The 461,373-nt window shown below is 60.0% G+C and carries 406 protein-coding genes, 4 tRNA genes, 1 other RNA gene and 6 pseudogenes (2 of these 417 cut by a window edge); 170 read left to right on the forward strand and 247 right to left on the reverse strand.

The features are described from left to right. The 9 genes from bamA to rpsB form a co-directional block, all read right to left on the reverse strand. Positions 1–1,075 carry the 5' portion of an outer membrane protein assembly factor BamA gene (gene bamA / locus CGA22_RS08770; protein ID WP_041021810.1) on the reverse strand. The gene continues 1,301 nt to the left of window position 1, outside the view, so 1,075 of the gene's 2,376 nt are visible here — the first part of the coding sequence; its start codon is at positions 1,073–1,075; its stop codon lies off the left edge, out of view. Between the two features lie 74 nt (positions 1,076–1,149). Then, positions 1,150–2,502: a sigma E protease regulator RseP gene (rseP, locus tag CGA22_RS08775; RefSeq protein WP_041021811.1), complete on the reverse strand. Its 1,353-nt coding sequence runs from the start codon at positions 2,500–2,502 to the stop codon at positions 1,150–1,152. A 52-nt stretch (positions 2,503–2,554) separates the two neighbouring features. After that, on the reverse strand, positions 2,555–3,745 hold the full coding sequence (gene ispC, locus CGA22_RS08780) for a 1-deoxy-D-xylulose-5-phosphate reductoisomerase (RefSeq protein ID WP_041021812.1): 1,191 nt from the start codon (positions 3,743–3,745) through the stop codon (positions 2,555–2,557). Next, positions 3,742–4,548, reverse strand: a complete 807-nt coding sequence (locus CGA22_RS08785; RefSeq protein WP_041021813.1) for a phosphatidate cytidylyltransferase — start codon at positions 4,546–4,548, stop codon at positions 3,742–3,744. The genes ispC and CGA22_RS08785 overlap by 4 nt, the downstream gene beginning before the upstream one ends. Continuing rightward, complete coding sequence (uppS, locus tag CGA22_RS08790; RefSeq protein WP_024779014.1) at positions 4,548–5,303, reverse strand: polyprenyl diphosphate synthase; 756 nt, start codon at positions 5,301–5,303, stop codon at positions 4,548–4,550. The genes CGA22_RS08785 and uppS overlap by 1 nt, the downstream gene beginning before the upstream one ends. Before the next feature lie 13 nt (positions 5,304–5,316). Beyond that, complete coding sequence (gene frr, locus CGA22_RS08795; protein ID WP_041021814.1) at positions 5,317–5,874, reverse strand: ribosome recycling factor; 558 nt, start codon at positions 5,872–5,874, stop codon at positions 5,317–5,319. Then, positions 5,871–6,614: a UMP kinase gene (pyrH, locus tag CGA22_RS08800; RefSeq protein WP_003198235.1), complete on the reverse strand. Its 744-nt coding sequence runs from the start codon at positions 6,612–6,614 to the stop codon at positions 5,871–5,873. Before pyrH ends, frr begins: the two co-directional genes overlap by 4 nt. A gap of 211 nt (positions 6,615–6,825) precedes the next feature. Continuing rightward, the gene (gene tsf, locus CGA22_RS08805) at positions 6,826–7,692 is read right to left on the reverse strand and encodes a translation elongation factor Ts (protein WP_041021815.1); all 867 of its coding nucleotides are present in this window, start codon (positions 7,690–7,692) and stop codon (positions 6,826–6,828) included. Between the two features lie 194 nt (positions 7,693–7,886). Further along, positions 7,887–8,624 (reverse strand): 30S ribosomal protein S2, encoded by a 738-nt coding sequence (gene rpsB / locus CGA22_RS08810; protein ID WP_033034560.1) that lies wholly within the window; start codon positions 8,622–8,624, stop codon positions 7,887–7,889. A gap of 430 nt (positions 8,625–9,054) precedes the next feature. Here rpsB and map point away from each other — a divergent pair, with 430 nt between their 5' ends. The 3 genes from map to dapC all read left to right on the forward strand — a co-directional run bounded on the left by map (position 9,055) and on the right by dapC (position 13,916). Beyond that, complete coding sequence (gene map, locus CGA22_RS08815) at positions 9,055–9,837, forward strand: type I methionyl aminopeptidase (protein WP_139647348.1); 783 nt, start codon at positions 9,055–9,057, stop codon at positions 9,835–9,837. Positions 9,838–9,885: 48 nt separating this feature from the next. Beyond that, on the forward strand, positions 9,886–12,588 hold the full coding sequence (locus CGA22_RS08820; protein ID WP_041021817.1) for a [protein-PII] uridylyltransferase: 2,703 nt from the start codon (positions 9,886–9,888) through the stop codon (positions 12,586–12,588). Positions 12,589–12,716: 128 nt separating this feature from the next. Continuing rightward, positions 12,717–13,916 carry a succinyldiaminopimelate transaminase gene (gene dapC / locus CGA22_RS08825; RefSeq protein WP_041020836.1) on the forward strand — a complete coding sequence of 400 codons (1,200 nt, stop codon included), beginning with the start codon at positions 12,717–12,719 and terminating at the stop codon, positions 13,914–13,916. A gap of 290 nt (positions 13,917–14,206) precedes the next feature. Here the strand turns inward: dapC and CGA22_RS08830 are convergent, their stop codons facing one another. Further along, complete coding sequence (locus tag CGA22_RS08830; RefSeq protein WP_041020837.1) at positions 14,207–14,566, reverse strand: DUF6124 family protein; 360 nt, start codon at positions 14,564–14,566, stop codon at positions 14,207–14,209. A 632-nt stretch (positions 14,567–15,198) separates the two neighbouring features. Between CGA22_RS08830 and CGA22_RS08835 the strand changes: the two genes are divergently transcribed. From CGA22_RS08835 to CGA22_RS08850, 4 genes are all read left to right on the forward strand, one after another. Then, on the forward strand, positions 15,199–15,561 hold the full coding sequence (locus tag CGA22_RS08835; protein ID WP_041020838.1) for an ArsC family reductase: 363 nt from the start codon (positions 15,199–15,201) through the stop codon (positions 15,559–15,561). Positions 15,562–15,594: 33 nt separating this feature from the next. Further along, entirely contained in the window at positions 15,595–16,629 is a 1,035-nt protein-coding gene (gene dapD, locus CGA22_RS08840; protein ID WP_041020848.1) for a 2,3,4,5-tetrahydropyridine-2,6-dicarboxylate N-succinyltransferase, read from the forward strand. Positions 16,630–16,703: 74 nt separating this feature from the next. After that, a complete protein-coding gene (locus tag CGA22_RS08845; RefSeq protein ID WP_041020839.1) occupies positions 16,704–17,909 on the forward strand; it encodes a cysteine desulfurase in 1,206 nt (401 codons plus the stop codon). Further along, the gene (locus CGA22_RS08850; protein WP_041020840.1) at positions 17,906–18,307 is read left to right on the forward strand and encodes a SufE family protein; all 402 of its coding nucleotides are present in this window, start codon (positions 17,906–17,908) and stop codon (positions 18,305–18,307) included. Before CGA22_RS08845 ends, CGA22_RS08850 begins: the two co-directional genes overlap by 4 nt. 55 nt (positions 18,308–18,362) lie before the next feature. Here the strand turns inward: CGA22_RS08850 and tcdA are convergent, their stop codons facing one another. After that, positions 18,363–19,163: a tRNA cyclic N6-threonylcarbamoyladenosine(37) synthase TcdA gene (gene tcdA / locus CGA22_RS08855; RefSeq protein WP_370444483.1), complete on the reverse strand. Its 801-nt coding sequence runs from the start codon at positions 19,161–19,163 to the stop codon at positions 18,363–18,365. A gap of 271 nt (positions 19,164–19,434) precedes the next feature. Here tcdA and dapE point away from each other — a divergent pair, with 271 nt between their 5' ends. The 3 genes from dapE (at position 19,435) to CGA22_RS08870 (ending at position 21,856) form a co-directional block, all read left to right on the forward strand. Continuing rightward, entirely contained in the window at positions 19,435–20,586 is a 1,152-nt protein-coding gene (gene dapE, locus CGA22_RS08860) for a succinyl-diaminopimelate desuccinylase (protein WP_041020842.1), read from the forward strand. Next, on the forward strand, positions 20,586–21,395 hold the full coding sequence (locus CGA22_RS08865) for a putative RNA methyltransferase (RefSeq protein WP_041020843.1): 810 nt from the start codon (positions 20,586–20,588) through the stop codon (positions 21,393–21,395). Before dapE ends, CGA22_RS08865 begins: the two co-directional genes overlap by 1 nt. An 83-nt stretch (positions 21,396–21,478) precedes the next feature. Further along, a complete protein-coding gene (locus CGA22_RS08870; protein ID WP_041020844.1) occupies positions 21,479–21,856 on the forward strand; it encodes a hypothetical protein in 378 nt (125 codons plus the stop codon). Between the two features lie 148 nt (positions 21,857–22,004). On the opposite strand, the gene CGA22_RS08875 is transcribed toward CGA22_RS08870, so the two are convergent. Beyond that, on the reverse strand, positions 22,005–22,214 hold the full coding sequence (locus tag CGA22_RS08875) for a cold-shock protein (RefSeq protein WP_003184959.1): 210 nt from the start codon (positions 22,212–22,214) through the stop codon (positions 22,005–22,007). 225 nt (positions 22,215–22,439) lie between these two features. On the opposite strand from CGA22_RS08875, the gene plsB reads away from it, so the two are divergent. From plsB to CGA22_RS08890, 3 genes are read left to right on the forward strand one after another with little or no spacing between them, the layout of a single operon-like run. Continuing rightward, positions 22,440–24,941: a glycerol-3-phosphate 1-O-acyltransferase PlsB gene (gene plsB / locus CGA22_RS08880; protein WP_041020845.1), complete on the forward strand. Its 2,502-nt coding sequence runs from the start codon at positions 22,440–22,442 to the stop codon at positions 24,939–24,941. 52 nt (positions 24,942–24,993) lie between these two features. Further along, positions 24,994–25,392 (forward strand): YbaY family lipoprotein, encoded by a 399-nt coding sequence (locus tag CGA22_RS08885; RefSeq protein WP_041020846.1) that lies wholly within the window; start codon positions 24,994–24,996, stop codon positions 25,390–25,392. Positions 25,393–25,422: 30 nt separating this feature from the next. Continuing rightward, the gene (locus CGA22_RS08890) at positions 25,423–26,100 is read left to right on the forward strand and encodes a DUF4197 domain-containing protein (RefSeq protein WP_041020847.1); all 678 of its coding nucleotides are present in this window, start codon (positions 25,423–25,425) and stop codon (positions 26,098–26,100) included. A gap of 203 nt (positions 26,101–26,303) precedes the next feature. Here CGA22_RS08890 and CGA22_RS08895 read toward each other — a convergent pair whose 3' ends face one another. Both CGA22_RS08895 and CGA22_RS08900 read right to left on the reverse strand, forming a co-directional pair. After that, a complete protein-coding gene (locus CGA22_RS08895) occupies positions 26,304–29,369 on the reverse strand; it encodes an efflux RND transporter permease subunit (protein ID WP_188258546.1) in 3,066 nt (1,021 codons plus the stop codon). A gap of 6 nt (positions 29,370–29,375) precedes the next feature. Continuing rightward, positions 29,376–30,476 (reverse strand): efflux RND transporter periplasmic adaptor subunit, encoded by a 1,101-nt coding sequence (locus CGA22_RS08900; RefSeq protein WP_041024789.1) that lies wholly within the window; start codon positions 30,474–30,476, stop codon positions 29,376–29,378. 93 nt (positions 30,477–30,569) lie between these two features. Between CGA22_RS08900 and CGA22_RS08905 the strand changes: the two genes are divergently transcribed. Then, positions 30,570–31,205 carry a TetR/AcrR family transcriptional regulator gene (locus tag CGA22_RS08905; protein WP_041024790.1) on the forward strand — a complete coding sequence of 212 codons (636 nt, stop codon included), beginning with the start codon at positions 30,570–30,572 and terminating at the stop codon, positions 31,203–31,205. A 163-nt stretch (positions 31,206–31,368) separates the two neighbouring features. On the opposite strand, the gene CGA22_RS08910 is transcribed toward CGA22_RS08905, so the two are convergent. After that, a complete protein-coding gene (locus CGA22_RS08910) occupies positions 31,369–32,151 on the reverse strand; it encodes a class I SAM-dependent methyltransferase (RefSeq protein ID WP_041024791.1) in 783 nt (260 codons plus the stop codon). A 92-nt stretch (positions 32,152–32,243) separates the two neighbouring features. On the opposite strand from CGA22_RS08910, the gene CGA22_RS08915 reads away from it, so the two are divergent. Further along, complete coding sequence (locus tag CGA22_RS08915; RefSeq protein ID WP_041024792.1) at positions 32,244–32,864, forward strand: hypothetical protein; 621 nt, start codon at positions 32,244–32,246, stop codon at positions 32,862–32,864. Here the strand turns inward: CGA22_RS08915 and CGA22_RS08920 are convergent, their stop codons facing one another. From CGA22_RS08920 to ppc, 7 genes are all read right to left on the reverse strand, one after another. Then, positions 32,865–33,563 (reverse strand): extensin family protein, encoded by a 699-nt coding sequence (locus CGA22_RS08920; RefSeq protein ID WP_041024793.1) that lies wholly within the window; start codon positions 33,561–33,563, stop codon positions 32,865–32,867. 16 nt (positions 33,564–33,579) lie between these two features. Beyond that, positions 33,580–34,401: an oxaloacetate decarboxylase gene (locus CGA22_RS08925; protein ID WP_041024794.1), complete on the reverse strand. Its 822-nt coding sequence runs from the start codon at positions 34,399–34,401 to the stop codon at positions 33,580–33,582. A 33-nt stretch (positions 34,402–34,434) separates the two neighbouring features. Beyond that, the gene (locus CGA22_RS08930; RefSeq protein ID WP_041024795.1) at positions 34,435–35,295 is read right to left on the reverse strand and encodes a DUF72 domain-containing protein; all 861 of its coding nucleotides are present in this window, start codon (positions 35,293–35,295) and stop codon (positions 34,435–34,437) included. Continuing rightward, positions 35,295–35,603 carry a hypothetical protein gene (locus tag CGA22_RS08935; RefSeq protein WP_041024796.1) on the reverse strand — a complete coding sequence of 103 codons (309 nt, stop codon included), beginning with the start codon at positions 35,601–35,603 and terminating at the stop codon, positions 35,295–35,297. Before CGA22_RS08935 ends, CGA22_RS08930 begins: the two co-directional genes overlap by 1 nt. A gap of 372 nt (positions 35,604–35,975) precedes the next feature. Further along, positions 35,976–36,653: a tRNA (adenosine(37)-N6)-threonylcarbamoyltransferase complex dimerization subunit type 1 TsaB gene (gene tsaB / locus CGA22_RS08940; protein ID WP_041024797.1), complete on the reverse strand. Its 678-nt coding sequence runs from the start codon at positions 36,651–36,653 to the stop codon at positions 35,976–35,978. A gap of 93 nt (positions 36,654–36,746) precedes the next feature. Beyond that, positions 36,747–37,397 carry an adenylate kinase gene (adk, locus tag CGA22_RS08945; RefSeq protein WP_041024798.1) on the reverse strand — a complete coding sequence of 217 codons (651 nt, stop codon included), beginning with the start codon at positions 37,395–37,397 and terminating at the stop codon, positions 36,747–36,749. Between the two features lie 291 nt (positions 37,398–37,688). Next, the gene (gene ppc / locus CGA22_RS08950; protein WP_041024799.1) at positions 37,689–40,319 is read right to left on the reverse strand and encodes a phosphoenolpyruvate carboxylase; all 2,631 of its coding nucleotides are present in this window, start codon (positions 40,317–40,319) and stop codon (positions 37,689–37,691) included. 191 nt (positions 40,320–40,510) lie between these two features. Here ppc and CGA22_RS08955 point away from each other — a divergent pair, with 191 nt between their 5' ends. The 3 genes from CGA22_RS08955 to CGA22_RS08965 all read left to right on the forward strand — a co-directional run bounded on the left by CGA22_RS08955 (position 40,511) and on the right by CGA22_RS08965 (position 42,383). Then, on the forward strand, positions 40,511–40,855 hold the full coding sequence (locus CGA22_RS08955; RefSeq protein WP_041024800.1) for a hypothetical protein: 345 nt from the start codon (positions 40,511–40,513) through the stop codon (positions 40,853–40,855). A gap of 274 nt (positions 40,856–41,129) precedes the next feature. Continuing rightward, positions 41,130–41,543: a DUF4398 domain-containing protein gene (locus CGA22_RS08960; protein WP_041024801.1), complete on the forward strand. Its 414-nt coding sequence runs from the start codon at positions 41,130–41,132 to the stop codon at positions 41,541–41,543. 51 nt (positions 41,544–41,594) lie between these two features. Then, positions 41,595–42,383: an OmpA family protein gene (locus CGA22_RS08965; protein WP_041024832.1), complete on the forward strand. Its 789-nt coding sequence runs from the start codon at positions 41,595–41,597 to the stop codon at positions 42,381–42,383. A 123-nt stretch (positions 42,384–42,506) separates the two neighbouring features. Here CGA22_RS08965 and CGA22_RS08970 read toward each other — a convergent pair whose 3' ends face one another. The 8 genes from CGA22_RS08970 to CGA22_RS09005 form a co-directional block, all read right to left on the reverse strand. Continuing rightward, positions 42,507–42,836 (reverse strand): hypothetical protein, encoded by a 330-nt coding sequence (locus tag CGA22_RS08970; protein ID WP_041024802.1) that lies wholly within the window; start codon positions 42,834–42,836, stop codon positions 42,507–42,509. Then, positions 42,833–43,738 (reverse strand): alpha/beta hydrolase, encoded by a 906-nt coding sequence (locus CGA22_RS08975; RefSeq protein ID WP_041024803.1) that lies wholly within the window; start codon positions 43,736–43,738, stop codon positions 42,833–42,835. The genes CGA22_RS08970 and CGA22_RS08975 overlap by 4 nt, the downstream gene beginning before the upstream one ends. A gap of 86 nt (positions 43,739–43,824) precedes the next feature. Further along, entirely contained in the window at positions 43,825–45,102 is a 1,278-nt protein-coding gene (locus tag CGA22_RS08980) for a flavohemoglobin expression-modulating QEGLA motif protein (RefSeq protein ID WP_041024804.1), read from the reverse strand. A 52-nt stretch (positions 45,103–45,154) separates the two neighbouring features. Next, on the reverse strand, positions 45,155–45,706 hold the full coding sequence (locus CGA22_RS08985; RefSeq protein WP_041024805.1) for a hypothetical protein: 552 nt from the start codon (positions 45,704–45,706) through the stop codon (positions 45,155–45,157). Between the two features lie 31 nt (positions 45,707–45,737). After that, positions 45,738–46,442, reverse strand: coding sequence for a TetR/AcrR family transcriptional regulator (locus tag CGA22_RS08990; RefSeq protein WP_052435203.1), 705 nt, complete (start codon positions 46,440–46,442; stop codon positions 45,738–45,740). 113 nt (positions 46,443–46,555) lie between these two features. Continuing rightward, positions 46,556–48,058 carry a lysine--tRNA ligase gene (gene lysS / locus CGA22_RS08995; RefSeq protein ID WP_041024807.1) on the reverse strand — a complete coding sequence of 501 codons (1,503 nt, stop codon included), beginning with the start codon at positions 48,056–48,058 and terminating at the stop codon, positions 46,556–46,558. A gap of 108 nt (positions 48,059–48,166) precedes the next feature. Then, a protein-coding gene (gene prfB / locus CGA22_RS09000) for a peptide chain release factor 2 (RefSeq protein WP_156996976.1) occupies positions 48,167–49,262 on the reverse strand; the annotation gives its coding sequence in 2 pieces (ribosomal slippage) (positions 48,167–49,189 and positions 49,191–49,262; 1,095 coding nt in all). Between the two features lie 313 nt (positions 49,263–49,575). Continuing rightward, a complete protein-coding gene (locus tag CGA22_RS09005) occupies positions 49,576–50,295 on the reverse strand; it encodes a tellurite resistance TerB family protein (RefSeq protein WP_041024809.1) in 720 nt (239 codons plus the stop codon). A gap of 186 nt (positions 50,296–50,481) precedes the next feature. Here CGA22_RS09005 and CGA22_RS09010 point away from each other — a divergent pair, with 186 nt between their 5' ends. From CGA22_RS09010 to CGA22_RS09040, 7 genes are all read left to right on the forward strand, one after another. Next, complete coding sequence (locus CGA22_RS09010; RefSeq protein ID WP_041024810.1) at positions 50,482–51,396, forward strand: LysR family transcriptional regulator; 915 nt, start codon at positions 50,482–50,484, stop codon at positions 51,394–51,396. A 200-nt stretch (positions 51,397–51,596) separates the two neighbouring features. Continuing rightward, positions 51,597–53,054 (forward strand): gamma-aminobutyraldehyde dehydrogenase, encoded by a 1,458-nt coding sequence (locus CGA22_RS09015; RefSeq protein ID WP_041024811.1) that lies wholly within the window; start codon positions 51,597–51,599, stop codon positions 53,052–53,054. Between the two features lie 87 nt (positions 53,055–53,141). After that, positions 53,142–54,293, forward strand: a complete 1,152-nt coding sequence (gene ydcS / locus CGA22_RS09020; RefSeq protein ID WP_041024812.1) for a putative ABC transporter substrate-binding protein YdcS — start codon at positions 53,142–53,144, stop codon at positions 54,291–54,293. A 174-nt stretch (positions 54,294–54,467) separates the two neighbouring features. Then, the gene (locus CGA22_RS09025) at positions 54,468–55,505 is read left to right on the forward strand and encodes an ABC transporter ATP-binding protein (RefSeq protein WP_041024813.1); all 1,038 of its coding nucleotides are present in this window, start codon (positions 54,468–54,470) and stop codon (positions 55,503–55,505) included. 1 nt (position 55,506) lies between these two features. Beyond that, positions 55,507–56,451 (forward strand): ABC transporter permease, encoded by a 945-nt coding sequence (locus CGA22_RS09030; RefSeq protein ID WP_041024814.1) that lies wholly within the window; start codon positions 55,507–55,509, stop codon positions 56,449–56,451. Then, positions 56,441–57,259, forward strand: coding sequence for an ABC transporter permease (locus tag CGA22_RS09035; protein WP_041024815.1), 819 nt, complete (start codon positions 56,441–56,443; stop codon positions 57,257–57,259). The genes CGA22_RS09030 and CGA22_RS09035 overlap by 11 nt, the downstream gene beginning before the upstream one ends. Positions 57,260–57,389: 130 nt before the next feature. Next, the gene (locus CGA22_RS09040) at positions 57,390–58,814 is read left to right on the forward strand and encodes a gamma-aminobutyraldehyde dehydrogenase (RefSeq protein ID WP_041024833.1); all 1,425 of its coding nucleotides are present in this window, start codon (positions 57,390–57,392) and stop codon (positions 58,812–58,814) included. 58 nt (positions 58,815–58,872) lie between these two features. Here the strand turns inward: CGA22_RS09040 and CGA22_RS09045 are convergent, their stop codons facing one another. From CGA22_RS09045 to CGA22_RS09055, 3 genes are all read right to left on the reverse strand, one after another. Next, positions 58,873–59,274, reverse strand: coding sequence for a type II toxin-antitoxin system VapC family toxin (locus CGA22_RS09045; protein ID WP_041024816.1), 402 nt, complete (start codon positions 59,272–59,274; stop codon positions 58,873–58,875). Next, entirely contained in the window at positions 59,274–59,519 is a 246-nt protein-coding gene (locus tag CGA22_RS09050) for an AbrB/MazE/SpoVT family DNA-binding domain-containing protein (protein WP_041024817.1), read from the reverse strand. Before CGA22_RS09050 ends, CGA22_RS09045 begins: the two co-directional genes overlap by 1 nt. A 114-nt stretch (positions 59,520–59,633) precedes the next feature. Beyond that, positions 59,634–59,819 carry a hypothetical protein gene (locus tag CGA22_RS09055; protein WP_041024818.1) on the reverse strand — a complete coding sequence of 62 codons (186 nt, stop codon included), beginning with the start codon at positions 59,817–59,819 and terminating at the stop codon, positions 59,634–59,636. 369 nt (positions 59,820–60,188) lie between these two features. Here CGA22_RS09055 and CGA22_RS09060 point away from each other — a divergent pair, with 369 nt between their 5' ends. Next, positions 60,189–61,814, forward strand: a complete 1,626-nt coding sequence (locus CGA22_RS09060; protein WP_139646053.1) for a glucan biosynthesis protein D — start codon at positions 60,189–60,191, stop codon at positions 61,812–61,814. Between the two features lie 129 nt (positions 61,815–61,943). On the opposite strand, the gene CGA22_RS09065 is transcribed toward CGA22_RS09060, so the two are convergent. From CGA22_RS09065 to CGA22_RS09075, 3 genes are all read right to left on the reverse strand, one after another. Beyond that, a complete protein-coding gene (locus CGA22_RS09065) occupies positions 61,944–63,050 on the reverse strand; it encodes an NADH:flavin oxidoreductase/NADH oxidase (RefSeq protein WP_041024820.1) in 1,107 nt (368 codons plus the stop codon). 226 nt (positions 63,051–63,276) lie between these two features. Beyond that, on the reverse strand, positions 63,277–64,986 hold the full coding sequence (gene recJ / locus CGA22_RS09070) for a single-stranded-DNA-specific exonuclease RecJ (protein WP_041024821.1): 1,710 nt from the start codon (positions 64,984–64,986) through the stop codon (positions 63,277–63,279). Positions 64,987–65,134: 148 nt separating this feature from the next. Continuing rightward, positions 65,135–65,677 carry a YaeQ family protein gene (locus tag CGA22_RS09075; RefSeq protein ID WP_024778953.1) on the reverse strand — a complete coding sequence of 181 codons (543 nt, stop codon included), beginning with the start codon at positions 65,675–65,677 and terminating at the stop codon, positions 65,135–65,137. 146 nt (positions 65,678–65,823) lie between these two features. Here CGA22_RS09075 and CGA22_RS09080 point away from each other — a divergent pair, with 146 nt between their 5' ends. Continuing rightward, the gene (locus CGA22_RS09080; RefSeq protein WP_041024822.1) at positions 65,824–67,023 is read left to right on the forward strand and encodes a CaiB/BaiF CoA transferase family protein; all 1,200 of its coding nucleotides are present in this window, start codon (positions 65,824–65,826) and stop codon (positions 67,021–67,023) included. Positions 67,024–67,238: 215 nt separating this feature from the next. Here CGA22_RS09080 and CGA22_RS09085 read toward each other — a convergent pair whose 3' ends face one another. The 11 genes from CGA22_RS09085 to ffh all read right to left on the reverse strand — a co-directional run bounded on the left by CGA22_RS09085 (position 67,239) and on the right by ffh (position 77,777). Continuing rightward, a complete protein-coding gene (locus CGA22_RS09085) occupies positions 67,239–67,526 on the reverse strand; it encodes a DUF3509 domain-containing protein (protein WP_041024823.1) in 288 nt (95 codons plus the stop codon). A 182-nt stretch (positions 67,527–67,708) separates the two neighbouring features. Continuing rightward, positions 67,709–69,079, reverse strand: coding sequence for a transporter substrate-binding domain-containing protein (locus CGA22_RS09090; RefSeq protein ID WP_041024824.1), 1,371 nt, complete (start codon positions 69,077–69,079; stop codon positions 67,709–67,711). A 121-nt stretch (positions 69,080–69,200) separates the two neighbouring features. Further along, on the reverse strand, positions 69,201–70,610 hold the full coding sequence (gene thrC / locus CGA22_RS09095; protein ID WP_041024825.1) for a threonine synthase: 1,410 nt from the start codon (positions 70,608–70,610) through the stop codon (positions 69,201–69,203). A 104-nt stretch (positions 70,611–70,714) separates the two neighbouring features. Further along, on the reverse strand, positions 70,715–72,019 hold the full coding sequence (locus CGA22_RS09100) for a homoserine dehydrogenase (protein ID WP_041024826.1): 1,305 nt from the start codon (positions 72,017–72,019) through the stop codon (positions 70,715–70,717). Between the two features lie 132 nt (positions 72,020–72,151). Beyond that, positions 72,152–72,883 carry a DsbC family protein gene (locus tag CGA22_RS09105; RefSeq protein WP_024778947.1) on the reverse strand — a complete coding sequence of 244 codons (732 nt, stop codon included), beginning with the start codon at positions 72,881–72,883 and terminating at the stop codon, positions 72,152–72,154. Between the two features lie 317 nt (positions 72,884–73,200). Continuing rightward, entirely contained in the window at positions 73,201–74,097 is an 897-nt protein-coding gene (xerD, locus tag CGA22_RS09110) for a site-specific tyrosine recombinase XerD (RefSeq protein ID WP_041024827.1), read from the reverse strand. A 131-nt stretch (positions 74,098–74,228) separates the two neighbouring features. After that, a complete protein-coding gene (gene rplS, locus CGA22_RS09115) occupies positions 74,229–74,579 on the reverse strand; it encodes a 50S ribosomal protein L19 (RefSeq protein ID WP_003175895.1) in 351 nt (116 codons plus the stop codon). A gap of 44 nt (positions 74,580–74,623) precedes the next feature. Next, positions 74,624–75,397 (reverse strand): tRNA (guanosine(37)-N1)-methyltransferase TrmD, encoded by a 774-nt coding sequence (gene trmD, locus CGA22_RS09120; protein ID WP_173668653.1) that lies wholly within the window; start codon positions 75,395–75,397, stop codon positions 74,624–74,626. Next, positions 75,379–75,915: a ribosome maturation factor RimM gene (gene rimM, locus CGA22_RS09125; RefSeq protein ID WP_041024828.1), complete on the reverse strand. Its 537-nt coding sequence runs from the start codon at positions 75,913–75,915 to the stop codon at positions 75,379–75,381. The genes trmD and rimM overlap by 19 nt, the downstream gene beginning before the upstream one ends. A gap of 5 nt (positions 75,916–75,920) precedes the next feature. Further along, positions 75,921–76,172 (reverse strand): 30S ribosomal protein S16, encoded by a 252-nt coding sequence (gene rpsP / locus CGA22_RS09130; protein ID WP_007927680.1) that lies wholly within the window; start codon positions 76,170–76,172, stop codon positions 75,921–75,923. A gap of 228 nt (positions 76,173–76,400) precedes the next feature. Continuing rightward, positions 76,401–77,777 carry a signal recognition particle protein gene (gene ffh / locus CGA22_RS09135; protein WP_024778942.1) on the reverse strand — a complete coding sequence of 459 codons (1,377 nt, stop codon included), beginning with the start codon at positions 77,775–77,777 and terminating at the stop codon, positions 76,401–76,403. Between the two features lie 196 nt (positions 77,778–77,973). Between ffh and CGA22_RS09140 the strand changes: the two genes are divergently transcribed. From CGA22_RS09140 to CGA22_RS09160, 5 genes are all read left to right on the forward strand, one after another. After that, positions 77,974–78,786, forward strand: a complete 813-nt coding sequence (locus tag CGA22_RS09140) for an inner membrane protein YpjD (RefSeq protein ID WP_041024829.1) — start codon at positions 77,974–77,976, stop codon at positions 78,784–78,786. A gap of 12 nt (positions 78,787–78,798) precedes the next feature. Then, positions 78,799–80,040: a CNNM domain-containing protein gene (locus CGA22_RS09145; protein ID WP_041024830.1), complete on the forward strand. Its 1,242-nt coding sequence runs from the start codon at positions 78,799–78,801 to the stop codon at positions 80,038–80,040. 208 nt (positions 80,041–80,248) lie between these two features. Then, entirely contained in the window at positions 80,249–81,562 is a 1,314-nt protein-coding gene (locus tag CGA22_RS09150) for an MFS transporter (protein ID WP_188258547.1), read from the forward strand. 166 nt (positions 81,563–81,728) lie between these two features. After that, positions 81,729–84,143: an endopeptidase La gene (gene lon, locus CGA22_RS09155; protein WP_041020626.1), complete on the forward strand. Its 2,415-nt coding sequence runs from the start codon at positions 81,729–81,731 to the stop codon at positions 84,141–84,143. 210 nt (positions 84,144–84,353) lie between these two features. Beyond that, a complete protein-coding gene (locus CGA22_RS09160; RefSeq protein WP_041020627.1) occupies positions 84,354–84,746 on the forward strand; it encodes a protease inhibitor I42 family protein in 393 nt (130 codons plus the stop codon). A 62-nt stretch (positions 84,747–84,808) separates the two neighbouring features. Here the strand turns inward: CGA22_RS09160 and CGA22_RS09165 are convergent, their stop codons facing one another. Beyond that, entirely contained in the window at positions 84,809–85,768 is a 960-nt protein-coding gene (locus CGA22_RS09165; RefSeq protein ID WP_041020628.1) for an omptin family outer membrane protease, read from the reverse strand. A gap of 304 nt (positions 85,769–86,072) precedes the next feature. Between CGA22_RS09165 and cmoA the strand changes: the two genes are divergently transcribed. After that, entirely contained in the window at positions 86,073–86,816 is a 744-nt protein-coding gene (gene cmoA / locus CGA22_RS09170) for a carboxy-S-adenosyl-L-methionine synthase CmoA (protein WP_041020629.1), read from the forward strand. Further along, a complete protein-coding gene (gene cmoB, locus CGA22_RS09175) occupies positions 86,813–87,769 on the forward strand; it encodes a tRNA 5-methoxyuridine(34)/uridine 5-oxyacetic acid(34) synthase CmoB (RefSeq protein WP_041020630.1) in 957 nt (318 codons plus the stop codon). Before cmoA ends, cmoB begins: the two co-directional genes overlap by 4 nt. A 126-nt stretch (positions 87,770–87,895) precedes the next feature. On the opposite strand, the gene tadA is transcribed toward cmoB, so the two are convergent. The 6 genes and pseudogenes from tadA to CGA22_RS09205 form a co-directional block, all read right to left on the reverse strand. Next, positions 87,896–88,393, reverse strand: coding sequence for a tRNA adenosine(34) deaminase TadA (tadA, locus tag CGA22_RS09180; RefSeq protein WP_041020631.1), 498 nt, complete (start codon positions 88,391–88,393; stop codon positions 87,896–87,898). Continuing rightward, the gene (locus CGA22_RS09185) at positions 88,393–89,769 is read right to left on the reverse strand and encodes a multicopper oxidase family protein (RefSeq protein WP_041020632.1); all 1,377 of its coding nucleotides are present in this window, start codon (positions 89,767–89,769) and stop codon (positions 88,393–88,395) included. The genes tadA and CGA22_RS09185 overlap by 1 nt, the downstream gene beginning before the upstream one ends. Positions 89,770–89,913: 144 nt before the next feature. Further along, positions 89,914–90,438 carry a helix-turn-helix transcriptional regulator gene (locus tag CGA22_RS09190; protein ID WP_041020637.1) on the reverse strand — a complete coding sequence of 175 codons (525 nt, stop codon included), beginning with the start codon at positions 90,436–90,438 and terminating at the stop codon, positions 89,914–89,916. Positions 90,439–90,442: 4 nt separating this feature from the next. Continuing rightward, positions 90,443–90,717: pseudogene (locus CGA22_RS09195) on the reverse strand (hypothetical protein). Positions 90,718–90,949: 232 nt separating this feature from the next. After that, positions 90,950–91,357 (reverse strand): DUF6632 domain-containing protein, encoded by a 408-nt coding sequence (locus CGA22_RS09200; RefSeq protein ID WP_188258548.1) that lies wholly within the window; start codon positions 91,355–91,357, stop codon positions 90,950–90,952. A 205-nt stretch (positions 91,358–91,562) separates the two neighbouring features. Further along, positions 91,563–91,739 carry a hypothetical protein gene (locus CGA22_RS09205; protein ID WP_223194718.1) on the reverse strand — a complete coding sequence of 59 codons (177 nt, stop codon included), beginning with the start codon at positions 91,737–91,739 and terminating at the stop codon, positions 91,563–91,565. On the opposite strand from CGA22_RS09205, the pseudogene CGA22_RS09210 reads away from it, so the two are divergent. Next, positions 91,740–92,063 (forward strand): annotated as a pseudogene (locus CGA22_RS09210) (TetR/AcrR family transcriptional regulator C-terminal domain-containing protein); the annotation flags it as partial. Between the two features lie 132 nt (positions 92,064–92,195). Here the strand turns inward: CGA22_RS09210 and guaA are convergent. The 4 genes from guaA to CGA22_RS09230 all read right to left on the reverse strand — a co-directional run bounded on the left by guaA (position 92,196) and on the right by CGA22_RS09230 (position 97,060). Continuing rightward, on the reverse strand, positions 92,196–93,773 hold the full coding sequence (guaA, locus tag CGA22_RS09215) for a glutamine-hydrolyzing GMP synthase (RefSeq protein ID WP_041020635.1): 1,578 nt from the start codon (positions 93,771–93,773) through the stop codon (positions 92,196–92,198). 79 nt (positions 93,774–93,852) lie between these two features. Beyond that, on the reverse strand, positions 93,853–95,322 hold the full coding sequence (guaB, locus tag CGA22_RS09220; protein ID WP_188258549.1) for an IMP dehydrogenase: 1,470 nt from the start codon (positions 95,320–95,322) through the stop codon (positions 93,853–93,855). A 271-nt stretch (positions 95,323–95,593) separates the two neighbouring features. Next, positions 95,594–96,142, reverse strand: a complete 549-nt coding sequence (locus tag CGA22_RS09225) for a sugar ABC transporter ATPase (protein ID WP_041022111.1) — start codon at positions 96,140–96,142, stop codon at positions 95,594–95,596. A 150-nt stretch (positions 96,143–96,292) separates the two neighbouring features. Next, positions 96,293–97,060 (reverse strand): sulfite exporter TauE/SafE family protein, encoded by a 768-nt coding sequence (locus CGA22_RS09230; RefSeq protein WP_041022112.1) that lies wholly within the window; start codon positions 97,058–97,060, stop codon positions 96,293–96,295. A 224-nt stretch (positions 97,061–97,284) separates the two neighbouring features. Here CGA22_RS09230 and xseA point away from each other — a divergent pair, with 224 nt between their 5' ends. The 3 genes from xseA (at position 97,285) to leuA (ending at position 101,626) form a co-directional block, all read left to right on the forward strand. Next, on the forward strand, positions 97,285–98,664 hold the full coding sequence (xseA, locus tag CGA22_RS09235) for an exodeoxyribonuclease VII large subunit (protein WP_025212018.1): 1,380 nt from the start codon (positions 97,285–97,287) through the stop codon (positions 98,662–98,664). A gap of 3 nt (positions 98,665–98,667) precedes the next feature. Beyond that, positions 98,668–99,489, forward strand: a complete 822-nt coding sequence (locus CGA22_RS09240) for a M23 family metallopeptidase (RefSeq protein WP_041022113.1) — start codon at positions 98,668–98,670, stop codon at positions 99,487–99,489. Positions 99,490–99,946: 457 nt separating this feature from the next. Then, on the forward strand, positions 99,947–101,626 hold the full coding sequence (leuA, locus tag CGA22_RS09245; RefSeq protein WP_041022114.1) for a 2-isopropylmalate synthase: 1,680 nt from the start codon (positions 99,947–99,949) through the stop codon (positions 101,624–101,626). Between the two features lie 167 nt (positions 101,627–101,793). Here leuA and CGA22_RS09250 read toward each other — a convergent pair whose 3' ends face one another. The 22 genes from CGA22_RS09250 to trmJ form a co-directional block, all read right to left on the reverse strand. After that, positions 101,794–102,210 carry a hypothetical protein gene (locus CGA22_RS09250; protein WP_041022115.1) on the reverse strand — a complete coding sequence of 139 codons (417 nt, stop codon included), beginning with the start codon at positions 102,208–102,210 and terminating at the stop codon, positions 101,794–101,796. 68 nt (positions 102,211–102,278) lie between these two features. Further along, positions 102,279–103,070: an amidohydrolase gene (locus tag CGA22_RS09255; protein WP_041022116.1), complete on the reverse strand. Its 792-nt coding sequence runs from the start codon at positions 103,068–103,070 to the stop codon at positions 102,279–102,281. Continuing rightward, entirely contained in the window at positions 103,058–104,206 is a 1,149-nt protein-coding gene (locus tag CGA22_RS09260) for a pyridoxal phosphate-dependent aminotransferase (RefSeq protein WP_041022117.1), read from the reverse strand. The genes CGA22_RS09255 and CGA22_RS09260 overlap by 13 nt, the downstream gene beginning before the upstream one ends. A gap of 233 nt (positions 104,207–104,439) precedes the next feature. Continuing rightward, positions 104,440–105,909, reverse strand: coding sequence for a ribosome biogenesis GTPase Der (der, locus tag CGA22_RS09265; RefSeq protein WP_041023381.1), 1,470 nt, complete (start codon positions 105,907–105,909; stop codon positions 104,440–104,442). 100 nt (positions 105,910–106,009) lie between these two features. Continuing rightward, positions 106,010–107,161, reverse strand: coding sequence for an outer membrane protein assembly factor BamB (gene bamB, locus CGA22_RS09270; protein ID WP_041023382.1), 1,152 nt, complete (start codon positions 107,159–107,161; stop codon positions 106,010–106,012). Further along, positions 107,154–107,795, reverse strand: coding sequence for a YfgM family protein (locus CGA22_RS09275; protein ID WP_041023383.1), 642 nt, complete (start codon positions 107,793–107,795; stop codon positions 107,154–107,156). The genes bamB and CGA22_RS09275 overlap by 8 nt, the downstream gene beginning before the upstream one ends. 40 nt (positions 107,796–107,835) lie before the next feature. Next, on the reverse strand, positions 107,836–109,125 hold the full coding sequence (gene hisS / locus CGA22_RS09280) for a histidine--tRNA ligase (RefSeq protein WP_041023384.1): 1,290 nt from the start codon (positions 109,123–109,125) through the stop codon (positions 107,836–107,838). 25 nt (positions 109,126–109,150) lie between these two features. Further along, the gene (gene ispG / locus CGA22_RS09285) at positions 109,151–110,260 is read right to left on the reverse strand and encodes a flavodoxin-dependent (E)-4-hydroxy-3-methylbut-2-enyl-diphosphate synthase (protein WP_020795607.1); all 1,110 of its coding nucleotides are present in this window, start codon (positions 110,258–110,260) and stop codon (positions 109,151–109,153) included. A gap of 3 nt (positions 110,261–110,263) precedes the next feature. Beyond that, positions 110,264–111,271 carry a helix-turn-helix domain-containing protein gene (locus CGA22_RS09290; RefSeq protein WP_041023385.1) on the reverse strand — a complete coding sequence of 336 codons (1,008 nt, stop codon included), beginning with the start codon at positions 111,269–111,271 and terminating at the stop codon, positions 110,264–110,266. After that, on the reverse strand, positions 111,271–112,029 hold the full coding sequence (gene pilW / locus CGA22_RS09295) for a type IV pilus biogenesis/stability protein PilW (protein WP_041023386.1): 759 nt from the start codon (positions 112,027–112,029) through the stop codon (positions 111,271–111,273). The genes CGA22_RS09290 and pilW overlap by 1 nt, the downstream gene beginning before the upstream one ends. Positions 112,030–112,041: 12 nt before the next feature. Next, positions 112,042–113,187: a 23S rRNA (adenine(2503)-C(2))-methyltransferase RlmN gene (rlmN, locus tag CGA22_RS09300; protein WP_041023387.1), complete on the reverse strand. Its 1,146-nt coding sequence runs from the start codon at positions 113,185–113,187 to the stop codon at positions 112,042–112,044. A gap of 27 nt (positions 113,188–113,214) precedes the next feature. Beyond that, complete coding sequence (gene ndk, locus CGA22_RS09305; protein WP_003185145.1) at positions 113,215–113,640, reverse strand: nucleoside-diphosphate kinase; 426 nt, start codon at positions 113,638–113,640, stop codon at positions 113,215–113,217. A gap of 88 nt (positions 113,641–113,728) precedes the next feature. Continuing rightward, positions 113,729–113,929: a Fe-S cluster assembly protein IscX gene (gene iscX / locus CGA22_RS09310; protein ID WP_041023388.1), complete on the reverse strand. Its 201-nt coding sequence runs from the start codon at positions 113,927–113,929 to the stop codon at positions 113,729–113,731. A gap of 13 nt (positions 113,930–113,942) precedes the next feature. After that, positions 113,943–114,284: an ISC system 2Fe-2S type ferredoxin gene (gene fdx, locus CGA22_RS09315; protein ID WP_008014719.1), complete on the reverse strand. Its 342-nt coding sequence runs from the start codon at positions 114,282–114,284 to the stop codon at positions 113,943–113,945. Between the two features lie 3 nt (positions 114,285–114,287). Beyond that, complete coding sequence (hscA, locus tag CGA22_RS09320; protein ID WP_188258550.1) at positions 114,288–116,150, reverse strand: Fe-S protein assembly chaperone HscA; 1,863 nt, start codon at positions 116,148–116,150, stop codon at positions 114,288–114,290. Between the two features lie 50 nt (positions 116,151–116,200). After that, entirely contained in the window at positions 116,201–116,722 is a 522-nt protein-coding gene (hscB, locus tag CGA22_RS09325) for a co-chaperone HscB (protein ID WP_041023390.1), read from the reverse strand. Positions 116,723–116,730: 8 nt separating this feature from the next. Beyond that, positions 116,731–117,054 (reverse strand): iron-sulfur cluster assembly protein IscA, encoded by a 324-nt coding sequence (iscA, locus tag CGA22_RS09330; RefSeq protein ID WP_024777046.1) that lies wholly within the window; start codon positions 117,052–117,054, stop codon positions 116,731–116,733. 23 nt (positions 117,055–117,077) lie between these two features. Continuing rightward, entirely contained in the window at positions 117,078–117,464 is a 387-nt protein-coding gene (gene iscU, locus CGA22_RS09335; protein ID WP_003185157.1) for a Fe-S cluster assembly scaffold IscU, read from the reverse strand. 43 nt (positions 117,465–117,507) lie between these two features. Further along, on the reverse strand, positions 117,508–118,722 hold the full coding sequence (locus tag CGA22_RS09340; protein ID WP_024777045.1) for an IscS subfamily cysteine desulfurase: 1,215 nt from the start codon (positions 118,720–118,722) through the stop codon (positions 117,508–117,510). Positions 118,723–118,772: 50 nt separating this feature from the next. Continuing rightward, positions 118,773–119,264, reverse strand: a complete 492-nt coding sequence (gene iscR, locus CGA22_RS09345; RefSeq protein WP_024777044.1) for a Fe-S cluster assembly transcriptional regulator IscR — start codon at positions 119,262–119,264, stop codon at positions 118,773–118,775. 239 nt (positions 119,265–119,503) lie between these two features. Beyond that, complete coding sequence (gene cysE / locus CGA22_RS09350; RefSeq protein ID WP_041023391.1) at positions 119,504–120,280, reverse strand: serine O-acetyltransferase; 777 nt, start codon at positions 120,278–120,280, stop codon at positions 119,504–119,506. Position 120,281: 1 nt separating this feature from the next. After that, positions 120,282–121,052, reverse strand: coding sequence for a tRNA (cytosine(32)/uridine(32)-2'-O)-methyltransferase TrmJ (trmJ, locus tag CGA22_RS09355; RefSeq protein ID WP_041023392.1), 771 nt, complete (start codon positions 121,050–121,052; stop codon positions 120,282–120,284). A 144-nt stretch (positions 121,053–121,196) separates the two neighbouring features. Between trmJ and suhB the strand changes: the two genes are divergently transcribed. Beyond that, entirely contained in the window at positions 121,197–122,015 is an 819-nt protein-coding gene (gene suhB / locus CGA22_RS09360; protein WP_041023393.1) for an inositol-phosphate phosphatase, read from the forward strand. A 238-nt stretch (positions 122,016–122,253) separates the two neighbouring features. On the opposite strand, the gene CGA22_RS09365 is transcribed toward suhB, so the two are convergent. The 6 genes from CGA22_RS09365 to queA all read right to left on the reverse strand — a co-directional run bounded on the left by CGA22_RS09365 (position 122,254) and on the right by queA (position 128,336). Further along, positions 122,254–122,802, reverse strand: a complete 549-nt coding sequence (locus CGA22_RS09365) for a glycine zipper 2TM domain-containing protein (RefSeq protein ID WP_041023394.1) — start codon at positions 122,800–122,802, stop codon at positions 122,254–122,256. A gap of 117 nt (positions 122,803–122,919) precedes the next feature. Then, positions 122,920–123,834, reverse strand: a complete 915-nt coding sequence (gene secF, locus CGA22_RS09370; protein ID WP_041023395.1) for a protein translocase subunit SecF — start codon at positions 123,832–123,834, stop codon at positions 122,920–122,922. Between the two features lie 9 nt (positions 123,835–123,843). Next, the gene (secD, locus tag CGA22_RS09375) at positions 123,844–125,712 is read right to left on the reverse strand and encodes a protein translocase subunit SecD (RefSeq protein WP_041023396.1); all 1,869 of its coding nucleotides are present in this window, start codon (positions 125,710–125,712) and stop codon (positions 123,844–123,846) included. 65 nt (positions 125,713–125,777) lie between these two features. Further along, on the reverse strand, positions 125,778–126,113 hold the full coding sequence (gene yajC, locus CGA22_RS09380) for a preprotein translocase subunit YajC (protein ID WP_024777037.1): 336 nt from the start codon (positions 126,111–126,113) through the stop codon (positions 125,778–125,780). Positions 126,114–126,156: 43 nt separating this feature from the next. Beyond that, complete coding sequence (gene tgt, locus CGA22_RS09385) at positions 126,157–127,272, reverse strand: tRNA guanosine(34) transglycosylase Tgt (RefSeq protein ID WP_162843649.1); 1,116 nt, start codon at positions 127,270–127,272, stop codon at positions 126,157–126,159. A 14-nt stretch (positions 127,273–127,286) separates the two neighbouring features. Next, positions 127,287–128,336, reverse strand: coding sequence for a tRNA preQ1(34) S-adenosylmethionine ribosyltransferase-isomerase QueA (gene queA / locus CGA22_RS09390; RefSeq protein WP_024777035.1), 1,050 nt, complete (start codon positions 128,334–128,336; stop codon positions 127,287–127,289). Positions 128,337–128,444: 108 nt separating this feature from the next. On the opposite strand from queA, the gene CGA22_RS09395 reads away from it, so the two are divergent. The 8 genes from CGA22_RS09395 to CGA22_RS27290 all read left to right on the forward strand — a co-directional run bounded on the left by CGA22_RS09395 (position 128,445) and on the right by CGA22_RS27290 (position 138,560). Next, positions 128,445–128,529: transfer RNA gene (locus CGA22_RS09395), tRNA-Leu, on the forward strand. Between the two features lie 162 nt (positions 128,530–128,691). Then, positions 128,692–130,020 (forward strand): tyrosine-type recombinase/integrase, encoded by a 1,329-nt coding sequence (locus tag CGA22_RS09400; RefSeq protein ID WP_027605406.1) that lies wholly within the window; start codon positions 128,692–128,694, stop codon positions 130,018–130,020. A gap of 987 nt (positions 130,021–131,007) precedes the next feature. Then, on the forward strand, positions 131,008–131,988 hold the full coding sequence (locus tag CGA22_RS09405) for an integrase domain-containing protein (protein ID WP_188258551.1): 981 nt from the start codon (positions 131,008–131,010) through the stop codon (positions 131,986–131,988). Beyond that, positions 131,985–132,260, forward strand: a complete 276-nt coding sequence (locus CGA22_RS09410; RefSeq protein WP_188258552.1) for a hypothetical protein — start codon at positions 131,985–131,987, stop codon at positions 132,258–132,260. The genes CGA22_RS09405 and CGA22_RS09410 overlap by 4 nt, the downstream gene beginning before the upstream one ends. A 179-nt stretch (positions 132,261–132,439) precedes the next feature. Then, complete coding sequence (locus CGA22_RS09415) at positions 132,440–136,123, forward strand: ATP-binding protein (protein WP_188258553.1); 3,684 nt, start codon at positions 132,440–132,442, stop codon at positions 136,121–136,123. Positions 136,124–136,396: 273 nt separating this feature from the next. Continuing rightward, positions 136,397–136,606 carry a hypothetical protein gene (locus CGA22_RS09420; protein WP_027605401.1) on the forward strand — a complete coding sequence of 70 codons (210 nt, stop codon included), beginning with the start codon at positions 136,397–136,399 and terminating at the stop codon, positions 136,604–136,606. Between the two features lie 532 nt (positions 136,607–137,138). Beyond that, positions 137,139–137,468, forward strand: a complete 330-nt coding sequence (locus CGA22_RS09425; RefSeq protein WP_041023399.1) for a hypothetical protein — start codon at positions 137,139–137,141, stop codon at positions 137,466–137,468. Positions 137,469–137,474: 6 nt separating this feature from the next. Beyond that, on the forward strand, positions 137,475–138,560 hold the full coding sequence (locus CGA22_RS27290; RefSeq protein WP_156996945.1) for a hypothetical protein: 1,086 nt from the start codon (positions 137,475–137,477) through the stop codon (positions 138,558–138,560). A 282-nt stretch (positions 138,561–138,842) separates the two neighbouring features. Here the strand turns inward: CGA22_RS27290 and CGA22_RS09435 are convergent, their stop codons facing one another. Continuing rightward, a complete protein-coding gene (locus CGA22_RS09435; protein WP_041023400.1) occupies positions 138,843–139,712 on the reverse strand; it encodes a LysR family transcriptional regulator in 870 nt (289 codons plus the stop codon). Between the two features lie 161 nt (positions 139,713–139,873). On the opposite strand from CGA22_RS09435, the gene CGA22_RS09440 reads away from it, so the two are divergent. Both CGA22_RS09440 and CGA22_RS09445 read left to right on the forward strand, forming a co-directional pair. Next, the gene (locus CGA22_RS09440) at positions 139,874–140,848 is read left to right on the forward strand and encodes a hypothetical protein (protein WP_041023401.1); all 975 of its coding nucleotides are present in this window, start codon (positions 139,874–139,876) and stop codon (positions 140,846–140,848) included. Positions 140,849–140,925: 77 nt separating this feature from the next. Then, positions 140,926–141,702: a sulfite exporter TauE/SafE family protein gene (locus tag CGA22_RS09445; protein ID WP_041023402.1), complete on the forward strand. Its 777-nt coding sequence runs from the start codon at positions 140,926–140,928 to the stop codon at positions 141,700–141,702. A gap of 62 nt (positions 141,703–141,764) precedes the next feature. Here CGA22_RS09445 and CGA22_RS09450 read toward each other — a convergent pair whose 3' ends face one another. From CGA22_RS09450 to CGA22_RS09465, 4 genes are all read right to left on the reverse strand, one after another. After that, a complete protein-coding gene (locus tag CGA22_RS09450; RefSeq protein WP_041023403.1) occupies positions 141,765–142,124 on the reverse strand; it encodes a DUF6124 family protein in 360 nt (119 codons plus the stop codon). Between the two features lie 308 nt (positions 142,125–142,432). Continuing rightward, the gene (locus CGA22_RS09455; protein WP_041023404.1) at positions 142,433–143,020 is read right to left on the reverse strand and encodes a hypothetical protein; all 588 of its coding nucleotides are present in this window, start codon (positions 143,018–143,020) and stop codon (positions 142,433–142,435) included. A gap of 53 nt (positions 143,021–143,073) precedes the next feature. After that, positions 143,074–143,769, reverse strand: a complete 696-nt coding sequence (locus tag CGA22_RS09460) for a hypothetical protein (RefSeq protein ID WP_041023405.1) — start codon at positions 143,767–143,769, stop codon at positions 143,074–143,076. 125 nt (positions 143,770–143,894) lie between these two features. Then, on the reverse strand, positions 143,895–144,380 hold the full coding sequence (locus tag CGA22_RS09465; RefSeq protein WP_041023406.1) for a DUF3592 domain-containing protein: 486 nt from the start codon (positions 144,378–144,380) through the stop codon (positions 143,895–143,897). Between the two features lie 191 nt (positions 144,381–144,571). On the opposite strand from CGA22_RS09465, the gene CGA22_RS09470 reads away from it, so the two are divergent. Next, positions 144,572–145,924, forward strand: coding sequence for a hypothetical protein (locus CGA22_RS09470; RefSeq protein ID WP_041023407.1), 1,353 nt, complete (start codon positions 144,572–144,574; stop codon positions 145,922–145,924). A 293-nt stretch (positions 145,925–146,217) separates the two neighbouring features. Here CGA22_RS09470 and CGA22_RS09475 read toward each other — a convergent pair whose 3' ends face one another. After that, entirely contained in the window at positions 146,218–146,784 is a 567-nt protein-coding gene (locus CGA22_RS09475; protein ID WP_041023408.1) for a helix-turn-helix domain-containing protein, read from the reverse strand. A 150-nt stretch (positions 146,785–146,934) separates the two neighbouring features. Here CGA22_RS09475 and CGA22_RS09480 point away from each other — a divergent pair, with 150 nt between their 5' ends. The 3 genes from CGA22_RS09480 to CGA22_RS09490 all read left to right on the forward strand — a co-directional run bounded on the left by CGA22_RS09480 (position 146,935) and on the right by CGA22_RS09490 (position 149,004). Next, positions 146,935–147,717 carry an aldolase gene (locus CGA22_RS09480; protein ID WP_041023409.1) on the forward strand — a complete coding sequence of 261 codons (783 nt, stop codon included), beginning with the start codon at positions 146,935–146,937 and terminating at the stop codon, positions 147,715–147,717. A gap of 19 nt (positions 147,718–147,736) precedes the next feature. Next, positions 147,737–148,624, forward strand: a complete 888-nt coding sequence (locus CGA22_RS09485; protein ID WP_041023410.1) for a dihydrodipicolinate synthase family protein — start codon at positions 147,737–147,739, stop codon at positions 148,622–148,624. A 95-nt stretch (positions 148,625–148,719) separates the two neighbouring features. After that, the gene (locus tag CGA22_RS09490; RefSeq protein ID WP_041023411.1) at positions 148,720–149,004 is read left to right on the forward strand and encodes a Rho-binding antiterminator; all 285 of its coding nucleotides are present in this window, start codon (positions 148,720–148,722) and stop codon (positions 149,002–149,004) included. Here CGA22_RS09490 and CGA22_RS09495 read toward each other — a convergent pair. Beyond that, complete coding sequence (locus tag CGA22_RS09495; RefSeq protein ID WP_052435153.1) at positions 149,001–149,276, reverse strand: DUF2442 domain-containing protein; 276 nt, start codon at positions 149,274–149,276, stop codon at positions 149,001–149,003. The two genes, CGA22_RS09490 and CGA22_RS09495, sit on opposite strands and share 4 nt — an antisense overlap. A gap of 800 nt (positions 149,277–150,076) precedes the next feature. On the opposite strand from CGA22_RS09495, the gene CGA22_RS09500 reads away from it, so the two are divergent. After that, entirely contained in the window at positions 150,077–151,162 is a 1,086-nt protein-coding gene (locus CGA22_RS09500) for a sensor domain-containing diguanylate cyclase (protein ID WP_041023412.1), read from the forward strand. Here CGA22_RS09500 and CGA22_RS09505 read toward each other — a convergent pair. The 5 genes from CGA22_RS09505 to CGA22_RS09525 form a co-directional block, all read right to left on the reverse strand. Next, positions 151,146–153,521, reverse strand: coding sequence for a TonB-dependent receptor (locus CGA22_RS09505; RefSeq protein ID WP_041023413.1), 2,376 nt, complete (start codon positions 153,519–153,521; stop codon positions 151,146–151,148). The genes CGA22_RS09500 and CGA22_RS09505 overlap by 17 nt on opposite strands. Before the next feature lies 1 nt (position 153,522). After that, positions 153,523–155,931 carry a 7TM-DISM domain-containing protein gene (locus tag CGA22_RS09510; RefSeq protein ID WP_052435154.1) on the reverse strand — a complete coding sequence of 803 codons (2,409 nt, stop codon included), beginning with the start codon at positions 155,929–155,931 and terminating at the stop codon, positions 153,523–153,525. After that, positions 155,931–156,770 carry a helix-turn-helix domain-containing protein gene (locus CGA22_RS09515; protein WP_223194720.1) on the reverse strand — a complete coding sequence of 280 codons (840 nt, stop codon included), beginning with the start codon at positions 156,768–156,770 and terminating at the stop codon, positions 155,931–155,933. Before CGA22_RS09515 ends, CGA22_RS09510 begins: the two co-directional genes overlap by 1 nt. Positions 156,771–157,128: 358 nt before the next feature. Continuing rightward, entirely contained in the window at positions 157,129–158,166 is a 1,038-nt protein-coding gene (locus tag CGA22_RS09520; RefSeq protein ID WP_041023415.1) for an SDR family oxidoreductase, read from the reverse strand. A gap of 3 nt (positions 158,167–158,169) precedes the next feature. Then, positions 158,170–158,589, reverse strand: coding sequence for an ester cyclase (locus CGA22_RS09525; RefSeq protein WP_041023416.1), 420 nt, complete (start codon positions 158,587–158,589; stop codon positions 158,170–158,172). A 116-nt stretch (positions 158,590–158,705) separates the two neighbouring features. Between CGA22_RS09525 and CGA22_RS09530 the strand changes: the two genes are divergently transcribed. Next, complete coding sequence (locus CGA22_RS09530; protein ID WP_041023417.1) at positions 158,706–159,575, forward strand: LysR family transcriptional regulator; 870 nt, start codon at positions 158,706–158,708, stop codon at positions 159,573–159,575. A 51-nt stretch (positions 159,576–159,626) separates the two neighbouring features. Here the strand turns inward: CGA22_RS09530 and CGA22_RS09535 are convergent, their stop codons facing one another. From CGA22_RS09535 to CGA22_RS09550, 4 genes are all read right to left on the reverse strand, one after another. Then, positions 159,627–160,265 carry a YopT-type cysteine protease domain-containing protein gene (locus CGA22_RS09535; protein ID WP_041023418.1) on the reverse strand — a complete coding sequence of 213 codons (639 nt, stop codon included), beginning with the start codon at positions 160,263–160,265 and terminating at the stop codon, positions 159,627–159,629. Positions 160,266–160,351: 86 nt separating this feature from the next. Beyond that, a complete protein-coding gene (locus CGA22_RS09540; RefSeq protein WP_041023419.1) occupies positions 160,352–161,059 on the reverse strand; it encodes a hypothetical protein in 708 nt (235 codons plus the stop codon). A 126-nt stretch (positions 161,060–161,185) separates the two neighbouring features. Beyond that, positions 161,186–161,719: a G/U mismatch-specific DNA glycosylase gene (gene mug, locus CGA22_RS09545; protein ID WP_041023420.1), complete on the reverse strand. Its 534-nt coding sequence runs from the start codon at positions 161,717–161,719 to the stop codon at positions 161,186–161,188. Next, positions 161,716–162,342 (reverse strand): TetR/AcrR family transcriptional regulator, encoded by a 627-nt coding sequence (locus CGA22_RS09550; protein WP_188258554.1) that lies wholly within the window; start codon positions 162,340–162,342, stop codon positions 161,716–161,718. The genes mug and CGA22_RS09550 overlap by 4 nt, the downstream gene beginning before the upstream one ends. A gap of 258 nt (positions 162,343–162,600) precedes the next feature. Here CGA22_RS09550 and CGA22_RS09555 point away from each other — a divergent pair, with 258 nt between their 5' ends. From CGA22_RS09555 to CGA22_RS09575, 5 genes are all read left to right on the forward strand, one after another. Next, a complete protein-coding gene (locus tag CGA22_RS09555) occupies positions 162,601–163,734 on the forward strand; it encodes an HlyD family secretion protein (protein WP_041023422.1) in 1,134 nt (377 codons plus the stop codon). Continuing rightward, complete coding sequence (locus tag CGA22_RS09560) at positions 163,734–165,218, forward strand: DHA2 family efflux MFS transporter permease subunit (protein ID WP_041023423.1); 1,485 nt, start codon at positions 163,734–163,736, stop codon at positions 165,216–165,218. The genes CGA22_RS09555 and CGA22_RS09560 overlap by 1 nt, the downstream gene beginning before the upstream one ends. A gap of 18 nt (positions 165,219–165,236) precedes the next feature. Continuing rightward, positions 165,237–166,709: an efflux transporter outer membrane subunit gene (locus CGA22_RS09565; RefSeq protein WP_188258555.1), complete on the forward strand. Its 1,473-nt coding sequence runs from the start codon at positions 165,237–165,239 to the stop codon at positions 166,707–166,709. Positions 166,710–166,741: 32 nt separating this feature from the next. Then, positions 166,742–167,692 carry an aldo/keto reductase gene (locus tag CGA22_RS09570; protein WP_041023425.1) on the forward strand — a complete coding sequence of 317 codons (951 nt, stop codon included), beginning with the start codon at positions 166,742–166,744 and terminating at the stop codon, positions 167,690–167,692. A gap of 102 nt (positions 167,693–167,794) precedes the next feature. Beyond that, positions 167,795–168,739, forward strand: a complete 945-nt coding sequence (locus CGA22_RS09575) for a LysR family transcriptional regulator (protein ID WP_041023426.1) — start codon at positions 167,795–167,797, stop codon at positions 168,737–168,739. A 51-nt stretch (positions 168,740–168,790) separates the two neighbouring features. Here the strand turns inward: CGA22_RS09575 and CGA22_RS09580 are convergent, their stop codons facing one another. From CGA22_RS09580 to CGA22_RS09595, 4 genes are all read right to left on the reverse strand, one after another. Beyond that, on the reverse strand, positions 168,791–169,063 hold the full coding sequence (locus tag CGA22_RS09580; protein WP_041023436.1) for a DUF2790 domain-containing protein: 273 nt from the start codon (positions 169,061–169,063) through the stop codon (positions 168,791–168,793). A gap of 168 nt (positions 169,064–169,231) precedes the next feature. Further along, positions 169,232–169,777, reverse strand: a complete 546-nt coding sequence (locus tag CGA22_RS09585; protein WP_041023437.1) for a DUF4256 domain-containing protein — start codon at positions 169,775–169,777, stop codon at positions 169,232–169,234. A 636-nt stretch (positions 169,778–170,413) separates the two neighbouring features. Then, on the reverse strand, positions 170,414–171,265 hold the full coding sequence (locus tag CGA22_RS09590; protein ID WP_041023427.1) for a hypothetical protein: 852 nt from the start codon (positions 171,263–171,265) through the stop codon (positions 170,414–170,416). A gap of 70 nt (positions 171,266–171,335) precedes the next feature. Beyond that, positions 171,336–173,258 carry an MAC/perforin domain-containing protein gene (locus CGA22_RS09595; RefSeq protein ID WP_041023428.1) on the reverse strand — a complete coding sequence of 641 codons (1,923 nt, stop codon included), beginning with the start codon at positions 173,256–173,258 and terminating at the stop codon, positions 171,336–171,338. 204 nt (positions 173,259–173,462) lie between these two features. Between CGA22_RS09595 and CGA22_RS09600 the strand changes: the two genes are divergently transcribed. From CGA22_RS09600 to CGA22_RS09615, 4 genes are all read left to right on the forward strand, one after another. Then, positions 173,463–176,759, forward strand: a complete 3,297-nt coding sequence (locus tag CGA22_RS09600; protein WP_041023429.1) for an ATP-binding protein — start codon at positions 173,463–173,465, stop codon at positions 176,757–176,759. A 212-nt stretch (positions 176,760–176,971) separates the two neighbouring features. Further along, entirely contained in the window at positions 176,972–177,376 is a 405-nt protein-coding gene (locus tag CGA22_RS09605; RefSeq protein WP_041023430.1) for a DUF488 domain-containing protein, read from the forward strand. Between the two features lie 122 nt (positions 177,377–177,498). After that, the gene (gene potE, locus CGA22_RS09610) at positions 177,499–178,965 is read left to right on the forward strand and encodes a putrescine-ornithine antiporter (RefSeq protein WP_223194721.1); all 1,467 of its coding nucleotides are present in this window, start codon (positions 177,499–177,501) and stop codon (positions 178,963–178,965) included. Next, positions 178,904–181,210 carry an Orn/Lys/Arg decarboxylase N-terminal domain-containing protein gene (locus tag CGA22_RS09615; protein WP_041023431.1) on the forward strand — a complete coding sequence of 769 codons (2,307 nt, stop codon included), beginning with the start codon at positions 178,904–178,906 and terminating at the stop codon, positions 181,208–181,210. Before potE ends, CGA22_RS09615 begins: the two co-directional genes overlap by 62 nt. A 46-nt stretch (positions 181,211–181,256) precedes the next feature. On the opposite strand, the gene CGA22_RS09620 is transcribed toward CGA22_RS09615, so the two are convergent. Further along, positions 181,257–181,628 (reverse strand): PH domain-containing protein, encoded by a 372-nt coding sequence (locus CGA22_RS09620; RefSeq protein ID WP_039592153.1) that lies wholly within the window; start codon positions 181,626–181,628, stop codon positions 181,257–181,259. Positions 181,629–181,801: 173 nt separating this feature from the next. On the opposite strand from CGA22_RS09620, the gene CGA22_RS09625 reads away from it, so the two are divergent. Continuing rightward, positions 181,802–182,848: a hypothetical protein gene (locus tag CGA22_RS09625; protein ID WP_188258556.1), complete on the forward strand. Its 1,047-nt coding sequence runs from the start codon at positions 181,802–181,804 to the stop codon at positions 182,846–182,848. Positions 182,849–182,906: 58 nt separating this feature from the next. Here CGA22_RS09625 and CGA22_RS09630 read toward each other — a convergent pair whose 3' ends face one another. Together CGA22_RS09630 and CGA22_RS09635 are read right to left on the reverse strand one after the other, a co-directional pair. Further along, a complete protein-coding gene (locus CGA22_RS09630; protein ID WP_041021271.1) occupies positions 182,907–183,134 on the reverse strand; it encodes a membrane protein in 228 nt (75 codons plus the stop codon). Continuing rightward, on the reverse strand, positions 183,131–183,643 hold the full coding sequence (locus CGA22_RS09635; protein WP_041021272.1) for a type VI secretion system amidase effector protein Tae4: 513 nt from the start codon (positions 183,641–183,643) through the stop codon (positions 183,131–183,133). The genes CGA22_RS09630 and CGA22_RS09635 overlap by 4 nt, the downstream gene beginning before the upstream one ends. 176 nt (positions 183,644–183,819) lie before the next feature. Between CGA22_RS09635 and CGA22_RS09640 the strand changes: the two genes are divergently transcribed. Further along, the gene (locus CGA22_RS09640) at positions 183,820–184,815 is read left to right on the forward strand and encodes a TRAP transporter substrate-binding protein (protein ID WP_041021273.1); all 996 of its coding nucleotides are present in this window, start codon (positions 183,820–183,822) and stop codon (positions 184,813–184,815) included. 162 nt (positions 184,816–184,977) lie between these two features. Further along, a complete protein-coding gene (locus tag CGA22_RS09645; RefSeq protein WP_188258557.1) occupies positions 184,978–186,870 on the forward strand; it encodes an alkaline phosphatase D family protein in 1,893 nt (630 codons plus the stop codon). Positions 186,871–187,051: 181 nt separating this feature from the next. On the opposite strand, the gene CGA22_RS09650 is transcribed toward CGA22_RS09645, so the two are convergent. Both CGA22_RS09650 and CGA22_RS09655 read right to left on the reverse strand, forming a co-directional pair. After that, the gene (locus CGA22_RS09650) at positions 187,052–187,786 is read right to left on the reverse strand and encodes an OmpA family protein (RefSeq protein WP_041023467.1); all 735 of its coding nucleotides are present in this window, start codon (positions 187,784–187,786) and stop codon (positions 187,052–187,054) included. 122 nt (positions 187,787–187,908) lie between these two features. After that, entirely contained in the window at positions 187,909–189,081 is a 1,173-nt protein-coding gene (locus tag CGA22_RS09655) for an aspartate aminotransferase family protein (protein WP_188258558.1), read from the reverse strand. A gap of 98 nt (positions 189,082–189,179) precedes the next feature. Between CGA22_RS09655 and CGA22_RS09660 the strand changes: the two genes are divergently transcribed. The 3 genes from CGA22_RS09660 (at position 189,180) to CGA22_RS09670 (ending at position 191,772) form a co-directional block, all read left to right on the forward strand. Then, a complete protein-coding gene (locus CGA22_RS09660) occupies positions 189,180–190,088 on the forward strand; it encodes a LysR family transcriptional regulator (protein ID WP_041023468.1) in 909 nt (302 codons plus the stop codon). A 96-nt stretch (positions 190,089–190,184) separates the two neighbouring features. Further along, entirely contained in the window at positions 190,185–190,928 is a 744-nt protein-coding gene (locus CGA22_RS09665; protein WP_052435155.1) for a DUF72 domain-containing protein, read from the forward strand. A gap of 139 nt (positions 190,929–191,067) precedes the next feature. Next, positions 191,068–191,772 (forward strand): hypothetical protein, encoded by a 705-nt coding sequence (locus tag CGA22_RS09670; protein ID WP_041023469.1) that lies wholly within the window; start codon positions 191,068–191,070, stop codon positions 191,770–191,772. Between the two features lie 176 nt (positions 191,773–191,948). On the opposite strand, the gene CGA22_RS09675 is transcribed toward CGA22_RS09670, so the two are convergent. From CGA22_RS09675 to hmpA, 9 genes are all read right to left on the reverse strand, one after another. After that, entirely contained in the window at positions 191,949–192,263 is a 315-nt protein-coding gene (locus CGA22_RS09675) for a helix-turn-helix domain-containing protein (protein ID WP_041022356.1), read from the reverse strand. Continuing rightward, complete coding sequence (locus tag CGA22_RS09680) at positions 192,260–192,604, reverse strand: hypothetical protein (protein ID WP_041022357.1); 345 nt, start codon at positions 192,602–192,604, stop codon at positions 192,260–192,262. The genes CGA22_RS09675 and CGA22_RS09680 overlap by 4 nt, the downstream gene beginning before the upstream one ends. A gap of 144 nt (positions 192,605–192,748) precedes the next feature. Further along, complete coding sequence (cyoE, locus tag CGA22_RS09685; protein WP_025211928.1) at positions 192,749–193,636, reverse strand: heme o synthase; 888 nt, start codon at positions 193,634–193,636, stop codon at positions 192,749–192,751. An 11-nt stretch (positions 193,637–193,647) separates the two neighbouring features. Next, a complete protein-coding gene (cyoD, locus tag CGA22_RS09690; protein WP_041022358.1) occupies positions 193,648–193,983 on the reverse strand; it encodes a cytochrome o ubiquinol oxidase subunit IV in 336 nt (111 codons plus the stop codon). After that, a complete protein-coding gene (locus CGA22_RS09695) occupies positions 193,984–194,610 on the reverse strand; it encodes a cytochrome o ubiquinol oxidase subunit III (RefSeq protein ID WP_024777554.1) in 627 nt (208 codons plus the stop codon). 3 nt (positions 194,611–194,613) lie between these two features. After that, positions 194,614–196,644: a cytochrome o ubiquinol oxidase subunit I gene (cyoB, locus tag CGA22_RS09700; RefSeq protein ID WP_041022359.1), complete on the reverse strand. Its 2,031-nt coding sequence runs from the start codon at positions 196,642–196,644 to the stop codon at positions 194,614–194,616. Positions 196,645–196,647: 3 nt separating this feature from the next. Continuing rightward, a complete protein-coding gene (gene cyoA / locus CGA22_RS09705) occupies positions 196,648–197,595 on the reverse strand; it encodes a ubiquinol oxidase subunit II (RefSeq protein ID WP_024777552.1) in 948 nt (315 codons plus the stop codon). Between the two features lie 793 nt (positions 197,596–198,388). Further along, positions 198,389–198,898, reverse strand: a complete 510-nt coding sequence (locus CGA22_RS09710; protein WP_041022360.1) for a disulfide bond formation protein B — start codon at positions 198,896–198,898, stop codon at positions 198,389–198,391. Between the two features lie 333 nt (positions 198,899–199,231). Then, complete coding sequence (gene hmpA / locus CGA22_RS09715; RefSeq protein WP_041022361.1) at positions 199,232–200,413, reverse strand: NO-inducible flavohemoprotein; 1,182 nt, start codon at positions 200,411–200,413, stop codon at positions 199,232–199,234. 150 nt (positions 200,414–200,563) lie between these two features. Here hmpA and norR point away from each other — a divergent pair, with 150 nt between their 5' ends. The 5 genes from norR (at position 200,564) to CGA22_RS09740 (ending at position 205,696) form a co-directional block, all read left to right on the forward strand. Next, positions 200,564–202,120, forward strand: coding sequence for a nitric oxide reductase transcriptional regulator NorR (norR, locus tag CGA22_RS09720; protein WP_041022362.1), 1,557 nt, complete (start codon positions 200,564–200,566; stop codon positions 202,118–202,120). 250 nt (positions 202,121–202,370) lie between these two features. Further along, positions 202,371–203,273 carry a chemotaxis protein gene (locus tag CGA22_RS09725; RefSeq protein WP_041022363.1) on the forward strand — a complete coding sequence of 301 codons (903 nt, stop codon included), beginning with the start codon at positions 202,371–202,373 and terminating at the stop codon, positions 203,271–203,273. 94 nt (positions 203,274–203,367) lie between these two features. Next, on the forward strand, positions 203,368–203,694 hold the full coding sequence (locus tag CGA22_RS09730; RefSeq protein WP_041022364.1) for a hypothetical protein: 327 nt from the start codon (positions 203,368–203,370) through the stop codon (positions 203,692–203,694). A 77-nt stretch (positions 203,695–203,771) separates the two neighbouring features. Then, a complete protein-coding gene (locus tag CGA22_RS09735; RefSeq protein ID WP_041022365.1) occupies positions 203,772–204,521 on the forward strand; it encodes a YkgJ family cysteine cluster protein in 750 nt (249 codons plus the stop codon). Between the two features lie 203 nt (positions 204,522–204,724). Continuing rightward, entirely contained in the window at positions 204,725–205,696 is a 972-nt protein-coding gene (locus CGA22_RS09740; protein WP_041022366.1) for a 2-hydroxyacid dehydrogenase, read from the forward strand. Between the two features lie 90 nt (positions 205,697–205,786). On the opposite strand, the gene CGA22_RS09745 is transcribed toward CGA22_RS09740, so the two are convergent. After that, positions 205,787–206,704, reverse strand: a complete 918-nt coding sequence (locus tag CGA22_RS09745; protein ID WP_041022367.1) for a DMT family transporter — start codon at positions 206,702–206,704, stop codon at positions 205,787–205,789. Between the two features lie 139 nt (positions 206,705–206,843). On the opposite strand from CGA22_RS09745, the gene CGA22_RS09750 reads away from it, so the two are divergent. Further along, positions 206,844–207,719: a helix-turn-helix domain-containing protein gene (locus tag CGA22_RS09750; protein ID WP_041022368.1), complete on the forward strand. Its 876-nt coding sequence runs from the start codon at positions 206,844–206,846 to the stop codon at positions 207,717–207,719. A gap of 69 nt (positions 207,720–207,788) precedes the next feature. Here CGA22_RS09750 and CGA22_RS09755 read toward each other — a convergent pair whose 3' ends face one another. Beyond that, complete coding sequence (locus CGA22_RS09755) at positions 207,789–208,196, reverse strand: HPF/RaiA family ribosome-associated protein (RefSeq protein WP_041022369.1); 408 nt, start codon at positions 208,194–208,196, stop codon at positions 207,789–207,791. 486 nt (positions 208,197–208,682) lie between these two features. Between CGA22_RS09755 and CGA22_RS09760 the strand changes: the two genes are divergently transcribed. Continuing rightward, positions 208,683–208,994, forward strand: coding sequence for a DUF3509 domain-containing protein (locus tag CGA22_RS09760; RefSeq protein WP_041022370.1), 312 nt, complete (start codon positions 208,683–208,685; stop codon positions 208,992–208,994). Here the strand turns inward: CGA22_RS09760 and CGA22_RS09765 are convergent. Beyond that, the gene (locus CGA22_RS09765) at positions 208,991–209,491 is read right to left on the reverse strand and encodes a phosphate-starvation-inducible protein PsiE (protein ID WP_041022371.1); all 501 of its coding nucleotides are present in this window, start codon (positions 209,489–209,491) and stop codon (positions 208,991–208,993) included. The genes CGA22_RS09760 and CGA22_RS09765 overlap by 4 nt on opposite strands. Before the next feature lie 374 nt (positions 209,492–209,865). Between CGA22_RS09765 and CGA22_RS09770 the strand changes: the two genes are divergently transcribed. Beyond that, a complete protein-coding gene (locus CGA22_RS09770; protein WP_041022372.1) occupies positions 209,866–210,129 on the forward strand; it encodes a YebG family protein in 264 nt (87 codons plus the stop codon). A 31-nt stretch (positions 210,130–210,160) separates the two neighbouring features. Here the strand turns inward: CGA22_RS09770 and CGA22_RS09775 are convergent, their stop codons facing one another. Further along, entirely contained in the window at positions 210,161–211,549 is a 1,389-nt protein-coding gene (locus tag CGA22_RS09775; RefSeq protein WP_041022373.1) for a PLP-dependent aminotransferase family protein, read from the reverse strand. Positions 211,550–211,872: 323 nt separating this feature from the next. Between CGA22_RS09775 and CGA22_RS09780 the strand changes: the two genes are divergently transcribed. Continuing rightward, positions 211,873–213,072, forward strand: coding sequence for a benzoate/H(+) symporter BenE family transporter (locus tag CGA22_RS09780; protein ID WP_041022374.1), 1,200 nt, complete (start codon positions 211,873–211,875; stop codon positions 213,070–213,072). Positions 213,073–213,106: 34 nt separating this feature from the next. On the opposite strand, the gene CGA22_RS09785 is transcribed toward CGA22_RS09780, so the two are convergent. Beyond that, entirely contained in the window at positions 213,107–214,126 is a 1,020-nt protein-coding gene (locus CGA22_RS09785; RefSeq protein ID WP_041022375.1) for a Glu/Leu/Phe/Val dehydrogenase family protein, read from the reverse strand. Positions 214,127–214,311: 185 nt separating this feature from the next. Between CGA22_RS09785 and CGA22_RS09790 the strand changes: the two genes are divergently transcribed. Next, entirely contained in the window at positions 214,312–215,115 is an 804-nt protein-coding gene (locus tag CGA22_RS09790; protein ID WP_041022376.1) for a SirB1 family protein, read from the forward strand. Positions 215,116–215,252: 137 nt separating this feature from the next. On the opposite strand, the gene maiA is transcribed toward CGA22_RS09790, so the two are convergent. From maiA to hmgA, 3 genes are read right to left on the reverse strand one after another with little or no spacing between them, the layout of a single operon-like run. Then, positions 215,253–215,894: a maleylacetoacetate isomerase gene (maiA, locus tag CGA22_RS09795; RefSeq protein WP_041022377.1), complete on the reverse strand. Its 642-nt coding sequence runs from the start codon at positions 215,892–215,894 to the stop codon at positions 215,253–215,255. A gap of 10 nt (positions 215,895–215,904) precedes the next feature. Next, the gene (fahA, locus tag CGA22_RS09800) at positions 215,905–217,209 is read right to left on the reverse strand and encodes a fumarylacetoacetase (protein ID WP_041022378.1); all 1,305 of its coding nucleotides are present in this window, start codon (positions 217,207–217,209) and stop codon (positions 215,905–215,907) included. Between the two features lie 3 nt (positions 217,210–217,212). Next, entirely contained in the window at positions 217,213–218,517 is a 1,305-nt protein-coding gene (gene hmgA / locus CGA22_RS09805; RefSeq protein ID WP_041022379.1) for a homogentisate 1,2-dioxygenase, read from the reverse strand. Positions 218,518–218,633: 116 nt separating this feature from the next. Between hmgA and CGA22_RS09810 the strand changes: the two genes are divergently transcribed. Next, positions 218,634–219,431 carry an IclR family transcriptional regulator gene (locus CGA22_RS09810; RefSeq protein ID WP_041022380.1) on the forward strand — a complete coding sequence of 266 codons (798 nt, stop codon included), beginning with the start codon at positions 218,634–218,636 and terminating at the stop codon, positions 219,429–219,431. Here the strand turns inward: CGA22_RS09810 and CGA22_RS09815 are convergent. The 4 genes from CGA22_RS09815 to CGA22_RS09830 form a co-directional block, all read right to left on the reverse strand. Further along, complete coding sequence (locus CGA22_RS09815) at positions 219,420–220,121, reverse strand: hypothetical protein (protein ID WP_041022381.1); 702 nt, start codon at positions 220,119–220,121, stop codon at positions 219,420–219,422. The two genes, CGA22_RS09810 and CGA22_RS09815, sit on opposite strands and share 12 nt — an antisense overlap. Positions 220,122–220,355: 234 nt before the next feature. Continuing rightward, positions 220,356–222,908, reverse strand: a complete 2,553-nt coding sequence (locus CGA22_RS09820) for a helix-turn-helix transcriptional regulator (RefSeq protein ID WP_041022382.1) — start codon at positions 222,906–222,908, stop codon at positions 220,356–220,358. 286 nt (positions 222,909–223,194) lie between these two features. Further along, on the reverse strand, positions 223,195–224,562 hold the full coding sequence (locus CGA22_RS09825; RefSeq protein ID WP_041022383.1) for a DUF1329 domain-containing protein: 1,368 nt from the start codon (positions 224,560–224,562) through the stop codon (positions 223,195–223,197). Between the two features lie 22 nt (positions 224,563–224,584). Continuing rightward, entirely contained in the window at positions 224,585–226,378 is a 1,794-nt protein-coding gene (locus CGA22_RS09830; RefSeq protein WP_041022384.1) for a DUF1302 domain-containing protein, read from the reverse strand. A 619-nt stretch (positions 226,379–226,997) separates the two neighbouring features. Between CGA22_RS09830 and CGA22_RS09835 the strand changes: the two genes are divergently transcribed. Together CGA22_RS09835 and CGA22_RS09840 are read left to right on the forward strand one after the other, a co-directional pair. After that, positions 226,998–227,255: a hypothetical protein gene (locus CGA22_RS09835; protein WP_041022385.1), complete on the forward strand. Its 258-nt coding sequence runs from the start codon at positions 226,998–227,000 to the stop codon at positions 227,253–227,255. A gap of 178 nt (positions 227,256–227,433) precedes the next feature. Next, the gene (locus CGA22_RS09840) at positions 227,434–228,201 is read left to right on the forward strand and encodes an N-acetylmuramoyl-L-alanine amidase (RefSeq protein WP_041022386.1); all 768 of its coding nucleotides are present in this window, start codon (positions 227,434–227,436) and stop codon (positions 228,199–228,201) included. Positions 228,202–228,245: 44 nt separating this feature from the next. Here the strand turns inward: CGA22_RS09840 and CGA22_RS09845 are convergent, their stop codons facing one another. From CGA22_RS09845 to CGA22_RS09860, 4 genes are all read right to left on the reverse strand, one after another. Next, complete coding sequence (locus CGA22_RS09845) at positions 228,246–229,157, reverse strand: SDR family oxidoreductase (RefSeq protein WP_041022387.1); 912 nt, start codon at positions 229,155–229,157, stop codon at positions 228,246–228,248. Positions 229,158–229,443: 286 nt separating this feature from the next. Beyond that, complete coding sequence (locus CGA22_RS09850; protein ID WP_041022388.1) at positions 229,444–230,355, reverse strand: alpha/beta fold hydrolase; 912 nt, start codon at positions 230,353–230,355, stop codon at positions 229,444–229,446. Beyond that, positions 230,355–231,137 (reverse strand): class II aldolase/adducin family protein, encoded by a 783-nt coding sequence (locus CGA22_RS09855; RefSeq protein ID WP_041022389.1) that lies wholly within the window; start codon positions 231,135–231,137, stop codon positions 230,355–230,357. Before CGA22_RS09855 ends, CGA22_RS09850 begins: the two co-directional genes overlap by 1 nt. A 135-nt stretch (positions 231,138–231,272) precedes the next feature. Beyond that, positions 231,273–231,728, reverse strand: coding sequence for a flavodoxin (locus tag CGA22_RS09860; RefSeq protein ID WP_188258559.1), 456 nt, complete (start codon positions 231,726–231,728; stop codon positions 231,273–231,275). 158 nt (positions 231,729–231,886) lie between these two features. On the opposite strand from CGA22_RS09860, the gene CGA22_RS09865 reads away from it, so the two are divergent. Next, positions 231,887–232,360 carry a PAS domain-containing protein gene (locus CGA22_RS09865; protein WP_041022391.1) on the forward strand — a complete coding sequence of 158 codons (474 nt, stop codon included), beginning with the start codon at positions 231,887–231,889 and terminating at the stop codon, positions 232,358–232,360. Positions 232,361–232,412: 52 nt separating this feature from the next. Further along, positions 232,413–233,018, forward strand: coding sequence for a hypothetical protein (locus CGA22_RS09870; protein ID WP_041022392.1), 606 nt, complete (start codon positions 232,413–232,415; stop codon positions 233,016–233,018). A 33-nt stretch (positions 233,019–233,051) separates the two neighbouring features. Here CGA22_RS09870 and CGA22_RS09875 read toward each other — a convergent pair whose 3' ends face one another. Next, positions 233,052–234,011, reverse strand: coding sequence for a MerR family transcriptional regulator (locus tag CGA22_RS09875; RefSeq protein WP_041022393.1), 960 nt, complete (start codon positions 234,009–234,011; stop codon positions 233,052–233,054). Positions 234,012–234,256: 245 nt separating this feature from the next. On the opposite strand from CGA22_RS09875, the gene folM reads away from it, so the two are divergent. The 6 genes from folM (at position 234,257) to CGA22_RS09905 (ending at position 238,172) form a co-directional block, all read left to right on the forward strand. Then, positions 234,257–234,967, forward strand: a complete 711-nt coding sequence (gene folM / locus CGA22_RS09880; RefSeq protein WP_041022394.1) for a dihydromonapterin reductase — start codon at positions 234,257–234,259, stop codon at positions 234,965–234,967. A 20-nt stretch (positions 234,968–234,987) separates the two neighbouring features. Then, on the forward strand, positions 234,988–235,548 hold the full coding sequence (folE, locus tag CGA22_RS09885; RefSeq protein WP_041022395.1) for a GTP cyclohydrolase I FolE: 561 nt from the start codon (positions 234,988–234,990) through the stop codon (positions 235,546–235,548). After that, positions 235,549–235,929: a dihydroneopterin triphosphate 2'-epimerase gene (folX, locus tag CGA22_RS09890; protein WP_041022396.1), complete on the forward strand. Its 381-nt coding sequence runs from the start codon at positions 235,549–235,551 to the stop codon at positions 235,927–235,929. Between the two features lie 93 nt (positions 235,930–236,022). Then, the gene (locus CGA22_RS09895) at positions 236,023–236,319 is read left to right on the forward strand and encodes a DUF1244 domain-containing protein (protein ID WP_041022397.1); all 297 of its coding nucleotides are present in this window, start codon (positions 236,023–236,025) and stop codon (positions 236,317–236,319) included. Further along, positions 236,312–236,650, forward strand: coding sequence for a HopJ type III effector protein (locus CGA22_RS09900; RefSeq protein WP_041022398.1), 339 nt, complete (start codon positions 236,312–236,314; stop codon positions 236,648–236,650). The genes CGA22_RS09895 and CGA22_RS09900 overlap by 8 nt, the downstream gene beginning before the upstream one ends. A 271-nt stretch (positions 236,651–236,921) precedes the next feature. Continuing rightward, the gene (locus CGA22_RS09905) at positions 236,922–238,172 is read left to right on the forward strand and encodes an aspartate aminotransferase family protein (protein WP_041022399.1); all 1,251 of its coding nucleotides are present in this window, start codon (positions 236,922–236,924) and stop codon (positions 238,170–238,172) included. A gap of 134 nt (positions 238,173–238,306) precedes the next feature. On the opposite strand, the gene trxB is transcribed toward CGA22_RS09905, so the two are convergent. Beyond that, on the reverse strand, positions 238,307–239,269 hold the full coding sequence (gene trxB / locus CGA22_RS09910; RefSeq protein WP_003205459.1) for a thioredoxin-disulfide reductase: 963 nt from the start codon (positions 239,267–239,269) through the stop codon (positions 238,307–238,309). A 306-nt stretch (positions 239,270–239,575) separates the two neighbouring features. Here trxB and cysZ point away from each other — a divergent pair, with 306 nt between their 5' ends. Continuing rightward, complete coding sequence (gene cysZ / locus CGA22_RS09915) at positions 239,576–240,331, forward strand: sulfate transporter CysZ (protein WP_041022400.1); 756 nt, start codon at positions 239,576–239,578, stop codon at positions 240,329–240,331. 40 nt (positions 240,332–240,371) lie between these two features. After that, a complete protein-coding gene (locus tag CGA22_RS09920) occupies positions 240,372–241,568 on the forward strand; it encodes a glycosyltransferase family 4 protein (protein ID WP_041022401.1) in 1,197 nt (398 codons plus the stop codon). A 118-nt stretch (positions 241,569–241,686) separates the two neighbouring features. On the opposite strand, the gene CGA22_RS09925 is transcribed toward CGA22_RS09920, so the two are convergent. The 3 genes from CGA22_RS09925 to CGA22_RS09935 all read right to left on the reverse strand — a co-directional run bounded on the left by CGA22_RS09925 (position 241,687) and on the right by CGA22_RS09935 (position 244,107). Next, positions 241,687–242,790: an NADH:flavin oxidoreductase gene (locus tag CGA22_RS09925; protein ID WP_041022402.1), complete on the reverse strand. Its 1,104-nt coding sequence runs from the start codon at positions 242,788–242,790 to the stop codon at positions 241,687–241,689. A gap of 245 nt (positions 242,791–243,035) precedes the next feature. Next, positions 243,036–243,518: a glutathione peroxidase gene (locus CGA22_RS09930; protein ID WP_024777508.1), complete on the reverse strand. Its 483-nt coding sequence runs from the start codon at positions 243,516–243,518 to the stop codon at positions 243,036–243,038. Positions 243,519–243,621: 103 nt separating this feature from the next. Beyond that, positions 243,622–244,107, reverse strand: coding sequence for a peptidylprolyl isomerase (locus tag CGA22_RS09935; RefSeq protein WP_024777507.1), 486 nt, complete (start codon positions 244,105–244,107; stop codon positions 243,622–243,624). Here CGA22_RS09935 and CGA22_RS09940 point away from each other — a divergent pair. Genes CGA22_RS09940 through CGA22_RS09950 form a run of 3 tightly spaced genes read left to right on the forward strand, consistent with a single transcriptional unit; the run spans position 244,076 to position 247,483 of the window. Continuing rightward, complete coding sequence (locus tag CGA22_RS09940; RefSeq protein WP_084213753.1) at positions 244,076–244,414, forward strand: DUF3565 domain-containing protein; 339 nt, start codon at positions 244,076–244,078, stop codon at positions 244,412–244,414. The genes CGA22_RS09935 and CGA22_RS09940 overlap by 32 nt on opposite strands. Before the next feature lie 60 nt (positions 244,415–244,474). Beyond that, complete coding sequence (pta, locus tag CGA22_RS09945) at positions 244,475–246,574, forward strand: phosphate acetyltransferase (RefSeq protein WP_041022403.1); 2,100 nt, start codon at positions 244,475–244,477, stop codon at positions 246,572–246,574. Next, positions 246,575–247,483 carry an acyltransferase gene (locus CGA22_RS09950; protein ID WP_041022404.1) on the forward strand — a complete coding sequence of 303 codons (909 nt, stop codon included), beginning with the start codon at positions 246,575–246,577 and terminating at the stop codon, positions 247,481–247,483. It abuts the gene before it with no gap. A gap of 172 nt (positions 247,484–247,655) precedes the next feature. Here the strand turns inward: CGA22_RS09950 and cysN are convergent, their stop codons facing one another. From cysN to CGA22_RS09970, 4 genes are all read right to left on the reverse strand, one after another. Further along, positions 247,656–249,554 (reverse strand): sulfate adenylyltransferase subunit CysN, encoded by a 1,899-nt coding sequence (gene cysN, locus CGA22_RS09955; protein WP_041020850.1) that lies wholly within the window; start codon positions 249,552–249,554, stop codon positions 247,656–247,658. 53 nt (positions 249,555–249,607) lie between these two features. Beyond that, positions 249,608–249,949, reverse strand: a complete 342-nt coding sequence (locus CGA22_RS09960; RefSeq protein WP_041020851.1) for a four helix bundle protein — start codon at positions 249,947–249,949, stop codon at positions 249,608–249,610. A gap of 102 nt (positions 249,950–250,051) precedes the next feature. Further along, the gene (cysD, locus tag CGA22_RS09965) at positions 250,052–250,969 is read right to left on the reverse strand and encodes a sulfate adenylyltransferase subunit CysD (RefSeq protein ID WP_041020852.1); all 918 of its coding nucleotides are present in this window, start codon (positions 250,967–250,969) and stop codon (positions 250,052–250,054) included. Positions 250,970–251,222: 253 nt separating this feature from the next. Beyond that, a complete protein-coding gene (locus CGA22_RS09970) occupies positions 251,223–251,981 on the reverse strand; it encodes a Nif3-like dinuclear metal center hexameric protein (protein ID WP_041020853.1) in 759 nt (252 codons plus the stop codon). Positions 251,982–252,085: 104 nt separating this feature from the next. Between CGA22_RS09970 and algW the strand changes: the two genes are divergently transcribed. The 3 genes from algW to CGA22_RS09985 all read left to right on the forward strand — a co-directional run bounded on the left by algW (position 252,086) and on the right by CGA22_RS09985 (position 256,208). Next, positions 252,086–253,246: a Do family serine endopeptidase AlgW gene (algW, locus tag CGA22_RS09975; RefSeq protein ID WP_041020854.1), complete on the forward strand. Its 1,161-nt coding sequence runs from the start codon at positions 252,086–252,088 to the stop codon at positions 253,244–253,246. Between the two features lie 122 nt (positions 253,247–253,368). Continuing rightward, positions 253,369–255,474 carry a TonB-dependent siderophore receptor gene (locus CGA22_RS09980; RefSeq protein WP_041020855.1) on the forward strand — a complete coding sequence of 702 codons (2,106 nt, stop codon included), beginning with the start codon at positions 253,369–253,371 and terminating at the stop codon, positions 255,472–255,474. 14 nt (positions 255,475–255,488) lie between these two features. Continuing rightward, on the forward strand, positions 255,489–256,208 hold the full coding sequence (locus CGA22_RS09985) for a DUF4198 domain-containing protein (RefSeq protein ID WP_041020856.1): 720 nt from the start codon (positions 255,489–255,491) through the stop codon (positions 256,206–256,208). A gap of 278 nt (positions 256,209–256,486) precedes the next feature. On the opposite strand, the gene hisC is transcribed toward CGA22_RS09985, so the two are convergent. From hisC to CGA22_RS10035, 10 genes are all read right to left on the reverse strand, one after another. Next, positions 256,487–257,539 carry a histidinol-phosphate transaminase gene (gene hisC / locus CGA22_RS09990; RefSeq protein WP_041020857.1) on the reverse strand — a complete coding sequence of 351 codons (1,053 nt, stop codon included), beginning with the start codon at positions 257,537–257,539 and terminating at the stop codon, positions 256,487–256,489. 1 nt (position 257,540) lies between these two features. Further along, positions 257,541–258,878 carry a histidinol dehydrogenase gene (hisD, locus tag CGA22_RS09995; RefSeq protein ID WP_041020858.1) on the reverse strand — a complete coding sequence of 446 codons (1,338 nt, stop codon included), beginning with the start codon at positions 258,876–258,878 and terminating at the stop codon, positions 257,541–257,543. 123 nt (positions 258,879–259,001) lie between these two features. After that, positions 259,002–259,637: an ATP phosphoribosyltransferase gene (gene hisG / locus CGA22_RS10000; RefSeq protein WP_041020859.1), complete on the reverse strand. Its 636-nt coding sequence runs from the start codon at positions 259,635–259,637 to the stop codon at positions 259,002–259,004. 124 nt (positions 259,638–259,761) lie between these two features. After that, positions 259,762–261,027 (reverse strand): UDP-N-acetylglucosamine 1-carboxyvinyltransferase, encoded by a 1,266-nt coding sequence (gene murA, locus CGA22_RS10005; protein WP_041020860.1) that lies wholly within the window; start codon positions 261,025–261,027, stop codon positions 259,762–259,764. Positions 261,028–261,049: 22 nt separating this feature from the next. Further along, complete coding sequence (locus CGA22_RS10010) at positions 261,050–261,289, reverse strand: BolA family protein (protein WP_041020861.1); 240 nt, start codon at positions 261,287–261,289, stop codon at positions 261,050–261,052. Between the two features lie 115 nt (positions 261,290–261,404). After that, the gene (locus CGA22_RS10015; protein WP_041020878.1) at positions 261,405–261,710 is read right to left on the reverse strand and encodes a lipid asymmetry maintenance protein MlaB; all 306 of its coding nucleotides are present in this window, start codon (positions 261,708–261,710) and stop codon (positions 261,405–261,407) included. 8 nt (positions 261,711–261,718) lie between these two features. After that, positions 261,719–262,372, reverse strand: a complete 654-nt coding sequence (locus CGA22_RS10020; RefSeq protein WP_041020862.1) for a phospholipid-binding protein MlaC — start codon at positions 262,370–262,372, stop codon at positions 261,719–261,721. Between the two features lie 11 nt (positions 262,373–262,383). Beyond that, a complete protein-coding gene (gene mlaD, locus CGA22_RS10025; protein WP_041020863.1) occupies positions 262,384–262,851 on the reverse strand; it encodes an outer membrane lipid asymmetry maintenance protein MlaD in 468 nt (155 codons plus the stop codon). Beyond that, positions 262,851–263,648: a lipid asymmetry maintenance ABC transporter permease subunit MlaE gene (gene mlaE / locus CGA22_RS10030; protein WP_041020864.1), complete on the reverse strand. Its 798-nt coding sequence runs from the start codon at positions 263,646–263,648 to the stop codon at positions 262,851–262,853. Before mlaE ends, mlaD begins: the two co-directional genes overlap by 1 nt. Next, on the reverse strand, positions 263,648–264,457 hold the full coding sequence (locus CGA22_RS10035) for an ATP-binding cassette domain-containing protein (protein WP_041020865.1): 810 nt from the start codon (positions 264,455–264,457) through the stop codon (positions 263,648–263,650). Before CGA22_RS10035 ends, mlaE begins: the two co-directional genes overlap by 1 nt. 274 nt (positions 264,458–264,731) lie before the next feature. On the opposite strand from CGA22_RS10035, the gene CGA22_RS10040 reads away from it, so the two are divergent. The 10 genes from CGA22_RS10040 to CGA22_RS10085 all read left to right on the forward strand — a co-directional run bounded on the left by CGA22_RS10040 (position 264,732) and on the right by CGA22_RS10085 (position 271,798). Continuing rightward, positions 264,732–265,706, forward strand: a complete 975-nt coding sequence (locus tag CGA22_RS10040; protein ID WP_041020866.1) for a KpsF/GutQ family sugar-phosphate isomerase — start codon at positions 264,732–264,734, stop codon at positions 265,704–265,706. Continuing rightward, positions 265,707–266,231: a KdsC family phosphatase gene (locus CGA22_RS10045; RefSeq protein WP_041020867.1), complete on the forward strand. Its 525-nt coding sequence runs from the start codon at positions 265,707–265,709 to the stop codon at positions 266,229–266,231. A 7-nt stretch (positions 266,232–266,238) separates the two neighbouring features. After that, complete coding sequence (gene lptC, locus CGA22_RS10050; protein WP_041020868.1) at positions 266,239–266,811, forward strand: LPS export ABC transporter periplasmic protein LptC; 573 nt, start codon at positions 266,239–266,241, stop codon at positions 266,809–266,811. Next, complete coding sequence (gene lptA, locus CGA22_RS10055) at positions 266,798–267,343, forward strand: lipopolysaccharide transport periplasmic protein LptA (protein ID WP_041020869.1); 546 nt, start codon at positions 266,798–266,800, stop codon at positions 267,341–267,343. The genes lptC and lptA overlap by 14 nt, the downstream gene beginning before the upstream one ends. Further along, entirely contained in the window at positions 267,343–268,068 is a 726-nt protein-coding gene (gene lptB, locus CGA22_RS10060; RefSeq protein WP_041020870.1) for an LPS export ABC transporter ATP-binding protein, read from the forward strand. The genes lptA and lptB overlap by 1 nt, the downstream gene beginning before the upstream one ends. 220 nt (positions 268,069–268,288) lie before the next feature. Further along, entirely contained in the window at positions 268,289–269,785 is a 1,497-nt protein-coding gene (locus tag CGA22_RS10065) for an RNA polymerase factor sigma-54 (protein WP_041020871.1), read from the forward strand. A gap of 76 nt (positions 269,786–269,861) precedes the next feature. Further along, complete coding sequence (gene hpf, locus CGA22_RS10070) at positions 269,862–270,170, forward strand: ribosome hibernation-promoting factor, HPF/YfiA family (RefSeq protein ID WP_003178005.1); 309 nt, start codon at positions 269,862–269,864, stop codon at positions 270,168–270,170. A gap of 12 nt (positions 270,171–270,182) precedes the next feature. Next, the gene (ptsN, locus tag CGA22_RS10075) at positions 270,183–270,647 is read left to right on the forward strand and encodes a PTS IIA-like nitrogen regulatory protein PtsN (RefSeq protein ID WP_041020872.1); all 465 of its coding nucleotides are present in this window, start codon (positions 270,183–270,185) and stop codon (positions 270,645–270,647) included. A 2-nt stretch (positions 270,648–270,649) separates the two neighbouring features. After that, entirely contained in the window at positions 270,650–271,507 is an 858-nt protein-coding gene (gene rapZ, locus CGA22_RS10080; protein ID WP_041020873.1) for an RNase adapter RapZ, read from the forward strand. 15 nt (positions 271,508–271,522) lie between these two features. Continuing rightward, on the forward strand, positions 271,523–271,798 hold the full coding sequence (locus CGA22_RS10085; RefSeq protein WP_041020874.1) for an HPr family phosphocarrier protein: 276 nt from the start codon (positions 271,523–271,525) through the stop codon (positions 271,796–271,798). A 69-nt stretch (positions 271,799–271,867) separates the two neighbouring features. Here the strand turns inward: CGA22_RS10085 and pmbA are convergent, their stop codons facing one another. Beyond that, positions 271,868–273,214, reverse strand: coding sequence for a metalloprotease PmbA (gene pmbA, locus CGA22_RS10090; RefSeq protein WP_041020875.1), 1,347 nt, complete (start codon positions 273,212–273,214; stop codon positions 271,868–271,870). Positions 273,215–273,321: 107 nt separating this feature from the next. Here pmbA and yjgA point away from each other — a divergent pair, with 107 nt between their 5' ends. Next, positions 273,322–273,846, forward strand: a complete 525-nt coding sequence (gene yjgA, locus CGA22_RS10095; RefSeq protein WP_041020876.1) for a ribosome biogenesis factor YjgA — start codon at positions 273,322–273,324, stop codon at positions 273,844–273,846. A gap of 98 nt (positions 273,847–273,944) precedes the next feature. Here yjgA and tldD read toward each other — a convergent pair whose 3' ends face one another. From tldD to mreB, 8 genes are all read right to left on the reverse strand, one after another. Continuing rightward, entirely contained in the window at positions 273,945–275,387 is a 1,443-nt protein-coding gene (tldD, locus tag CGA22_RS10100; RefSeq protein WP_003197828.1) for a metalloprotease TldD, read from the reverse strand. A gap of 5 nt (positions 275,388–275,392) precedes the next feature. Then, positions 275,393–276,256, reverse strand: a complete 864-nt coding sequence (locus CGA22_RS10105; RefSeq protein WP_041020877.1) for a carbon-nitrogen hydrolase family protein — start codon at positions 276,254–276,256, stop codon at positions 275,393–275,395. A 160-nt stretch (positions 276,257–276,416) separates the two neighbouring features. After that, positions 276,417–280,220, reverse strand: a complete 3,804-nt coding sequence (locus tag CGA22_RS10110) for a YhdP family protein (protein ID WP_041024432.1) — start codon at positions 280,218–280,220, stop codon at positions 276,417–276,419. A 61-nt stretch (positions 280,221–280,281) separates the two neighbouring features. Continuing rightward, a complete protein-coding gene (gene rng / locus CGA22_RS10115; RefSeq protein WP_041024433.1) occupies positions 280,282–281,739 on the reverse strand; it encodes a ribonuclease G in 1,458 nt (485 codons plus the stop codon). A 56-nt stretch (positions 281,740–281,795) separates the two neighbouring features. Then, positions 281,796–282,392: a Maf family protein gene (locus CGA22_RS10120; protein ID WP_041024445.1), complete on the reverse strand. Its 597-nt coding sequence runs from the start codon at positions 282,390–282,392 to the stop codon at positions 281,796–281,798. A 177-nt stretch (positions 282,393–282,569) separates the two neighbouring features. Then, on the reverse strand, positions 282,570–283,058 hold the full coding sequence (gene mreD, locus CGA22_RS10125) for a rod shape-determining protein MreD (RefSeq protein ID WP_041024434.1): 489 nt from the start codon (positions 283,056–283,058) through the stop codon (positions 282,570–282,572). After that, positions 283,055–284,185, reverse strand: a complete 1,131-nt coding sequence (gene mreC / locus CGA22_RS10130; RefSeq protein WP_052435197.1) for a rod shape-determining protein MreC — start codon at positions 284,183–284,185, stop codon at positions 283,055–283,057. The genes mreD and mreC overlap by 4 nt, the downstream gene beginning before the upstream one ends. A 174-nt stretch (positions 284,186–284,359) precedes the next feature. After that, on the reverse strand, positions 284,360–285,397 hold the full coding sequence (mreB, locus tag CGA22_RS10135) for a rod shape-determining protein MreB (RefSeq protein ID WP_002555108.1): 1,038 nt from the start codon (positions 285,395–285,397) through the stop codon (positions 284,360–284,362). Between the two features lie 237 nt (positions 285,398–285,634). Between mreB and gatC the strand changes: the two genes are divergently transcribed. The 6 genes from gatC (at position 285,635) to CGA22_RS10165 (ending at position 290,891) form a co-directional block, all read left to right on the forward strand. After that, positions 285,635–285,922, forward strand: a complete 288-nt coding sequence (gene gatC / locus CGA22_RS10140; protein WP_041024436.1) for an Asp-tRNA(Asn)/Glu-tRNA(Gln) amidotransferase subunit GatC — start codon at positions 285,635–285,637, stop codon at positions 285,920–285,922. Positions 285,923–285,938: 16 nt separating this feature from the next. Continuing rightward, entirely contained in the window at positions 285,939–287,390 is a 1,452-nt protein-coding gene (gene gatA, locus CGA22_RS10145; protein ID WP_041024437.1) for an Asp-tRNA(Asn)/Glu-tRNA(Gln) amidotransferase subunit GatA, read from the forward strand. Positions 287,391–287,400: 10 nt separating this feature from the next. Then, entirely contained in the window at positions 287,401–288,846 is a 1,446-nt protein-coding gene (gene gatB / locus CGA22_RS10150; RefSeq protein ID WP_041024438.1) for an Asp-tRNA(Asn)/Glu-tRNA(Gln) amidotransferase subunit GatB, read from the forward strand. Positions 288,847–289,025: 179 nt separating this feature from the next. After that, positions 289,026–289,403: a septal ring lytic transglycosylase RlpA family protein gene (locus tag CGA22_RS10155; RefSeq protein WP_041024439.1), complete on the forward strand. Its 378-nt coding sequence runs from the start codon at positions 289,026–289,028 to the stop codon at positions 289,401–289,403. A 49-nt stretch (positions 289,404–289,452) separates the two neighbouring features. After that, a complete protein-coding gene (locus CGA22_RS10160) occupies positions 289,453–290,514 on the forward strand; it encodes a calcium/sodium antiporter (protein ID WP_041024446.1) in 1,062 nt (353 codons plus the stop codon). Next, the gene (locus CGA22_RS10165; protein ID WP_041024440.1) at positions 290,511–290,891 is read left to right on the forward strand and encodes a carboxymuconolactone decarboxylase family protein; all 381 of its coding nucleotides are present in this window, start codon (positions 290,511–290,513) and stop codon (positions 290,889–290,891) included. Before CGA22_RS10160 ends, CGA22_RS10165 begins: the two co-directional genes overlap by 4 nt. A 140-nt stretch (positions 290,892–291,031) precedes the next feature. Here CGA22_RS10165 and CGA22_RS10170 read toward each other — a convergent pair whose 3' ends face one another. The 5 genes from CGA22_RS10170 to kdgD form a co-directional block, all read right to left on the reverse strand. Next, a complete protein-coding gene (locus CGA22_RS10170; RefSeq protein WP_041024441.1) occupies positions 291,032–291,973 on the reverse strand; it encodes an AEC family transporter in 942 nt (313 codons plus the stop codon). 180 nt (positions 291,974–292,153) lie between these two features. Beyond that, positions 292,154–293,707: a galactarate dehydratase gene (garD, locus tag CGA22_RS10175; RefSeq protein ID WP_041024442.1), complete on the reverse strand. Its 1,554-nt coding sequence runs from the start codon at positions 293,705–293,707 to the stop codon at positions 292,154–292,156. A gap of 13 nt (positions 293,708–293,720) precedes the next feature. After that, the gene (locus CGA22_RS10180; protein ID WP_041024443.1) at positions 293,721–295,091 is read right to left on the reverse strand and encodes an MFS transporter; all 1,371 of its coding nucleotides are present in this window, start codon (positions 295,089–295,091) and stop codon (positions 293,721–293,723) included. A gap of 84 nt (positions 295,092–295,175) precedes the next feature. Continuing rightward, entirely contained in the window at positions 295,176–296,621 is a 1,446-nt protein-coding gene (locus tag CGA22_RS10185) for an aldehyde dehydrogenase family protein (protein ID WP_188258560.1), read from the reverse strand. Between the two features lie 174 nt (positions 296,622–296,795). Continuing rightward, complete coding sequence (gene kdgD, locus CGA22_RS10190; protein WP_041022062.1) at positions 296,796–297,707, reverse strand: 5-dehydro-4-deoxyglucarate dehydratase; 912 nt, start codon at positions 297,705–297,707, stop codon at positions 296,796–296,798. 217 nt (positions 297,708–297,924) lie between these two features. Here kdgD and CGA22_RS10195 point away from each other — a divergent pair, with 217 nt between their 5' ends. Together CGA22_RS10195 and CGA22_RS10200 are read left to right on the forward strand one after the other, a co-directional pair. After that, positions 297,925–298,122 (forward strand): hypothetical protein, encoded by a 198-nt coding sequence (locus CGA22_RS10195; protein WP_041022063.1) that lies wholly within the window; start codon positions 297,925–297,927, stop codon positions 298,120–298,122. An 80-nt stretch (positions 298,123–298,202) separates the two neighbouring features. After that, positions 298,203–298,568, forward strand: a complete 366-nt coding sequence (locus CGA22_RS10200; protein ID WP_052435111.1) for a hypothetical protein — start codon at positions 298,203–298,205, stop codon at positions 298,566–298,568. 214 nt (positions 298,569–298,782) lie between these two features. Here the strand turns inward: CGA22_RS10200 and CGA22_RS10205 are convergent, their stop codons facing one another. From CGA22_RS10205 to CGA22_RS10220, 4 genes are all read right to left on the reverse strand, one after another. Then, entirely contained in the window at positions 298,783–299,529 is a 747-nt protein-coding gene (locus CGA22_RS10205) for a FadR/GntR family transcriptional regulator (protein WP_041020795.1), read from the reverse strand. Between the two features lie 123 nt (positions 299,530–299,652). Beyond that, the gene (locus CGA22_RS10210; RefSeq protein WP_041020796.1) at positions 299,653–301,380 is read right to left on the reverse strand and encodes an ABC transporter ATP-binding protein/permease; all 1,728 of its coding nucleotides are present in this window, start codon (positions 301,378–301,380) and stop codon (positions 299,653–299,655) included. 94 nt (positions 301,381–301,474) lie between these two features. Beyond that, entirely contained in the window at positions 301,475–302,035 is a 561-nt protein-coding gene (locus CGA22_RS10215) for a response regulator transcription factor (RefSeq protein WP_041020797.1), read from the reverse strand. Continuing rightward, positions 302,028–303,290 (reverse strand): ATP-binding protein, encoded by a 1,263-nt coding sequence (locus tag CGA22_RS10220; RefSeq protein WP_188258561.1) that lies wholly within the window; start codon positions 303,288–303,290, stop codon positions 302,028–302,030. The genes CGA22_RS10215 and CGA22_RS10220 overlap by 8 nt, the downstream gene beginning before the upstream one ends. Positions 303,291–303,557: 267 nt before the next feature. Here CGA22_RS10220 and CGA22_RS10225 point away from each other — a divergent pair, with 267 nt between their 5' ends. The 10 genes from CGA22_RS10225 to CGA22_RS10270 all read left to right on the forward strand — a co-directional run bounded on the left by CGA22_RS10225 (position 303,558) and on the right by CGA22_RS10270 (position 317,180). Beyond that, positions 303,558–304,274 (forward strand): SIMPL domain-containing protein, encoded by a 717-nt coding sequence (locus tag CGA22_RS10225; protein WP_041020799.1) that lies wholly within the window; start codon positions 303,558–303,560, stop codon positions 304,272–304,274. 292 nt (positions 304,275–304,566) lie between these two features. Continuing rightward, positions 304,567–306,168: an ABC transporter substrate-binding protein gene (locus CGA22_RS10230; RefSeq protein ID WP_188258562.1), complete on the forward strand. Its 1,602-nt coding sequence runs from the start codon at positions 304,567–304,569 to the stop codon at positions 306,166–306,168. A gap of 255 nt (positions 306,169–306,423) precedes the next feature. Continuing rightward, positions 306,424–308,049, forward strand: coding sequence for an ABC transporter substrate-binding protein (locus tag CGA22_RS10235; protein ID WP_041023575.1), 1,626 nt, complete (start codon positions 306,424–306,426; stop codon positions 308,047–308,049). Positions 308,050–308,350: 301 nt separating this feature from the next. Continuing rightward, positions 308,351–309,955, forward strand: coding sequence for an ABC transporter substrate-binding protein (locus CGA22_RS10240; protein ID WP_188258563.1), 1,605 nt, complete (start codon positions 308,351–308,353; stop codon positions 309,953–309,955). Positions 309,956–310,126: 171 nt separating this feature from the next. Beyond that, on the forward strand, positions 310,127–311,542 hold the full coding sequence (locus CGA22_RS10245; protein WP_041022727.1) for an OprD family porin: 1,416 nt from the start codon (positions 310,127–310,129) through the stop codon (positions 311,540–311,542). Between the two features lie 75 nt (positions 311,543–311,617). After that, complete coding sequence (locus CGA22_RS10250; protein WP_041022728.1) at positions 311,618–313,213, forward strand: ABC transporter substrate-binding protein; 1,596 nt, start codon at positions 311,618–311,620, stop codon at positions 313,211–313,213. Between the two features lie 75 nt (positions 313,214–313,288). Then, positions 313,289–314,299, forward strand: a complete 1,011-nt coding sequence (locus tag CGA22_RS10255; RefSeq protein ID WP_024777452.1) for an ABC transporter permease subunit — start codon at positions 313,289–313,291, stop codon at positions 314,297–314,299. Positions 314,300–314,309: 10 nt separating this feature from the next. Then, entirely contained in the window at positions 314,310–315,221 is a 912-nt protein-coding gene (locus CGA22_RS10260) for an ABC transporter permease subunit (protein ID WP_041020610.1), read from the forward strand. Positions 315,222–315,231: 10 nt separating this feature from the next. Next, positions 315,232–316,200 carry an ABC transporter ATP-binding protein gene (locus CGA22_RS10265; RefSeq protein WP_041020611.1) on the forward strand — a complete coding sequence of 323 codons (969 nt, stop codon included), beginning with the start codon at positions 315,232–315,234 and terminating at the stop codon, positions 316,198–316,200. Then, complete coding sequence (locus tag CGA22_RS10270) at positions 316,200–317,180, forward strand: peptide ABC transporter ATP-binding protein (RefSeq protein WP_041020612.1); 981 nt, start codon at positions 316,200–316,202, stop codon at positions 317,178–317,180. The genes CGA22_RS10265 and CGA22_RS10270 overlap by 1 nt, the downstream gene beginning before the upstream one ends. A 67-nt stretch (positions 317,181–317,247) precedes the next feature. On the opposite strand, the gene CGA22_RS10275 is transcribed toward CGA22_RS10270, so the two are convergent. Continuing rightward, positions 317,248–317,496, reverse strand: coding sequence for a hypothetical protein (locus CGA22_RS10275; protein WP_041020613.1), 249 nt, complete (start codon positions 317,494–317,496; stop codon positions 317,248–317,250). 328 nt (positions 317,497–317,824) lie between these two features. Further along, positions 317,825–319,408: a peptide chain release factor 3 gene (locus CGA22_RS10280; protein ID WP_041020614.1), complete on the reverse strand. Its 1,584-nt coding sequence runs from the start codon at positions 319,406–319,408 to the stop codon at positions 317,825–317,827. 327 nt (positions 319,409–319,735) lie between these two features. Here CGA22_RS10280 and CGA22_RS10285 point away from each other — a divergent pair, with 327 nt between their 5' ends. From CGA22_RS10285 to CGA22_RS10305, 5 genes are all read left to right on the forward strand, one after another. Further along, complete coding sequence (locus tag CGA22_RS10285) at positions 319,736–320,452, forward strand: ABC transporter permease (protein ID WP_041020615.1); 717 nt, start codon at positions 319,736–319,738, stop codon at positions 320,450–320,452. 26 nt (positions 320,453–320,478) lie between these two features. After that, positions 320,479–321,372 carry a glycine betaine ABC transporter substrate-binding protein gene (locus tag CGA22_RS10290; protein WP_041020616.1) on the forward strand — a complete coding sequence of 298 codons (894 nt, stop codon included), beginning with the start codon at positions 320,479–320,481 and terminating at the stop codon, positions 321,370–321,372. Between the two features lie 10 nt (positions 321,373–321,382). Beyond that, positions 321,383–322,075 (forward strand): ABC transporter permease, encoded by a 693-nt coding sequence (locus CGA22_RS10295; RefSeq protein WP_041020617.1) that lies wholly within the window; start codon positions 321,383–321,385, stop codon positions 322,073–322,075. Positions 322,076–322,297: 222 nt separating this feature from the next. Beyond that, entirely contained in the window at positions 322,298–323,455 is a 1,158-nt protein-coding gene (locus CGA22_RS10300; protein ID WP_041020618.1) for a betaine/proline/choline family ABC transporter ATP-binding protein, read from the forward strand. Positions 323,456–323,955: 500 nt separating this feature from the next. After that, the gene (locus tag CGA22_RS10305; RefSeq protein ID WP_041020619.1) at positions 323,956–325,119 is read left to right on the forward strand and encodes a type III PLP-dependent enzyme; all 1,164 of its coding nucleotides are present in this window, start codon (positions 323,956–323,958) and stop codon (positions 325,117–325,119) included. A 45-nt stretch (positions 325,120–325,164) separates the two neighbouring features. Here the strand turns inward: CGA22_RS10305 and CGA22_RS10310 are convergent, their stop codons facing one another. The 4 genes from CGA22_RS10310 to CGA22_RS10325 all read right to left on the reverse strand — a co-directional run bounded on the left by CGA22_RS10310 (position 325,165) and on the right by CGA22_RS10325 (position 330,056). Next, positions 325,165–326,043, reverse strand: coding sequence for a hypothetical protein (locus CGA22_RS10310; protein WP_041020620.1), 879 nt, complete (start codon positions 326,041–326,043; stop codon positions 325,165–325,167). A gap of 94 nt (positions 326,044–326,137) precedes the next feature. Further along, a complete protein-coding gene (locus CGA22_RS10315; protein ID WP_188258564.1) occupies positions 326,138–328,357 on the reverse strand; it encodes an alpha-xenorhabdolysin family binary toxin subunit A in 2,220 nt (739 codons plus the stop codon). 256 nt (positions 328,358–328,613) lie between these two features. After that, positions 328,614–329,375 carry a tetratricopeptide repeat protein gene (locus tag CGA22_RS10320; protein WP_041020622.1) on the reverse strand — a complete coding sequence of 254 codons (762 nt, stop codon included), beginning with the start codon at positions 329,373–329,375 and terminating at the stop codon, positions 328,614–328,616. After that, complete coding sequence (locus CGA22_RS10325; RefSeq protein WP_041020623.1) at positions 329,376–330,056, reverse strand: Fe2+-dependent dioxygenase; 681 nt, start codon at positions 330,054–330,056, stop codon at positions 329,376–329,378. A 205-nt stretch (positions 330,057–330,261) separates the two neighbouring features. Between CGA22_RS10325 and CGA22_RS10330 the strand changes: the two genes are divergently transcribed. Both CGA22_RS10330 and CGA22_RS10335 read left to right on the forward strand, forming a co-directional pair. Next, the gene (locus CGA22_RS10330) at positions 330,262–332,580 is read left to right on the forward strand and encodes a TonB-dependent receptor (protein ID WP_041020624.1); all 2,319 of its coding nucleotides are present in this window, start codon (positions 330,262–330,264) and stop codon (positions 332,578–332,580) included. 268 nt (positions 332,581–332,848) lie between these two features. Further along, positions 332,849–335,374, forward strand: coding sequence for a PepSY domain-containing protein (locus tag CGA22_RS10335; RefSeq protein ID WP_188258565.1), 2,526 nt, complete (start codon positions 332,849–332,851; stop codon positions 335,372–335,374). A gap of 127 nt (positions 335,375–335,501) precedes the next feature. Here the strand turns inward: CGA22_RS10335 and CGA22_RS10340 are convergent, their stop codons facing one another. The 4 genes from CGA22_RS10340 to ptsP form a co-directional block, all read right to left on the reverse strand. Beyond that, entirely contained in the window at positions 335,502–337,043 is a 1,542-nt protein-coding gene (locus CGA22_RS10340) for an alkaline phosphatase D family protein (RefSeq protein WP_041021400.1), read from the reverse strand. A gap of 186 nt (positions 337,044–337,229) precedes the next feature. Next, a complete protein-coding gene (locus CGA22_RS10345; RefSeq protein WP_041021401.1) occupies positions 337,230–338,990 on the reverse strand; it encodes a PTS fructose-like transporter subunit IIB in 1,761 nt (586 codons plus the stop codon). 14 nt (positions 338,991–339,004) lie between these two features. Continuing rightward, positions 339,005–339,946 carry a 1-phosphofructokinase gene (pfkB, locus tag CGA22_RS10350; protein WP_041021402.1) on the reverse strand — a complete coding sequence of 314 codons (942 nt, stop codon included), beginning with the start codon at positions 339,944–339,946 and terminating at the stop codon, positions 339,005–339,007. After that, on the reverse strand, positions 339,946–342,810 hold the full coding sequence (gene ptsP, locus CGA22_RS10355) for a phosphoenolpyruvate--protein phosphotransferase (protein WP_041021403.1): 2,865 nt from the start codon (positions 342,808–342,810) through the stop codon (positions 339,946–339,948). Before ptsP ends, pfkB begins: the two co-directional genes overlap by 1 nt. A gap of 288 nt (positions 342,811–343,098) precedes the next feature. Between ptsP and cra the strand changes: the two genes are divergently transcribed. Together cra and CGA22_RS10365 are read left to right on the forward strand one after the other, a co-directional pair. After that, complete coding sequence (cra, locus tag CGA22_RS10360; RefSeq protein WP_041021404.1) at positions 343,099–344,094, forward strand: catabolite repressor/activator; 996 nt, start codon at positions 343,099–343,101, stop codon at positions 344,092–344,094. A gap of 3 nt (positions 344,095–344,097) precedes the next feature. Next, on the forward strand, positions 344,098–344,874 hold the full coding sequence (locus CGA22_RS10365; RefSeq protein WP_041021405.1) for a TatD family hydrolase: 777 nt from the start codon (positions 344,098–344,100) through the stop codon (positions 344,872–344,874). A gap of 496 nt (positions 344,875–345,370) precedes the next feature. Here CGA22_RS10365 and CGA22_RS27410 read toward each other — a convergent pair. The 5 genes and pseudogenes from CGA22_RS27410 to CGA22_RS10385 all read right to left on the reverse strand — a co-directional run. Continuing rightward, positions 345,371–345,943 (reverse strand): annotated as a pseudogene (locus tag CGA22_RS27410) (methyl-accepting chemotaxis protein); the annotation flags it as partial. Between the two features lie 333 nt (positions 345,944–346,276). Then, a pseudogene (locus CGA22_RS27415) lies at positions 346,277–347,368 on the reverse strand (methyl-accepting chemotaxis protein); the annotation flags it as partial. A gap of 327 nt (positions 347,369–347,695) precedes the next feature. Then, entirely contained in the window at positions 347,696–348,532 is an 837-nt protein-coding gene (ampE, locus tag CGA22_RS10375) for a regulatory signaling modulator protein AmpE (RefSeq protein ID WP_041024983.1), read from the reverse strand. Then, on the reverse strand, positions 348,529–349,089 hold the full coding sequence (gene ampD, locus CGA22_RS10380; RefSeq protein ID WP_041024984.1) for a 1,6-anhydro-N-acetylmuramyl-L-alanine amidase AmpD: 561 nt from the start codon (positions 349,087–349,089) through the stop codon (positions 348,529–348,531). The genes ampE and ampD overlap by 4 nt, the downstream gene beginning before the upstream one ends. A 63-nt stretch (positions 349,090–349,152) precedes the next feature. Next, positions 349,153–351,366, reverse strand: coding sequence for a DUF1631 domain-containing protein (locus tag CGA22_RS10385; protein WP_041024985.1), 2,214 nt, complete (start codon positions 351,364–351,366; stop codon positions 349,153–349,155). Between the two features lie 252 nt (positions 351,367–351,618). Here CGA22_RS10385 and nadC point away from each other — a divergent pair, with 252 nt between their 5' ends. Beyond that, positions 351,619–352,467, forward strand: coding sequence for a carboxylating nicotinate-nucleotide diphosphorylase (nadC, locus tag CGA22_RS10390; RefSeq protein ID WP_041024986.1), 849 nt, complete (start codon positions 351,619–351,621; stop codon positions 352,465–352,467). A gap of 37 nt (positions 352,468–352,504) precedes the next feature. Here the strand turns inward: nadC and CGA22_RS10395 are convergent, their stop codons facing one another. Continuing rightward, entirely contained in the window at positions 352,505–352,810 is a 306-nt protein-coding gene (locus CGA22_RS10395) for a DUF6388 family protein (RefSeq protein ID WP_041024987.1), read from the reverse strand. 298 nt (positions 352,811–353,108) lie between these two features. Between CGA22_RS10395 and CGA22_RS10400 the strand changes: the two genes are divergently transcribed. Continuing rightward, on the forward strand, positions 353,109–353,654 hold the full coding sequence (locus CGA22_RS10400; RefSeq protein ID WP_041024988.1) for a hypothetical protein: 546 nt from the start codon (positions 353,109–353,111) through the stop codon (positions 353,652–353,654). Positions 353,655–353,669: 15 nt separating this feature from the next. On the opposite strand, the gene CGA22_RS10405 is transcribed toward CGA22_RS10400, so the two are convergent. From CGA22_RS10405 to rlmE, 16 genes are all read right to left on the reverse strand, one after another. Beyond that, a tRNA-Thr gene (locus CGA22_RS10405) sits at positions 353,670–353,742 on the reverse strand. A gap of 124 nt (positions 353,743–353,866) precedes the next feature. Next, positions 353,867–355,972: a polyribonucleotide nucleotidyltransferase gene (gene pnp, locus CGA22_RS10410; RefSeq protein ID WP_041024989.1), complete on the reverse strand. Its 2,106-nt coding sequence runs from the start codon at positions 355,970–355,972 to the stop codon at positions 353,867–353,869. Between the two features lie 176 nt (positions 355,973–356,148). Next, complete coding sequence (gene rpsO / locus CGA22_RS10415; protein WP_002555121.1) at positions 356,149–356,418, reverse strand: 30S ribosomal protein S15; 270 nt, start codon at positions 356,416–356,418, stop codon at positions 356,149–356,151. A 142-nt stretch (positions 356,419–356,560) separates the two neighbouring features. Beyond that, entirely contained in the window at positions 356,561–357,478 is a 918-nt protein-coding gene (gene truB, locus CGA22_RS10420; RefSeq protein ID WP_024779941.1) for a tRNA pseudouridine(55) synthase TruB, read from the reverse strand. Positions 357,479–357,481: 3 nt separating this feature from the next. Next, positions 357,482–357,877: a 30S ribosome-binding factor RbfA gene (rbfA, locus tag CGA22_RS10425; RefSeq protein WP_041024990.1), complete on the reverse strand. Its 396-nt coding sequence runs from the start codon at positions 357,875–357,877 to the stop codon at positions 357,482–357,484. A gap of 159 nt (positions 357,878–358,036) precedes the next feature. Beyond that, positions 358,037–360,565 (reverse strand): translation initiation factor IF-2, encoded by a 2,529-nt coding sequence (infB, locus tag CGA22_RS10430; RefSeq protein ID WP_041024991.1) that lies wholly within the window; start codon positions 360,563–360,565, stop codon positions 358,037–358,039. Between the two features lie 27 nt (positions 360,566–360,592). Continuing rightward, complete coding sequence (gene nusA, locus CGA22_RS10435) at positions 360,593–362,074, reverse strand: transcription termination factor NusA (protein WP_024779944.1); 1,482 nt, start codon at positions 362,072–362,074, stop codon at positions 360,593–360,595. A 59-nt stretch (positions 362,075–362,133) separates the two neighbouring features. Beyond that, the gene (gene rimP, locus CGA22_RS10440) at positions 362,134–362,592 is read right to left on the reverse strand and encodes a ribosome maturation factor RimP (RefSeq protein WP_024779945.1); all 459 of its coding nucleotides are present in this window, start codon (positions 362,590–362,592) and stop codon (positions 362,134–362,136) included. Positions 362,593–362,731: 139 nt separating this feature from the next. Beyond that, positions 362,732–362,808: transfer RNA gene (locus tag CGA22_RS10445), tRNA-Met, on the reverse strand. Between the two features lie 99 nt (positions 362,809–362,907). Further along, positions 362,908–362,993: transfer RNA gene (locus CGA22_RS10450), tRNA-Leu, on the reverse strand. 22 nt (positions 362,994–363,015) lie between these two features. Then, positions 363,016–363,399 carry a preprotein translocase subunit SecG gene (secG, locus tag CGA22_RS10455; RefSeq protein ID WP_024779946.1) on the reverse strand — a complete coding sequence of 128 codons (384 nt, stop codon included), beginning with the start codon at positions 363,397–363,399 and terminating at the stop codon, positions 363,016–363,018. 4 nt (positions 363,400–363,403) lie between these two features. Next, on the reverse strand, positions 363,404–364,159 hold the full coding sequence (gene tpiA / locus CGA22_RS10460; protein WP_041024992.1) for a triose-phosphate isomerase: 756 nt from the start codon (positions 364,157–364,159) through the stop codon (positions 363,404–363,406). 66 nt (positions 364,160–364,225) lie between these two features. Further along, positions 364,226–365,563, reverse strand: a complete 1,338-nt coding sequence (gene glmM, locus CGA22_RS10465) for a phosphoglucosamine mutase (RefSeq protein WP_041024993.1) — start codon at positions 365,561–365,563, stop codon at positions 364,226–364,228. Between the two features lie 16 nt (positions 365,564–365,579). Then, complete coding sequence (folP, locus tag CGA22_RS10470) at positions 365,580–366,431, reverse strand: dihydropteroate synthase (RefSeq protein ID WP_041024994.1); 852 nt, start codon at positions 366,429–366,431, stop codon at positions 365,580–365,582. Between the two features lie 8 nt (positions 366,432–366,439). Next, positions 366,440–368,350, reverse strand: a complete 1,911-nt coding sequence (gene ftsH / locus CGA22_RS10475) for an ATP-dependent zinc metalloprotease FtsH (protein ID WP_041024995.1) — start codon at positions 368,348–368,350, stop codon at positions 366,440–366,442. Positions 368,351–368,540: 190 nt separating this feature from the next. Beyond that, positions 368,541–369,191: a 23S rRNA (uridine(2552)-2'-O)-methyltransferase RlmE gene (gene rlmE / locus CGA22_RS10480; protein WP_041024996.1), complete on the reverse strand. Its 651-nt coding sequence runs from the start codon at positions 369,189–369,191 to the stop codon at positions 368,541–368,543. A gap of 105 nt (positions 369,192–369,296) precedes the next feature. Between rlmE and CGA22_RS10485 the strand changes: the two genes are divergently transcribed. Next, positions 369,297–369,605 carry a YhbY family RNA-binding protein gene (locus tag CGA22_RS10485; protein WP_041024997.1) on the forward strand — a complete coding sequence of 103 codons (309 nt, stop codon included), beginning with the start codon at positions 369,297–369,299 and terminating at the stop codon, positions 369,603–369,605. Positions 369,606–369,615: 10 nt separating this feature from the next. Here the strand turns inward: CGA22_RS10485 and CGA22_RS10490 are convergent, their stop codons facing one another. From CGA22_RS10490 to grpE, 8 genes are all read right to left on the reverse strand, one after another. Then, entirely contained in the window at positions 369,616–370,020 is a 405-nt protein-coding gene (locus CGA22_RS10490; RefSeq protein ID WP_041024998.1) for a hypothetical protein, read from the reverse strand. A gap of 28 nt (positions 370,021–370,048) precedes the next feature. After that, positions 370,049–370,525: a transcription elongation factor GreA gene (greA, locus tag CGA22_RS10495; protein ID WP_030139783.1), complete on the reverse strand. Its 477-nt coding sequence runs from the start codon at positions 370,523–370,525 to the stop codon at positions 370,049–370,051. 2 nt (positions 370,526–370,527) lie between these two features. Then, positions 370,528–373,749: a carbamoyl-phosphate synthase large subunit gene (gene carB / locus CGA22_RS10500; RefSeq protein WP_041024999.1), complete on the reverse strand. Its 3,222-nt coding sequence runs from the start codon at positions 373,747–373,749 to the stop codon at positions 370,528–370,530. 105 nt (positions 373,750–373,854) lie between these two features. Beyond that, positions 373,855–374,991, reverse strand: coding sequence for a glutamine-hydrolyzing carbamoyl-phosphate synthase small subunit (gene carA, locus CGA22_RS10505; RefSeq protein ID WP_041025000.1), 1,137 nt, complete (start codon positions 374,989–374,991; stop codon positions 373,855–373,857). 255 nt (positions 374,992–375,246) lie between these two features. Then, positions 375,247–376,053: a 4-hydroxy-tetrahydrodipicolinate reductase gene (dapB, locus tag CGA22_RS10510; RefSeq protein WP_041025001.1), complete on the reverse strand. Its 807-nt coding sequence runs from the start codon at positions 376,051–376,053 to the stop codon at positions 375,247–375,249. A gap of 9 nt (positions 376,054–376,062) precedes the next feature. Then, positions 376,063–377,187, reverse strand: coding sequence for a molecular chaperone DnaJ (gene dnaJ, locus CGA22_RS10515; RefSeq protein ID WP_041025002.1), 1,125 nt, complete (start codon positions 377,185–377,187; stop codon positions 376,063–376,065). A gap of 283 nt (positions 377,188–377,470) precedes the next feature. Beyond that, complete coding sequence (gene dnaK / locus CGA22_RS10520; protein WP_041025003.1) at positions 377,471–379,387, reverse strand: molecular chaperone DnaK; 1,917 nt, start codon at positions 379,385–379,387, stop codon at positions 377,471–377,473. Between the two features lie 101 nt (positions 379,388–379,488). Then, positions 379,489–380,055, reverse strand: coding sequence for a nucleotide exchange factor GrpE (gene grpE, locus CGA22_RS10525; RefSeq protein ID WP_041025004.1), 567 nt, complete (start codon positions 380,053–380,055; stop codon positions 379,489–379,491). A 241-nt stretch (positions 380,056–380,296) separates the two neighbouring features. On the opposite strand from grpE, the gene recN reads away from it, so the two are divergent. After that, positions 380,297–381,970: a DNA repair protein RecN gene (gene recN / locus CGA22_RS10530; protein ID WP_041025005.1), complete on the forward strand. Its 1,674-nt coding sequence runs from the start codon at positions 380,297–380,299 to the stop codon at positions 381,968–381,970. Between the two features lie 67 nt (positions 381,971–382,037). On the opposite strand, the gene fur is transcribed toward recN, so the two are convergent. Further along, positions 382,038–382,442, reverse strand: a complete 405-nt coding sequence (fur, locus tag CGA22_RS10535; protein WP_041025006.1) for a ferric iron uptake transcriptional regulator — start codon at positions 382,440–382,442, stop codon at positions 382,038–382,040. A 97-nt stretch (positions 382,443–382,539) separates the two neighbouring features. Between fur and CGA22_RS10540 the strand changes: the two genes are divergently transcribed. After that, positions 382,540–383,064, forward strand: a complete 525-nt coding sequence (locus tag CGA22_RS10540; RefSeq protein WP_041025007.1) for an outer membrane protein assembly factor BamE — start codon at positions 382,540–382,542, stop codon at positions 383,062–383,064. 59 nt (positions 383,065–383,123) lie between these two features. Here the strand turns inward: CGA22_RS10540 and CGA22_RS10545 are convergent, their stop codons facing one another. From CGA22_RS10545 to CGA22_RS10555, 3 genes are read right to left on the reverse strand one after another with little or no spacing between them, the layout of a single operon-like run. Next, a complete protein-coding gene (locus tag CGA22_RS10545) occupies positions 383,124–383,426 on the reverse strand; it encodes an RnfH family protein (RefSeq protein ID WP_041025008.1) in 303 nt (100 codons plus the stop codon). Next, positions 383,423–383,866 carry a type II toxin-antitoxin system RatA family toxin gene (locus CGA22_RS10550; protein WP_041025009.1) on the reverse strand — a complete coding sequence of 148 codons (444 nt, stop codon included), beginning with the start codon at positions 383,864–383,866 and terminating at the stop codon, positions 383,423–383,425. The genes CGA22_RS10545 and CGA22_RS10550 overlap by 4 nt, the downstream gene beginning before the upstream one ends. Before the next feature lie 7 nt (positions 383,867–383,873). Then, the gene (locus CGA22_RS10555; protein WP_041025023.1) at positions 383,874–385,277 is read right to left on the reverse strand and encodes a sodium-dependent transporter; all 1,404 of its coding nucleotides are present in this window, start codon (positions 385,275–385,277) and stop codon (positions 383,874–383,876) included. Positions 385,278–385,395: 118 nt separating this feature from the next. Between CGA22_RS10555 and smpB the strand changes: the two genes are divergently transcribed. Next, positions 385,396–385,878, forward strand: coding sequence for an SsrA-binding protein SmpB (gene smpB, locus CGA22_RS10560; RefSeq protein ID WP_041025010.1), 483 nt, complete (start codon positions 385,396–385,398; stop codon positions 385,876–385,878). 128 nt (positions 385,879–386,006) lie between these two features. Here smpB and CGA22_RS10565 read toward each other — a convergent pair whose 3' ends face one another. After that, positions 386,007–386,774, reverse strand: coding sequence for an FCD domain-containing protein (locus tag CGA22_RS10565; RefSeq protein ID WP_041025011.1), 768 nt, complete (start codon positions 386,772–386,774; stop codon positions 386,007–386,009). 263 nt (positions 386,775–387,037) lie between these two features. On the opposite strand from CGA22_RS10565, the gene CGA22_RS10570 reads away from it, so the two are divergent. From CGA22_RS10570 to CGA22_RS10620, 11 genes are all read left to right on the forward strand, one after another. Then, positions 387,038–388,732 carry a lactate permease LctP family transporter gene (locus CGA22_RS10570; RefSeq protein ID WP_041025012.1) on the forward strand — a complete coding sequence of 565 codons (1,695 nt, stop codon included), beginning with the start codon at positions 387,038–387,040 and terminating at the stop codon, positions 388,730–388,732. A 150-nt stretch (positions 388,733–388,882) separates the two neighbouring features. Further along, positions 388,883–389,707 (forward strand): (Fe-S)-binding protein, encoded by an 825-nt coding sequence (locus tag CGA22_RS10575; RefSeq protein ID WP_041025013.1) that lies wholly within the window; start codon positions 388,883–388,885, stop codon positions 389,705–389,707. Then, the gene (locus CGA22_RS10580) at positions 389,704–391,161 is read left to right on the forward strand and encodes a LutB/LldF family L-lactate oxidation iron-sulfur protein (protein ID WP_041025014.1); all 1,458 of its coding nucleotides are present in this window, start codon (positions 389,704–389,706) and stop codon (positions 391,159–391,161) included. The genes CGA22_RS10575 and CGA22_RS10580 overlap by 4 nt, the downstream gene beginning before the upstream one ends. After that, complete coding sequence (locus tag CGA22_RS10585) at positions 391,158–391,829, forward strand: lactate utilization protein C (RefSeq protein ID WP_041025015.1); 672 nt, start codon at positions 391,158–391,160, stop codon at positions 391,827–391,829. The genes CGA22_RS10580 and CGA22_RS10585 overlap by 4 nt, the downstream gene beginning before the upstream one ends. Then, positions 391,826–394,693: an FAD-binding and (Fe-S)-binding domain-containing protein gene (locus CGA22_RS10590; protein ID WP_188258566.1), complete on the forward strand. Its 2,868-nt coding sequence runs from the start codon at positions 391,826–391,828 to the stop codon at positions 394,691–394,693. Before CGA22_RS10585 ends, CGA22_RS10590 begins: the two co-directional genes overlap by 4 nt. A 95-nt stretch (positions 394,694–394,788) precedes the next feature. Next, positions 394,789–395,067: a hypothetical protein gene (locus CGA22_RS10595; RefSeq protein ID WP_041025017.1), complete on the forward strand. Its 279-nt coding sequence runs from the start codon at positions 394,789–394,791 to the stop codon at positions 395,065–395,067. Between the two features lie 95 nt (positions 395,068–395,162). Continuing rightward, positions 395,163–395,556: a transfer-messenger RNA gene (gene ssrA, locus CGA22_RS10600) on the forward strand. Between the two features lie 173 nt (positions 395,557–395,729). Next, positions 395,730–396,935 carry a tyrosine-type recombinase/integrase gene (locus CGA22_RS10605; protein ID WP_188258567.1) on the forward strand — a complete coding sequence of 402 codons (1,206 nt, stop codon included), beginning with the start codon at positions 395,730–395,732 and terminating at the stop codon, positions 396,933–396,935. Positions 396,936–397,075: 140 nt separating this feature from the next. Next, entirely contained in the window at positions 397,076–401,983 is a 4,908-nt protein-coding gene (locus CGA22_RS10610) for a DEAD/DEAH box helicase (RefSeq protein WP_188258568.1), read from the forward strand. Between the two features lie 480 nt (positions 401,984–402,463). Continuing rightward, a complete protein-coding gene (locus tag CGA22_RS10615; RefSeq protein ID WP_065897600.1) occupies positions 402,464–402,679 on the forward strand; it encodes a helix-turn-helix transcriptional regulator in 216 nt (71 codons plus the stop codon). Then, a complete protein-coding gene (locus CGA22_RS10620) occupies positions 402,679–403,734 on the forward strand; it encodes an AAA family ATPase (RefSeq protein ID WP_188258569.1) in 1,056 nt (351 codons plus the stop codon). The genes CGA22_RS10615 and CGA22_RS10620 overlap by 1 nt, the downstream gene beginning before the upstream one ends. A gap of 208 nt (positions 403,735–403,942) precedes the next feature. Here CGA22_RS10620 and CGA22_RS10625 read toward each other — a convergent pair whose 3' ends face one another. From CGA22_RS10625 to CGA22_RS10650, 6 genes are all read right to left on the reverse strand, one after another. Next, positions 403,943–404,098, reverse strand: a complete 156-nt coding sequence (locus tag CGA22_RS10625) for a hypothetical protein (RefSeq protein WP_188258570.1) — start codon at positions 404,096–404,098, stop codon at positions 403,943–403,945. Further along, positions 404,091–407,888 (reverse strand): hypothetical protein, encoded by a 3,798-nt coding sequence (locus CGA22_RS10630; protein ID WP_188258571.1) that lies wholly within the window; start codon positions 407,886–407,888, stop codon positions 404,091–404,093. Before CGA22_RS10630 ends, CGA22_RS10625 begins: the two co-directional genes overlap by 8 nt. 98 nt (positions 407,889–407,986) lie before the next feature. Next, complete coding sequence (locus tag CGA22_RS10635) at positions 407,987–408,820, reverse strand: hypothetical protein (protein WP_188258572.1); 834 nt, start codon at positions 408,818–408,820, stop codon at positions 407,987–407,989. Between the two features lie 128 nt (positions 408,821–408,948). Then, positions 408,949–409,524 (reverse strand): recombinase family protein, encoded by a 576-nt coding sequence (locus tag CGA22_RS10640; RefSeq protein WP_055127890.1) that lies wholly within the window; start codon positions 409,522–409,524, stop codon positions 408,949–408,951. Between the two features lie 188 nt (positions 409,525–409,712). Beyond that, complete coding sequence (locus CGA22_RS10645; RefSeq protein ID WP_188258573.1) at positions 409,713–410,741, reverse strand: restriction endonuclease; 1,029 nt, start codon at positions 410,739–410,741, stop codon at positions 409,713–409,715. Between the two features lie 114 nt (positions 410,742–410,855). After that, positions 410,856–411,032, reverse strand: coding sequence for a hypothetical protein (locus CGA22_RS10650; protein ID WP_164484837.1), 177 nt, complete (start codon positions 411,030–411,032; stop codon positions 410,856–410,858). 281 nt (positions 411,033–411,313) lie between these two features. Here CGA22_RS10650 and CGA22_RS10655 point away from each other — a divergent pair, with 281 nt between their 5' ends. Both CGA22_RS10655 and CGA22_RS10660 read left to right on the forward strand, forming a co-directional pair. Further along, on the forward strand, positions 411,314–412,273 hold the full coding sequence (locus CGA22_RS10655; RefSeq protein WP_188258574.1) for an integrase: 960 nt from the start codon (positions 411,314–411,316) through the stop codon (positions 412,271–412,273). A gap of 543 nt (positions 412,274–412,816) precedes the next feature. Next, a complete protein-coding gene (locus tag CGA22_RS10660) occupies positions 412,817–413,182 on the forward strand; it encodes a hypothetical protein (RefSeq protein WP_124356315.1) in 366 nt (121 codons plus the stop codon). A 382-nt stretch (positions 413,183–413,564) separates the two neighbouring features. Here CGA22_RS10660 and mobI read toward each other — a convergent pair whose 3' ends face one another. The 3 genes from mobI to CGA22_RS10675 form a co-directional block, all read right to left on the reverse strand. Then, positions 413,565–414,026, reverse strand: coding sequence for a conjugative transfer protein MobI(A/C) (mobI, locus tag CGA22_RS10665; protein ID WP_188258575.1), 462 nt, complete (start codon positions 414,024–414,026; stop codon positions 413,565–413,567). Positions 414,027–414,565: 539 nt separating this feature from the next. Further along, on the reverse strand, positions 414,566–417,871 hold the full coding sequence (locus CGA22_RS27240; RefSeq protein WP_188258576.1) for a UvrD-helicase domain-containing protein: 3,306 nt from the start codon (positions 417,869–417,871) through the stop codon (positions 414,566–414,568). A 2-nt stretch (positions 417,872–417,873) separates the two neighbouring features. After that, complete coding sequence (locus CGA22_RS10675) at positions 417,874–418,950, reverse strand: hypothetical protein (RefSeq protein WP_223194723.1); 1,077 nt, start codon at positions 418,948–418,950, stop codon at positions 417,874–417,876. Positions 418,951–419,038: 88 nt separating this feature from the next. Between CGA22_RS10675 and CGA22_RS10680 the strand changes: the two genes are divergently transcribed. From CGA22_RS10680 to CGA22_RS10705, 6 genes are all read left to right on the forward strand, one after another. Further along, complete coding sequence (locus CGA22_RS10680; RefSeq protein ID WP_223194724.1) at positions 419,039–420,070, forward strand: TauD/TfdA family dioxygenase; 1,032 nt, start codon at positions 419,039–419,041, stop codon at positions 420,068–420,070. Continuing rightward, complete coding sequence (locus CGA22_RS10685; RefSeq protein WP_188258577.1) at positions 420,024–420,614, forward strand: hypothetical protein; 591 nt, start codon at positions 420,024–420,026, stop codon at positions 420,612–420,614. Before CGA22_RS10680 ends, CGA22_RS10685 begins: the two co-directional genes overlap by 47 nt. Positions 420,615–421,193: 579 nt before the next feature. Continuing rightward, entirely contained in the window at positions 421,194–422,450 is a 1,257-nt protein-coding gene (locus CGA22_RS10690) for an integrase domain-containing protein (RefSeq protein ID WP_041025018.1), read from the forward strand. A gap of 377 nt (positions 422,451–422,827) precedes the next feature. Beyond that, entirely contained in the window at positions 422,828–424,219 is a 1,392-nt protein-coding gene (locus tag CGA22_RS10695; RefSeq protein WP_041025019.1) for a YfjI family protein, read from the forward strand. After that, complete coding sequence (locus tag CGA22_RS10700; protein WP_041025020.1) at positions 424,203–424,535, forward strand: hypothetical protein; 333 nt, start codon at positions 424,203–424,205, stop codon at positions 424,533–424,535. Before CGA22_RS10695 ends, CGA22_RS10700 begins: the two co-directional genes overlap by 17 nt. Before the next feature lie 541 nt (positions 424,536–425,076). After that, positions 425,077–425,322, forward strand: coding sequence for a hypothetical protein (locus CGA22_RS10705; protein WP_041025021.1), 246 nt, complete (start codon positions 425,077–425,079; stop codon positions 425,320–425,322). A gap of 184 nt (positions 425,323–425,506) precedes the next feature. Here CGA22_RS10705 and CGA22_RS10710 read toward each other — a convergent pair whose 3' ends face one another. Both CGA22_RS10710 and CGA22_RS10715 read right to left on the reverse strand, forming a co-directional pair. Further along, positions 425,507–426,433, reverse strand: coding sequence for a Kiwa anti-phage protein KwaB-like domain-containing protein (locus tag CGA22_RS10710; RefSeq protein ID WP_041025022.1), 927 nt, complete (start codon positions 426,431–426,433; stop codon positions 425,507–425,509). A 3-nt stretch (positions 426,434–426,436) separates the two neighbouring features. Further along, positions 426,437–427,033 (reverse strand): hypothetical protein, encoded by a 597-nt coding sequence (locus CGA22_RS10715; RefSeq protein ID WP_052435207.1) that lies wholly within the window; start codon positions 427,031–427,033, stop codon positions 426,437–426,439. A gap of 1,009 nt (positions 427,034–428,042) precedes the next feature. Between CGA22_RS10715 and CGA22_RS10720 the strand changes: the two genes are divergently transcribed. The 4 genes and pseudogenes from CGA22_RS10720 to CGA22_RS27130 all read left to right on the forward strand — a co-directional run bounded on the left by CGA22_RS10720 (position 428,043) and on the right by CGA22_RS27130 (position 431,949). After that, the gene (locus CGA22_RS10720) at positions 428,043–428,906 is read left to right on the forward strand and encodes an integrase domain-containing protein (protein WP_041020197.1); all 864 of its coding nucleotides are present in this window, start codon (positions 428,043–428,045) and stop codon (positions 428,904–428,906) included. 263 nt (positions 428,907–429,169) lie between these two features. Continuing rightward, the gene (locus tag CGA22_RS10725; RefSeq protein ID WP_041020198.1) at positions 429,170–430,018 is read left to right on the forward strand and encodes a DUF2726 domain-containing protein; all 849 of its coding nucleotides are present in this window, start codon (positions 429,170–429,172) and stop codon (positions 430,016–430,018) included. Between the two features lie 156 nt (positions 430,019–430,174). Beyond that, entirely contained in the window at positions 430,175–431,377 is a 1,203-nt protein-coding gene (locus CGA22_RS10730) for a hypothetical protein (RefSeq protein WP_041020199.1), read from the forward strand. Positions 431,378–431,675: 298 nt separating this feature from the next. Next, positions 431,676–431,949, forward strand: a pseudogene (locus CGA22_RS27130) (hypothetical protein). A 14-nt stretch (positions 431,950–431,963) separates the two neighbouring features. Here the strand turns inward: CGA22_RS27130 and CGA22_RS10735 are convergent. The 8 genes and pseudogenes from CGA22_RS10735 to CGA22_RS10765 all read right to left on the reverse strand — a co-directional run bounded on the left by CGA22_RS10735 (position 431,964) and on the right by CGA22_RS10765 (position 442,602). Then, positions 431,964–432,722 (reverse strand): hypothetical protein, encoded by a 759-nt coding sequence (locus CGA22_RS10735; protein WP_262928115.1) that lies wholly within the window; start codon positions 432,720–432,722, stop codon positions 431,964–431,966. 3 nt (positions 432,723–432,725) lie between these two features. Next, positions 432,726–432,875, reverse strand: a pseudogene (locus tag CGA22_RS27420) (HNH endonuclease); the annotation flags it as partial. Between the two features lie 185 nt (positions 432,876–433,060). Then, positions 433,061–436,183 (reverse strand): type I restriction endonuclease subunit R, encoded by a 3,123-nt coding sequence (locus CGA22_RS10740; protein WP_041022618.1) that lies wholly within the window; start codon positions 436,181–436,183, stop codon positions 433,061–433,063. Then, complete coding sequence (locus tag CGA22_RS10745; RefSeq protein ID WP_041022619.1) at positions 436,180–437,232, reverse strand: YhcG family protein; 1,053 nt, start codon at positions 437,230–437,232, stop codon at positions 436,180–436,182. Before CGA22_RS10745 ends, CGA22_RS10740 begins: the two co-directional genes overlap by 4 nt. Then, entirely contained in the window at positions 437,229–438,167 is a 939-nt protein-coding gene (locus CGA22_RS10750; protein ID WP_041022620.1) for a COG2958 family protein, read from the reverse strand. Before CGA22_RS10750 ends, CGA22_RS10745 begins: the two co-directional genes overlap by 4 nt. Position 438,168: 1 nt before the next feature. Next, complete coding sequence (locus CGA22_RS10755; RefSeq protein ID WP_041022621.1) at positions 438,169–439,494, reverse strand: restriction endonuclease subunit S; 1,326 nt, start codon at positions 439,492–439,494, stop codon at positions 438,169–438,171. Next, entirely contained in the window at positions 439,484–441,217 is a 1,734-nt protein-coding gene (locus CGA22_RS10760; protein ID WP_041022622.1) for a type I restriction-modification system subunit M, read from the reverse strand. Before CGA22_RS10760 ends, CGA22_RS10755 begins: the two co-directional genes overlap by 11 nt. A gap of 473 nt (positions 441,218–441,690) precedes the next feature. Next, positions 441,691–442,602 carry a LysR substrate-binding domain-containing protein gene (locus CGA22_RS10765; protein WP_041022623.1) on the reverse strand — a complete coding sequence of 304 codons (912 nt, stop codon included), beginning with the start codon at positions 442,600–442,602 and terminating at the stop codon, positions 441,691–441,693. 152 nt (positions 442,603–442,754) lie between these two features. On the opposite strand from CGA22_RS10765, the gene CGA22_RS10770 reads away from it, so the two are divergent. After that, positions 442,755–443,168, forward strand: a complete 414-nt coding sequence (locus tag CGA22_RS10770) for a tautomerase family protein (RefSeq protein ID WP_041022624.1) — start codon at positions 442,755–442,757, stop codon at positions 443,166–443,168. 55 nt (positions 443,169–443,223) lie between these two features. Here CGA22_RS10770 and CGA22_RS10775 read toward each other — a convergent pair whose 3' ends face one another. Next, a complete protein-coding gene (locus CGA22_RS10775; RefSeq protein WP_041022625.1) occupies positions 443,224–443,679 on the reverse strand; it encodes a winged helix-turn-helix transcriptional regulator in 456 nt (151 codons plus the stop codon). Between the two features lie 155 nt (positions 443,680–443,834). Here CGA22_RS10775 and CGA22_RS10780 point away from each other — a divergent pair, with 155 nt between their 5' ends. Then, on the forward strand, positions 443,835–445,058 hold the full coding sequence (locus tag CGA22_RS10780; protein WP_041022626.1) for an MFS transporter: 1,224 nt from the start codon (positions 443,835–443,837) through the stop codon (positions 445,056–445,058). A 31-nt stretch (positions 445,059–445,089) separates the two neighbouring features. After that, entirely contained in the window at positions 445,090–445,980 is an 891-nt protein-coding gene (locus CGA22_RS10785; RefSeq protein ID WP_041022627.1) for an EamA family transporter, read from the forward strand. Here the strand turns inward: CGA22_RS10785 and CGA22_RS10790 are convergent. From CGA22_RS10790 to CGA22_RS10805, 4 genes are all read right to left on the reverse strand, one after another. After that, a complete protein-coding gene (locus CGA22_RS10790) occupies positions 445,977–446,915 on the reverse strand; it encodes an AraC family transcriptional regulator (protein WP_041022628.1) in 939 nt (312 codons plus the stop codon). The two genes, CGA22_RS10785 and CGA22_RS10790, sit on opposite strands and share 4 nt — an antisense overlap. Positions 446,916–446,936: 21 nt before the next feature. Beyond that, positions 446,937–447,770: an oxidoreductase gene (locus tag CGA22_RS10795; protein WP_041022629.1), complete on the reverse strand. Its 834-nt coding sequence runs from the start codon at positions 447,768–447,770 to the stop codon at positions 446,937–446,939. Between the two features lie 118 nt (positions 447,771–447,888). After that, entirely contained in the window at positions 447,889–449,373 is a 1,485-nt protein-coding gene (locus tag CGA22_RS10800; protein ID WP_041022636.1) for a hypothetical protein, read from the reverse strand. A gap of 91 nt (positions 449,374–449,464) precedes the next feature. Beyond that, a complete protein-coding gene (locus tag CGA22_RS10805; protein WP_041022630.1) occupies positions 449,465–449,806 on the reverse strand; it encodes a DUF6124 family protein in 342 nt (113 codons plus the stop codon). Between the two features lie 509 nt (positions 449,807–450,315). Here CGA22_RS10805 and CGA22_RS10810 point away from each other — a divergent pair. Further along, the gene (locus CGA22_RS10810) at positions 450,316–450,861 is read left to right on the forward strand and encodes an RNA 2'-phosphotransferase (RefSeq protein ID WP_041022631.1); all 546 of its coding nucleotides are present in this window, start codon (positions 450,316–450,318) and stop codon (positions 450,859–450,861) included. A gap of 93 nt (positions 450,862–450,954) precedes the next feature. On the opposite strand, the gene CGA22_RS27300 is transcribed toward CGA22_RS10810, so the two are convergent. From CGA22_RS27300 to CGA22_RS10835, 5 genes are all read right to left on the reverse strand, one after another. Next, on the reverse strand, positions 450,955–451,458 hold the full coding sequence (locus tag CGA22_RS27300; protein WP_317451654.1) for a hypothetical protein: 504 nt from the start codon (positions 451,456–451,458) through the stop codon (positions 450,955–450,957). After that, complete coding sequence (locus CGA22_RS10820; RefSeq protein ID WP_156996910.1) at positions 451,455–451,856, reverse strand: hypothetical protein; 402 nt, start codon at positions 451,854–451,856, stop codon at positions 451,455–451,457. Before CGA22_RS10820 ends, CGA22_RS27300 begins: the two co-directional genes overlap by 4 nt. 1 nt (position 451,857) lies before the next feature. Then, a complete protein-coding gene (locus tag CGA22_RS10825) occupies positions 451,858–452,664 on the reverse strand; it encodes a hypothetical protein (RefSeq protein WP_156996912.1) in 807 nt (268 codons plus the stop codon). A gap of 72 nt (positions 452,665–452,736) precedes the next feature. Beyond that, positions 452,737–453,036, reverse strand: a complete 300-nt coding sequence (locus CGA22_RS10830) for a hypothetical protein (RefSeq protein ID WP_256223159.1) — start codon at positions 453,034–453,036, stop codon at positions 452,737–452,739. A gap of 1 nt (position 453,037) precedes the next feature. Beyond that, positions 453,038–461,373: the 3' portion of a hemagglutinin repeat-containing protein gene (locus CGA22_RS10835; RefSeq protein ID WP_188258579.1), read on the reverse strand. The gene runs 925 nt beyond the window's last position; the window shows 8,336 of its 9,261 coding nt (coding positions 926–9,261); the start codon falls outside the window, past its right edge; the stop codon is at positions 453,038–453,040.

Raw genomic sequence — 461,373 nt, forward strand, 5'->3', positions numbered from 1 at the left:
ACTTGGTGTTGCCACGGAAGTTGATGCGATTGACGTAGGCACGCTTGCCCGGGTCCACGGCGAAGGTGATGTCGACGGTGTGGTCTTCATCGTGTGGCTGCGGCACGCCGTTGACGTTGGCGAAGGTATAGCCTTCGTTACCCAGGCGGCGGGTGATCAGTTCGGACGTGGTGGTCATCAGCTTGCGCGAGAACACCTGGCCTTTCTGTACCAGCAACAACGACTTGACCTGATCTTCAGGTACCTTCAGGTCACCGCTGAGCTTGACGTCGCGAACCGTGTACTTCTCGCCTTCGTTGACGTTGACGGTGATGTAGACGTGTTTCTTGTCCGGGGTAATGGACACCTGGGTCGAAGCGATGTCCATGTTGATGTAGCCACGGTCCAGGTAGTAGGAACGCAGGCGCTCCAGGTCACCGGAGAGTTTTTCACGGGCGTACTTGTCATCGTTCTTGAAGAACGACAGCCAGTTGGTGGTCTTGAGTTCGAACAGGTCGATCAGGTCTTCGTCGGGGAAAACCGTGTTGCCCACCACGTTGATGTGCTGGATGGCCGCCACGGTGCCTTCGTTGATGTTGACCTTCAGGCCCACACGGTTGCGTGGCTGCGGCACCACTTCGGTGTCGACGGTAGCCGAGTAGCGACCCTGGGCGACGTACTGGCGCTGCAGCTCGTTACGTACACCTTCGAGGGTCGCGCGCTGGAAGATCTCGCCTTCGGCCAGGCCGGACTGCTTAAGGCCTTTCATCAGGTCTTCAGTGGAGATCGCCTTGTTGCCTTCGATCTCGATGCTGGCGACCGACGGCCGCTCGACGACCGTAATGACCAGGACGTTACCGTCACGGCCCAGCTGGATATCCTGAAAGAAACCGGTCTTGAACAGCGCACGAGTGGACTCCACCAGGCGCCGATCATCCGCCTGCTCGCCGACGTTCAACGGCAAGGCACCAAAGACGCTACCTGCGGAAACCCGCTGGAGGCCGTTGACACGAATATCAGAGATAGTGAAGGACTCGGCGTGAACTTCGGCGATCATCAACACGGTAAACACCGCGGTTAGCAGCAGACGTTTCATGAAGTCCTTTCTTATTCCAACTGGCAATAAACAAACTGCCGCAAAATGCGGCAGATTCGCAATTCAGCGAAGCGTTACAGACGACCCAGATCGTTGACCAAGGCAAGCAACATCACCCCGACCACCAAGCTGATACCGATCTGTATCCCCCAACCTTGAACCCGATCCGACAAGGGACGACCACGCGCCCACTCGATCAGATAGAACAGCAGATGCCCCCCATCCAGTACCGGGATGGGCAACAAATTCAGAACCCCCAGGCTAATGCTCAGATAAGCAAGGAAATTCAGGAAATCAGCAACGCCCGACTGGGCAGAAGCGCCCGCCACTTTAGCAATGGTTATCGGTCCACTCAAGTTTTTTACCGAGAGCTCGCCGAACAACATTTTCTTCAGTGAGTCGAGGGTCAGGACACTCATGGTCCAGGTACGACGCGCACCCTCGCCAATCGCCGCAACCGGGCCAAAACTGACCTCGCGGATCATGTCCGGTGGCCAATCGACAGCCTTGACGCCCGCCCCCAGGTAACCCGCCGGCGTCTTGCTCTCGCCACGGGCAGCCAGGGTCACCGGAACGTCGATTGGAGCACCGTCGCGCTCGACGCGCAGCACAATTTTGGTATCAGGACGTACACGAACCGCGTCGACCACCTGCTGCCAGTCAGTGACCGATTGACCATCGAGGGCCAACAGGCGATCGCCGGTCTTCAGCCCGGCGGCCTGGGCCGGTCCCTTCGGATCGAGCTCGGCCAACACCGGCGGCAGTGCCGGACGCCAGGGGCGGATGCCCAGGGAATGGATAGGATCCGGCTCATCGGCCCCCTTGAGCCAGTTATCCAGCACCAGTTCCCGCGGAGAATCCGTTGTCGAGCCCTGCTCGCGCACCATCAACTGCAACGAACCGCTCTCGCCCAGGCGACGCACGAGTTGCAGGTTGACGGCAGCCCAGCCGGAAGTCGGCTCGCCATCGATGGCGACGATTTCCTCACCGGCGCTCAATCCGGCCCGGGCCGCAACGCTGCCGGCCTCGACCGCGCCAATGACAGGACGTACCTGCTCACTCCCCAGCATGGCCAGCGCCCAGAAGAACACCATGGCCAGCAGGAAATTGGCGATCGGCCCCGCCGCCACGATGGCGATGCGCTGCCGGACAGTCTTGCGATTGAAGGATTGATCGAGCTGATCGGCGGGCACTTCGCCTTCACGCTCGTCGAGCATTTTCACGTAGCCGCCCAGCGGGATGGCGGCCACGACGAATTCGGTGCCCGTCTTGTCATGCCAGCGCAGCAAGGGCATGCCAAAGCCGACGGAAAAACGCAGGACCTTCACGCCACAGCGACGGGCGACCCAGAAATGACCGAATTCGTGAAAAGTGACCAGCACACCCAACGCAACCAGGGTGCCGACAATCATATAGAGCGCGCTCATCTGTTTTCTCCGCAATCCTGTCCAGGGCAACCCCGGCTAACGTACCGCAGCCTCAGCGTCCGTGGCGCTTCAACCATTGCCCCGCCAGCTCGCGGGCCCGGGCATCCACGGTGAATACTGCGTCGAGATCATCGAGGGCAACCACGGCCTCGAGATTCAAGACTTCCTCGATGATACTCGCGATCTCGAGGTAACGGACACGTCCATCAAGAAACGCGGCCACCGCCACCTCATTGGCAGCGTTCAACATGGCCGGGGCACTGTTGCCCGCCTCGGCCGCCTGCCGCGCCAGGCGCAGGCAAGGGAAGCGTTGTTCATCGGGGGCCTGGAAGTCCAGGCGGGCGATAGCGAACAAGTCCAGCGGCGCCACACCCGAATCGATTCGATCCGGCCAGGCCAGTGCGTTGGCGATGGGCGTGCGCATGTCCGGATTACCCAATTGGGCCAGCACTGAACCGTCTACATAGTCCACCAGCGAGTGGATCACGCTCTGCGGATGGATCACCACCTCGACCTGGGACGGCCTGGCATCGAAAAGCCAGCAGGCCTCGATCAGCTCAAGCCCCTTGTTCATCATGCTGGCCGAATCCACGGAAATCTTGCGCCCCATGGACCAGTTCGGATGAGCACAGGCCTGTTCGGGTGAAACATGTTCCAATTCTGACAGCGGCGTCTGCCGGAACGGACCGCCGGAAGCCGTCAGCAAGATCCGCCGGACACCCACAGCACCCAGGCCACGGGAAAAATCCCGCGGCATGCATTGAAAGATCGCATTGTGTTCGCTATCGATCGGCAGCAGCACCGAACCACTTTTGCCTACAGCCTGCATGAACAACGCGCCGGACATGACCAGCGCTTCCTTGTTGGCCAACAGGATCTTCTTGCCGGCCTCCACCGCAGCCAGCGTCGGGCGCAGGCCCGCAGCACCGACAATCGCCGCCATCACCGCATCGACCTCAGGGTCGGAGGCCACTTCGCACAGGCCCTCCTCGCCCACCAGCACGCGGGTTTGCAGGCCAGTGGCACGCAGGTCGTCCTGCAGCGCCCGTGCCGCGCCAACCTCGGGCACCACGGCAAACCGCGGGGTGTGACGGATGCACAACGCCAGCAGCTCGCTCAGGCGTGTAAAGCCGCTGAGGGCGAACACCTGGTAACGCTCCGGGTGCCGGCCGATGACATCCAAGGTACTCAGGCCGATCGAGCCGGTAGCGCCCAGGACAGTGATCTGCTGAGGACGACTCACGACGCCGCCATCCACAGCAGCACCGCGAAGATCGGGACCGCAGCGGTGAGGCTGTCGATGCGATCCAGCACGCCGCCATGGCCAGGCAACAGATTGCTACTGTCCTTGATTCCGGACTGGCGCTTGAACATGCTTTCGGTCAGGTCCCCGACTACCGAGACGAAGACAATCAGGGCGGCGCCAAACAGGCCGATCAGCAATTGGCCGGCGGTCCATTCCCGCATGACACCAACGACAGTCGTAATCACCAGGCTCAAGGCCAGGCCACCGTAGACCCCTTCCCAGCTCTTGCCAGGACTGACTTGAGGCGCAAGCTTGCGCTTGCCGAATGCCTTGCCGGAGAAGTAGGCCCCGACATCGGCACCCCAGACCAGCACCATCACGGCCATGATCTGCCAGTTGCCCAGTGCGCCTTGCTTGATCCAGATGAGGCCCTGCCAGGCCGGCAGCAGGATCAACAGACCGATCATCAGTTTGGTCGCGGCATTGGCCCAATGATGGGTCGTGCGAGGGTAGGTCAACACCAGAAAGGTCGCCGTCGCCCACCAAAGCACCGAAGCCCCCAGCACCCAGGGCGCAATACCGGGCACCACGTACATGACGAACAGCATGGCCGCCACGACGGCGGCGTAGGTCACACGGGCCGATTGCGCGGCAAAGCCGGCCAGCCGCGCCCATTCCCAAGCCCCCAGCGTCACGACCAGCCCGATGAACAGGGCGAAGCCCGCACCGTCAAGCAGGAAGAACCCGCACAGGGCGATGGGCAATAGGATCAGTGCAGTGATGATTCGTTGTTTGAGCATTAAACCCGGGCTCCAGCTTCGATCTGCTCGCTCGTTTTACCGAAACGACGCTGACGGGAAGCGAAATCAGCCAGCGCAACGCGCATGGCTTCGTGTTTGAAGTCCGGCCAGAACAGGTCGGAGAAGTACAGCTCGGCATACGCCAGCTGCCAAAGGAGAAAATTGCTGATGCGATGTTCGCCGCCGGTGCGGATACACAGATCCGGCAGCGGCAGGTCACCCGTGGCCAGGCAGGTCTGCAGCAGTTCAGGCGTGATGTCTTCCGGCCGCAAGTGACCGGCCTGGACTTCCCGCGCCAACCGCTGGGCTGCCTGGGCAATGTCCCACTGACCGCCGTAATTGGCGGCGATCTGCAGGACAAAACGGTCGGCGCCGGCCGTCGCGGCCTCGGCCTCGCGCATCGCAGCCTGCAATTCCGGATGAAAGCGCGAGCGATCACCGATGATGCGCAGGCTGATACTGTTCTCGTTGAGGCGCTTGGCCTCACGACGCAGGGCCTTGAGGAACAACTCCATCAAGGCACTGACCTCGTCGGCCGGACGCTGCCAGTTTTCGCTGGAGAAAGCGAACAAGGTCAGCACCTCGACGCCCGCCTCGGCGCACACCTCGATGACCGCGCGAACCGCGTCGACGCCCGCCTTATGCCCGGCGACACCGGGCATGAAGCGCTTCTTGGCCCAGCGATTGTTGCCGTCCATGATGATCGCTACGTGGCGCGGCACCGCGAACGACGCAGCCTGCTTGGTCTTATCCATGAAAACGAGACCCTTATACGGCCATCAGGTCCGCTTCTTTTTGCTTGGTGGCCGCATCGATATCAGCCTCTGCCTTGTCAGTCAGTTTCTGTATCTCGGCCGCTGCGCGACGCTCTTCGTCTTCGCTGATTTCCTTGTCCTTGACCAGCTTCTTCAGCTCACCCAGAGCGTCGCGTCGGATGTTGCGCACGGCAACCCGAGCATCCTCGGCGGCGCTGCGCGCCTGTTTGGTAAAGCCCTTGCGGGTTTCCTCGGTCAGGGCAGGCATGGAGATCAGCAACAATTCGCCCAGGTTGGTCGGATTGAGGTTCAGGCCGGCGCTCTGGATCGCTTTGTCGACCGCCGCGAGCATGTTGCGCTCGAAGGCCACGACTTGCAGGGTCCGCGAATCCTTCACGGTGATGTTGGCAACGCCGCTGATAGGCGTGTCGGTGCCATAGTAAGGAACCATCACGCTGCCCAGGATGCTCGGGTGCGCCTTGCCGGTACGGATCTGGCCAAAGGCGTGACTCAGGGACTCCAGGGATTTCTGCATACGCGCCTGGGCGTCTTTCTTGATTTCGTTGATCATTGTTGAACTTCCTCGATCAGGGTTCCTTCGGCGCCGCCATGCACGATATTCAACAGGGCACCGGGCTTGTTCATGTTGAAGACGCGCAGCGGCATCTTGTGGTCGCGGCACAGGCAGATAGCCGTCAGGTCCATGACCCCCAGCTTGCGATCCAGCACTTCATCGTAGGTCAGATGATCGAACTTCTCGGCATGCGGATCCTTGAACGGGTCGGCGGTGTAGACACCATCGACCTTGGTTGCCTTGAGCACGACATCGGCGTCGATTTCGATCGCTCGCAGGCAGGCCGCCGAATCCGTGGTGAAGAACGGATTACCGGTACCAGCGGCAAAAATCACCACTTCCTTGGAGTTGAGGTGGCGCATGGCTTTGCGGCGATCGTAGTGATCGGTCACGCCAACCATGGAAATGGCCGACATCACGATGGCCGAGATATTGGCACGCTCCAAGGCGTCGCGCATAGCCAGGGCGTTCATCACAGTGGCCAGCATGCCCATGTGGTCGCCCGTGACCCGATCCATGCCGGCCGCGCTCAGCGCCGCACCACGGAACAGGTTGCCGCCGCCGATGACCAGGCCGACCTGAACGCCGATCCCAACCAACTGACCCACTTCGAGGGCCATGCGGTCCAGCACCTTCGGATCGATCCCGAACTCTTCCGAGCCCATCAGGGCCTCGCCGCTAAGCTTGAGTAGAATGCGTTTATAGCGAGCCTGATAACCACTGCCCTGCTGAGCCATTGCGAATCTCTCCTGCGGCGTATTTGAAAATTCTTGGCAGACTGTTTGCAGCCTGCTCTCACTCTAGCGTGACGCTGACACAGCGCCATCGGAACACGGCTTTGTAAGCCAGTTCCGACAGGAAACCAATAAAAATCGGCATCCTTATCCGAAAAGAGGCTGCGCGCGTGAGCGGGCAGCCTCTTCTGGGCGACAGTTGTAAAAACCTGTCTTATTGCTTGCTGGCAGCTGCTACCTGGGCGGCAACTTCTTCAGCGAAGTTGTCGACCGGCTTCTCGATGCCATCGCCTACTTTGAAGTAGGTGAAGGAAACGATTTCAGCACCGGCTTTCTTCGCCAGGTCACCGACCTTGACTTCAGGGTTCTTGACGAACGCCTGCTCAACCAGGCTGGCTTCGGCCAGGAACTTGGAGATACGACCGGCCACCATCTTCTCGGCGATGTCGGCAGGCTTGCCCTTGAGCTTCTCTTCGTTCAACTGCAGGAAAACGCCTTTTTCGCGCTCGATCGCTTCAGCCGAAACGTCCGAAGGCAGCAGGAACTCAGGGTTGGTCGCTGCTACGTGCATGGCGATGTCTTTCGCCAGCTCGGTGTCGCCGCCCTTGAGGACAACAGCCACGCCGATCTTGTTGCCGTGCAGGTAGGTACCCACCACGTCACCTTCAACGCGAACCAGACGACGAATGTTGACGTTCTCGCCGGTCTTGCCAACCAGTACCAGGCGCGCTTGTTCCTGAGCCTCGATCAGCGGAGCTGCGTCGGTCAGTTTGTCAGCGAATGCTTTTTCGACGCTGGCAGCGACGAATGCCTTGAAGTCGTCCTGCAGAGCCAGGAAGTCGGTCTGGGAGTTGACTTCCAGCAGCACGGCGGCCTTGCCGTCGTCCTTGATGGCGATGGCGCCTTCAGCGGCAACGTTGCCAGCCTTCTTGGCAGCCTTGATGGCGCCCGAAGCACGCATGTCATCAATGGCTTTCTCGATGTCGCCGCCAGCCTTGGTCAAGGCTTTCTTGCAGTCCATCATGCCTTCGCCGGTACGCTCGCGCAGTTCTTTGACCAACGCTGCAGTAATCTCTGCCATTTCAAAATCCTCTTGGATAGGTTTTCAACCATTCCACCCGATCGAACGGGCGATCAATTCTTCCTGAAAAACCATTGCTTATAGACCGCGGCAGATTACAAACAGGTAGCTGCGCTGGCGACAAATGGTTTTCGAGGTGGCAAAAAGGGGGCCAAGCCCCCTTTTTGCTTACTGAGTCAACGCCAGGGCGTCAATTACTCAGCGGCTGCTGCCGGAGCTTCTTCAGCGAAGACTTCGGTGCCGCCTTGAACGTTGTTGCGACCACGGATAACAGCGTCAGCCATCGAACCCATGTACAGCTGGATGGCGCGGATGGCGTCATCGTTGCCTGGGATGATGTAGTCAACGCCTTCCGGGCTGCTGTTGGTATCGACAACGCCGATGACCGGGATACCCAGCTTGTTGGCTTCGGTGATCGCGATGCGCTCGTGGTCAACGTCGATCACGAACAGTGCGTCAGGCAGACCGCCCATGTCCTTGATACCGCCCAGGGAGCGGTCCAGCTTCTCAAGATCGCGAGTGCGCATCAGCGCTTCTTTCTTGGTCAGCTTGGCGAAAGTGCCGTCTTCGGACTGGACTTCAAGATCACGCAGACGCTTGATGGAAGCGCGGATGGTCTTGAAGTTGGTCAGCATGCCGCCCAACCAGCGGTGATCGACGTACGGCGAACCGCAACGTGCTGCTTCTTCAGCAACGATCTTGCCAGCGGAACGCTTGGTGCCGACGAACAGAATCTTGTTTTTGCCCTGGGCCAGGCGCTCTACGAAGGTCAGTGCTTCGTTGAACATCGGCAGGGTTTTTTCAAGGTTGATGATGTGGATCTTGTTACGCGCGCCGAAAATGTACTTGCCCATTTTCGGGTTCCAGTAACGGGTCTGGTGACCGAAGTGCACACCGGCCTTCAGCATATCGCGCATGTTGACTTGGGACATGATAGTTCCTTGATAAGTCGGGTTTGGCCTCCACGTATCCCAATGACCAACCAGCGGCTATATAAGCCGAAGGCACCCAGGTCATCGTGTCGACACGTGTGTGGATTTAAGCTCACGGGGTCATCCCCGGAAAGCGGCGCATTTTATACCACAGCAAGGGCGAAAACGGAATACGGATTCTGAAAACCTGTGGCAAGGGGATTGTGGGAGCAAGGCTTGTCCGCGATGAAGCCTATGCGGTCCTTCAGAAATCGAGTCGCCTGGGTCGCGAGCAAGCTTTGCTCCCACCCCCTTCCCCTCTCCACTGAGTTCGGCCTGGGGAGCTCTTTGTACTGTTCGTCTGTTAGAATCGCGTTTTCAGGGCCGCGCTGGTCATCATCCGCCGCCCATTTCGTTTTGGACAGCGCCGTCGGGCGCAAAGAGAGCCTGTATGACCGTTACCCTCAAGACTGCCGAGGACATCGCAAAAATGCGTGTTGCCGGCAAACTCGCCGCCGACGTGCTGGAAATGATCGCCGACTATGTCAAGCCAGGCGTGACCACCGAAGAGCTGGACCGCATCTGCCACGACTTCATCGTCAACGAGCAGAAGGCCATCCCCGCGCCGCTCAACTACAAGGGCTTCCCGAAGTCGATCTGCACCTCGATCAACCACGTGGTCTGCCACGGCATTCCCAACGAGAAACCGCTGAAGGACGGCGACACGCTGAACATTGATGTCACCGTGATCAAGGACGGCTATCACGGCGACACCAGCCGCATGTTCCATGTCGGCAACGTGCCGGAGTGGGCCCAGCGCCTGTCGAAGGTCACCCAGGAATGCATGTACATGGCCATCGAACTGGTGAAACCGGGCTGCCGCCTGGGAGACATCGGCGAAGTGATCCAGAAGCATGCGCAGAAGAACGGCTTTTCGGTGGTGCGTGAATTCTGCGGCCACGGCATTGGCAAGGTCTTCCACGAAGAACCGCAGATCCTGCACTACGGCCGTGCCGGCACCGGCATGGAGCTCCAGGCGGGCATGACCTTCACCATCGAGCCGATGATCAACCAGGGGCGCGCCGACACCAAGGTCCTGGGCGACGGCTGGACCGCCATCACCAAGGACCGCAAGCTGTCGGCCCAATGGGAGCACACCCTGCTGGTGACCGAGACCGGGTACGAAATCTTTACCCTGCGCAGCGACGACACCATCCCTCGCGTTTCCGCCTGAGCCCAATACAGCGCACAGCTATAGATAGATAGAAAGGAAAGCCATTCGATGCCGCAGGTGGATCCAGAACTCTTCGACCGTGGCCAGTTCCAGGCTGAACTGGCCCTGAAGGCAAGCCCCATCTCGGCCTTCAAGAAGGCGATCCGCCAGGCCCACGAAGTACTCGACCAGCGCTTTCGCGATGGCCGGGATATCCGTCGGCTGATCGAAGACCGCGCCTGGTTCGTCGACAACATCCTGCAGAAGGCCTGGGAGCAATTCGACTGGAGCCTGGATGCCGACATCGCCCTGGTGGCGGTGGGCGGCTACGGGCGTGGCGAGCTGCACCCCTACTCCGACATCGACCTGCTGATCCTGCTGGACAGCGCCGATCACGAGATCTTTCGCGACTCCATCGAGCGCTTCCTGACGCTGCTGTGGGACATCGGCCTGGAAGTCGGCCAGAGCGTACGCTCGGTGCAGGAATGCGCCGATGAAGCCCGCGCCGACCTGACGGTGGTGACCAACCTGATGGAAAGTCGCACCGTCGCCGGCCCCGAGCGGTTGCGCCAGCGCATGCTCGAGGTGACCAGCACGGCGCACATGTGGCCGAGCAAGGACTTCTTCCTGGCCAAGCGCGCCGAGCAGAAGGCGCGCCACCACAAATACAACGACACCGAATACAACCTGGAGCCCAACGTCAAAGGCTCACCCGGTGGGCTGCGGGACATCCAGACGATTCTGTGGGTCGCCCGTCGTCAGTACGGTACGCTGAACCTTCGGAACCTGGCCGGGGAAGGTTTCCTGGTGGAGAGCGAAAACGCCTTGCTGGCTTCGTCCCAGGAGTTTTTGTGGAAGGTCCGCTACGCCCTGCACATGCTCGCCGGACGTTCCGAAGACCGCTTGCTGTTCGATCACCAGCGCTCCATCGCGGGCCTGCTGGGTTTCGAAGGGCAGGATGCCAAGCAGTCCATCGAAAACTTCATGCAGCAGTACTATCGGGTGGTGATGAGCATTGCCCAGCTCAGCGAACTGATCATCCAGCATTTCGAGGAAGTCATCCTCGCACCGGAAGATACGGCGCCGCCACAGCCGATCAACTCCCGGTTCCAGTTGCACGATGGGTACATCGAAGCACGCAATGCCAATGTGTTCCGTCGAACGCCCTTCGCCATGCTCGAAATCTTCGTGCTGATGGCCCAGCAGCCGGAAATCAAGGGTGTACGCGCCGATACCATTCGCCTGCTGCGGGAAAACCGTCACCTGATCGACGACGACTTCCGCCACGACATCCGCAACACCAGCCTGTTCATCGAACTGTTCAAGTGCAAGATCGGCGTGCACCGCAACCTGCGGCGCATGAACCGCTACGGGATCCTGGGGCGTTACCTGCCGGAGTTCGGCTTCATCGTCGGGCAGATGCAGCACGACCTGTTCCATATCTATACCGTCGATGCCCACACCCTGAACCTGATCAAGCACCTGCGTAAGCTTCAGTACACCCAGGTGTCGGAAAAATTTCCGTTGGCCAGCAAGCTCATGGGCAAGTTGCCCAAGCCTGAACTGATCTATATGGCCGGGCTGTACCACGACATTGGCAAAGGTCGCCAGGGCGACCACTCGGAAGTCGGCGCGATGGATGCCGAGGCGTTTTGCCAGCGGCACCAGTTGCCCATCTGGGACAGCCGGTTGATTGTCTGGCTGGTGCAGAATCACCTGGTGATGTCGACCACCGCCCAACGCAAGGATCTGTCCGATCCGCAGGTGATCCACGACTTCGCTCAGATCGTCGGCGATGAAACCCGTCTGGATTACCTCTACGTGCTGACGGTGGCCGATATCAACGCTACCAACCCGACCCTGTGGAACTCCTGGCGCGCAAGCCTGTTGCGCCAGCTGTACACAGAGACCAAGCGGGCCTTGCGCCGTGGCCTGGAAAACCCGGTAGACCGTGAAGAGCAGATCCGTCGCACCCAAAGCGCTGCCCTGGATATCCTGGTGCGCGGTGGCACCGACCCGGACGACGTCGAACAGCTCTGGTCGCAACTGGGCGATGATTATTTCCTGCGTCACACCGCCGGCGATGTGGCCTGGCACAGCGACGCGATCCTGCAGCAACCGGCCGATGGCGGGCCGCTGGTATTGATCAAGGAAACCACGCAACGCGAGTTCGAAGGCGGCACGCAGATCTTCATCTACGCGCCGGACCAACACGACTTCTTCGCCGTGACCGTGGCCGCGATGGACCAGCTCAACCTCAACATCCACGATGCCCGGATCATCACCTCCAGCAGCCAGTTCACCCTCGACACCTATATCGTGCTCGACACCGAAGGCGATTCGATTGGTGACAATCCAAAACGGGTCAAGCAGATTCGCGATGGTCTCACCAACGCCCTGCGCAACCCGGCCGACTACCCGACCATCATCCAGCGGAGAGTGCCGCGCCAGCTCAAGCACTTCGCGTTCGCTCCGCAGGTGACGATCCACAACGATGCCCAGCGCCAGATCACGGTACTGGAGCTCAGCGCCCCGGACCGCCCCGGCCTGCTGGCACGGATCGGGCATATTTTCCTGGAGTTCGACCTGTCGCTGCAAAACGCCAAGATCGCCACCCTTGGCGAGCGGGTGGAAGACGTCTTCTTCATCACCGACGCGCAGAACCAGCCGCTGTCCGATCCCCTGCTGTGCAGTCGCCTGCAGGATGCGATCGTCCAGCATTTGAGCGTCAACCAGGAACCCGATACCAACCTGACACGCATCAACATCTGACCCCATGAATTCCCCTGTGGGAGCGAGCCTGCTCGCGATGGCGGCGCGACATTCAGCATTGAGATCGCCTGCCCTACCGCTATCGCGAGCAGGCTCGCTCCCACAGTCCCACATTGAACGAGGCCCCCATGAACAACGCTCTGAACCAGTTGCAGCCCTACCCGTTCGAAAAGCTCCGCGCCCTGCTGGGCAGCGTCACGCCCAACCCGGACAAGCGGCCGATTGCGTTGTCCATCGGTGAACCCAAGCACCGTTCACCCGGTTTTGTCGCCGAAGCCCTGGCCGGCAACCTGGACCAGATGGCCGTCTATCCGACCACGTTGGGTATCCCGGCCCTGCGGGAAGCCATCGCCAGCTGGTGCGAGCGACGCTTCAGCGTACCGAATGGCTGGCTCGACCCGGCGCGTCATGTGTTGCCGGTCAATGGCACCCGGGAGGCACTGTTCGCCTTCACCCAGACCGTGGTCAACCGTGGCGACGATGCGCTGGTGGTCAGCCCGAACCCCTTCTATCAGATCTACGAAGGCGCGGCGTTCCTGGCCGGGGCCAAGCCGCACTACCTGCCGTGCCTGGACGAGAACGGCTTCAACCCGGATTTCGACGCTGTTTCGGCGGACATCTGGAAACGCTGCCAGATCCTGTTCCTGTGCTCCCCTGGCAACCCGACCGGCGCCCTGATCCCGGTGGAGGTGCTGAAGAAACTCATTGCCCTGGCCGATGAGCACGACTTCGTGATCGCCGCCGACGAGTGCTACAGCGAACTGTACTTCGACGAACAGACCCCGCCACCGGGCCTGCTCAGTGCCTGCGTCGAACTTGGCCGCCAGGACTTCAAGCGCTGCGTGGTGTTCCACAGCCTGTCCAAGCGCTCCAACCTGCCGGGCCTGCGCTCCGGTTTCGTGGCGGGCGATGCGGACATCCTCAAGGGTTTCCTGCTGTATCGCACCTATCACGGCTGTGCGATGCCGGTGCAGACCCAACTGGCGAGCATCGCCGCGTGGAACGACGAAGAACACGTACGGGCCAACCGGACGCTGTACCGGGAGAAGTTCGACGCCGTGCTGGACATCCTCAGCCCGGTGCTGGACGTGCAACGCCCCGATGGCAGCTTCTACCTGTGGCCAAACGTGGCGGGCGACGACGCAGCCTTCTGCCGGGACCTGTTCGAACAGGAACACGTGACCGTGGTGCCGGGCTCCTACCTGTCCCGCGAAGTCGATGGCGTCAACCCGGGCGCCGGCCGCGTGCGCATGGCCCTGGTTGCACCGTTGGCCGAGTGCGTGGAAGCGGCGGAACGGATCCGGGCGTTCATCCAGCGTCGCGGGTGATGTTGTGGCGAGGGGATTTATCCCCGCTGGGCTGCGCAGCGGCCCCCAAAACAGACAACTCGGTGTGCCAGAACGATTGAGTTCACTGCTTTAGGGTTGCTGCGCAGCCCAACGGGGATAAATCCCCTCGCCACAGGTCCAGCGCTTCACAGGTATTTTTGTGTTTGCCTTTCGATTTATCGCGAGCAAGCTTTGCTCCCACAGTGGACTTGTGGGGCTCACACAACCTGTGATCGATACCGGATACTGTGGGAGCAAAGCTTGCTCGCGATATGGTCGGCACTATTACATCAAGTCCGAAGTTCTACCCGATCCAGGCACTTGTTCGCCAACAACATCCCCAGCTCAATCATCTGGGCCACTCCCAATGCTACATGTCGTCGCGAGCCGTCCTGATCGAAGGCAAGGTCATTGAGCATTGCATTGGCAGACGCCAGGGTTTCGCTGAGATTGGCCAGCAACACTTCGGTGTCGATACCGTCAGCCACCGTGAATAGCTGTACTGAGGGCTTGGGGTCTGACTCGCTGTCATCAGGCTTGAGGTAATGATCCAGCGCACGATCAGCAGCTTCTTGCAGCTTTTCAGGGGCGTAGTCGCCGTAGGGGAACGTGGAGGCAGGTTTGGGTGAGGTTTGAGATTCTTTGGTCATGAAACCGCTACCTAGAGCTGAAGTATTGGAAACCCTGCACTTAATAGCGCAGAAGTATGTGCTCCTAGGGAAAGTTCGGATTCTCACGTCCGGTCGCTGAATTGACAGCGACACCCAGAGGCTAGAGCCCTCGCTTCCGACGGACAACCTTAAAAACTCGTCGGAAACTTCGGTGCGTCTGACAGACGACTATCTGTCTGCTCAGACAAGAAAAGACATAAAACGTACCGCGAACGCCAAAGCCTTGATTTTGCTTACTTTGTATACCTACAGATCTCATTCAACCCTGTGACGAGAGTTCAAGCTGGTTTGAATTCGCTATCGCCGCTAGCCATAATCGACCCCGTCACCAGCGAGAGCTGGCAGGAGTCTGGGTCCCTATCGAGGTTGATCCAGCGGCGCGGAAAGGGCGAAGCAAGCTCATCTGCATATCGATTGGAAGCCGCCTCCGGGCGGCTTTGCTTTTTAGGAAAATCAAGGATTGCCTCCCAAGCAAGGCGATGTTTCACACAATCATAAAGACCCACCTCCACCCTGAAAGACCGCAAATCACCCTGAGCAGTCGCGAAACCGTCCGGTCATGGCATAATCCTTCACCTTTTATTTCCGGCACCTGCAAAGGGGGCAGTTCCTTGACCGATTCAAGCAAAACGTTGCACCTTTTCGGCATCAAAGCCTGCGACACCATGAAAAAGGCGCGCACCTGGCTCGATGACCACGCTGTGCGCTACGACTTTCACGATTACAAGACCGCCGGCATCGACCGTGAGCACCTGACCCAATGGTGCGACGAGCATGGCTGGCAAGTGGTGTTGAACCGTGCCGGTACGACCTTTCGCAAGCTCGACGACGAACGCAAAGCCGATCTCGACCAGTCGAAAGCCATCGAACTGATGCTCGCCCAACCCTCGATGATCAAGCGCCCGGTGCTCGATCTCGGTGACCGTACCCTGATTGGCTTCAAGCCTGATATCTACGCGGCAGAAATCAAGTAAGCCTGCCCAGTCCATTTTGTTGAGGTAATGTTCATGTCCACTACCCTGTTCAGCCTGGCCTTCGGCGTCGGCACCCAAAACCGTCAAGGCGCCTGGCTGGAAGTGTTCTACGCACAGCCACTGCTCAACCCGTCGGCCGACATCATCAAGGCCATCGCGCCGATCCTGGGCTACAGCGAAGGCAACCAGGCCATCACCTTCACCACCGCCCAGGCCTCGCAACTGGCTGAAGCCCTCAAGGGTGTCGATGCCGCACAAGCCGCGTTGCTGACCCGCCTGGCCGAAAGCCACAAGCCGCTGGTCGCCACCCTGCTGGCTGAAGATGCGCAACTGAGCTCCACCCCCGAGGCCTACCTCAAGCTGCATTTGCTGTCCCATCGCCTGGTCAAGCCCCATGGCCTGAACCTGGCCGGCATTTTCCCGCTGCTGCCGAACGTGGCCTGGACCAGCCAGGGTGCGATCGACCTCAGCGAACTGGCCGAGCATCAGCTCGAAGCTCGTCTGCGTGGCGAGCTGCTGGAAGTGTTCTCGGTGGACAAGTTCCCGAAAATGACTGACTACGTGGTTCCGGCCGGCGTGCGTATCGCCGATGCCGCACGGATCCGCCTGGGCGCCTACGTGGGCGAAGGCACCACCGTGATGCACGAAGGTTTCGTCAACTTCAACGCCGGCACCGAAGGCCCGGGCATGATCGAAGGCCGTGTGTCGGCTGGCGTGTTCGTCGGCAAGGGCTCGGACCTGGGTGGCGGTTGCTCCACCATGGGCACCCTGTCGGGTGGCGGCAACATCGTGATCAAGGTCGGCGAAGGCTGCCTGATCGGCGCCAACGCCGGTATCGGTATTCCGTTGGGCGACCGCAACACCGTGGAATCGGGACTGTACGTGACCGCCGGCACCAAGGTGGCGCTGCTGGACGAGAACAACCAGTTGGTCAAAGTGGTCAAGGCCCGCGACCTGGCCGGCCAGCCTGACCTGCTGTTCCGTCGCAACTCCGAAACCGGCGCGGTGGAATGCAAGACCCACAAGTCGGCCATCGAGCTGAACGAAGCACTGCACGCGCATAACTAAGCCGCTTCACCGTCACCTGTGGGAGCAAGTCCGCTGCCCACAGGTGATGGCGTAACCCGGCAGGGCCCGAAAGCATGTTGATTCCATCCCCCTGGCGTGCCGATTTCCCGGCCATCGCCGCCCTGCAACGGCAAGGCCAGACCTACCTGGACAATGCCGCCACCACGCAAAAACCCCAAGCCCTGCTGGATGCCCTGGCGCATTACTACGCCAATGGCGCGGCTAACGTGCACCGGGCGCAACACCTGCCGGGCGCTCATGCCACCCAGGCGTTCGAAGACAGTCGCCTCAAGGTGTCGCAATGGCTCAATGCGGGGGAATGCGGGCAGATCGTGTTTACCCACGGCGCCACGTCGGCGCTGAACCTCCTGGCCTACGGGCTGGAACATCTGTTCAATCCGGGCGATGAAATCGTCATCAGCGCCCTGGAGCACCACGCCAACCTGCTGCCCTGGCAGCAACTGGCCGAACGCCGTTCGTTGACGCTGGTGGTGTTGCCGCTCGACACCCATGGGGTCATCGACCTGGATGCCGCCGCCGACCTGATTGGCCCGCGCACGCGCTTGCTGGCGGTGAGCCAACTGTCCAACGTGCTTGGCACCTGGCAACCCTTACCGGCGCTCTTGGCACTGGCCAAGGCCCAGGACGCCTTGACGGTCATCGACGGCGCCCAGGGTGTGGTCCACGGCCGTCACGATGTGCAGGCCCTGGGATGCGATTTCTATGTATTTTCCAGCCACAAGCTCTACGGCCCCGAAGGGCTGGGTGTGCTGTTTGGCCGCAACGAAGCGCTCCATAACCTGCGTCATTGGCAATTCGGTGGCGAAATGGTGCAGCAGGCTGACTACCACCGCGCCTCGTTCCGCCCTGCGCCACTGGGCTTCGAAGCCGGCACACCCCCCATCGCCAGTGTGATCGGCCTGGGAGCAACCCTGGATTACCTGTCCGCGCTCGACGCACAAGATGTCATTGACCATGAGGCAGCGCTACACGACTACCTGCTCCACGGCCTGCTGGCGCGCAACGGTGTGCGCCTGGTGGGCAATCCACGGCTGGCGCTGGTCAGTTTCGTGGTGGACGGCGTACACAATGCCGACCTGGCCCATCTGCTGACCGAACAAGGCATTGCCGTGCGCGCCGGGCATCACTGTGCCATGCCGCTGTTCAAGCATTTGCAGTTGTCGGGGGCGATCCGGGTGTCTCTGGCGCTGTACAACGACTCCGCCGATATCGAGCGTTTCTTCGAAGCCCTCGACCAGGCCCTGGAGATGCTGCGATGAACCTGCCTACCGATGCCGCCACAGCGCTGCAGATCTTCCAGGATGCCTCAGGCTGGGAACAACGCGCCCGGTTGCTGATGCAATGGGGCGAACGGCTGCCGCCGCTGAAGGAGGCGGACAAGTGCGACACCAACCTCGTCAATGGCTGCGAAAGCCAGGTATGGCTGGTGGGACGGTTGCAGGACGGACACTGGCAGTTTGCTGCCAGCAGCGATGCGCGGTTGATTCGCGGGTTGGTGGCGCTGTTGCTGGCGCGGGTCAATGGCTTGTCGGCCGAAGCGTTGCAGCAGGTGGATTTGTCGGACTGGTTCAATCAGTTGGGGTTGTCGCGACAGCTGTCGCCGTCGCGCAGCAATGGGTTGAATGCGGTGTTGCAGCGGATGCGTGAACTGACTTAGCGGCCGAACGCGGAGCGTCCGTAGAGGCATTCCCACGCAGAGCGTGGGAACGATCTCACGTCCTATCAGCCGGCCGTCGCACACCCGCGACAATCTTATCCACAGCCTTGGTCGCCGCGACCATGCCGAACGTCGCCGTCACCATCATCACCGCGCCAAACCCGCCAGCGCAGTCGAGCTTCACGCCATCGCCGACAAAACTCTTCTGCAAGCAGATGCTGCCATCGGGTTTGGGGTAGCGCAGTTGCTCGGTGGAAAACACGCAGGGCACGCTGTAGTGACGGGTCACGGTGCGGGAAAAACCGTAGTCGCGGCGCAAAGTAGAACGTACTTTCGAAGCCAGCGGATCGTTGAAGGTGCGGTTCAGGTCGCAGACCTGGATCAGCGTCGGGTCGATCTGCCCGCCCGCGCCGCCGGTGGTGATGATCTGGATCTTGCGACGCTTGCACCAGGCGATCAGCGCAGCCTTGGCGTTGACACTGTCAATGCAGTCGATCACACAGTCGATGTTCGGCGTGATGTATTCGGCCATGGTGTCGCGGGTGACGAAATCCGCCACGGCGTGCACCGTGCAATCGGGATTGATCCCGCGCAGGCGCTCGGCCATCACCTCGACCTTGGGTTTGCCGACGGTGCTGTCCAGGGCATGCAACTGACGGTTGGCATTGCTGACGCAGACGTCGTCCAGGTCGAACAGCGAAATCTCGCCCACGCCACACCGGGCAATGGCTTCCGCCGCCCAGGAACCGACCCCGCCCACCCCGACAATCGCCACATGGGCCGCCCGCAGCCGCTCCAGGCCTTCGAGGCCATACAAACGGGCGATGCCGGCAAACCGTGGATCTTCTGTACTCATGACCATTACCCCAAAAACCGGCGCGCATTATAGGGCACGGGAAAACCATTGTGGGAGCGAGCCTGCTCGCGATGGCGGTGCTTCAGTCAATATCACCGCCACTGATCCTCCGCCATCGCGAGCAGGCTCGCTCCCACAGGGTTTTGTGCTCCAACCGACAGACACCGGGGGCCAACGATTGCCGTTTTGCTATAAGATAACCGCCATTTTGCGGGGAGCCTGCCCGCTTCAGCACTCGCCTTGCGTTTACACAATATTCCCGGAGTTTTCCATGACGGCCCACGCCGACCTCTCGCCGACCCTGCAACTCGCCTGCGACCTGATCCGCCGTCCGTCCGTGACGCCGGTGGATGCCGATTGCCAGAAACTGATGATGCAGCGCTTGGGCGATGCGGGTTTCAAGCTCGAGCCGATGCGCATCGAGGATGTGGATAACTTCTGGGCCAGCCATGGCAAGCACGAAGGTCCGGTGCTGTGCTTCGCCGGGCACACCGACGTGGTGCCGACCGGTCCGGTGCAGGCCTGGCAACTCGATCCGTTCGATGCGGTCATCGACGACCAGGGCATGCTCTGTGGCCGTGGCGCGGCTGACATGAAGGGCAGCCTCGCGGCGATGGTGGTGGCGGCCGAGCGGTTCGTCACCGACTACCCGGACCACAAGGGCTCGATCACCTTCCTGATCACCAGTGATGAAGAAGGCCCGGCCCACCACGGCACCAAGGCCGTGGTGGAGCGCCTCAAGGCCCGTCAGGAGCGCCTGGACTGGTGCATCGTCGGCGAGCCGTCGAGCACCACCCTGGTGGGCGACGTGGTCAAGAACGGCCGTCGCGGCTCCCTCGGCGCGAAGCTGACCGTGCGCGGCAAACAAGGCCACGTGGCCTACCCGCACCTGGCGAAGAACCCGATCCACCTGGCGGCTCCGGCGCTGGCGGAACTGGCCGCCGAGCATTGGGACCATGGCAACGATTTCTTCCCGCCCACCAGTTTCCAGATCTCCAACCTCAACTCCGGCACCGGCGCGACCAACGTGATCCCGGGTGACCTGGTGGCGGTGTTCAACTTCCGCTTCTCCACCGAGTCCACCGTCGAAGGCCTGCAGCAGCGCGTCGCCGATATTCTCGACAAGCATCAACTGGACTGGCACATCGACTGGGCCCTGTCCGGCCTGCCGTTCCTCACCGAGCCCGGCGCACTACTGGACGCCGTGTCGTCGAGCATCAAGGACGTGACCGGTCGCGAGACTCAGGCCTCCACCAGCGGTGGCACGTCCGACGGTCGTTTCATCGCCACCATGGGCACCCAAGTGGTGGAACTGGGCCCGGTCAACGCGACCATCCACCAGGTCAACGAACGCGTGCTGGCGGCCGATCTCGATGTACTCACCGAGATCTACTACAAGACGCTGATCAAGTTGCTCGCCTGATGCTGGCCTGCCCGATCTGCAGTGAGCCGCTGAACGCGGTGGACAACGGCGTGGCCTGCTCGGCCGGGCATCGGTTCGACCGCGCACGCCAGGGCTACCTGAACCTGTTGCCGGTGCAGCACAAGAACAGCCGCGACCCCGGTGACAACCAGGCCATGGTCGAAGCCCGTCGCGACTTCCTCAACGCCGGGCACTACGCCCCCGTCGCCCGCCGCCTGGCCGAGTTGGCGGCAGAACGCAGCCCCGGCCGCTGGCTGGACATCGGCTGTGGCGAGGGCTACTACACCGCGCAGATCGCCGACGCGCTGCCCGATGCCGATGGCTATGCCCTGGATATCTCTCGCGAGGCGGTCAAGCGCGCCTGCAAACGCAATCCACAGCTGACCTGGTTGATCGCCAGCATGGCGCGGGTGCCGCTGGCCGACGGCTGCTGCCAATTCCTGGCGAGCGTGTTCAGCCCACTGGACTGGCAGGAGGCCAAGCGCCTGCTGAGCCCCGGTGGTGGCCTGATGAAAGTCGGCCCCACCCGCGGCCACCTGATGGAATTGCGCGAACGCCTGTACGACGAAGTGCGCGAGTACACCGATGACAAGCACCTGGCGCTGGTGCCTTCAGGCATGGCGCTGGAGCACAGCGAAACCCTGGCATTCAAGCTGATACTCGAGAACGGCCAGGACCGCGCCAACCTGCTGGCGATGACGCCCCACGGCTGGCGCGCCAGTGCCGAGCGCCGCGCCAGCGTGATCGAGCAGGCCGAGCCGTTCGAAGTCACGGTGTCGATGCGCTACGATTATTTCGTTCTTCAATAACCTTTTGATTCCGGGTCCCGGGCCGTCGCTCGGGACCAGTTAAATCCGCGAATGGATTTTTCGAGACCGCAATGAGGACATCCATGCGCCAACCCGATATCGAGATCTACCTCAAAGACGCTGACGTCGACCACAAGGCCATCGCCGCCTGGCTGACCCAGGCGCTGGGCCCGTGCAGCGAATGGACCCAGAAAGGCCAGACCTACAAGTGCAAGGCCGGCGACATCCCGGTGACCTGGCTGCCCAAGGCCGTGGGTAAATGGAACAGCCTGTACCTGGAAAGCGACCGGACCCCATGGGATGACGACATCGCCTGTGCCCGCGCCGCGTTCGCCGCACTGAATGTCGAAGTACGCTGCGCGCCCGGCTCGTGGGTGGAAGAGGAAGGAGAGGAATCGGCCGACCGCTGGATTCGCATCAGTGCCGATGGGGAAGAAGAGATTACCTGGAAGACGGCCTGATTCGAGTTCAGGCCTCAACAGATCCGAATGTGGGAGCGAGCCTGCTCGCGATAGCGGTATGTCAGTCGATTATGTATTGCCTGATATACCGCTATCGCGAGCAGGCTCGCTCCCACAAGGGGTTTGCAGTGTTTTTTGGAAGAGTGGGTTACAGCCCTACCACATCCTCAGCCTGCAAGCCCTTCTGCCCTTCCACCACCGCATATTCGACCTGCTGGCCTTCGGTCAACGAACGGTGGCCTTCGCCGCGGATCGCGCGGTAATGCACGAATACATCCGCCCCGCCTTCGCGCTGGATGAAGCCGTATCCCTTGGCGTCATTGAACCACTTCACATTGCCGGTCTCGCGTGCAGCCATGATGCTCACTCCCATTTCTTATTGTTAAGTCGGCTTCTATCTGCCAAAGCCGTACGAACCTTCGCCACCGTCTGGCCGTCCAAGGGGAGGCCGGGGCAGTAACCCGTCGAGTATATGACACCCGGAAAAACTCTCAACTGACTTTACTTCGGTGCTTTTTTGCCGATTTTCGACGAATCCGGCACACTAGCGACCGTTTATCCTATCCACTCACGCAGAAGCCGTATGACCCGCTCCCCGTTCCGTCGTCTTGTGTTTGGCACCCTGCGCCGGCTGTTGTACCTCTGGGTTCGCTCAGAGACGATCAACCAGTCGTCCTTTACCCTCAACCTCGACCGCAGCCGTCCGGTGTTCTACGTCCTGCAAGACCCTTCGCTCACCGACCTGGCGGTACTCGACACCGAGTGCACCAAGGCCGGCCTGCCCCGCCCGGTGTTGCCGGTGTCGGTGGGCAACCTGCTGGAACCGGCGGCATTCTTCTACCTGACGCCAGCGCCGGATTGGCTGGGACGCCAGGACAAACGCGGCGCGCCACCGACCCTGACGCGCCTGGTCAACGTGCTGGCCCACAATGCTGCCGAAGACGCTCAGATCATTCCGGTCAGCGTGTTCTGGGGACAGTCGCCCGACAGCGAATCCAGCCCGTGGAAACTGCTATTCGCCGACAGCTGGGCCGTCACCGGACGCCTGCGTCGCCTGCTCAGCATCATGATCCTGGGACGCAAGACCCGCGTGCAATTCTCCGCGCCCATCCACCTGCAGGAATTGATCGAGCACGACAAAGGCCACGAACGCACCGTGCGCATGGCCCAGCGGATCCTGCGGGTGCACTTCCGCAACCTGAAAGCGGCGGTCATCGGTCCCGACATTTCCCACCGACGCAATCTCGTCAAGGGCCTGGTGAACCAGCCATTGGTCAAGCAAGCGATTGCCGACGAGGCCGAGCGGGAAAAAATCTCTGCGGAAAAAGCCAAGGCCCTGGCCTTGCGCTACGGCAACGAAATCGCCTCGGACTACACCTACACTGCCATTCGTTTCCTGGAAGTGGTACTGAGCTGGTTCTGGAACAAGATCTACGATGGCATCAAGGTCAATAATATCGAAGGCGTGCAAGACATCGCCCCAGGCCACGAAGTCATTTATGTACCGTGCCACCGCAGCCATATCGACTACCTGTTGCTGTCGTACCTACTGTTCCGCAATGGCCTGACCCCACCGCACATCGCCGCCGGCATCAACCTCAACATGCCGGTGATCGGCAGCCTGCTGCGCCGTGGCGGGGCGTTCTTCATGCGCCGTACCTTCAAGGGCAACCCGCTCTACACCGCCGTGTTCAACGAGTACCTGCACACGTTGTTCACCAAGGGTTTTCCAGTGGAGTACTTCGTCGAGGGTGGTCGTTCGCGCACCGGGCGCATGCTGCAACCCAAGACCGGCATGCTTGCCATCACCCTGCGCAGCTTCCTGCGTTCATCGCGCACGCCCATCGTGTTCGTCCCCGTCTACATCGGTTATGAGCGGGTGCTGGAAGGCCGTACCTACCTGGGTGAATTGCGCGGGGCCAGCAAGAAAAAGGAATCGATCTTCGACATCTTCAAGGTCATTGGTGCCCTCAAGCAGCGCTTCGGCCAGGTGGCGGTGAACTTCGGCGAGCCGATCAAACTGGCCGAGTTCCTTGATGGCGAACAGCCGGATTGGCGCCAGCAGGAGCTGGGGCCGCAGTTCAAGCCGGCCTGGCTCAACGCGACCACCCATCGCCTGGGTGAGCGCGTGGCCCGGCACCTGAACGAAGCCGCCGCCATCAACCCGGTCAATCTCGTGGCCCTGGCGCTGCTGTCCACCAGCCGCCTGGCCCTCGACGATCAGGCCATGGCCCGGGTGCTGGACCTGTACCTGGCGTTGCTGCGCAAAGTACCGTATTCGCCCCACACCACATTGCCGGAGGGGGATGGCCGGGCATTGATCGAACATGTAAAAGGCATGGACCTGCTGTCGGAACAGAACGATGCCCTGGGCAAGATCCTGTACCTGGATGAGCAGAATGCGGTGCTGATGACCTACTACCGCAACAACGTACTGCACATCTTTGCCCTGCCGGCGTTGCTGGCGAGTTTTTTCCAGAGTTCCTCACGTATGAGCCGCGAGCAGATCCTGCGCTACACCCGCGCCTTGTACCCATACCTGCAATCGGAATTGTTCATTCGCTGGTCGCTGGAACAACTGGACGACGTGATCGACCAGTGGCTCGAAGCGTTCGTCGAACAGGGCCTGCTGCGTTTCGAAAATGACCTGTACCTGCGTCCGGTGCCGAGTTCGCGGCACTTCGTGCTGCTGACCCTGCTGTCCAAAAGCATCGCCCAAGCCCTGCAACGCTTCTACATGACCGTCTCGCTGCTGCTCAACAGCGGCCAGAACAGCATCAGCGCCGAAGAGCTGGAAGACCTCTGCACCGTCATGGCCCAGCGCCTGTCGATCCTGCACGGCCTGAACGCGCCGGAATTCTTCGACAAGACCCTGTTCCGCCATTTCATTCAGACGATGCTCGACCTTGACGTTCTGCGCAGAGACGAAGCCGGCAAGCTAAGCTATCACGAACTGCTGGGCGAACTGGCCGAAGGCGCCGCCAAACGGGTGCTGCCGGCGGAGATTCGTTTGTCGATCCGCCAAGTGGCGTTGCATCGCAGTGAAGATGCGGCGGATCAGGTTGCTCCGGTGACCCAGGATTGATTCCCACCGGCGCCGGGCTGTTTCCTGGCGCCCTCGAACAAGGAATTGCGCCATGAAAAAAATGACCCTCCTGGCCATTGCCGCACTGCTCGGTGCCTGTTCCAGCGCGCCGCTGGCGAGCAAGCATCACCTCGAAGGCGAAGTGTTCTACCTGCAACGCATCGCCCTGCCACCCACCGCAACCCTGAGCGTGAGCCTGCAAGATATCTCCCTGGCCGATGCTCCGGCGGTGGTGCTCGATCAACAGAGCGGTCCGATCAAAGGACAGGTCCCGCTGCCATTCCGCCTCAGTTATGATCCGTCCCAGGTCAAGCCCGGCCATCGCTACGCCGTGAGTGCCCGCATCGACGCAGACGGCCAGTTGATGTTCATCAGCACCGAACAACACACCGTGCAACTCGATGGCAACGATCCGCAGCCGTTGAAGATCCGCGTCAACCCTGCACGTTGATCCCTTTCCATTCATTTCAAGGACGCTGTCATGCTCCGCTCTACTCTACTGTTCGCCGGTCTTCTGGCCTGTGCCAATGCCATGGCGCTGTCCCTGGGTGACCTGTCGCAAAAAGACGCCACGGGAGGCCTCAAGGATGCCTTGACCCAGGGTGCTCAAGTGGCGGTCAAGCAACTGGGCACGCCTGGGGGGTTCAGCAATAACCCGGAAGTGAAAATCGAACTGCCGGGCAAGCTCGGCAAAGTCGCCAGCAAGATGAAAGCCTTCGGCATGGGCGATCAGGTGGATCAACTGGAAGCCAGCATGAACCAGGCTGCCGAGACGGCCGTGGTCCAGGCCCAACCGATTCTGGTCAACGCCGTGAAGAACATGAGCGTGGACGACGCCAAGGGCATCTTGAGCGGTGGCAACGACTCGGCGACGCAGTATCTGAACAAGAGCAGCCGCGAGCAGATTCGCGCCAAGTTCCTACCCATCGTCAAGCAAGCCACCGACAAGGTCGGCCTGGCCCAGAAATACAATGCCTTTGCCGGCCAGGCCGCGACGTTCGGCGTCTTGGATGCCAAAAGCGCCAACGTCGAAAACTACGTGACCGAGCAGGCACTGGACGGCTTGTTCGAAATGATCGGCAAACAGGAAGCCGCGATTCGCCAGAACCCGGCAGCCGCAGCCACCAGCCTGGCGAAGAAGGTGTTTGGCAGCCTCTGAATGCGCTAAGCAACTGTGGGAGCGAGCCTGCTCGCGATGGGGATGTCAGCCTTCAGACCTTTGATGGCTGTTACACCGCTATCGCGAGCAGGCTCGCTCCCACATTGCTTTGCGGTGGACGGCAAATCTGCGATCACCTCGGACCCTGTGGGAGCAGGGCTTGCCCGCTCCCACAAAAAGATTTGCTGTTCACAGCCTCTCAGTCAGGTTTTCTTGACCCTGAACCAGGCCGCGTACAACGCTGGCAGGAACAGCAGCGTCAACGCCGTCGCCACGATCAGCCCGCCCATGATCGCCACCGCCATCGGCCCGAAGAACAGGCTGCGCGACAGTGGAATCATGGCCAGCACCGCCGCCAGGGCAGTGAGCACGATCGGACGGAAGCGTCGTACCGTGGCTTCGATGATCGCCTGCCACGGCGTCAGCCCTGCCTCGATGTCCTGTTCGATCTGATCCACCAGGATCACCGAGTTGCGCATGATCATCCCCGAGAGGGCGATGGTGCCCAGCATGGCGACGAAACCGAAGGGTTGGCGAAACACCAGCAGGAACAGCGTGACACCGATCAGCCCCAGGGGCGCCGTCAAAAACACCATGGCGGTGCGTGAGAAGCTGCGCAGTTGCAACATCAGCAAGGTCAGCACCACCACGATGAATAATGGTACCCCGGCATTCACCGACTTCTGCCCTCGGGTCGAATCCTCGACCGTGCCGCCGACCTCCAACAGATAACCATCCGGCAACTCTGCGCGAATCGGGTCCAGGGTCGGGAAGATCTGCTGCACCAGGGACGCCGGCTGTTCCTTGCCATAGATATCGGCCCGCACGGTCACGCTGGGCAGCCGATTGCGATGCCAGATCACGCCCTCTTCGAAGCCGTACTCCAGCGTCGCGATCTGCGACAAGGCCACACTCTGGCCATTCTCGGTAGGCACCGCCAGGCTCGGCAGCAGCGTCAGTTCGGTGCGTTCGTGCACCGTGCCACGCAACAGGATCTCGATCAGTTCGTTGTCCTCCCGGTATTGGCTGACACTGGAACCGATCAGGGAGCTCTGCAGGAACTTCGACAGGTCGGCGGTGCTCACGCCCAGGGCCCGGGCGCGCTCCTGGTCAACGTTCAGGTACACGACTTTGCTCGGCTCTTCCCAATCCAGGTGCACGTTCGTCACGTAGGGGTTTTCGCGAACCTTCGTGGCCACTTTCCGCGCCAGGGCTCGAACCTTTTCAATATGCTCGCCGGTCACCCGGAACTGTACCGGGTAACCCACGGGTGGGCCGTTTTCCAGACGTGTGACCCGCGAGCGCATAGTCGGGAATTGTTCGTTCAGGGTACTGATCAGCCAACTGCGCAGGGGCTCGCGTTCTTCGATGGTCTTGGCCAGCACCACGAACTGGGCAAAGCTCGGCGCCGGCAGTTGTTGATCCAGCGGCAGGTAGAAACGCGGTGAACCGGTGCCGACATAAGCCACATAATTGTCGATACCCGGATGATCCTTGAGCAACGCCTCCAAGCGCTTGACCTGTTCGGCGGTGTTGCTCAGGGAGGCGCCTTCTTCCAGCTTCAGATCGACCATCAGCTCCAGCCGCCCCGATGCCGGGAAGAACTGCTGCGGGACAAAGCGAAACAGCATCACCGAGCCGATAAACAACAGCACGGTCAAGGCGATGACGGTTTTGCGCCGACGCACGCACCACTCCACCAACCGCCGGACCCGCTGGTAGAACGGTGTCCCGTAAGGGTCGGGCTGGCCGTTACCGATCCCGTGCTTGGCTGCATGGATTTTCGCCAGGTCCGGCAGGAGCTTCTCTCCCAGGTAGGGCACGAACACCACGGCAGCCACCCAGGAGGCCAGCAATGCGAGGGTCACCACCTGGAAAATCGAGCGGGTGTATTCGCCGGTGCCCGATTGCGCCGTGGCGATGGGCAGGAATCCCGCCGCCGTGATCAGCGTACCGGTGAGCATCGGGAACGCCGTGCTCGTCCAGGCGTAGCTGGCCGCCTTGATCCGGTCGAAGCCCTGCTCCATCTTGATTGCCATCATCTCCACCGCAATGATCGCGTCATCCACCAGCAACCCGAGCGCCAGCACCAGCGCGCCCAGGGAAATCTTGTGCAGGCCGATTCCCAGGTAATACATCGCCGCGAAGGTCATTGCCAGCACCAGTGGAATCGCCAGGGCGACCACCATCCCGGTACGCAGCCCCAGGGAAAAGAAGCTCACCAGCAAGACGATCGTCAGCGCTTCCACCAACACCTGGACGAACTCACCAACGCCAGTCTTCACCGCCGCCGGCTGGTCCGACACCTTGCGCAACTGCATGCCGGCCGGCAGGTTGTTCTGGATCCGGGCAAACTCGGTTTCCAGCGCCTTGCCCAGGATCAGGATGTCGCCCCCCTCCTTCATCGCCACGGCCAGGCCAATGGCATCTTCGCCCATGAAACGCATGCGTGGCGCCGGCGGTTCGTTGAAACCGCGACGCACGTCCGCCACATCGTCGATACGGAATGTGCGATCGGCGACCCGGATCGGGAAATTGCGGATCTCTTCCACCGTCTGGAAATTCCCCGACACCCGTAGCTGCAAACGCTCGCTACCGGTTTCGAAGAAGCCCGCAGTCGAAACGGCGTTCTGCTTTTCCAGGGCCTGCTGAACCGCCGACAAAGGCAGGCCGAGAGTCGCCAGCTTGACGTTCGACAGCTCGATCCAGATTTTCTCGTCCTGCAGACCGAGCAATTCGACCTTGCCCACATCCTTGACCCGTTGCAGCTGGATCTGCACACGGTCGGCGTAGTCCTTGAGCACTCCGTAGTCGAAACCGTCGCCGGTCAGGGCGTAGATGTTGCCGAAGGTGGTGCCGAACTCATCGTTGAAGAACGGCCCCTGGACACCCTGTGGCAAGGTGTGGCGGATGTCATTGATCTTCTTGCGGATCTGGTACCACAGCTCGGGGATCTGCGCCGAATGCATGGAGTCCCGGGCCGCGAAGGTCACCTGGGACTCGCCCGGACGGGAAAACGAGACGATTTTCTCGTAATCGCCGGTCTCCATCAGTTTCTTTTCGATGCGTTCGGTGACCTGGCGCGACACTTCTTCGGCCGTGGCCCCCGGCCAGTTGGTACTGATGACCATGGCTTTGAAGGTGAACGGCGGGTCTTCGCTCTGACCCAACTTGGTGTAGGAAAGTGCGCCGACGATGGCCAGCAACAGCATCAGGAACAGTACGATCTGGCGGTTACGCAACGCCCATTCGGAAAGATTGAAGCCCATCGGGGATTACTCCTTGGCCGCCAGGTTGACCACGCGGTTGGAGCGATCCACCGGCCGCACCTGCTGGCCTTCGAGGAGCACATGCACGCCGGCCGCCACCACCCAGTCGTTGGCACTGAGGCCCTCAAGCACCGGAACGCTCTTCTCACCGAAGGCGCCGACCCGTACCGGGACTTTCTTCAAGGTGTTGTTGGCGTTGACCACCCAGACATAGGTCGCGCCGTTTTCAGCCGTCAGGGCCGACAGCGGTACCGACAACGGCACCTTGTCGACGGCCTGGATAAAGACCCGGGCGCTCTGGCCCAATTCGGCCGGAACGCTGCCCCCGGTGAATGCGACGCGGGCGGCGAAGGTTCGAGACTTGGGATCGGCGGCCGGCGAGAGTTCGCGAATATGCCCACTGAAACGCTGACCCGGCTGGCTCCACAGTTCCACCGAGACCGGTTGGCCGATCTTGAATCGACCAAAACTCTGTTCCGGCAGGCTGATCAACACTTCACGCTCGCCATCGGTGGCGAGGGTAAAGACGGTTTGCCCGGCCTGCACCACCTGCCCGACTTCCACCGAACGCCGGGCGACCACGCCATCCTGGGGCGCCCGCAGTATCGAATAGCTGGCCTGATTGCTGGAGACGTCGAACTCCGCCTGGATCTGCTTGAGACGCGCGGCGCCAGAACGGTAGAGATTCTCGGCATTGTCGTACTGGGAACGGCTGACCATCTGCCGGTCCAGCAAGGTCTTGTAGCGATCACGCTCGGCTCGCACCAGATTCAGGTTGGCCTCGGCCGCGGCCACCTGGGCCCGGGTCGCTTCCAGTTGCAGGCGCACATCCTGGGGATCGAGTTCGGCCAGAGGTTGGTTCGCCTTGACCCGCTGCCCCTCTTCGACCAGTCGTCGGCTCACTTTACCGCCAATGCGAAAAGCCAGGTCCGGCTCGAAACGGGCCCGCACTTCTCCAGGGTAACTGTCGGTCGCCTGGGCCGAAGGCTCTGGCTTCACGACCATGGCGGGGCGCACGGCGACCGGTACCGGTTCGTCATGACCACACGCAGACAATAAAAAAGCCAGGCTGACTGGCAGGGCGAGGGGCAATGCATAGCGGAACATGGCGGCAGACCTTTCGCTAATGGTGCTTGGAATAATTATACTGACGGGTATGGTATTAATAGCAAACTCACCAGTCCAGTATTAAAGCGAAGAATGTCGAACAATCTTTTACCCTCCAGCGGCCCTGGCCGTCCGAAGGATCTGGCCAAGCGCCAGGCCATTCTCGACGCCGCAAAACGGCTGTTCATAGAATTGGGTTACGCCAATACCAGCATGGACACCGTCGCCACCGAGGCGGGCGTTTCGAAGCTGACGGTCTACAGCCACTTCAACGACAAGGAAACGCTGTTCTCCGCGGCCGTGATTGCCAAGTGCGAAGAGCAAGTGCCACCGCTTTTCTTCGAGTGGCCCGAGGGCGTACCGATCGAACACGTACTATTGAACATCGCCCGCGGTTTTCACCAGTTGGTCAGCAGCGAAGAGTCGGTGAACCTGCATCGGTTGATCATGGCGCTGGGCAGCCAGGACCCCAAGCTTTCGGCGATTTTCTACCAGGCCGGCCCCGAACGGATGCTCTCAGGCATGGAACGGTTGCTGGCCAAGGTCAACCAGAGCGGCGCCCTGTGCATCGACACCCCCCGTCATGCGGCGGAGCACTTCTTCTGCCTGATCAAGGGTGCGGCGAATTTCCGCTTGCTGTATGGCTGCGGCGCACCGTTGGAGGCTGACGCGGCCGAGGAGCATGTGCAGGAGGTGGTGGGGTTGTTCATGCGGGCTTATCGGCCTTAGATTTTCGGTGCCTGGGCTGGCCCCATCGCGAGCAGGCTCGCTCCCACAAAGGATTTGTGTCGTTCACAAAACCTGTGGGAGCAAGGCTTGCCCGCGATGAAGTTTCTGCATTTTGTCCTGGAACCGAGGCGCCCTCATCGCGAGCAAGCTTTGCTCCTACAGCTCAAGCCTTGAGCGCCTTCTTGGGATAGATGTCGTACCGACTGGATTTGCCATCGAGCCCGTGGCTCGGCTTCGGCCCTTCGATGCACGGTGCCTTGCGCGGGCGCTTGACCACCACCCGGTGCGTCGCCAGGGCCAGGGCTGCGGCCAGCAGCGCCGGGGCGTCGGGGTCGTCGCCGACCAAGGGCCGGAACAGGCGCATTTCCTTCTTCACCAGGGCGGTTTTCTCACGGTGTGGAAACATCGGGTCCAGGTAGATCACCTGGGGCGGCTCGCCTTCCCAGTTTTGCATCACCTCGATGGAATTGCCCTTGAGCAAGCGCATGCGGGCCACGATGGGCGCCACATCGAAATCCTCCGCGCCACGGGCCAGGCCATCCTCCAGTAATGCGCCGATCAGCGGCTGGCGCTCGATCAGACTCATCTCGCAGCCCAGGCTGGCCAGCACGAAGGCGTCCTTGCCCAACCCGGCCGTGGCATCCAGCACACGGGGACGCACGCCTTGGGCGATCCCCACCGCCTTGGCGATCATCTGGCCGCTGCCGCCGCCGTATAACCGGCGATGGGCCGCGCCGCCCTCGACAAAATCCACCCGCACCGGCCCCGGCGCGTCCGGCCCCAGTTGTTGCAGTTGCAGCCCGTGTTCGCCGACCTGCAGGGCAAACTCGCCATCGTCCACCTGCAAGGGCAGGCCAAGGCGCTGGGCCCAGTGCTCGGCCTGAGGCTGGAAGGCCGGGGCCAGGGCCTCGACGTGGATGCGGCAGGCCGCGGGTTGCTCACTCATGGAAAACACGCTCAAAAAATTAAGGATCGGCAAAAACGGCCGATAACAACGGTGAACGGCATTTTGCCAGAGCTGAGCGTCGACCGAGAAAAATGTCAGACATTCATTCCACATCGATAGGCGTTATCTCCCGTTACGGTGATTACAGCCTGCGCAACACCCAGGCCCTGAGCGGCGTCAGTCACCTGTGGCAAGATTTTTTTGCCCGGGCCCTGGCCGATCAGTTGGGTGAAAACGCGCCAGCGCCTGGCAGCTACCAGCCAGTCGCCCTCGATGAGGCCGTTGAACCGACCCTCGGCGCCGAACTGCTGGACCACATCGTCAGCCAGCGCACCTGCGATGTGAAAGAAACCCAGGTCAAACCGCCTGAACCGCTGTTCCTGCCTATCGCCGAATTCGAACTGGACCTGCTGGACAAGCCGTTCCCTCCCTTCCCGCCAGAAGAAATCAGCGCCCAGCAAAAACAGCAGAACTTCGAGAGCAACTGGGTTCGCCCCATTGTCCTGGCTGCTGGCCAACCATTGCCGGAACCCGGCCCGGCGCCGCAGCCACGCCCGTTGCACCTGCCGATTGCCGAGCTCGAACTCGACCTGTTGGACAAGCCCTTCCCGCCGTTCCCGGAAGAAGAAATCGTCGCTCAGCAGAAAGCCCTGGACTTCGACACCCGCTGGGCACGCCCGATCGTATTGCAGAACCTGCGTATCGCCGCCTGATCACCTACAGATCCACCAAGGCCCCACATCCAGGTGGAAATGGTTTCGGTGGGCTGCGTTGTAGTCCGGACTCAAGACCACACTGAACATGTCACAGGCACCGTCGCGCACCTGCCGCAGGAAACGCGCGTCGGCGCTGTCCTTCGGCCAGTCCCGGAGGACGCTGACCGTGCGGCCATCGGCCAGGCGAAACCCGGCGATGTCCAACGCGCTGGCCGTCGCATGCTGGCTGCGCGCCCCGTTTTCACGACCGTACATGTTGCGACAGGCGAAGCTGCCGAGGTGATCGACCCGGGACACCTTCTGCCCATAGGCCGCTTGTGCAGCCGGTTGCAGCGCATGACGCTCGAACAGGGCGAATGCCACAGCCAGGGAGCAACTGGCGAGGAAACTGCTGCTCAACGCCACCTCGCCGCCCTGCACCCGTAGCACATCGGTCAACGGGCAACTGGCGGCGGGATTGCTGTCGGCCTGGTGGGCGACCCGCAGCCCTGAGGTGGCCAGGGCCTGCTCACACAATTGCGGATCATTGCGCAGGGCCATGAGTTTATAGCGGGTCAACAGGTTCGGTGGCACACGGACGTCCAGGGGCGCCCAGGGGTTCCATTCCGGCGGCACCGGCAACCAGCCCCGCCACACCCCCAGCCCCGCGACGCCCACGAGCACCGCCAACAACGTCAAGCCTTTCGCAATCCTCACGACAACGCCTCGAGCATCAACCCTTGAACAGCTGGTTGGCCTGCTTGAACGTCATCGAGCGACGGGTAAAGGTGAACGTGCCCTGCTCACGGATTTCCCCAGCGGCGCGCATGAACTCGCCGTACGCCGCCAGAGCCAGGGCCGAACCGACGCTGATGCGCTTGGCACCCAGCTCGCTCAACTGCGCAAGTGTCAGGTCCAGTGCTCCGGACATCAGCACGTTCACCGGTTTCGGCGCCACGGCCCGTACCACTGCGAGCACTTGCTCGGCGGTACTCAACCCAGGAGCATAGAGCACATCCGCACCGGCGTCGGCGAACGCTTGCAGGCGACGGATCGTGTCATCCAGGTCGGGATTGCCGTGCAGGAAGTTCTCCGCCCGAGCGGTCAACAGGAAGGGGTAAGGCAAGCGGTGTACCGCTTCGGCCGCGGCCTTGACCCGTGCCACGGCATGTTCGAAGCAATAGATCGGGCTGTCTTCGCGCCCCGTGGCATCTTCGATGGACCCGCCGACCGCGCCGGCTTCTGCCGCGCGCAGCAAGTTGCGGGCGCAATCTTCGGGCGCGTCGGCGAAACCATTTTCGAAATCGACCGCCACCGGCAGGTCAGTGGCGGCCACGATCGCCCGCACATTGGCCAGGGTGTCTTCCAGCCCCAGTGCGCCATCCGGGCGCCCCAGGGAAAAAGCGTGGCCGGCGCTGGTGGTGGCCAACGCCTCGAACCCCAGGCTTGCCAACATCTTCGCGGAACCGGCGTCCCACGGGTTGGGAATGACAAAAGCCCCTTGGCGTTCGTGCAAGGCTTTGAACGCCTGGGCCCGACGGGTTTGCGCATCCATGTAGGTCACTCCTGAGCAGAGAGGGATTCAGCCTCAGAGCAAACCCAGTTGCTCGGCGGCGGGCTCTCTGTATAACTCAGGCAAGGCCGGCAATCCAGGCAGTCGCTGCATCAACCGATCATGAAAACGCAGCGCCAGCTTCGCCGCCAGCAGGTTGTCGGCGGTGTGCAGGAAGATATAGGGCGTGCGCCCTTCTTCGATCCAACCGGCGATCTTCTCCACCCAGGGCGTCAGGAACGGCTCGTTGGCTTCCAGCACCGGATGACCGATGAAGCGTACTTGCGGGCATTGGGTGAAGGCCGCCGGCCGGGGGGGTACGCGCGGCTTTTTCGATTGTGCATGGAGCACGGCGGGATCGGTGGAGGTGCAACTGAACAGGGCCCGGGGATCGAGGCAGATGCGCTCGACGCCACGATCTAGCAGCAGGCGATTGAGCCGCCGCTCGGCGTCCCCCTTGGCGAAGAACTCATCGTGACGAACCTCCACTGCCAATGGGCGCTGCAGGGCGTCGATGAAGCCCGCCAGTTCCGGCAACCGATTCGGCGTAAACGCCTTGGACAATTGCAGCCAGAACGGCGAAACCCGTTCGCCCAAAGGGCTGAGCAGTTGCACGAAGGTGTCGACAGCCGTCTGGTGTTCGCGCAGATCGCCGTTGTGGCTAATGTCGCCGGGGAATTTGGCGGTGAAGCGAAAGTGCCCGGGCATGGTCTCGGCCCAGCGCTGCACGATGGCCGCGGACGGGCTCGCGTAGAAAGTCGTATTGCCTTCCACGGCGTTGAATACTTGGGAATAGAGACTCAGGAATTCGGCGCTTCTGGCGTCCTGGGGATAGAGATAATCGCGCCAGGCGTTTTCGCTCCAGGAGGGGCAGCCGAGGTAGTAAGGCAACGCCATCAGATGTACAGGTCGAGCCCCAGCACTTCCATATCCCAGTCGACGAAACCGGCGGTGCTCAGGTAGCTGGCCAGGGCCGTGGCGACACTGCGGCTCATGGAACGGTGATAAAGCATGTCTTGCTGGCGGGCGGGAAGATTGCTCAGGCGCTGCGCGGACGCTTTGGCGGCGCGGGCGGCCAGTTGCTGTTCAGACGGAAACTCCAATTCGCCATCGACGTCATCGAAGGATTCCTGATCAGCAACCTTGCCTGTCCTGGGCCGGCGCTTGATGGGGTAAGACTGCGGTGAATATCCGTCTATACGCATAACAGAATGCTCAGTATCAATGATGGCAATTTAGCGGCACTTTCCCAGCCGCGCAAATGCGCAAGTGATAACTAGAACACATAAAGCCGAAAAGGTTTAAAAACCGGCCGAAAAAGTGACGACTGGCAATATTGGATGTGACTTCCGGGCTTCGGAATGACTTGTGGCGAGGGGACTACATGTTGCTATGGGTCTTGTAGCTGGTGACTTTGTGGCGAGGGGATTTATCCCCGCTCAAGTGCGTAGCGCTCGCTGGATAATTGACCGATACGATAATGGCGGGGGCGCTTCGCGCCCAGCGGGGATAAATCCCCTCGCCACAGATAAATCCCCTCGCTACAACGCTGCCCGCTTTGGAATTTCGAGGCAGGATTATCGTTCCGACTTCGGCGTGGCGACCTTGTCCCGCAGATACACCGGCTGGGCATCGTCGGCGGGGATGGCTTCGCCGCGTTCCCAGGCGAAGCGGGCCAGGGCCAACAGGTCTTCGGCGTGGGGTAGCAGGCTGGCGTCCTGGCCGCAGAGGTTGACAGCAATACGCTCGCCATAACCCCAACCGGTGCCGGCGCCAAACCACTCACCCTGCGCATCGGCCGGCAACGCCGCAACCTCGGGCGGCAGCACCGCTTCGGCTCCCACCAGACGCATCTCGCCAGCGATTTCGCGGTAGCAGCCCCAATACACCTCGTCCATGCGGGCATCGATGGCCGCGGCCACCTGATGGGCGCCGTGTTCACGCAAGGCACGCTGGGCCAACACGGCCAGGTTTGACACCGGCAACACCGGGCGCTCCAGTGCGAACGCCAGCCCCTGCACGACACCGATAGCGATGCGCACACCGGTGAAGGCCCCCGGGCCACGACCAAAGGCAATCGCATCCACAGCCTGCAAGGTGGTGCCGGCATCGCTGAGCAATTGCTGGATCATTGGCAACAGTTTCTGGGCGTGCAGGCGTGGAATCACCTCGTAATGGCTCGTGACCTTGCCGTCGTGCAGCAGGGCAACGGAGCAAGCTTCAGTCGCGGTGTCCAGGGCCAGCAAGGTGCTCATCGATGTGTCCGTCAATCAGGGGAAAAAAGGGGCGCCAGTATAAACAACTACGGCCCGCAAGCGGGCCGTAGTTGGTGCAACCGAGCAGACTTTTCAGCTCAGCGCTTCAAGCACCTTGCCGGTGATCGCATCGACCGTGCCGACGCCCGGGATGTGGCTGTACTTGGGCTTGCCACCAGTCTTGGCGGACAGCTTCTGGTAGAAGTCCACCAGCGGCTTGGTCTGGGAGTGGTAGACCGACAGGCGATGACGCACGGTTTCTTCAGTGTCGTCCTTGCGCTGCACCAGTTCTTCACCGGTGAGGTCGTCCTTGCCAGCCACTTTCGGCGGGTTGTAGACGGTGTGGTAGACGCGGCCGGACGGCTCGTGGACACGACGCCCGGCGATACGCTGGACGATCTCTTCGTCGTCGACGGCGATTTCGACGACGTGATCCAGTTCCACACCGGCTTCCACCAGGGCTTCGGCCTGTGGAATGGTGCGTGGGAAACCGTCGAAGAGGAAGCCCTTGGCGCAGTCGGATTGAGCGATGCGATCCTTGACCAGGGCAATGATCAGGTCATCCGACACCAGGCCGCCGGCATCCATGATGCTCTTGGCCTTGATGCCCAGCTCGGTGCCAGCCTTGACCGCTGCACGCAACATGTCGCCGGTGGAGATTTGCGGGATACCGAATTTTTCGGTGATGAACTTTGCCTGAGTACCTTTACCGGCCCCGGGAGCTCCCAGCAGAATGACGCGCATCGATGTGCTCCTCAATTTTTTTATGTAAAACGCTCGGATTCGCCTCGTCGGGCCAATCTCGGAAAACTGGAATCGTGACCGCCCAAACGGCCAAAGGCTGATCAAGATACACAGCGGGCCCGACCCACACAAGCCGCCGAAAGTCGGAGGAACCGGCGCCCGACGCGACCTTTGGAGGGGGTGGCGAGTGTCGCAACCGGGCAACAAACTATCGCCTGGCCGACCTGTCGCCATTCCTGAAAGGCAACGCCCGGCGACACCGGGCGAGCCGTTTCGAAGCGCCGCTTGAGCTTAGCCGGTGTTGCGCAATCCGGCGGCGATACCCGCCACAGACACCAGCAATGCTTGCTCCACGGGGCTGCCCTGGGCGACGTCCTGTTGCCGCGAGCGGGCCAGCAGTTCGGCCTGCAACAAGTGCAAGGGATCGAGGTAAGTGTTGCGCAGGCGAATGAATTCGAGCGTCTCTGGGCTATGTGCCAGTAGTTGCGACTGACCGGTCAACCCCAGCACCACGGAACAGGCCTGCGACAATAGGTCGCGTAAATGCGCACCCAAAGGTCGCAGTGCCGGCTCCACCAGACGCTCGTCGTAGGAACGCGCAATATCGGCATCGGCCTTGGCCAGCACCATTTCCAGCATGTCGATGCGGGTCCGGAAGAACGGCCACTGCTCGCGCATCTGCCCCAGCAACTCGCCCTCGCCCCGCTCCAGGGCCTTGCCCAGGGCGGTTTCCCAGCCGAGCCAGGCCGGGAGCATCAAGCGGGTCTGGGTCCAGCCGAAAATCCACGGAATCGCCCGCAGGCTTTCGATGCCACCGGCGCGGCGCTTGGCCGGCCGGCTGCCCAAGGGCAGGCGCCCCAATTCCTGCTCCGGGGTGGACTGCCGGAAGTACTCGACGAACTGGGGATTTTCCCGCACCACGGCGCGGTAGGCATTGACGCCGTCGGCCGCCAGTTCGTCCATCAGGTGTCGCCATTCGGGCGTGGGCGGCGGCGGCGGAAGCAGGGTCGCTTCCAGCACGGCCGCGAGGTACAGGTTGAGGTTCTGTTCGGCGATGTCCGGCAGGCCGAATTTGAAACGAATCATTTCGCCCTGCTCGGTGGTGCGGAAACGTCCCGCCACCGATCCCGGGGGCTGGGACAGGATCGCCGCGTGGGCCGGACCGCCGCCACGGCCGACCGTGCCGCCACGACCGTGAAACAGCAGCAATTCGACCTGCTGCTCGCGACAGATCTCCACCAGCCGTTCCTGGGCCCGATACTGCGCCCAGGCCGCCGCGGTGGTCCCCGCGTCCTTGGCCGAATCGGAATAGCCGATCATCACTTCCTGGGGCCCATGAAGACGCGCGCGATAGCCCGGCAACAGCAACAGCCGCTCGATCACCGGCCCGGCGTTGTCCAGGTCCGCCAGGGTTTCGAACAGGGGCACCACCCGCATCGGCCGCAACACCCCGGCCTCTTTCAGCAGCAGTTGTACCGCCAGCACGTCGGAAGCCGCACCGGCCATGGAAATCACATAGGAACCCAGGGACGCCGCCGGCGCCGCCGCGACCTCCCGACATGTGGCCAGGACTTCCGCCGTATCGGCCGACGGCTTGAAATTGGTCGGCAGCAACGGTCGGCGATTATTCAGTTCGTCCAGCAAGAAGCCGATACGCTGCTCCTCGCTCCATTCCTCATAACGCCCCAGGCCCAGGTAGTCGGTGATTTCCGTCATGGCCGCCGTGTGACGGGTCGAATCCTGGCGCACATCGAGCCGCACCAGGAATAACCCGAAGGTCACCGCCCGGCGCAGGCAATCGAGCAGCGGACCGTCGGCGATCACGCCCATGCCGCAGTCGTGCAGCGACTGGTAGCACAACTCCAGGGGATCCAGCAGTTCGCGGTTGTTCTGCAAGACGTCAGCGCCGGCCGGCGTGGTCGCTTTCAGGGACGCCTGGGCCCAGTTGCGCGTGGCGCGCAGGCGTTCGCGCAGTTGCTTGAGCACGGCACGGTAGGGTTCGGCGCTGTCGCCGGCCTGGGCACGCAAGGCCTCGCTGGCCTTCTGCATGGACAGGTCCGCGGCCAGTTGATCGACGTCACGCAAATACAAGTCCGCCGCCATCCACCGCGCCAGCAACAGCACTTCACGGGTCACCGCGGCGGTGACATTCGGGTTGCCGTCGCGGTCACCGCCCATCCACGAAGCAAAGCGTACCGGCGCCGCCTCCAGCGGCAGGCGCAGCCCGGTGGCGGCATGCAGGGCCTGGTCGGCTTTGCGCAGGTAGTTGGGGATGGCCTGCCACAGCGAATGCTCGATCACCGCGAAGCCCCACTTGGCTTCGTCCACGGGGGTCGGCCGGGTGCGACGGATTTCCTCGGTGTGCCAGGCTTCGGCGATCAGCCGTTGCAGGCGCTCATGGATCTGCGCACGTTCGGCACTGGTCAGGTCGCGGTGATCCTGGGCCGCCAGCTGCGCGGCGATGGCATCGTATTTCTGGATAAGGGTGCGACGGGCGACTTCGGTGGGGTGGGCCGTGAGCACCAGCTCGATCTCCAGGCGCGCCAGTTGCCGCGCCAGGGACTCGGCGGCATGGCCTTCGGCGCGCAACCGGGCGAGCAACTCAGGCAGTACCCGCGCCTCGAACGGCGCTGGCTGCGACTCTTCGCGGCGGTGGATCAGCTGGTACTGCTCGGCAATGTTCGCCAGGTTGAGGAACTGGTTGAACGCCCGCGCCACCGGCAACAGTTCGTCTTCGCTCAATTGGTTGAGACTGGCACTGAGTTCGGCATCCACGGAGCCCCGTCGATCGGCCTTGGCGCCCTTGCGGATCTGCTCGATCTTGTCGAGAAACCTGTCCCCGTACTGTTCGCGGATGGTATTGCCCAGCAGCTCGCCGAGCAGGTGGACATCCTCGCGCAAGCGGGCATCGATATCGGTCATCAGCAGTTCTCCAGCAAAAAGGTCCGGACAGCTCTTGGGTGAGACGTTCACAAGAGAGTGCCGATGCCAGCCACGTATGACAAGCGACGAAGGGTCTTTAAACCTTGTCGGACAAAGCTAGTCTCATCAGTAAGCCACACGACGGCTTGTCACTCACCGTGCCTGCCACGAGCAGGTTTAATGAGGTCATCATGAAAATCCGTGAGCTTGCCCAGCATTGGGAAGAGAACGCCAAGGGCCACCTGACCCAGACCGGCTACACCATTCACCTGGACATGGAAGCCGCCGCGCGCCTTGCCGCGATCTGCGACATGTACCCCAAGCGCCAGCCCGAGGAACTGCTCGGTGAACTGATCGGCGCCGCCCTGGAGGAACTGGAAGCGAGCTTCCCGTACATCAGGGGCTCCCAAGTGGTCGCCACCGATGAAGAAGGCGACCCGCTGTACGAAGATGTCGGCCCGACGCCGCGTTTTCTCGCCCTGTCCCGTCGTCATCTGCATGAACTCTGTTCACAGGACGACAAGTCGAAACACTGACACATCCCCCGTTTCCATCTCGCTTCCAGCGCCGTAAGCGGCGCTGGAATACCGCTGCGCGTCAGGAAAGTTCAGCTTTTTCGCGCTTGACCGATCAGTCAGCAAAGCTTTTTGGCGATTGGCCATCTTCGCTGAACTTTTGAAAAAAGCCTCGGGTCACACCGAGTAACCATACTGGAACGGTTGTTTAAATAAACGCGCCTGGCACCAGCATCAAAACGGACGTCAAGGCTTCGGTTCCGGCATGGATTTGTAGTTTCCCAGGAGTTTTCCAATGGAGTTGAAGCCTATGAATACCTGCACTGCCAAACCCTCATTCAATGGCCTGCGTGGTCTGAAGTTGGCTGCCCTGGCCATCGGAAGCAGCTTCATCCTCGCAGGATGCGCCGGCAATCCACCTTCGGAGCAGTACGCGGTGACGCAATCGGCCGTCAACAGCGCGGTCAGCGCCGGTGGTACCGAATTCGCCGCGGTGGAAATGAAGTCGGCCCAGGACAAGCTCAAGCAAGCCGAGCTGGCCATGCATGACAAGAAATACGACGAAGCCAGGCGTCTGGCCGAACAGGCCGAGTGGGACGCCCGTGTCGCTGAACGCAAGGCCCAGGCCGCCAAAGCCGAACAGGCACTCAAGGACTCCCAGAAAGGGGTTCAGGAACTGCGTCAGGAAGGCATGAACAAGGTTCAGTAAGCCGTTCACGCCACGACGTACTTCTCATCGATAAAAGGACGACAGACTATGATGCATAAACATTTGATGATGCCCGCCCTGCTCGCTGCCTGCGTAGCCCTGGCCGCTTGCTCCCACGACCCGAACGTGAACCTGGAACAGGCCCGCACCAACTACAACGGCCTGCAGGCCGACCCGGCAGCGACCAAGGTGGCCGCGCTGGAAACCAAGGACGCCGCCGATTTCCTGGCCAAGGCCGACAAGGCTTATCTGGATCGGGAAGACGAAGCCAAGGTCGACCAGTTGGCCTACCTGACCAATCAGCGCGTCGAAGTGGCCAAGCAGACCATTGCCCTGCGTAACGCCGAGATGGAGCTGAAAAACGCCGGCGACGAACGCGCCCGTGCCTTGCTCGACGCCCGCAACGCGCAGATCAAGCAACTTCAGGACAGCCTCAACGCCAAGCAGACCGAACGCGGTACCCTGGTGACCTTCGGTGACGTGCTGTTTGCCACCAACAAGTCCGACCTGCGTTCCAGCGGCCTGGTCAACGTGAATAAACTGGCCCAGTTCCTCCAGGAAAACCCTGACCGCAAGGTGATCATCGAGGGCTACACCGACAGCACCGGTTCGGATTCCTACAATCAGTCGCTGTCCGAACGCCGCGCCAGCTCCGTGCGCACCGCGCTGGTGAAAATGGGCGTCGACCCGGCCCGCATCGTGACCCAGGGTTATGGCAAGGAATTCCCGGTGGCCGACAACAACAGCGTTTCGGGCCGCGCCATGAACCGTCGGGTTGAAGTCACCATCTCCAACGATAACCAGCCAGTGGCGCCACGTTCGAGCATGAGCGCCAACTGATCGGTTGAGTGAAATGAAAAAGCCCCGCCTGAACAACTCAGGCGGGGCTTTTTATCTGTCGAATATTTCCCCTGTGGGAGCGAGCCTGCTCGCTCCCACAGGGGATCACCGGCCCTCATGGCATTACGGCTGGAGCTTCTGCGGCGTCTCCTGCCCCATGCAGCGCACCGCGCGTTTCTTTTCATTGACCAACACGCCCGTCAGGCCTTTCTGTTCGGTGTCGAACAGCACCAGCACGCCATCGATGCACTGGGCTACCTGGGGCGCCGGCTCCAGGGACACCTTGTAGTCTTCGCCCGGCACGGTCTTGAGCATGGTGAACTCATTGAGCAACAGCGCATCCTCAGGCTTGGCGAAGTGCAGGTAGCCGTAGTACCACAGCACCGCGACGGTGCCGAGGATGCTGCAGATACCGGTGATGATCAGGGGGATGGCGTTGCGTTCTTCGCTCATTGCGGGCTCTCTGGAGATTCAACGGGAGATTTCGGGTAATTCGGGACTTCGCCCAGGCGGCGAAGCCCGTCGAAGTGTTGCGGGTCGTCGAGGTAGCGCAGCATCACCGTTCGCCAGACCGGGTCGGCGAACGTCTGCACGTGCCCGCCACGGGTCAGTTGCAGAACCCGCGGCGGCGGCGCAGCTTGATACAGGCGGATACCGTTGGAAAGAGGCACGATAGGATCGTCGAGGCTGTGATAGATCAGCTTCGGCACGCCATTCAATTGCGCGATGGAGCCGATGGCGCTGTCGCCGTCGGGCACCAGCCAGGACAACGGCACCTGGAAGGCCCAGGTCAGCCACGACGTGCTCAGGGCAAAACGTCCAACGTCGCGATAGCTGGCCGGTACGCCGTCGAGTACCAGGGCCTTGAGTTGCTGCTGGCGCTGCGGGTGATCGACCAGGTAATGCACCGCCAGCGCGCCACCCAGGCTCTGGCCGAGCAGCACCAACGGCTTGCCCTGGACCTCCGGCGCCTGGTCGAGCAACTTGAATGCCGCGTCGATGTCCTGGTAGATCGCCGGCAGGCTCGCCTCGCCTTCGGACAAGCCATAACCGCGATAATCTACCATCAACACCTGATAGCCCTGCTCCGGTAGCCACCAGCTACCGCCCAGGTGCCAGGCGAGGTTACCGCCGTTACCGTGCAGGTGCAGCACCGTCCCCTTGACCTCGACACCCTGCTTGACCGGCAGCCACCAGCCATGGAGCTTCAAGCCATCGGCGGTGAGCAGGCTGACGTCACGGTATTCGAGCCGCGCCCGCTCCGGGGTGAAGGGCTGACCGCGCTCGGGGTAGAACAACAGCGAACTGCAGCCACTCAGGGCCAGCAGCAGACAAAAGATGCCGAGGGTTCGCATCCGGTGAACCTCGCATAAGTTTGAAGTTGAAACACAGTCCTTGTGGGAGCGAGCAGGCTCGCTCCCACAATTGGACAGTGAGATGTTTACAGGATATTGGAATAATCCGCTTCGATCCGGTCCAGGCTCAGATGGTTCAGGAAGTTTGAGAAACACATCCAGGCCGACAATGCGTTCATGTCGCGGAACTGGTCGGGCAGGTACTTGGGCGGCACCACCAGGCCTTCGTCCACCAACTGCCGCAGGGTACGCATGTCCTCGAGGGTGGTCTTGCCGCAGAACAGCAGCGGCACCTGCTCCAGCTTGCCTTTACGCACGGCCAACTGAATGTAGTTGTAAACCATGATGAAGCCTTTGAGGTAGGACAAGTCTTTGGTGAATGGCAGGCCGTTCGGCACCGAGCCACGGAAAACCCGGCTGGCGTTGCCGTAGCTTTCGGCCATTTCAAAGCCCTGCTCGCGGAAGAACTCGAAGACCTGCAGGAAGTCGGCCCCTTCCTCCACCATATGGATGGCGCGGGTGCGGTTGGTCAGTTTGCGCAGGCGACTCGGGTAGGAGGCAAACGTGATGATCTCCATCAGGATCGCCAGGCCTTCCTGGGTCACGGTGGATGAGGGCGGGCCCTTGGACAGGAACGTGCAGATCGGCTGGTTCAAGCCGTTGAGGGTCGTGCCGACATGCACGAGGCCTTCATGGACCTCCAGGGCCCGCACGTCCCGCTCGTTGAACATCGCATCGGCGCGGATCTTGATGTAGTCGGCACCCGCCGCTGCGTCCGCGACGATCCCGTCGGACTCGAACACCCGAATGGTTTCCTCGGCTTCGCCAAAGACCCGGTTGAGACGGTGCTGCAGCAGGCCGACCGCTTCCTTGGCGTTGAGGACCTTGGGCTCGTCCTTCAAATCGCCACGGCCATCAATGTTGTTCAGGTAGTCGGACAGCATCAGGCCCAGGTCGGACAGGGTCGGGTCGCCGGCATGGAAAGCGTCGGAGGCGGCGCCGTAGAGTTCCTGGGAAATCAACCCGAAGTCCTCGGTGCCGCGCGCTTCGAGCATGCGCACCACCATGCGGTACTCCTTGCACATGCGGCGCATGATCTGACCGACCGGGTTGAACTGTCCGAGCTGACGGGTAATGTCGCGCTCGATGTTCTGGAACTCCAGCTTGACCTTGCTGGAATCGAAGGACAGCGGCCGGTTGAGGTAATAGTCACGGTCTACGGCAGGCGGTTCCTTGCCCTTGGCCTTGAGAAACCCCTTGCGGATGTTCTCGTCCCATTTCACCGCGTCGAGAATGCGAATCGGCGTTTGCGCCAGCACTATGCGATCGGACAAGGTGCGTATCGTCTGCTGGTAATCGTCCACCCGGAACTCCTGTGAATAACGTCCGCTTGCTGCTGTTGTTGATGTTTCGAGTCTATTGGGCTTTGAGCCGCTGGTAACGCACGGCTTCCGAGAACACATCGGAATTGGCCGGGTCGTCGAGATAACTGAAGACCCTGCTCATGTCGCTGTCCACCAGGACCCCATCGCCCTCCTCGCTCCGGTTCGGCTGGCCGCTGAGGAACTTCTGGCCGATGGCCTGGTTGATCTGTTCCATGTCCAGGTTGTAGACCACCAGTTCCTGCTTGTCGGTCAGCTCGAAACCGGCAATCACGAAATGCCCGCCATACCGGGCCGGCACTTTGGCCGACAGGTACCAGCGGCTGCCGTGACGGGAAACGGTCAGGGGAATGGCTTCCCGCTCCTGGGGCCTGGCCCTGAAGTAGCTGATGGCCTGGTAGCGGTGCTTGCCGACTTTCGTCAGCTCCAGGTTCAGCGGTTCGCCCCAGGCATTGGTGCTGGTCCAATAACCGAGCAGGCCCTTGGGCGCGGCCTCGGCGTCGGGCAGCGGCGCCTTGAAGGACACCAGGCAGCCGCTGAGCAGCAGCAACGACATGGCCATTACAACGGCACGCCAGGCTTTCATTGGAGCTCCCTATGGCACAAGGGCTGTGTGTTTAGACAGACGCCAATACCAGGTGCATGTAACGGGTCAAAATACCGAGCATGTCTTCACCGGCGACCGGCTCGGCGCCATTGAGCAAGCCCTGATATTCCATCCGTCCGATAATCGCCGTCAACACTTTGGCATCCTGTTGTGGCTCACGAGAGCCCAATACCTGGAAAAACTGACAGGTGCCGTGCAACAGGATCTGCTGATGTGACCGCACCAGCTCCGCCAGACGCGGGTTGAGCAGCGCTTCCTGGCGGAAGGCCTGCTCGGCCATCAGGTAGTCACGACGACTGTCCAATTGATGCTGCACATAGTCGGCGGTCATCCGGGCGATGTCGTCCGCCAACTGCGAACGGGATCCGGCGCTGCCGTCCCCATAAGCGACCATTTCCCGCAACAAGCCTTCGTTGTTGGCCCACAGCTTGGCCATGAACGCCGCGCTGCGTTCCACGTATTGGGCGAAGGTATCGGTGAGCAGGTCATCGATGTCCTTGAAGTAATAGGTGGTGGCCGACAATGGCACGCCCGCTTCGGCGGCCACCGCACGGTGTCGCACGGCCCGCACGCCATCGCGCACCACAATGCGCATGGCCGCATCGAGAATCTCCTGGCGACGCTGCTCACTGCCCTGTCGGCTCGCCTTGCGGCCCTGGTACTGAACACTTTCAGCGACTGCGGTGGCGACGCCCGCCGCACCTTCTGGAGACATTGCACGATTCACGACAGGTCTTTCCTCGCTATTTCAAAAGTAACCAATTGATACGTTTGTACCAGACAGGCAATAAAAAACCGCCCTTCCAGGCGGTTTTTTAATTGAAACACTTACGCTTGAGGCCGCATGTGCGGGAAGAGGATCACATCCCGGATCGACGGTGAGTTGGTCAACAACATCACCAGGCGATCGATGCCGATGCCTTCGCCGGCCGTGGGTGGCATGCCGTATTCGAGGGCGCGCACGAAATCGGCATCGTAGTGCATGGCTTCGTCATCGCCGGCGTCCTTGTCGGCCACCTGGGCCATGAAGCGCTCGGCCTGGTCCTCGGCGTCATTGAGCTCGGAGTAGGCGTTGGCGATTTCGCGGCCGCCGATGAACAACTCGAAGCGGTCGGTCACGTTCGGGTTTTCGTCGTTGCGGCGAGCCAGCGGCGACACTTCGAACGGGTATTGGGTAATGAAGTGCGGCTGTTCCAGCTTGTGCTCCACCAGCTCTTCGAAAATCATCACCTGCAACTTGCCCAGGCCTTCGAAGCCGAGCACTTTGGCACCGGCCTTCTTGGCGATGGCGCGGGCCTTGTCGATGTCGTTGAGGTCATCGGCGGTCAGTTCAGGGTTGTACTTGAGGATCGAGTCGAACACCGACAGGCGCACGAACGGCTCACCGAAGTGGAACACCTTGTCGCCATACGGCACGTCGGTAGTCCCGAGAACAAGCTGCGCCAACTCGCGGAACAGTTCCTCGGTCAGGTCCATGTTGTCTTCGTAGTCGGCGTAGGCCTGGTAGAACTCGAGCATGGTGAACTCGGGGTTGTGCCGGGTCGAAACACCTTCGTTACGGAAGTTGCGGTTGATCTCGAAGACTTTTTCAAACCCGCCGACCACCAGCCGCTTGAGGTACAGCTCAGGCGCGATGCGCAGGAACATTTCCATGTCCAGGGCGTTGTGGTGGGTTTCGAACGGCTTGGCCGCCGCGCCGCCAGGGATGGTCTGCAGCATCGGCGTCTCGACTTCCAGGAAGTCGCGCTTCATCAGGAAGCTGCGGATGTGGGCGATCACCTGGGAACGCACGCGGAACGTCTGGCGCACGTCTTCGTTGACGATCAGGTCGACGTAGCGCTGGCGGTAGCGCTGCTCGGTGTCAGTGAGGCCGTGATGCTTGTCCGGCAGCGGGCGCAGGGACTTGGTCAGCAGGCGTACGCTGGTCATTTCGACGTACAGGTCACCTTTGCCGGAACGGGCCAGGGTGCCTTCGGCGGCAATGATGTCGCCCAGGTCCCAGGTCTTGACGGCGGCCAGGGTTTCTTCCGGCAGGGTCTTGCGGTTGACGTAGACCTGGATACGACCGGTCATGTCCTGGATCACCAGGAACGAACCACGGTCGAGCATGATACGACCGGCCACTTTGACTGGAATCGCCGCCTCGGCCAGCTCTTCCTTGGTCTTGTCCGCGTACTTCTTCTGCAAGGCGTCGCAGTAGGCGTCGCGGCGGAAGTCGTTGGGGAAGGCCTGGCCCTTGTTGCGCTCGGCAGCAAGCTTTTCCTTGCGCAGGGCGATCAGGGAGTTTTCTTCCTGTTGCAGGGCTTGCGGGTCGAGTTCTAGGTCGCTCATGTCTTTAAGGATTCCATCACAGGTTCGTTGCCCCCGGCCCCGGGGCCGGAGTTTGCCGGCGGGCCGCGCTTTCGCAAAAGCGTGCCCGCCCGCCGCATGGGTGTCGCGTTACAGCCCTTGTTTGAGGCTCGCTTCCAGGTATTCGTCGATGTCGCCGTCCAGCACCTTGTCGCAGTCGCTGCGTTCGATATTGGTACGCAGGTCCTTGATGCGGGAAGCGTCGAGCACGTACGAGCGGATCTGGTGACCCCAGCCGATGTCCGACTTGGTGTCCTCCAGCGCCTGGGACGCCGCGTTGCGCTTCTGCACTTCCTGCTCGTACAGGCGCGCGCGGAGCATCTTCATCGCGGTGTCTTTGTTGGCGTGCTGGGAACGCTCGTTCTGGCAACTGACCACGGTGTTGGTCGGTACGTGGGTGATCCGTACGGCCGAGTCGGTGGTGTTGACGTGCTGGCCACCGGCACCCGAAGAACGGTAGGTGTCGATGCGCAGGTCCGCCGGGTTGATCTCGATTTCGATGTTGTCATCGATTTCCGGCGATACGAACACTGCCGAGAACGAGGTGTGCCGACGGTTGCCGGAGTCGAACGGGCTCTTGCGCACCAGGCGGTGCACGCCGATTTCGGTACGCAGCCAGCCAAAGGCGTATTCACCCTTGATGTGCACGGTAGCGCCCTTGATCCCGGCGACTTCACCGGCCGACAGTTCCATGATGGTCGCGTCGAAACCGCGTTTGTCGGCCCAGCGCAGGTACATGCGCAGCAGGATGTTGGCCCAGTCCTGGGCTTCGGTACCGCCGGAACCGGCCTGGATGTCCAGGTAGGCGTTATTCATGTCCATCTCGCCGCTGAACATGCGACGGAATTCCAGCTTGGCCAGGGCCTCGTCGAGGCGCGTCAGCTCGGCGACGACATCGCCGACCGCGCCTTCGTCGTTTTCTTCGACAGCCATGTCCAGCAGGTCGCGGCAATCGGCCAGGCCGCTGGACAATTCATCCAGGGTCTCGACGATCTGCGCCAGCGCAGAACGCTCGCGGCCCAGTTCCTGGGCGTACGAAGGGTTGTTCCAGACACTCGGATCTTCAAGCTCGCGGTTGACCTCGGTCAGACGCTCATGCTTTTGATCGTAGTCAAAGATACCCCCGAATAGTTTCGGAGCGCTCGGACAGGTCCTTGATGGTGTTAAGGATCGGGTTGATTTCCATGGCGGGCAGCACTCGTTGGCGAACTTTTGAAAGCCGGCGAGTATAACGTAATCAAGCGCCGACGGCAGCCCGCCTGGCGGCTCTGGGGGCAATGAGGTTCACATTGGGATCAAAAACCGCGCTCAACACCCAACCTTGTTGCGAGGGGTTTTGACGCCCCGTCGCACTGCCAGGCTGCGTAGGAGCTGTCGAGCGAAGCGAGGCTGCGATCTTTCCACTGACACTTGAACCTCAAGTGAAAGATCAGAAGATCGTCCGAACGCGGCCCGAACCTTCGCCAGCGCCTACAAGGGCCGATGTTCCGCTACAACGCTCACGCCGAAGCCTGTCGCACCTGATTCTCCAGTTCGACCTTCAACCCCGGCTCCAGCTTGAGCTGCCGCGCCAGTTCATCGAGGTAGGACTTTTCCATGAAATTTTCTTCGTCCACCAGCATCACGCTGGCGATGTACATTTCCGCGGCCATTTCCGGCGTGCCGGCGGCGCGGGCGACGTCGGTGGGGTCCAAGGGCTTGTTGAGCTCGGCGTGCAGCCATTGCCGCAGTTCCTGGTCGCTGTCGAGCCTGGTGAATTCGCCTTCGATCAACTGCCGCTCACGCTCATCCACACGACCGTCGGCCTTGGCCGCCGCAACCAAAGCCTTGAGGATGGCCTGGCAGTGCTGCTCGACCTGTGCCGGAGGGATGCGGTCCAGGGTCTGGGGTTCCGTTTGCGGCGCGCGGCCCTGCTGGGCCTGCCAGTTGCCGTAGGCCTTGTAGGCGATCACGCCCAGCGCGGCGAGACCGCCGTAGAGCGCAACCTTGCCGCCGGTCTTGCGGACCCGCTTGTTACCCAGCAGCAACCCCATGGCACCTGCCGCCAATGCACCACCGCCGGCACCGGAAAGGAGGCCGCCAAGCCCGCCCGACCCGGCCTTGCCCCCCAGCAGGTCGCCAAGCCCACCGGCCGGCTTGTTCTGAGCGCCGCCCGCTTTGTTCTGCAACAGGTCCTGGCCGGACTTGAGTAACTGATCGAGTAGTCCACGGGTGTTCATTTCGCTGCCTCCACGTGTTCGGGTAACCGGATTCGCAAGGCCACCAGCCTAAATCGAAAGTGCCCGAAGTCGTCGACGAGATTGCTTCGAGATGTTGCCCGTCTCTTCGACCGCTGCCGCTGCCCTTCAGGAAAAACGATATACACTGCAGAACATCGATAAAAACAGCCCACCGGGTATTCACCCATGATGACCCTGCGTCAGATCCGCCATTTCATCGCCGTGGCCGAGACCGGCTCGATTTCAGCCGCCGCGCAAACCGCGTTCATTTCCCAATCCACCCTGACCCTGGCCATCCAGCAACTGGAGCAGGAGATCGGTGTCAGCCTGTTCAGCCGCCATGCCAAGGGCATGACCCTGACCCATCAGGGCCATCAGTTCCTGCGTCAGGCCCACCTGATCCTCGCCACCGTCGACAACGCCAAGCGCAGCCTGCAGCAAAGCACCGACCAGGTGGCCGGCCACCTGACCGTCGGGGTCACCAGCCTGGTCGCCGGCTACTATCTGGCCGATCTACTGACCCGCTTCCAGCGCGCCTACCCGAATGTGGTGATCCGCGTGATGGAAGACGAACGCCCCTATATCGAACATCTGCTGGTCAGCGGTGAAATCGACGTCGGCGTGCTCATCCTGTCCAACCTCGAAGACCGCCATGCCTTGCAGACCGAAGTACTGACCCACTCTCCGCACCGCTTGTGGCTGCCCGCGCAGCACCCGCTGCTGGAGCACGACAGCATCAACTTGACGGACGTCGCCTGCGAGCCGTTGATCCAGCTGAACGTCGATGAGATGGAGCGCAACGCCCAGCGCCTGTGGCGCGGTGCCGGCCTGCAACCGAAGATCACGCTGCGCACCGCCTCGACCGAAGCGGTGCGCAGCCTGGTGGCGGCGGGACTCGGCGTGTCGATCCAACCAGACATGACGTACCGCCCCTGGTCCCTGGAAGGCGACATCATCGAAGCGCGCCCGATCGCTGACCTCAACCAGACCCTCGACGTCGGGCTGGCGTGGCGCCGCGGCACGTCACGACCGGCCCTGGTCGATCCATTCCTCACCGTCGCCCGGGAACAACCCCATGGCGGACGCAAGCCATCTATTTAATCGAAAGCAGACATTAGTATTTAGAATTTGTCGGCACGGAGGCCGCACACTAGTCTTGCGGCATCACCACGATCCCTGTGGGAGCGAGCCTGCTCGATGGCGGAGTGTCATTAAAGCCGCTGTCGACAGATAGACCGCCATCGCGAGCAGGCTCGCTCCCACAGGTTCTGTGTTTCAACCGATAAAAAGAGAAATCGGACATGGCTGGCACGCAAACTCCACTGTGCACCGCGTTGCTGATCGATGGGGAGCTTGTCGCTGGCGAGGGATTTGTCGAACCGATCCTCAACCCGGCCACCGGCGAGGTACTGGTCTCTATCGCCGAGGCCAGCGTCGAACAGGTCGAGGCAGCGATCCTGGCCGCTCACCATGCCTTCGACGGATGGTCGCGCACCACCCCGCAACAGCGCTCGAACCTGCTATTGGAGATTGCCGGGGCCATCGAAAGGAATGCCGATCACCTGGCCCGTCTCGAGTCGCTGAACTGCGGCAAGCCACTGCACCTGGCGCGACAGGATGACCTCAGTGCCACAGTGGATGTGTTCCGTTTCTTCGCCGGCGCCGTGCGCTGCCAGACCGGCCAGCTCAGCGGCGAATACCTGCCCGGCTACACCAGCATGGTGCGCCGCGACCCGATCGGCGTGGTCGCGTCCATCGCACCGTGGAATTACCCGATCATGATGGCTGCGTGGAAAATTGCTCCGGCCCTGGCCGCCGGCAACACACTGGTGTTCAAGCCATCGGAACACACGCCGCTGTCCATCCTCGCCCTGGCGCCGTTGCTGGCCGAGATCCTGCCCCGAGGTGTCATCAATGTCATCTGCGGAGGCGGCGAAGGCGTCGGCAGCCATCTGGTCAGCCATCCCAAGGTGCGTATGGTCTCGCTGACCGGCGATATCGTCACCGGCCAGAAAATCCTCCAGGCCGCGGCGAAAACCCTCAAGCGCACGCACCTGGAGCTGGGTGGCAAGGCACCGGTGATCGTCTGCGACGATGCCGACATCCAGGCGGTGGTCGATGGCGTGCGTACCTACGGGTATTACAACGCCGGCCAGGACTGCACCGCGGCCTGTCGGATCTACGCCCAAGGCGCCATTCATGACCGACTGGTGGCCGAACTGGGCACGGCGGTCAGCAGCCTGCGCTTTGCCGGCAAACGCGACGCCGACAACGAAATCGGCCCGTTGATCAGCACCCGTCAGCGCGACCGCGTCGCCAGTTTCGTCGAACGCGCCCTCGGCCAGCCGCACATCGAGCGCATCACCGGCGCGGCGGTGCATTCCGGCGCCGGCTTCTATTACCAGCCGACCTTGCTGGCCGGTTGCAAGCAAAGCGATGAAATCGTCCAGCGCGAAGTGTTCGGCCCGGTGGTTACCGTGACCCGCTTCGACGAACTCAGCCAGGCGGTGGACTGGGCCAACGACTCCGAATACGGCCTGGCATCCTCGGTATGGACCCAGAACCTGGACAAGGCGATGCAGGTGGCGGCGCGCCTGCAATACGGCTGCACCTGGATCAACAGCCACTTCATGCTGGTCAGCGAAATGCCCCACGGCGGCCTGAAGCGCTCGGGCTATGGCAAAGACCTGTCCAGCGACTCGCTCCAGGACTACAGCGTGGTGCGCCACATCATGGCCCGCCACGGCCAGCATTTATAAACAGCACTACGCTGATAACAGGCCATCCATGGCGCTTCACCCGTTGAAAACACTGCCCCGACCATAATTAAAGCAAGAGGGATTCCCATGTACGCGCATAACACCGTATTGCTCAGTGCAATCACCCTGGCGCTGCTGACCAGCATCAGCACCCAGGCCGCCGAACCGCTCAAGACCGTCGGCGCGGGAGAAGGCCAACTGGATATCGTGGCCTGGCCGGGTTACATCGAACGAGGCGAAAGCGACAAGGCCTACGATTGGGTGACCGGTTTCGAGAAGGAAACCGGCTGCAAGGTCAATGTGAAAACCGCCGCGACCTCCGACGAAATGGTCAGCCTGATGAGCAAGGGTGGCTACGACCTGGTCACGGCCTCGGGCGACGCTTCGTTGCGGTTGATCGCCGGCAAGCGGGTGCAACCGATCAACACCGCATTGATCCCCAACTGGAAGAACCTCGATCCGCGCCTCAAGGACGCGCCGTGGTACGTGGTCAACCAGCAGACCTACGGCACGCCGTATCAGTGGGGACCGAACGTACTGATGTACAACACCAACGTATTCAAGCAGGCCCCCACCAGTTGGAGCGTATTGTTCAGCGCCCAGGCCCTGCCCGATGGCAAGCCGAACAAGGGCCGCGTGCAAGCCTACGACGGGCCGATCTACATCGCCGATGCGGCGCTGTATCTCAAGACTGCCAAGCCCGAACTGGGCATCAAGGATCCGTATCAACTCGACGAAGCCCAGTACAAGGCCGTACTGGAGCTGCTGCGGGCCCAGCAACCATTGATCCACCGCTACTGGCATGACACCACCGTGCAGATGAGTGACTTCAAGAACGAAGGCGTGGTGGCCTCCGGTGCATGGCCGTATCAGGTCAACGGCCTGATCAACGAAAAACAACCGATCGCCTCGACCATTCCGAAGGAAGGCGCCACCGGCTGGGCCGACACCACCATGCTCCACGCCGAGGCCAAGCACCCCAACTGCGCCTACAAATGGATGGACTGGTCGCTGCAACCAAAGGTCCAGGGGGACGTGGCAGCGTGGTTCGGCTCCTTGCCGGCAGTGCCCGCGGCGTGCCAGGGCAGCGAGCTGCTGGGGGCTGAGGGGTGCAAGACCAACGGCTTCGACCAGTTCGACAAGATCGCCTTCTGGAAAACCCCACAGGCCGAGGGCGGCAAGTTCGTGCCGTACAGCCGCTGGACCCAGGATTACATCGCGATCATGGGCGGGCGATAGGGCTTCAGGGCCGTGGCGAGGGAGCTTGCTCCCGCTCGGGTGCGAAGCAGCCGCCTCCAGGATCGCTTCGCAATCCAGCGGGAGCAAGCTCCCTCGCCACAACGGCTCCTCGCCACAGGACAGTGTTCCCATCATTGAAATTTCATGCCGCACCGCTTTATGGAGCACCGCACCATGACACTCGCAGTCCAGTTCACCCACGTGTCCCGTCAGTTCGGCGAGGTGAAGGCCGTTGACCGGGTCAGCATCGATATCCAGGACGGCGAGTTCTTTTCCATGCTGGGCCCCTCCGGGTCGGGCAAGACCACTTGCCTGCGGCTGATTGCCGGTTTCGAACAGCCGAGCGCCGGTTCCATCCGCATCCACGGCGAGGAGGCCGCCGGGCTGCCACCCTATCAACGGGACGTCAACACGGTATTCCAGGACTACGCCCTCTTCCCCCACATGAACGTACGCGACAACGTGGCCTACGGCCTGAAAGTCAAAGGCGTCGCCAAGGCCGAGCGAACCAGGCGCGCCGACGAAGCGCTGGAAATGGTGGCCCTGGGTAGCTATGGCGACCGAAAACCGGTGCAGCTCTCTGGCGGCCAGCGTCAGCGCGTCGCCCTGGCCCGTGCGTTGGTCAACCGCCCGCGGGTGTTGCTGCTGGATGAACCCCTCGGCGCCCTCGACCTGAAGCTGCGCGAACAGATGCAAGGCGAATTGAAGAAACTGCAGCGCCAGTTGGGCATCACGTTCATTTTCGTCACCCATGACCAGACCGAGGCCTTGTCGATGTCCGACCGGGTGGCGGTGTTCAACAAGGGCCGCATCGAACAGGTGGATACACCGCGCAACCTGTACATGAAACCGGCGACCACCTTCGTCGCGGAATTTGTCGGCACCTCCAACGTGATTCGCGGCGATCTGGCGCGACAGCTGAGCGGTTATCCACAACCGTTTTCGATCCGCCCGGAACACGTGCGTTTCGCCGAGGGCCCGTTGGGCGGCCATGAAATCGAAGTCCAAGGGCTGCTTCACGACATTCAATACCAGGGCAGCGCCACCCGCTACGAGTTGAAACTGGAAAACGGCCAGACCCTGAACCTCAGCCAGGCCAACACCCAGTGGGCCGACAGCGGCACCCTGCACCAGACCGGCCAGCAGCTCAGGGTCCGCTGGGCCCGCGAAGCGATGATCGCCCTGCACGACACTGTCGGCGGCGAGGCCTGAGATGAATACACTGGCCCTCCCCCGGAGACCCGCGCCGGGCTCGCTGCGACGGTTTTCCAACCTGCTGTACCGGCGGCCCAACCTGTACCTGTCGATGCTGCTGGTGCCGCCGCTGATCTGGTTCGGCGCGATCTACCTGGGCTCGCTGCTGACCTTGCTGTGGCAAGGCTTCTACACCTTCGACGACTTCACCATGGCGGTCACGCCCGACCTGACCCTGGCGAATTTCGCGGCGCTGTTCCAACCCTCGAACTTCGACATCATCCTGCGCACTGTGAGCATGGCCATCGCGGTGTCCATCGCCAGCGCCGTCGTCGCGTTTCCCATCGCCTATTACATGGCGCGCTACACCAGCGGCAAGACCAAGGCGTTTTTCTACATCGCGGTGATGTTGCCCATGTGGGCCAGCTACATCGTCAAGGCCTATGCCTGGACATTGTTGCTGGCCAAGGGCGGCGTGGCGCAGTGGTTCATCCAGCACCTGGGCCTGGGGCCGGTGTTGCAGTTCGTGCAGGAAATCCCCGGCGTCGGCGGCAGCACGCTGTCCACTTCGCACCTGGGACGCTTCCTGGTGTTCGTCTATATCTGGCTGCCGTTCATGATCCTGCCGATCCAGGCGTCCCTGGAACGCCTGCCGCCCTCGCTGCTGCAAGCCTCGGCGGACCTGGGCGCCAGGCCCCGGCAGACGTTCATGCAAGTGGTCCTGCCGCTGTCGGTCCCCGGCATCGCCGCCGGTTCGATCTTCACGTTCTCGCTGACCCTGGGGGATTTCATCGTGCCCCAGCTGGTGGGCCCGCCGGGGTACTTCGTCGGCAGCATGGTTTACGCCCAGCAAGGCGCCATCGGCAATATGCCCATGGCCGCCGCCTTCACGCTGGTGCCCATCGTGCTGATCGCCATTTACCTGTCTATCGTCAAGCGCCTGGGGGCTTTCGATGCACTCTGACTCTTCATCCCGGGCTTCATGGGGTTTGCGCATCGCGGCTTGGGGCGGGCTGGTGTTCCTGCACTTCCCGATCCTGATCATCTTCCTCTATGCCTTCAACACCGAAGATGCCGCGTTCAGCTTCCCGCCCCAGGGCCTGACCCTGAAATGGTTCAGCGTGGCCTTCGCCCGTGCGGATGTGCTGGAGGCGATCAAGTTGTCGTTGCAGATCGCGACCATCGCCACCCTGATCGCCATGGTGCTCGGCACGTTGGCCTCGGCAGCGCTGTACCGCCGCGACTTCTTCGGCAAGCAGGGGATATCGCTGATGCTGATCCTGCCCATTGCCCTGCCAGGGATCATCACCGGCATTGCGTTACTGGCCACGTTCAAGACCCTGGGAATCGAACCGGGCATGTTCACCATCGTCGTCGGTCACGCGACCTTCTGTGTGGTGATCGTCTACAACAACGTCATCGCCCGGCTGCGCCGCACCTCCCACAGCCTGATCGAGGCCTCGATGGACCTGGGGGCCGATGGTTGGCAGACCTTCCGCTACATCATCCTGCCCAATCTCGGCTCGGCATTGCTGGCCGGCGGCATGCTGGCGTTCGCATTGTCATTCGACGAAATCATTGTCACCACCTTCACCGCCGGCCATGAACGCACCCTGCCGCTCTGGCTGCTCAACCAGCTCAGCCGCCCCCGCGACGTGCCGGTGACCAACGTCGTTGCCATGCTCGTGATGCTGGTGACCATGCTGCCGATACTGGGCGCCTATTACCTGACCCGAGGGGGTGAGAGCGTGGCGGGTAGCGGGGGGAAATAGCGATGACCCCATGTGGGAGCGAGCCTGCTCGCGAAAGCGGTGCTCCAGTCAGTGCAAGGGTTGCCTGATGGAACGCCTTCGCGAGCAGGCTCGCTCCCACAAAAAAACAACAACTTGAGAGGACATGGACATGCAAACCAAACTGCTGATCAACGGTCGCCTGGTGAATGGCGAAGGTCCCGGACAGGCCGTGTTCAATCCGGCGCTGGGTCGGGTGCTGGTGGAAATCAACGAAGCCAGCGAAGCCCAGGTCGACGCTGCCGTGCGCGCCGCCGATGACGCCTTCGACAGTTGGTCGCAGGTCCCCCCCAAGGACCGTTCCCTGCTGTTGCTCAAACTGGCCGACGCCATTGAAGCCCATGGCGAAGAACTGGCGAAGCTGGAATCGGACAACTGCGGTAAACCCCTGGCCGCCGCCCTGAACGACGAGATCCCGGCCATCGCCGATGTGTTCCGTTTCTTCGCCGGCGCCAGCCGCTGCATGAACGGCTCGGCGGGGGGCGAATACTTGCCGGGGCATACCTCGATGATCCGGCGCGACCCGGTAGGCGTCATTGCCTCCATCGCGCCCTGGAACTATCCGCTGATGATGGTTGCCTGGAAAATCGCCCCGGCCCTGGCCGCCGGTAATACCGTTGTGCTCAAGCCGTCGGAACAGACGCCCCTGACAGCGTTGCGTCTGGCGGAACTGGCCTCGGAGATTTTCCCGGCGGGTGTACTCAACGTGGTGTTCGGTCGTGGGCAGACCGTCGGCCAGCCGCTGATCACCCACCCGAAAGTGCGCATGGTCTCGCTGACCGGCTCCATCGCCACCGGTTCGCACATCATTTCCAGCACCGCCGACAGCGTCAAACGCACGCACATGGAACTGGGCGGCAAGGCCCCGGTGATCATCTTCGACGACGCCGACATCAACGCCGCCGTGGAGGGCATCCGCACCTTCGGTTTCTACAATGCGGGCCAGGATTGCACCGCGGCCTGTCGCATCTATGCCCAGAAAGGCATCTACGACCAGTTCGTCGAAAAACTCGGCGCCGCGGTGAGCAGCATCAAGTACGGCCTGCAAACCGCACCGGACACCGAGATGGGCCCGCTGATCACCGCCCAGCATCGCGACCGCGTGGCCGGGCTCGTCGAGCGCGCCATCGCCCAGCCGCATATCCGTTTGATCACCGGTGGCAAGGCCGTGGACGGCAACGGGTTCTTCTTCGAACCGACGGTACTGGCCGATGCCCAGCAGGACGATGAGATCGTGCGCCGGGAGGTCTTCGGCCCGGTGGTGTCCGTTACCCCGTTCCTCGATGAAGCGCAGGTGCTGGACTGGGCCAACGATTCGGACTACGGCCTGGCCTCATCGGTATGGACCCGCGACGTCGGCCGGGCCCATCGCCTGTCGGCACGCCTGCAATACGGCTGCACCTGGGTGAATACCCATTTCATGCTCGTCAGCGAAATGCCCCATGGCGGTCAGAAACATTCCGGGTATGGCAAGGACATGTCCATGTACGGGCTGGAGGACTACACGGTGGTGCGGCATGTGATGTTCAAACATTGATCCGCAGAGCCAATCCCGCCACGACCGGGCAGCAAACCCGGTCGTGGTCAGACGAGGGTCAGGAAGGCACTACCAATTCGACCGAAGGGAAATAGCTGCGGTAACGCTTGGCATCCCGGGTCAACAAAGTCAGGCCCTTCACAGCGGCATGGGCGCCAATGAAAAAGTCGGCCAGTACATTATTCTTTCCGCCACCTACCTTGCGATAGCGCACAAAAGCCTTGCCGGCCAAAAACAACGCCGGTCGAGGTATCTCCAGCATCAGCAGACCCAGTTCAGTAACAGCCTCATCCAATGCTTCAAAAGTGGAAAAAGTCTGGGAGAGTTCGGCGTAGACAATCGGGTTGATGGCGAGGTCATGGATCTGGGATTGGGCACGTAACTGCTGGATGGACCAGTCAGCCCAAACAGGGTCGTCTTCCAGAACATCAATCAACACGTTGGTGTCGACCAACACCATCAATCGTCACCTCGTAACAGCGCCATCAGCTCATCGGTGCGCCACTTGATATCCGCCTTGCCACGGGCAGCTTCGAAGCGATCGCGAACCGCTTTTTCTGCGGTTCGAGGCTTACCGGCCTGCAGCACCACTTCTCCCTGTGCGTTAACACTGAACTCAACCGCACAACCTGGCATCAGGTGCAACGCATCGCGAATAGGCTTGGGAATGGTGACCTGCCCCTTACTGGTCATTGTCGTCGACACTGTCTTCTCCTTCGATGTATTACCTCAACAAGAAAAGTAATACTTCAAGTACGAACCTGCAACCGCCGCTGATCGTTGGCAAACGCTCTTTGCCTCTTGGGAAAATGCGGCATTTCAAAACCGCGAAACACTCCTCATCGCATCCACCAGGTAACGCATGGCGATCCGGTCGTTTTCCGACAGCTCGCGGTAGCGTTCCACCAGTCGCAGTTCCTCCAGGCTAAGGCGCCGCGTCCGGCGCGCGTTGTGCAGGCATGGAAAGAGCCCCAGCATTTCGGCAATGCCCTGTAGTTTCGTCATGAACAGTGTCCTTGTGTACGTCGAATTGATGCCCGGAACCTGACGGGCCCGCAGACGAATTCCCTGTGCCACGCTGAAGAATAGGGGTGATTCACACCGCGAAGAGGCAGTTTTAGAGTAATTAGTCAAAAAAATGCAGATGTCTCTGAGAAAAAAGAAATATCTGTAAGAAAATTTAACCAAGCCACGCTTTCCTTTTCTCAGCCGTCGACGCATCCCCTATGATTTCGCCCCTCGGTGAACCGATCCGGTTTTCAGGCATCTGTTCTAACGTTCGTTTGGCCAAAGGCATGTCCGAACTCCTTTATCAGCTGTATCAGTCCTTGTTGCCAGGAACGGCTGGGGATTGTTTCGAGAAAGGTTGTACTTATGCATCGCAGGAACCTGCTCAAGGCCTCCATGGCTTTCGCCGCCTATACCGGGCTTTCGGCCTCGGGTCTCATGGCGGCACGGGCCTGGGCCGCCGATCAGACGGCAGACGGTGAGGCCCGCCCCTTCGACTTCAAGAACCTGAAGGACCAGGCCAAGCGGCTGGCCGGGCAACGTTACGTCGACACCAAGCAAGTCTTGCCAGAAACATTGGCGATGATGTCGCCACTGCAGTTCAACGCGATCCGGTATGACGCCAACCATTCGCTGTGGAATGAGCTGGATGGCCAACTGGACGTACAGTTTTTCCACGTCGGCATGGGTTTCAAGCAGCCGGTGCGCATGCACAGCGTCGATCCGAAAACCCGCCTGGCCCGTGAAGTGCACTTCCGCCCGGAGTTGTTCAACTACGAGAAAACCACGGTCAACACCGCGCAACTGAAGGGTGACCTGGGGTTCTCCGGGTTCCGGGCCTTCAAGGCACCGGAGCTGGACCGGCACGACATCGTTTCGTTTCTGGGCGCCAGTTATTTCCGCGCCGTGGACGCCAGTGGCCAGTACGGGCTTTCGGCTCGTGGATTGGCAATCGATACGTATGCCAAGCACCGCGAGGAATTTCCGGACTTCACCCAGTTCTGGTTCGAAACCCCGGACAAGAACAGTACTCGCTTCGTGGTCTACGCCCTGCTCGACTCCCCCAGCGCCACCGGGGCTTATCGTTTTGACATCGATTGCCAACCCACCCGGGTCGTGATGGAAGTCGACGCCCACATCAACGCTCGGACCGCCATCGAGCAGTTGGGCATTGCGCCGATGACCAGCATGTTCAGCTGCGGCACCGTCGAGCGACGCATGTGCGACACCATTCACCCGCAGATCCATGACTCCGACCGACTGGCCATGTGGCGCGGCAATGGCGAATGGGTCTGCCGCCCGCTGAACAACCCCGCCACCCTGCAATTCAACGCCTTTGCCGACAAGAACCCGAAAGGCTTCGGCCTGGTGCAGACCGACCATAGCTTCGAGAGCTACCAGGACACTGTGGACTGGTACAGCAAGCGTCCAAGCCTGTGGGTCGAGCCGACTACGGCCTGGGGCGAAGGCTCTGTGGATCTGCTGGAAATTCCTACGACCGGCGAAACCCTGGATAACATCGTCGCGTTCTGGTCGCCGAAGAAACCGGTCGCGGCCGGCGACTCGCTGAACTACGGCTACAAACTCTACTGGAGCGCCCTGCCACCAGTGAGCACCGAGCTGGCCCAGGTCCACGCGAGCCGGTCCGGGATGGGTGGTTTCATCGAAGGTTGGGCACCGGGCGAGCATTACCCGACCGTCTGGGCCCGACGCTTTGCCGTGGACTTCAGTGGCGGCGGACTCGACCAGCTACCTCCTGGGACTGGCATCGAACCGGTGGTGACCTGCTCCCATGGCGAGGTGAAGGACTTCAACGTGCTGGTGGTGGATGCGATCAAGGGCTATCGCATCACCTTCGACTGGTACCCGACCGACGACCGTGTGGACCCGGTGGAAATGCGCCTGTTCATTCGCACCAAGGACCGGACCCTGAGCGAGACCTGGCTGTACCAGTACTTCCCACCTGCGCCGGATAAGCGCAAGTATCCCTGATAGTTGTTGATCGTTCGGGCTGGCCCCATCGCGAGCCTGCTCGCGATGAGGCCGGTGCAAGCAGAGAAAATTTCAACTAAAGAAAAGCCCCGGCCTGAACGACCGGGGCTTTGTTTTTGACAGGAACAGTCAGTCCCGCAGATCGGACTCATGGATCGGCTGGTCCCGATGGGTCGCCCGCTGATACTGCGCCGGCCAGACCGCCTTGCGCCCGCCCAGGTCATCATCGGCATGCAGCGCCCAGTACGGATCGCGCAACAACTCGCGGGCCAGGAAAATGATGTCGGCCTGACAGGTTCGCAGGATGTGCTCGGCCTGGGCCGGTTCGGTGATCATGCCGACGGTGCCCGTGGCGATCTCCGACTCCTTGCGCACCCGTTCAGCGAAGCGCGTCTGGTAACCCGGACCGGTGGGGATTTCCGCATTCGCCGCGGTACCGCCCGATGACACATCGATCAGGTCCACGCCCAATGCCCTGAATCGCCGCGCCAGCTCGACGGTTTCATCGGGATTCCAGCCGTCCTCGACCCAATCGGTGGCCGAGACGCGCACGAACACCGGCAACTCCTGGGGCCATACGGCCCTGACCGCCTCGGTAACCTGCAGCACCAGGCGGATACGGTTCTCGAACGAACCGCCATATTGATCGCGCCGCTGATTGCTCAACGGAGACAGGAACTGATGCAGCAGATAGCCGTGGGCCGCGTGGACCTCGACCACCTTGAACCCCGCCGTCAAGGCGCGTCTGGCCGCGTCCACGAACGCCTGGATGACGCCATTGATCTGTCCTTCGTCCAGTTGGGCCGGCTGGGTGTGCTGCGGGTCGAACGCAATCGGCGAGGGACCCACCGGCACCCAGCCGCCGTCCGCGGGTTTCACGCTGCCATGCTTGCCCAGCCAGGGCCGCCAGGTACTGGCCTTGCGCCCGGCATGGGCCAGTTGAATGCCGGGTACGGAACCCTGGGCGGTGATGAAACGGGTGATGCGTTGCAGGGGTTCGATCTGTTCATCGTTCCACAGCCCCAAGTCCTGGGCAGTGATACGGCCGTCGGCGGTGACCGCGGTGGCTTCGGTGAATACCAGGCCGGCGCCGCCCACGGCACGGCTGCCGAGGTGCACCAGATGCCAGTCATTGGCCAGGCCATCGACGCTCGAATACTGGCACATCGGTGATACCGCGATGCGATTGGGCAGGGTCAATTGGCGTACGGTATAGGGTTCAAGCAGCAGACTCATGGGGCACCTCTTCGAATCAGTGGGCAGGCTCCAGGTTCTGTTTGAAAAGTCGACGAGTGACAAAAGGTGCAGCACCCGCCCCCGCGGGCAAAGAAAATAGACAAGACGTCACAACGGCTATCAACCAGTGTTTAGAGCCTAGTCGACAACCGGGGATAAGGCAGGGTTCCGCGTTTAAAACAAGCTCCTGTGGCGAGGAGATCATCGCCTTGGCAAATATGTGTGCCTACCGCGGCTCGATATGGGCAATCATCAACTGCACCGTTTCCTGGCCACGAAACTCGTTGAGGTCGAGTTTGTAGGCCAGTTCGACCCAGCGCACGGTCGGGTTCGGCCAGACATCGCGGTCGATGCCAAAGGCGATGCCATCGAGCTTCACCGAACCGCACTCGCTCTTGAGGACCACCTTCAGGTGCCGCTCACCCACAACCCGCTGCTCCACCAACTGGAACACGCCGTGGAACATCGGCTCCGGAAAATGCTGGCCCCAGGGTCCGGCATGGCGCAGGGCCCGGGCCAGTTCCAAGTGAAACTCTTCCACCGCCAGGGTGCCATCCGACAACAGGCGTCCGGTCAAGTCTTCTTCACGCAATTGCCTGCGCACTTCCGCGTCGAACGCCTCGGCGAACAACGGGAAATTCGCCTCGGGCAATGACAACCCTGCCGCCATGGCATGACCGCCGTACTTGGTGATCAGGGTCGGATGCTGCGCCGCCACGACACTCAGGGCATCGCGAATATGAAAGCCCTGCACCGAGCGGCCAGACCCCTTGAGCATGCCGTCTCCGGCGTCGGCAAAGGCAATGGTCGGACGGAAGTAACGCTCTTTCATGCGGGAGGCGAGGATGCCGATGACGCCTTGGTGCCACTGCGGATCGAACAGGCACAGACCGAACGGCATCGATTCCACCGGCAGCTCCTTGAGCTGGGCCAGCGCCTCACGCTGCATGCCCTGCTCGATGGATTTGCGGTCCTGGTTCATGCCGTCCAGCTGCGCGGCCATCTCCCGGGCTAGCGCCTCGTCGTCGGTGAGCAGGCATTCGATGCCCAGGCTCATGTCGTCCAGGCGCCCCGCCGCATTCAGGCGCGGCCCCAGGATGAACCCGAGATCGGTGGAGGTAATGCGCGAGTGATCACGCTTGGCCACTTCCAGAATGGCCTTGATGCCGGGACGGGCGCGCCCGGCGCGAATGCGCTCCAGGCCCTGATGCACAAGGATCCGGTTGTTGGCGTCCAGGGGCACCACGTCGGCCACGCTGCCCAGGGCCACCAGGTCCAGCAGTTCACCGATGTTCGGCTGCGGTTTGCTGGCGTACCAACCCAGGCTGCGCAGCCGCGCGCGCAGGGCCATCAACACGTAGAAAATCACCCCGACACCCGCCAGCGCCTTGCTCGGGAATTCACACCCCGGCTGGTTCGGATTGACGATGGCATCGGCCGCCGGCAACTCGGTGCCCGGTAAGTGGTGGTCGGTCACCAGCACCTTGAGCCCTGCCGCTTTCGCCGCCGCCACGCCTTCCACGCTGGAAATGCCGTTGTCCACCGTGATCAGCAGTTGCGGCTCACGGGTCAGGGCGACTTCGACGATTTCCGGAGTCAGCCCGTAACCGTATTCGAAGCGATTGGGCACCAGATAGTCGACATGGGCCGCCCCCAGCAAGCGCAGTCCCAATAGGCCCACGGTACTGGCCGTCGCGCCGTCGGCATCGAAGTCGCCGACGATCAGGATCCGCTGGCGCTGTTCCAGGGCCACCACCAGCAGGTCCACCGCCGCATCGATGCCCTTGAGCTGCTGATAGGGGATCAGGCGCGCCAGACTCTTGTCCAGTTCGGCCTCGGACTGCACGCCACGCGCCGCGTACAGGCGGGTCAACAGAGGGGGCAGGTCCCCGAGGAACGGCAGGGTGTCGGGGAGCTGGCGGGGTTCTATGCGCATGGGGTGACGAACATTCTTCTATGGGTCATTGAAACTATCGGCAAAAAGAGCTGCATGTGGGAGCGAGCCTGCTCGCGATAGCGGTGTGCCAGTCTCTGAGTTGCGAGATGATCCGCCGCTATCGCGAGCAGGCTCGCTCCCACAGGAGTCAACCGCGCTCGCCCAGCAACCACTGCAGCTGAACTTCATGCTGGCCACGGTCGTCGGTCACGAACATCGTCCCCTCGCTGATCATGACATCCCACTTGATCACGCGAGGCATGTCCTGGGCCAGGGTTTCCAGCACGTCCTGAGGCACAGCGGCGATGTTGACGTTCTTCAGGCCTTTCACCGCCGGGATCACCTTGCCCTCCCAAACCCGCAGGCTGCCATAGGCCAGCAGGCTGGTGCGCTCGGTACGACGCGAGCACCAGGTCAGGCGGTCGACGTCGGGTTGACCGACTTCGATCCAGTGCAGCACGCGGTCATCCAGGCTTTTTTCCCACAGTGCTGGTTCATCGACATCTGACAGACCGCGACCAAACGACAGCAGCTCGTTGTACCAGAGCGCGTAGGCCAGCAGCCGCACGGTCATGCGCTCCTCGGTTTCCGAAGGATGACGGGCGATGGTCTGCTTCACATTCTCGTAGACGTTGCGGTCGAGGTCGGTGAGGTTCAGTTCAAACTTATAGGTCGTGGACGGCTGGGCCATGAACGGGCTTCTTGATACGTGGAAAGGCGGCAAGTCTAACCGATGAAACGGCAAATCCACGAATTGCCGACCATCAACCTGCGGCGACTGACGCTGGCCTATGATAAAACGCTCCATTCGTTCCGTTTTGTCCTACAGGATCTTTCATGTCGCTCACAGCCAAACCCCTTGCCGGGGTCAAAGTCATCGAACTCGGCACGCTGATCGCCGGGCCTTTTGCCTCGCGGATCTGTGCAGAATTCGGTGCCGAAGTGGTCAAGGTCGAATCGCCCGACGGCGGTGACCCCCTGCGCAAGTGGCGCAAGTTGTATGAAGGCACTTCCCTGTGGTGGTTCGTCCAGGCGCGCAACAAAAAATCCGTGACTCTGAATCTGAAACACCCCGACGGTCTGGCGATTTTGAAACAGCTGATTGGCGAAGCCGACATCCTGATCGAGAACTTTCGTCCCGGTGTACTGGAAAAACTCGGCCTGGGCTGGGAAGTGCTGCACGCGTTGAACCCGAAACTGGTGATGGTGCGTCTCTCCGGTTTCGGCCAGACCGGGCCGATGAAGGATCAGCCCGGATTTGGCGCAGTGGGCGAATCCATGGGCGGCCTGCGCTACATCACCGGGTTCGAAGACCGTCCGCCGGTGCGCACCGGGATTTCCATCGGTGACTCCATCGCCGCTCTCTGGGGCGTGATTGGCGCGCTGATGGCCTTGCGTCACCGCGAAGTCAACGGCGGCACCGGACAAGTAGTGGACGTGGCGTTGTACGAGGCGATATTCGCCATGATGGAAAGCATGGTGCCGGAGTTCGACGTGTTCGGTTTCATCCGCGAGCGCACCGGCAATATCATGCCCGGCATCACCCCCTCGTCGATTCACACCAGCGCCGACGGCAAGCATGTGCAGATCGGCGCCAACGGCGACGCGATCTTCAAGCGTTTCATGCAGATCATCGGCCGTGACGACCTGGCCAATGACCCGCAACTGGCCAGCAATGATGGCCGTGACAGTCGCCGCGACGAGTTGTACGGCGTCATCGATCGCTGGGTCAATTCACTGCCGCTCGATACCGTCATCGAACAATTGAACCGGGCCGAAGTGCCGGCCAGCCGGATCTTCAGTGCCGAAGACATGTTCAGCGACCCACAATTCCTGGCCCGTGAAATGTTTCTGCAAGCCAAGCTGCCGGACGGCAAGCCGTTCAAGATGCCGGGCATCGTGCCGAAACTGTCCGACACGCCGGGCAGCGCCGAATGGGTCGGGCCAACGCTCGGGGAACACAATGCCCAGGTGCTTGGCGAGCTTGGCTACGATGCGCAGCAAATCGCTCGCCTACGCGCGGAGGGGGCGATCTGAAGGCGTCGAACGCGGAGTCTCCGTTGAAACCTTCCCACGCAAGGCAGGAAAACGACAGGCAAAAAGAAACCCCGAGAAGTGGGGAGACGACTCGGGGTTAAACGTGACCATTCGAGGTCCGTGCAACAAGCGACAAGCACCGGAGCACAATGCTCGCTCTTGTTGGTAAAAGGTCTGACTCACCAGGTGGTAGGAAGGTTCCCACAACCTGCCATTCAATTCGCTGCGTTCAGGACCTTGTCGCGAGCCAGATTACGCAGTGCCGCGATCACACAGGGCTCCAGGCGCCCCTCGGCGATCAGTACATCCCGATGCAGACCATCGACCACGTCCGTCAGTTGACGCTTGTCGGTCAACTGCGCCTGATTGAACACTCGTTCAACCATGATGGCTCCAGAAGCATTCTTCAGCGTCACCAGGCATTCGCCAGCGGCGCCGGAGGGGGTCAGCGTGACCTGATACGGGCTCAAAGCCTCACCCAGCAATAGGCTGATACTTTCCATTCGATCACCCTTCAATAGTCCGAAAACAACTGCATGTGCACAGTAAGTGACCGTGGGCCGCAGCAGAAAGTTCGTCAGCGCACCGAACCGGCGCCCCCGAATCTGTTCAACCGAGCATGCGCGTTCAATATGACAGAGAAACAACAGCCTTCACGGGCAGCCGTTTTCGTCGTGTACCTGCATCAGGCCAGGACCCTTTGCGAACGCCGCCATCGCCGCCCGACATCGCTCCAGCCCCCCAACAGACCTCGCAACTGCCCATCGGCACCGTAGAACGGCACCGACCAATGATGGATATCCCGTAATCCACTGTTGAACATCACCTGGCGGTCGCTGAAGCGGGATTGTCCTGTTCGCAACTGCTCCATCATCTCCCCATGCAGCAACTCGGCCGTGGCCGCCGGAAACGCGGGAGAGTCGGTCAGGCGCGTCCCTCGCAGCCTTTCGAAGCGGGTCGCGAATTGTTCCTCATAGCTCTTGTTGCACATGAGCAGGCGCCCTTCGAGATCACGGATGAAAATCGGATCGGGAATGGCGTCCATCAAGGCCTTCTGGAGCATCAACTGGTCGTTGAGGACCGCCTCGGCCTTGTGACGCTGATCGATCTGTATCTGCAGGCGTCGACTCCACAGCAGCGACAGAAGGCCGGACACCCCGAGCACGACGACGCACCAGTAGCCCCATCGGGACACCCGTAGCCAAAGCGACGGCGCCTTGCTGGGGACGACACCCGCCATCCACTTGGAACGCAGGGCACGCATTTCCTCGGCCGGAAACGCCTCCAGTGCCTTGTTCAGGATACTCAGCAGCGGCAGTAGATCCTGACGGACAGCCAGATAGTCCGGTTCCCACTTACCATCAAGGTTCTTTCCTACCTTCAACTGTCCCGCCGGATAGAGGTGCACTCCGGTTTCGTTTTCGATGGTGGCATGAGCTTCCCCACTTTCCACCAGCGCCCTCGCCTCTGCGTAGGTCTTGACCGTGCGCAGCCCGACGGTAGGGTGCTCACGACGGATCTCCGTCTCCAATGCATGCCGTGCCGGCAGTGCCAGGACCTTCCCTTTCAGTTGTTCCAGCGAATGGAGCGCCGGCTCTCCGTCGCGACCGACGAATACCCAGCCGGAACCGCCAAATGCGTGACTGAAGTTGAGGAAATCCCGACGTTCGTCGTTCATCGCCATGGTGGTCGTCATGTCGGCCTCGCCCCGCTCCAGCATCGCCAGCAATTGGTCGGGGGAGAACGACTCCCGATGCACGAACTCGAGGCCTGTCATGCGTGCAATGCGCAGGAGAATGTCGTTGTTCAGCCCGTTCCACTGCCCACGTTCATTCTTGAACAGGTACAACGGAAACTGCATCGAGGCAACGACGACCCTGGGGTGCTCCTCGATCCACTGCAATTCCTGCGCGTCCAGCACCAGCCGCTCGCCGGACTGGAACGGCGGCGCTTCAAAGGCTGCCAATTGTGCCGCGCCGCCCCACTGCATCCAGCACATCAGGGCCAGCCCTGTCATCCAGCTCAACGCTGGTTTGCATTTGATAAAAAACAACATCTGCATTTCCTTCGAGATGACTCGCCCGTCCCTCCAAGGGGCGAAAACCCGATCAGTTTGGCATGCAGAAACAAGAAAGCCCGTCAGGAGACGGGCTTCAAAATGTGACAGGTTTCAGCGATCAGAGAGGTTTGCCACGGTTGCCATGCTGACTGACAAAGGCCTGTACGGCTTTCAGGTCATTAGGCAGCACTGTGCAGCGCTCTTCTCGCTCAAACAAATCCGAAAGATGTGCAGGTAGTTCAAGCGCTTTTCCTACACCAGCTTTCTCCACCGCTTCCGGGAACTTGACCGGGTGAGCGGTCCCCAGAATCACCATGGGGATGTCCAGGCTGCGGCGGCACTCACGGGCAGCCCTCACGCCGATGGCCGTGTGCGGGTCAAGCAGCTCCCCGCTCTGCCCGAACACCTCGGCAATGGTTTCGCAGGTTTGAGCATCGTCCACCGCCAGGGAGTCGAACAGCTTGCGGGCTTCGGTCCAACGCTCGGCCTCGACGCTGAAACCACCACCCTGGCGGAAACTGTCCATCAGGCCGGCAATCGCCGCACCGTTGCGACCATGCAGGTCGAACAACAAACGCTCGAAGTTCGACGACACCATGATGTCCATGGAAGGCGACAGCGTGGCGTGCAGGGTTTCCTTGACGTACTGGTTGCCGCTCATGAAGCGGTGCAGGATGTCGTTGCGGTTGGTGGCGACGATCAGTTGATTGATCGGCAGGCCCATGTTGCGCGCCAAGTAGCCGGCGAAGATGTCGCCGAAGTTGCCGGTAGGCACCGAGAACGACACCGAACGGGCCGGACCGCCCAGTTGCAGGGCTGCATGGAAGTAATAGACGATCTGGGCCATGATCCGCGCCCAGTTGATCGAGTTCACTGCCACCAGCCGCGTGCCCTTGAGGAAGCCCTGGTCGGCGAAACTGGCCTTGACCATTTCCTGGCAGTCATCGAAGTTGCCTTCGATGGCGATGTTGTGGATGTTATCGCCGAAGATCGTCGTCATCTGCCGACGCTGCACTTCCGAGACACGGTTGTGCGGGTGCAGGATGAAAATGTCGACGTTCTCGCAGTGCTTGCAGCCTTCGATAGCGGCTGAACCGGTGTCGCCGGAGGTTGCACCGACAATGACCACGCGCTCGCCACGCTTTTGCAGCACGTAGTCCAGCAGACGCCCGAGCAATTGCAGGGCGAAGTCCTTGAATGCCAGGGTCGGACCGTGGAACAGCTCCATCACCCATTCGTTACCGTTGAGCTGACGCAGCGGGGCAATGGCGTTGTGGGAAAAGACGCCATAGGTCTCTTCCAGGATCTTTTTGAAGTCGGCGTCCGGGATGCTGCCGGTGACGAACGGACGCATGACCCGGAAGGCCAGCTCGTGATACGGCAGGCCGGCCCAGGAGGCAATTTCTTCCTGGGTGAAGCGCGGCAGGTTTTCCGGCACATAGAGGCCGCCGTCCGTGGCCAGGCCGGCCAGCAGGACATCTTCGAAATTCAGGGCCGGTGCCTGGCCGCGGGTGCTGATATAGCGCATAAGGGCAAACCTTCGGTTTGAGCTTCGAGCTTCAAGCTACAAGCTACACGTAAAAGCCGATCCGCTTTCAACTCGTAGCTTGTGGCTTGCCGCTTGCAGCTGAATTAATTCAGATGTTCGACGCGGATACGGACCACAGGGCCTACCACGTCCTGGAGCGCTTCCAGCGCTGCAATCGCGTCGTTGATACGCTGCTCGACCACGCGGTGGGTCAGCAGGATCATCGGCACCAGGCCGTCGTGTTCCTCGACTTCCTTCTGCATGATCGACTCGATGTTGATGCCGCGCTCCGACAGGATGCTTGCCACCTGGGCCAGTACGCCCGGATGGTCCTTGGCCTGGATGCGCAAGTAGTAGGCACTTTCGCAAGCTTCGATCGGAAGAATCGGATGAGCCGACAGCGAGTCCGGCTGGAACGCCAAGTGCGGCACACGGTTTTCCGGGTCGGAGGTCATGGCACGCACCACGTCCACCAGGTCGGCCACGACCGACGAGGCGGTCGGTTCCATGCCTGCACCGGCGCCGTAGAACAGAGTCGAGCCAGAGGCGTCGCCGTTGACCATCACGGCGTTCATCACGCCGTTGACGTTGGCAATCAGGCGGTCGGCCGGGATCAGGGTCGGATGCACACGCAGCTCGATGCCGCTGGCGGTGCTGCGGGCAACCCCCAGGTGCTTGATGCGGTAGCCCAAGGCTTCGGCGTAGTTCACGTCAGCGGTGGTCAACTGGGTGATGCCTTCGGTGTAGGCCTTGTCGAATTGCAGTGGGATACCAAAGGCGATGGACGCCAGGATCGTCAGCTTGTGCGCCGCGTCGATGCCTTCCACGTCGAACGTCGGATCGGCCTCGGCGTAACCCAGGGCCTGGGCTTCGGTGAGCACGTCCTCGAAAGTCCGGCCCTTCTCGCGCATTTCGGTGAGGATGAAGTTACCGGTGCCGTTGATGATACCAGCGACCCAATTGATGCGGTTGGCCGACAGGCCTTCGCGAATGGCCTTGATCACCGGGATGCCACCGGCCACGGCGGCTTCGAACGCCACGATCACGCCTTTTTCACGGGCCTTGGCGAAAATTTCGTTACCGTGCACGGCGATCAGCGCCTTGTTGGCGGTGACCACGTGCTTGCCGTTCTCGATGGCCTTGAGCACCAGCTCGCGGGCCACGGTGTAGCCGCCCATCAACTCGATGACGATATCGACTTCAGGGTTGGCCGCCACGGCGAATACATCGTTGGTAATCGAAATACCGGTCGTCTGGAACTGAGGCTTTGGCGTACGCATGGCAATTTGTGCCACTTCGATTCCACGCCCGGCACGGCGGGCAATCTCCTCGGCGTTACGCTGAAGTACGTTGAAGGTGCCGCCACCGACGGTACCTAACCCACAGATGCCTACTTTGACCGGATTCACTCTTGACTCCCCATGAAACGGCCGACACAAGGTCGGCCGTGAAATACAGCCGCGCAGCAACGCGGCTCTGCGTTTAACGGCCCGGCGAAGGTTTTCGCCGAGCCATGCTCTTCATCAGCATATTGCCCATGATTATTTCGCGCCGAGGGCCAGTTTGGCGACTTGCGGCGCCGGCTGGTAGCCCGGAATTACCTGACCATCCGCCAAAACAATTGCCGGCGTACCGTTCACACCTATTGACTGGCCCAGGGCAAACTGCTTGGAAACCGGGTTCTCGCACTTGGCGGCCTTGATTTCCTTGCCATCGACCATCTTGTCCATGGCCGCTTTCTTGTCCTTGGAGCACCACACGGCTTGCAATTGCTCATCGCCCGGCGAGCCCAGGCCCTGGCGCGGGAACGCGACGTAGCGCACTTCGATGCCGCGCTTGTTCAGCTCCGGCACTTCGGCGTGCAGCTTGTGGCAGTACGGGCACGTGGTGTCGGTGAACACGGTGATGTGGGACTTGGTCTCGCCCACCGCCGGGTAGACCACGGTTTCGGCAACCGGAATACCGTTGATCAGCTTAGAAACGCCCTGGCGCTCGGTCAGCTCGGTGAGGTTGACCGGCTTGCCGTCCTTGAGCTCGAACAGGTTGCCCTGGACGATGTACTGACCGTCGGCGCTGGCGTAGAGCACGCGACTGCCTTTGAGTTTGACTTCATACAGGCCGGCCATCGGGCTGGCGGAAATGGCTTCGATCGGTACTTCGAGCTGAAGATTTTCCAGGCTCTTGCGAATAGCCTTGTCCGCCGCGTCGTCGGCGATGGCAAAGGTGCTGGCCAACGCAATGGCAGCGGCGGTGAACATCTGGATCAAACGCATGGGAACTCCTGAGGCGAACAAATGGGACGGAGAACGCCAACCCGCAGATCCGGTTCCGGCCGCCCACTGTGCAAACCGGCCAAGCCTACCACATAAGGCCGGCAGGGCCGAATGCCGTTGATGCAAGGCATTGGCGGTGCATTTTTTGTGGGAGCGAGCTTGTGGGAGCAAGGCTTGCCCGCGATGAACGATAACGCTGTTCATCCGATGCACTGCGGTGTGGCCATCGCGGGCAAGCCTTGCTCCCACAGCAGATCTCGGCGGACCATCGAGGCGGTACCCCCCCCCATAACGCTGTGGGGCGGTGCATCTTTCCCTCAGCCGCGCGGATGATGCCTGGCATGCAGTTCCTGCAACCGCGCCCGGGCGACGTGGGTGTAGATCTGGGTGGTGGACAGGTCGCTATGGCCCAACAGCATCTGCACTACCCGCAGGTCGGCGCCGTGGTTGAGCAGGTGCGTCGCAAAGGCATGGCGCAAGGTGTGGGGCGAGAGGGATTTGCCGATCCCGGCGACCTTGGCCTGGTGCTTGATTCGATGCCAGAACGTCTGGCGGGTCATCTGATCGCCGTTACGGCTCGGGAACAATACATCGCTGGGGCGCCCACCCAGCAGTTCATGGCGAGCGTCCCGCAGGTAGCGCTCGACCCAGACGATCGCCTCCTCGCCCATCGGTACCAGGCGTTCCTTGCTGCCCTTGCCCATCACCCGCAAGACACCCTGGCGCAGGTTGACCTGCTCAAGCGTCAGGCTGATCAACTCCGTGACGCGCAGGCCGCAGGCGTACAAGACCTCCAGCATGGCCCGGTCGCGCTGACCGATGGCTTCGCTGAGGTCCGGCGCCGCCAACAGCGCCTCCACATCGGCTTCGGACAGGGATTTGGGCAGCGGCCGCCCCAACTGGGGCATCTCCACCCGCAAGGTCGGATCCACCGCGATCAGTTTTTCCCGCAGTAAATAACGATAGAAGCCACGAACGCCGGAGAGAAATCGTGCGGTTGAGCGCGGTTTGTAGTTCTGCTCCAGGCGCCACGCCAGGTGATCGAGGATCAGCTCCCGTCCGGCATTGATCAGCTCCAGGTTTTTCTCCTGCAACCAACCGTTGAACAGCGCCAGATCGCTGCGGTAAGCGCCACGGGTATTGTCGGAAAGCCCTTTCTCCAGCCACAGGGCGTCGAGAAACTGGTCTATCAGCGGATGATCGATGGCTGGCATAAACACTCTTGGCGGATGCGCACGCACGCTGCATCCATACGATAAAGAAAGTACGCAGGGTGCTCAAAGAGCAAATCGCAGGCAACAAAAAAGCAGCCCTCAGGCTGCTTTTTTTGCATCGGAAGCTGGACTCAGGCCAGTTTTTCCTTGATGCGAGCTGCTTTACCGGACAGGTCACGCAGGTAGTACAGCTTGGCTTTACGCACGTCACCGCGACGTTTCACAGCCATGCTGTCGATTTGCGGGCTGTAGGTCTGGAAAGTACGCTCTACGCCAACACCGTTGGAGATTTTACGAACGGTGAAAGCACTGTTCACGCCACGGTTACGCTTGGCGATAACGACGCCTTCGAACGCTTGCAGACGGGAACGGTCACCTTCCTTCACTTTCACCTGAACGACAATGGTGTCGCCCGGGGCAAAGGTAGGGATTTCTTTGGTCATCTGCTCTGCTTCGAGTGCAAGGATGATTTTGTTAGTCATGCTGTGCTCCTAAGGCAAGTCTCGGACTTACCATCGATACGTTGTTAACTATCGTCCCGCTCGCGGATGTATTCCTCGAGCAGCTTCTTCTCTTCTCCAGAAAGCGAGCGGCTTTCCAGAAGATCGGCGCGTCGTTCCCAGGTCCGACCAAGGGACTGCTGTAAACGCCAACGCCGGATGTGCGCGTGGTTGCCACTTAGCAACACGTCGGGAACACGCTGATCCGCATACACCTCCGGTCGGGTGTAGTGCGGGCAATCCAGCAGACCATCCGTAAAGGAATCTTCCTCAGCGGAATCTGCATGCCCTAAAGCTCCAGGCAGCAGTCGTGTAACCGCGTCGATCAGGACCATCGCCGGCAGCTCACCGCCAGACAGTACATAGTCGCCAACCGACCACTCTTCATCGACATGAGCTTCAATGAAACGCTCGTCAATGCCTTCATAACGACCGGCAATCAGGATCAATGCATCCGAATTCGCCAGTTCGCGTACCGCCGACTGAGTCAGCTGGCGGCCTTGGGGCGACAGGTAGATCACCTTCGCACCCTCCCCGGCTGCCGCCCTGGCCTGAACCAGTGCATCTTCCAGGGGCTTGATCTTCATCACCATGCCCGGACCACCGCCAAACGGGCGATCGTCCACAGTGTGATGCCGATCCGTGGTGTAGTCCCGCGGATTCCAACAGGTCAGCTGCAACAGCTCCTGTTTCACCGCGCGGCTGGTTATGCCGTACTCGCTGATGGCGGAAAACATCTCGGGAAACAATGTGATGACTTCAACGCGCAAATTGGCCACGTTCAGAAATCCGCATCCCATTCCACCTTCATCTCGCCTGCCTCCAGGTCAACGGCCAACACGCACTGCCCGGTATAGGGCAACAGGCGTTCGCGATCATCCAGGCTGCCGACGCAAGGCTTGACCACCATGACATCGTTCGAACCGGTCTCGAGCAGGTGATCGATTTTCCCGAGCAATTGCCCGAGGTGGTCGATGACCTTCAGATCCACCAGCTGGTACCAGTAGTACTCGCCGTCGGTCAGTTCAGGGAACAGGTTGCGCGGCACGCAGATCTCATAACCGGCCAGAAGACGCGCTTCTTCACGATCATCGAGACCCTTGAGCTTTGCGACCAGGAACTTGTCGTTCCCGCGTCCGCTGACCAGCTCAACCTGTTTCACGCTGCCTTCGCGCTTGAGCGTCCAGGCTTTGTAGTCCAACAGGTTCTTGATCGGATCAGTAAAGGAATACACCTTCACTTCGCCGCGAACGCCATGTACAGAATAGATTTTGCCGACAACGATCAGATCATCAGCATCTTTTGGCGTCGCGTTCATATTGCTCAGGCCGCAGCCTTAGCCGATTCCTTCAACAACTGAGCAACGCGCTCAGAAGGTTGTGCACCAACGCTCAGCCAGTAGGCAACGCGCTCTTGGTTCACGGACAGACGAACTTCCTGACCACGGGCGATAGGGTTGAAGAAACCAACCTGCTCTTTGTGGGAACCGTCACGCGGGTTGCGGCTGTCGGTTACGGTCAGGTGGTAAAACGGGCGCTTTTTGGAGCCGCCAAGGGCAAGACGGATTGTTAGCATGTGAACATCGTTCCTGTAGTCGGTGCTGCAAATCTAAATGCACAGCGGGCATGGGTGCCCGAAAGGCCGCATATTCTAAGGAATATCCAGACTTTTGCAAATGACTTTTTCCGGCGACTGCCGGGCTGCCATTCAGATCTGCGACGATCAGCGCCCGCGAATGACGGGTTGGCTGGAGATCCCACGTCCCCGTGGGTTGCACCGGCATGATTGCCGGTGCCTGGATTCTTACATCTTGGGCATGCCGCCGCCGGGCAACATACCGCCCATGCCACGCATCATCTTGGCCATCCCACCCTTGGTGGAGAACTTCTTCATCATCTTCTGCATCTGCTTGTGCTGCTTGATCAAGCGACCGATGTCCTGCACCTGGGTGCCGGAACCCATGGCGATACGGCGTTTGCGCGAACCACTGATCAGGTCAGGGTCGCGGCGCTCGGCCGGGGTCATGGAGTTGATGATGGCCTCCATCTGCTTGAACTGCTTTTCAGCCGCGCCCTGGGCGTTGCCCATCTGCGCCAGGTTCACGCCGCCAATGTTCGGCAGCTTGTCCATGAGCCCGCCGAGGCCGCCCATGTTCTTCATCTGTTGCAGTTGGTCGCGGAAGTCTTCGAGGTCGAAGCCTTTGCCCTTCTTTAGTTTCTTCGCAAGCTTGTCGGCTTTTTCCTTGTCAAGGGTCTGCTCGGCCTGCTCGATCAGGCTGAGCACGTCGCCCATGCCCAGGATGCGCGACGCGATGCGCTCAGGGTGGAACGGTTCGAGCGCTTCGCTCTTCTCGCCCATACCGATGAACTTGATCGGCTTGCCGGTGATGGCCCGTACCGACAGCGCGGCACCGCCACGGGCATCGCCGTCGACCTTGGTCAGGATCACGCCGGTCAGCGGCAGCGCATCGCCGAAGGCCTTGGCGGTGTTGGCCGCGTCCTGGCCGGTCATGGCATCGACCACGAACAGGGTTTCCACCGGGTTGACCGCGGCATGCAGCGCCTTGATCTCGCCCATCATCTCTTCATCGATGTGCAGGCGACCGGCGGTGTCGACGATGACCACGTCGATGAACTTGAGCTTCGCTTCCTTGATGGCCGCCTGGGCGATGTCCACCGGTTTCTGGCTCAGGTCGGACGGGAAGAACGTCACGCCGATGTCGTTGGCCAGGGTTTCCAGTTGCTTGATCGCCGCCGGACGGTAGACGTCCGCGGACACCACCATCACCGACTTCTTCTTGCGTTCCTTGAGCAGGCGCGCCAGCTTGCCGGCGGTGGTGGTCTTGCCCGCGCCCTGCAGGCCGGCCATCAGCACCACGGCCGGTGGCACGGCGCTCAGGTTCAGGTCTTCGTTGGCGGCGCCCATCAGGCTTTCGAGTTCGGCCTGGACGATCTTCACGAACGCCTGGCCCGGCGTCAGGCTGCGCGACACTTCGGTGCCGACGGCGCGTTCCTTGACCGAATTGACGAAGTCCTTGACCACCGGCAGGGCGACGTCGGCTTCGAGCAACGCCATGCGCACTTCACGCAGGGTGTCTTTGATGTTGTCCTCGGTCAGCTTCGCCTTGCCGGTGACATGGCGCAGCGTCTGCGAGAGACGGTCGGTTAGGTTTTCAAACATGCGCGATCCTTTCAGGCCCGTATGAGGCCGGGATAATGGCGGCCCAGACCGTGAAAAATGTGCTCGGCGAGCCTGCGGCGTGGGCAGGTCGCGGATTATAGCGAAGAAGCGTGCCGCGTACACCTCGCGGCGGTCTTTCGTGCAGGATGGGTTCTATGCCAAACTCAGCGCCTTTCGGGCTTGCCTAACAGGATTTATGCTCCCCTTGTCACCCAGCTTGCTTGCCTCCCTCGCCGCCGCTTGTCTTTATGCCGCTGCGACCCTCTATCAAGGCACCCGCCTGGCCAGCGGCGCCAAGGCGAACAAACGCCTGCTGGTCACGCTCGGCGTGCTGGCGGTGCTTGGCCACGCGGCCAGCCTTTTTACCCACCTGATGACGCCGATCGGCCTGGGCCTGGACTTCTTCAACGCCGCCAGCCTGATCGCCGTCGCGGTGATCGCCCTGACGCTGCTGGCCTGCTCGCGCATCCCGGTGGAAAACCTGCTGGTGCTGCTCTTCCCGCTGGGGCTGGCGACGGTGCTCCTGGCACAGTTCGCGCCGTCGGGCACGGTGCAGGTCATCGACGAAGAGCCGGGCATCCTCGCCCATATCCTGTTGTCGGTCCTCGCCTACGGCCTCTTCACCATCGCGGTATTCCAGGCCTTGCTGCTGCTGGTGCAGGACCACCAGCTCAAGAACAAGCATCCATCCGGACTGATCCGCAACTTCCCGCCGCTGCAGACCATGGAGAGCCTGCTGTTCGGTTTCCTCTGGGCCGGCTGGGCCCTGCTGTCGATGTCGCTAATCTCCGGCTGGCTGTTCGTCGAGAACCTGTTCGCCCAGCACCTGGTGCACAAGACCCTGCTGGCCTGCCTGGCCTGGGTGGTGTTCAGCGTGCTGCTGTGGGGCCGCAACCGTCTCGGCTGGCGCGGCCATAAAGCCATTCGCTGGACCCTGGCCGGTTTCTGCCTGCTGATGCTGGCGTACTTCGGCAGCAAACTGGTCCGTGAATACATCCTGCATATCTGACGGACGGCGCTGATGGATAGGTTGCCCGCGGGGCCGCTCTTCGCTGTACTGGTCGTGCTGATCCTCTGGGCGGCCCTGTTTACCGCCATCGAAGCCGCCCGGCACCACCTGCTGGCCCAGCGCAAGGCTTCGCGCGCCGGCGACAAGCCGCTGGCGAAGCTGGACTTCCCCCTGACCAGCCTGATTCTGTGCAACACCCTGTGTCGTGCCCTGGCGCTGGTGATCGGCACCTTGCTGGCGATCTTCACCTGGCTGGAAAACGGTCCCTGGATCGCCTGGCTCGCCATCAGCGCGGCGCTGCTGGTGTTCGCCGACTACCTGCCACGCACCCTGGCCACCCGCTACCCGGACGCGATCCTGGCGCTGGGCAACACGCTGCTTGGCGTGCCGTTGAAGCTGCTTTATCCCCTGGCCTGGCTGTTGAACAACCTGAGTGAGTTGCTGCTGCGACCCTTTGCCCGCAAAACCAGTGCGGTCCAGCAAAGCGACGACGAAATGCCCGCACCGGCGCGGGCCGAGCATGAACATGAGCAGAACACCGGGCGTCCGCATCCGGTTTCCGGCATCCACGCCCTCGACAACATCACCGTCAACGACATCCTGGTCCCCCGCAGCGAAGTCGACGGCATCAACCTCGACGACCCCATCGGGGAGATCATCGAACAGTTGCTCCTGAATCGCCGGACCCGGCTGCCGGTGTTCCACAGCGACATCAACCAGGTCGAAGCGGTGCTCAATACCCGCCAGATCCGCCATCTGCTGGCGGACGCGAGCCTGACCCAGGAGGCGTTGCTGGCCGCCTGCCACGAACCTTACTTCGTGCCCGAAAGCACGCCGCTGCAACTGCAGCTGCTGAATTTCCACAAGCAGCAGCGGCGCCTGGGCATGGTGGTGGACGAATACGGCGAAGTGCTGGGTATCGTCACCCTGGAAGATATTCTCGAAGAAATCGTCGGCGAGTTCGAAAGCGAGCACAGCCTCGACAACCCGCACGTTCATCCGCAGCCGGACGGGCGCCTGATGATCGATGGTGCGGCGTCGATTCGCGAACTGAACAAGACCCTGGGCTGGCACCTGCCCTGCGACGGCCCCAAGACCCTCAACGGGCTGGTGACCGAAGCGCTGGAAACCATTCCCGAAAGCCCGGTCTGCCTGAAAATCGGTCGTTATCGTCTGGAAATCATCGAAACCGTGGACAACCGCGTCAACCAGGTGCTGGTGTGGCATAACAGTTCGGTGCCGGCGGCCTCCTAGCGTACGCAACCCCCTGTGGGAGCAAGGCTTGCCCGCGAAGGCCTCGCCGCGGTGCAACAGTTGGCACCGCGTTATCGTTTATCGCGGGCAAGCCTTGCTCCCACAGTTTGATCCCATAGTGCCCTTGCACAGCACAGAGCAGCAAAATAGTCGCGTTCAACCATAATAATTCGCTCCAACGGAGCACATGACTGTCAGGGATAACTGCATGACCACCACGACCTGCAACGACGCCGTGCCTGCCCAGCCGACGAACTCCACCACCCGCGTGGCGACCGCGAGCTTCATCGGCACCGCCATCGAGTTCTATGACTTCTACGTCTACGCCACGGCTGCGGCCCTGGTGATCGGACCGGTGTTCTTCCCACAGACGTCAGGTACGGCACAGATGCTGTCGTCCTTCCTGACGTTCGGCATCGCCTTCCTCGCCCGACCGCTGGGTTCGGCGCTGTTCGGCCACTTTGGGGACCGGATCGGCCGCAAGTCCACGCTGGTGGCGTCGCTGCTGCTGATGGGCGTGTGCACCACCCTCATCGGCGTGCTGCCGGGCTATGCCAGCATTGGCGCCTGGGCACCGTTCCTGTTGTGCCTGCTGCGCTTCGGCCAGGGGTTGGGGCTGGGCGGTGAATGGGGCGGCGCCGCACTGCTCGCCACCGAGAACGCCCCCAAGGGCAAGCGCGCCTGGTTCGGCATGTTTCCCCAACTGGGCCCTTCCATTGGCTTCCTGGCGGCCAACGGACTGTTCCTGAGCCTGGCGATGAGCCTGGACGACGAGCAGTTCCGTTCCTGGGGCTGGCGGATTCCGTTCCTGCTCAGCGCCGTGCTGGTGATCGTCGGTCTCTATGTGCGGCTCAAGCTCCATGAAACCCCGGTCTTCGCCAACGCCGTGGCCCGTCAGGAACGGGTGAAAGTGCCGCTGGTCGAGCTGTTCAGCCAGTATTGGGCGCCGACATTGCTGGGCGCGGCGGCGATGGTGGTGTGTTATGCGCTGTTCTACATCTCCACGGTGTTCTCCCTGAGCTACGGCGTCGCCACCCTTGGCTACAGCCGCGAGACCTTCCTTGCCCTGCTGTGTTTTGCCGTACTGTTCATGGCTGCCGCCACGCCGTTGTCCGCCTGGGCCAGCGACCGCTTCGGGCGCAAGCCGGTGCTGGTCACCGGGGGCGTGTTGGCGATTGCCTCGGGCTTTCTCATGGAACCACTGCTGACCCAGGGTTCGACCGGCGGCGTGGCGCTGTTCCTGTGCATCGAGCTGTTCCTGATGGGCGTGACCTTCGCCCCCATGGGCGCCTTGCTGCCGGAGCTGTTTCCGACCCACGTGCGTTACACCGGCGCATCGGCGGCCTATAACCTGGGCGGCATCGTCGGCGCCTCGGCCGCCCCGTTCTTTGCCCAGAAGCTGGTGGCCATGGGCGGCTTGAGCTATGTCGGCGGCTACGTATCGGCTGCCGCCGTACTCAGCGTGATCGCGGTGCTGTGCTTGAAGGAAACCCGCCATAACGATTTGAATCGGGTTGCCTGAAGCCTACGAGCATACGATCCACTGTGGCGGGGAAGCTTGCTCCCTCGCCACAGCACCTGTCACAACGCTGAACAACGCACCATGAAATAGCCGCTAACAATCCCACCATTGAAACCACCCCCCACCTGCCCCATCTAAGCACCATACTCCATTGCGCAGGTGCCCCATGAGCGACCAGCACTCTACAGAAGCCACGAACGAATACGCTGACCCCGAACACATCGAACACACCGTCTCCGGCACCGGCCTGGCCCTGCCCGGCCAGAACCTGCCGGACAAGGTCTATATCATCCCCATCCACAATCGCCCATTCTTCCCGGCCCAGGTGCTGCCGGTCATCGTCAATGAAGAACCCTGGGCCGAAACCCTGGAACTGGTGGCCAAGTCCGAACATCACTCCCTGGCGCTGTTCTTCATGGATACGCCCCAGGAAGACCCACGCCATTTCGATACGTCGGCGCTGCCGCTGTACGGCACGCTGGTCAAGGTGCACCACGCCAGTCGCGAGGCGGGCAAGTTGCAGTTCGTCGCCCAGGGCCTGACCCGCGTGCGCATCCGCACCTGGCTCAAGCACCATCGTCCGCCGTACCTGGTGGAAGTCGAATACCCGCACCAGCCGAGCGAGCCGACTGACGAGGTCAAGGCCTATGGCATGGCGCTGATCAATGCGATCAAGGAACTGCTGCCGCTCAACCCGCTGTACAGCGAAGAATTGAAGAACTACCTCAACCGCTTCAGCCCCAACGATCCGTCGCCGCTGACGGATTTCGCTGCCGCACTCACCTCCGCCACCGGCAATGAACTGCAGGAAGTGCTCGATTGCGTGCCCATGCTCAAGCGCATGGAGAAAGTGCTGCCGATGCTGCGCAAGGAAGTGGAAGTCGCGCGGCTGCAAAAAGAGATCTCGGCGGAGGTCAACAGCAAGATCGGCGAACATCAGCGCCAGTTCTTCCTCAAGGAACAGCTCAAGGTCATCCAGCAGGAACTGGGGCTGACCAAGGACGATCGCAGCGCCGACCTCGAACAGTTCGAGCAGCGACTGGAGGGCAAGGTGCTACCGGCCCAGGCCCAGAAGCGTATCGAAGAGGAAATGAACAAGCTCTCGATCCTGGAAACCGGCTCGCCGGAATACGCCGTCACCCGCAATTACCTCGATTGGGCGACCTCGGTGCCGTGGGGCGTATACGGCCAGGACAAGCTCGACCTCAAGCACGCGCGCAAGGTGCTCGACCAGCACCACGCCGGCCTGGACGACATCAAGGACCGTATCCTCGAATTCCTCGCTGTGGGTGCCTACAAAGGCGAGATCAGCGGCTCTATCGTGCTGCTGGTGGGCCCGCCGGGCGTGGGCAAGACCAGCGTGGGCAAGTCCATTGCCGAATCCCTTGGTCGGCCGTTCTACCGTTTCAGCGTGGGTGGCATGCGCGACGAAGCCGAGATCAAGGGGCATCGGCGCACCTACATCGGCGCCCAGCCGGGCAAACTGGTGCAGGCGCTCAAAGACGTCGAAGTGATGAACCCGGTGATCATGCTCGACGAGATCGACAAGATGGGCCAGAGCTACCAGGGCGACCCGGCCTCGGCCTTGCTGGAAACCCTCGACCCGGAGCAGAACGTCGAGTTTCTCGATCACTACCTGGACATGCGCCTGGACCTGTCCAAAGTGCTCTTCGTGTGCACCGCCAATACCCTGGACTCGATCCCGGGCCCGCTGCTGGACCGGATGGAGGTGATTCGCCTGTCGGGCTACATCACCGAAGAAAAGGTCGCCATCGCCAAGCGCCACCTCTGGCCCAAGCAACTGGCCAAGGCAGGGGTGTCCAAGGGCAGCCTGAGCATCAGCGACAGCGCCTTGAAGGCGCTGATCGACGGCTACGCCCGCGAAGCCGGGGTACGGCAACTGGAGAAGCAACTGGGCAAACTGGTGCGCAAGGCGGTGATGAAGCTGATAGACGATCCGAAGGCGGTGATCAAGCTCGGGCCGAAAGACCTTGAGGCATCCCTGGGCAAACCGGTATTCCGCAACGAACAGGTGCTGTCCGGCATCGGCGTGATCACCGGCCTGGCCTGGACCAGCATGGGCGGCGCCACCCTGCCGATCGAAGCGACACGCATCCACACCCACAATCGCGGCTTCAAGCTCACCGGGCAACTGGGCGACGTGATGAAGGAGTCGGCGGAAATCGCCCACAGCTATGTCAGTTCGCACCTGCAGCAATTCGGCGGCGATCCGAAGTTCTTCGACGAAGCCTTCGTCCACCTGCACGTGCCGGAAGGCGCTACGCCCAAGGACGGCCCGAGCGCCGGGGTGACCATGGCCAGCGCCCTGCTGTCCCTGGCCCGCAACCAGCCACCGAAGAAAGGTGTCGCCATGACCGGCGAGCTGACCCTCACCGGCCATGTACTGCCGATTGGCGGGGTGCGTGAAAAGGTCATCGCGGCGCGCCGGCAGAAAATCCTCGAGTTGATCCTGCCCGAGGCCAACCGGGGCAACTTCGAAGAACTGCCGGACTATCTGAAGGAAGGCGTCACGGTGCACTTTGCCAAGCGCTTTGCGGATGTGGCGAAGGTGTTGTTCTGAGATTCATGTAGCGCCTGTCATGGCCCCATCGCGGGCAAGCCTTGCTCCCACAGGGGATGGGTGTTGTTCACAGAAACTGTGATCCACACCCTGTTCTGTGGGAGCAAGGCTTGCCCGCGATAATGTCATCAGCAACAACCTGGGCCCACCTGACACACCCAGTAGCATCTTCGGTTATGCTCCCCGTTCGTCGCAAATGCCGGAGCCCCCATGTCCCTCACCCGCCTGCTCGTCCCCGTCAGCCTTGCCCTGCTGAGCGCTTGCGCCACGCAACCGAAAAACAACGTGACCGTGGAGAAACTCAGCGAGTGCCCGGTGCGGCTCAACAACGGGCAGAACATGATCCTCAGCTTGCCCAGCAACCCCACCACCGGGTATCGCTGGGCGATCCAGGATTCGGCGGGCGGCGTGTTGAAAGCGCTGGGCCCCGAGGTCTACCGCAATCCGGAAGACGCCGGCATCGTCGGCGCCGCCGGCGTGTCGACCTGGCGCTTCCAGGCATTCGCCGCCGGTACCGGCCGGTTGCGCCTGACTTATCAACAGCCCTGGGCCCCCGAAGTACCGCCCGTGGAAACCTTCGACTGTGCCATTGCGGTGAATTGATAATCGGTCGGCCGCCCTCACGCTGATGGAGGCGGCTGGCTGTACGTTGCGACGCCGCATCTTCAAAAAGCGTGTTTCAACCCGATGGTCGTCATGACGCTGGAGCTTTCGATGCCCGCGGAATCGGTATAGCTATCGCGGTAGTTATCGGAACGATTCTTAACGGTGAGGCTGCCTTTTTTATTCCGTGTGCGACTCCACGTGCTCTCCACGAAAATATTCGTGTTGGCGGTCATGTCATAGCCCAACTTTCCTCCCAGCGAATAATACTGTTGATGCTTTGTTTTGCCGACAAACGTCTTATCGGCCAGGTAGTGCTCATCAATGTCAGTGGCAGAAGCCCAGCGACTGTACTTGAACACCCCCTCCATATCGAAACGCTTGTATCGATAGCTACCGACCAATCCAACATACGGGGTTTTAAAGTGCTGTTTGTAGCCCGTTACCGTTACGTCCGCCGGAAACTCGCCAGTGTATGCACCGTTGTTGTAGCTAAAGGATCCGCCCTTGGCGATGAAGCTGAAGCGGCGCTCCTGGTATCCAGCCATCAGGCCCAGGCGATAAGCAGGTTCATTCAATAACCAGCCCTTGAGATTGATATCGAATTCGTTGGCATATCTCAGGGTTGTGTTGGGGTGGACGGCGCGGTCTGTCCATTGGCTCTGGGAGGCATCGACCCAGTCATCGTCATTCATGTATCCGCTCTTGTCGGTGATCGTCGTCCAGCCTGATGCCCCCAGTGAAACCCAGGGGCGCACGTTCCAATCGAGTGAACCTTTGATGACCGCAGCATTTTTGTACTTCCAGTCGAGCTGGCTGACCTTCCGCCCACCTTCCTCGGGTTCGTAGACCCGCTCTTGGGTCTGACCACTCAGAACACCTGCATTGATGCCAAGCGTAATTTTCTCATTTACGTACAAGTGCCTCGTGCCATCAGCAGCGACTGGAAGCGCAACCGTCGCGGCTGTTGCAAATATAACAAAATGAATTCGCCCGGCTGCTTTCTTCCCTTGTACAAACATTTATAACTTCCCTGATGAATAAACTTAGTTCAGCCGCCTCTTGCAATTGCAGGCACATCGGCAGTCGCTTTTGAAGTTGCGCTTTTTATATCAACGCAACTTTATTCAGCAAGAAACGAACCGAAAACACCGCTAAACAAAATGTGCCGGGAAGTTGCATTACTGTTCACCTCCAGCGGACCTGCCGCAGCCCCCGTCGAGCCGATGAGCATGAGGGCGGGGCCCGGGCATAGATCAAAGATCACGCTTTGGCGCATTAATTTGGCTAAAATGCCCGCCTTTTCACCCTGCCGCTGGAACCGCCGTGAGCAACGACCCTGATCGCCTATTCGCCCAACCCCTGGCCCAAGTGCCTGACTTCGCCTTCAACGAGGACGTGGTGCGGGTGTTCCCGGACATGATCAAGCGCTCGGTGCCGGGTTACCCGACCATTGTCGAAAACCTCGGCGTGCTTGCCGCGCAATTTGCCCAGCCGGGCAGTGTGCTCTATGACCTGGGTTCCTCCCTGGGCGCGGTGACCCAGGCGCTGCGCCGCCATGTGCGCACCGACGGTTGCCGGGTGATCGCTGTGGATAACTCGGCGGCCATGGTCGAGCGCTGCCGCGAATACCTCAACGGCCAGGACTCGATGTTCCAGGAGCTGCTGCCGGTGGAGGTGATCGAGGGCGATATCCTGGCCCTGGAATTCCAGCCGGCCTCGGTGGTGGCGCTGAACTTCACCCTGCAGTTCATCGCACCGGATCAGCGTACGGCCTTGTTGAGCCGCATCCGCCAGTCGCTGCTGCCCGGCGGTGCCCTGATCCTGTCGGAAAAACTGCGCTTCAACGATGAGCAGGAGCACGCGCTGCTCACCGACCTGCACGTCGCGTTCAAGCGCGCCAACGGCTACAGCGAGCTGGAGATTGCCCAGAAACGCAGCGCCATCGAAAACGTCATGAAGCCCGACAGCCTCGAAGAACACCGCGAACGCCTGTTAGCGGCCGGGTTCTCGAAAGTCGTGCCGTGGTTCCAATGTCTTAACTTCGCCTCGTTGATAGCCTTGCCATGATTGATCTGTCCCCCCTCGCCCGCCGCCTGGCCGGCACGCCCCTGGCCGATTGGGCCGCGACGCTGCAGACGCAACTCGACACCAAAATGGAAAAGGGCCATGGCGACCTGGAACGCTGGCAGAGCGCCCTCGACGCCTTGCCGGTGTTGCAGCCGAGCGAAATCGACCTGTTAAACGGGCTGACCCTCGACACCGATTGCAGCGACGAAACCCGCGCGCAGATGCGCACCGCGCTGATGGGCCTGTCGCCATGGCGCAAGGGGCCGTTCGACCTGTTTGGCGTGCATGTGGACACCGAATGGCGCTCGGACTGGAAGTGGTCGCGTGTGGCGCCGCACCTGGATCTCAAGGGCAAGCGCATCCTCGATGTGGGCTGCGGCAACGGTTACTACATGTGGCGGATGCTCGGCGCCGGGGCTGACACGGTGATCGGCGTCGACCCCAACTGGCTGTTCTTCTGCCAGTTCCAGGCGGTACAGCGCTACCTTTCCCAGCCCAATGCCTGGCACCTGCCGTTCCCGTTCGAAGATTTACCGCCGGACCTGGAAGGCTTCGACACGGTGTTCTCCATGGGCGTGTTCTATCACCGCCGCTCCCCCATCGAACACCTGCTAGCCCTCAAGGACTGCCTGGTCAAGGGCGGTGAGCTGGTGCTGGAAACGTTGGTGATCGAGGGCGACGAGCATCAGGTGCTGGTGCCCGAGGACCGCTATGCGCAGATGCGCAACGTCTGGTTCCTGCCTTCGGTGCCGGCCCTGGAACGCTGGCTGCGCCGTGCCGGTTTCAGCGATGTGCGTTGCGTGGACGTGAGCCTGACCACCGTGGAAGAACAACGCAGCACGGAGTGGATGAAGTATCAGTCGCTGAGCGATTTTCTCGATCCCGACGACCACAGCAAGACCATCGAAGGCTTGCCGGCGCCGATGCGGGCGGTGATCGTGGCGCGTAAATAAATAGATCAAACACCCCCATCCCTGTGGGAGCGGGCCTGCTCGCGATAGCGGTGAATCAATCAAAAGAGTGTTTACTGACACTCCGCTATCGCGAGCAGGCTCGCTCCCACAAAGGCGGGTCGGTGTTCAATCCTGGAGCTTGGCCCTGCGCGCCTTGAAGAACTCGCTCAACACAGTGCTGCACTCCTCTGCCAATACCCCGCCCTCGAACATCACCCGATGGTTCAGGAATGCCTGGCTGAAAAACTGCCCCTGGCTCTGCACGATGCCGGCCTTTGGCTCCAGGGCGCCGTAGACAACCCGGGCGATGCGGGAGTGGACGATCAGGCCGGCGCACATGCTGCACGGTTCGAGCGTCACATAGAGGGTGCTGCCGGGCAGGCGATAATTGCTCACGGCCTGGGCGGCGGCGCGGATGGCGACCATTTCCGCGTGCGCGCTAGGGTCGTGGCCGCTGATCGGACAATTGAAGCCGCGTCCGATGATCTCACCGTCCTGCACCAGCACCGCGCCCACCGGCACCTCGCCCAGGGCCGCCCCTCGCGCGGCCAGCGCCAGGGCTTCGCGCATGAAGTCCTGGTCGCGGCTGCGGTCAATGATCCGGGCGGGACGAATCTGGCGCATCACGCCACCTCGATGGCGGCCATCAGGCCGGTTTCCATGTGGTCGATCACATGGCAGTGGAACATCCACACGCCCGGGTTATCCGCCACCAGCGCCACCTGTGCCCGCTCGTTCTTGCCCAGCAGGTAGGTGTCGGTGAAATACGGTATGACCTTGTGCCGGTTGGACGCGATCACCTTGAAGCTCATCCCGTGCAAGTGGACCGGATGCTGGTATTGGGTCATGTTCTTCAATTCGAAAATGTAGCTCTTGCCCTTTTTCAGTATGGCAATCGGCCGGTCGGCGCATGTCTTGTCGGTGATGTCCCAGGCCTTGCCGTTGATCTGCCACAGACTCGGCGGCTTGCCGTTGTCGACATTGACCGACACCGAACCGACCCACTCGAAATTGAAGTTGAGTTTCTCGGCATTGGCCAGGTCCGGCTCGGACACCGGATTGGCCGGCAACGCGGGTGGCCATTGGGTCGGCGCGTCGTCGTTGGGCACCGAGCGCAGGGTGCCCAGGCGTACCGGCCCGTTGCGCAACGACAACTCTTCCCCGGCCGGCGGGGCCTTGATGGCCAGGCAGATGCGCATGCCCGGGCCCAACCAGTATTCCTTGCCCAGCGGGCGTGGTTCGATGGGATTGCCGTCCAGGGCATAGATCTGCGCTTCGACACCGGGAATGTTGATCCGGTAAGTCAGGGTGTTGTCGAGGTTGAGCAGGCGCACCCGGGTGATCTGCCCGGCCGGCAGGTCGATCACCGCCTCCGGCACGCCGTTGATGGTCGCCAGTCGCCCGGCCGTCCCACCACGAGCCGCCTCGCGAGGGATGCTGAACTCTACGAACTCACCCTGCTCATCCACGTGCCAGCTCTTCAGGCTCAGGGTCTTTTCGTATTTGAAACCGGTGGGCTCGCGCTCTTCAATGATCAGCGGCCCCACCAATCCACGCCCCAGCTCTTCGCTGCTGTTGACGTGGGGGTGGTACCAATAGCTGCCGGCGTCCGGCACGCGGAATTTGTAATCGAAGTATTCACCCGGCAGCACCGGCAGTTGCGAGACATACGGCACACCGTCCATCTCCAGCGGCAGGCGGATCCCGTGCCAGTGAATGGTGGTGGCGACCGGCAGGTGATTGATGAAACGCACCCGCAACCATTCGCCCTGGCGCACCCGCAACTCGGTACCCGGCGCCGACGGCCCAAAGGCCCAGGCCTGGGTCTTGTGCCCGGCCACCAGCTCGACGTCCAAAGGCGCCGCAATCAATTCATAGTCATGGCCAGCCTCGGCATCCGCCCGCTTGCCCAACCAATACCGCGATGCGCCTCCCGCGCCAACGCCCACGACAACAAGACCGGCCAGGCCACCGAGTATTTGGCGACGGGTAAACGACATGAATGCAACCACCTATTGAATCCGCGGCGAACCGGTGGGCCCGCAAAAGGCGAATACGATACACCTGCAATTGAGAAAGATTAAGTGAAGGATTGTCGTGTAGTCCCTGCTGGATGCGATGAGGGCGTCCCTCATTTCAGGTTGTCAGCCAACCAAAGCGTCCAAGTCCTTGAAAACCAGTCCTGGTAACCGTCGGCCTTCTTTCGCAACGTTGACCTGCAAGGCTACTTGGGCCACGTCCAACACGTTCCTGGTAAGCGAATAACCGCCCTTGCTCTGCAGCCAGGTCAGAACGTCCGCCAAGTGCCAGATAGACGCACTGCCCTCGTGTACGGGCGTCGGGAAGCTGCTCGGGTGGGCCAACATCAACTTGCGCATGTTCTGCCGAGACACGCCAACGATCTCGGCTACGTCGGTCAGCCCAACCAGATCAGGGGCAACCTCAATCAGCCTGGCCGATGGCACCGCACGGCGCACGTCGCTCAAAGCGCTGAGCACGGCCTTAATCGCATCAGGAGCATTGCGCGTGAACTCGAGAGCCAACCGTCCCGGCTGTCCTATGCCTACCAGGGCATCGTCGCAGCCCGCTGCACCCAGCCGCTCCACCAGTTCATCCGAGGTACGGTCATCGTCAGCAAGCTGATATTTCAGGGTAAAGGTATATTCCATTGTCTTACTCCTCAGCATCGTCATCAGCCTCGCAACGATTGCGATGGGTAGTGCAATTGTCCACGACGCGTCGTAATGCTCGCGCATGATTGCCAGGGTTTCTCGGCGTGCTCCATATCGATGTGATACAGAACTCACCGCAACGACACTCCTCGTCGTTATACGGACAATAAGCCCGCCCCAGGCGTGACTGCCGCCGACCTCTACGCGCCACCCCAACGCTTCGGCATGCCTCAGCGCTTCTTCGACTCCTTTTCTCGGATGCGAGGGACGAATCATCAGTGCTCTCCAGTATTCGCATGACTTTCCTGGTTGTCAAATGACAACCCAATCCTTCACTTGGATGATAGGCATTCTCGGCGCACCGATGAGGGCCGAATCGTAGCGAAAGGTGACGGTACCGGACGGCTTCGCTGTCGGTGCAGAAGAGCGCTGAGGAAAACAGTACGGCCACTAAAAAGCCCTGGAGAGGTTATCCACAGGGCTTTTCAGGTACACCGCAACACAAGGATCAACCCGCCAGTAAACGCGCCTTTTCGCCACGGGGTGTAAGGAAGGCCAGCGCCGCTGCGACCACGAACAGCGCGGGCACATCGCCGAGCAAGTGGCCGTAATGGCTCATGCCATCCATTCCGACACCAAAGGACTGCACGGCCATGATTGCGCCATGCACGACGCTCGACCAGACCGTGAACCAGATCACGCTCAGGTGCTTCAGCGGATCCCGTGAAGCCCTCAGCAGGAACACGCCGAGGGTCGCGTAGAGGCCGACGATCATCAGCGGATAGTCGGAATGACCGCTGTGCCATGTCCAACCGGACGGCCACAGGATCATCAGCGGCCAGATGGCAAACACGGAGATCAGGCCCACCACGATCAAAACCATGCGCAGGGCGGTGAGTCTTTGGGTGTCGTTCATGACGGGCTCCTTATTGCGGCGGGACGGTCGCCGAAACTGGACGTCGTTGAGTATAGAAGGCACCTCGGCTATAGCGCGTCGCAAAAACAGAAAACCGTGTGAACGCAGGTTCACACGGTTCTTTTTTCACACCCAAGCCATCGAGACCTGGCCAGGATCACTCACACGTGATTATGAATAGCCAATCAAAACTCAATAAGGCCAATTAGTTACATGGATTGCGTGCCATGACGATCCATACCGCGCCATCGATCATCACCGACCGCTCGCCGGGAAGACCCGCGAAAGCGGCACGAACCGCGACCGAGGCGCGGGCACGGATGTCGTCGGGCTGATCAGCGAGCGCACGCGACAGCGGGCCGCCCTCGAACGCCAGCTTCACCGCGTCGAAGCCATGGTCATGGCCGACAGGACGAATCAAAAGTCGTTAAGCAAGCTCCATTACGAAGCCGGCCCCGCCCATGTCATCGCCCAAATCGAGGCCCTGTTGCGTCAGTTGCACGCGAAGGCGCTTCTGAACGTGCCCGACCCTCTCCGGTCCGCCCGCTTGTTTGCCGCGCTTTTCAAAGGATCCGACCTCCTGATCATCGCGCGCTTCGATGAGGCGAGAGCAGAGGACGACAACGAAATCGAGTCCTATTGCCGGTCAGCCGTCGCCATGTTCATCGCCGCGCACGGGTTGAAGGTTCCGGCTTCGTCGCATTGAGCCATTGGAGGACGTTACGCAAGTCGCACAAAGCTGCCAGATTCTGCCAGACCCAAAAAGCCAAAAGCCCGCAATTACGCGGGCTTCAGGGTATTTCTTGCTAGATTGCGCCGGACAATACCGGACGTCCAATCACTCCCACTCAATCGTCGCCGGCGGCTTGCTCGACACGTCATACGTCACGCGGGAGATGCCGTCGATTTCATTGATGATGCGACCGGAAACGGTTTCCAGCAGCTCGTACGGCAGGTGCGCCCAGCGAGCGGTCATGAAGTCGATGGTTTCCACCGCACGCAGGGCCACGACCCAGGCGTAACGACGGCCATCGCCGACCACGCCAACCGATTTCACCGGCTGGAACACCACGAACGCCTGGCTGACCTTGTGGTACCAGTCGGCCTTGCGCAGTTCTTCGATGAAGATGTGGTCGGCGCGACGCAGCAGGTCGGCGTATTCCTTCTTCACTTCACCAAGGATCCGCACGCCCAGGCCCGGGCCCGGGAATGGGTGGCGGTAGACCATGTCGTAAGGCAGGCCCAGCTCCAGGCCGAGGCGACGGACTTCGTCCTTGAACAGCTCGCGCAGCGGCTCGACCAGCTTGAGGTTCATTTCTTCCGGCAGGCCACCGACGTTGTGGTGGGACTTGATCACGTGGGCCTTGCCGCTCTTGGCGCCGGCCGACTCGATCACGTCGGGGTAGATGGTGCCCTGGGCCAGGTACTTGATGTTGTCCAGCTTGCAGGATTCGGCATCGAACACGTCGATGAAGGTGCGGCCGATGATCTTGCGCTTCTTCTCCGGGTCGGACTCGCCGGCCAGGTTGGTCAGGAACTGCTCTTCGGCGTTGGCGCGGATCACCTTGACGCCCATGTTCTCGGCGAACATGGCCATCACTTGCTCGCCTTCGTGCAGGCGCAGCAGGCCGTTGTCGACGAAGACGCAGGTCAGTTGATCACCGATGGCCTTGTGCAACAGCGCGGCGACCACCGAGGAGTCAACGCCGCCAGACAAGCCCAGCAGCACGTTGTCGGTACCGACCTGGGCGCGCACCTGGGCGATGGCGTCTTCAGCGATTTTCGACGGTGTCCACAGGGCTTCGCACTCGCAGATGTCGAGGATGAAGCGCGACAGGATGCGGCCGCCCTGCTTGGTGTGGGTCACTTCCGGGTGGAACTGCACGCCGTAGTAACGACGCTCGTCGCTGAACATGCCGGCAATCGGGCAGCTCGGCGTGCTGGCGAGGATGTGGAAGTCTTCCGGCATCTTGGTGACCTTGTCACCGTGGCTCATCCACACGTCCAGACCGAACAGGCCGTCGGCGTCGACATGGTCTTCGATGCCGTCCAACAGGCGGCTCTTGCCGACCACGTCAACGCGGGCATAACCGAATTCACGCAGGTCGGAGCCTTCTACCTTGCCGCCGAGCTGCTCGGCCATGGTCTGCATGCCGTAGCAAATGCCGAAGACCGGTACGCCCAGGTCGAACACCGCTTGCGGGCAGCGCGGGCTGTTGGCTTCGTGCACGGACTCGGGACCGCCGGCGAGGATGACGCCTTTGGGAGCGAACTCGCGAATCGCTTCGTCATCCATGTCGAACGGGTGCAGTTCGCAGTACACGCCGATTTCACGCACGCGGCGGGCAATCAGTTGGGTGTACTGGGAACCGAAGTCGAGGATCAGGATGCGGTGAGCGTGAATGTCGAGGGCCATGACTCATTCTCATGTAGTGAATCAGAAACAACTCGGGGCTGAATGAACAGCCCCGGTGATTAACGTTTTGCTGGAAGCCTTAACCTACGCGGTAGTTCGGCGCTTCCTTGGTGATCTGTACATCGTGGACATGGGACTCGGCCATGCCGGCGCCAGTAATGCGCACGAACTCCGGCTTGGTGCGCATCTCTTCGATGTTGGCGCTACCGGTGTAGCCCATCGAAGAACGCAGGCCACCCATCAGTTGATGGATGATCGCGGTCAGGGTGCCTTTGTACGGTACGCGACCTTCGATGCCTTCGGGTACCAGCTTCTCGGCACCCGCGGAGGAGTCCTGGAAGTAGCGGTCGGAAGAGCCCTGGGCCTGGGACATGGCACCCAGCGAACCCATGCCGCGGTAAGCCTTGTAGCTACGGCCCTGGAACAGTTCGATCTCGCCCGGGGCTTCTTCGGTACCGGCGAACATCGAACCCATCATCACGCTGTAGGCACCGGCAACGATGGCCTTGGACAGGTCACCGGAGAAACGGATGCCGCCGTCGGCGATCAACGGGACACCGGTGCCTTCAAGGGCGGCGGCGACGTTGGCGATGGCGCTGATCTGCGGTACGCCGACACCGGCGACGATCCGGGTGGTGCAGATCGAGCCAGGGCCGATACCGACCTTGACCGCGTCGGCGCCAGCTTCGGCCAGGGCCTTGGCGGCAGCGCCGGTGGCGATGTTGCCGCCAATCACCTGCACTTCAGGGAAGTTCTGCTTGACCCAGCGAACGCGGTCGATCACGCCCTTGGAATGGCCGTGGGCGGTGTCGACCACCACCACGTCGACGCCGGCATTGACGAGGGCGGCGACACGGTCACCGGTGTCCTTGCCGGTACCGACCGCGGCACCGACGCGCAGACGACCCTGGTCGTCCTTGCTGGCCAGCGGGTAAGCCTTGGCTTTTTCGATGTCGTTGACGGTCATCATGCCCTTGAGGGCGAATTTGTCATCGACGATCAGCACGCGCTCGATGCGGTGCTTGTGCAGCAATTCGCGGACTTCGTCCTTGCTGGTGCCTTCCTTGACCGTGACCAGGCGCTCTTTAGGCGTCATCACTTGGCGGACGGTGGCATCCAGGCGGTTCTCGAAACGCACGTCGCGGGAGGTGACGATGCCGACCAGGTCGCCATCGTGCAGCACCGGAACGCCGGAGATGTTGTGCATGCGGGTCAGTTCGAACAGATCGCGCACCGTGGCATCGGCCTCGATGGTGATCGGGTCCTTGACCACGCCAGCCTCGAACCGCTTGACCTTGCGCACTTCGGCGGCCTGCTGTTCGATGGTCATGTTCTTGTGGATGATACCGATACCGCCTTCCTGGGCCATGGCAATGGCCAGACGGGCTTCGGTCACGGTGTCCATGGCAGCGGAAACCAGCGGGATATTCAGTTCGATGCCACGGGTAAGACGGGTTTTGAGGCTGACTTCGTTAGGCAGCACCTCGGAATAACCAGGCACTAGGAGAATGTCGTCGAAGGTCAGAGCTTCTTGGCTGATACGCAGCATCGCGGGGGCTCCCGAGCGGGAAAATGGAAGCGCGCCATTATACTCATGCACACCGTCTGGCTCAATGTAAAACTCTGTCTATTATTGCCGGGGTGATTGACGGGGCTGATCGCCCCCCTGTGGCGAGGGGATTTATCCCCGCTGGACTGCGCAGCAGTCCCAAGGTAGTCGACTCATATGCCTGATGTACCGCACAGCCTGGTTTAGGGCCGCTTCGCGCCCCAGCGGGGATAAATCCCCTCGCCACAAAAGCAGTCTCCAGTGTGCCTACCTACAACTCCACCTGCACCCAACTCACCGGCTGATCCAGCCAATCGGCGAATTCGTCGAGGAAGTCCTGCTTGAACCCCGCCTCCAACCAGTTGTTGAAGATGAACCCCAGGTTGGAGAAGCCGCAGGGCTGCAGGAACAGGAAGCCGTTGATGTCATCTTCATGCCCGCACTCGGGGCAGGTGAAATTGTCGGTGCGGTCGGGCATCCAGTCCTCCAGGCTTTCGAACAGCGCCTCGCCGATTTCCCGCCGGCACTCGGCGCAGCCCGCTTCCTCGAGAAAGCCCTTGGCCGGGGTGTAGATGCAGCGCTTGGTGATGATCTCCAGGCCGTTGATCGGCTCGTCGAACGGCAGGGCATCGGGGCGCAGGACCACTGCGCGGGCGCCGGGGGCGATGGCGTGGGCCATGCGATTGCCGGTACGCCCGCAGGTGGTCAGTTGCTCTTCGACAATGTTCTTGCGCACCAGCCAGCGCACGATCGCCCGGGCCCTGGGCTCATGGACCGGCAAGGTGGAGATTTTCGGGACGATGATGCTTTGGGAGTTCATGGCAAGGCCTGGGGGTCTTTGTAGGCGCAAAGCTTGCTCGCGATGCGGACACTTCAGTCCATCAGATGATGGGGGCGATACCATCGCGAGCAAGCTTTGCTCCTACGAGTGTGATCAAAGGCCGGCAGCTTAATCCCTGGCCAAACCAGGTCAAGCGCTCAGGTAGCGCCCGATCAGCGCGAGGCCACTGGCAAGCACCAACCAGGTCACCAGGCGCACGAAGGTCTCGCGCGACATCTTCATCGTCAGGCGACGACCTATCCACAGCCCCAGCGCCATGGCCGGCAACAAACACAGCGCCAGCACCAACAAGGGTAGTTCGCCATACACGCCCGCGACAGCGAACAGACTCAAGCGCACCACGGTGCTGCAACTGATCAGCGCGCTTTGGGTGGCCCGGGCCGGTTCCTTGGGCAAGCGGCTGTTCAAATAAATCGCATATAAAAAGCCGCCACTGCCGAACAAGGCCCCGAACATCCCGCCCACCGTGCCCATCGGGATCGCCCACAGCGCCGACAACTGCGTAGGCCGGGTCTTTATCCACAGGCTGTAGATCGCGTAGGCGCTGATGAACAGCCCCATCAACAGCAACAGCAGGTCAGACTTGAGGTTGAGCAGGAAAATCACGCCCAGGGTGCAACCGACCGCCATACACGGCAACAACCGCAGCAACTCCGGCCGGGCAACATCCTTACGCGACGGCAACAGATTGCCGAACGCCGCGACAAAATCCAGCAACACCAGCAGCGGCACGATTTTCGACAGGGGCATGAACAGCAGCAGGATCGGCGCGGCCACCAACGCCGTTCCGAATCCGGCGATGCCGAACACGATATAGGCCAGGGCGATGGCAAAGCCGATCACCAGCCATTCCATGGGCGCAAAAGCCCACTGGCCCAACCACGAGAAAAGGTTCATCCGGCACTTCCTTGCTGACGAAGTGGCGACTTTAGCCAGAGGTCGTAGGCTTATCCAGCACTGCTATCGCGAGCAGGCTCGGTCCCACAGGATTTCCATTGGATTCATATGCTGTGTACGACGCAGAACCTTTGTGGGAGCGAGCCTGCTCGCGATGAAGGCAACCCGATCTAATTGTTTCCACGCATGGAGATTAAGCGGCAAATGCCCTTATCATGCCGCCCATGATTAAAGATCCCTTTGCCCGCCTGGGCCTGGACCGCGAGGTCCTGACTGTCAGCCAGCTCAACGGCCGTGCGCGGGTGTTGCTCGAAGACGTGTTCAGCAACATCTGGGTCGAGGGCGAAATCTCCAACCTCGCCCGCCCCGCCTCCGGCCATGTGTACTTCACCCTCAAGGACAGCGGCGCCCAGGTACGCTGCGCGCTGTTCCGGCAAAACGCCGCGCGGGTGCGCCAGGCCTTGAAGGATGGGTTGGCGGTCAAGGTGCGCGGCAAGGTTTCGCTGTTCGAAGGCCGTGGTGATTACCAACTGATTCTCGACACCGTGGAGCCGGCCGGTGATGGTGCCCTGCGCCTGGCCTTCGATGCCCTGAAGGAAAAGCTCAGCGCCGAAGGCCTGTTCAGCGCCGAGCGCAAGGTGCCCCTGCCCGCTCATCCGCAACGCATCGGCATCATCAGTTCGCCCACCGGCGCGGTCATCCGCGACATCATCAGCGTGTTCCGTCGTCGTGCGCCGCAGATCGCCCTGACGCTGATCCCCACCGCCGTGCAGGGTCGCGAAGCCACCGCACAGATCGTCCGCGCCCTGAAACTGGCGGACGCCCGGGGCTTCGATGCGCTGATCCTGGCCCGTGGCGGCGGTTCACTGGAAGACCTGTGGTGCTTCAACGAAGAAGCCGTGGCCCGGGCCGTGGATGCCTGCGTGACGCCGATCGTCAGCGCCGTCGGCCATGAAACCGACGTGTCCATCAGCGATTTCGTCGCCGACGTACGCGCTCCAACGCCGTCCGCCGCCGCCGAACTGCTGGCGCCGGACGCCGGCGATCTGGTACGCCGGGTCGAAAGCCTGCATCGGCGGCTGGTGATGCGCATGCGTGACCGTTTGATGCGCGATCAACTGCGCCTCGAAGGCCTGACCCGACGCCTGCGCCACCCCGGTGAACGCCTGCGCCAGCAAGCCCAGCGCCTCGACGACCTGGACATGCGCCTGCGCCGGGCCTTCGAACGCAGCCTCAATACCCGCCGCGAACGCCTGATCCGCCTGGAAACCCGCCTGGCCGGCCAGCATCCGGGCCGCCACCTGGCACTGCTGCGCCAACGCCTGGACAGCCTGGCCGAACGCCTGCCCCGGGCCATGCGCGAAGGTTTGAAAGCGCGACGCGTGCAATTGCACAACCAGATGCAGACGCTGCACATCGTCAGCCCCCTGGCGACCCTCGGCCGGGGCTACAGCATCTTGCTGGACGAACGCGGCCATGCGATCCGCAGTGCCGGACAGACCCAGACCGGCCAGCGCCTGACGGCCCGCCTCGGCGAAGGCGAACTGCTGGTGCGGGTCGAAGACAATCACCTGACGCCGGTCACCCTTTCTCTACTGGATTGATCCATGCCGCGATTTCTAACGCCCCTGTTTTTGCTGTGCCTGACCTTCAACGCCTACGCCGACAGTTACATCACCCGCCTGCTGAACAAACCGGTGCCCGGCGGCGTGGCCGTGGTTGATCTGGGCAGCTCGGCCCAGGCGCCGAAAGCCAGCTTTCAGGGCAAGCCGGTGCTGGTGGTCAAGGAACAGAACAACTGGCTGGCGATTGTCGGCATCCCGCTGACCGTCCAGCCGGGCACCCAGCAGGTCAACAGCGGCGGCGGCACCCAGCCGTTCGTGGTCGGCTATAAAAAGTACCCCGAGCAGCACATCACCCTGAAGAACAAGCGCCAGGTCAACCCGAACCCGGCGGACCTCAAGCGCATCGACGCCGAGATGGCCGTGCAGTTGAAGGCCTACCGCAGCTTCAGCCCGAACATCCCCAGCAACCTGCTGTTGGACAAGCCGGTCAACGGCCCGCTGTCGAGCCGGTTTGGCGTGCGCCGCTTCTTCAACGGCGAAGAGCGCAACCCCCACGCCGGCCTGGACTTCGCCGTGCCCGCCGGCACGCCGATCAAGACGCCGGCGGCCGGCAAGGTGATCCTTACCGGCAACTACTTCTTCAATGGCAACACCGTGTTCGTCGACCATGGCCAGGGCTTCATCAGCATGTTCTGCCATATGTCGAAGATCGACGTGAAGGTTGGCCAGCAATTGGCCCGGGGCGCGGTGGTGGGCAAGGTTGGCTCTACTGGTCGAGCGACCGGACCGCACATGCATTGGAACATCAGCCTGAACGATGCACGGGTCGACCCGGCGATTTTTATCGGGGCGTTCGAGCCCTGAGTTTTTTGTGGTGAGCCCACTGGCCTCATCGCGAGCAAGCTCGGCTCCCACAGGTACTGCGTAATATTTGAAAGTGCCGAATACCCTGTGGGAGCCGAGCTTGCTCGCGATGAGGCCGGCACATGCACCGTGGCCCTAGAGATTGCCGAGCTCCAAACATCGACGCAATAAAACTACAAACTATTCGGTAATGCGCGATTAAATCTCGCAAACCCACCAAAAAACAGAACTTCTCTCAATTTTTTCCGACTGCTTGCGATCCTCCCCCCACCCGGTTAGGGTTGAAGGCATGAAAACCTCTCACACCCTCATCCAGCTTCGCCAGCACCGCAGCCTGTGCCTCGTCAGCGCGCGACTGCCGGGCTGAATCGCGGCACCCCGTCCAGGCTGTAGAGCCACCCCGTTCGAACCACCGGCAGGCCGCCTTTTTCCGGCCACGACAATAAGGATTCCGCCCATGAGCATGCTCAAAGACCCGTCTTCCAAATACCGCGCCTTCCCGACCATCAACCTGCCGGACCGCACCTGGCCGTCGAAGACTATCACCGCCGCGCCGATCTGGTGCAGTTCCGACCTGCGCGACGGCAACCAGTCGCTGATCGAGCCGATGGACGCGGTCAAGAAACTGCGCTTCTGGAAAACCCTGGTCGCCGTGGGCGTCAAGGAAATCGAAGCGTCGTTCCCGGCCGCCTCGCAAACTGACTTCGACTTCGTGCGCACCCTCATCGAAGAAGGCCACATCCCGGACGACACCACCATCCAGGTGCTGACCCAGGCCCGTGAAGACCTGATCGCCCGGACCTTCGAATCCCTGCGCGGCGCGAAGAAAGCCATCGTCCACCTGTACAACGCCACCTGCCCGTCGTTCCGTCGCATCGTGTTCAATCAGGACAAGGAAGGCGTGAAGGAAATCGCGGTGAACGCGGCCAAGCTGTTCGTCAAGTACGCCGCCCAGCAGCCGGAAACCCAATGGCAGTTCGAATATTCGCCAGAGACGTTCAGCGCCACTGAGCTGGAGTTCGCCAAGGAAGTCTGCGACGCAGTGATCGAAGTCTGGAACCCGACCCCCGAGCGCAAGGTGATCCTCAACCTGCCCGCCACCGTGGAAGTCGCCACCCCGAACATCTACGCCGACCAGATCGAGTGGTTCCACCGCAACATCACCCGTCGTGACAGCGTGCTCATCAGCCTGCACACCCACAACGACCGTGGCACCGGCGTGGCCGCCACCGAGCTGGGCCTGATGGCCGGCGCCGACCGTGTCGAAGGCTGCCTGTTCGGTAACGGCGAGCGCACCGGCAACGTCGACCTGGTGACCGTAGCGCTGAACCTCTATACCCAGGGCATCAACCCCGAGCTGGACTTCTCCGACATCGATGGCGTGCGCAAAGTGGTCGAAGAGTGCAACCAGATTGCGGTGCACCCACGTCATCCCTACGTCGGCGACCTGGTTCACACCGCGTTCTCCGGCTCGCACCAGGACGCCATCCGCAAGGGCTTCGCCCAGCAGAAATCCGACACACTGTGGGAAGTGCCGTACCTGCCGATCGACCCAGCCGACATCGGCCGCAGCTACGAGGCGGTGATCCGCGTCAACAGCCAGTCGGGCAAGGGCGGTATCGCCTACCTGTTGGAACAGGAATACGGCATCAGCCTGCCGCGCCGCATGCAGATCGAGTTCAGCCAGGTGGTTCAGCGCGAGACCGACCGCCTCGGCCTCGAAATGACCGCGCAGCAGATCCACAGCCTGCTGCAACGCGAATACCTGCAAGCCAACACCCCGTATGCGCTGGTCAGCCATCGCCTGCAGGAAGAGAACGGCAACAGTGCCGTGGAAGTGGAAGTCGCCAGCAAGGGCCAGGGTGAAACCAACCTGCACTGGCGCGGCAAGGGCAACGGCGCGCTGGAGGCCCTGGTGGCCGGCCTGCCAATTCCGGTGGAGATCATGGACTACAACGAACACGCCATCGGCGCCGGCACCAACGCCAAGGCGGCGGCGTACATCGAACTGCGGGTCAACGGTGAACGTGCGGTGCACGGCGTGGGCATCGATGAAAACATCACCACCGCCAGCTTCAAGGCCCTGTTCAGCGCACTGAACCGCTCGCTGAGCCAGCCTGAGGCCAAGGCAGCCTGATTCGCGGCTGAAATGCAAAAAGGCCCCGGGGTGTGAACCCTGGGGCCTCGTTCCCACGCTCCGCGTGGGCACGCATCAACGGACGCTCTGCGTTCGGCTCTTGGGACGCGGAGCGTCCCCGGCTGCATTCCCACGCGGAGCGTGGGAACGATCAAACAACCCAAAACTCAGGCATGGGTATCGACGGAACCAGCCATGGCCTGCAACAACGCCGCCCGCAAGGTCTGCAAGGCGGCCTGGGTGCCCATGATCTGGGTCTGGATGGCCATGGCCTGCTGGGTCTTCTGCTCTTCGTTGGCCTGGCTCTTCTCCACGCGGGCCAGTTCGGCCTGCTGCTGGGCCAACAGCTTTTCGGCCTGCTCGATCTGCTTTTTCAACTGCTCGACGACATCGACACCGCTGGTGGCAGGCGCACCGGCGATATTGGCGCCGCTGGTATCGATTTTCAGTGACTTTTCCTTCTCGTCGCCGGCATCAGTCGATGCCGGCGAAGTGGCCGTCGTTTCTTCGGCCGTCCCACCGATCCGGACCTTTGGGGCCGAGAGTGGGTAAGGATTTACAGTAGTTGCGCTGATCGTGGTCATGGGGACTCCTCCTTGGCTGACCCGTTATCGGCACGCAACAGCGCTTCTTAAGGGCTGAATCGTTTCAATCAGATGAATTCGAAACGGTCGGCATCCAGGTTCGCCGGAAACCGCGTGCGATACGCCGCCAGGTCCGCCGCATTCAAACTGACCATGAACACACCATCGGCCTCCCCTGCGCTGAGCAAGGTTTCGCCCTGGAAGTCCAGCACCTGACTGTCGCCGGTATAGGCGAAGCCCTTGCCGTCGGTGCCGATGCGGTTCACCGCTGCCACGTAGCACAGATTCTCGATGGCTCGGGCCGGCAGCAGGCGGTTCCAGTGCTGGCGCCGGGCACCCGGCCAGTTGGCGGTGTACAGCAACAGGTCGGTGTCCTCGGCGTCGCGGCTCCAGGCCGGGAAACGCAGGTCGTAGCAAATCAGCGGACGGACCCGCCACCCCTTGAGCTCGAACAGCACCTGGCGCTCGCCCGGCGTGTAGTGATCGTGTTCGCCGGCCATGCGGAACAGATGGCGCTTATCGTAATGCAGCACCTCGCCGTCCGGTCGCACCCAGAGCAGGCGGTTGCGATGGCTGCCGTCAGCGGCTTGGACAATCAGACTGCCAGTGATCACCGCATCCAGCCTTGCCGCCAGGGTCCGCATCCATACGCTGGTGGGGCCGTGCTCCGGCTCTGCCAGGGTTTGCGACTCCATGGAAAACCCGGTGGTGAACATTTCCGGCAGGATGATCAGGTCTGCCCCCCGCGCCTGCTCCAACAGGCTTTCGAAATGTTCCAGGTTGGCCTGGCGGTCATGCCACGTCAGGGTGGTCTGGACCAGGGCGATATTGAGGTTCGGCAATGCACTCAGATCACGCATAGTTTTTCCGCTGCTTCGCGCAGCGTCTCCTCGCGTTTGGCAAAGCACAGGCGCACCAGGCGCTGGCCTTCGGGTGGGTCCTGGTAGAACACCGACACCGGAATCGTCGCCACGCCGTGCTCACGGGTCATCCAGACCGCCATGTCGACATCGTTCAGGTCCGGGCGGATGTGCGAATAGTCCACCAGCTGGAAATAGGTACCGGTCACGCGTGTAAAGCTGAACCGTGATGGAGTCAGCAGATCGCAGAACAGGTCGCGCTTGGCCTGGTAGAAATCCGGCAGTTCTTCCACATGCTCGGGATGTGCGGCCATGTAGTCGGCCAGAGCGTATTGCAGCGGTGTCACGCCACAGAAGCTGACGTACTGATGCACCTTGCGCAGCTCCGCCGTCAGGGCCGGTGGCGCCACGACGTAGCCGGTTTTCCAGCCGGTCACGTGGTAGGTCTTGCCGAACGAACTGACTACGAAGGCACGGCGGTACAGTTCCTCGTGGGCGAGGACGCTGGCATGGGACACACCGTCGAATACCAGGTGTTCATAGACTTCATCGCTGATCAGGTAGATATCGCGATCCCGGATCAACGCCGCCAATTGATCCAGTTCGGCGCGACTGATCAGGGCGCCGCTGGGGTTATGAGGGGTGTTGAGAATGATCATCCGCGTACGCGGGCTCAGGGCTTCGCCGAGCTTCTGGAAATCGATGGCAAAGTCATCCAGGCCCAACTGGACGTGCACGCAACGCCCTCCGGCCAGTTGGACCGAGGGTTCGTAGCTGTCATAGCAGGGGTCGAATACGATCACTTCGTCGCCGCTTTGGACCACCGCCGCGATGGCGCAGAAAATCGCCTGGGTCGCACCGGGGGTCACGGTGACTTCCTGGTCGGCATCGACGCTGGCGCCGTAACTGCGGGCGATCTTCGCCGCGATCTGCTCACGCAAGGCCGGTAGCCCGGTCATGGGCGAATACTGGTTATGACCTTGGGCGATATGCCGGCCAACCGCGTCGCGCAGGGCCTGCGGACCATCGAAATCGGGAAACCCCTGGGACAGGTTGAGCGCACCGGTCTGCGCGGCGAGCTGGGACATCTGGGTGAAAATGGTGATGCCGACATTCGGCAGCTTGCTGGTGATCATCAGGGTTCTCGGCGTCTGCACCCGGCTCTGGCACGGCGCGGGAGAGGTCGAGGATAGCCCAATCGCCGGGCATGAAAAAGGGTGCCGCGGTGGGCACCCTTTTTCATGCTGACGACTTCCCCCTGTGGGAGCGAGCCTGCTCGCGATAGCGGTGGATCAGCTTGCATCAAGGTTGCTGTCCCGACGCTTCGCGAGCAGGCTCGCTCCCACAGGTGATCGGCGCTGACTTTCGTTCAGCGTTTGTCGCGACGCTTCTTGTCGGCCTTCTTGTGATGTGACATCAAGCGGCGCTTCTTGTTGACCTGGCGGTCGGTGAGCGTGTTCTTGTTGCCTTCGTACGGGTTCTCGCCGCCCTTGAACTCGATGCGGATCGGCGTGCCGACCAGCTTCAGGACACGGCGATAGGTGTTTTCCAGGTAACGGACGTACGACTTGGGCACCTTCTCGATCTGATTGCCGTGGATCACGATGATCGGCGGGTTGGCGCCGCCCAGGTGAGCGTAACGCAGCTTGATCCGGCGGTTGTTGACCATCGGTGGCGCGTGTTCGCCAACTGCGTCTTCCAGGATCTGGGTCAGACGGTTGGTCGGCCAGCGGGTCACCGCCGACTTGAACGAATTCTGCACCGATGCGTAGAGGTTACCCACGCCCGTACCGTGCAGGGCCGAGATGAAGTGGATGTCTGCGAAGTCGACGAAGAACAGCCGACGCTGCAATTCGACCTTCACGAAATCCCGCTCGCTCGGCGTCATGCCGTCCCACTTGTTGATCGCGATGACCAGCGCACGACCGGCTTCCAGGGCGAAGCCCAACAGGTTCAGGTCGTGATCGACCACGCCTTCGCGTGCATCCATCACGAAGATCACCACGTTGGCATCCTTGATGGCCTGCAACGTCTTGACCACCGAGAACTTCTCGACTTCTTCGTGGATCTTGCCGCGCTTGCGCACACCGGCGGTGTCGATCAGCGTGTACTTCTCTTCGTTGCGCTCGAAGGGGATGTAGATACTGTCGCGGGTGGTGCCGGGCTGGTCGTACACGATGACCCGGTCTTCGCCGAGCATCCGGTTGACCAGCGTCGACTTGCCCACGTTCGGGCGGCCGATGATCGCGATCTTGATCCCGTCTTTTTCGCTCGGGCCCGGAATGCGCTTGGCTTCCTCGCCTTCGGCGACGATTTCTTCTTCGCCTTCTTCGGGCTCATCGTCATCTTTCGGGAAGTCGGCCAGGGCGACTTCCAGCAACTGGCTGATGCCGCGACCGTGGGCACCGGCAATCGGAATCGCCTGCCCCATGCCCAACGGCGCGAACTCGGCGCGAGCCATGTCCGGGTCGATGTTATCGACCTTGTTGGCGACCACATGGGAGCGCTTGTTACGCTTGCGCAAATGCTCGGCGATCATCTGGTCGGCGGCGGTAAAACCGGCCTTGGCGTCTACCAGGAATAGCACCACATCCGCTTCTTCGATGGCGAGCAGCGATTGCTCGGCCATTTTTTCGTCCATGCCGTGTTCGTCACCAGAGATGCCGCCGGTGTCGATCAGAATGTAGGTACGCCCTTGCCACTTGGCCTCACCGTATTGGCGATCACGGGTCAGACCGGACAAGTCGCCGACGATGGCGTCGCGAGTCCTGGTCAGGCGATTGAACAAGGTGGACTTGCCGACGTTCGGTCGGCCCACCAGGGCGATTACGGGAACCATGCGGCTCTCCACTTCGTTATTTCAGAAAATACAAAAGCCGCTGCGAGGCAGCGGCTGGTGCTCAGGTGAAGCCGCTTGGGATTAAACCCCAAGCATAGTCTTACTTGATGGTCAGGGCTTCCAGTTTGCCGCTGTTGCCATACACATAAATCATGTTGCCTGCCACCAGCGGACGGGCACGCAGGCCGTCGCTGTCGATACGCTCGCGGCCGACGAAACGACCGTCCACCTGGCTCAGCAGGTGCAGGTAACCTTCCAGGTCACCAACTGCAACGTAGCTGGAGAACACTTCCGGGGCCGACAATTGACGACGGGCCAGGGAGTCGTTGCTCCACAGTGCGGTAGTGGAACGCTCGTCGACGCCTTCAACCGTACCCGAGGACAGGCTGACATAGACGCTGCCGAAACCCTGGGCGACACCGGCGTAGCTGGATGCATCCCGCTGCCACAGCGGGCGACCGCTTTCCAGGTCCAGTGCCGCAACGCGACCCTGGTAGCTGGCGACGTAGATCGTACCGCCGGACAGCAGCAGGCCGCCGTCGATGTCGACCACGCGCTCCAGTTCCGAACGACCTTGTGGGACGGCAACACGTTGCTCCCACGCCGGAACGCCGTTGGAGATATCCAGGGCAACCACTTTACCGGTCGACAACCCGGCCACCGCGAGGCGGTTGGTGACGATCGGCGCGCTGGTGCCACGCAGGGTCAGGACCGCCGGGGTACTGTCGTACAACCAGCGCTGGTTGCCGGTGGCAGCATCCAGGCCGATCAGACGGTCATCCTGGGTCTGGACCACGACCACGTCACCGTTGGAGGCAGGCGGTGCGAGGACTTCGCTGCTCACGCGGGCGCGCCATTTCTCTTCACCGCTGCTGGCGTCCAGGGCAACGATCTCGCCCTTGAGCGTGCCGATCATGACCAGCCCGTAACCCACGCCGACGGCGCCGGACACCGGCAGTTCGAGATCTTTTTTCCATTTGACGTCGCCGTTCAGGCGATCCATCGCCATCACCACACCCGTGACGTCACCGGCATAGATGGTGTCGCCGTCGATGGCCGGCACCAGCATGTTGTAGGTTTCGCCCTGGCCGTCGCCAATGGAGCGGCTCCATTGCTTCTGCAGCACGACTTCTTCTTTGAAGTCGGTCAGTTCGGCCGGCGGCAGTTCTTTCTTGCTGTTGCTGCTGCAACCCGCGGCCAGAATGGCCAGAGCCAGCAATGCTGCATGTTTCCAACGGATCACGTCACGCATCCCCTTTGGCCAGGTCGTCCAGCTTGATTTGCAGGCCACCGACTGCGGCTTCGTCCGACAGCGCAGCCTTGGCTTTTTGGTAGGCCGCATAGGCCTCATCAGCACGACCCAGCTGTACCAGCAGGTCGCCCTTGAGTTCTTCGCGGGTCGCCAGGAACGCCTTGTCGGCGTCGCCGTCGAGCAGCTTCAATGCATCTTCGGTCTTGTTCTGCGCCGCAAGCACCTGCGCCAGGCGCTGACGCGCCACTTCGCCCAGGGTTGGGTTGGCGGGCTTGTCGATGATGCCTTTCAGCTCGATGGCCGCGTCGTCCAGCTTGCCGCTGTCTACCGCGACCTTGGCCACGAACAGGCGACCGTACTGCGCGTAGGCGGTGCCGCCATATTCGCTGTTCAGCTTGCCGGCCAGATCCGCCACACGGGCAGCGTCAGGCTTGCCGTCCGGGGTCAGGGTGGTTTCCAGCAATTGCTGATAGAGCATCGAGGCGCCTTGCGACTGGTTGCTCTGGTATTTCTGGAACGCCTGCCAGCCGAATACGATGACCAGCGCCAACAGGCCGCCAGTAACCAGCGGCTTGCCGTTACGACTCCACCAGTCCTTCAAATCCGCCAGTTGTTCATCTTCGGTACTCGACACCCCAATACTCCTTAATCGCTAAATCGGCTGTTTGACAGCTTCAACCCTGCACGACGCAGGTGGCCAGGTGTGCGGCAAGCGCATCCCAGGCAATACTTTGTTGTTCGCCCTGGCCACGCAGGGGTTTGAAACCTACCACTTGTTGGGCCATTTCGTCGTCACCCAGGATCAGTGCATACAGCGCACCGCTCTTGTCGGCCTTCTTGAACTGGCTCTTGAAGCTGCCGGCGCCGGCATTGATCTGCAGGCGCAGGCCAGGCAACTGGTCGCGAACCCGCTCGCTCAGGGACAAGGCCGCCAGTTCGGCTGCTTCACCGAAGGCACACAGGTAGACGTCGACCTGCCGGGAAAGCGCTTCCGGCACCTTGTCCAATGCCTCGAGCATCAGCACCAGACGCTCGATGCCCATGGCGAAGCCCACGCCTGGCGTCGGCTTGCCACCCATCTGTTCCACCAGGCCGTCGTAACGGCCACCGGCACACACGGTGCCCTGGGCGCCAAGCTTGTCGGTGACCCATTCGAAAACGGTCTTGCTGTAGTAATCCAGGCCACGGACCAGTTTCGGGTTAATCACGTAGGGAATACCAGCGGCGTCGAGGCGAGCCTTCAGGCCCTCGAAGTGCACACGGGACTCCTCGTCCAGGTAGTCGGCCAGTTTCGGCGCGTCCACCAGTACGGCCTGGGTGTCCGGGTTCTTGGTGTCCAGGACCCGCAGCGGGTTGGTTTTCAGCCGGCGCTGGCTGTCTTCGTCCAGGTGCTCGAGACGGGCCGAGAGGAACTCCACCAGCGCATCGCGATAACGGGCACGGGCTTCGGCGGTGCCGAGGCTATTGAGTTCGAGCTTGACCGCGTCACGGATGCCCAGCTCGCCCCACAGGCGCCAGGTCAGCACGATCAGCTCGGCGTCGATATCCGGGCCATCGAGGTTGAACACCTCGCAACCGATCTGGTGAAACTGGCGATAGCGGCCTTTCTGCGGACGCTCGTGACGGAACATCGGGCCGATGTACCAGAGTTTCTGCACCTGGCCGCCGCCGGTAATGCCGTGTTCGAGCACCGCACGCACACAGGCCGCCGTGCCTTCGGGGCGCAGGGTCAGGGAGTCGCCGTTGCGATCCTCGAAGGTGTACATCTCTTTTTCGACGATGTCGGTCACTTCGCCGATGGAGCGCTTGAACAGCTCGGTGAACTCGACGATGGGCATGCGGATCTGCCGATAACCGTAGTTATCCAGCAAACGTGCGACGGTGCCCTCGAAATAGCGCCACAGGGGCGTCTGTTCGGGCAGGATGTCGTTCATGCCACGGATGGCTTGCAGAGACTTGCTCACAATAAATCCTTAAAAATTCGTTTGCTCAGCCGCGTGCGATGACCGCTGCGTCGGCTTCGACCTTTTCGGCCGCTTTCTCGCGGATCAGCCGTTCCAGCTCATCCACCAGATTGTCATTCGTCAACTTCTGCGACGGTTTGCCGTCGATGTAAATCAGGTTCGGCGTACCGCCGGTGAGACCGATATGGGCCTCCTTGGCTTCGCCCGGCCCGTTGACCACGCAACCGATCACCGCGACATCCAGCGGCACCAGCAGGTCTTCGAGACGCCCTTCCAGCTCGTTCATGGTCTTGACCACATCGAAGTTCTGCCGCGAGCAGCTCGGGCAGGCGATGAAGTTGATGCCACGGGAACGCAGGTGCAGGGACTTGAGAATGTCGTAGCCGACTTTCACTTCCTCGACCGGGTCGGCCGCCAACGAGATGCGGATGGTATCGCCAATCCCTTCGGCGAGCAGCATACCGAGGCCGACGGCGGATTTCACCGTACCCGAACGCAACCCACCGGCTTCGGTGATACCCAGGTGCAGCGGCTGGACGATTTCCTTGGCCAGCAGGCGGTAGGCTTCGACGGCCATGAACACGTCGGAGGCCTTCACACTGACCTTGAAGTCCTGGAAGTTCAGGCGTTCGAGGTGCTCGACATGGCGCAGCGCCGACTCCACCAGAGCAGCAGGCGTAGGTTCGCCGTATTTCTTTTGCAGGTCTTTTTCCAGGGATCCGGCGTTCACACCGATGCGGATCGGAATGCCACGGTCCCGGGCGGCATCCACCACGGCACGCACGCGGTCTTCGCGACCGATATTGCCTGGGTTGATGCGCAGGCAGTCGACCCCCAGCTCGGCCACGCGCAGGGCAATGCGGTAGTCGAAGTGAATATCCGCCACCAGCGGCACTTTGACCAATTGCTTGATCTTGCCGAACGCCTCGGCGGCGTCCATGTCCGGCACGGACACCCGCACGATGTCGACACCGGCGGCTTCCAGACGGTTGATCTGCGCAACGGTGGCGGCCACGTCGTTGGTGTCGCTGTTGGTCATGCTCTGCACAGCGATAGGCGCATCGCCGCCCACGGGCACGTTACCGACCCAGATCTTGCGGGATTCGCGACGTTTGATTGGAGATTCGCCGTGCATGACTTATTGACCCAACTTCAGGCGAGCAGTCTCGCCACTGGTGAACGGAGCCACATCGACCGGCTGGCCGTTGTAGCTGACCTGCGCGCCACGGGCGTAGCCCAGGCGTACGGCAAACGGCGGCTTGCCGTTGATGGAGGTGGTATCGCCCTTGCGCTTGAGGCCGCTGAACAGCACCTTGCCATTGCCGTCGGTAACCTGGGTCCAGCAGTCCGCAGTGAACTGAATCTGCACCTGGCCTTCACCTGCGGCCGGCGCCACAGGGGTAACCGGTGCTGCTGCCGGCGCTGGGGCCGCTGGAGCTGCCGCGGTCGGCGCCGGTGTGCTCGGGGCAACCGGTGCGCCGGCGGTGGGCGTATGCGTGCCTGGCACGGCCGGGGCCACAGTTGGGGCGGCAGGCGTACTCGGCTCAGCGCCGGCTTCGGCGTCGGCACTCTCCTGGCCTTGTGGCAATGCCAGGTTGGTTTCGCCTTCTGCCTGGCCTTCGAGCACCGCCTGGTCTTCCGGCTCGTCCAGCGGATGGATCCGCGTGGTGCCGTCGGCGCCTTCCACTTCTACATGCTCCGGCGCCATGGCGACCGATTCCTTGCTGCGCAGCGAGGTTTGATCCTGCCACCAGACGAAACCGCCCCCAATCACCGCGATCAGCAACAACAGGCTGACGATTCGCAAAATGGTGTGGGAAACACGCACCGGCTCCTCGATACGACCCAGGCTGTGCACATTGCTGCCCTGGGCATCGGAACCGGTGTACTGATCGAATTGCTGGACCAGCACGGTCTGGTCCATGTCGAGTAATTTGGCGTAGGCGCGAATGTAGCCCCGAGCGAAGGTATGCCCCGGCAATTTGTCGAACGCGCCCGCTTCCAGGTTGCTCAGGGAAGCCACGGTGAGATTGAGCTTGAGGGCCACTTGGGCCAGCGACCAACCATTGCTTTCGCGGGCTTGACGCAGGGTCTCACCAGGGTTAACGCGAGTCGCTGCTACCACTTCAGGATGCGCCGCTTTCATCATTGCTCCGACAGGTATTGCTGATATTCCGGCGTACCGGGATAGAGTCTTTTTAGTTGCAGGCCATAACTTGCGGCCTTGTCACGGTCTTCGAATACATGCGCCAGCCGAACGCCGAGCAATAGACTACGTGCATTTTGCTCGCTCAGCAGACTAAAACGTTCGTAATAGTCCCGCGCCGGCACATATTGCCTGTCTTCGTAAGACAACTCAGCCATTTCCAACAAGGCTCGCGGCTGCTGGCGGTTGAGCCGCAACGCCTTTTCCAGTTGCTGGCGGGCCAGGTCACGCTGGCCGAGTTTCGCGGCGGTCATGCCGAGGTTCTCGAAAACCCGCGAACGCTCAGGGTAAAGGGTATCGGCGGCGGCCTGCTCGAAGCGCTCGTAGGCCTCCTTGTAACGTTGTTGCTCGTAGAGGAAGCTGCCGTAGTTGTTCAGGATCCGTGCATCCTGCGGCCGGCTGGACAGCGCCTTGCGAAAATGCTCGTCGGCCAGTTCCGGCTCCAGCTCGGCCTGGAACACCAGGGCCAGGGCCGCGTTGGCATCGGCGTCCGAGCTGTCCAGCTCCAGGGCTTTCTTGAGCGGCACCTTGGCCCGTTCGGTCATGCCCTGCTGCAGGTAGCCGATGCCCAGTTGCACATAGGCCACACGCGCTTCGTCACGCCCCTTGCTGGTTTTCATCGGGTTGTAGTCGCCCGACAGAACACAACCGGCGCACAGACCGGTGAACAGCAATAGCAGCGCGAAGCGCAGGGACATAGAGTTCCTCTCTTAGTGACCGTTCGCAGCGTTCTGCACATCGTCGGTCGCGTTCAACTCGCGCACGGCAATGTAGCGTTCGCTGCGACGGGTGCGGTCCAGCACCTGCCCGACCAATTGACCACAGGCGGCATCGATGTCTTCGCCGCGGGTGGTGCGCACGGTCACGTTGAAGCCCGCGTGATGAAGCTGATCCTGGAAGCGACGGATCGCGTTGTTGCTCGGACGCTCGTAACCGGAGTGCGGGAACGGGTTGAACGGGATCAGGTTGATCTTGCACGGGATGTTCTTGAGCAGTTCGATCATCTCGACCGCATGCTCGACCTTGTCGTTCACATCCTTGAGCAGGGTGTACTCGATGGTCAGCACGCGCTTTTCGCCCAAGGCTGACATGTAGCGCTGGCACGACTCCAGCAGCATCTTAAGCGGATACTTCTTGTTGATCGGCACCAATTGGTTACGCAATGCGTCATTGGGTGCGTGCAGCGACAACGCCAGGGAGACGTCGATGTGCTTGGCCAGCTCATCGATCATCGGCACCACGCCGGACGTGGACAGGGTCACGCGGCGCTTGGAAATGCCGTAGCCCAGGTCGTCCATCATCAGGTGCATGGCGGACACGACGTTGTCGAAGTTCAGCAGCGGCTCACCCATGCCCATCATCACCACGTTGGTGATGGCACGGTCGACGGTCGCCGGGACGCTGCCAAAGGATTTGTTGGCAATCCACACCTGGCCGATCACTTCGGCGGCGGTGAGGTTGCTGTTGAAGCCTTGCTTGCCGGTGGAGCAGAAACTGCAATCCAGGGCACAGCCTGCCTGGGACGAAACGCACAAGGTGCCGCGCTTGCCCTGGGGAATGTAGACGGTCTCGACGCAACTGCCGGACGCCACGCGCACCACCCATTTGCGGGTGCCGTCGCTGGAAATGTCCTCGCTGACCACTTCGGGGCCGCGAATCTCGGCAACGGCCTTGAGTTTTTCACGCAAGGCCTTGCCGACATTCGTCATGGCGTCGAAATCGTCGACGCCAAAGTGGTGAATCCATTTCATTACCTGACCGGCACGGAAACGCTTCTCCCCGATTGAGTCGAAGAATTTCTCCATTTCCGGCTGGGTCAAGCCCAACAGGTTAATCTTGCCGATCGATGCAGTCATGGTCTCACCCTCACTCACAAGCTTTACTTAGCGAGCGGTTACTTCAGTAGCGGCGAAAAAGTAGGCGATTTCGCGAGCAGCAGCGGCTTCGGAGTCCGAACCGTGGACGGCGTTGGCGTCGATGGACTCGGCGAAGTCAGCGCGGATGGTACCGGCAGCGGCTTCTTTAGGGTTGGTAGCGCCCATCAGCTCACGGTTGCGAGCGATGGCGTTTTCGCCTTCCAGCACCTGAACGACAACCGGACCGGAAGTCATGAACGCAACCAGCTCACCGAAGAAACCGCGCTCGCTGTGCTCAGCGTAGAAGCCTTCGGCTTCGGCCTTGGACAGTTGCTTCATTTTCGAAGCGACGACGCGCAGGCCAGCGTCTTCGAAGCGGGTCACGATCTTGCCGATCACGTTTTTAGCAACGGCGTCAGGCTTGATGATGGAGAAAGTACGTTGAACAGCCATGGGTGTAACTCCAGAAACGGTAATGTGCGAAAAATTAAACCCGCGAATTATACGCGGGTTCATGGGTATTGCCTAACCTGCGAGACAATCAGTCCAATTCTTTGGCCCAGAGCTCCTGAACCGCTTCCAACACCTTCTCGCCGACTCGGCCAGAGGTGGGATCAAAGTCAGGCAGATCCAGGATCATCTGCTGCAGACGGACGAAACCTACAGTGTATGGATCGAGCCCCTGGTGGGCCTCAGCCAACTCTTCAGCGATGCGTTGTACATCATTCCAACCATAGCTCATGACAGTCTCACCATCAGTGCGGCGCTTCAGCCGCATGGTTAAGCGAATATTTCGGGATCTCGACGGTCAGGTCTTCCGTACCGACGATGGCCTGACAACCCAGGCGCGATTGCGCTTCCAGGCCCCAGGCCCGGTCGAGGAAATCTTCTTCCAGTTCGTCCGCTTCTTCCAGCGAATCGAACCCTTCACGGATGATGCAATGACAAGTGGTGCAGGCACAGACGCCGCCGCAGGCACTTTCCATCTCGATATGGTGTTCATGGGCGAGCTCGAGGATGGAAATCCCAGGTTCGGCCTCCACCACCATGCCCTCGGGGCAGAACTTCTCGTGGGGTAAAAAAATCACCTGCGGCATCTATTACTCCTCGATCTCATTCAGGTTACGCCCCGCCAGGGCGGCTTTGACCGTCGAATCCAGGCGGCGGGCGGCAAAGGCATCGGTGACTTGCGACAGACGCTTGGTCTGCTGCTCGATGGCATGGCCATCGGTGCCCTTGATCAATTCGGACAATTCCTGCATCTGCATTTCGATGACCATGCGTTCTTCCGCGTCCAGCAGGCGCTCGCCGTCGGCCTCGAGGGCGCCTTGCACGGCTTCGATCAGGCGCTGGGCGTCGACCTGTTGCTCGCGCAGCACGCGGGCCACCTTGTCGTCACCGGCATACTGGAACGAATCCTTGAGCATCCGGGCGATTTCGCCGTCGGTCAGGCCATAGGAAGGCTTGACCTGAATGCTGGCCTCGACGCCCGAACCCAGTTCGCGGGCAGAGACATTGAGCAGGCCGTCGGCATCGACCTGGAAGGTCACACGGATTTTCGCCGCCCCGGCGACCATGGCCGGGATGCCGCGCAATTCGAAGCGCGCCAGGGAGCGGCAGTCGCTGATGAGTTCCCGCTCGCCTTGCAGCACGTGGATCATCATGGCCGACTGGCCGTCTTTATAGGTGGTGAAATCCTGGGCGCGGGCGACGGGGATGGTGGTGTTGCGCGGAATCACCTTCTCCATCAGGCCACCCATGGTTTCCAGACCCAGGGACAGCGGAATCACGTCGAGCAACAGCAGTTCGCCGCCGTCGCGCTTGTTGCCGGCCAGGGTATCGGCCTGGATCGCGGCGCCGATGGCGACCACTTGGTCCGGGTCGATTTCAGTCAGCGGCTGACGACCAAAGGCCTCGGCTACGGCTTCGCGAACCCGCGGCACACGGGTCGAGCCGCCGACCATGACAACGGCCTTGACGTCTTCGAGCTCGACGCCAGAATCGCGCACGGCGCGGCGGCAAGCCTTGAGGCTGCGGGCGACCATAGGTTCGATCAGCGCATTGAAAGCTTCGCGGCTTAGGGAGGCCTTCCAGTCACCGTAGACGACCTCGACAGTCGCGGCGTCGGTCAGGGCTTCCTTGGCGGCACAGGCGGTTTGCAGCAGGTGACGTTGCGCTCCCGGATCAAGGTCGGCGGACAGGCCCGCCTGCTCGATGATCCAGCCGGCGATGGCGTGGTCGAAGTCATCGCCGCCCAGGGCGCTGTCGCCGCCGGTGGCCAGGACTTCGAAAACACCGCCGGTCAGGCGCAGAATCGAGATATCAAAGGTACCGCCGCCCAGGTCATAGATGGCAACCAGACCTTCGGCGTGCTGGTCCAGACCATACGCCACCGCAGCGGCGGTCGGCTCGTTGAGCAGGCGCAGCACGTTCAGGCCGGCCAGTTTGGCCGCGTCCTTGGTGGCTTGGCGCTGGGCGTCATCGAAATAGGCCGGGACGGTGATGACCGCACCCACCAGTTCACCACCCAACGCCGCTTCGGCGCGTTGACGCAGGACCTTGAGGATGTCGGCCGACACTTCCACCGGGCTTTTCGGGCCCTGCACGGTTTCGATGAACGGCATGTGAGACTCGCCGCCGACGAAGCGGTACGGCAGTTGATCGCCCAATTGCTTGACGTCGGACAGGCCACGCCCCATCAGGCGCTTGACCGAGACGATGGTGTTCAGCGGATCGGTCGCCGCGGCGAGCTTGGCCGACTCGCCCACTTCGATACGGTCGGCGTGGTAGCGGACGGCGGACGGCAGGATCACCCGCCCCTGCTCATCGGCCAGCGGCTCGGAAAGACCGCTGCGCAACGCAGCGACCAGGGAATTGGTGGTACCCAAGTCGATTCCCACAGCCAGGCGACGCTGGTGCGGTTGAGGACTTTGGCCGGGTTCGGCGATCTGCAGTAGGGCCATCGTAATCAGGACTTATCTGTAATCAGGCGTGCGACCGGAGCGGCACTGGGTTAATCGTCGAGGCGCTCTTCTAGCTGGCGCACTTCGTAGGTGAGCTTGTCGAGGAACTGCATGCGCCGCATCAGGCGTTCGGCCTGTTCGCGTTGCGCGGCATCGTTCCAGCAGGCTGCGAAGCTTTCGTTCAGGGTTTGCTGGGCGTCCTTCAAGCGGCGCTTGAACGCGGCGACACCCGCCAGGTCGGCACTGTCCTGCAGGTCTTCGAGCTCTTCGCGCCACTGCATCTGCTGCAGAAGAAACTCGGGATCGTGCACCGTGACTTCCAGGGGCAGCTCATGACCGCTGATGGCCAGCAGGTATCGCGCGCGCTTGGCCGGGTTCTTGAGCGTCTGGTAGGCCTCGTTGAGGTTCGCGGACTGCTCGAGCGCCCGCCGCTGCTCGGCCTCGGAGGCGTCCGCGAAGCGGTCCGGATGAACGCCTCGGGCCAGCTCGAGATAACGCGCAGACAGCTCATCGAGATCCAGGCTGAAACCCGGCTGCACCTGAAACAAAGCAAAATGACAAGGAGTACCCACGAGCCGCCTCAGATGTTGAAGCTTTCGCCGCAGCCACATTCACCGCGCACGTTGGGGTTGTTGAACTTGAAGCCTTCGTTCAACCCTTCCTTGACGAAATCCAGCTCAGTGCCGTCCAGGTACGTCAGGCTCTTCGGATCGATGATCACTTTCTGACCATGACTTTCGAACACCTGATCGTCTTCGCCGACTTCATCGACGAACTCCAGTACATAGGCGAGGCCGGAACAACCCGTTGTGCGAACACCCAGGCGGATGCCCTCGCCCTTGCCGCGTCCCGCGAGGGAGCGCTGTATGTGCCTGGCGGCTGCTTCTGTCATCTGGATAGCCATGAAAACTCCTTACCTGTCGCGGTTCAGATCAAGCCTTTCTTCTGCTTGTAGTCGCGAACAGCGGCCTTGATGGCGTCTTCAGCGAGTACCGAGCAGTGGATTTTCACTGGCGGCAGGGCCAGTTCTTCGGCCAGCTGGGTGTTCTTGATGGTTTCGGCTTCATCGAGGGTCTTGCCCTTCATCCACTCGGTGGCCAGGGAGCTGGACGCAATGGCCGAACCGCAGCCGTAGGTCTTGAACTTGGCATCTTCGATGATGCCTTGCTCGTTGACCTTGATCTGCAGACGCATCACGTCGCCGCACGCCGGCGCGCCGACCATACCGGTGCCGACATCAGGATCCTGCGCGTCCATCTTGCCGACGTTGCGCGGGTTCTCGTAGTGGTCGATGACCTTTTCGCTATATGCCATTTGCTTCAATCCTCATCAGTGGAGTCGCTCTGGTGGCGACTTCTCAGTGCGCCGCCCATTCGATTTTCGAAATGTCGACGCCGTCTTTGTACATGTCCCACAGCGGCGACAGTGCGCGCAGCTTGGTGACGGCCTCGCAGACTTTCTGCGCGGCGTAATCGATTTCTTCTTCGGTGGTGAAGCGGCCGAAGGTGAAGCGGATCGAGCTGTGAGCCAGTTCGTCGTTGCGACCCAGGGCGCGCAGTACATACGAAGGCTCGAGGGACGCCGAGGTGCACGCCGAACCGGACGACACGGCCAGATCCTTGAGCGCCATGATCAGCGACTCGCCCTCAACGTAGTTGAAGCTCAAGTTCAGGTTGTGCGGTACGCGAGCGGTCATGCTGCCGTTGACGTAGAGCTCTTCCAGGTGCTCGACCTGCTTGAAGAAACGGTCGCTCAGGGCTTTGATGCGCACGTTCTCGGCGGCCATGTCTTCCTTGGCCACGCGGAAGGCTTCGCCCATGCCGACGATCTGGTGGGTCGCCAGGGTGCCGGAACGCATGCCACGCTCGTGACCGCCGCCGTGCATGGTCGCTTCGAGGCGAACACGCGGCTTGCGGCTCACGTACAGCGCGCCGATACCTTTAGGGCCGTAGGTCTTGTGGGCAGAGAACGACATCAGGTCGACTTTGAGCTTCGACAGGTCGATGTCGACCTTACCGGTGGACTGGGCCGCGTCGACGTGGAACAGGACGCCGCGGGAACGGGTCAGTTCGCCGATGGCTTCGATGTCGTTGACGGTGCCGATTTCGTTGTTCACGTGCATGATCGACACCAGGATGGTGTCATCGCGCAGAGCGGCTTCGACCATGGCCGGGGTGATCAGGCCGTCTTCGCCAGGCTCGATGTAGGTGACTTCGAAACCTTCACGCTCCAGTTGGCGCGTGGTGTCCAGGACCGCCTTGTGCTCGATCTTGGAGGTGATCAGGTGCTTGCCCTTGGTGTGATAGAAGTGCGCGACACCCTTGATTGCCAGGTTGTCAGACTCGGTGGCACCGGAGGTCCAGACGATTTCACGCGGGTCGGCGTTGACCAGGTCGGCGACCTGGCGACGGGCGTTCTCGACCGACTCCTCGGCCTTCCAGCCGAACACGTGGGAGCGGGACGCCGGGTTACCGAAGTTTCCGTCGACCAGCAGGCATTCACTCATTTTCTGCGCGACACGCGGGTCAACCGGGGTGGTCGCAGAGTAATCAAGGTAAATCGGCAATTTCATGGACTCTCTCCTAAATCAGGCTGGCTGGCGTTCCGCTTGCTCTGCGGCAGTCATTCGACGGCGGACGCTTCAATCTTGTCCAGGTGCGGCGCCTTGCCATTGCAACGGCGCTGGTCCTGACGCTGGGCTACTTCCTGCACCTCACGGCGGGTGACAAGGTCAGCCAAGCTGATACCGCTCAGAAACTCGTGGATCTGCAGGCTCAAGTCGCACCACAGATGGTGGGTCAGGCACGTATCGCCGCCATGGCAGTCGCCCAACCCCTGGCATTTGGTCGCATCGACCGATTCGTTCACCGCATCGATCACCTGGGCGACCTGGATGCCTTGCATGTCGCGCGACAGCTGATAGCCGCCACCGGGACCACGCACGCTGGACACCAGATTGCTGCGACGCAGCTTGGCGAACAGTTGTTCAAGGTAAGACAGGGAAATGCCCTGGCGTTCGGAGATATCGGCCAGGGACACCGGCCCGTGCTGCGCATGCAATGCCAGATCCAGCATTGCGGTCACGGCGTATCGGCCTTTTGTAGTCAGTCGCATGGACAATTACCACGGAGTTCGGAATGGGGCGAGTATGCAATTCCCGAGTAATTAAGTCAACTATAAGACCTAGTGGGATACTCGGGTTTACCCGCGAAAGAGCGCGCGCATGATAGCAAAGGGGGATCGCCGGGGACCAGCGATACCGCGTTATCGTTTATCGCGGGCAAGCCTTGCTCCCACAGACCCAGTGGAGACCTCTGTGGGAGCAAGGCTTGCCCGCGATGCAGACGCCTCGGTCAGCCGACCTGGCTCTGATCCTTGTCCTTCACGCACGCGAAATCTTCCTCGCGCAGTTCAGGCAGGTCCTTGGCACAATAATTACTGCCCAGGTCCTTCAGGGCGCCGCACATCCCCTCCAGGCGTCCGTCGACGGCCTGCAGATGATCGAGCAGCTGGTTGATGGCGCGGGCGACCGGGTCGGGCATGTCTTCGCCGACACCGTAGGCATCGAAGCCGATTTTCTCGGCCATGGCCTTGCGCCGGGCGTCCTGCTCGTCATCGGACTTGATAATGATCCGCCCCGGAATACCCACCACGGTCGCGCCAGGCGGCACGGCTTTGGTAACCACGGCGTTGGAGCCGACCTTCGCCCCCGCCCCCACGGTAAACGGACCGAGCACCTTGGCGCCCGCGCCAACCACCACGCCATCACCCAGGGTCGGGTGACGCTTGCCCTTGTTCCAGCTGGTGCCGCCCAGGGTCACGCCCTGGTACAGGGTCACGTCATCGCCGATCTCGGCGGTTTCGCCAATGACGATGCCCATGCCGTGGTCGATGAAGAACCGGCGACCGACCTTGGCCCCCGGATGGATCTCGATCCCGGTCAGCCAGCGCCCGAAGTTGGACACCAGCCGCGCCAACCACTTCCAGCCCATGCCCCACAACGCACCGGACAAGCGATGGATCCAGATGGCATGCATCCCCGGGTAGCAGGTCAGTACTTCAAAAGCGTTGCGCGCCGCCGGGTCACGATGGAAAACGCTTTGGATATCTTCACGCAAACGATCGAACATTTTAATCCTTCCGCTTAATCAGCTCGCCACGGGCCGCTTTCTGGGTTTCCGTGAGGATGCCGCGCAATATATTCATCTCCGCCCGGCTGACCGAGCTTCGTCCGTACAACCGACGCAGGCGCGCCATCAAGTGCCGAGGCTTGTCCGGGTCGAGGAACTCGATGTCCACCAGGGTCTGTTCCAGGTGTTCATAGAATCGCTCCAGTTCGTCCATGGTCGCCAGTGTCTCACTGCGCGGCGACGTCGCCTCATATTTTTCGACCTTGCTCGGCTTGCCTTCGGCTGCCAGCCAGGCCATGCGCACTTCATAGCTCAATACCTGCACCGCCGCCCCGAGGTTCAGGGAACTGAATCCGGGGTCGGAAGGGATATGCACGTGAAAGTGACATCGATGCAGCTCGTCGTTGGTCAGGCCGGAGTCTTCACGGCCGAACACCAGTGCGATTTCGATACCCTGCGCGGCTTCCTCGACCACTTTCGTCCCGCACTCGCGGGGGTCAAGCATGGGCCAGGGAATGCGGCGATCGCGGGCGCTGGTGCCGAGCACCAGGTTGCAGCCCACCAGGGCGTCTTCCAGGGTGGCGACGACCTGCGCACCGGCCAGGATGTCACCGGCGCCGGAGGCCCGGGCGTCGGCTTCGTGATGGGGAAACAAGCGAGGCTCGACCAGCACCAGCCGCGACAGGCCCATGTTCTTCATGGCCCGCGCAGCTCCGCCGATATTGCCCGGATGGCTGGTATTGACCAGGACGACACGAATGTTCTGCAACAAGGGAGGCGCTCTCGAACACGATAAAGGGAGCAAATCTTACATAAGCACCTACCGTTAAGCTATGAAAGCGAACGCCAACCTTCTCCTGAGAAAACTTTCTGATAGAATGCGCGGCTTTCTTTAACAACCTTAGGTGACACATCCATGCAGCCCATGCTGAATATCGCGCTGCGCGCCGCCCGCAGCGCCAGTGAACTGATCTTCCGCTCCATCGAGCGCCTGGATACCATCAAGGTCGATGAAAAAGACGCCAAGGACTATGTGTCCGAGGTTGATCGTGCCGCCGAACAGAAAATCGTCGATGCCCTGCGCAAGGCTTACCCGAACCACTCGATCATGGGTGAAGAGACCGGTATGCACGCCGGCACCGGCATTGAAGGTGAAGAGTACCTGTGGATCATCGATCCGCTGGACGGCACCACCAACTTCCTGCGCGGCATTCCTCACTTCGCCGTCAGCATCGCCTGCAAATACCGTGGCCGCCTGGAACACGCCGTCGTGCTGGATCCGGTTCGCCAGGAAGAATTCACCGCCAGCCGTGGCCGTGGCGCCCAACTGAACGGTCGCCGTCTGCGCGTCAGCGGCCGCACCAGCCTGGATGGCGCCCTGCTGGGTACCGGCTTCCCGTTCCGCGATGACCAGATGGACAACCTGGACAACTACCTGGGCATGTTCCGCGCCCTGGTCGGTCAGACCGCCGGTATCCGCCGCGCCGGTGCCGCGAGCCTGGACCTGGCTTACGTGGCGGCGGGTCGTTTCGATGCATTCTGGGAGTCGGGCCTGTCCGAATGGGACATGGCAGCGGGCGCCCTGCTGATCCAGGAAGCAGGTGGCTTGGTGAGCGACTTTACCGGCGGCCACGATTTCCTTGAAAAAGGCCATATCGTTGCCGGCAACACCAAGTGCTTCAAGGCTGTTCTGACAGCCATCCAGCCACACCTGCCGCACTCGCTGAAGCGTTAAGCGCCTCGGTTACAGAAAAGCACCCTTCGGGGTGCTTTTTTTATGCCTGAATTTCGGTAATTGATCGTTCCCACGCTCCGCGTGGGAACGCCGCCAGGGACGCTCCGCGTTCCGCTTTTCGAAGGTGACGCAGAGCGTCACGGGATGCATTCCCACACAGAGCGTGGGAACGATCTACAGCCCAGAATTCAGGCGTAAAAAAAGCACCCCGAAGGGTGCTTTTTTCATAGCGGTTGGATCACTGGGCTGGTTGGTTCTGGCCCAGGATCAGTTGGCCTTCCTTGTTCACCGGGATCTGGTTGCCCGGGTCGCGGTCCATGCGGACCTTGCCTTCCTTGCCGTCGAGCATGTAGCGCACGTCGTAGCCGACCACTTTGTCGCTGATGTCATTGACAGTGTTGCAGCGCGTTTGCGTGGTGGTGTACGTGTCACGTTCCTGCATGCCTTCCTGAATCTTGTTACCGGCATAACCGCCACCGGCCGCACCCGCCACGGTGGCGATTTTCTTGCCGGTGCCGCCGCCGATCTGATTACCCAACAGGCCACCCGCCACGGCGCCCAACACAGTACCGGCGATCTGATGTTGATCCTGGACCGGCTTCTGCCGGGTCACGGTGACGTCCTTGCAGACTTCACGCGGGGTTTTGATCTGAGTCTTGACCGGCTCTACTGCCAGTACCTGTGCATACTCAGGACCACTTTTCACCAAGCTGTAGGTCGCGACCGCACCACCGGCAGTTACACCGACAGCACCCAATACCGCACCAACCAGCATCGATTTGTTCACTTGAACCTCCTGGCCATCACCAGCGGAATAATCCGCGCTTCTCCCAGCCTTGGAGCATAAAAAAAGGCGCGAGTTCAACTCGCGCCTTTTCAGCGGTGACGGACGGAGCGACGAGCCTTAGGGGCGGTCGTCCACTTCCGTTTCGGTGGCCGCCGGAGGAATCAGGTCCTCGGAGTTCAGGTTCAGCCAGATCAGCACCACGTTGGCGATGTAGATCGACGAGTAGGTACCCGCCAATACACCGACAAACAGCGCAATGGAGAAACCGAACAGGTTGTCACCACCAAAGAACAGCAGCGCGGCAATCGCCAGCAAGGTGGAGATCGACGTCGCCATGGTCCGCAGCAGGGTCTGGGTGGTCGAGATGTTGATGTTCTCGATCAACGAGGCCTTGCGCAGCACGCGGAAGTTCTCACGCACCCGGTCGAACACCACGATGGTGTCGTTGAGCGAGTAACCGATGATCGCCAGCACCGCCGCCAGCACCGTCAGGTCGAAGGTGATCTGGAAGAACGACAGGATACCCACGGTCACGGCCACGTCGTGGATCAACGAGACAATGGCGCCCACCGCGAACTTCCACTGAAAGCGGAAGGCCAGGTAGATCAGGATGCCGCCCAGCGCCATCAGCATGCCGAGGCCGCCCTGGTCGCGCAGCTCTTCACCCACTTGCGGGCCCACGAACTCGACACGCTTGACCTTCGCCGGGTTGTCGCCACCGGCCTTCTGCAAGGCATCGGCAACCTGGTGACCCAGTTGCGGGTCTTCACCCGGCATGCGCACCAGCAGGTCGGTGGTTGCGCCGAAGCTCTGCACGATGGCTTCGTGGTAACCGGACGTTGCCAGTTGCTCACGCACCTTGGTCACGTCGGCCGGACGCTCGTAGGTCAGCTCGATGAGCGTACCGCCGGTGAAGTCCAGGCCGTAGTTCAGACCCTTGGTGGCCCAGCTGAACAACGCCAGTGCAGTGAGGAACAATGTGACGCCGAACGCGAAGTTGCGAACGCCCATGAAGTTGATTGTACGTAACATGGCAGCCCCTTAAATCCACAACTTCTTGAAGTCACGACCGCCAAAGATCAGGTTGACCATTGCGCGGGTCACCATGATGGCTGTGAACATCGAGGTAAAGATCCCGAGGGACATGGTCACTGCGAAGCCCTTGACCGGGCCGGTGCCCATGGCGAAGAGAATCCCGCCGACCAGCAACGTGGTCAGGTTGGCGTCGAGAATCGCGGTGAATGCCCGGCCGAAGCCTTCGTTGATTGCCCGCTGGATCGACATGCCCGCGGCGATCTCTTCACGTATCCGCGAGAAGATCAGCACGTTGGCGTCCACCGCCATACCCATGGTCAACACGATACCGGCGATACCCGGCAGGGTCAGCGTGGCGCCCAGCAGCGACATCAGGGCCAGCAGCATCACCATGTTCACCGCCAGCGCGACGGTGGCGATGATGCCGAAGAAGCGGTAGATGGCGATGATGAACAGCGACACGAACAGCATGCCCCACAGCGACGCATCGATACCCTTGGTGATGTTGTCCGCACCCAGGCTCGGGCCGATGGTGCGCTCTTCAGCGAAGTACATCGGTGCAGCCAGGCCACCGGCGCGCAGCAGCAGGGCCAGCTCGGAGGATTCACCCTGGCCGTTCAGGCCGGTGATGCGGAACTGACTGCCCAGTGGCGACTGGATGGTCGCCAGGCTGATGATCTTCTTCTCTTCCTTGAACGCCTGCACCGCAACGTCTTTCTCGACGCCGTCGACCACCTGCTTGGTGTAGGTGGTGACCGGCTTCTGCTCGATGAAGATCACCGCCATGCTGCGACCGACGTTGCTGCGCGTAGCGCGGCTCATCAGTTCGCCGCCGTGGCCGTCGAGGTGGATGTTCACCTGTGGACGACCGTGCTCGTCGAAGCTCGCCTTGGCGTCGGTGACCTGGTCACCGGTGATGATCAGACCGCGCTCGATCTGCGCCGCAGGGCGGTTGCCCTCACGGAACTCGAAGCTTTCGGAAGTGGCCTTGGACGCACCCGGCTCGGCCGCGAGGCGGAACTCCAGGTTGGCGGTCTTGCCGAGGATACGCTTGGCTTCGGCGGTGTCCTGCACACCCGGCAGCTCGACCACGATGCGGTTGGCGCCCTGGCGCTGCACGATCGGTTCGGCCACACCCAGCTCGTTGACCCGGTTACGCACGGTGGTCAAGTTCTGCTTGATGGAGTATTCGCGGATTTCCGCCAGCTTGGCCGGGGTCATCGCCAGACGCAGCACCGGTTGACCATTGAGGTCGGCCGGCACAATGTCGAAATCGTTGAAGGTCTTGCGGACCAGTGCACGGGCCTGCTCGCGGGTATCTTCATCACTGAAGCCCAGCTGAATGGCACCGTTGAAGGCCGGCAGGCTGCGATAGCGCACACGCTCCTTACGCAACAGGCTCTTGACGTCGCCTTCGTAGACTTTCATCCGCGCGTCGAGGGCTTTGTCCATGTCCACTTCCAGCAGGAAGTGCACACCGCCGGACAAGTCCAGGCCCAGCTTCATCGGATGCGCGCCGAATTTGCGCAGCCATTGCGGGGTGGTCTGGGCCAGGTTCAGGGCCACGACGTATTCGTCGCCCAACGCCTTGCGCACCACGTCCTTGGCCGGCAGCTGGTCTTCAGCCTTGACCAGGCGCAACAGGCCGCCCTTGCCATTTTCGGCAACAGACGCAGCCTTGACTTCGATACCGGAGGTCTTGAGGGCCGCGCTCGCACGGTCCAGATCCGCCTGGGTGACCTGCAAGGCAGTGCTTGCGCCACTGACCTGAATGGCCGGGTCATCCGGGTAGAGGTTGGGAGCGGAATAAATCAGACCGACCGCCAGCACCGCCAGGATCAGTACATATTTCCACAGAGGGTATTTGTTCAGCATCACGCCGCCCGCTTATGACGCGGGGCGCCTTGCGCGCCCCGTCGATTGAAGAGATGTTTGAAACCTTAGATCGCTTTCAGCGTGCCTTTTGGCAGCGTGGCCGCGATAGCGCCCTTCTGGAACTTCATTTCAACGGTGTCGGACACTTCCAGCACCACGAAATCGTCGGCCACTTTGGTGATCTTGCCGGCGATACCGCCAGTGGTCACCACTTCGTCGCCCTTCTGCAGGCTGCCGAGCAGGTTCTTCTGCTCTTTGGCGCGCTTGGCCTGTGGACGCCAGATCATCAGGTAGAAGATGACCAGGAAGCCGACCAGGAAAATCCACTCGAAACCGCCACCCATAGGCGCGGCTGCGGGAGCAGCGGCATCAGCCATGGCGTTAGAGATAAAAAAGCTCATTTAGCACTCCAGTTGCAAGTATTGAATCTTAGGATCGGAAAACTCAGTCCAAGGGCGGCACAGGCAACCCGCGCTTGGCATAGAAGGCCTCGACGAAGGCGGCCAATGTACCCTGTTGAATAGCCTCGCGCAAACCAGCCATAAGCACCTGGTAATGGCGCAAATTGTGGATCGTATTCAGCATGCTACCGAGCATTTCGCCGCACTTGTCCAAATGGTGCAGATAAGCGCGGGAGAAGTTCTTGCACGTGTAGCAGTCGCAGGTCGGATCCAGCGGCGAATCATCATGGCGATGGAACGCGTTACGGATCTTCAGCACGCCCGTGTCGATGAACAGATGCCCATTGCGGGCATTACGGGTTGGCATCACGCAATCGAACATGTCCACCCCGCGGCGCACACCCTCAACCAGATCTTCCGGTTTGCCAACGCCCATAAGGTAACGAGGTTTGTCAGCGGGCATCTGGCCTGGCAGGTAATCCAGCACTTTGATCATTTCGTGCTTGGGTTCGCCCACCGACAGGCCGCCAATGGCCAGGCCGTCGAAACCGATCTTGTCCAGGCCTTCGAGGGAGCGCATGCGCAGGTCCTGGTGCATGCCGCCCTGGACGATACCGAACAGCGCCGCCGTGTTGTCGCCATGGGCGTTCTTGGAGCGCTGGGCCCAGCGCAACGACAGCTCCATGGACACCCGCGCGACGTCTTCATCGGCCGGGTACGGGGTGCATTCGTCGAAGATCATCACGATGTCCGAGCCCAGGTCGCGCTGGACCTGCATCGACTCTTCCGGGCCCATGAACACCTTGGAACCGTCCACCGGCGAGGCGAAGGTCACGCCCTCCTCCTTGATCTTGCGCATGGCGCCCAGGCTGAACACCTGGAAACCGCCGGAGTCGGTCAGAATCGGGCCTTTCCACTGCATGAAATCGTGCAAGTCGCCGTGGGCCTTGATCACTTCCATGCCCGGGCGCAGCCACAGGTGGAAGGTGTTGCCCAGGATGATCTCCGCGCCGATGGCCTCGATGTCCCGTGGCAGCATGCCCTTGACCGTGCCGTAGGTGCCCACCGGCATGAACGCCGGGGTTTCCACCGTACCGCGGGGGAAGGTCAGGCGACCGCGACGCGCCTTGCCATCGGTGGCCAGCAACTCGAAGGACATGCGACAGGTGCGACTCATACTGTTTCCTCGGGCCCGCGTGGCGCGGGGTTACGGGTGATGAACATCGCATCACCGTAGCTGAAAAAGCGGTAACCATGCTCGACGGCGGCCTTGTAGGCGGCCATGGCTTCGGGATAACCGGCGAACGCCGAAACCAGCATCAACAGCGTGGATTCCGGCAAATGGAAATTGGTGACCAGGGCATCGACCACATGGAACGGCCGGCCCGGGTAGATGAAGATATCGGTGTCGCCACTGAACGGCTTGAGCACGCCATCGCGGGCAGCGCTTTCCAGCGACCGCACGCTGGTGGTCCCCACCGCCACCACCCGACCGCCGCGGGCGCGACAGGCCGCCACGGCATCGACCACGTCCTGGCTCACTTCCAGCCATTCGCTGTGCATGTGGTGATCCTCGATACGCTCGACCCGCACCGGCTGGAACGTGCCGGCGCCGACGTGCAGCGTCACGAACGTGGTCTCGACGCCCTTGGCGGCAATCGCCTCCAGCAACGGCTGATCGAAATGCAGCCCCGCCGTCGGCGCCGCCACCGCCCCCAGGCGCTCGGCGTACACGGTCTGATAGCGCTCGCGGTCCGAACCTTCGTCCGGGCGGTCTATATAAGGAGGCAACGGCATATGCCCGACACGGTCGAGCAGCGGCAACACCTCTTCGGCAAATTTGAGCTCGAACAACGCATCATGCCGCGCCACCATCACCGCCTCGCCGCCACCGTCGATCAAGATCGACGAGCCCGGCTTGGGCGACTTGCTGGAGCGCACATGGGCCAGCACACGATGACTGTCCAGCACCCGCTCCACCAGAATCTCCAGCTTGCCGCCGGAGGCCTTCTGGCCAAACAACCGCGCGGGAATGACGCGAGTATTGTTGAACACCATCAAGTCGCCCGGGCGCAAATGCTCAAGCAAATCAGTGAATTGACGGTGAGCCATGGCACCGCTGACCCCATCCAGGGTCAACAGTCGACTGGCGCGACGCTCCGCCAGAGGGTGGCGAGCGATCAGCGAATCCGGGAGTTCGAAGGTAAAGTCAGCAACACGCATGATGGGGTTCGTCTAGCAGGGCCGGAAAGTCTAGCGGAAATATCAAAAATTCACCATGAAACGTGATTGACCAACGGTAGGCACCTCTCTATACTTCGCCGCCATTGAGCCCTGATGGCGGAATTGGTAGACGCGGCGGATTCAAAATCCGTTTTCGAAAGGAGTGGGAGTTCGAGTCTCCCTCGGGGCACCATTTGCAGTACATAGACGACTACCAGCGTCTACGTAACACCCCTAGAGCCCGCTAACTGCGGGCTTTTGGTCTCTGGGGTTCCACCACCATCTCTTGCAAGCCAGCCTCTTTTTGGTACATTTTCTGTACATATTCCAGTTCGAGAACCGGAGGTGTACAGCGATGCCATTGACCGCCTTGCAAATCAAAGCGTCCAAGCCTGCCGACAGACCGTTCACGTTGAGTGATAGTTCGGGTCTTGCCTTGCTGGTGAAACCCAACGGCAGCAAGTATTGGCACTTCCGGTACACCTATCAGGGGCGGGCGGCGCGCATGTCACTGGGTGTGTATCCGCATATCTCCTTGCAGGAAGCCCGTGAACGAGCTGCAGAATGCCGCAACCTACTCAAGCAAGGCACCAACCCCGGCGCCAAACGCCGCGATGACAAACTGCGACAGCAGGAGGCCGGGCTCAACACCTTCAGGCGAGCCGCGGAGTACTGGTATCAATTCAAATCGGACTCCGGCCGCAGCAGCGCGACGCTGAAGAAGATCCGCGACTATCTCGATAAGGATCTACTGCCCGCTCTCGGCGAGAAGCAACTGGAGCTCATCACGCGAAGCGACTGCGCAAAACTGCAGGCCTGCATCGAAAAACGAGGCGCCTTCAATGTTGCGGACAAGACCCGGACCTGGCTGAAACAGATTTTCAGTCAAGCCATTGCACGCGGCCTGTGCGAACACAATCCAGCCTCCGAACTCCATGCCATTGCGATAGCCCCACCGCCCACTCAACACTACCCACATCTGCACGAACACGAACTACCTGAGTTTCTCCGGGCCTTAAGCAAGACCACCAGCCGGCTACCAGCGAGGATTGCATCATGGATGACAATTCTGACAGCGAGCCGCCCCGGCATGGTTCGCTACGCAAAATGGGAGGAAATCGATTTTGAGGAAGGGATATGGACCATCCCGGCCGCCCGCATGAAGATGCGCAGAGACTACGTCAGCCCTCTACCTCATCAGTTGATCGCCATGCTTACCAAACTGAACCAAAGCACTGGCCGCAGTCGGTATCTATTCCCAGGCAATGGTGAAAAGCAGCCAGTCATCAGTGAAAACACGATCAACCTGGTGTTCGCCAAGATCGGCTATAAAGGACGACTCGTCAGCCATGGCACTCGTCATACCGCAAGCACGCTGCTGCGCGAACACGGCTGGCTGAAGGACCATGTCGAAAGCCAGCTGGCTCACGTCGAGGGCGGCATCTCTGGCGAGTACAATCAAGCCCTATACCTGCCGCAACGTCGGATCATGATGCAGTGGTATGCAGACTATCTCGACGCCCTCAAAGAAGGCATTACAGCCAACCTTCGCGATCAATTTGATACTCGCGTTAATCAGTTCCTCGCACGCCCTTCTGCACCGCCTCTAACAGCATCCCATGCACACAAAGATGATCACCTCCAAAAGTTGCCTATCGAGACAGACTCAACGGCGACTCAGTGATCACGTGACGCCTCACCAATTCGACCCGGTCGACGACAACATCATCGCCTTGCAAAACTACCGTGGCGCATTCCAACACTGGTAAGTCGGTGAGATCTCCACAGCCCAGCCTTCCACGCGGGTCCATCCAAACAGGGCTGCAAAGCCGCCCTGCTTGGATGGACCTCACTTAAAAAATCTAAAGCCCATAAAGCTGTCTGTGGAAAACTACTGATTTCCACCGGTGGATAATTTCACCCACCGCCGCAGAACTCCGGATAATTCGAGCCTTGACCCGAATTATCCACAGGCGTAAAAAAGATCGGGCAAAGCGCTGTCGTTGACAGCAACTCAGGTAGCCAGAACCTTTAAGGCTACGCCACACCGTGGTGGTTCTCCCAAAGTGCGATGAGCGTCCGGCGGCTCGCACAGTCACAGCGATGTGATGGATGCCTACTTCTACCAGAGTGCCCACTGCGGCAACTCACACCCCTTCGTAGCTGCCCTGCAGCAACCTATCCGCTTGGCCATTTCATTGCGCCAACCTGCGCCCGTCTCTTTCTTCCGGAAAGAGACGGGCGCTCCTACCGCTGCTGCAGCCCATCTCGTACAAGGCTTTGCGGCATTTCCCCTCGTGACAATCGGCGTGACAAACACCGAAGTCACCAGCAACGGCGATGCAGATGATGGTGCCGCAGCCTACGGAATGGACTGCACCTGACTGACAGTCAGGCATGCCCCGGTCATCGCTTCACTGCCTTCACCTGACTCAGGATCTGCGGCACTGGTCTCGTCAGCCAGTGCAGCCTCCACCCGCCCACCGGTAACGGTGTTCAGGAGGCCAGATCATGAGATGCCCAAGCTCCCGGTCGTAAAGAGCCGACAGTCCCGCGTTAGTGGACAACCCTCACAGGTCGCAGGGGCCTTGATCCCTGATAACACTCAACATTCTTGGCGGGATGCCGTGGGGAAAAGCTTCAACGTTTTGACTTCGAGAGGAGTTTGATCATGGCGCTGGTCGGTAAACGGGATGGGCGCAATTTTGGCTATGGCCGGCAATTGAGCTACGCCGGGCCGCAGGCGTTGAAAGACATGTTCGGCGGTGGGCATTACGGCACGGTCAAGGCGCACAGTGATCGCTGGCAGGCGTTTGTACGCTGGTGTCGGTCGGAGGATGGACCAGGGTTTAACGATGCGCGACAAATTGATCGGCAGACCTTGCTGGACTACGCCGGGTATCTGCGCCAGCAAGTTGAACAAGGTGAGCTCGCTATCGCGACTGCGCAAAACCGATTATCCAGTGTGAATCGGACCATGGCCACGCTGAGAGGTGATCAGTATGTGAAGGTGTCGAGTCCGAGCAAGGCTTTAGGACTGCAGCGCACAACCGTCCGCACAGCAACCCCGCAAGGCCAGGATCGTGAACAGGTGAAGCGGATCGTCGAGGCGCTCTGCGAATACCAACTGCCGCGCGCGGCTGCCATCGTGCAGCTGGCCCGAGCCACAGGCATGCGCTTACGCGAGGCCATTTTGGCCGACCTACCACGCCTAAAACGTGAGGCCGAACAGTACGGCAAGATCAACATCCAGGATGGCACCAAAGGTGGCCGTTCAGGTGCCTCGGCACCTCGCAGGATTACGGCAGATGATCATATTCGTGACGCACTGAGGTTTGCCGAACAGATCTCGCCCGACGGTAGTCGCAACCTGCTTGCACCGAACGAAAGCTACCTCGATTTCCAACAGCGAATCGTGCGACCCGCACGGGACATCCTCCATAAGCACAACCTCAAAGGCTTCCACGAATTGCGGGCGGCCTATGCTTGCGAGCGCTATGAGCAAATCACCCATCATCCCGCGCCCGTCAACGGTGGCCGTTGCTATCAGCTCGACCGACGGCTAGATAAGGATGCACGAGTGCAAATCAGCGATGAACTCGGGCACGGTCGTATCGATGTGGTATCGGCTTACATTGGTGGTCGAGCATGAGTGAGCCATTCGATATGGAGTTGTTCCTGGCGGGCGTCTTGACCGGGTCACACACCACACGCCAACGCCACCTGCGTCAGGCGAAGACTATCCAAACAGCGATCGCTGAGCGCTGGCAATGCGACAATCCATGGACTTGGCAGAGAAAACACCTTGCATGGTTTTTGAATAACCATCTAAACCAGCGCACTGAGTCGACGCGCTATTACTATTTGCTGACCATGCAATTACTCACTCATCGTCTAGGAAAATCCTGGCAGTTCACCCCCTAAGCGAAGGTCAGAAAACGGCCAGAAACGGTGACTCAGCATCTACAAACTTAGAGGGTGACTCGGAAGGGCTTCAGGCCAAGCACGAAAACTGTTGATCGGCTTCCTCGAATGAGCCAGCCTGATAAAAATAAGGTAGGGTTAGCTCTACTAAAAATTTCTCACGGTCCCGGAACGTCACCATGGATGAAGCGAATTTCGAACAGCTGCTGAAGCGGTCGGAGTCTGACACTCTAGATTTTAAATCACAGGGTTACTCATTTTCAGACCAAGACTCGTATGAGTCCAATGTCAACCGAGCTAAATTTGCCAAGGATATAATATCCATGGCAAATACTCCCCGCGACCATACTGCTTTCATTGTGATAGGGGTCGAGGCAAAAAAGAACGGTGACAGGATCTTACGCGGAATTTCTGAACATGAGGATGACAATACCCTTCAGCAAAAGTTGGAGTCTTTGGTCTATCCGCACCCGAAGTTTAGATACATTGAAGTGTCTTACCAGGGGCAGCAGTTCGGCGTGATTGAAATTCCCGTGGATACCCCGATTCAGGGGCCTTACCTTGTAACGCTAAAACCAAAAATGGCGGTGGGGGATATTTTAGTTGATAAAACCCTTTACTGGAGAAGAAACTCTAAAAACTCTCCAGCCTCGTATGAGGAGACCAGAGGGATTTATGAGTGGTTCTTAAATAAATCTAAAGGCTCGATAGCTTATGGCGAGGACACTCCATCATGGCAAAATTTAATAAATACTGCCGATATTTCAATTAGCGGGCAGCGATATATTTTATTGGTAGCGCTTGATGGAGGTAGGGAGGAGGTAAACTTAAAGAATTTAGCTGGAGTGGATTGGAATTTTGTAGTTGACTTTGATGGCGACAGCTCAGGCTCAGAAAGCACTACTGCGTGTATAAATACGTTATCGCAAGTAAGAAGTGTTCATCAAGTAACTAGAGGGGATGCTCTGTCTGGAAATTTGCTAGTATCCACGACTTGGTACTACGCCAGAGGTATTGCTGGAAGAGAGGCCACAAAGATTGGGAGAAAGTGGAGTGATTGGTTAAAGTATTATGCTTCGGACTTTAAACAAAAACTATCAGAAATTGCAAAGTGCAGCTCTGATCCAGTAGTAATCGTGGCGCTATGGAATGATCTAGCTCTTTTGCCGCATTTGACTCGTTGCTTGGATGATGCGACTGAGTTATTAGGGGATTTAGTCGTAAAAATTATAGTTACAGATCATGTTTCGGAGCTGTCTTCCGTCGCTGAAAATAGTGAGGCAGTATTAGTTGAGTTGTCCGCGGGCCATTTTTTAGATGGTATCGCAACTCTTCGGAGTGCAAAAGAAAGCAAAGGCAAAGAGCTTATTTTGCTTCCTGGGAAAAATGGCACTCAAAAAGAAATTTCCTTAGAAGATTTATCTTGGATATCGGAAGATTTAGAAGTTGTTCATCTTAATTCTGGTCTTAATGCCGAACCTCAAAGAGAACTGAGAACTGAGTTTCTTCGCGGCGCACCTATTTCTTGGTTTGATTTAAATATTCACGCGGACGTCGATCGAGACCTCACTGCATCGATATTAAAAACCGCGCGCAATGACCTTAGGTCTAGAAAGTCATCACGTATAAATTTATATCACGGGCCCGGTGCTGGAGGGTCTACGATCGCAAAAAGGATATTGTGGGAATTGCACACTCAATTCCCTACAGTCGTTTTATCGCATTGTCGACCTAAAGAGACAATTGAACGTATCTCTAGAATATTCCATACGACCGAAAGCCCAATATTCATTCTACGTGAAGGTGGCAATATCGCTGATAAAGACAGCGATGAACTTAGTGATTTATTGGCGTCAAGACAGATACCATCTGTATTTCTACAGGTTTTTAGACGTTCCGACTTGCCTAAAATCTCAGACCGAACATTCTCTGTTTCATCTCAGTTGAATGATGCTGATGCGGGTCGTTTTGCGGCGGTTTATTCGGGGGCGATGCCGGCGAAGCGTGCTGCGATAGATGCTCTCGCGTTTGAATCTTCCCAGTCCCGAACCGCGTTCCTATTTGGCCTGACAGCTTTTAACGATAAGTATGAAGGCTTATCATCTTATGTCTCAAACCACTTGGCAGGGCTCCCCCCACTTCAGAAAAAAATTCTTGTTTTCCTTAGCGTTGTTTACGTGTATGGACAACAAGCATTGAGCGCCCAAAACTTTGCTGGACTACTAGCGCTACCGCAATCGAAAATAGTTGATTTTAGAAGGGCCTTATTGCCTCAAGCACTAAATTTAATCATCGAAGAAAGAACGGGGGTCTGGCGGCCTGCCCACTATTTAATTGGCAAAGAAGTACTCGTTCAATTATTAAGTGAGAATCTACCTGATCCTAGGGCATGGAAAGCTCGATTGGCAGACGTAGCATGTGACGTTGCAGATTTTTGTAGAACAAATAACTCCTTAGCTCCTGAGCAATTAAAGTCGACCGTAGATAGAACTTTTTTTTATCGAAATGACGCGGAGCTTCTCGGAACAGTGTCGGCAGGAGAACGTTATTTTTCTGAAATAGTTATGCAAATTCCTACACCGGAAGGTAGGTTGAGGGTCTTTAAGCATATTGTATCGCTCTTTCCAGAAGAACCGCATTATTGGGCGCATCTGGGAAGGCTCTATTCCTTGCAGATGCAGAGATATGGAGATGCCCGGGAAGCATTAGAAAAAGCGGTTGCCTTGGAATCTGGAGATTCTCTACTGCACCATATGCAAGGAATGGTAGAGAGATCAGAGGCCTATCATAAAATGGAAGTAAAAGAACCTCTTGAAAGTGTTCTTGAGTCAGCTTCTGCAGCGTCAATATTTTTTGAGCGCGCTAGAGATATAAATGGCGACGACGCTCACAAATATATAAGCGAAGTTCAGCTTATAATAAAGGTTCTTGATTACGCCGGGAGGGCGGCAAAAACAACGCCGGTACTCGCGGCGAGCAATAGTAAAAATAGCTGGCTTCGTGAGTCTTTCGAAAGAGCTGAGGCATTTTTAGATGTAGTTCGGAGAATGAATGCGAACTCTCACTCTAATCCGTACGAAGAGAGGTGTCGGGCAGAGCTCGATACTCTTTACGGATCGCACGAGGCTGCATTGCAACGCTGGCAAAACCTGCTTGATCGTCACGATGCGCAAGGTGTGTACGCCCCCCCGATTAGAAGGCAGCTAGTATGGACTTATTTAGCTCGACGCGACAGAAAGTGGCAAAATCTTTCGGTCAAAGAGCTTGTGAGGTGCGTAGAGCTGCTCGAAGAAAATGCAACTGAAGAGCCCGGGTTCGGCGAGAATATTAGACTATGGATTCAAGCGTCGCGTTTCTTATCAAATCCGCCATCGCTAGACGATGCGATTGAGAGAGTAGCATATTGGAAAAGCATAAAAGGGGGAGTTGATGCGGCCTACTACCTTTCCGTCCTGTACGCTCTTCAGGCATTAGAAGGATCTACTCTTGCGTCGGATCGCCACCTACGAGAGTTGGAAGAATGCAGAAATTTAAGCCGGCTGCGTAGAACTCGAAAGTTGAGTTTTGAATGGCTATCTAATGGTGATGGCTTACAGAAAATAACTCGAGCAGAGCAACTTGGGGAGTGGAGTAAAACCGCCGGATTCTGGACTGATACCGACAAGCTAATGCGCATCGAAGGTTCCGTATCCTCCATAGCAGGGCCTCAAGCGGGCGAGATTGAATTGCCCGGTGGGATAAAAGCTTTTTTTGTGCCAGCCCTTGCCGGTCTAGACCGAGGGAGGTCCGAGAACGCAAGAGTAACTTGTATCCTTGGCTTTAGTTATGACGGCCCTAGAGCTTGGCTGGTTAAAGCACTTTAATAATGTGCAAAATCCGGTTGGGTTGTATTTCGGTGCAATTCAATCGGATGCTTGATAGCGGCATTTCAAATGGAATCGGCTTCGGCGAGCGCCTTCTTTGGGCCGATAGCTGCCTTCCACCAAAGGCGGCTTTGGGTCGACTGCGGCCCTTCGTGACTGGCAGCAATCGACTGTGGATGCACCATCCTCCCGGCGTCCTTCCGACCATGCGCAACTCCCTACCGAGGTCAGTAATCCCCCTGCTACGCTGAAAATTTCACGGAGGATTGCACAATGCCAAACTCAGACTTACTCCCTTCCCTGCTATTTAAGATCAACGAAAACCAGCTCGCCCTGGAGGCCGCCATCATGGAGCTTTCGAACTGGGTAGAGATGCGCGGATCGGCGGACGTCGCCGACAATGTTCGGGGCGCCCTGGACACGATCGATCGAAACGAGGAGTTCATCAAGATAACGCTTGCTGTACTCATGACGCCCGACTAATCGCGAAAGTTCGCCATGTGTCGGTTCGGCATTTTTTGGTAGACCAGGGAGTCTATCCGTAACCAGTTTTTTGTAGATATCATTCACAGCTCGTCGGAAATTGGATGGAGAAATCCTATCAAGCTTCCATCCACACCAGTCCTTACTGGAGGCAGGTAGGATGTACACTTCACGGTACAACGTGGAAGTGTACACATGCAAAAAACTATGTTAATTATACAGTTATGCTATTATTCGAGTCTCCCTCGGGCACCATCTTAAAGAAAGACCTTGAAATTCAAGGTCTTTTTTTTCGTCTGCAGGAAAGTCATCCGATCCATTGTGGCGAGGGGATTCATCCCCGCTGGGCTGCAAAGCGGCCCCAACTACCCATCTGTGGTGAGGAACAATCTGTGGCGAGGGAGCTTGCTCCCGCTTGAGCGCAAAGCGCTCACAAAAAGGTCATTGCAGTGCCTGAAGATGGACTCTCGTCGCGGCTCCCAAGTCCTGGACTATTGACCCACCCCTCCCCGGTTACAAAGGATTTCACCCCATGGAATTGCTGCTGGAAACCGTCGCCCTCTATTGCCTCAAACTGGTTTACGAGGCTGAGGACCATAGTCCGATTCTGCGGGATGATCCGCTGATGGCGGATTATGAGCGGGAAGTGTTCGGGTTGATGGTGCGCAAGGGGGATATCGAGGGGATTCGGGGCAAGGTGAAGCATTGCCTGGGGCTGGCATTGGAAGCGGTTGGTGGCGTTGATACTGTCCTGGGGCGGGAGCTGAATCGTTTGGCGACTGAATTCGGCGCTACCCGAACGGTGGAGGAGCTTCGAGGTCCGCTTCTCACTCTTAGGGACTACCTGAAAGATATCCAGTGAACCTGCGTGGCTGGCACAACCGAACATCTTGGAGAAGACGTTTTGCTGAAATGGATTTCTGCATTTTTTGATAGAAGCAAAGAGAACGACACACTGGGTGAGTTAGTGATGGAAAATCGGCGCTGGCGCATGTTCGCCAAGGTCGGATTCACGATACTGACGTTGATGCCCATCCTCACCTACTGCTCCTGGATAGCCCCACGGTTTGAGGACTCGGGACTTACCAATCCCGCAGTGCTTGAGGTGATCAATAGCGAAGAATATCGACAGGCAACCCGGGAGGCCGTCGCTCTGCTCGACCTCTATAACCGGGGGGAGATTGGCCTGGATTCGCTGCATGGTATACAGGGCGTTCACCGAATTGGCGGGGTGACGGTCACTTTCAACCTGCAACTAGTACCACGAGACGAGCCCAGGCAAGGAGGAGGCAACAAATACAAGCTTGATGGCCAGTACAAAGTGACAGTCGTCACAGGCTATCTGATTATGTTTCTGACCATCGAATTGCTTCTGGTCGGGATAGCAATCTGCGTCATTTTCCAAGGACCACCAAAAGCGCAACGCAGGTTTGAGGAACAGATACTACAAGAGCATTTCTCCTTTGATATGCCCGTGCTCCCCGCACCCCAAGAGCGAGCCGACCAGATCATCGAGCGCATGCTGCTGCGTTTTCACCGTTTTGCGAAAGACCTGAAACACCGCCCGCGCGGCCGAAAGGGAGTTCAGCTCGACGATGAATACGACATCCAGTTTCTGGTCAACGCGTTGCTGAGATTGCAGTTCGATAACGTAAAGCCTGAAGAGCCGTCCCCGAGCATGGCAGCAGGCGGCACCCGCGCAGACTTCTTCCTGCCTGAACATGGGCTCTTTATTGAACTCAAGATGACGCGCGACGGTATGATCGCAAGATCGCTAGCCGACGAGCTGATCCTGGATATCGCACGCTATCGGGCCCATCCCGAATGCCATGCAATCATTTTCTTCGTCTATGACCCTCGCGGCTTGGTTAAAAACGCTGTGGCATTGCGAGCGGAGTTATCGGAAATTGCGGGTGAGTTACCTGTGAGCCTGATCGTTTCGCCTAGCCACTGAAAAAAGCGGGACTGGTCATGGAGATCAACTTTGATAGTGCTGTTGCTTTCCCAAGGAGGTCGAATAAGCGTTATCAACTCTGCGCTCGCTCAAATACCCAGGTACGCCGTTACGTCTCGCTCAAGTATGTCCACCAGCTCAGCGTCCAGAACATGCGACGCTTGCACTCAAACAGCCGAGCATACTACCCGTAGACGATGTTGGTGCTTGCGCCCCATCAAAAATGAATTTACTTCCGGCCAAGACCAAATAAATAAAACCTGCCTCCCTCCTCTTTGCTCATCACGTCTCTTTAAATTCCTCCATCAATAACTCGACAAACTTATCCCTCGCACTATAAACCTCAACCTTTTTATTCCACATAAAATAATTTTGTACAGGGAACAGATCATCAAATACATATCCACTGATACTTCCAACGCTTTTGGACTGCTCAAATATCCCCCTCGGAACTAACGAAGCGCCTGCACCGGAGCTGACGCAGCCAAGAATGGTGCCATAACTGGCTATGTCGGTTATGCGACTCGACACCTCATGCATCCTCAGCCAATTTTCCAGTGTTCCCCTGTAAGGGCATCCTTCTGGCCACATGAATATATCCATGCCGCTTAAATCCTGCGGTTCACTTATCCGCCCCGCTGTTGCGGAAGCGATCAATAGAAGTTCTTCCTTGTAAATCTCAACGCTTGCAATATCTGGATGTTCAGGTCTGACAGCGATGATTGCCCCATCCAGTTCATGGCTAACTACATCGTTTAATAACCGCGACCAATCGCCGGTACTGAACTGTATTTGCACCGAAGGATAGAATTGATGATAACTTGACAACAACCGTGGCAACCTACCTATTGCGGACGACTCAATAGCGCCAATCTTCAAATTTCCCGAGGGTGCTGCTGCAGGATCAAGAGACCTTTGGGCTTCCTGACACAGAGACAATATTCTATTCGTGTAATCAAGAAACAATCTACCCGAAGGACTGATGACAAGCCCCCTCCCCTTCCTGATAAATAATGAGACACCCAGCTCTCTTTCTAAAAGCTTGATTCGGCTTGTGATATTTGACGGAACGCAGTGTAACAATTCAGCCGCGCGAACAATACTGCCCTGATCGGCCACAGCCTTAAACATAGCTAGCTGGGAAAACTCCATACCATTACTCACTAAAAGTGAATGATTTACTGAGTATAAGTCACTTGTTGCGCACCCTCAAGGCGCTTAATGTTTGGGAATCTGGTTTATCAAGGATGCATGAATCAGAAACAACTCGAAAATATTAAATAATTCGATCAGTCTTCAAGGAAAAGCCATAAATGAATTCAGCATCGAAGCAACGCCACCTTGATACATTTGAAAGTAAATCCATGCAAGAACTGGGGGAAGTTTTTATTGAGGCGTTACCCAAGCACATACGAAACCTGAAAATCCCCGGACGAACCATCTTCGAAAATCACCACAGAGAGGCTCTACCAGCTCACATAGTGCAAACATCTGACCTTCAAGATGTCATGCTTGAGGTGCTTCGCCATCCGATTACGCAAGATGCCCATTTCCATACTGAAAGTGCATTCAGAGCCTTTCTTAGAAAGAAAACGGCAGACCCGACTGTTCTGAGGTTTTTCAACGGATGGAATGAAACCCACAAAACCACTAGCTTAGTTTCGGCTAAAATCATCATGCGATTATCCGCAGATGCAATATCTTTACCTGCTGAAAAACGAGCTGGCTATCACAACGTCATGGCGCATATGCATGAAGTCGCGAAAGACGACTTTGGGCTTGGACATCAAAACCATGATGGCATGTACGGATATATGACTGCAGCCTTTGGCGCGACAGCTTGGGCTGAAGACCAATATAAAGTAAACGAGTGCAACGAATTTTCAGAGTTTCTATACCACACTGGAATTGCAGAACATAAATCGGCCCTTAACTCAGCCGCCCATAAGCGCTCGATCATGGATGCCATGATGGTTTCGATTGCTTCAGAGCTGTGGAATGGCCGGGAGTACAACTTTATTGCTCAACATATAGAGAACAAGATACTTGAGATAAATCCCGACCTGAGAACGAACACTGTGAGTTTGCGCAACGCTAAAAATTATGTAATGGGCCATTCTGGTGAAGTGGAGAACAGGCATGGTTTGCATGCGTTAGCCGCAGCACAAGCCTATGGCCGAACGGTGGATTTCACCTTCAAGCCAAGTCGATTAAAAGGAATTATGCTCAATTACAATGAACGAGTAGGAAATGCTTTTGCGGCTATGCACCGCACCCTAATCTCATAGGGGCAGGTGCGAAACATCGCAGGAAGTTTCGTAAGGGAATGCCATGGTGTGGAAATCAAGTTGTGAAAGGATCTCCTATGGATATTGACCAAGCCATGATCGCGCTAGGTTTTTTTGCCTTTTGCGGCGGCTTGATAGATGCGGCGGTAGGCGGCGGCGGGCTTGTACAAGTGCCAGCACTTTTACATGCCCTGCCCCAACAAAGCCTGGCCACTGTTTTCGGAACCAATAAACTGGCTGTTCTGGCAGGCAATGCGAGTTCAATACTCAGCTATTTAAAGCGAATAACCGTCGTGTGGAGGCTGATGCTTCCCACTATGTGCTCGGCATTTGTCTTTGCTTTCTTTGGGGCCGCTGTAGTATCTGCTGCGCCTAAGAAGCTAATGGAGTTTGTTGTTTTTTTCATCCTGATAGTCATGGCTTTTTATACTTTCAAGGAGAAGAAATTAGGCTTGGTGAGTTCCAACAAACCTTGCGGAACAAAGGAGATCGCATCAGGGATTTTTTTTGGCGGTTTGATTGGGTTTTATGACGGTGTCTTTGGCCCAGGCAGCGGTAGCCTTTTGCTTTTTATTTTCGTCAAATTCTTTGGCTTCGATTTTCTAAACGCATCAGCATCGGCAAAGCTGGTTAATTTGGGTACATTTAGCGCAGCACTTATGTTCTTCGCTCCGTCCGGCAATGTGTTATGGGCCGTTGGAGGCGTGGTTGCACTTTGTAATATGGCGGGTTCTCTCGCCGGTGTTTTTTTGGCACTGCGTTATGGGAGTGGCTTTATAAGAGTTTTCTTTCTAATGCTACTTATTTTCTTAATAGGTCGAATGGGGCTGAGCATTTTCATAGGTAATCAATAGTAAAAAAGGGCCTTGCGCTAGCAACGCCCCTTTTAATGAAGGTGGGTAGCACCTCCTCCAGCCTACCTCACCTCAACAATATCCAATGCCCGATTCGCCAAAAGCTCACTCAACTCAATCACCTGCTGAATCCCCAACGCCACATGCCGCCGTGACCCATCCAGGTCAAACGCCAGATCACTGATCATGGCATTGGCCGAAGCCAGGTTCTCGCTGAGGCTGGCAAGCAGGCATTCAGAATCAACATCGGAAGCGATGCGGAAGATGGTGTTGGGATTGTCGGACGTTTCTTTCTCAGGCTTGGGGTTCAGATAGAAATCCAAGGCTCGCGTAGCAGCGTCGTCGATTTTCTTGTTGCGCGCTGACTGGGCGCGGGAGACGTGTTCGTCGGTAACCGGGGGGTTCGGTGTAATTTTGACCATGACCTTAGCTCTCTTGGTTGAGGCTACGACCCGCTCGCGACTAAACGAATTGGGAGGCAGCTGTACGCAGGTTAGTCGACCGACGAGCTAAGAAATCGGCGCGCCCGAGGGCGCCCTGCGCACAGCCACCATCGAGTGCAGGGATGAGGATACCTGACTGACGGACGCTTGAGCGACTTAGCTACGACGGGCGACTAAACCCGATCACTGATGAGCAGTGACAGGTCCAAACTACCGACGCCACCCCAGGCGCACAAGCCGGCGGATTCTGGCGTAGTTGTAGGCAAAGGCGCAAGGCGACGTGAGCTCTAGGGCGAGACCTGACGGTGGGTGGTCACGATGAATGGCCTGCCGTCCAGGGCTCTTTGTTCCAAGACAATCCTGTCCTTCTCCACCTCCTTGATGCGCGCCTGGCCCGATGCTCCTGCCGGGTAGATATCACTGAGGTTAGGCATGCTAGAGCCGACAAACTGCGCCACCGTCAAAGGCGAGATCTCTTGGCCGTCGACCCTATACGTCTTGGGCAACGTCTTCATTTGCTCCAATGTGAACGAAAGGTACTCGCTATCCGCATTCCAGCTACCCGCGCCGTTAACGCTGTATTCGAATCGATAGGGTTTCGAAGGCTCTGTCCCAACCAACGCGATCACGCCGTTCAGATTGTAATGGTTGTTGGCGAAGTACTCGGTCATGCCCTTGAACTCGAACTGAACACCGCCATCGAGATAGCTGAACTCCTCGGTCCAACGTCCAATGAAATGGCTTTTGTAGTAGTCAGCCCTCATGTCGGCCAACCAGGTTGAGATGGCAGGGAACCCCGCCATCAAGCCAACAACGGCGACAAGAGCGGCCCAGCTTTTTACCGAGTACTGCTTAAGTGTCGAGACGGTGATCATTACTAGCTCCTAATCCATGAGGAGGCGTACAGCACTCCGGTTCGTCTGTGCAGTTACTGCTTCAGGTCTTCTATCAGCTTGCCGACGGCCAGATCGGATACGCGGGAAAACGCTGCACGCAGTGCCTCGGGATCGGTGGCGTACTGCTCAGGGGTGTAGGCGAGGGTGTTGCTTTCGTTGAAGGGCGAGATGGTATTGAAGTTGCGCCAAACCGATGTGCCGCTACGTTTCATGGAGCCGTTGACGCCAATGACTGGGTAAAGCACGGAGCTGTAGTTTTTCAGACTCAGTCCCCACTGCGAAACCATGATTTCAACGTCGGCATCCGCTTTCTCGCCTTCCGCCACGAGGGTGAACATACCCTCTTGCTTAATGCGCTTCTCGAAGCTTTCACGTACCAGTTTTCCCAGATCGATACCGTGGGCCTGCATGTTGTTCAAAATCGCTTGAGAGATATCTGCTGTCGCGCCATCGGCCGCCTTGGTGCCCATGACCGAACCGGCCCCCGTCAATGCGCTCGTGCCAGTACTCGATGCACCAGCCGCCGTGCCAGTCGCTGCGCCTGCCCCGGCACCCAGGCCTGCCCCCCAAGCCTGGGTCATGCTCGTGTACTTGAAGTTTTCCACCGCAAAGTACACAGGAAGGATCTTGATGGTCTTGATCTGGTGGCGGTCTTCAACACTCAAAGATTTGGTGACACATCCGGAAAGCAGGCTGACCGAGAGCAACGCGAGAAAGATTTTTTTCATTGATAGGAATACCGATGGCATGAATGGCGTGTCGCCTGAACGAAGAGACCTTTGAGTTCCAAAACGTCTCTCTGACCGCTCCGGTTTCTCTCAGGATAAAAAGGTAGCCATGACCGACAACCGTTCTAGTAGACGCGGTCTTCCTGCTTCATGCCATAAATGCGCCCGAACGTCCTGAAGGAGATCCACAGGAACAACAGCGTCAGCAATACCCCACCCGCCATGACGATAAAGCTGGCGCGGTTGGTGTGCAGCTCGGTGGCGATGCTGCTGATTTGGGGTAACCAGCGTGAGTAAAGCAGTGGAATTTCTTCACCTACTTTGTACTGGTAATGTTCGCTGTAGCGCTGGTCAAAGTATTCATCTTCATGAACCTGTTGATCACTGTCGACATATCGGTAATGAATGATGACGCCGTTGGGATTCATCGGGATGCCTTCCAGATGCGTCACCGTGCCTTTCGCTTCGACAGGGGTCCACCGAATGGCGCCATAAATGGTCCCTGAGTGTTTTGCCAGTGAGGCTAGAAACAACAGCAAGATGCAAGCAATGGTCAGCAGGACGATGCGGTTATAGAGATGATCTTTTTCAGCTTCACGTGGGTAAAACATGCTCCGGTCCCTCGGGGATAAATTCTTGCGCATCCTATCGGCGTTCGATCCAACAACTTGAATTTCCATCCAGGTCAGGTTCTCTCTGAAGCTCACCAGTAGTCATTCAGAACAAACCTCAGAGGCAATACGAAACCTCGTAGCTGAGGTATAAGGACAGCCATGCACCAAGGCCTACAAGGGACTGAAACGTGAGCACATTGCAATTCTGGCTGGACCGGTTGAGGAACAAGCAGACGCCCGCGTCCACTTGGGCTGATCATCGTCGGAACGAAGCACTGGAGGCGCTCGCGGGCGCAGGGACGCACAGTAGTTGGATTGAACTCAGTCATCACTACAACGGTTTCGTTCGGGAGATCGCGGTTAGAGAGCTGTGCGCTCAGCCATCCCCTGAAGCACTGGTCGCGTTGATAGATCGGTCGAACGACTGGGTGCCTCAAATTCGTGATTTAGCTGCGGTCGGCCTGGAGCATTATCTTTCGCCTGCCCATGTCCATGCCTTGTTGTACGCGGTAGAGCCGCTTATCGCGTTAGCTGCACGTCAACGGGCCGACCATGGAAAAACCCTCAAGGCCGCTCGTGCTGTTTTGCAGTCGCCGGTTATCCGAGATGAGGTCCAGGCGAATTTTCTGACGCGGCACGGTAAGGCTGCCCGCTATTTGTTCGAGCTTTTGCTGGAAAGCGACTCCAATCCTGAAGCGCTGCTACGCAGCGCGCTCTTCCACCGTGAGGTGACCGTACGGTTGCTGGCCGTACCCGCCTGCCTGAAATTGCCCACCACCCAAGCTCGGTGCTTGCTACTCGAAGCCTTGTCTCAACCAGGTGCAAAATTTCGCGTTTGGGTGCTGCGCGCCCTTCTTCCTTTGCTGGGCGATCCTCGTCCAATTTTGTGTGAGGCGTTGCTCGATGCATCAGCCTCAATCCGTAGCCTGGCGCGCTGGGCGGCACCAAACAGTGAGATCGATCCACATGCGGTCCTCGCTGACCGGATGAAGCAAAGTATGCCCAGCAAGAAGCGAGATTGGCTGGGTGTGCTGGGCCTTTCGGCAGAGCTCAATGTTGAGCTGGATCCTCAGTGGCAGAAAGAAGCGCTGCGTTCTGGTTACCCCACAGTGAGGCGCGCTGCCATTGGCGCGGTGTCCGATGCTCAACTGCCTGAACTGCTCAAAGCGCTTGATGATCCCTCGAACAGAGTTTTTAACGCAGCCATCGCCCGCCTCAGCGACCAGCCTTGGGCTTTGGTCAAGCCTGGGTTAGACACCAAGATGGATCGGGATTGGCATGACCTTTCCGTCATACGCCGAAGCGCGCTGCTCCAATTACGGCCTCTATGGCAGCAAGCTGCGTACCTGTTGGATCGGTTGGACGCCGAACCGACGATCCAGGCTTTTTGGCTTCGGCAGTTAGCCATGTGGTGTGACGATCAATATCAAATGGTTGATCCGGTGACACCCAAAATCGAGCGGACGGTGATTATAGAGCGACTACGAGAGCTGGCGGCTCGTGGGCTTATCGGCAATGAAAGCATTGCTCGTGTTGTCTAGGTGCGGTAATGCGCTTTATGTCATAACCGATCATGTCAAGTTTGGGTGGAAGCCTGGCGAGCCTTCGTTGTCAGCGTCTGTCGGGCTTTACTGACACGACTCCCCTTCGGCTGATACGAGCATTTGCCCAATGCCTGTTCACTTGAGGAAAATCAACGGCAGGGAAAGCTTGCTCCCGGCTTGGGTGCGGAGCGCTCAGGGAGATGGGGCTGCTGCGCAGCCCAGCGGGAGCAAGCCCCCTCGCCACGGGTTGACGGCTGTCCTTACCTGAGCTGCATGACGATCAGTTGCCTCTACGCGTTCTCATCTTTTTCGGCCGCTTCATCGCTGTGCACCACCACCAACAACTGCGCCTGAACATCCCCCACCGAACGCAGCCGATGGGGCTTCTGCGCATTGAAATGCAGGGCATCGCCGCGGTTCAGCAGCACGCGCTCGTTCATGAAATCCACTTCCACCTGCCCCTCATGCACGAATAGAAACTCCTCCCCCGTGTGTTCCTTGAACGCGTGGTGCGCGGTGAATTCGGTCGCGGGGTAGAGGATGAAGGGCAGCAGGCTGCGCTCCGAGACCTGATGGGCCAAGACCGCGTATTCGGAGCTGCCGCTGCTCGACGCCAGCGAGCGCCGGTCTTCGCTGCGCACCAGGCTGTAGCTGTCGAGGGAGACGTTTTCTTCGGAGAACAATGCTTCGACGTTCACGTTCAGCGCCTTGGCGAGCTTGAGCGCGGTGGCGATGGAGGGCGTGCTCAGCCCGCGTTCCACCTTGGACAGATAGCTCTTGGTCATCCCGGTTTTTTCGGCCAGGACGTCCAGTGTCATGCCGAGTTTTTTCCTGAGCAATTTCAAGCGAATGGACATAGGTAACCAACATTTCCTGGGAAACGGACAATCAATGGTTGCAAATGACACTTTGTGTCATATAGTATTTTTTGTGTCATTAGCACCTTCCTTTCACAGCTTCCATGACGCGGATCAAGAACGGTCAAAGAACGAATCAGGAGAACGGATATGAGCAAGACACTGGCGACGCCCAAGGACCAGTTGGTCCAGCACGCTGTCAACCAGATGCAAAAAACACTGCCGGATAATACGTGGACTGTACGACAAAAGCTGGCACTCACCTGCCGCATCCTGTTCGAAAACGGTCACGACTCGGGCCTGGCCGGGCAGATTACTGCGCGCGGGCCGCAGCCGGGCACCTACTACACCCAGCAATTGGGCCTGGGCTTCGACGAAATCACCGCCGGCAATCTGCTGCTGATCAATGAAGACCTGGAGGTGCTGGAGGGTCACGGCATTCCCAACCCGGCCAACCGCTTTCACACCTGGGTCTACCGCGCCCGGCCGGATGTGAACTGCATCATCCACACCCACCCGACCCACATCGCTGCGCTGTCGATGCTGGAGGTGCCTTTGCAGATTTCCCACATGGACCTCTGCCCGCTCTACGAAGACTGCGCGTTTTTGGAGGGCTGGCCGGGTGTGCCGGTGGGCAATGAGGAAGGCGAATTGATCGCCGGCGCCCTGGGCGACAAGCGCGCCATCCTGCTTTCCCACCACGGCCAGTTGTCCACCGGCGCCACGGTGGAGGAAGCCTGCAACATCGCCCAACTGATCGAACGCGCCGCGAAGCTGCAACTGCTGGCCATGGCCGCCGGCGAGGTGAAGCCGATCCTGCCGCACCTGGGCCGCGAAGCCCATGACTGGATCGCCCGCCCCAAGCGTCACGCCGCCGCCTTCGACTATTACGCCCGGCAGAACCTGCGCCAACACGCCGATTGCCTGAACTGAACCCATTAGGAGCCACGCCATGTCTACCCCCAATATCCACGGCATCATCGGTTACACCATCACTCCCTTCTCCGCCGACGGCCAAGGCTTGGACCTGAACGCACTGGGCCGGTCCATCGACCGCCTGATCGACAGCGGCGTCCACGCCATCGCGCCTTTGGGCAGCACCGGCGAGGGCGCTTACCTGAGCGATGCGGAGTGGGATCAGGTCAGCGAGTTCAGCATTGCCCGCGTCGCCGGCCGGGTGCCGACGGTGGTCAGCGTGTCGGACCTGACCACCGCCAAGGCGGTACGCCGCGCACGTTTTGCCCAAGCGAAAGGTGCCGATGCAGTGATGGTGTTGCCGGCCTCTTACTGGAAACTGAGCGAGGCGGAAATCCTGGCGCACTACCAGGCCATCGGCGCCAGCATCGACCTGCCCATCATGCTCTACAACAACCCGGCCACCAGCGGCATCGACATGTCCGTGGAGCTGATTTTGCGGATTTTCAACGCGGTGGCGAACGTCACCATGGTCAAGGAGAGCACCGGCGACATCCAGCGCATGCACAAGCTGCAGCTGTTGGGCGAGGGACAGGTGCCGTTCTACAACGGTTGCAACCCACTGGCCCTGGAAGCCTTCGCGGCCGGCGCCAAAGGCTGGTGCACCGCAGCGCCGAACCTGATCCCGCAGCTCAACCTCGACCTGTATGACGCCGTGCTGGCCAACGACCTGGAGCGGGCCCGGGCGCTGTTCTATCGTCAACTGCCGCTGCTGGACTTCATCCTCAAGGGCGGCTTGCCGGCCACCATCAAGGCCGGTCTGTGCAGTCTTGGCCTGGAAGTCGGTGATCCGCGCTTGCCGGTGTTCCCGCTCGACGAGGCGCGCATTAACCAACTGCAGACGATGTTGAATCAATTGCGCTGAATCACGCTGGGCCCTTGCGACCGACAGGTGGGCCATCCTGTTCGGTCGCTGTTGTCCTAATGGGTGAGCACCGCCATGACCATCGAGGCAATGAGATGAACACCTATCGCCCCTTGAACTGCGACCTGCATGACTACCTGGAGATCGCCTGCCTCTACGGCTACACGCTGGACATAGAACTGACTGACGGCCAACGCCTGACAGCCCGTGCGATCACCACGCGTACCGCTCACACGCGGGAAGAGTTTCTTGAGGTTGAAACCGCGGAGGGTCGTCGGGAGATACGTCTGGATCACTTATTGGCGATTACGCCGCTGGATGAGCACGCCAGGTTTGGACGGGTTGTGCTGGCACTAGGTGACCAGCCTTTGGACGCTTAGCTAGGCATCACCTCACCGGCCTGTTCCAACGCCAACCGGTGCAAGGTAACAGCGGCGAGTTCAAGCTCATCACCCCAGCTCACATCGAAACCCCATTCGCCCAATTGGGCGGTGGCGAACAGCGACAGGTCTTCCAAGGGTTTGAGCGCCGGAAATTGGCGAACGTGTTCGCGCAGGTCCACGTCGTAGCGCTTACCGTTGACGAACTCCACCTGCAAGGCATGTTTGCCAGGGGCAGGTTTCACGCTTTTTATTTTGCCCTTGCTGATCATCGGTCATCTCCTCCAGCTTTGTTCATCCCACACCCGTTGCAAGTCAACGGTGTGAGTTGCCGCCCACGCCAAGGCGGCTTTCAAGGCTTGGGGGTTGGCCCCTTTACCGAGCACCTTTAGTCCATCGATACCCGCTTACTGATAAGCCGTGACAAACTACCGGCGAGGTCCAAGACGCACAAGCCAGCGGATTCTGGCGTAGTTGTAGGCAAAGGCTGGTTTTATCAAGCTTATTAAGCGCCACCAGATGCAACGTTGGTTTGGGGCCGCTGCGCAGCCCAGCGGGGATAAATCCCCTCGCCACAGATTGAGGGGGTCTGGGTAGCGGGTTGTACCAGGCTGCCAAGTGCTGCCTCCTGATGCGGCTGTGTTTAGACCATTACTCCACATACCTCACATCAAACGACCCCCTAAAAATTTGGCCTTCCGTATCAGCGAAAGATAGCCCCCTCAAAAGAAATACCCATCGAGTACTGTCAGAAGTAACAGCTGGTAAGATCCTTTTAATGAGCTGGTTATGAGAGATCTGCAAAAAACGCAATAACCGTGGGAGCAAAGCTTGCTCGCGATGGCGGTAGTCAATCGGCAATAACGGCCTGCCGCGATCGCGAGCAAGCTTTGCTCCCACAGGTTTTGCAGCGTTTGATCCTGCTGTTTCTTCTAGCCGCCCGGCAAAAATCTTTCGCTTTATCCCCTCCCGCAAAGCTCCCATCCGCTCCAGCAAAGTCGCCGCGCCCTCTCCCCCTCGATAATGCCCGCTTCGCTTGCAGTCCCCTTACCCGCCAGCCCCGTGTAAACCCATGAACCTGAGTACCTTCATCCGTAGCTATTGCCTCAAGTCCAGGCTCGCCACCAATGCGCTGATCCAACTGCACCGGGCGTTCTCTTTCATGGCCAGTCATCTGGCGCAGTTGGGGTTCGATTCCGAGCGGTGGCCGGTGCCCGTCGATGAGGCTGCCGTGGACAGGCAGGCCAATGCCATCTGCCCGGAGCTGGCCGCTACCGTGTTCAGCCATGCGCGGGAAGGGGCGATGCTGGTCGACCCCTTCGGGCGGGTCATCGGTGTGAACGAAGCGTTCACGCGCCTGACCGGTTACGGGGAAGACGAGGTCAGGGGCCGGGACTTGAATTCCCATCGCATGGTGCGGCGGCTCGCGGCGTTTTATGCGCCGATGAAGAACGCACTGGATTTCCACGGGCACTGGTCCGGGGAAATCCAGAGCAGCCACAAGGACGGCCGGGAGATGACGTCGCGCATCAGCATCAGTGCCGTGCATGACCGGCACGGCAATGTTCGACATTACGTGGCGCTGCTCAGCGACATGACGCAGATAAAGCAGCGCCTGCAGTTGCTGGAGCGCGACGCCCGGTATGACGCGCTCACGCAACTGCCCAATCGGTTGCTGTTGGCCGAGCGGATGCGCCAGGCCCTGGGCAAGGCGCGTCTCCTTCAGCAGAAGGTGGCGATTGCGTTTATCGACCTTGATGGGTTCAAGGCCTTGAACGACAGCTATGGGCATGACTGGGGCGATCGGGTGTTGCAGATTGTCGCCGCACGAATCAACGCGACACTGCGTGAGAGCGACACCCTGGCACGGCTCGGCGGGGATGAGTTCATTGCCGGGCTGGTGGGGCTACAGGAAGTGGAAGACAGCGAGCCATTGCTCAAGCGCATGCTGCAAGCGGCCAGCGCACCCATCCTGATCGGCGCCCAGACGGTGGAGATCTCCGCCAGTATCGGCGTGGCGTTTTTCCCCGAGCACGGTCAGGAGATCGACGCGCTGATCAGCAAGGCAGACCAGGCGATGTACCTGTCGAAAAAGGCCGGCGGCAACCGTCTGGCGTTTTGTCCGACCCGCTTCATTTCCCTCAATAACGGAGCCTGACGGTGGTGCCGACGGTTCTTTCGCTGCCGGTCATCACCCCGTAGTCACCGGCGCCGAGCAGTGAATAGACGGCGGTGATGTAGTGGCGGTCGAACAGGTTGCGCACCCAACCTTCCACTTCCCACCCATGGTCCTGACTGCGCAGCCCCAGGCGCAGGTTGGTAAGGCCGTAGCTGGGCTGATAGCTGCCCTCGCCGCCTTCGAGGGTGCCGTAGTAGCCGCTCCGGAAGCTGTAGTCGATGCCGCTGTAGGCTTCCAGCCCATACGGCAGCGGATGGGTATGGTCCAGGCCGCTGCTGAGGCTCCACTCCGGCGCGTTGTAAAGCCGCTCGCCGCTGAGATCGCAGGTCCACTGGCCCGAGGCCGGTGGGCACGGTGCGTTGGAGAAACTGCGATAACGTGCGTCGCTCCAGGCCAGGCCCAGGCGCCCGGTGAGCCGGGGGGCCAATTGCCAGGCCGAATCCAGTTCAACGCCGCGCAGGCGTACCTTGCCGACGTTGATCAGGTTGTCCCGTAGCGGTGGCGCGAACACCGATGTCGAGGGGCTGTAGGTGAGCGCTTGATAGTTGTCGACATCGGTCTGGTAGACGGCAACATCAAGCAGCGCGCGCTCATTCCAGAAGCGCGTCTTCATGCCCAGCTCCAGCGAGGTGGCGCGCTCCGGCTCGAAGGTGGGCGCGGCGAACGGCCCGACCACGTCGAAGTTGATGCCGCCCGCCTTGTAGCCGCGGGACCAACTGACGTAGCCCATCACGGCATCGCTGAAGCGGTAGCTGGCGCTGAGCAGGCCGGAGACGTTGTCTTCCTCGATCGAGTCCTGGCGGTAATAATCCCCCCCGAGGGCGATGTCCCGCAGCAATTGGCCGCCCGCCTGGAACGTCGGTGGCAGGCCGGCCAGCGAGGCGAGGTTGCTGACGTCGCGGGAGATCCAGCCGTCCTTGCGCTCCTGGCTGTAACGCAGGCCACCGGTCAGTTCGAGAAGGTCGACGGGGCGCCAGGACACCTGACCGAACACGGCCCGGCTGTCGCCCTTCTGCTCGCCGTCGTAACGTTGCCGGGCGCCGTCCAGCAGTTGGGTCGGCACCTGCCGTGGATCGGTGAAGGTGATGCCATAGAGCTTCTGCAATTGCGCCAACTGGTCGCCGACGAACCAGGGCGCGGCGTCCTTGCCGAATTCGACGTCGATGTCACGATCGAGCTGCTGGCGCAGGTAGTAGAGCCCGGCGACATAGTCGATGGAGGAGCCGACGGTGCCGGACAGGCGCCATTCCTGACTGAATTGCCGGTGCCCCAGCTCGGTCTCGGACTGAGCCACCGACAGCGCGGTGCTATCGCCGTCGCGGGTGGCGCGGTAGTCCCAGTCACGGTAGGCGGTGATGCTGGTCAGGCGCATCGCCTCGTCCAGGTCCCAGTTCAATTCCAGGGAGACACCGTCCTGCAGGGTCTGCGGGTGCCCCGGTGCGTCGATACGCACGTCACGTTGGTAAGGGTCGGGCGCAGGCAGCGGATAGCCAACGAACCGGGCCCGCTGGCGCGTCTGCTGGCTGTAGTGGTTGACCAGCAGTACGTTGCCGGCCTCGTTTTGTCGGGCATGGTCCGCGATCAGGCGCGCGCTGAAATCCGCGTTCGGCGTCCACAGCAATTGCCCACGCAAGCCTTGGCTGTCGGCGTCACCGAGGCGGGCGCCGTCTTCCAGGTTTTCCACTTGTCCATCGACCGAGCGTTCGAAGACGTTCAGTCGCCCGGCCAGTACATCGTCGTGCAACGCCCCGGAAACCGTCCCGCGATATTCACGCAGACCGTGCTCGCCGTAGCTGGCCTCCAGGTTGGCCTCGGGCTGGAACGTCGGTTGACGGGTGATGATGTTCAGCGCGCCCGCGGTGGTGTTCTTGCCGAACAGGGTGCCCTGGGGCCCGCGCAGTACTTCGATGCGCTCGATGTCCATCAACTCGGTGAAGGCCATGCCCTGGCGCGCCTGGTAGACGCCATCGACGTAGGTGCCGACGCTGCCTTCCAGGCCATCGTTGTAGGCGGTCGCGCCGAAACCGCGCAGGCCGAAGCCGGCATAGCGGGCGTCATGCCCGGACACCACCAGCCCGGGCACGCGCTGCTGGATGTCTTGCAGCGTGTGCAGGCCGGCTTCGTCCAGTTGCTCGCCGTAGAGGACGTTGATCGGGATCGGCACCTGTTGCGGGTCTTCCTCGCGGCGGCGAGCGGTGACCGTGGTTTCCTCAAGGACCAGGGGAGCGGGTGACATGGCAGGCGTGGTCGGCGATGGCGCTTGTTCGGCATAGGCCCCCGTGCATGGCAATGCCGTCAAGCTGCCGAGCAGGAGCAGCCGGTAACGCCGACCGAGCACGCTATTGCTCCCGAGCCATCGGCCGATGCACCCTGTTCGAGTCCGTCAGCGCCTTGACCCATGCCAACAATTCACGGCTGTCGGCGGGCTTGAGCAGAACCGCATCGAAGGTCAGGTCCTGGGGATAGTCCTCCGGCCTGCGGGGCGGAATCGCCGAATAAAGCAACACCGGGCAATCGTGCCCATGCTCACGCACCTGTCGCAGCAGCGCCCAGCCGTCCATGCCGGGCATCATCTGGTCGCTGATCAGCAGGTCGACCGGCTGCTGCGCGAGGCAGGCCAGGGCATCCTCACCGCTCATCGCATGGCTCACGTCAAATCCGTAGCCCGCCAACAGGTCATACAGCCATTCGCCATTCTGCTCGACATCGTCCACCAGCAGGACATGCAGGCCCTGGCCATCGAACGGCTCGGCATGGTTATCGACGATGCCGCTTTCCAGCTGGTGTTCCTCGGCGCAATTCAATTGCAGGCGAAAACTGAAGCGGCTGCCGCCTTGCTCACCGGCCTGGAGTTCCAGCCGGCTGCCCATGCGCTCCAGCAATTGCGTGACGATGGACAAGCCCAGCCCGCTGCCTTCGTAGCGTTGCGCATTGCGGCCACGATGGAACGGTTGCAGCAGTTGCTCGAACTCTTGCGGATCGATACCGATGCCACTGTCGATCACGCTGAAAAGCAGCGCCACGGTGTCAGCGGTCGCCCCTGGCGAAGCGCTCACTTCGAAACGGACCTGGCCGTTACGGGTGAACTTCGCCGCGTTGGCCAGGAGGTTCATGAGGACCTGCCGCAGCCGTTTGAAATCGGCCTCCACCAGCGCCGGCAGGTCCTGCGCCAGAACGGCTTCGAAAGTGTTCCCCTGCCGCGCGGCGAGGAAGCCCGCCTCCTCTGCGATCTCCTTCAAGAAGCCGTACAAATAGCCGGGCGCGAGGGTCAGTTGCATCTGTTCCAATTCCCCTCGGGAGAACTCGAGCATCTCGTCGATCAGTTCCAGTTGCTGGCGGGCATTGCGCTCGATACTGGCCGGGTACTCCCGGTTCGGGTTCGGCCCCGCGTGCAACAGGCGCGAATAATCGATGATGCGCACCAGTGGCGAGCGCAAGTCATGACTGATACGGGCCATCAATGCGCTGCGTGCCGCCAGTGACTCGCGCAACTGCGCCGTGCGCAGCGCCACGGTGCTTTCCAGGCGCTCGTGCTCGGCCTGACGCTGTTGTTCGAGGGAGGACAGGGCGTGTTTTTCCCGATATCGGCTGCGGCTGACTTCCATGATCAACGTGCACACCAGCAACGCTACACCGGGCAGGGTCGACGACAGGCTGTGCTTGCTTTGCGGCGACTGCCAGGGCAACTGTTCCTGTGGGACGAAATAGCGCATCAGCACCTGCGAAACCAGCAACCCCGGTACCAGCCACGCCATCCAGTTGTAAGTGAGCCGCCTGCGCCAGGCCATGATTAATGTGGCCAGGAGCGCGCCGTAAAAACTCAGGAGCGACACCTGGACTATCTGCGCGCCTTGGACCGGATCGACCTTCAACCACCAGACCCGACCAAGCGCACAGCCCAGCAGCGGCACCCAATAGCTCCAGCCAATGATCCGGGGCAGCCGGGCCACCTGTAACAACACACGCATGTAGGCGAGGAACAGGACGAACGAGATCACGCTGACGCACGCCAGCAGCTCGCGGGTCCAGCCGAGCGCCGCGGACCAGTAGATAAGGTAGCCGTTCACGATGCAGGTCAGCAGGATATAGCTCAGTACCGCGCCCGCATTCACGCTCAGCAATCGGGATCGCAGGATCCAGCCGACGATCAGCCCGAATGGGACGACCAGCAGGACAATGCCCAGGGTCAGCCCGTCGCTCAGGTAAGTCTGTTGCTGGCTGCGCAACAGCGCCGGTTCGGACCACAGCTGCGGCGCCAGCAACATCTGGAAATTGCCGGTTACCCGGACGAACAGCGTGGTGCTTTGCCCTGTCTCCAGAGTGATCGGGAACGCTGGTTGACGCGCCGCCGGTTGGGGCCATTCGGCCAGGGGATGGGCGCTGCCGGCCTTGGTCTCGCGCCAGTGTCCGCCGACAGATTGATAGACGCGGATGTCTTCCAGCCGCGGCGCCCCGATCACCAGCAGGCGCGAACACGCCCTGGCGCTTGCATTGGAGAGTTGCAGTTTCAACCAGAATGCCGAGCGGCTGTAGCCTTGCGTCGGCCACTGCGGGGTCGCGACGCTGAATCGCGCGTCGGGCAGTTGCGCGACGTCCTCCAGGCTCAACCTCGCCTGGGGGTCCTCGAAAATCTGCATCGCAGGCATCACGTCCAGCTGTTCTGCCTGACAGACGTCCACGGGCGCCGCATGCAACAGGCCGGCGGACAACAACGTCATCGTCAGCAACAGAATCTGTAGAAATCCCATCAGGCGCGCCCGGCCGACTCGGTATCGGCGATGCCCAGGGTTTGCTGGCGAAACTGGCTGGGGGTCATGCCGATGCGTTGGCGGAAGGCCGTGGTGAAGTTGCAGGCATTGCGAAAGCCGATCAATTCGGCGACGTCTTGCACGCTCATGGCACTTTCGCTCAGCAAGGCCTGGCCGCGACGCAGCCGCGCGTCGCGAATGTAAGCGAACACGGTCAGGCCCAGATGCTCGCGGAATATCCGGGAAAGGCGTTTTTCATGGGTGCCGACTTTTTGCGCCAGTTGCACCAGGGAGGGCACGTCATCAAGGTGCTGTTCAATCCAGCGCATCGCGGCGCGCAACACGATCTCGTCGCCCTCGGGTTCCGGGTCCGCCGGGCTGGCTTGCTGGGGCGGCGGCGCGCGCCAGGTCAATTGCAGGTGGATCTTGATGCGTGCCAGCACTTCTTCGGGGGCGCAGGATTTGGGGATGTAATCGACCGCGCCCACGGTCAACCCTTCCAGGCGTTCCAAGGTGCTGTTGGCCGAAGACAAGAAGAGGATGGGCGTCTGCCGGGTCGACGGTGCCTCGCGCAGCAGCCGGCACAGGCTGAAACCGTCCATGTGCGGCATGTGCACATCCAGCACGATTAGATCGGGACGCAATGCCAGGGCTCGCTGATAGCCTTGGTGAGCATCGCTGGCCAGGGAAATGCGCCAAGGCTGCGCCTTCAGCAGGATAAGCGTTGCACGGAGGTCTTCCGGAACATCGTCGATCAGCAGAATATGCGGCAGCGCGTCGCAAGGCACCGTCGCGCCCCCAGACACAGCCGTCCTCCTTTCGTCTCGTCCGTCGTCCATTCGCTACGTTCTCTTATCGTGCTTTTGCCAACGTCATTGCCGAAAGGCAAAGGTATCGCAAAGACAATCGAGGGATTCGGTAAAAATCGTTATACCGATAGCGGCAGGTGCGGCGAAGACTTGAAGAGGGTGGGTCGTTCGTGGCTTTCTTCCCGTTAGATGCCGGTGCTGAAGCGGTCTTGCGGCGAGGCTAAGGATCAAACGACGCAAAACCTGTGGGAGCAAAGCTTGCTCGCGATTGCGGTAAGTCAGTCAGCAATGTTGACTGGTCTGTGGTTATCGCGAGCAAGCTTTGCTCCCACAGGGTTGTGGCTTAACTGATTGGCATTAGGCTGAGGGGGACTGCGGTGCAGCCCAGTTATGCAGTGTTTACAGCATTGTGCTTTGCAAACCCACCATGCTTCCGATACCACGCCACCGTATCCGCAACGGTCACTTCCAGATCCCGGAAGCGCAGCCCCAGCGCCTGCTCGCTCTTGCGAGGGTCGAAACAGCTGCGATGCTCCTCGCGTATCACCAGCCGCAACGTCGCCAAGCTCAACAGGATCGGCTTGCCGGTCAGCCGCGCATAAATCTCCTGCGCCGTCGCGAGGGCGTATAGCAAGGGCAGCGGCAGTTGCCGCGAAGGGGTTTTCACGCCCGCGATACGGCCCAGCACAGGCACCAACTGCCCCATGGTCATGTGCCGGCCCGCCGCGAGGTAGCGCTCGCCTCGCTGTCCCAGCTTGGCGGCGGCAATCAGTGCCCAGGCCACGTCGCGGGCATCGACCACGGCAAAGCTGCCGGGGATCAGCCCGGGCAATTTGCCGTTCACGACGTCCTTGACCAGTTGGCCCGAGGACGTCGGGCCCATGTCACCGGGGCCCCACATCCAGCCGGGCAGGACCATGCAGGCATGCATGTCGGGATGGGCGTCCAGGAAGGACAACACGATACGGTCGGCGAGGATCTTGCTGCGGTAGTAGTCGTCCGCATCGGCCTCGGCCCGCAGGCAGGTTTCATCGATGGACGCGCCGGGCTCGCCATCGAGCACGGCGATGGAGGAGGTGTGGATAAATCGGCGAATGCCCGCGCGGTACGCCTGATGAAGCAGCTCTCGAGTGCCGGTGACATTGATCGCTTCGAGCGCCGCCCAGTGGCTGCCGCCCTTGTAGTTATCGCGAAAGAACGCCGCCGTGTGGAACACCGTATCGCAGCCTTTCAGAGAGGCGGCGAAGGTGTCGACATTGGCCATGTCGCCGACAATCAGGTCCACATCGGGCAGGTCACTGAATTGCTGTTCGCCTTTGCTTCTGGAGCGGACCAGGGCTTTGACGGCGTAGCCACGCGCAACCAGCTCACGTACCAGGTTGTTGCCCAGCAAGCCGGTTGCGCCGGTTACAAACACGTTACGCATGGTTCAACCCTCTGCCTGTTCGGCGGACGGCAGCAGCACCGCGCTGTCGAAGAACACTTCTTCATGGGTGGCCAGCCCATCCTTGAAGATGAAGTGCGCCGCAAAGTGCACGGTGATGTGCCGGCCATGGGGCGGTATCACCCGCTCCGGCAGCACCAGGGGGGCGGTGAAGGTGCCGGACAGTACGGCGACCAACGCCAGTCGATCCTCAGTGACCACGAAGGGGCTGAAGGTCACTTCGGCATCGGGCAGCGCTTCGAACAGCGCGGTTTCCCGTTTGCGCATGGCCTCGCGACCAATCTGAATGCCCGAGCCATCGAGGTAGATGAAGTCTTCGCTCACCAATGCAAGCATCGCCTCCACATCACGGCAATTGAAGGCTCTTGAGGCGCGTTCCGCGTAGTCGTTGGGGCCGGTGGTCATGCAGTCCACTCCATGGGTTTCGAAGGGCCGTAGATATACCGTTGGCGCCACTTTTGAAAAACAGCGACTGCTGCATAATGGCTTTGCATATATGCAGATCAGGGAAGACAGGACGCATGGCATTGCAAGCGAATTGGGACGATCTTCGACTGCTGCTGGCCGTCTCGCGGCGGAGCAGTTTTCTTCAGGCGGGGCAATTGTTGGGAATCGCGGCGTCTACCGTGTCCCGTCGACTGACACAATTGGAAAGCGCCTTGGGCGAGCCCCTTGTCGAACGGGGCGTCGAAGGCTGTTGGCTGACCTCGCGGGGCCAGTCGCTGGTGGAAGTCGCCCTGGCCGCGGAAACCGGTCTGCGCCGGCAAACCGTTGCGAACCCGCCCGGGCGCCAGGCCGAACTCAGTGGCAGCGTGCTGGTCAGTGCCGGGGAAGGTTTCTCCTCCTCGGTGCTGGAGGCCGCGAGCCGCTTCACCGCCCTGCACCCTAATTGTTCGGTGGAATTGCTGGTCACCGCCGAGTTCCACAAGGTCGTCCGCGGCGTGGCAGACATTGCGGTGCGCACCGCCCATCTGGGTGAGCCGTCACTGATCTATAAACACATAGACCGGGTCGCTTATGGCGTCTTCGCCGATGTGGACTATTTGAAGCGTTCTCCACTGCTCACCCCAGCCACGGCGGCCCATATCGCCTTGCTTCCCCCGTTGGACATGTTGCCGCAACTGCGCGCAGCAAAGGCCGGCGGCCTGGAGCGCGCGCCGATCAGCGTGAACTCGTTCACCGCACAGCTCGAGGCGGTGCGGCGAGGCATGGGGGTGGCGGTACTGCCTCGGGTATTGGCGCAGGATCTGATCGAGGTGTTTCCAGAGCTGCCTATTCCAGACCTGGAAGTCTATCTGGTGAGCCGGCCCCAGGCGCTGAAGCAGGCGCATATCAAGTGTTTTTTCGGGATGTTGGAGCAGGTGTTGCTGGACGGTGTGTCCGGGGACTGAGGACCTGGAAAGCCATCCCGCGCCTGCGCTCGGCACGCAGTCAACTTTCAATCAGTGAAAATCAGCTGCACTCATGAAATCACCAAACCCATCGTCATCGTCGACGACCGCAAACTCCAGGAGGTAGCTCGCGCTGACATGCCCATTGGGCACAACGTAGCTCGCCAGCAACCCATGCAGGTCGTTGCACAGGTCGGTTCTCGACTGATAGGCGCCGATACCGTAATTGGGATCGAAGAGCCTCCCCGTCTGGCCCGCGTCGAAAGACACCCCAATCGCATGACCACCGGCGCCTTCCGGGCCCCCGGAGAAGTAGAACGAGACGACGAAGTGGCGAGCGCCAGCTCTCTGGAGGATATCGAGGACGATGTGGCTGGCAACGCCGTCGGCGTAGGCGGTTTCGCTGACTGTATTGCTTCCGATGATGTCCTCGGCGGTAGTGCCAAGCGCCATCAGCACTTCGAATCCGTCCATAGCCTGGGTCAGCTTTCTCTGGGTTTCGATAACCGCCCGATTCTCGGCCCGCAATGCATCAAAACAGTTATAAGGTGTGCCGAGCTTGATCCACAATGTACTGAAACCGAAGCACACACCCAGGCTGTCCACGCCAAACCAGGGAATTCCACCGCCAAGCAGATCACCCTGCCCTTCCCATCTTCTACTCTGGTGCGCTCGGGGAAAGGTGAACATGGGATGTCTCCAGGCGGAGTGATGGCGGCTCCAGTCAAAAGTAGACGACAGACGACCTGTGCGCCATGTACGCGCCTTTGATGAGCCTAGATCCTGGCCAACTGCCGCTTCCAAGCTTCATGAATAAGCTCAGGCCTGGCGGTGAAACGCGACATGTGGCGTATGCCAACCACCGGCACACGAACGCCAGCAATGGTCGCGGTGAAGCCGAACGTGGCGGTATGCGAGCCGGTACAGAGGTGGTTGATGACCTCGCCCTGACCAAATGCCCCATACAGAATGCTGGCAGCAGAAGGCGCCAGGAGGGAGTTGCTGTAGGCCACAATCAGCTCCGGACGACTCAGCTTCATGGTCGCCTCGGCGAAAAACCGCATGGATCGCTCGGCAAGCACCTGGTGGCTGCCCAGCGCCGATGCCCTGGCCGCTCTGCCAATCGAGGCGGCGTCCTTGAAGCACAGCAGCAAGGCGTTGGTGTAGAGGGTTTCGGCCTTGGTGAAGCCCAGTTTTTCCGGCAGTGTGCTGAGCTGGTTCGCCAGGCGAGTGCTGCCCCATTTGCCCTTTACGCCAAGTTCCACATTACAGACCCCGGGCTGTTGGAAATCCCCTTCGATGGCGGAAAGGTTGGTGAAGTCCTTGTCGGCCTCAGAGCCGTTGAACCCCATCACGATCAGCCTTTTCTGCTCTGGCGGCGCGGCCAGTACGTTGAACGCGCAGTCATATGGGCGTGAGGCAAGAGGGCCCAGTCCGGTTTCGTTCAAGGTATTCAGGATCAGGTTCAGGGTTGCGTGGGGCATGTGGAAATCCATCAATTGCCACCGCGTCGTGGCTCGGGTTGGGACTGTTGATCGCCAGCTTACAGCTGTCTCTGCTTCAATGTATCCAACCGAATCGATATCGCGGTGCGGATGAGTAAACCGGCATCATCCCCAGCAGGCGGATGCTTCGCAGTTCACCGCCAAACGCAGTCGACCATACGCCTCCACCAGTTGCTCCAACGTGAACGCACGGTTCCTTCCACTCGGATTTGGCAACACCCAGACCCGCGCATGCCCGAAGGGACTCGGCTGAGGCCCCCATGTCACGTGCTTCTGCCCGGTCAACGCGGCATACGCCGCCTTCCCGAGAAAAGCGACACAGCGTGGCGCATACCGGAGGATTTTCTGTTCGAACTCCACGGCGGCGGCGGTGAATTCATGCGCCGACAGCTGGTCGGCACGGGCGGTCGGCCGTTGAACCACAGCCGTCAGCCCATAGCCATATTCCAGAATCGACCGATCCCGTTGCGGCGAAAGTTCTTCATGGGTGAAGCCGGCCAGGTGCAAGGTTCGCCAGAAGCGGTTCCCGCGCCCGGCAAAATGATGCCCTTGGGCGGCGGCGGTCAGCCCTGGATTGATCCCGCAGAACACGACCGCAAGGCCCGGGCTCAGGATGTCTTCAAGTCCGTTGCCGCTCATGAACCGCAAATCACCTTGACCGCAGGGCGCACCAGCTCGGTCAGTTCATCCCGGGATTTGCCCGCCCTTGCCCGTATCGAAACGCTGTGCAGCAAGGAGGCAGCCAGCACGGCCAACGCGGCCGGATCGGCATCGGCTTTCAGATCGCCAACCTCGACCGCCCGGCGCAGGCGCGCCTCAAGATTGACGTCGAGCCGGCTCAGCCGGTCCGACAGCACGTCGCGAATCTGCTGATCCTCCACCGCCTCGGTGGTCGCGGTGCCAATCGCGAAACAGCCCCGGGGTTGGCCGTCACCGGAAAAATAGATCGCCAGTTGCCCCTCATAGAACCGCGTCAGCGCCTGCTCCAGCTTAAGGCTGTCGTCCATCAACGCTTGCTCCATGGCCGCCGATGCCGTCTCCCAATATTGCTCGAGGGCCTTGATGTAGAGGGCATGTTTGTCACCGAACGCCGCATACAGGCTGGGGCGATTCATGCCGGCGGCGGTGGCGATGCTGTCCAGTGAGGCGCCGGAGTAGCCGGTGTTCCAGAACACGCCGAGGGCTTGGGCCAAGGCGGTCTGCGGGTCGTAGGCGCGTGGCCGGCCGCGGCCTTTCGCCTCCGCAATCTTTTTTTGTGCCATGTCGTACAAAATCCTTGTAAGGGGATTGGATCGAGGGATATTCTTACACCATCGCACAAAATTAAGGAACCAGAAATTCCTTGATGGACAGGTTTGTTGTGGCAGAGCTCGAACTGGGTGTGGCGACGACGAAGCAAGCGGCAGTGGAGTGATCCTCCCGACTGCGCACTGGAATGGTTTTCACCGTAATACCCATGTCGGCGCCGCAGCGATTGTGCATCAGTCGGCCCGATACCCCGGCTAAAGGTGTATCCGATCATGACTCAGCAACTCGACCTCTCAGCGACACAAGCCTCGCCGCACCCGGGGCCTGACCTGGATGACGTCCCGAAAAAACCGCTCAAGGCCATCTTGCGCCCCTGGCTGATGACGGGAGTGCCTGCCCTGTTCGTCGCCATCGGCTGTGCCCACTACCTGGTGAACGAACCATTCGTGTCCACCGACAATGCCTACGCCCGGGTGGCCAAGGCCTCGATCAATACACGCATTTCCGGGCAAGTGGTCGAGATCGCAGTCGAGGACAACCAACCCGTCCGCAAGGGCCAGGTGCTGTTTCGCATCGACCCCAAGCCCCTGCAGATCGCCGTCGACCGCGCCGATGCACAACTGAGCAGCGCACGCCTGCGCATCGATGAATTGAAAGCCAGCTATCGCCAGCAGCAGGCAGAGTTGCAGTCGGCCAGGGCATCGGAGGATTTTGACCGAAGGGAATTTGCCCGCAAGAAAGCCCTGGTTGCCACCCAGTTCGTCTCCCAAGCGGCGTATGAGCGCGCGGAAACCGATTTCAAAGTCGCCCATCAGCGCAGCGTCTCGGTCGAGCAGCAGATCGCCAGGACGATCGCTGCGCTGAACGGCAATTCCGACATCGCCGTCGACGATCATCCAACCGTGCGTGAGGCCAGGGCCCACCTCGACGAGGCACAACTGTACCTCTCCTACGCCACGGTCACGGCGCCGGACGATGGTGTCGTTGCCAAGGTCGACGACCTGCAGGTGGGCAACTACGTGAACAACGGTGCGCCCGCGTTCGCCCTGATTGCCGGTCATGAGCGCTGGATCGAAGCCAACTTCCGCGAAACCCAGGTCGCCCACATGCGCCCGGGCCAGACCGCGGATATTTCGATCGACACGTATCCAGGCCGGACCTTCAAGGCCCACGTCATCAGCCTGAGCCCCGGCGCCGGCTCGGACTTCGCGCTGCTGCCGCCGGAAAACGCCACCGGCAACTGGGTCAAGGTGGTGCAACGGGTGCCGGTACGACTCGAACTGGATGAGATCGATCCGGACCTGACGCTGTTTTCCGGCACTAGCGCCACGGTCAAGGTCGACACGGGCTATCGCACGCCATGGTGGCATCCGCTCAAGACGCTGTGGACCGCAGGAGTTTTCTGATGAACGCCTTTCCTGCGGATGCTCCAGCGACTGCCGATGCCCGTTCACTGCGCTTTGTCGCGCTGCTGGCAACTTACTTGCAGTCCGCCAATCTGCCGCTGCCGAACGCGGCGCTGCGGTTGATCCAGGGCAGCCTGTCGATGAGCGACGATCAGGCTGGATGGATTTTCACGGCCTACCTGGCGGCGACCGCGATCACCACGCCCGTCGCTCAATGGCTCGCAGCCCGGTTCGGCCAGAAGCGGGTGTACCAGGCCGCGTTGGTGCTCTTCGGCCTCGGCCTGTGGCTCGGCACATTGGCGACCACGCCCATGCAGTTCGTCGGCGCACGCATCCTGCAGGGGGCAGCCAGCGGTGTATTGGCGCCCCTGTCGATGGCGATCGCCCTGGACACCTTGCCACCGGCACGACGCGCCACCTTCGGCGTCCAATGGACGGCGTTGGTGCTGTTCGGCATTGTCAGCGCTCCAAGTATCGGCGGCTGGATCTGCGAGCACTTCGGCTGGCGGCCGATGTTCTACCTCAGCCTGCCGCTGACGGCCTATATCCTGCTGGTGATCACGCTGTTGCTCGAAGAGAAAAAGGCCGACAAACGTCCACCGTTCGATTTCTTCGGCGTCGGCACCTTCACCCTCGGCATGATCGGGCTGCAAATGCTCCTCGACCGTGGCGAACGCCTGGAGTGGTTCGACTCGGTGGAAATCTGGATGCACGCACTGGCCTGCTCGCTCGGGCTCTATCTGTTCGTGGTGCACCGGATGACGGCGACCACGCACTTCCTCAGCAAAGGCCTGTTCAGCGACCGCAATTACGTGCTCTCGACGATCATCTTCTTTGCCTTCGGTTTCGTCTTGCTGTCGACCATGGCCCTGACCTCGCCGATGCTGGACGAGATTCTCGGCTACCCACCGGACACCACCGGCCTGCTGACCCTGCCTCGCGGCGTGGGGCTGGTGGGCGCGTTCCTGTTGACCGGGCGACTGCTCGGGCGCTTCGACCCGCGGTTCTTTATCGCGGCCGGTGTTGCGCTGACGGCGTATGCCAACTGGCTGATGCTCGGCTATTCGCCGTTGATGGACTGGACGCCAGTGGCAGTCAGTGGCGCCATCCAAGGCGTCGGCCTCGGCATGTTGATGCCGGCCCTGGGCAAAGTTGCGTTCAGTACCCTCGATGCGACGCTGCGCCCGCAAGCCACTGCTTTCTTCAATTTGATGCGGGTCTACGGCAGCACCTTGGGCGTGGCCGTGGTGCAGATCTTTTTCTTCAACAACACCCAGGCGATGCATGCCGCGCTGGTCAGCCAACTGACGCCAAACCGCTTGCCGAGCGTGACCTCGCTGTCGGCGTTCGAAGGGCTCAACCATCTGGTAACCCATCAGGCGGCGTTCGTTGCGGTCATGGGGCAATTCAAGATTTTGCTGGTGGTGATGCTCGTGGTGAGCCCGCTGGTGCTGTTCCTTCGCAAGCCCGTTGCAGCCAACTGATTTCGTGGAGTCCGTGCAATGAAAACGTCTACGTGTATTTCCCATCGGCAGCCGTTGCCCACCCAACTCACGTTGCTGGCAGCGCTGATCCTGTTATCCGCCTGCACAGTGGGCCCTGATTTCCAACGACCTGCTGCGAGCCTGTCGCAGCACTACGACGCCCAGGCCGAACGGCAACTCGGCGAACCGTCTCCGGCCCAACGTATCGACCTGGGCCACACGCTCCACGGCAACTGGTGGTCGAGCCTCCGTTCGCCGAAGCTCGACCAGGTGATGCGTCGCGCCATCGACGGCAACCTTGAGCTGGTCGCCGCCGATGCCACGCTGCGTCAGGCGTCGGCCTTCGTCGCGGCCTCGGAAGGTGCGTTGTATCCGCAAGTCGATTTCGCCGCATCCGCCGGCCGCCAGCGGACCCACAACGCGCCCCGGGCTGCCGTGGCGAGTTTCTATGGGGTTGGACCACGGGTGGCGTTCGACCTCGATGCGTTCGGTGGCAACAGCCGGCGGGCCGAACAGCAGCAAGCGGCGAGGGATCTGCAGCGGCATCGCTACGAAGCAGCGTACCTGACCTTGACCGGTGAAGTCGCCAGCCAGGCCTTGTTGCTGGCCTCGGCCAACGCACAGATGCAGGCGGTGGAGACGCTGCTGGCCAACGATGGAAAAAACCTCGACCTGGTGCGCGCTGCCCACCTCAATGGCCTGACGACCCAAGTCGACGTGACCCTGGCCGAAACCCGCCTCGCCCAGGACCGGACGCTGCTGCCGCCCCTCGCCCAACAGCGCGATGCCGCGCGCCACGCCCTGTCGATACTGGCGGGAAGGGGTCCGGCGGACTGGATCGCCCCGGACTTCACGCTGGATGAACTCGCCTTGCCGACCGACATTCCCGTCAGCTTGCCGTCGGAGCTGGCTCACGCCCGGCCGGATGTGCTGCAGGCCGAAGCCGAGCTGCACATCGCCAGCGCCGCAGTGGGGGTCGCCACCGCCAATCTCTACCCGCATATCGAATTGTCGGCCTCGCTGACACAAGCGGCCTCGGGCAATGGCGGTGCTGCGCTTTGGGGCTTCGCCGCCGGCCTGACCGCTCCGATTTTCAACGGCGGGACGCTCAAGGCGGAGCGGCAGGCGGCTATCGATGGCTACAACGCATCCCTCGCTCGTTACCAACAGACGGTCATCCAATCTTTCGGCCAGGTCGCGGACACGCTGCAAGCGATCAACCATGGCGGCGAACAACAGCGAGCCCAGGATGACGCACTGCGCGCCGGTGAAACCAGTTTGCGGTTGAACCGGCAAGCCTACGCCCAAGGCGAAAACAGCATCCTGCAAGTACTGGAAGCAGAGCGTGCCTATCAACAGGCCTTGCTCGGCCAGATCCAGGTAAAGACCGCGCGCTATCTGGACACAGTGCAGCTGTTCGTGGCCCTCGGCGGCAACAGCGTCGGTGTCCTGGAACAAAACTTCGCATCACGCGAAATCTCTTGCCGATAACGGCCCAGATCAAAGACTTTTGGAGAACAGCCATGACTTACGAAGCGTTTCACGATGACTTGGGCGCGACACGAATCGCGTTGAACAATGGCGTGGGCAGCCTGCCGGCGGTGGGCTTTGGCACGCTGTTCCGGAACCTGAACAGCACTACCGAGGCGGTGAAGTGCGCATTGGAGGTCGGCTTCCGTCATTTCGATTGCGCCGAACGCTACCGCAACGAGGACAAGGTCGGCATGGCGTTTCAGGAAGTGTTCGCCGCCGGCAGGATCCGCCGCGAAGACGTGTTTATCACCACTAAACTGTGGAACACCAACCACCGTCCCGAGCGGGTCAAACCGGCTTTCGAAGCGAGTCGCCGGCGGTTGCAAGTCGACTACATCGATTGCTACCTCATCCACACCCCGTTCGCCTTCGCCCCGGGTGAGGATCAGGAACCGCGGGATGCATTTGCGCATGTCATCTATGATGGTGGCGTCAGCCTGATTGAAACCTGGCGGGCACTGGAGGCGCTGGTGGATGAAGGCCGCTGCAAGTCCATCGGACTCTCGGACATCACTCTGCCCGCCCTCCAGGGGATTGTCGCGGCGGCGCGTATCAAGCCCGCCGTGGTGCAGATCGAAGCCCACCCCTACCTGCCGGAATGGGAACTGTTGGAGTTCTGCAAACAGCACGGCATCATCGTGCTCGCCTTCGCCCCTCTCGGTCACGGCATGACGCCGAACGTGCTGGAAGACGCGGTAATCACCGGCATCGCCAAGCGGGTAGGCAGGACACCAGCACAAGTGGCGCTGGCCTGGGCGGTGCAGCGCGGATCGGCGTTTTTGACCACTTCGTCGACGCCGAGCCACATCCAGGAAAACTTCAACATCGCGACCTTGCCGCAGCGGGCCATGCAGGAGATCAAGGAAGAAATCACCACCCGCATCCGCTTCAATTCGGTAGTGGAAACCGGTGTTCCCGGCTTCATTCCGCGCAAGCAGTGAGATTCGATAAAGCGGCGACTCGTTGCGTGGTCTTCGTTTTGTCCGCCCGGTAACCACGGGGCCAGCCCTATAATTTGCGACTCATTATTCGAGGTGAGAGCGATGGATGTCTTCCAGACCATGCGGTGCTTCATTGCAGTCGCCCAGGGCGGCAGCTTTACAGCCGCCGCCGAGTTGCTCGACACCACCACGACCAACGTGTCCAAGGCGGTTTCCAGCCTCGAAGCCCGATTGCACACGCGCCTGATCAACCGCACCACCCGGCGCCTGGCTCTGACCGAAGCCGGCGTGCGCTACCTGCAGCGCTGCGAAAAGATTCTGGATGAGGTACGGGAAGCCGATGAAGAAGCCGGCACGGCGCAGACCCTGCCGGCCGGCAGACTGAAGATCCATACCATGTCGGCCATCGGCAATCATTACGTGATCAACGCCATTGCGCGCTATCGGGAAATGCATCCCTCGGTGATGTTCGACCTGACCCTGACCAATCGGGTGCCCGACCTGCTCGAAGAAGGCTACGACATGTCCATCGTGCTGGCTCGCGACCTGCCCGATTCCGGTTTCGTCGCCCAACGGCTCGGCGTCATCTACAGCGTGCTCTGCGCCTCACCGGCCTACGTGGCAAAGCGTGGACTCCCGGCAACGCCAGGCGCCCTTTGCGAGCACGACTGCCTGAGAATCGTCAATACGGTCATGCCGGTGGAGAATTGGACATTCGAGGGACCCGAAGGCATGGAGACGGTCACGGTGCCCGTGTCTCCCCTGCACATCAACACGGCCGACGGGATGACTGTCGCCATAGAAAATGGCATGGGGATTGGCATCCAGCCGATTGCGTCGGCGGTGAAGGGCCTGAAGGCAGGCACCTTGACGCGGGTGCTACCGGACTACCATCTGGAGGAGCTCAACCTGTTTGCGATCTACCCGTCGCGAAAGTTCGTCGATGCGAAAATCAGGACCTGGGTGGCGTTTCTGAAAACGACCATCCCCGAACTGCTGGCATCGGATGAGGCCATTGCAGGCACAAGAAAATCGCCGGGCCGTTGACTGACGGGTGCAGCCGAATGGAGTGTCGACCCTCCATCTTTCGCACGGTACTCAACCGTTGGAACAACCACTGCCTATCACTTGATACTGCAAGACATGCCGCTGGCCATGAGAATCTTCATAGGTCATCTGTTGCGGCACCGGCCCACAGGTATCGCCTGTGTCGCTGATGGAAATCACCCGTTTGATGTCCAGGCTGGTCGAGTAGTTATAGATTTCGACCGCCCCGTCGTCGGCTTCGGCCATTGCCGAGGAATCGTCGGCATAAGCCTGTACACCGATGCTGCCCAGAACCAGAAGAAACGCCCATTTTGAAAGTTTCATGCTATTCACCGTCTCGTTGAAAGGTTCACCCATGGGCCGTTTGCTCATGGGTTGGAGACGATGCTAAAGACTGCTTCTCACGGGAAACATCGGTCGGTCGGACAAACACTCTGTCCAGAAAGCGTATGAATGAAGTGACGCATTCAGGCTTGCGCAAGCAGGTTCAGTTCACACACCCAGCACCCCACGAAACCCTCTCGCCGCGTAATACGACTGCACGCCATTGTGGTACACGAACACCCGGCCATAACGCCGGTCACCGAATATCGCCCCCTCCAGCGAACGAACGTCGGCGGGTGTTGCCAGCCAGCTGGACGTCTTCAAATCAAACGCCTCCAACGCCTGCAACTCGCGGTACTGATCCTCCGTCAACAGGGCGACGCCCATCTCTTCGGCCAGCTCAAGCGCACTGCCCCGAGGTTTGTTTTCCTTGCGAGCATCGAGGGCGGCGCGGTCGTAGCAAAGGCTTCTGCGGCCGGTCGGGGTTTCCTTGGCGCAATCACAGAAGGTCACGCGTCCGGTGTGCTTGTCGTGGCCGATCACGTCCGGCTCGCCTCCGGTGGTCTCCATGGCCTGAAGGGTTTTCAGCGCGGCGGGGTTGCTTTCGAGCCGGGCCTGGACGTCAGGCCATTGAAGATCCGGGTGGCGATGAGGGTTTTGTTCAAAGCGGGATTTCAGGGTCTGCAGGAGGCTTTTCTGTTCTGGTTTTTTCATGGCATTGGCGTCCTGGAACAAAGTGCCGGTGAACACTTAGGCGTTATGGAACTTCGAGTGCCCAGCCACCGCACTGGTATATTGCTCGACCAGGTCATAGGCCCCCAAATCGACCATTTCGATGTTATTGGGCGCCGTGACGGATTTGGTCATGGGCTGGATGACCAGGCCTTTCACCACGGGGGACCCGGGTTGATCAAGGCGTCAAGGATTTTCCTGACCATGGTGGTCTTGGCGAACACGCCCGTGGTCGAGGTGCTGGCGAGGTTGCGGGGGTGAAGAACAAATTGGTTTTCTTACCATCGCGCTTTTCCTTGGGAGCCAGTTCCATGATTTTTACATTCAATGGATCAGTCAGGCTGGTGTAGTCATCAAGCCGATTCACTGGAGTCCCTCCCGATGTATCCGGCGCGGATATTTCACTCTAGACAGGGGAATTCGGGACGTCCAGCGAGGGGGACTGGCTGTGCGGCAACGGTCGGTATAGGGGTGACTGACAGGCCGTCATCGCGAGCAGGCTCGCTCCCACATGGGGGGGCTGCGGTGTAGGCGGTATTGATGCACGACGCCAGCCCCTGTGGGAGCGAGCCTGCTCGCGATGGCGTCGGCACATTCAACATCCGTGTCCAGGCCTTTTTACAGCCGATAACCCACCGGCATCTCATGCCGTGTCGCGGTCTTCTCCTCGTGATAATGCGGCCTCCCCGCCGGCGACCTCATCAAGGTCGAGTTCGCCAGTACCGTCTCGGTCAGCAGACAGTCCTCCCCCCCAAACCAGCAAGCCAGGGCCGAGTTCCTGTTGCCATGCATGTCTACCACCACCGGCCAGTTCTCCAGGCCACCGGCGTCGCTGGGAGGAATATCGGGATAGTGTTTGGGCGGCAGGACCAACGCGTCGCCGGGGCGCAGCCACAGGTCGGCCAGGTAGATCTCCCGTGCCGCAGGCCGCCAGCGGGCGACGCTGATGACCAGGGGCAGGCGCCCGTAGCGAGAGAAAAAGGCGTGGGGAAAGTTGTGGTACTCGAGGTCGGTGGGGTTGTAGGTCAGCAGTTCACGCATGCGCTCCGGCCCCAGATACGGGGATTGATGGCCCGCCCATTTGCCGTAGGTGTATTGGCCCAGGATCAACTGCTCGTACTCGAAGCGCAGGCATTCGCCATTGGCGAGCAAGGTCATGCCGAAGGCCTGTGCCGTTTCCTTTGTGGCCCAGATGGGCTCGTAGCGTACTTCCTTGGCGCGGAAGTCGAATTGTTTGATCCGATAGGAGCCGGTGCTCGTCGGCACTTCACGGTCCCACCAGGTGATGCCGGAATAGCGGGCGCCCAGCAGCAGGTCGGGGTTCTCAGGTGTCAGGGAGATCAGCTTGCCGCGCACATAGGCGCTGGGCTGGGCCAGGCCATGGTCATTGAACAGATAAGGGAAGGTTCGCGGATCGAGCGCTGCTTCCGCGCCCTCGTCGATAAAGGGAACACTGTTGAAGACTTGCATCGTCAGGGACCACTCACGCAAGTAAAGCACGGGAGACCCGGCCGGATAGGCCGGGGCTGTCTGTTGGTTATCAACTATACGGACGATGCGCCTCGCGGAACCAGTCCATGCCATGGGGCAGGCGCCATGGCCGGACGGCGGCGCGCTTTTCAACCTGGGTCAGGCACATGGCGTTCATCCAGTAGTGCACCAGCAACAGATGGAATACCTCGTCGCCACGCCGATCCCAGATCACATCGTCTTGCTGGCGACCCGGTTCGATGGGTTTGAGCCGGCAGTCGTTCTGGTCATGCATGCCTTGCAGGCAGGTCCCCGTCTCGTAGTTGATCAGCAGCACCGGGTGGTTGATTTCCGGATAGGGTTTTTCCAGCTCCGGCATGTACCAGTATTGCCCGAGGTTGTGCCTGTCCGGGGTTTGCATGGCGATCCGGGTCTTGTTCTGCGGGTCGGTGGCCAGGGCCGGTTTGGAGTCGGTGTTGTTGCGCACGATGTACAGCAACGTAAACGGGTCTTCCTGAGTCTTTTCCGTCTGCACCACTTTGACCCGGCCGAACGAGTCATGACACAGGCGTGCCGAGACTTTCACCGTCGGGTTGAGGTCTCTGCCCGCCTGGCCGAAGCCGGCGATGATCCCGTCGACGCCCGGCGTTTCCAGGTCGTTGCCCGCCAGCACATACGTGAGGCCGGCCAACGGGTTTGGCGCCATGTACTTGGTCAGGGCGTCCCAACGCTGGAGCGCCTTGTCACTGGCGCCGTTCAGCTGCAGCGCCTCACGCATGCGACGACCCGGGTAGTAACGCTTGTCGCGAGGCCAGCGCTCAGTGGCCATCAATAGCTTATGCCCGCTTTTTTGTTTCACCAGCGAGGCCAGCGCATCCCAGAACTGTTCAAAGTCTTCGCTGGAGGCATCCGCTGCCGGCGGGGTGTGAAAGGTTTCGTGGGTTTCCTTGCTCTTGCTGTCGACGAACACTAGCCGCAGGGCTGGGCCGGTTGTCGCCGCGACAGATGCCTTGAGCCGATTGGAGCGGCCGAGAACAATCGTCGACTCCTGCCAATCCGCTTTGATTTCCGCCTTGTAGCTGGTGTACCACCGGTAGGCCTGTTCCACTGCCGTGCGGGTTGCGCCAGTGTTGATGAAGTAATAGACCGGCGAGAGGCTCAATTCCACAATCGCGGGATCGTTGGCCAGCGACTCGCGCCATTTGCTGAAATCCGCGTTGCAGTTATTGGGCTCCATCGAGTTGAAGTTGATCGAATGGGTGCCCCCCCGGGTGGTCAGGTTGGCCTTGCGATGGGCCAGGTGTTTCTTGACCGTTTCCGAAATCGAGGTCGAGGCGCTGCCGCTGACGAAAGCGCCGTACTCGGCCTTGACCATCGCATCGAGGGTGTTGGTCTGGCTGAGATAACTCTTGAGCGCGGTCATCGCGTAGTTCAGCGAGCCGCCGACGGTGACCTCACTGACGATATCGACACCGAAAGCGAGGAAGAAGTCAAAGAACGGCTGCGGCTTGTCCTCGTCGAAAGCCTCGGGCAGTGCCTTGACTCGTTCCTTGAAGGCTTCGGTGGCGTTGGCGGGGTCGACCGCAAGCGTCAGTTTCCACAGCCGTGCCGTGTGGCTGTAGAGCGCGGCCTCACGCTCCTCGAAGGTTTTGATCTCGCTGCCGAACGTGACTTTGAAACCCGCGGAAAAGGCACCGTATTTACCAGCCGCCTCGACGCTCGATTGGGTATGGCTTTCATAATCGTCGCGGGAAGAAAACGTCTCGACCGTGGAGTTGTCCTGGGAGACCGCTGTGCTCATGGTGACGTGCTTGCCCACGTTGTAGGACGTGTCTTTGTAGGGCACGGTCCGTTTACCCGACTCGGTATCACCGACCTTTTGACATTCCTTCCTGTCGCCGGCCCAGTCGAGCCGATTCAGGCCGCGTCCCAGTAACTGCGAACCGCCGATATCACGCGGATCATTTGCACTGCCTTGGAGTCCTTCGTTCATCGCCTTTCTCCCATCGCTCACGTTGTATCAACTGATGCCAATTGACGGGATTCAGTATCAGGAGGCCGCTGCCGAGCCGACAGTCCAGAGCGGTGTCAGTCCGGTATCAGTTTGGTATCAGGCAAAATGCCATCTTTTCGTTAACGTGGCGGATGGAGAGGAGTAGACTCGGGCGTCTGCCGTTGACTTCCCCTGGCGATCAACATGGACCCCAGACACCGCGTGCTCCCTGCCCCACCCAAGCGCGACGCTTCGGTGTCCGATGGTCGCGTACTGCTGGACGCCGGGTTGTTGAAAGGGCTGCGCAAACAACATGGCCTGAGCCAGGAGACTCTGGCCGAAGCCTGCCTGAACCGGCACCTGTGCGTGTCCATCGCCTCCATCAAACGCGCCGAAACCGGCAAACCGGTGCTCTACCGCACGGCCCGTCACCTGGCGACGGCCTTCGATGTCGACGTGAGTGCGTTGTTGGGCGCTGCCGTTTCGACGATGCTGGTGGAGATCGAGCAATCGGTCACCGAGTTGCATGAGAAGGCCCTGGCACAACAGGTGCTGAAACAAGCCGATGACGCGGTCATCCGCTACGTGCTGGAACTGTCTTTTGCCATCGAGGGGTTGCCCGAGGTATTGGCGGACGACATTGAACGCCTGGTCCGGCAATTTGGCGGCGCAGCACCCGTCATCGTCCAGGATGTCGTCATCACCCAATTCGGCTCACCCCAAGCGTATCGCAGCGACAGCGAGCGTGGCCTGTTGTGCGCACTGACGCTGAGCCGGGAGCACTTCGCGAAGCCGGGGCACGCTTTGTTGCTGCGGCTGGTGCGCCTGGGCAGCGAAACGACGATGCCGGAGGGCGATGCAATCCTGCTGGCACGACAGCCGTTGTCGGACCGTCACGGTCACGCACCGGTGTATGTCGCGCAGAACTTGCTGGAACAACTCGCTTCGCGCTTCGAGTTTTCCTCCACCAACGAGGCCTTTCCCGCCTATCGAAAGTGCCGGCGCTTGCGCAGCCTCGACGAAAACGCCCCCCGGCCGTTGGTGGGGCGGGCCATTGAGTTGCTGCAGTTCAAGGGCGTGATCGAAGCCACCCACGAGTGCCAGGACGGCCATGTGGTCTATGTGCGCGGCATGGCGGGCATCGGCAAGACACGGCTGGTCAGCGAGTTTGTCGACATCGCCCGGCAAAGCGGTTTCGCTTGTCATCGTGCCGATGTGCTGGACTTCGGCATGGACAACAGCCTCTGGCCGTTTGGGCAGTTGGTGAGCAGCTTGCTGGGTGTCGCTGGCGCTACGTCGATCAACGCTTCGCAGCTGGAGGCCGGGTTGTCCCGCCTGAAAGTGGCGCCCGAACATTGGATGTTCCTTCAGGTCCTGACGGCTGTTTCACCCGCCGAGCCGCCCGCTTTGTATGCAGCGATGAGCAGCCCGGCTCGCACCCAGGGGCTGCTGCTCGCCTTGCTCGAGGTGTTGCGGCGAATGGCGGTGCAACAGCCCTTGCTGATCGGCCTGGAGGACCTGCATTGGGGCGACGCCCCCTTGTTTACGCTGCTGGGCAAGCTGCTCGATGCCACGGACGACGCGCCCATCGTCTGGCTGCTGACGTCCCGCCCGGACGGCGACCCGCTGGAAACCGCAATCCGCGCGCACGCGAACACCCCCATGAGTGTGCTCGACATCGCGCCGATCCGCGCACGGGAGGCCACCGCCCTGGCCGCCCAATTCATTGATGTCGACCCGCATTACCGGGCCGATTGTGTCATCCGTGCCCAAGGCAACCCGTTGTACCTGACGCAGTTGCTGGCGAGCCAGGAAGGTACTTTTCCCGACAGCCTGCGGCACCTGATCCAGACCCGCGTTGACAAGCTGTCCTCGCACCAGCGTCACGCCCTGCATTACGCCGCGGTGCTGGGCAATCGCTTCGAACTGGCGCTCTGGCGCGAGGCACTTGGACAGCCTGACTATCTGCCAACGGCCGACATGCGCCAAGGGCTGCTGCGCGAAATCGAGCCGGGAAGCTTCCTGTTCGTCCATGACCTGGTCATGCATTGCCTGTACGACGCGATCCCCGACGTGCTGCGTGAACAGTTGCATCGGACGGTAGCGAAACTCTACCGCGAGCGCGACCGCGTGCTCCATGCCCAGCATCTGCTGCGGGGCAAAGACCCGGCGGCGTTCGATGCTCTGTTGGCGGCCATGAGCGAAAAACACCTCGCCTGTCAGTACGACAGTGTGCTCGCGCTGGCACATCAATGTGCGGTGTTCGTCGAGCGCACCCACAGCAGTTTCTCCTTCGCGTTGTTGTGCGGTCAGGCTTGTTCTGGTCTGGGCCAGACGGCGCAAGCACGGGAACACTTCCAGCGGGCGCTGGCTTTGGCGGAACAGCCGCAGGACCGGATCGAGTCGGCGCTGGGCCTGGCGGCAGTCCTCAATACCCTCGAATGCCTGGACGAAGAAGAACGCCTGATCGAAGACATGCTGCCCGTCGCCCAGGCCCTGCGAGCCCACACGGCACAGGCCAGGCTGTATCAGTTGCACGGCAACATCTATTTTCCCCGTGGCGACTATGTCGAGTGTCGTCGCTTGCACGAAGAGGCGCTCTCCTTTGCGAGGATCGGCCGGCACCTGGAAACCGAGGCCAAGGCCCTGAGCGGGATCGGCGACTCATACTACGCCCAAGGGCACATGCAGACCGCCTACGAAGTCTTCGACCAATGCGTGCGCTTGTGCGAGCGGAATGGGTTGGTGGACGTGGAAGCGGGCAATCGCAGCGCCCGCGGCTCGGCTCAGTTCTACCTGGGCCAGCCGCACCTGGCGTTGCGCGACGCCACGGAGGCCATCGAAAGCAGTCGCAGGATCGGCAACCATCGGGCGGAAGTGTTCTCGCGCCTGACCGCCTCCTGGGTGCTGGTGGCAAGTTCTCAGCAAGCGTCGGCAGAGCAGCAATTGACCTGCGCCCTGGAGCTGGCGCGCAACCTGGGCGCCAGCCGTTTCGAAGCGATCCTGCTGGAAGGACTGGCACGGGTGGCCTTGCACCAGGGTGAACGCGAGCTGGCGCAGACGTTGATCACGGATGCGGCAAGCCTGGTTGAACGCTTCGACCTGCACCGCTATATCGGACCTTGGATCTACGGCAGCCTGGCGATGATGGTCGACGATCCGCAACTCAGCGAACAGGCGCTATTGAAGGGCGAGACTCAACTCACCCAAGCCTGCCTCGCCCACAACATCCTGCGCTTTCGCGTGGCCGCCGCTGAAACCTGTCTGCTGGCGGGGAACATCGAACAGGCAATCCGGCATGGGCAGCAGATGGCCGTGCTGCCCGAATCCGCGTCATGCGCGTGGGTCAGTCATCATGTGCGGTTGATCGACGTGGCGGGCCAATGGTTGCAGGGCGATCAAACGAAGGGGGAGTCGTTGAAAGGCATTCAACGCGAAGCGCAGCAGATGGGCTTTGCGGCGACGATGCCGCGATTGCTGCAGTTGCTGGATGCTCAGTGACGTCGCGGACCTTCCGTTGGTTGGAGCCACGCCATCGCGAGCAGGCTCGCTCCCACAGGCGTACGTGGTGAACACAAATCTCTCACCTGCACAGAACCAATGTGGGAGCGAGCCTGCTCGCGATGGCGTCCGGACATTCGACACCTTCATTCCCGTGATAACCCAACCGCCAACGCCTATGCTGATCCCATCTCCTCGACAGGCCGGCCGTCATGATCCAATGCAAACGCGCCTACGAAGCGCCCGCCCCCGACGATGGCCGGCGCGTGCTGGTCGACCGCCTGTGGCCGCGCAATTGCCGCAAGGACGAATTGAACATCGATGCATGGCTCCAGGACGTCGCGCCGTCTTCTGAACTGCGCAAGGCATTAAAGAGCGGTGAGATGTCCTTTGATCAGTTCAAAACGGCCTATCGTCAGGAACTGGGCGCGCAACCGCAGCACTGGTGGAAGCTGGTCGACATCGCCTGCAATGGCACCCTCACCCTGGTTTACGCAGCCAGATCGCCCCTCGAAAACAATGCCGTGGTGCTGGCCGAATGGCTGGAGGATGAGGTGGAAAAACGGGCGCAGATGAGTTCGCCTGCGTGTTATCTGCCTGAGTTTCCCGGCCACTGAACCCGAGCCGACGCCAAAGGCTTTTCCGCATGACCGACCACCCGAACTCGCCACGGCAAGCCTTGCGACATCTCTATCTTCAGCTATAGCTAAGTCTTTACCGTGCGTTGAGCGAGGCAGGGATGTCAGTCACCAGGAAGATGACGGTGGTGCAATTGACCATGCTGACCGCCGTGAACATGCTCGGCTCAGGCATTGTGTTGTTGCCCACCAAACTCGCCGAGGTCGGGGGCATATCTATCCTCTCCTGGCTGGTCACGGCCACCGGTTCATTGGCGCTGGCCTATTCGTTCGCCCGCTGCGGGATGCTCAGTCGCAAGACCGGTGGCATGGGGGGCTACGCCGAATATACCTTCGGCAAGGGCGGCAACTACATCACCAACTACACCTATGGCCTGTCGCTGCTGATCGCCAACGTGGCGATCAGCATCACCGCCGTGGGCTACATCCAGGAGCTTCTGCAGGTCCGGCTGGACTCCTTGCAAGTGGGGTTGGCGACCATCGCGTTGTTGTGGATCACCACGTTCGCCAATTTCGGCGGCGCGCGGATCACCGGCCGGATAGGTTCAGTCACCGTGTGGGGTGTCATCGCACCGGTGGTACTCGTCTCGACCATTGGCTGGTTCTGGTTCGACAGCAGCATCTACGCCGCGGGTTGGAACCCGCACGACAAGAGCTGGTATGAAGCGGCGGGGGCCTCCGTGGCGATCACGTTGTGGGCATTTCTTGGCCTGGAGTCGGCGTGTGCCAATACCGACGCCGTGGAGAACCCCGAGAAGAACGTGCCCATTGCGGTGCTGGGCGGCACGCTGGGAGCGGCGGTGCTCTACATCGTCTCCACCAACGTGATTGCCGGAATCGTCGACAACCCTGAACTGGCCGCATCCACTGCACCGTTCGGGCTGGTTTTCGCCAAGATGTTCACGCCGTTCGTGGGCGATATCGTGATGGGATTGATGGTGCTGGCCTGCATCGGTTCGTTGCTGGGATGGCAGTTCACCATTGCCCAGGTCTACAAAAGCTCGGCGGACACCGGGTATTTCCTGCCGATCTTCGCCAAGACCAACAAAGCCGGTACGCCGATTGTCGGCATGCTGGTATTGCTTGCCGCACAAACGGCACTGGGCTTGCTCACCATCAGCCCTGACCTGAGCAAGCAGTTCGACATTCTCGTCAACCTCGCGGTGGTCACCAACCTGGTGCCCTACATCCTCTCCATGGCCGCGTTGATGACCCTGCAAAAAGTCTCCAACGTTCCCCCCGGCAAGGCCCTGGTGACCAACATCATTGCCTGGGTAGCGGCGGCCTACAGCTATCTCGCGCTCTACAGCTCGGGCGAGCAGGCGTTGATGCTCGGGGGCGTGGCGACCCTTTTCGGCTACACGCTGTTCGGCTTCGTCAACAACCGCCTCATTCGCCTTGAAGCACTCAATAACAGTGTGCCGACGCAAACCGTCAGCGCACAACATCTCAAAGGCGAGCCAGTACCGGTAAACCACTTGAATAAAGCCACTTCGGGGGCCTGCCATGACGGAAAACAAGCACACGCTCGGGATGCTCACCCTGCTGGTCAGCAGTCCGCCGGATAAACGTACGGTCTTCGGTCGAGCTCTGCTTCAACTGATCAGCGACGTGGAACAACGGGCCATCAGCATGCTGGTGTCGGAATCCCTGAGCGATGCCACGTCGATCCTGAATTCAGACCCGGCCATTCAATGTGTCCTGCTCAGTTGGGAAATGGACGACAGCGAAGGCCACGAGCAATGCATCAAGCTGCTGACCAACCTGCGTGAACGCAACACCCGGGTACCGGTCTTCCTGATCAGCGATCGCAGTACTGCCTCCAGTATTCCCCTGGTGGTCATGCAGCACGCCGACGATTTCATCTGGCTGCCGGAGGACACCAGCCGCTTCCTCAGCGGTCGCATCCTGGCGGCCATCGAACGGTATCGCAAAGCCGCCCTGCCCCCCATGTTCGGTGCGCTGGTCAGGTTTGCCAGTTCCTATGAGTACTCCTGGCACACCCCCGGCCATGCGGGTGGCACGGCGTTCCTCAAGAGTACCGCTGGCCGGGCGTTCTATGAGTTCTTCGGGGAAAACCTGCTGCGTTCCGACCTGTCCATTTCGGTCGGAGAGCTGGGCTCCCTGCTGGATCACAGCGGCCCCATCGGCCAGGGTGAGCGCTATGCGGCCAAGGTGTTCGGCGCCCATCGCACGTACTACGTCACCAACGGTTCTTCGATGTCCAACCGCGTGATCCTCATGGCCAGCGTCACGCGCAACCAGATCGCCCTCTGCGACCGCAATTGCCACAAGTCGGCCGAGCATGCGATGACCCTGTCGGGCGCGCTGCCCACCTACCTGGTCCCCACCCGCAACCGCTACGGCATCATCGGCCCGATCTTGCCGCAGACCCTGAGCGCCGAGGGGGTTAAAGCGGCCATCGCGAATAATCCGCTGGTCAAGAAAGGTATCGACCCGACACCGGTGCACGCGATCATCACCAATTCCACCTACGACGGCTTGACCTACAACGTCACCCGCGTAGAAGAATTGCTCGGACAAAGCGTCGACCGCCTGCATTTCGATGAAGCCTGGTATGGCTACGCGCGTTTCAACCCGCTGTACCGCAACCGCTTCGCCATGCACGGCGACCCCGACGATCACGATGATTCGAAGCCGACCGTGTTCGCCACCCAGTCGACACACAAACTGCTTGCAGCCTTGTCCCAGGCCTCGATGATTCACGTGCGCAATGGCCGCAACCCGATCGAACACGGGCGGTTCAACGAATCGTTCATGATGCATGCCTCGACGTCGCCCAACTACGCGATCATGGCTTCCTGCGACGTGAGTTCGGCCATGATGGAAGCACCGAGCGGGCAGATCCTGACCAGTGAATCCATCGAGGAAGCCGTCGCGTTTCGCCAGGTCCTGTCGCGCATGCACAACGAGATGTCGAGCAAGCACGAATGGTTCTTCACCTGCTGGCAGCCGCCATCGGTGCGCGTTGGCGCCAGCCAGATGCCGTTCCATGCGGTCGATCCGGTGTTGCTCAAGACGGACCCGAGCTGCTGGGTGTTGCACCCGAACGAGGTATGGCACGGCTTCGGCGACATCGAAGACGGCTATTGCATGCTCGACCCCATCAAGGTCTCGGTGTTGAGCCCCGGCATGGGTGACGATGGAGACCTGCTCGACTTCGGCATCCCGGCCTGCGTCCTGACGGCCTACTTGGAACATCAGGGCATCGTGGTCGAGAAGACCACCGACTTCACGATCCTGTTTCTCTTCTCCATCGGCATCACCAAAGGAAAATGGGGCACCCTGGTCAACGCCCTGCTCGACTTCAAGCGCGACTATGACGAAAACGCCGAGCTTGAGCTGTGCCTGCCGGACCTGCTGACCGCCAACCAGCAGCGTTACGCCGGCATGGGCCTCAAGGACCTGGCCGATGAAATCTTCGCCGCGATGAAAAAGAACAAGACCACCTCGACCATGGCCCAGGCTTTCGGCACATTGCCCACAGCGGTGTTCAGTCCGGTGCAAGCCTACGAAAAACTGGTCCGCAACGATGTCGAGCAAGTGACTCTGGAGGACGCAGCCGGACGCATCGCCGCCACCGGCATCGTGCCGTACCCACCGGGCATCCCCTTGCTGATGCCGGGGGAAAACGCCGGCCCTGCGGATGGGCCTTTGCTGGCTTATCTGAGAGCACTGGAGAGCTTCGATAGATCCTTCCCGGGCTTCACCCATGACACTCACGGGATCGAAGTGGAGAACGGCGTTTATCGTCTATTGGTGCTGAAGTCCGACGGGACGAACTTCAATTGAGGAAGGCGCCGATTCCTGGCGCCCCTTTCTCCAGCGGGTACAGAGGTCAAGCCAGGAGATGCCGGGAGATCACCTTCGAGATCTCGACGATCCCTGTCTTGCCGGTGAACTCGAATTTCACCTTGCCCAGGGATGAAAAGTAGATCTCCAGCTCGGAATCCAGATCGAAAGTGCCGGACGTTTCGACCGAGTAAGCCACGATGTTCTTGTATGGCAGCGAGGTGAAGTCCTTCTTGCTGCCGGTGATGCCCTGCACGTTCACCGCGATAATGCGCTTGTTGGTGAAGACCACGCCATCGCGCATGGATTTGTAAGCATCGATGACCTGCTCGCCGTCCAGTAGCAGAGCCGTGACACGCTCGGCATATTCGTCGTTCTGCTTGAGTTTGAAGAAGCCTTTATTGTTGAAGTCGATCATCCGTAAATCCTTGTCGAGTTGAAAAGCGTTCCAGGCTTCCTGGGGCGGATGGGATTCTGAAGCAGTTGGCGCGACGATCACAAGGCCGCGGACAGGACCGGCCAGGTGTGGGTGGACGAGATAGTGGCACTTCAGTAGCATTCAGCGACTTTTTGCCCCTTCAAGGATGACCCATGTTCGCCCTCCGCTGCCCGCCATCGCTGTTTGCATTATCCGCGCTGTTCGTATTGCTGGGCGGCTGCAGCGTCAACGGCTCTTATCCCGACGCCACCGAACCGGACGCTGCCAAGCTGCGATTCGTTGCAGATACCAGCAACGCCACGCTGGATTATTTCGATGCAGCCCATTGCGATGGGCAAACCACCGGCATCCTCAATAACCTGCTGCTCGGCGACACCGCACGGCGCGTAGGCATGAGCGTTCCAGCGCCCAAGGACGCCAAGGGGTACCTGGAAGTCAAGCTCAAGCCGGGTGAGCAGATCCACCTGCGGACCAACATGAATACCGGTTATGCGGTGTGCGGCAAGGGTTTCAACTTAACCCCCGAGGCCAATGCGGAATACGAGGTCAGGTTCAAGGCCGATAGCAAATACTGCATGACCCAGCTACAGCGCCTGCAACGGATCGATGGCAAGGACGTACGCACGCCGATTCCCCTCGTGAAAAACGACTTCCCCGCCTGCGCCGGTCGCAACCCGCTGTTTCCCAAAACCTACCCGGACACGCCCCATCGCCTGGAGCTGATGAATCGGGTTATCGATAAAAGCCTGGTCGTCACCGTGAAAACCGATCCGGCCAAGGAAAAAGTCGAAAATTATTCGCCAGAGAAACTGGACACATTGATCAGCGAACGCAAGGCCAAGCTCGGCTTCGATCTGCCGGCTGACTATTGGACGCTGTACCGGGAAAACCTGAAGACCTTTGGCGATGACATGGCGCAGAACAAGGCGCACTCGTTGGAACGCTTCAAGGACGAATATCAGGTGCGCCTGCGGCAGTTGAAGGACGAGCAGTTGGAACAGTGGGCATTGCCCAAGACCGCCAATGCCAAACCGGAGAAAGCCGAGATCGATCTGGACGTCGCGATGATGGTGGAGTACTTCCGGATCGGGAATGGAGTGACGGTCGAAGCAGTAGATCGTCACTTGGAAAGGATGGCGCGGATGGATGAGCGGTACGAGGTCTGTGCGCGGTTTGCGGAGTGCTGGAAACGCAACTAGCCGCTGACTCAACCACATTCCGAACCCGCCACAGCATTCTTGCGATGCTGTGGCGGGTTCAGAATCGGCGGCTGCGCCGGCGATTCCACAAGACCCCGACCGCCGTCGCGATGATCACCACCCCGACATTACCGAACAACCAGATTGCAAAGTTACGGCTCTGATCCGCCTCACTTTCGTAGAACGGCCCAAAATAGTTTCCGACCGCGATGAAAACCAGATTGAACCCGCCAACCGCCAGGGCAATGATCAAGAGGACAAACAACGCTCCCTTGATGAAATTCATATGACCCTCCAGAACCATATGTCCTTGGAGTCGTGGAAATCCGAAAACGTACCTTCGATCGAAAAGCCCATCTGTATACGCACGTAGCTCATCCAATCCGTCAGGCGCCGGCCATTCCACAAGTCGATGTGGTCACCACTGCGACCGGCGGTGGTTTCATTTGCGCGACGCCAGAAGTCCTTGAAAAAAATAACACCTTGCTGCCCTTTCAGGGTGTCTTCGAAGTCTTCACTCTTGACTGTCTTCATAGGCTGCAAACCGGGAACCCTGGCGCGATTCAAGGCATTGGCGAGCTCTTCGGCGGCCAGTATGTGCCCTTCGCTTTTGGGGTGTTGCCAACAATGGCGCACGCTTTTGAGCTGGCTCATGTCGGCACCGGCGCGACGCAGGGCTACGCCGAGGCTGATCGCACATTGGTCGCTGAAGTTCTTGGCGCCCTTGGTTCTGCAGGGCGCGGCATCGCCGAATATCTGCGGATGGCTGTTCCATAACTTATCGAATGTAAACATGCTGCCCCTTCCTTAGGTTCCTCGACTCTGACGGCGTAGCCTAGCAGATACCAGCCCCCTCTCTCGGACAGGCATCCTGCAACCGGCGGTTTTTCCCCTAGACTTGTCGTTTGTCCACTGTACGCCGGGTTTTGAATGAGCCCGTACGATAAAGACAAATAAAAAGGAACTTCGCAATGTTCAAACCTCTTTGGAAAGCGCTCGTCTGTACCCTCGCGTTCAGTGCATTGGGCACGGCCATGGCGGCAGAACCCATCGTGATCAAGTTTTCCCACGTCGTGGCCGAACAGACGCCCAAGGGCCAGGGCGCGTTGATGTTCAAGAAGCTGGTGGAGGAGCGACTGGCGGGTAAGGTGAAGGTCGAGGTGTATCCCAACTCCACCTTGTACAACGATGACAAGGAGATGGAGGCCCTGCTGCTGGGAGACGTGCAGATGATTGCGCGCTCGTTGGCCAAGTTCGAGCAGTACACCAAGACGGTGCAGCTGTTCGACCTGCCGTTCCTGTTCGACAACATGGCCGCGGTGGAGCGCTTTCAACAGAGCCCCGAGGGGCAGAAGCTGCTCAAGTCCATGGAAAGCAAGAACATCACCGGCTTGGCTTATTGGCACAACGGCATGAAGCAGCTGTCGGCCAACAAACCCTTGCGCACGCCCGAGGATGCTCGTGGCCTGGTGTTCCGGATACAGACTTCCGCAGTATTGGAGGAACAGTTCAAGGCAGTCGGCGCCAAGGCGCAGCCGATGATTTTCTCCGTGGCGTATCAGGCCTTGCGCGCCGGCGTCGTCAATGGCGCGGAAAACCCTTACTCGAACTTCTACAATCAGAAGCTGCATGAGGTACAGAAGTACGTCACCGAGACCAACCACGGCGCACTCGACTACATGTGGATCACCACGTCCGATTTCTGGAATGGCCTGCCGCCGGACATCCGCACCGAACTGGACAAGATCGTGGCGGAGGTGACCATCTATACCAACGGTGAGGCGGAGCGGTTGAACCAGCAGGATAAGCAACATGTCCTGGACGCCAAGACCACCGAGATCATTACCCTCACACCGGAACAGCGCAACGCCTGGCGGGACAGCATGAAGCCGGTGTGGGCGAAGTTCGAGAAGGAAATCGGAACGGATCTGCTCAAGGCAGCGCAAGCGGCCAATCAGGTTCAGTGACCGGACTGCCGATCGACTGAATATCGCTCTCCTGTGGCGAGGGCATTTATCCCCTCGCCACAAGAGCCGTGTCGCTTTGCTGCTCTTGTTCACCCCTCCTCAGTGCCAAAGCACATTGCGTTATGATCCCCTCCTCGTTCTGAACCAGAGCTTTACCCGCGCATGCCGTCCACTGCTGATATCTCCATCACCCTGCCCCCCGTCCTGGTCGGTCCGCTGTTGCGGCGGCTGGAACCCACGCGGTTGGTGATGTGGCTGGTGGGGACGCGGTCGCTGGCATTGACGTTGCGGGTGGAGGGTGTGGGCGATCTGGCGCTGGATACCGACCGCTGCACAGTGGTACCGGTGGGCCAGCAAGCGTTTGTGCACCTGATCGATGTCCGGCTCGAACATCCCCTGCCCCAGGACGTCGCGCTTGAATACGACCTGCTGGTGGACGGCACGCCCATCGCCGAGTGGGCGCCGCGCCTGCTGTATGGCGAGGCGAAACGGCCGAACTTCGTGCTGCACTCGCGTATCGGGCAACTGGTCCACGGCTCGTGCCGCAAGCCTCATCATCCGGCCAACGACGGTTTGCTCTGTGTCGACCGGCTGCTCGCCCAGGCGCCTGAGCAACGGCCGGCACTGTTGATGATGAGCGGCGATCAAGTCTATGCCGATGACGTGGCCGGGCCGATGCTGCGAGCCATTCATGCATTGATCGAGCGGCTGGGGTTGTTCGAGGAATGCCTGGACGGTGCGATAGTGGAAGACAGCGCCCGGCTCTATCGACACCCAGCCAGCTACTACCATCGCGCCGATCTGTTGCCTGCCCTGGAAAGCAATGAAACCCTGCGCGAGCGATTTTTCGGCGGCGCGCGCAAGCCGATTTTCACCAGCAGCAGCGCCGACAATCATCTGGTGACCTTCGCCGAAGTCATGGCGATGTATCTGCTGGCCTGGTCGCCGGTACCTTGGACGTTGATCGACCCGCAGCCACCCGAACTGACCACCGAACGACGCCAGCGCTACGTATTGGAGCAGCAACGCATCGATGGCTTCAAGGCTGGCCTGGATGGCGTGGCGCGGGTGTTCGCGCATCTGTCGAGCCTGATGATCTTCGACGATCACGACATCACCGATGACTGGAATCTGTCCGCGCAGTGGGAAGAAACGGCCTACGGCCACCCGTTCTCCAAGCGCATCATCGGCAACGCGTTGATCGCCTACATGCTCTGCCAGGGCTGGGGCAACAACCCGGATGCGTTCGAGGATCTGGTTCGGCAGACCGTGGCCCTGAGCGACACGGCACGGGACCGCTACCTGGACAGTGGCCCCCAGGACAAATTGATCGATACCTTGCTGGGCTTCCAGCAGTGGCACTACGTGTTGCCAAGCACCCCGGCCCTGGTGGTGCTCGACACCCGCACCCGCCGCTGGCGCAGCGAACGCAACCTCAGGCATCCCTCCGGTTTGCTGGACTGGGAAGCCCTGAGCGAATTGCAACAGGAACTGCTGGACCACCCTTCGGCGATCATCGTTTCGCCAGCGCCGATCTTCGGGGTGAAGCTGATCGAAACCGTGCAGCGGGTGTTCAGTTGGTGTGGCTATCCGTTGCTGGTGGACGCAGAGAACTGGATGGCCCACCGCGGCGCGGCCCAGGTAATCCTGAATATTTTCCGACACTCGCGGACACCGGGGAACTACGTGGTGCTGTCAGGGGATGTGCATTATTCCTTCGTCTACGAGGTGTTGATTCCTCATCGCAAGGGCGGCCCACGCATCTGGCAGATCACCAGCAGTGGCATCAAGAATGAATTCCCGCCGGTGCTGCTGGAATGGTTCGACCGCCTGAACCGCTGGCTCTACGCCCCACGCTCGCCCCTGAACTGGTTCACCCAGCGCCGACGCATGCGCATCATCCCTCACACTCCGGAACATGCCGAGGCGGGTGAGCGCTTGTGGAACTCGGCCGGGATCGGGCAGGTGTTTTTCAATGAGCAGGGGCAGCCGGAACAGATCTACCAGCACAACGCCAACGGCAAGCCGCCGACGCGGATGCTGGGGCCGCGTTGAGGGCGGGACTCCACCGACTCTGGTAGACCGCAATCGCGAGCAGGCTCGCTCCCACAGTGGATGTGTGGTGTGCCAGATGCTGTGGAAACGAGTGCCCTCGCCACGGGCTGGCGTCAGGCTGGAAATGAAAAACGGGGGGCCATGTTTCCATGGCCCCCCGTTCTTATTTGCCGTCAGGCAATCATGGGTACTGCTGGTAAGTCTGCCCTTGCTGCGCCGGTGCCTGGTATTGCTGGCCCGGAATGGCCTTGAGGTTGACTTCGACACGACGGTTCTGTGCCCGACCATTGACGTCGGCGTTGCTGGCCACCGGATTATCCGGACCCGCCCCGCGGGCGCTCAGGTTGGCACCGCTGACGCCCTGGGACGTCAGGTAGGTCGCCACGCTCTGGGCACGGCGCTGGGACAGGTCCATGTTGTGCTGGCGGCTGCCGGTGCTGTCGGTGTAGCCGACGATTTCGATCTGGTTCTGGTTGAACTCCTTGAGGGAGTTGGCCAGGTTGTTCAACGGCTGGTAGAAGCTCGATGCGATGTTCGCCGAGTCGGTGGCGAAGGTGATGTTGCCAGGCATGATCAGTTTGATCTGGTCGCCCTGACGCTGCACTTCAACACCGGTGTTGGCCATGCTGGCCCGCAGTTTCTTTTCCTGCTGGTCGGCGTAGTAGCCGTAACCTGCCGCAGAAGCGCCCACGACCGCGGCGCCGATCAGCGCGCCTTTGCCACGATTGTTGTGGTCGATGGCCGCACCGGCCAGGGCACCGGCCAAGGCTCCTAGGCCGCCGTACTTGGCAGTTTTGCCCATCCCTGAAGAATCCGTGGAAGCCTGTCCCTGATTGTCATACGGGTTAGGCGACGCGCAGCCGGACAACAAGGCCACAGCGGTAGCGACAACGATCAAGCGACGCGAGGTGAACATGGGACAAGCTCCTGGTTTTTCAGTCTGATGTGCCAGGACATCGGCAATCGACTCTGGCTGGCGTTGGAACGCAGCAAACGTTAAAAATTCCGTCACGCTGCGCTTCGCCCGGGCCGATTTTATCATTGGACAAGGCTGCGGCTTACCCCCCGGACAATCATCTCGATTTCCCGGCCATCGATCGTCAACGGTGGTAACAACCGGATGGTCTTGCCCCGGGTGATATTGATCAACAAGCCGTGGTCCCGAGCGGCACAAAGCGCCAGGTCGCGGACCGGTTGCTTGAGTTCGATGCCGACCATCAATCCCTGGCCACGAATCGCCAGCACGTTCGGATTGTCCACCAGTTCCGCCCGCAGCCGGACGAGCAGTTGCTCACCCTGACGCCTGGCGTTGCCCACCAGATCCTGCTCCTCAATGATGTCCAACACCGTGCAACCGACCCGACACGCCAGCGGATTACCACCGAAAGTGCTGCCATGACTGCCGGGGGTGAACAGCTCGGCCGCCTTGCCCCGCGCCAGGCACGCGCCGATAGGCACGCCATTGCCCAACCCTTTGGCCAGGGTCATGACATCCGGCACGATGCCCTCATGCTGGAACGCGAACCATTGGCCGGTGCGGCCGATGCCGGTCTGGATCTCGTCGACCATCAACAACCAGGCACGCCGGGAGCACAGCTGCCGCAAAGCCTTGAGATAGCCCGGCGGTGCCATTTGCACGCCGCTTTCACCCTGGATCGGTTCCACCAGTATCGCGACAATGCGTTCACCATGGGCCTGCTGGATGTGTTCCAGCGCGGCGAGATCGCCGAACGGCACCTTGATGAAATCCCCCGGCAAGCGGTTGAAACCCAGCCGTACAGCCGGGCCGTCGCTGGCGGACAGGGTGCCCAGGGTGCGTCCGTGAAAGGCGTTTTCCATGACCACCACCAGGGGCTGCTCAATACCTTTGTGCCAGCCGTAGAGACGCGCCAACTTCAACGCGGTCTCGTTGGCCTCGGCACCCGAGTTATTGAAAAACACCCGCTCCAACCCCGACAGCTGCGTGAGCTTTTGCGCCAGCCGTTGCTGCCAGTCGATGCTGTACAGATTCGATGTGTGGAGCAACAGACCGGCCTGCTCGCTGATGGCGGCGACCAGCCGGGGATGGGAGTGACCAACATTGGTCACCGCCACACCGGCCACCGCATCGAGGTATTCGCGACCGTCCTGGTCCCACAGGCGCGTCCCCAGCCCGTGAGTGAAACTCAGCGCCAGGGGTTGGTAGGTGGTCATCAGGCAGGCGGCGGTCATGACATCAAGCTCCATCGGGTGGTTTTTTCCAGTATGGTTAGCCACCTCTGCTGGATAAACGCTGCTTTACCTCAATCATTTAGAAGCCAGGTTTGATAATGGATCTGTTCCAGGCAATGACGGTTTACGTCAAAGTGGTAGAAACCGGGAGCCTGACCGCGGCGGCCCAGGCGTGCGAAATGTCCACCACCATGGTGGGCAATCACCTTCGGGCACTGGAGCAGCGCCTGGGGGTACGGCTGATCAACCGCACGACCCGTCGGCAGCGTCTGACGGAATTTGGCTCGACCTATTATCAGCGTTGCCTGGAAGTCCTGGGGCTGGTGGCCGACTCCGAGCGCCTGGCCGAACAGACCCAAGGCGAACCCGCCGGTACCCTGCGCATCACCGCGCCGCTGACCTTCGGCACCGAACGCCTTGCGCCGGCCCTGGCCGAGTTCAGCCAGCGTTACCCGCAAGTCAAACTCGACGTGGTATTGACCAACCAGCGCCTGGACCTGCTCGACCACGGCTTCGATGCCGCCATCCGCCTCGGCCTGTCCGATCCGAAATTGATCGCCCGGCCGTTGATGGACTACACCCTGACGATCTGCGCCTCCAAGGCCTACCTGGACCGCCGGGGCATCCCGCAACAGCCTGCCGACCTGCAAGGACACGACTGCCTGTCGTTCGCCTATTCCGCCGGCGACGAGTGGCGCTTCGCCCAGGACCACTGGCCTATCAACGGCCCGGACGGCGAAATCAAAGTACCCGTGAACGGACCGATGCTGATCAACAGCTCGGCGGGCCTGCACCGCGCGGCCCTGGCCGGCATGGGCGTGGTGATGCTGCCCGATGCGCTGGTTGAGCAGGATCTGAAGGATGGGCACCTGGTGGCGTTGCTGCAGGATTATCAACTGCCCCATCGGCCGATGAACCTGATCTACGCCCAGGACCGCTACCGTTTGCCGAAGCTGCGCAGTTTTGTGGAATTCGCGTTGGAGAAATGGGCGAGATCCGCTGACTAAACGTAGGAGTAGCCCCGAGAGGCTACTTTTGGAAATGTAGCCTCTCAGGGCTACAGAACACCCCAGCGAAACCAGAGACGGTACAGGTCATTGCCCTTGTCGATTCAATCTCGCTCCTCACCTCACTTCCATTTGGGCTGCGCCGGCTGGTCGCTGCCCCGGGAGCAATGGCCGGTCTTTCCCGAGGAGGGCACCCACCTGCAACGCTACAGCGCCCGCTTCCCGGCCGTGGAGATCAACAGTTCGTTCTACCGTCCGCACCGTCCCGCCACCTATGCGAAGTGGGCGGACAGCGTCGCGCCGGACTTCCGCTTCTCGGTCAAGGTGCCCAAGCAGATCACCCATGAACGGCGGTTGCGCGATTGCGACGGGCTTGTGGATGAGTTTCTCGGGCAGTGTTCGCAATTGGGGGAAAAGCTCGGCTGCCTGTTGATCCAGTTGCCACCGTCACTGGCTTTCGATGCCGGGGTGGCCGAATCGTTTTTCAAGGCCTTGCGGGACCGTTATCAGGGCCACGCGGTACTTGAGCCCCGACATCCAAGCTGGCTGGCCGAGCACGTCACGGCATTGCTGCACGCTGAACACATCGGCCGCGTGGCCGCCGATCCATCGCCCTTGCCCGGCTGCGATCAGCCCGGAGGCTGGCCTGGGGTGCGCTACTACCGGTTGCACGGCTCGCCGCGGATCTATTACTCCCGCTACGAGGACATTTGGCTGGAGCAACTCGTCCGGCAGTTGAAACGCGAGCCCGATACGCCGACCTGGTGCATCTTCGACAACACCGCCAGCGGCGCCGCTATCCCCGACGCGTTGCGATTGGCGGCGCTGATGGGCGCCTGAACGCCGATGCCGGCAACAAATGCCGACTAGCCACCGGATCAGCCGTGACAACACCGCCCGCGTCCAATAGATTAGGCGACCGAAAAAAAGCTCAATGCCTTTCTCGTCTTATCCAGCTAACAGAAGTAGTGAAATTTCAATGTCCGATTCCAACACCGCTGAATCCGTAATCACCCTGTCGTCCAAAGCGGAATACGAAAACTCCATCAATCTTTCACAGCATCTGCCTCAAGCCAAGACCATCAGTGAGATGGTGTTGGATGCCTTCCAGTCGAACCGCGAGAGCGACCAGATCCGCGAGCTGCGCAGCGCCATTCGCCAGGCCCACGATGCGTTCGACGATGACAAGGCCTACGAACTGATGGGCCAGCTCAAGCAGCTCAAGGACGCCGAAGCCGCCGATTTCGCCGCGCTGGAAGACCTGAGCAGCCGCTTCCCCATCAGCCGGATTCTTTCCAGCTACAAGGACGACCCGGCCTTCCAGGAATTGGTCTATGGCCTGGCCTTGAAGGTGCTGAACCAGACCCACCAGGCCATCAGCAACCCGAGCGGCAGCAAGGGCAAGGCCTCGCGGGCCAAGAAGGAAGCGCAAGTGTTTGTCATCAGCAAGGACGGCATCAGCGTCACCCTGCCCCTGCGCACCCCGAGTTCCAAGCCGAACGTCGACCGTGAGGCCTTCGAATTCCTGGGCTTCAATTTCGTCGGTGAAGGGGACGAGGCGGAGCTGGAGAACGACCTGTTCCTAGACAACGACGGCACCGAACAACAGGCCACCCGCAAAAGCATCATCACTGCTCTGCAACAGCAGAAGGCCTTTGACGGCTACAGCATCGCCCAACAATAAGCCTGTGGGAGCGAGCCTGCTCGCGATAGCGGTGGTTCAGCTTGCATGGATGTTGGATGTGCCGCCGCCATCGCGAGCAGGCTCGCTCCCACAATAGAAACAACAGTGCGGGAAGACGCCCAAGAAAAAGCCCCGCGCTTCTCTCGAAGACGGGGCTTTTTCATGACACTGATTGATCAGACAGCGCCGAGCCGCTCGACCATATCTGGAAACTTTTCGACCAGTTTGATCAACAAAGCGGCCTGGGCGTTGGGTTTGGATTTCTCCTGCTCCCAGTTTCTAAGCGTACCGGGGCTGGTCCTGATGCTCCTTGCAAAAACGGCCTGAGACATATGGAGCTTGTCCCGCAGAGCCACGATTTCTTGCGCCGACACCTCTGGAGCGGGCTTGTCTTCGGCCGATATCTGGCGGAGGGTGATCTTGCCTTCTCGATGAGAAGCCATCTCCTCAACGCCTTGCATCAACTCGGCAAATAGGTCGCGCTTTTTCATAAGGTACCTCGTATTTTCAACTCCACTTCTATGGCGCGCTTGAGCGTCTTCTCCTGCTCGGAGGTCAGGTTCTCCAATTCATCTTTGTCATAAATCGCAAACATCCAGAATTGACCATCATTCATAAGCCAATAGTGGATAACTCGCAACCCTCCTCGCTTCCCTTTGCCACGACGTCCATCCGACCAACGCAATTTACGAAAGCCACCTGTGCGGGGCATGAGGTCGCCCGCTTCTGGATGCTGCAACATATGAGATTGAAGCAAGCGATATTCATCGTCCGTCAGATAACGGCCTACCGTGGCGGTAAATGAAGAGGTTTCAAAAAATAAGGTTCGCATGGGCAAAACTATAGGCAATCTGCCTATAGTTCAACATCCAACATTGTATTGCTCTAAATGACAGACCTTACCGTTCAGGTCAGTGCCCATGAAAAAGCCCCGCGCTTCTCTCGAAGGCGGGGCTTTTTGTGGGGCGTCTGGCGCTTAAGGTGCGTAGGTCAGCAGCAGCTCACTTGGCACTTTGAAGTCCAGGGACATCATGACGCTCAGAGCGGTGATGGTGAAGATCGAGAACACGAACAGCTTGCGTGCCCAGACCGTGTCATCCACGGCCTTGTAGCCGGTCCAGGCCATATACAGCCAGTACATGCCCATGGCGGCGGCGACGGCGAGGTAGCTCATGCCGGCGTAGCCGCTGAAGGTCAGCATCAAGGTCGCCACCAGGAAGGCCAGGATGTAGAGCAGGATGTGCTTCTTGGCCACGCGGATACCGCGCTTGACCGGCAACACCGGAATCGAGGCGGCCAGGTAGTCGTTGAAGCGGAAGATCGCGATGGCATAGGAATGCGGCATCTGCCACAGGCTGAACATCACCAGCAGCGTCAGCGCAGCCATGTCGAAGCTGTTGCTGACCGCCACATAGCCGATCACCGGTGGCATCGCCCCCGACAGACTGCCCACCAGCGTGCCGTGAACCGACTTGCGCTTGAGGTACAGGCTGTAGAGGCCGACGTAGATGACAAAACCGATCACCGCGAACAGCGCCGCCAACGGGTTGGCCACCCGGTACAACAGCGCCACACCGGCCACGCCCAGCACCGTGGCGAACGCCAGGGCCAGTTGTACCGGGATCAGCCCCTGGACCAGCGCACGGTTTTTGGTGCGCTCCATCTTGATGTCGATGTCGCGGTCGATGCAGTTGTTGAACACGCAACCGGACGCGACCACCAGGGACGTGCCGATCATCGCCGCCAGGAAGATGGCCAGATCGACATGCCCTTTCGAGGCCAGGAAGAACCCGCCTGCCACAGAAAGCACGTTACCGAAAATGATCCCCGGCTTGGTGATTTGGATAAAGTGCTTTAAGGACATCCGGACTTTCCTCAGTGCGCCATCATGTTGGTGTGGATGCTGAACATGATCCACAACGACAGGCCGACCAGCAGGACGATCACCAACGCCGCGAAGACAAACGCGATCACGTTGTTACGCTGGGCGGCGGAGCGGTCAAGGTGCAGGAAGTACACCAGGTGCACCAGGACCTGGACCACGGCGAAGATCAGGACGATCCACAGGGTCAGGCTCTTGGGCAGCGATGGGTACATCACCAGACCGAACGGGATGACGGTCAGGATCACCGACAGGATGAAGCCGATGGCATAGGACTTGACGCTGCCGTGGCTGGCGTCATGACCATCATGGGAATGTGCGTTAGCCATTTACAGGGTCCCCATCAGATAAACAACGGTGAATACGCAGATCCACACCACGTCCAGGAAGTGCCAGAACAGACTCAGGCAGCTCAAGCGGGTCTTGTTGGTGGCGGTCAGGCCATTTTTCTGGACCTGGTACATCATGATCGCCATCCAGATCAGGCCGCTGGTCACGTGCAGACCGTGGGTGCCGACCAGGGTGAAGAACCCGGACAGGAAGCCGCTGCGGTTAGGACCGAAGCCCTCGGAGATCAACATGTGGAACTCGTTGATCTCCATGCCGATGAAGCCGGCACCGAACAGGAAGGTCATGGCCAGCCAGCCCAGGACCTGGGTTTTCTTGCCCTTGTACAGCGCCAGCATGGCGAAGCCGTAGGTGATCGAGCTGAACAGCAGCAGAGCGGTTTCGCCCAGTACGTACGGCAGCTCGAAGATGTCGTGGCCCGACGGGCCACCGGCGACGTTGTTTACCAGCACCGCGTAAGCCGCGAAGATCGACGCGAACAGAATGCAGTCGGTCATCAGGTAGAGCCAGAAACCGAATACGGTCATCTCGCCCGAATCGTGGTGATGGTCATCGTGCCCATGGTCATGACCATGGGCGTGTCCAACATTGGTCACTAAGTTCGACATGGTTTAAGCCTGTTCCAACGAGGTTTCAACACGGGTGGCGGTGGCCCGGACTTTCCCGGCCGCGACCAGACGTTTGTGCTGCTCGGCTTCGATGCGCTCGATGACATCCACCGGCACCATGTAGCCCTGATCGTCGCGGGCGGCATGGATGGCGAAATACACCACGGTGCCGACCAGGCTGGCGGCGGCGAGCCACCAGATGTGCCAGATCATCGCGAAACCGAATACGGTCAACAGGCCGCCCATGACCACACCGGTAGCGGTGTTGTTCGGCATGTGGATCGGCGCGTACTTGGACGGAGTCTGGTACGCAGTACCGTTTTCCTTGGCTTCGGTGAACGGGTCGATGGTGTCCGCTTTCGGCAGCACGGCGAAGTTGTAGAACGGCGGTGGCGAAGAGGTCGACCACTCCAGGGTGTGGGCATCCCACGGGTCGCCGTGTTCGCACATGTTCTCTGGCTTGTTGCGGTCACGCACGCTGACGTACAGCTGGATCAGCTGGCAGGCGATACCGACGGCGATCAGCACCGCACCGAACATGGCGACGTACAGGTACGGCACCCACTCAGGGTTGGTGGTGGTGTTCAGGCGACGGGTCATGCCCATGAAGCCCAGTACATAGAGCGGCATGAACGCGACGAAGAAGCCGGTGATCCAGAACCAGAACGCGCCCTTGCCCCAGCCTTCGTGCAGCTTGAAGCCGAACGCTTTCGGGAAGTAGAAGGCAAAGCCGGCGATGTAGCCGAACACCGCGCCGCCGATGATCACGTTATGGAAGTGCGCGATCACGAACAGGCTGTTGTGCAGGACAAAGTCGGCACCCGGGATGGCCAGCAGTACGCCGGTCATGCCGCCGATGGCGAAGGTCACCATGAAGCCCAGGGTCCACAGCACATGGCTGGTGAAACGCAGGCGGCCCTGGTAGATGGTGAACAGCCAGTTGAACAGCTTCACCCCGGTCGGGATCGAAATCAGCATCGTCGCCAGGCCGAAGAAGGCGTTGACGCTGGCCCCCGAACCCATGGTGAAGAAGTGGTGCAGCCAGACCATGAAGCCCAGCACCGAGATCGCGCCGGAAGCGTAGATCATCGAGTGGTGGCCGAACAGTTTCTTGCCGGAGAAGGTCGAGATGACTTCGGAGAAGATCCCGAACGCAGGCAGGATCAGGATGTACACCTCGGGGTGACCCCAGGCCCAGAACAGGTTGACGTACATCATCGGATTTCCACCCAGTTCATTGGTGAAAATGTGGAAATCCATGTAACGGTCAAGCGTCAGCAGTGCCAGGGTAGCAGTCAGGATCGGGAACGAAGCGACGATCAGGACGTTGGCCCAGGTGCAGGTCCAGGTGAAGATCGGCATGTCCATCAGCTTCATGCCCGGGGTACGCATTTTCAGCACGGTGGCCAGGAAGTTGACCCCCGTCAGCGTCGTACCCAACCCGGATAGCTGTAGCGCCCAGATGTAATAATCCACACCCACGCCCGGACTGTATTGCAACCCCGACAACGGCGGATAGGCAACCCAACCGGTCTTGGCGAATTCACCAACACCCAGGGACAGGTTGATCAGCACGACGCCGGACACCAGCAGCCAGAAGCTCAGGGAGTTCAGGAACGGGAAGGCAACGTCACGGGCGCCGATCTGCAGCGGTACTGCCAGGTTCATCAGGCCGGTGAAGAATGGCATCGCCATGAAGATGATCATGATCACACCGTGGGCGGTGAAGATCTGGTCATAGTGTTCAGGCGGCAGGTAGCCAGGCGAACCTTCGGTGGCCATGGCCAACTGGGTACGCATCATGATGGCGTCGGCAAAACCGCGCAGCAACATGACCATGGCGACAATGATGTACATCACGCCGATTTTCTTGTGGTCGACCGACGTCAGCCACTCGGTCCACAGGTAGGTCCACTTCTTGAAGTAGGTGATCCCGGCGAACAGCGCCAGACCACCGAGCGCGATGATGGCGAGGGTCACCATGACAATCGGCTCGTGGAACGGGATCGCTTCCCAACTTAATTTACCAAACATCGTTTACTCCTCTGCCCCGGCAGCTGAATGCGAACTCATGTCCATCCCTTCCATGTTGTGCGCCACTTCCTGCTCTTTCTTCTCGTGGTGCATCGGCTTGCCCGGATTCATCCCTTCATACTTGTCGATGATGGTCTGGAACAGGTTCGGCGTGACCGCGGAGTAGAGTTCGACTGGGTTGTTCTGGCTCGGTTTGGAAAGGGCTTCGTATTCAGCTTTTTCAAGCTGTTTAGGTGCCTTCTTCACATCGTTGACCCAGGCGTCGAAGTCTTCCTGAGTGGTGGCGATTGCTTTGAACTTCATGCCGGTGAAACCCGCGCCGCTGTAGTTGGCGGAGATACCTTCGAGTTCGGCGTTCTGGTTGGCGATCAGGTGCAACTTGGTCTGCATGCCCGCCATCGCGTAGATCTGGCCGCCCAGGCCCGGGATGAAGAACGAGTTCATCACGGTGTCGGAGGTAACCTTGAAGTTGATCGGGGTGTGAGCAGGGAACACGATCTTGTTGACGGTGGCGATGCCCTGTTCCGGGTAGATGAACAGCCACTTCCAGTCCATCGAGACCACTTCAATGGTGATCGGCTTGACGTCGGATTCCAGCGGACGGTACGGGTCCAGGGCGTGGGTCGACTTGTAGGTGACATAACCCAGGGCAATGATGATCAGCACCGGGATCGTCCACACGGCCGCTTCGATCTTGGTGGAGTGCGACCACTTCGGCGTGTACACGGCCTTGGTGTTGGATGCGCGGTATTTCCAGGCGAACAGGAACGTCATGACGATAACCGGCACAACGACCAGCAACATCAGCAGCGTGGCGGTGATGATCAGGTTTCGTTCGTCCAGGCCGACCTGGCCCTTGGGATCGAGCAAGGTCATGTTGCAGCCTCCCAGCAGCAACGTGCCGAGCAGCGGCAACAAGCCTAGTAATCGGGGGTACCTGTTTTTACTCATCTCACGACCTCTAAAGCAGCTTGCGCAATGCAGTTGGGTTTTGATCGCCAACACTTCACCCTGCCAAGGGTTGGCATTTTCTTGGATCTGAATAAGGGCTGCCCGTCGAGCGTCAGACGCTGTTCGACATATCCTGGGCCAGCAGTGAGTTCTTATTCGAATTCGTCGGTAAAAGGCCTTGTTACAGCCCAATTCCATTTGGTGCAGGTAGTAGGAAGGCACCGACACCTGGGGTCGCATGGGGCGCTGGCGCCCTTCGACCACCTCTCGTGCTCAAGCCTGAGCCGGGTCGGATATTCGGTGCGGGCGATTGTAGTGAGCTGAAGCGCCGGAGACCATGTCTCATCCCGAAATAATTTTTATCCAAACCGGCAACAATCTCTTCCCGATACCGCAACGGTCCGGCATGTTATCGAAATTGATTCTCAACAAGAACCCCAAAAAAGGTAGGTCTACTACGCCCGATTCAGACAGCATGAACGGAACGGGTTGAGGTATTTTGCCTGGCAAGCGCCCGTTTTTCGGGGGGCTCGCCGAGTGGCGTTGCGCTGTTAGAAATGCCTGCTGCCGACTTCACAAAGGTGGAGGGCATCGCAGGTCCGACCGGTTTTTTGTTACAGGACGAGGCGCATATCCCTACTGCGAACGCCCCTGTAACCTGGGGATATGTGACAACGTGTCGCACAGTGTCGCAGGTCATTCTTGTCCCGGATCAAGGCCGATCCCTCCCATCACTGAAATGCAAAACACCCCGGTTCTCCAACAGGAAAACCGGGGCGTTTCAGCAAGTGTTTCAGCGAAGGGTCTTGCGGTTACGCGACACCAGCAAGGGCACCAGCACCACGATCAGTACGAAGGCCAACAGCGCCCATTGTGCCAGGGACAGGCCCAGGATCGGCGGGTATGGGGTGGAGCAGAACCCATCGACTTGGAACCCCAGCGGGAAGATCTTCGCCAGCGGCAGATCGTCGACAATCGGTTGCAGCACATCGATACCGCAACTGACAGCCGGGAAGAACTGGGTATACACGTGATGCCCCGCCACTCCCGCACCGGCCAGGGCGCAGAGCACCACAATCCCCTCGAGAATCGTCAGGCTGCGACGGGTGCGCATGGCCGCGCCGATGAACGCGAAGATCGCGATCAGCAACAGCGCATAACGCTGCAGGATGCACAGCGGGCACGGTGCTTCCCCCAAGGCCACCTGCATGTACAGCGCACCACCGATCAGCGCCAGGCAGATCAGCCCCAGCAGCACCAGATAGCGACGCTCGCGGCCCAACCGCATCATTTCCTCACTCATTGCCTTTTCCTTTGAATGCATGGATCGACGCACAGCCTTGCGACACTCGGCGCGCTGTCGGATGGCCGAAGTCTACACGTTGGCCATGACAGTGAACGAGCGGCTTGCGCCAACTTTGAGGGGGAATAGACAGAAGAAAAGTTAAGCGCCGATTAACTTCGCGCGAGCGAAGGCTTCAGTTGGAGGTTGTGTGAGGCATGCCGGCCCCTTCGCGAGCAGGCTCGCTCCCACAGGGCCCGATGGTGCATGCAAATGCTGCGTACACCCCGAATCCAATGTGGGAGCGAGCCTGCTCGCGATAGCGGTGGGTCAGCTTGCATCAATGCTGAATATTTACTCCAGCGCCGCAGCCGGCCCGAAGAACTCGTAGCGGCTCTGCCCATCCGGCACGCCCAGGGCCTTGAGATGACGCTTCACGGCCGCCATGAAGCCCTTCGGCCCCAGGAAGTAGGCATCCAGGTCACGCTGTTCCGGCAGCCACTGGGCCAGTTGTTCCTGGTTCAACAAGCCGATCCGGTCGGCCGCCTCGCTCAAGCCGTCGTCTTCGTCATAGCAATAGAAACGCTTGAGTTGCGGATGCCGCTTGGCCAGGTCGTCGATCCACTCACGGAAGGCGTGGGCGCGACCATTACGGGCGCAGTGAATGAAATGTATCGGCCGTTCGGTTTGCAACGCCGCCTGCAGCATTGCCAGGGTCGGGGTGATGCCGACGCCACCGCTGATCAGCACCAGTGGCTTGTCGCTGGCAGTCAGGTAGAAATCCCCGGACGGCGGGAACAACTGGAGGCTGCTGCCAATCTGCAAATCATGATGCAGGTAGTTCGATACCCGTCCACCCGGCTCGCGCTTGACGCTGATCCGGTACTGGCCGTTGTCCGCCAGTGCCGACAGCGAGTAGTTGCGACGCACTTCCTCACCCTCCAGGAACAGTTTCATGCCGATGTATTGACCCGGCTCGGCCAGCAGAATCGGCCCCTTGTCCGCTGGTTCGAAGTAGAACGAAGTGATCTCCGAGCTTTCCTGGACCTTGGCCACCAGGATGAACTCCCGCTCGCCTCGCCAGCCACCCGGGGCGGCGGCTTTCTGGTCATACATGCCTGCTTCGGCGCCGATCAGGATATCGGCCAGCTGGTTATAGGCAGCGCCCCAGGCGGAGATCACTTCAGGCGTGGCGATCTCGTTGCCCAGCACTTCGGCAATCGCCCGCAACAAACAGGAACCGACAATCGGATAATGCTGTGGCTCGATCTGCAAGGCGACGTGCTTGTTGACGATTTTCGCCACCAGGTCACCCAGTTGGTCGAGCTGGTCGATGTGCCGTGCATACATCAACACGCCGTTGGCCAGGGCCCGAGGCTGATCGCCGCTGGCTTGGTGGGCCTGGTTGAACAGCGGTCGAACCTGGGGGTATTCGGAGAGCATCATGCGGTAGAAGTGCGTGATGAGCGCTTCACCACCGCTTTCAAGCAATGGAACGGTGGAGCGAATAATGGCGCGTTCTTCCCGGGTGAGCATAAGGTGACTCCTCGCGTGTTACGGAAACGGATACTCATGCTTATCAGTTTTCGTGCCACAAATATTTCTCTTTATTTTCAGCAAGTTAAAAATAAAGTAGTCATTAAGACACGAGCAAGAATATAGTCTTTTCGACTACACGGAGTCATTATGACCGCAACCTCCCTGCTGACTTCCCTGCTCCCACTGGTAGCGGACTTGTCCCGCGAACTGCCTGAAGGCGAGCGCTATCGCCGCTTGCTCGGTGCCCTGCGCGCCTTGCTGCCCTGCGACGCGGCGGCGTTGTTGCGGCTGGACGGGGACTGCCTGGTGCCGCTGGCGGTGGACGGCTTGAGCACCGACACCTTGGGTCGGCGTTTCCGGGTCAGTGAACACCCGCGCTTCGAAGCGCTGCTGGCCAACCCGCACCCCACCCGTTTCGCCACCGACAGCGACCTGCCCGATCCCTACGACGGGTTGGTCGAAGGCCTCGACGAGCATCTGGAAGTTCACGATTGCATGGGCTGTCCGCTGTTCGTCGACGAACGCCCATGGGGCCTGCTGACCCTTGATTCCCTGGATCCGGAGCGCTTCGAACCCATCGACCTTGGTGCGCTGCAGGCCTTCGCCAGCCTCGCCGCCGCCACGGTCAGCGCCGCCGAACGCATCGAACGCCTGGCGTTGAAAGCCGAAGACGAACACCGCCGTGCCGAGGTCTATCGCCAGGCCAGCGGCCAGCAACCCCGCGACATGGTCGGCCAGAGCAAGGTCCATAAACGCCTGGTGGAAGAGATCAATCTGGTGGGCGGCAGCGACCTGACCGTGTTGATCACCGGTGAAACCGGCGTCGGCAAGGAGCTGGTCGCGCAAGCCATTCATGCGGCCTCCAAGCGCGCCGAGCAGCCGCTGATCAGCCTCAATTGCGCCGCCCTGCCGGACACACTGGTGGAAAGCGAACTCTTCGGCCACGTACGCGGCGCGTTCACCGGGGCGACGAGCGACCGACGCGGCAAGTTCGAGCTGGCCGATGGTGGCACGTTGTTCCTCGACGAAGTCGGTGAGTTGTCCCTGACCGTCCAGGCCAAACTGCTGCGCGTGCTGCAGAGCGGCCAGTTGCAGCGCCTGGGCTCGGACAAGGAACACCGGGTCGACGTGCGCCTGATCGCCGCCACCAATCGCGACCTGGCCGAAGAGGTGCGCAATGGCCGCTATCGGGCCGACTTCTATCACCGCTTGAGCGTGTATCCCTTGCAGGTACCGGCGCTGCGGGATCGCGGCCGCGATGTACTGCTGCTCAGCGGTTTTTTCCTGGAGCAGAACCGCTCGCGCATGGGCCTTAACAGCCTGCGCCTGAGCAGCGACGCCCAAGCCGCACTGCTGGCCTACGACTGGCCGGGTAACGTGCGCGAACTGGAACACCTGATTGGCCGTAGCGCCCTGAAAGCGCTGGGCAGATGCCCGGTGCGCCCGAAGATCCTCAGCCTGGGTGCCCAGGACCTGGACTTGCCCCAGGCCTCCGAGCCAACGTCCGAGCCTTCAGCGACACACCCTTCGCTGGCGATCACCCCCGTGACGGGAGACCTGCGCGAAGCCATGGATGATTTCCAGCGCCGGCTGATCAGCGCCAGCCTGGAACGCCATCAGCACAACTGGGCCAGCGCCGCCCGGGAACTGGGGCTGGATCGGGCGAACCTGGGACGGATGGCGCGGCGGTTGGGGCTCAAATAATCTTCCAGACGCTTTTGTGGAACGAGAGCTTTCGTGGCGAGGGAGCTTGCTCCCGCTGCGTTGCGCAGCAACCCTATCTTTAATGGGCGCTGCGCACCCAAGCGGGAGCAAGCTCCCTCGCCACAAGCGCCTTGTTACAACGATCCGGGCTTTCACCCTAAAGCCTGCCCCCAACAAGTCGATAACCCGATATCAAAAGCTGTTTTGGCGATCTCCACGTTCGCCCCACCTTTCTACACAGAAGGTTTTTATGTCTTCCAACAAAGCCCGCGCAGATTCACTTTCGCTTCTGCTGTTTACCTTGCGCAGCGGCAAGCTGATGGCAATCAACCTGCTCAAGGTCAGCGAGATCATCCCCTGCCCGCCACTGACCAAACTGCCGGAGTCGCATCCACATGTGAAAGGCATCGCGACCCTGCGTGGCACATCGCTGTCGGTGATTGACCTGAGCCGTGCCATCGGTGAGCGGCCGCTGGAAGATCCGGATGGCGGCTGCCTGATCGTCACCGATGTCAGCCGCTCCAAGCAGGGCCTGCATGTGCAGGCGGTGAGCAAGATCGTCCATTGCCTGACCACCGACATCAAGCCGCCGCCTTACGGCTCCGGCGGTAACCGCGCATTCATCACCGGCGTGACGTCGGTGGACGGCACGCTGGTGCAGGTGCTGGACATCGAGAAGGTCATCCATGGCATCGCCCCGGCGCAGATCGAAACCGCGCCCACCGAACTGAGCATGGAAGATGCCGAAGTGCTAGGCAACGCACGGATCCTGGTGGTCGATGACAGCCAGGTGGCGCTGCAACAATCGGTATACACCCTGCGCAACCTGGGCCTGCAATGCCACACCGCCCGCAGCGCCAAGGAAGCCATCGAATGCCTGTTGGACCTGCAAGGCACGGACAACCAGATCAACCTCATCGTCTCCGACATCGAAATGTCGGAGATGGACGGTTACGCCCTCACCCGCACCCTGCGGGAAACACCGGACTTCGCCCACCTCTACGTGTTGCTGCACACCTCGCTGGACAGCGCCATGAACAGTGAAAAGGCGCGGCTGGCCGGCGCCAATGGGGTACTGACCAAGTTTTCCTCGCCAGAGCTGACCAAATGCCTGATCACGGCGGCCAAGGCAGTGGCCGAGCAAGGCCACTGAGTTGTACCGATGACTTGCTCCTGCGTTCCGACGTGGGAGGGTCCGGCAACCTCAGGCATACTTTTGCCCTGACTTTCCGGAACGAGACATCCCGATGAACATCCGCACATTGATTCTCCTTGGCTTCACTGCCCTGGCCTCCCAGGCCCAAGCCTCCAGCCCGGAGGCCTGGGCCGCCTACGACAAAGCCGTGCTGGCCAGCTGCATCAAGGCCAGTGGCTTGAAGAACGCCGAGCCGGTGGGCACCGCCGCGCAATTCGACGACCGGGTCGGCTACACCGCGCTGTTGCTGCAAGGCCAATACCCGCAGAAACACATGAAAGGAGCGACCGGTACCGAACTGTGTCTCTACCGCAAGAAAACCAAGACGGCCCATGTGACCGAGTGGGACTCGATCCGCCCCGCCGCGACCGAGCAATGAGTGGCGCATAACTTGCTTCGCGAGGCTCGTCACGGCGTTTTTCTGTCGCCGCCTTTCAGCTCTCGACCGGTCGCTCAATGAATATAACGTTTTCCTGCGTAGGCTGCGGCAAATGCTGCTCTGGCCACCACGTTCCCCTGACCCTCGACGAAGCCCGGATGTGGGCAAGCGACGGCGGTCAGGTCATCGTCCTGGTGGAAGCCTTCCTGCCCAATGGCCTCGGCCTGCCGGCGGCGCAACGCGAGCATGCCGAACGCCGCTCCGTGAAGGTCCGGAGCGGGTGCACCGATGCCTTCGTGGCGATCACCTTCGCCGCTTATAACCCCGGCCGTTGCCACAATCTCGACGAAGAAAACCTGTGCCGCATCTACGAACGCAGGCCGCTGGTGTGTCGGATCTATCCGATGGAAATCAACCCGCATATCCCGCTCAATATCGCGGCCAAGGACTGCCCCCCGGAATCCTGGGAAACCGGTCCGCAATTGATCGTCGGCGGGAAACTGGTTGATAAAGAACTGGCCGAGCTGATCGAACGCTCGCGCCAGGCTGATCGTGAGGAGATCGCGATCAAGGAGCGCATCTGTGCGGCCCTGGGCATCCGCACCACTGCGCTGAAAGGCGACGGGTTTGCCGCCTATCTGCCAGACATGACAGCGTTCGCGGCGGCCATCGATCAGGTGCGCTTGCGGCCAACTGAGTCGGAAACCGGTGAATGGCAGTTCCATCTGTCCGGGGATGACGTCGCCCGCGAGGTCACGGCCGGTGGCGCACGAGTGGTGACTGGAGCAGCCCCCGATTGCGCGTTCATTTCGCTGCGGGTGGCCTAGGGGCAACACAAGTCCCTTTGTGGGAGCGAGCCTGCTCGCGATAGCGGTATGTCAGTCAACATCAACGCTGGCTGAACCGCCGCCATCGCGAGCAGGCTCGCTCCCACAGGTCATTCCACTTCATAACCTGCACTCCCCTCTCGCCTAACCCTCGCAGAGAATGTTAGCGTGCTTGGTATTGCCTCCAAGACGAGCCTTGCACGATGAAAAAAACCGTACTTGCCTTCAGCCGTATCACGCCCCAGATGGTCGAGCGCCTACAACAGGACTTCGACGTGATCGTGCCGAACCCATCGAAGGGCGACATCAACGCACAGTTCAACGAAGCTTTGCCCCATGCCCACGGCCTGATCGGTGTCGGCCGCAAACTCGGTCGCGAGCAACTGCAAGGCGCCGCGAACCTGCAGGTGGTCGCCAGTGTGTCGGTGGGTTACGACAACTACGACCTGGCCTACTTCAATGAACGCGGGATCATGCTCACCAACACCCCCGACGTGCTCACCGAAAGCACCGCCGACCTGGCCTTCGCCCTGCTGATGAGCAGTGCCCGTCGCGTAGCGGAACTGGATGCCTGGACCAAGGCCGGGCAATGGCAGGCGACGGTGGGACCGCAACTGTTTGGCAGCGACGTGCACGGCAAGACCCTGGGCATCGTCGGCATGGGCAACATCGGCGCGGCCATTGCCCGGCGTGGCCGGTTGGGGTTCAACATGCCGATCCTGTACAGCGGCAACAGCCGCAAGACCGAACTGGAACACCAGCTGGGCGCGCAGTTTCGAGAGTTGGACCAGTTGTTGGCCGAAGCGGACTTCGTCTGCCTCGTCGTGCCCCTGAGTGAAAAGACCCGCCACCTGATCGGACAGCGGGAACTGGCGTTGATGAAGCCAAGCGCAATCCTGGTCAACATCTCCCGCGGCCCGGTGGTGGATGAGCCGGCGTTGATCGAGGCCTTGCAGAACAACCGCATCCGCGGCGCCGGCCTGGACGTCTACGAGAAGGAGCCGTTGGCCGAATCGCCGCTGTTCCAGCTGAAGAACGCCGTCACCCTGCCGCACATCGGCTCGGCCACCCACGAAACCCGTGAAGCCATGGCCAATCTCGCGGTGGATAATTTGCGCAGTGCGCTGTTGGGTGAACGGCCGCAGAACCTGGTCAACCCGCAAGTCTGGAAGTAGAAGCCGGCGCCGCATCCCATCGCCCCGCTTTGTGGGAGCACGGCTTGCCCGCGAAACGAACGCCTCGGCTTCTGACAGAGCGCGTCGCTTTCATCGCGGGCAAGCCTTGCTCCCACAAAGTGCGACACCGGGCGCCGCTGGGCGAGGCTTACGAAACACCAGCACGTTCCCCAGCATCACCAATACCAGCCCGGCCAGCGCCGGCGCCGTCCAGTGGTAGCCTTCGACAAACGCCGAGACATTCAACGCCACCACCGGGAACAGGACCGTGCAATACGCCGCCCGCTCCGGCCCCATGCGCCCCACCAGCGTCAGGTAAGCGGTAAAGCCGATTACCGAGCCTGGGATTACCAGGTACAGCAGCGAACCGATGTAGCGCAGGTTCCATTCCATATCGAAAGCAATCCCGTTGAACAGGCACCACCCCGCCAGCATCGTCGCGCCGTAGGCCATGCCCCAGGCATTGGTGGTCAGCGGCTTGAGCCCGGCCTTTTGTTGCAGGCTCGAGAGCATATTGCCCGCCGAAAAACACAACGTGCCCAGCAATGCCAACGCCAATCCGAGCAGCGTCTGCGGGCTCGCATGATGACCGGCCAATTCCGGCCAGAACAACAGCCCCAGCCCCGACAACCCCAACGCACCGCCCAACAGCACGTTACGGGCGATCCGCTGACCGAAGAACACGCGGGCATTGAGGGCATTCCACAACGTGGCTGTGGAGAACACCACCGCCACCAGGCCGCTGGGGATCCACTGGCTGGCCGTGAGGAAACACATGAAATTGATGCAGAACAGGCACAGCCCCTGGGCCAGGCAGATCAAATGGCCACGCCGGTTCATCACCTGCAGGCGCCGACTGAGCAGGAGCATTGCGAACAGGATCAGGGCCGCGAGACCGAAGCGATAGACAATCGATACCGGGATGGCGACGACCCCCAATTGCAGTTTCAATGCAATCCAGGTGGTGCCCCAGATGAGTACGGTAAGCAGGTATAGCGAGAGGTTCATGGTGACGGCTCCTGACAATGGCGTTCAGTGTCACGCCGCCACCCACCGGGCACTTGCGTAAACTTGCGGTTTTGTCGGCGTGCAGGCTGGCACGGATCGTCCAACGGAGTAGGATGCAAGGCGTTGGAGATAACCGATCATGCCCACACTGCAAACCCTGCAAGTCTTCCAAGCCCTCAACAGCTCGCCCAACGCCCGTCTGGAGCACAGTGCCGAGCTCGGTGATGGCATGGCGGCCGCTTTGTGGAGCAATCATCATGATGCTCGGCACTACGAGGCCCCGACCCACCACACGCTGTCCTGCTACATCGCCGGCGGCACCGGTACCTTTCGTCGCGAACGGCCCGACACGCTCGGGGCCCCCGACAAACTCTGCGTCCTGCCGGCGGGCCACGAGTCGGCCTGGGTCATCAACGGCGACATTCGTCTCGCCCACCTGTATTTCAGCGCCGAACAATTCGCCCTCGGTTGCGTCACGCTACTGGATCGCGAGCCCCGGCAAGTGCAACTGCGCGAGGCGACGTTCCTCGACGACGAGCAACAGGCGCAACGCTTTCGCCAGTTGATCGCCCTGAACTGGGACGAACCCGGCGAGCGCCTGCTGACCACCAGCCTGGCCCACGAACTGCTCAATCACCTGCTGCTCAGCCAGGTCGGCCAGCGCCAGGACCTGCGCCTCAAAGGCGGGCTGGCTGCGCATCAGCGCCGATTGCTGGTGGACTACATCGACAGCCATCTGGCCGAGGCCATCAGCCTCGGGCAACTGGCGGCGCTGTGTGCGCTGTCCGAATACCACTTTGCCCGGATGTTCCGCGAAAGCTTTGGACTGCCCCCCCACCAATACGTGTTGGCGAGACGCCTGGCACAGGCGCGGCACCTGCTGCGCAACACCTCACAACCGCTGGGCGACGTGGCACTGGCTTGCGGGTTCGCCAGCGCCAGTCACTTCACCCACCGTTTCCGCCAGGCATTGGGGGCAACGCCTGGGGAGTATCGGCAGGCCTTCTTGCGCTGATAGCGGGTAAACGAAACGGGCCTGCTATTGCAGGCCCGTTTTCAGTTGGGATTAAAGATGAACGAGGTTTCAGCCGTGACGGGTGGCCCGCTCGTTCTCCAGGAATTCTTCTTCCAGCATCGCATCGGCCAGGGCCACGGATTCGGTCTGGACCACTGTGGCGCGTTTGCCACGCAGCTTGCCGAACAGGTGTTCCAGGGCATTCTCCAACTTCGTTGCCGCGCCCTCGATCGCTGCCTCCAGCGAACCGGCCTTGTGTGTCACGGAAATCGGTTGATGGCCCTTTGGCCGGGCTTCGATCTGGCAGCGCAGATCATGGGGACCAGGCTTGGCGCCGTTCTCATCCCCCAGATGGACCTCGACCCGTGTCAGGTCTTCCTCATAACGTTCGAGCGTGCTTTCGATGGTAGTACGTACCCACTCCTCCAGTCGGATGCTGCTTTGAATATGGTTATCGCTGTTGACTTGGATTTGCATAGTTCATCCCTTATTTCGGCTAGCTCGCCAGGGGCCTGTCGACGTTGGCGTAACGGCCCCTTGAGTACAGAGTCGGGCTGCCCGAGGAACAATTCAAGCCCTTCAAAAAGATAAATATTCATTTGCAAATAAAGCCGGACAACGGGCAAAAGCGCTGTTAATGTCGGGAGTTTCCTCGCCCCCGCCATCCTTCGCAATTTTGCGCCCCGCCCCGCACCGTCAACGAACATCCCGCCCCGAAACGGGCAGCCCCGGGGTCCCGTTCCAGAGCGTCGCGAGCTATCTCGCCGCGAACATTGACCGACGTTTTTTCCGGCATGCCCCTTGCTATCGTCTTGTTGCAGCGGTCGCAGGCGGCCCTCAGCTGATGGTTGCTTGCACCCAGCGATGGAACACGATCATGGAATGGCCGGTGGTCCGGTATTGCGAACTAATCCCGATCACGGCCGGTCAACAACTGCACGTTCAATCAGGCGGTGACGCATCATGGACAACCCTTTTCAGATCATTACCGACGCTTTTGCGCCGCAATATCAAATCAACCTGAGCATCCAGGGCCTCGACGGCAGCATCATGCTGACCCTGTCCAGGGCCGGACGGATCGTCGCCAAGCGCATGATCAGCGCCCAGCAGCGCAACGACCCGGAACGGCTCAAGCGCCTGGTGCAAAGCATTCAGTTCGGCATTGCCATCGAGCAGGGTCACAGCGCCGTGGCGATCCTCGAAGCCATGACCGGCGGTGACAACGTCAAGCTGCCACCACCGCGCCCGCAAGGCCCGGCCTCGGCCAGTCTTTAGATTTCTCCCTTTTCTATTTCCGCATGCTCGCTGGAACCCGCGCCGACCTTACGGTGCGGGTGCTCGATCTTCACCGATGGGAACTGCGACGACGCGTAGCGCACCACCAGAATCGAGAACGCCAGCAGCAGGATCCCACCGCACAGGTAGATGATCCCCAGGTCCGGCGGGCTGTGGTGGGAAACGTTGGAGATCAGCAGGCGGGTCAATGCCGTGATGGCTACGTAGATCAGAAACCGTACCGGCATGTGGTTGGTCTTGAAGTAGATCCCGACCATCGCGCCCAATTCCAGATAGATGAACAGCAGCAGGATATCGTCGATCTTGATATGCCCTGCCTCGATCATCTGCAAAAACTCCATGACCGCCGCCCATGCGGTCACCGCCCCGATGGCGAACAGCGCCAGGTAGTGGAACGTCTCGACGAACAGGTTGCCCAGGGACTCGGCCAACTGATGGACATTCTGGCGCAGGTTCTCGGCCCAGTTGATTTTCACGATGCGGTTTCCTTAGGTCGACTCGACCGAATGATGCGGGTTGGACGTGACGGTTGTTCTGCATGCAGAAAAAAGGCCAGCGGCGGTAACTGAGATGGCGAAAGGCCGGCAACCGACACGTCCAATGCGAGCCAACCGCACGCCCACGACAAATACCGAAACCGGTCTACATTAAAAAGCCACTACCCAAAGCGAAAGGATTCGCTTATTCTCCAACCTGTATATAAATACAGTATTCGTAACAAATCGGTTTAAAGATGCGCAAGACGGAACCATCCGTCGTGCTCCGAAGCCGTGATGCTTGGATTTTTATAGATTCCGCGGCCTGGCTTCCCAGGCTTGCGGCAGACACGCAAACAAACGAGAGGCCAGCCATGGCTGTTGAGATTCTGTACCGCAGTACACGTGATTTGGAGACTACGTTTTTGGACCGTAAGCTCGCTGATGCCCATGACCAGATGCTTGAACTGGCGGAGGTGCTGACCACTGTTCTGATGAAGAATGTGCAAGGCCTGGATGAAAAACAGGCTGAGGATGCGAGCATCTTCATGGCAAAAAACAGAGCGGCGTTTGCAGCAGCCTTCAAAAGCAACGCGGCCGCCCTCGGGGAACTTCTGGGTTCCGAAGGAAGCGAGTGAGCCTGCTATATCGGCTCGACGGCGTGGCGACTCAATAGTAACGGCGCGGGTCTGAATCGATCAGGCTGGCCAGCTTGGTCAGGGCGAAACGCAGCTCGTCCTGGCTGGTAGGGGACATCAGCACCACCCTTACGCTTCGGCTGGTCCCGGCGCGTTCAGCCTGGAACTGCGAGCCACTGAGCACCAGTACACCGTTGGCCCGGGCCAGCATGGTGAACTCGTCGCCGGTCCAGGGTTCGGGCAGCGTCAACCAGACATGGTACGCATAGGGCTCGGACTTGAGTTCGAAGCCGGCAAAGATTTCCCGGGCAATCGCTTGTCGTCCGGCAGCTTCGTTGCGCTGGATGCGAACCAGTTTCTTGTCCAGGCCTTCGGTGATCACATTGCTCGCCAGTTGTGCGGTCAACGGTGACGGCATCCAGACGCTGCTGCGCACCATCGAGGTCAGCCGCGACAGCAGTTTCGGCGGACTGTAGAGATAACCGACCCGAAGCGCCGGCATGACCGACTTCGACAGGCTGGTCAGGTACACCGACCGATCCGGCGCAAAAGCCGACAGCGGTTTGGTCGACGGATCGGTGGCGAGGAAACCATAGATATCATCGTCCAGGATGATGAAATCGAACTCTTCGGCCAATGCGGCAATCTGGGCCCGTCGCTTTTGCGACATGATCGCCGTCGTCGGATTCTGGCACGTCGCCACGCATACCAGCATCGCCGGTTTCTCTCGCAAACACAGTTCACGCAACGCCTCGGGGATGATGCCTTCGTCGTCCATCGGCACACCGCGCAGGCGACGTTCGAGGCCATGGGCCAGCGATATGATGCCCGGGTAGCAAAGCGCTTCGCAGAGGACCAGGTCACCGGCGTTGGTCAGGGCGCTCATCGCGACCATCAAGCCATGCTGGGCCCCGGCGGTGATCACCACTTGCTGCCATTGCGCATCGGGCAATGAATGGCGCAACCACTGTGCGCCTGCCTCACGATGGGCCGGGTGGCCGCCGTCCGGGGCGTAATCCAGGGCGCCGGCAAAATCAGTGCTTTTCGCCATACCCACCAGCGCGCCACGCAACCAGTACTCCAGGGTTTCGCTGGAAGGCTTGATGATCGAGAGATCGAGCAACTCGGGTTGCCCCAGGTTCAACGGCGCGGTGCCATGGGTTGTCGGCAGATCCAATGGCTGCTGGCTGAGCACATACGTGCCACGCCCCACCTCTCCCTGCACCAGCCGGCGTCGATGGGCTTCTCCATAGGCCCGGCTGATGGTACCCGGCGTGACATTCAAGGCATTGGCCAATTCCCGCAGGGTCGGCAAGCGGTCGCCCTCGTTCAGCACGCCATTGCCAATGTCCCGCGCCAACGCATCGGCAATCGACAGGTACATCGGCTGGTTGAACTCACTTAGCTGGGGAACCCACATGAATGATCGCTGCCCATCGTGGAAATGATGAATTTGCGAGCATATCACATCGAGGTTAGGCCACTTACAACGGGCACAATCGTCGCATTGAGTCGATTGATTCGATATTCAATCGCCAAGCCCTGTTCAAACGGCAATTCTTAAAAAATATATATTCAAATAAATCAAATAGTTAATAAACAACATAGAAAAAGCATCTCGAAGCCTTCTCTCGAACCATTGAATCAACTCAATTTTTTCAAATACACTCATTAAGAATCGAATCAATCGACTCAATCCCTCCCTGATCACAGCGCGCTCCTGCCGCGCCAAGTCGAGACATCATGGCCACACTCAAAAAGGATCTATCCCTGTCAGCGATCATTGCGGGCTTTATCGCCGTGATCATCTCCTACGCCGGCCCCCTCATCATCGTGTTCCAGGCAGCCAAGGAGGCACACCTGTCCAACGACGTGGTGTCCTCATGGATCTGGGCCATTTCCATCGGTAGCGGGATCACCGGCCTGTTCCTGAGCTGGCGCCTGCGTGTTCCGGTGATCACCGCATGGTCGACACCGGGGGCGGCATTGCTGGTGTCGATGCTGCCGACCGTCACCTTGCCCCAGGCCATCGGCGCCTATGTGGTGGCGTCGTTGATCATAGCCGTGGTGGGTTTGTCCGGCGCATTCGACAAATTGATGAGCCGCCTGCCCAAAGCCATCGCCGCCGCCATGCTCGCCGGCATCCTGTTCCGCTTCGGCGCAGAGCTGTTCACGTCGATCAAGCTGCAGCCGGCGTTGGTGCTGTCGATGATTGCGGCTTACCTGCTCTGCAAGCGCTTTTCGCCGCGCTACGCGATTCTGTCGGTGCTGGTGGTCGGCTGCGCGATGGCCGCCGTGTTCGGAGAGCTCAACAGTGGCTCGATTACCATCGAAGTGGCCCATCCGGTCTTTATCGCCCCGGAATGGAGTTGGCACGCGATCATCAACATCGGCCTGCCCTTGGCGCTGGTGACCCTCACCGGCCAGTACGTACCGGGCATGGCCGTGCTACGGACCGCGGGCTACAACACGCCAGCGCGCTCTATCATTTCGGTCACTGCAATTGGCGCGGCCCTGATGGCGCCCTTCGGCTCCCACGGTTTGAACCTGGCGGCCATTACCGCAGCGATCTGCACCGGCCGCGAGGCCCATGAGGACCGCGACAAACGCTACATCGCCGGCATCGCCTGCGGGGTGTTCTACATCCTGATGGGCACCTTCGGCGCGACGCTGGCCTCGGTGTTTTCCGCCCTGCCGAAAGAACTGATCGCCTCCCTCGCCGGACTCGCCTTGTTCGGTGCAATCAGCGCCGGGCTGACCGGGGCCATGGCCGATGAGAAGCAGCGGGAAGCCGCGCTGATCACCTTCCTGGTGACCGCATCGGGCATGAGTTTCCTGGGGCTGGCCGCCGCATTCTGGGGCCTGATCTTCGGCCTCGTGGCGCATTTCGTGCTGACCTATACCCGGCAAGGCAAAGGCGCCGCCGTCGCTACCGGCCACTGATCATGACGGCTCGCGGTTGTGCTGCGAGCCGTTGTTATCGATACAGCAAACGTTCTGCCAATTCATCCGCCACCCGGGCCGGTGAGCGTTTCTCCGCCTGGGCATGGGCAAAGACTTCCGTAAGCCGGGCAGCGATTTTCGACAGGTGAGCGGTGATGGTCGGCAGCTCTTCGCCGCGATGCTTGAGGGCGACGTAGATCAGGCCGCCGGAGTTGATCACATAGTCCGGCGCGTAGAGAATCCCACGCCTTTCCAGTTGATCGGCCACTTGCAGGTTGCTCAACTGGTTATGGGCCGAGCCGGCCACGGCCGAGCAGCGCAGTTGCGCCACGCTGTGGCTGTTGAGCACACCGCCCAGGCCGCAGGGAGCGAGAATGTCGCAAGGGGTGCTGAGCAACGCATCGTTGGCAATCGGATGGGCGCCCAGTTGCTCCATCGCCAGTTGCACCTTGCCAGGGTCGATGTCGCTGACCAGCAGTTCGGCGCCGGCCGCGTGCAACTGTTCGGCCAGGGCATACCCGACATTGCCCAGGCCCTGGATCGCCACGCGCAGGCTTTCGAGATTATCGCTGCCCAGCCGGGCCATGGCCGTGGCACGAATGCCGGCGAACACGCCCATCGCCGCATGAGGTGCCGGGTCTCCCGAGGCGGTGGTGCTGGTGACGTGACGGGTCTGTTGGGCGATGCAATCCATGTCGGCCACCGAGGTACCACTGTCGATAGCGGTGATGTACCGGCCGTCCAGTTGCTCGATGCAGCGACCGAAGGCTTCGAACAATGCGGCCCGGCTTTCGACATGGGCCGGACGCATGATCACCGCCACTCCGCCGCCCACGGGTAGCCCCGCCAGGGCGGCCTTGTAGCTCATGCCTTGGGCCAGGCGCACGGCATCGACCACGGCACTTTCATCGTCGGGGTAGGACAGATAACGACATCCCCCCAAGGCTGGCCCTGGGCGGCTGCTATGAATGGCAATGACCGCCTTCAACCCTGTTGTCGGGTCCACGCTCAAGTGCAGCGATTCAAGGCGGGAGCTTTGCATGAGCGCAAACATCGACAGGCTCCCGAATCACTTCTGTTTGTTTCGCCAGTATAGGCGCGTAGCTGAAATTTGCTGGAGCACGCCGGAATAAGTCGCCTCAGCTGTCAGTCTTTTCTGACATAACCGTTGCCGCCTCTCTCCGAAACTGGACGAAAGCCCGTGGCAGAGCTAAAACGAGGCAATGTCCGGAGAGTGTGATGAAACCGCGCCAAGCCTTTTTTGAATGTCTGCACCGGTCGCCTGCGGCGCTCTTCGAAGCGGCGCTTTGGATCGCTGCCGAGCATGATCGCGACGTCGACGTACCGGCCCTGCTAAGGGACTTCAGGGATCTGCAACAGCGGGTCAGCCATGACCTGCCGTTGCTGCCCGTCGCTGAGCTGGGCCAGCCCTTGTTGCGCTGCCTGAATGACCTGGGGTTTGCCCAGGACGATTTCACGCCCCTGCGCCCGCGCGTAGCGCTGCTCGACAAGGTATTGGCCAGGAAGCGCGGTCAACCGCTGGCCCTCGCCCTGATTGCCCTGGAATTGGCCCGAGGCCTGGAGATACCGATGGTCGGGGTCAATTTCCCCGGCCACTTCCTGCTCCGGGTGCCGGGGGCCGATCACCTGCTCGACCCCTGCGGCGGTCGCCGGCTGTATCCCAACGACTGCCGGGAACTGCTGCAACGCCAATATGGCTCGAACATGCCGCTCAAGGCCGAACACCTGGCCAGCGCCGAACCACTGCAGATGCTCCAGCGCCTGTCACGCAATCTCCGGCAGTTGCATCTGACGAACGACGAGTACATCGACGCGCTGATCGATGCTGAACGGGTACTGGAACTCGGCAACGCCAGTGCCGCCGATTACCTGGCCCGCGCCAGCCTTTACCAACGGCTCGATTGCCCCAACGCCGAACGCTTCGACCTGGAACATGCGCTGATGCTCAGTGAGGACCCGATCCAGCGGATCCGGCTGACAGAACGGCTGGGGCATCTGCCGCCGAATTCGATTGTGCATTGATCTGTAGGACTGGCTGGCATTCTTGCTGACTGTCAGGCCGCCATCGCGAGCAGGCTCGCTCCCACACGGGACTGTGTAACGCGAACCATGTGGGAGCGAGCCTGCTCGCGATGGCGCCAGATCAGCCAGCCTGGATCTTAGCCGGCGGGCGTATCCACCTGATGAGCCGGATGCGCCTGCTGAAAAGCGGCGTGTGCAGCCGCCAGCGCCGCAACACGACGGATCCGTGGATACCCCTGCAGGGAAACGTTGAAACGCTCAGCCGCGTACAACTGCGGAATCAGGTAGACATCCGCCAAGCCCGGCACGGGGCCGAAACAGTAGCCTTCGTCGCCGATCAACTGCTCCACCGCCGCCAGCCCCTGACTGATCCAGTGTTCTATCCACTCCGTCACCTGCGTTTCATCATGCCTCCACTGCCGCAGCTTGTTGAGCACGCTGACGTTGTGCAACGGATGGATGTCGCAACCGATCAGGGCGGCGACACCACGTTCATGGGCACGCACCGCCAGGTCAGGGTTGAGCAGTGGCACCTGTGGATAACGCTCCTCCAGGTATTCGATGATGGCCGGCGATTGCACCAGCAGCGCCCCCTCATCGGTGCGCAGCGCCGGCACCCGTCCTTGCGGGTTGATCGCGAGGTAGGCCGGCTGGCGATGTTCGCCCCCCGACGGGGCGATCAGGTTGACCGGCACGGCACGGTAATCCAGGCCCTTGAGTGCCAGGGCGATGCGTACCCGATAAGACGAGGTGGAGCGATAGTAGGTATAGAGTTCCATGCCCCGTCCCTCAACGCGCCGGCAGGATCTTGCCCCGGCATTCGCCGAAGCCGATGGAGGCGACACCTTCACGACTGCAACGGGCCCGCAGGATGATTTCGTCGCCATCCTCGAGGAACTTGCGCACTTCACCGGACGCCAGTTCGATCGGTTTCTTGCCGCCCTCGGTGATCTCCAGCAAGCTGCCGAACTGACCGCTTTCCGGCCCCGACAAAGTGCCCGAGCCGAACAGGTCACCCGCCTGCAACTGGCAGCCATTGACGCTGTGGTGCGCGACCATCTGCGCCACGGTCCAATACATGTAGCGGGTGTTGCTCAAGGTCAGGCGATGGGCCGGCAGGTTTTGCTCGCGCATGGTTTCGGTCAGCAGCAGGACTTCCAGCTCGATATCAAAGGCGCCGCCGTCCTGATCGCGCTTGTCCAGCAGATACGGCAGCGGTTGCGGATCCCCTTCCGGCCGCGCCGGTTGAGGGCGACGGAACGGTTCCAGGGCTTCAGCCGTCACGACCCACGGCGAAATACTGGTCAGGAAGCTCTTCGACAGGAAAGGCCCCAGCGGTTGGTATTCCCAGGCCTGAATATCCCGCGCCGACCAATCATTGAGCAGGCAGAACCCGCCGATGTGTTCGGCGGCATCACCGATGGCGATGGGCTCGCCCAGTGCATTGCCCTTGCCGATCCAGATCCCCAGTTCCAGCTCGTAGTCCAGCCGCGCGCAGGGGCCGAAGGTCGGTTCACTCTGGCCGGCGGGCAGGGTCTGGCCCTTGGGGCGGCGCACCTCGGTGCCGGACGGGCGGATGGTCGAGGCGCGACCGTGGTAACCGATGGGAACGTATTTGTAATTGGGCAACAGCGGGTTGTCGGGACGAAACAGCTTGCCGACATTCTGCGCATGTTCGATGCCGACGTAGAAGTCGGTGTAGTCGTTGATTTTCGCCGGCAGGTGCATCTGGCAATCCGTCGCCAGGGGAAGCATCTTCGCCCCTTGGGTCAGGATCAGCTCGCGTTGCGCGCTGTCTTCGCCCAACAAGGCCAGCAGCCGTTCACGCAAGGCCACCCGGGCGGGGCGGCCCAGTTCGAAGAATGCGTTCAACTGGCCGCCGCTCATGGCTTCGACAGCTTCGCGCGCCGTGCCATCGAACAGGCCTGCCTGTAGTGCGGCCTGCAAATCGAACACATGATCGCCAATGGCAACACCGCTGCGGGGGGCACCACCGTCCACGCTGAAGACCCCGAGCGGCAAATTCTGCAACGGGAAATCGGCATGGCCGTTGGCGGAGGCAACCCAGCTACGGGCAGGGGAAACTTGGGTCATGGATTATCTCCGGGTCGGGTCGAACGTGACGGGCAGCGAAGCCCAACAGGTATCGTAGTCGGTTTGCAGTTGCGGGCAGTCCAGGGCGAAACGGCTCGGGCGCAGTACCTGGCTGGTTTCGAACATGAAGGCCATGGTGTTATCGATTTTCACCGGCGTCAGCTCGGCGTTGATCGCCTTGGTGCAGGTTTCGCCGTCCGGACCATGGGCACTCATGCAACTGTGCAAGGAGGCGCCGCCCGGCAGGAAACCCTCGGCTTTGGCATCGTAGGCACCCTGGATCAGGCCCATGAACTCGTTCATCAGATTGCGGTGGAACCACGGTGGACGGAAGGTTTTTTCCGCCACCATCCAGCGCGGCGGGAAGATCACGAAATCGAGGTTGGCCAAGCCATGGACGCTGGTAGGCGAGGTCAATACCGTGAAGATCGAAGGGTCCGGATGATCGAAGCTGACCGTGCCGATGGTGTTGAACCGGCGCAGGTCGTATTTGTACGGCACGTTGTTGCCGTGCCAGGCCACGACGTCGAACGGCGAATGATCCAGTTCGCAAGCCCACAACTCACCGAGGAATTTCTGCACCAGGGTGGTCGGCTGCGCGAGATTTTCGTAATGCGCGACCGGTGCCAGGAAGTCCCGCGGGTTGGCCAGGCCGTTGCTGCCGATGGGGCCGAGATCAGGCAGGCGCAGCGGCGCGCCATGGTTCTCGGCGAGGTAGCCACGGGCCTGCGGATCGAGCAGCTCGACGCGAAACTTCAGACCGCGAGGCAACACGGCGATTTCCAGCGGCGCCAGATCCAGCATCCCCAGCTCGGTGACGATCCGCAGCCGCCCCGACTGCGGCACCATCAACCACTCGCCGTCGGCATTGAAGAACACCCGCTCCATGGAACGGTTGGCACGGTAGTGGAAGATGCTGATTCCGGCGGGCTTGTCCTGGCCGGCATTCGCCGCCATGCGCACCAGTCCGTCGATGAAGTCAGTGGGTTCGGCGGGGATGTCCAACGGGTTCCAGCGCAGGCGATTGGGGGTGACCTCGCCCAGTGTCCCGCCGGCCAATTGGCGTTCCAACTTGACGAACGCCGGATGGTTGGCCGATGGCCGGATGCGATACAGCCAGGTACGCCGCGCCTCGCTACGCGCCATGGTGAACGCCGTGCCGGAAAACAACTCGGCGTAGAGACCATACGGGGCCTTCTGCGGGGAGTTCTGGCCGGCAGGCAGCGCGCCGGGCAACGCTTCGCTGGCAAATTCGTTGCCGAAACCTGATTGGTACGCCAGCTCGGACGCTGTGGAATCGCGGTTCATGGAGCCTCCTGAACACCCGTTATTTTTATCGTAATTCGATTACGCATAACGTAATTTGCTCGACAGCGACCGTCAAGCTATAAAGACGCCCATTCGCTTCCGGATCCAGCGCCTCCATGGAAACCCCGCTCAATAACGGCAAACAGAAAGTCCGCTCGGCCGAAGTCGGTACCGACATTCTCAAGGCCCTGGCCGAACTCTCCCCCTCCACGTCGCTGTCGCGCCTGGCCGAGCACGTGCAGATGCCGGCGAGCAAGGTTCATCGGTACCTGCAGGCCTTGATTGCCAGCGGTTTCGCCGAACAGAACACCGCCACCAACCATTACGGCCTGGGGCGCGAAGCCTTGCGGGTGGGCCTGGCGGCACTGAACGGCATGGACGTGCTGCAAGTGGCCGCCCTGCCCTTGGCGGAACTGCGGGACGACTTGAACGAAACCTGTTTCCTGGCGGTATGGGGCAATCACGGCGCGACCGTGGTACGGATCGAACCCGCCGTGCGCGCCGTGACCGTGGTGACGCAGTTGGGTTCGGTATTGCCGCTGCTCAGTTCGTCCACTGGACTGGTGTTCAGTGCCTATCTGCCGGAGCGCGAGACCATCGGGTTGCGAGAACAGGAAGTGGCGGGCATCAGCAATCATGCACTGGCCGACGACCGTGCCTACGCCACCCTGTGCGAGCAGATTCGCGAGCGAGGACTGCACCATGTGCATGGCTTGCTGATGCCGGGCGTGGATGCCTTGTCCGCGCCGGTCTTCAATGCCGTTGGCCAGGTAACGGCCGTCATGACCATCGTCGGCCCGACCTCGCTGTTCCATGCCGACGAAAACGGCCCGGCGGCCCAACGGCTGTTGGCCGCGACCCGGGCCGTGAGTTGGCGGATGGGGTATGAGTCCGGCTCAGGATCAGCTCAGTAAGTCCGGAACCATTCTGATCAGTAAGTCATTGATATGCGCGGTGGTCAGCCATGGATGCGGGTGCTCGTCGCTTTCACTGAAGGCAGCGGCATGAATGGCCTGGTGACTGCCTTGCGAGTGGTAAGGAATTTCATCCTGCTCGAAATGACTCAGCAGGTATTCGGCCAGCGGTTGAGAGGAGGACACCACTCGCTTGCCGAAGTCATGCGTGACGAAACTGGTGACATGGACCTCATCAAGATTCAAACCGGGCAGATGAATGTTCAACGCCCCGTGAATATCCTCGACCGTCAGAGGCTTGATCGCGCGCCAAGACAGATCCATTGAAGGTTTTTCGGCAAGGCTTGTCACAATGTCCGTGACGATGCGTTCAAACTCGATCAGATCCAGAGTCTTTACCCGGTCCTCGTCGGCGAAGGAATAACGCTTGTTGAACACATTACTGAGTCCTTGCGTGTAATGAGGCAGTACTTGTTCTTCGACGCAACCCAGCGCGACATCGAACAAGGTCTTGGAAGATTGAACCTCAGCGCTCGAAACATTGATCAGTGTCGTCAGATAGTTGGTATGGGGATTGATCCCACGCGCCTCCAGCGACTGGCCCAACAGTACCCGTACGGCAAAATCCACACGGGTTTTCTTGAGCGTAAAAAGCCTTTCAGCGTGAGAGGAAAACAACGGCGTATTCATAAGCATCCTTGTCTTGTCATGTGTTCGAACTTCCTGTTCGATCCGTTATTGATGTTCACCCAAGCAGGGCTCAACTGTTAAAGCGACCTGGTAAAACAACCCGTTTGACTTCAACAAGGTTGTTATACATCAGAACCCCCGCTTATCGCGAAAAGGCAAATGTAAGCGTGCGTGAAGAGTTGCAAACAGTTATCTCAGAACATTGTCCTGAGAACCGGACTTTTAATACCGAAACTAATCCATGACCCCCATGACCTTGGCCTTCGCCACCGCCTGGGTTCGTCGCTGCACTCCTAACTTGCTATGTATCCGCCGTGCATGGGTTTTTACCGTGTGCAGCGAAATGAACAAGCGCTCGGCAATTTGCTGATTGGAATGACCTTGGGCAATCAGCTCCAGGACTTCCAACTCTCGCTGGCTGAGCAAGGCGCCTTCGGCCACGACAGTCGGCTGTCCGAGGGGCTCGGCCGATTGTGCCCAACGCAACAGTTCCGGCTGGCGCAAGCGCAGCTCGCACAAGGCTTGCTGCGCACGCGAACAGGCAACTCGCTCCAGGCCTTCCTGCATCAGGACACGGGCCCGGGAATGATCGCCACACAGCCAGACGACCTCGGCCAGCGCCAGATGCAACTCGGTTTCCAGTCCCTGCATGCCACAGCGCTGCGCCTGGGCAATCATGAGCTCTAGCCGGGCCTGCGGATCCTGCGCCCGCTGCAGGTAGACCTCGGCCAGTACCAGCAGGTATTCAAGCCGCGGAATCAGTTCCAGGGTCGCCGGCGGTGCGTGTTTGGCCTGTGGGCCGCGAAAATGCCGCAAGACCCGGGTCAAGGCTTCATGGGCCAGCTCCGGGCGGCCTTGCTGCAACCAGAACTGGCAACTGGTCTGCAGCAATACACCGCGGTACACGGTATCGGGAATGTGTCGCTGCTGCATGACCCGCTCGGCTTCACGCAGTTGCACGAAGGCCTCGCCGTAGTCGTCCTGGTTGGCGGCCAGGCTGGCCTTGCCGAGAAAGCCATAAAGCACTTGTTTGTCCTGGCAGTGAAGACTCGTCTCCAGGCCCGTTTGAAATTGCTCCGCGGCCTGCTCCGCAAACCCCATCCGCAATGCCAGGCGCCCGCGGCGCAGGGCAATGCGCCCCAGCAACGGAGAAAAGTCCTGGCCTGGCTTTTCGAGCAGCCCCTGTACCGCACTCAACAGATGGTCGGCCCGGTGAGGTGCGCCACGTTGTTCCAGCACTTGGGCGTGATCCAGTTCCAGCACCCCCTCGAACACCAGCGAGCCTTGTGCTCGCGCCAGGCACAGCGCCTGGCGGTTGATCCATTGCGCCGACGCCAACTCGCCCCTGAGCAACGCCTGTTGTGTCAGCCCCGACTGGCACAGCAGCCGTGAAGCCCAGGCCTCCGGATCCAGGCTGTCCTGGGCCTGGAGAAAATGTTCGCTCGCCTGGTCACCCTCTCCTGACAGGTGCCACAACCAGCCACTGAGGACCTGCCACCGCGCAATCAATTGGCGCTGCTGGCAGGCCTTGGGTTGGGGTGCAAACCTGGCCAGTTGCTCGATACACGCCGATGCCTGATCGAAACGACCGGCGAACAGCAGCGCGGCCGTGACCAAACCCACCGATTGCGGGGTACCCAATGTCAGCGCTTCGCCCTGTCGATCATGCAAGTCCAGTAACAGCGCCACATTGCGACCTTGCAAGACATGCTCGAAGCTCAAGTGCTGCAAGAAACTCACGGCGGCCTCGAACTCTTCGGCCAACATCGCCTGCTCGAAGGCCATGGGCCAATCCTGCTCGGCCGCGAACCACTGGCAGGCCCGTCGATGCCAAGAGCGCCCTTGGGGCCAGGGCTCCTCACGCAACAGCCGGGCCAGGGCCGGGAATATCTGCAACCAGTCCGAGGACTGTTCCCACGGCTCGATAAAGCACCCCAGATCCTGCAACAAGGGAAGGCATTCCGCACCCACGGTGTCACCGAACAGATGCTCGCACAGCCGCGCATTGAAGCGCGGCAGATGGGCCAGCACGCGCCAGGCCTGTGCCAGGTCCGGGGTCAACGCGCTGAACAACTCGTGCTCCAGATAATCAAGCAAGGTACCGGGGCGCCCCGGCGATGCATGGCGGCGCGACCACTCGCAACGCTCAAGCAAAGCGATGCGCACACCGGCGCACCAGCCACCGCTGCGCTGTATCACCTCGCGGGCCGTACGGGTCGCCAGAGGGCCGGGCAGATGACCAAGCAATGGCTGAATATCGTCAGGGCCGAACACCAGCGCCTTCGCGTCGAACTCGTGCAGCTCGTCATCGAACAACAAGCGCAACCAGTTGCAGTGTGGGCGGCGGCGACCATTGAGCCACAGGTGCAGCGCCGGGCTGCTGGCGTTCAGCAGACGGTCGAGCAACTGGTCCAGCTCGGGATTAGGTACCCGGCAGTAATCATCCAGGAATAGCCAGGTCGGCGTCTGCAAGCGCGCCAGATGGGACAACAGCGCCGCCTCCTCCATCACCGGCAGGCCGAGGGTCTGCGCCAGTTGCTCGCACATCTGCTTCGCGTCCAACGCCGCCCCCCCAAGCGGCAGCCAGTGCAACCGACACCCAGCGGGCGCCTGGAGGAAACACTCGGCGAACAACGCACTCTTGCCACTGCCTGCCGGAGCGCAGAGCAGTTTTATCCGTGCTTCGGAAGTGAGCAGGGGCTCACTCAGGGACCGACGTGGCACATGCGTCGAGGACAGGCGGGGCAGCAATCCAGGACGGTCCGGACACGGGGTCATGGCGGTCATGTGCGAGGGTCCTTTTTATTGTTGTCTCACCACCCTAGCCCTGTGTCGCCGACCTTTGGAGAAGTATTCAGCGCGCTGATCGCGCCCCATAAGAAAACAACCGGAGGGATACCCTGCCGGTCGTTCAAATTACCTCGAATGAGCCACGCTTCTGTGGCGAGGGAGCTTGCTCCCGCTGGGCTACGAAGTAGCCCCAGAAATCTTGGGAGCGCTTCGCACTCCAGCGGGAGCAAGCTCCCTCGCCACAAGACCTCCCTCGCCACAAGTTACCTCGGCAGACGAAGTATCAACGAACCCCACTCGAACGCAGCGCCGCCGGCGTGTAGTCGGCTGCCCTGGCCTCGAAACCATACTCATAGCTGTGCTTCTCTTCGTTCTTCATGCCCAGCGCAATGTAGCGGCCGGCGATGATGTCGTAGAGCGTCTCGAGGGTGTAGGCGGGGTTCTGGTGGTCGTAATAGAACTGCGCATGCCCTTCGGCCACGCGCCACAATTGACCACGGCCGTCGTAGTGATCCACCAGCGCCGCCTGCCAGCTGTCTTCGTCGAAGTACATGTGGCGCTTGGCATAGATGTGCCGCTCATTGGGCTTGACCGTCCCGATCACTTCCCAGACCCGGTGCAACTCATAGCGGGTCAGGTCCTGGTTGATGTGACCGGCCTTGATCACGTCGTCGTACTTGAGGCTCGGTGAGTCGAGCTTGTAGCTGTTGTACGGAATGTACATTTCCTTCTTGCCGACCAACTGCCAGTCGTAGCGGTCCGGTGCACCGGAGAACAGGTCGAAGTTGTCGGAAGTACGCAACCCGTCGGCGGCGGTGCCCGGGCCGTCGTAGGCCACCTGCGGGGCACGGCGCACGCGGCGCTGGCCGGCGTTGTAGATCCAGGCCAGGCGCGGTTCCTTCACCTGGTCGAGGGTTTCATGCACCAGTAACACGTTGCCGGCCAGACGTGCGGGGGCGGTGACTTCCTGCTTGAAATAGGTCAGCACGTTGCTGGCTTTTTCCGGATCGGCGTCCTTGATCAGAGCCGGCACAGCGGCTTCTTCTTCGAAACGGATCGGTGTAAAGCTGCCGTTGGTCTGCGGTGTAGCCTGGGTGATGATGCGCCGCAGGTTGCCACCGTGATAACGGGTGATGTGGTTCCAGATGACTTCCACACCGTTTTTGGGAATCGGAAACGCGTAGTAGCGGTTGCCAGTGAAATTGGCCAGGCCGTTACCGTCGTTGATCGCGGTGACATTGAGCGCACTGCGCTTGGCCGACTCGTAGATTTCCGGCGGCAGCCCTACGCTGCGATGGGTCGGATAGACCGGAATCCTGTAGGTCTCCGGGTAGCGCTTGAACATCGCGACCTGGCCTTCGGAAAGCTTGTCCTTGTACTTGTCCACGGTCGCGGCGGTGATGATGAACAGTGGCTTCTCGTTGGCGAACGGATCCGCCAGGAAGCCCTTGCTGTCCACGGCACCGGCGTTTTTCGGGATACCACCGGTCCAGGCCGGAATCGAGCCATCGGCGTTACCCGCTTTCTCCGCTCCCAGCGGCGTCAGGCTGGTGCCCAGTTTGTTCGCCTCGTCCGGCGAGACCGCCGCCATCACGTTGGCAGCCAACAGGCTCAAGGCCAGGGCGCCGCATTGCAGGATCATCTTGCGCATAGGTTTTTCCTTGTCAGCCAGATCAGAAGTTCACGCCGAAGCTCAACGCGAGGAAGTCGCGATCCTTGAGAACGTTGTAGTCGCCGCCGAAAAAGTCGGTGTAGCTCAGGCTGGCGGTGTAGGTGTTGCGGTAGTCGGCATCGACGCCGAGGCTGACGGCCTTGGCACCTTCGTTGAACAGGCCGTTGGGACCGTAGCCGGCCACGTCATGGGACCAGGACATATTGGGCTTGAAGTTGATGCCGGCGACGACGTTGGAATAGTCGAGGATCGCCCGGGCGCGATAGCCCCATGAGGTCGAAGTGACGAAGCCATCGGTGTCACCGTTGAACCCGTATTGGCCGTAGACCGAATCGCGGCCGTAACGCAGCTTGTCCTTGGACTCCAGCCCACCGACATGCACCACCGCCGCCTCGCCCACCAGGGTCAGGCGGTCCGCGCCCAATACCTGATCGAAGAAGTGCGTCATGGTGCTCTGGATCTGGGTGATTTCCTTGCGACGGTAGCCGGTGTTGTCGGCACCCGCCCGAGTTGCAATAGGTGACGCCGCTCCACCGGCAATCGGGTTGAGCAAGGCCAGGGTCAGGTCGTTGGTATTGAGCTGTACCGGAGCGTTGGGGCGATAGCTGATTTCACCGGTCCATGCGGTGCCGGTGGGCAGCGTGGTGGAGAAGCTGGCGCCGTACAGGCGGATGTCCTCGGGGTATTCGAGGTAGTACTGACCGCGGCCCAACATTACGCTTTGCGCCAGGCCGGCACCGCTGCCCGGGGCCAGGCCATTGGCAGTCGCGATCATTCTCGGCAACGCCGCCAGGGTTGAGGCGCCCGCCGTCGTGGTGCCGACAGTAGGCGTGCGGCTGTGGTAATTCATGAAGTACAGGCCGTACTCGGTGTCGTCGCCGAGCCAACGCAACGCCGTGCCCCACTGGCCGGAGTCACGGGCATCACGGTCGCCGCCACGAGGAATGACCACGCCTTCGCTGGACACCTCGATCCCCTGGCCAAACGCCCGGGTCAGCGGCACGAACGGCGCAATGGCCGGGCTGCCCACGGTGTAGCCACTGGTGCAACCGTCCGCCACCACGTCATTGCCGAAGAACGTGCCGCAGTTATCGACCACCGTCTGGTCCCACTCAAGCTGGTAGAAACCCTCGACGGTGAGCTTGTCGGTCAGGCCCTGGGAGGCGAACAGCATGTTCACCGGAATCAGGCCTTCCTTGATCTCGGCACCCGGGCGGCGGAATGCGGACACGTCCACCGGGTTGATGCTGTTGATGGAGTTGCCGATGAAGGTACTCTCCCCCCAACTGACCACCTGCTTACCGGCACGCACGGTGCCCGGCAGATCGGCGATGGAATAGTTGTGATAGACGAAGGCATCGAGAATCTCCGCCCCCGAGGACTTGGCGCCTTCCTTGCGATTGCTGTCGCTGATGTCCTTGAACGGACGGCTTTCGTCCTTCAGCTCGAAGTCATACCAGTACTTGCCACGCACGAACACGCCGGTATCACCGTACTTGAGTTCGAGGTCGTGCAGCCCTTTGAAGATCTTCGAGAAGGTCTCGCCCTTCTTGAAATTCAGCCGCCCATCATCACCGGTGGAAGCCTGGCCCCGACCGCCGTTGACCGTGCCGATAAAGTCCTTGTTGGCATCGCTCATACCCCAGCTCGCGCCCACGGACAGCGAGGAGTCGAACTGGCCTTCGATCTCGCCAATGTTGAATGAAACGGCCTGGGCCTGGGCGCAGCAGCCCAAGGCCACCGCGACGGCCAGCGCCTGCGGCTTGAAGATGGCGCGCATTGTTATTGTTGTCATGCGTCTTCCCCGGTGAGTGACAGAGACTTCACCCTACTGCCGCCCGTCATGGGCGATAAGCGCACCAAGGAGGTATTCACGTTGTCGCTCGAAAGGATGAGTACCCGCACAAGACGGGGCTTTGCACACGCCATGGATGGGCTGGATAGTGGTCCATCAGTGCAATGCATGTTCGGCGCTTCGTTTCGACTGTTGCGCGCGCCGTAACAGTGCATGTCCGGATCCGGTCTGTTTCCCGATGCGCCCGATCCCTATGCTGGCCGGGCTTTCAGGGTAACGGGCCTGCAAGCACCCGCCATGGCATCCCTCACGCCTGGCGCACCGTCATTCGGATGGATCGCGTATCGGTCCATCATCCCGTGCTTACCGACGTTGGTTTGTGGCTCCTTTGCAACGTCATTTTCAGGCCGCTGCTTTTTGCAGCGGCTTTTTTTATGTCGATAGTTTCCAGACGGGTACCCAAGCTGACTTGAGTTCTGCGGCGCGGTTTTCTCCGGCGTGAGATTTCTTGTTTCCTACAACACCTTCGGAATCTCTCACCTGCCCAGCTTTCAGGATCGAATTTATAGTCTTTATTCATCGACTAGGGATGGATCAGACTCCTGAAAGGAAAGCTTTAATGAATACCATTGAGCAAATAATCAAGAATGAGCCATTAGAAGAAATCGTCACGGTATTTGCACTATTTAAAGCGCCCCCACATTTGGACATGATGATCAGACGCCATAAAATTGAGCTTATACAGCACGGTGAGCTTGAAAAAACCTACACTAAGCTTTTCAAAGCCGAGATCCTGGCAAGCGGCCAAAAAGGGCTCTGCATTAAAGGGCCTAACTGGAAAGCACCAAAATTCTTCCTTGAAAAAAGATACACCTAACCATTAGCCGCTGCCTGTACAGCGGCCTCTTTTTTCAGGTTATGAAACCCCATAAACCAAACGCCAATTCCTACAAAAAACCAAGATCCTCACTACAAGCCAATTTAAACATCATTGTTAGTCTGAAGTTAATCGAAGCGCGCAGCTTCGACCCCTTCAATTATCAATGAGCACATTTATGTACCCGATAAATTCCACCCGTTACCGTTCAAACAAAGGCCACAACAACCGCATTCGCTTTCTGGTCTTCCATTACACGGCCGCCAATTTCTCATCTTCCATCAGCGCACTGACCGGCGCCTCCGTCAGCGCCCATTACCTGGTTCCGGACTTCACTGACCCGAGTTATGCGCAAGCAGGTTTCAACGAGCCGCAGATTTTCAATCTGGTGGACGAGAACAAGCGTGCCTGGCACGCAGGGGTGAGCAGATGGGGTAATCGCAACAACTTGAACGACACGTCCATTGGTATCGAGATCGTCAACCTGGCCGCCGATCACCAGGGAACATTCACCTTCCCGCCCTACCCGCCACAGCAGATCGAAGCAGTAGAACAGTTGGCTCTCGACATACTCCGGCGTTATCCCGATATCAGCCCGGTCAATGTGGTGGCGCATTCGGACATCGCCGCCGGGCGCAAGAGTGACCCGGGGCCGATGTTTCCCTGGCACGCGTTGTATCGGAAAGGCATCGGCGCGTGGTTCGATGACAGCACGCAACAGTCTTTCCTGCAGGCCTACCGATGCACAGGCGTACCAACGCGGGAACATCTGCTGGGGCTGTTCAGGAAGTATGGGTATGACACGACAGCGGCCACCACGGGCACGGGTTTCCAGCGTCTGGTGCGCGCCTTCCAGTTGCACTTTCGTCCGGCGAAACATGACGGGGTGATGGACATCGAGACCGCGGCGAACCTGGCGGCCCTGGTAAAGAAGTACTTCCCCTGAGCACGGTTATCGTCGGCAACGACAACCGGCCCAGGCAATGACGGTTACACGGCGTAACGCTGCATGTTCGCCATCATTTCCTTCAACGCTTCCAAGTTGTCATTGGGATGCACCGCGTTGTCGAAATCGCAGATCTGTTGCCAATGGGCAGCAACGTCTTCGGGCGAGAAGCCCTTGCTTGGGTCGAATCCGACGCCGAGGCTGCGCTCCCAGCGAACCTTGCCCATCCAGCCGCCGCCCACTTCGAACAACCCGGAGGTTTCCTGGCAGGCTTCGCTGGCCAGGTACACCACCAGCGGGCTGACGAATTCGGGCTTGAGCTGTTCGAACACCTGCGGCGGCATCAGGCCTTCGGTCATGCGCGTGCCGCCGGTGGGGGCAATGGCGTTGACCAGGATGTTGTTTTTGCGGCCCTCGATAGCGAGGGTACGCGTCAGGCCATAAAGGCCAAGCTTGGCCATGCCGTAGTTGGATTGGCCGAAGTTGCCGTAGATGCCGGACGTGGAGGCCGTGAAGATTACCCGGCCATAGTTCTGCTCGCGCAGGTGCGGCCAGGCGGCACGGGTGACTTTGTACGCGCCTTCGACGTGGACGCGGTAGACCAGGTCCCAATCGGCGTCGTCCATTTTGTGAAAGGTCTTGTCCCGCAGGATGCCGGCGTTGTTCACCACTACATCGATCCGGCCAAACGCGTCGAGGGCGTTTTGCACAAGTTTGTCGCCATCGGTGACGGAATCGTGGTTCGCCTCGGCGATGCCCCCGGCTTCGCGGATTTCAGCGACCACCCGATCCGCCGCCGAGGCATTGGCCCCCTCCCCCTGAGCGGAGCCGCCGAGGTCATTGACCAGCACCTTGGCGCCTTGCCTGGCGAACAGCAGCGCATGGGCCCGCCCCAGCCCACCGCCGGCTCCCGTGACGATCACCACTTTATCTTCGAAGCGCACAGATTCACTCATGGGCAGAACTCCAGCAGGCCGAGGATTTAAAGCCAGAGTGTCAGGCACGAGGCTGACGGTCACAATCAACACGGTTGAGAGTGAATGGTAGGCGATAAGGTGAGGGGATGATGCGGGTACGAGATTCAACCCGAACCGGGTTCGGCGGCACATCCAACTTCCATGCAAGCTGACCCACTGCTATCGCGAGCAGGCTCGCTCCCACAGGGGATGGGCGGTGGACGCTGGTATCGGATTCACCCCGGACAGGGTGGGAGCGAGCCTGCTCGCGATAGGAAGCCGCCAGTCACAGACATTTCACCGAGGCCCGCAGTTGCGCCGGCTCCGCTAGGTTTTCACGGAACGCCAGGTAATGCTTGAGCACCTGCACTGGGGCTTCGGTCTGTGGGTAATGACCGATATCGGGCAGCAGTACCGTATCCGCATTCGGGATCAGGGCCTCGTACCTCGCCACCATGTGCGCGCCGGAAATCGGATCGAACGCCCCGTCGATCACCCGCATCGGTACCTCGCCGCGCTGCATCGCCTGTACCCAGCGATCACGCTGTACGCGACGTTCGGGAATGTAGCGGATGAGTTTGTGCATGATCCGTGGTCCGTCGTGGTTTTTCACCAGACTCCAGTAATCATCCAGTTCACTTTCGCTGGGGCCACGCCAGGGGCCAAAGATCTGCCGAAAATTCCTGGCCAGGCCTTCGCGTGAAAACGCGCGACCTACCAGCCAGCCCAACGGACTGAGCAACAACTTCTGCGCCAGCACCGGACGATGGGTTTCCGGAAACAGACCCCCATTGAGAAACACACAACTGGCGATTTCGATGCGTGCCTCACAATGCCGGGCGATCAGCTCCTGGGCCACGCTGTCACCATAATCGTGGGCCAGAATGTGAACCGCTTGCCGCTCATCCAGATGCGCCAGCAATGCCTGCTGCAGATCCGCCTGCTCCAGCAGGCTATAGACGTGATCCGTCGGCTTGGCAGAGTCGCCAAAACCGAGCATGTCGCAAGCGATCACACGATAACGCTGTGCCAGCGGCTGCCACAGGTAATGCCAGTCCCAACTGGCCGTGGGGAAACCGTGGATCAACAGCAACGGCTCGCCATGCCCCGCCACCCAATACCGGATGGTGTGGCCCCGAAACAGGAAGGTCTGGCCGCGCTGGCGCCAGATACGCAGCGGAATCTGGACCATGGGCATCAGTGTCTGTAACCCGGGTTTTGTTGGTCGAGCTTGCGCAGCAACGCCGGCCAGGCCAGCGCCCCCCCCATGCCCTGGGCGCTTTTGGTAACCCCGGCAATCATCGCCCGGGCACCGGCCAATATGTTCGGCTCGATGGTTATCAGCTCAGTCCCGCCGTTCTGCGCCAGCACCTGAATGTCACAGGCCCGCTGGAAAGTGAACATCATCAGGAAGGTATCGGCGATGGTGCCACCGCATGTCAGCAGCCCATGGTTGTGCAGCATCAGGAAGTTGCTGTCCCCCAGGTCCGCCTGCAAGCGGGCCTTCTCTTCATGATTCAGGGCCACGCCTTCATAAGCGTGGTAGGCGAGACTCGACAGCACGAACAACGACTGTTGGCTGATCGGCAACACACCTTGTTTCTGTGCCGATACCGCCACACCGGCAGCGGTATGGGTGTGCAGCACGCAGGCGACATCGCCCCGTACCTCGTGCACCGCACTGTGGATGGTGTAGCCGGCCGGGTTGATTTCGTAGGGGCTGTCCATCAGCTTATGGCCGGCCTGATCGACCTTGACCAGGCTCGACGCAGTGATTTCGTGAAACATCATCCCGAATGGGTTGATCAGAAAGTCCTCGGTGCCGGGAACCTTCGCAGAAATATGGGTGAAAATGAGGTCATCCCAGCCATGCAGCGCGACCAGCCGGTAACAGGCGGCAAGATCGATACGGGTTTGCCATTCAGCGGCACTGACCTGGTCCTTGATGCTGAGTGTCGGTTGGATGGGCGCTATGCTCACGGCTCTGACCTCGGGCTTATCGTTATAGGTTTGGCACAAGAGAATAAGTCTAGTCAGCCCTTGCCGGGACGGTAGTTGCCTTGGCAGCCAGCTTAATGGCCGAGCGGGTCATCCCCGGGGAACCCGCCGCCGCCATCAACCACGCAACGCGTCGATCAACTCACCCAACCAGGGTTCGGCATCGGCTTCCGGGGTGACGCTTTCACTGGCATCCAGGCGCAACATCGGCAATACCTCGCGCACCCCCAGTTCGGCGAACAATTCGCGCATCTGCTCGCCACCGCCGCAGAAGGTGTCGCCATAATTGGCATCTCCCAGGCCGATCACCGCACCGGGCAGGCTACGAAAGAACGCCGGCAGTTGATCACGGATTGTCGAATACAGCGGCATCAAATTATCCGGCAACTCGCCCATGCCGGTGGTGGATGTCACCGCCAACACGGCCTGCGGGCCGAATGCCTGGATATCAGCCAGGGTTGCCCGCGGATTGTGCAGGGTTTCAAAGCCTGCATCATCGAGCAGCTTGGCAGCGTGTCGAGCGACTTCTTCAGCGGTGCCGTACACCGAGCCGGAAAGGATGGCGACTTTCATCAATCTGGTCCTGAGCCTGAATAAAAGAGAAGCGTGATAGTAACAGGCCGAGCCGCAGGGCTACGATTGACGCTCGACAAGCACTAATGGCCAGTAGACATCGAATCAGGTTCTTCGAATAATGCGGTACTTACATGGGCTATAAAAGGACTCGCTCCATGATCAATGCGCAACTGATGCAACTGGTGATAAATGCTTCCAATGACGGAATCGTCATCGCCGAAAAGGAAGGCGAAGATAATATTCTGATCTACGTGAATCCGGCCTTCGAACGGCTGACCGGTTATAGCCGCGACGAAATCCTTTATCAGGATTGCCGTTTCCTGCAATCGGGCGATCGCGATCAACCCTCCCTGAAGCGAATTCGCGAAACCCTGGATCAAGGCGGTGCTTGTCGGGAAATCCTTCGCAACTATCGCAAGGACGGCACGCCGTTCTGGAATGAGTTGTCGCTGTCCACGGTAAAGAACGAGGCGGACGGCCATACCTATTTCGTGGGCGTGCAAAAAGATGTGACGGCCCAGGTCAAGGCACAACAACGTGTCGTCCAGTTGGAAAAGGCATTGGCCGAAGCCCATGCCACGATTGCTCGGCTCGATGCGACGAACGGCGCAAACCAAACGACGAATTAACGGTCATTCACTACAATCACCAGTGAAAACGCAAAATCATTTCGAGCAGACCATGCAACGTGACGCCCTTCTGACTCAGGATGAGTTGGACTTTATCCGGACCATGCAACACATCCCGCAATTGAATGAACGGGACGTGACGTCCAGCCTGTTGGTCAATAGCGGGTCGCAGATCCGCGACTTGCTGACGCGTCTGGCGGCCAATGAGCAGGTGACGCTGCAAGCCAACTTCGAAAACCAGCAAATGACCTTCCCGTTGCAGCTTGTGGAGGATGAATTCCACGCGATGCACCTGCGCCTGGGTGTACCGAGTATCTACGAGGACGGACCCAAAGTGCGCCCATGGCGCCTGACCCTCGAAGAGCCGGTGGCACTGGAAAACGCCAAGGGCCAGCCAGGGTCTTTGTGGGTCCACGAAGTGTCTTGCAAGGGTGTACTGCTGGAAAACCGCAACCGTACCAAGCCACCGAAGCAGTTCGTCCTGTGGTTCAGCCCGTCAGGCTACGAAAGGATTTCGTTGCGCGGCACCTTCGAACGGGAAACCGAGCAAGGCTTGTATGCCTACCATTTGAATCAGAACGACCAGGATGAAACCGAACGCCTGCGTCAGTACATCCTCCAGCAGCATCGCCTGTCTCACCCGGCCATGCATCTCTAATCTCTAGTTACTGGAATTGGCCACACAGGTCACCTAGGTGTCCAGGTTACCTGCCAGCAGCTGGCGCAAGCGCTGGCGAATCACTGCTCCGTCATTGCCCAGGCAACCGATCGACGACCCTGCCAGGCTTTCCTGCATCAGATCGGACGCGTCACCGGCCAGCATCAATGGGCAATCCAGGCTCATCGCCAATCTGTTCAGACGCTTGGGCAATTCGGCGACCGGCGCATGGTTGGATACCAGTACCAGCGCCAAAGGTTGAGTCTTCTGGCATACCAGGGTCAGTTCGTCGAACGGCTGGCCGACGGTCATCAACCTGATCCCCACTTCCGCCTTCGACACATACAGTGCCGTCACCAGCAACTCCAGCTCACGGCACTGGCCGGCAATGGCACTCACCAGTACGCGTCGCGACTGATCCTCGCGCTTGAGCAAGAGCCGTTGCGCAACACGCGAGCGCAGGAATCCATCGAAAAACAGCCATTCGCTGGTCTGCCCGAACTCCTGCTGACGTTGCAGCAGTTGCCGCCAGAGTGGCATCAGGATGCGCTGAAATACAATCGGCACCGCGTAGCTGGAAAAAATCTGCCCATAGATGCGATCCAGCTCTACATCGTCAAAGTTGGCGACCGCGACCGCGACCTGGCGCTGCCATTGTGCATAGTCGACCCTCACCAGATCCGTTGAAATCAACGTAGAAACCGGTTGCAACGATGCAGTCTTGCTCAGGATCTTGCTGATTTTACTGACGGCGACCCCACGTTCGATCCAGGCAAGGATGCTGCGGACCTTCTCGATATCGCCCAGGGAATACAGGCGATGACCGCTTTCGGTACGTGTCGGCTGGATCAGACCGTAGCGACGCTCCCATGCGCGCAGGGTCACAGGGTTCACTCCGGTCAGTCGCGAGACTTCACGGATGGGAAACAGGTCTTCGCGCTCCAGGCCCGCTGCCGCTTGGATAACGAACTGATCGTCGGTGATTACGCTCATTTTTTACCCAACAGGCCCGGTTGGCAAATTGGATCCCAGTTTACTCCCTCATGGTCGTATGATGACAAGAGCAAATCATTCAGATATTCAGATATGTTGTTTTTTGTAACAAAAAAACACTCACAGATATGCCTGCCATGACAAATTCCTGAAAGGCAGTCCAACCTATCGGTTCAGCACTACAAATAGGTACATCTGTGTAGTCGCTGATATAGTTTCGCCTCTGCCGTGAACCGAGCCAGTCCATGCCCAGTACCGACGCCCCGATCCTGCTCACCGGCGCAGCCCAGCGTGTCGGCTTGCACTGTGCCCAGCGATTGCTGGAAGACGGTCATCCGGTGATCGTCACTTATCGCACCGAACGTCCAGGTGTGCAGACGCTCCGGGATCTGGGGGCGACCGCGATGTTTGCCGACTTTTCCAGCGAAGGCGGGATCCTGGCCTTTATCGAACAACTCAAGCAACACACAGACCGGCTGCGGGCCATTGTGCACAACGCCTCGGCATGGCTGGTCGAAACGCCAGGTGATGAAGCGGCGGCTTTCAATGCCATGTTCGGCGTGCACATGCTTGCGCCGTACCTGATCAACTTGCATTGTGCCGAGCTGCTGCAGCGCTCGGCTCCCGCAGATATCGTGCATATCAGCGACGACGTAACCCGCAAGGGCAGCAGCAAACACATCGCTTATTGCGCCACCAAGGCCGGACTCGACAGCCTGACCCTGTCGTTCGCGGCGAAGTTCGCACCGGCGATCAAGGTCAATGGTATTGCGCCGGCCCTGCTACTGTTCAAGGTCGAAGACGACGCGGCCTATCGCGCCAGGACCCTGGCCAAGTCGGCGCTGGGCATCGAACCCGGTAGCGAAGTCATCTACCAGAGCCTGCGGTACCTGCTGGACAACCCCTATGTCACCGGCACGACCCTGACCGTCAACGGCGGGCGGCACGTCAAATAGCCTTGCTGCGAGGATCCATCATGGCGCTATCCCTGCCTCAGAATTACCGCGAGATCCTCATCGGCCTGGGTGAAGATCCGGAGCGCGAAGGCCTGCTGGACACGCCGGTTCGCGCCGCCAAGGCCATGCAGTACCTTTGTCATGGGTATGAGCAAAGCGTCGAACAAATCGTCAACGGCGCCTTGTTCGATTCGGACAGCGACGAGATGGTGATCGTCGCCGACATCGAACTCTATTCCCTGTGCGAACATCATTTGCTGCCCTTCATCGGCAAGGCGCATGTGGCTTATATTCCTACAGGCAAGGTCCTGGGGCTGTCGAAGATCGCCCGGCTGGTGGACATGTTCGCCCGCCGCCTGCAGATCCAGGAAAACCTCACCCGGCAAATCGCCGCCGCGGTGCAACAGGTGACCCAGGCCGCCGGTGTCGCGGTGGTCATCGAGGCCCAGCACATGTGCATGATGATGCGCGGTGTCGAAAAACAGAACTCGACCATGAACACTTCAGTGATGCTCGGGGCTTTTCGCGAATCCAGCACCACTCGCCAGGAATTCCTGCAATTGATTCGACGGAGCAAGTAAATGCCACAACTTCAGCCAGCCATGGCGCGCATCCGGGTCAAGGACCTGCGCCTGCGCACTTTCATCGGGATCAACGAGGATGAAATCCTCAACAAGCAGGATGTCCTGATCAACCTGACCATCCTCTACCCGGCACAGGAAGCGGTACGCGACAACGACATCGATCACGCGCTGAACTACCGCACCATCACCAAGGCGATCATCGCCCACGTGGAAGGCAATCGCTTCGCTCTGCTGGAACGCCTGACCCAGGAGCTGCTGGATCTGGTCATGACCAACGAGTCGGTGCAATACGCCGAAGTCGAAGTCGACAAACCCCACGCCTTGCGTTTTGCCGAGTCGGTGTCGATCACTTTGGCGGCCAGCCGAGCGACTGCGTAGCCGCTACAGGCTTCAAGCTGTAAGCTTCAAGCCTGACCGCAATCCATTTGCAGCTTGAAGCTTGTCCCTTGAAGCTGTCTTGCAGAGACCGCCATGAACGACCAACAACGCCTCGAACTCGAAGCCGCCGCTTTCCGTCGGCTGGTTGCCCACCTGGACAGCCGCAAGGATGTGCAGAACATCGACCTGATGAACCTCGCCGGCTTCTGCCGCAACTGTCTGTCCAAGTGGTACAAGGCCGCGGCCGACGAACGCCATATCGAGGTCAGCCTCGATGACGCCCGTGAACGGGTCTATGGCATGCCGTACGCCGAATGGAAAGCCCAATACCAGCAAGAAGCCAGCGCCGAACAGCAAGCGGCGTTCGCCAAAGGAAAACCCGATGCCTGATCTGAAAACCCTGCGTACCCGTCTCCAGAGCGGCGAACACGCTTTCGCCGATACCCTGGCCTTCATCAACGATGGCTATGACTATCAGCCTCAGGCTTTCACCAACGGCAACGTGGAGAACGCCGCCGGGCAGAACGAGGGCTCCTGCAAGACCCTCGGCCTGGCCTTGCTCGAAGGCTTGAGCGACGAAGAAGCGCTGCTGGCGTTCGGAGAACATTACCGCTCGGTGCTGAACACTCCCGACGGCAGCGACCACGGCAATATCCGCGCGCTGATGGTCCACGGGCTGGCGGGCGTGAAGTTCGCGGCCCAGCCCCTGCAACGCCGCTGATCCCCGCCTGTGGCGAGGGGATTCATCCCCGCTGGACTGCGAAGCAGGCCCTAACTGCCAACCCAGGCGTGTCAGGTTGATCGCGATTGGCGCCTGGGGCTGCTTCGCAGCCCAGCGGGGATAAATCCCCCCGCCACAGGTACTTCGTTTCCCTTGGCATTGGCACACATCCCGACTTTTAAGATTGACCCGGCAACTTTATTTCGTTTGCCGGCCCCCTTCGCTCGCAGCTTGAATAGCGCACGCCTTCTTCCCTTGCGAGCCGTCCTTCATGAGCAGCGAAACCATCAGCCAATCGATTTCCATCGTGCACCCCGTCAGCCTCAGTCACGGCAGAAACGCCGAGGTCTGGGACACCGACGGCAAGCGCTACATCGACTTCGTAGGTGGCATCGGCGTGTTGAACCTCGGCCATTGCCATCCGCGCGTCGTCGAGGCTATTCGCGAGCAGGCCACCCGGTTGACCCACTACGCCTTCAACGCCGCCCCCCATGCGCCTTATATCGAATTGATGAAGCGGCTGACAGCGTTTGTCCCGGTGGACTATCCCATCAGCGGCATGCTCACCAACAGCGGCGCTGAGGCTGCGGAAAACGCCTTGAAGATCGTGCGCGGGGCCACAGGCCGCACCGCCGTCATCGCCTTCGACGGCGGCTTCCACGGGCGCACCCTGGCCACTCTCAACCTCAACGGCAAAGTCGCGCCCTACAAACAGAAAATCGGCGTGCTGCCCGGGCCGGTCTATCACCTGCCCTACCCGAGCCAGGACAACGGCGTGACCTGCGCAGAAGCCTTGCAGGCCATGGAGCGGCTGTTCAGTGTGGAGATCGACGTCAACGATGTGGCCTGCTTCATCGTCGAACCGGTACAGGGCGAGGCGGGCTTCCTGGCACTGGACATCCCTTTCGCCCAGGCTTTGCGGCAGTTCTGCGACGACAAAGGCATCGTGCTGATCATCGATGAAATCCAGTCCGGTTTCGGGCGCACCGGCCAGCGTTTTGCGTTCTCGCGACTGGGTATCGAGCCCGACCTGATCCTGCTGGGCAAGAGTATTGCCGGCGGTGTCCCGCTGGGGGCGGTGGTGGGACGCAAGGCTCTGCTGGACAACCTGCCCAAGGGTGGCTTGGGCGGCACCTATTCCGGCAACCCCATCGCCTGTGCCGCCGCATTGGCGACCCTGGAGGAAATGACTGACGCTCACCTGCACGCCTGGGGCAAGCAACAGGAAGAGGCGATTGTCAGCCGCTACGAATCATGGCGCCGCCAGGGGCTGACGCCGTTCCTGGGCCGCCTGACGGGTGTCGGCGCAATGCGCGGCATCGAACTGGCCCATGCCGACGGTACCCCGGCAGCGGCGCAGTTGACCCAGTTGCTGGCCCTGGCACGGGACGCAGGTCTGCTGCTGATGCCCAGTGGCAAGTCGCGCCACATCATCCGCTTGCTGGCTCCGTTGACGACCGAATCGGCGGTGCTGGAGGAAGGCCTGGATATTCTCGAAGCGTGCCTGGCGAAGCTGAGCTGAACAGACCACACAAAACACTGTGGGAGCGAGCCCGCTCGCGAAGGCGGTGGATCAGTCAACATTATGCTGACTGACCCACCGCTATCGCGAGCAGGCTCGCTCCCACAGGTGCTTCGCTTGCCCTCGGGCTGAAATCAGAACGAAGCGTTCTGCAAGCCGTCCAGGTAACGCTCAGTGTCCAGGGCCGCCATGCAGCCGGCGCCAGCCGAGGTGATGGCCTGGCGGTAAACGTGGTCGGCCACGTCACCGGCAGCGAAAATGCCTTCGACGCTGGTGGCGGTGGCATTGCCGTCGCGGCCGCCCTTGACCACCAGGTAACCGTCCTTGAGTTCCAACTGACCTTCGAACAACGAGGTGTTCGGCGTGTGGCCAATGGCGATGAAGACGCCGTCGACCTTGATTTCGTCAAAGCTGCCGTCGTTGTTTTTCAGGCGGGCACCGGTCACACCCATGTTGTCACCCAGCACTTCGTCCAGGGTGGCATTGAGCTTGAGGATGATCTTGCCTTCGGCCACGCGGGCATTGAGCTTGTCGATCAGGATCTTCTCGGCGCGGAAGGTTTCGCGACGGTGGATCAGGGTGACCGTGCTGGCGATGTTGGCCAGGTACAGCGCTTCCTCGACAGCGGTATTGCCGCCACCGACCACTGCCACCGGCTTGTTGCGGTAGAAGAAACCGTCGCAGGTGGCGCAGGCGGAAACGCCCTTGCCCATGAAAGCCTCTTCCGACGGCAGGCCCAGGTAACGGGCGCTGGCACCGGTGGCGATGATCAGGGCGTCGCAGGTGTAGGTCGCGCTGTCGCCGGTCAGGGTGTACGGCTTGGCGGCGAAATCCACGGCATTGATGTGGTCGAAGACGATCTCTGTCTCGAAGCGCTCAGCGTGCTCTTTCATGCGCTCCATCAACGCCGGACCGGTCAGGCCATGGACATCGCCCGGCCAGTTGTCGACTTCGGTGGTGGTGGTCAGTTGACCGCCGGCCTGCATGCCGGTGATCAGCAGAGGCTTGAGGTTGGCACGGGCCGCATAGACCGCGGCGCTGTAACCGGCAGGGCCGGAACCGAGAATAATGACCCGCGAATGACGAACTTCAGACATGACCTGCTCCAGTTGACCAGCCCTTGGGGCCGGAGCGCCGGGTGAGCGGCGGGAATAAAAAAAGACCGTTGATGCACTTGGGGAAGGCTTTGGTTCGACGGCCCTGAAAAGAATGGGTGCAGCGTATCGAGGGAGCGAAGATTAAGGAAATACGGTTTAACAATCCAGCTCATAGGTGAGTTCTATATCGGGTGGAGCGTTCAATAGAGCCGTCTGTTCGATAAACCTGTTACACGCCGTGTAGACGCTTTCCCGCGCCGGGCAAAGCCGGTAAGGTCGGCGCGTTCACCTTCTCTCGGAGTTCCCATGCCCGCCCCCGTCCTATCCGGCCCGCAATATCTGCAAGAAGGCCTCAAGCTGGTCCTGAGTCCGGGCCTGCGTTTGTTCGTATTGTTGCCGCTGGCGATCAACCTCGTGTTGTTCATCGGCCTGATCTACCTGGCCGGCCATCAGTTCAGCCTGTGGGTCGACACCTTGATGCCGTCGCTGCCGGACTGGCTGAGTTTCCTCAGCTATATCCTCTGGCCCCTGTTCGTGGTGCTGGTGGTGCTGATGGTGTTTTTTACCTTCACGATGCTCGCCAACATCATCGCCGCGCCGTTCAACGGCTTTCTTGCGGAGAAGGTCGAGGTGGTGGTCCGTGGCACCGATGACTTCCCGGCCTTCAGTTGGGGTGAATTGGTCGCCATGATCCCACGCACCCTGGCCCGGGAGGCACGCAAGCTCGGCTATTTCCTGCCCCGTGCCCTGGGGTTGTTCGTGCTGTCGTTCATTCCCGTGGTCAACCTGGTGGCCGCGCCGCTGTGGCTGCTGTTCGGTGTGTGGATGATGGCGATCCAGTACATCGACTACCCGGCGGATAACCACAAGCTGGGCTGGAACGAAATGCTCGCCTGGTTGCGGCAGAAGCGCTGGCAGAGCCTGGGCTTTGGCGGCAGCGTGTACCTGGCGCTGCTGATCCCCGTGGTCAACATCCTGATGATGCCGGCGGCCGTGGCCGGGGCGACCTTGTTCTGGGTGCGCGAGCAAGGTGCCGAGACGGCGTTGGCCCGCCAAGGCTGAACCGGTCACAAATCCATCATCAAGGCGTCACACTGGCGAAATGGCCCCGGTCGACACTGGGGTCATGAGCACACACCTGCATATCACCCTCATCACTGAAACCTTCCCGCCGGAAATCAATGGCGTGGCCAATACCTTGGGCCGCTTGCACGAGGGTCTGCGCGCCCGAGGGCACCGGGTGGAGCTGGTGCGTCCGCGGCAGGCCACCGATCAGCGCCAGGCCAGTGACGAGTTGCTGTTGTGCCGGGGCTGGCCGCTGCCGGGATATCCGGGGTTGCAGTGGGGCCAGGTGTCCATGCACAAGCTGCTGCGGCGCTGGAAGCGTCAGCGGCCCGATGTGCTGTACATCGCCACCGAAGGACCGTTGGGTTTATCGGCGTTGCGGGCGGCGCGGCGCCTGGGCATCTCGGTGGTCAGCGGCTTCCACACCAATTTCCAGCAATACACCCGGCAGTACGGCCTCGGGCTGCTGAGTCGCGTGCTCACCCATTACCTGCGCTGGTTCCACAACCGCTCCAGCCTGACCCTGGTGCCCAGTCTCAGCCAGCAACTGGAACTGGAACGGCGGCATTTCGAGCGCGTTACGCTGTTGTCCCGCGGCGTGGACAGCCAGTTGTTCCATCCGGTCAAGCGCTCGATCACCCTGCGGGAAAGCTGGGGCCTGGGCGATGACGACATCGCCGTGCTCCACGTTGGGCGCCTGGCGCCGGAGAAGAACCTCGGCTTGCTCAAGCCTTGTTTCGACAGGCTGTGCAGTGCGTTCCCGGAGCGGCGGATGAAGCTGGTGGTGATCGGCGACGGCCCGCAACGGTCCGCCCTGGAGCAGGCATTGCCCGACGCGATCTTCTGCGGCACCCAACGTGGCGAGACGCTGGCCAGCCATTACGCCAGCGGGGATGTGTTTATCTTTCCGAGCCTGACCGAAACCTTCGGCAATGTCGTGCTGGAGGCCCTGGCGTCCGGGCTGGGCGTGGTGGCCTATGACCAGGCCGCTGCGGCACAGCACATCCGCCATGGCTACAACGGCGTGCTGGCGATGCCGGGGGATGAGGAGGCGTTCTGCGATGCGGCCCGCTGGCTGCTGGAGGAGCCCGAAGCGTTACGTTGCGTGAGGCTCAATGCCCGCCAGCATGCCAGTCGCCAGGGCTGGGCGTCGGTGATCGAGCAGTTCGAGGCGCAGTTGCGGGGGGCTTGCCAGGCCATATCGACACTGCCGCAGGCAGTGCCGCATCGCTGAAAGCATCGCGGGCAAGCCATGCCCCCCACAGGGTTATCAGCAGTTCACAAAATGACCTTTGCGCTGAAGATCCAATGTGGGAGCAAGGCTTGCCCGCGATGGCGTCGGTGCGGGCGACTCAAACCAGCGTCATCAACGCCTCACGGCTGAACGGCAAGATCTCCTGTTCCCGGCCTTCACGCACTTTCTGCGCCCAGTCCGGATCCACCAGCAGCGCACGGCCTACCGCCACCAGGTCGAATTCATCATTGTTCAGGCGCTCCAGGAGTTTCTCCAGGCTGGCCGGTTGCGCGACCTTGTCGGTGTTGACCATGAACTGCAGGAACTCGCCATCCAGGCCGACGCTGCCGACGGTGATGGTCGGTTTGCCGGTGAGCTTGCGGGTCCAGCCGGCCAGGTTCAGTTCAGAGCCGTCGAACTCCGCCTCCCAGAAGCGACGCGTCGAGCAGTGGAAGATATCCACGCCTGCATCGGACAACGGCTTGAGAAATTCGCCCAGGGCTTCGGGGGTCTGCACCAGGCGCGCCGTGTAATCCTGTTGTTTCCATTGGGAGAACCGGAAGATGATCGGGAATCCTTCGCCTACGGCGGCTCGCACGGCGCGGATCAATTCGATGGCGAAGCGCGAACGGTTGGCCAGGCTGCCGCCGTAGCCATCCGTGCGTTGGTTGCTGCCTTCCCAGAAGAACTGGTCCACCAGATAACCATGGGCGCCGTGGATCTCCACGCCATCCATGCCAATGCGCTGGGCGTCTTTCGCTGCTTGGGCGAAGGCGGCAATGACTTCGTCGATGTCTGCCTGGGTCATACCGTGGACCACCACCTGGCCGTCCTTGAGCTTCTCGGTCGGGCCATAACCCGGCACGCTGGCATCCGGCTCGGTTCCGGTGCGGCGCACACTGCCCACATGCCACAACTGTGGAACGATCTTGCCGCCTTCGGCATGCACTGCATCGACCACTTGCTTCCAGCCGGCGAGCGCTGCATCGCCGTAGAAGTGCGGAACGTTCGGATACCCATTGGAAGCCTTGTGCCCGACCGTCGTGCCTTCGGTGATGATCAAGCCAACCCCGGCCGCTGCGCGGCGACGGTAATACTCGATGACCTTGGCGTTCGGCACGCCACCCGGCGAAAAGGAGCGGGTCATCGGCGCCATCACCACCCGGGTCGGCAGCTCGAACGCACCGAGTTGGAAAGGTTTGAACAGGGCTTTTACAGGCATGGGGCACTCCACGGGCAGGATCGCAGGTCGATATGACGAGGATAATATGTGCCGTGGACGGGGCTGGGTAGCACTATTGATTGGAGTGATAAAGGCTTAAAAGGATGCGCAAAGGCGCCTGAAGGTGGGAGCAAAGCTTGCTCGCGAAGCAGGCACCCGATTTCTGAAAGGCCCCATCATCTTTATCGCGGGCAAGCCTTGCTCCCACAGCACGAGAGCAAGCCCCCTCGCCACAATGGGAAGATTCAGCCCAGCGCTTTTTCGATCGCCTGGATCACCGCCGGGTCATCCGGTGCCGTGCGCGGCGAGAAGCGGGCCAACACCCGGCCGTCCTTGCCGAGCAGGAACTTCTCGAAGTTCCAGGTAATGTCCCCGGGGAACTCGGCGCCCTCGCCCGCCAGCAGGCGGTAGAGTTGATGCCGGTCGTGACCGTTCACCTCCAGCTTGCTGGACAGCGGAAACGTCACGCCATAATTGTTGCTGCAGAACGCCTGGATTTCCTGCTCGGTACCGGGCTCTTGCCCGGCGAACTGATTGCAAGGCAGGCCCAGGATGCTGAAGCCCCTGGATTTGTACTGCTGATAGAGATTTTCCAGCGCAGCGTACTGAGGCGTCAGGCCACATTTGGAGGCAACGTTGACCACCAGCACGACTTGCCCCTTGAAAGGCGCCAGAGGGAGCTCCTGACCATCCAAGGCTTTCAGTTTAAGGTCGTGAAAAGCACTCATGACGAACTCCAAATTTGCAGATCTTCGAAACAACCGTGGCAGGTAACCGACTAAAAAAGGCGCCCATGGCGCCTTTCCGGTTCACTTCAGCGTAGCGCAGAAATCAGTGGTGATGACCACCTTCGCCATGGACGTGACCATGGGCAACTTCTTCCTGGCTGGCATCACGGATGTCGACAACCTTGACCTTGAAGTTCAGGCGTTGGCCGGCCAGCGGGTGATTGCCGTCTACAGTGACGTCGTCGCCGTCCAGGTCGCGGATGGTGACGATCTGCATCTGGCCATCCGGCGCCGACGCGTGGAACTGCATGCCCACTTCCAGCTCATCCACGCCTTCGAACATGCTGCGGCTCAGGGTGCTGACCAGTTCGGCAGAGTACTCGCCGTAGGCGTCTTCCGGTTCGACGGTCACGTTCAGCTCGTCACCGGTGGTTTTACCTTCCAGGGCTTTTTCCAGGCCCTGGATGATGTTGCCTGCGCCATGCAGGTAGACCAGCGGAGCGCCGCCGGCAGAGCTGTCGATGACCTCACCAGCGTCGTTGGTCAGGGTATAGTCGATGGAGACAGCCTTATTGGCGGCGATCAGCATGGGGCGAGACCTTTTGCATAAGAATGAAGAACGGACAAGTCTAAACAAGGATTTGCCCGAAAGCGAACGGAACCCTGACAAACGGGCTAGTGCACACAGACCGACGGTCACCGGTTTCCACCAGGATGAGGAGGGCCACTGGGTGGCCGAGCTGTCCTGTGGGCATACCCAGCACCTGCGCCACCAACCCCCCTGGCAATCCCGGGCATGGGTGCTGGATCCCACGCAACGTATTGAAAAAATAGGCCAGCCCTTTGATTGCGGCTGGTGTGCTCAGGCGCCGGTTAGCGGTAATCTTGATGACTGAATGAATGGTAGACGGCTATACACAGGCCTCGCCTTTGCCATGCTCCCTTAGAGAATTCGCATGCAAACTTTTTTTATCGCGCCCACCGATTTTGGTGTGGGCCTGACCTCCATCAGCCTCGGGCTGGTGCGTACCCTTGAACGGGCCGGGCTGAAGGTCGGTTTCTTCAAGCCAATCGCCCAGCCTCACCCCGGCGACACCGGCCCGGAACGCTCGACCGAATTGGTGGCCCGCACCCACGGCCTCAAACCGCCACAGCCGCTGGGCCTGTCTCACGTCGAGCGCATGCTCGGCGACGGCCAGCTCGATGAACTGCTGGAAGAAATCATTACGCTTTACCAGCAGGCGGCCATCGGCAAGGACGTACTGGTGGTCGAAGGCATGGTCCCGACACGCAACGCCAGTTACGCCGCCCGGGTCAACCTGCACCTGGCCAAGAGCCTGGACGCCGAAGTGATCCTGGTATCGGCGCCGGAAAACGAAGTGTTGACCGAGCTTTCCGGACGGGTTGAGTTGCAGGCGCAATTGTTCGGCGGGCCGAAAGACCCGAAAGTCCTCGGTGTGATCCTCAACAAGGTCCGCACCGACGAAAGCATGGAAGCGTTTTCCGCCCGGCTCAAGGAGCATTCGCCCTTGCTGCGCAGCGGCGACTTCCGCCTGCTGGGCTGCATTCCCTTCCGCCCCGAACTCAACGCCCCGCGCACCCGCGACGTGGCCGACCTGATGGGCGCCCAGGTGCTCAATGCCGGCGATTACGAAAGCCGGCGCATGAGCAACATCATCATTTGCGCCCGCACCATGCGCAATACCGTGGAACTGCTCAAGCCCGGCGTGCTGGTGGTGACGCCCGGCGATCGCGACGACATCATCCTGGCCGTGAGCCTGGCCGCCATCAACGGCGTGCCGCTGGCCGGCCTGTTGTTGACCAGCGATACCCTGCCCGACCCACGCATCATGGAGCTGTGCCGCGGCGCCCTGCAGGCCGGCCTGCCGGTGCTGTCGGTGAGCACGGGCTCCTATGACACCGCCAACCTCCTCAATGGCTTGAACAAGGAAATCCCGATCGACGACCGCGAACGTGCGGAGATCATCACCGATTTCGTTGCCAGCCACCTGGACGCCCAGTGGCTGCACCAGCGCTGCGGTACGCCGCGGGAAATGCGCCTGTCGCCGGCGGTGTTCCGCTATCAATTGATCCAGCGCGCCCAGGCCGCCAACAAGCGCATTGTCCTGCCGGAAGGCAGCGAACCGTTGACGGTCCAGGCCGCCGCCATTTGCCAGGCCCGTGGCATCGCCCGCTGCGTGCTGCTGGCCAAACCGGCCGACGTCGAGGCAGTGGCCCGCGCCCAGGGCATCGAATTGCCGCCGGGACTGGAGATTCTCGACCCGGATTCGATTCGCGAGCGTTACGTCGAACCGATGGTGCGGCTGCGCAAGAGCAAAAGCCTGAATGCCCCGATGGCCGAGCAGCAACTGGAAGACACCGTAGTGATCGGCACGATGATGCTGGCGCTGGACGAAGTCGACGGGCTGGTGTCCGGCGTTGTCCACTCCACCGCCAACACCATCCGTCCGGCCCTGCAGTTGATCAAGACCGCGCCGGGCTGCTCCCTGGTGTCGTCGGTGTTCTTCATGCTGTTTCCCGAGGAAGTGCTGGTCTATGGCGACTGCGTGATGAACCCGCATCCCAGCGCGGCGGAACTGGCGGAGATTGCCCTGCAAAGCGCCGACTCGGCCGCCGCGTTCGGCATCACGCCACGGGTGGCGATGCTCAGCTATTCCAGCGGCGAATCGGCCAGCGGCGAGGAAGTGGAGAAAGTCCGCGAAGCCACCCTGCTGGCCCACGAGGCGCAGCAGGGTTTGTTGATCGACGGCCCGCTGCAATACGACGCCGCCGCCAACGAAACCGTGGCGCGGCAACTGGCGCCCAACAGCCAGGTGGCCGGGCGAGCGACGGTATTCATCTTCCCGGACCTGAACACCGGTAACACCACCCACAAGGCCGTTCAACGCAGTGCCGATTGCGTCAGCCTCGGCCCGATGCTCCAGGGCCTGCGCAAACCGGTGAACGACTTGCCCCGTGGCGCCCAGGTCGATGACATCGTGTACACCATCGCCCTCACCGCGATCCAAGCCGCCAACCGACCCATGGACATTTAAATGCTGGATTTCCTGCCTGCCCCAGTGCGAGGCGTCATCGCCTCGCTGCTGTTGGCGCTCAATACCATTGCCTGCTGCACACCGCTGTTCATCGTGGCGATCTTCAAGCTTCTGCTGCCCTTTCCCGCCGCCCAACGCTTCACCGACTGGCTGATGAGCCACATCCATGAAGCCTGGATCAGCAACAACAAGGCCTGGATGAACCTGCTGCGCCGCACCCGCTGGCACCTCAGCGGCCTGGAGGGCCTGGATTACCAGCACTCGTACCTGATCACCAGCAATCATCAGAGCTGGGTCGACATCATGGTGCTGCAGTACGTGCTCAATCGCCGCGTCCGCCCGCTGAAGTTCTTTCTCAAGCAGGAGCTGATCTGGGTGCCGGTGATCGGCCTGGCCTGGTGGGCACTGGGGTTCCCGTTCATGAAGCGCTACTCCAAGGCCTATCTGGAAAAGCATCCGGAAAAGAAAGGCAAGGACCTGGAAACCACCCGCAAGACCTGCGCGAAGTTTCGCAACAATCCAGTGGGCATTTTCAATTTCGCCGAAGGCACGCGCTTCACCGAGGGCAAGCATGCCCAGCAGCAGTCACCGTTTCGCTACCTGCTCAAGCCCAAGGCCGGCGGCATCGCGTTTGTGCTCGATGCCATGGGTGAACAGTTGGAGTCGATTATCAACGTGACCATCCACTACCCCGGCGGCCGTCCGGGGTATTGGGATCTGCTCTGCGGTAACGTTGGAGAAGTGGTGGTGCATTTTCAGGAACTGCCGATCCCGCCGCAATTCATCGGGAAGAACTACGACCAGGACGGCGCCTATCGCCTGGAGTTCCAGGGCTGGATCAACCAGCTGTGGCAGGACAAGGATGCGCTGCTGGAGCAGATGCATCGCGAGTACCCCGGTAAATCTTGAGGTGTCTGTAATGGCCTCATCGCGAGCAAGCTCGGCTCCCACAGGGATTGTTGGTGAACAGTTCGCATCAATCCCTGTGGGAGCCGAGCTTGCTCGCGATAGCGTCCCTCCAGACAACAAAAAAGCCCGCCGATGATCACTCATCGGCGGGCTTTTTCATTGCCAGAAGCGCTTAGATCGCGCCGCGACCGCGCAGCAGATCCAGCACCTGCTTGACGCTCTCTTCCAGTGTCAGCGACTGGGTGTCGATCACCAGATCGGCGTCCAGCGGCACGTCATACGGGAAGGACTCGCCCGGGATGTTGTCGCCAGCAGCGGCGTACAGCCCTTGCGGATCACGCTGGGCACACACCGCAGGCGAGGCCTGGACGTAGACCGTCAGCAGACGCTCCCTGCCGATCAGGTCCTTGGCCTGCTCACGCCCTTCGGCACTCGGTGCAACGAATGCCGCCAGGGTCAGCAGACCGGCTTCGTTGAACTGACGGGCCACGTGAGCCGCACGGCGCCAATTCTCGGTGCGTCCGGCACGGTCTTGCGGCAAGCCCTTGTTCAGGTCATGGCGCAGGTTCTGGCCGTCGAGGACAAAGACCGCACGGCCCATGTCGAACAGCTTGCGTTCCACGGCGTAAGCCAATGTGCTCTTGCCGGCGCCTGAAAGACCGCTGAACAGCACCGTTGCCGGCTGCTGACCGAAGCGTTGGGTGCGTTCTTCAACCGACACATGGGCGAGCTTGCCGTGGTGCGTGCTGCTGCCATGGGACAGCGGCTGGGCTACGATCATGCCGGCGCCGACAGTGCCATTGGTCAGGCGGTCGATGACGATGAACGCGCCGGTGGTGCGGTTGCTCTCGTAACCGTCCAGGGCAATCGGCGCATCCAGGGCAATCTTCACCTTGCCGATTTCGTTGAGCTGCAGCGCACTGGCCGGGCCCTCTTCGAGGGTGTTCACGTCGACCCGGTTGACGATGCTGGCAATGGAACCCGGCACGTAGCTGGTCGCACGCTTGATGTCGTATTTCTTGCCCGGCAGCATCGGCTCCTCGGCCATCCACACCAGCATCGCTTCGAAGCTGTCGGTGACCGGCGGGACGTTGTCGGCATGCACCAACAGGTCGCCCCGGGAGATGTCGATCTCGTCTTCCATGGTCAGGGTCACGGCCTGGCCCGGGCCCGCCTGCTCCAGCTCACCTTCGAAGGTGACGATGGATTTGACCCGGCTGCTCTTGCCCGATGGCAACACCACCACTTCGTCGCCCTTGTGCACGATGCCGCTGGCCAGGGTGCCGGCGAAACCGCGGAAGTTCAGGTTCGGACGATTGACGTACTGCACCGGGAAGCGCAGGTCGGTGAAGTTGCGGTCGCCCGCCACTTCCACGGTCTCGAGGATTTCCATCAGCGACTGGCCGGTGTACCACGGCGAGCGCTCGGACCTGTTCACCACGTTGTCGCCCTTGAGGGCGGACATCGGCACGAAGTGCATGCTCGAAGGTTTCATCTTCAGGCCTTCGGCGAACTTCAGGTAGTCGGCCTTGATCGACTCGAACACACCCTGGTCGAAGTCCTTGAGGTCCATCTTGTTGATGGCCACGACGATGTGCTTGATGCCCAGCAACGAGGCAATGAAGCTGTGGCGACGGGTCTGGGTCTGCACGCCGTAGCGGGCGTCCACCAGAATGATCGCCAGGTCACAGGTGGAGGCACCGGTGGCCATGTTGCGGGTGTACTGCTCATGGCCGGGGGTGTCGGCGATGATGAACTTGCGTTTGGCGGTGGAGAAATAGCGGTACGCGACATCGATAGTGATGCCCTGTTCGCGCTCGGCCTGCAGACCGTCGACCAGCAACGCCAGGTCGATGTCGTCACCGGTGGTGCCGACTTTCTTCGAGTCGCGGGTAATGGCTTCCAGGTGATCTTCGTAGATCATCTTGGAGTCGTGCAGCAGGCGCCCGATCAGGGTGCTCTTGCCGTCGTCGACGTTACCGCAGGTCAGGAAGCGCAACAGCTCCTTGCGCTCGTGCTGGCCCAGGTAGGCGAGGATGTCCTCGCTGATCAAATCAGATTGGTGGCTCATTGCATTCAAGCTCCGAGCTGTAAGCTTCAAGCGGCAAGCTTGTCGGCGTACAGCTAGTCAGAAATTTTGTTGATCAACCCGCCCAGCATTCGAGAAAGCTCGCGGGTTTCCATAACCCAGTTTTCAGCCAGCGAATCTGCGACGTAAGCAATATCCCGAGCAATAAGGATTTGGGTACGCAGCTCCCCGCAGGAACCTTTCGCAACCCAAAGGAAATAAATTTTCTCTTTGGCATTACGGCGCTCCATACCTTCAGCAATATTGGAAGGCACCGAAAGTGCCGAGCGGGTGATTTGATCCTTGAATCCAAAATCCCCACATCGCGCAAACTCTCTATAGATCCCTACCGCCAAATCCTTACTTCGCTGCCAAACAATCAGTTTCTCGAAATCCATTGCGAGCCATCCAATCCGGCTCGCAGCACCGTCTGCAAGCACCAAGCTGGGAAGTTACGCATTCCGCCCTTAACTTGCAGCTTGCCGCTTGTAACTCGAAGCTTAAAAGTAACCCTGACGTTTCTTATCTTCCATCGAGCCTGCGCCATCGTGGTCGATGACCCGGCCCTGGCGCTCGGAAGTTCGCGTCAGGAGCATTTCCTGAATGATGTCCGTCAGGCTTTCGGCCTCGGACTCCACCGCGCCCGTCAACGGGTAGCAGCCAAGGGTACGGAAACGCACTTTTTTCTTGACGATACGGGCCTTCTCTTCCTCCGACAGGTGCTCGAGGATGCGCTCGTCGTCGATCATGATCAGCGTGCCGTTCTTCTCGATCACTTCGCGCTCGGCGGCGAAGTACAGCGGCACGATTGGAATGCCTTCGAGGTAGATGTACTGCCAGATGTCCAACTCGGTCCAGTTCGACAACGGGAAGACGCGGATCGACTCGCCCTTGTTGACCTTGCCGTTGTAGACGTTCCACAGCTCCGGGCGCTGGTTCTTCGGGTCCCAGCGGTGCTTGCTGTCGCGGAAGGAGTAGACGCGCTCCTTGGCACGGGACTTCTCTTCATCACGACGGGCACCGCCGAACGCTGCGTCGAAACCATACTTGTCCAGGGCCTGCTTCAGGCCTTCGGTCTTCATGATGTCGGTGTGCTTGGCACTGCCGTGGGTGAAGGGGTTGATGCCCTGCGCCACGCCGTCCGGGTTCACGTGAGTGATCAGGTCCAGGCCCATTTCCTCGACCATGCGATCGCGGAACTTGTACATTTCCTGGAATTTCCAGCGGGTGTCGACGTGCATCACCGGAAACGGCAGCTTGCCGGGGAAGAATGCCTTGCGTGCCAGGTGCAGCATCACGGCGGAGTCTTTACCGATGGAGTACAGCATCACCGGGTTGTCGAACTCGGCGGCCACCTCGCGGATGATGTGGATGCTTTCCGCCTCCAGCTGTTTCAGATGCGTCAGTTTGTCGACCATGGCTACTCACGAAAACTTTCTTATGAACGGCCAGCGGGCCGTGTTCGAGCGAAGAATCCTAGCACAGCGACCTCTTCTAATCAGGGCGCCAACTAGATCGAAACAGCATATGGATATGCCCGGTGGTTCGGCCATCGCAATACCCTTTGTGGGAGCGAGCCTGCTCGCGATTGCGATGGATCAGCTAGCGAAGATGCAGACTGGGCCACCGCTATCGCGAGCAGGCTCGCTCCCACAAGGGCTCCCAATTGCCTCAAATCGGATTCGGGCAATCGATGAAGATGTGTTCCAGGGCAAAGCGTCGCGCCAGGTAATCGCCCAGCGCCTGTACACCATAGCGTTCGGTCGCATGATGGCCGGCGGCAATGAAGCTGATGCCGTTTTCCCGGGCGCTGTGGAAGGTCTGTTCCGATGCCTCGCCACTGAGGTACAGGTCGACCCCGGCCGTCACCGCCTGATCGATATAGCCCTGGCCGCCGCCGGTGCACCAGCCGACCCGGCGGATCATCTGCTCCCCTTCGATCAACAACGGCTCGCGGCCCATGACTTCCTGGACCTTGCGGGCGAAATCCCGAGGCGTCATCGGCTCGGACAAGGAGCCGACCAAGCCGACGATCTTGGGATTTTCCGGGTCCAGCGGCCCTTCGACGGTGATGTCCAGTTGGCGGGCCAGTTGCGCGTTATTGCCGACCTCGGGGTGCAGGTCCAGCGGCAAATGGTAGGCCAGCAGGCTGATATCGTGCTTGAGCAGGGTTTTCAGGCGACGCTGCTTCATGCCTGTGATGCAAGGGTTCTCGCCCTTCCAGAAGTAACCGTGATGCACCAGCACCAGGTCGGCCTCGGCTTCCACCGCCGCGTCGAGCAATGCCTGGCTGGCGGTCACCCCGCTGACGATGCGCATCACCTGGGGCGCGCCTTCGACCTGCAGGCCGTTGGGGCAGTAATCGGCAATCCGGCTGCTTGCCAGGTAACGGTCCGCTTCTTCAACCAGGGTGCTCAGGGCTACGGCCATGAAAAGACTCCTAAATATCCCGTTCCGAGGCGCGCGCGGCCTCGTATAATGCGCGACATTATGGGCGGTCTCATTCCGCCTGCAACTTTTGTAGGACGTGATAGATGCTCAAGGCGCTGCGTTTTTCCGGCTGGCCGCTGTTGGCCGGCGTGCTTGTCGCACTACTGATTATCCAGCGTTACCCCGAATGGGTCGGCCTGCCGAGCCTCGATGTCAATCTGCAGCAGGCGCCACAGAGCAAGGCATTGTTGCAGGGGCCGGTGTCCTATGCCGACGCCGTGACCATCGCCGCGCCGGCCGTGGTCAATCTGTACACCACCAAAGTCATCAACAAGCCCAGCCATCCGCTGTTCGAGGATCCGCAATTCCGACGCTTCTTCGGCGACAACTCGCCCAAGCAGAAACGCATGGAATCGAGCCTGGGGTCGGGCGTGATCATGAGCCCCGAAGGCTACCTGCTGACCAACAACCACGTCACCAGCGGTGCCGACCAGATCGTGGTAGCCCTCAAGGATGGCCGCGAGACCCTGGCCCGGGTGATCGGCAGCGACCCGGAAACCGACCTCGCGGTACTGAAGATCGACCTCAAGAATCTGCCGGCCATCACTATCGGTCGCTCCGACAGCATCCGCATCGGTGACGTCGCCCTCGCCATTGGTAACCCCTTCGGTGTCGGCCAGACCGTGACCATGGGCATCATCAGTGCCACCGGGCGTAACCAGTTGGGGTTGAACAACTACGAAGACTTCATCCAGACCGATGCCGCGATCAACCCCGGCAACTCTGGCGGCGCGCTGGTGGATGCCAACGGCAACCTCACCGGGATCAACACGGCGATCTTCTCCAAGTCCGGCGGCAGCCAGGGCATCGGTTTCGCCATCCCGGTGAAACTGGCGATGGAAGTGATGAAATCCATCATCGAGCATGGCCAGGTGATTCGTGGTTGGCTGGGCATCGAAGTGCAACCGCTGACCCAGGAGCTGGCAGAGTCCTTCGGTTTGTCCGGCCGGCCTGGCATCGTGGTGGCGGGGATTTTCCGCGATGGCCCGGCCCAGAAGGCCGGTCTGCAACTGGGTGATGTGATCTTGAGCATCGACGGCGAACCGGCCGGCGATGGCCGTCGCTCGATGAACCAGGTCGCGCGAATCAAACCCACCGACAAAGTCACCATTCAGGTGATGCGCAATGGCAAGGAGCTCAAGCTCACCGCCGAAATCGGCCTGCGCCCACCGCCCGCGCCGATAGCGGTCAAGGAAGAGCAGTAACCGGCTCAGATTCCCTCGCCAAAAAAGCCTGACTGTCTGAAAATTTAATGAGAAGCACAGATAGCATAAATTCTCATTAGTAGTGTTATATTGTTTCAATTAAACAATTGGAACAACATAACATGTCATCCCTAAAACGGATTTCCCTCGCCAGCCTGGCCTTGGGTCTGCTGGGCGACCCGGCCTTTGCCGAGGAAACCCAGCCCCTGGAACTGGACGCCATCAGCGTCACGACCGACTACGAATCCCCCACCGGGCCGGTGAAAGGTTATCGCGCCACCCGCTCCGCCAGCGCGACCAAAACCGACACGGCCCTGCGGGACATTCCTCAATCCATCAGCGTAATCCCGGCTGACGTTCTCAAGGACCTGGGCAGCCCCAGCGTCGAACGCGCACTGGAGTTTGCCGGCGGTGTATCGAAACAGAACAACTTCGGCGGCCTGACGCTCTACGAGTACAGCGTACGCGGCTTCACGACGTCGGAGTTCTACAAAGACGGCTTCAGCGCCAACCGCGGCTACCCGAGCACGCCGGACGCCGCCAACATCGAACGCATCGAGGTATTGAAGGGGCCGGCGGCCAGCCTCTATGGGCGAGGCGATCCAGGAGGCACGGTCAACATCGTCACCAAGAAACCCCAGCCCGAAGCCTTCACCACCCTGCAGACCAGCGCCGGCAGTTGGGACCGCTATCGCACCGCGCTGGACGTCAACACGCCACTGGACGCCGAAGGCACCTTGTTGTCGAGGGTGAACCTGGCGGTGGAGGACAATCACAGCTTTCGCGATCACGTCGACAGCCAGCGGGTATTCGTGGCGCCCTCGATCAGTTGGCAACTGAGTCCCGACACACGCCTGTTGGTGGAGAGTGAAATCGTGCGCCACAGCTCGACGTTCGACCGGGGCATCGTCGCACCAGGTAATCGCTGGAGCGGCATGTCCCGCTCGACCTTCCTGGGCGAACCCAACGACGGTGACATCGACAACCACAACAACATGCTCCAGGCCGCCCTCGAGCACCAGCTCAACGACACCTGGCAACTGCGCCTGGCCAGTCATTACAAACAAGGCGAACTCTGGGGCTTCGCCTCTGAAGCACGTCCGTTGAATGCCGATGGCCGCACCGTCAACCGCCGTTACCGCGAACGCGACAACGACTGGCACGACAGCATCACCCAGTTGGAACTGCGTGGCCTGTTCGATTTGGGGCCGTGGCAGCACGAACTGCTGATCGGCAGCGAATACGAGGATTACCGCAAGAACGAGCGCGTCACCACCATCAACGGCGGCACCTACCCCATCGACATCTATCAGCCCATTTATGGCCAGCCCAAACCCAACGGGCTGCGCACCGGCACGGATTTCTTCGAGCATGTCCAAAGCCGTGCGTTGAATCTTCAGGACCAGATCATCTTCACCGACAAACTGCGAGGCATGCTCGGCGTGCGCTACGAGCATTTCGAGCAAAGCATCGATGATCACACCACCCAGCTCACCAGCCGCCAGCGTCACGATGCCCTGACGCAACGGGCCGGCCTGCTGTACCAACTGACGCCTGAAGTCGGACTGTTCGCCAACGCCTCCACCTCGTTCAAACCCAACAACGGCCTAGATGCCGACGGCAAGACCTTCGACCCGGAGGAAGGCGTCGGCTATGAAGCCGGGATCAAGAGCGAGCTGTTCGACCATCGCCTGAGCACCACCCTGGCGGCCTTCCATATCGAGAAGGAAAACGTCCTGGCGCTGGATCCCGGCAGCAATACCAGCCGCGCCATGGGCAAGGCTCGTAGCCAGGGGTTCGATCTGCAGGTCAGCGGGCAACTGACCGACGCCGTCCGCGTGATCGGAGCCTTTGCCTACATCGATGCCGAAGTGACCCAGGGAGACAAGAGCATCCCCACCGGCAGCCGGATCCTCGGCGTGGCCAAGCGCAGCGGCAGTCTGCTGGGCGTGTATGAATTCCAGGACGGACGCCTGCGCGGCTCGGATGTCGGCGCGGCGTTCACTTACGTGGGGGATCGCTCGGGCGAAGCGGGCAAGGATTTCGAGCTGCCGGCTTACCACACCGTGGATCTGCTGGCTCATTACAAGGCCAGCGATCAGGTCACCGTGGGCCTGAACCTGAACAACGTCTTCGACGAAAAATACTACGAGCGCTCCTACAGCAACTACTGGGTCAATCCCGGCGAGCCGCGCAACTTCACCGTCAGTCTCACCCTCGATCTATAAAAAGGAAAACCGGTATGAAACACCCCAAGACTCTCGCCCTGCTCGGCCTGTTCCTGGCGACACAAGCTTCGGCCCATGGTTTGTGGACCGAACAACGGCGCGGCAACATTGAAGTGATCTACGGTCACGGCGCCGAGGACAATGCATTCAAGGCGCAGAAAATCAGCGGGGCCTGGGCCTATGATAGGGGCGGCAAGATGATCCCGGTCACGGTGCAACGCCTGCCCGACCATGCGCGCCTGCAACCGCTCAAGCCTCCGGCGGTGCTCGCGGTGGCGCTGGACAATGGCATGTGGTCCCAGACCGTCGACAAGAAGTGGATCAACGAAGGTCGCAGCAAAGTGCCCGGCGCGATCGAATCGACCCATACCTTCAAGTACAGCCTGGCCATCTATGAGCCCGGAGCGAAGCTGCCGAAGCTGGACTCGATCAAGTTCGTGATCCTGCCGGACGTCGACCCGCTGACCGTAGGTCCCGGCCAGCCACTGCCGGTACGGGTCCTGCTGGATGGCAAGCCTGCGGCCGGGGTAAAACTGGTGGGCGATTACCGCAGCGCGCCGGACACCGTCTCCACGGAAACCGATGCCGATGGTCGGGCCCAGGTGCTGGTGCGCAATGAAGGCTTGAACGTCATCGCCGCGCAGATGGAAATCCCGCTCAAGGATGACAAGGACGTGGCGACCCGTGGCGTATTTACTTCGCTGACATTCCTTGGCGAGCCGCATCACGAATGAGGCCCTGAACACGCAGAACACTCCTGTGGGAGCGAGCCTGCTCGCGATAGCGTAGTGTCAGTCGATAGTCATTTTGAATGTCAGACCGCATTCGCGGGCAAGCCCGCTCCCACAGGGGCCCCGCGATGAAACGCCAATTCCGTGAACGCCGGAAACCACCGTGGGAGCAAGGCTTGCCCGCGATAGCGCCGAATCAGTCGACATTTGAGTCACTGACCCATCGCCATCGCGGGCAAGCCTTGCTCCCACAGAGGACTCCTACAGTTCAGCGCAGAGCTTTAGAGCTCGCCCAGGGCGTCGATCAGCGCCTGGTTCTGCTCCGGTGTGCCAATGCTGATCCGCAGGAACTGGGCAATCCGCTCCTGTTTGAAGTGCCGCACGATCACGCCCTGTTCTCTCAGCTTCGCCGCCAATCCCGCCGCATCATGCCGGGGGTGACGGGCGAAGATGAAGTTGGCCGCCGAAGGCAACACCTCAAAACCCTTGGCCTCCAGCTGCGCCACCACCCACTCGCGGTGCTCGATGACCAGCCGGCAGGTCTCCTGGAAGTACTCGCGGTCGTCGAACGCCGCCGCGCCGCCCACGTTTGCCAGGCGATCCAGCGGGTAGGAGTTGAAGCTGTTCTTGATCCGCTCCAGCGCTTCGATCAGGTCCGGATGGCCCACCGCCAAGCCCACCCGCAACCCCGCCAGCGAGCGGGACTTGGACAAGGTCTGGGTGACCAGCAGGTTCGGATAGCGGTCCACCAGGCTGATGGCCGTCTCGCCACCGAAGTCGATATAGGCTTCATCGACCACCACCACCGAATCCGGGCTGGCCTTGAGCATCTGCTCCACCGCGTCCAGCGCCAGCAGGCAGCCGGTCGGGGCGTTCGGGTTGGGGAAAATGATCCCGCCGTTCGGCTTGGCATAGTCCGCCGGGTCGATCCTGAACTGCGCGTCCAAAGGCACCGCATCGAACGGGATGCCATACAGCCCGCAATACACCGGATAGAAGCTGTAGCTGATGTCCGGGAACAGGATCGGCTGGTCGTGTTGCAGCAGGCCGTGAAAAATGTGCGCCAGCACTTCATCCGAACCGTTACCGAGGAACACCTGGTTGGCCTGCACGCCGTAGTAGCGGGCCACGGCGCTCTTCAGCAAATCGCTGTTGGGGTCCGGGTACAAACGCAGGTTGTCGTTAAGTTCGGTCTGCATCGCCGCGAGGGCCTTGGGCGATGGGCCGTAGGGGTTCTCGTTGGTGTTGAGCTTGACCAGGCGGGTCAGTTTCGGTTGTTCGCCCGGCACATAGGGCACCAGGTTCTTGACGAACGGGCTCCAGAATTTACTCATTTCAATTTCCCTGCCCGTCAATGGAAGACTCATCAAGAATTCGATACTCGGCGCTGCGGGCGTGAGCGCTCAGCGATTCGCCACGGGCCAGTACCGAAGCGGTCTTGCCCAGTTCGGATGCGCCCTGCTCGGAGCAGAAGATGATCGACGAACGTTTCTGGAAGTCATACACCCCCAGCGGCGACGAGAAACGTGCGGTGCCGGAAGTCGGCAACACGTGGTTGGGCCCTGCACAGTAGTCCCCCAGGGCCTCGCTGGTGTGGCGGCCCATAAAGATCGCACCGGCATGACGGATCTGCGGCAACCAGGCCTGCGGATCGGCAACCGACAACTCCAGGTGCTCCGGCGCGATGCGGTTGGCGACCTCGATTGCCTGCTCCATGTCATCGACCTGGATCAGCGCCCCACGGCCATTGATCGAGGTGTTGATGATTTCGGCACGTTCCATGGTTGGCAACAGCTTATCGATACTGGCCGCGACCTTGTCGAGGAAGTCAGCATCCGGGCTGACCAGGATCGCCTGGGCGTCTTCGTCGTGCTCAGCCTGGGAGAACAGGTCCATGGCAATCCAGTCCGGGTCGGTCTGGCCGTCGCATACCACGAGGATCTCCGAAGGGCCGGCGATCATGTCGATACCGACCTGGCCGAACACGTGGCGCTTGGCGGTGGCGACATAGATGTTGCCCGGCCCGACCACCTTGTCGACCCTCGGCACGCTTTCGGTGCCATAGGCCAATGCCGCCACGGCCTGGGCACCGCCGATGGTGAACACCCGGTCCACGCCAGCGATGCAGGCAGCGGCCAGCACTAGTTCGTTGATTTCACCCCGGGGGGTTGGCACGACCATGACCACTTCAGTTACGCCGGCAACCTTGGCCGGGATGGCATTCATCAGCACCGAGGAGGGATAGGACGCCTTGCCGCCCGGCACGTACAGGCCGGCGCGGTCCAGCGGCGTCACCTTCTGGCCCAGCACCGTGCCGTCGGCTTCGGTGTAGCTCCAGGAGTCCTGTTTCTGTTTTTCGTGATAGCTGCGCACCCGGGAGGCGGCTTTTTCCAGGGCTTCGCGCTGGGGCACGGTGATCCGGGTCAGGGCCAGCTCCAGGCGCTCGCGCGGCAGAATCAGGTCGGCCATGGACGCCGCTTGCAGGCCGTCGAATTTCTGGGTGAATTCCACCAGGGCCGCATCGCCACGCTCGCGCACGGCCTTGATAATGTCCAGCACCCGCTGATTGACCGAGTCGTCAGACACACTTTCCCAGCTCAGCAGATGATCCAGATGATGTGCGAAATCCGGATCGGCAGCATTGAGTCGGCGAATCGAGGTGGGAGCGGTCATAGCGAGGGCCTCATTAATGGCAAATGCTCAGGCGCCCTAAGCTACCAGTCCATTCGCGTGGGCACCTGAGAAAATTGGCTATGACGCGGATAGACGGGCGCAACCAAAGGTCGCGCGGGTGTATCAGCCGTGGTGTCGAGATTCCACTGCCTTGCGCAGGGTGTCGATTAAAGCCTGGATGCGGGCGTGCTGCATTTTCATCGATGCCTTGTTGACGATCAGCCGGGAGGTGATGTCCGCGATGAAATCCTGGGGTTCCAGGCCGTTGGCCCGGAGGGTATTACCGGTGTCGACAACGTCGATGATCTTGTCCGCCAGGCCGATCAGCGGCGCCAGCTCCATCGAACCGTACAACTTGATGATATCGACCTGGCGACCCTGCTCGGCATAGTAACGCTTGGCAATGTTGACGAACTTGGTCGCCACCCGCAGGCGCCCCTTGGGCTCCGGCGCGCCGACCTTGCCGGCGGTCATCAGTTTGCATCGGGCAATCCGCAGGTCCAGGGGCTCATACAAGCCCTGGCCGCCGTATTCCATCAGCACATCCTTACCGGCAACGCCGAGGTCGGCGGCGCCATGTTCAACGTAAGTTGGCACATCGGTGGCACGCACGATCAGCAGGCGCACATCGGCCTGGGTCGTGGGGATGATCAGCTTGCGGCTCTTGTCCGGATTCTCGGTCGGCACGATGCCCGCTTCAGCCAGAAGCGGCAGGGTATCGTCAAGGATGCGGCCCTTGGACAGTGCGATGGTCAACATGGGAAACGTCAGTCCTTATCAAGGTACTATGCCCGGACGCAAGCGGCGCCGGACACACATCGAGGGTGGACCACCCTCGATTTGAAACGAAATCCAGGCACATCCTTGTGCCATGCAGCCGGAACTAGCCCGGTACGCGGCGGATCTTGGCGCCGAGCATCTGCAGTTTTTCTTCGATGCACTCATAGCCACGGTCGATGTGGTAGATGCGGTCGATCAGAGTATCGCCTTCGGCAATCAGGGCCGAAATCACCAGGCTGGCCGAGGCCCGCAGGTCGGTGGCCATCACTGGAGCGCCCTTGAGCTTCTCGGTGCCGGTGACGATGGCGGTGTTGCCTTCAACTTGGATCTTGGCGCCCATGCGGTGCAGTTCGTAGACGTGCATGAAACGGTTTTCGAAGATCGTCTCGATCACCGCGCCGGTGCCTTCGGCAATGGCGTTGAGGGAGATGAACTGAGCCTGCATGTCCGTCGGGAACGCCGGATATGGCGCGGTCCGCACATTGACGGCCTTGGGCCGCTTGCCGTGCATGTTCACCTCGATCCAGTCTTCGCCGCAGGTGACTTCGGCACCGGCTTCCTTGAGTTTCTCCAGGACGGCTTCAAGGATGGTCGGATCGGTGTCCTTGACCTTGACGCGACCGCCGGTGACGGCGGCAGCGACCAGGTAGGTACCGGTTTCGATCCGGTCCGGCATTACTTTGTAAGTAGCCGAATGCAGGCGCTCGACGCCATCGATGGTGATGGTGTCGGTACCGGCACCACTGATCTTGGCGCCCATGGCGATCAGGAAGTTCGCCAGGTCCACCACTTCAGGTTCGCGAGCAGCGTTCTGCAGCACGCTACGGCCCTTGGCCAGTGCAGCGGCCATCATGATGTTCTCGGTACCGGTCACGCTGACGGTGTCGAAGAAGAAATGCGCGCCACGCAGGCCGCCTTCGGGTGCCTTGGCCTTGATGTAGCCGCCTTCGACGTCGATGACCGCGCCCATGGCTTCCAGGCCACGGATGTGCAGGTCCACCGGACGCGAGCCAATGGCGCAACCGCCAGGCAATGCGACTTCGGCTTCACCGAAACGGGCAACCATCGGACCCAGCACCAGGATCGACGCACGCATGGTTTTCACCAGCTCATACGGAGCGACCAGGGTCTTGATGGTGCGTGGATCGATTTCGACGCTGAGCTTCTCGTCGATGACAGGCTCGATGCCCATGCGGCCGAACAGCTCGATCATCGTGGTGATGTCATGCAGGTGCGGCAGGTTGGCCACGGTTACCGGGCCATCGCACAGCAGGGTCGCGGCCAGGATCGGCAGGGCGGAGTTCTTTGCCCCGGAAATACGGATTTCGCCATCAAGACGAACGCCGCCGGTAATAATCAGTTTATCCATAAGAATCTCGACGCCCTAGGGCTCAGGTGCGCTCGGCCCAGGCCGCGCTGCTGAAAAATTTCATCGTGACCGCGTGGATGCTGCCATCGGCAATCCATGGGTTCAAATGGGCATAGATGCTCTGCTGACGCTTCACTGGGCTCAACGCCACCAGTTCATCGCTGATCACGTTCAGCTGGAAGTTGCAGCCTTCGCCTTCAACTTCCACCTTCGTACCAGGCAGCTTTCCTTCAAGGAAGCTCTTCACTTCTACAGCCTGCATGCTCAACCTCAATCGGCGCCCTGTGCGCGCGGGTCGCACATCATACAAAAAAGCCCCGCGCCTGCGAACCCCGCGTAGCAGGACTCTGACGGGGGGACTTTTCCGGCGATGTGGGTCAGGATTGCACCAACAGCTCGGTCAGTTCACTGACCTGGGCTATTTCGCGCATGTCTTCGGGCATCCCACGGATGCTCCACGTTTTGCCGGCCGCCTTGGCGTCCCGCATGAAGCACAGCAGCAGCGACAAGCCGACGCTGCTGGATTTCTGCACCGCCGAGCAGTCAATGACCAGCTCGGCCGCACTGACGGACTTGATCAGCGCCTGACCCTGCTTGCGCAGGTCAGGACCGGTGCGGTAGTCCAGCACACCGCTGAGCAACAACTCGCCGGCCTCGCCCAGACGAATGGCCGACTCACTCACCGACTCGATCATTGTTCCTGCTTCTCTTTGGCTTGCTCGGTCACTTCCTTGGCCTTGGCGACTTCGCCAGCCCAGCCATCGATGGTCTTGTCCAGGTCATTGCCATTGCGCTGCATCGCATCGGCGAACTGGTCGCGGAACAACTTGCCGATGTTGATGCCGTTGATGATCACGTTGCGCACCTTCCACTCGCCGTTCAACTGTTCAAGCGTGTAGGAAACCGGATAGATCGCACCATTGTTACCCTTGACCTGCATGTCGACGCTGGTACGGGTACCGCTTTCATCCTTGGCCGGCCCAACGGTGATGCCCTGGTTGTTGTATTCGAGCAAGGCGTTGCCGTAGAACTGCATCAGGCTGCGCTTGAAGTTTTCCTGGAAGCGAGTCATCTGCGCAGGGGTGGCCTTGCGCGAGTACTTGACCGTCATGATGCTGCGGGAGATGCCATCGGCATCCACCACCGGACCGACAATGCCGTTCAACGCGTCATAGAATGCGCCCGGATCCTGCTTGTATTTCTCCTTGTTGGCGGCAAGGTCAGCCAGCAAGCGGGTCGTGGTGTCCTGGATGATGTCGTGCGCGGAAGGCGCCGCCAGGGCATTGGTCATCAGCGGCAGGGCTGCCAGCAGGACCAACAGGCTGCGTCGCAAGATAGAGATCATCGAAAAGCTCCTCATTTGGCGTCTTTGCTCACGGTATTGAGCAGGAATTTCCCGATCAGGTCCTCGAGCACCAGCGACGACTGGGTGTCATGGATGGTTCCACCGTCCTTGAGCAGGGTTTCTTCCCCGCCCACGCTGATACCGATGTATTTCTCGCCCAGCAGACCCGCCGTAAGGATAGATGCAGTGGAATCAGTCGGCAGGTTGTCCACGCGCTTTTCCAACTGCAGCGTCACCCGTCCGGTGAAACTGTCGCGGTCCAGATCGATTGCCGTGACCTTGCCGATGGTGACACCGGCCATGGTCACCTTGGCTCTGACCGTCAAACCGGCGATATTGTCAAAATAAGCATAAAGTTTATAAGTATCGGTATTCGCGGTCGGCGCCAGGCCGCTGACGCGCAGGGCCAGCAGCAGCAAAGCCAGGATGCCGGCCAGCAGGAAAAGGCCGACACCGATTTCCAGGGTGCGGTTTTGCATCAGAAATCTCCAAACATCAAGGCGGTCAGAATAAAGTCAAGGCCCAGGACCGCCAGCGAGGCGTATACCACGGTCTTGGTTGTGGCACGGCTGATCCCCTCAGACGTGGGCTCGCAGTCATAGCCTTGAAACACGGCGATCCAGGTCACCACGAACGCGAACACGGCACTCTTGATGACGCCGTTGAGCACATCATCGAGGAAGTCGACACTGTTCTGCATGTTGGACCAGTAGGAACCGTCATAGACACCCAGCCAGTCGACGGCCACCCATGAACCACCCCAGATCCCGACGACGCTGAAGATGATCGCCAGCACCGGCAGGGAAATGAAGCCGGCCCACAGGCGCGGGGCAATAATGTACTTGAGCGGGTCCACACCGATCATTTCCAGGCTGGACAGTTGCTCGGTGGACTTCATGTTACCGATTTCGGCCGTCAGCGCCGAACCGGCACGCCCGGCGAACAGCAATGCGGTCACCACCGGACCGAGTTCACGCAACAGCGTCAGCGAGACCATCTGCCCGACCGCCTGCTCCGAACCGTAGCTGGACAGGATATTGAAACCCTGCAGCGCTAGCACCATGCCGATGAAGATCCCGGACACCACGATGATCACCAGGGACATCACCCCCACCGAATGCAGCTGCTTGACCAGCAGGCCAAAACCGCCGCCCGTGGAGTTGCGACCAAGCAAGGCATGGGCCAGGAACAGCGTGGAGCGGCCCAGCACCGCCAGCACGTCGATGCCGGAACGGCCGAACAGGCGAATTCTTTCTATCAATGATTTCTTGCGCATCAGCGCTTCCCCAGCAGATCGGTACGGTAATCCGTGGCCGGAAAATGGAACGCCACCGGACCGTCCGGATCACCCTTCATGAATTGGCGAATGCGCGGGTTGTCCGAAGCCTTCAACTCCTGGGGCGTACCCTGTCCCAATACCTGGCCATCGCCAACCACATAGATGTAGTCCGCGATGCTGGCGGTTTCGGCCAGGTCGTGGGACACCACGATGCTGGTGATGCCCAGTGCATCGTTGAGCAGGCGGATCAGGCGCACCAACACACCCATGGCGATCGGGTCCTGTCCGACGAAGGGCTCGTCGTACATGAGGATTTTCGGATCGAGGGCAATCGCCCGCGCCAGTGCGACCCGGCGCTTCATGCCGCCGGACAGCTCGTCCGGCATCAGATCGAGGGCGCCACGCAGCCCGACCGCCTGCAATTTGAGCAGGACGATGTCGCGGATCATCTCCTCCGGCAGGTCGGTATGGACCCGCAGCGGGAACGCCACGTTCTCGAACACATCGAGATCGGTGAACAGTGCGCCGCTCTGGAACAGCACGCCCATGTGCTTGCGCGCATCGAACAGGTCGCTGCGCGACAGCTTGGGGAGGTTCTGGCCATTGACCCAGACTTCACCGGCACTGGGACGCAACTGTGCGCCCATCAGGCGCAGCAGCGTGGTCTTGCCGCACCCGGAAGGCCCCATGATGCCGGTCACCTTGCCGCGTGGAATGCGAATATCGATGTCATTGAAAATGCTGCGCGTCCCTCGCTTGAAGGACAGCCCCTTCAGCTCGACCGCGTAGGCGTTGTCGGCACTCATCTAAACTCCTTGCGATGCAGCCTCATATCCGAATGCCCGGGCCAACCGATAAACGTCGGTACCGCCGGGCATCCGGACCGGCGGCGAACTATATCACTGCAACGGCCACGCGCCCAAGGCCCACCCCTGACCGGTTAAGCCTCGCTTAAGGTAAATGAGGGCATTTTATTTCAAAGCAGGCGGGTGTTTGCACGAAGCATGACGAACTAGCGTGAGGGAATTGTTCATTGCCGCTATAATCGCCGCCTTTTCATCGGGCTATACGATTTCTGACATGAGCCAATCCAGCGATCTGATTCAATCGGCACAACGTACCATCCGCCTCGAGCTCGAAGCCGTGCAAGGTTTGCTGCCCCGCATCGACGCTGATTTCGTACGCGCCTGCGAGATGATTCTGACCAGCAAAGGCCGCGTCGTCGTGGTCGGCATGGGCAAGTCCGGGCACGTCGGCAACAAGATCGCCGCAACCCTGGCCAGCACGGGCACCACGGCATTCTTCGTCCACCCGGCCGAAGCCAGCCACGGTGACATGGGCATGATCACCCGGGACGACATCATCCTGGCGCTGTCCAACTCCGGTTCCACCAATGAAATCATTACACTGCTGCCGCTGATCAAGCGCCTGGGCATCCGGCTGATCAGCCTCACCGGCAACCCGGACTCGCCGCTGGCCAAGGCCGCTGAAGTCAACCTCAATGTTCACGTCGAGCACGAAGCCTGTCCGCTGAACCTGGCCCCGACTTCGTCCACCACTGCTGCCCTGGTCATGGGCGACGCCCTGGCCGTGGCCCTGCTGGAGGCCAGGGGCTTCACCGCGGAAGATTTCGCCTTCTCCCACCCCGGTGGCGCTCTGGGCCGCCGCCTGCTGCTGAAGGTGGAAAACGTGATGCACGCCGGTGAAGAGTTGCCACAGGTGCAACGCGGCACGCTGCTCAAGGACGCGCTCATGGAGATGACCCGCAAGGGCCTGGGCATGACGGTGGTTCTCGAGGCCGACGGCAAGCTCGCCGGGATCTTCACCGACGGCGACCTGCGTCGCACCCTGGACCGCACCATCGATGTGCACAGCACCACCATCGAGCAGGTCATGACGCCCCACGGCAAGACGGCCCGCGCAGAAATGCTCGCCGCCGAAGCCCTGAAAATCATGGAAGACCACAAGATCAGCGCCCTGGTGGTGGTCGACGCCGAAGACCGCCCCGTGGGCGCCCTGAACATGCACGACTTGCTGCGTGCGGGAGTCATGTAAATGAACGCAGATCTGCTACAACGCGGTAAAACCATCAAGCTGGCCGTGTTCGACGTGGACGGCGTGCTGACCGATGGACGCCTGTATTTCCTCGAGGACGGCAGCGAGTTCAAGACCTTCAATACCCTCGACGGCCAGGGCATCAAGATGCTGATGGCCGCTGGTGTGCAGACCGCTATCATCAGCGGCCGCAAGACCCCGGTGGTCGAGCGGCGCGCGAAGAATCTCGGTATTCCCCACCTTTATCAGGGGCGCGAGGATAAACTGGTGGTCCTGGACGAACTCCTGGGCCAACTCAACCTAAGCTATGAACAGGTCGCCTACCTGGGTGACGACCTGCCGGACCTGCCGGTGATCCGCCGGGTTGGCCTGGGTATGGCAGTGGCCAATGCGGCCGGCTTCGTACGCGAGCACGCCCATGGCGTCACCACCGCGCGAGGCGGCGAAGGCGCGGCCCGTGAATTCTGCGAACTGATCCTGCGCGCCCAGGGCCGCCTCGAAGCGGCGAACGCCGCGTACCTGTGAGCCATTTATGCTGAGCAAGAAGATTCGCACCATCCTGCTGTTCGCGTGCATCGCGGCGATTTTCGCGGCAGTGGGCTACTGGAACATCAGCCCCGAACGCTTTCTCGACCGTCCCGCCGTCCAGGTCGAGGCAAACGATATCGACTGGTATGCGACCAACACGCATACACTGCAATACCTGCCCGACGGCAAGGTGCAGTACGAGATGACGTCCGACAAGGTCGATCACGTCAAGGCCACCGACATCACCTTGGTCGCCAATCCGGACCTGAACATGTTCCGCGGCACTGAATTCCCGTGGCACGTGCAGAGCAAACGCGCCGAAGTCAATTCCGGCGGCACCGAAGTGGAACTGATCGACTCGGTACGCGTCGCGCGGACCGATGAGAAAAATCGCACAACCATCATCACCAGCACTCGCATGACCGTGTTCCCGCAGCAACAATATGCGCAGACCGAGCAACCCGTTAGAATCGACGGCGCCGGTGGTGTATCGACCGGCACGGGAATGAAGGCGTATCTGAAGGAAAGCAGGATACACCTGCTATCGAACGTAAGAGGACAGTATGAAGCTCGCTAAAACCCTCCCTATTTTGCTCAGTCTGGGCGCAGCACTGGGAAGCGCGAGCGCCTGGTCCCTTCCCAATGACCGTGACCAGCCTATCCGCATCCAGGCCGACGACGCCCAATTGGACGACAAGAACGGCATCGCCACTTACAAGGGCGACGTGATCATCACCCAGGGCTCGATGAAGGTCACCGGCAACACCGTGACCATTACCCGCACCCAATCCGGCGATATCGACGTGGTGACCTCGGTGGGCAACCTGGCTTATTTCGAGCAGTTGCAAACGGCTGGTGACACCAAGCCGGTGCAGGGTTACGGCGTGACCATCCAGTATCACGCCTCCCAGGACCGCGTCGTGCTGATCGATCGCGCCAAGGTCATCGACAAGGACAACAACGTCACCCAGGGCGAAAAAATCGTCTACGACACGAACAAGAAACTCGCCAGCGCCGGTCGCGCCACCGGCAACAAGGTGACCGAGCAACGCCCACGGATCGACATGGTCATCCAGCCGAAAAAGAAAACCGAGCAAAGGCCCCAGTAATGGCAACTCTGAAAGCTCAGCACCTGGCCAAGAGCTACAAGGGCCGTCAGGTCGTGCGCGATGTCAGTCTGTCCATCGACAGCGGGCAGATCGTCGGCCTGCTCGGCCCCAACGGCGCGGGCAAGACCACCTGCTTCTACATGATCGTCGGCCTGGTCCAGGCCGATCAGGGCCGCGTCCTGATCGACGACCTGGACGTCAGCCACCAGCCGATGCATGGCCGGGCAAAGGCCGGCATCGGCTATCTGCCACAAGAAGCGTCGATCTTCCGCAAACTGTCGGTCGCCGACAACATCATGGCGATCCTCGAAACCCGCAAGGAACTCGACAAGGCCGGTCGTCGCCAGGAGCTGGAAAGCCTGCTGCAGGAATTCCACATCAGCCACATCCGCGACAACCTGGGCATGAGCCTGTCCGGTGGCGAACGGCGTCGGGTGGAAATTGCCCGTGCCCTGGCCACCGCACCGAAGTTCATCCTGCTCGACGAACCGTTCGCCGGCGTGGACCCGATTTCGGTGGGTGACATCAAGCAGATCATCCACCATCTCAAGGCCAAGGGGATCGGCGTACTGATCACCGACCACAACGTACGCGAGACGCTGGACATCTGTGAAACAGCCTACATCGTCAATGACGGTCAATTGATCGCCGAAGGTGACTCCGCCACCATCCTGGCCAACGAACTGGTCAAGGAAGTGTATCTGGGCCATGAGTTCCGCCTGTAAGCGCGAAGTGTCTGGCAAGTTGTCCCGGCGGCGCCGGTTTAACCCAGGCACCGCCTTGGGGCGCTCTCAGTGAATCCCCTATTATCGGGAAACTAATTGAGAGCTACCCCTAGGCAAACACTTCAGTTTCAGGCATATAATTTGCTTAAGGTTTGGCGCTTCGGCGCCCTTGTAGTGGATGGCGCATGTGCGCCGGCGAATAAGGTGTTAAGCCCCTGCCATGAAACCATCGCTAGTCTTGAGAATGGGCCAGCAGCTGACGATGACGCCGCAGCTGCAACAGGCCATCCGCTTGCTCCAATTGTCGACCCTGGACCTGCAACAGGAAATCCAGGAGGCCCTGGAATCCAACCCGATGCTCGAACGCCAGGAAGAAGGCGACGACTTCGACAACACCGACCCACTGGCCGACAACGTCGAGCAGAAACCCAATACCGAGATCCAGGAACCGTCCTATCAGGAGGAATCCGCCCCGACGGTGGATAACCTCGAGGATGGCGAATGGAACGAACGCATCCCCAACGACCTGCCTGTGGACACGGCTTGGGAAGACGTCTACCAGACCAGCGCCAGCAGTCTGCCGAGCAGCGACGATGACGAGTGGGATTTCACCACCCGCACCTCTGCCGGCGAAAGCCTGCAAAGCCATTTGCTGTGGCAACTGAACCTGGCGCCGATGTCCGACACCGATCGCCTGATCGCCGTGACCCTGATCGACTGCATCAACAACCAGGGCTACCTGGACGAGACCCTCGAGGAAATCCTCGAAGCCTTCGATCCGGAGCTGGACATCGAACTGGACGAGATCGAAGCCGTCCTGCACCGTATCCAGCAGTTCGAACCGGCCGGTATCGGCGCCCGCAACCTGGGTGAGTGCCTGCTGCTGCAACTGCGCCAGTTGCCCGCCAAGACGCCATGGCTGGCCGAGGCCAAGCGACTGGTCACCGACTATATCGACCTGCTGGGCGGCCGCGACTACAGCCAGTTGATGCGGCGCATGAAGCTCAAGGAAGATGAACTGCGCCAGGTGATCGAACTGGTCCAGAGCCTCAACCCGCGCCCAGGCTCACAGATCGAGGCCACCGAGCCCGAATACGTGGTTCCCGATGTGATCGTGCGCAAGCACAATGATCGCTGGCTGGTGGAGCTGAACCAGGAATCGGTACCCAAGCTACGGGTCAACGCCCAGTACGCCGGCTTTGTAAGACGCGCCGATACCAGTGCCGACAACACCTTCATGCGCAATCAGTTGCAAGAAGCGCGCTGGTTCATCAAGAGCCTGCAGAGCCGCAACGAAACCCTGATGAAGGTCGCCACCCAGATCGTCGAGCATCAACGCGGCTTCCTGGACTATGGCGACGAAGCGATGAAGCCGTTGGTCCTGCACGACATTGCCGAGGCAGTGGGCATGCACGAATCGACAATTTCCCGGGTGACCACACAGAAATTCATGCATACCCCACGGGGTATCTACGAATTGAAATATTTTTTCTCCAGCCACGTCAGCACCTCCGAAGGCGGCGAATGCTCTTCCACGGCCATCCGCGCGATCATCAAGAAACTGGTGGCTGCGGAAAATCAGAAAAAGCCGTTGAGTGACAGCAAGATCGCTGGTTTACTGGAGGCACAAGGCATTCAGGTGGCCCGCCGTACCGTCGCCAAGTACCGCGAATCCCTCGGGATCGCGCCTTCGAGTGAACGCAAGCGGTTGATGTAACAGGCCACGCCACAGCGTTCCAGTGGCAGGCATTTCTGCCTGCCGCTTTATGCACTGGCAACGAAGGAGAAGCTGTATGCAAGTCAACATCAGTGGACACCAACTGGAAGTGACCGAACCCCTGCGTACCTACATCGGCGAAAAACTCGACCGATTGGAAAGGCATTTCGACAAGATCACCAATGTGCAGGTCACGATGAACGTCGAGAAGCTGCTGCAGAAAATCGAAGCCACGTTGCATATTCCCGGCGGAGAGGTGGTTGCCAATGCGGAGCACACAGACATGTATGCCGCGATTGACCTGCTGACCGACAAGCTGGATCGCCAACTCAAAAAGCATAAGGAAAAGACCCAGAGCCTCCTCCAGGGTGCTACCGGTCGTTAACCCCCCCAATCCATGATCCGACTAGAAACCATCCTGACCCCCGGCCGTTCCATGGTGAACGCGCCGGGCGGCAGTAAAAAGAAAGCCCTCGAACAAATTGCCAACCTGATCCACCGCGAAGTACCGGATCTGGAAATGCAGGATGTCTTCGAGGCCCTGGTTGCCCGTGAAAAACTCGGTTCCACCGGTTTTGGCAACGGCATCGCCATTCCCCACTGTCGCCTCAAGGGATGCACCACGCCCATCAGCGCGCTGCTGCACCTTGAAGCCGCCATAGATTTCGACGCCATCGACGGCGCACCGGTCGACCTGCTGTTCGTATTGCTGGTTCCGGAAGCGGCGACCGATGCGCATCTTGAGCTGCTGCGCCAGATCGCCAGCATGCTGGACCGCAAGGAAGTGCGCGAAAAACTGCGCAGCGCATCGAGTAACCAAGCCTTGTATCAGGTAGTCCTGGACGAGCAGAACGGTCATTAATCATGCGCCTGATCATCGTCAGTGGCCGCTCCGGCTCCGGTAAAAGCACGGCTCTCGATGTGCTTGAGGACAGCGGCTACTATTGCATCGACAACCTGCCGGCCGGCCTGCTGCCGGAGTTGGCCGAGCGGGCGCTGATCCACACCGAGCTGGCGCAACCGCTGGTGGCGGTTTCCATCGACGCGCGCAACCTGCCGAGCCACCTGTCGCGCTTTCCCGAACTGCTCGAGGAAGTGCGCAATCGGCATATCCAGTGCGATGTGCTGTACCTGGATGCCGATGACGAAACGCTGCTCAAGCGCTTTTCCGAGACCCGGCGGCGCCACCCGCTGAGCAATGCCAACCGCTCGCTGGCCGAAGCCATTGAAGACGAAAGCCAGTTGCTGGGCCCCATCGCCGACCTGGCGGACCTGAAGGTCAACACCACGAACCTGAACCTGTATCAGTTGCGCGACACCATCAAGCTACGCCTGCTGAACCAGCCGGAGCCAGGCACGGCGTTCCTGGTGGAGTCCTTCGGGTTCAAGCGTGGCATGCCGGTAGACGCCGATCTGGTGTTCGATGTGCGTTGCCTGCCCAACCCTTATTGGAAACCGGAGCTGCGCGAGCAATCCGGGCTCGACCAACCGGTGATCGACTACCTGGCGGCCCAACCGGATGTCGAGGAAATGTACCAGGATATCTCCAGCTACCTGCTTAAATGGCTGCCCCGCTTTGCCGCGAGCAACCGCGCCTACGTCACGATCGCCATCGGCTGTACCGGCGGTCATCATCGCTCCGTCTACCTGACTGAACGCCTGGGTCAGCTCCTGCAACAATCCCTGAAGAATGTCCAGGTTCGCCACCGCGACCTCAGCTAAAGGATTCACATCGCGATGCCTGCTCAGGAAATTACAATCATCAACAAGCTGGGCTTGCACGCCCGGGCCTCAGCCAAGTTTGTCGGCGTGGCAGGTCAGTTCAAGGAAACGACCATCCGCGTCGGCAAGACGCCTGAATCCATGGTTGACGGTAAAAGCATCATGGCCATGATGATGCTTGCTGCGGGCAAGGGCACCAAGATCTACCTGGAAACCCAAGGTGAACAAGCGCAGGAGGCGATGGACGCCCTGGTGGAACTGATCAACAACTACTTCGATGAAGGTGGCTGACACCGCAGGGCTGTTGTGGCGAGGAGATTTATCCCCTCGCCACAGGATGCTTTTTTATTGCGATAGCGGTCAGCTACCCGCCACCGTCATCCGCTCGATCAACACCGAACCGGTGCGGATGTTGCTGCGCAGTTCCAGATCATTGCCCACCGCCACGATCTGCTTGAACATATCGCGCATGTTGCCGGCAATGGTCACTTCCTGGACCGGGAATTGAATCTCGCCATTTTCGACCCAGAAGCCGGCCGCACCCCGGGAGTAATCGCCGGTCACCATGTTCAGGCCATGGCCCATCAGCTCGGTCACCAGCAACCCTCTTCCCATCCGCCGCAGCAAGGCCGCCTGGTCCTCTTCGCCATGGGTCACGAACAGGTTGTGCACACCACCGGCATTGGCGGTGCTCGGCATGCCGAGTTTACGGCCCGAATACGTGCCGAGGATGTAGGACACCAACTCCCCCCTCTCCACGAACGGCTTGGCATACGTGGCCAGGCCATCACCGTCGAACGCCGAGCTGCCCATGGCCTGCATCAGGTGCGGGCGCTCGTCGATGGTCATCCATTCCGGGAACAGTTTCTGACCCAGGGCGCCTTCGAGAAACGAAGACTTGCGATACAGGTTGCCGCCAGACACCGCCGACAGGAAGCTGCCGAACAAGCCACCGGCCAGCTCGGCGGCAAACAGCACCGGCACTTCACAGGTCGGCACCGGTCGCGCGCCCAGGCGACTGGCCGCCCGTTGCGCGGCTTTCTGGCCGATCACCAGCGGGTCCATCAGCAGAGTGCCCTGGCGGTTCACGTCGTACCAGTAATCGCGCTGCATCTGGCCATTGGCTTCGGCAATCATCACGCAACTGAGGCTGTGACGGGTCGACGCATAGCCACCGATGAAACCGTGGCTGTTACCGTATACCCGGCAGCCCTGATGGGTATTGAGCGTCGTACCGTCGGCATTCTTGATCCGCGGATCGGCATCGAACGCTGCCGCTTCACAGCGCAACGCCTGTTCAATGGCCTGCTCGGGGGTGATGTCCCAGGCGTGGAACAGATCGAAATCTCGCGCTTCCTTGCACATCAGGGCGGCGTCGGCCAGGCCCGAGGCTTCGTCTTCGGAGGTGTGCTGGGCAATCGCCAATGCCGCGGCGACAGTTTCGCGAATGGCGTCCGGGCCGCTGGCCGAGGTGCTGGCCGAACCCTTGCGCTGCCCCGCGTACAAGGTAATGCCGAAACCCTGGTCGCGGTTGAACTCGACGGTTTCCACCTCACGCTGGCGTACCGACGTCGACAGGCCCTGCTCCAGGGACACCGCCACCTCACAGGCGCTGGCGCCCTGTCGCTTGGCTTCGGCGAGGATCTGCTCGACCTGCTCCTGCAGTGCCGGCAATGCTTGCGGGCCGACGCTCTGAACTGCACTCATGGCTTTCTCCACTCAAATTCTGCTTTCGGTAAGGCCTTCGAGCGACCGGGCCGGACAAGCGGCCCCCGACTGGTTATCATGGCGGCGTTTCTTTGCGGACTGCCCCCATGGTTGATTCTTACGACGACTCCCTCTACGAGGGTGAAAAAAGCAAATCCCAGGTCAAACGCGAGCTGCATGCTCTGGTTGACCTCGGCGAGCGCCTGACAACACTCAAGCCGGACTTGCTGGCCAAACTGCCCTTGACCGACGCCTTGCGCCGGGCCCTGGCCGATGCGCCCAAGCACACCGCGAATATCGCGCGTAAACGGCACCTGCAATTCATCGGCAAACTGATGCGCGATCAGGACACTGACGCCATCCTGGTGCTGCTCGATCAACTCGACGCCTCCACCCGGCAGTACAACGAACGCTTCCATAACCTGGAACGCTGGCGCGATCGCTTGATCGCAGGCGACGACGGCACCCTGGAAAAATTCGTCGTCGACTACCCGGAGGCCGATCGCCAGCAACTGCGCTCCCTGATCCGTCAGGCTCAGCACGAAGTGGCGCAGAACAAGCCACCGGCTTCGAGCCGTAAAATCTTCAAGTACATCCGTGAGCTGGACGAGACTCAACGCGGCCTGCGCTGATCGCTCCCGTTCTCACCCACTCCCTTTGAGGGGTCGCGTCATTGTGGCGAGGGAGCTCGCACCCTCGCCACAATGATTCACAAGCCCTACGGAGTATTTCATGCGCCCGTGCCACCCACGGTAATCGCATCGATCTTCAGGGTCGGCTGACCGACACCCACCGGCACCGACTGCCCGTCCTTGCCGCACGTCCCTACGCCGCTATCCAGCGCCAGGTCGTTACCGACCATCGACACCTTGCTCATGGCCTCCGGTCCGTTACCGATCAGCGTCGCGCCTTTGACCGGCGCGGTGATCTTGCCGTCCTCGATCAGGTAGGCCTCGCTGGTGGAGAACACGAATTTGCCGCTGGTGATGTCCACCTGGCCGCCGCCAAGGTTGGCGCAGTAGATGCCTTTTTTCACCGAAGCGATGATTTCCGCCGGATCACTCTGACCGCCAAGCATGTAGGTGTTGGTCATGCGCGGCATCGGCAGGTGCGCATAAGACTCACGGCGACCATTGCCGGTGCGAGCCACGCCCATCAACCGCGCGTTGAGCTTGTCCTGCATGTAGCCCTTGAGTACGCCATTCTCGATCAGCGTGGTGCACTCGGTCGGGGTACCCTCGTCGTCGACGCTCAACGAGCCGCGCCGCCCCGCCAAAGTGCCATCGTCGACAATGGTGCAGAGTTTCGAAGCAACCATTTCGCCCATGCGCCCGCTGTAGGCTGAACTGCCCTTGCGGTTGAAATCCCCCTCCAGGCCATGCCCCACCGCTTCGTGCAGCAGCACACCGGACCAACCGGACCCCAGCACCACCGGCAACGTGCCAGCCGGCGCCGGAATGGCTTCCAGGTTGACCAACGCCTGGCGCAAGGCCTCCCTGGCGTAGCCCATGGCGCGGTCTTCGCTGAGGAAATAGCGGTAATCGGTACGCCCGCCACCACCATGCCCACCGCGCTCGCGGCGACCGTTCTGCTCGACGATCACACTGACATTGAAACGCACCAGCGGTCGCACATCCGCCGCCAGGCCGCCGTCGGTCGACGCCACCAGGATGCGTTCCCAGACACCGGCCATGCTCACCGACACCTGCTGGATGCGCGGGTCGAGGGCCCGGGTCGCGACGTCGATGCGCTTGAGCAGTTCAACCTTCTCGGCGCGGCTCATGACCTCCAGCGGATTATCCGGTGCATACAACTGCGCGACGTCCTGGCTGCTGAAGGCCTGGACCGTACCGTTCTGGCCGGCACGGGAAATCGAACGCGCCGCACGGGCCGCAGCCCCCAGGGCTTCGAGGGTAATGGCATTGCTGTAGGCAAATCCGGTTTTCTCACCGGACTGGGCACGTACGCCCACGCCCTGGTCAAGGTTGAAACTGCCTTCCTTGACGATGCCGTCTTCCAACGACCAGGACTCGGAGATCTGGCCCTGGAAATACAGGTCGGCCGCATCGATACCCGGACCGGCCAGGTCGCCCAGGACGCCTTGCAGGCTCTCAAGGGTCACGCCGCCGGGGGCTAGAAGGTGTTCACTGACTGAGGACAACAACCCGCTCATATGTTTTACGCCTTGAATTCGTCGTCTTGGACAGGTCGCTGTCGAGCGCCCTGCGAGAAAAAGCGCCGATGGCTGGCCACCGGCATGCGCGCCCGGATGGACGCCTGTTCGCTGCTGTCGCGCTCGGCTAGCAACACGGCTTCGCCTTGATCCTGTTGCGCCAGCACTCGCCCCCAGGGATCGACAATAGCCGCATGACCAAAGGTCTCCCGAGGCCCCGGATGCACGCCCCCTTGGGCGGCCGCCAGCACATAACACTGGGTTTCGATGGCTCGGGCGCGAATCAACACCTCCCAATGAGCTGCACCGGTGACGGCGGTGAACGCCGAGGGTGCCGTGATCAATTCGGCGCCGGCAGCCCGCAGTTCGCTGTAAAGCTCCGGAAAGCGCAAGTCATAGCAGACCGTCAGGCCCACCCTTCCCACCGGTGTATCGGCGACCACGACGTTGCCGCCATAAGCATAGTCATCAGACTCACGGTAGCGCCCACGATTGTCCGCCACATCCACGTCGAACAGGTGCAGCTTGTCGTACCGAGCCACGATCAGGCCCTGATCGTCCACCAGCAACGAACAGGCATGGGCCTTGGCCTCGGGCCGGTCCGCCGGCGGCAAGGGCAACGTGCCGGCTACAATCCATAACCTGAGGTCGCGGGCGACCTGTTTCAACCAGGGGAGGATCGGTCCCTGACCAAAGGCTTCGGCACGCCCGAGGTCGGCCACGTCCCGCCGCCCCATCGCCGCGAAGTTTTCCGGCAACACCGCCAACCGCGCACCGCCAGCTGCGGCCTGTTCCAGTAATACACGGGCCCGCGCCAAGTTGGCGAGCACATCGCTCTGGCTGACCATTTGAATCACCGCGACTGGCATGGTGTTTCCCTCCTGTCCTTATCCTCGCCACGAGGGTTGTGGGAGCAAAGCTTGCTCGCGATACGAACGACTCGGTCCAACCGTAAACCCGCGTCATCGTTCATCGCGAGCAAGCTTTGCTCCCACAGGCTCGCTCCCACAGGGGGATTGGCGTTGTCCATCAGAACGGCTTGTCGAAGGTGATCTTCGGCTCTTTCCACGGTCCCTTGACGTCATATCTTACGCTGGCAAAACGCGCCACGCGGTCGCCGATCAACTTGTCGATCAGAAACAGCGCGCCGCCCACCGCCGGCGCGCCGACAATCAGCGCGGCAATCGGCAGGTTGTTGGTCACCGGCAATGTCACCTGCAACTTGGCATCGACCCGATCGGCCACCATGTCCAATGTCCCGTTGAGTTCCAGGTTGCTCGAAGGCCCCGTCAGGGTAATGGGTTCACGGGTCACGTAGACACCATTGCTCGCCACCAGCAGCCCCTTGACCCGGTCATAGCTCAAGCCTTTGCCGAACAGGTCGGAGAAGTCCAGGCGCAGCCGCCGGCCGATGGAGTTGAAGTTCAGCAGGCCGAACACCCGCAACGCCTGGGCGCTGCCCTCGACCTCGACGAACTGGCCCTTGCTCAGCGACGCGTCGAGACTGCCGGAAAAGCGCTTGGTCGCGACCCACGCCGGTGAGCCGGGCCAGTTGCCATCGACGTCCATATGGAAGTCCTGGCTGGTCACACTTGGGGCAAATCCCCAGCCCTTGAGCACATCCGCCAGGTTCTTGCCGCCGATGCGCCCCTTGTACCAGCTGCGGGTGGAACCGGGCACGCCTTCCCAGCCGCCACTGCCCTGCAGCAGCATGCCCTTGAGGCCCATGTCCAGATTGTTCAACGCGATGCCTTTGCTGGTCGGACGCACCTTCAACGACCAGGCTCCGATCAGATCCGGTCCCTGGAACAACTGGTCGATCGCGATATCCATGGCCGGGATCCGTGTCGGGTCCACCGACGCCAATGGGTCCGGCGCGTTTTCATCGGCTTGCACCGTCGGGTCCGCGGCCGGCAGGCGAACATAGTCAAGCTTGATCCCGATCGGAGCGCTCTTCGCATCCGGCAGGCTGGCGTTGCCCTTGGCCTGCTGGCTGTCGAGCCGCAAGGCCCAGGCATCCGGCTTGCGGTCCAGCTGCACCGACGCCTGGTCCAGTATCGTCCCCATGGCCGTGAGCTTGCCCACCTTCAGGTCGACACCGCTGAGCAATTGTTTGGCGCTGCCGCTCGGGTCCTGTCCGGCGTACTTGTTCATCAGGTCTTGCCACGGCCCGACATCCAGTTCCGACAGCGTCCCACGCAGTCGCAACCCTTTGGCCCCAGGCAAGACCGCATCGCCGCCGCCCAGCAACAGCTCACCGCGACCGTCGGCCAGCTTCCCGCCCGGCGCTGCGTATGTGAGGTTGGCGAGGTCGCCATAATTGACCCAGTAACGTCGCTCCGGCCCCTGCAATGTCATGCGGAACACGGTGTCGCGCCCGGTATCGGCCGTCATGCCGAAAGGCGCCGGCAGGTCGACCACCACGCCCTTGAGGTTGGAACTGACTGACAACTGGCTGTCGGCCCCGTCGAGAATCACCTGCAACTGGTACGGAACGACCCCGGAAACGGGCAATGGCTGGGTAACGTTCAACCAGTCAGTGAGCTTCTTGACCTCCAGCCGCCCGGAGGCAACCACCCGGGTATTGAGCGCACCGGCACGGCCATCGGCAAAAATCTGCGCGGTCAAAGGTCGGTCGAATGCCCGGGCCGCAATGTTCTTGCCGCTCAGCCCCTTGCTGCTGTCGAAGCGGAAATCGCCCTTGAGCTGGGTCAGTTCCAGCACCGGATTGCTGAGTTTGAGTCGGGCGTCGGCGGTGCTGAAGTCCACCAGCACCTGCGGTGGGTCACCCTTGGCCAACGGGATATCGAGCTTCACAGTGCCTTGCAGGCCACCTTCGCCTTCCCAGCCGGCGAACGTCTCGGCCGTACCGATCGGTGCCGTCTGCAGGATTTTCAGCCCGTCCCCCAAGCCCCCGGCGAAACCGCCCTCCAGCAGCAGGTGGGAATGTTGCCCGCTCGGGACATGGGGAATGTTCACCATCACGTCTTTGACCTGGGTGTCCAGCAATTGCCCCTGGCTGGCGAAGATGCGCACGCCGCTGTCTTCGACGAAGACGTCGCCACTGACCTTGCTGACCGAGGGCCAGCCCGGCTGGAAGGCCAGCTCGGCATCATGCACCTTGAAGAACAGGCTGATGCTGCGGGCCGCGTCCTCGGCACCGTGGTTCAGCGAACCCTGGTACTGGAAAAAACCCTCATCCACGGCACCCTTGACGATAGCCGTGCGCAACCACTCATCCAGGGCGGGGCTCAACACCGCCGGCAAATACTTGGCGGTGTAGCGTCCATCGCCATCCACCAGGCCGACCCGCAGGTCCATGTAGTCTTCCTGGCTGTGGTCGAAATGCAGGCGGATCAGGAAATCGCCGGCAATCCGGCCCTCCTCCCCCAGCACCTTGAGATATGGCGCAATCAGGGTGAACCCTTGCTGATCGAGCTTCCAGGTCAGCCGCGCATTGGCCTGCAGGTATTGCCAGGGTTTGGCGAAGATCGGGTCCAGGTGCAGGGAAAAGTCCTTGCTGTCCATGCGTAGCTCGCCGCCACCGAGGTCGCCGCTGAGGCTGCCCGAGACGTTACGCGCCGCCGGGGCGCCGTGATAGGCGTCGAAGCCCACCGTGTCCAGGTTCGTGGCGAAGCTGACCTTCCGATCGCCGGCATTCTGCGGCCTATAGTCCACCAACACATTGCGCAGGGCACCGGTGAACCTGAGGCGGTCGATTGCCGTCGCTACGCCCGCGGGCAAAGGCGCCAAGGCATTGATCAGCGGCGTCAGCGGGGTCAGGTCGAGGCGATCGGCCTGCACGTGCCAGAGCTCTTCAGTCTTCTCGGTGGCAACGCTCTGCTGCAATTGCAGGCGCGACTCCCAACGGACTTCGCCCAGGCTCATCGCCAGGGAATCGAACGTCGCGGTGAACCCGTCGCTGCCGCGCTGGAAATAACCGTTGAGGCCAAGGTTGCGAATCTGTATCGGCTTGCGGTCGGCGTAGGCGCCGCTGATGTCCGGCGCATTCAGGCGCATGGCGGCGCTTTGCAGCGTGCCGCTCCCCCAGCTCAGCCAGAACTCGCCGCCGGCCTTGGCCTGGGAGAAATTCCATTCCCGGGTCAGGCGCTTCGGCAGCCATTTCGACCAGTCGCTCTGTGGCAGGCTGAGGTAGGCATCGGCCTGGCCGTTCTTCCAGTCGGCGGCGCGGATGCGGGTACGCAGGTTGATTGCCACCGGTTGCCCGTCGGGCAGGGTCAGGCGCGCATCCAGGCGCTGGCGGCTGACGCCGGTCCTGAGACTCAGGCCGACATAGGTCAGGGTCAGCGGTGCTTGATCCAGCGGCTGCAAGGTTACCTGGCTGTCCAGGATCGAGAGTTTCGATACCATCTGCATGCGATCAAACAGTTGCTGCGGGTCGAACGGCTGATCGTCCTTGACCGGCAGGCCTTCCAGGGCCCACTTGCCGTCGGCTCCCTCCTTGAGGCTGATTTTCAGGCCACCGAGCTCCAGATGGGCGATGCGGACCTGGCGGGCCAGCAAGCTGGCCCATAGGTCGGGCACGGCACGCACTTCATCCAGGTGCATGGCATTGGCCCCTTCACCGATCATCACGTCGCGAGCCAGCAGTATCGGCGCCAGGCCACTCCACGTGCCCTCCAGGCTGTCAACGTGCAACGGCATGCCCAGCGCTTCGGTGGCCCGGTTCTCGATCTCGACGCGGTATTCGGCTACCAGCGGTGCCAGTTCCCGCCCCAGGCTGACATACAGCGCCAGCAGCACCAGCAGCAGCGCGCACAGGCCCAAGCCCCAGCGGGTCAGTGCGGCCAGAATGCGGGTCAAACGCTCCATGTCAGTGGACTCCCCAGGCAAAGGTATTCAAATCGGCGAGACCACCGCTTCAGGAGCCACTTCAGAGCAGCACAACGTCGTATTGTTCCTGGGAGTACATGGTTTCCACCTGGAAGCGAATCGTGCGCCCGATAAAGGCCTCCAGCTCCGCGACATTACCCGACTCCTCATCGAGCAGGCGGTCCACCACTTTCTGGTTCGCCAACACTCTATAGCCAGTGGCCTGGTAGGCGCGCGCTTCCCGGAGAATTTCCCTGAAGATTTCGTAACACACGGTTTCCGGGGTCTTGAGCTTGCCCCGGCCCTGGCAGGCGCTGCATGGCTCACACAACACCTGCTCGAGGCTCTCGCGGGTGCGTTTGCGGGTCATCTGCACCAGGCCCAACTCGGTGATGCCGATGATGTTGGTCTTGGCGTGGTCGCGCTCGAGTTGTTTTTCCAGGGTCCTCAGTACCTGGCGCTGGTGCTCTTCGTCCTCCATGTCGATGAAGTCGATGATGATGATCCCGCCCAGGTTGCGCAGGCGCAGTTGGCGAGCGATGGCCGTGGCGGCTTCCAGATTGGTCTTGAAGATGGTTTCTTCAAGGTTGCGATGGCCGACGAACGCCCCGGTGTTGACGTCGATGGTGCTCATCGCCTCGGCTGGGTCGACCACCAGGTAGCCACCGGACTTGAGCGGCACCTTGCGCTCCAGAGCTTTCTGGATTTCGTCCTCGACACCGTACAGGTCGAAAATCGGTCGTTCGCCGGGATAATGCTCGAGCCGGTCAGCGATTTCCGGCATCAACTCGGCCACGAACTGGGTGGTCTTCTGGAAGGTTTCCCGGGAGTCGATGCGGATTTTCTCGATCTTGGGGCTGACCAGGTCCCGTAGCGTGCGCAGCGCCAGGCCCAGGTCTTCGTAAATCACGCTCGGTGTGGCAATGGTCTTGATCTGCGCGGCGATCTGGTCCCAGAGCCTGCGCAGGTAACGGATGTCCATGAGAATCTCATCGGCCCCGGCACCTTCGGCCGCGGTGCGCAGGATGAAGCCCCCGGCCTCCTTGATCCCTTCTTTCTCCACGCAATCGCTGACCACCTGCTTGAGCCGCTCGCGCTCGGCTTCGTCCTCGATCTTCAGGGAAATGCCGACGTGGGCGGTGCGTGGCATGTACACCAGGTAGCGCGACGGAATGGACAGTTGCGTGGTCAGGCGCGCGCCCTTGGAACCGATGGGGTCCTTGGTGACCTGCACCACCAGGCTCTGGCCTTCATGGACCAGCGCGCCGATGCTCTCCACGGCAGGCCCCTCGCGCATGGAAATCTCCGACGCATGGATGAATGCCGCGCGGTCCAGGCCGATATCGACGAACGCCGCCTGCATGCCGGGCAACACCCGCACCACCTTGCCTTTGTAGATGTTGCCGACAATGCCACGCTTTTGCGTGCGCTCGACATGTACCTCTTGCAGCACACCGTTTTCAACCACCGCCACGCGCGATTCCATCGGCGTGATGTTGATCAGGATCTCTTCACTCATGGCAGGGTCTCGTTCAGGCATTTTCACGATAATGGCTGCATCTGGTCAGACGGCGCTCAACGCACGTTCAAGGTTTGCCAACAGGGTATGCCGAAATGGCCCAACAGTTGCGCGGTTTCGCACAGCGGCAAGCCAACCACCGCAGAATAGCTGCCCTCGAGCCCGGCGACGAAGACCGCCCCCAACCCCTGGATGCCATAGCCACCGGCCTTGTCCCGGGGTTCACCGCTGGCCCAGTAGTCCGCCGCTTCCTCCTCGGTAATAGGGCGGAAACGCACCCGACTGCGAACCACCCGGGATTCGCAGCGCTGGCCGTCCAGTACGGCAATGGCGGTCAGCACCTCATGGTCGCGACCGGACAGGCCCAGCAGCATCGAGCGCGCCTCGTCCTGGTCCAGCGGCTTGCCGAGAATCTGCCCGTCGAGCACCACCGCCGTGTCGGCGCCCAACACGCAACCACCGTCGTCGATCGGCAAGGCCCGCCGCCCGGCCTCGGCCTTGCCGCGCGCCAGGCGCTCGACATAGGCCGACGGGGTTTCGTGATCCAGAGGCGTTTCGTCAATGTCCGCACTGATGGAGGTAAAGGACACGCCGATCTGCGTGAGCAGTTCACGCCGACGCGGCGAGCCTGAGGCGAGGTAAAGCGGTTTCATCAACATTTCCCTCTTTTAAAACGCAGGCAAGACAACCGTGGTCAGGGAGTTTTTGTGGCGAGGGAGCTTGCTCCCGCTGGGGCACGAAGTGGCCCTGAATCTTGCGACTGCTGCGCAGTCGAGCGGGAGCAAGCTCCCTCCCCACAGTGACTACAGCCTGATATCAGCCCGAGCGAATCAGTTGATCTTGAAACGCAGGCGCAGGCCGCGCAAACCGAAGCTGACCCAAGGCCAGAGCAAGGCACTGACCAAGGCCGGCAGCACCAGTGCCAGGGTCGGCTGGCGATTGCCGGTCAGCGCGCTGAGCCACAGCTGTACCAATTGCGCCAGGCCGAAGATCACCAGGATCACCAGGCACTGTTGCCACATCGGGAACATCCGCAAGCGCTGCTGCAGCGACAGCACCAGGAAGGTAATCAAGGTCAGGATCAGCGCGTTCTGCCCCAGCAGCGTCCCATAGAGCACGTCTTCGGCCAGCCCCAGGCACCAGGCGGTGACCATGCCGACCTTGTGTGGCAGCGCCAGCGCCCAGAAGGCCAGCAACAAGGCCAGCCACAACGGGCGAAGGATTTCCATGAATTGCGGCAGCGGCGAAACGCTGAGCAACAGGCCGAGGGCGAAGGTCAACCAGACTATCCAGCCGTTACCGGAGTGGGTACTGCTCATTCTTCTCGTGCTCCCCTGGTGGCGGGCGTGGCGACGGGCGCTCTGACGGCGGGTCGCGCCGGTTGGGCCGGTTGGGCCGCTGGTGCATGAGTGGTCGGTGCACGAGCGGCGGGCTTGGCCGGTGTCGCGACGGGCGTTGCAGGCGCAGCCGACCTGGCAGGCGTAGCGGTGGGCGCAGCAGCCGGCGTGGTTGCCGGGGCAGGCGTAGCCGGCGTGGACACGGATGGGGTCGGCGTTGCAGCGGGTACGGATGCGCCAGTGCCGGGGGCGGTTGCCTCGCCTCCCTGCCGGTCCTGGGCTTCCTGGGCCACGGCGGCGTCGTTGGCGCGCTCTTCAGGCGTGCGGTTGTCGCTGAACACCAGCAGCAGGTAACGGCTGCGGTTCAATGCGGCGGTCGGCACCGCACGGACAATGGCGAATGGCTGGCCGGAGTCATGGATCACTTCCTTGACCGTCGCCACCGGATAGCCGGCCGGGAAGCGCTGGCCGAGGCCGGAGCTGACCAGGAGGTCGCCTTCCTTGATATCGGCAGTGTCGGCCACATGCCGCAGTTCCAGGCGTTCCGGGTTGCCGGTGCCGCTGGCAATCGCCCGCAAGCCGTTGCGGTTCACCTGCACGGGGATGCTGTGGGTGGTATCGGTCAACAGCAGCACGCGAGACGTGTAGGGCATCAACTCCACCACCTGGCCCATCAGGCCGCGGGCGTCGAGCACCGGTTGGCCGAGGACCACACCGTCGCGCTCACCCTTGTTGATGACGATCCGGTGGGTAAACGGGTTGGGGTCCATGCCGATCAACTCGGCCACTTCGACCTTTTCGTTGACCAGCGCAGAGGAATTGAGCAACTCGCGCAACCGCACGTTCTGCTCGGTGAGGGCCGCCAGCTTCTGCAGGCGCCCCTGCAACAGCAGGTTCTCGGTCTTGAGTTTTTCGTTTTCGGCGACCAGCTCGGTCCGGCTGCCAAACTGGCTGGCCACACCTTGCCACAGCCGTTGCGGCAGGTCGGTGATCCAATAGGATTCCATCAGGACCAGCGACATCTGGCTGCGCACTGGCTTGAGCAGTGTGAAGCGGGCATCGACCACCATCAGCGCGACCGATAGCACGGCCAGCACCAGCAGGCGCACGCCCAACGAGGGGCCCTTGGCAAAAAGCGGTTTAATAAGCCGCTCCTCCCAGGCAAATGTTCTCTTTATTCATACGGCATCAAACCGGCCTGGATACGAATGACAGAAGATAAACGCCAACGGGCAGCACTGCAAAGTGCTGCCCGGAAGCGAACAACAGGGACCCGGCGAGACTTATTCGCTGGAGAGCAGGTCCATGGTGTGTTTGTCCATCATTTCCAGGGCACGACCACCGCCACGGGCAACGCAGGTCAACGGATCTTCGGCAACGATCACCGGCAGACCGGTTTCCTGGGCCAGCAACTTGTCGAGGTCACGCAGCAACGCGCCACCACCGGTCAGCACCAGGCCGCGCTCGGCGATGTCCGATGCCAGTTCCGGCGGCGACTGCTCCAGGGCGCTCTTCACCGCCTGGACGATGGTCGCCAGGGACTCTTGCAGCGCTTCCAGCACTTCGTTGGAGTTCAGGGTGAATGCGCGAGGAACGCCTTCGGCCAGGTTACGGCCACGAACGTCGACTTCACGGACTTCACCGCCCGGGTAGGCCGTGCCGATTTCCTGCTTGATGCGCTCGGCAGTGGATTCGCCGATCAGGCTGCCGTAGTTGCGGCGCACGTAGGTGATGATCGCTTCGTCGAAACGGTCGCCGCCCACACGTACGGATTCGGCATAGACCACACCGTTGAGGGAGATCAGCGCGATCTCGGTGGTGCCGCCACCGATGTCGACGACCATCGAGCCACGGGCTTCTTCCACCGGCAGGCCGGCACCGATGGCTGCGGCCATCGGCTCTTCGATCAGGAACACCTCGCGGGCACCGGCACCAAGGGCCGATTCACGGATGGCACGACGCTCCACCTGGGTGGACTTGCATGGAACGCAGATCAGCACGCGAGGGCTGGGCTGCAGGAAACTGTTTTCGTGAACCTTGTTGATGAAGTACTGCAGCATCTTCTCGCAGACGCTGAAGTCGGCGATCACGCCGTCCTTCATCGGACGAATGGCCGCGATGTTGCCCGGTGTACGGCCCAGCATGCGCTTGGCTTCGGTACCAACAGCCACGACACTTTTCTGGTTACCGTGGGTGCGGATGGCCACGACCGAGGGTTCATTCAGGACGATACCGCGCTCGCGCACGTAAATAAGGGTGTTGGCAGTGCCCAGGTCAATGGAAAGATCGCTGGAAAACATGCCACGCAGTTTCTTGAACATGGGAAAGGGACCCTAGGCAACGCGTGGGTAAAAAAGTGCGGCAAACTCTAACAACGACAGGGATTTTGGGCAAGGCGCCAATATGTTAAATTGGCCGCTTTTCTGTGCACCAAACCCTACAATCGCGGCCAATGCCCTGTTGTGACACAGGGCACTGGACCTTAGAAATGCGGTAGTGTTCCGACAATCTAACACACGGACAGACTGCGTCCGTTCTGTTTTCCACTGGAGAATCCCATGGCGCTTGAACGCTCCGACGTGGAAAAAATCGCTCATCTGGCCTGCCTGGGCCTCAATGAAGCCGATCTTCCACACATCACTTCTGCCCTGAACAGCATTCTGGGGCTGGTCGACGAGATGCAGGCGGTCAATACCGACGGTATCGAACCACTGGCCCACCCACTGGAAGCCAGCCAGCGCCTGCGCGCCGACGTCGTGACCGAAGCCGATAACCGCGAGGCCTACCAGTCCATCGCGCCAGCGGTCGAAAACGGCCTGTACCTGGTTCCGAAAGTCATCGACTAAAGGGAAAGAGCCTCTCATGCATCACATGACACTGGCCGAGATCGCCCGCGGACTCGCCGACAAAAAGTTTTCCTCCGAAGAGCTGACCAAGGCCCTGCTGACGCGCATCGCCCAGTTCGACCCGCAGCTCAACAGTTTTATCAGCGTGACCGAAGACCTGGCCCTTAGCCAGGCCAAGGCGGCCGACGCCCGCCGTGCCAACGGTGAAGCCGGCGCCCTGCTCGGCGCGCCGATTGCCCACAAGGACCTGTTCTGCACCCAGGGCGTGCGCACCAGCTGCGGCTCGAAGATGCTCGACAACTTCAAGGCGCCTTACGACGCCACCGTGGTCGCCAAGCTGGCCGCCGCCGGCGCCGTGACCCTGGGCAAGACCAACATGGACGAATTCGCCATGGGTTCGGCCAACGAGTCGAGCCACTACGGCGCCGTGAAAAACCCCTGGAACCTGGAACACGTGCCGGGCGGTTCGTCCGGCGGCTCCGCCGCTGCCGTGGCCGCGCGCCTGTTGCCGGCCGCTACCGCCACCGACACCGGCGGCTCGATTCGCCAGCCCGCGGCGTTCACCAACCTCACCGGCCTCAAGCCCACCTACGGTCGTGTGTCGCGCTGGGGCATGATTGCCTACGCCTCCAGCCTCGACCAGGGCGGCCCCTTGGCGCGCACCGCCGAAGACTGCGCGCTGCTGCTGCAAGGCATGGCCGGCTTCGACCCGAACGACTCCACCAGCATCGATGAACCGGTGCCGGACTACAGCGCCAGCCTCAACGGCTCGCTGCAAGGCCTGCGCATCGGCGTGCCGAAGGAGTACTTCGGTGCCGGCCTCGACCCACGCATCGCCGACCTGATCCACAACAGCGTCAAGGAACTGGAAAAGCTCGGCGCCGTGGTCAAGGAAATCAGCCTGCCAAACATGCAGCACGCCATCCCCGCGTACTACGTGATCGCCCCGGCGGAAGCCTCCTCGAACCTGTCGCGCTTCGATGGCGTGCGCTTCGGCTATCGCTGCGAAAACCCGGAAAACCTGATCGACCTGTACAAGCGCTCCCGTGGCGAAGGCTTCGGCGCCGAAGTGCAACGGCGGATCATGGTCGGGACCTACGCGTTGTCCGCGGGCTACTACGACGCCTACTACCTCAAGGCGCAGAAAATCCGTCGCCTGGTGAAGAACGACTTCATGGCCGCCTTCAACGAGGTCGACATCATCCTCGGCCCGACCACGCCGAACCCGGCCTGGAAACTCGGCGCCAAGAACAGCGACCCGGTCGCTGCCTACCTGGAAGACGTCTACACCATCACCGCCAACCTCGCCGGTTTGCCGGGCCTGTCCATGCCGGCCGGTTTCGTCGATGGCCTGCCGGTGGGCGTGCAGTTGCTCGCACCATATTTCCAGGAAGGCCGCCTGCTCAATGTGGCTCACCAGTATCAGTTGAACACTGACTGGCACACCCGCACCCCAACCGGCTTCTGAGGAGAAACACATGCAATGGGAAGTCGTGATCGGGCTGGAGATTCATACCCAGCTCACCACCCGGTCGAAAATCTTTTCCGGCAGTTCCACCACGTTCGGCTCCGAGCCCAACACCCAGGCCAGCCTGGTCGACCTGGGCATGCCCGGCGTGCTGCCGGTGCTCAATGCCGAGGCGGTGCGGATGGCGGTGATGTTCGGCCTGGCGATTGACGCCGAGATCGGCCAGCACAACGTGTTCGCCCGCAAGAACTACTTCTACCCGGACCTGCCCAAGGGCTACCAGATCAGCCAGATGGAGCTGCCAATCGTCGGCAAGGGCCACCTGGACATCGCCCTGGAAGACGGTACGGTCAAGCGTGTCGGCATCACCCGGGCGCACCTAGAAGAAGACGCCGGCAAGAGCCTGCACGAAGAGTTCAACGGCGCCACCGGCATCGACCTGAACCGTGCCGGCACGCCGCTGCTGGAAATCGTCTCCGAACCGGACATGCGCAGCGCCAAGGAAGCCGTGGCCTACGTCAAGGCGATCCACGCACTAGTGCGCTACCTGGGCATCTGCGACGGCAACATGGCCGAAGGCTCATTGCGCTGCGACTGCAACGTATCCATCCGGCCCAAGGGCCAGGCGGAATTCGGCACGCGCTGCGAGATCAAGAACGTCAACTCGTTCCGCTTTATCGAGAAGGCGATCAACAGCGAGATCCAGCGCCAGATCGAACTGATCGAGGACGGCGGCAAGGTCATCCAGCAGACCCGCCTCTACGACCCGAACAAGGACGAGACCCGTCCGATGCGCAGCAAGGAAGAAGCCAACGACTACCGTTACTTCCCCGACCCGGACCTGCTGCCGGTGGTCATCGAAGATTCGTTCCTCGATGACGTGCGCGCCACCCTGCCGGAGCTGCCACCGCAGAAACGCGAGCGCTTCCAGGCGCAGTTCGGGCTGTCGAGCTATGACGCCAACGTCCTGGCCACCAGCCGCGAACAAGCCGATTACTTTGAAAAAGTCGTCGGCATCGGCGGCGACGCCAAGCTGGCGGCCAACTGGGTGATGGTCGAACTGGGCAGCCTGCTGAACAAGCAGGGGCTGGAAATCGACGAGTCGCCGGTGTCGGCCGAGCAACTGGGCGGCATGCTGCTGCGGATCAAGGACAACACCATCTCCGGCAAGATCGCCAAGATGGTCTTCGAAGCCATGGCCAATGGCGAAGGCAGCGCCGACGAGATCATCGAGAAGCGCGGCTTGAAGCAAGTCACCGACACCGGCGCCATTTCCGCCGTACTCGATGAAATGCTCGCGGCCAACGCCGAGCAGGTCGAACAGTACCGTGCGGCGGACGAAGCCAAGCGCGGCAAGATGTTCGGCTTCTTCGTCGGCCAGGCCATGAAAGCCTCCAAGGGCAAGGCCAACCCGCAACAGGTCAACGAACTGCTGAAAAGCAAGCTCGAGGGCTGACGGCCATGGGGCCAGTCTTTCAATCTGGCTCCATTCTCCCCTGGGGGAGCGAATCTGTGGGAGCAAAGCTTGCTCGCGATGAAAGCACCTCGATCCGTCAGAAGATTGCGTTATCTTTCATCGCGAGCAAGCTTTGCTCCCACTGGCTCGCGCCCACATTTGTCTCGGACAATCCTTCTATGAAGCGTCTCCTCGGCGCCTGCGCCCTGCTGTCCCTGTTGGCCGGTTGCGCCAGCCAGAGCGGGACGGTCGATCCACACGGCTACGACCAGACAGGCATGGCCTCCTATTACGGCGCCCGGCACCACGGCAAGCGCACCGCCAGCGGCGAGCGCTTCGACCAGCACAGCCTGACTGCCGCCCATCGCCAGTTGCCGTTCGGCACGCGGGTGAAAATCACCAATCTGGGCAACAATGACAGTGTCGTGGTCCGTATCAACGACCGCGGCCCGTATACCCGAGGCCGTCTGATCGACGTGTCCCGTGAAGCCGCCGAGCAATTGGGCATGTTGCGCACCGGCACCGCGCGGGTCCGCGTACAAGCCCTCGACGATTGATAGACGGAGCCCGGCCATTTCCCTACTCGCCGATTTACCGCTGTTCAGCCTGATCGAACTGTTCGGTGGCCTGCTGTTGCTGATCGCCGGCGCCGAGCTGCTGGTGCGGGCCGCTGTCGGCCTGGCGGCGCGCTTGCAAGTACGCCCCCTGATCATCGGCCTGAGCGTCGTCGCCTTCGGCAGCAGCGCGCCACAGATGGCCGTCAGCCTGCAAGCGACCCTGACGCAGAACGCCGACATCGCCGTGGGCAGCGTGATCGGCAGCGGCATCTTCAACATCCTCGTGACCCTCGGCCTGTCGGCGCTGATCATTCCATTGCGGGTCTCGCGCCAACTGGTGCGCCTGGACATCCCCTTGATGATCGGCGCCAGCCTGTTGGTGTTCGTGCTGGCCTGGAACGAAGAGCTGACACGGTTGGACGGCGTGCTGCTGCTGATCGCCCTGGCGGTGTACCTGGGCTTGTTGCTGCGTCAGTCACGGCACTCCGGGCGCCCCCACGCCGTAGCGGTCAAAGTGACACCGGCGTCCTGGCTCAAGAGCCTGTCGATGATTGCAGCGGGCCTGGCGATGCTGATTTTCGCCGGGCATCTGCTGCTGGGCGCGGCAGTGGAAGTCGCCACCGACCTGGGCCTTTCGGAACGCATCATCGGCCTGACCATCGTCGCGGTCAGCACCTCATTGCCGGAGCTTGCCACCTCACTGATCGCCGCTTTGCGGGGTCAGCGCGACATCGCGGTGGGTAACGTGATCGGCAGCAACCTGTTCAACTTGTTGGGGGTCCTCGGGGTAACCGCCCTCATCGCGCCGACGCCGCTTTCGGTTTCGCCGAACGCGCTGGACTTCGACCTGCCGGTGATGCTCGGCGTGGCGGTGCTGTGCCTGCCGGTGTTCTATTCCGGCTATCGGGTCACCCGCGCCGAAGGCTTATTGCTCCTGGGCCTGTACCTGGCCTATGGGCTCCACGTGATGTCGTTCACCACCGGCATGCCCCTGGCTGGCCAACTGGAACGGCTGATGCTGTTCTACGTGCTGCCGGTCCTGCTTGCATTCTTGTTGTTCACCTCCGTGCGCGCCTGGCGCCGCCAACACCACAAGAGGGATTTGCCATGACCGACACTCCAAAGACCGGACTGGACATGCGTCGCCAGGTGATGGGCGACGCGTTCGTCGACCGCGCCCTGGGCAACGCCACCGAATTCACCCAGCCCCTGCAGGACTTCGTCAATGAACATGCCTGGGGCAGCGTCTGGAGCCGCGAAGGTTTGCCATTGAAAACCCGTAGCCTGATCACCCTTGCCGCCCTCACCGCCCTCAAATGCCCGCAGGAACTCAAAGGCCATGTGCGTGGCGCGCTGAACAACGGCTGCACGGTGGAGGAGATTCGCGAAGCGTTGCTGCATTGCGCAGTGTATGCCGGGGTGCCGGCGGCAATCGATGCGTTTCGGGCAGCGCAGGAAGTGATCGAGGCGTATCAGAAGCCGGAGTAAAGCACGGGACTGGGGCTGTATGGACTGGCGCCATCGCGAGCAGGCTCGCTCCCACAGTGGATCGGGTTTGTTCAGAAGGAATACGGTCGAATGTGGGAGCGAGCCTGCTCGCGATTGGACCTCAAGCGCGCCTCAAAAACCTAGATCCACCCACCCCACTGCAACACAAAGATCCCCAGGTTGGTGGTGATCGCCGCCATCAACGTGGTGATGACGATGATCGCCGCGGCCAGTTCATGGTTGCCATCGGCGGCACGGGCCATGACGAAGCTGGCGGCGGCGGTGGGGCTGCCGAAGTACAGGAACAGGATCCCCAATTCCGCCCCGCGAAAGCCCCAGAGCCAGGCGCCCAGGGTGGTCAGCACCGGCAGACCGACCATCTTTACCAGGCTCGAACTCATGGCCATCCGGCCGCTCTTGCGCAGGGCGGCCAGCGACAAGGTGCCACCGATGCAGATCAACGCCAGCGGCAAGGTCATCTGCGCCAGGTACTTGCCTGATGTCTCGAACCAGTTCGGCAGGCCGATCTGCCAGTAGGCGAACGGCGCGGCGATGATCACGCTGATGATCAGCGGGTTGCTGAACACGCTTTTGCAGATGCTCCAAGGGTCGGACTTGATCACCGGGCTGTAGACCGCCAGCACGATGGTCGACAAGGTGTTGTAGAACAGGATTACCAGCGCCGCGAGAATCGCCCCCAGGGAAATCCCGTAGTCGCCATACATGCTCGCCGCCAGCGCCAGGCCGATGACCCCGTTGTTGCCACGAAACGCACCTTGAGTGTAGATGCCGCGATCTTCCCGCGGACAACGCCAGATCGCCCAGCCCCAGGCCATGGCGAAGCTCACCAGGGTGGCGATGGAGAAATAGATCAGCAGGTCCGGCTGCAACGCCGCATGCAGATCGGCATGGAGAATGCCGAGAAACAACAGCGCTGGCATGGTGACGTTGAACACCAGGGACGAGGCGATGTGGATGAAGTTGTCGTTGATCCAATCGATGCGCTTGAGCAACACCCCCAGAAACAGCATGGCAAACACCGGCGCGGTGATGTTCAGGGTTTCGAGGAAAATTGCCAGCATGCCGGGGACCTTGAGAGGAGTGTCGTTAGGTGGCTAATGATAAGCCACTTTCCCACTGATCGTTCCCACGCTCTGCGTGGAAATGCCTCAACGGACGCTCCGCGTTCGGCTCTCGGGACGCGGAGCGTCCCTGGTTGCATTCCCACGCAGAGCGTGGGAACGATCAACGACAACGTCAGATCAGGTAATCGGCGCCGGGTTGAACAAGGTGATGTCGTTGTGCAGCTTGTGCCGTTCCGCCCAGGTCTGCTTCTTGCCACTGGCCACGTCCAGGTAGTAGTGGAACAGCTCCCAGCCCAGCTCCTCGATCGAGGCACGGCCCGTGGCAATCCGGCCGGCGTCGATGTCGATCAGGTCCGGCCAGCGCTGGGCCAGTTCGGTGCGGGTCGAGACCTTCACCACCGGCGCCATGGCCAGACCGTACGGCGTGCCGCGGCCGGTGGTGAACACATGCAGGTTCATCCCCGCCGCCAGTTGCAGCGTACCGCAGACAAAATCGCTGGCCGGCGTGGCGCAGAAGATCAGGCCCTTTTGCTTGAAGCGCTCACCCGGACCGAGCACGCCGCTGATCGCGCTGCTGCCGGACTTGACGATCGAGCCCAGGGACTTTTCGACGATGTTCGACAACCCACCCTTCTTGTTGCCTGGCGTGGTGTTGGCGCTGCGATCCGCTTCGCCCTTGGCCAGGTAACGGTCGTACCAGTCCATCTCGCGCACCAGCTCCTGGGCGACTTCCCGGGTTTGCGCCCGGGAGGTCAGCAAGTAGATGGCATCGCGCACTTCGGTGACTTCGGAAAACATCACCGTCGCCCCGGCGCGCAGCAACAGGTCCGAGGCATAGCCCAGGGCCGGGTTGGCGGTGATGCCGGAAAACGCATCGCTGCCACCGCACTGCATGCCCAGAATCAACTCCGAAGCCGGCACGGTTTCGCGACGACGCTGGTCGAGTTTCTTCAGGCGGATTTCAGCCAGTTCCATGATCTGCTCGATCATCTCGGTGAAACCGTGACTGGAGTCCTGCAGGCGATACAGCCATGGCTCGCTGAGGTCCACCGAGCTGTCGTTCTCGTGCATCACCTGGCCGGCCTGCAATTTCTCGCAACCCAGGCTGATCACCAGCGCTTCGCCACCCAGGTTCGGGTTGCGCGCCAGGTTGCGCACGGTACGGATCGGAATGTACGCATCGGTGGCAGTGATCGCCACGCCGCAGCCGTAGCTGTGGGTCAGCGCCACCACGTCGTCGACATTCGGGTACTTGGGCAGCAATTCATCCTTGATGCGCTTGACCGCATGATCCAGCACCCCGGTCACGCACTGCACCGTGGTGGTGATGCCCAGAATGTTGCGCGTGCCGACGGTACCGTCGGCGTTGCGGTAGCCTTCGAAGGTATGCCCCTCCAGCGGCGCATCGGCCGCCGGCACGTCGGTGGACAGCGGCAGGCTGTCCAGCGGCGGCGCGGTGGGCATGCGCAACTGGTCTTCCTTGACCCAACTGCCACGGGGGATCGGTTGCAACGCGTAGCCAATCACCTGGCCGTAGCGAATCACCTCGCCGCCTTCGGGAATGTCCTGCAGCGTGACCTTGTGGCTCTGAGGCACGAAGTCCACGGTGACCAGGCCGTCCGGGAATTCGGTCCCGGCCGGCACGCCCTGGTCATTGACGACGATCACCACATTGTCCCGCTCGTGCAGGCGGATGTAACGGGGCGAATCGGCATGTTCAATCAGTTGCATCGGTGCCGCTCCTTCAGGATTTGGCTTCAGACAGGCTGGCGAGGTCGGCATCCTTGGACGTAGGTTCCTTGAGTACGACACGCTTGATCGGCCCGACGATCACCAGATAGCTGAACACCGCCACCAAGGCGTTGCAACCGACGAACACCAGTGCCCACTTGAACGAGCCGGTGGCGCTGATGATGTAGCCGATGACGATTGGCGTGGTGATCGACGCCAGGTTGCCGAAGGTGTTGAACAGGCCACCGCTCAAACCGGCGATCTGTTTTGGCGATGTATCGGACACCACGGCCCAACCCAACGCGCCCACGCCTTTACCGAAGAAGGCCAGGGCCATGAAGCCCACCACCATCCATTCGATTTCGACGTAGTTGCAGGCCACGATGCTGCTGGACACCAGCAGGCCGGCGATGATCGGCGCCTTGCGGGCGAAGGTCAGCGAGTGGCCCTTGCGCAGCAGGTAATCGGAAATCACCCCACCCAGGACGCCGCCGATGAAACCGCAGATCGCCGGCAAGGACGCGATGAAACCGGCCTTGAGGATGGTCATGCCGCGCTCCTGGACCAGGTACACCGGAAACCAGGTCAGGAAGAAGTAGGTGATGCCGTTGATGCAGTATTGACCCAGGTATACGCCAAGCATCATGCGGTTGGTGAGCAGTTGGCGGATGTAATCCCATTTCGGACCGTCAGCCTTCTTCTCTTTGCCCTTACCCTTGTCCTGGTCCATGTCGACCATCGCACCGTTGGCGGCGATGTGATTGAACTCGGCTTCGTTGATCATCGGGTGTTGGCGCGGGCTGTGGATCACTTTGAGCCAGATCAGCGAGAACACGATGCCGATCACGCCCATCACGATGAACACGTGCTGCCAGCCGAAACGGTAGACGATCCAGCCCATCAGCGGTGCGAACAACACGGTGGCGAAATATTGCGCCGAGTTGAAAATCGCCGAGGCGGTGCCGCGTTCTGCGGTGGGGAACCAGGCCGCGACGATGCGGGCGTTGCCTGGGAAGGAGGGCGCTTCGGCCAGCCCGACCAGGAAGCGCAGCATGAACAGCGCAACCACGGCGGTGGAGAGGCCGAATTCACCGACGTAGCCTTGCAGCACGGTGAACAGCGACCAGGTAAAGATGCTCAGTGCATAGATTTTTTTCGACCCGAAACGGTCCAGCAGCCAGCCGCCGGGGATCTGCCCGGTCACGTAGGCCCAACCGAATGCGGAGAAGATATAACCGAGGGTGACGGCATCGATGCCGAGGTCTTTTTGCAGGCTCGAGCCTGCGATGGCGATGGTGGCACGGTCGGCGTAGTTGATCGTTGTCACCACGAACAGCATGAGCAGGATCAAATAGCGGACGTGAGTCGGCTTGGTCGCTTGCATGTAACAGTACTCCCACTATTTATTTTTATGCGGGTCAGCAGATTGTACGACCGGGCTGGATAGCCAGCCCGGTCGGTGTTGCGGTTACGAGCCGATGTAGGAGGTCTTCACTACGGTGTAGAACTCCTGCGCGTAGCGACCTTGCTCGCGCGAACCATAGGACGAACCTTTACGCCCGCCGAACGGCACGTGGTAATCCACGCCGGCGGTCGGCAGGTTGACCATCACCATGCCCGCCTGGGAATGGCGCTTGAAGTGGTTGGCATACTTCAGCGACGTGGTGGCGATACCGGCGGACAGACCGAACTCAGTGTCGTTGGCCATCGCCAGCGCCGCCTCGTAGTCGGCCACGCGCACGACGTTGGCCACCGGGCCGAAAATTTCTTCGCGGCTGATGCGCATGGCCGCTTCGCTGTCGGCGAACAGGGTCGGCGCCAGGAAATAGCCTTCGGTGTCGCAGGTCACCAGGCCACCACCGCTGACCAGCCGCGCACCTTCGCTCTGGCCGATGTCGATGTACTTCAGGTCCTGGTTGAGTTGAGCTTCGGAAACCACCGGGCCGATGTCCGTACCCGCCTTCAGGGCATGACCGACCTTGATCGATTGCATGCGTTCGGCCATGGCCGCGACGAACTTGTCGTGGATACCGGCGGTGACGATCAGGCGGCTCGAGGCCGTGCAGCGTTGGCCGGTGGAGTAGAACGCACTCTGCACCGCCAGTTCGACAGCCTGCTTGAGGTCGGCGTCGTCGAGAATGATCTGCGGGTTCTTGCCGCCCATCTCCAACTGCACCTTGGCCTGGCGCGACACGCAACTGACAGCGATCTGCCGGCCCACGCCCACGGAACCGGTGAAGCTGATGCCGTCGACTTTCGGGCTGTTGACCAGGATGTCACCGACCACACGGCCGCTGCCCATCACCAGGTTGAACGCACCGGCCGGGAAACCGGCGCGGGAAATGATTTCCGCCAGGGCCCAGGCACAACCCGGTACCAGCTCGGCAGGCTTGATCACCACACAGTTGCCATAGGCCAGGGCCGGGGCGATTTTCCACGCGGGGATAGCGATCGGGAAGTTCCACGGCGTGATCAAACCGACCACACCCAGGGCTTCACGGGTCACTTCGACGTTGACGCCCGGACGCACCGACGGCACATAGTCGCCGGACAGGCGCAGGCACTCACCGGCGAAGAACTTGAAAATGTTACCGGCGCGGGTCACTTCGCCGATGGCCTCGGGCAGGGTCTTGCCCTCTTCCCGGGCCAGCAGTTGGCCGAGCTCTTCGCGGCGGGCGAGAATCTCGCTGCCCACTTTGTCGAGCGCATCGTGACGAGCCTGGATGCCCGAAGTCGACCAGCCCGGGAACGCGGCGCGGGCGGCTTCGATGGCGGCATTGACTTGAGCTGCGTCAGCCTTGGCATATTCGCCGATGACATCGGACAGGTCAGACGGGTTGATGTTGGTGCAATAGTCGGCACCGGCCACCCACTGACCATTGATGTAGTTATCGAAACGCTTTGCATCTGCCACGGATGCTTCTCCTTACAAATAGCCTGTTTGGTTCCGATCGCTCCCACGCTCAGCGTGGGAATGCCTCAACGGACACTCTGCGTTCGGCTTCTGGGAACGCAGAGCGTCCCTGGCCGCATTCCCACACGCAGCATGGGAACGAGCCGCTGATTGCTCAGCGGCTCGTCGGGTCTGTTACTGCTTGCCTTGCTTGTCGATCAGCGCGGCCAGGGCTTCGTATTCGTCCGGCAGCAGATCGGTCAGCGGCGTGCGCACGGGACCGGCGTCATAGCCGACGATCTTCGCGCCCGCCTTGACGATGCTCACGGCATAACCGGCCTTGCGGTTGCGGATGTCCAGGTACGGCAGGAAGAAGTCATCGATGATCTTGCCGACAGTGGCGTGATCGTCACGGGCGATGGCGTTGTAGAAGTCCATCGCGGTTTTCGGGATGAAGTTGAACACCGCCGAGGAATAGACCGGCACGCCCAGGGCCTTGTAGGCCGCGGCGTAGACTTCAGCGGTCGGCAGGCCGCCCAGGTAGCTGAAGCGATCGCCGAGGCGACGACGGATCGACACCATCAGCTCGATATCGCCCAGGCCGTCCTTGTAGCCGATCAGGTTCGGGCAGCGCTCGGCCAGTTGCTCGAGCTGCACGGCGTTCAGGCGGCAAACGTTGCGGTTGTACACCACTACGCCGATCTTCACCGATTTGCACACCGCTTCAACGTGGGCGGCAACGCCGTCCTGGCTGGCTTCGGTCAGGTAGTGCGGCAGCAGCAACAGGCCTTTGGCACCCAGGCGCTCGGCCTCTTGGGCGTACTCGATGGCCTGGCGAGTCGCACCGCCGACACCGGCGAGGATCGGCACGCTGGTGGCGCAGGTGTCGACAGCCGTCTTGATGACTTGGGAATACTCGCTGGCGGCCAGGGAGAAGAATTCACCGGTGCCACCGGCGGCGAACAGGGCCGAGGCGCCGTACGGGGCCAGCCACTCCAGGCGCTTGATGTAGCTGTCGCGATTGAAATCGCCTTGGGCAGTGAAATCGGTGACCGGGAACGACAGCAGGCCAGACGAGAGGATGGACTTCAGTTCTTGTGGATTCATTATTCGAACACCCTGGGACGCAAAATGTGTATGAGAGAGATAAGCTTCGGCCAGAAGTTGTAGGTCATCGTACAACTTAAAATACGAACGTCAACTGCATTTCGTCATCGAGGAAGGAAAAAGTCCGACGTACCGTTTATCCGCACTGTCGACTCTGACAGTTTCACCTCGGCAGACGATGCCCTAAAACAGCCTGAACGGCCGCGGAGGGCAAACCATGAAGACTCAACATCGATTTCACTACACCCACGAAGCCAAACAACAGACGCTGGATTTCTCCGAGTTCGACCTGCACGTCAACGTAGGCGATCGGGTGGTATTTCCAGGCAGCGACCAGGCGTACGAAGTCATTTACAAGGAATTCCACCTGAACGGCGACGGTAGTGTCGACTATGTCGATTACCAAACAGGCTAGGTTGATGGCGTGCCGTCAGATCCGCCACCCGAGCGCTTTCAAGCCCCACCGCCACGGTCGATCCCTCAAGGAGTGACACTATGAGCACCTATAAAAAGCCTGTTCTCGTCCAGTTCCCGGACGCCGATGAAGTCACCATCGATCTGGCGAGTCTGGGGAGTGGGTTGAAATTCACAGTTCCGGACCTGGATAAGATCGAATACGAGTGGGAAGTCGCTCCGGTACTCGGTTCGGAACCCGTTGAATGGGCTGATCGAAAGGCCCTGGCCAGCTATGACGACGAGGGCAACGCGCAGAAGCTCACCGAACTGGAACTGACCGTGCCCAAGGCCAGGCTGGAAAAGTATCGCGGCCAGGTGGTTGAAGTGCGTTACCGGTATTTCAGCGAGTCCGATGACTATGGCGACGACATGGTTTCGGCACCGGTTCGCTTGAAGGTCAAGTAAGGCTAGTCGGATCATGCCCCGTGCAGGCACATAGGCATGGAGGTAGACACACTCTGTGGCGAGGGGATTTATCCCCGCTGGGCTGCGCAGCAGCCCCATTGCCGCCCACTCAGCTTACCTGCCACACCACGTTGTAGTTGATGGGGCTGCTGCGCAGCCCAACGGGGCGGTGCGACGTTTCGATAAATCCCCTAGCCACAGGGGTTCTCGCGAATCAGCCCTGCGCTTGCGCTTCTTCATGAGCCTGGCGCAGCCGCTCGCGGCTGTTGGTCAGGTGCAGGCGCATGGCGGCACGGGCGGCGTCGGAGTCCTGGCGGGCGATGGCTTCGTAGATTTCCTCGTGTTCGCGGCTCAGGCGGTCCATGTAGTGCTGCTGGTCGTCATGGGCCAGGCGTGCCGAGTTCACCCGTGTACGCGGGATGATGCTGGTGCCCAGGTGGGTCATGATGTCGGTGAAATAACGGTTGCCCGTGGACAGGGCGATTTCCAGATGGAAAGCGAAGTCCGAAGCCACTGCATCGGTGGCGTGGGCCGCACTTTCATTCAGTGCGTCGAGGGCGGCGCGCATCGTCGCCAGTTGCTCGTCGCTGCGGCGCTGGGCTGCGAGCCCGGCGGACTCCACTTCCAGGCTGATGCGCAATTCCAGGATCGCCAGCACATCACGCAAGGTGACCACCGTGGCCGGGTCGATTCGAAAACCGCTCGGGCTGGGGGTGTCCAGCACGAAGGTGCCGATGCCGTGGCGGGTTTCCACCTGGCCGGCCGCCTGCAAGCGGGAAATCGCTTCGCGCACCACGGTGCGGCTGACGCCATGGGCTTCCATGATCGCCGACTCGGTGGGCAATTTGTCGCCACGCTTGAGCAGGCCGTCACGGATCTGCTCGGTCAGCACCGTCACCAACTCCTGCGCCAGGCTGCGGCGCTTACGGGGAAAGCGCGGTACGTCGATCGGGTTTTCCATGGGGCTCTTTCTCGGCAAGCGATTGAATGCACATCATCATAGCGTAACGCGGTTGTATGATCACCGTGTTCCCTGGCGGCCTTCTCAAGGATTCCTGGTCACAACAGTGTCAGACACTGACCATCAGGTGACTACAGCCCGCTCCAGCAGTTGGCCATTTTCGATACGTACATGTCGTGGATGGAATCGTTTCAAGCTGCTTCGGTGGCCGACGCTGACGATGCTCAACCCCGGCAACTGATCGATCAACGCCTGGTACAGCGTCCCCTCATCCTCTTCGTCCATCGCCGAGGTGGCCTCGTCCATGTACAACCACAGCGGCGCGTAGAGCAGTGCGCGGGCGAAGGCCAGGCGTTGTTGCTCGCCGGGCGACAGCATGCGCTGCCAGTGGTTGCTTTCATCCAGGCGCGCGATCAAGTGGGGCAAGCGGCAGGTTTCGAGCACCTGTGCATAACGTTCGTTGGGGTAGACGTCGCCGGGCTGTGGATAACTCAGCACTTCACGCAGGCTGCCGATGGGCAGATAAGGCTTTTGCGGCAGGAACAGGTAACGTGCCGCCGGCAGCACAATACGACCATGGCCGGTGGGCCACAGATGTCCCATCGCCCGTAGCAAGGTGGACTTGCCGCTACCGGAACGGCCGCTGAGCATCACCCGCTCCCCGGCCTCGACGGTCATGTCGGCATCGCTGAGCAGATGACGCCCGTCAGTCAGGTCCAATCCCAGATTGTGCACCTTCAGTTGGTTACCCTGGTTCTGCACGTCGATGGCCGGTACGCGCTCTTCGTTGTCGCTCATGGCCTGGCGGAAACTCAGCAGACGATCGCAGGTGGCGCGCCATGCGGCGAGGTCGGTATAGGCGCTGATGAACCAGCTGAAACTCTCCTGCACGTTACCGAACGCCGAATTGATCTGCATGAGTTCGCCCAGCTGGATCTTGCCGGCGAAATAGCGCGGCGCCGCCACCATGAACGGGAAGATGATCGCGATCTGGCCGTAGCCGGAGGTGAAGAACGTCAAGCGCTTGGACACCCGCATGATGTCCCAGAAGTTCTGCCAGACCAGCCCGAAACGCCCGCTCAGGCGACGGTTTTCGTTGGGCTCGCCGTTGTACAGCGCAATGCTTTCGGCATTCTCCCGCACCCGCACCATGGAAAAACGCAGGTCGGCTTCGAAGCGTTGCTGGTTGTTGTTCAGGCCGATCAGGCGACGGCCGATCAGGTGCGTCAGCCAACTGCCCACCGCCGCGTACACCAGCGCGCACCAGAACATGTAGCCGGGAATCGTATAGCCGAACACTTCGATACTGCCCGACACACCCCACAGGATGATCGAGAACGACACCAGGCTGACCACGTTGCGCAGCAAGCCCAGCCCCAGGCCCAAGGTATTGCTGGTGAAGCTGTTGAGGTCTTCGGAAATCCGCTGGTCCGGGTTATCGGTGTAGCCGCCCTGCTCCAGCTGGTAGTAATTCTTGTTGTCGAGCCAGCGGGCAAAATGCTGCTCGGTCAACCAGGCCCGCCAGCGGATGGTGAGCATCTGGGTGAGGTACAAACGGTACACCGCGCCCAGGATCGCCACCGCCGCGATACCGCAGAAATACAGGATCAACTGCCAGAACGCGACGCTGTTCTTCTCTTGCAGGGCGTTGTAGAAGTCCTTGTACCAACTGTTGAGCCACACCGAAATCGCCACGCTAAACAGCGACAACGCGATGACGGCGATCAACAGCGTCCAGGCCTTGCCTTTCTCCTCACTGCGCCAGTACGGCGTAGTCATGTGCCAGACACGGCGGAAAAACTGCCCGCGCACTGCATCGTTGACCGCGGAATATTCAGCGTTCTGATTCATGTTTAAAGCTCAATAAAGAGAAAGAGTCGGGCCGATCATAGAGCAACGGCCCGCTGTGTCGCGAGGGGGTGGACAGCATCCGTTCAGCACAGGTTCAGCGACGCACGGGCCGCTTCTGCAATTTGCGCTGCAAGGTGCGCCGGTGCATACCCAGGGCGCGGGCAGTGGCGGAAATGTTGCCCTCATGCTCGGTCAGCACCCGCTGGATGTGCTCCCATTGCAGGCGATCCACCGACATCGGGTTTTCAGGCACCAGGGTGTCGAGGTTGGCGTGCTCGGACAGCAGCGCGGCCAGCACATCATCGGCGTCCGCCGGTTTGCACAGGTAATTGCAGGCGCCGCGCTTGATGGCTTCGACCGCCGTGGCGATGCTCGAATAACCGGTGAGGATCACCACGCGCATCTCCGGGTCCAGTTCCAGCAGCTTGGGCAGCAGCACCAGACCCGAATCGCCGTCCATCTTCAAGTCCAGGGCGGCATAGTCCGGCAGGTCGGCCTGGGCGATGATCAGGCCCTCCTCGGCGGAACCGGCGGTGCTCACGCGAAAGCCGCGGCGGGACATCGCCCGGGCCATGACGCGGGTAAACGTGGCGTCATCGTCCACCAGCAACAGGTGCGGCAGTTCTTCGCCGTCGACTTGGATCTCGTCACTCATGTTCGTCTCCTCGGTCGGCATGGGGCAGGCGCAGCTCGGTGAGCGTACCGCCGCTCTCATGGGGGTAGAGTTTCACCGAGCCGCCAGCGCGTGTCACGCTCGCCTTGCTCAAAAACAGGCCCAGGCCGAGGCCTTTGCCCTTGGTGGTATAGAACGGCTTGCCGATCTGCTCGGCGATGGCCAGCGGCACACCGGCACCGTGGTCGCGAATACTGATGATCAATTCGTAGGCATTCCAGTCCAGCGCCACCTCCAGGCCTTCAGGGCAGGCATCGGCAGCGTTGTTCAACAGGTTCAGCAACGCCTGGGTCAAGTCCGGTGGCGGTGCCATGCGCGGCACCGGGCCGTAGCCCAGGCACCGAAAACGATAACTGGCTTCCGGGCGCATCAGGTGCCAACGATTGAGGGCCTCGTCGAGCCAGTCGGTGACGTCCTGCATGTCGATCGCCAGCCGGCGGTTGGCCTCGGCGGCGCGCACCAGGTATTGCAGGGTTTCCTTGCAGAGCTTGACCTGATCCTGCAACACGCTGAGATCGTCCTGCAGCAGCGGGTCGGGATGGTCCTGTTGCATCTCCTTGAGCAGCACGCTCATGGTCGCCAATGGCGTGCCCAGCTCATGGGCGGCGCCGGCGGCCTGGGTCGCCACGGCCAGCAGTTGTTCGTCCCGCAGGCCCTCTTCACGACGGATGGCCCGAAGCTCTTCCTGGCGACGCAACTCCTCGGCCATGCGCGCGGCAAAAAAAGTGATGACCGCCGCGGCCAGGGCGAAACTCAGCCACATGCCGTAGATCTGCAGGTTTTCCCGGGCGATGGGGAAGGTTTCCAGGGGATAGAACCGCGCCAGCAACAAGGTATACAGCGCCAGGGCGATGCCGGAAAGAATCAGCGAATAACGCCACGGCAACGTCACCGCGGCGATGGTCAGCGGCACCAGGTAATAGGACACGAAAGGGTTGGTCGAGCCGCCGGAGAAATACAGCAACGCACTGTGGATAAACAGGTCGCAGGCCAGTTGCACCGCGTACTCCAGCTCCGTCACCGGCCACGAGGCGCGCAGGCGGATGGCCGTCAGCGCACACAACACCGAGGCACACGCCAGGGTAATCGCCAGTTGCAGCCAAGGCAGCGGCAACAGCTGGAACCAATAGGCGAGCCCCACGGACCCGGCCTGGGCCGCAAGGACCAGGATCCGGATGAACGTCAGCCGCCAGAGGTTCTGGCGCGAGGCGGAAGTCATTTGCAAAGGGGCGAGCATGAGCTCTCCTGATGAGCGCTCCAGGCGAATCGCACGGAGTATAACCAAGGCGCGGGTGGCAGCGGCAGCTATGCGGCAAAGCGCCACAGCCCCTGAACGCTACCTATCACCTTGTGGCGAGGGGATTTATCCCCTCGCCACAAGGGTGCGTCACTGACATGCATCTGTATAGAAGTTGTAACTGTGCGAACCACACCGCAAACGCTAGAGTCTTATCGTTCACGCAGGCCCGGACCTTACCCCTGCACATCATCCCAAGGAGCTTTCATGCACACGTTCAGTCGCCCCGCCGCCCTCCTCGCCCTCAGCCTCGGCACCGTCGCCAGCCTGCCGGCCCTGGCCGCCGATGAACTGCACTACAACCAGATCTCCCTGCGCGCCGAAGCCAGCCAGGAAGTGGCCCGTGACCTGATGATCGTCACGCTCTACACCGAAGAGCAAAACACCGACCCGGCCAAACTCGCCGCCGCCGTCAGCACCACCCTGAACAAAGCCATCGACCAGGCCAAGCAAGTCAAGGACATCACCCTGCGCCAGGGCAGCCGCAACAGCTATCCAATCTACGACGGCAAGGGCCAGAAAATCACCGGCTGGCGCGAACGCGCCGAACTGCGCCTGGAAAGTGCCGACTTCGCCGCCCTGTCCAAGCTCACCGGCGAATTGCTGACCGACATGAAAATGGGCGGCATGGACTTCGCCATCTCCACCGCCACCCGCCAGAGCAGCGAAGACGCCCTGCTCAAGGACGCCGTCAACGCCTTCAAGGCCCGCGCCCAACTGGCCACCGAAGCCCTGGGCGGCAAGGGCTACAAAATCGTCAACCTGAACCTCAACACCAACGGTTATCCACAGCCCTACATGCGCGCACCGATGATGATGAAATCTGGGTCCATGGATGCCGAGTCCGTCACGCCAGAAGTGGAAGCGGGCACCAGCAAGGTGAGCATGACGGCGGATGGGGCGATTGAGGTGTTGATGCAGTAAAAGGGCTGACCGAGATATCCAGCCCAGTGACACACTTTGTGGCGAGGGGATTTATCCCCGCTGGGCTGCATAGCAGACCCAACCCTGACACCTCGATGTGTCAGTTTGATTGAGGTCGCTGCCTTTGGGGCTGCTACGCAGCCCAGCGGGGATGAATCCCCTCGCCACAGGACAGCATCCAACCTGCGGCTATGCCCAAAGCCAGGGGTCCTCCTCACTTTTGGATATTTCCCCCTCTCCCGCCCACAACGCTACTCTCCATGAAAACCGTCACCACGCCCCAAGGGATTTCATGGACAGAACCACTTTCCAACCATTGCTGCTCACCCTCGCCCTGATCGGCTGCGCCCCGCTGGCCCAGGCCGCCACTACCCTGGTCTATTGCTCCGAAGCCAGCCCCGCCGGGTTCGATCCCAGCCAGTACACCAGCGGCACCGACTTCGACGCCTCGGCCGAAACCGTCTTCAACCGTCTCACCCAGTTCAAGCGCGGTGGCACCGAAGTCGAGCCGGGGCTGGCAACGAGCTGGGATGTCTCCGCCGATGGCCTGGTCTACACCTTCCACCTGCGCGACGGCGTGAAATTCCACACCACCGACTATTTCACCCCCACCCGCGACTTCAACGCCGACGACGTGGTGTTCACCTTCCAGCGCCTGCTCGATCCGCAGCATCCATTCCGCCAGGCCTACCCGACCGAGTCGCCCTACTTCACCGACATGGGCCTGAACACCACGATCAAGAGCGTCGAGAAAGTCGACGAGCACACCGTGCGCTTCAACCTGAACAACGTCGACGCCGCGTTCGTGCAGAACCTGGCGATGAGTTTCGCCTCCGTGCAGTCCGCCGAATACGCCGCGCAGTTGTTGAAGGAAGGCAAGGCCGGCGACCTCAACCAGAAACCCGTCGGCACCGGCCCGTTCGTGTTCAAGCGCTATCAGAAGGACTCGCAGATCCGTTACGCCGCCAACACGGCCTACTGGAAACCCGAGGACGTGAGGGTCGATAACCTGATCTTCTCCATCACCCCCGACGCCGCTGTGCGCCTGCAAAAACTCAAGCGCAACGAATGCCAGGTCAGCGGCTATCCGCGTCCGGCGGACATCGAAGTGATGGAACAGGACCCGAACCTGCGAGTGCTCAAGCAACCGGGATTCAACCTGGGTTTCCTCGCCTACAACGTCACGCACCCGCCCCTGGACCAGCTCAAGGTCCGCCAGGCGCTGGACATGGCCATCGATAAACCGGCGATCATCAAAGCGGTGTACCAGAGCGCCGGGCAACTGGCCCAGAACGCCTTGCCACCGGCCCAGTGGTCATTCGACCCGGCCATCAAGGATGCGCCCCACGACGTGACCAAGGCCAAGGCGCTACTCAAGGAAGCCGGGGTGGCGCCAGGTACCACCCTCAATTTATGGGCAATGACGGTGCAACGTGCCTCCAACCCCAACGCGCGGATGTCGGCGCAGATGATCCAGCAGGATTGGGCGAAAATCGGCATCAAGGCCAACATCGTCAGCTACGAGTGGGGCGAGTACATCAAGCGCGCCAAGAATGGTGAACACGACGCAATGATCTACGGCTGGACCGGCGACAACGGCGATCCGGACAACTGGCTTGGCGTGCTCTACAGCTGCGCGGCGGTCAAGGGCAGCAATTACGCCAAGTGGTGCGACCCGGCCTACGACAAGCTGGTCCAGCAAGCCAAGGTCTCGACCGACCGCCAACAACGGATCGATCTGTACCGGCAGGCGCAAAAAATTCTCAAGCAACAGGTGCCCATCACGCCGATTGCCAACTCCACGGTGTTCCAGCCGATAAACAAAAAAGTCGTGGATTTCAAACTCAGCCCGTTTGGCCTTACACCCTTCTACGGCGTGGGTTTGCAACAGTAAAACCCGCCCCAACCCGGTGCGCCACAAGCCCGTGGCGCACTGATTGAAGGCACGATTTGCACCAAAAAAACCGGCGCAAACGATCAACTGCGTCAGAAGTTACACAGATGCGACATTAAGGTACGTTCGTGCCACTGTTTCAGATTTGGAACCGCTCTGGATCTTGCATTGGGTATGGGCCCTGCATAAGTATCCGCAGGACGACTCACGAGGTCGCCCTCAAATCCAAAAATGACAACAAATCATGAGGCCAACATGCTTAAACACGCGGTCATTCCGTTTTTAGTCGGCGCAAGCCTATTAGCCAGCGCTCCCTTCGCCCAAGCGGCGGCTAACCTGGTGTTCTGCTCCGAGGGCAGCCCGGCCGGTTTCGACCCGGGTCAATACACCACCGGAACCGACTTCGACGCCTCAGCCGAGACCATCTTCAACCGTCTGACCCAGTTCGAACGTGGCGGTACCGCCGTGATCCCGGGCCTGGCGACCAAGTGGGACATTTCCGAAGATGGCTTGACCTACACCTTCCATCTGCGCGAAGGCGTCAAGTTCCATACGACCCCGTACTTCAAGCCGACCCGTACCTTCAACGCCGACGACGTGCTGTTCACGTTCAACCGCATGATCAACAAGGACGATCCGTTCCGTAAGGCGTACCCGACCGAATTCCCGTACTTCACCGACATGGGCATGGACACCAACATCGCCAAGGTCGAGAAGCTCGACGACAAGACCGTCAAGTTCACCCTCAATGCCGTGGATGCCGCGTTCATCCAGAACATGGCGATGCACTTCGCGTCCATCCAGTCCGCCGAATACGCCGCCCAGTTGCTCAAGGAAGGCAAGCCTTCCGACATCAACCAGAAGCCGATCGGCACCGGCCCGTTCGTGTTCAAGAGCTACCAGAAAGACTCCAACATCCGCTTCACCGGCAACAAGGAATACTGGCTTCCGGAAGACGTGAAGATCGATAACCTGATCTTCGCCATCACCACCGACCCGTCGGTGCGTATCCAGAAGCTGAAGAAGAACGAATGCCAGGTCACCCTCTTCCCGCGCCCTGCCGATCTGCAGGCCATCCGTGAAGACAAGAACCTGAAGATGCCGGACCAGCCGGGCTTCAACCTGGGCTACATCGCCTACAACGTGATGGACAAGATCAAGGGCAGCGACCAGCCCAACCCGATGGCCCAGTTGAAAGTGCGCCAGGCGCTGGACATGGCCGTCAACAAGCAGCAGATCATCGACTCGGTGTACCAGGGCGCCGGCCAACTGGCAGTCAACGCCATGCCGCCGACCCAGTGGTCCTACGACACCACCATCAAGGATGCTGGGTACAACCCTGAGAAAGCTAAGCAACTGCTCAAGGAAGCGGGCATCAAGGAAGGTACCGAGATCAACCTGTGGGCGATGCCGGTCCAGCGCCCGTACAACCCCAACGCCAAGCTGATGGCTGAAATGCTGCAGTCCGACTGGGCCAAGATCGGCATCAAGGCCAAGATCGTCACCTACGAGTGGGGCGAGTACATCAAGCGCTCCAAGGGCGGTGAGAACGGCGCGATGCTGATCGGCTGGAGCGGCGACAACGGTGACCCGGACAACTGGCTCAACGTGCTGTTCGGTTGCGACTCGCTGCAGGGCAACAACTTCTCCAAGTGGTGCGACAAGAAGTTCGACGACATCGTCAAGCAGGCCAAGCGCACTTCGGACCAGTCCAAGCGCACCGAGCTGTACAAGCAGGCGCAACACATCCTCAAGGATGCTGTGCCGATGACACCTATCGCTCACTCGACGGTGTTCCAACCCATGCGCACCAATGTGCAGGATTTCAAGATCAGCCCATTCGGCTTGAACTCCTTCTACGGTGTCAGCGTCAGCAACTAAGGTATTCAACGGCGACGTCTTCTGACGGCGCCGTTGTTTTATCTGCCAAGACCCAGGAAATCGCCTACCTCCAAAAACATCTGCGCAGCACGGCAGTTGGTTGAGGACGTACAGCCCTTTCTCACAAGTCTTTCAGGCGTTATGCATTGACTGCCAGACCCACGGCCGTACCGTTGGAATCTGGCAGACCTGCCGACCCTGTGGCATCGCTGTACGCAATGGAATGAACTCAGTGCCTCGGACCTGTCCCCGGATGGACGCCGGTTCACTGTTTAACACCCCGAACGAAAGAGGGAGCGTCATGCGCCATACCCTGGTTTTTTCTACATTGCTGAGTACCGGCCTGCTGGCCGCGACATCCGTGGCTCAAGCCGCCGCTGGCGGTAGCCTGGTGTTCTGCTCCGAAGGCAGCCCCGCCGGCTTCGACACGGCGCAGTACACCACCGCAACCGACAACGATGCCGCCGAGCCGTTGTATAACCGTCTGGCCGAGTTTGAAAAGGGCGCGACCAATGTCGTACCGGGCCTTGCGACGAGTTGGGATATTTCCGAAGACGGTTTGAAATACACCTTCCACCTGCGTGAAGGGGTGAAATTCCATAGCACCGACTACTTCACGCCGACCCGTGATTTCAACGCCGATGACGTACTGTTCACCTTCAACCGCATGCTTGACCCGCAGCATCCCTTCCGCAAGGCCTACCCCACCGAATTCCCGTACTTCAACGGCATGAGCCTGAACAAGAACATCGCCAAGGTGGAGAAGACCGGCCCACTGACCGTGGTCATGACCCTCAACAGCGTCGATGCCGCGTTCATCCAGAACATCGCCATGAGCTTCGCTGCGATCCTGTCGGCCGAGTACGCCGACCAGTTGCTCAAGAGCGGCAAGCCGAGCGACATCAACCAGAAACCCATCGGCACCGGCCCGTTCGAGTTCAAGAGCTACCAGAAAGACTCCAACATCCGCTACGTCGCCAACCCCCAGTACTGGGCGCCGGAACGGGTCAAGCTGAAGAACCTGATCTTCTCGATCAACACCGACGCCTCGGTACGGGTTCAGAAGCTCAAGGCCAACGAATGCCAGGTCACCCTGCATCCGCGTCCGGCCGATGTACCCGCATTGAAGAACGATCCCAAGCTGCAGTTGATCGAAAAGCCTGGTTTCAACCTTGGCTACATCGCCTATAACACCCGCCACAAACCGTTCGACCAGGTTGAAGTGCGCCGTGCACTGGACATGGCGGTGAACAAGCAGGGCATCCTCAACGCGGTGTACCAGGGCGCAGGGCAACTGGCGGTCAACGCCATGCCGCCGACCCAGTGGTCCTACGACGACACGATCAAGGACGCCGCCTACAACCCGGAAAAAGCCAAGGAGCTGCTCAAGGCCGCCGGGGTCAAGGAAGGCACCGAAATCACCCTCTGGGCCATGCCCGTGCAACGCCCGTACAACCCCAACGCCAAGCTGATGGCCGAGATGCTCCAGGCCGACTGGGCGAAGATCGGCCTGAAGGTGAAAATCGTCAGCTACGAATGGGGCGAGTACATCAAGCGCACCAAGAACGGTGAGCACGATATCAGCCTGATCGGCTGGACCGGCGACAACGGTGACCCGGACAACTGGCTGGGCACGCTGTACAGCTGCGACGCCATCGGCGGCAACAACTACTCCATGTGGTGCGACCAGGATTACGACAAGCTGATCAAACAGGCCAAGGTCGTCACCGACCGCGACCAACGCACCGTGCTCTACAAACAGGCCCAGCAATTGCTCAAGCAGCAAGTGCCGATCACCCCTGTTGCCCACTCGACGGTCAACCAGCCGCTGAGTGCCAAAGTCGAAGGATTCAAGGTCAGCCCCTTCGGTCGCAACGTGTTCTCGGGCGTCAGCCTGACCCCATAACCGATTAGTCCTACAGCGAGGGCCCCTTTGGGGCCTTCACGCAAACGTCTTGCCGTCATTCGCCGATCAGGCATCCTGCAAACGTTTGCGACCTGTAGCCAGTAGCAAAAAACCGATAGCCGTATCACCAAAAAAGACCGGCATTAAAAGAAAGAAAAAGGAGCGTTACCCATGAAATTGAGCAGCACCGCGTTACTGGCCCTGGCCATCAGCAGCGTCACCGCGACAGCCTACGCTGAGTCGCAAAGCCAAGCGGTTACCCCGGTGACCCTCAAGACCACCAGCGCACAAAGCGAAGCCAAGGGTTTTGTGGAAGGCCAATCGGTGACCGGTTCGACCCGTAACTGGTACGCCAACGAGCAATTCAAGCGCGGCACCAAGCTGACCTACCGCAAAGACGGTCAGCCTCGTGAAACCGACCGCCGCATCAACTGGCTGCAAGGCACCATCATCAAGTACAACTCGGGCTTCACTGAAGGCACCGTAGGCTTCAGTACCGAAGTGGCCGCCTACAACGCCATCGCCCTGGATCGTGACCGCAAGGACCTGGCGTCCAACAACGGCGGTGCGCCGACCACTCGTCCTGGCGCCGGTAACAACCGTACCCTGACCCATGAAGGCGGCGACGCCGTTGGCCAGTGGAGCAAGCTGGGCCTGGCCAACGTCAAGGCCCGCATCTCGAACACCACCCTGACCGCCGGTCGCCAGAATTTCAGCAGCCCGATGGTCGACGTCATCGGTAACCGTGCCTTGCCCTCCAGCTTCCAGGGTGTGAGCCTGCATAGCGAAGAGTTCGAGAACCTGGGCTTCGACATCGCGACCTTCGACCGCAACTCGCCACGTACCGAAGAGAGCCAGCGCAAGTTCCGCTCCGAATACGGCGACACCAGCGTTGAAACCGATCACGTCAACACCGCAGGGATCACCTACCAGCCGCTGGCTAGCCTGAAAACCAGCCTCTGGGCGACCCAGGCCGAAGACCTGTGGAATCAATACTATTTTGGCGCCACTCACGAACTGGGCGACAGTTCGGTGCTGGGCCTGACCACCGGCCTGAACTACTACAAGACCGTGGATTCGGGCAAAAGCAAGCTGGGCCAGATCGACAACGACACCTACTCCCTGTCGTTCGGCTTGACCCACCAGGCCCACAGCCTGACGTTCTCTTATCAGGAAGTGAACGGTAACGAGTACTTCGACTATTTGCATGAAACCAACGGCATCTACCTGGCCAACTCCCTGCTGTCGGACTTCAACGGCCCGAACGAGAAATCCTTCCAGATCGCCTATGGCTTGAACATGGCCGAATACGGCGTGCCGGGCCTGAAGTTCAACATCTACCAGGCCCGCGGCTGGGGCATCGACGGTACTCACTACAACAGCACCGGCTATAGCGATGTGAAAGCCATGGACGGTGAGCACCACTACGAATACGGCATCGGTGCATCCTATGCCGTCCAGAGCGGCCCGCTGAAAGCCACCGCGATCCGCGCGACCTACACCGCGCACCGCGCCAGTGAAAACCAGGCAGACGGCAGCCTCAACGAGTTCCGCCTCGTCACCACCATTCCGTTCAACATTCTATAAACCCTGCCCGGACGGTCGACTCACGAGGTCGGCCGTCCGGCTTTTGCCGTTCAACCGATTGCAGAGGATATGACGATGAACATGATCCCCCTACGCGCAGCCATCGCCGCTGCGTTGCTGAGTGTCGCCGTTGGCGCCACGGCCAAGCCCCTCGTGGTTTGTACAGAAGCCAGCCCGGAAGGCTTCGACATGGTCCAGTACACGACTGCAGTCACTGCCGACGCCGTGGCGGAAACCATTTTCAATCGCCTGGCCGATTTCAAGCCCGGCACCACCGAAGTGATTCCGGCCCTGGCCGAATCCTGGGACATCAGCGACGATGGCCTGACGTACACGTTCCACCTGCGCAAAGGCGTCAAGTTCCACACCACCGAATACTTCAAGCCGACCCGCGACATGAACGCCGACGATGTGGTCTGGAGCTTCCAGCGTCAGCTGGACCCGAATCATCCATGGCACAAACTGTCGAGTGTGGGCTTCCCCTACTTTGAAAGCATGGGCTTCAAAGAACTGCTGAAAAGCGTCGAGAAAGTCGACGAGCACACGGTCAAGTTCACCCTGACCCGCCGTGAAGCGCCGTTCCTGGCCGACATCGCCATGGCCTTCTCCTCGATCTACCCGGCCGAATACGCCGACCAGTTGCTCAAGGCCAACAAGGCCGGCGACCTCAACAGCAAGCCGGTCGGCACCGGGCCGTTCATCTTCCAGCGCTACAACAAGGACGCCCAGGTTCGTTTCAAGGCCAACCCGGACTACTTCCGCGGCAAGCCGCCGGCCGATGCCTTGGTACTGGCCATCGCCACCGACAACAACGTGCGCCTGCAGAAGCTCAAGGCCAACGAGTGCCAGGTCGCGCTGTACCCCAAGCCCGACGACATCCCGAGCATCAAGAAAGACGCCAACCTGAAAGTCGATGAACTGGATGCCATGACCGTGTCCTACGTCGCCATGAACACCCAGCACAAATACATGAGCGATGTGCGGGTGCGCAAAGCCATCGACATCGCCTTCGACAAGGAAGCCTACGTCAACGCGCTGTTCGGCAAGGGCAACGCCACCGTGGCGGTCAACCCCTACCCTCCAACCCTGCTGGGCTTCAATCACGAGCTGAAGAATCCGCCCCGGGACCTGGACAAGGCCCGCCAACTGCTCAAGGAAGCCGGCGTGCCGGAAGGCACCGTGTTCACCCTGTTCACCCGCAACGGTGGCGGCCCGACCAACCCCAATCCGATGCTCGGCGCACAGATGATGCAGGCCGACCTGGCGAAGGTCGGGATCAAGGTCGACATCCGCGTCATGGAATGGGGCGAAATGCTCAAGCGTGCGAAAAACGGCGAGCACGACATGGTCTCCGCCGGATGGGCGGGCGATAACGGCGACCCGGATAACTTCCTGACGCCTATGCTCAGTTGCGAGGCGGCCAAGAACGGCGAAAACTACGCCCGCTGGTGCAACGAGAAATTCCAGGCGCTGATCGATCAGGCCCGCGCCACAGTGAACCCCGAGGAGCGCACCAAGCTCTATGAACAGGCCCAGGTGATTTTCAACCAGGACCAACCGTGGATCAGCATGGCCCACACCCGGATGTTCACGGCAATGCGCAAGAACGTAGAGGGCTACTCCATTAGCCCGCTCACCACCAACAACTTCGCCACCACCCAGGTGAAGTAGATAAGAAAGCGTCCGGTATCCCCTGATCAAAGGGGTGCCGGACATGCCTAACCGGCTGATGAGGTACACCTGAAGATGTTTAGTTTTATTGCCCGCCGACTGGGATTATTGATCCCCACGTTCTTCGGCATCACCTTGCTGACCTTCGCGTTGATTCGCATGATCCCCGGCGACCCCGTGGAAGTGATGATGGGCGAACGTCGGGTCGATCCCGAAATGCATGCTCAGGCAATGGAACGCCTTGGCCTCAATAAACCGCTGTACGCCCAGTACCTGGACTACATCGGCAAACTGGCCCACGGTGATCTCGGCGAATCGCTACGCACCCGCGAAAGCGTCTGGACCGAGTTCAGCTCCCTGTTTCCCGCGACCCTGGAATTGTCCATGGCCGCCCTGTTGTTCGCCGGAATCCTGGGCCTGCTGGCCGGGGTGATCGCGGCACTCAAGCGAGGGTCCCTGTTCGACCATGGGGTAATGGGTATCTCCCTGGCGGGGTACTCGATGCCGATCTTCTGGTGGGGCCTGATCCTGATCATGTTCTTCTCGGTGTCCCTGGGCTGGACCCCGGTATCGGGACGCATCGACCTGCTCTACGACATCGAGCCGAAAACCGGCTTCATGCTGATCGACACCTTGCTCGCCGATGAACCGGGTGCGTTCCTCGACGCGCTGCACCACCTGATCCTGCCGGCCATTGTGCTGGGCACCATTCCGCTGGCGGTGATCGCCCGCATGACCCGCTCCTCGATGCTCGAAGTGCTGCGCGAAGACTACATCCGCACTGCCCGGGCCAAAGGCCTGTCGCCGGCGCGCGTGGTGTTCGTCCACGGCCTGCGCAACGCGCTGATCCCGGTACTGACCGTGGTCGGCCTGCAGGTCGGCACACTGCTGGCCGGTGCGGTCCTGACCGAAACGATCTTCTCCTGGCCGGGCATCGGCAAGTGGCTGATCGAGGCCATTGGCGCCCGGGACTACCCCGTGGTGCAGAACGGCATCCTGTTAATCGCCTGCCTGGTGATTCTGGTCAACTTCGTCGTGGACATCCTCTACGGCTTTGCCAACCCACGCATCCGTCACCAGCGCTGAGATCAAATCCATGAGTACTCCAACTCCTTCGGTAGCAGTCGATCAAAGCCTGCTGTACCCGTCCCCGTACAAAGAATTCTGGCAGGCGTTTTCCCGTAACAAGGGCGCCGTGGCTGGGCTGATGTTCATGATCCTGGTGGTGTTCTGCGCGATCTTCGCCCCCTGGGTCGCCCCCCATGATCCGAGCGAGCAGTACCGCGACTTCCTGCTGACGCCGCCGGCCTGGCTTGAAGGCGGGCAGATCCAGTTCCTGCTGGGCACCGACGAACTGGGCCGCGATTTGCTGTCCCGGCTGATCCAGGGTTCGCGCCTGTCGCTGCTGATCGGCTTGTCGTCGGTGGTGATGTCGCTGATCCCGGGCATCCTGCTGGGCCTGTTCGCCGGGTTCTTCCCGCGCATCCTTGGCCCGACCATCATGCGCCTGATGGACATCATGCTGGCCCTGCCTTCGCTGCTGCTGGCCGTGGCGATCGTCGCCATCCTCGGCCCAGGCCTGATCAACACCGTGATCGCCATCGCCATCGTATCGCTGCCGTCCTACGTGCGCCTGACCCGCGCCGCCGTCATGGGCGAACTGAACCGCGACTACGTGACCGCCGCCCGTCTGGCCGGTGCCGGCCTGCCGCGCCTGATGTTCATCACCGTGCTGCCCAATTGCATGGCACCGCTGATCGTGCAGGCGACCCTGAGCTTTTCCTCGGCCATCCTCGACGCCGCCGCCCTGGGCTTCCTCGGCCTGGGCGTGCAACCGCCGACGCCGGAGTGGGGCACCATGCTGGCCTCGGCCCGGGACTACATCGAACGCGCCTGGTGGGTCGTGAGCCTGCCCGGTTTGACCATTTTGCTCAGCGTGCTGGCAATCAACCTGATGGGCGACGGCCTGCGCGATGCGCTGGACCCGAAACTCAAGAATGCCGCCTGAGGAGATTCCCATGTCACTGCTAGAAATCAAGAATCTCAACGTCCGCTTCGGCGACGCCAACGCCGTTCCGGTGGTCGATGGCCTGGACCTGAGCGTGGAAAAAGGCGAAGTACTGGCCATCGTTGGCGAATCGGGCTCGGGTAAATCCGTGACCATGATGGCGCTGATGGGCCTGATCGAGCACCCCGGCATCGTCACCGCCGATGCCCTGAACTTCGACGGCAAGAACATGCTCAAGCTGAGCGCCCGCCAACGCCGGCAGATCGTCGGCAAGGACCTGGCAATGGTGTTCCAGGACCCGATGACCGCGCTCAACCCCAGCTACACCGTGGGTTTCCAGATCGAAGAAGTGCTGCGCCTGCATTTGAAGATGTCCGGCAAGGCCGCCCGCAAGCGCGCCATCGAACTGCTGGAAAAAGTCGAGATCCCGGGCGCCGCGAGCCGCATGGACGCCTACCCCCATCAACTGTCCGGCGGCATGAGCCAGCGCGTGGCGATTGCCATGGCCATTGCCGGCGAGCCGAAGCTGCTGATCGCCGACGAACCGACCACCGCCCTGGACGTGACCATCCAGGCGCAGATCATGGACCTGCTTCTGGCCCTGCAAAAAGAGCAGGAAATGGGCCTGGTGTTGATCACCCACGACCTCGCCGTGGTGGCCGAAACCGCCCAGCGCGTCTGCGTGATGTACGCCGGTCAAGCCGTGGAAGTGGGCAAGGTGCCGGAACTGTTCGACATTCCGGCCCACCCGTACAGCGAAGCGTTGCTGGCGGCGATTCCAGAGCACAGCATGGGCGCCGAGCGCCTGGCGACGTTGCCGGGCATCGTTCCCGGTCGCTATGACCGCCCGCAAGGCTGCCTGCTGTCGCCACGCTGCCCCTACGTGCAGGACAACTGCCGTCAACAGCGCCCTGCCCTCGATCCGAAAACCAACAGCCTCGCCCGTTGCTTCTACCCGCTGAATCAGGAGGTGGCGTGATGGCCGTCGTACTTACCGCCCGTGACCTGACCCGTCATTACGAAGTGTCCCGTGGCATGTTCAAGGGCCATGCCACCGTGCGCGCCCTCAATGGCGTGTCGTTCGAACTCGAGGCCGGCAAGACCCTGGCCGTGGTGGGTGAATCCGGTTGCGGCAAATCCACCCTCGCCCGGGCCCTGACCTTGATCGAAGAGCCGTCCTCCGGCTCCTTGAAGATTGCCGGGCAGGAAGTGGCCGGCGCCAACAAGGCCGAACGCAAGCAGTTGCGCAAAGACGTGCAGATGGTGTTCCAGAGCCCTTACGCCTCCCTCAACCCGCGGCAGAAGATCGGCGATCAATTGGCCGAACCGCTGCTGATCAACACCAACCTGTCGGCCACCGAGCGGCGGGAGAAGGTTCAGGCGATGATGAAGCAGGTGGGCTTGCGCCCCGAGCATTATCAGCGCTATCCGCACATGTTCTCCGGCGGCCAGCGCCAGCGCATCGCCCTGGCCCGTGCCATGATGCTGCAACCCAAGGTGCTGGTGGCGGACGAACCGACGTCGGCGCTGGACGTGTCGATCCAGGCCCAGGTGCTGAACCTGTTCATGGATCTGCAGCAGGAGTTCAACACCGCCTACGTGTTCATTTCCCACAACCTGGCGGTGGTGCAACACGTCGCCGACGATGTGATGGTGATGTACCTCGGCCGCCCGGTAGAGATGGGGCCCAACGAGTCGATCTACAGCCGCCCGTTGCATCCGTACACCCAGGCGCTGCTGTCGGCCACCCCGACCATCCACCCGGACCCGAACAAGCCGAAGATCAAGATCGTCGGCGAGCTGCCCAACCCGCTCAACCCACCGTCCGGCTGCGCCTTCCACAAGCGTTGTCCGTATGCCACCGAGCGTTGCAAGACCGAAGAACCGGCCCTGCGTCCTCTGGATAATCGCTTGGTAGCGTGTCACTACGCCGAGCAATTCCTCGACGGCGCGGCGTAACACCAGCCGAACCTGTGGCGAGGGAGCTTGCCCCCTCGCCACAGTCTTCTACTTGTCGTTCTGGAGGCTACGTCTGGCTGTCGCCTTCGTCGCCCTCATCCCCATCGTCGGTGTCGGGCTGGTCTATCGTCGAGTCGTCATCGTCCTGATCCCCCGGTTGTGTTTCGGCCGCAGCAAACATCATTGCCCCGTGCCCCCCTTGCCCGCTCGAGGCATGTTGCTCGTGGTCGACGCACTCGGCCCATACAGCACTGGCCCCCAGGGACAACATCACCAACACCTTCAGCAACAACATCACGCGTAGAAACCTATTCATAGCCGATTCCTCTCTCCTGAATAAAGCCGGGACCCCACGGCGTTCAGGAAATCTAGTCCCGAACAGGCTGGCTCGTAAGACTAGGACGCAGAACCGAGGACAGAATGCCGCTTGGGGACAGACCACTTTCGAATAGCGTCTATTCCGAACGGCTATGACCTGTGGGAGCGAGCCTGCTCGCGATAGCGACCTGTCAGCCAAGATCAATGCCGAACGGGGCGCCGCCATCGCGAGCAAGCTCGGCTCCCACAGGGGCAGCGCCGTAACGAGGAGGTATAAAAAAGCCCCGCGGCTTTCGCAACGGGGCTTTGATCTTGCGGCTCAGCGCTTAGTGATGCTCGCGGGTCGCGCGGAATTTCACGTCCGGCCAGCGCTCTTCCATCAGCGCCAGGTTGACCCGGGTCGGGGCCAGGTAGGTGAGGTGACCACCACCGTCCAGCGCCAGGTTTTCCACGGCTTTATTGGAAAACTCTTCGAGTTTCTTCTTGTCGCTACATTCGATCCAGCGGGCCGAGTACACGGTGATCGGCTCATAGGAGCATTCGACCTTGTATTCCTCTTTCAAGCGGCTGGCGACCACATCGAACTGCAGCACACCGACCGCGCCGAGGATGATGTCGTTGCTGCGCTCCGGGAAGAACACCTGGGTGGCGCCTTCTTCGGCCAGTTGCTGCAAGCCCTGGCGCAGTTGCTTGGACTTGAGCGGATCCTTCAGGCGTACGCGGCGGAACAGTTCCGGGGCGAAGTGCGGGATGCCGGTGAAGCCCAGGACTTCGCCTTCGGTGAAGGTGTCGCCGATCTGGATCGTGCCATGGTTGTGCAGGCCGATGATGTCACCGGCGAAGGCTTCTTCCAGTTGCTCACGCTCGGAGGAGAAGAAGGTCAGGGCGTCGCCGATGCGCACGTCCTTGCCGGTGCGCACGTGGCGCATCTTCATGCCTTTTTCGTATTTGCCGGAGCAGATGCGCATGAACGCGATACGGTCGCGGTGCTTGGGGTCCATGTTCGCCTGGATCTTGAAAATGAAGCCCGAGAACTTCTCTTCCACCGGCTCCACAGTGCGCTCGTTGGCGACCCGGGGCAGCGGCCGCGGCGCCCAGTCGACCACGGCGTCGAGCACATGGTCCACGCCGAAGTTGCCCAGCGCGGTCCCGAAGAACACCGGGGTCATCTGGCCATCGATGAACGCCTGCTGGTCGAACTCATGGCAGGCACCCTGCACCAGCTCCAGTTGCTCGACGAAACGCTCGTACTCGTCGCCCAGGTGTGCGCGCGCTTCGTCGGAGTCCAGCCGTTCGATGATCTTGGTTTCGGTGCGCTCATGACCATGACCGGCGGTGTAGACGATGATGTAGTCATCGGCCAGGTGGTACACGCCCTTGAAGTCGCGATAGCAGCCGATCGGCCAGGTGATCGGCGCAGCCTTGATCTTCAGGACCGCTTCGATCTCGTCGAGCAGTTCGATCGGGTCGCGGATGTCCCGGTCGAGTTTGTTGATGAAGCTGACGATCGGCGTGTCCCGCAGGCGGCAGACTTCCATCAGCGCAATGGTCCGCGGCTCGACGCCTTTACCGCCGTCGAGGACCATCAGCGCCGAGTCCACCGCGGTCAGGGTGCGGTAGGTGTCTTCGGAGAAGTCTTCGTGGCCCGGGGTGTCGAGCAGGTTGATCATGTGCTCGCGATACGGGAACTGCATGACCGACGTGGTAATGGAAATCCCCCGCTGCTTTTCCATCTCCATCCAGTCGGAAGTGGCATGGCGGTCGGATTTGCGGGACTTCACCGTACCGGCAATCGCAATCGCCTTGCCCATCAGCAGGAGCTTCTCGGTGATGGTGGTCTTACCGGCATCGGGGTGGGAAATAATGGCGAAAGTGCGGCGTTTCGCGACTTCGGCGGCCTGTTTGGTCATGGGAAATCGCCTGGCAGGTGATTCAAAAAAGGGCGGCGATTATAGCTCAACTTGTGCCAGGAACCGAACCGTTGAGCACATCGAAGGTGGCCCGATGCTTCCCGACAGGGGAACCTTTTGCGCCGTGGAGACGTCCACCTCCCTGCTGCATTTATTCGTCGGGGGCTGAAAAATCAGCAAGTTAGCCTGACGAGGCTGCGCTCATGGCTCAATAACATGCCGTTTTACCGGCATCGAAAAGAGCTGCTTCTCGCGAACGTTTTCCCGGCAACCCCACGGTCTGCCGCCCGGGAAAGCGTGCGCCGACTGAAAGAAAGGAGTCCGCCTGTGGCTATCCGCTATGGCAAAGGGCTGACAGGAGGCGTGGTCGTCGTCGCGCTCCTGGCCCTGTTGGTCCACTGGATCGGCATCGATACGATCCGACATTATCGCGACGACCTGTTGTTCTATCTGCAAGCCCACCTGATGCTGGTACTGGTTTCCATGCTGGCAGCCCTGATCGTGGGCATCCCCGCCGGTATCGCCTTGAGCCGCCCCTGCATGGTCGGGCGCGCCGAGCGCTTCATGCAAGTCTTCAACATCGGCAACACCGTGCCGCCCCTGGCCGTACTGGCCATCGCCCTCGGCGTGCTGGGGATCGGCAGCGGGCCGGCCATCTTCGCCCTGTTCCTCGCCTCGCTGCTGCCCATCGTGCGCAACACCTATGAAGGCCTGAAAAACGTCCAGGGTTCTCTCAAGGAAGCCGCTGTCGGCATCGGCATGACCCCGCGCCAGGTGCTGTGGAAAGTCGAACTGCCCAACGCCGTGCCGATCATCGTCGGTGGCGTGCGGGTCGCGCTGGCAATCAACGTCGGCACCGCGCCACTGGCCTTCCTGATCGGCGCCAACAGCCTTGGCAGCCTGATCTTCCCCGGCATCGCCTTGAACAACCAGCCGCAACTGTTACTCGGCGCCGCCTGCACCGCCCTGCTGGCGTTGTTGCTCGACGGCTTGGTGACACTGGCCAGCCGCCTCTGGCTGGAACGCGGTCTGCGACCGTCATAAAGCCGGCTGGATAAAGGAAATCGTTTATGAAGAAGTTGAGCTTGATACTGGGCTGTGTCCTGCTGTTCGCAGGATTCGCCCAGGCCGCTGAAAAACCGCTGATCCGCCTCGGCGCCCGGGTCTTCACCGAGCAGACACTGCTGGCGGAAATCACCGCGCAATACCTGCGCAGCAAAGGCTACGACGCGCAGATCACCGGCGGGCTGGGCAGCAACCTGGCCCGTAGCGCCCATGAAACCGGGCAACTGGACCTGCTCTGGGAATACACCGGCGTGTCCCTGGTGGCCTACAACCATGTCACCGAGAAACTCGACAGCGCCCAGTCCTACGCCCGGGTGAAAGCACTCGACGCGAAAAAGGGCCTGGCCTGGCTGGCGCCGTCGAAGTTCAGCAACACCTACGCCCTGGCCCTGCCGGAGAAAATCGCCCGCCAGTACCCGCAGATCAGCAACATCAGCCAGTTGAACAGCGTGCTGCAGGCCGAGGCGGACAAGAACCACCTGGTGGCCCTGGACACCGAGTTCGCCAACCGCTCCGACGGTCTGGCGGGCCTGGTCGAGCAATACGGCATGAACCTGACCCGCAAGAATATCCGGCAGATGGACGCCGGCCTGGTCTATACCGCCCTGCGCAACGGCCAGGTGTTCGCCGGGCTGGTGTACACCACCGACGGCCGGTTGAATGCCTTCAAGCTGAAATTGCTCGAGGACGACAAGCACTACTTCCCCGACTACACCGCCGCGCCGGTAGTGCGCCAGGCGTTCCTCGACGCCCATCCGCAGTTGGCCGCGCAGCTCAAGCCGCTGGCCGAGCTGTTCGACGATGAAACCATGCGCCAACTCAATGCCCGCGTGGACGTTGACCATGAAAGCCCTTCCGTGGTGGCCGCCGACTTCCTGCGCCAACACCCCATCGACTGAGGAAAAAGCCATGGAACTGTTGAACGCCTTTTCCCACCTCGACTGGCAGCAGGTGATGCACCTGACCTGGCAGCACATCACCCTCGTGGGTATCGCCGTGACCCTGGCGATTCTCATCGGCGTGCCCCTGGGCATTTTCATGACCCGCTTCCCGGCACTCGCCGGGCCGTTACAGGCCAGCGCCACAGTGCTGCTGACGATCCCGTCGATTGCCCTGTTCGGCCTGTTATTGCCGTTCTACTCGAAGTTTGGCCAGGGCCTGGGGCCGATGCCGGCGATTACCGCCGTGTTCCTGTACTCCCTGCTGCCGATCATGCGCAACACCTACCTGGCCCTCACCGGTGTGGAACCGGGTATCCGTGAAGCCGCCCGCGGCATCGGCATGACCTTCGGCCAGCGCCTGCGCATGGTGGAGCTGCCCATCGCCGTACCGGTGATCCTCGCCGGCGTGCGCACCGCCGTGGTCATGAACATCGGCGTCATGACCATCGCCGCCACCATCGGCGCCGGTGGCCTGGGCGTGCTCATCCTCGCTTCCATCAGCCGCAGCGACATGTCGATGCTGATCGTCGGCGCCGTGCTGGTCAGCCTCCTGGCCATCTTCGCCGACCTGCTCCTGCAATGGCTGCAACGCTCGCTGACTAGTAGGGGGTGTTCGCCGCAAATGACGGGCGCGCCGATGCCCCACAAAGCGCAAGACTAGGCGCGAGGAGAGAAGTTTGGTTTATCCAAATGAACGACGAGCAACGACGGATTGCGCTTTGTGGGGCTCGGCCCTACGGGTTGGAGCTGAGATCGCGCCGGGCTGCGTTGTGGGACTTGGAAAGGGAACACCATTCCCTGCGTCCCACGCCTTGCCCGGCGCGATCTCAGCTCCAACGCGCCCGTCATTTGCGGCGAACACCCCCTACACAGGATTAACGAAATGATCGAACTTCAGAACCTCAGCAAAATCTTCCAGAGCAACGGCAAGGATGTGAAAGCCGTGGACTCGGTGAACCTGACCGTCAACGAAGGCGAGATCTGCGTGTTCCTCGGGCCGTCGGGCTGTGGCAAGAGCACCACGTTGAAGATGATCAACCGCCTGATCCCGCCCACCTCGGGCAAGGTGCTGATCAACGGTGAAGACACCACCGACCTGGACGAGGTGACCCTGCGCCGCAACATCGGCTACGTGATCCAGCAGATCGGCCTGTTCCCGAACATGACCATCGAGGAGAACATCGTGGTGGTGCCGAAGTTGCTTGGCTGGGACAAGCAGAAATGCCACGACCGCGCCCGCGAGTTGATGAGCATGATCAAGCTCGAACCCAAGCAGTACCTGCATCGCTATCCCCGTGAACTGTCCGGCGGCCAGCAGCAACGGATCGGCGTGATCCGCGCCCTGGCGGCCGACGCGCCGCTGCTGCTGATGGACGAACCCTTCGGCGCGGTGGACCCGATCAACCGCGAGATGATCCAGAACGAGTTCTTCGAGATGCAGCGGGCGCTGAACAAGACCGTGATCATGGTCAGCCACGACATCGACGAAGCCATCAAGCTGGGGGACAAGATCGCGATTTTCCGTGCCGGCAAGCTGGTCCAGTGCGACCACCCGGACACGCTACTGGCACACCCGGCCGACGAGTTCGTCAGCAATTTCGTCGGCCAGGACAGCACGCTCAAGCGTCTGCTGCTGGTCAAGGCCGAGGACGCAGCCGACAACGCGCCTTCGGTCAGCCCGGAAACTCCGGTGGCCGAGGCGCTGGAATTGATGGACGAGCATGACCGTCGCTACGTGGTGGTCACCTGTGCCGAGAACAAGGCCCTGGGCTATGTGCGCCGGCGCGACCTGCACCGCCAGACCGGCACCTGCGGGCAATTCCTGCGGGAGTTCAATGCCACGGCGGCCTACGACGAGCATTTGCGGATCCTGCTGTCGCGCATGTACGAGTTCAACCGCTCGTGGCTGCCGGTGATGGACGCCGAACGGGTCTTCCTCGGCGAGGTGACCCAGGAATCCATCGCCGAGTACTTGAGCTCCGGCAAGTCCCGTGGCGGCAAGACCAGCATCGTCTCGCCGGCCGAAACCGCGCAGGCTTAATCGCCCACAAACCCCTGTGGGAGCCAAGCTTGCTCGCGATAGCGGCGGCACAGCCAGCACTGCCGCCAACTGACCCACCGCCATCGCGAGCAAGCTCGGCTCCCACAGGGTTGCGGGTTTATCATCGCAATCGTCTGTCCCCAGAACGCCTCGTTAACTCATCCAACGGGAACATCAATCCGTCATACAGGTCGGTTACATCAGGAGCTGTCGCGGGCCGCACGACGGATGTGTGCAAAAACGCGACATTTTTAGTTGATCTCAGGCCCCTCACGCCCTAAAGTTCGCGCCGAACGTCCATGCTGGAAACGATCCATCCGGCTCAAGTACTGACGACGAGACAGCAAGGCCAAGGGCACCACGCAGCCCATGGCCTTTTTGCTTTCGGCGACATGCCTTGGGAAGTAGGCGAACCAAAGTGGGGATACGGAGGACGTTCACGGGGGCAGCCTGCCCTCAAACCCATTGATCCTGATGTTTGCCAGTAGGAGTCCCAACGTATGTCGATCCAGGTCGAAGATTATTTCGCGCGCGAAACCTTTCAGAAAATGAAGGCGTTCGCCGACAAGCAGGAAACCCCGTTCGTGGTGATCGACACCGCGATGATCTCCCAGGCCTACGACGACCTGCGCGCAGGTTTCGAATTCGCCAAGGTCTACTACGCCGTCAAGGCCAACCCGGCGGTGGAAATCATCGACCTGCTCAAGGAAAAAGGCTCGAACTTCGACATCGCCTCGATCTATGAGCTGGACAAGGTCATGAGCCGTGGCGTAACGCCAGACCAGATCAGCTACGGCAACACCATCAAGAAGTCCCGGGACATCCGCTACTTCTACGAGAAGGGCGTGCGCCTGTACGCCACCGACTCCGAAGCCGACCTGCGCAACATCGCCAAGGCTGCGCCGGGCTCGAAAGTCTACGTACGCATCCTGACCGAGGGCTCGACCACCGCCGACTGGCCCCTGTCGCGCAAGTTCGGCTGCCAGACCGACATGGCCATGGACCTGCTGATCCTGGCCCGTGACCTGGGCCTGGTGCCATACGGCATTTCGTTCCACGTCGGCTCGCAACAGCGCGACATCAGCGTCTGGGACGCTGCCATCGCCAAGGTCAAGGTGATCTTCGAGCGTCTCAAGGAAGAAGACGGCATCGTCCTGAAGCTGATCAACATGGGCGGCGGCTTTCCGGCCAACTACATCACCCGCACCAACAGCCTGGAAACCTACGCCGAGGAAATCATCCGCTTCCTCAAGGAAGACTTCGGCGACGATCTGCCGGAAATCATCCTCGAACCGGGCCGTTCGTTGATCGCCAACGCCGGCATCCTGGTCAGCGAAGTGGTGCTGGTCGCCCGTAAATCCCGTACCGCCGTCGAGCGTTGGGTCTACACGGACGTGGGCAAGTTCTCCGGCCTGATCGAAACCATGGACGAAGCCATCAAGTTCCCGATCTGGACCGAGAAGAAAGGCGAAATGGAAGAAGTGGTCATCGCCGGGCCGACCTGCGACAGCGCCGACATCATGTACGAGAACTACAAGTACGGCCTGCCACTGAACCTGGCCATCGGCGATCGCCTGTACTGGCTCTCGACCGGTGCCTACACCACCAGCTACAGCGCCGTGGAATTCAATGGCTTCCCGCCGCTGAAGTCGTTCTACGTATAACGCAACTTGTTGATAAGAAGGTCCATGCAGTGTGCATGGACCTTTTTATTTGCGCAGCCAGTTCTCGAAATCCTCCAGCAGCGTCATGCATTGACCTAGCGCTTTCATGGCGGCGCTCAATTTCGAATTCAGTTCTCCCAGCCGCACCGCGTAGCTTGCGCGCCTGAGCGTCAGGACCACGTCCTCCATACGCTGATATAGATCCTGCGCCCACAAGCCCATCTGCCCGTTCAGGTGATTGAATGCCTTGAACAACAGGGCAATGTCGGCTGTGTATTCCATCGCCCTGATCGCAGCGTCCCGAGAGGAATAAACCAGGTCCCAAACGGGTGTGGTGATCGCCTCCTGGAATAACATCTGCGCCACGTTCGGTTGGGTGTGGCAACGACAAACGCTCTGATCCATGGCGCTGGTGAACACCGGCTTCAACCCGAGCGACTCTCGATGCAGCTCATCGAAGCGAAACACCCACTGTCTGATCGTGCTTCTATGGTTGATAAAGCGCAGGTGAAGCTCATGGGTGAGGTCCTCTACCTTTGTCGGGGGAGCCAACAACCACCGCACTGAGCGAGACAAACTGAACAGTCTGAAATCCACGTGTTCAATCGCTTCCCTTCTGGAGAACCGCGCGGTGATGTCGAGTGCATCCCGGCTGAACAGCGCCAGTACATCCACATCCTTTTTCAATGACATTTTGAACTCATTGACGTAGCGCCAGAGCGCCGATAGATACTGTCCGTTGAAGAATGCATTGTTCCACCGCGAATCCATCATCAGCACGGATGGCTGATGACCCGCACTTCGACGCCGTTCAAAAGCGCCCGAGATGTTATTCAGGATCGAGCGCAGGGAACCCAGGAAATGAGCGTAACGATCCAGGGTCTTTCGCTGTGCCCCCGTCCATGTATAGCCAAATTGATCCATAGGCTGCTCTTGGCGATGGCAGACACAGGTCCGCCATCGCTTCATTGATGGAAATGTCCATTGCGGTCAGGAAGACTCCGCTCCGAGGCGTGTGTTATCCACGGAGGGGACGCAAATGATTGATCATGCCAGGGATAAGATCACATGCACTGCGCACGCGCGCCTCGACAGGTTGCGACTTCTGCGGCTCGAAAACCCCCGCGAACTGTTCAAACGCAGCCATGATATTCAGGAACTCCTTAAGGAAATTCCCACGTCCACTGTCCAATGCGTCAAGCGTCTGGACCAGTTCAACTTTGCCCTGGATCAGGGCGATGTCCCTGGTATACGCCTCTGCCTCCAGGCGCAGTTGTCTGGCCCGTTCCTCAAGCCGGTTGTACCCGGCAACCATGTTGAGATAGGAAATGGTTTCGGCGATGCCGGAGAGCGTTTTCTTCAGCGTGTCCATGGCCAACATGGCAATTTGCACCTGAGGGGGCGCCATGCCCATCGCCATCAGATTATCCACGGTCAACTGAGCCTGCTGACCGATTTTTTCCACGCCGGCTCTTCCAATCAACTCAATCGCATCGGCAACCGATTTCATCTGCGCATCCAATTCGACTCGCTTGGCCTCGGCCTTGTTTTTTTGCGCCTCTGCAAACGCCCGGTCCTGCTCCAAGGTAGCGATCCATTGCGCCGAGGCGCTCTTGTCGTAGCGGGCACCGAGGTCGATTTGGAGCGCTTTCAATTCGCGGGTCTGCTGGGCGACGGCAACGAACACCTCTTGAAGCTCATCTTCCATTTCCCTGGAAATTTCAAGTTGCTCATTCCTGTCGTGGGCGTTGTCGAAATCCTCTTGAATCTGCTTGAGGTTGCCGAGCGCCCGGTCCAATACATACATCGTTGTCTGCGCGCGGCTGCGCAAACCAAACGTCGTACTGTCGATCACAAGCGCCAGGCCGGTCATTCTCTCTACCACACCCGGCAGATAAGCATGCCGTTGAAACAACATCTGTGCCCGAACGCTGGAGTTCTGAACGCTCGAGTTATGACTGCGTAACGCCATCACCTCAAAAGCCGGATAATCGGCGACCCTCAACATCATTCGCCCCATCCTCCTTGATATCAAATTACCCATTTCGTACTCCCGTTGAGCTTCTGCAAACACTGCAAGCAATGCATCGGAACCGGTGCGAATATCCCGCCAGGGCGTGAGCACTTTCTTCACGTTCCGGATAAATCCCCTCAAGCTCACGGCGTTATTTATCTTATCCATCTCCTTTACCGAGGAATCGATATATAAGCCGAGCGCTTCCCATACCAGCATGAGGTTCTGGGTGGCCACTTCAGCTTCAATCGTAACGGCACTCAGGTTCTGCAGATCGCCTCGCACGCGATTCAACGAACTCAGTGTCTGGCTCTTGCTGGCCATGTTCTGGATGGCAATGTCCTGTACTTCTTTCAACTGTTTGCGTTGATTGCGTATTCTCTCGGCCTGGACCCCTTGGTAGATACCAAGAACCAACCCGCCGACATTGAGGGTGGCGGCGGCGACAATCGCTTCCTTCACCATCTGATCGTATTTCTTATTAAGCTCATCAAGCTCCGCGGCACGCTGATCGATATCATCCTGAAGCACTTGAATGTCCTGCCTATAGGAATTCTCGCTCACCGCTTTCAACCGCAGCTTGACTTCCGGCAGCACCTTTTCTCGCAGGTCCGTGCCGAAGCGGTCCAGCTCCGACCTGACATTTTCCGCCTTAACCTGGCAATCCTTCACATCAGAAAGCATGGCATTGAGGTAGTACTTGATCTCTGGAATATCCCCCGAAGGCAGCGTCACGTCGGGGAGCCGGGGGTGTTTGAGCTTGAGCTGCAGATAGCCCTCTACGGTGCTGATTCCATGTTCCCTGAGGTGTTTCGCTATTTCACTGTCGTCATAAACCTCAACGATCCCTGCGCCATTCTCAAGGATCTTTTCGGCAAACAATTTCAGATGAGTGCCGGTCAGCATGATCTCCCGACGCAACGGCGCCCAACGCTTGGCATGGTCATAGGTCATCGTGAATGTGCGTAGAAAATCCCTGGCCGTCAGCCCGAGACCACCGTCATCGCCAGCGCCGTAATTTAAATAGGCCACCACGTCGTTATAACGGTAAGGTAGCGACAAGCCGAGCACCTCATACCGGCGCAGACTGATGATCTGCTCTTTGGTAAGTTGTATGCCGGGTTCCCGGTTATATTCGTTCCCACTGCCCAAAGACGCCTCTATAAAAACTTTGGGCGCTTGCGCTGCGGCATCGACGATCTTATCGTCAGCGTTAAATTCCATCGTAGACTTCCTGTCTTCTAAAGTTCATTGAAGTTGCGTCGATGACAATCTGAATGAAACATCACAAACATGATTACCGATCGCGCAAAATGACTCTAAAGCAGTTGCGCGCACGCCCACTACTCTTCAACTATTAGAAAACAAGACAATGGCCCGAGAGCCCGGACAAGCGCTGAGCCAATGGCAAATATTCAGTCATTACCAAGCGTTAACGACGCTTTATCTGGAGCCAGAATGATGAGCGGAACCGACGCAACTATTGCAACGGGGTCAGTTGCAATAAACGTTGTCGGTAAATAGGCGCCATGGCGCGAATCTCAGGGTGAGAGGCCCCCGACAACGACTCACTGCTCACCCGCAGAAAATTCACGTTCCCGGCAGCCAGCGCCTTGCGCAACCAGCCCAGGGCTTCGTCAATGCGCCCATCACCCGCCAGCACCGCCGCATGACTGAATTGCCCTCGAAAGTCGCCACCTTCGGCCGACCGTCGATACCATTGCACCGCCGCCAACGGATCCGCCGGACAGCAGCGTCCGTCCTCCAGATAGCGCCCCAACAGATTCATCGACTTTGCGTGGCCCGCCTCGGCGGCGCGACGGTAGAGATTCAAGGCCTGCGCCTGGTCTTCGGCCACACCGCGCCCGGTCGCCAGCAGATTGGCGTAGTTATACATCCCCCAGTCCAACCCCGCCTCGGCGGCCAGGCGATAATGCCGGGCGGCGACGCTGGAGTCGGCGACACACCCCCAACCGTGCTCATGACAACGCCCCAGCATGTTGCGCGCCATCGGGTGCCCGCGCCGCGCCGCAATACCGAACCAACGTACCGCCAGGACCGGATCCCGGGCGATGCCCTGACCGTCCAGCAGGATCTGACCCAGCAACGCCTGGGCATCGAGCACACCCTCGCCCGCCGCGAGCAGGATCGCCTGGGCCGCCCGCGCCGGGCTTTCTTCAAGCATCGCCTTGAGAGATTCGCCGTCGAGCACTTCCTCGCGGCGCAGACGAAAGTCCGCCATCTACACCTCGACCCAGCGGCGCAGCAGGTTGTGGTAGGTGCCGGTCAGGCGAATCAACGAAGGATGGTCCGGCACGTCGCGGGTCAATGCCTGGATCGCCCCGTCCATCTCGAACAGCAACGCGCGCTGGCTGTCTTCGCGCACCAGGCTCTGAACCCAGAAGAACGACGCATAGCGGGCACCACGGGTCACCGGGTTGACCTTGTGCAGACTGGTGCCCGGATACAACACCATGTCTCCGGCCGGCAACTTGACCCGCTGGGTGCCGTAGGTGTCCTGGATCTCCAGTTCGCCGCCGTCGTAGTCCCGGGGATCGCTGAAGAACAGGGTGGCCGACAGATCGGTGCGTACCCGTTCAGCGCTGCCCTTAGGTTGGCGCACGGCGTTATCGATGTGGAAGTCGAAACTGCCGCCGGCGGTGTAACAGTTCAACAGCGGCGGGAACACCTTGTGCGGTATCGCGGCAGACATGAACAGCGGGTTGCTCCACAACCGTTCGAGCATCGCGGCGCCAATTTCCTTGCCCAGGGGATGGCCCTCGGGCAATTGCAGGTTGTGCTTGGCCTTGGCCGACTGGTAACCGGCGGTGATCTTCCCGTCCATCCACTCGGTCTGTTCCAGCGCCTCGCGGATGCGCTGCACTTCTTCGGGAGAAAACACACCGGGGATGTGCAGCAACATGGATCGAGCCTGTGGATAAAATGGGCGCCAATGGTAGTGATTCTTATTAGCTGTGCACAACCCCCACGATGCATCCCGTGACCAAAACCGGAAAGACGAATTATAAAAACGGAAATTCCTCTCAAATAGAAATATTTCGCAATTGATATAGAGACTCGTTTACCCTATATTCCGCGGCCTCGAAACCTTGGGGAAGGCAATATTCATGTCGCGTCAATCATCACCATTACCGGTCCAGTCACCTCGTCTGCTGGCGTCCGCCATTGGCGTCGCCCTGAGTGCGACGGCCGCGGCCCAACTGGCTCAGGCGGCGGAGAACGCCGATGAAAAGGCCCCGCGCGAGCCCATTGCCCTGGATGCCACCAGCATCACCGGCGAGGCCCAGGACACGACGTCCTATCAGGTCGAAAAAGCCTCTTCCCCAAAATACACCGCGTCGCTGGTCGACACCCCGCGCTCAGTGACCGTCATCCCTCAGCAAGTGCTCAAGGATACTGGCGCGCTAAATATGCAGGATGCTTTGCGCACCGTGCCGGGCATCACCTTCGGCGCCGGTGAAGGCGGCAACCCCCAGGGGGACCGCCCATTCATCCGCGGTTTCGATGCCCAGGGTGATACCTATCTGGATGGCGTGCGCGACACGGGCTCGCAAAGCCGCGAAATCTTCGCCGTGGAGTCCATCGAAGTCAGCAAGGGGCCGAACTCGGCCATCGGTGGCCGTGGCGCAGCGGGCGGCACCATCAACCTGGTGAGCAAGAAGGCTCACCTGGGCGACACCTTCGACGGGGGCTTCACCTGGGGCTCGGACCAGACCCAACGCTACACCCTGGATGGCAACTATCAGTTCAGCGACAGCGCCGCCGGTCGTCTCAACCTGATGAGCCATGAAAGCAACGTCGCCGGCCGCGACAAGGTCAACTACGACCGCTGGGGCATCGCGCCATCGCTGGCGTTCGGCCTCGGCACGGACACCCGGGTCAACCTCGACTACTACCATCTCGAAAGCAACGACCTGCCAGACTCGGGCATCCCCTACAGCATGCCAGCCTCAGGGCGGACGGCCGACCGCACCCAGTCCAACCCGGACAAACCCAACGACGGCGGCGACAGCAGCAATTTCTATGGCCTCACCGACCGCGACTTCCGCAAGACCCGCGTCGACACCGCGACCTTCGCCATCGAGCATGACCTGAGCGATGCACTGACGGTCAAGAACACCCTGCGCCATGGCTCCAGCCTGCAGGACTACATCCTGACCCAGCCCGACGACAGCAAGGGCAACGTCAACAACGGAACGGTCTGGCGCCGGGCCAACAGCCGGGTCAGCAACGTCGATACCACCACCAACCAGACCGACCTGTTCGGTGATTTCTATGTGGCCGGGTTCAAGAACAGCTTCTCCACCGGTATCGAATTGAGCCGCGAGACAGGCGAAAAATCCGCCTACACCGTCAACACCGACACCGTACCGGGCACCGCTGCAGCGAACACCAACTGCACCCCATCGATGATCGGTGCATCGAGTGGCTTCAACTGTACCTCGTTGTCCAACCCGAACCCGAATGATCCGTGGAACGGCGCCATCGCACGCAACTACGCCGGCACCGACACCACCAGCGTCACCCGCGCGCTCTATGTGTTCGACACCCTGGAGCTGACGCCGCAATGGCTGGTGAACATGGGCCTGCGCTACGATCATTTCGACACGAAGTACAAGACCTACAACGCCGCCGGCACCACCACGTCCAAGGGCGATGATGTCAGCGAGTTCGTCACCGGTCAGTTGGGCCTGGTCTGGAAGCCCGCTGACAACGGCAGTATCTACGCCTCCTACGCCACCTCGGCCACACCGCCGGGCAACATGGTCGGCGAAGGCACCGAAGGCAACCCGTTGGGCGGCACGCCGGACCGCAACGGCAACTTGTTGGCAAGCGACATGGAGCCGGAAACCACCAAGAACTACGAGATCGGCACCAAATGGGACCTGCTGGGCAGTCGCCTCTCGCTGACCGCCGCAGTCTTCCGCACCGAGAAGGAGAACGCCCGGGTCCAAGTCGATACCACGACCTATGAGAACGCCGGCAAGACCCGTGTCGACGGCCTCGAACTCTCGGCCAGCGGCAAGATCACCGAAAAATGGCAAGTGTTCGCCGGCTACAGCTACCTGGACAGCGAACAGGTCGATGGCGGCCCGTTGAGCACCACCGACGGCAATGAGCTGCCGAACACGCCGAAGAACAGCGCCAGCGTCTGGACCACTTACGCGCTCACCTCGAAGCTGACCATCGGCGGCGGCGCCTTCTATGTCGACGACGTGTTCGGCAGCGTGGCCAATACCACCATGGTCGACTCCTACGTGCGCTACGACGCCATGGCCAACTACAAGGTCAGCAAGCACCTCGACCTGCAACTCAACGTGCAGAACCTGACGAACGAAACCTACTACGACAAAGCGTTCTCGACCCATTTCGCCAACCAGGCGGCGGGGCGTACGGCGCTGTTGAGCACCAACTTCCATTTCTGATCGGAAATGGCTGGGGCCGTGATGCGGTCACCTGTGGGAGCGAGCCTGCTCGCGAAAGCGTTGGATCAGTCGACACTAATACTGTCTGACACACCGCCTTCGCGAGCAGGCTCGCTCCCACAGGGTTGATTTCGACATCACTGACCGTACGCAAAAGCCCCGCTCATCTTTTATGAGCGGGGCTTTTATGTGTGTTTATGAATGCTTCTCGATAACACACGGCATAATGCACGCCGTGATGAACCGTAATGAATGAAAGGCGGGCGACGTGTTGAAGAAAACCCTGTTCCAGTTGCACTGGTTTTTCGGCATCAGTGCCGGGCTGGTCCTGGCGTTTATGGGCATTACCGGTGCGGCGGTGTCGTTCCAGGACGAGATCCTGCGGGCGCTGAACCCACAGGTGCTGACGGTGGAGAAACAACCGGCCGGTGTCCTGCCACCCGCCGAACTGGTGGAACAGATCGAGGCCACCGCCGGTAAAACCGTCGCCATGCTCTGGGTCGAGACCGACAGCGGCAATGCCGCACGGGCGATCTTCGCCGCGCCGCCCGGGGAGAAGCGCGGGGCCATGCGCTACTTCAACCCGTACAACGCTCAATTCATGGGCGATGTGGTGGGCCAGGACTTCTTCGGCCTGCTGCTCAAGCTGCACCGCATCCTGGCCCTGGAGGACGTGGGCCGGCAGATCACCGGGGCCTGCACGTTGATCCTGGTGTTTTTCTGCCTGTCCGGGTTGTACCTGCGTTGGCCGCGCCAGTGGAAGAGCTGGCGTGCCTGGCTGACCCTCGACTGGCAGAAGAAAGGCCGCAGTTTCAACTGGGATTTGCATTCGGTGGCCGGCACCTGGTGCCTGGCGTTCTACCTGTTGGCGGCCCTGACCGGGCTGACTTGGTCCTACGATTGGTACAACAAAGGCGTGACCCGCCTGCTCTCCGACTCACCGAAGCAAGAACGTGTGCGCAACCGCGGCCCCGCGCCTGACGGCCCGCCGCCGGTGGTCGATTACCGGGCCATGTGGAGCAGCATCTACAGCGCCGCCGGCCCGGACCTGGCGTCCTATAATGTGCGCCTGCCGCCGGTGGCCGGGCAACCGGCGACGGTGTTCTACCTGTTGAAGCATTCGCCCCATGACCGGGCACTGAACCAGATCGTCCTCGACCCGGCCACCGGCGTTGTCAGCCAACACAGTCGCTACAGCGACAAGAGCCTCAAGGCGCAACTGCTGACCAGCGTTTATGCCTTGCATGTAGGAAGTTACTTCGGCCTGATCGGGCGGATCCTGGTGACGGTGGCGGCGCTGACCATGCCACTGTTCTTCATCACCGGTTGGTTGTTGTACCTGGATCGTCGCCGCAAGAAACGTCAAGTCCGGCAAGCGCGCCAGGGGTTGGCGGCCAGCCACGGCGACGCGCCCGCGTGGCTGATCGGCTTCGCCAGCCAGAGCGGCTTTGCCGAACAGTTGGCGTGGCAGACCGCCGGCCAGCTCCAGGCCGCCGGTCTGCCGGTGAATGTCCAGCCACTGGCCGGCGTCAGCGAGCAGGACCTGAGCAACTCCACCCATGCCTTGTTTGTGGTCAGTACCTTTGGCGACGGCGAAGGGCCGGACAGCGCCCGGGGTTTCGAGCGCAAGGTACTGGGCCGCCCCCTGGGCCTGGAGCGCCTGCAATATGCGGTGCTGGGCCTGGGCGACCGGCAGTACGACAACTTCTGCGGTTTCGCCCGACGCCTGCACAGCTGGCTGGCGGAGCATGGCGGCAAGACCCTGTTCGCCCCGGTGGAAGTCGACAGCGGCGACCCTTACGCCTTGCGTCATTGGCAACAGCAACTGGCCGAACTGACCGGGCAGGCGCCGGCGGACACCTGGAAAGCCCCCGATTTCGAACATTGGACGCTCAACCAGCGCACCTTGCTCAACCCCGACAGCAGTGGTTCGGGCGTGTACCTGCTCGGCCTCAGCGCCCCTGGGCCAAGCAGCTGGCTGGCCGGCGACCTGGTGGAAATACTGCCACGCAACGACCTGCTGGCCATCGAGCACTTTCTCGAGGGCCTGGGTATCGCCGGCAACGCTCGCGTCCAGGTCGACGGCTTGCCGCAAAGCCTGGAGCAGGCCTTGACGATCCGCCAGTTGCCGGAAAACCGCGCCCATCTGGTGGGCCTGCATGCCCAGGCGCTGCTGGACGCGCTGGCCCCGCTGGCGCCGCGTGAATATTCCATCGCCTCGATCCCGGCCGATGGCATGCTGGAGCTGATCGTGCGCCAGGAACGCCATGCCGATGGCAGCCTGGGCATCGGCTCCGGCTGGCTCACCGAATATGCCCCGCTGGGCAGTGCCATCAGCCTGCGGGTACGGCGCAACAGCGGCTTCCACCTGCCACCCCAGGGCGTGCCGATGATCCTGCTAGGCAACGGCACCGGACTGGCAGGGCTGCGCAGCTTGCTCAAGGCCCGTGTCGCCGAAGGCCCGCAACGCAACTGGCTGCTGTTTGGCGAGCGCCAGCGCGAGCATGATTTCCATTGCCGCGATGAGCTTCAGGAATGGGTCACCTCCGGCGACCTGGAACGCCTGGACCTGGCGTTCTCTCGGGATCAGCAACAGAAAATCTACGTCCAGGACCGCCTGCGCGAATCCGCTGCACTGCTCAAGCAATGGCTGGCTGACGGCGCAGTGATTTATGTCTGCGGTAGCTTGCAGGGCATGGCGTCGGGGGTAGATCAGGTGCTCAACGACGTGCTGGGGGCCGAGGAAGTGGAGCGATTGATCGAGCAGGGGCGCTATCGGCGAGACGTTTACTGACAATCCTGTTCTCCTTTGTGGGAGCGAGCCTGCTCGCGATAGCGGTGCATCAGACAGCATCTTTGTCGCTGACACACCGCATCGCGAGCAGGCTCGCTCCCACAGGGGAAATGTTTGCGGCAGGAATTCACACCGGCTGCAGCTTCTTCTCGAACACCGCCACCCCCTCCAGATCCCGCAACACCACATTCATCTCCCCGCTCTGCCCGTCGATGTTCACCTCGCCGAAAAATTGATAGCCGGCAAACGGCGAGGTGTTCTGGGTCGGTGGGGCTTTCTGGAACACCACTTCGGGGCCGAAGGTCTTGTCCAGCACGTTGGGCCCGAAACTGCCGGCGTTCAGCGGCCCGGCGACAAACTCCCAGAACGGCTCGAACTCCTGGAACGCGGCCTGTTCCGGGTGGTAGTGGTGGGCGGCGCAATAGTGGACATCGGCGGTGAGCCAGACGTAGTTGCGTACCTGATGCTTGCGCAGGTAGCCGAGCAGTTCGGCAATTTCCACTTCGCGGCCCTGGGCCTGGCCCGGGTCACCGTTGGCGACGGCTTCCCAGCGTGGCACACCGGGGCTGACCTCGCCGTCGGGCACACCCAGGCCGATGGGCATGTCGGCAGCGATGACTTTCCATTGGGCCCGGGATTGCTTCAACTCGCGCTTGAGCCAATTCAACTGCTCGCGACCGAGGAAGGGCTTGGCCGCGCCGAGGTTGGCGTCATTGGCTTCGCGATAGCTGCGCATGTCGAGCACGAACACATCCAGCATCGGTCCATAGGCGAGCTTGCGATAGATCCGCCCGCCGCCATCGGCCTTCTGCAAGCGCATCGGCGCATATTCCAGCCAGGCTTGTCGCGCACGGCCAACCAGGGTGCCGATATCCTTGGTCTGGTAGCGCTCGTCCAACTGCTTGCCCGGCGACCAGTTATTGACCACCTCGTGGTCGTCCCACTGCCAGATCTGCGGCACCTCGGCGTTGAAACGCCGCACGTTCTCGTCCATCAGGTTGTAGCGATAGTTGCCACGATACTCGTCCAGCGTCTCGGCGACCTTGCTCTTGGCTTCGGTGGTGAGGTTGCGCCAGATGCGCCCGCCTTCCGTGGTGATCTGAGCCGGCACCGGGCCGTCAGCGTAGATCGTGTCGCCGCTGTGGAGGAAGAAGTCCGGCAGGCGCAGGCGCATGGCTTCGTAGATGCGCATGCCGCCGAGGTCCGGGTTGATCCCGAAGCCCTGGCCGACGGTGTCGCCGCTCCAGACAAAACGGATGTTGCGCTTGAACTGCGGTGCGCTGCGCAGATGGCCCAACCAGGGCTCGCTGGCAACGCCACTCCGGGCGTCTTCAAAATGGACGCGGTAGAAAATTGCCTGGTCGCGCGGCAAGCCGGCGAGTTCGACCCGGGCGGTGAAGTCGCTGCGGCTGTCGGCCAGCGGCGAGACAACGCGCCGGGGGTTGAGGAAGCGGCTGCGGGTGTCCCACTCCACCACCATTCGCGCCGGGCGGTCGCTGCGACTCCAGATCATCACCCGGTCGCCCTGCAAGTCACCTGACTGCACACCATCGGTCAGTACCGGCCGATCCTTGACCGAGGCAATCACCGCTGGCGCCAACCCCGGCAACAACAACCCCGCCCCCACGGCCTGCATCACACGGCGACGGCCCAGGTCGAATTCACTCATGGTGTTCCTCCCAAATGGGAAAACTAGAACATGCTCGTGTTAATCGTTTGTGAACGTTGCAAAAAACATTGTGGGAGCGAGCCTGCTCGCGATTGCGGAGTGTCAGATAACAAAGTTGTTGGCTGATACACCGCTATCGCGAGCAGGCTCGCTCCCACAGGGGACTTCATTGTTTCAGGAAACGGCTCAGGCCTTGGCAGGCTCCAACGCCATCTCGACTTCCTCCGGCCGCTTGAGCAGCGCATACGCCACCGCCGTCAACAGGCTGCCCGCCACGATCGCCAGCAAGTACAGCAATGCATGGTTGATGGCGTTGGGGATCAGCATCACGAACAGTCCGCCGTGGGGCGCCATGAGTTTGCAGCCGAAGTACATCGACAGCGCACCGGTCAGCGCACCACCGGCGATGCTGGCCGGGATCACCCGCAGCGGGTCCTTCGCCGCGAACGGAATCGCGCCTTCGGAAATGAAGCACAGCCCCAGCACCAAGGCCGCCTTACCGGCCTCGCGCTCGGTCTGGGCAAACTTGCGCCGGGCGATGAAGGTGGCGATACCCAGGCCAATCGGCGGCACCATGCCGGCGGCCATGGTCGCGGCCATCGGCGCGTAACTCTGCGACGCCAGCAGCCCCACCGAAAACGCATAAGCGGCCTTGTTGATCGGGCCTCCGAGGTCGACACACATCATCGCCCCCAGCAGCACACCCAACAGAATCGCATTGGTGGTGCCCATGCTGTCGAGGAAATGGGTCAATCCTTCGAGCATGCCCGCCACCGGCTTGCCCACCACATAGATCATCACCAGCCCGGTGAACAGGCTCGCCAGCAACGGGATGATCAGGATCGGCTTCAGCGCTTCCAGACTCTGTGGCAGACGTGCGTAACGGTTGATCGCCTTGGCCGCGTAACCGGCCAGGAAGCCGGCGATGATCCCGCCGATGAACCCGGCGCCCAGGGTGCTCGCCAGCATCCCGCCGATCATCCCCGGCGCGAGGCCCGGACGGTCGGCAATGGAATAGGCGATGTAACCGGCCAGCAACGGCACCATCAATTTGAACGCGCTTTCGCCGCCGATCTGCATCAGCGCGGCCGCCAACGTGCCAGGCTCCTTGAACGCGGTGATGCCAAACACGAACGACAACGCGATCAGCAAACCACCGGCTACCACCATCGGCAGCATGAACGACACGCCAGTCAACAAATGCTTGTAGACGCCGGTCTTCTCCGCCTTGGCCGGCCCCGCACTGCCACTGGACGCCGTTTCCTGTTGTCCCTCGGCCAAGGCTTTTTTCAGCGTGGCCTCCGCTTGCTTCAAGGCGATGCCCGTGCCGCAGCGATAGATCTTTTTGCCAGCAAAACGCTCGGTGGCGACTTCGATATCGGTCGCCAGCAGCACCACGTCCGCATCAGCAATGGCTTGGGGACTCAACGGATTGCGCGCGCCCACCGAACCCTGGGTTTCCACCTGCAGGTCGTAGCCCAATCGCGTCGCCGCCTGCTGCAATGCCTCGGCCGCCATGAAGGTATGGGCCACGCCCGTCGGGCACGCGGTGATGGCAACCAGGCGCGGCGCATGTTCGCTCACCGCTGCGGACGATTGCGCAGCAACGGCCGCCTCCTGCTGAACATCCGACGCCACCAGGACCGCTGCCTCTTCGGCACCACGGCGCAGCACCGAATCGACATCCTGCAGGGCCTGGGCCGGGGTGCTGCGGAAGACCCGCTTGCCGACGAACCGCGTCAGATCCACCGGGCCGCTGGCAACCAGCAACACCCACTCGGCGGCTTCAAGGGTGGCCGCCGACAACTGGCGCTCCGGATGGGCCGCGTCATGGACTTCGACGCTGGTGCTCCATCCCTGGCGCTGGGCCGCCGCGTCCAGCAGGCGGGCGCACAACACACTGGTGACCATGCCGTTCGGGCAGGCCGTCACAATGGCTAATTTCATTCTCGCGAACCCTCTTATTGTTCTGTCAGGGGGCGCACGCGCACGCCCTGTTCAAGCGACGCCAGCAGCGCGGTGTCATGGATGCCGAAACCGATCTGGGTGACCGCCATCGCGGCGATGGCCGTGGCGGTGCGCAGGGTCTGTTCCGGGGTATGCGCACCGAGCAGGCCGTGCAGCATGCCTGCCAGCAGTGAATCCCCTGCACCCACGGTACTGGCGACGGTGACCTTGGGGGGAGAGGCGTGCAACGCTGAACCGACACTGAACCAGTTCACGCCGTCGGCGCCGTGGGATATCACCACATGCTCGACACCCTGAGCGTGCAGGCGTTGCGAAGCTTGGGCCTGGGCCTGTTCGGTCACCACATCGCAGCCCAGTGCGTCAGCCAGTTCCTCGGTGTTCGGCTTGATCAGCCACGGCCCGGCGGCCAACGCGACGCGCAAGGCTTCGCCACTGGTGTCGAGGGCCACCTTCAGGCCGAGGGATTTCAGGCGCGAGATCAACGCCTGCAACCACAGTGGACTGACACCCCGGGGTAAACTGCCCGCCACCACCACGACATCGTGCCCAGGGGCGATCTGCTCCAGGCGCGCCAGCAACGCTTGCTGCGCCGCGTCATCGACCCTCGGGCCGGGGCCGTTGAGGTCGGTGATGCGTCCATCCTGCTCGGCCAGCTTGATGTTGCTGCGGGTGTCCCCGGGCACACGGATAAAGGCGTCGACAAAACCGCGTTGAGCGAACAACGTCTCGAACGCCTGGGCGTTGTCTTCACCCAAAAAGCCGCTGACGGTCAGCGTATGCCCCAGGTCGGCCAGCACCTGGGCCACGTTCACACCTTTGCCGGCGGCGTGGCTGTGCATGGCATCGCTGCGGTTGACCTGGCCCGGTTCCAGGCGCGCCAGTTCCACCGTGAGGTCGAGCGCCGGGTTGAGGGTCAGGGTAAGAATCTTCGCCATTACAGCGCCTCCACTAATGCGCGCACATCATTGGCGCTGCCCACGGCCAATGCTTCGCGGGCCAGGGTTTGTGCCTGTTCCAGGCTCAGCTCACGTACTCGTGCCTTGACCTCGGCAACGCTGCGGGCCGACACACTCAGTTCATCCACCCCCAGGCCCACCAGCACCGGCACTGCCAGCGGGTCGGCCGCCAGTTCGCCGCACACGCCCACCCATTTACCATGGGCATGGGCAGCGCGCACGGTGATGTCGATCAGTTGCAGCACCGCCGGGTGCAAGCCGTCGGCCTGGGCCGAAAGACTTGGATGGCCGCGGTCGATGGCCAGGGTGTACTGGGTCAGGTCGTTGGTGCCCACGCTGAAGAAGTCGACTTCCTTGGCGAGCACCGGCGCGAGCAACGCGGCGGATGGCACTTCGATCATGATCCCCAGTTGCAGGTCCGCCACCGGGATTTCCAGGCGCAGGCGCTCGGTCATGTCCCGGGCCTGGCGCCATTCTTCGACGCTGCCCACCATCGGGAACATGATCCGCAACGGACGGTTGTCCGCCGAACGCAGCAAGGCACGCAGTTGCGCCTCCATGATCTGTGGGCGCTGCAAGGTCAGACGGATGCCACGCACGCCGAGGAACGGGTTTTCCTCTTTCGCGATCGGCCAGTACGGCAGCGGCTTGTCGCCGCCGACATCCAGCGTACGCACCACCAGGGGCCGGCCAGCCAGGCCATCGAGCACCTTGCGGTATTCGGCTTCCTGGGTCGCTTCGTCCGGTGCCTGAGTATGGGCCATGAAAATCAGTTCGGTACGCAACAAGCCAATCCCTTCGGCCCCCTGCTCCACCGCGCCGGCGACACCTGCGCTTTCGCCGATGTTGGCGAACACTTCCACCGGGTGGCCGTCACGGGTCAGGGCGGGTTGATGACGCTGTTCGGCGGCGGCCTTGAGGCGCTGTTCGCGGGTGTCGCGTTCCTCGACGGCGCGTTGCAGGGTAGCGGCATCAGGCTCCACATGCAGGCGACCGCGCTGGCCGTCCAGCAACAATGAAGTGCCCGGCGCCAACAGCAACACCGAGGCTCCCGCCCCCACCAGCGCCGGGATGCCCAGGGCCCGGGCGACAATCGCGCTGTGGGCGGTGGCGCCACCGCGTGCGGTGAGAATCCCCGCCACCCGGCTCGGATCCAGGCGCGCCACGTCGGACGGACCGACTTCATCCATCACCAGGATGTACGGTTGCTCGGGTTCGTTCGGGGTTTCGACGCCACATAACTGCGCCAGCACACGACGGCCGACGTCGCGCAGATCGGCGGCACGCTCGGCGAGCAGTGCGTCCTGCAAGGCTTCCTGTTCTTTCGCAGCGGCTTCAATCACCCCCATCCACGCCGCTTGCGCACTTTCACCGAGCTTCAGGCGGGTGTCGACTTCGTCAGTCAGCTCCGGGTCGTCGAGCATTTCCTGGTGGGTAATGAAGATTTCGCGGATGGCCTTGGCCTTGGCGCGCTCGATCAGGCCTTCGATGTCGCGGCGCACCTGGTTCAAGGCGTTTTGCAGACGCTCGCGCTCGATGGCGGCCGATTCGCCGCGCAGCGGATAGTCGATGGTTTGCAGAACCTGGATATGGGCCGGGCCAATGGCGATACCTGGCGCAGCAGGCACCGCCTGGATCAGGCTGCCGGATTCGGGGGCCAGCATCACGGTGGCGACTTCGGCCATCGGGCTTTCCTGCGGCGCACTCGGAGGCGGCAGCGGCTCGACTTCTTCGCCCAGGCCCTCTTCGATGGCCGCCAGCAATGCCGGCAGCGCATCGGCGGCAATGTTCGGTTCAGCGATGAATTCCAAGACCTGACCGCGACGGGCGCCCAGGCTCAGCAGTTTGCTCAGGCTCTTGGCCGACACGGCGCTGTCCTGGCCGTCGACGATGCGCACGCGGATCTCGCCTTCGAAGCTTTTCGCCAATTGCGCAAGAATCTTCGCCGGACGCGCATGCAAGCCATGGGCGTTGGCCAGGCCGATTCGAGCGCTGGGCCAGTCGGCGGGCAGTTCGCCACCGAGCACTTCCAGCACCTTGCGGCTGCTGGTGGCACGGCCCAGCTCGTGGCCGCGACCTTCGATCAGCAAGGCGCAGAGTCGTTCGAGCAGCGCCTGGTGAGCTTCGCCGAGACTGGCGAGGCAAAACAGGCCACTCAAGGGCTGTCCCAGATAACGGATGGGTTTGTCCGGTGTCACGAAGGCCAGGCCCGGGCGCTTGACGGTCTGCTCGCTGTGCAGCCACCACAGGCCATCGCCCAGGGGCAGCGCATCGACCTGCTGCAACACCCCGGCAAAGCCGTTACTCACGCAATCGGCCTGGCGCAGCAAACGGGCGCCACGCCACACCAGCTCCTCGAAATCATCGGCCGACACGCCAAGCCCGATCATTTGCGCATCCAGGGCCAGCTCCTGCGGCGCACCTTGCAGCAACTTCAGCAAGGCTTCGGCGGAACCGGCGCGACGCAGCGCCTGACCCAGGTCGGTCTCGCCGAGGGCACGGGTCAGCAGTTGCAGCAGGCGCAGGTGCTCATCGGACTTGGCCGCGATACCGATCGCCAGGTAGACAATTTGCCCGTCGCCCCAATCCACGCCTTCGGGGAATTGCAGCAAACGAACACCGGTCGAATGCACCAGGTCGCGGGTTTGCGGCGTACCGTGGGGGATGGCGATACCTTGGCCAAGAAAGGTCGAACCCTGGGCTTCGCGGGCCTGCAAGCCGGCGAGATAACCTTCGGCCACCAGGCCATCGGCCACCAGTTTGTCAGCGAGCAATTGCAGCGCGGCGGCTTTATCCACGGCGGTCTGGGCCATGGATATCTGCTCTGGATTGAGCTCGAGCATGCTTTCTCCTTTTTGGCGTCGGGTTGGCGCCAGGTATTGTTTTGAATGACAGCTTAGCGTTACAGGATGGCTTTTGGCGGTATCGCGGCAGTGCGGCCAAAAAATCCTGCTAACCTTGAAAATACGCTTGCTGAAACGTTTAATCTAGAAAGATTGGCACGTTACTCGATAATCTCTCATCCTTGAAGTGCAACTTGTCGCCAGTGTTTGGACCACGACCGTCGTGCTGAATCGGGTTAGGATGGGCGCTCAGTGTCGGACAAACTCGAAAAAACAAGGAAAAACGGGTTGAAACTCAGTGATATCGCCCAACTGGCCGGTGTGTCCGTCACCACCGCCAGCTATGTCATCAACGGCAAGGCCGAACAGCAACGCATTAGCAATGCGACCGTCGAACGGGTGCGTGCGGTGGTCGAAGAACATGGCTTCACGCCCAACCCACAGGCCGCGGGGTTGCGCAGTCGGCATACCCGCACCCTGGGCTTCATTCTGCCGGACCTGGAAAACCCCAGTTACGCCCGCATCGCCAAGCTGCTGGAACAGGGCGCCCGGGCGCAGGGCTACCAGTTGCTGATCGCCAGTTCCGATGATGCGCCAGAAAGTGAGCGGCAGCTGTTGCAACTGTTCCGCGCCCGGCGCTGCGACGCGCTGATCGTCGCCAGTTGCCTGCCGGCCGGGGATGACAGCTACCGCCAGTTACAGGCCAAGGGCATTCCGATCATCGCCATCGACCGGGTGATGGAGCCTGAGCACTTCTGCTCGGTGATCAGTGACGACCGCCAGGCCAGCCTGCACCTGACCCGCAGCCTGCTGGAGACGCAACCCCGGCAGATCGTGCTGGTCGGCGCACGCCCCGAGCTGAGTATCAGCCAGGAGCGGGCCGCGGGCTTTCGCGAAGCGCTGACAGGATTCGACGGTCAGGTACTGGTCGAGCACGGCGAATCGTTCAGCCGAGAATGCGGCCGCCAATTGATGGAAGACTTGCTTGAGCGCCTGGGGCATCTGCCCGACGCGCTGATCACCACTTCCTACGTGCTGCTGCAAGGGGTGTTCGATGCCCTGCACGATTTCCCGCTCAAATCGCGACCGCTGCGCCTGGGCACCTTTGGTGACACGCAGTTGCTGGACTTCCTGCCACTGCCGGTCAATGCCATGTCCCAGCAACATCAACTGATCGCCGACAAAGCGCTGGAACTGGCCCTGGCGGCCATCGAGAATGATGACTACCAGCCTGGCGTGCAGGCCATCGCACGGACCTTCAAGCAGCGTATCCACCGGGACTGAATCGTGGAGCTGATCGACACCCACACCCACCTGGACTTTCCCGATTTCGACGCGGATCGTCCGGCGCTGCTGGCCGCAAGCCGCGCCCTGGGTGTCCGGCAGATGGTGGTGCTGGGGGTGTATCGGGACAACTGGCAACGGGTCTGGGACTTGGTACAAAGCGACCCGGACCTGCACGCCGCGTTTGGCCTGCACCCGGTCTATCTCGATCAGCATCGCCCCGATGATGTGGCGCACCTGCGCGACTGGCTGGCCCGCCTGGCAGGGCATCGGCAGTTATGCGCGGTGGGCGAAATCGGCCTGGATTACTACATCGAGGGCCTGAACCGTGAGCGCCAGCAGACGCTGTTCGAAGCGCAACTGCAACTGGCGACGGAGTTCGAACTGCCGGCACTCATCCACGTACGCCGCAGCCACGCAGCGGCGATCGCAACCCTCAAGCGCCTTCCCCTGAAACGCGCGGGGATCATCCACGCCTTCGCCGGCAGTTTCGAAGAAGCCCGCGAGTACATCAAACTCGGCTACAAACTCGGCCTCGGCGGAGCCGCCACCTGGCCCCAAGCCCTGCGCATGCACCGGGTACTGGCGAAACTGCCACTGGAAGCAGTTGTGCTGGAAACCGACTCCCCAGACATGGCCCCGGCGATGTACCCCGGCCAGCGCAACAGCCCGGCACATTTACCGGCGATTTGCGAGGCCCTGGCCACAATCATGGCGATCAGCCCGGAGCAACTGGCCGAGGCCAGCACAGCGAACGCCCGACAATTGTTCAACTGGTGACTGCACCCTCCTGTGCGGAGTTGCTCGCAAAAGCGGTCAGCCTGGGCAAGAGAGGTTGGATGTACCGACGCCATCGCGAGCAGGCTCGCTCCCACAATTCGATCGGGGTACGGCTGAAGAGCCAGGTCGGCTGTAACGTCACCTCGCTTTTTTGCTTTTGATCTTGATCTTGATCTTCGGGCCCCATTAACCACGACGGCCGAACGCAGGCATTGCGTAGTGGGCAACCCGGCATGGATGCCGGGTTAGCCGCGCTGGGCCATGGATGGCCCTTCGCGGCGGGCCCACGGAGCAATGCCGGAGTGAGGGCATGCCGAGCCCAGGCGAGGCACCGAGTGGTGGGGCCAAGACCTTTTGGTTACTTTTGGGGCGTTTGCCAAAAGTAACCCGCTGTAAGAGCGGAACCATAAGTAGCCGTTACCGCAGCAACGGATATGTACCCAGTAAGGCCGCCATCGCGAGCAGGCTCACCCCCACAGGAGTTCTGCAGCGATCATCACACCCGAAACGCATTGATCAACACCTTGAGCTGCCCGACCTGCGCAGACAATTCACGGCTGGCATCCTCAGTCTGGTGCGCCCCCTCGGCCGTGCGCTCACCCGCACGGTTGATCTCGACAATGTTCCGGTCGATATCATGGGCCACCGCCGTCTGCTGCTCGACAGCGGCCGCGATCTGCTGGTTCTGGTCGACAATCATGCCAACCGCACCGAGGATGTTCTCCAAAGCCTGCTGGACCTTCTCCGACTGACCGACCGTGCCATTGGCCATTTCATGACTGGTACCCATGGCCTTGACCGCCGCCCCCACACCGCCGTGCAGACGGTCGATCATCGCTTCAATCTCCTCAGTCGATTGCTGGGTCCGCTTGGCCAGGGTCCGCACTTCATCCGCCACCACCGCGAAACCGCGGCCCTGTTCACCGGCCCGAGCCGCCTCAATCGCGGCGTTGAGGGCCAACAGGTTGGTCTGCTCGGCGATGCTCTTGATCACATCCAGCACGCGGCTGATGGCCTGGCTATCAGTCGCCAACTGATTGATCACCTGCACCGATTGATCGATTTCGCTGGCCAGGCGGGCGATGCTGCCCTGCTGGGACTCCACCAGCCCACGCCCACTGAGGGTTTCATCGTTCACACTGTGAGCGCTGCTGACCGCCGCAGCGGCACTGCGGGCCACCTCCTGCGCCGTGGCCGACATCTGGTTCATCGCTGTGGCGACCAGCTCGATCTGGCTGCGCTGGCCGGCCACTGCCTGATTACTCTGGGCCGATACCGATTCCACCTGCCCGGCCTGACGCTCCACCTCGACGACAGTCTGGCCCACCCGTTCGATCAGGTCATGGATCTTCGCCACCGTACCGTTGAACACCTCCCCCAGTTCCCCCAGTTCGTCCTTGCTGCGGGCCACGAAGTTGACCGTCATGTCCCCTGCCGCCACTTTGTCCATCATCCGCCCCAGGTAGTGAAGGGTGGTGCGGGTCGAGGCATAGAAACCGGCATACAAATAGAAAATCAGCAGGAACACAGCCACCAACGCCACGGCTTGCAGCACCATGTGGCTGCGGTTCTGCTCCAGGCGATGCTGCAACTGGACACCAAGGAAACCCAGCGCTGCGTCGTTCAGCCGGTAGGTCTGCTCCATCAGGCTGCTGACCTGATCGAAAAATGCCGGCCAGGGCGCATCGAGGGCGTCGGCCATCACCACCTGTTCTTCGATCAGTTCAGCGGCCTTCTTCAAAGTGCCCTTGCTAGCATCAGCCGGGCCGGCAAGGGCTTGTCCCGCCGCCTGACTGGAGGCCAGCGCATCTTGCAGCTTCAATCCATATTCACCCTGGATTTTTTCGATCTGCGCCAGCAGCTCATCGAACCGGGTGCTGGAGGCAGAATTGAGAAACCCCAGGCCCAAGGCCGAAGCACCCAGCGCGCGGCCCTCACCCAGGATCTGGGTGACACTGGGGGTCACGCCGGTCATCAGTTCACTGATTTGACGAATATCGCTCTGGTTGTCACGACTGAGCCCCGCCTGGCTGGCGATGATCTGGCTGAATATCTGCGAACTATTGAGCAGCTTGCCGATCAGCGCACTTTTGCTTTGCAGGGAGCTTTCGGCCTGCTGGGCCTTGAACCCGGCGATTATTTCGTCGCGCTTGGCGTCGAAGAGGCTCGCCTGCTCAGGCTCCACGACCATAGGGGTCAGGCCCTGCAGACGCGCAAGGATCTGTTGCTCGAGGGTGCCAATCTTCGCGTCCACATCGCCGGCCTTGCCGGACTGGCCCAGGCTGGCGTTGACCTGCACCAGGTTGTTCAGGGTTTCCAGGTCGCGGCGCAGGGTCAGGCTGCTGCCCAGCAAGTCTAGGCTCTGCAGCTCCACGTGGGTGCCCTGGAACTCACGGTAGGAGTCGCGCACCAGAAAGAAGTTGGTTACCAGCATCGGCAGCAGGAACAACACGCTGATCAGGCTGAACTTCATGCCGAAGCTCAGGCGGTTCATCAGGGCGACGGCGGGCCAGAGCAAACTCTTCACAAGGAAGTCTCCCGGTAGTGTTTTTATTGTTATGGGGCATGCGCACAGAGACAGCAGAAAGCCACTATCGGGCGCCGTCCCTGTATAGCCTAAATCGGAGGGGAGATTTGTAACTTAAGGTTAACGGCGCCGGCGTGGGATCCGTTCCTCTCCTGGAGGGTATTTGTCTGTGGGAGCAAAGCTTGCTCGCGATTGCGATAGGTCAATCAACAACAATGTTGACTGGTCTGTCCCTATCGCGAGCAAGCTTTGCTCCCACAGTGTGTTCCACACAATAAGGGATGCATTCGCCGATTAAGCCAACACCGTCCACAATGCAAACCCGGCATACCAGAGCACCGCCGAACGCAGCAGCAACTCCCACAACCGATCGAGGCTGTTGATGCCGTCCGGCCCGGCCACGGGCTCAGGAATTTCGCCGGCCACCAGGCCGACCTTGTCGACCAGTTGAGCGGCACTGATGTTCCAGTTCAACAGTTCATGCAGCATCACCCGGCTGACCGCCACGAAGTTGCCTACCAGGGCGAAACTCGCCGCCAGCAGCCGCACCGGCACCCAGTCGAAGGCATGGCGCAGTTGTGCTGCCCGCTCGGCCACGCCGGGGTTCTGGCTATGCTCGGCGGCCAGCGCCAGCAGGCGATAACTCAGGGCCGCTACCGGCCCCAGCAGGAAGTACCAGAAAATCACGGCGAAAAAGCTCTGGTAGGCCTGCCACAACAGATGGCCCTGGACCCGCCCCAGCAACTGCTCGCCATTGTCGGCTTCGATACCCAGGTCGCGCTTGGCCACATGGGTGGCCGCTTGCAGGTCTTCACGACGCCACGCATCGCGAAATGGCCCCAGCTCGGCCAGCAGATCCCCACGCCCCAGGCTGTAGATCACCACCAGCAAGTGCACCGGCAACACCAGCAACCCATAGGCCAGCGGTTCCAGCATCCACAACAACAGCGCCAGCAGCGCCACGGGCAACAGGACCATCGCCAGCAGCACCAGCCAGGGCCGATTGATCCAACGCGGGCTCGCCTCGATCCGGTTCAGCTCGCCCAGCCATGCGCCGTCACGCTGGACTCGCTGGCGCAGGGCCGAGAACTTCTCGATCCAGACCGCCAGCAGCAACACCAGAAAACTCATTGTCCTTCCCCTTCTGTCAGGGCCGCTCGATAGCGTGCCCAATCGAACGCCGGTCCCGGATCGGTCTTGCGTCCCGGCGCGATGTCGCTGTGCCCGCAGATGCGCTGCACGGTGATCGCCTTGAAGGCCGCTTGCAACTGCCGCGTCAGCGCCACCAAGGCGACATATTGCGCGTCGGTGAACGGCAAGTCATCGGTGCCCTCGAGCTCGATGCCAATGGAAAAATCGTTGCAGGTTTCCCGCCCCTCGAAACACGAAACGCCCGCATGCCACGCACGCTCCAGACAAGAGACAAACTGAGTAACGACGCCGTCACGCTCGATCAGAAAATGCGCGGAGACACGCAAGTCGGCGATACCGGCAAAGTAGGGGTGTTCCGTGACATCCAGACGATTCTGGAAGAATTCCTGCACCTTACCGGTGGCGAACTGAGCGGGCGGCAGGCTGATGTTGTGGATCACCAGCAGGGAAATTTCGCCCTCGGGGCGCGCATTGAAGTTGGGTGATGGGCAATGACGCACGCCATCGCACCAACCGCTCGCGGGGTCCAGCTGCATACAGGTTCCTTCGAAGACGACGGGGATGCCGCCAGTATGCCGTGATCGACCCGGACTGTGCGATCACTTGCCGCGATTGAGTTGACGCAGATTGCCGAGCACGGACTCCAGCGCCCGGTCGAACAGCAGGGTGTCGTCCAACAGGCGCGCGGCCCCCCGACGAAACTCCAGGGCCAGGCTGGTGCGGCTGTGCTCTTGTACCTTGAGGCCGGTACGGTTGACGAAAATATACTTACCGGTGCTCTGGATGATCGCCGCCAGCTTGCAACGCAGGCTGTTGTCCTCATCCTCCTGGAACTCGACCCAACTGCCCAACTTCAATTGATCGACCTGAAGCAGGCCCACGTCATCGGCCGGCAAGCGCACCGTCGCATTGTCTGCCGGCACTTTGTACGCCGGACGCAGGACAATCTTCTCCCGCACCTCGATCATCACCGGCGCATCCGCCGACTGGACCTGATCCGTGGCCTGGCCCATACGCTGCAAAGCCTGCACATGCAGGACTTCCAGCTCACTGAAGAATTCGCTGGTGGCGAACGGATCGAATGCCGAACGGCTCAACCCTTCACGCAAGGCCTTGAGCAGCTCCGGCACCATGGCCAGCAAGCGCAGGCCGGCATCCGACTCATCGTGATACTGGACGCTCCAGATCAGTTGCTCCAGGGTCAGGACATCGGCCTGCCATTCGGCGGAGTGCTCGCCATGCTTGAAGCCGGTCAGCAGCAGCACCTGGCTCCAGGCCTGCTGCACGAACTCCACCACGGCCTGGGGCAACACCTTGCCGAGCATGACCTGATTCAGCGCGCCTTCGACTCGCTGACGTGCCAATTCAGCCTTGGCCCGCCCTTCCTCGGCATCTCGGATACGCTGTTCGAGCAGTTCGCTGCGGCGCCGCTCATCGCTGGTAAAGGCGAGAAACTCGGCCAGTACTTCAGAGAAAATCGCCGGGTCATCAACGAAGTCGTTCAACAGGCGTTGCACCACCTGTTCGATGCGCTGGTAAAGGCTATCGCGCTGATGATCGTCGCAATCGCCCCAGCCCATGGCTGCGGCGGCAATTTCGTTAAGCAGCCGGCGGGCGGGATGATTGCCGCGACTGAAGAAACTCTTGTCCTGCACCGCGACCTTGAGCATCGGGATTTGCAGGCGGCCGATCAATGCCTTGAGGGTGTCCGGCAGGTTGTGGTCGTCGAGGATGAACTCGAACATCATTGCGATCAGATTGATCACGTCCTCGTCGGCGCCTTCGACCACCCGCGACTTGCCGCTCTTGACGCTGACCCGGGTGAGCAGTTGTTCGAGCTGGCTGCGCAGATCGAACTCGTCCTGAAGCGTGGGTGCCGGCACGTATTGCTGCAAATGCGAGAGCAGGCGCAACAGGTCACGGGTCGAGATCGGCTGCGCCGGTGCGCTGGGCTCCAGGGTCGGCGCCACGCTGCCTCGTACCTGCATCACCAGTTTCTGCAAGGCGCAGAACACTTCCTGCACGCTGTCATCGACCTCGGCGGCCCGGGGCCTGACGGCACGCTCTGGCGTGGAGCGCGGAGCATCGTCGACACGATCCGTCGCACGCCGGGACGGCGAAATCTTGAGATCCGACAAGATACCCGTGGCCGCCAGCAACTGGTTGGCCTCGGCATAGAACTGGTCGCACTCGCTGAGCACATACCGCTCGAACAGCTTGAGCAGGATCAGCTTGACCTTGATCTCCACCCCCAGGTTGCGCCCGGCCTGCAGAAAGGTTTCGCACAACAGCGCCGGGCTCAGGGGGTTCTGTGAATTCGTCATCGGTCGGGCCAGCAGCACGCTGAGCCGAGCCGTCAATTGATCGAGGGAAACCCCATCACGACTGATCACCCGGGTGACCATGGCTTCTACTGCCAGATGGCGCTCCAGATCGTCATGGGTCGAATGGACCGGGGCAGCAGGAGCGATGGCGGTGTTCAAGGAGGCGTGAGTCAGGTCGTACTGGGCGAGGCTGACGAACGCCTCGAAGAACTGCTCGATGAATTCGCGTTCGATACTTTTGCGTTTCAGGCGCAGGTCCCGCATGGCTTCGAAGAACAGATTCTGTTCGACATCATTGCGCGCCCGGTCCGCCATCTCGAACAAGGTATCGTCGGCGTTATCGAACAGCCTCTGCAAACCGAGGCGCAGCTGTTGCGCCGCCTTGTCGCGAACCTGGAGCAGAATCACAGGCAAACGGGCGAGTGGCGAGCGATTCGCCTGATCGGTAGGCACCTTATGCAAAGGCACTACATTCCCGTCGTTATGCATCCTGGACTCCTGAAACGGTGTTCTTCGGCGGTAACGTCAAAGCCATGACGTCAATCGAAAGGCGGATTATCTGGTAAAAGAACCCCGTCGCACCAGAGGACTCTGTGACCCAGCCTGAAATACATCGCAATAAGTGACCGGGAAATCGGCGAAACGTTGCGAGGAGCCGACCAAATGCAGGTCCTGGTGAACAATGTTTGTGCAACAGGACACTGGCCCTATAATCGGCCCACTTTGCCTGTGGAGCCCGTTATGCCGAACCTACGTCTCGCCGACCTGACCGCCGAAATCGAAGCCAACGTGCGCCGCGCCTTGCTCGAAGACATCGGCAGCGGCGACATCACCGCACAGCTGATCCCCGCCGAACGCCTGGCCAAGGCCACCATCATTACCCGCGAAGCCGCGATCATCAGCGGCACGGCCTGGGTTGACGCCGTGTTCCGGCAACTGGACCCGCGTGTCGCGGTGCACTGGCAAGTGCGCGACGGCGACCGGGCGAACCCCGACCAGGCGCTGTTCCACCTCGAAGGGCCGGCCCGCTCACTGCTGACCGGCGAGCGCAGCGCGCTGAACTTCCTGCAGATGCTCTCGGGTGTCGCCACCCGGGCCCGCTACCTGGCCGACTTCGTCGCCGACACCCAGGTCAAGCTGCTGGACACCCGCAAGACCCTGCCCGGCTTGCGCCTGGCGCAGAAGTACGCCGTCACCTGCGGTGGCTGCCATAACCACCGCATCGGTCTGTACGATGCCTTCCTGATCAAGGAAAACCACATCGCTGCCTGCGGTGGGATCGCCCAGGCAATCGCGGCTGCCCACAAGATCGCACCGGGCAAACCGGTGGAAGTCGAAGTGGAAAGCCTGACGGAATTGAAAGAAGCCCTGGCGGCCAATGCCGATATCATCATGCTCGACGAACTGAGCCTGGACGATATGCGTGAAGCCGTGCGCCTGAACGGCGGCAAGGCGAAGCTGGAGGCCAGCGGCGGGATCAACGAAAGCACCTTGCGGCCGATTGCCGAGACCGGGGTGGACTACATCTCGATCGGGGCGATGACCAAGGATGTGAAGGCAGTGGATCTGTCGATGCGCTTGAGTCTCTGAGCATAAAAAAACGCCAGCCCTGAGGCTGGCGTTTTTTTCAGACCACCAGATTATTCATCTCGCAGTACTCATCCCAATCCACTCCCAGCACCTCGGCAGCCTCCTTGTGCAAGGCAAGACGCTGCGCCTCGAACTCCTCAGGCGTGCTGGTGTACTTGAGCGTCAGCTCCCAAGGCTGCAAGCCCTGGGCTTCGGCCTCGTCTTCGAAAGCCCACTGGATCTGGTCCTTCTGCTCGTCGGTGCTCAGGTTCCTGATTTCTTCCAGTAACTGAGGCGTGTCCAGGGCGTATTTGCGCAGCGCTTCTTCGTGTCTGGCTTCTTGGGTCAGTTCTTTAGCCGTCATGTCGTTCTCGCTGATCGAAGGAATGGAAGATGGGACTGGATCATCAAGGATCTCTCTGACACAGAACCGCTGGCAGCGCGGTTTTCCTGGTCCTTGGAACCATTCGTGGATCATTTGAAAACTGCTGGGCAATGCTCATGCAGGCAACGAATATAGGACGTTTTGCCGATGATTTACATGGCTCTTTACATCTGCCGCACAAAAACCTCATGCCCTGGTACGGAAGAGGCCAAGGAACATCTGTCGGAATCCCAAGTCATAGCGATGTGCCATATCGGCACTTCATAAGGATTCTGTGATGCGCAGCTTTCCAACGTTAACGTCTATTCGACTGGTTACCGCAACCCTGCTACTCGGCAGCCTGGCATTGACCGGCGCCGCGCAAGCGGCAGTTGAGATCTCGTCCAATTTTCCAGAGCCATCCGATGAGATCTCGGCCCTTCGCAGCTCATTTGGCAACGACGTCTTCTACAAAACCGGTATCAGCATCGATAACTTGAAGGACATGCAGCAAGCCGCCAAGGCCAACGCCATCGAACTGGAAACCCAGAAGCGCACCCTCGCCGAGCAGGCCCGCCAGATCGAAGAGCTCAAACGCAACAGCGGTTCCAGTTCCAACTCCAGCGGCCGGGAAATTGAAGAGCTCAAACGCACGGTCAAGGAACAGGAGCGCGACCTGAACGACCTTGGCAAGCAAGTGGAAGAGCTCAAGCGTAATAGCGGCTCCAGCTCGAGTTCGAACAACAGCGAAATATCGACACTGAAAGGAAAGATCAACGATCAGGACCGCGAGATGGATCAGCTCAAGCGTACCGTCGAGGAATTGAGCAGGAAGGTGAAATAAGGAGAGAGGAGATCTTGCCCGAGACAGGAATCGAACCTGCGACCTTCGCGTTACGAGTGCGCTGCTCTACCGACTGAGCTACACGGGCGGTGAGCTAACCTAGCATCCAGCCCGTGACCAGGCAACCTGTGCCACAAGGATTTTCCCCACACAGCAAAACGCCCCGAACCAGTCGGGGCGTTTTGCTGTTCAGCAGTCAGGCGAAGGGGTGATTAAACGCCCGAAGCCTTGGCCGCCGCCACGTCCTTGATGGACAGCTTGATACGGCCGCGGTTGTCCACGTCCAGTACCAGCACTTCCACTTCCTGGCCTTCTTTCAGGATGTCGGTCACTTTCTCGACGCGAGCATCGCTCAGCATGGAGATGTGAACCAGACCGTCCTTGCCTGGCAGGATGTTGACGAAGGCGCCGAAGTCGACGATGCGCTCGACCTTGCCGACGTAGATCTTGCCGATCTCGGCTTCGGCGGTGATGCCCAGGACGCGCTGACGTGCTGCCTCTGCCGCTTCCTTGGTTTCGCCGAAGATCTTGATCGAACCGTCGTCTTCGATGTCGATCGAAGCCTTGGTTTCTTCGCAGATCGCACGGATGGTCGCGCCGCCTTTACCGATGACATCACGGATCTTGTCGGTGTCGATCTTCATCGCGATCATGGTCGGAGCGTTTTCCGACAGCTCGGTACGGGACTGACCGATCACCTGGTTCATCTGGCTGAGGATGTTCAGGCGCGCTTCCAGGGCTTGGCCCAGGGCGATTTCCATGATCTCTTCGGTGATGCCCTTGATCTTGATGTCCATCTGCAGTGCGGTCACGCCTTTGGCGGTACCAGCCACTTTGAAGTCCATGTCGCCCAGGTGGTCTTCGTCACCCAGGATGTCGGTCAGGACAGCGAACTTCTCGCCTTCCTTCACCAGGCCCATGGCGATACCGGCAACCGGTGCCTTCATCGGCACACCGGCGTCCATCAAGGCCAGGGAAGCGCCGCAGACCGAAGCCATGGAGCTCGAACCGTTGGATTCGGTGATTTCCGATACCACGCGGATGGTGTACGGAAACACGTCGGCGTCCGGCAGCATGGCCTGGACCGAACGACGGGCCAGACGGCCGTGACCGATTTCGCGGCGACCGGCGCCACCCATGCGACCGCACTCACCCACCGAGAACGGAGGGAAGTTGTAGTGCAGCATGAACGGGTCTTTCTTTTCGCCTTCCAGGGTGTCCAGCAGTTGCGCGTCACGGGCGGTGCCCAGTGTTGCAACGACCAGGGCCTGGGTTTCGCCACGGGTGAACAGGGCCGAACCGTGGGTCTTCGGCAGAACGCCGACTTCGATGTTCAGCGGACGTACAGTGCGGGTGTCGCGACCGTCGATACGTGGCTTGCCGTTGACGATATTCTCGCGAACGGTACGGTATTCGATTTCACCGAAAGCGGCCTTGACGTCGGCAGCCGATGGCTGGCCTTCTTCGCCGGACAGCTTGGCAACGACCTGGTCCTTCAACTCGCCCAGACGCGCGTAGCGGTCGGCCTTGACGGTGATGGTGTAGGCCTGGGAGATCGCTTCGCCGAACTCGGCACGGATCGCGCCCAGCAGCTCGGTGGCTTCGGCTTGCGGAGCCCAGGTCCAGGTTGGCTTGGCGGCTTCGGCGGCCAGTTCCTTGACGGCGTTGATCACCACCTGGAACTCGTCATGGGCGAACAGTACGGCGCCCAGCATCTGGTCTTCGGTCAGCTCTTTGGCTTCGGACTCAACCATCAGCACGGCTTCGGAAGTACCGGCAACGACCATGTCCAGGCTCGAGGCCTTCAGTTGCTCGTAGGTCGGGTTCAGCAGGTAGCCGGTGCTTTCGTGGAACGCAACGCGGGCAGCGCCGATCGGGCCATCGAAAGGAATGCCGGAGATGGCCAGCGCGGCCGAGGTACCGATCATCGCAGCGATGTCCGGATCGGTTTTCTTGCTGGTGGAGACAACGGTGCAGACAACCTGCACTTCGTTCATGAAGCCTTCTGGGAACAGCGGACGGATCGGACGGTCGATCAGTCGGGAAGTCAGGGTTTCTTTCTCGGAAGGACGGCCTTCGCGCTTGAAGAAACCGCCAGGGATCTTACCGGCAGCGTAAGTCTTTTCCTGGTAGTGAACAGACAGAGGGAAGAAGCCCTTGCCTGGATCGGCTTGCTTGGCACCGACAACGGTCACCAATACGCTGACGTCGTCGTCAACGGTGACCAGCACTGCGCCGGAGGCCTGACGGGCGATACGGCCAGTCTCGAGGGTAACGGTCGACTGACCGAACTGGAATTTTTTGATTACCGGGTTCACGGTGTCCTACCTTCTTTGTGGCTCTTGGGGGAACTTGTCTTCTTGCGAAATTCTTGGGCAGTGCGGGGAATCGGCCCAACGACTGTCCAGATAAAACTTGAGGCTGGGAGCCTGCCGGTTGCCGACGCAAAGCGCAGGCAACTGACAGACCACCAACCTCATAGCGCAATCGCTTATTAGCGACGCAGACCCAGGCGGCCGATCAAGGCGCTGTAACGACTTACGTCCTTACCCTTCAGGTAATCCAGCAGCTTGCGACGCTGGTTTACCATGCGGATCAGACCACGACGGGAGTGGTGGTCTTTACCGTTGGCCTTGAAGTGACCTTGCAGTTTGTTGATGTTGGCGGTCAGCAGTGCAACTTGCACTTCTGGCGAACCAGTATCACCAACAGCTTGCTGGTAGTCGGTCACGATCTGAGCTTTTTCTTCAACGCTGAGTGCCATGTGGCTTTCCTCTTGTGAGGTACCGTTTCCGGGGAAACCGTACCAACAGGCCAGGGACAGATCCCTGTATCTATAAATGAGTAGTGACCGTGCCTGTTAACAGCCACACTCGCCCGCCTGCTGTTACACAAGCGGGTTCCGGTCATTCCGACCGAATCAGTCGACGCGGCGCAATGCGCCCGTCTTCGCTCACTTCACCGATACCGATGAAGCGACCGTTGTGATCCTGTACCCGGACCATGCCGAATTTCGGCGCATCCGGGGCACGCACCGGCTGGCCATTGAGCCAGTAGAATGCGCTGTGTTCCGAGAACTGCAACAGCGGCCAGTCCAGCAGTCCACTGTCCGATGGCATCAGGAAGCGGTCGACCGCTTCGTTGCCGCCTTCGGCATGTACCGCTTCGAGCTCTTCCAGCGTAACCGTCTGGGCCAGCGTGAAGGGTCCGGCCTGGGTCCGGCGCAACTCCGCCACGTACGCACCACAGCCGAGCTGCTCACCAATATCCTCCACCAGGGTCCGGATATAAGTACCTTTGCTGCAATCCACGGCTAGCCGTGCAGTATTACCGTCAAAGGCCAGCAATTCCAAGCGCGCAATAGTAACAGAACGCGGTTCACGCTCCACTACTTCGCCTGCACGGGCCAATTTGTACAAAGGTTGCCCATCACGCTTCAGGGCGGAGTACATCGGCGGTATCTGACTGATTTGCCCGCGAAATCCGGGCAACACCGCTTCGATATCAGCCTGACCAACGGTCACCGGGCGCTCGCGCAAAACCTCGCCTTCGGCATCCGCCGTGGTGGTGGTCTTACCCAACTGCGCCAGGGTTTCATAACCCTTGTCGGAGTCGAGCAGATATTGGGAGAACTTGGTTGCCTCGCCGAAACACAGCGGCAGCACGCCGGTGGCCAGCGGATCGAGGCTGCCGGTGTGCCCGGCCTTCTCGGCATTGAGCAGCCAGCGCACCTTCTGCAAGGCGGCGTTGGAGGTGAACCCCAACGGCTTGTCGAGCAGGATGATACCGCTGACGTTACGACGGATACGTTTGACCTGAGCCACCGGTTACTCCTTGGTGTCTTCGGGTTCAGCCGCGTGCTGACTGTCTTCAGCCACGGCGCGCTCGATCAACGCCGACAGATGCGCGCCCCGGGCAACGCTTTCGTCGTAGTGGAAATGCAACTGTGGAACACTGCGCAGCTTCATTTCACGGGCCAACTGCATGCGCAGGAAACCGGCGGCCGAGTTCAGCACCTTGATGCTCTGGGCGACATCATCGGCGCCGTCCTGCCCCATCACCGTGATGAAAATCTTTGCATGACCGACGTCACGGCTGACTTCCACAGCGGTAATGGTGACCAGGCCGACACGCGGGTCCTTGACTTCGCGGCGGATCAGCTGGGCCAGCTCGCGCTGCATCTGATCGCCGATTCGTTGGGTACGGCTATATTCTTTTGCCATGTCTTGCTACCTGTTACTGCCCCACGGCGAAACCCGTGAGGTCTGAAAGCGGCAAACGCCCGGCCTGACAAAAGCCAGACCGGGCGTTGCGTTTAGAGTCCGCCAGCGAAGCAGCGCATGTTCATGCGGCTACCCGATGTGGCTCTTGAAGTGCGCGAGTCAGAGGCTGCGAGCAACCTGGACCTTCTCGAAGACTTCGATCTTGTCACCGACCTTGACGTCGTTGTAGCTCTTGACGCCAATACCGCATTCCATGCCGGCACGTACTTCGGAAGCGTCATCCTTGAAGCGACGCAGGGATTCCAGCTCGCCTTCGAAGATCACGATGTCTTCACGCAGTACACGGATCGGACGGTTACGGTGAACGACACCTTCGATCACCATGCAACCGGCGATTGCACCGAATTTCGGCGAACGGAACACGTCGCGAACTTCGGCCACACCCAGGATGTTCTCCCGCACGTCGCTGCCCAACATACCGGTCAGGGCTTTCTTGACGTCTTCGATGATGTCGTAGATCACGTTGTAGTAACGCATATCCAGACCTTCCTGCTCGACGATCTTGCGAGCACCGGCATCGGCACGCACGTTGAAGCCGAATAGTACTGCATTGGAAGCCAGTGCCAGGTTGGCGTCGCTTTCGGTGATACCACCGACGCCGCCACCGACCACACGCACTTGCACTTCGTCGTTGCCCAGGCCGTTCAGAGCGCCTTGCAAGGCTTCCAGCGAACCACGGACGTCGGATTTGAGGACGATGTTGAGCGTCTTCTTCTCTTCCTGGCCCATGTTCTCGAAGATGTTTTCCAGCTTGCCGGCATGCGCGCGAGCCAGTTTGACTTCGCGGAACTTGCCTTGACGGAACAGAGCCACTTCACGGGCTTTCTTCTCGTCAGCCACAACGCTCATCTCGTCGCCAGCGTCTGGCGTACCGTCCAGGCCGAGGATCTCGACCGGGATAGCCGGACCGGCTTCCTTGATCGGCTTGCCGTTCTCGTCGAGCATGGCGCGAACGCGGCCATAGTTCGAACCGACCAGCACCATGTCGCCCTGACGCAGCGTACCGTCCTGAACCAGGACCGTGGCCACCGGACCGCGGCCCTTGTCCAGGCGCGATTCAACCACGACACCACGGCCAGGGGCCGATGGGGTGGCGGTCAGTTCGAGCACTTCGGCTTGCAGCAATACCGCTTCGAGCAATTCGTCGACGCCGGTACCCATCTTCGCGGAAACCGGAACGAATGGAGTGTCGCCACCCCAATCTTCCGAGGTCACGCCATGAACCGACAGCTCACTGCGGATGCGATCGAGATCGGCGCCCGGCTTGTCGATCTTGTTCACCGCAACCACCAGCGGCACGCCAGCTGCCTGGGCATGCTGAACAGCTTCGATGGTCTGCGGCATCACGCCGTCGTCCGCCGCGACCACCAGGATCACGATGTCGGTCGCCTTGGCACCACGGGCACGCATGGCGGTAAACGCGGCGTGACCCGGGGTATCGAGGAAGGTAACCATGCCACGATCGGTTTCAACGTGGTACGCACCGATGTGCTGGGTGATACCGCCGGCTTCGCCAGCAGCAACCTTGGCACGACGGATGTAGTCGAGCAGCGAGGTCTTACCGTGGTCGACGTGGCCCATGACGGTCACGACCGGCGCACGAGGAACCGCTTCACCTTCGAACTTCAGGGACTCGGCCAGGGAATCTTCCAGGGCGGTGTCGCTGATCAGGGTCACTTTGTGGCCCAGTTCTTCGGCAACCAGCTGGGCAGTTTCCTGATCCAGTACCTGGTTGATGGTGGCCGGCGTACCCAGCTTGAACATGAACTTGATGATCTCGGCAGCCTTGACCGACATCTGCTGGGCCAGATCGCCCACAGTGATGGTCTCGCCGATCTTCACTTCACGCACGACAGGGCCGGTCGGGCTCTGGAAACCGTGGGCGTTGCGTTTCTTCAGCTTGGCTTTGCCGCGACCGCCACGACGGAAGCCATCGCTTTCTTCGTCGGTGGTACGTGGAGCAACCCGTGGAGCCGGCGCCTTCTCCTTGACCGAAGCACGATGCGGAGCGTTCTTGCGCTCGCCATCGCCACCGCCACGACGGCTTTCGTCGGCGCGTGGTTTGTCCGGACGACGCGGTTCGTCGCGTTTGCGAGTGTCAGCCGCAGGGGCAGGAGCTGCCTCCAGGACCGGCACGCTTTCACGCACAGGCTCAGTCACCTGGGCAGGCGCCGCGACAGCTTCCGCCGGAGCAGATTGCGCAGCAGCCGGTGCAGGCTGACGACGCGCTTCTTCTTCGGCGCGGCGCTTGGCTTCTTCTTCAGCCTTCTGGCGCGCGGCATTTTCTACTGCGCGACGTTCATCCAGTTCGCGTTTGCGCTCGGCTTCGATTTCTTCCGGGCTGCGCTGGACGAAAACTTTCTTCTTGCGTACTTCTACGCTGATGCTTTTGCTACCGGCAACACGCAGGGTGCTGGTGGTTTTACGCTGCAGAGTGATCTTGCGCGGTTCTTCCACTTTCGCCTTGTGACTGCTCTTCAAGTGGGTCAGCAGGGACTGCTTCTCACTGTCGGTCACATGTTCCTCGGCGGCGGTGTGCGGCAGACCTGCCTCACGCATCTGCTGCAACAGGCGCTCTACCGGTGTTTTGACCTCATCGGCCAGTTGTTTCACCGTGACTTGCGTCATGCACTTCTCTCCTCAGGCCGCGCCTAATTACTCGAACCAGTGGGCTCGGGCGGCCATGATCAACTTGCCGGCACGATCATCGTCAATGCCGTCGATGTCGAGCAGGTCGTCAATAGACTGCTCGGCCAGGTCTTCGCGGGTAATTACGCCGCGCACCGCCAGTTCCATCGCCAAATCCTTGTCCATACCCTCAAGCGAGAGCAGGTCTTCGGCCGGATGGGCGTCTGCCAGCTTTTCCTCAGTAGCGATGGCTTTGGTCAACAAACGATCCTTGGCCCGAGCGCGAAGCTCGTTGACGATGTCTTCGTCAAAGCCGTCGATGTTGAGCATTTCCTCCACCGGCACGTAGGCAATCTCTTCCAGGCTGGTAAAGCCTTCATCCACCAGCACCTGCGCCAGCTCTTCATCGACTTCGAGCTCTTCGATGAAGTTGCGCAGGATGTCACCGGTTTCAGCTTGCTGCTTGGCCTGGATGTCCGATTCGGTCATCACGTTCAGGGTCCAGCCAGTCAGCTGGCTGGCCAGACGCACGTTCTGACCACCACGACCGATGGCCTGAGCCAGATTGTCTGCGCCAACGGCGATGTCCATGGCATGGGCATCTTCGTCAACGATAATTGCCGCCACTTCTGCTGGCGACATGGCGTTGATCACGAACTGAGCCGGGTTATCGTCCCAGAGAACGATGTCCACACGCTCACCGCCCAGCTCGCCGGATACGGCCTGGACACGCGAACCGCGCATGCCGATGCAGGCACCTTGCGGGTCGATGCGTTTGTCCTTGGAGCGGACCGCGATCTTGGCACGCGATCCCGGATCACGGGAGGCAGCCATGACTTCGATCAGGCCTTCGGCGATTTCCGGCACTTCGATGCGGAACAACTCGATCAGCATTTCCGGCGCGGTACGCGACAGGATCAGCTGCGGGCCGCGGTTCTCGGTGCGGATTTCCTTGAGCAGCGCACGCAACCGCACGCCTACCCGGAAAGTTTCGCGAGAAATGATGTCTTCACGAGCCAACAGCGCCTCGGCGTTGTTGCCCAGGTCGACGATCACGTTGTCGCGGGTGACCTTTTTCACGGTGCCGGAGATGATTTCACCCAGCTTCTCGCGATAAGCGTCAACGACCTGCGCGCGCTCGGCCTCACGAACCTTCTGCACGATGACCTGTTTGGCCGTCTGGGCAGCGATGCGACCAAACTCGATGGATTCGATCTTTTCTTCGACTACATCACCTACCTTGGCACCAGGATGCGTTTCCGCAACCTTGCTCGGCCAGGTTTCGATAGCCGGATCATCCAGGTCGGCTTCCTCGACCACCGTCCAGCGACGGAAAGTTTCATAGGAACCGGTGTGGCGATTGATCTCCACACGCAAATCAACTTCGTCTTCAAACCGCTTCTTGGTAGCAGTGGCCAGAGCCAGCTCCAGCGCTTCAAAAATAACGTTAGCCGGTACGCCCTTTTCATTGGATACCGACTCAACAACCAGCAGTACTTCTTTGCTCATCGTACGCCTCGCCTTTCGCAAGCCATTGGATCCGCGGGATCCGCAGTATCTGGCACGTATCAGTCAAAACTGGGAATAATGTTGGCCTTGTCGATCATATCGATCGGCAACAGGAACTCATGGTCATCTACCTGCACCACGACGTCCTGCTCTTCTACACCGCGCAGAAGGCCTTGAAAGTTGCGTCGACCCTCGAAGGGCGAGCGCAGCTTGATCTTCACTTGTTCACCGGCAAACGAAGCAAACTGTTCAAGGCTGAACAGTGGGCGTTCCATGCCGGGCGAGGAAACCTCAAGGGTGTATTCGGTGCTGATTGGATCTTCAACATCCAGCACACCGCTGATCTGACGGCTGACGATGGCGCAATCATCCACCAACACACCGCCTTCCTTATCGATATAAACGCGCAACAGTGAGTGGCGACCTTGAGCCGAAAACTCAATACCCCAGCATTCATAGCCAAGGGCCACGACCACCGGGGCCAACAAGGCCTGCAACTGTTCTAGCTTGCTCGACACCTGAACCCCCTCGTGCATGTTTGTGCATGCTGTGCAAATAAAAAAAAATGGGCGAATCGCCCATCCCTGAAACGCCGTTGAACAGCGGCGTTATAAAGTGTCCAGCTAACAAAAAGCCCCTTGGAAGGGGCCCTAAAACTGGTTGCGGGAGCCGGATTTGAACCGACGACCTTCGGGTTATGAGCCCGACGAGCTACCAGGCTGCTCCATCCCGCGACAAAGCTGGGGCGGAAGTATACGACCGATCCTTTACAGGGTCAATGTAACCCTTCCACCTACAAGAAAGCCCGCTATTGCGGGCTTTCCTGATTCAATTGGTACCGAGAAGGGGACTCGAACCCCTACACCCTATGGGCACAACCACCTCAAGGTTGCGTGTCTACCAATTCCACCACCTCGGCAAATACAGCGTTTGAAACCTTCTTACTTCTGCTCTTGAGCTGGAGGTACGTCAGTCGCCGGGTTGGCCGACTTTTGCTCTTGAAGCACCGGGACATCATCAGAAGCCGGTTTTTGCTTTGGCGCTTCCAACACCGCCGGGCTTGGCAAACCTACTTGAGTCAGCTCATGAGCTTTCTCTTTAGCAAAGTAACCTAACCCTAAGCTGGTCATGAAGAAACCGGCGGCAAGTATAGCAGTAAACTTACTAAGAAAGGTAGAGGAACCTTGGCTTCCGAACACAGTATTTGAAGCACCTGCACCGAAAGACGCACCAGCATCCGCACCTTTACCCTGCTGCAGCAATACCAGAGCAACTACGCCCAATGCACCCAGCAGATGAAAAACGACTACGACTGTTTCCAGCATTTTTTCAGTTTCCCGCGGCGCGACAGATCGCACCGAACTCATCTGCATTCAGGGACGCTCCACCAATGAGCCCCCCATCGATATCCGGCATGCCGAACAGTTCGACCGCATTGGCCGCCTTCACGCTGCCGCCGTATAGAAGCCGCACACCTCGTGCCACTTCAGAATTCTCTGCCGCCAACTGGGCGCGGATGGCGGCGTGCACATCCTGCGCTTGTTGCGGCGAAGCAGTCAGCCCGGTGCCAATGGCCCAGACCGGCTCGTAAGCAATGACTGCCTTTGCAAAAGCACCGACACCCAGGTCCTCGATGATGCTGCCCAGCTGACGCCCGACAACCTCAAGAGTCTTCCCGGCTTCACGCTGTTCGAGGGTTTCCCCTACACACAACACCGGAGTCAGACCGCAGGCCTGAGCCGCTGCAAATTTGCGAATCAGGGCCTTGTCCTGCTCACCCATGATCTGGCGACGCTCGGAGTGCCCGACAAGAACCAGAGAACAACCTGCATCCACCAGCTGACTCGGTGCAATCTCACCAGTCAGCGCACCTTGCATGGATTCCACCGCAGAATTCTGCGCGCCGACCGAAATCGACTTACCCTTCAAGCCATCAATCACTTGATTGATATACAAGCAAGGCGGGAATACCGCGACATCAACACCGCTTGGCAAGGCCAGATGACGAAGGCCATTGATCAGCTCAGCGACGCTGGCGCGGGTACCGTGCATCTTCCAGTTACCAGCTACCATAGGGCGACGCATGCTGTACCTCGTCGGTCAAAGTGGGCGCAGATGTTACCCAACCGTTTCATGACTGGCAAGCCGAATTCAGGCAGAAACTTCAGTAACGAGCTTCGCCAGTTCTTCGGCATAACCGCGGACCTGCGCTTCGTCCTCGCCTTCGACCATGACACGCACCAAGGGCTCCGTACCGGACTTGCGCAACAGCACCCGCCCACGCCCTGCCATCGCCTGCGTCACACGCTCGCTGGCCTGCTGGACCTTGGCATGCTCGATGGGATTCACACCGCCACCGAAACGCACGTTGATCAACACCTGTGGACATTTGCGCAATGCCTGGCGTGACAACGCGAGACTCTCGTTGCGCGCCCTGAGCGCCATCAGTACCTGCAAAGCGGCAATGATCGCATCACCGGTGGTGGTGTGATCGAAGCATACGATGTGACCGGAGTTCTCGCCCCCGATGACCCAGTTACGCTCCAGCAGCTCGGAGATGACATAGCGGTCACCCACGTTGGCCCGCACGAACGGGATATCCAGGTCCGCAAGCGCCAGCTCCAGCCCGAGGTTGCTCATCAGGGTGCCGACCACACCGCCCTGCAGCTTGCCGCGCTCATGCAGATCACGCGCGATGATGAACAGCAGCTCATCTCCGTCGACGACAGTCCCGGTGTGATCCACCATCAGGACCCGATCACCATCGCCATCGAAGGCGATGCCGAGATCGGCCTGCTCGGCCAGGACCGCTGCCTGCAACGCGTCGGTATGGGTGGAACCACAGTTGTGGTTGATGTTCAGCCCGTTAGGCTGGGCAGACAGCACCACCACCTCGGCGCCCAACTCGCGAAATACACTCGGCGCGACTTTATAGGTCGCACCGTGGGCGCAATCGACGACGACTTTCAGCCCCTCGAAGCTGGTGCCGGTCGGCACGCTGCCCTTGCAGAACTCGATATAACGACCCGAGGCATCATTGATCCGCGACACTTTGCCGATCTTGCTCGACTCGACTACCGTCATCGGTGCATCCAGCAGCTCTTCGATCATCAACTCGACTTCATCCGGCAATTTGGTGCCCTTGCCAGAAAAGAACTTGATGCCGTTGTCATCATGAGGGTTATGGGAAGCGCTGATCACGATACCCGCCTGGGCATGGAACGTGCGCGTCAGGTAGGCAATGGCGGGTGTCGGCATCGGCCCCAGCAGCATCACATCGGCACCCGCCGAGGTCAGGCCCGCTTCAAGAGCCGACTCGAACATATAGCCGGAAATTCGCGTGTCCTTGCCGACCAACACCTTGCAGGCGCCCATCTTGCGGAACGCCATGCCGGCAGCCCAACCGAGCTTGAGCATGAAATCAGGGGTAATAGGGTATTCGCCGACCCGACCACGGATACCGTCGGTGCCAAAATATTTCTTGCTCATAAGTGCTCCATCATTCTTATTCGGCTGAATCCACTGCTGCGATCATCCGCACGACATCCATCGTTTCGGCCACATCGTGCACGCGCAATATGCGTGCACCTTTGGTAATGGCCAGTGCCGCGAGAGCGAGACCGCCATACAACCGCTCGCCCACCGGCCGCCCCAGGGCATTGCCTATCATGCTTTTTCGCGAAACCCCGACCAACAGCGGTCGACCCAGGGCATGCAAGGCTTCCATATGCTTGAACAGGCTCAAATTATGGTCCAGCGTCTTGGCAAAACCGAAACCGGGATCCAGCAGCACCCGTTCGGCAGGAATGCCCGCCTGTGCGCATTGATTCATGCGCTCGACCAGGAATTCGCCAACCTCCCGGGTCACATCGCCATAGTGAGGGTCGTTCTGCATGGTTCCCGGCTCACCGAGCATATGCATCAGACACACCGGCAACCCGGTAGCCGCTGCGGCATCCAGGGCACCATCTCGCTGCAGGGAGCGGACATCGTTGATCAACCCCGCTCCCAACCGAGCCGTCTCGCGCATGACCGCCGGCGTGGACGTATCGACCGAGATTATGACATCCAATTCGCGGTGTATGCGCTCGACAACCGGCGCCACTCTTTCCAGCTCTTCGACAGGCGAAACGGCCCGCGCGCCCGGCCGGGTCGACTCGCCACCGACATCGATCAGCGTCGCACCAGCGGCCACCATGGCCTCGGCATGTCGCAATGCAGCATCGAGCTGACCAAATCGGCCGCCATCGGAAAAGGAATCGGGAGTGACATTGAGAATACCCATGACATGTACATGGGCCAAATCAAGAACCCGGTTGCCGCAAGGCAACCGGGTCGAGGACTGAACAGAAGTCATTTCAAGCCTTAGACATCAGCAGCGGGACCGCCGATCGGTGTTTCCGGGCGCTCGCCCTGCACCGCCGGAGGCGTACCAGGCGTCCCCGTGCCACCGGTCCAATCACGTGGCTCACGAGGAGGACGTCCCGCCATGATGTCATCGATCTGCTCGGCATCGATGGTTTCATACTTCATCAAGGCGTCAGCCATGGCGTCGAGCTTGTCGCGGTTGTCCGTGAGGATCTGCTTCGCGGTGCCGTAGCACTGGTCGATGATGCTGCGCACTTCGGAGTCGATCAGCTTGGCCGTCTCACCGGAGAAGCTTGCATGCTGGCCGCTGCCGCCACGGCCGAGGAACACTTCGCCCTCTTCCTCGGCATACATCAACGGACCGAGCTTCTCGGAAAGACCCCACTTGGTCACCATGTTTCGTGCAATCTGGCTGGCACGCATGATGTCGTTCGACGCGCCGGTGGTTACACCGTCGAAGCCCAACGTCATTTCTTCGGCGATACGGCCACCGTAGAGCGAACAGATCTGGCTGATCAGCGCTCGCTTGGACAGGCTGTAGCGATCTTCTTCCGGCAGGAACATGGTCACACCCAGCGCACGACCGCGCGGGATGATCGACACCTTGTAGACCGGATCATGCTCCGGCACGACGCGACCGACGATGGCGTGACCCGCCTCGTGGTAAGCCGTGTTCTGCTTTTCTTTCTCCGACATGACCATGGATTTGCGCTCGGCACCCATCATGATCTTGTCTTTAGCCAGCTCGAACTCTTTCATCTCCACGACGCGCTTACCGCCGCGAGCGGCAAACAGCGACGCTTCGTTGACCAGGTTCGCCAGGTCGGCACCGGAGAAGCCCGGTGTGCCACGAGCGATGACCGCTGGCGCAACATCGTCACCCATTGGCACTTTACGCATGTGGACCTTGAGGATTTGTTCACGACCGCGGATATCCGGCAGCCCCACCACGACCTGGCGGTCGAAGCGGCCCGGACGCAACAGCGCAGGGTCGAGCACGTCTGGACGGTTGGTGGCGGCGATGACGATGATGCCGTCATTCATTTCGAAACCGTCCATCTCCACCAGCAACTGGTTGAGGGTCTGCTCACGTTCGTCATGACCGCCGCCCATGCCGGCGCCACGGTGACGGCCGACAGCGTCGATTTCGTCGATGAAGATGATGCAGGGTGCGTGCTTCTTGGCCTGCTCGAACATGTCACGAACACGGCTGGCACCCACGCCAACGAACATTTCAACGAAGTCGGAACCGGAAATAGTGAAGAACGGCACCTTGGCTTCGCCGGCAATGGCCTTGGCCAGCAAGGTTTTACCGGTACCCGGAGGGCCGACCATCAGCACGCCACGGGGGATACGACCGCCCAGGCGTTGGAACTTACCCGGATCGCGCAGGAATTCGACCAGTTCGCCCACTTCCTCCTTGGCTTCGTCACAACCCGCGACGTCGGCCAGGGTGGTTTTCACCTGATCTTCGGAAAGCAGCCTGGCCTTGCTCTTGCCGAAACTCATCGGCCCGCCCTTGCCGCCGGCACCGCCCTGCATCTGGCGCATGAAGAACATGAACACCGCGATGATCACCAGGATCGGGAAGCTGGCCACGAGGAGCTGGGTCCAGATACTTTGTTGCTCAGGCTGCTTGCCTTCGACCACGACATGGTTGTCCACCAGGTCGCCGATCAGGCCGTTGTCCTGGATAGCCGGACGAATGGTCTTGAAGTTGTCGCCATCGGTACGCTTGCCGGTGATGACATAGCCATCGACGGCAACGCGCTCGACCTTGCCATCCTTGACCTGCTGAATGAAGTCGGAATAGTTGAGGGTCTGTGGCTCGTTAGGGCTGGAGAAGTTGTTCATCACGGTCACAAGGACAGCGGCGATGATCAACCACAGGATCAGATTCTTTGCCATATCGTTCAATTAACTACCCTCTGAAGCTGGCTCCGCTATCGGCGCGAGCTTCGCATGATATTCACCGGCCTAACTTACTACATTACCTACGACTCTGGCAGGCGCCGTCTGTAACCCTTTGTGAAACCTGCCGCATCATTTTCAGTACGCGGCGCTTGCAAGGCGAAACAAAAAAAACTATCGAGGTCCTTCAAAGACGCTCATCACTGCCCGAACCTTCTCCTCCGCGAAAGCCGCGCGCCAACAGATATTGTTCGCGGGAGCGGTCACGGGACGACAATGGCTTGCGCATCTGCACCTTGTCGAACAGTTTGCGGATGCCCTTGTGGTATTCGTCGAAGCCTTCTCCCTGGAAGACCTTGATCAGAAAATCACCGCCCGGACGCAGAACCCGCCCGGCAAGATCCAGGGCCAGCTCGCTGAGAAACATTGCACGAGGCATGTCGACAGCCGCTAATCCACTCATATTGGGGGCCATATCGGAAATCACAAGGTCAACCTGCGTATTTCCGACGGCCTCCAGAATTTTTGCCAGGACGGCGTCTTCCGTGAAATCGCCCTGGATGAAGGTCACATCGGGGATGCTGTCCATCTCCAGGATGTCGGAAGCGATCAATCGTCCTTGACCACCGATCAGACGACTGGTCACCTGGGACCACCCGCCCGGCGCGGCGCCGAGATCGATTACGGTCATGCCCGGGCGGATCAATCGATCCTTTTCCTGGATCTCCAGCAATTTATAGCTGGCACGAGAACGATAGCCGTCCTTCTGCGCCATCTTGACGTATGGATCGTTGAAATGCTCTTTGAGCCAGTTCAGGCTAGTCTTGGAACGGGCCACAGGCCACCTCTACATAAAACGGGTCGTGATTAAGTGGGCGGTCCCGGACTCGCTCGGGTAAACTGGCCGCCGCTTTTTTACAAGATCAGACGCAGGGGTCAGATTATGCCGCTCACTCAAGAGCAGAAGAAACAATACAAATCCATTGGCCACCACCTGAAACCGGTTCTGATTGTGGCGGACAACGGCTTGACTGAAGGTGTACTGGCCGAGCTGGAGCGCGCATTGAGCGATCACGAGCTGATCAAGATCAAGCTCAACATCCTCGACCGTGAAGCCCGCCTGGCCGCCGTTGCAGAACTGTGCAAGACCGGCAAGGCGGACCTGGTACAGGTCATCGGTAAGATGGCATTGCTGTATCGCAAGAATTTCAGCGTCAACAAGCAATTGTCGAACGTACACCGCTTCAAGTAATGCCAAAGGGTCAAGGGTGCGCTTCGCGCACCCTGCCACTCCATCCAGGCACCGGTTGCAACACCAGCACCAATCCGGAAAGCCCCAGCACCACGTAGCTGAACACCCGCCATTGGCTCGCATCCGGCCAGCCGAGGCTCACCGCCAGAAACATTCCACAGGCATACAACGACATGAGCAGCAATTGCCCACGAATGTCGCGCCATAGGCTCGCACGGCCCTCGGCCTGAACCAGCACCAAAGCCTGGAATATCACACAGACCGCTGAAAACGCCACCATCAGTGCCGTCAGCATGTCCACAATTTCGTCGATCAGCAGCGGTGCCAGGCCGATTCGCCCCAGCACCGGCAGCAGGCCGATGTGCAACAGCCAAAGGCCACCAACCCACAACATCTGGGCCAGTTGCCAAAGCATGGCACCCGCACGCAGCGGGCGCCTTCGTTCAGATGTGGCGGACTTCGACAATCTCATACTCAATGACGCCACCGGGCGTCTTCACTGCCACCACATCGCCCTCTTCCTTGGCAATCAAGGCACGAGCAATCGGTGAACCGACGGAAATCTTGCCCAGCTTGATGTCAGCTTCATCCTCACCCACGATCTGGTAAGTGACGCTTTCATCCGTCTCGACGTTGGCGATTTCCACGGTAGTGCCGAAGATCACCTTGCCGGTGTGGGGGATGGTGGTGACGTCAATGATCACTGCGTTCTGCATGCGACCTTCAATGTCACGCACCCGCGCCTCGACCATGCCCTGCTCTTCACGAGCGGCATGGTATTCGGCGTTTTCCTTGAGATCGCCCAGTTCACGCGCTTCACCAATGGCCTGGCTCAAGCGCGGGCGCTCGACCTTGGTCAGGAAAGCGTGCTCTTCTTCCAGGGCCTTCGCGCCCTGAACAGTCATCGGGTACTTGGTTATGCTCATGCCTTCAATCCTGCATGTAGATCCTGCAAGCGACGGACGGTCTTCTCGGGACCGAACTTGAGCGCTTCGCAGATCGCTTCGCCCGCAGCAATGGTGGTGGTGCAATAAATCTTGTGCTGCAGCGCATTGCGACGAATGGAGTAGGAGTCGGCGATCGACTGACGGCCTTCAGTGGTGTTGATGATCAGCGTGACTTCGTCATTCTTGATCATGTCGACCACATGCGGACGTCCTTCAGTCACCTTGTTCACGCGGCGCACTTTCAGGCCCGCCGCCTCGATCAGCCTGGCGGTACCGGCAGTGGCGACCACTTCGAAGCCCAAGTTGATCAGATCACGGGCCACACCTGCAACCAGTGGCTTGTCGTCATCACGCACGCTGATGAACGCCGTGCCGCCTGTCGGCAGGACTTCGCTGGCGCCCATCTGGGCCTTGGCGAACGCTTCGCCAAAGGTGTCGCCAACGCCCATCACTTCACCGGTGGATTTCATCTCCGGGCCGAGGATCGGGTCGACGCCTGGGAACTTGGCGAACGGGAACACCGCCTCTTTCACGCTGTAGAAGTTCGGAATGATCTCCTTGGTGAAGTTCAGCTCCGCCAGGGTCTTACCGGCCATGACGCGGGCAGCGATCATTGCCAGGGAGACACCGATGCACTTGGAGACGAACGGCACGGTCCGGGAAGCGCGTGGGTTCACTTCGATGACGTAGATGTCTTCGCCCTGAAGCGCCAGTTGCACGTTCATCAGACCGACCACACCCAGTTCCAGGGCCATTTTCTTGACCTGCTCGCGCATCTCGTCCTGGATGTGCGCCGGCAGCGAGTAAGGCGGCAGCGAGCATGCGGAGTCACCGGAGTGAACACCGGCCTGTTCGATGTGCTGCATGATCGCGCCGATCACCACGTCCTTGCCGTCGCAGACCGCGTCCACGTCCATCTCGATGGCGCAGTTGAGGAAGTGATCCAGCAGCACCGGGCTGTCGTTGGACACCTGGACCGCTTCACGCAGGTAGCGCTTGAGCTCTTCTTCCTGGTAAACGATTTCCATCGCACGGCCGCCCAGTACATAGGATGGACGCACCACCAGCGGATAACCGATCTTGGCGGCGGCACGAATCGCTTCGTCTTCGCTGCGCACAGTGGCGTTTGGCGGCTGACGCAGGTTCAGGCGCTCGACCATCTGCTGGAAGCGCTCACGGTCTTCGGCGCGGTCGATGGCATCCGGGCTGGTACCGATGATCGGTACGCCAGCGGCTTCCAGGGCGCGAGCCAGCTTCAATGGAGTCTGGCCGCCGTACTGGACGATCACGCCTTTCGGCTTCTCGACACGGACGATTTCCAGCACGTCTTCCAGGGTCACCGGCTCGAAGTACAGACGGTCGGAGGTGTCGTAGTCGGTGGACACGGTTTCCGGGTTGCAGTTGACCATGATGGTCTCGTACCCGTCGTCGCGCAGGGCCAGTGCGGCGTGTACGCAGCAATAGTCGAACTCGATGCCCTGGCCGATACGGTTGGGACCGCCGCCCAGGATCATGATCTTGTCGCGCGTCGATGGCGCGGCTTCGCACTCTTCCTCGTACGTGGAGTACAGGTAGGCGGTGTCGGTGGCGAACTCGGCCGCGCAGGTGTCGACGCGCTTGTAGACCGGGAACACTTCCAGCTTGTGACGATGAGCGCGCAGGCTCTTCTCGGTCACACCCAGCAATTTGGCCAGGCGCTGGTCCGAGAAGCCCTTGCGCTTGAGGCGGAACATCATGTCGCGGTCGATGCTGGACATGCCCAGGGTCTTGACCTTCTCCTCTTCCTTGATCAGATCTTCGATCTGCACCAGGAACCAAGGATCGATCATGTTCATGCCGAAGATCTGCTCCACGGTCATGCCGGCACGGAAGGCGTCGGCCACGTACCAGATACGCTCGGCGCCCGGCACGGTCAGCTCGCGCTTGAGCTCGCTCATGCTTTCCGGGTTGCTCAGGTCCAGCTTCGGATCGAGGCCGCAGACACCCACTTCCAGGCCGCGAAGGGCTTTCTGCAGGGATTCCTGGAAGGTCCGGCCGATGGCCATGACTTCACCGACCGACTTCATCTGGGTGGTCAGGCGGGCGTCGGCCTTGGCGAATTTTTCGAAGGCAAAGCGTGGCAGCTTGGTGACGACGTAGTCGATGGACGGCTCGAAGGAGGCCGGGGTCTTGCCGCCGGTGATGTCGTTCGACAGTTCGTCCAGGGTATAACCCACGGCCAGTTTGGCAGCGACCTTGGCAATCGGGAAACCAGTGGCTTTCGAAGCCAGGGCCGACGAACGGGAAACCCGCGGGTTCATCTCGATGACCACCATGCGGCCAGTATCCGGGCAGATGCCGAACTGGACGTTGGAGCCGCCGGTTTCTACGCCGATCTCACGCAAGACCGCCAGGGAGGCGTTACGCAGGATCTGGTATTCCTTGTCGGTCAGGGTCTGGGCCGGTGCGACGGTGATCGAGTCGCCGGTGTGCACACCCATCGGATCGAAGTTTTCGATGGAGCAGACGATGATGCAGTTGTCCTTTTTGTCGCGGACAACTTCCATTTCATATTCTTTCCAACCGATCAGGGATTCGTCGATCAGCAGTTCCTTGGTCGGCGACAGGTCCAGACCACGGGCGCAGATTTCTTCGAACTCTTCGCGGTTGTAGGCGATGCCACCACCCGTGCCGCCCATGGTGAAGGACGGACGGATAATGCACGGGAAGCCAAGCTTCTCGAGGACCGCATTGGCCTCTTCCATGCTGTGGGCGATGCCCGAGCGCGGGCATTCCAGGCCGATGGCCTTCATCGCCTTGTCAAAGCGCGAACGATCTTCGGCCTTGTCGATGGTGTCGGCGTTGGCGCCGATCATTTCCACACCGAATTTTTCCAGGACGCCTTCGCGCTCCAGATCCAGGGCACAGTTCAGCGCCGTCTGGCCGCCCATGGTCGGCAACAGTGCATCAGGACGTTCTTTCTCGATGATCTTGGCAACGGTCTGCCACTTGATCGGTTCGATGTAGGTGGCGTCGGCCATGGCCGGGTCGGTCATGATGGTGGCAGGGTTGGAGTTCACCAGGATGACGCGGTAACCCTCTTCGCGCAGGGCCTTGCAGGCCTGGGCGCCGGAGTAGTCGAATTCGCAGGCCTGGCCGATCACGATCGGGCCAGCGCCGAGAATCAGGATGCTTTTTATGTCTGTACGTTTTGGCATGGGTTTGTCACTCAAATCCGCAGGTCAGTCGGCTAGGCCGTCGAACAATCTTTGAAGCGCCCGCGGGGGCCGCCGCACGCGGGGCCGCCCTCGGGCTTCACGCGGTCAGCGTCGCTTGGCCATCTCATTGATGAAGCGATCGAACAGCGGCGCCACATCGTTCGGGCCCGGGCTCGCTTCAGGGTGGCCCTGGAAGCTGAACGCGCTCTTGTCGGTGCGCTCGATGCCTTGCAGCGTACCGTCGAACAGCGATTTATGGATCGCCCGCACGTTGGCTGGCAGGGTCGCCTCGTCCACCGCGAAGCCGTGGTTCTGGCTGGTGATCATGACGACACCGGTGTCCAGGTCCTGGACCGGGTGGTTGGCACCGTGGTGACCATGACCCATCTTCAGAGTCTTGGCGCCCGACGCCAGGGCCAGCAGTTGGTGACCGAGGCAGATGCCGAACACCGGGATCTCGGTTTCCAGCACATCCTTGATCGCCTGGATCGCGTAGTCGCAAGGCTCAGGGTCACCCGGGCCGTTGGACAGGAACACGCCATCGGGGTTGAGGGCCAGTACGTCAGCCGCCGGGGTTTGCGCCGGCACCACGGTCACGCGGCAACCGCGCTCGACCAGCATGCGCAGGATGTTCACCTTGACGCCGTAGTCGTAGGCCACCACGTGGTACGGCAGCTCGGACGCTTCGATCGTCGGGTGGCTGTCGGTCTTCAGGTTCCAGACCGAGGAACGCCACTCGTACTGCTTCTTGGTGCTGACGACTTTCGCCAGGTCCATGCCCTTGAGGCCAGGGAAACCCTGGGCGGCGGCGATGGCGGCCTCTTCAGAAATGTTGTCACCGGCCATGATGCAGCCGTTCTGCGCGCCCTTCTCCCGCAGGATGCGGGTCAGGCGACGGGTGTCGATACCAGCGATCGCCACGACGTTGTTGGCTTTCAAGTAATCCGACAGGGACATCGTGTTACGCCAGTTGCTCGCTACCAGTGGCAGGTCACGGATGACCAGGCCGGCAGACCAGACGCGGTCGGACTCGGCATCTTCCGGTGTAGTGCCGGTGTTGCCGATGTGCGGGTAAGTCAGGGTGACGATTTGCTGGGCGTAGGAAGGATCGGTAAGAATTTCCTGATAGCCGGTCATTGCGGTGTTAAACACCACCTCACCAACGGTCTGACCGTCGGCTCCAATGGCTTCGCCGCGAAAAATGCTGCCATCAGCAAGGGCGAGTATGGCTGGCTTAGTCAAGAAGACCTCCCGTAAATAAAGCCTGAAAGGGCGATCGCAGGTTGTAAAAAAGCGGAGTGACGTATGGACACGTCACCCCGCTTTTTCACTGAATTATTCTGCGCGCTTTTAGTGGACACACTAAAGCTGTAGCTTACAGAAAAAGGCTTTTTTGGTCCACCGCTAATGAGCCTTAAAGGCAGGAGAATGCGACAGGGCGTCGCGAAGCGGTGTAAAACGGGGTGCAGTATACCCTGAACCCCGTTCTCATTGACATCAACGCAGGTCGAGTACGTCCTGCATATCGTACAAACCAGGTTCGCGACCATCCAGCCACAGCGCGGCCCGGACGGCACCCTTGGCGAAGGTCATCCGGCTGGAAGCCTTGTGGGTGATCTCCAGGCGCTCGCCCTCGGTGGCGAACAGCACCGTGTGATCCCCCACCACATCACCACCGCGTACCGTGGCGAAACCAATGGTCTCTCGCTCACGGGCGCCGGTATGCCCCTCGCGCCCATAGACAGCCACGGCCCGCAGGTCGCGCCCCAGCGCATCGGCAATCACTTCGCCCATACGCAAGGCGGTTCCCGAAGGCGCGTCGATCTTGTGCCGGTGATGCGCCTCGATGATCTCGATATCGGCGTCATCCCCCAGGACCCGGGCGGTCAGGTCGAGCAGCTTCAGCGACAGGTTCACACCGACGCTGAAGTTCGCCGCGAACACGATCGGAATGTCCTTGCCCGCATCGGCCAGTAGCTGCTTCTGAGCAGCGTCCAACCCAGTGGTACCGATCACCATGGCCTTGCCGTGCTTGCGGCAGATGGTGAGGTTTTTCAGCATCACTTCCGGCAAGGTGAAATCGATCAGGACATCAAACTCGTCGAGCACTTTTTCCAGGCCACCGGACATCGGCACACCGATGCGCCCCAGCGACGCCAACTCACCCGCATCGGCACCGACCAACGTGCTGTCAGGTCGAACGATGGCAGCCGTCAGGCCGGAGAGCGGCGAGCGCTGCTGCACCGCCTCCACCAACGCCTTGCCCATGCGCCCAGCGGCGCCCATCACAGCTATACGTCGCATGCGACCTCCTTACAGATCGCCGAAGAAGCGCTTCACGCCTTCGAACCAACCGGTGGTTTTCGGAGAGTGGCTGTTGTCGTCCGCCAGCGAACTGCGGAACTCTTCCAGCAATTCACGCTGACGCCGGCTCAGGTTGACCGGCGTTTCGACCGCAACGCGGCACATCAGATCACCCGCACCGCCACCGCGTACAGGCGCAACGCCTTTGCCACGGATCCGGAACTGCTTGCCGGTCTGCGTGCCCTCAGGGATTTTCAGCTTCACGCGGCCGTCGAGCGTTGGAATCTCGAGCTCACCACCCAACGCGGCATCGACGAAACCGATCGGCACTTCGCAGAACAGGTGCTTGCCGTCGCGCTGGAAAATCGAGTGTTCACGCACATTGATGACGACATACAGGTCACCGGTCGGGCCGCCCTGGGCACCCGCCTCGCCTTCGCCGGAGAGGCGAATGCGGTCACCGGTATCGACGCCGGCCGGCACTTTCACCGACAGGGTCTTGTACTCCTCGACGCGCCCTTCGCCATGGCAGGAATCGCAAGGGTCGGAAATGATCTTGCCCTGGCCATGGCAACGCGGGCAGGTCTGCTGCACCGAGAAGAAGCCCTGCTGCATGCGAACCTGGCCGATGCCACCACAGGTCGGGCAAGTGACAGGCGAGGAGCCCTTCTTGGCGCCCGAACCATCGCACGGCTTGCAATTGACCAGCGTCGGAACGCGGATATTGACGGTCGTGCCACGCACCGCCTCTTCCAGATTCAACTCCAGCGTGTAGCGCAAATCGCTGCCACGCTGAGCGCCACCACGGGCGCCGCCGCGACCGCCACCAAAGAAGTCGCTGAACACGTCGCCGAAGATATCGGAGAAGTTCTGGCCGCCAAAACCGGCACCGCCGCCACCCATGCTCGGGTCGACACCGGCATGCCCATACTGGTCGTAAGCCGCGCGCTTGCTGGAATCGGACAGTACTTCGTAAGCCTCGTTGGCTTCCTTGAACATTTCCTCCGACGCTTTATCGCCGGGATTACGGTCCGGGTGGTGCTTCATCGCCAGACGACGATAGGCCTTTTTCAGATCCGCCTCGCTGGCCCCCCGCTCGACACCCAATACTTCGTAGAAATCACGCTTTGCCATTAGTCTTTGCACTCTTATAGGACGTCCGGCAAAGCTCTCCTGAGCCTCGCCCAACTCGTTGAGCCCCTACAGGCCCGGACCCAACCACGTCGATTCAGCGATCCCGGTCCCAGGCCCTACACGAAAAGCAGGAGCTTTCCCGACACGCCACCAGCACCCGAACGTTGTCGCATGCTGTAAAAATTCATGGGTTCCAGACACGCCAACGCGGGAGCAAGCTCCCGCGCGGCGACATCCTACCAGCCACCGCACAAACGCAGTCAACCGGCCGACCAACAAGCGATTACTTGTGGTCTTTCACTTCTTCGAACTCGGCGTCGACGACGTCGTCGGCTTTTTCAGCCGATTCGCCTTGTTGCGCGGCGCCTTCAGCTGGCTGAGCCTGTTCGGCATACATCTTCTGGGCCACTGGCGCGGAGACCTTGGACAGCTCTTCGATCTTCGCTTCGATGGCAGCCTTGTCGTCGCCTTTGACGGCGGCTTCCAGGGCAACCACGGCCGCTTCGATGGCAGTCTTCTCTTCAGCGGTCACTTTTTCGCCAGCATCGGCGATCATCTTGCGAGTCGAGTGCACCAGGGCATCGCCCTGGTTGCGGGCACTGGCCAGCTCTTCGAACTTGCGGTCTTCCTCGGCGTTGACTTCAGCATCGCGAACCATCTGCTGAATTTCTTCCTCGGACAGGCCGGAGTTGGCCTTGATCACGATCGACTGGGTCTTGCCGGTGGCCTTGTCTTTCGCGCCGACGTGCAGGATGCCGTTGGCGTCGATGTCGAAGGTCACTTCGATTTGCGGAACGCCACGTGGCGCTGGCGGAATCTCGGCCAGATCGAACTTGCCCAGGGATTTGTTCTGGGCAGCCTGCTTGCGCTCACCTTGCAGGACGTGGATGGTCACGGCGCTCTGGTTGTCGTCGGCGGTCGAGAACACCTGGGATTTCTTGGTAGGAATCGTGGTGTTCTTCTCGATCAGCGCGGTCATCACGCCACCCATGGTTTCGATACCCAGGGTCAGCGGACTGACGTCGAGCAGCAGAACGTCTTTTACATCACCGGCCAGAACGGCGCCCTGGATGGCAGCACCCATGGCAACGGCTTCGTCCGGGTTCACGTCTTTACGTGCTTCTTTGCCGAAGAAATCGGTCACCAGCTTCTGCACCAGCGGCATACGGGTCTGACCGCCCACCAGGATCACGTCGTTGATCGAGCCAACGTCGATACCGGCATCTTTCATCGCGATGCGGCAAGGTTCGATGGTGCGCTGAACCAGGTCTTCAACCAGCGCTTCGAGCTTGGCGCGGGAGATTTTCACGTTCAAGTGCTTAGGACCGGTGGCGTCTGCAGTGATGTACGGCAGGTTCACGTCGGTCGACTGGCTCGAGGACAGTTCGATCTTGGCTTTTTCAGCGGCTTCTTTCAGGCGCTGCATGGCCAGCGGGTCACCCTTGAGGTTCATGCCGCTTTCTTTCTTGAACTCGTCGACGAGGTAGTCGATCAGGCGGATGTCGAAGTCTTCACCACCGAGGAACGTGTCACCGTTGGTTGCCAATACTTCGAACTGGTGCTCGCCATCGACTTCAGCGATTTCGATCACGGAAACGTCGAAAGTACCGCCACCCAGGTCGTAAACGATCACGGTGTGATCGCCCTTGGCCTTGTCCATGCCATAGGCCAGAGCAGCCGCGGTCGGTTCGTTGATGATGCGTTTTACGTCCAGGCCCGCGATGCGGCCGGCGTCTTTGGTCGCCTGGCGCTGGCTATCGTTGAAATAGGCAGGAACGGTAATAACGGCTTCAGTCACCGCTTCGCCGAGGTAATCTTCGGCGGTTTTCTTCATTTTCTTCAGGATTTCAGCCGAGATCTGTGGCGGCGCCATTTTCTGGCCGTTCACTTCAACCCAGGCGTCGCCGTTATCAGCCTTGGCGATTTTGTAAGGCACCATCTTGATGTCTTTCTGAACGACTTCTTCGTCGAACTTGCGACCGATCAGACGCTTCACCGCATACAGGGTGTTATGCGGATTGGTCACTGCCTGACGCTTGGCCGACTGGCCAACCAGAATTTCGCCATCGTTGGCGTACGCGATGATCGACGGCGTGGTACGCGCGCCTTCGGCGTTTTCAATCACTTTGGCCTTGCCGTTTTCCAGCACGGAGACGCACGAGTTGGTGGTCCCCAGGTCGATACCGATAATCTTGCCCATGTTAACTCTCCCGGAACTTGGATTTTGTTGCCGCGGCAGTGGTGGCTAACCGCGGTAGCACTTAAACGCTTGACTTCTTAATGGGGCCGCTGCGCCCGATTTCAAGCCTGCTCGTCAATAGAAGGTGAAACCGGTGCGGGCGTCTTGCTGACCACGACCATGGCCGGGCGCAACAGACGGCCATTGAGCAGGTAACCTTTCTGGAAAACCTTCAGAACACTGTTTGGCTCGACGTCGGCACTTTCCTGCATCGCCATGGCCTGGTGGTGCTCGGCGTTGAAGGGTTCGCCGTGGGGGTCGATGGCTTCGAGCTGATAGCGCTTGAGGGTGTCCTGGAACATTTTCAGGGTCAGCTCGATGCCTTCACGCATCGGGCGAATGTTCTCATCGTCCGGATTGGACAGCTCCAGGCCGCGCTCCAGGCTGTCGATGATCGGCAGCAGGTCGCCGGCGAAGCGCTCCAGAGCGAATTTGTGAGCCTTTTCCACATCCTGCTCGGCGCGACGGCGGACGTTCTGCAGATCGGCTGCTACACGCAACGCCTGATCCTGCGCACCGGCCAGTTGCTCCTCGAGCACTTGTACACGGGCTGCCAGATCGCCACCCGAATCCTGGGAGGTCTGATTGGCCTCTTGGTTTTGCGTATCCTGCGTCTGTTCGTCAGCCATAGTTTTCTCCTCTCAACTTCGTCCGCGAGCTCGACTCGCGCTTCTGCCCCCGTATATGGGGCCGGGTTTTCCGGCTTCAAGGGGCGCCCGACGAATTAACCTTACAAAAAGCAATTGCATACCTATTACCTGCCGCGCTAAGAAATTCGCTTCATCAAGCAAATCGAGCTAAGCGAGGGCATTGTCAGTCCGAAACAAAACACTGTATAAATAACCAGACCTAACGCCTGGGAGCGGCTTTATGCTGGTGCACCTGTCCGTACACAACTACGCCATCGTCGAACACCTCGACCTCGAACTTGACCGAGGCATGAGCGTGATTACCGGTGAGACCGGCGCCGGCAAGTCGATCATGCTCGATGCCCTGGGCTTGACACTGGGTGATCGCGCCGACAGCGGCGTCGTACGCCCCGGCGCAGACAAAGCCGACATCCTGGCGACCTTCGACCTGGTCGACATCCCCGAAGCCAGCGCCTGGCTGGCCGAACGCGACCTGGATACCGACGGCCTGTGCATCCTGCGCCGGATCATCACCGCCGAAGGCCGCTCCCGAGGCTACATCAACGGCACTCCCTGCCCCCTGGGTGACCTCAAGGCCCTCGGGGAACTGCTGATCGACATCCACAGCCAGCACGAACACCAATCCCTGCTCAAGACCGACACCCATCGCCGCCTGCTCGATGAATATGCCGGAGCCACCGACCTGGCCCGCCAGGTCCAACTGGCCGCCCAACGCTGGCGCCAGACCCGGCAGGAACTGGACCGCCTCTCCAACTCCGGCGACGAACAGCGTGCCCGCCACCAACTATTGAGCTACCAGCTCGAAGAACTGGAGAACCTGGCACTGGGAGAAAATGAGCTGGAGGAGCTGGAGCAGGAACACAAGAACCTGACCAATGCCGAAACCCTGCTGGGTATCTGCCGGCAAGTCGTCGAGCAATGCAGCGAAAGTGATTCGGGCAACGTACTCAATGCACTGACAGCCAGCCTGAACCGACTCTCCAGCGTGAACAACTCCGTCGGCGCCCTGAGCGAAGCAACCAACCTGCTGACCAGCGCACAGATCCAGGTCGAGGAGGCCGTGGGGGAACTCAACCGGTTCCTCGACCATTTCGATGCCGACCCGGCGCGCCTGCAATACCTGGAAGAGCGCCTGGACACTATCTATACGCTCGCGCGCAAACACCGCGTCCAGCCCACCGATGTCATCGAGCTGCAGCAACGCCTGCTGGAAGAGTTGGAAACCCTGAACGCCAACGATGAATCCATCGAGCGCCTGGGGGACGAACTGGCCTCCTATGCCCGTCATTACCAGGAGAAGGCCAAGGAACTCAGCGAGCTGCGCCGCATAGCCGCCACCGGACTGGCCAGCGCGGTGGAGCAGGAAATCCAGCGCCTGGGCATGCCGGGAGGGCGCTTCACCATCGAACTGCGCCCCAACGCAGGGGACGAACTTCAGCCCAACGGGCTGGAGCAGGTGGAGCTGCTGGTCAGTGCCAACCCTGGGCAACCCCTCAAGGCGTTGGCGAAAGTCGCCTCCGGCGGCGAGTTGTCGCGCATCAGCCTGGCCATCCAGGTCATCACCGCGCAAACCTCACGGGTGCCGACGCTGGTATTCGACGAAGTGGATGTGGGTATTGGCGGACCGACCGCGGAAATTGTCGGCCAGCTGCTGCGCAGGCTGGGGGAGCGCGGCCAGGTGCTGACGGTCACTCACCTGCCTCAGGTCGCCGCACAAGGGCATCAACATCTATTTGTCCATAAAGTGCGTGGTGAGGACGCCACCCGTACCGCAGTGTCCAAGCTCAGCAAGAGCGAGCGCGTTGAGGAAGTGGCAAGGATGCTAGGCGGGATCGATCTCACCAAGGAGTCCCTGGCCCACGCGAAAAAAATGGTCGTCGCGGCGAAATCCTGAAGAAGCCGGGACGATCACCCAAATGAAAGAAGGCGACCCTGAGGTCGCCTTCTTTCATTTTCCATGCTTACTTCTTCTCGCGTACATGCAAGACGAGATGGTGATCGATCAGCTCGAAGCCATGCTCTTCAGCAATTGCTTTTTGCAGCTTTTCAATTTCAGGACTGATGAACTCGATAACCTCACGGGTTTCCACATTCACCATGTGGTCGTGGTGCTCCCCATCTGCCAATTCAAAGACCGCATGACCGCCATCGAAATTATGGCGAGCCACGAGGCCGGCAGCCTCGAATTGGGTCAGAACACGGTAAACCGTGGCCAGACCGACGTCCTCGCCTGCTTCCATGAGGGCCTTGTAGACGTCTTCGGCACTCATGTGCCGCTGCTCGGCGGAGTCGAGCATTTGGAGAATCTTGACCCGTGGCAGTGTCACCTTGAGGCCGGCTTTGCGTAGTTCGCTATTTTCAACCATGGTCAGCTTTCTCGCGATGCTGCTTCGCAGCTTCTCTTAATGCGGGTATGATCGGCGTTTACGTTGTCCCAGCCAAGATAGTGGAAGTCGCCCACCGATGCAAAACACCAAGCTCTTGCTAACCAGTTTCACCTTCGTGGGACTGCTCGCACTCGCCGGTTGTTCATTCCCCGGGGTTTACAAAATCGACATCCAGCAGGGCAATGTCGTGACGCAGGACATGATAGACCAGTTACGCCCGGGAATGACCCGTCGGCAAGTACGGTTTATCATGGGTAACCCCCTGCTGACCGACACGTTCCATGCCGATCGCTGGGATTATCTCTACAGCTTGCAGCCTGGAGGCGGTGAGCGCCAGCAGGAACGCATCAGCGTTATCTTCAACGCCAACGACCAACTCGTCAGCCTGTCAGGCGATTTCATGCCTGGCGTGAGTCGCGACGAGGCCATCATGGGCAAGGACAGCGGCACGACGGTCACGCCGGCCGAGAACGGCGAGAAGGCGAAACCGGAAAAACCGGTCAAGCCAGGTTCGTTGCTGGACCAGATCCAGAAGGATGTGGACAGCGTCGAAACCGTCCCCGTCCCGACGCCAGAACCACTGGACACTACGCCGCAATAAATTGCGACATGAAAAAACCCGGCATGCCGGGTTTTTTATTGCCTGCAATCCAGGTCCGATTATTGATTCTGCTTACGGGCCTCGGCAGCCTTGGCCGCACGCAGGCGACGGATCTCCTTCGGGTCCGCCAGCAACGGCCGGTAAATCTCAAGACGATCACCCGCCTGGACCGCCTGGCACTCGGGATCGGCAATCACCTTGCTGAAAATCCCCACCGGGCACGTGGCCAGGTCAAGCTCCGGGAACTCATCGGCAATGCCCGATGCAACCAGCGCAGCGCGAACTGTCGTGCCTTGCGGCACCGTAAATGTTCGCAAGACCTGACGCTGGACGGCGGCATAGACCACTTCTATCTCGATCAACGCTTGAGCTCGGCATTTTGCTTGGCGCGCTGGCAGAACGCGTCGACCAGGGTATTGGCCGCCTGATTGAACAACGGCCCCAGCGTGGCCCGGACCAACGGACCTGCGTAATCGAACGACAGATCCAGGCTGATCTTGCAGGCCTTCTCACCCAACGGTTTGAACACCCAGATACCGTGAAGCTGGTTGAAAGGGCCTTCTTCCAGGTTCATTTCGATGGATTGACCGGGTACCAGGGTATTGCGCGTCACGAAATGCTGGCTCAACCCGCCCTTGGCGACGTTCAGGCTGGCACGCATATGGGTCTCGGAACTCTCGAGCACCTCGGCGGACGAGCACCAGGGCAGGAACTGCGGATAACTCGCCACATCATTGACCAGGTCGTACAGCGCCTGCGCCGGATAGGGCAGCAAGGCCGAGCGTTGAATATGTGTCGTCATGTAAGCGTCACTTCCACAGCTGGGCGGCAAACACCACGAGGATGCCGATCGGGGCCACGTAGCGCATCAGGAACAGGCTCAAGGCAAACAATACAGGGCTGCGCAGCGACAACTCATCGCGTACGGCTTCACGCCCCATGATCCACCCTGCAAATACCACGAAACACAAACCACCCAATGGCAGCATGATCCGTGATGTAAAGAAATCAATCACGCCGAAGAAATCCAGTCCTCCGGTTGCTCCCCATTGGTAGAGGCGGAACAGGCCGTCTTCGTTCACGAAAAACTTCGCCTGCTTCCATATATTGAAGGAAAACACCGTCCCCAGCCCCACAAACCAACAGGTGAAGGCCAGCCAGAACGTCACCCAGGCGCGACTGATCCGGGTCCGTTCAACCAGGTAGGCCACCATGGGCTCCAACAGGGAAATCGCCGAGCTCCAGGCCGCAATGGCGACCAGGACGAAAAATATCACGCCCATCACCTGGCCGAACGCCATGTTGCCAAAGGCAAAGGGCAAGCTGACAAACATCAAGCCTGGACCCTCACTGGGGTTCAGGCCGGCGGCGAACACAATTGGAAACAACGCCATACCTGCCATCAGCGATACGAAGGTATCCAGCAGCGCGACACCGACGACGGTCCTGGTGAGCGAGGCGTTCTTCGGCATGTAGGCGCCATAGATCATGATCGAGCCAACCCCCACACTCAGGGAGAAAAAGGCATGCCCCATGGCCGACAGCAGACCGTCCATGACCTTCTCCGGCTTGAAGTCGAACATGAAGTGCAGGCCTTCCATGAAATGCCCGGTGGTCATGCTGTAGCCCAGCAGCACCAGGATCATCACGAACAGCAGCGGCATCATGATCCGCAGGCTGCGCTCAAGCCCCGCGACCACACCCTTGGCGATCACCACGGCGGAAAGCAACATGAAGACCGTGTGCCAGAGCGTCAATCTCAAGGGGTCCGAGATGACACCGCCAAAGTAGGCGCCCACCTGGTCGGGTGCCACGCCCTGAAAGTCGCCGCGCCCCATGTCGATGATGTAATCCAGCGACCAACCGCCGACCACGCTGTAGAACGACAGGATCAGCAGCGCCGTGACCATCCCGGCGAAGGCTCCCCACGACCACTTGGGCGAGTGCCCCGCCTCCTGAGCCAGCACCTTCAAGGCATTGGCCGGGCTTTGCCGGGCGCGACGGCCGATCAGGGTCTCGGCCAGCATCACCGGCGCGCCGATGAGTGCGATGCACGCCAGGAACATCAATACGAAGGCACCGCCACCGTAGACGCCGACCATGTAGGGGAATTTCCATATACTACCCAGTCCCACGGCCGAGCCGGTCGCAGCGAGTATGAAGACCCAGCGGCTAGCCCAACTGCCGTGGACAGAAACCTTGTCTGTCGACATCGTGATCACGCCCAAGCGTTCAAAAAAGAGGCCGCATTGTCCGGGATTCACTCAACGTGCTCAAGCATGCTGCTTCACCGTAGCCGACACGCACGCAACTGCCTATAATGCCGCCCCTATGGCTAAACAGAAGAAACACCCCACAGGGACCATCGCGCAAAATAAAAAGGCGCGACACGATTACTTCATCGAACAGCGTTTCGAGGCTGGCATGGTCCTGGCCGGCTGGGAAGTAAAGAGCCTGCGTGCAGGCAAGGCGCAACTGGTCGACAGCTACGTGCTGCTCAAGGATGGCGAAGCCTGGCTGCTGGGCAGCCACATCACGCCACTGACCACCGCCAGCACCCACGTGATTGCCGACCCGGTGCGCTCGCGCAAGCTGCTGCTCAACAAGCGCGAATTGGAAAAACTCTTCGCTGCCGTGCAGCAGAAGGGCTACGCCTGCGTCTGCACCTCGCTGTACTGGAGCAAGCACCTGATCAAGTGCGAGATTGCGCTGGGCAAGGGCAAGAAGGAATACGACAAGCGCGATACCGAGCGTGAGCGCGATGCCGGTCGCGAACTGCAGCGTGCTGTGCGCAACAAGGGCAAGGAAGACTAAGCCCGCGCCCAATCTAATGTAGGAGCGAGCCTGCTCGCGATGGCGGTGGGTCAGTCAACATCCATATCGACTGACAGCACGCCATCGCGAGCAGGCTCGCTCCCACAGGGTTAGCGAAACCCGACTGGCTACATCCCCTTGCGCCGCTCCGCCCGCGCCACCCGCTGCACTTCCTGACGCACTTCCTCCAACACTTCCTGCACATACAAGATATGTTGGCTGGACACTTCCCGCGCCTGCTCAGCGTGCCCGTCCACGATCGCCTGGTACAATTCCCGATGCTGACTGATCAGCATGTCGCGGGTTTCGCTGCGCTGCTTGTACATGCCACCGATGTTGGTCACCACATTGCGCTTGAGCAGGTCGAACAGCCCACGGATGGTATGCAGCAGGACCGCGTTATGACTGGCCTCGGCAATCGCCAGGTGGAACCGGGCATCCGCCGCACCCTCTTCCGCCCGACTCACTTCGTCGTGACGGGCATAGCAATCCTGCAACTCATCGAACGCCGCCGTCAGCCGCTCGCGATCCACTTCCGTGGCCCGTAGCGCCGCATAATAGGCGCAGGAGGCTTCCAGCGTATGACGGAACTCCAACAAGTCACGCTGCGCTTCGGGATTGCTTTCCAATAGCTGCAACAGCGGATCGCTGAATGTCGAGCCCAGCGATTCCACCACATAATTGCCACCGCCCTGACGACTGACCAGCAAGCCTTTGGCCGTCAGTTTCTGGATCGCCTCGCGCAACGAGGGACGTGAGACGCCGAACTGTTCGGCCAGGGTCCGCTCGGCCGGCAGCCGCTCACCAGACTTCAGCGTGCCCTCAAGGATCATTCCTTCAAGCCGCTCGACAATATCGTCAGACAAACGGCGCTGACGAATCTGATCAAACCCCATAACTCGACTCTCCACGATCCCGACCGCTCGCCGGGCTCTCTATTCTGGCCCATCCGGGGCCTGCCTACATCCACCAGAAGCCATTTAGGCAAACAGATCAGATGCGATCTGCCGCACTTATTCGACGAAAGTTTCAGGGCGGCAAATTGACACATGACAACCAAGGCTTTTACCCTAGCCGACAGCGCTTGTAAATTGGTCTTACCAATTAACCAAAACCGCTGACCAGTGCCTGACCAACAACAATTAGGGGCTCACCCACCATGCAAACCTGGCAACAGCTTTACAGCCCGCTCGGCAGTCTCGGCGTCTCCGCACTTGCGGCCGTTATTCCCATCGTATTTTTCTTCCTGGCCCTGGCGGTGTTTCGCCTCAAGGGGCACGTGGCGGGAAGCATCACCCTGGCCCTGGCGATTGCCGTGGCGATCTTTGCCTTCAACATGCCGGCCGACATGGCCTTCGCCGCCGCCGGCTACGGTTTTGCCTACGGCCTGTGGCCCATCGCCTGGATCATCGTCGCCGCCGTCTTCCTCTACAAATTGACGGTCAAGAGCGGCCAGTTCGAGGTCATCCGCAGCTCGGTGCTGTCGATCACCGATGACCAGCGCCTGCAAGTATTGCTGATTGGCTTTTGCTTCGGCGCCTTTCTGGAAGGCGCCGCCGGCTTCGGTGCACCGGTGGCGATTACTGCCGCGCTGCTCGTGGGCCTGGGCTTCAACCCGCTGTATGCCGCCGGCCTGTGCCTGATCGCCAACACCGCGCCCGTGGCGTTCGGTGCCCTGGGCATTCCGATTATCGTGGCCGGCCAGGTGACCGGGATCGACGCCGTCAAGATCGGCGCCATGACCGGACGCCAGCTGCCCTTGCTGTCGCTGTTCGTGCCGTTCTGGCTGGTGTTCATGATGGATGGCCTGCGCGGCGTGCGGGAGACCTGGCCGGCGGCGTTGGTGGCAGGCCTGAGCTTCGCCATCACCCAGTACTTCACCTCCAACTTCATCGGCCCGGAACTGCCTGACATCACCTCGGCCCTCGCCAGCTTGATCTCGCTGACGCTGTTCCTGAAAGTCTGGCAGCCCAAACGCAGCGCAGGCGCGCAGATTGCCGGCGCGACTTCCGGCGCAACGGTGACCGCCAGCGTCGGCGGTTTCGGCCAACCGCGCAGCACCGTGGCTTCGCCCTACAGCCTGGGGGAAATCATCAAGGCCTGGTCGCCGTTCCTGATCCTCACCGTACTGGTCACGATCTGGACCTTGAAACCGTTCAAGGCGATGTTCGCCGCCGGCGGCTCGATGTACGCCTGGGTATTCAACTTCGCCATCCCGCACCTGGATCAGATGGTGATCAAGGTCGCTCCTATCGTGGTCAACCCCACCGCCATTCCGGCCGTGTTCAAGCTTGATCCGATTTCCGCCACCGGCACGGCGATTTTCTTCTCCGCGCTGATCTCGATGCTGGTGCTGAAGATCAACCCAAAAACTGGTCTTACCACTTTCAAGGAAACCCTTTTCGAACTGCGCTGGCCCATCCTGTCGATCGGCATGGTGCTGGCTTTCGCCTTCGTCACCAATTACTCGGGCATGTCGTCGACCATGGCCCTGGTGCTGGCCGGCACGGGCGCGGCGTTTCCGTTCTTCTCGCCTTTCCTGGGTTGGCTGGGAGTGTTCCTGACCGGTTCCGATACCTCGTCCAACGCCCTGTTCAGTTCGCTACAAGCCACCACCGCACACCAGATCGGCGTCAACGACACCCTGCTCGTGGCGGCCAATACCAGCGGCGGCGTGACCGGCAAGATGATTTCGCCGCAATCCATCGCGGTGGCCTGCGCGGCCACCGGGCTGGTGGGCAAAGAGTCGGACCTGTTCCGTTTTACCCTGAAACACAGCCTATTCTTTGCAACGATCGTCGGCTTGATCACGTTGGCCCAGGCCTACTGGTTCACCGGCATGCTGGTGCACTGAGTCCTACAAGCTGTATGGAAAAAACCGACGCCGGAACACCCTCCGGCGTCCGCTATCGACAACCGGGTCTGCAAGGTTGCTGAAAGATTTGATCTCTATATTCAGCAGCCTCAGCGGACGGATAACCGGGACCACCCGGAGACACGCCTGATGAGCGAGCTTTTTTACAACGCCGTGCCGAACGCGACCCGTGTCGCCCCGCCATTGCCCGAGCCTCGGCAGTACCCCAGCGAAAAACCGCAACGGGTCTACCTGTTCGGCACCTGCGTGGTGGACCTGTTCTACCCCGAAGCCGGAATGGACGCGATTCATCTTCTGGAGCGCGAAGGGATCCGGGTGGAGTATCCGCAAGGGCAAACCTGTTGCGGGCAACCGGCCTACACCTCGGGTTATACCGAGCAGGCCCGGACGGTGGCGCGGGCGCAACTGGCGTTGTTCGCCGGAGATTATCCGGTGGTGGTGCCCTCGGGTTCCTGCGCCGGCATGGTGCGCGAGCATTACGCCGACCTGTTCAAGGACGAGCCCGAGACACTCAAGCAGATCCAGGCCCTGGCTGCCCGGACCTACGAACTGGCCGAGTTCCTGCTGTTCGTCTGCAAGGTGCAGCTCCAGGACAGCGGCACACCGGTGAAGATTGCGCTGCACACGTCCTGCTCGGCACGGCGTGAAATGAATACCCACCTGCATGGCCGCGCGTTGTTGGCACAGCTACGCAATGTGGAGCGGGTCGAACACAGCCACGAAAGCGAATGCTGCGGCTTTGGTGGGACATTCAGCGTTCGCATGCCGGATATTTCCGGCGCGATGGTGGCCGACAAGACCCGGGCGTTGAAGGAATCCGGCGCGCACCAGGTCATCAGTGCCGACTGTGGCTGCCTGATGAACATCAACGGCGCACTGGAAAAACAGCAGGAGGCGCTGCGCGGCCAGCACCTGGCGAGCTTTCTCTGGCAGCGTACCGGAGGTGTCGTATGAGCACGCCGACGCTGATTCCTGCCGTTGAACTGCAGGACGATTTTCGTGCCCGGGCCCACAAGGCCCTGGACGACACGCAATTGCGAAACAACTTTCGCACTGCGATGGATTCACTGATGACCAAGCGGGCAACGTCCTTCAGCGATGCCCACGAAAGAGAACACCTGCGGGTGCTGGGCAATGCCGTCCGCGCCCGTGCGTTATCGAAGCTGCCCGACCTGCTCGAGCGGCTTGAAAGCAACCTGACCCGCAACGGTGTGACTGTGCACTGGGCGGAAACGGTGGACGAAGCCAATGGCATCGTCCTCTCGATCATCCGCGCTCACGAGGCGCGGCAAGTGATCAAGGGCAAATCGATGGTCAGCGAAGAGATGGAGATGAACCATTTCCTCGAGGCTCGGGACATTGAATGTCTCGAATCCGACATGGGGGAATACATCGTCCAGCTCGACCACGAGAAGCCTTCACACATCATTATGCCGGCGATCCACAAGAATGCCGGTCAGGTCGCGTCCTTGTTCCACGACAAACTCGGCGTGGAGTACACCAAGGACGTCGACCAACTCATTCAGATCGGTCGCAAGGTCTTGCGGCAGAAATTCTTCGAGGCCGACATCGGCGTGTCGGGGGTCAATTTCGCCGTCGCCGAAACCGGCACCCTGCTGCTGGTGGAAAACGAAGGCAACGGGCGGATGTCCACCACCGTGCCACCGGTGCACATCGCCGTGACCGGCATCGAAAAAGTGGTGGAGAACCTGCGTGATGTGGTGCCGCTGCTCTCGCTGCTGACCCGCTCGGCCCTGGGCCAGCCGATCACCACCTACGTCAACATGATCTCCGGCCCGCGCAAGCCCGACGAACTGGACGGCCCCCAGGAAGTGCACCTGGTACTGCTGGACAACGGTCGCAGCCAGGCGTTTGCCGATAGCGAATTGCGCCAGACCCTGAACTGCATCCGCTGCGGCGCCTGTATGAATCATTGCCCGGTCTACACCCGAATCGGCGGTCACGCCTACGGCGAGGTTTACCCGGGACCTATCGGAAAAATCATCACGCCGCACATGGTCGGCCTGGCCAAAGTGCCAGACCACCCGAGCGCGTCCTCACTGTGTGGCGCCTGCGGCGAAGTGTGTCCGGTGAAAATCCCGATTCCAGCCCTGCTGCGGCGCCTGCGGGAAGAAAACGTCAAGGCACCGGACAACCCGAATCAAGTGATGCGCGGCCAGGGCAGTAAGTATTCGCCCAAGGAACGCTTCATCTGGAATGCCTGGGCCCGGCTCAACAGCTCGCCAAGGCTGTATCGGCTGTTCGCCTTTCTGGCCACGCGCCTGCGTGCCCTGACGCCGAGCAACGTCGGCCCCTGGACCCAGAACCACAGCGCCCCCAAACCCGCCGCCCGCTCGTTGCATGACCTGGCCCGCGACCACCTGAAAGCCCAGGGAGACCGCCGATGAGCGCTCGGGACAATATCCTCGCCAAGCTGCGTAAAAGCCTGACCGGCACCACCCCGGTTGCCGACCACTTCGACGTCGACCTGGTCACGCAAACCTACCGCTACGCGCCCGAAGAACGCATCCCGCAATTGCGCAAGCTGATGGAAGCGGTGCACACCGAAATCCACCTGACGTCGGGCGAAGGCTGGACGACGCTGCTGGCGCAGTTGCTGCGCGACCGGCAGTTGCCAAGCCTGCTGATCGCCCCAACCACCGCTCACGGGAAAAAAATCACACAGTTCTGGGCGAACAATCCGGACCTGCCGCCTCTCAAGGCCTACGACCGGCCGGTCGAGGAATGGAAAGCCGAGCTGTTCAACGACACCCCCGCCAGCCTGACCGGAACCCTGGGCGCCATCGCCGCGACTGGCAGCCTGATCCTCTGGCCGACGCGGGAAGAACCACGGCTGATGAGCCTGGTGCCACCGGTGCATTTCGCCCTGCTCAAGGCCAGTGAGATCCGCGATAACTTCTATGAAGTGCAGCAGGAATTCGAATGGGCTCAAGGCATGCCTACCAATGCCCTGCTGGTGTCAGGTCCCTCGAAAACCGCCGACATCGAACAAGTCCTGGCCTATGGCGCCCACGGCCCCAAGGATCTGGTGGTATTGATTCTGGAGGACCAATGACCCTTCCGGCCCCTTTCCTACAAGACGTGCAACAACTGATCCCACAAAAGCGCCGTTTCGACGATCCGCTGTCGACCCTGGCCTTCGGCACCGACGCCAGTTTCTATCGGCTGATTCCGAAACTGGTGGTACGGGTCGAAAGCGAAGACGAGGTGGTCGCCCTGCTGAAACTGGCCCAGCGCGACCATGTTCCCGTCACCTTCCGTGCGGCCGGCACCAGTCTGTCGGGGCAAGCCATCAGCGACTCGGTTCTGATTGTGTTGGGGGACAACTGGAACGGCCGCGAGATTCGTCAACAGGGCACGCAGATCCGTTTGCAGCCAGGCGTGATCGGTGCTCAGGCCAATGCCTGGCTGGCACCGTTCGGACGCAAGATCGGCCCGGATCCAGCGTCGATCAACGCCTGCAAGATCGGCGGTATCGTCGCCAACAACGCCAGCGGCATGTGCTGCGGCACGGCGCAGAATACCTATCACACCCTGGCCGGCATCCGTCTGGTACTGGCCGATGGCACCCGCCTCGACACCGAAGACGACGCCAGCGTGGCCGCGTTCCTAGCCAGTCACGGCGACCTGCTGGAGCGACTGGCGACCCTCGGACGCGAGACCCGCGCCAATACCGAACTGGCCGCCCGAATTCGCCACAAATACCGTCTGAAAAATACCACCGGCCTGTCACTCAACGCCCTGGTGGATTTCGACGAGCCTGTGGATATCTTGAGCCACTTGCTGGTGGGGTCCGAAGGCACCCTCGGCTTCATCAGCGCGGTGACCTACAACACAGTAATCGACCATCCGAACAAGGCCTCGGCGCTGATCGTGTTCCCGGACGTGGAAACCTGCTGCAACGCCGTCACCGTGCTAAAAAGCCAACCGGTATCGGCCGTAGAGCTGCTGGACCGGCGCAGTCTGCGCTCCGTCCAGGACAAGCCAGGCATGCCGGATTTCGTCCAACACCTGTCGATAAATGCCTGCGCCCTGCTGATCGAATCCCGCGCCGCCTCTTCGTCTTTGCTGCAAGAGCAACTGGCGCAGATCATGGCCTCCCTGGCCGGCTTTCCGGTGGAAAAGCAGGTCGACTTTACCGAAGACCCGAAGGAAAACGCCCGACTCTGGGCCATCCGCAAGGACACCTTTCCGGCGGTGGGCGCAGTGCGCAAAACCGGGACCACGGTCATCATCGAAGACGTGACCTTTCCGGTGGAACAGCTGGCGGTGGGCGTGAATCGCCTGATCGAGCTGTTCGACAAACATCACTACGACGAGGCGATCCTTTTCGGACACGCACTGGAAGGCAATCTGCACTTTGTCTTCACCCAAGGCTTCAACAACCCTGAAGAAGTCGCACGCTACCAGGCGTTCATGGACGACGTGGCACAGTTGGTCGCGGTGGAATTCGGCGGCTCGTTGAAGGCCGAGCATGGCACTGGACGCAACATGGCGCCCTTCGTCGAGCTGGAATGGGGCAGTGACGCCTATCAGTTGATGTGGCAGCTCAAGCGCCTACTCGATCCCAACGGCATCCTCAATCCAGATGTGGTGCTCAGCGAAGACCCGCAAATCCACCTCAAGCACCTCAAGCCACTGCCGGCCGCCGACGAGATCGTCGACAAGTGCATCGAATGCGGTTTCTGCGAACCGGTGTGCCCATCCAAGGACCTGACCTTGAGCCCGCGCCAGCGCATTGTGATCTGGCGGGACATCCAGGCGAAAAAGCGCGCGGGCATCGACACGTCCGAGCTGAAAACGGCCTATCAATATCAAGGCATCGACACCTGCGCCGCCACCGGGCTGTGCGCACAACGCTGCCCCGTAGGCATCAATACCGGCGAGTTGGTGAAAAAGCTCCGCGGCCGTACCGCAACGCGTACGAAAACCGCCGACTGGCTCGCGAGCAACTTCGCCATGGCCCTGCAAGGAGCGCGCTTTACGCTGCACGTTGCCAACGGCGCGCGCATGCTGCTGGGGGCACCGCGGCTGGCACGCTGGTCAACCGGGCTGCACCGTTTGTCCAAGGGCCAGGTGCCGCAATGGACCCCCGCCATGCCACAGCCGGAAAACCCCATCCGCTTCAGCCCGGCCGTCTCGGACGAACGCCCGAGAGTGGTGTACCTGGCGGCCTGCGTGTCGCGTGTCATGGGCCCTGCGGCAGGAGATAAAGAGCAGGTTTCGCTGTACGAAAAAACCCGACAGCTACTGGAAAAAGCCGGTTACCAGGTCGTCTTTCCCGACAACGTGGACAGCCTTTGCTGCGGCCAACCTTTCGCCTCAAAAGGTTACGCCGAGCAAGCTGAACACAAACGCCAGGAACTGATCGGTGCCCTATTGCACGCCAGTCGCGGCGGCCTCGACCCCATCTACTGCGACACCAGCCCGTGCACATTGCGGCTGGTCCAGGACCTCGGCGAAGCGCGCCTGGACCTGTACGACCCCGTGGGTTTCATTCGCACGCACCTGATGGAGCGCCTGGCATTCAGCCCTCAGGATGAACCCATTGCCGTGCATGTCACGTGCAGTACCCAGCACCTTGGCGAGAGCCAGGCGCTGATCGATCTGGCGCGCAAATGCAGCAAGCACGTGGTCATCCCGGAGGGCATCCACTGCTGCGGTTTCGCCGGAGACAAGGGCTTTACCACGCCTGAACTCAATGCCCACTCACTGCGTACCCTCAAGGACGCGGTTCAATACTGCACCGAGGGCATCTCCACCAGCCGTACCTGTGAGATCGGTCTGACGCAACACGGTGAAATCGATTACCACGGCCTGGTGTACCTGGTAGACCGCGTCACCCGGGCCAAACCCGCCAGCGGTGAAGGTGTTTCTGCAGGGTTCGACGAAAAATCGAATTCCTGCGCTTCGCTGTAGTCACTTGAATAGGCCCGGCTCTGTCGGGCCCCACGACAACGACTCGGCCTGACCCTGACCGGCAGCACCGAGACCACATGTTCAAGGAGATACACATGAAGCACACCGCATTTGCTGGCTTGTTCATTTCCGCTGCACTGTTGGCCTCCCCGGTGTTTGCAGCGGATAACAACCTGTGCACCGCCAAGCTTCAGGAGCTGCAGGATAAAGTCACCACGTTGCCGGCAACCTCTGAAAGCACCACCGTTGACATCAAGCAGCAGCTAGCGGACGCCAAAGCGGCCCAGGCTGCCGGCGATGAAAAGAAATGCGTCACCGAAGCCACCCAAGCGCTGTCTGACGTGGATAAACTTCGTAACGAACCGAAGCAGTAATCACAGCCAGGCCAACCTCCGGGTTGGCCTCAGCCAAGTATTGGCGTACACTGCACATGCCTGTCGCTCCAACAGCTTCACCGAGTGACAGGTTCGGGGCCGTTTAGGATTCGACGCCGGTTGCGAAACTTTAGGTGCATGCCGAGTTGGTAACAGAACTCGTAAATCCACTGTTGCAACTTCCTATAGTTGCCAATGACGAAACCTACGGGGAATACGCTCTCGCTGCGTAAGCAGCCTTAGCCCTTCCCTTCTGGTACCTTCGGGTCCAGCAATCATCAGGGGATGTCTGTAAACCCAAAGTGATTGTCATATAGAACAGAATCGCCGTGCAGTACGTTGTGGACGAAGCGGCTAAAACTTACACAACTCGCCCAAAGCACCCTGCCCGTCGGGTCGCTGAGGGTTAACTTAATAGACACGGCTACGCATGTAGTACCGACAGCGGAGTACTGGCGGACGGGGGTTCAAATCCCCCCGGCTCCACCATTTAGTCTTCCCAGGAAGACCCAGAAAAGCCGTAAAGCCTAGAGAAATCAAAGCTTTACGGCTTTTTTCTTGCCCGCGTTTTCCCACCTAATCCCAGGGCATCCCACTGTTGACGGGGGCATATATGGGGGCATAAAACGCTCATCAGCTCGCTCGGAGAGGATGTGCCCCCAATGCCCCTGAAAGACACCAACTGCCGCAACGCCAAGCCCCAGGACAAGCCATACCGCCTGTACGACGAACAAGGTTTGTACCTTGAAGTGCAGCCCAACGGAGGCCGTTACTGGCGCTTGAAGTACCGCTTTCTGGGAAAAGAAAAACGCCTGGCCCTTGGCGTTTACCCCGAGGTCGGCCTGCAAGAGGCCCGACGCAAGCGTGATGACGCTCGTGTTCAGCTCGCCGGCGGCCAAGACCCTTCGCTGCAACGGCGTATGGCCAAGGTGGTCAGCCAGCTCGATCACCAACACACCTTTGAATCGGTCGCTAAGCAATGGCTCACTATTCGCGAATCATCTTGGGATCCGGAGTACACCCGCACGGTGCGGCAGCGCCTTGAGCTCAATGCCTACCCCTGGTTGGGAAAACTCCCGATCAGCAGCATCAGCACACCCATGCTGGTCGAAAACCTGCAGCGCATCATCAAGCGCGGTGCTCGCGAGACGGCACGTCGTGTAGCCCAAATCTACAAACAGATTTTCGAGTTCGCCGAAGCTGCCGGTATCACCCCACCCAACCAGATTGGCAATCTCTCACGTACGCTCCCAGCCAAGCGGGTGAAGCACTTTGCCGCCGTGACCGATCCTGAAAAACTCGGCGCACTGCTCAAAGCACTGGATAGCTACACGGGAACACTGCCTGTTTGTTGTGCACTCAAACTGGCCCCGTTGCTGTTCTGCCGGCCCGGTGACCTGCGCCACATGGAGTGGTCGGAGGTCAATCTGGATGCGGGCGAGTGGTTGATTCCCGGCCACAAGATGAAAGGGCTCACTGCCACCAAACAGGATCGGCCGGATCATTTGGTTCCTCTCAGCCAACAAGCAGTCGCGGTTCTGCGCGAGCTGAAACCACTCACCGGCAGACATCGGTACGCCTTCCCCTCGGCACGAGGAGGCGACCGGCCGATGTCCAACAATGCCGTACTCAGCGCGTTACGCCGCATGGACATCAGCGGCGACGAAATGACTGGGCACGGCTTTCGTGCGACAGCGAGAACCATAGGCGCTGAGGTGCTGGGGTTTCGCCCCGATCTTCTGGAGCATCAGCTTGCTCACACGGTAAAAAATCCGCTGGGACGTGCGTACGATCGAACCACCTTCTTGCCGGAGCGGCGTGAAATAATGCAGATCTGGGCCGACTTTTTGGACTCGATAAAACGCTGAATGCAAGCGCCCCCATCAGCCAGCAAGCCTTCAAGCTAATACAAGCACTATCTTATCGCTCCAGTACTGACTGAATTGCTAAACTGCGCCGATTTGGCGCCTGTAATGCGCCAGGCGCAGTCCAAAAGGAATTCCTACCGATGTCAGCCTTATCAGCTTTGCTGAATACCTACCGCAGCGCTTCTGTCACCGAACGCGAAAAAGGTACTTATTTCGAAGAGCTGATTTGCACTTACCTCCGCAACGAAGCCACCTACCGCGACCTTTACGACAAAGTATGGACGTATGCGGAGTGGGCGAAGGAACAAAGCCTCAGTGGCAAGGATGCGGGCATTGATTTAGTGGCTCGCACCCAGGGCACCGGCGAGTACCATGCCATCCAGTGCAAGCTGTACGCCGAGGACTACAAAGTCCAGAAGAAGGACATAGACAGTTTCTTCACCGCCTCGGGCAAGGCGCCGTTCTCGCACCGCGTAATCGTAGCCACCACCAACAACTGGAGCGAGCACGCTGAGGACGCGTTGCAGGGCCAGCAGCCTCCGGTCAGTAAAATCGACCTGCAAGCCCTGGAAGACAGCCAGATAGACTGGGCCAAATACCAGCCCCATCAAGCCGTCGCGCTCAAGGCCAAGAAGCAGCTACGCGAGCACCAGCAAACCGCGCTGAATGCCGTTGCCGCTGGCCTAAAGGACGCCGAACGCGGCAAGCTGATCATGGCCTGCGGCACCGGCAAGACCTTCACCAGCCTGAAAATTGCCGAGCAGCAGGCCGGCAAGGGCAAGCGCGTACTGTTCCTGGTACCCAGCCTGTCGCTACTGTCGCAGACTCTCACCGAATGGACGCAGGAAAGCGCAACCCCGCTCCACAGCTTTGCCGTCTGCTCCGACAGCGACGTTGGCAAGAAGCGCAAAGCAGAGGATGACGCGGTTCAGGTGTTCACCCACGAGCTACGCTACCCGGCCACCACTAAGGCAGATCGCCTCGCAGCGGAAATGCTCAAGCGCCATGATGCCGAGCACATGAGCGTGGTGTTCTCCACCTATCACTCCATCGACGTGATCAGCCGTGCCCAGGCCGATCATGGCCTGGCCGCTTTCGATCTGGTGATCTGCGACGAAGCGCACCGCACCACGGGCGCCACCTTTGGCGACGATGACGAAAGCAACTTTGTGCGCGTTCACGATGCCGACTACATCCGCGCCACCAAACGTCTGTACATGACCGCCACGCCGCGCATCTACGGTGACAACGCCAAGCTCAAGGCCGAGTCCGGTGAAGTCACCCTGTGCTCGATGGATGACGACGCGCTCTACGGCAAAGAGCTGTTCGTCATCAACTTCTCCGAGGCCGTTCAGCGGGGCCTGCTCACCGATTACAAGGTGCTGGTACTCACCGTCGAGGAGAGCACCATCAGCCGGCGCCTTCAGGAGATGCTGAAGGACGAGAACAACCAGCTCAAGGTAGACGACGCCGCCAAGATAGTCGGTTGCTGGAAGGCGCTGGCCAAGCAGGGATTGGCCGAAAACCTGGTGGGTGATGATCAGCCCATGAGGCGCGCTGTAGCTTTCTGCCAGGTCATCTCGCCCAACTACAAGGGCACCAAGCACAAGGTCAGCTCGATCAACATCGCCAGCATGTTCCAGTCGGTGGTGGAGGCTTATCAGGAGTCAGAAAACATCGATGAGGCCTCACGCATCATATGCGAAGCCGCACATGTCGATGGCGGCATGAACGCCAGCGCCAAGGAAGCCAAGCTCAACTGGCTTAAGGAAGAACCGCCAGCCAACACCTGCCGCATCCTCAGTAACGTGCGCTGCCTGTCTGAAGGTGTGGACGTACCGGCGCTGGACGCCGTGCTCTTCCTCACCCCGCGCAATTCCCAGGTCGACGTTGTGCAATCGGTGGGCCGGGTGATGCGCAACGCACCGGGTAAAAAACGCGGCTACGTGGTGCTGCCCGTGGTCATTCCGGCCGGCATGGAGCCCCACGAAGCGCTTAATGACAACCAGACCTACAAAGTGGTCTGGCAGGTGCTTCAGGCACTGCGTTCGCACGACGACAGCTTCGACGCCATGGTCAACAAGCTCGACCTGATCGGCTCTGACCCGCGCAAGATGGAAGTCATCGCCATCACCGACAAGGCCGATAAAAAGGCCAGGAAAACTAGCGGCACCAGCAACGGCCAGGCAGGCAAAGGCCAGTACGGCATTGGTGAGAAACGCGCTAAGTACGATGTCGAAGGCCAGATGACCCAGCAGGCGGAGCTGGCCTATGAGGTGGGGGAAATCGAGAAGGCCATCTACGCCAAAATCGTCGACAAGTGCGGCAACCGCCATCACTGGGAAGACTGGGCCAACGACATCGCCAAGATTGCCCGTACGCATATCGACCGTATCCAAGGCATTTTGGAGAACCCTGAATACACCAAGGAGAGAGCGACTTTCGAGGCCTTCGCTGCTGAGCTGCGCGATGATCTCAACGACAGTATCAGCGATGGCGAGATCATCGAAATGCTTGCCCAGCATCTGGTAACCAAGCCAGTGTTCGATGCACTGTTCGAGGAATACAGCTTTGCAAGCCACAACCCCATGTCCAAGGCCATGCAAGGCGTACTGAATGCGCTACATGAGCACCACCTGGCCAAGGAAGCCGACACTCTAGAGAAGTTCTACGCCAGCGTGCGTCAGCGTGCTGCCGGTATTGACAACGCCCAGGGCAAGCAGAAGATCATCGTCGAGCTGTACGACAAATTCTTCCGCAACGCCTTTCCCAAAATGACAGAGCGATTGGGAATTGTTTATACGCCAGTCGAAGTGGTGGACTTCATCCTCCACAGCGTTAATCACCTGCTACAACAGGAGTTCGGCCAGACGCTGGGTAGCAAGGGCGTTCACATCATCGACCCCTTCACCGGCACAGGAACTTTCATCACCCGCCTGATCCAGTCTGGCCTGATCAAGCCGGAAGAGTTGCCGCACAAATACAGGCACGAGATCCATGCCAACGAACTGGTGTTGCTGGCCTACTATATTGCCGCCATCAATATCGAAGCGGCCTACCACGGCGAAGTAATCGACGAGTACACGCCGTTTGAAGGTATCTGTCTGACCGACACCTTCCAAATGTATGAGAAGGACGACTTGGTAGACGCGCTGCTGGAGGACAACAGTGCCCGACGCAAGCGGCAGAAGGCGCTGGATATTCGGGTGATTGTGGGCAACCCACCGTACTCCATTGGGCAGGGTAGCCAGAACGATAACAACCAGAATATCAGCTACCCAGCATTGGATCAGCGCATTGAGGAGACCTATGCTGCACGCTCCAGCGCCACTCTCGCTAAAGGGCTGTATGACAGCTATATCCGCGCCATTCGCTGGGCCAGCGACCGTATTGGTGATGCCGGCATCATCGGCTTTGTCACCAATGCAGGGTTTCTAGAAGCCAACACCGCCGGCGGATTGCGCAAGTGCCTGGCCGATGAATTCTCTAGCCTTTATGTGTTCCACCTGCGTGGCAACCAGCGTACCAGTGGCGAAACCTCACGCAAAGAAGGTGGCAAGATCTTTGGCAGCGGCAGCCGTGCCCCCATCGCCATCTCGCTGCTGATCAAGAACCCCGACGCACAGAGCCACGGTCGAATTCACTTCCACGATATTGGTGACTACCTGAGTCGTGAGCAGAAGCTGGAGAAACTCGCTGGCTATGCCAGCGTGGGTGGTATCGAGCAGTGGCGGCTGATTAGCCCAGATGAGCACGGGGACTGGTTAAAACAGCGCGATGAAAGTTTTGCCGACCATATTGTGTTAGGTGATAAGAAGGGCGATGGCATAAAACTGTTCGATAACTTCTCGTTGGGCGTAGTAACCAACCGGGATGCCTGGGCCTACAACGCTAGTCGGGGCAAGCTGGAGGCCAACATGACAAGCATGATTGATTTCTATAATGCTGAGGTGACGCGTTTCAATTCGATGTACCCAGAGCTGGACAAAAAGAAGCGTGAAGCGGTCTTGGACGACTTCATTGATACCAACCCCGAGCGTATTAGCTGGACGCGTGGTTTGAAGCAAGAACTGGCGAAAAACCGCTCTTTTGGATGCGAAGCTACCTCCCTGACGCCTTCGCTTTATCGTCCATTTACTAAACAATGGTTATATTTTAACCGCACTTTCAATGAGATGGTGCTTCAGATGCCGAGGATATTTCCGCATGCAGAAGCGGAAAACTTGGTAATAAATACAACATCGGTAGGCGGTTTTTTTTCTGTGCTCATTGCCAATACTCTGCCAAGTAAGTTTGTTGGCGAGGATGTTGTCCAATGGTTCCCGCTCTACCTCTACGACGAGCAAGCCCAAGCTACTGATAATGAAGGGGGTACTGGTGACTTGTTCGCTCGAGGTAGGGTTGAGTCTGGCCTAAAACGCCGCGACGCCATTACCGAGGCAGGGCTGGCACACTTCCGGAGTGCCTACCCCGCCGAGCAGATCAGCAAAGAAGACCTGTTCTATTACGTCTACGGCATCCTGCATTCGCCGGATTACCGCGAACGCTTTTCCGACAACCTTAGCAAAGAACTGCCACGCATCCCGGCAGTAAAGAAAGCCGCCGATTTCTGGGCCTTCAGCAAAGCCGGCCGCGCCTTGGCTGACTTTCACCTTAACTACGAAACAGTCGAGCTGTACCCTCTGACCATCGAAACCAAGGGCCAGCTCACCAATGCCGATTACCGGGTAGAGAAGATGAAGTTCGCCAAGAAAGGCGAAAAGAACACGGTCATCTACAACACCCGCATCACCCTAAAGGGCATTCCTGAAGCGGCCTGGGATTACGTGGTCAACGGCAAGGCCGCACTGGACTGGGTGATGGAGCGCCAAGCCGTGCGCACCGACAAAGCCAGCGGGATCGTCAACGACGCCAACGACTGGGCCGTGGAAACCATGGGTAACCCTAAGTACCCACTAGAGCTGTTCCAGCGCGTGGTCACTGTTAGCCTGGAAACCCAGAAAATCGTCAAGGCGCTGCCCAAGCTCGATATCGCTACAGATAACTAGTTGAGCCCGATAAACGCTGAGCACTCAGATAGCCACTGCCCTGGTTGGGCCATCCTTTCCCAACCAAGGCAGTGCACCCGCTGATTGCCAGCCCGGAACTCTCATGTTAAAAAGTGTCCGTCCCAAGCGATCCCTATTGATCCGCAACGGTCCGCCACGTCGCCCTGGTAACGACGTTAAAAACTTTCGCCTCGTTCGCATCCGCTGAGCGGGCCGCGTCAACTGCCATTGGTTGATTTGCGTATCTGGTCAGAACACTCTCAGTCCGTTCTGCCCCTAGAAGCCTTACGGCCCTAGAACTTCTGTAGCCCACAACGACCTCCTACGCTACCGAACATTAATCTCGGAAACGCGCATATGCCTATGCGTGCGGCAAATGCCCGTGCTCGCTATATAGCCAGCCGATATCCGTCTTTTACCCTTTTTAGCAGTAGTGCCGGAGGACGCTGCCCCACGCTTCAGAACCTAGGACTCAAACCTATGGAAATGCACGTTAGCAACTCTGACGACGTCGGCGACGATGACAAAATTCTTCGTTTGCGCGATGTCGAGGCAATCGTCGGCCTAAAACGCTCAACGATCTATCGCAAAATATCGGAGGGCCTTTTCCCGCGCCAACGCCTTTTGTGCGGCTCCAGCGTCGGCTGGCGTAACAGTGAAATCCAGGCTTGGATTCGACAAAGGGAGGCGCTGTAATGCAGCGCCAAACACCTCAACAACCGGGCTGGATGGTAGAACTCACAGCAGCGGTCGATATTCCAGCGGAAAAAATCCAGTGGATTTGGCCAGGCTGGCTGCCAAGGGCAAAGTTATCCATTCTTGCCGGCGCAGGTGGATGCGGCAAAACCACGTTGGCAATCTCGCTGGCAGCCAGGCTTAGTAAAGGAGATGCCTGGCCAGATGGTAGCAAATGTGAGGCCGCAGGCAACGTCGTAATCTGGAGTGGCGAGGATGGTATAGCTGACACGATAATTCCTCGCCTTACGGCTGCAGATGCAGACCTAAACCGCGTGCACATTATCGAAGGGCTCAGGGATCAGAGTGGGAATAGGCGACAATTTGATCCTGCAGCCAACTTTGCCCTTTTGAACGAGGCAGCCGCACGGATTGACGGCGTTTCATTGCTGATTTTCGACCCACTGATCAACCTCATTCGGGGGGACATGCACCGAGCAAACGAAGTTCGACAGGGGCTACAAATGGTAGTGGATTTTGCAGAGCGGCATTGTTGCGCTGTCCTCGGCATATCTCACCTGAGCAAAGGTACGGCCCAGTCCTCCGCAGCTAATCGTGTAATCGGCAGCCAGGCATTCTCCGCGCTCGCTCGCACTGTACTGGTGGCAGAGAAGGATCAGAATTCAGAAGCCAGGGTGCTTGTCCGAGCCAAGTCTAACGTTTCGATTGATAGCGGGGGGATCGAGTATTTCGTTGAGCCCATCGTTATAGACGAGCAGTTGGAGACAACCTGCATCCGATGGGGAGAGGCCATCGAAGGAAGCGCTGAAACTATTTTGGCGGATATCGAGCGAACAGGTGAAGCGAGACCAGCATCAGCGACTCAGGAAGCTTGCAGCTTTCTTGAAGCCACATTGCAAGCAGGCCCTGTCCCGATCACTGCGCTGCAGTCTTTAGCTGAGGCGTCATGCATTTCTTGGGCATCAATTCGTAGGGCGCAGAAAAAGCTAGGTATCCGCTCATGCAAGGTAGGCATGCAAGGCGGATGGGTATGGGAGCTGCCCACCGCCCCCTGAAGGTGCTCACTTCCCCCCCGAAGATGCTCGATACCAATGTCGAGCATCTTCGATTTTATTGAGCGCCTTTGCCTCACGACCTGGGAAATTCTGGACGTAGCCCGAGAGTGCGCAGTCGTAACAACGGGCGACGCGGCTAGCGGGGATGAACGCCGCTTTACCGAATGGACGAAAGCAGTCGTCGTCATTGCGCATGCGGCAAACGAAGTCAGAACTCAAGATAGCGATCGCTGGCGGCGGCCATGCCCTGTTGACGCTCGACGCCATTCACGCAGAGGCAACGACGCTCAAGGCGCAGGATATTCGATAACGCGCGTGACGGCAGCCTGTACGGCTTGTTCCAGTTCTGAACGACGTCACTCAAAACTTTCCTCGCCCTCGCGGTCGCGGCTGCGCTCATGATCGATACGTCGGTCTAGCTCGGGTAGGATGGCATCCACCCATTGCCGGACATCGACATGCGGGCTTTTGCTGAACGTCAACACTTGAGCCTTGCGACTGGCAAGGATGTCGGCAAGCGAGCCGCTCCAGCTCCGAGGATGGAGACGAGTCCAGAAATCGCCGAGAAAGGCACGCTTGTCCGGCGCACAATTGAGCATATCGAGAAACAGCGGCGAGATCCCGTTATCCTCCTCGTCGTCGACCTTTCGCCTGAACATCGAGATGGTACGGCCGAGCAACGTATAGCGCGTCGCCGCATCCTGGTCCGCCCATTGGCGCAAGACCGCTGGATCCATGTCCTCGACCGGTGTGCCGAAGCTGAAGTCAGCGTCGAATAGCCGGCGGTTTCGCGACGTCATCTCAGGTAGAAGGAACATATCGAGCCCCGCAGCGGGGTGGGTCTCAAACAGCGCCTTCAGCACATGGCTCAGATCATGACGGGAAAGATAGCAGACCTCCACCGCGTCGCGGATATGTGCACAAACATCGCGAGCCGTCGCTTCACCGTCGCTCCCCGTACAGCAAACTCGAATGATCGTATTCAGGCCATAGTCGCGCAAAGTGCCCTTCTTGCTAAAATCGGTGCGGAGCAGCAGGTTGCGGCCGAGCCCGATCAACGTCGGATTGCACTGCCGGCCAGCTTCGCGGTCGCGATAGAAGTGCATGTGCAGGATATCGAGCGCGATCTCGACCCCGTCCGGCAGATCCGCAATATCGCGTAGCAGGAGAGCTAATGCCTCCGGCGGCGAATCGCCGACGGTGCCGTTGGCGATGCTCATGAAGTCAAAAGACTGAAGCGCCCCTTTCTCGATCGCGCGTCTCAGCCGCGCAATTCCTGCCTCGTCGATTCCAATTCGCGCCTGAAGATAAGGAAGGGAACGGGCCAGCGCCATGTTCTCAATCGCGGCTTCCAAGCTGGATTCGGCAAAGCCAGTATCACGCTGATGCGCTTCGTAGATGAACCCGCCGAGCACAGTCGCATTACGGCTCTTAGACTCCGCCGCCTCGAAATGACCGACCAGATCGCGCCAGATCTCGGCAAGGTCGCTCGCGCCTTCGGCGAGGCCGCGCCCGCACTCAAACGCGCGCTGAGCATGGGGCTCGACCATCAGCTCGGTCAGGAATTCGGCGCAAGTCTCGGGATCGTGCGCCAATTGCCGGCCGACATCCTGAGCCATTTGGGCGGCCCTGCGCCACGGCTTCATCACATCCCCATCGTCTGGCTCGCCGTCTGCAACGTCCCAGCCGCCACTTGTACGATTGAGCACGACCGCGCGCGCCAGGTGCAGGAGGTCGGACGGCTTGAGCCGTTGGATGATCGCCTCGAGCCGCTTTCGCACTGGCTCGGGCATCGCGTTGCCTTTGAAGCGGAGGGAATTGCGGAACGCCATCCAGCCCTCGATCCATGGCTTCACCTTGACGAATGCGCCCGCTGCGCGGTCCAGGGCGTCATGGCAGGCGCCGAAATGCCACAGGTCGCGCACACTGCCGGCAAGTGTGCTTCGCGCGTCAGTCAGGACTGACGACAGCTCGACGGCGAGATCGATAGCGCCGTCGTACCAATCCCACACGTCCTTATTCAGCCTCGGAGCCCACCCCCAGTCGCGCGACCGTGCTCCGAAATCGAAGCTGCTCGACGAGGTGAAATTGTGCGCGGTCAGAAGTGCGCCAAGCGCGACGGATGCACAGCGGCGCTTGTCTGCATCACCGGAGTTCGCCAGCAGCCGCACGAACGCGCGTCGTTGCTCGGGTGGAGTCTGGGTACCGGATAGATAAAGGCGGAAGAGCTCAGCAAACGCGTCCCGGGCGGAGTTCTGATTATGGTCGGCAGGCTCGGCGGCGAGGAAGCGGGCGAGCAGCGTCGCCGCGGTCTCGAACATATGCTGCTCATAGCCGAGCGTCTTGATGAGGCGAATCCATTGCCACCGGGTCGGCTCGATCGGCGACAGCAATGCAGGCCCGTTGGGACCATCCAGTTCGCATTCGATTTTCACCAACACGGCCTCTGGCGCAACTGGGGCGATGTTGGTCAGGATCTCGAAACCTTCTTCGCCACGCGTCACGAGGTCCCCGAGCGGCCCGTCGCTTCGCAGCCAGCGCGCGACCGCAGCCTGAGCCTCTGGGCTATCATGAAGATAGCCCAGACGGCGGGAGAGCGACTTCTGCATGCGCGGCGTCAGCGAGGCGCTGAACCGTTCGAAGTCCGACGACGGTATCCGTTGGAGCGCGAATGTGGCAAGCGGGTTCGCAATCGCGTGCGGAAGGATCGCCTTCCAGCGGCCACGCACTTGAGCAATGCCACGTCGGCGAAGCTCCGCAAGTGCGGCGTAATGCGTCGCCGCGCTCACCGACCGCAGGCCGCCGATGCGCGCGAGTTCGCCATCGGATGAGGTGTCGTCGCCATCGACCGAATAGAGCAACGACAGCTCTTCCGCCGCATTCAATAAATTCTGATCGGGCTGATTGCGCTGCTGGAAGATTCGCTCGAACAGCTCGCGGCTCTTGAGCTTGCCCAGCGTCTCACCCTTACCAAGCGTTTCGGCCAGCGCGCGTGCCACGCGGAAGTTGCCATCGCTGAAGTCGGCGATGGTTCGCCGGTCGATCTCGGACAAGTCCGGAAAGGATTGCTCGAGCCATCCTGCAACCAGATCGGGAGAGGCGGACTGCAGCCGGAAGACCTGGGTCCGCTCGGGCTCGTCGTCGCGAACATCATATTCGACGGTAATAAGGCTAACGTTGCTGGTGCTTTCCGAACAGATGCGAGTGAGCTCGGTGTGAGTGGCCGGATTGCAATTATCGACTATAAGAATGGCCCGTTGCCCGCGCAGAACGAGCTGTCGTGCCATATCGCGCGCGGTGGGGTCGGTTTCGACCGAATAGTCGGTATAGATTGCGAGGCTCGGATCGAGCGGCTCCTCACAAACCTCGCTTTCGAATAGCGCCTGGACCAAGCGCGTCTTGCCCAAGCCAGACATACCGATCAACCGGATGCATTGTTTAGGTGTGCGAAGCGCGGCGCGGAGGCCCTTGATACCCTCGGCGATTGTTAGTTGCTTGCGTTCACGAGAGCGCTCATCGGTCAGACATGCCTTGTCGTTGAACAAATAGGACGTCTCCTCGGCGACACGCGTTCCAGTCCATCCCCCTACGCTGCTCCAGCCTGAAAGACCTAGGCCGACGCGATTGCGGACCCAAGTGGCGATGCCCGGATATTCGTTGACCCAAGTCGCGATGCGATCGCGGTCGTAGAAATCGGTTTGGAGATTACTGGCTTCGGGGAGATCGTGCAGCACGGCGCGCATCGCCGCACGCCGATTGGCAAGCGGTTTGTCCGCGACCGACCCCTGCGAACTGACGATGATGTATGCACCGGCTTCTGCGGCGAGCTCGCGGATGACCTGCCGCAAATTCCCGTTGCCGCCGCCCTTGGGCTTCGGCCGCATCTCACTTTCGATGGCGCCGGCTGGCATGTCCGGCTTCTTCACCTGAAAACCGGTGCATGAACGCGGCACAAAGTCGGGGCTTGCAATCGGCATGGAACACTGCACGCGCACATCGAGCCCACCATCCGCAGCGTCCTGATTGCCGCCTGCGGTGACCGCCGACAGGGGACAGCCCTGTTTTCGCAGCTCCGCCAGCGCAAGACGGGCGACGAGGGTGCGCAAATCGGCATCGCCCAGATTGGTGATATCGGCACCTGTTACTTCGAGCATTTTCCCCGGCCTTCCTAGGTAGATTCAGTCAATGATCGCGTAGATAGAGCCTGTCGTGATTTACAGGCTCACCGCCAGCCATGCAGTTCAGCTAAAAACTACTTCCCAATGAAATAGAGATTGCCGTTCTTGTTGTAAATCGCGGCAGGCCGGAAGTCCTTAGGCCAATTCCGCCCAGGATAGTATGCATACATCCACTCGGGCAGGTGACGAGCAATACCCGCCAGCGCATCCATGCCGTCCTTATCAGCTCTGCTAGCGTCAGCAAATAGCTCGCCTGAGGGATCGGTCAGGAAAATCGGGCCGTAGGCTTTCTCGACCAAAATGAATGCTGGCGCAGCGCTCGCAGGAGCGTCGAACGGTGTAGGGTTCCCAGCAGCCAAATCTGCAAGCCTATCGTATTTCTTGCCTGATCCATCAGCGTACTTAGCCGGCTCATGGCGCAACTTCGAGATTTTTCCACCGAAGTATTTTTCTCTCGCATCAAGCCAGGCCGACCTGACCAACGCAGATGCCTCCTTTGGGTTAGACGCGAGTTCCTCAGGCACCCACGCAGCAACCTGGTAGTGATAGACAGGGCCAGCGCTGCCACCACCCAGCAAGAACAACCCGACGCCAAGAGAGGCTGCTCCTGCGCTGCTAAAACCAGTTGGAGGTGACACATATCCCAAACCTGCCGTCGCTAGCCCTCCAGAGCCTCCCGAAGACCGTGGCGCGCTTAAGTTATCTACTTCGTTCCCGACCATTTCCCTTGGAATATCGCGCTGACCATCGATGTGCATGGCTTCCAGAACCAGCATGGCATCGGACCATTTCTCGCGAGGAACATTTTTAGGTTCTGGCAACGTGACCCTCGGGGTACTGGAGCAACCAACTAACGCAACCAACAGCAAGGTACCAACGCATCCCTTCACAGAAAAAAGCACCGACATGAAAACTCCCTATTTTTATTCAGTGGTAGTCCGGCACACGTAGTACGCCGGAGACATCCTTCACTTGCCTGCCAGGTCATAGCGCCTAAAATTATCTGGGCAACTTCAGCGGAAAATACCACCACCACTTAAACGACCGCAGATGATTTCGGCGAACCGACGTAGCGGTAAAGCGTTGTTCGAGAAACGCCATACCGTCGGGCAACATCGGTTACCAGTATCTCAGGATCTCTGAGAAGAGCTCGTATCTCACGTACCTGAGGATCATCCAGCGCAGGCTTGCGTCCTCCCTTCCGACCGCGAGCCCGAGCCGCAGCCAGTCCTGCGCGGGTCCGCTCTCGAATCAGATTGCGCTCGAACTCGGCCAAGGCTGCAAACACATGAAAGATCAGCTTGCCGGCAGCGCTGGTGGTTTCGATTCGTTCGGTTATGGACTCGAACGCCACCCCTTCCCGCTCCAAGCTACTGACAATCCCAACCAAGTCAGGCAAAGAACGACCGAGGCGGTCCAGTCGCCAGACAACCAGAGTGTCACCACTACGCAGAGCTTTGAGGCAATGCCCCAGCTCCGGCCTGTCCGCCGACTTGCCGCTCATGGTCTCCTCATAGACTGTTGAGCACCCAGCCAGAGCAAGTGCATCTCGCTGCAGGTCGAGATTCTGATCATCAGTCGACACTCGGGCATATCCAATCTGCTTTCCCATACGTTTTTCTCACACTGATTTCGGTACAGGAAAAGTGGCAGGAAAGCGGTAAATCCCAAGTCCAAAAGATCATCTGGAATAGGTGTGCCATAAACGACCGTTTTTGAACGGAGCCTCCTCCCTACTAAGCCGCGAACGCTGAGCCCCAGCCTGCGCTGGATACGGTCTGCTGGGGTGATTTTTAGAACTCATCTGGGTAGTGTCAGCAAAAAGTTGTCGGCAATTTCAAAAAGACAATCTGTAGGATCTTCACCACGCTCCTTCATGTGGAGCATCTGACATACCTTCTCATCGTTCACGATAAGCATCAGCTTGCCTTGTTCGCGCATCGCCCCCTGCGTCATTGCAACCGCATGTGAGTCAGCACCAACTCTGGTCATAATAATTGCCATACGTCGTAGGCCGCGCTCTAAAAGGTACTTCTCAGTCGTGAGAATCTGCCCCTGTTTTATTTCCCCCGTATAATTCTTAAACTCAAAAAGCACATAACGGCTATCAAGATGATCAATAACAAACTTCCAGAACTCTGTAGTCGGCCTTACACGACATACATAGTCGTAACGATTTAGCCCGTCATCAGTTCGCATTTGGGCATGCCAACCATGAAGATCGTTTGGAAATAGATACTTAAGAATTTTTTCACATACCTTCTCATACTTTGCCCACGAAGTTTTACCCTTCTTGATCTTCTTGAGCTCCTCGCACAATTCAGTACCATGGGTGTCTCGAACTTGGGGAGCTAAGCCTCTGAGAGGTTTGCTATCTCGTATAGGATTATAACGCGCGGGGTGTATTGACTGAGGCTCGCTCGGATTAGACTCTAATAGCGCATCCAGCTTCTCTGCCAAACCGGGGCTCGTCACACACCAATTTCTCAGATCAACTTGGTCTACAAAGGTAATACTAAACTTCTGTTCAAGCGCTCCCCTAAGTTCCACCGGAAGAAAGCATGAAACTATCAACATTCCCTTTTGAGCCTGTGCTGTTAATCCATTATGTGCTAAACGAGCAGCTGCAGCATCTATGAGAGTCGGCTGAGCACGCATAGTTCGATAGTACTTTACCTCTATAGCCCAACGTTCCCCTCCAAAATCCGCCAGCAGATCAAACCCAGGATCTCCTCTGACACTATTAGTTTTAACTTTAAAGTTATTTGCTTCTAAGATATCGCAAACGAGACCTTCGAACGACCTCCATGTTGCTACTGATGACTCCATATTTGCGGCTCCAAAAAATCAATCTGGCAAATGAGAAAAGCGCAAGACTCAAGACTCTACTTCAAAAAATGAATAACATTTGAAATATTGCAGAGCGAAAGTGCACGCTCTTTTTTAGATTTCATTTTCAGGAAAAACAGTTTTATCCACACCGGCACTCCTTAATTTTTCAAGCTCATTATGCATACGTCCATTTGCCGCCAGAAAAACGTCAAGGACTTCAACCAATAACAGATGTTCCAAGGAGCCTGGTTTTGATTGATGTATATGATCTCCCAGCTTGGAGGCCATTGCCACTCGGTCATTCAGGCGATCTCGTTGCTCTCTATATCTACTCATTCCCTGATTCATCCCCTAGAGTTGGACTTTGCATAAGAGTGAATTATGCGGACAAGCAAAGCATAACTTTGAATGTCACTTGACAGCCATCAGCAAATTTTCGCCCTCCTTGCGAACGGACAACCTCCTCAATTTTAGGCGCTGAAAGCGTCCGAAAACGAACCCCAGGATATTTTTTCTCGCTCAACATTCCCTACAGCAGCTCAGCACCTGAGCTGATTGGAGGAGTGACCATGAAGCAGAGCTTCCATCTACATTTTGATCGGGACTTGAGCAAGGCCGGCTCGGCGATCCTTCGGGAGGCAGTCCGGCGCGGCCTCCTCAGTCAACACGAGGCCATGATCCACGACCAGCAGTGGGCCCAATTTAGTATTTACGCCAAGGAGTCGCATGAGGTGGATATCCTGGAGTTCGTCAATAAAAAACTGATACGGCAATACAGCGAAGAACTCTGTATCCAGGTGTACCACGGGAATATCTCGCAGCATGGCGCGGTGAGCCTTCTTGAGACCGTGAGCTCGGTTATGGCCCTCGCGACCAATGGTGACTGGAAAGTCGTGACGCCTGATATTGGCTTTCCTGGCCATGCACGGATTACGGCCCCACACAGCCTTGATCAAGCGAAGTTCGAAGCCGCAGTGGAAGACGTTCAGGCTCGCCTATCAGAGCATCTGGCGGTGGCGTTGATGTTAGTGCGGTACCTCGGCATCTCACTACGTGAAACAGTTTTCTTCGACGCCCAAGCGGCCCTAGAGGCAGCCAAGGGGGATGGATGTATTTCCCTGGAAAGCGGCAAAGAAGGGCCGTATACACAGAGGATAATTAACATCTCGATGCCAAAGCAGATCGCCGTTTTGGAGACGGTATCCGCCGTCCAAGATGTTCATTGCTATCCACAATCAAAGCAAACATGGCGGCTCTGGAAGCAGAACAGCTTACCTGCTGCCAAAGAGATTTTACTTTTTCATGGGCTTAGCTTCTGTGATTGCCGAGCAGCGTTTGCATGTGAGCTTTACAAGCAGTGGTCCGGTCATGAAGCCCCGATTCTTGGAGGCCGCGCTCCCAATGTCGAGGATCTAGAAGCGCGGGATCACGTCGCCTACGAACTCGGGAATTTGCGTATCTGGGAAACTGATGCGTACGTCGGTGCCCGAGCCAACCTGCGGAAGGAAGCCGCCGCAATCAGTCGCTAAGCCATCACACAGCAGATTTGGGATTAGATCTGACGCCCTTAACCTTGGCAGAGCTCGAATCAAAGGAGTCAGGGTATGGATCGTTTTGAATTGCTTGTTTATGCCGTGCTTGCCGTCATCATTGCGCTGAGTATCGCAGGTGTAATTGGCTACATGGTCGCAGCGTATCTGGACAAGAAGCACGGCAACGATTGAGCCTTCAGCGGAACGACCCGATACCTGCAACAAACTGTCCGCTGCCCCTTGGCAGCGGGCGCTAACCAAGATCCATCCGCAAGGCACCCGACCGATGCGATACGTAGCTTTTTCCCAAGCCTATAAGGTCATGTGGTGAGTTTGGAAGGGCCGTTGATTTCCGCACCATAGCGAAAGTGACCGGAGCGCCGAAGCGTTTAGATCAGCGACATGCACGCCCTCCATGTGGCGAGCTAACTTGCCCAGTACACTAAAACTCGTGCGCCGACTCGCAGGCAACATCTCATCTTGGGTTTTCCGAAAGCTACCGGAGAGTGTCTAGCGACCTCATCTACCCGGAGCACCACCATGGAATTTCGTCACCTCGGTAACGGGCAGTACTTCCCACCCATTGCACCAAACGGTCGGGTTTACGCTGTACCTTTTGGGCAGGAAACCCAGGTAGAAATTTTCTGCCTGACCCCTGTAGGCATCATGGGCGCGGGCATCCAATTGCACTGGTCAGAAATCGTTGGCTGTTACTACGACGACGAATCCTGGGAGATCATCCCGTGCAACTACTTAGGACGAGGAATGCGCTTCCGCAGAGGCCTATATTGCATCATGGTGATCGCAGGCAACGAGGCACTCACGACACACATCCAGGGCTACCCCATTCCCATATGCGTAATGAACCGTATTGCATTCGAACAGCAGCAAGGCAGTGAGGGGTAGCGCGTTACCGTCACCACCCGCTACGCGACACGGGTGCAGGCTAGGTCGACACCTACCAAAGATTATTTTATGAAAGTGAAGCCCTTCACTACTAATACAGATCACAGCTAGCCGGCTGACTTGGTCGTAAGCGTCACTGCTAATAGCAAATACGGCCTCTGCCCCCCGCCTGCACGGGCCTGCAGGCTGACAGCGAGTAGATTTAACGCCCAACACTGCTTATAGCCCGTACCCGTCGCCTTCCCTGACGAAGCGCAACAGCATGTCTCACCGGAGTTCACTGCTGATACGCGAAAGCCCCGCCAGACCATGCTGCACGGGGCTTTCGGGCATTGAAGTAGTTTCAGATCCGTTTCGGAACTGCTTATAGTGCACTCAGCCTCTACGCCTCCGAGCAGAGGTCGCCATGATGGAGTGCTTGATATCTAAACAGCTTTTTCTCATAGGCGACCAACGTCCGACGCAGCTGTCGGTTCTCACTGGCGATGCTGCGAATCCCAGCAAGACGCTCCTCAACCTGTAAAACGAGGCCACGGTAAGGGGATTTAACAAACTCAAACGAGGACCCCGGGTATTTGTGTTTGCCGTTACCTTTGGGAATAGTCAGGGGCGCGAACTTGTTTTTTTGCCCTTGCAGTGGAACCAGTTTGCACCAGTAGATCGAGTACGCATTCGGGCTCACCTGCTTGATTGACACAGCAGCCACAACAGATTTGACCCCCGTCTTTTTGTATATCTTCATGGACTCATCCATATAGCTTGCGGCCAGGCATCTCGCCCCCTCAAGCAACTGCTCGTACTGCTGATCCAGCAGGGTGACTATCGTTTGTGCTTCTTTGCTCATGACCAAGGCTCCGACTGCTTATAGAGCCCAAATAGTGGCATCTCACCCAGTATCAAAAATTCGCTTTCAGGCAGTTTTCCCGTCAGAAATTTATGGAGGCGGAGTTGGTAATGTAACGCTGCCGCTCTGCCGCACATTAGATGGGCGGCAGATGACGACATTGCAGGCGTAGAAGAAAATTAAGTGCAAAGGATGCACAACAGACGACGGTAGTCGCCCTGGCTCGCAATTGACCGGAATCAACGAATGCCAAAGTGATGATCGGTAGGCAATTGCGAAAAGCTGATCCTACTGATCGACGGCTTCTGCCCCTAGTCGGAACTTTGCCGCTCGCGCGTCGAATATTGCGCTGCTGTACGCAAACATTCCCAACCACAAGCAGAATGGCAGTTGCGCAGGACAAATACGGTTATGACCCACCTTGCCCAGCCGGCAAACGCAAAGTCGTAGGCGGCGCACGGGTACCAAGGTAATCGCCCCTGTTTCCCGAACTACGTTGCTCTGCAGAACGCCCCTTCCCCAGGAGCATCACACAGGATTTACGGCTTTTTATCGCAAACACTCAGGTATGCACAGCGACTGCAGCTCTTACCTCTGCTGTGGGTGCGATCACCGGCAACAAAGCGCTTGGCCATTTTGTATACCGTCGTCCGCTCAATGCCGCGAGAGGCTCCATCACTGATGCTTTTATCGGTGATCAACGAGTAGATGGTGGCACGCCTGATCCCAGGATCATTCAGGTGCACCATCATAGGCCTGAGTTGCTTCATCGTGCCTGATTGACCTTCGTGCGCTCTGATCCAATGCAGCTCGTTGCCCACCGACAGCATCCAGGGCAGCTCGATTTGCAACCCGCCCACCTCGGCAACAAGGCCCTCGATCAAGTTCCCCTCAATTCCGCGAACCACCGCAAGACCGCGTTTTGCTGCAGTGACAGCATCGTCGTAGAGCTGTGGGTCGTCGGTTTTCGACGGTAGCAGCCGGGCTTTCCACGCCGCTTGAAATGCCGGCTGCGGGACGGCCCCGTGCTTTACGAACTCGAACAGCATATCAGTGACGGCCCATCGCGCTCGTATCGAAACATCGATCTCCTGTTCAGCAGTCAGCGTTAGCTCGTACCGGTAGTGGTATTGCAGCGGGCAGTTGATGTAGGTCTGAAAAGCCTCGTAGCTGATAGCACCCAATGCGAGGCCAGGAGCGGCTGACAAGGGGGCCGGAGGTATGGTCCGCTCGCGGATCCCGTGCAACACCCTGAGCTTTTTACCGGCTGCGTTGAGCGGCCCCGGCCTAGTGGTGTCGGCCAGTTGATAGAGGTACAGATGATCACGCGCGCGTGACAGCGCCACGTAGAGCAGGTTGTTTCGCTCTACTCTTTCTTCGAAGGCGAAATCCTCATCCGTGCTGTTAAGCACCTCAGGAGGAATCAGCTCCAACGGGCGCATGTCATAGAAGAACGGTCGGTTGCGCCCATAGGCCGTGTCATCGATGTTGGTGACATGCACCGCGCGGTACTCAAGCCCTTTGCTGGAATGCACGGTCATAACATTGACGGCATCCAGCGCTCTGGCCTCAGGCGGCATACCTCTATCCGCCAGTTTCTCGCCGATACGCCTGCGTAGCTCCTCCTGCAGCAAAAACTTGGTTAGCCGTGACTGACTTCCATCACCGTCACCGTTGCGTACTGCGTAGGCGAATAACCACAGTGCAAGCCTAGCGGTATGCGCCTCGATGGAAACATCGGTGTGATTGGGAAGCCCGTAACAACGATCCAACATGACGGTGGACACGAACACCCAAGGTTTCGTGTTGCGCGTGAAGCCTTGAAGCAGCATGCCAAGGTTTACTTTGGCGATCTGGCCATGCGGGGATAAGCCTGGGACATCCTTCCAGATCCAGCGCCCGCGCTGAAGTTCAGTACCACTTCCTTTCACCGTTAGGCGCATGAGGAGCTCAATGTCTACATGCGACATTGGGAATCTGGGATCTTGCATCAGGCCGACCAGTGACCTGGGTTGCCGCATGCAGAGCAGCTCCATTAAGCAAAATAGGCTCTTGATCTCTGGCCGTTGGCAAACATCTCCGATATGAAGGACAGGTACGCCACGCTTCGCAAGTTCCGCCACCGCGTGCTCGACGTTTGTGGCGCTGCGGCTTATCACTAGTTGGTCTCGGTAAGGTATGCCCTGGGCAGCCAGCGCCTGGATGCAAGCCTCAAGCGTAGCAGCCTGGGCGACATTGGAGTCGCATTGATACAGCCTCGGGACCTCCTCGATCGAAGGCCTATAGGCTTTCACGTCCTCCAGCGGCATGAGGTCGCGCAACGCATGATAGGTGCCGGCGCTACTGAACAGGCCGAGGATCTCCGGCGTGCTTCGCCTGTTCAAATCCAGCGCGTAACGCTTGTAGGTCGGAAAGGGATGTCTTTGACTTTCAAAGGTACCGTCGAAGTCGATCAGGCTCTTGATGGACGAACCCCGCCAGTGATGGATGGCCTGCCGAACATCGCCCACCACCCACACTGACGCTGCATTCAAGGCCAACTGCCTGATCAGGTCTACCATGACCTCGGTCACGTCTTGGTATTCGTCAATCAGCACATGCTCGAACTGGTCGAGGTATTGGGCTACCGTGGCACGTGCGCGCCGCGCCTGGATAGAGGGATAAGCGACCAGATCTACGTAATCAACCCAACGTTTTTCGCGCATCGCCTCTTCATACGCCTCGAAAAGCGTGGCGATGTCCTCGCGCTCATCTTGGATGTCCTGATCGCAGTCGGGCAAAGCACCTAGGCGAGCGCGGTAGTCTTCGACTGTCAGGCACTCTTCCTTCAAGCGCTTGATGTGCTCGATCACATCAGGGATCCAGTCGTAGGGATTCCGCAACCGGAGGTAGTACTTCAGCCTGACCTTGGCCAGGCGAGAAACCATGAGCCTGACCTGCATGAGCTTGTCGGCTACGCTCACGTTGGCGGTGAGGTTGAACAGGTGGTGATGCTTGCGCAGGAACTCCAGACCGAACGCATGGAAGGTACCTGCCCAGATATTAGTCGCGTTTTTGATACCCGATGCAGCCAGGCGCTCGATCAGCTCGGTAGCCGCCTTATTGGTGAATGTTAGCACCAGGATTTTGTTGGCCGGTACGCCCTGCTCAAGTAGGTACTTGATACGGTGCACCAGGGTAGTAGTTTTCCCGGTACCGGGTCCGGCAACCACATTCACGAACGTCTCTTTAGCATGTGCCGCTGCGCGCTGCGCGTCAGTCATCTCCGGCAAGGGGGACGGCAGCACGGTGGGCAGAATGGGCAAAAGGAGACCATCGAACAGTTGCTGACGAACGATCTCTAGCGGCACTGTCAGGTTGTGGGAAATCTGACTGGCACCAAAGTGTGCGAGAAACTGCTGCTTCGCGACGACGCGCGGCAACAGCAGTTCGCGTGCGAACACGTTCGCCTGGAGCTCAGTGCGTTCGTTTAACCCGTACGCGTCGATCTTAACCGTCGCTTCGCTGCCTTCCGACGCTGTCATGGCTGCGAGATCAGCGTAGGTAGTCTCCGGCAGGTCAGCGTCTAAAAACCAATGACCAAGCTCATGTGCGACGAGATAGGCTTTTTCAGCATCACTAACATCCTTTCGGAGGTATATGGTCTCATCGTTGCGCTTTAGCACACCATCGGTGCCACCAAGGATCGAATGGGTAGGTGGCACAAATTCGATCCCCACGCCGAGAATTTCTTCGGCATTGGCGAGAAGCGTCTTGGAAGAAACTGGCGCCTGAGAGCCGGCTAACCCCACCAGTGACTCTCGGACATCCATGGCTTTCCGTCGAGCCCTGTCGAAGGGGTTCATGCTCAACCCTCCAGTTGCAGTAGGCGAGCTTCCTCATCTGGCGACAATTCCAGCTCCTTCACCGCGACAGTCCAAGACTTACGCTGCAGATCGACTTCTGGCTTACCTGAAGTTGCCTTGAAGGCAGGGACAGGCTGACTCGTGAAACGCCGCTCCAACGCAACAGAAAACGCGTCGAATGGCACCTGCAGATAGTCCGCCATCTTCCGGACGACCCTTGCAGGCGCAAAAACGGATCCGCTCAGAATTAGGGTGGCCAGAACACGATTGTCTCCCAAGTCAGCCTCAGCAGCGATCTGTTTGGCCTTCGGCCCCTTCACTCGCTCGATGGCTTCCAACGCCAGAGCGACGGAAGCATCAGTAATCGCCGGAGCTTTTTCCGCCAATGCGGCAGCTACCGGACAATGGGACAGAGCCTCGGCGAGCACCCCGTTTACGAACGAGGAGGTAGAGCGCTCATACTCCCCTGCCGTCAACTGGGCTTTCATCACCAGGCGTCTTTCCGCCCGGATGCTCCAGTTCTGCGTATCGGCACCGACAAAATCACTCGCCTTGCGCTCGTACTCAGCCAGCAGTTTCGATGTGCTCTTGGTTCGGGACTCACGGTCGAATCGGGTAAGCCCGTCTTGAAGTAGATCACGTGCGGCGACTGCACGCGAAACGCCTCTGCTTTTCGCGACCGAGTCGATCTTTTCGAGCAGTGACACCTTCGTCGTGACGCCGATCTGTTCGCGGGCCTTACGAGTAGCTTCATCCATCTCTTTAGCCTTCACCTCTGAATGCATGATCGTCTCCATTACCTGGGAATTCACCACAGGCTGCTTGGTTGAGACAGAGAGCTTTTCTCTCTGATCTTCACTCGGTGTCTGAGGCATCAGATTCACAAGCGCATGCATCAGGTTGAGCACCACATGCGGCTCGTCCTGGCCATGCACGTTCACACAGTTGCCATCAGGCAGGGTAAGACGGCATCTGACGCCCTGAGATGTTCTGGTCAGGCTAATATAAGGTTTCAGGCTGGCTAGAAAACTAGCGCACCCGTTGAGATAATCGGCAAGCTTGAGGCTGGGCTTTTTCATGGATCCGAACGATCGCTAGCAAGAAGACGCGTGATGAGTCACGCTAGCGTATATCATATTTATATCAACCGCACGCATAGGCACACAATTGATCGACGCTCATTTTTGTACTGCTTTGCGAATCGTTGTCACGAACTGGAAAGCACAGCTAACCGTTGATGCGATGACTCAGCAGCTAAGCGATCCAGTTGCGTTTGGTCAATCGCTGCTGCCGGCGCTCGACGAAGAATTAACGAAACTGGGCTGCACGCGCGGTGATGTTCATGGTTTCGCATGGAAATCGCCATGCCTCCACCTGCGCAGTGTTTTTGACCCGCAGCAGCTCCCTGAAACGCCGATCGATTTTCGTCCTGTCCCCGAGTGCGAAGGCACGTTGGTGGCCCGTGCCACAGCGATCACCTGTCTGGCCGCTCTGGGCGCAGATACCGTGTCGTATGGATCGGAAAACGGCGGAGAACTCTTCGTGAACCTTGTTGTGATTCCAGGGGAAGGCAGGGTTTCAGAAAAGTCCCAGGGAAAAATGAGCGGTCATACTGATGGAGTCTCGTTCCCAGTGCGCGGCCACCTTGACCCTGAAGACTCGCGTATCGCACCATCGCCAGACTTTGTGTGCCTGTCGGCCTTGCGCAACCCCAACGCGGTGCCGACGACAGTGATGCCACTCGATGCGATTCTGAACCAGCTGGATCCCCTGCATATCCAAGAGCTGCAAAAGCCCCAGTACATCCTGCAGTCGCAGCTCACCTTCCGCGACGGTATGGAAGAGATCCTCGGTCAGGAACTGCTGGTCGATGATGCTCAACTGTTGTTTCGGATGCAGAGTGGGTTCTGGGTTCGCTACAGCCACAGTTCCACACAGCCCGCGGATGCGGGCGAGACACCTGCCAAGCAGGCCATGCATGCTTTGGCCCAGGCGTGCCTGAATTGCGTCATCCCCGTCGCGTTGGTTCCCGGTGATATCGCCATCGTTAACAACCGCATCGCGCTTCATGGCCGAACCAAGATCGGCGAGGGGCACGGCGGAGAGTCCCGCTGGATGCTTCGAACCTATGGACTGGACACATCGGAGCTGGATGAATCCCAACGCCATCCCGATAGCACCTTCATGCTCTTCCCTTAACTGCACACTCTGCGAAGAAGCCGCTCAAAAGCGGCCCACCTGCCTCGCACAACCAGTTTTTTACAAGTTTTTTGCCGACCTGAAAACGACTGCAGGCCTTTTAACGATCGGCATGAACCGTAGCCAGACCGATACGATGTACAAGCTGGTGTACGCACATGCGGTCACGCTACTAGAGGCGCTGATCAGCACAATCTATAGAAACCGACTTCTTCAACAGAATAGGCCGATTGCTACCTTTCCCCAGCAGAAACACCGGTTGTCAGCAATCCACAAACCAATTGTAAAAACGATATCCCGCAACCACCGACACAGCACAGGTTCCGAGGCTCAAAAGAGACCATTGCCCTTCAATGCCGAGCCACCGCTGCACTTTGAAAAGAAAAGCACCCATCAAAACACAGGCCAGAACACCAAGAGCCAGGCCAACCAAAGCGAACAGCCGAGCCCCTACCCCTGGATTTCCGCCGTGCCAGTTCTCACTCAGGCAAAAGGGGCAATGATTGGACGAAGGCGAATAGCCCCAGAAACCACGGCTATATGACGCTCTCGGAACCATCGCTTTGCCACAGTTGTGGCAGGTAACCATCGAGTGTCTCATACCGAACCTCAGCTCAAATAGTCCTAGATGAGCCCATGGTGCGCTACCGCGGAAAAAACCCAACTGCGTGACCTGACATCTACCCAGCACCCGGTCTGAGCTGGGCTCAAACCCTCCTACGTTGTACACGACCGACTTTATTTAATGCTCCCCGGTGGTTGACTGGCCTCGCCAGGTCGTAAAACGATAATTAAGGACGCCAGTTCAACTCCTCAAATAGCCGCTCATCGGAAATACGTGCACGGGGGCACTTATGGGGGCACTTGAGAATAAACCTATAAATAAATTTATTTAAAACAATAGGTTATGTACATAATTTAAATCCCCCCGGCTCCACCATTTCATCATCTAAAGACGTCCACGGACGTCTTTTTTTGTGCCTGAAACCCAGTAAATACGGGGCTTTCAGCGCCATCGAGCTCCATAGCCCTTCACGCTGATCCATTTTGAAATGTATTCCAAGGCGTATTCCAAGCCCGCGGCTGGTAAATTTTGGAATACACGAACAGCGTTGGAGTACCCATGGGCGCCCAAGCCACACGCCTTTCAGACCTGAAAATCAGAGCCACCAAACCCAAAGCCAAGGACTACATACTGACCGACGGCAACGGCCTCCAACTGCGAGTCCGCACCAATGGTTCGAGGCTATGGAATTTCAACTACGTCCATCCCGTGACGAAAAAACGGATCAACATGGGGCTGGGTACGTTCCCTGAGCTCAGCCTGGCCCAAGCGCGAAAACGCACCGTTGAGGCCAGAGAACTGGTTGCCCAGGGACTGGACCCAAAAGAGCAGCGCGATGCCGATCGCCAAGCGAAAAAAGCCGCGACAGAGCACACCTTTCAAAACGTGGCGACGGCCTGGTTTGAGCTGAAGAAAGATTCCGTAACAACCGCCTACGCTGAAGACATTTGGCGCTCGCTCACGCTGCACATCTTCCCGGATTTATACGCGACCCCAATTTCCGAAATCAGCGCTCCCCAGGTCATCAAGTTGCTTAAGCCACTTGAGACCAAAGGCAGCTTGGAAACGGTCAAGCGCCTGACCCAACGCCTCAACGAAATCATGACCTACGGGGTGAACTACGGACTCATTCATGCCAACCCCCTGAGCGGAATTCGATCGGTCTTCAAAAAACCAAAGAAGAAAAACATGCCGGCATTGCCTCCCGATGAGCTCAACGAGCTCATGGTGGCGATTGCCAATGCCAGCATCAAAAGAACCACCCGTTGCCTCATCGAATGGCAGCTCCACACGATGACTCGGCCAGCAGAAGCTGCGACCACCCGATGGGCTGACATCAACTTCGAGAAGAAGATCTGGACGATCCCTGCGGAGCGAATGAAGAAACGTCGCACACACATCATCCCGCTCACGGAACACGCCTTGGCCCTCCTGGAGGCCATCAAGCCCTACAGCGGACACAGGGAGTACGTATTTCCCTCCGACCGCAATCCTCGTACCCATTGCAACAGCCAGACCGCGAACATGGCGTTGAAACGGATGGGCTTCGAAGGGCGACTCGTAAGCCACGGAATGCGCTCCATGGCGAGCACCATCTTGAACGAGCATGCATGGGATGCCGAATTGATTGAGGTTGCCCTGGCTCATGTCGACAAGGATGAGGTTCGAAGCGCTTACAACCGCGCAGATTACATTGAACGTCGACGTCCCATGATGACCTGGTGGAGCGAACACATCCAAAAGGCAGCCACGGGTGACTTTTCAGTAGCCGCAGTCCATGAAAACAGAGGTCGGAAAGTCGTCTCGATTCGTTAATCAAAGTCGACCTGATGGCGACGTCGGCGACAGCGGCGACAACCCTCGTCGTCTCTGACCACGGACAAGGCGACAAACAGGCAGCCGTCGCCACCACGCGTTCCGATCATGCTTCTTCAGCCAAAGCCGCTGCAGTCGGGAAGGCTTCGCAGCAACGTTTTCAGCGGCTCGCTTGGCGAGCTTACAAACAGTAAAAAATCCATCTAGAGCCACCGAGATCCAAGGTCTTCTACGTCAGTTGCATTCCCCAATGGCCTGGTTGATCGCTAGTCGAACACGAGGTACACCAATGCCTCACGAGGCGCGGTTAGCGGCGATCCTAGGTAAGTAAGAGCCAAGAAGCGAGGGAAACTGCCCCAATAAGGAGATTGTTGTCGATGCAACTGTGCGAAAAATGCGATCCACCGCGCCCTCTGCTGGACTATCGGCCCCAACCATTGGCCTACCCGGTCGAAGCGCTGGGTGAACTCCTCGGGGGCGCGGTAGAACGAATGGCAGAGGTAATCGGCGCACCGAATGCCATGGCCGCACAATCGGTGCTGGCCACCGCAGCTCTGGTAACTCAAGGCCATGCCAACGTACAACTCGATGGCCGCACCTATCCGTTGTCTCTGTATCTGCTAACGGTCGCATCATCAGGTGACCGTAAAAGTGCGGTGGATCATCAAGCTCTCTCCGCAGCGCGTAACTGGGAGCGAGAGCAGTGGTCCGTGTACACGGAGAAGCTCAACGCCTACCAATCAGCCATCCGTCTTACGGCCAAAGCCCATCGACAGGAAAAGCATGAAATATGTGAACTGTCCGAACCCGTCCAGCCCAGGTTGATCTCCACCGAGCCCACCATCGAAGCTCTCGTAAAAAACCTGTGTTATGGACTGCCAAGCATGGGCCTGTTCAATGACGAAGGCGGTCAATTCCTCGGTGGCAGCACCATGAGCAAAGAGAACCAGCTCAAAGCGATCACCACGCTTTCAAGAATATGGGACGGCAGTCCGATTGATCGGACACGGTCCATGCCTGGGGAAAGCCTACGGGCCTATGATCGTCGTCTCAGCATGCATCTGATGCTGCAGCCGTACCTGGCCAACCAATTCCTCAAAGACCCAACGGTCAATGGTCAAGGTGTGCTCGGCAGATTCCTGATCAGTTGGCCTGAGCGTTTGATCGGTCAGCGCCTGTACAAGGCGGTAGATCTGACGCATGACGCCAAAGTGCAACGCTACCAAACGCATATCACTGATCTGCTGAAGAAGCCGTTGGCGACCAACAAGGACGGATCACTCAAGCTCATGACATTGGAGTTGACGCACAGCGCCCGCATTGCCTGGATTGATATCCACGACTCTATAGAGTGCCAGTCTGGCGAGTTCGGGGAGCTGGCCGGCGTTCAATCCGTCGCCAGTAAAGCCGCTGCCAATGTACTGCGCATCGCTGGGGTTCTGGCGGCAATCGAAGAAGCCCATGCCTTGAACAAAGAGCATATTCAGCGCGCTTCAACGCTAATGGATTATTACCTGGCCGAGATCCAACGCTTGACTGAGCAAGAGCCGGTTAACACCCTGCGTGAAGAAGCGGATCGCTTGTTACGCTGGCTGAAGCAGAAAGGCTGGAACCGCTTTACCATCCGAGACATCAACCGCAACGGCCCTCGCTTTGCGCGTAAGAGCTGTAATCACACCGCCACGCTCCTCGTTGAGCTACTCACAGCGAGCTGCGTGAAGAGTCAAGATGCCAAGACTTTCGAGGTGTGTCGTGTTCCGTCTGAATGACGCAGTACGCCGCTTCCAGTCGAAAAATCAGACAGCACCTGTCCTGCGATGTGTCGCCACCTCCGTCGCCACGCTGTCGCCAGATGCCAACCAGGGCATCCCGCAGGTTGTCGCCAGTGTCGCCGCTGTCGCCACACCCCGTGCAGCCCCTGTCGACATCAAGCTGCTAATCCAGCAACTGCGCAACGATGGGGTTGTGTTGCACCACCATGAAAATACTCTGCACATACGACCGAGGCACTGGCATCAGCTGGGGCAAATCAGCTGCTGCTGGAAGGATATGCTGTTCTTCCTCCAAACGACTGAAAATGAATGATGATTGTGTCGATGGGTCAGCGTGAGAGCCATGATGTTGGCTATTTCCAGCTGCTGTCCATCAACATTCAAAGATTTGGTCGCCAGCCCTAACATCTCTATTGTGAGCTCGGCATCAGACTCGCCATCTCAGATCGACAACATGCGCGAGATATTGACCGTTGAGGTCTGGTGACAGAACCGGTGCACGCCTGCCGCCCCATGATTTACCACTGCGGACTGATGGAAGACTTGCTCGCTAAACCTGAATCTGAGATGAAAACGGCAACCGCAAATGCCCCTCGGCCAACATTCGGAAACACTCGATAGCCGGTCTGCGGATTGACAGCAAATGTCAGTAAATGCAATTTTGCTAGCGCGCAGTAGCCGCCAAGATCCTCGAGACGGCCCTGCGGTTTCCCGCACGATCCCCCCAATGACGCGTTGCTTCCCGCAGCGTGGACAGGGAATTTGAATAACGATGGAAGCATGGATACTCCGACCCAACGCACGATGGGCCATTCCTGTCTTGGAGTAGGCCTTTTTTGATATTGGAGGCCTTAATGAAGATGCCACTGGCAATGTATAAAGCACTGAAAGCGATCAACATGCCGGAGCCAAAAATCGAAGCGGTAATCCAAGTTATGGAACCAGCTGTCCTCCCTTCCCCTGCTTCTAAGTCTGATTTCGACATTGCACAATTTCGGGCAGAGTTAGCCCGGTTTGAGGTTAGTCTCATTAATAATATTGGTGTAATGATTTTCTCCGCGGTGGCGGTTCTCTTCGTCTGGATCGCATTTATCCACTGACAAACTCTCTCTTCCAACAGCATCAGGAGCCACCCGTTCTAGGACAGGTGGCTTTCTAATTTTCTTAGGTACCAGTCTCTGGATCGCGTGGCAGTGTCTACTAGGCTGCCACGCCCAGCAACTCTGTTAAGGACAGCTATTGGCCAAAAGCAGCCACTCGACATATGGCCTCCCTTATCAAGACTCAAATCCCTGTATCAGCGGTGTTTTGAACGTCATAGATCTTTTCAGAGAAGTGAGATTTCAGCCGATGATCCAGTAGTGCTTTGAAAATATCAGGGCAGCTTTCTGGCGTAGGCGCGATTTTTCCGTCAGCTTGAAAGGGGATGTTGAGGCCAAAATTAGCGTACTCGCGTCGCAGATTACCCATGAATCTTGCGTCGAGATAATGCCCCTTCATTTTGATGGCCGACGCCCTGCGAAGCTGCATGGCATTTGTCCCAACGTAGTCGCTCACCACGTCGGTAGTGGTGAAAAGCGCTTGGAAATCAGCCTGAGCTAGGAGCTCAGAAAAGTCTTCCTGGTGGGCTGCCTTGTGACTCAATATCGATTCAAAGCTGGGTTTGTGTTTGATGAATATAGTGTCTTCCAGCACCGCCATGTCGAAGTCCTTCGCGATGTGAAAGCTGGGCGCTTCATCAAGTTTCAGCGTTTTGGATTTGAAAAAGGTGTGAATGGCACCAGCTCGCTTTTTTGTCTTCCATGTGGAATCCGTTTTGCGTACGCAGTACAGATTGCCCCGAGTACTTGAGAATTTCACCAAGTAGAATTCGGCGTTGGCCAGCTCTTTCATTTCGGAGACTCGCTTGGCTGGAGTCTGGTCATGCGACTCTGCGACAAGCTTGGCTGCGTGGGTCTCGTCCTGCGGAATTGTGAGCGCGCTCGATTGATTGTTTTCAGCGAGCAACCCGTATTCAAGCGTCTCAGTGAGCGCCGCTTTGAAGGCTGCTGCCGTCGACTTCAATGCCAGTTTGAGCTCATTATCCAAGCTAACCCATTTACCCGTGTATTTGGGCTCTGGTGGCATGCCTTTTGTGTATCGCTTAAATACCCAAAAATTGACCGTTGCTTGTTCGAGATCAAAATCGTGTAAATCCTGCAGCATTGTCATGGTTTAATCCCTTTTTACTATGACTTCTTGAATGAACTCGACGTCGATGGTGGCGTTGGCGACAGGCTTGAACTCAGTTTTTGCCAAGGCTTTATCTACGCGCTCAGTAGGACTGTTCTGGTACCGATATTTGATCTCGTAGAGCTTCCAACCCAAGATAATTAGAATAGGATTGAGCACGACTTGACCAGTTTTGTAAGACAGCCAAAAGATCCACACCATGAATAGCGTAAAGCCCAATACTTTGGTCAGTTGTGAGTACTCAAGACTCATGAACGAGACGATGTAGGGCACGACGTAGTTGATCAGGTCGGTTGGAATTTGTTTTGACTCAATAATAGTAATTCTCTGTGGCTCTTGCTTACACCAAATCACCAAGACGGTGGTTAGAAAGCAAGCTAGGCAGCAGAGTGCAAACCCAATCGAAAGGCTAGAGTTGTTGAACGGGAGCTCGCACTCCGATGACATCTGCCAAAGCGTTGCGTCGCAAAAAGGCCTGCTGAAGAGGTCGACCTTCAAGTCCTGAACCAACAGGATGATGCTGAGCGGAAGGTAGGAGCCCAGGAAGATTGCTGCGGCGAATACTAGCCTGAGTTCCATTAGGCATCCCTGCTAGAGTGGGGCGAAAATTATGGAAATTAGGATAGCGATGATCTGTGGCTGCGGCTAGTGGCCTTGTGCCCCCAGCAGCTGGAGAGTCTAGGTTGTTGGCGATGATGCGATTTTGGTCAAAGCTGCTAATTTAGCCTGGCTCACATGCTTCATCGAAATCATCCGCAATGAATCGTTCCGGGTTTCCCAAACACATGGAAGGCCTGCTATTGGCCGTTTTCTTCCTTTGGCAAACCTCAGATACGGGGGGTCGTATAAACCCTAAAGCTCCGTGTGCAGGCGTGGCGTGGGAACCATGCCGCTCCTGCACACGGAGCCGACAAGGCCGAAGGCCGCGTCAGCCCCCAAGCAATGGGTAATATGCTCCAGCCGCAGGGCCAAATCCCGCCCCACGACGCCCGGGCCATAACTGGGCCGTCACTGCAAGCCGCAGTGACGGCCCTCCACACGCCGCCAACAATGCGAGCAACGCACAATCCTATTGAGTGCGGCGTACGTGATGAAGCCCGCTTTACACTGACCAAGTAACGCCAAAAGACGACTGGCATCATGCGTCGTCATCCCAAAAGCCCCAGGCCCCGCGAGCGGTTTGTCCATCAGAATGGATGGATTGGGCCCATTCCAAGTATGCCAGCTCCGTTCGCATACTGACCCCTACCCATGGGGTGGAGCCTCTTTATCCCACGGATTTATTCTTCACGCGCCACTGCGCGCCGTCTTTCACGGTGACCCCGCGAGCAATGCACAGCACTACCTTCACTTTCCTAACCGCACCTACTGCTGGAGAACTCATCTACGCGAAATGCCCATTCATCCCGCACGAACTCCGTCCGGCCTTCCAACAGGATGCAAGACGGACGTCTCATTCGAGACACTGGTGTTCCTGACCACCATGCCCCTGCCCTCACGGGATCTCGCCTAGCGAGTTGGCATCAACACTAACCAATGATTCTCAGGACTACGCAACAACACCGACCAATTCCATGAGGGTGGAAAGATGGACGATTTGACCTACACCCTGCAGCAACTTTGCCGGCGCAACCGCGATGGCAGCCACAACACACAGGCCGACCGAATGCGGTCACTTTCCCTAGCAGCAAGGCAGCTGCGTGAGGCCGGTTTCCGGCAGATGAAGGCCTCCTCTCTGAAGGGTAAACACGTCCAGGCATTGCTGGACCGCTGGCAAGGCGAAGGCCTTTCGTCAGGTACGATCAAGAATCGACTCTCACACCTGCGCTGGTGGGCGGAGAAAATCGGCAAGGCCGGCACCCTCCCGACGGACAATACGCAACTCGGCGTGGCGGATCGACGCTATGTCACCAATGTGAGCAAAGCCCAGGAGCTGGGATCGAGACTAGACCTGGTTACGGATACGCACGTACGCATGAGCCTTCAGCTTCAATCTGCGTTTGGGCTACGTCGTGAGGAGGCGATCAAGTTTCAGCCCAGGTATGCAGATCAGGGAGATCACATTCTGCTCAAGGGCTCGTGGACAAAGGGTGGGCGTGATCGCTCTGTACCTATCACCACTCCACTACAGCGCGAGGTGCTGAAAGCGGCACATCGGTTGGCAGGGGCCGGCTCATTAATCCCGGCTCAGAAAACGTATATCCAGCAGAGAAATACCTACGACGGTCAATGCAAGGCAGCAGGGCTGAGCCATATGCATGGGTTACGTCATCATTATGCGCAAAGCCGTTACGTAGCTATGACAGGGTGGAAGGCACCGGCAGCAGGAGGAATCTCTTCCAGGGAATTGACCTCAGTGCAGCGTTCCCAAGATCGTATTGCTCGACAAATTATCAGCCGTGAACTCGGGCATGAGAGAACACAAATCACCGCGACATATCTTGGGCGATAGTTCAGGGCGCTCGACGTCTATGAGTCGTGAAAGTGTGTACCTCCACAGCGTGGGGACTTAGCGCCGATCCCAATCATAAGGACAATGGTGTCCACGTAAAGAAACGCTGAAATCCGAGTCGTGAAGCTTTGATTCACCATCTGTCTGCGCACGCTCCAACTGGGTTCCACTGAGACGCTCGCTAATCGCATCCATCCGTTGCATGTGCTTCGGTCCCGGCCATATATTAGCTCGATGTTCGGCATCAGGCGCGGAGCGCGGTCATGGAAGACAGAGAACACTGGTTTACGTTATTGGCCCAAAAGGACTGGGAGGCGATTGGCAAGCTTCTCTACCAGAAAAAGAAGGCCAAGGTGCAAGATCCCTATCTGGCTCAAATGACGGGCTTCTTTGAGACCGAGTTCTTCTCCTTCGCCGAACCGCTTCAGCCTGTTGAGCGCTCTAGGCAATTCGAGTCCACCAACCTGCTCATTGAGCTGAACCAGCATGGCTTCAGCCAGGACTTTGTGGATCGATTTGTTGATGAGCGGCTGAAGCTGATGCAAGAGACCAAGCACTCAGGGCTGCTGAACTATGCCCAGTCGCATCAGCACCGTCCGCTGGCCAAGGAGATCATCCAGTCCTTCCTGCAGGCCAGGCCAGAGGCCGTTGCGGCGAGCATGCGAGAAAATATGACTATCCGGGCCACGGAAGTGACGCCCGGAAAGCCAAAGACCATCCGGCTATTCAAATCGAAGCAGGAAGAGAACTTTTACGAGGCGGTGCGGCGGGTTTTCCCAACCTACCACCCATACCCCAATGTGGCACTGAGCTGCGTACTGGATTATCCGGCGATCAAAGATCATTTGTCAGAAAAGACTAGGTCGTACTTTTTCCGGGGTATCGTCGACAGCGTCGTATTCGATGTGGGCAGTGGCTACGAGCCGAAGTACTTCATCGAGCTGGATAGCAGCTTCCATGATGATCCCCAGGCGCAAGCCAACGACCAGATGAAGGACGCCATCTTCCGCGCAGCCAATACCAAGCTCATACGCATCCGGCCTCTGAACACCAAGGCCTCCTCAGTGGAGGAGTTCGAACGACTGGTGCGCGAGCTGATGCGTCAACTCTGATTGCTTGGCGCGACGGTTCTGGATTGGCCTCCGGGCGGAGACTGAAGTGTCGAGTTCGAAAGCTGGCGGAGCGGAAGTTTTTCTCGGATGATCGGCAGGGCCGGGATTGCTCCCCCGCGGCTGTCATCTGCGCGCTCCACTGACAAGGACAGGGAAATGCAATCCAGCAAGCCAACCGTCATTTACCTCGATAGCTCTGATTATTCACACCTCACCCGCCCTCATCTGGAGCCCGCACAGAGCCAGCAGCTAGCAGCCTTGAGAGCACTCAAGAAGCGCAAGGACGTGATGTTTGTGTATTCAGGGGCGCACATCGCAGAAATGTCGCCCTTGGAGGCGCAATATGCCAGTGCAGGCGTGGTGCGCACTGCGCTGATGGTTGAGCTGTGTGGACGCACCACGATGATTTCCTACGATCGCCTGATGAAGGCTGAGCTGTTGCGGCTGGTGGAGCGCGTTCCAGCTCCTGTAGATGTGCTGGATGCCAACGGTGGCTGGTTCCCGGACATGGGGTCGCTGATGAGCCCGCTGGATGAGTTAGACATCCCTGGCATGATGCAGGAGGAGATGGACAAGCACCAGATGAACCGCAAGGCGCGCCGGATCCTTCAGAAGAACATGTCCAAGCAGGGTGGTTTCAGCAGCAACTTTGAGAAGACCACAGGCGAGACGCTTGATTTCACCGAGCTGTTGAAGAAGGTGCCCATGCGTAAACGCGATGCGGCAGTTCTCAAGCGGTATGTGCTGGGCACTGCCACGCGCGCGCAAGCCGACCAAGCCTTCCTGGAGAGCCTGCGTGACCCTACCTTCATGTCCCAGTGGTTCATCCACAACCACCACCAGCTGGGAGCAGTTGTTGAATGGGTTAGGAAACCGGCGCAGCAACTCCTCGCAAGCTGCCAGCAGACGCTTGACGACCTTAATGATCGGCTGGCTCAACTGTCGAAATCCGAACGTGCTGAGGCGATGCACAGTGTCAGGGGCGAGCGCTGGACGAAACTGAAAAAGCGAGGAATGCTCGACATCGTGAATCACCTGCTTGAAAGCCTGCTGCCTGAAGCCTTCAAGTGCGAAGACGCCTCGCTGATTGAGCGCTACTGTCCAGGCCTTTTCGTCTGCGTCAACGCTTTTTACACCTCGCTTCACAAGTCGCTTGGGGAGAATGGTCGAGAGCCGAAGGCCAGTGACTTTGTTGACCTAATTCATGCCCTGTACATCCCCTACGTTTCGTACTTCCGTGCCGATCGCTACATGTGCAGCGTACTGCAGCCGCTAGCCGAGGCTTATGGCACTGAAGTAGTGGCAACGCCGGCTGCGATTATTGAGTCCCTAAAGGAAGGGGCGCACCAAGCAGTCTGATCATATTGGGGGATCGGGCTGGTTGACCATAATCATGGTTGCTGGGCTATTTTCGGTAATTGGGTGTAGATCTCTTTGGCGCCTATGGTGGCCAAGCGTCACTTTAAACGTTGAGTGTGACGCTATATGTAGGATCAAAGGATTGGTTCGGGACTGCGGATTTCAGTGATGAATACCTCTAAACGTAAGGCAACGCTTCTTAGCAGCGAGCAAACTTCAAGGAGGCGCTGCAAGAGATCAGCATTGAGCTCGGGCATAACCGAATTGATGTGGTTTCGACCTACATTGGAGGCGTAACTTGAAAAACCCCTTCGATATGAAGCTGTTTCTGAGCGGCGCACTGACCGGTTCGAACGATCACAAGGCGAAGACATCTGCGGTAAGCTAAATTTATATAAGCGGCCATCCAGCTTCGATGGCAACGCGACAACCCATGGACCTGGCAGATCAAACATATGAACTGGTTTCTTACCCAGCACGTCAAAGATCACGCAGACGCAACTCGATATTATTATCGGCTAACTGCGCTTTTGATCTGGAAACGACTAGAGCGTGGAACCTTTATAGTCTAACGCTCAAATATTTTTTAATCCGTCGTCGCATCGTAAGAAAAGTACCCATGCTCTTTGTCAAATTTCAAACCTTGGGCGACTTCAAAGCTACCATGAAGGTAATGTTTCCCATCACCCCCAAGCTCAAGATGGCATCCAAGACGCTCGACCATTGGACTGATGCCTGAGTGGTCATCTAGCCACTCGTTATAGCCCGCAATCGATGGTCCTCCAACGTTAATTACAAACTCGATGCCATAGAAAAGAAACGCAAAAAGCGTCTCCTTACGCTTATTCATAAAAAGTCCACAGCCAAATCCAGCGTGAACCCACTCATCGGTTGTTGGATGTCTCATTAGAGTGCCATGTGGAAAAACACGTCGCTGTGAGTAGGGCCATGCCTTAAAGTTGTCACCATATCGAGCATATTTTCGCACGTTTTCAAGAAATGGCTCACGGCTCAGATGGGAGGTTCCCCGCGGGCTTTTACAAAATAACTCTGCAAAGGTTTCGTAAGCCATTTTGCAAAGAAACCTCGACATCTCTCTCTGCGGAGAATTGTCCTCAATTGTAAATATCAGTGGCTGCTCAAAGCCGCCAGCCATTACGTTATGAAGATCACGACGGTTGCGCTCGTTTTCCGAGTCAAACTGAAGGTCGCCACTTGGTAAACGGCGCATATTAACAGCGATATCCGTCCCAGCAATATGGCCGAGCAAAGATGGGAATGTCCCCTTTTTATTAGGAACCTGCTGCCATGCTCGAATATTTCTCATCCATGAATGGGTCAACACTGGCTGCTCGACTTTCCGAGCAAAGTAGTTATTACACTTATCACAGACTACACCGCGTGGAAGCACACGCCTTTTGCTGCCTATTGACTCCGGCATGATGTGCTCAACACTACGAGATTTTGTAGAGTCGCATTCGCAAAAGATACATAGCATAGGCTGTTATAATCCATTCTTATCTGGTGCAAGCACTATATAGCGTGCAGAGTGCGCTTTGCAAAAGCCAGGCAAGTTGTACATACAGATTTTTATCTTCATTTTCGGTCCAGCACTCGAAGTGCCATCGTCACCGAAGGCGATATTTTTTGGGCCGAAACGAGAGCTACGTTAAATGCTTGTCCCTATAACCACCCCTCACACAGCTTCGATGCCTGGTCCAGTATCATTTGCGCTGCATCCTCAGCCTTATCCGGTGGATACTTGTATTTACGCAAAATCCGCCGCACCAAGATCCGCAGCTTAGCCCTAACGCTTTCACGACTACTCCAGTCGACACTGACATTGGCCCGCAGACTAGCAGTGAGCTCATGGGCAATTTTCGCCAGGATTTCATCGCCCAACTCCCGCACAGAAGCTTCGTTAGTCGCCAAGGCATCGTAAAACGCCAACTCATCATCGTTCAGCCCAAGCACATCACCGCGCTTGCTGGCCTGGGCGAACTTTTTGGCCATCTCAATCAGTTCTTCAATGACCTGCGCCGTTTCAATGGAACGGTTCTGGTAGCGCTTGATGACGTTTCCCAACAACTCAGAGAATTTCTTCTCCTGAGTCAGGTTAGAGCTGTAACGGCTTTTGATTTCTCCTTCGAGCAATCGCTCCAGAAGCTCCACTGCCAGGTTTCTTTCTGGAAGGTTGCGCACCTCTGCGAGAAACGCGTCATCGAGCAAGCCGATATTGGGTTTCTCCAGGCCCACTGCCTCGAAAATATCCACAACATCACCAGAGACCACTGCATTGCCGATGATCTGTCGGATAGCTAACTCGCGCTCTTCGTCGGTTTTTTTCTGTTGACTGACTTCGCGTTTGATCAGAATGACTTTAATAGCCTGAAAGAACGCCACCTCTTCGCGAATAACTTTGGCCTCATCCAGCGTGCAGCACAAAGTAAATGCTTTACCCATGGCCAACGCGTTATCGGCAAACCGCTTTTTGCCATCCTCCATTCCCAGGATATGGTTAGCTGCGCCGGCCAGTAGTTTGTGTCCCCCCGTGAGGAATTCACCGTAATCGAAGCCATGTAGCAGGCTGCGCAGAACGTCGAGTTTCTCCTCTAATACCGAGTAGGCCTCGTAAGCATCCACCGTCGGCCGGCCTTTACCTTTGCTGCCGGTGTACTCCTTCAGCGCGGCTTTCAGTTCGTTGGCAATGCCGATGTAGTCCACCACCAGGCCGCCCTGCTTGTCCTTAAAGACACGGTTAACCCGGGCAATGGCTTGCATCAGGTTGTGGCCCTTCATAGGTTTGTCCACGTACAAGGTATGGACGCACGGTGCGTCAAACCCGGTCAGCCACATATCGCGGACAATCACGAGTTTGAGGGGATCCAGTGGATCTTTGAAACGCTTCTCCAAGCGCTTTTTGACCTGCCCAGAATAGATATGCGGTCGCAGCAAGGCCTTATCCGATGCGCTGCCCGTCATCACGATCTTGATTGCACCTTTCTCCGGATCCTCGTCGTGCCACTCCGGACGCCGAGCGATGATCTCGTTGTACAGGTGCACACAGATCTCGCGACTCATGGCGACCACCATGGCTTTGCCGGGCATCTGCTCCATACTGGCCAGACCCAGATTACGGGCCTCAAAGTGTGTGATCAGATCCGACGCAATGCTCCGAATCCGTGGTTCTGCCCCGACGACCTTTTCCAACGCGGCCCAACGGCTTTTCAGTCGCGACTGCTGATCGTCTTCTTCATCTTCTGCCAACTCGTCGACCTGATCGTCGATCGTAGGTAGCTCGCTCTCTTTCAGCGACAGTTTGGCCAAGCGCGACTCATAATAGATGGCGACGGTCGCCCCATCTTCAGTGGCCTGCTGCATGTCATAGACGTGAATGTACTCACCAAAAACCGAGCGCGTGTCGCGGTCCTCACCGGATACTGGAGTACCAGTGAAAGCGACAAAAGTGGCGTTCGGCAGCGCGTTGCGCAGGTGATGAGCAAAACCAACCTGATAACGCGCTCTGCTCTCAGCAACCTGAAGCCCCGCAGGTACTTTCAGCTCAGCGTTAAAACCATATTGAGTGCGATGAGCTTCATCGGCGATAACAACAATGTTTGGCCGCAAGGACAATACCGGGAAGCTGTCTTCATCGACTCCAGGCATAAACTTCTGGATGGTCGCGAACACGATACCGCCACTAGGACGGTTGGCCAGTTTCGCACGCAAGTCCCCACGTGACTCCACCTGGACGGGTTGCTCACGCAGCAAATCCTGGGATAACGAGAACACCCCGAATAACTGACCATCCAAATCGTTGCGGTCAGTGATCACCACAATGGTTGGGTTTTCCATCGCCGCTTCCTGCATCACCCGAGCCGCAAAACACGTCATGGTGATGCTTTTGCCCGAACCTTGCGTATGCCAGACCACCCCGCCCTTATGACTACCGCCGGGACGCGATGCCGTCACTACCTGCTGAAGGGCAGCGCGAACGGCGTGGAATTGGTGATAACCGGCAATTTTCTTTACCAGACGGCCGTCGTCTTCGAACAAAACGAAGTAACGCAAGTAGTCGAGCAACATCTCTGGTACCAGAGCACCGCGTACCAATGTCTCCAGCTCGTTGAATTGCCCCAATGGGTCGAGATCCTGGCCGTCGATGGTGCGCCAATTCATAAAGCGCTCAAGATCTGCCGACAACGACCCCATACGGGCCTCACTACCATCGGAAATCACCAAGACTTCGTTGTATTGGAACAGGTCCGGAATCTGCTCTTTATAGGTCTGGATTTGATCAAAGGCTTTACCCAGATCAGCCTTCACATCTGCAGGATTTTTCAGTTCGAGCAATACCAACGGCAGCCCGTTAACAAACAAGATGATGTCCGGACGCCGAGTGTGTTTCGGCCCCTGGATACTGAACTGATTGACCGCCACCCAGTCATTGGCGTTCACATCAGCCCAATCGATCAGGCGAACGAAGTCGCCTCTTGTTTCACCGTCTTTTTGATACTGCACGGGTACGCCGCCAACCAGCAGGCGATGGAACAAGCGGTTAGCCGACAACTGCACCGGCAGCCCCAACTCTAGCACCTGCTTTAACGCATCTTCACGCGCAGCTACTGGAACCTTTGGATTAAGCCTCGCCATGACATTGCGCAGGCGCTCAGCCAGCACCACCTGGCGATAGCTTTCACGCTCGGGTTGCTCACCATCATGAGCGATATTCGGCCCATACAAATGGGCGTACCCCACCTCTGCCAGCCAGCCGAGGGTCTCCTGCTCCAATTGGTCTTCGGTCATTCCAACTCACTTCCTGTGTTCAGATCACCGGCCAATTCGGCCTCAATCTCGGCAATGCTCGGCAGATTTCGGCCCAGGGTTTCGGGCAAGTCGCGCAGCAATTGGTATTCGGCAACGCCGATGGGTTTTTCGATGCCCGACAAAGCGTACTCGGCCACCAAGCGGTTTTGCTGTTTGCACAGCAGCAGGCCGATGGTGGGTTTGTCATCCTCGGCTTTAATCTGCGCATCCACGGCCGCGAGATAGAAATTCAACTGGCCGGCGTGCTCGGGTTTGAAAGCCGTTGCTTTGAGCTCTACCACCACATAACACTTGAGGCGGGTGTGGTAGAACAGCAAATCAATGAAGAACTCATCGCCGCCCACATCCAGGCGAAACTGGCGGCCGACGAAAGCAAAGCCTGCGCCTAGCTCCAGCAAGAAACGAGTGATATGACGGATCAGTCCATCTTCAATATCACGCTCGTGAGCATCGTCGCCCAAGCCGAGAAAGTCGAACAGGTAGGGATCTTTCAGGGTTTCGTGAGCCAACGCCGACTCAGCAGCCGGTAAACGTGTAACAAAGTTAGTGACTGCCGCGCCCTGGCGCTGCTGCAAGCGGTTCTTGATATTCTGCTCCAGCGTGCTGCGTGACCAACCGAGCAAGACGGTTTGCTGTGCGTACCACTCACGTTCGGCTGGGCTGGCCAGCTTGGTCAGCAGGGTCACCACATGGAACCAGGGCAATTGGGCAGCAGGCTGCTGCCCAAATAGAGCATTAGGGCAATGCTGGGCAAAAAACGCCATGTACTTGAGGTTACGACTGGAAAAACCACGGATATCGGGAAAGGCATCGGAAAGGTCGCGCGCCAATCGCTCAATGACTTTCGCGCCCCAAGCGTTAACCTGCTGACGTTGCCTGATTTCCGCTCCGATTCGATGATACAGCTGCACCAACTCTGCGTTGATAGCCAGTGCAGCACGTTGCCGAGATTGAGCAATATCGACTTTAAGTTGAGTCAGCCAGTCGGCGTAGCCTTCGGGCAGTGCGGAAATCGTTTCTTTAGTCACTCACTGGCCTCCCACTCCTTGGCCGACACCTCACCGGTCTGGTGAAAACGGCGTATACGGCCGATGAACTCGGCGAAGTCGGTGTTCTCTTCAGTCAGTCGATTGCACATATCCCAGTCGATTTCGCTACGTTCGCGAGCGGGGATCAGGATTTGGCTTTCTGCAGGATTCTCTACGTCGAGCTGTATCACACCAATGCCATGGGCCGAAGCGAGCATCCGTAACTCTTTGAGGGTGCCGTCTCCCTCAACGGTGCCTGCCACCAAATAGCCGAAATGTGCCCAGGAGGAGTTGGACACGGCTTGGAAAAAGCTCTTGCGGGCATTCGAACGATTGAGCAGCAGCTTGACCTCGAAGGACCACATGCGGGCACGGCGCTCGCCCTGCACGCCGACGCATTCGCGTAACTCGCGAGTCCAACCAGCGGTCAGGTCTTCCAGCCCCACCAAATCGGGATGCAACCATTCATTACCACCGCTGCCAGCACGATTGGAGGAACGTTTTTCGCTAATCCGCATGGCGTATACCCGCTGATCGTCCGTCAGCAGGTATTCGGCCAGCAATGGGTAAAGTGCGTGCTCACGCAACAGCGAGGGCTCAGGGAGGCCTGACGTGGCGAGGGCTACTCCTTCAGCCGCGGCCACCTCAGCGTTGGCGTCCATTTCCGACCAGTAATAATGACGGGGGCGGCCTTCGGTTGTTTTCAACTGAGGATGCATCTGCTGCCAACGTGGGCGTGAACCAGAAATCTCCGCTACCAGTTGCTGTACCAAGTCACTGTCAGTCTGGATGTAGCTGGCACTACCTGCTTTTTTGACCGCGCATTCGGCGGGGAACTGCTCGAAGATCCATTGAGCAAGTTCGCGGGCGGTCTGCTGGGTATCAGGAAGGCTTTCCAGACGATTGACGATGCGTTGACGGAGGTTCAGAGCCATATCAAATTACCTCTAACAAGGTGTTTTCGATGGAAATTTCCGATTCCGACAAACAAAACCCGTCAGACATAAGGCGAGTTAAGAGGGTATCTCGCAGCTGGATAAAAGTTTTAGCTTGCTGATGATTGCATGCGATTTTCTTGAATATTGGTCCTGCAATATTATGAAAAGCGCGCAGCACATCATAACCTGGCAAGATGCTTTGAAGACTGATAATCACCTCCGGCCGCACAGCAGGGTACGCACCTCCGTCCGCAATATGCGTTAAGTATTCAATATTGGTATCAGATGTAGCCGCAAGATAAATAAACTCGGCACTCTCTTTATGGATAGGCCTAAGAACAGCAAATCCAGTACTACCAGTAAGATTTTTATCAGCATTCGCGATAAAAGCGAACGAGCGATTTCCGGGGCGGACAGTACCAATAATCGTATCTCCATCACGCAAAACTCGCCTGGCCCGGCTCGGAGCCTCTTCAAACGAGTATTCCATAATCTCTGCGATCACGTTCTCTTTGGCGTTCGCTAAATCGATATATGACACAGTTGCAGGACGGTTTTTAGTAGTCCAAGCCTCTGGATTCAAGTTAGCTAAATCAGCCAGAATTCCCATATTCCACCCTCTGGGTACCAAACCGCACTCAGTCTCATCAAGACTATCCGGAAAGTACTCAGCGGTCGCCGCATCCATGCCTTCTGGTTTAACCCCTTCCACCTTCGCATGCACGGGGTCGAAATCAACGAACCAAGATTTGAACAGCGCTTTTGCAATGGATTCCAACGTGATATTGGTTTCGCGAAGTAGTTCAATTTTTCTAGATAAATCAAAATAGCACTCCCCGATCCAGAGTTGGACTTTACGTAGTGGCAGGGGAATAAAAAGCTTATCGAAATCCGTTTTCTTTAAGTGCGGGATTACCGCATCCACATTAAGAGCTTTTATTCTCTGCTGAACTAAATCAGACCGCAATGCTGCGAACAAATACAAAGGCTCAATTTTTTTCGGGTCCGCACGCAATGCGACCATATCTTGAGCGATACAGAAATCCACAGGATCAGGAACCAAACAAACAGCACCATTTTGACTGCCCTTGTTTGTCAACAAGATGTCGCCACTCAAAGGATGTGATCTGAACCAGTTGTTATAGGTAGCCTGCGATACAAATCGCACATTCAACTTCTTTGGATAAAGATCTTGATTACTCACACAATTTGTAGCGATTAGCACAATACCAATATCTACCGTCGGTGCAGTTCTACCCCTGTTATCGACAATGAACTGAACAGCATCCTTTAAAGAAATCTCCTGACCACACTCAGAATTCATAACCTAACCCCGCGAGCTTGTGGCGGATCAACTGATCGATTTCTGAGCCCTTAGCCAATTGCTCTCCAAGCAAGGCAGTGAGTTCCTGCATCTTGTTAGCAAACACTTCGTTGTCATCCTCAACTGCCACGGCGCCAACATAGCGACCTGGAGACAACACATGGCCATGATCAGCTATTTCTGTGAGAGGGACGCTACGGCAGAAACCAGCCTCGTCAACGTACTCGCCAATTTCCCCATCGACATCCAGCGGAACCCCACGCCAATTGGCCACTGTTCGAGCTATGCGCTCAATGTCGCTCTCCAATAGCTCAATCTGCACCCGACTTACATTGGTACCAACTTTTCGGGCATCGATAAATAGCACTTCGCCGGGCCGAGTAACTTTCTGCTTGGCCAAAAACCACAAACAGGCAGGAATCGGGGTGTTGAAGAATAACTGTCCAGGCAGCGCCACCATTACCTCCACCACATCGGACTCCACCATAGCGCGACGAATATCATTTTCACCGTTCTGGTTGGAGCTCATCGAGCCGTTGGCTAAAACAATACCTGCGCGGCCGCTGGGCTTGAGGTGAAATAGCATGTGTTGTAGCCAAGCGTAGTTGGCGTTGCCTTGCGGCGGAGTGCCGTAAGCCCAGCGCGGATCACCCTCTAGGCTACCGTGCCACCAATCACTGACATTGAAAGGGGGGTTAGCCAAGATGAAATCAGCACGCAGATCACTATGCTGGTTACGAACGAAGGTATCGGCCGGTTCACGACCGAGATTGAAGTCGATGCCGCGAAGGGCTAGGTTCATCGCCGCTAGACGCCAGGTGGTCGGATTGGACTCCTGACCATAGATCGAAACGTCGCCAAGTTTGCCGCCATGGGCTTCGATGAATCTTTCAGACTGCACAAACATACCGCCGGAACCGCAGCAGGGGTCGTAGACCTTACCGTGATGGGGATTGAGCACCGCAACCAGAGTCTTAACGATACTCGCAGGAGTATAGAATTGGCCTCCTTTCTTACCTTCGGCACTAGCAAACTGGCCAAGAAAGTACTCATAGACTTGACCAAGCAAGTCGCGAGCTTGGTTAGCGTCACCACCGAATCCGATAGTCGAGATCAAATCAACCAATTCACCGAGCTTGCCATCAGGCAGCTGTGCCCGAGCGTAGCGCTTGTCCAGAATGTTTTTCAGGCTGGCATTTTCCGCCTCAATGGCAGACAAGGCATCATCGATACGTTTGCCGATATCCACCTGCTTCGCAGCAGCACGTATTGACTCCCAACGCGCCACTTCAGGCACCCAGAACACATTCACCTCTTTGTAGTAATCGCGCTCTTCCAGCTCTTGAACCAGTAGTTCAGCGTCTTCACTGTCCAGATAATAGTCGTCGTTGGCATCAGCAAAACGTCGCACCAGCTCCGCACGGCGACCAGCAAAGCTATCAGAGATGTATTTGAGGAAGATCAGGCCGAGGACGATGTGCTTGTATTCAGCAGCATCCATGTTGGCGCGCATCTTATCTGCAGTAGCCCATAGCGTTTTTTGCAGATCCTGCAGGGTATTACTGGTCTGAGGGGCTGCGGCCTTGCGCCCAGGCTTTTTCTTTACCGACTCAGGCTCTGGGGTGACAGGACTTTCGCTGGACGAAAAACGAACGCGTGCCTGATTGAGCGCTTCTTCAGCAAGACTGCTGGCGGTCTGTTCGACACCCTTTTGATCCGTCATGGACTACTTCCTACATTCGACGCAGATGAATTGCGTGGTAAAAATTGAAAAACCCGATCATAGAGGTTCAGGCGAAGATTGCCCGCATGATAACGGGTCACCACACCTTTCGTCTGAGTTGTAACGACCAAAAGAACGCGTACAACCTCGCAAGGCAGTGAGTGCCCTGAATCGGGGTCAGTCCAGCGGGCTTGCGAGGCATCAAGAAAGCTCGTCGCGATTTAAACGGTATTCCAATTGGTATTCCAACCAAAAAAATCAAGCTGAAATTCACTCAACAAATCAACAGCCTACTTAGCCAATTCAACTTACCCCGGCCCAGCGAAGCCCGCCCAGTGCGGGCTTCGCCGTTTTCTGGTACTTCATGGTGCTGAAAAACCGTCTTGGTTTCATGCCCATAACTCCATGCCCAGCTACCTTCCAGCCCCCCACGGCATTCCGACACGTTAAAAATCCGCTACCTACGGTCTGAGCTACTCCCGCGCCCGCCCATAGCCAGACCCCGGCACCCCATCCCGCTCCGCCTCCCCCACCAACCACCCACAAAACAACTCCACCTTCTTACTACGCTCCAAACCCCGCTTCGCCACATACCAATAGCTGCTCTGATGAAACCCAAACGGTGCCAACAACCGGCCAAGACGAACATCGTCAGCCACCAGGTGCCAGGGGGCGACGCAGATCCCCAGCCCGGCAATCGCGGCCTCCAACGTGAAATAGTAATGCTCGTACTCCAGGCCGGCCGGTGCACTGGCCTGATAGCCAATCGCATCTCCCCAGTTTGCCCAGGCATTCGGGCGCGTTTTGGTGTGCAGGAGTGGGTGCCGGAAAATCGAACTGAGTTCAGTCAACTGGATACGCGCGGATAACGCGGGTGACAGGACGATGCCCAATCGCTCAGGGAACAGCAGAAGGGTGTTTTCCTGAGCACTCAGCGGCGCTTGCTCAGCCGTGATCATCACGTCATACCGATCACGCCCCGGATCGGTCGTGTCGCCTGAGGAGCTCAAGCGAACCTTGATGTCCGGGTACTTCACATTGAAATCGAACAGGCGGGGGATCAACCATTTGACCGTGAAGGTGCTGAAGCAGGAGACGTCCAGGGTACCCGTCGCGGTATCCCTGATTCGGCTCACTGCGGCTTCGATCTGATCCAGCGCAGCCGTGAGGTCCGGCAGGAGTTCTTTGCCGGCGGCGGTGAGTTGCGGTTTGTTCTTGGTGCCCTCGAACAGCTCTACCCCAAGACTCAACTCCAACTGGCGTACCTGGCGACTCACCGCTCCGGGCGTGACCGAAAGTTCATCGGCGGCAGACGTCATTCTTCCCAGCCGGGCGGCGGCCTCGAAGGAGCGCAGAGCATTCAATGGGGGTAGGCGACGTTTCATTAAGTGACTTTAACTCAATTACTCCGAGCCCATTAATCGTTTTCCTGGCCTGCCCCGTTTTTGCAGAATCCCCCCTGTCCTAGCACATTCGGCTGCCTGTCCTGGATGCCGGAACGGCAGGAACCACCCAAAGCAATTGAGAGAGACTCACAATGCCATTCGTTCGAACAGCCGTCATCAAGGGCACCAGCCCGCAGCAACGCCAACACATCGTCAATGGCATCCATCAAGCGCTGGTCGAGAGCATTGGCATGCCTGAGGATGAACTGTTCAACCTGGTCACCGACTATGATCCGGAGCAGTTCTTCTACAGCCGCACCTTCAACGGCGTCGCTCGTTCAGACAAGCTCGTCGTGATTGAAATCACGCTGCGCAGGGGTCGCAGTGACGCGATGAAACGGGACCTGTACAAAAAAATCGCTGACCATCTCGGCGCTCAAGCGCAGGTTCGTCCGCAGGATATTTTCATCTTCATGCATGAGAACGACTATTCGGACTGGTCGGTGGGCCTGGGCAAGTTCGCAATGGCGTTGGTGCAGCAAACTGGCGATGCCGCTGTCGGGTAGGGGCCAGGTTTGCGTAGCCCTCTGAGGGACGCGACTGCCTCAGGGGCTTGGCCGGTCAGGTATCCCGCTTGACGACCCGACGGTGACAATCTTGCGCAGCCAATACCCTGCCCGCCTTTGAACGGACCGTGATGGTCTCGACTGGCTCCGACAAGTCGTTGTCCAGCAGCACCGAATAATGCTCGCCCTTGTTGAAGAGGAAGCGCTCTCCCCACTGGCGCATGCTCACCACGATGGGAAACACGGAGCGCCCCATCTCGGTGAGTACATATTCCTTGTAGGCGCTGCCGTCGGACGCCGGTTGGATTTCGAATATCCCCAACTCGACCAACATCTTGAGCTTTACCGCCAGGATGTTCTTGGCGAGGCCAAGGCGTTTCTGGAACTCGCTGAAACGCCGAACATCATCGAAAGCGTCGCGGATGATCATCAGCGCCCAACGATCTCCGATGGCTTCAAGGGTCCGCGCCACGGGGCATTCGCTCTGCGCCAGCAATGCCTGTCTGGCCATGATCTCTCCCACCTTCCTGGACAACGTGTTGATGAGGACGCTCTAGCGCCGGAAAAACTGGTTGCATATTAAAACCTGGTTTGTTAGAAAACAATGAATCGGTTTTGTTTTGAAACCAGTCTAAAGAAGACGTTTAAGTTGAGAGGCCTTGGAACATGGACGTCGAAGCCGAAGGAACAGTAGGAGCCAGCACACCCACACCTCGGGCAGGTGCAGCCACCCTCAGCCGTCATCAGACATTTCTCTTCGCCATCACCTGCGCGATGGCTGTGGCCAATGTCTATTTCGCGCAACCGCTGCTGGAGTCGATGGCCACCAACCTGTCGGTTCAACCCGGCACTGTCGGTGTGGTAGTCACGGCGACTCAGGTGGGCTATGCGGTGGGCCTGCTGTTCATCGTCCCCTTGGGCGATCTGCTGAATCGCAAGAGACTCATTCTGACGCAGCTGCTGCTATCGGCCGTGGCCTTGTGCGCGGTAGGGCTGGCGCAAAGTTGGGGCATGCTGCTCGGTGCGATGGTACTGGTCGGCCTGATGGCGGTCGTGGTGCAGGCGTTGGTCGCCTATGCCGCCACACTGGCGAGCCCGGAGCAGCGCGGGGAGGCCATCGGTACCGTGACCAGTGGCGTGGTGCTGGGCATCCTCCTCGCCCGCTTCGTCTCTGGCGCAGTCGCCGACCTGGCCGGATGGCGAGGCGTCTACTTCGGGTCGGCAATCTTGATGGTGGGCATGGCGTGGTTGCTGTACCGAACCATGCCGGCATCGACAACGCCGCCGACCAGGGGCAACTACTGGCAGTTGCTGCGCTCGGTGTTGCAGCTGTATCTGACAGAGCGGACGCTGCGCGTCAGAGGCACCTTTGCCTTGCTCATATTCGCGGCATTCAGCGTGCTGTGGACCGCCATGGTGCTGCCGCTGAGCGCGCCGCCACTGTCGCTTTCACATACCCAGATCGGCCTGTTCGGTCTGGCCGGAGTAGCGGGAGCCTTGGCCGCTACGCGCGCCGGGCGATTGGCCGACCAAGGGCTCGGCAATCGCACCACAGGCATTGCCCTAGGGCTATTGACCTTGTCCTGGTTGCCCACCGCGTTGGTTGAAAGCTCGTTGCTGGGCATGGTGGTCGGGGTCGTCCTGCTGGACTTCGCCGTGCAAACCGTTCACGTGACCAACCAGAGCCTGATCTTCGCGGCGCGGCCCGATGCGCAAAGTCGCCTGGTGGGCGCCTACATGTGTTTTTACTCAGTCGGCAGCGGCTTGGGCGCGATTGCTGCCACTTACACTTACGCGCACTTCGGTTGGGTGAGCGTTTGCCTGTTGGGCGCAGCCATCAGTGGCATGGCCCTGTTGTATTGGTTGTACCTGCAGCTGACTTCAGCGTGACACCGCTCACCTTCATCAAGGCGACTCATCAATGAAACCATGGCACTTAGCGTTGGCTGTACTGATCACGGCAATCTGGGGAATCAATTTCTCGGTGATCAAACTGGGGTTGGCCACCGTGGATCCGTTCATTCTGGCGGGCATCCGCTTCAGCCTTTGTGCGCTGCCGGCGATCTTCTTCATCCGCAAGCCCGATGTGCCCTGGCGCTACCTCATCGGATACGGACTGGTGTTCGGCATCGGCTTGTGGGGGGTGGTCAACCTGGGCATCAAGGCTGGACTCTCGGCAGGCATCGCTTCCCTGATCCTGCAATTCAGCGCGTTCTTCACCCTGCTGCTGGGCGGGTGGGTGTTCAAGGAAGCACTCACCCGTTTCCAGGTGTTGGGCATGCTGATCGCCCTCGGCGGGCTCTTGTGCATCATCATGATCAGCGACGGCTCGGTCAGCCTGTCGGGGGTGCTTCTGGTGCTGGCTGGCGCGGCCGCATGGAGCGTCGCCAACATCATCAACAAGAAGGCCAGTACTCGGGATGTCTTCGGCTTCCTGGTCTGGTCCAGCGCCTTCGCACCGATCCCGTTGTTCGCCCTCGACTATGCGATCAACGGCAGCGCCGGCTATAGCTCATTCATCCAGCAGGTAGACACGACCGCCGTGCTGTCGATTCTGTTCCAGGTCTACCCCAATACCCTGTTCGCCTATTGGATATGGAACTCGTTACTCAAGACCTACCCGGTGTCCACGGTGGCACCATTGTCGTTGCTGGTGCCGATTTTCGGGATGCTCGGTTCGGTCTTCGTCTTCCACGAAAGTGTGTCGTTGAACAAGGTGCTGGCGGTGGTGCTGATCGTGCTCGGCCTGGCCGTCGGCCTTTATGGGCAGCGTATTTTCAATGCCATGTTTGCCGTTCCGAACCCACGCTAATGCGACGAAACATAACTCGACGACCCGGACGGCGCCGGCAAGGCATAAGTCGCCTTCATCCATTCGATCTCAGCCTGGGGCGCCCGACCGAACAGACGCTTGAATTCACGACTGAACTGCGAGGCGCTTTCGTAGCCGACGTTGAACGCCGCCGTCGAAGCGCTCATCGCGTTGCGCAGCATCAGCAGCCTCGCTTGATGCAGACGCGTTGACTTCAAGTACTGCATGGGTGAGGCGTCCGTCACGTTGCGAAAGTGCAGGTAAAAGGTGGGCACGCTCATGTTGGCTTCCCGGGCAAGCGCCTCGACGCTGAGACGTTCCGCGTAGCAACTGTGGATTTTCCGGATCGCGCGGGTGATCTGGCCGAAGTGCCCTTGGCGACTCAACGCGGCGCGCATCGAGCCTCCTTGCTCGCCGGTGAGGATGCGGTAGTAGATCTCCCGTATCAGCGACGGCCCGAGTATCTGCGCTTCGCCCGGATGGCTCATGGCTTCAAGAAAGCGCAGTGTCGAGGCGCACAACTGATCGTCCATGGGCGAGGCGTACATGCCCTTGGGCGGGGCATCGCTTGGGCCAAGTGCTTCGTCGACCTGCAGCATCAATTCGCTGGCCAACTGCAAGTCGAGGCGCATGTAGACCGCCAGCATCGGCTCGGCTTCGCTGGCGTCGGTTTCCATGGTAAACGGCACGGGGACCGACACCACCAGATAGTGCTGGGCGTCGTAGACGTAGACGTCATCGCCCAGATAACCGCGCTTGCGCCCCTGGCACAGGATCACGATACCGGGGTCATACAACACCGGCGTACGCGCCAGCGGCCGGTTCGAACGCAGGAAGCGGATGTCCTCCAGCGCGCTGAGATTGTAGCCCTCGACCGGCGCCAGTTTCTCCATCAACTGCACCATCCGCGAAGTGCGTGAGTCGGCCTCAGTCATCGATATCCTCCTGCTTGCCGGTCAACCGTCGGTCGAACGGGTCAGCGCTTCCCATTGATCAATCTCGTTGGCCGCACGGCTCAACTTGCCCCGCACCAGGCTCAGCGCATCGCTGCCCAGCAACACATGCGCCGGTGGCGTCGGGCTAGCAATCACTTGCAGCATCGCTTGCGCGGCCTTCTGTGGATCGCCGAGCTGCTTACCGCTTTTCTCCTCGCGTGCCCTGCGTACCGGATCGAAACTGGCGTCGTAGTCGGCAATGCTACGCGCGGTGCGGCGCATCGACCGACCTGCCCAATCCGTTCGAAACGAGCCGGGCGCGACGGCTGTGACGAAGATGTTGAACGGGCGCAGTTCCTGGCTCAGCGTATCGGAGATGCCCTCTAGGGCGAACTTGCTCCCGCAGTAGTAAGCGATTCCCGGCATCGTGATGGTGCCCCCCATGGAGGTGATATTGAGAATGTGGCCAGCGCGGCGCGTGCGGAAGTAAGGCAGGAACGCCTTGATCACCGCCACTGCGCCGAACACATTGACGTCGAACTGACGCCGCATCTCCTCCAGCGGCGACTCTTCGAGGATGCCTTCATGCCCGTAGCCGGCATTGTTGACCAACACATCGACCGGACCATGAGCGGCCTCCGTCGCCGCGACAACGCTGTCGATCCGGTCGAAGTCCGTGACATCCAGGATGACGCCGTGGGCACGATCCGCTGAAAGCTCCTCAAAGGCCTGCAAGGCCGCGTCACTGCGCACGGTTCCGATGACCCGGTGACCCGCTGCAAGTGCCTCCCGGGCCAGGGCGTTGCCGAAGCCACTGCTCACGCCGGTGATGAATAGGGTTTTACTGCTGTGCATGGCGAGCTCCAATCGATAGGTACGGGGTTATGGTAGCTATCGAAAAGTGGAGCACCTATGCCGGTTTGCCTGGGAGCCTTGCCTATTTCTATCGAGGCCCGGATTTAAAGTACGGGCGTCAAATACCAGGCCCGCTCACGTGGGCCGACAACCGTGCCAAGCGATCCCAACCCTCTGCGCTGATCCCCGAGCAATTACTCAATAACAATCTCTCCAGCGGCAACCGCTCCAGCACCGGCACCATGGCGGCCGTGAGCTGCGATTCCCCCGGCCCCGCCGCAAGGGTCAGGTCCCGCAACGGCAGCCCCGCAAGATGGGCGACGCCGGCGTCGGTCAGCCAAGGGCTTTCGTACAAGCCGAGGCGCTTCAGCGGCAAGTTGCGCAGGCAGGCCAGGTCGGCATCGCGCAGGTCCAGGCCACTGATTTCAAGTTGCTCCAACGGTAGGCCCAGCTCGGTCAGTTTGCGCAATGTCTTACCATCCATGCCCTGACAGAAACTGAGATTCAGCCGCTTCAGCGGCAGGCCGGCCAGTTGCTTCAGCATCTTCCAGCTCACCTCGTTCAACGACAGGTCCAGCGATTCCAGGCCGAGCCCCTCCAGATCACGCAATGTCTGCGCGTCGATGCCTTGCACATCGCTGAGCCCCAACCGCTTCAAGGGGAACGCGTGCAGCACGTCGAGCCGCTCGATGATTTGTCGAGAGGCCTTGAGATCGAGGTCCGTCAAGGGCATGCCTTCTAGCAGCTCAAGGTCGTCCTCGCACAGATACGAAGACTGCAGCGATAGCCGCTCGATCGGAAGATCCCGAATGGCGTTGAGCGTGGCATCGGATGCATAACAATCATCGAGGCTCAGGGAGCGCAACCCGGTTAGACCGCAGAGCCAGGCAGGATCCTCCAGGATCTTGCTGTTCCAGCCCAGCGACAGCTGTTCGAGGGGATGGCTGCACAGATGCGCCGCCCCACGGGCGGTCAGTTGCCCGACACGCTCCAACGAGAGTGAGCGCAACTGGAGTGGCGAAAGCCCCAGCAGACCGTCGTCGGTCACTTCATCGCAACGGTTCAACGACAACGCTTGCAGCCTGCTGTTGCTGCCCAGTTGCCTGAGGAAACGGTCGTCGAAATCTTCGCCGTAGGTGTCCAGTTTCAGTCGACGCAGGCGCTCCAGGGAAGGAAGACTGGTGAGGTCATCGTCGCGGGAAAAATTGCTGATCTCCAAGGTCTCGAGGGCTGCATCCGGCAGACGCCGCCATAGCGCCTGGTCGCAGCTGAACCTCGGGCTGCCAAGCACCAAGGTACGCAGCGGCAACCCGGCCAAGGCGTCGAGCCACTGCGGCTCGGCGTTCTCCAGTTCCAGATGATCGACCGGTAATCCGCGAAGTTGTGGCAACAGCGGCCCCGGACGATGCCTGTGCACCGCGACGTCCAACTCGGCAACCACGGCCATGGCGGCCGGATCGTACAGGCCGGCGGCGACCTGCACGCCGCCCAGCGAAGCCTCGCCGGCGTCGAGCAGGTCGCGGTAAAGCGAAACTCGCGTAGCGATGTCATCCGGTGCGGCCGCGAGTCGGGCGATCAGGGCGTTGCGGTTGGAAGTCGGCACGGTCCAGGAATCCGAAGGGAACATGCGGCGTATGCTGCCGCAAAAAACGGGTTTGATCGACACCCATCGATCAAACCCGAACACCTTCGTTTTACCTGGGATCGACCACGTCCAGCGCCCGGTTCGCCAGGAGCTGGCCCAGTTCAATCAACTGTTGCAGGCCCAACGCAAAATGCCGCCGGGAACCGTCCAGCTCGAACGCCAGATCCCCGGCCATAACGTTGGCGGAGGCCAGGGTTTCGCTGAGGTTGGCCAACAGGCTCTCTGCATCCACGCCTTGGACGATGGTGAACAGTTGGTCTGGGGCCGGTTGCTTGTCGGGTGGATTGGGTTTGGGGTTCAGGTAGGAATCGATGACGCGCTCGGCGTTGGCATCGGCGGCGATGTCCAGGTGCAGCGGTGGGACGGGTGGGTCTGGGATGAGTTTGTCCATGGAGTGCTCCTAACGTCAGTTGGAGCCGCCACTGCTCGCGACTAAACGAGGTGGGGTGGCGGCTGTACGCAGGTTAGTCGACCGGGACGTTAGGAAACCGGCGCACCCGAGGGTGCCCTGCGCACAGCCACCATAAAATCAGCGACAACACTGTAGCCTGACTTCAAGGAGACCTTGCGCCTAACGGAATACCGAGCGACTAAACCCGACCGCTGAATTGGCAGCGGTGGACGAAGACTAGGCACCGAAAACGGCAGGCGCAAGGGGTTGGGATTTTCTAGGAAATGTCCTGCAAGTCAATGGGAAAGGTCTTTATACAAAGTGTTTCGTTCTCTTCGACTTTGCCAATTCATATGGCTATCTCGGACAACGCGACACAAACGAGATAGGCTACGTCGGCATGGCGAGGCGCTTTACCACGGACACGCTCACCCTTGTGACCATTTCTGAAAAATCCAGGATGGGCAGTTGCCACCCGCTCAAAGAATGACATTGAGGCTTCAAGCAGTATGGATACCAAGCGACTCAACGAGACCAGCAAGTTTCTTAGTTATGTCCTCAGGCATGAACCACAAGCGATTGGCTTGCAACTGGACAGCGAAGGCTGGGCCGATATCGAATCTTTGATAGCCGGTGCGGCTGAAGATGGGCGCCCGTTGGATAGGGATCTTATCCAAGCCGTCGTTAGCAGCAGTGATAAAAAGCGCTTCAGCCTCTCCGACGACGGTCTGCGCATTCGCGCCGTACAGGGGCATTCAACCGGTACCGTCAGTCTTCAATATGTAGAGAAAGAACCTCCGGAGCTTCTTTACCATGGCACCGCCACGCGCTTTCTGGAGTCGATCGGGGAAAAAGGACTGATTCCAGGCTCCCGTCACCATGTGCATCTGTCGCAGGACATGCAAACGGCTATTGCTGTTGGGCAGCGTTACGGAAAGCCTGTGGTACTGAAAGTTGACGCCCTTCGAATGCACCAACTGGGTTTCAAGTTCTTCCAGGCCGAAAATGGGGTTTGGTTAACGGACCATGTGCCAGCAAGCTTGATTTCAGAGTGAGTCATTTCAAAAAACATAGAGAAAACAGGGACGGATTTTTCACCTCAAAATTAAATAGATCCGCCCTCTTTCTCCGTACTCTACTCCTCGCGCCTAGTGCTTGAATTTCGTCTTTACACTTTCGTCCTGGCGATAACTCATAACAAATGAATTCCAAACTTCACCCCGACGAACAGCATTTTCTTTTAGCTGCTCAACCAGGTCAAAAATTAGAAAGCTATCAAAATCCACCTCAGCACCAGTTGACTCCACGCCATTTTCTACCGTCAATTCTGCCTCCATACAGCCACCTCCAACTTCAACCTCATAAATAAACGAGTGATACCCGCCGACAATACCTGAATCAATCAACTCAAATATTTGCTTTAGCAAATCAAAATCCTGACTAACCATTACAAGAACTCCGGCGTGGAAAAGGGACTGTGGAGTAAAATAGGGGACAGATTTATTTTTCACCACAAAATTAAATAAATCCGCCCCCTTTTCTACTCTTGCTCTAAATATATCCGCCCTCTTCGCTCTGCATTGCAGATCGAATTTTAAACCTGGCCTGCCCCGTTTCTGCTCTTTTTGCCCTAAACCCCTGTTACATTTCATGTACCATCTACAGAGCTCAAGTATCGCTCACAAACTTCTAGATAAGAGACCCCATTAGAATCGACATCATCCAAAATACAATTCCACACCTCTCCAAATCTAACCACCAACCATAAGCACATTTTCATTGAGGACCTAGAGTGACCAAGCTGAACTTCGATCATGGTTTCAGGACGCCCACCGAGCATGCGCTCCCAATCAAGGATACTTTGCTCGCCATAAAAATCCACGAACTGCTCATACTTAAGGAGCGCCAAATACAAGGTCGCCTCGCCATGACTAATCGTCCCACGAGTACGTTTTCCTGCATTGACAACACCACCTATCCCTTTCAGAAAAGTAGCAAATTCGTCTTCCCCAATTTGAGCATTAGATAGAATTGCAGCTGAACCACTCATACTACAGCCCCCCTTTACTCGCTCCATAGTCGAGTAACTGATCAATGCTATTCACCACTTTGATGCCGATTTTTTCATAGGCTTTTATCTGCTGCTGTTTAACCACATTTGGTGCAAACAGAATAACTTCCTTACGATCAGGGTTGAGGATAGTATTATTCTGCAATTTCTGTAACTGCTCAATTTTTCCTGGTCTCGGGCTGCTGGCCACCTCAATGATAAAGCGGGGAGTTTCAGCATCAATCTCTCCGATACCGATGGGATTGCCGTTGATAAAACCAGATCTAAATTTACTCTGGTAATCCAAGAGTACTCCCCTGTCGCTTAAAGCCCTACCCACCTGGCCCTCCAAAATCTCCCCCGTAACGTCTGATCGCAAGGCCAGATCAATTTCAGTAGAGAATCTACCTGGGACAATTGTTAGCGACCTGCCGGGGATACCTGCTTCATTGTCAGCTATACCGGCCCAATCTTTGCCGGAGACATATTCACCAGATTTCGCCGCTCCGCTTGATTCAATTCCTGCTGTCGCCTTCTTGGCAGCCATCCTCTCAAGGACTGTCTCAAGAACCGTCTTCGCAGCCTTTGCGCCCGGCATCACCAGCATCGCCGCATCCAGCTCCGGCGAAACAGTCACGATCCCTTTCCCTGCCAGAACCGATAACCGTTGAGCAGCGGCCTCTACGTCTGATTCATAGCTCGACAGGTTGGCAATTTCGCTCGAATGTTGGCCTGTCTGTTCCTGGCCGTACTGACGCCACTGTTCATACACAACTCCCGCAAAAAAGGGGACGGATTTATTTTTCACCACAAAATTAAATAAATCCGTCCCCTTTTTCTGCCAAGCTTCAATGCGGTATTAGCAGTTCCTTTTACACCATCAGCCTTTTATGCGCTCTAAGAACTCATCCATTGCTAGTGGATCACGCTCCACAAGTTCTTCAATCAAATCTTCCGCTGCCCAATGCAGAATCATGTCCCCTCCCCCCCCATCCTTACAAAGGATGAGATCACTTGACAAAGAAGAGTCAAGAACATCGACGTCTCTATCGCTGAGTGCCATCAGGCCACCGTAGCCATCATAAGGGATGACCCAGTAAAAACGCTCGTTCTCTATCCAGTAAATCCCAAACACCTGTACAGGCTCTTCTCGCCCAATTTCTCGAATAATCATATCCACATCACTCAATAGTCCTACCTGGCTGCAGCACAGGGGGCAGCTGTTGCGGCGTAGTAATTTTCATATCGTATGCTTTATCGGTTACGGAGTTGTACTGGTAGTGGATGGTTATATTTTCTCCGCTAGGTAGACGGTGACTTACTTCCATTTTTCTCCATCCCTCACTCCGCGGGAAGTCTTTATCGCCCGCTAGTTTTGTATCACGACCGGCAGAGGGATTTTCTGTCACTCTGTTCCACAAAGTCTGCTCGTTCAGATCTCTTGGCGCCGTTGACTGATAGCTCTTTGCTGTTGAATGCGTTGCATAGTCTGGAAGACCAGCAGAAAACTCATCGGCGGCATTTTCCCGACCATAATAATCTCTATTTACGCTAGACCTTTCAGTAACAGCATTCGGGCTATATGGATCATCAACAATAGTTGGTTTACCGCCACTGAAACCACTAGAATCGCCACCTTTTGGACCACCCGGCTCCACCCACCCCTTCGACGGCGTGTCCCCAAACTTCTTATCCCAATCAGGATCTATCGGCCCTCTTCCCAGCCCATCGGCACCGTCCGTTATACCATCCGAACGCCCTTTCCCTACAACACCAACAACCTTACCTGTCGCCGCACCCGCCGCATTCGTAACCGTCCCCAAGGCGATATTCAGTAGCGTCGTTGCGCCACGAACATACACATCTCCCTTCTGCTCATCCCGGCCCTGTTCGTAGCGAACCTTAAAGAGATTGTCGCTAACCTCCAGGTCATTCTTGTTCTTGCCGCTGAGCTCGCTGGCAATCGATTTCGATATCGAATCCTTGGCCGTAGCGATCTTGTCGCCAAACAGTTTGTTGACTACCACGTTGCCAGCCAGACCGACCGCCATCTTGCCGGGGCCCATAACGGCCTGAATTCCCAAGCCCAAGAGCTGCGCTTGCTCAACTGGAAGGCCATCCAGATAGGTTTGCAGCTTCGCTGTTTCTTGCAGCAACTTCCTGCCAGGGGTGTTTACCTGAACGTCGGTGACGTATCTGAACTTCAAGGTGCCATCCACGTCTTTGTAGATGGCAGCAGTACGCTGCTTGTCGCTAGGATCGCCCGGTGCACAGCCTCCTGTGACGTCGCAGGCCTCTTGCAGTTTGGCGAAGTCCGAGAATCGCTTCGCGAAACTCTGGATAACAGCGACGTCCTCGGACTTCAGATCCTTAATCTCGCCAGGATCCCGACCATTTCGAACGAGATTCTTCGCGATATTCAGCGCAGCCTCATCCCCCAACGCAGCTCGGGCCGAAGCAGGCACCTCCTCAATCGAAACCCTCTGCGCCTGGATGCTGTTCCAGGCTTGTTCAGCGGATCGAACCGGTCCCTGAATCAGCTCAAGGGCTTCTTTGTAGGCCTTCTGACTGTTCTCCGGATATTTTTCAATGCTGGTTTTCCAGGCATGCAGGGTGCCCGAAGCATCGCCCACCGCCTCCAGCGAAGACTTGGTCACATACAAATCAGTGCGCGACTCATCATCCTTGGTGATCTCGTAGGCCTTGCTCACATCCCGATTTAGCCCCGTGGTCGAATCAGCTCCGGTCCGGGCGTCATCACGCACCACAATCTCGCCAGCCCCCACCGTGGCCCTGACGATCTGCTCACGGTCTTTCTCATACTCCCAGCCGCTGACGCTCCAGCCGTTCTCTCCTTCCTTGCCCTTGCCGACCTGACTGGGGTCCTGGGTGGTTTCGCCGCTGCTGCCAGCGGAGTAACTGCCGCCGACGTTCAGGTAATAGCCGTGCTCCTTGTCCTTACCGGCAATGTCACTGAAATCCAGGGTCCCGGTGTCCAGTTTGAGGTTGCCGTTGTCGGCAGCAATCAAAGCACCGTCCAGTTGGGTATGATCTTCGGTGCGAATGTCGACCTTGTTTTTGCCGGTGATGCTGGCTTGCTGCTCGACCCAATTAGTCTCACCGGTTGTCTTTCCATACCCCACCGATCCACTGACGCCAGCACCCGGCCCAAAGGTGGCTGTGACACTGAGGTCGAATTCCTTACCCTTGACTTTGCCGGTGTCGGGTGCCGAGGAGACATTCAGGTCGCCGCCAACGCGGCCAACGACTTCATCGCCACGCAACGTGGCGCCCGTGATGTTGGTGTCTTTGTCACTGTCGAAGCCCAGTCGGTTTCCGGCGTACAGGTAGGCTTCTTGCTGGCGCTTGCCTTCACGTTCCAGGTCGCCCTTGCCAATGTTCACACTGACGTAGACGCCGAAGCCTTGTGAGCCGAACGTCAGGCCCGCTTCACCACCGCCATTGTGGCGGTTGTTTTCGCTGTTGCTGTCGTTCTGCGCCGACCGGATGTTCAGGTCATTGCCGGCATCAAGCGCGATATCCCGCCCGGCCTTGGCCTGGGTTCCAACCAGATTGATGTCATGGCTGGCATCGACATTGAAGTCTCTACCGGCAGCGACCTGGGTCGGCGTCGAACTGCCGTAGACGCCATCCCCGGTGGCTAAGCCGTAGCTGCCACCCACGCCCAGCTTGAGGCCGCCACTGGTGCCACCATGAATACCGCTCCAGCTTTGGCGCTCGCTGCTTTCCTGGGTGACACTGCCCTTTGCCACGTCCAGCGTGACGTCGCGACCTTTGATGTTGATGTCACGTCCGGCCTGTAGCTGAGCGCCCTTGACGATGACATCGTTGCCAGCGTCCAGGGTAACGTCATTGCCCGCATCCAGCGTCGACGCTCGATTGGTCTGTTCGATAACCTGCTGGCTACTGGTTTGGGTGCTGTTGCCGAATTTGACGTCCGCCGTCGGGCCGTTGACGAACTGGGTGACGGCATCAATGCCCTTGAGGGTGCTGGAAGCCTTGCTGACTCCGTTCTCACCCTTCCCCGCGCCGCTGACCGCATCCCTGGTGCGGCCATAGTTGTGACTGAAAGACACGCCAAGCCCGTTACGACTGGCTTCGCGTTCCTGTTCGGTCAGTTGGGTTTCGCGCGCGGCATCGATGTTGATATTGCGACCAGCCGTGAGGTCGATATCACGCGTGGCGCGAAGGTCGGAACCGGTCTGGTTTATGTCGCGCAGGGCGTTGATGGCAACGTCCTGGCCCGCACTGATCCGACTGACGGCAGCTGTCTGCTGTTCGAGGCGATCCTTTTCCTTGACGCTATCGGTACCGGCGAAGAAGTTGATTCCATTGGCATCGCTGGAAACGCCTATACCCGACTGCTTCTCCTTGGACCATTGCTGCTCGGAGTTTTCGTTTCTCGCCGCGGCCACATTGACGTCACGTCCGGCATTAAGGCTGACGTTACGCCCGGCATCGATACCGCTGCCAATCAGATTGATATCGCGCTCTGCTTGCAGCATCGCGTCACGATCCGCCGTCACCTGACTGCCCACACTGGTACTGCTCTGCGCTATTCGCCCCGCCTCCTTGGCCGAAGCAAACGACAAGAACCCACCCGAAACCGAAAGCCCGGTTTTCTTCTTGTATTCCTCAGTACGGCTATAAGCAGTGTCGTTGGCAGAGACGAGATTGATATCGCCCTCTTTATTGACCAACCCCGCACGTAGCTCGACATCATTGCCAGCGGTGGTTTGGCTGGCCCGCGCACGTAGATCGTTGCCGGCGGCCACCACCACATCGTTGCCTGCGTCCAGTTCACTGGCGACCTGAGACGCGGTGGTCTTCAGTTCGCTCTTGCCGCTTTTGGACAGGCCGAGGAAACCCGATTTGGTCTTCTTGCTGTAGGAACCGTGCTCTTCAACCCCCGATAGCACGGCGATATCACCCGTGCCCCCCAGCATCAGGTCACCCTGAGCCTTGAGCTGGCTGCCAACGACCGTTACATCGCGCCCACCATTGATGCTCATGCCACCATTGGCGTTTTTGCGGGTGTTGACGGTCAGGTCTTGTCCGGCCTCGACCACCGACGCGACATTGGTGCTGTCGTAACTTTCCCGCTGTTCGCTTTTGCTGCGGCCAAAGGAGCCTTTGCTTTTCTTCGAATAGAACTCGGCCGTTTCGTCCTTTGCCGACAAGAGATTGATGTCTCGACTGGCATCGAGGGCAACATTCCCGGCGCCTTTCAGGCGGCTGGCGACCAGGCTCAGGTCCTGCCCCGCTTGGACGCTTAGATTCCCGCCCGACTGGACAACCGAGGACTGCTGGCGAACCAGGTCGTTGCTGCTTTTGATTTTTTTGCTTTGCGAAGAACGGTGGCTTTCGTTGGCGGCGGACTCGATAGCGATATCTCGCCCGGCGCTCAGCGCCAAAGCGGTCTGGGCGATGAGGTTGCTTGCTACAACCCTCAGGTCCTGTCCGGCCGTTACGTTCAGATCACCGCCAGCCGTGACGCTGGAACCGTTCTGGGTGATGGTTTGATCCCGATATCGGTTACCCAACCGGTTGCTATCGGCCTGCTCGGCAGCCGTAATCTTCAGATCCCTGGCAGCGCGCAAGGTGGTGTCGTTACCGCTCTTCAGCGCGCCGCCCGCGTTGTTGAGATCGCGCCCGGTACCCACGCTCAGGTCATGACTCGCCTCGATCCGCGCCGCGCTGTCGACGAAATCCCGCTGCTCAGTCTTGTAGCCCGTGCTGCTGGCATGACGGGTGACAGTCCGCTCGTTGGTCACATCCCCCGCAAGCGCAACAACGCTGACATCCCGGCCAGAAATAACCCCACCCGCCCGGTTAGTCAGATCATTACTCGCCAACGCATCCAGCCGATTCCCCGCCTCCAGCAACCCACTGTTCACCAGGCTGTCGTTAGCCCTGGCAACCAGATTATTGGACGCCCGCAACGTCCCGGCGTTGTTCAGGTTCTTACCGGCAATCAACGTGACGTCGCTGCCCTGGATCAGCGCTCCATTCGGCGCCAGCCGATGGGTGGCGTTCGCCAGGTAAAGCACCGGCACCAGCACTTGCTGGCCGTTCACCGTCTGGTTTTCCATCCAGACGATGTCGTGGGTCAGCGCCGCGACCTGTTCGCCGGTCAGGCTTACGCCCAAGGACAGGTTGAGGGCGTCCTTGCTGGCGATGGCGTTGTTCATCAGGTACTTGAACATGCCTTCATCGGAGGTCTGGCCATCGAGGAAACGCTGGCCGGTGCGGGCGATGACGGCTTGCTGGATCAGGCGTTGTTCGTAGAAGCCGTCGCCCAGGCGCTTGGCGGCGTCGTCCGGGTCGTAGCCCAGGTTGGACAGCAGGTAATCCGAGCTCATGAACCGGCGCATGTCGGTCAGCGCCGGGTTGGTTTCGATCAGGTATTTTTGCGGGTTGGCCTGGAACGAGCGGTCCGGCAGGCCGCGCACTTGGGTCAGGCCGCTGCCCTGGGTCGGGGTGCCGGTGCCTTCGTTCAGGCGGAACAGGCCGTTCTGACCGGTGGGCAGGTCGAAACCGGGCAGGGTCACCGGGTTGACTTGCTGTTGGGCGAGGTCGGGCGAGAGCTGTTGGTTGACGGTGATGCGGGTTGAAAATTTCCCGTCGGCGCCGGTGTCGGTGCGCGGGCCGGCGCCGACGTAGTTGTAGCCACCCCGGATGACGCTGTTGTTGGCGTTGCTCTGGGTGCGGATATCGATTGCACCGCCGGACTGGATGATCGCGGCGTAGGTCTGGGTATCGTGGGAGAGGGACCGGCTGCTGCCTAGCTCCGGCAGCTCGCGTTCGGTAATGCCGATGAAGCGGCTCATATCAGCTTCCAGACCGCCGAGATTGGCAGTGTTGTAGCCAGGGCTCTGGAACCAATATTTGTTGGTGAACGTATCGGCGAGGGTACGCCAGTCACCGGGGCTGCGCGTGCGCTCGGACACGAAGGTGCGCGAGGTTTCGGTGTCGTGGGTTTCGATGCCGATGTTGTTCAGGCTGACGAGGTTGGCGGTGAGGGCGCCGCCCGCGCCGATGGTACTGCTGCTATTGGTCAGGTCACCGGCCCGGATATTCAGGTTGCCGCCGGAGGTGATGCTGGAGGCCGCGCTGGCGGCGGTGACCTCGAACTTGTCACGCTGGATGATCTGCCAGACGTGGTTTTCCTTGCCGCCGCTGCAATCCCCGGCGTTGACGCCTTCGATGCAGGCGACTTCCGTGATCGACGCGGTGTAGATACCGGCGTCGTGGGTGGTCAATAGGGTTCGCACGTTCTGGATCGTGCTAGCGGCCAGGCTCATGTTGCCGTCGCTTTGCAGCGAACCTGAGCTGTTGACGATGCTGGAAGCCAATGTGCCCAGGCCGTCACGGTCGATGCTCAGATTGCCCAGGCTGTAGATGTCGGCGCGGGTGTTGGTCAGGCTGTCGACCTTCAGGGCCATGTCGGCACCGCTGAAGATCAGGCCGTTCTCGTTGCGCAATGCACCGGTGCCAACGCTTAGCAATCCGGCGCTGCCCAGGGTGCCCTGGTTATTGATGCCCTGCGCCGTGACATTCATGCCCGCCGCCGAGGTCACGCGGCCACGGTTGTTGAATACGCCGTCGGCATGCACCGTGGTATTCCCACCGCCGGCGACACTGGCGTTTTCCTCAAGATCGATCAGTGCGGCCTTGAGGCCCAAGGTGCCCAGGCTGCTCAAGCGGCCGTTACCCGCGTATTGACCGGTGAGCTGGACATCGATCAGGCCATCGCTGCCGATCAGGCCGTCGTTGCGCCAGTCGATCCCGGAGCCATTGAAACTGTTGGCGCTGAGCAACTGGCCGGTGGCGGTCTGGGTCAGGTGATTGACGTTGACGGTCAGGTGTTCGGCCTGGATCGAGGTGCTGTTGGTCCAGCTGTCGGCATCGAGAACCAAGGTGCCGTAGGTCACCAGGCTGCCGCCGACTGCGCCCAATTGCGTGAGGTTCAGGCCGAATGCGCCGGCACCGATGTGGCGCAGCTTGCCGCTCTGGTTGTTCAGGCTGCCGAGGGTGAAGCCGACGTCGTTGCTGACGGTTTCCAGGGTGCCGTTGCTGTTGTCGAACAGGCCGCCGATGGAGAACACGGTGGTGCTGTTGCGGCCCAAAGTGCGCAGTTGGCCGTTGTGATTGACGAGGCTGGCGGCGAGGACATCCAGGCTGTTGTCGCCTTCGATGATGCCTTGGGTATTGTCCAGAATACCGTTGAGGTTGAGATCGATCTGCCCGGCACTGATCTGGCCGTGGCTGTTGTCCAGGTTCAGTGCGTCGACCTTCACCTTGCCGCTGGCATAGAGGCCGCCGTTGCTGTTGTCGAAACGGGCGCTGCTGGTATCGAGCACGGCATCCCCAGCCTGCGCCGCGATGCGTCCCCCGTCGTTGAACAGCCCGGCGAGGGCTTCGAGGGTCAGGCCTTTCGCCTGGATCGTGCCGCCCTGGCCATTCAGGTCATGGCCGTTTTTCAGCACGCCGCTGACCTGCGCCTCCAGCGCAGCCTTGACGCTGGACAGCACACCGCCGCGGTTGTCCAGGTTGGTGGCGAAGACATTCAGGTTCGCGTCCTGGGCGATGATCGAGCCGGCCTGGTTATCGATGTCGCCCGCAATGTCGACCGTCACCAATCCTTTGCCCTGCAGGGTGCCTTTGGCGTTGTCGAGGCTGGTGGCGGTCACCGTCAACCCGGCGTTGCGGCTGGCAATCAGGCCATTGTTGCCGTTGTCGATTGCCCCTTTCGTGGCGGTCACGAGCAGGTTGCCGTTGGCGGCGATGGTGCCCTTGTCGCGATTGCTCAGGCTCCCCGCCGTGAGGGTCATCAGACCTTGGGTCGACAGTTCGCCACCCCGGTTGTTGACCGCGCCGGTCGCGGTGATATCCAGCTGCTTGCCGGTCATCACCAGGCCGGTGAGGTTGTCCAGGCTACCGAGTACCAGCGTCGCGGTGTTCAGGCTCGACAGTTCACCGGCGTTGTTATCCAGATGGCCCGCCGTCACTTGCAAAACGTCCTGGCTATTGATCAGGCCGCCGCTGCCGTTGAGCACTTGATCGGCCTTAACGTTCACCTCGGTATTGCCCAGGATGCGACCTTTGGCGCGGTTATCCACGACCTTGGCCGTGACCGTGGTCTTGCGCTGGCCGCTGAGCGTACCGCCCTGGTTGTTCAACGTATCGGTCGTGGTCACCGTCAGATCGCGACTGGCTGCGACCGTTTTGCCGCCGTTGTTCAGTTGTTTGGCCGTGAGGGTGACGTCGCCGCTGGTATTGCGCGTGTTGTCCGCGTTGACCCCGGCTTCGATGATCCCGTTGTTGTGCAGGGTGCCGCCGCTGTCCAGACGAATGCTGTCGCGGGCCACCAGGTTGTTCTGGCTCGTCAGGTCGCCCTGGGTTTTCACGGTCAATGCAGTGCCGGCGTAGACCGGTCCCTGGGCGTCGAGGCTGGCGGCGTTGACGTTGACGGCGCCGGCCGCAGCGGTCTGGG

Origin of the sequence: Pseudomonas sp. PSB18, from assembly GCF_014596565.1 — a bacterium.
GTDB lineage: Bacteria > Pseudomonadota > Gammaproteobacteria > Pseudomonadales > Pseudomonadaceae > Aquipseudomonas.

Bases quoted from the DNA above. Each gene is read 5' to 3' on its own strand.
- CGA22_RS10270 (WP_041020612.1), top strand. From the start codon at position 316,200: ATGGCCGTCGTACTTACCGCCCGTGACCTGACCCGTCATTACGAAGTG.
- CGA22_RS08985 (WP_041024805.1), bottom strand. From the start codon at position 45,706: ATGAAAGCCTGGCGTGCCGTTGTAATGGCCATGTCGTTGCTGCTGCTC.
- CGA22_RS10040 (WP_041020866.1), top strand. From the start codon at position 264,732: ATGAGCCAATCCAGCGATCTGATTCAATCGGCACAACGTACCATCCGC.
- pta (WP_041022403.1), top strand. From the start codon at position 244,475: ATGCAAACTTTTTTTATCGCGCCCACCGATTTTGGTGTGGGCCTGACC.
- CGA22_RS10490 (WP_041024998.1), bottom strand. From the start codon at position 370,020: ATGCTTTGGCAACTGGCCCAGATGTTGTGGGTTGGTGGCCTTTGGCTG.
- tpiA (WP_041024992.1), bottom strand. From the start codon at position 364,159: ATGCGTCGCCCTATGGTAGCTGGTAACTGGAAGATGCACGGTACCCGC.
- CGA22_RS10260 (WP_041020610.1), top strand. From the start codon at position 314,310: ATGAGTACTCCAACTCCTTCGGTAGCAGTCGATCAAAGCCTGCTGTAC.
- dapC (WP_041020836.1), top strand. From the start codon at position 12,717: ATGAACAACGCTCTGAACCAGTTGCAGCCCTACCCGTTCGAAAAGCTC.
- CGA22_RS09260 (WP_041022117.1), bottom strand. From the start codon at position 104,206: ATGATCACCAGCAAGCTGCCGAATGTCGGCATCACCATTTTCACCCAG.
- CGA22_RS10020 (WP_041020862.1), bottom strand. From the start codon at position 262,372: ATGATCTCTATCTTGCGACGCAGCCTGTTGGTCCTGCTGGCAGCCCTG.
- CGA22_RS09145 (WP_041024830.1), top strand. From the start codon at position 78,799: ATGGATAGGTTGCCCGCGGGGCCGCTCTTCGCTGTACTGGTCGTGCTG.
- CGA22_RS09745 (WP_041022367.1), bottom strand. From the start codon at position 206,704: ATGAACCTCTCGCTATACCTGCTTACCGTACTCATCTGGGGCACCACC.
- smpB (WP_041025010.1), top strand. From the start codon at position 385,396: ATGGCTAAACAGAAGAAACACCCCACAGGGACCATCGCGCAAAATAAA.
- CGA22_RS08905 (WP_041024790.1), top strand. From the start codon at position 30,570: ATGTCGAACAATCTTTTACCCTCCAGCGGCCCTGGCCGTCCGAAGGAT.
- CGA22_RS27240 (WP_188258576.1), bottom strand. From the start codon at position 417,871: ATGAACCCCTTCGACAGGGCTCGACGGAAAGCCATGGATGTCCGAGAG.
- CGA22_RS10220 (WP_188258561.1), bottom strand. From the start codon at position 303,290: ATGCTCGCCCCTTTGCAAATGACTTCCGCCTCGCGCCAGAACCTCTGG.
- CGA22_RS09475 (WP_041023408.1), bottom strand. From the start codon at position 146,784: ATGTCCATTCGCTTGAAATTGCTCAGGAAAAAACTCGGCATGACACTG.
- CGA22_RS10590 (WP_188258566.1), top strand. From the start codon at position 391,826: ATGACCCTTCCGGCCCCTTTCCTACAAGACGTGCAACAACTGATCCCA.
- CGA22_RS09710 (WP_041022360.1), bottom strand. From the start codon at position 198,898: ATGAGTGAGGAAATGATGCGGTTGGGCCGCGAGCGTCGCTATCTGGTG.
- CGA22_RS10690 (WP_041025018.1), top strand. From the start codon at position 421,194: ATGGGCGCCCAAGCCACACGCCTTTCAGACCTGAAAATCAGAGCCACC.
- CGA22_RS10695 (WP_041025019.1), top strand. From the start codon at position 422,828: ATGCAACTGTGCGAAAAATGCGATCCACCGCGCCCTCTGCTGGACTAT.
- CGA22_RS09030 (WP_041024814.1), top strand. From the start codon at position 55,507: ATGAATACACTGGCCCTCCCCCGGAGACCCGCGCCGGGCTCGCTGCGA.
- CGA22_RS10255 (WP_024777452.1), top strand. From the start codon at position 313,289: ATGTTTAGTTTTATTGCCCGCCGACTGGGATTATTGATCCCCACGTTC.
- xseA (WP_025212018.1), top strand. From the start codon at position 97,285: ATGATTAAAGATCCCTTTGCCCGCCTGGGCCTGGACCGCGAGGTCCTG.
- CGA22_RS10540 (WP_041025007.1), top strand. From the start codon at position 382,540: ATGCAAAACACCAAGCTCTTGCTAACCAGTTTCACCTTCGTGGGACTG.
- folM (WP_041022394.1), top strand. From the start codon at position 234,257: ATGCCCAGTACCGACGCCCCGATCCTGCTCACCGGCGCAGCCCAGCGT.
- CGA22_RS10215 (WP_041020797.1), bottom strand. From the start codon at position 302,035: ATGAGTGACGAGATCCAAGTCGACGGCGAAGAACTGCCGCACCTGTTG.
- CGA22_RS09465 (WP_041023406.1), bottom strand. From the start codon at position 144,380: ATGTTTTACCCACGTGAAGCTGAAAAAGATCATCTCTATAACCGCATC.
- CGA22_RS09820 (WP_041022382.1), bottom strand. From the start codon at position 222,908: ATGACCGCCATGACCCCGTGTCCGGACCGTCCTGGATTGCTGCCCCGC.
- CGA22_RS10650 (WP_164484837.1), bottom strand. From the start codon at position 411,032: ATGGCCTCCAAGCTGGGAGATCATATACATCAATCAAAACCAGGCTCC.
- CGA22_RS10235 (WP_041023575.1), top strand. From the start codon at position 306,424: ATGCTTAAACACGCGGTCATTCCGTTTTTAGTCGGCGCAAGCCTATTA.
- rplS (WP_003175895.1), bottom strand. From the start codon at position 74,579: ATGACTAACAAAATCATCCTTGCACTCGAAGCAGAGCAGATGACCAAA.
- dapE (WP_041020842.1), top strand. From the start codon at position 19,435: ATGACGGCCCACGCCGACCTCTCGCCGACCCTGCAACTCGCCTGCGAC.
- CGA22_RS08930 (WP_041024795.1), bottom strand. From the start codon at position 35,295: ATGGCGTTGCCTTACTACCTCGGCTGCCCCTCCTGGAGCGAAAACGCC.
- carB (WP_041024999.1), bottom strand. From the start codon at position 373,749: ATGCCAAAACGTACAGACATAAAAAGCATCCTGATTCTCGGCGCTGGC.
- CGA22_RS09920 (WP_041022401.1), top strand. From the start codon at position 240,372: ATGGCCCCGGTCGACACTGGGGTCATGAGCACACACCTGCATATCACC.
- folP (WP_041024994.1), bottom strand. From the start codon at position 366,431: ATGACTTCTGTTCAGTCCTCGACCCGGTTGCCTTGCGGCAACCGGGTT.
- CGA22_RS09495 (WP_052435153.1), bottom strand. From the start codon at position 149,276: ATGATCAGCAAGGGCAAAATAAAAAGCGTGAAACCTGCCCCTGGCAAA.
- CGA22_RS09555 (WP_041023422.1), top strand. From the start codon at position 162,601: ATGACTCAGCAACTCGACCTCTCAGCGACACAAGCCTCGCCGCACCCG.
- CGA22_RS10760 (WP_041022622.1), bottom strand. From the start codon at position 441,217: ATGACGGATCAAAAGGGTGTCGAACAGACCGCCAGCAGTCTTGCTGAA.
- CGA22_RS08850 (WP_041020840.1), top strand. From the start codon at position 17,906: ATGAACCTGCCTACCGATGCCGCCACAGCGCTGCAGATCTTCCAGGAT.
- CGA22_RS10295 (WP_041020617.1), top strand. From the start codon at position 321,383: ATGGAACTGTTGAACGCCTTTTCCCACCTCGACTGGCAGCAGGTGATG.
- CGA22_RS09970 (WP_041020853.1), bottom strand. From the start codon at position 251,981: ATGGCCGTAGCCCTGAGCACCCTGGTTGAAGAAGCGGACCGTTACCTG.
- CGA22_RS10720 (WP_041020197.1), top strand. From the start codon at position 428,043: ATGGACGATTTGACCTACACCCTGCAGCAACTTTGCCGGCGCAACCGC.
- CGA22_RS10275 (WP_041020613.1), bottom strand. From the start codon at position 317,496: ATGAATAGGTTTCTACGCGTGATGTTGTTGCTGAAGGTGTTGGTGATG.
- pmbA (WP_041020875.1), bottom strand. From the start codon at position 273,214: ATGAGTGCAGTTCAGAGCGTCGGCCCGCAAGCATTGCCGGCACTGCAG.
- CGA22_RS10330 (WP_041020624.1), top strand. From the start codon at position 330,262: ATGTCGCGTCAATCATCACCATTACCGGTCCAGTCACCTCGTCTGCTG.
- rpsO (WP_002555121.1), bottom strand. From the start codon at position 356,418: ATGGCACTCAGCGTTGAAGAAAAAGCTCAGATCGTGACCGACTACCAG.
- CGA22_RS09580 (WP_041023436.1), bottom strand. From the start codon at position 169,063: ATGAAACTTTCAAAATGGGCGTTTCTTCTGGTTCTGGGCAGCATCGGT.
- CGA22_RS09560 (WP_041023423.1), top strand. From the start codon at position 163,734: ATGAACGCCTTTCCTGCGGATGCTCCAGCGACTGCCGATGCCCGTTCA.
- map (WP_139647348.1), top strand. From the start codon at position 9,055: ATGACCGTTACCCTCAAGACTGCCGAGGACATCGCAAAAATGCGTGTT.
- CGA22_RS09930 (WP_024777508.1), bottom strand. From the start codon at position 243,518: ATGAGTGCTTTTCACGACCTTAAACTGAAAGCCTTGGATGGTCAGGAG.
- mug (WP_041023420.1), bottom strand. From the start codon at position 161,719: ATGAGCGGCAACGGACTTGAAGACATCCTGAGCCCGGGCCTTGCGGTC.
- mlaE (WP_041020864.1), bottom strand. From the start codon at position 263,648: ATGCGCAAGAAATCATTGATAGAAAGAATTCGCCTGTTCGGCCGTTCC.
- CGA22_RS09985 (WP_041020856.1), top strand. From the start codon at position 255,489: ATGAAACACCCCAAGACTCTCGCCCTGCTCGGCCTGTTCCTGGCGACA.
- CGA22_RS09255 (WP_041022116.1), bottom strand. From the start codon at position 103,070: ATGCGTGATCTGAGTGCATTGCCGAACCTCAATATCGCCCTGGTCCAG.
- nadC (WP_041024986.1), top strand. From the start codon at position 351,619: ATGCCGAACCTACGTCTCGCCGACCTGACCGCCGAAATCGAAGCCAAC.
- CGA22_RS10570 (WP_041025012.1), top strand. From the start codon at position 387,038: ATGCAAACCTGGCAACAGCTTTACAGCCCGCTCGGCAGTCTCGGCGTC.
- CGA22_RS10615 (WP_065897600.1), top strand. From the start codon at position 402,464: ATGGAAATGCACGTTAGCAACTCTGACGACGTCGGCGACGATGACAAA.
- CGA22_RS10610 (WP_188258568.1), top strand. From the start codon at position 397,076: ATGTCAGCCTTATCAGCTTTGCTGAATACCTACCGCAGCGCTTCTGTC.
- CGA22_RS10790 (WP_041022628.1), bottom strand. From the start codon at position 446,915: ATGACTGAGGCCGACTCACGCACTTCGCGGATGGTGCAGTTGATGGAG.
- queA (WP_024777035.1), bottom strand. From the start codon at position 128,336: ATGCGTGTTGCTGACTTTACCTTCGAACTCCCGGATTCGCTGATCGCT.
- CGA22_RS09830 (WP_041022384.1), bottom strand. From the start codon at position 226,378: ATGACAACAATAACAATGCGCGCCATCTTCAAGCCGCAGGCGCTGGCC.
- guaB (WP_188258549.1), bottom strand. From the start codon at position 95,322: ATGCTGCGTATCAGCCAAGAAGCTCTGACCTTCGACGACATTCTCCTA.
- CGA22_RS08935 (WP_041024796.1), bottom strand. From the start codon at position 35,603: ATGCGTATAGACGGATATTCACCGCAGTCTTACCCCATCAAGCGCCGG.
- thrC (WP_041024825.1), bottom strand. From the start codon at position 70,610: ATGCGCTATATCAGCACCCGCGGCCAGGCACCGGCCCTGAATTTCGAA.
- CGA22_RS09770 (WP_041022372.1), top strand. From the start codon at position 209,866: ATGGCTGTTGAGATTCTGTACCGCAGTACACGTGATTTGGAGACTACG.
- plsB (WP_041020845.1), top strand. From the start codon at position 22,440: ATGACCCGCTCCCCGTTCCGTCGTCTTGTGTTTGGCACCCTGCGCCGG.
- CGA22_RS10200 (WP_052435111.1), top strand. From the start codon at position 298,203: ATGAGCACCTATAAAAAGCCTGTTCTCGTCCAGTTCCCGGACGCCGAT.
- CGA22_RS27300 (WP_317451654.1), bottom strand. From the start codon at position 451,458: ATGAAATGTAACAGGGGTTTAGGGCAAAAAGAGCAGAAACGGGGCAGG.
- CGA22_RS10755 (WP_041022621.1), bottom strand. From the start codon at position 439,494: ATGAATTCTGAGTGTGGTCAGGAGATTTCTTTAAAGGATGCTGTTCAG.
- CGA22_RS09670 (WP_041023469.1), top strand. From the start codon at position 191,068: ATGTCCGATTCCAACACCGCTGAATCCGTAATCACCCTGTCGTCCAAA.
- cysD (WP_041020852.1), bottom strand. From the start codon at position 250,969: ATGGTCGACAAACTGACGCATCTGAAACAGCTGGAGGCGGAAAGCATC.
- CGA22_RS09950 (WP_041022404.1), top strand. From the start codon at position 246,575: ATGCTGGATTTCCTGCCTGCCCCAGTGCGAGGCGTCATCGCCTCGCTG.
- CGA22_RS10310 (WP_041020620.1), bottom strand. From the start codon at position 326,043: ATGGATCAATTTGGCTATACATGGACGGGGGCACAGCGAAAGACCCTG.
- ftsH (WP_041024995.1), bottom strand. From the start codon at position 368,350: ATGGCAAAGAATCTGATCCTGTGGTTGATCATCGCCGCTGTCCTTGTG.
- dnaJ (WP_041025002.1), bottom strand. From the start codon at position 377,187: ATGGCAAAGCGTGATTTCTACGAAGTATTGGGTGTCGAGCGGGGGGCC.
- CGA22_RS09620 (WP_039592153.1), bottom strand. From the start codon at position 181,628: ATGATCGACTTCAACAATAAAGGCTTCTTCAAACTCAAGCAGAACGAC.
- algW (WP_041020854.1), top strand. From the start codon at position 252,086: ATGCTCAAGGCGCTGCGTTTTTCCGGCTGGCCGCTGTTGGCCGGCGTG.
- CGA22_RS10640 (WP_055127890.1), bottom strand. From the start codon at position 409,524: ATGGGAAAGCAGATTGGATATGCCCGAGTGTCGACTGATGATCAGAAT.
- CGA22_RS10575 (WP_041025013.1), top strand. From the start codon at position 388,883: ATGAGCGAGCTTTTTTACAACGCCGTGCCGAACGCGACCCGTGTCGCC.
- CGA22_RS10805 (WP_041022630.1), bottom strand. From the start codon at position 449,806: ATGGACAAACTCATCCCAGACCCACCCGTCCCACCGCTGCACCTGGAC.
- CGA22_RS09425 (WP_041023399.1), top strand. From the start codon at position 137,139: ATGGAATTGCTGCTGGAAACCGTCGCCCTCTATTGCCTCAAACTGGTT.
- CGA22_RS09660 (WP_041023468.1), top strand. From the start codon at position 189,180: ATGGATCTGTTCCAGGCAATGACGGTTTACGTCAAAGTGGTAGAAACC.
- CGA22_RS09540 (WP_041023419.1), bottom strand. From the start codon at position 161,059: ATGCCCCACGCAACCCTGAACCTGATCCTGAATACCTTGAACGAAACC.
- CGA22_RS09150 (WP_188258547.1), top strand. From the start codon at position 80,249: ATGACCACCACGACCTGCAACGACGCCGTGCCTGCCCAGCCGACGAAC.
- CGA22_RS09490 (WP_041023411.1), top strand. From the start codon at position 148,720: ATGAACACCTATCGCCCCTTGAACTGCGACCTGCATGACTACCTGGAG.
- hisG (WP_041020859.1), bottom strand. From the start codon at position 259,637: ATGTTGACCATCGCACTGTCCAAGGGCCGCATCCTTGACGATACCCTG.
- CGA22_RS10635 (WP_188258572.1), bottom strand. From the start codon at position 408,820: ATGTCGGTGCTTTTTTCTGTGAAGGGATGCGTTGGTACCTTGCTGTTG.
- garD (WP_041024442.1), bottom strand. From the start codon at position 293,707: ATGCAACTGATTGAACATGCCGATTCGCCCCGTTACATCCGCCTGCAC.
- CGA22_RS09400 (WP_027605406.1), top strand. From the start codon at position 128,692: ATGCCATTGACCGCCTTGCAAATCAAAGCGTCCAAGCCTGCCGACAGA.
- CGA22_RS09065 (WP_041024820.1), bottom strand. From the start codon at position 63,050: ATGAGTCTGCTGCTTGAACCCTATACCGTACGCCAATTGACCCTGCCC.
- CGA22_RS09600 (WP_041023429.1), top strand. From the start codon at position 173,463: ATGGACCCCAGACACCGCGTGCTCCCTGCCCCACCCAAGCGCGACGCT.
- gatA (WP_041024437.1), top strand. From the start codon at position 285,939: ATGCATCACATGACACTGGCCGAGATCGCCCGCGGACTCGCCGACAAA.
- CGA22_RS08970 (WP_041024802.1), bottom strand. From the start codon at position 42,836: ATGAGCGAAGAACGCAACGCCATCCCCCTGATCATCACCGGTATCTGC.
- rapZ (WP_041020873.1), top strand. From the start codon at position 270,650: ATGCGCCTGATCATCGTCAGTGGCCGCTCCGGCTCCGGTAAAAGCACG.
- CGA22_RS09530 (WP_041023417.1), top strand. From the start codon at position 158,706: ATGGCATTGCAAGCGAATTGGGACGATCTTCGACTGCTGCTGGCCGTC.
- CGA22_RS09510 (WP_052435154.1), bottom strand. From the start codon at position 155,931: ATGGGATTTCTACAGATTCTGTTGCTGACGATGACGTTGTTGTCCGCC.
- CGA22_RS10225 (WP_041020799.1), top strand. From the start codon at position 303,558: ATGCACACGTTCAGTCGCCCCGCCGCCCTCCTCGCCCTCAGCCTCGGC.
- iscA (WP_024777046.1), bottom strand. From the start codon at position 117,054: ATGGCTATCCAGATGACAGAAGCAGCCGCCAGGCACATACAGCGCTCC.
- CGA22_RS09485 (WP_041023410.1), top strand. From the start codon at position 147,737: ATGTCTACCCCCAATATCCACGGCATCATCGGTTACACCATCACTCCC.
- CGA22_RS10170 (WP_041024441.1), bottom strand. From the start codon at position 291,973: ATGCTGGCAATTTTCCTCGAAACCCTGAACATCACCGCGCCGGTGTTT.
- CGA22_RS09935 (WP_024777507.1), bottom strand. From the start codon at position 244,107: ATGCTGATCGCCGCCAATAAGGCTGTCTCCATCGACTATACCCTGACC.
- CGA22_RS09840 (WP_041022386.1), top strand. From the start codon at position 227,434: ATGTACCCGATAAATTCCACCCGTTACCGTTCAAACAAAGGCCACAAC.
- cysE (WP_041023391.1), bottom strand. From the start codon at position 120,280: ATGTTCGATCGTTTGCGTGAAGATATCCAAAGCGTTTTCCATCGTGAC.
- iscR (WP_024777044.1), bottom strand. From the start codon at position 119,264: ATGCGACTGACTACAAAAGGCCGATACGCCGTGACCGCAATGCTGGAT.
- CGA22_RS09590 (WP_041023427.1), bottom strand. From the start codon at position 171,265: ATGCAAGTCTTCAACAGTGTTCCCTTTATCGACGAGGGCGCGGAAGCA.
- CGA22_RS09055 (WP_041024818.1), bottom strand. From the start codon at position 59,819: ATGACGAAACTACAGGGCATTGCCGAAATGCTGGGGCTCTTTCCATGC.
- lon (WP_041020626.1), top strand. From the start codon at position 81,729: ATGAGCGACCAGCACTCTACAGAAGCCACGAACGAATACGCTGACCCC.
- cyoB (WP_041022359.1), bottom strand. From the start codon at position 196,644: ATGTTTGGTAAATTAAGTTGGGAAGCGATCCCGTTCCACGAGCCGATT.
- CGA22_RS10810 (WP_041022631.1), top strand. From the start codon at position 450,316: ATGGATACCAAGCGACTCAACGAGACCAGCAAGTTTCTTAGTTATGTC.
- CGA22_RS09860 (WP_188258559.1), bottom strand. From the start codon at position 231,728: ATGAAAGTCGCCATCCTTTCCGGCTCGGTGTACGGCACCGCTGAAGAA.
- CGA22_RS10300 (WP_041020618.1), top strand. From the start codon at position 322,298: ATGATCGAACTTCAGAACCTCAGCAAAATCTTCCAGAGCAACGGCAAG.
- hmgA (WP_041022379.1), bottom strand. From the start codon at position 218,517: ATGAACCGCGATTCCACAGCGTCCGAGCTGGCGTACCAATCAGGTTTC.
- CGA22_RS10785 (WP_041022627.1), top strand. From the start codon at position 445,090: ATGAAACCATGGCACTTAGCGTTGGCTGTACTGATCACGGCAATCTGG.
- CGA22_RS09730 (WP_041022364.1), top strand. From the start codon at position 203,368: ATGAACATCCGCACATTGATTCTCCTTGGCTTCACTGCCCTGGCCTCC.
- CGA22_RS10195 (WP_041022063.1), top strand. From the start codon at position 297,925: ATGAAGACTCAACATCGATTTCACTACACCCACGAAGCCAAACAACAG.
- hisC (WP_041020857.1), bottom strand. From the start codon at position 257,539: ATGAGTAAATTCTGGAGCCCGTTCGTCAAGAACCTGGTGCCCTATGTG.
- CGA22_RS10320 (WP_041020622.1), bottom strand. From the start codon at position 329,375: ATGGCGGACTTTCGTCTGCGCCGCGAGGAAGTGCTCGACGGCGAATCT.
- CGA22_RS10250 (WP_041022728.1), top strand. From the start codon at position 311,618: ATGAACATGATCCCCCTACGCGCAGCCATCGCCGCTGCGTTGCTGAGT.
- CGA22_RS09825 (WP_041022383.1), bottom strand. From the start codon at position 224,562: ATGCGCAAGATGATCCTGCAATGCGGCGCCCTGGCCTTGAGCCTGTTG.
- grpE (WP_041025004.1), bottom strand. From the start codon at position 380,055: ATGGCTGACGAACAGACGCAGGATACGCAAAACCAAGAGGCCAATCAG.
- dnaK (WP_041025003.1), bottom strand. From the start codon at position 379,387: ATGGGCAAGATTATCGGTATCGACCTGGGGACCACCAACTCGTGCGTC.
- CGA22_RS09480 (WP_041023409.1), top strand. From the start codon at position 146,935: ATGAGCAAGACACTGGCGACGCCCAAGGACCAGTTGGTCCAGCACGCT.
- CGA22_RS09040 (WP_041024833.1), top strand. From the start codon at position 57,390: ATGCAAACCAAACTGCTGATCAACGGTCGCCTGGTGAATGGCGAAGGT.
- ydcS (WP_041024812.1), top strand. From the start codon at position 53,142: ATGTACGCGCATAACACCGTATTGCTCAGTGCAATCACCCTGGCGCTG.
- fahA (WP_041022378.1), bottom strand. From the start codon at position 217,209: ATGACCCAAGTTTCCCCTGCCCGTAGCTGGGTTGCCTCCGCCAACGGC.
- CGA22_RS09925 (WP_041022402.1), bottom strand. From the start codon at position 242,790: ATGCCTGTAAAAGCCCTGTTCAAACCTTTCCAACTCGGTGCGTTCGAG.
- folX (WP_041022396.1), top strand. From the start codon at position 235,549: ATGCCACAACTTCAGCCAGCCATGGCGCGCATCCGGGTCAAGGACCTG.
- secG (WP_024779946.1), bottom strand. From the start codon at position 363,399: ATGCTGGAAACAGTCGTAGTCGTTTTTCATCTGCTGGGTGCATTGGGC.
- CGA22_RS09570 (WP_041023425.1), top strand. From the start codon at position 166,742: ATGACTTACGAAGCGTTTCACGATGACTTGGGCGCGACACGAATCGCG.
- CGA22_RS09405 (WP_188258551.1), top strand. From the start codon at position 131,008: ATGGCGCTGGTCGGTAAACGGGATGGGCGCAATTTTGGCTATGGCCGG.
- iscU (WP_003185157.1), bottom strand. From the start codon at position 117,464: ATGGCATATAGCGAAAAGGTCATCGACCACTACGAGAACCCGCGCAAC.
- tsaB (WP_041024797.1), bottom strand. From the start codon at position 36,653: ATGAGCACCTTGCTGGCCCTGGACACCGCGACTGAAGCTTGCTCCGTT.
- fur (WP_041025006.1), bottom strand. From the start codon at position 382,442: ATGGTTGAAAATAGCGAACTACGCAAAGCCGGCCTCAAGGTGACACTG.
- CGA22_RS10385 (WP_041024985.1), bottom strand. From the start codon at position 351,366: ATGCATAACGACGGGAATGTAGTGCCTTTGCATAAGGTGCCTACCGAT.
- CGA22_RS10675 (WP_223194723.1), bottom strand. From the start codon at position 418,950: ATGAAAAAGCCCAGCCTCAAGCTTGCCGATTATCTCAACGGGTGCGCT.
- CGA22_RS09045 (WP_041024816.1), bottom strand. From the start codon at position 59,274: ATGGTGTTGGTCGACACCAACGTGTTGATTGATGTTCTGGAAGACGAC.
- CGA22_RS10710 (WP_041025022.1), bottom strand. From the start codon at position 426,433: ATGACAATGCTGCAGGATTTACACGATTTTGATCTCGAACAAGCAACG.
- CGA22_RS09240 (WP_041022113.1), top strand. From the start codon at position 98,668: ATGCCGCGATTTCTAACGCCCCTGTTTTTGCTGTGCCTGACCTTCAAC.
- gatC (WP_041024436.1), top strand. From the start codon at position 285,635: ATGGCGCTTGAACGCTCCGACGTGGAAAAAATCGCTCATCTGGCCTGC.
- guaA (WP_041020635.1), bottom strand. From the start codon at position 93,773: ATGGCCCTCGACATTCACGCTCACCGCATCCTGATCCTCGACTTCGGT.
- CGA22_RS10820 (WP_156996910.1), bottom strand. From the start codon at position 451,856: ATGAGTGGTTCAGCTGCAATTCTATCTAATGCTCAAATTGGGGAAGAC.
- CGA22_RS09085 (WP_041024823.1), bottom strand. From the start codon at position 67,526: ATGGAAAGTATCAGCCTATTGCTGGGTGAGGCTTTGAGCCCGTATCAG.
- CGA22_RS09900 (WP_041022398.1), top strand. From the start codon at position 236,312: ATGCCTGATCTGAAAACCCTGCGTACCCGTCTCCAGAGCGGCGAACAC.
- CGA22_RS10715 (WP_052435207.1), bottom strand. From the start codon at position 427,033: ATGGAACTCAGGCTAGTATTCGCCGCAGCAATCTTCCTGGGCTCCTAC.
- CGA22_RS09550 (WP_188258554.1), bottom strand. From the start codon at position 162,342: ATGGCACAAAAAAAGATTGCGGAGGCGAAAGGCCGCGGCCGGCCACGC.
- trxB (WP_003205459.1), bottom strand. From the start codon at position 239,269: ATGTCTGAAGTTCGTCATTCGCGGGTCATTATTCTCGGTTCCGGCCCT.
- CGA22_RS09460 (WP_041023405.1), bottom strand. From the start codon at position 143,769: ATGAAAAAAATCTTTCTCGCGTTGCTCTCGGTCAGCCTGCTTTCCGGA.
- CGA22_RS10105 (WP_041020877.1), bottom strand. From the start codon at position 276,256: ATGCCAGTCGCGGTGATTCAAATGGTCAGCCAGAGCGATGTGCTCGCC.
- CGA22_RS09810 (WP_041022380.1), top strand. From the start codon at position 218,634: ATGGAAACCCCGCTCAATAACGGCAAACAGAAAGTCCGCTCGGCCGAA.
- murA (WP_041020860.1), bottom strand. From the start codon at position 261,027: ATGGATAAACTGATTATTACCGGCGGCGTTCGTCTTGATGGCGAAATC.
- CGA22_RS08955 (WP_041024800.1), top strand. From the start codon at position 40,511: ATGAAAATCCGTGAGCTTGCCCAGCATTGGGAAGAGAACGCCAAGGGC.
- CGA22_RS10605 (WP_188258567.1), top strand. From the start codon at position 395,730: ATGCCCCTGAAAGACACCAACTGCCGCAACGCCAAGCCCCAGGACAAG.
- CGA22_RS09445 (WP_041023402.1), top strand. From the start codon at position 140,926: ATGGATATTGACCAAGCCATGATCGCGCTAGGTTTTTTTGCCTTTTGC.
- cyoE (WP_025211928.1), bottom strand. From the start codon at position 193,636: ATGTCCTTAAAGCACTTTATCCAAATCACCAAGCCGGGGATCATTTTC.
- CGA22_RS08960 (WP_041024801.1), top strand. From the start codon at position 41,130: ATGGAGTTGAAGCCTATGAATACCTGCACTGCCAAACCCTCATTCAAT.
- CGA22_RS09250 (WP_041022115.1), bottom strand. From the start codon at position 102,210: ATGACCACGATCAGCGCAACTACTGTAAATCCTTACCCACTCTCGGCC.
- cysZ (WP_041022400.1), top strand. From the start codon at position 239,576: ATGCCCGCCCCCGTCCTATCCGGCCCGCAATATCTGCAAGAAGGCCTC.
- CGA22_RS08900 (WP_041024789.1), bottom strand. From the start codon at position 30,476: ATGTTCCGCTATGCATTGCCCCTCGCCCTGCCAGTCAGCCTGGCTTTT.
- CGA22_RS10740 (WP_041022618.1), bottom strand. From the start codon at position 436,183: ATGACCGAAGACCAATTGGAGCAGGAGACCCTCGGCTGGCTGGCAGAG.
- CGA22_RS10565 (WP_041025011.1), bottom strand. From the start codon at position 386,774: ATGGGGTTTGATCAGATTCGTCAGCGCCGTTTGTCTGACGATATTGTC.
- CGA22_RS09650 (WP_041023467.1), bottom strand. From the start codon at position 187,786: ATGTTCACCTCGCGTCGCTTGATCGTTGTCGCTACCGCTGTGGCCTTG.
- CGA22_RS10120 (WP_041024445.1), bottom strand. From the start codon at position 282,392: ATGAAACCGCTTTACCTCGCCTCAGGCTCGCCGCGTCGGCGTGAACTG.
- norR (WP_041022362.1), top strand. From the start codon at position 200,564: ATGACCGCAACCTCCCTGCTGACTTCCCTGCTCCCACTGGTAGCGGAC.
- xerD (WP_041024827.1), bottom strand. From the start codon at position 74,097: ATGCCAGCCATCGATCATCCGCTGATAGACCAGTTTCTCGACGCCCTG.
- hmpA (WP_041022361.1), bottom strand. From the start codon at position 200,413: ATGCTCACCCGGGAAGAACGCGCCATTATTCGCTCCACCGTTCCATTG.
- CGA22_RS10395 (WP_041024987.1), bottom strand. From the start codon at position 352,810: ATGACGGCTAAAGAACTGACCCAAGAAGCCAGACACGAAGAAGCGCTG.
- CGA22_RS10010 (WP_041020861.1), bottom strand. From the start codon at position 261,289: ATGCAGGCTGTAGAAGTGAAGAGCTTCCTTGAAGGAAAGCTGCCTGGT.
- CGA22_RS08820 (WP_041021817.1), top strand. From the start codon at position 9,886: ATGCCGCAGGTGGATCCAGAACTCTTCGACCGTGGCCAGTTCCAGGCT.
- CGA22_RS09010 (WP_041024810.1), top strand. From the start codon at position 50,482: ATGATGACCCTGCGTCAGATCCGCCATTTCATCGCCGTGGCCGAGACC.
- CGA22_RS09735 (WP_041022365.1), top strand. From the start codon at position 203,772: ATGAATATAACGTTTTCCTGCGTAGGCTGCGGCAAATGCTGCTCTGGC.
- CGA22_RS09290 (WP_041023385.1), bottom strand. From the start codon at position 111,271: ATGAAAGCGGCGCATCCTGAAGTGGTAGCAGCGACTCGCGTTAACCCT.
- CGA22_RS08870 (WP_041020844.1), top strand. From the start codon at position 21,479: ATGCGCCAACCCGATATCGAGATCTACCTCAAAGACGCTGACGTCGAC.
- mreD (WP_041024434.1), bottom strand. From the start codon at position 283,058: ATGAGCAGTACCCACTCCGGTAACGGCTGGATAGTCTGGTTGACCTTC.
- CGA22_RS10730 (WP_041020199.1), top strand. From the start codon at position 430,175: ATGCAATCCAGCAAGCCAACCGTCATTTACCTCGATAGCTCTGATTAT.
- gatB (WP_041024438.1), top strand. From the start codon at position 287,401: ATGCAATGGGAAGTCGTGATCGGGCTGGAGATTCATACCCAGCTCACC.
- CGA22_RS10485 (WP_041024997.1), top strand. From the start codon at position 369,297: ATGCCGCTCACTCAAGAGCAGAAGAAACAATACAAATCCATTGGCCAC.
- cyoD (WP_041022358.1), bottom strand. From the start codon at position 193,983: ATGGCTAACGCACATTCCCATGATGGTCATGACGCCAGCCACGGCAGC.
- CGA22_RS09790 (WP_041022376.1), top strand. From the start codon at position 214,312: ATGAAACCGCGCCAAGCCTTTTTTGAATGTCTGCACCGGTCGCCTGCG.
- CGA22_RS10230 (WP_188258562.1), top strand. From the start codon at position 304,567: ATGGACAGAACCACTTTCCAACCATTGCTGCTCACCCTCGCCCTGATC.
- CGA22_RS10245 (WP_041022727.1), top strand. From the start codon at position 310,127: ATGAAATTGAGCAGCACCGCGTTACTGGCCCTGGCCATCAGCAGCGTC.
- yjgA (WP_041020876.1), top strand. From the start codon at position 273,322: ATGGTTGATTCTTACGACGACTCCCTCTACGAGGGTGAAAAAAGCAAA.
- tldD (WP_003197828.1), bottom strand. From the start codon at position 275,387: ATGAGCGGGTTGTTGTCCTCAGTCAGTGAACACCTTCTAGCCCCCGGC.
- pyrH (WP_003198235.1), bottom strand. From the start codon at position 6,614: ATGGCTCAGCAGGGCAGTGGTTATCAGGCTCGCTATAAACGCATTCTA.
- CGA22_RS10315 (WP_188258564.1), bottom strand. From the start codon at position 328,357: ATGGAATTTAACGCTGACGATAAGATCGTCGATGCCGCAGCGCAAGCG.
- rng (WP_041024433.1), bottom strand. From the start codon at position 281,739: ATGAGTGAAGAGATCCTGATCAACATCACGCCGATGGAATCGCGCGTG.
- CGA22_RS09630 (WP_041021271.1), bottom strand. From the start codon at position 183,134: ATGAATTTCATCAAGGGAGCGTTGTTTGTCCTCTTGATCATTGCCCTG.
- CGA22_RS09850 (WP_041022388.1), bottom strand. From the start codon at position 230,355: ATGCCCATGGTCCAGATTCCGCTGCGTATCTGGCGCCAGCGCGGCCAG.
- CGA22_RS09835 (WP_041022385.1), top strand. From the start codon at position 226,998: ATGAATACCATTGAGCAAATAATCAAGAATGAGCCATTAGAAGAAATC.
- CGA22_RS09450 (WP_041023403.1), bottom strand. From the start codon at position 142,124: ATGGTCAAAATTACACCGAACCCCCCGGTTACCGACGAACACGTCTCC.
- CGA22_RS09420 (WP_027605401.1), top strand. From the start codon at position 136,397: ATGCCAAACTCAGACTTACTCCCTTCCCTGCTATTTAAGATCAACGAA.
- rbfA (WP_041024990.1), bottom strand. From the start codon at position 357,877: ATGGCAAAAGAATATAGCCGTACCCAACGAATCGGCGATCAGATGCAG.
- CGA22_RS09190 (WP_041020637.1), bottom strand. From the start codon at position 90,438: ATGGAATATACCTTTACCCTGAAATATCAGCTTGCTGACGATGACCGT.
- CGA22_RS09105 (WP_024778947.1), bottom strand. From the start codon at position 72,883: ATGCGTTTGATCCAGATGTTCACCGCCGCTGCCATTGCGTTGGCCAGC.
- CGA22_RS09015 (WP_041024811.1), top strand. From the start codon at position 51,597: ATGGCTGGCACGCAAACTCCACTGTGCACCGCGTTGCTGATCGATGGG.
- CGA22_RS10585 (WP_041025015.1), top strand. From the start codon at position 391,158: ATGAGCGCTCGGGACAATATCCTCGCCAAGCTGCGTAAAAGCCTGACC.
- CGA22_RS10685 (WP_188258577.1), top strand. From the start codon at position 420,024: ATGAATCCCAACGCCATCCCGATAGCACCTTCATGCTCTTCCCTTAAC.
- CGA22_RS09960 (WP_041020851.1), bottom strand. From the start codon at position 249,949: ATGGATTTCGAGAAACTGATTGTTTGGCAGCGAAGTAAGGATTTGGCG.
- cysN (WP_041020850.1), bottom strand. From the start codon at position 249,554: ATGAGCCACCAATCTGATTTGATCAGCGAGGACATCCTCGCCTACCTG.
- CGA22_RS10555 (WP_041025023.1), bottom strand. From the start codon at position 385,277: ATGTCGACAGACAAGGTTTCTGTCCACGGCAGTTGGGCTAGCCGCTGG.
- CGA22_RS09565 (WP_188258555.1), top strand. From the start codon at position 165,237: ATGAAAACGTCTACGTGTATTTCCCATCGGCAGCCGTTGCCCACCCAA.
- CGA22_RS09080 (WP_041024822.1), top strand. From the start codon at position 65,824: ATGTCGCTCACAGCCAAACCCCTTGCCGGGGTCAAAGTCATCGAACTC.
- hisD (WP_041020858.1), bottom strand. From the start codon at position 258,878: ATGACCGCTCCCACCTCGATTCGCCGACTCAATGCTGCCGATCCGGAT.
- pfkB (WP_041021402.1), bottom strand. From the start codon at position 339,946: ATGGCGAAGATTCTTACCCTGACCCTCAACCCGGCGCTCGACCTCACG.
- rimM (WP_041024828.1), bottom strand. From the start codon at position 75,915: ATGAACGCGACGCCAAAAGATGCTGATGATCTGATCGTTGTCGGCAAA.
- CGA22_RS09090 (WP_041024824.1), bottom strand. From the start codon at position 69,079: ATGTTGTTTTTTATCAAATGCAAACCAGCGTTGAGCTGGATGACAGGG.
- CGA22_RS10305 (WP_041020619.1), top strand. From the start codon at position 323,956: ATGTCGATCCAGGTCGAAGATTATTTCGCGCGCGAAACCTTTCAGAAA.
- CGA22_RS10045 (WP_041020867.1), top strand. From the start codon at position 265,707: ATGAACGCAGATCTGCTACAACGCGGTAAAACCATCAAGCTGGCCGTG.
- dapD (WP_041020848.1), top strand. From the start codon at position 15,595: ATGTCCACTACCCTGTTCAGCCTGGCCTTCGGCGTCGGCACCCAAAAC.
- CGA22_RS09895 (WP_041022397.1), top strand. From the start codon at position 236,023: ATGAACGACCAACAACGCCTCGAACTCGAAGCCGCCGCTTTCCGTCGG.
- CGA22_RS08965 (WP_041024832.1), top strand. From the start codon at position 41,595: ATGCATAAACATTTGATGATGCCCGCCCTGCTCGCTGCCTGCGTAGCC.
- CGA22_RS10655 (WP_188258574.1), top strand. From the start codon at position 411,314: ATGAAGCAGAGCTTCCATCTACATTTTGATCGGGACTTGAGCAAGGCC.
- CGA22_RS10725 (WP_041020198.1), top strand. From the start codon at position 429,170: ATGGAAGACAGAGAACACTGGTTTACGTTATTGGCCCAAAAGGACTGG.
- suhB (WP_041023393.1), top strand. From the start codon at position 121,197: ATGCAGCCCATGCTGAATATCGCGCTGCGCGCCGCCCGCAGCGCCAGT.
- CGA22_RS09680 (WP_041022357.1), bottom strand. From the start codon at position 192,604: ATGCGAACCTTATTTTTTGAAACCTCTTCATTTACCGCCACGGTAGGC.
- adk (WP_041024798.1), bottom strand. From the start codon at position 37,397: ATGCGCGTCATTCTGCTGGGAGCTCCCGGGGCCGGTAAAGGTACTCAG.
- CGA22_RS08910 (WP_041024791.1), bottom strand. From the start codon at position 32,151: ATGAGTGAGCAACCCGCGGCCTGCCGCATCCACGTCGAGGCCCTGGCC.
- recN (WP_041025005.1), top strand. From the start codon at position 380,297: ATGCTGGTGCACCTGTCCGTACACAACTACGCCATCGTCGAACACCTC.
- CGA22_RS09225 (WP_041022111.1), bottom strand. From the start codon at position 96,142: ATGAACTCCCAAAGCATCATCGTCCCGAAAATCTCCACCTTGCCGGTC.
- CGA22_RS09780 (WP_041022374.1), top strand. From the start codon at position 211,873: ATGGCCACACTCAAAAAGGATCTATCCCTGTCAGCGATCATTGCGGGC.
- CGA22_RS08915 (WP_041024792.1), top strand. From the start codon at position 32,244: ATGTCAGACATTCATTCCACATCGATAGGCGTTATCTCCCGTTACGGT.
- CGA22_RS09905 (WP_041022399.1), top strand. From the start codon at position 236,922: ATGAGCAGCGAAACCATCAGCCAATCGATTTCCATCGTGCACCCCGTC.
- CGA22_RS10205 (WP_041020795.1), bottom strand. From the start codon at position 299,529: ATGGAAAACCCGATCGACGTACCGCGCTTTCCCCGTAAGCGCCGCAGC.
- CGA22_RS09165 (WP_041020628.1), bottom strand. From the start codon at position 85,768: ATGTTTGTACAAGGGAAGAAAGCAGCCGGGCGAATTCATTTTGTTATA.
- CGA22_RS09625 (WP_188258556.1), top strand. From the start codon at position 181,802: ATGTTCGCCCTCCGCTGCCCGCCATCGCTGTTTGCATTATCCGCGCTG.
- CGA22_RS09755 (WP_041022369.1), bottom strand. From the start codon at position 208,196: ATGCAAATCCAAGTCAACAGCGATAACCATATTCAAAGCAGCATCCGA.
- CGA22_RS09760 (WP_041022370.1), top strand. From the start codon at position 208,683: ATGGACAACCCTTTTCAGATCATTACCGACGCTTTTGCGCCGCAATAT.
- trmD (WP_173668653.1), bottom strand. From the start codon at position 75,397: ATGGGATGCGGATTTCTGAACGTGGCCAATTTGCGCGTTGAAGTCATC.
- CGA22_RS09515 (WP_223194720.1), bottom strand. From the start codon at position 156,770: ATGGACGACGGACGAGACGAAAGGAGGACGGCTGTGTCTGGGGGCGCG.
- secD (WP_041023396.1), bottom strand. From the start codon at position 125,712: ATGCTGAACAAATACCCTCTGTGGAAATATGTACTGATCCTGGCGGTG.
- CGA22_RS08885 (WP_041020846.1), top strand. From the start codon at position 24,994: ATGAAAAAAATGACCCTCCTGGCCATTGCCGCACTGCTCGGTGCCTGT.
- CGA22_RS09980 (WP_041020855.1), top strand. From the start codon at position 253,369: ATGTCATCCCTAAAACGGATTTCCCTCGCCAGCCTGGCCTTGGGTCTG.
- CGA22_RS10660 (WP_124356315.1), top strand. From the start codon at position 412,817: ATGGAATTTCGTCACCTCGGTAACGGGCAGTACTTCCCACCCATTGCA.
- iscX (WP_041023388.1), bottom strand. From the start codon at position 113,929: ATGAGCTATGGTTGGAATGATGTACAACGCATCGCTGAAGAGTTGGCT.
- CGA22_RS10180 (WP_041024443.1), bottom strand. From the start codon at position 295,091: ATGCAAGCGACCAAGCCGACTCACGTCCGCTATTTGATCCTGCTCATG.
- leuA (WP_041022114.1), top strand. From the start codon at position 99,947: ATGAGCATGCTCAAAGACCCGTCTTCCAAATACCGCGCCTTCCCGACC.
- CGA22_RS10780 (WP_041022626.1), top strand. From the start codon at position 443,835: ATGGACGTCGAAGCCGAAGGAACAGTAGGAGCCAGCACACCCACACCT.
- ispG (WP_020795607.1), bottom strand. From the start codon at position 110,260: ATGCACGGCGAATCTCCAATCAAACGTCGCGAATCCCGCAAGATCTGG.
- CGA22_RS10750 (WP_041022620.1), bottom strand. From the start codon at position 438,167: ATGGCTCTGAACCTCCGTCAACGCATCGTCAATCGTCTGGAAAGCCTT.
- cmoB (WP_041020630.1), top strand. From the start codon at position 86,813: ATGATTGATCTGTCCCCCCTCGCCCGCCGCCTGGCCGGCACGCCCCTG.
- CGA22_RS10795 (WP_041022629.1), bottom strand. From the start codon at position 447,770: ATGCACAGCAGTAAAACCCTATTCATCACCGGCGTGAGCAGTGGCTTC.
- CGA22_RS09785 (WP_041022375.1), bottom strand. From the start codon at position 214,126: ATGTTTGCGCTCATGCAAAGCTCCCGCCTTGAATCGCTGCACTTGAGC.
- tgt (WP_162843649.1), bottom strand. From the start codon at position 127,272: ATGTCCTTCGAGTTGCTGGCCACCGATGGCAAGGCGCGTCGCGGTCGC.
- CGA22_RS10630 (WP_188258571.1), bottom strand. From the start codon at position 407,888: ATGCTCGAAGTAACAGGTGCCGATATCACCAATCTGGGCGATGCCGAT.
- mlaD (WP_041020863.1), bottom strand. From the start codon at position 262,851: ATGCAAAACCGCACCCTGGAAATCGGTGTCGGCCTTTTCCTGCTGGCC.
- lptA (WP_041020869.1), top strand. From the start codon at position 266,798: ATGAAGCTCGCTAAAACCCTCCCTATTTTGCTCAGTCTGGGCGCAGCA.
- CGA22_RS10110 (WP_041024432.1), bottom strand. From the start codon at position 280,220: ATGGAGCGTTTGACCCGCATTCTGGCCGCACTGACCCGCTGGGGCTTG.
- CGA22_RS09585 (WP_041023437.1), bottom strand. From the start codon at position 169,777: ATGAAAAAACCAGAACAGAAAAGCCTCCTGCAGACCCTGAAATCCCGC.
- ppc (WP_041024799.1), bottom strand. From the start codon at position 40,319: ATGACCGATATCGATGCCCGCTTGCGCGAGGATGTCCACCTGCTCGGC.
- fdx (WP_008014719.1), bottom strand. From the start codon at position 114,284: ATGCCGCAGGTGATTTTTTTACCCCACGAGAAGTTCTGCCCCGAGGGC.
- CGA22_RS10620 (WP_188258569.1), top strand. From the start codon at position 402,679: ATGCAGCGCCAAACACCTCAACAACCGGGCTGGATGGTAGAACTCACA.
- der (WP_041023381.1), bottom strand. From the start codon at position 105,909: ATGGTTCCCGTAATCGCCCTGGTGGGCCGACCGAACGTCGGCAAGTCC.
- CGA22_RS09640 (WP_041021273.1), top strand. From the start codon at position 183,820: ATGTTCAAACCTCTTTGGAAAGCGCTCGTCTGTACCCTCGCGTTCAGT.
- CGA22_RS09140 (WP_041024829.1), top strand. From the start codon at position 77,974: ATGCTCCCCTTGTCACCCAGCTTGCTTGCCTCCCTCGCCGCCGCTTGT.
- rlmN (WP_041023387.1), bottom strand. From the start codon at position 113,187: ATGACTGCATCGATCGGCAAGATTAACCTGTTGGGCTTGACCCAGCCG.
- CGA22_RS09075 (WP_024778953.1), bottom strand. From the start codon at position 65,677: ATGGCCCAGCCGTCCACGACCTATAAGTTTGAACTGAACCTCACCGAC.
- folE (WP_041022395.1), top strand. From the start codon at position 234,988: ATGGCGCTATCCCTGCCTCAGAATTACCGCGAGATCCTCATCGGCCTG.
- ampE (WP_041024983.1), bottom strand. From the start codon at position 348,532: ATGAGTTTTCTGGTGTTGCTGCTGGCGGTCTGGATCGAGAAGTTCTCG.
- cyoA (WP_024777552.1), bottom strand. From the start codon at position 197,595: ATGAGTAAAAACAGGTACCCCCGATTACTAGGCTTGTTGCCGCTGCTC.
- CGA22_RS10280 (WP_041020614.1), bottom strand. From the start codon at position 319,408: ATGACCAAACAGGCCGCCGAAGTCGCGAAACGCCGCACTTTCGCCATT.
- CGA22_RS09340 (WP_024777045.1), bottom strand. From the start codon at position 118,722: ATGAAATTGCCGATTTACCTTGATTACTCTGCGACCACCCCGGTTGAC.
- CGA22_RS09605 (WP_041023430.1), top strand. From the start codon at position 176,972: ATGATCCAATGCAAACGCGCCTACGAAGCGCCCGCCCCCGACGATGGC.
- ampD (WP_041024984.1), bottom strand. From the start codon at position 349,089: ATGCAGCTGGACCCCGCGAGCGGTTGGTGCGATGGCGTGCGTCATTGC.
- CGA22_RS09615 (WP_041023431.1), top strand. From the start codon at position 178,904: ATGACGGAAAACAAGCACACGCTCGGGATGCTCACCCTGCTGGTCAGC.
- CGA22_RS10290 (WP_041020616.1), top strand. From the start codon at position 320,479: ATGAAGAAGTTGAGCTTGATACTGGGCTGTGTCCTGCTGTTCGCAGGA.
- mobI (WP_188258575.1), bottom strand. From the start codon at position 414,026: ATGAGCAAAGAAGCACAAACGATAGTCACCCTGCTGGATCAGCAGTAC.
- CGA22_RS10580 (WP_041025014.1), top strand. From the start codon at position 389,704: ATGAGCACGCCGACGCTGATTCCTGCCGTTGAACTGCAGGACGATTTT.
- CGA22_RS09875 (WP_041022393.1), bottom strand. From the start codon at position 234,011: ATGAGCGTAATCACCGACGATCAGTTCGTTATCCAAGCGGCAGCGGGC.
- CGA22_RS09035 (WP_041024815.1), top strand. From the start codon at position 56,441: ATGCACTCTGACTCTTCATCCCGGGCTTCATGGGGTTTGCGCATCGCG.
- CGA22_RS09750 (WP_041022368.1), top strand. From the start codon at position 206,844: ATGCCCACACTGCAAACCCTGCAAGTCTTCCAAGCCCTCAACAGCTCG.
- maiA (WP_041022377.1), bottom strand. From the start codon at position 215,894: ATGGAACTCTATACCTACTATCGCTCCACCTCGTCTTATCGGGTACGC.
- CGA22_RS09575 (WP_041023426.1), top strand. From the start codon at position 167,795: ATGGATGTCTTCCAGACCATGCGGTGCTTCATTGCAGTCGCCCAGGGC.
- CGA22_RS10345 (WP_041021401.1), bottom strand. From the start codon at position 338,990: ATGAAATTAGCCATTGTGACGGCCTGCCCGAACGGCATGGTCACCAGT.
- yajC (WP_024777037.1), bottom strand. From the start codon at position 126,113: ATGAGCTTTTTTATCTCTAACGCCATGGCTGATGCCGCTGCTCCCGCA.
- recJ (WP_041024821.1), bottom strand. From the start codon at position 64,986: ATGCGCATAGAACCCCGCCAGCTCCCCGACACCCTGCCGTTCCTCGGG.
- infB (WP_041024991.1), bottom strand. From the start codon at position 360,565: ATGACGCAAGTCACGGTGAAACAACTGGCCGATGAGGTCAAAACACCG.
- ptsP (WP_041021403.1), bottom strand. From the start codon at position 342,810: ATGCTCGAGCTCAATCCAGAGCAGATATCCATGGCCCAGACCGCCGTG.
- CGA22_RS10775 (WP_041022625.1), bottom strand. From the start codon at position 443,679: ATGGCCAGACAGGCATTGCTGGCGCAGAGCGAATGCCCCGTGGCGCGG.
- CGA22_RS09695 (WP_024777554.1), bottom strand. From the start codon at position 194,610: ATGTCGAACTTAGTGACCAATGTTGGACACGCCCATGGTCATGACCAT.
- CGA22_RS10210 (WP_041020796.1), bottom strand. From the start codon at position 301,380: ATGAATCAGAACGCTGAATATTCCGCGGTCAACGATGCAGTGCGCGGG.
- CGA22_RS09005 (WP_041024809.1), bottom strand. From the start codon at position 50,295: ATGAACACCCGTGGACTACTCGATCAGTTACTCAAGTCCGGCCAGGAC.
- CGA22_RS09595 (WP_041023428.1), bottom strand. From the start codon at position 173,258: ATGAACGAAGGACTCCAAGGCAGTGCAAATGATCCGCGTGATATCGGC.
- CGA22_RS09675 (WP_041022356.1), bottom strand. From the start codon at position 192,263: ATGAAAAAGCGCGACCTATTTGCCGAGTTGATGCAAGGCGTTGAGGAG.
- CGA22_RS09230 (WP_041022112.1), bottom strand. From the start codon at position 97,060: ATGAACCTTTTCTCGTGGTTGGGCCAGTGGGCTTTTGCGCCCATGGAA.
- lysS (WP_041024807.1), bottom strand. From the start codon at position 48,058: ATGAGCGACCTAGAACTCGACCCGCAAGCCCTGCAACAGGAAGAAAAC.
- CGA22_RS10265 (WP_041020611.1), top strand. From the start codon at position 315,232: ATGTCACTGCTAGAAATCAAGAATCTCAACGTCCGCTTCGGCGACGCC.
- rpsP (WP_007927680.1), bottom strand. From the start codon at position 76,172: ATGCTAACAATCCGTCTTGCCCTTGGCGGCTCCAAAAAGCGCCCGTTT.
- CGA22_RS09500 (WP_041023412.1), top strand. From the start codon at position 150,077: ATGAACCTGAGTACCTTCATCCGTAGCTATTGCCTCAAGTCCAGGCTC.
- CGA22_RS08845 (WP_041020839.1), top strand. From the start codon at position 16,704: ATGTTGATTCCATCCCCCTGGCGTGCCGATTTCCCGGCCATCGCCGCC.
- ptsN (WP_041020872.1), top strand. From the start codon at position 270,183: ATGATCCGACTAGAAACCATCCTGACCCCCGGCCGTTCCATGGTGAAC.
- CGA22_RS08785 (WP_041021813.1), bottom strand. From the start codon at position 4,548: ATGCTCAAACAACGAATCATCACTGCACTGATCCTATTGCCCATCGCC.
- rpsB (WP_033034560.1), bottom strand. From the start codon at position 8,624: ATGTCCCAAGTCAACATGCGCGATATGCTGAAGGCCGGTGTGCACTTC.
- CGA22_RS10645 (WP_188258573.1), bottom strand. From the start codon at position 410,741: ATGGAGTCATCAGTAGCAACATGGAGGTCGTTCGAAGGTCTCGTTTGC.
- potE (WP_223194721.1), top strand. From the start codon at position 177,499: ATGTCAGTCACCAGGAAGATGACGGTGGTGCAATTGACCATGCTGACC.
- CGA22_RS10065 (WP_041020871.1), top strand. From the start codon at position 268,289: ATGAAACCATCGCTAGTCTTGAGAATGGGCCAGCAGCTGACGATGACG.
- CGA22_RS09635 (WP_041021272.1), bottom strand. From the start codon at position 183,643: ATGTTTACATTCGATAAGTTATGGAACAGCCATCCGCAGATATTCGGC.
- tcdA (WP_370444483.1), bottom strand. From the start codon at position 19,163: ATGAGTACAGAAGATCCACGGTTTGCCGGCATCGCCCGTTTGTATGGC.
- rseP (WP_041021811.1), bottom strand. From the start codon at position 2,502: ATGAGCGCGCTCTATATGATTGTCGGCACCCTGGTTGCGTTGGGTGTG.
- CGA22_RS09535 (WP_041023418.1), bottom strand. From the start codon at position 160,265: ATGTTCACCTTTCCCCGAGCGCACCAGAGTAGAAGATGGGAAGGGCAG.
- CGA22_RS09865 (WP_041022391.1), top strand. From the start codon at position 231,887: ATGATCAATGCGCAACTGATGCAACTGGTGATAAATGCTTCCAATGAC.
- CGA22_RS09455 (WP_041023404.1), bottom strand. From the start codon at position 143,020: ATGATCACCGTCTCGACACTTAAGCAGTACTCGGTAAAAAGCTGGGCC.
- ndk (WP_003185145.1), bottom strand. From the start codon at position 113,640: ATGGCTGTTCAACGTACTTTCTCCATCATCAAGCCTGACGCCGTTGCT.
- CGA22_RS08875 (WP_003184959.1), bottom strand. From the start codon at position 22,214: ATGGCTGCACGCGAGACCGGCAATGTGAAGTGGTTCAATGACGCCAAG.
- CGA22_RS09185 (WP_041020632.1), bottom strand. From the start codon at position 89,769: ATGTCGTTTACCCGTCGCCAAATACTCGGTGGCCTGGCCGGTCTTGTT.
- CGA22_RS09740 (WP_041022366.1), top strand. From the start codon at position 204,725: ATGAAAAAAACCGTACTTGCCTTCAGCCGTATCACGCCCCAGATGGTC.
- CGA22_RS09525 (WP_041023416.1), bottom strand. From the start codon at position 158,589: ATGACCACCGGCCCCAACGACTACGCGGAACGCGCCTCAAGAGCCTTC.
- CGA22_RS09815 (WP_041022381.1), bottom strand. From the start codon at position 220,121: ATGAATACGCCGTTGTTTTCCTCTCACGCTGAAAGGCTTTTTACGCTC.
- glmM (WP_041024993.1), bottom strand. From the start codon at position 365,563: ATGAGCAAGAAATATTTTGGCACCGACGGTATCCGTGGTCGGGTCGGC.
- lptC (WP_041020868.1), top strand. From the start codon at position 266,239: ATGCTGAGCAAGAAGATTCGCACCATCCTGCTGTTCGCGTGCATCGCG.
- CGA22_RS09440 (WP_041023401.1), top strand. From the start codon at position 139,874: ATGAATTCAGCATCGAAGCAACGCCACCTTGATACATTTGAAAGTAAA.
- CGA22_RS10770 (WP_041022624.1), top strand. From the start codon at position 442,755: ATGCCATTCGTTCGAACAGCCGTCATCAAGGGCACCAGCCCGCAGCAA.
- CGA22_RS10240 (WP_188258563.1), top strand. From the start codon at position 308,351: ATGCGCCATACCCTGGTTTTTTCTACATTGCTGAGTACCGGCCTGCTG.
- CGA22_RS09845 (WP_041022387.1), bottom strand. From the start codon at position 229,157: ATGAGTGAATCTGTGCGCTTCGAAGATAAAGTGGTGATCGTCACGGGA.
- uppS (WP_024779014.1), bottom strand. From the start codon at position 5,303: ATGGATAAGACCAAGCAGGCTGCGTCGTTCGCGGTGCCGCGCCACGTA.
- dapB (WP_041025001.1), bottom strand. From the start codon at position 376,053: ATGCGACGTATAGCTGTGATGGGCGCCGCTGGGCGCATGGGCAAGGCG.
- CGA22_RS09435 (WP_041023400.1), bottom strand. From the start codon at position 139,712: ATGGAGTTTTCCCAGCTAGCTATGTTTAAGGCTGTGGCCGATCAGGGC.
- secF (WP_041023395.1), bottom strand. From the start codon at position 123,834: ATGTTACGTACAATCAACTTCATGGGCGTTCGCAACTTCGCGTTCGGC.
- CGA22_RS10595 (WP_041025017.1), top strand. From the start codon at position 394,789: ATGAAGCACACCGCATTTGCTGGCTTGTTCATTTCCGCTGCACTGTTG.
- CGA22_RS09775 (WP_041022373.1), bottom strand. From the start codon at position 211,549: ATGTGGGTTCCCCAGCTAAGTGAGTTCAACCAGCCGATGTACCTGTCG.
- nusA (WP_024779944.1), bottom strand. From the start codon at position 362,074: ATGAGCAAAGAAGTACTGCTGGTTGTTGAGTCGGTATCCAATGAAAAG.
- tsf (WP_041021815.1), bottom strand. From the start codon at position 7,692: ATGGCAGAGATTACTGCAGCGTTGGTCAAAGAACTGCGCGAGCGTACC.
- CGA22_RS08925 (WP_041024794.1), bottom strand. From the start codon at position 34,401: ATGGATGCGCAAACCCGTCGGGCCCAGGCGTTCAAAGCCTTGCACGAA.
- CGA22_RS09940 (WP_084213753.1), top strand. From the start codon at position 244,076: ATGGAGACAGCCTTATTGGCGGCGATCAGCATGGGGCGAGACCTTTTG.
- CGA22_RS10035 (WP_041020865.1), bottom strand. From the start codon at position 264,457: ATGAGTGCCGACAACGCCTACGCGGTCGAGCTGAAGGGGCTGTCCTTC.
- ffh (WP_024778942.1), bottom strand. From the start codon at position 77,777: ATGTTTGAAAACCTAACCGACCGTCTCTCGCAGACGCTGCGCCATGTC.
- CGA22_RS09025 (WP_041024813.1), top strand. From the start codon at position 54,468: ATGACACTCGCAGTCCAGTTCACCCACGTGTCCCGTCAGTTCGGCGAG.
- CGA22_RS10550 (WP_041025009.1), bottom strand. From the start codon at position 383,866: ATGACGACACATATTCAACGCTCGGCCTTGCTGCCCTATCCGGCGCAG.
- CGA22_RS08890 (WP_041020847.1), top strand. From the start codon at position 25,423: ATGCTCCGCTCTACTCTACTGTTCGCCGGTCTTCTGGCCTGTGCCAAT.
- CGA22_RS10765 (WP_041022623.1), bottom strand. From the start codon at position 442,602: ATGAAACGTCGCCTACCCCCATTGAATGCTCTGCGCTCCTTCGAGGCC.
- CGA22_RS09520 (WP_041023415.1), bottom strand. From the start codon at position 158,166: ATGCGTAACGTGTTTGTAACCGGCGCAACCGGCTTGCTGGGCAACAAC.
- pilW (WP_041023386.1), bottom strand. From the start codon at position 112,029: ATGTCCCTGCGCTTCGCGCTGCTATTGCTGTTCACCGGTCTGTGCGCC.
- CGA22_RS08975 (WP_041024803.1), bottom strand. From the start codon at position 43,738: ATGCGAACCCTCGGCATCTTTTGTCTGCTGCTGGCCCTGAGTGGCTGC.
- CGA22_RS09200 (WP_188258548.1), bottom strand. From the start codon at position 91,357: ATGAACGACACCCAAAGACTCACCGCCCTGCGCATGGTTTTGATCGTG.
- CGA22_RS09725 (WP_041022363.1), top strand. From the start codon at position 202,371: ATGTCTTCCAACAAAGCCCGCGCAGATTCACTTTCGCTTCTGCTGTTT.
- CGA22_RS09415 (WP_188258553.1), top strand. From the start codon at position 132,440: ATGGATGAAGCGAATTTCGAACAGCTGCTGAAGCGGTCGGAGTCTGAC.
- CGA22_RS09645 (WP_188258557.1), top strand. From the start codon at position 184,978: ATGCCGTCCACTGCTGATATCTCCATCACCCTGCCCCCCGTCCTGGTC.
- CGA22_RS08990 (WP_052435203.1), bottom strand. From the start codon at position 46,442: ATGTCTCCAGAAGGTGCGGCGGGCGTCGCCACCGCAGTCGCTGAAAGT.
- CGA22_RS08895 (WP_188258546.1), bottom strand. From the start codon at position 29,369: ATGGGCTTCAATCTTTCCGAATGGGCGTTGCGTAACCGCCAGATCGTA.
- CGA22_RS09870 (WP_041022392.1), top strand. From the start codon at position 232,413: ATGCAACGTGACGCCCTTCTGACTCAGGATGAGTTGGACTTTATCCGG.
- lptB (WP_041020870.1), top strand. From the start codon at position 267,343: ATGGCAACTCTGAAAGCTCAGCACCTGGCCAAGAGCTACAAGGGCCGT.
- CGA22_RS09160 (WP_041020627.1), top strand. From the start codon at position 84,354: ATGTCCCTCACCCGCCTGCTCGTCCCCGTCAGCCTTGCCCTGCTGAGC.
- CGA22_RS09410 (WP_188258552.1), top strand. From the start codon at position 131,985: ATGAGTGAGCCATTCGATATGGAGTTGTTCCTGGCGGGCGTCTTGACC.
- CGA22_RS08830 (WP_041020837.1), bottom strand. From the start codon at position 14,566: ATGACCAAAGAATCTCAAACCTCACCCAAACCTGCCTCCACGTTCCCC.
- CGA22_RS10155 (WP_041024439.1), top strand. From the start codon at position 289,026: ATGAAGCGTCTCCTCGGCGCCTGCGCCCTGCTGTCCCTGTTGGCCGGT.
- CGA22_RS10705 (WP_041025021.1), top strand. From the start codon at position 425,077: ATGAAGATGCCACTGGCAATGTATAAAGCACTGAAAGCGATCAACATG.
- hscA (WP_188258550.1), bottom strand. From the start codon at position 116,150: ATGGCCCTACTGCAGATCGCCGAACCCGGCCAAAGTCCTCAACCGCAC.
- frr (WP_041021814.1), bottom strand. From the start codon at position 5,874: ATGATCAACGAAATCAAGAAAGACGCCCAGGCGCGTATGCAGAAATCC.
- hpf (WP_003178005.1), top strand. From the start codon at position 269,862: ATGCAAGTCAACATCAGTGGACACCAACTGGAAGTGACCGAACCCCTG.
- CGA22_RS10165 (WP_041024440.1), top strand. From the start codon at position 290,511: ATGACCGACACTCCAAAGACCGGACTGGACATGCGTCGCCAGGTGATG.
- CGA22_RS09060 (WP_139646053.1), top strand. From the start codon at position 60,189: ATGCATCGCAGGAACCTGCTCAAGGCCTCCATGGCTTTCGCCGCCTAT.
- CGA22_RS10325 (WP_041020623.1), bottom strand. From the start codon at position 330,056: ATGTTGCTGCACATCCCCGGTGTGTTTTCTCCCGAAGAAGTGCAGCGC.
- CGA22_RS10400 (WP_041024988.1), top strand. From the start codon at position 353,109: ATGCGCAGCTTTCCAACGTTAACGTCTATTCGACTGGTTACCGCAACC.
- CGA22_RS10085 (WP_041020874.1), top strand. From the start codon at position 271,523: ATGCCTGCTCAGGAAATTACAATCATCAACAAGCTGGGCTTGCACGCC.
- kdgD (WP_041022062.1), bottom strand. From the start codon at position 297,707: ATGAATCCACAAGAACTGAAGTCCATCCTCTCGTCTGGCCTGCTGTCG.
- tadA (WP_041020631.1), bottom strand. From the start codon at position 88,393: ATGCGCCAGATTCGTCCCGCCCGGATCATTGACCGCAGCCGCGACCAG.
- CGA22_RS10340 (WP_041021400.1), bottom strand. From the start codon at position 337,043: ATGAGTGAATTCGACCTGGGCCGTCGCCGTGTGATGCAGGCCGTGGGG.
- CGA22_RS09655 (WP_188258558.1), bottom strand. From the start codon at position 189,081: ATGACCGCCGCCTGCCTGATGACCACCTACCAACCCCTGGCGCTGAGT.
- CGA22_RS08865 (WP_041020843.1), top strand. From the start codon at position 20,586: ATGCTGGCCTGCCCGATCTGCAGTGAGCCGCTGAACGCGGTGGACAAC.
- bamB (WP_041023382.1), bottom strand. From the start codon at position 107,161: ATGCGTGACGTGATCCGTTGGAAACATGCAGCATTGCTGGCTCTGGCC.
- mreB (WP_002555108.1), bottom strand. From the start codon at position 285,397: ATGTTCAAGAAACTGCGTGGCATGTTTTCCAGCGATCTTTCCATTGAC.